412 protein-coding genes, 2 tRNA genes and 10 pseudogenes (2 of these 424 only partly in view) are annotated in these 461,373 nt (G+C 64.2%); 210 read left to right on the forward strand and 214 right to left on the reverse strand.

Features of this window, described 5'->3' with window-relative positions; all coding sequences use genetic code 11:
• From NATOC_RS14505 to NATOC_RS14515, 3 genes are all read right to left on the reverse strand, one after another.
• Positions 1-354, reverse strand: the 5' portion of a protein-coding gene (locus NATOC_RS14505; RefSeq protein WP_015322217.1) for a hypothetical protein. It extends 39 nt beyond the left edge of the window; the window shows 354 of its 393 coding nt (coding positions 1-354); the start codon lies at positions 352-354; the stop codon falls past the left edge of the window.
• Positions 355-975: 621 nt separating this feature from the next.
• Positions 976-1,323, reverse strand: a complete 348-nt coding sequence (locus NATOC_RS14510; RefSeq protein WP_083866598.1) for an HNH endonuclease — start codon at positions 1,321-1,323, stop codon at positions 976-978.
• Positions 1,324-1,520: 197 nt separating this feature from the next.
• Positions 1,521-2,000, reverse strand: coding sequence for a hypothetical protein (locus NATOC_RS14515; protein ID WP_157224635.1), 480 nt, complete (start codon positions 1,998-2,000; stop codon positions 1,521-1,523).
• A 903-nt stretch (positions 2,001-2,903) separates the two neighbouring features.
• Here NATOC_RS14515 and NATOC_RS14525 point away from each other — a divergent pair.
• On the forward strand, positions 2,904-3,146 hold the full coding sequence (locus tag NATOC_RS14525; RefSeq protein WP_015322219.1) for a hypothetical protein: 243 nt from the start codon (positions 2,904-2,906) through the stop codon (positions 3,144-3,146).
• A 121-nt stretch (positions 3,147-3,267) separates the two neighbouring features.
• Here NATOC_RS14525 and NATOC_RS14530 read toward each other — a convergent pair whose 3' ends face one another.
• The 3 genes from NATOC_RS14530 to NATOC_RS14540 form a co-directional block, all read right to left on the reverse strand.
• Entirely contained in the window at positions 3,268-3,924 is a 657-nt protein-coding gene (locus tag NATOC_RS14530; RefSeq protein WP_015322220.1) for a hypothetical protein, read from the reverse strand.
• Positions 3,925-4,315: 391 nt separating this feature from the next.
• A complete protein-coding gene (locus tag NATOC_RS14535) occupies positions 4,316-5,536 on the reverse strand; it encodes a Cdc6/Cdc18 family protein (RefSeq protein WP_015322221.1) in 1,221 nt (406 codons plus the stop codon).
• A 317-nt stretch (positions 5,537-5,853) separates the two neighbouring features.
• Positions 5,854-6,126, reverse strand: a complete 273-nt coding sequence (locus NATOC_RS14540; RefSeq protein ID WP_049888792.1) for a phosphatase PAP2 family protein — start codon at positions 6,124-6,126, stop codon at positions 5,854-5,856.
• Between the two features lie 323 nt (positions 6,127-6,449).
• Here NATOC_RS14540 and NATOC_RS14545 point away from each other — a divergent pair, with 323 nt between their 5' ends.
• The gene (locus NATOC_RS14545; protein ID WP_015322222.1) at positions 6,450-8,024 is read left to right on the forward strand and encodes a polysaccharide biosynthesis C-terminal domain-containing protein; all 1,575 of its coding nucleotides are present in this window, start codon (positions 6,450-6,452) and stop codon (positions 8,022-8,024) included.
• A gap of 107 nt (positions 8,025-8,131) precedes the next feature.
• Here NATOC_RS14545 and NATOC_RS23085 read toward each other — a convergent pair whose 3' ends face one another.
• The 3 genes from NATOC_RS23085 to NATOC_RS21970 form a co-directional block, all read right to left on the reverse strand.
• Positions 8,132-8,290, reverse strand: coding sequence for an HVO_A0556 family zinc finger protein (locus NATOC_RS23085; RefSeq protein ID WP_015322223.1), 159 nt, complete (start codon positions 8,288-8,290; stop codon positions 8,132-8,134).
• Positions 8,291-9,315: 1,025 nt separating this feature from the next.
• Positions 9,316-9,639 (reverse strand): hypothetical protein, encoded by a 324-nt coding sequence (locus NATOC_RS14550; protein ID WP_015322224.1) that lies wholly within the window; start codon positions 9,637-9,639, stop codon positions 9,316-9,318.
• A 370-nt stretch (positions 9,640-10,009) separates the two neighbouring features.
• Complete coding sequence (locus NATOC_RS21970; RefSeq protein WP_015322225.1) at positions 10,010-10,195, reverse strand: hypothetical protein; 186 nt, start codon at positions 10,193-10,195, stop codon at positions 10,010-10,012.
• Between the two features lie 163 nt (positions 10,196-10,358).
• On the opposite strand from NATOC_RS21970, the gene NATOC_RS14560 reads away from it, so the two are divergent.
• A complete protein-coding gene (locus NATOC_RS14560) occupies positions 10,359-10,811 on the forward strand; it encodes a hypothetical protein (RefSeq protein WP_015322226.1) in 453 nt (150 codons plus the stop codon).
• Positions 10,812-11,114: 303 nt separating this feature from the next.
• Positions 11,115-11,501 carry a DUF7344 domain-containing protein gene (locus NATOC_RS14565; protein WP_015322227.1) on the forward strand — a complete coding sequence of 129 codons (387 nt, stop codon included), beginning with the start codon at positions 11,115-11,117 and terminating at the stop codon, positions 11,499-11,501.
• Here the strand turns inward: NATOC_RS14565 and NATOC_RS14570 are convergent.
• Positions 11,494-11,760 (reverse strand): HalOD1 output domain-containing protein, encoded by a 267-nt coding sequence (locus tag NATOC_RS14570; protein ID WP_015322228.1) that lies wholly within the window; start codon positions 11,758-11,760, stop codon positions 11,494-11,496. The two genes, NATOC_RS14565 and NATOC_RS14570, sit on opposite strands and share 8 nt — an antisense overlap.
• Positions 11,761-12,578: 818 nt before the next feature.
• Positions 12,579-13,415 (reverse strand): hypothetical protein, encoded by an 837-nt coding sequence (locus NATOC_RS14575; protein WP_015322229.1) that lies wholly within the window; start codon positions 13,413-13,415, stop codon positions 12,579-12,581.
• Positions 13,416-13,904: 489 nt separating this feature from the next.
• On the opposite strand from NATOC_RS14575, the gene NATOC_RS14580 reads away from it, so the two are divergent.
• The 5 genes from NATOC_RS14580 to NATOC_RS14605 all read left to right on the forward strand — a co-directional run bounded on the left by NATOC_RS14580 (position 13,905) and on the right by NATOC_RS14605 (position 19,217).
• Positions 13,905-14,531, forward strand: a complete 627-nt coding sequence (locus NATOC_RS14580) for a hypothetical protein (RefSeq protein ID WP_015322230.1) — start codon at positions 13,905-13,907, stop codon at positions 14,529-14,531.
• Positions 14,524-15,006 (forward strand): metal-dependent hydrolase, encoded by a 483-nt coding sequence (locus NATOC_RS14585; protein ID WP_015322231.1) that lies wholly within the window; start codon positions 14,524-14,526, stop codon positions 15,004-15,006. The genes NATOC_RS14580 and NATOC_RS14585 overlap by 8 nt, the downstream gene beginning before the upstream one ends.
• A 73-nt stretch (positions 15,007-15,079) precedes the next feature.
• Positions 15,080-15,544: a universal stress protein gene (locus NATOC_RS14590; RefSeq protein WP_015322232.1), complete on the forward strand. Its 465-nt coding sequence runs from the start codon at positions 15,080-15,082 to the stop codon at positions 15,542-15,544.
• A 124-nt stretch (positions 15,545-15,668) separates the two neighbouring features.
• Positions 15,669-16,886 (forward strand): O-antigen ligase family protein, encoded by a 1,218-nt coding sequence (locus NATOC_RS14595; RefSeq protein ID WP_015322233.1) that lies wholly within the window; start codon positions 15,669-15,671, stop codon positions 16,884-16,886.
• Between the two features lie 1,398 nt (positions 16,887-18,284).
• A complete protein-coding gene (locus NATOC_RS14605; RefSeq protein ID WP_015322234.1) occupies positions 18,285-19,217 on the forward strand; it encodes an NAD-dependent epimerase/dehydratase family protein in 933 nt (310 codons plus the stop codon).
• 82 nt (positions 19,218-19,299) lie between these two features.
• Here NATOC_RS14605 and NATOC_RS14610 read toward each other — a convergent pair whose 3' ends face one another.
• Positions 19,300-19,554 carry a hypothetical protein gene (locus NATOC_RS14610; protein WP_049888795.1) on the reverse strand — a complete coding sequence of 85 codons (255 nt, stop codon included), beginning with the start codon at positions 19,552-19,554 and terminating at the stop codon, positions 19,300-19,302.
• 32 nt (positions 19,555-19,586) lie between these two features.
• Between NATOC_RS14610 and NATOC_RS22900 the strand changes: the two are divergent.
• Positions 19,587-19,803 (forward strand): annotated as a pseudogene (locus NATOC_RS22900) (hypothetical protein); the annotation flags it as partial.
• Between the two features lie 1,148 nt (positions 19,804-20,951).
• Here the strand turns inward: NATOC_RS22900 and NATOC_RS14615 are convergent.
• Positions 20,952-24,221, reverse strand: a complete 3,270-nt coding sequence (locus NATOC_RS14615; RefSeq protein ID WP_015322235.1) for a S8 family serine peptidase — start codon at positions 24,219-24,221, stop codon at positions 20,952-20,954.
• A gap of 614 nt (positions 24,222-24,835) precedes the next feature.
• Here NATOC_RS14615 and NATOC_RS14620 point away from each other — a divergent pair.
• Positions 24,836-25,141 (forward strand): hypothetical protein, encoded by a 306-nt coding sequence (locus NATOC_RS14620; RefSeq protein ID WP_015322236.1) that lies wholly within the window; start codon positions 24,836-24,838, stop codon positions 25,139-25,141.
• Positions 25,142-25,404: 263 nt separating this feature from the next.
• Here NATOC_RS14620 and NATOC_RS14625 read toward each other — a convergent pair whose 3' ends face one another.
• From NATOC_RS14625 to NATOC_RS22635, 5 genes are all read right to left on the reverse strand, one after another.
• Positions 25,405-26,076, reverse strand: coding sequence for a hypothetical protein (locus NATOC_RS14625; protein WP_015322237.1), 672 nt, complete (start codon positions 26,074-26,076; stop codon positions 25,405-25,407).
• The gene (locus tag NATOC_RS14630; protein WP_015322238.1) at positions 26,073-26,333 is read right to left on the reverse strand and encodes a hypothetical protein; all 261 of its coding nucleotides are present in this window, start codon (positions 26,331-26,333) and stop codon (positions 26,073-26,075) included. Before NATOC_RS14630 ends, NATOC_RS14625 begins: the two co-directional genes overlap by 4 nt.
• Positions 26,334-26,546: 213 nt before the next feature.
• Complete coding sequence (locus tag NATOC_RS14635; RefSeq protein WP_015322239.1) at positions 26,547-27,767, reverse strand: Cdc6/Cdc18 family protein; 1,221 nt, start codon at positions 27,765-27,767, stop codon at positions 26,547-26,549.
• A 147-nt stretch (positions 27,768-27,914) separates the two neighbouring features.
• Positions 27,915-28,229, reverse strand: a complete 315-nt coding sequence (locus NATOC_RS14640) for a DUF7344 domain-containing protein (protein WP_015322240.1) — start codon at positions 28,227-28,229, stop codon at positions 27,915-27,917.
• Positions 28,230-29,118: 889 nt separating this feature from the next.
• Positions 29,119-29,562, reverse strand: a complete 444-nt coding sequence (locus tag NATOC_RS22635) for a hypothetical protein (RefSeq protein ID WP_157224637.1) — start codon at positions 29,560-29,562, stop codon at positions 29,119-29,121.
• A gap of 945 nt (positions 29,563-30,507) precedes the next feature.
• Between NATOC_RS22635 and NATOC_RS14650 the strand changes: the two genes are divergently transcribed.
• The 4 genes from NATOC_RS14650 (at position 30,508) to NATOC_RS21230 (ending at position 36,204) form a co-directional block, all read left to right on the forward strand.
• Positions 30,508-31,077, forward strand: a complete 570-nt coding sequence (locus NATOC_RS14650) for a hypothetical protein (RefSeq protein ID WP_015322243.1) — start codon at positions 30,508-30,510, stop codon at positions 31,075-31,077.
• A 581-nt stretch (positions 31,078-31,658) separates the two neighbouring features.
• Entirely contained in the window at positions 31,659-32,843 is a 1,185-nt protein-coding gene (locus NATOC_RS14655) for an ABC transporter permease (RefSeq protein WP_015322244.1), read from the forward strand.
• Positions 32,844-33,590: 747 nt separating this feature from the next.
• Complete coding sequence (locus NATOC_RS21980; RefSeq protein WP_157224638.1) at positions 33,591-35,249, forward strand: hypothetical protein; 1,659 nt, start codon at positions 33,591-33,593, stop codon at positions 35,247-35,249.
• A 226-nt stretch (positions 35,250-35,475) separates the two neighbouring features.
• Positions 35,476-36,204, forward strand: coding sequence for a class I SAM-dependent methyltransferase (locus NATOC_RS21230; protein ID WP_015322247.1), 729 nt, complete (start codon positions 35,476-35,478; stop codon positions 36,202-36,204).
• 184 nt (positions 36,205-36,388) lie between these two features.
• Here NATOC_RS21230 and NATOC_RS21235 read toward each other — a convergent pair whose 3' ends face one another.
• Positions 36,389-36,706, reverse strand: a complete 318-nt coding sequence (locus NATOC_RS21235; protein ID WP_342664422.1) for a transposase — start codon at positions 36,704-36,706, stop codon at positions 36,389-36,391.
• Positions 36,707-37,175: 469 nt separating this feature from the next.
• Here NATOC_RS21235 and NATOC_RS14660 point away from each other — a divergent pair, with 469 nt between their 5' ends.
• The 3 genes from NATOC_RS14660 to NATOC_RS14670 all read left to right on the forward strand — a co-directional run bounded on the left by NATOC_RS14660 (position 37,176) and on the right by NATOC_RS14670 (position 41,018).
• Positions 37,176-38,120, forward strand: coding sequence for an O-antigen ligase family protein (locus tag NATOC_RS14660; RefSeq protein ID WP_245549648.1), 945 nt, complete (start codon positions 37,176-37,178; stop codon positions 38,118-38,120).
• Positions 38,121-38,452: 332 nt separating this feature from the next.
• The gene (locus NATOC_RS14665) at positions 38,453-39,709 is read left to right on the forward strand and encodes a sugar transferase (protein WP_245549649.1); all 1,257 of its coding nucleotides are present in this window, start codon (positions 38,453-38,455) and stop codon (positions 39,707-39,709) included.
• A 214-nt stretch (positions 39,710-39,923) separates the two neighbouring features.
• Entirely contained in the window at positions 39,924-41,018 is a 1,095-nt protein-coding gene (locus tag NATOC_RS14670; protein ID WP_086009777.1) for a glycosyltransferase family 4 protein, read from the forward strand.
• A gap of 96 nt (positions 41,019-41,114) precedes the next feature.
• Here the strand turns inward: NATOC_RS14670 and NATOC_RS14675 are convergent, their stop codons facing one another.
• Genes NATOC_RS14675 through NATOC_RS14685 form a run of 3 tightly spaced genes read right to left on the reverse strand, consistent with a single transcriptional unit; the run spans position 41,115 to position 44,000 of the window.
• On the reverse strand, positions 41,115-41,846 hold the full coding sequence (locus NATOC_RS14675) for an AAA family ATPase (RefSeq protein WP_015322251.1): 732 nt from the start codon (positions 41,844-41,846) through the stop codon (positions 41,115-41,117).
• Positions 41,847-41,880: 34 nt separating this feature from the next.
• Positions 41,881-42,984, reverse strand: coding sequence for a glycosyltransferase family 4 protein (locus tag NATOC_RS14680; RefSeq protein WP_015322252.1), 1,104 nt, complete (start codon positions 42,982-42,984; stop codon positions 41,881-41,883).
• A 50-nt stretch (positions 42,985-43,034) separates the two neighbouring features.
• Positions 43,035-44,000: a glycosyltransferase family 2 protein gene (locus tag NATOC_RS14685; RefSeq protein ID WP_015322253.1), complete on the reverse strand. Its 966-nt coding sequence runs from the start codon at positions 43,998-44,000 to the stop codon at positions 43,035-43,037.
• A 171-nt stretch (positions 44,001-44,171) separates the two neighbouring features.
• On the opposite strand from NATOC_RS14685, the gene NATOC_RS14690 reads away from it, so the two are divergent.
• Positions 44,172-44,843: a hypothetical protein gene (locus tag NATOC_RS14690; RefSeq protein WP_015322254.1), complete on the forward strand. Its 672-nt coding sequence runs from the start codon at positions 44,172-44,174 to the stop codon at positions 44,841-44,843.
• A 67-nt stretch (positions 44,844-44,910) separates the two neighbouring features.
• On the opposite strand, the gene NATOC_RS14695 is transcribed toward NATOC_RS14690, so the two are convergent.
• The 5 genes from NATOC_RS14695 to glmS (NATOC_RS14715) all read right to left on the reverse strand — a co-directional run bounded on the left by NATOC_RS14695 (position 44,911) and on the right by glmS (NATOC_RS14715) (position 52,354).
• On the reverse strand, positions 44,911-46,374 hold the full coding sequence (locus tag NATOC_RS14695) for a flippase (RefSeq protein ID WP_015322255.1): 1,464 nt from the start codon (positions 46,372-46,374) through the stop codon (positions 44,911-44,913).
• A 23-nt stretch (positions 46,375-46,397) separates the two neighbouring features.
• Positions 46,398-47,606, reverse strand: a complete 1,209-nt coding sequence (locus NATOC_RS14700) for a hypothetical protein (RefSeq protein WP_015322256.1) — start codon at positions 47,604-47,606, stop codon at positions 46,398-46,400.
• Between the two features lie 881 nt (positions 47,607-48,487).
• Positions 48,488-48,736 (reverse strand): hypothetical protein, encoded by a 249-nt coding sequence (locus NATOC_RS14705; RefSeq protein ID WP_015322257.1) that lies wholly within the window; start codon positions 48,734-48,736, stop codon positions 48,488-48,490.
• A 554-nt stretch (positions 48,737-49,290) separates the two neighbouring features.
• Positions 49,291-50,433: a mechanosensitive ion channel family protein gene (locus NATOC_RS14710; RefSeq protein ID WP_015322259.1), complete on the reverse strand. Its 1,143-nt coding sequence runs from the start codon at positions 50,431-50,433 to the stop codon at positions 49,291-49,293.
• A 133-nt stretch (positions 50,434-50,566) separates the two neighbouring features.
• Positions 50,567-52,354, reverse strand: a complete 1,788-nt coding sequence (glmS, locus tag NATOC_RS14715) for a glutamine--fructose-6-phosphate transaminase (isomerizing) (RefSeq protein WP_015322260.1) — start codon at positions 52,352-52,354, stop codon at positions 50,567-50,569.
• Between the two features lie 469 nt (positions 52,355-52,823).
• Here glmS (NATOC_RS14715) and NATOC_RS14720 point away from each other — a divergent pair, with 469 nt between their 5' ends.
• Positions 52,824-53,279 carry a hypothetical protein gene (locus tag NATOC_RS14720; RefSeq protein WP_015322261.1) on the forward strand — a complete coding sequence of 152 codons (456 nt, stop codon included), beginning with the start codon at positions 52,824-52,826 and terminating at the stop codon, positions 53,277-53,279.
• Positions 53,280-53,884: 605 nt separating this feature from the next.
• Here NATOC_RS14720 and NATOC_RS14725 read toward each other — a convergent pair.
• Complete coding sequence (locus tag NATOC_RS14725; protein ID WP_015322262.1) at positions 53,885-54,115, reverse strand: hypothetical protein; 231 nt, start codon at positions 54,113-54,115, stop codon at positions 53,885-53,887.
• Between the two features lie 321 nt (positions 54,116-54,436).
• Between NATOC_RS14725 and NATOC_RS14730 the strand changes: the two genes are divergently transcribed.
• The gene (locus tag NATOC_RS14730; protein WP_015322263.1) at positions 54,437-55,606 is read left to right on the forward strand and encodes a mechanosensitive ion channel family protein; all 1,170 of its coding nucleotides are present in this window, start codon (positions 54,437-54,439) and stop codon (positions 55,604-55,606) included.
• Between the two features lie 226 nt (positions 55,607-55,832).
• Here the strand turns inward: NATOC_RS14730 and NATOC_RS14735 are convergent, their stop codons facing one another.
• Both NATOC_RS14735 and NATOC_RS14740 read right to left on the reverse strand, forming a co-directional pair.
• Positions 55,833-56,900, reverse strand: a complete 1,068-nt coding sequence (locus NATOC_RS14735; RefSeq protein ID WP_015322264.1) for a polysaccharide deacetylase family protein — start codon at positions 56,898-56,900, stop codon at positions 55,833-55,835.
• Between the two features lie 143 nt (positions 56,901-57,043).
• The gene (locus NATOC_RS14740; protein ID WP_015322265.1) at positions 57,044-58,384 is read right to left on the reverse strand and encodes a polysaccharide deacetylase family protein; all 1,341 of its coding nucleotides are present in this window, start codon (positions 58,382-58,384) and stop codon (positions 57,044-57,046) included.
• Between the two features lie 601 nt (positions 58,385-58,985).
• Between NATOC_RS14740 and NATOC_RS14745 the strand changes: the two genes are divergently transcribed.
• Complete coding sequence (locus tag NATOC_RS14745) at positions 58,986-59,186, forward strand: DUF7835 family putative zinc beta-ribbon protein (RefSeq protein ID WP_015322266.1); 201 nt, start codon at positions 58,986-58,988, stop codon at positions 59,184-59,186.
• Positions 59,187-59,263: 77 nt separating this feature from the next.
• Here the strand turns inward: NATOC_RS14745 and NATOC_RS14750 are convergent, their stop codons facing one another.
• The 3 genes from NATOC_RS14750 to NATOC_RS14760 form a co-directional block, all read right to left on the reverse strand.
• The gene (locus NATOC_RS14750) at positions 59,264-60,613 is read right to left on the reverse strand and encodes an acyl-CoA thioester hydrolase/BAAT C-terminal domain-containing protein (RefSeq protein WP_015322267.1); all 1,350 of its coding nucleotides are present in this window, start codon (positions 60,611-60,613) and stop codon (positions 59,264-59,266) included.
• Between the two features lie 109 nt (positions 60,614-60,722).
• Positions 60,723-62,135, reverse strand: coding sequence for an O-antigen ligase family protein (locus NATOC_RS14755; RefSeq protein ID WP_015322268.1), 1,413 nt, complete (start codon positions 62,133-62,135; stop codon positions 60,723-60,725).
• A 172-nt stretch (positions 62,136-62,307) separates the two neighbouring features.
• Positions 62,308-63,543 (reverse strand): outer membrane protein assembly factor BamB family protein, encoded by a 1,236-nt coding sequence (locus tag NATOC_RS14760; protein ID WP_015322269.1) that lies wholly within the window; start codon positions 63,541-63,543, stop codon positions 62,308-62,310.
• A 1,395-nt stretch (positions 63,544-64,938) separates the two neighbouring features.
• Between NATOC_RS14760 and NATOC_RS14765 the strand changes: the two genes are divergently transcribed.
• Positions 64,939-65,922 carry a TackOD1 domain-containing metal-binding protein gene (locus NATOC_RS14765; protein ID WP_015322270.1) on the forward strand — a complete coding sequence of 328 codons (984 nt, stop codon included), beginning with the start codon at positions 64,939-64,941 and terminating at the stop codon, positions 65,920-65,922.
• 365 nt (positions 65,923-66,287) lie between these two features.
• Here NATOC_RS14765 and NATOC_RS14770 read toward each other — a convergent pair whose 3' ends face one another.
• Positions 66,288-66,590, reverse strand: a complete 303-nt coding sequence (locus NATOC_RS14770; protein ID WP_015322271.1) for a winged helix-turn-helix domain-containing protein — start codon at positions 66,588-66,590, stop codon at positions 66,288-66,290.
• A 223-nt stretch (positions 66,591-66,813) separates the two neighbouring features.
• Here NATOC_RS14770 and NATOC_RS14775 point away from each other — a divergent pair, with 223 nt between their 5' ends.
• Complete coding sequence (locus NATOC_RS14775; RefSeq protein ID WP_015322272.1) at positions 66,814-67,965, forward strand: coiled-coil domain-containing protein; 1,152 nt, start codon at positions 66,814-66,816, stop codon at positions 67,963-67,965.
• Positions 67,966-68,197: 232 nt separating this feature from the next.
• Here NATOC_RS14775 and NATOC_RS14780 read toward each other — a convergent pair whose 3' ends face one another.
• On the reverse strand, positions 68,198-68,380 hold the full coding sequence (locus tag NATOC_RS14780; protein WP_049888799.1) for a hypothetical protein: 183 nt from the start codon (positions 68,378-68,380) through the stop codon (positions 68,198-68,200).
• Positions 68,381-68,695: 315 nt separating this feature from the next.
• Here NATOC_RS14780 and NATOC_RS14785 point away from each other — a divergent pair, with 315 nt between their 5' ends.
• Both NATOC_RS14785 and NATOC_RS14790 read left to right on the forward strand, forming a co-directional pair.
• The gene (locus tag NATOC_RS14785; RefSeq protein ID WP_015322273.1) at positions 68,696-69,007 is read left to right on the forward strand and encodes a ribbon-helix-helix protein, CopG family; all 312 of its coding nucleotides are present in this window, start codon (positions 68,696-68,698) and stop codon (positions 69,005-69,007) included.
• A complete protein-coding gene (locus NATOC_RS14790) occupies positions 69,004-69,507 on the forward strand; it encodes a hypothetical protein (RefSeq protein WP_015322274.1) in 504 nt (167 codons plus the stop codon). Before NATOC_RS14785 ends, NATOC_RS14790 begins: the two co-directional genes overlap by 4 nt.
• A 218-nt stretch (positions 69,508-69,725) precedes the next feature.
• Here NATOC_RS14790 and NATOC_RS21985 read toward each other — a convergent pair whose 3' ends face one another.
• Together NATOC_RS21985 and NATOC_RS14795 are read right to left on the reverse strand one after the other, a co-directional pair.
• Complete coding sequence (locus NATOC_RS21985) at positions 69,726-69,887, reverse strand: hypothetical protein (protein WP_015322275.1); 162 nt, start codon at positions 69,885-69,887, stop codon at positions 69,726-69,728.
• Positions 69,888-70,024: 137 nt separating this feature from the next.
• Positions 70,025-70,825, reverse strand: a complete 801-nt coding sequence (locus NATOC_RS14795) for a TrmB family transcriptional regulator (RefSeq protein WP_015322276.1) — start codon at positions 70,823-70,825, stop codon at positions 70,025-70,027.
• Positions 70,826-71,031: 206 nt separating this feature from the next.
• Here NATOC_RS14795 and NATOC_RS14800 point away from each other — a divergent pair, with 206 nt between their 5' ends.
• On the forward strand, positions 71,032-71,640 hold the full coding sequence (locus tag NATOC_RS14800) for a small multi-drug export protein (protein ID WP_015322277.1): 609 nt from the start codon (positions 71,032-71,034) through the stop codon (positions 71,638-71,640).
• 77 nt (positions 71,641-71,717) lie between these two features.
• On the opposite strand, the gene NATOC_RS14805 is transcribed toward NATOC_RS14800, so the two are convergent.
• Positions 71,718-74,027, reverse strand: a complete 2,310-nt coding sequence (locus NATOC_RS14805) for a PAS domain-containing protein (protein WP_015322278.1) — start codon at positions 74,025-74,027, stop codon at positions 71,718-71,720.
• 702 nt (positions 74,028-74,729) lie between these two features.
• On the opposite strand from NATOC_RS14805, the gene NATOC_RS14810 reads away from it, so the two are divergent.
• Complete coding sequence (locus NATOC_RS14810; RefSeq protein WP_015322279.1) at positions 74,730-76,073, forward strand: M20 family metallopeptidase; 1,344 nt, start codon at positions 74,730-74,732, stop codon at positions 76,071-76,073.
• A 126-nt stretch (positions 76,074-76,199) separates the two neighbouring features.
• Here the strand turns inward: NATOC_RS14810 and NATOC_RS14815 are convergent, their stop codons facing one another.
• On the reverse strand, positions 76,200-76,964 hold the full coding sequence (locus NATOC_RS14815) for a class I SAM-dependent methyltransferase (protein ID WP_015322280.1): 765 nt from the start codon (positions 76,962-76,964) through the stop codon (positions 76,200-76,202).
• Positions 76,965-77,318: 354 nt separating this feature from the next.
• On the reverse strand, positions 77,319-77,849 hold the full coding sequence (locus NATOC_RS14820; RefSeq protein ID WP_015322281.1) for an HTH domain-containing protein: 531 nt from the start codon (positions 77,847-77,849) through the stop codon (positions 77,319-77,321).
• A 314-nt stretch (positions 77,850-78,163) separates the two neighbouring features.
• Between NATOC_RS14820 and NATOC_RS22440 the strand changes: the two genes are divergently transcribed.
• On the forward strand, positions 78,164-78,316 hold the full coding sequence (locus NATOC_RS22440; RefSeq protein WP_015322282.1) for a hypothetical protein: 153 nt from the start codon (positions 78,164-78,166) through the stop codon (positions 78,314-78,316).
• Between the two features lie 222 nt (positions 78,317-78,538).
• Here NATOC_RS22440 and NATOC_RS14830 read toward each other — a convergent pair whose 3' ends face one another.
• The 3 genes from NATOC_RS14830 to NATOC_RS14840 form a co-directional block, all read right to left on the reverse strand.
• The gene (locus NATOC_RS14830) at positions 78,539-79,795 is read right to left on the reverse strand and encodes a thiol-disulfide oxidoreductase DCC family protein (RefSeq protein WP_015322283.1); all 1,257 of its coding nucleotides are present in this window, start codon (positions 79,793-79,795) and stop codon (positions 78,539-78,541) included.
• Entirely contained in the window at positions 79,792-80,439 is a 648-nt protein-coding gene (locus NATOC_RS14835; RefSeq protein WP_245549650.1) for a hypothetical protein, read from the reverse strand. Before NATOC_RS14835 ends, NATOC_RS14830 begins: the two co-directional genes overlap by 4 nt.
• 654 nt (positions 80,440-81,093) lie before the next feature.
• Positions 81,094-81,510 carry a ribbon-helix-helix domain-containing protein gene (locus NATOC_RS14840; RefSeq protein ID WP_015322285.1) on the reverse strand — a complete coding sequence of 139 codons (417 nt, stop codon included), beginning with the start codon at positions 81,508-81,510 and terminating at the stop codon, positions 81,094-81,096.
• Between the two features lie 227 nt (positions 81,511-81,737).
• On the opposite strand from NATOC_RS14840, the gene NATOC_RS23210 reads away from it, so the two are divergent.
• Positions 81,738-81,869, forward strand: coding sequence for a hypothetical protein (locus NATOC_RS23210; protein WP_015322286.1), 132 nt, complete (start codon positions 81,738-81,740; stop codon positions 81,867-81,869).
• A gap of 182 nt (positions 81,870-82,051) precedes the next feature.
• Here the strand turns inward: NATOC_RS23210 and NATOC_RS14850 are convergent, their stop codons facing one another.
• Positions 82,052-82,372: a DUF7344 domain-containing protein gene (locus tag NATOC_RS14850; protein WP_049888801.1), complete on the reverse strand. Its 321-nt coding sequence runs from the start codon at positions 82,370-82,372 to the stop codon at positions 82,052-82,054.
• A gap of 1,710 nt (positions 82,373-84,082) precedes the next feature.
• Here NATOC_RS14850 and NATOC_RS14855 point away from each other — a divergent pair.
• From NATOC_RS14855 to ilvA (NATOC_RS14865), 3 genes are all read left to right on the forward strand, one after another.
• A complete protein-coding gene (locus tag NATOC_RS14855; RefSeq protein ID WP_015322289.1) occupies positions 84,083-84,889 on the forward strand; it encodes an IclR family transcriptional regulator in 807 nt (268 codons plus the stop codon).
• Positions 84,890-85,171: 282 nt separating this feature from the next.
• Complete coding sequence (locus NATOC_RS14860; RefSeq protein ID WP_015322290.1) at positions 85,172-87,742, forward strand: GcvT family protein; 2,571 nt, start codon at positions 85,172-85,174, stop codon at positions 87,740-87,742.
• A 69-nt stretch (positions 87,743-87,811) separates the two neighbouring features.
• The gene (gene ilvA / locus NATOC_RS14865) at positions 87,812-89,065 is read left to right on the forward strand and encodes a threonine ammonia-lyase (RefSeq protein ID WP_015322291.1); all 1,254 of its coding nucleotides are present in this window, start codon (positions 87,812-87,814) and stop codon (positions 89,063-89,065) included.
• A 54-nt stretch (positions 89,066-89,119) separates the two neighbouring features.
• Here ilvA (NATOC_RS14865) and NATOC_RS14870 read toward each other — a convergent pair whose 3' ends face one another.
• Positions 89,120-89,509, reverse strand: coding sequence for a Rid family detoxifying hydrolase (locus NATOC_RS14870; protein WP_015322292.1), 390 nt, complete (start codon positions 89,507-89,509; stop codon positions 89,120-89,122).
• 137 nt (positions 89,510-89,646) lie between these two features.
• On the opposite strand from NATOC_RS14870, the gene NATOC_RS14875 reads away from it, so the two are divergent.
• Positions 89,647-90,897, forward strand: a complete 1,251-nt coding sequence (locus tag NATOC_RS14875; RefSeq protein WP_015322293.1) for a serine hydroxymethyltransferase — start codon at positions 89,647-89,649, stop codon at positions 90,895-90,897.
• Between the two features lie 352 nt (positions 90,898-91,249).
• A complete protein-coding gene (locus tag NATOC_RS14880) occupies positions 91,250-91,882 on the forward strand; it encodes a helix-turn-helix domain-containing protein (RefSeq protein ID WP_157224641.1) in 633 nt (210 codons plus the stop codon).
• 2 nt (positions 91,883-91,884) lie between these two features.
• Here the strand turns inward: NATOC_RS14880 and NATOC_RS14885 are convergent, their stop codons facing one another.
• Positions 91,885-93,123 (reverse strand): dipeptidase, encoded by a 1,239-nt coding sequence (locus tag NATOC_RS14885; RefSeq protein ID WP_015322295.1) that lies wholly within the window; start codon positions 93,121-93,123, stop codon positions 91,885-91,887.
• A 664-nt stretch (positions 93,124-93,787) separates the two neighbouring features.
• On the opposite strand from NATOC_RS14885, the gene NATOC_RS14890 reads away from it, so the two are divergent.
• Positions 93,788-95,386 carry a BCCT family transporter gene (locus NATOC_RS14890; protein WP_015322296.1) on the forward strand — a complete coding sequence of 533 codons (1,599 nt, stop codon included), beginning with the start codon at positions 93,788-93,790 and terminating at the stop codon, positions 95,384-95,386.
• A 275-nt stretch (positions 95,387-95,661) separates the two neighbouring features.
• On the opposite strand, the gene NATOC_RS21245 is transcribed toward NATOC_RS14890, so the two are convergent.
• The 3 genes and pseudogenes from NATOC_RS21245 to NATOC_RS21255 form a co-directional block, all read right to left on the reverse strand.
• Positions 95,662-96,441: a creatininase gene (locus NATOC_RS21245; RefSeq protein ID WP_015322297.1), complete on the reverse strand. Its 780-nt coding sequence runs from the start codon at positions 96,439-96,441 to the stop codon at positions 95,662-95,664.
• A 165-nt stretch (positions 96,442-96,606) separates the two neighbouring features.
• Positions 96,607-97,044: a universal stress protein gene (locus NATOC_RS21250; protein WP_015322298.1), complete on the reverse strand. Its 438-nt coding sequence runs from the start codon at positions 97,042-97,044 to the stop codon at positions 96,607-96,609.
• A gap of 16 nt (positions 97,045-97,060) precedes the next feature.
• A pseudogene (locus NATOC_RS21255) lies at positions 97,061-97,698 on the reverse strand (IS6 family transposase).
• A gap of 438 nt (positions 97,699-98,136) precedes the next feature.
• Here NATOC_RS21255 and NATOC_RS14900 point away from each other — a divergent pair.
• On the forward strand, positions 98,137-99,372 hold the full coding sequence (locus tag NATOC_RS14900; protein WP_015322299.1) for a Zn-dependent hydrolase: 1,236 nt from the start codon (positions 98,137-98,139) through the stop codon (positions 99,370-99,372).
• Here NATOC_RS14900 and NATOC_RS14905 read toward each other — a convergent pair whose 3' ends face one another.
• Positions 99,373-100,656 (reverse strand): amidohydrolase, encoded by a 1,284-nt coding sequence (locus tag NATOC_RS14905; RefSeq protein WP_049888939.1) that lies wholly within the window; start codon positions 100,654-100,656, stop codon positions 99,373-99,375.
• Positions 100,657-100,806: 150 nt separating this feature from the next.
• On the opposite strand from NATOC_RS14905, the gene NATOC_RS14910 reads away from it, so the two are divergent.
• The 6 genes and pseudogenes from NATOC_RS14910 (at position 100,807) to NATOC_RS14935 (ending at position 106,333) form a co-directional block, all read left to right on the forward strand.
• The gene (locus NATOC_RS14910; protein ID WP_015322301.1) at positions 100,807-101,523 is read left to right on the forward strand and encodes a DUF5058 family protein; all 717 of its coding nucleotides are present in this window, start codon (positions 100,807-100,809) and stop codon (positions 101,521-101,523) included.
• Between the two features lies 1 nt (position 101,524).
• The gene (locus NATOC_RS14915) at positions 101,525-102,262 is read left to right on the forward strand and encodes a hypothetical protein (RefSeq protein ID WP_015322302.1); all 738 of its coding nucleotides are present in this window, start codon (positions 101,525-101,527) and stop codon (positions 102,260-102,262) included.
• A gap of 162 nt (positions 102,263-102,424) precedes the next feature.
• Positions 102,425-102,883: pseudogene (locus NATOC_RS14920) on the forward strand (helix-turn-helix domain-containing protein); the annotation flags it as partial.
• Positions 102,884-103,257: 374 nt separating this feature from the next.
• Complete coding sequence (locus NATOC_RS14925) at positions 103,258-104,310, forward strand: PAS domain S-box protein (RefSeq protein WP_015322304.1); 1,053 nt, start codon at positions 103,258-103,260, stop codon at positions 104,308-104,310.
• A gap of 297 nt (positions 104,311-104,607) precedes the next feature.
• On the forward strand, positions 104,608-105,510 hold the full coding sequence (locus tag NATOC_RS14930) for a GAF domain-containing protein (RefSeq protein WP_015322305.1): 903 nt from the start codon (positions 104,608-104,610) through the stop codon (positions 105,508-105,510).
• A 58-nt stretch (positions 105,511-105,568) separates the two neighbouring features.
• Positions 105,569-106,333 (forward strand): IclR family transcriptional regulator, encoded by a 765-nt coding sequence (locus NATOC_RS14935; protein ID WP_015322306.1) that lies wholly within the window; start codon positions 105,569-105,571, stop codon positions 106,331-106,333.
• An 8-nt stretch (positions 106,334-106,341) separates the two neighbouring features.
• On the opposite strand, the gene NATOC_RS14940 is transcribed toward NATOC_RS14935, so the two are convergent.
• From NATOC_RS14940 to NATOC_RS14995, 11 genes are all read right to left on the reverse strand, one after another.
• On the reverse strand, positions 106,342-107,550 hold the full coding sequence (locus NATOC_RS14940) for a Tm-1-like ATP-binding domain-containing protein (protein ID WP_015322307.1): 1,209 nt from the start codon (positions 107,548-107,550) through the stop codon (positions 106,342-106,344).
• A gap of 1 nt (position 107,551) precedes the next feature.
• On the reverse strand, positions 107,552-108,385 hold the full coding sequence (locus tag NATOC_RS14945) for a phosphoenolpyruvate hydrolase family protein (RefSeq protein ID WP_015322308.1): 834 nt from the start codon (positions 108,383-108,385) through the stop codon (positions 107,552-107,554).
• A gap of 63 nt (positions 108,386-108,448) precedes the next feature.
• Positions 108,449-109,732, reverse strand: a complete 1,284-nt coding sequence (locus tag NATOC_RS14950; protein ID WP_015322309.1) for an outer membrane protein assembly factor BamB family protein — start codon at positions 109,730-109,732, stop codon at positions 108,449-108,451.
• 116 nt (positions 109,733-109,848) lie between these two features.
• Complete coding sequence (locus NATOC_RS14955) at positions 109,849-110,592, reverse strand: ABC transporter ATP-binding protein (protein ID WP_015322310.1); 744 nt, start codon at positions 110,590-110,592, stop codon at positions 109,849-109,851.
• The gene (locus NATOC_RS14960; protein WP_015322311.1) at positions 110,589-111,347 is read right to left on the reverse strand and encodes an ABC transporter ATP-binding protein; all 759 of its coding nucleotides are present in this window, start codon (positions 111,345-111,347) and stop codon (positions 110,589-110,591) included. The genes NATOC_RS14955 and NATOC_RS14960 overlap by 4 nt, the downstream gene beginning before the upstream one ends.
• A gap of 340 nt (positions 111,348-111,687) precedes the next feature.
• Positions 111,688-112,836 carry a branched-chain amino acid ABC transporter permease gene (locus NATOC_RS14970; RefSeq protein WP_015322312.1) on the reverse strand — a complete coding sequence of 383 codons (1,149 nt, stop codon included), beginning with the start codon at positions 112,834-112,836 and terminating at the stop codon, positions 111,688-111,690.
• Positions 112,833-113,759 (reverse strand): branched-chain amino acid ABC transporter permease, encoded by a 927-nt coding sequence (locus NATOC_RS14975; protein ID WP_015322313.1) that lies wholly within the window; start codon positions 113,757-113,759, stop codon positions 112,833-112,835. Before NATOC_RS14975 ends, NATOC_RS14970 begins: the two co-directional genes overlap by 4 nt.
• Positions 113,760-113,818: 59 nt before the next feature.
• The gene (locus NATOC_RS14980; protein WP_157224642.1) at positions 113,819-115,141 is read right to left on the reverse strand and encodes a substrate-binding protein; all 1,323 of its coding nucleotides are present in this window, start codon (positions 115,139-115,141) and stop codon (positions 113,819-113,821) included.
• A gap of 1,023 nt (positions 115,142-116,164) precedes the next feature.
• Positions 116,165-116,833 (reverse strand): nucleotidyltransferase family protein, encoded by a 669-nt coding sequence (locus tag NATOC_RS14985; protein ID WP_015322315.1) that lies wholly within the window; start codon positions 116,831-116,833, stop codon positions 116,165-116,167.
• An 88-nt stretch (positions 116,834-116,921) separates the two neighbouring features.
• Entirely contained in the window at positions 116,922-117,452 is a 531-nt protein-coding gene (locus NATOC_RS14990; protein WP_015322316.1) for an Rrf2 family transcriptional regulator, read from the reverse strand.
• A 341-nt stretch (positions 117,453-117,793) separates the two neighbouring features.
• Positions 117,794-119,179, reverse strand: a complete 1,386-nt coding sequence (locus tag NATOC_RS14995; RefSeq protein ID WP_015322317.1) for a uracil-xanthine permease family protein — start codon at positions 119,177-119,179, stop codon at positions 117,794-117,796.
• 188 nt (positions 119,180-119,367) lie between these two features.
• Here NATOC_RS14995 and NATOC_RS15000 point away from each other — a divergent pair, with 188 nt between their 5' ends.
• Genes NATOC_RS15000 through NATOC_RS15010 form a run of 3 tightly spaced genes read left to right on the forward strand, consistent with a single transcriptional unit; the run spans position 119,368 to position 123,085 of the window.
• Positions 119,368-119,883 (forward strand): (2Fe-2S)-binding protein, encoded by a 516-nt coding sequence (locus tag NATOC_RS15000; RefSeq protein ID WP_015322318.1) that lies wholly within the window; start codon positions 119,368-119,370, stop codon positions 119,881-119,883.
• Position 119,884: 1 nt separating this feature from the next.
• Entirely contained in the window at positions 119,885-122,227 is a 2,343-nt protein-coding gene (locus NATOC_RS15005; RefSeq protein ID WP_015322319.1) for a xanthine dehydrogenase family protein molybdopterin-binding subunit, read from the forward strand.
• The gene (locus NATOC_RS15010; RefSeq protein WP_015322320.1) at positions 122,228-123,085 is read left to right on the forward strand and encodes an FAD binding domain-containing protein; all 858 of its coding nucleotides are present in this window, start codon (positions 122,228-122,230) and stop codon (positions 123,083-123,085) included.
• 160 nt (positions 123,086-123,245) lie between these two features.
• On the opposite strand, the gene NATOC_RS15015 is transcribed toward NATOC_RS15010, so the two are convergent.
• Positions 123,246-124,664, reverse strand: coding sequence for an amidohydrolase family protein (locus tag NATOC_RS15015; RefSeq protein ID WP_015322321.1), 1,419 nt, complete (start codon positions 124,662-124,664; stop codon positions 123,246-123,248).
• Positions 124,665-124,976: 312 nt separating this feature from the next.
• Between NATOC_RS15015 and NATOC_RS15020 the strand changes: the two genes are divergently transcribed.
• On the forward strand, positions 124,977-126,056 hold the full coding sequence (locus NATOC_RS15020) for an XdhC family protein (RefSeq protein ID WP_245549653.1): 1,080 nt from the start codon (positions 124,977-124,979) through the stop codon (positions 126,054-126,056).
• A gap of 73 nt (positions 126,057-126,129) precedes the next feature.
• Here NATOC_RS15020 and NATOC_RS15025 read toward each other — a convergent pair whose 3' ends face one another.
• Entirely contained in the window at positions 126,130-126,546 is a 417-nt protein-coding gene (locus NATOC_RS15025) for a DUF3830 family protein (protein WP_015322323.1), read from the reverse strand.
• Positions 126,547-126,597: 51 nt separating this feature from the next.
• A complete protein-coding gene (locus tag NATOC_RS15030) occupies positions 126,598-127,893 on the reverse strand; it encodes a M20 family metallo-hydrolase (RefSeq protein ID WP_015322324.1) in 1,296 nt (431 codons plus the stop codon).
• A gap of 295 nt (positions 127,894-128,188) precedes the next feature.
• Here NATOC_RS15030 and NATOC_RS15035 point away from each other — a divergent pair, with 295 nt between their 5' ends.
• The 5 genes from NATOC_RS15035 to NATOC_RS15055 all read left to right on the forward strand — a co-directional run bounded on the left by NATOC_RS15035 (position 128,189) and on the right by NATOC_RS15055 (position 133,108).
• A complete protein-coding gene (locus tag NATOC_RS15035) occupies positions 128,189-128,998 on the forward strand; it encodes an IclR family transcriptional regulator (RefSeq protein ID WP_015322325.1) in 810 nt (269 codons plus the stop codon).
• A 408-nt stretch (positions 128,999-129,406) separates the two neighbouring features.
• A complete protein-coding gene (gene uraD, locus NATOC_RS15040; RefSeq protein WP_015322326.1) occupies positions 129,407-129,913 on the forward strand; it encodes a 2-oxo-4-hydroxy-4-carboxy-5-ureidoimidazoline decarboxylase in 507 nt (168 codons plus the stop codon).
• A gap of 273 nt (positions 129,914-130,186) precedes the next feature.
• Positions 130,187-131,116: a factor-independent urate hydroxylase gene (gene pucL / locus NATOC_RS15045; protein WP_174299201.1), complete on the forward strand. Its 930-nt coding sequence runs from the start codon at positions 130,187-130,189 to the stop codon at positions 131,114-131,116.
• Positions 131,113-131,463 carry a hydroxyisourate hydrolase gene (gene uraH, locus NATOC_RS15050; protein WP_015322328.1) on the forward strand — a complete coding sequence of 117 codons (351 nt, stop codon included), beginning with the start codon at positions 131,113-131,115 and terminating at the stop codon, positions 131,461-131,463. Before pucL ends, uraH begins: the two co-directional genes overlap by 4 nt.
• A 265-nt stretch (positions 131,464-131,728) precedes the next feature.
• The gene (locus tag NATOC_RS15055) at positions 131,729-133,108 is read left to right on the forward strand and encodes a dihydroorotase (protein ID WP_015322329.1); all 1,380 of its coding nucleotides are present in this window, start codon (positions 131,729-131,731) and stop codon (positions 133,106-133,108) included.
• 1,651 nt (positions 133,109-134,759) lie between these two features.
• Here NATOC_RS15055 and NATOC_RS15060 read toward each other — a convergent pair.
• Together NATOC_RS15060 and NATOC_RS15065 are read right to left on the reverse strand one after the other, a co-directional pair.
• Positions 134,760-135,521, reverse strand: a complete 762-nt coding sequence (locus tag NATOC_RS15060) for an IclR family transcriptional regulator (RefSeq protein ID WP_015322330.1) — start codon at positions 135,519-135,521, stop codon at positions 134,760-134,762.
• Between the two features lie 169 nt (positions 135,522-135,690).
• Positions 135,691-136,554, reverse strand: a complete 864-nt coding sequence (locus tag NATOC_RS15065; protein ID WP_015322331.1) for a fumarylacetoacetate hydrolase family protein — start codon at positions 136,552-136,554, stop codon at positions 135,691-135,693.
• A 118-nt stretch (positions 136,555-136,672) separates the two neighbouring features.
• Here NATOC_RS15065 and xacF point away from each other — a divergent pair, with 118 nt between their 5' ends.
• From xacF to NATOC_RS15085, 4 genes are all read left to right on the forward strand, one after another.
• Entirely contained in the window at positions 136,673-138,121 is a 1,449-nt protein-coding gene (xacF, locus tag NATOC_RS15070) for a 2,5-dioxovalerate dehydrogenase (protein ID WP_015322332.1), read from the forward strand.
• 180 nt (positions 138,122-138,301) lie between these two features.
• Positions 138,302-139,540, forward strand: a complete 1,239-nt coding sequence (locus NATOC_RS15075; protein ID WP_015322333.1) for a mandelate racemase/muconate lactonizing enzyme family protein — start codon at positions 138,302-138,304, stop codon at positions 139,538-139,540.
• Positions 139,541-139,857: 317 nt separating this feature from the next.
• A complete protein-coding gene (locus NATOC_RS15080; RefSeq protein ID WP_015322334.1) occupies positions 139,858-141,507 on the forward strand; it encodes an endo-1,4-beta-xylanase in 1,650 nt (549 codons plus the stop codon).
• Positions 141,508-141,655: 148 nt separating this feature from the next.
• Positions 141,656-143,893, forward strand: coding sequence for a glycoside hydrolase family 3 N-terminal domain-containing protein (locus tag NATOC_RS15085; protein WP_049888944.1), 2,238 nt, complete (start codon positions 141,656-141,658; stop codon positions 143,891-143,893).
• A 3-nt stretch (positions 143,894-143,896) separates the two neighbouring features.
• Here the strand turns inward: NATOC_RS15085 and gfo6 are convergent, their stop codons facing one another.
• Positions 143,897-144,976, reverse strand: a complete 1,080-nt coding sequence (gfo6, locus tag NATOC_RS15090) for a D-xylose 1-dehydrogenase Gfo6 (RefSeq protein ID WP_015322336.1) — start codon at positions 144,974-144,976, stop codon at positions 143,897-143,899.
• A 585-nt stretch (positions 144,977-145,561) separates the two neighbouring features.
• Between gfo6 and NATOC_RS15095 the strand changes: the two genes are divergently transcribed.
• From NATOC_RS15095 to NATOC_RS15115, 5 genes are all read left to right on the forward strand, one after another.
• Positions 145,562-147,109, forward strand: a complete 1,548-nt coding sequence (locus NATOC_RS15095) for a sugar ABC transporter substrate-binding protein (protein ID WP_015322337.1) — start codon at positions 145,562-145,564, stop codon at positions 147,107-147,109.
• Positions 147,110-147,133: 24 nt separating this feature from the next.
• Positions 147,134-148,063, forward strand: coding sequence for a carbohydrate ABC transporter permease (locus tag NATOC_RS15100; RefSeq protein WP_015322338.1), 930 nt, complete (start codon positions 147,134-147,136; stop codon positions 148,061-148,063).
• Between the two features lie 104 nt (positions 148,064-148,167).
• Entirely contained in the window at positions 148,168-148,959 is a 792-nt protein-coding gene (locus tag NATOC_RS15105) for a carbohydrate ABC transporter permease (RefSeq protein ID WP_245549654.1), read from the forward strand.
• A 140-nt stretch (positions 148,960-149,099) separates the two neighbouring features.
• Positions 149,100-150,305 (forward strand): ABC transporter ATP-binding protein, encoded by a 1,206-nt coding sequence (locus NATOC_RS15110; protein ID WP_015322340.1) that lies wholly within the window; start codon positions 149,100-149,102, stop codon positions 150,303-150,305.
• A 63-nt stretch (positions 150,306-150,368) separates the two neighbouring features.
• Positions 150,369-151,052 (forward strand): hypothetical protein, encoded by a 684-nt coding sequence (locus NATOC_RS15115; protein WP_245549655.1) that lies wholly within the window; start codon positions 150,369-150,371, stop codon positions 151,050-151,052.
• Here NATOC_RS15115 and NATOC_RS15120 read toward each other — a convergent pair.
• Both NATOC_RS15120 and NATOC_RS15125 read right to left on the reverse strand, forming a co-directional pair.
• On the reverse strand, positions 151,033-152,535 hold the full coding sequence (locus NATOC_RS15120) for a TCP-1/cpn60 chaperonin family protein (protein WP_245549656.1): 1,503 nt from the start codon (positions 152,533-152,535) through the stop codon (positions 151,033-151,035). The two genes, NATOC_RS15115 and NATOC_RS15120, sit on opposite strands and share 20 nt — an antisense overlap.
• A gap of 219 nt (positions 152,536-152,754) precedes the next feature.
• A complete protein-coding gene (locus NATOC_RS15125) occupies positions 152,755-152,949 on the reverse strand; it encodes a hypothetical protein (RefSeq protein WP_015322343.1) in 195 nt (64 codons plus the stop codon).
• Between the two features lie 223 nt (positions 152,950-153,172).
• Here NATOC_RS15125 and NATOC_RS15130 point away from each other — a divergent pair, with 223 nt between their 5' ends.
• Positions 153,173-155,191, forward strand: coding sequence for a beta-galactosidase (locus tag NATOC_RS15130; protein WP_015322344.1), 2,019 nt, complete (start codon positions 153,173-153,175; stop codon positions 155,189-155,191).
• Between the two features lie 976 nt (positions 155,192-156,167).
• On the opposite strand, the gene NATOC_RS15135 is transcribed toward NATOC_RS15130, so the two are convergent.
• Positions 156,168-156,941: an IclR family transcriptional regulator gene (locus NATOC_RS15135; RefSeq protein ID WP_015322345.1), complete on the reverse strand. Its 774-nt coding sequence runs from the start codon at positions 156,939-156,941 to the stop codon at positions 156,168-156,170.
• 364 nt (positions 156,942-157,305) lie between these two features.
• Between NATOC_RS15135 and NATOC_RS15140 the strand changes: the two genes are divergently transcribed.
• The 3 genes from NATOC_RS15140 to NATOC_RS15150 all read left to right on the forward strand — a co-directional run bounded on the left by NATOC_RS15140 (position 157,306) and on the right by NATOC_RS15150 (position 162,173).
• Complete coding sequence (locus NATOC_RS15140) at positions 157,306-158,787, forward strand: CoA-acylating methylmalonate-semialdehyde dehydrogenase (protein ID WP_015322346.1); 1,482 nt, start codon at positions 157,306-157,308, stop codon at positions 158,785-158,787.
• A 226-nt stretch (positions 158,788-159,013) separates the two neighbouring features.
• Positions 159,014-160,735, forward strand: coding sequence for an L-lactate permease (locus NATOC_RS15145; protein WP_015322347.1), 1,722 nt, complete (start codon positions 159,014-159,016; stop codon positions 160,733-160,735).
• Between the two features lie 163 nt (positions 160,736-160,898).
• On the forward strand, positions 160,899-162,173 hold the full coding sequence (locus tag NATOC_RS15150; RefSeq protein WP_245549657.1) for an iron-containing alcohol dehydrogenase: 1,275 nt from the start codon (positions 160,899-160,901) through the stop codon (positions 162,171-162,173).
• 161 nt (positions 162,174-162,334) lie between these two features.
• Here NATOC_RS15150 and NATOC_RS22450 read toward each other — a convergent pair.
• Positions 162,335-162,888, reverse strand: a pseudogene (locus NATOC_RS22450) (hypothetical protein).
• A gap of 520 nt (positions 162,889-163,408) precedes the next feature.
• Between NATOC_RS22450 and NATOC_RS15155 the strand changes: the two are divergent.
• Complete coding sequence (locus NATOC_RS15155) at positions 163,409-163,885, forward strand: FKBP-type peptidyl-prolyl cis-trans isomerase (RefSeq protein WP_015322350.1); 477 nt, start codon at positions 163,409-163,411, stop codon at positions 163,883-163,885.
• A gap of 56 nt (positions 163,886-163,941) precedes the next feature.
• Here the strand turns inward: NATOC_RS15155 and NATOC_RS15160 are convergent, their stop codons facing one another.
• The 3 genes from NATOC_RS15160 to NATOC_RS15170 all read right to left on the reverse strand — a co-directional run bounded on the left by NATOC_RS15160 (position 163,942) and on the right by NATOC_RS15170 (position 166,028).
• Positions 163,942-164,217: a HalOD1 output domain-containing protein gene (locus tag NATOC_RS15160; protein ID WP_015322351.1), complete on the reverse strand. Its 276-nt coding sequence runs from the start codon at positions 164,215-164,217 to the stop codon at positions 163,942-163,944.
• Positions 164,218-164,247: 30 nt separating this feature from the next.
• Positions 164,248-164,544 (reverse strand): hypothetical protein, encoded by a 297-nt coding sequence (locus NATOC_RS15165; protein WP_015322352.1) that lies wholly within the window; start codon positions 164,542-164,544, stop codon positions 164,248-164,250.
• Positions 164,545-164,861: 317 nt separating this feature from the next.
• Complete coding sequence (locus NATOC_RS15170) at positions 164,862-166,028, reverse strand: glycosyltransferase family 2 protein (protein WP_015322353.1); 1,167 nt, start codon at positions 166,026-166,028, stop codon at positions 164,862-164,864.
• A 455-nt stretch (positions 166,029-166,483) separates the two neighbouring features.
• On the opposite strand from NATOC_RS15170, the gene NATOC_RS15175 reads away from it, so the two are divergent.
• Positions 166,484-166,834 carry a DUF7853 family protein gene (locus NATOC_RS15175; protein WP_015322354.1) on the forward strand — a complete coding sequence of 117 codons (351 nt, stop codon included), beginning with the start codon at positions 166,484-166,486 and terminating at the stop codon, positions 166,832-166,834.
• A gap of 40 nt (positions 166,835-166,874) precedes the next feature.
• On the opposite strand, the gene NATOC_RS15180 is transcribed toward NATOC_RS15175, so the two are convergent.
• The gene (locus NATOC_RS15180; RefSeq protein WP_015322355.1) at positions 166,875-167,105 is read right to left on the reverse strand and encodes a hypothetical protein; all 231 of its coding nucleotides are present in this window, start codon (positions 167,103-167,105) and stop codon (positions 166,875-166,877) included.
• A gap of 55 nt (positions 167,106-167,160) precedes the next feature.
• A complete protein-coding gene (locus NATOC_RS15185; RefSeq protein WP_245549658.1) occupies positions 167,161-168,075 on the reverse strand; it encodes a carboxypeptidase-like regulatory domain-containing protein in 915 nt (304 codons plus the stop codon).
• Positions 168,076-168,277: 202 nt separating this feature from the next.
• Between NATOC_RS15185 and NATOC_RS15190 the strand changes: the two genes are divergently transcribed.
• Positions 168,278-168,649, forward strand: a complete 372-nt coding sequence (locus tag NATOC_RS15190) for a hypothetical protein (protein WP_015322358.1) — start codon at positions 168,278-168,280, stop codon at positions 168,647-168,649.
• Between the two features lie 54 nt (positions 168,650-168,703).
• Positions 168,704-169,894, forward strand: coding sequence for a sensor histidine kinase (locus NATOC_RS15195; protein WP_015322359.1), 1,191 nt, complete (start codon positions 168,704-168,706; stop codon positions 169,892-169,894).
• A 9-nt stretch (positions 169,895-169,903) separates the two neighbouring features.
• On the opposite strand, the gene NATOC_RS15200 is transcribed toward NATOC_RS15195, so the two are convergent.
• Positions 169,904-170,413, reverse strand: a complete 510-nt coding sequence (locus tag NATOC_RS15200) for a DUF7342 family protein (RefSeq protein ID WP_015322360.1) — start codon at positions 170,411-170,413, stop codon at positions 169,904-169,906.
• A gap of 553 nt (positions 170,414-170,966) precedes the next feature.
• Positions 170,967-171,389 carry a universal stress protein gene (locus NATOC_RS15205; protein ID WP_015322361.1) on the reverse strand — a complete coding sequence of 141 codons (423 nt, stop codon included), beginning with the start codon at positions 171,387-171,389 and terminating at the stop codon, positions 170,967-170,969.
• A gap of 179 nt (positions 171,390-171,568) precedes the next feature.
• Here NATOC_RS15205 and NATOC_RS22455 point away from each other — a divergent pair, with 179 nt between their 5' ends.
• Positions 171,569-171,721, forward strand: a complete 153-nt coding sequence (locus NATOC_RS22455) for a hypothetical protein (protein ID WP_015322362.1) — start codon at positions 171,569-171,571, stop codon at positions 171,719-171,721.
• A 197-nt stretch (positions 171,722-171,918) separates the two neighbouring features.
• On the opposite strand, the gene NATOC_RS15210 is transcribed toward NATOC_RS22455, so the two are convergent.
• Both NATOC_RS15210 and NATOC_RS23090 read right to left on the reverse strand, forming a co-directional pair.
• Positions 171,919-172,347: a universal stress protein gene (locus tag NATOC_RS15210; RefSeq protein WP_015322363.1), complete on the reverse strand. Its 429-nt coding sequence runs from the start codon at positions 172,345-172,347 to the stop codon at positions 171,919-171,921.
• A 72-nt stretch (positions 172,348-172,419) separates the two neighbouring features.
• A complete protein-coding gene (locus tag NATOC_RS23090) occupies positions 172,420-172,542 on the reverse strand; it encodes a hypothetical protein (protein ID WP_281170470.1) in 123 nt (40 codons plus the stop codon).
• Positions 172,543-172,769: 227 nt separating this feature from the next.
• On the opposite strand from NATOC_RS23090, the gene NATOC_RS15215 reads away from it, so the two are divergent.
• On the forward strand, positions 172,770-173,966 hold the full coding sequence (locus NATOC_RS15215) for an MFS transporter (protein ID WP_015322365.1): 1,197 nt from the start codon (positions 172,770-172,772) through the stop codon (positions 173,964-173,966).
• A gap of 49 nt (positions 173,967-174,015) precedes the next feature.
• Here NATOC_RS15215 and NATOC_RS15220 read toward each other — a convergent pair whose 3' ends face one another.
• Together NATOC_RS15220 and NATOC_RS15225 are read right to left on the reverse strand one after the other, a co-directional pair.
• On the reverse strand, positions 174,016-175,446 hold the full coding sequence (locus tag NATOC_RS15220) for an NAD-dependent epimerase/dehydratase family protein (protein ID WP_015322366.1): 1,431 nt from the start codon (positions 175,444-175,446) through the stop codon (positions 174,016-174,018).
• 170 nt (positions 175,447-175,616) lie between these two features.
• Positions 175,617-176,813 (reverse strand): DegT/DnrJ/EryC1/StrS family aminotransferase, encoded by a 1,197-nt coding sequence (locus NATOC_RS15225; RefSeq protein WP_015322367.1) that lies wholly within the window; start codon positions 176,811-176,813, stop codon positions 175,617-175,619.
• Between the two features lie 237 nt (positions 176,814-177,050).
• Here NATOC_RS15225 and NATOC_RS15230 point away from each other — a divergent pair, with 237 nt between their 5' ends.
• Complete coding sequence (locus tag NATOC_RS15230) at positions 177,051-178,559, forward strand: MATE family efflux transporter (protein WP_015322368.1); 1,509 nt, start codon at positions 177,051-177,053, stop codon at positions 178,557-178,559.
• A gap of 84 nt (positions 178,560-178,643) precedes the next feature.
• On the opposite strand, the gene NATOC_RS15235 is transcribed toward NATOC_RS15230, so the two are convergent.
• On the reverse strand, positions 178,644-179,000 hold the full coding sequence (locus tag NATOC_RS15235) for a hypothetical protein (RefSeq protein ID WP_015322369.1): 357 nt from the start codon (positions 178,998-179,000) through the stop codon (positions 178,644-178,646).
• Between the two features lie 79 nt (positions 179,001-179,079).
• Between NATOC_RS15235 and NATOC_RS21995 the strand changes: the two genes are divergently transcribed.
• A complete protein-coding gene (locus tag NATOC_RS21995) occupies positions 179,080-179,256 on the forward strand; it encodes a hypothetical protein (protein ID WP_015322370.1) in 177 nt (58 codons plus the stop codon).
• 1,001 nt (positions 179,257-180,257) lie between these two features.
• Here the strand turns inward: NATOC_RS21995 and NATOC_RS15240 are convergent.
• Complete coding sequence (locus NATOC_RS15240; protein WP_015322372.1) at positions 180,258-180,638, reverse strand: CopG family ribbon-helix-helix protein; 381 nt, start codon at positions 180,636-180,638, stop codon at positions 180,258-180,260.
• 115 nt (positions 180,639-180,753) lie between these two features.
• On the opposite strand from NATOC_RS15240, the gene NATOC_RS15245 reads away from it, so the two are divergent.
• Both NATOC_RS15245 and NATOC_RS15250 read left to right on the forward strand, forming a co-directional pair.
• Positions 180,754-181,122 (forward strand): SHOCT domain-containing protein, encoded by a 369-nt coding sequence (locus NATOC_RS15245; RefSeq protein ID WP_015322373.1) that lies wholly within the window; start codon positions 180,754-180,756, stop codon positions 181,120-181,122.
• A gap of 144 nt (positions 181,123-181,266) precedes the next feature.
• Positions 181,267-182,445, forward strand: a complete 1,179-nt coding sequence (locus tag NATOC_RS15250) for a tyrosine-type recombinase/integrase (protein ID WP_015322374.1) — start codon at positions 181,267-181,269, stop codon at positions 182,443-182,445.
• Between the two features lie 194 nt (positions 182,446-182,639).
• On the opposite strand, the gene NATOC_RS15255 is transcribed toward NATOC_RS15250, so the two are convergent.
• The 9 genes from NATOC_RS15255 to NATOC_RS15295 all read right to left on the reverse strand — a co-directional run bounded on the left by NATOC_RS15255 (position 182,640) and on the right by NATOC_RS15295 (position 191,138).
• Positions 182,640-184,115, reverse strand: coding sequence for a monovalent cation/H+ antiporter subunit D family protein (locus tag NATOC_RS15255; protein WP_015322375.1), 1,476 nt, complete (start codon positions 184,113-184,115; stop codon positions 182,640-182,642).
• Positions 184,116-184,217: 102 nt separating this feature from the next.
• Positions 184,218-186,047: a Na(+)/H(+) antiporter subunit D gene (locus tag NATOC_RS15260; RefSeq protein ID WP_015322377.1), complete on the reverse strand. Its 1,830-nt coding sequence runs from the start codon at positions 186,045-186,047 to the stop codon at positions 184,218-184,220.
• Positions 186,047-187,735, reverse strand: coding sequence for a cation:proton antiporter (locus NATOC_RS15265; protein ID WP_015322378.1), 1,689 nt, complete (start codon positions 187,733-187,735; stop codon positions 186,047-186,049). The genes NATOC_RS15260 and NATOC_RS15265 overlap by 1 nt, the downstream gene beginning before the upstream one ends.
• Positions 187,728-188,120: a sodium:proton antiporter gene (locus tag NATOC_RS15270; RefSeq protein WP_015322379.1), complete on the reverse strand. Its 393-nt coding sequence runs from the start codon at positions 188,118-188,120 to the stop codon at positions 187,728-187,730. Before NATOC_RS15270 ends, NATOC_RS15265 begins: the two co-directional genes overlap by 8 nt.
• A complete protein-coding gene (locus NATOC_RS15275) occupies positions 188,117-188,833 on the reverse strand; it encodes an MnhB domain-containing protein (RefSeq protein ID WP_015322380.1) in 717 nt (238 codons plus the stop codon). The genes NATOC_RS15270 and NATOC_RS15275 overlap by 4 nt, the downstream gene beginning before the upstream one ends.
• Complete coding sequence (locus tag NATOC_RS15280) at positions 188,830-189,450, reverse strand: DUF4040 domain-containing protein (protein ID WP_015322381.1); 621 nt, start codon at positions 189,448-189,450, stop codon at positions 188,830-188,832. Before NATOC_RS15280 ends, NATOC_RS15275 begins: the two co-directional genes overlap by 4 nt.
• The gene (mnhG, locus tag NATOC_RS15285) at positions 189,447-189,788 is read right to left on the reverse strand and encodes a monovalent cation/H(+) antiporter subunit G (RefSeq protein ID WP_015322382.1); all 342 of its coding nucleotides are present in this window, start codon (positions 189,786-189,788) and stop codon (positions 189,447-189,449) included. Before mnhG ends, NATOC_RS15280 begins: the two co-directional genes overlap by 4 nt.
• Positions 189,785-190,069, reverse strand: a complete 285-nt coding sequence (locus NATOC_RS15290; protein ID WP_015322383.1) for a cation:proton antiporter — start codon at positions 190,067-190,069, stop codon at positions 189,785-189,787. The genes mnhG and NATOC_RS15290 overlap by 4 nt, the downstream gene beginning before the upstream one ends.
• A complete protein-coding gene (locus NATOC_RS15295; protein WP_015322384.1) occupies positions 190,062-191,138 on the reverse strand; it encodes a monovalent cation/H+ antiporter subunit E in 1,077 nt (358 codons plus the stop codon). The genes NATOC_RS15290 and NATOC_RS15295 overlap by 8 nt, the downstream gene beginning before the upstream one ends.
• Positions 191,139-191,668: 530 nt before the next feature.
• Between NATOC_RS15295 and NATOC_RS15300 the strand changes: the two genes are divergently transcribed.
• The 5 genes from NATOC_RS15300 (at position 191,669) to NATOC_RS15320 (ending at position 195,308) form a co-directional block, all read left to right on the forward strand.
• Complete coding sequence (locus NATOC_RS15300; protein WP_015322385.1) at positions 191,669-191,851, forward strand: CbtB domain-containing protein; 183 nt, start codon at positions 191,669-191,671, stop codon at positions 191,849-191,851.
• Positions 191,852-191,855: 4 nt separating this feature from the next.
• A complete protein-coding gene (locus NATOC_RS15305) occupies positions 191,856-192,590 on the forward strand; it encodes a CbtA family protein (protein WP_015322386.1) in 735 nt (244 codons plus the stop codon).
• Between the two features lie 2 nt (positions 192,591-192,592).
• Positions 192,593-192,973, forward strand: a complete 381-nt coding sequence (locus tag NATOC_RS15310; protein WP_015322387.1) for a (2Fe-2S) ferredoxin domain-containing protein — start codon at positions 192,593-192,595, stop codon at positions 192,971-192,973.
• A 26-nt stretch (positions 192,974-192,999) separates the two neighbouring features.
• Positions 193,000-194,172 carry a thiolase family protein gene (locus tag NATOC_RS15315; protein WP_015322388.1) on the forward strand — a complete coding sequence of 391 codons (1,173 nt, stop codon included), beginning with the start codon at positions 193,000-193,002 and terminating at the stop codon, positions 194,170-194,172.
• 65 nt (positions 194,173-194,237) lie between these two features.
• The gene (locus tag NATOC_RS15320) at positions 194,238-195,308 is read left to right on the forward strand and encodes a quinone-dependent dihydroorotate dehydrogenase (RefSeq protein ID WP_015322389.1); all 1,071 of its coding nucleotides are present in this window, start codon (positions 194,238-194,240) and stop codon (positions 195,306-195,308) included.
• Between the two features lie 21 nt (positions 195,309-195,329).
• Here the strand turns inward: NATOC_RS15320 and NATOC_RS15325 are convergent, their stop codons facing one another.
• A complete protein-coding gene (locus tag NATOC_RS15325; protein ID WP_015322390.1) occupies positions 195,330-196,703 on the reverse strand; it encodes a dihydroorotase in 1,374 nt (457 codons plus the stop codon).
• 280 nt (positions 196,704-196,983) lie between these two features.
• On the opposite strand from NATOC_RS15325, the gene NATOC_RS15330 reads away from it, so the two are divergent.
• Both NATOC_RS15330 and msrA read left to right on the forward strand, forming a co-directional pair.
• Entirely contained in the window at positions 196,984-197,649 is a 666-nt protein-coding gene (locus tag NATOC_RS15330; RefSeq protein WP_015322391.1) for a 2,5-diamino-6-(ribosylamino)-4(3H)-pyrimidinone 5'-phosphate reductase, read from the forward strand.
• A gap of 45 nt (positions 197,650-197,694) precedes the next feature.
• The gene (gene msrA, locus NATOC_RS15335) at positions 197,695-198,228 is read left to right on the forward strand and encodes a peptide-methionine (S)-S-oxide reductase MsrA (RefSeq protein WP_015322392.1); all 534 of its coding nucleotides are present in this window, start codon (positions 197,695-197,697) and stop codon (positions 198,226-198,228) included.
• Between the two features lie 348 nt (positions 198,229-198,576).
• Here the strand turns inward: msrA and NATOC_RS15340 are convergent, their stop codons facing one another.
• Positions 198,577-198,837, reverse strand: coding sequence for a hypothetical protein (locus NATOC_RS15340; RefSeq protein WP_049888809.1), 261 nt, complete (start codon positions 198,835-198,837; stop codon positions 198,577-198,579).
• 218 nt (positions 198,838-199,055) lie between these two features.
• Between NATOC_RS15340 and NATOC_RS23310 the strand changes: the two are divergent.
• Positions 199,056-199,187: pseudogene (locus tag NATOC_RS23310) on the forward strand (helix-turn-helix domain-containing protein); the annotation flags it as partial.
• Between the two features lie 13 nt (positions 199,188-199,200).
• Here NATOC_RS23310 and NATOC_RS15345 read toward each other — a convergent pair.
• Positions 199,201-199,440 (reverse strand): DUF7127 family protein, encoded by a 240-nt coding sequence (locus tag NATOC_RS15345; protein WP_049888810.1) that lies wholly within the window; start codon positions 199,438-199,440, stop codon positions 199,201-199,203.
• A 168-nt stretch (positions 199,441-199,608) separates the two neighbouring features.
• Between NATOC_RS15345 and NATOC_RS15350 the strand changes: the two genes are divergently transcribed.
• Together NATOC_RS15350 and NATOC_RS15355 are read left to right on the forward strand one after the other, a co-directional pair.
• Positions 199,609-200,034 (forward strand): CBS domain-containing protein, encoded by a 426-nt coding sequence (locus tag NATOC_RS15350; RefSeq protein ID WP_015322393.1) that lies wholly within the window; start codon positions 199,609-199,611, stop codon positions 200,032-200,034.
• Positions 200,035-200,325: 291 nt separating this feature from the next.
• Positions 200,326-201,087, forward strand: a complete 762-nt coding sequence (locus NATOC_RS15355; RefSeq protein ID WP_015322394.1) for an ABC transporter ATP-binding protein — start codon at positions 200,326-200,328, stop codon at positions 201,085-201,087.
• A gap of 13 nt (positions 201,088-201,100) precedes the next feature.
• Here NATOC_RS15355 and NATOC_RS15360 read toward each other — a convergent pair whose 3' ends face one another.
• The gene (locus NATOC_RS15360; RefSeq protein ID WP_015322395.1) at positions 201,101-201,457 is read right to left on the reverse strand and encodes a transcriptional regulator; all 357 of its coding nucleotides are present in this window, start codon (positions 201,455-201,457) and stop codon (positions 201,101-201,103) included.
• A 95-nt stretch (positions 201,458-201,552) separates the two neighbouring features.
• On the opposite strand from NATOC_RS15360, the gene NATOC_RS15365 reads away from it, so the two are divergent.
• Both NATOC_RS15365 and phaZ read left to right on the forward strand, forming a co-directional pair.
• The gene (locus NATOC_RS15365) at positions 201,553-202,245 is read left to right on the forward strand and encodes a cob(I)yrinic acid a,c-diamide adenosyltransferase (RefSeq protein ID WP_015322396.1); all 693 of its coding nucleotides are present in this window, start codon (positions 201,553-201,555) and stop codon (positions 202,243-202,245) included.
• 70 nt (positions 202,246-202,315) lie between these two features.
• Positions 202,316-203,206: an intracellular short-chain-length polyhydroxyalkanoate depolymerase gene (gene phaZ / locus NATOC_RS15370; RefSeq protein WP_015322397.1), complete on the forward strand. Its 891-nt coding sequence runs from the start codon at positions 202,316-202,318 to the stop codon at positions 203,204-203,206.
• Here phaZ and NATOC_RS15375 read toward each other — a convergent pair.
• Positions 203,203-203,595, reverse strand: a complete 393-nt coding sequence (locus NATOC_RS15375) for a type II toxin-antitoxin system VapC family toxin (protein WP_015322398.1) — start codon at positions 203,593-203,595, stop codon at positions 203,203-203,205. The genes phaZ and NATOC_RS15375 overlap by 4 nt on opposite strands.
• Positions 203,592-203,837 (reverse strand): antitoxin VapB family protein, encoded by a 246-nt coding sequence (locus NATOC_RS15380; RefSeq protein WP_015322399.1) that lies wholly within the window; start codon positions 203,835-203,837, stop codon positions 203,592-203,594. Before NATOC_RS15380 ends, NATOC_RS15375 begins: the two co-directional genes overlap by 4 nt.
• Positions 203,838-204,037: 200 nt before the next feature.
• Between NATOC_RS15380 and NATOC_RS15385 the strand changes: the two genes are divergently transcribed.
• Both NATOC_RS15385 and NATOC_RS15390 read left to right on the forward strand, forming a co-directional pair.
• Entirely contained in the window at positions 204,038-204,250 is a 213-nt protein-coding gene (locus NATOC_RS15385; protein ID WP_015322400.1) for a hypothetical protein, read from the forward strand.
• A gap of 48 nt (positions 204,251-204,298) precedes the next feature.
• Entirely contained in the window at positions 204,299-205,876 is a 1,578-nt protein-coding gene (locus tag NATOC_RS15390) for a cobyric acid synthase (RefSeq protein ID WP_015322401.1), read from the forward strand.
• Here the strand turns inward: NATOC_RS15390 and NATOC_RS15395 are convergent.
• Positions 205,873-206,247, reverse strand: a complete 375-nt coding sequence (locus NATOC_RS15395) for a CopG family transcriptional regulator (RefSeq protein WP_015322402.1) — start codon at positions 206,245-206,247, stop codon at positions 205,873-205,875. The genes NATOC_RS15390 and NATOC_RS15395 overlap by 4 nt on opposite strands.
• A gap of 125 nt (positions 206,248-206,372) precedes the next feature.
• Here NATOC_RS15395 and NATOC_RS15400 point away from each other — a divergent pair, with 125 nt between their 5' ends.
• On the forward strand, positions 206,373-206,624 hold the full coding sequence (locus tag NATOC_RS15400) for an MTH865 family protein (protein ID WP_015322403.1): 252 nt from the start codon (positions 206,373-206,375) through the stop codon (positions 206,622-206,624).
• A 236-nt stretch (positions 206,625-206,860) separates the two neighbouring features.
• Positions 206,861-208,840 (forward strand): bacterio-opsin activator domain-containing protein, encoded by a 1,980-nt coding sequence (locus NATOC_RS15405; protein WP_015322404.1) that lies wholly within the window; start codon positions 206,861-206,863, stop codon positions 208,838-208,840.
• Between the two features lie 152 nt (positions 208,841-208,992).
• Here the strand turns inward: NATOC_RS15405 and hutH are convergent, their stop codons facing one another.
• A complete protein-coding gene (gene hutH / locus NATOC_RS15410; RefSeq protein ID WP_015322405.1) occupies positions 208,993-210,609 on the reverse strand; it encodes a histidine ammonia-lyase in 1,617 nt (538 codons plus the stop codon).
• A gap of 98 nt (positions 210,610-210,707) precedes the next feature.
• Between hutH and NATOC_RS15415 the strand changes: the two genes are divergently transcribed.
• A complete protein-coding gene (locus NATOC_RS15415; protein ID WP_015322406.1) occupies positions 210,708-211,061 on the forward strand; it encodes a DsrE family protein in 354 nt (117 codons plus the stop codon).
• A 77-nt stretch (positions 211,062-211,138) separates the two neighbouring features.
• On the opposite strand, the gene hutI is transcribed toward NATOC_RS15415, so the two are convergent.
• The 3 genes from hutI to hutU are packed head-to-tail and all read right to left on the reverse strand — an operon-like array spanning position 211,139 to position 215,129.
• A complete protein-coding gene (hutI, locus tag NATOC_RS15420; protein ID WP_015322407.1) occupies positions 211,139-212,401 on the reverse strand; it encodes an imidazolonepropionase in 1,263 nt (420 codons plus the stop codon).
• On the reverse strand, positions 212,398-213,387 hold the full coding sequence (gene hutG, locus NATOC_RS15425) for a formimidoylglutamase (protein ID WP_015322408.1): 990 nt from the start codon (positions 213,385-213,387) through the stop codon (positions 212,398-212,400). The genes hutI and hutG overlap by 4 nt, the downstream gene beginning before the upstream one ends.
• A complete protein-coding gene (hutU, locus tag NATOC_RS15430) occupies positions 213,384-215,129 on the reverse strand; it encodes a urocanate hydratase (RefSeq protein ID WP_015322409.1) in 1,746 nt (581 codons plus the stop codon). The genes hutG and hutU overlap by 4 nt, the downstream gene beginning before the upstream one ends.
• An 87-nt stretch (positions 215,130-215,216) precedes the next feature.
• Here hutU and NATOC_RS15435 point away from each other — a divergent pair, with 87 nt between their 5' ends.
• From NATOC_RS15435 to NATOC_RS15445, 3 genes are all read left to right on the forward strand, one after another.
• A complete protein-coding gene (locus tag NATOC_RS15435) occupies positions 215,217-215,864 on the forward strand; it encodes a helix-turn-helix domain-containing protein (RefSeq protein ID WP_015322410.1) in 648 nt (215 codons plus the stop codon).
• Between the two features lie 121 nt (positions 215,865-215,985).
• On the forward strand, positions 215,986-216,342 hold the full coding sequence (locus tag NATOC_RS15440) for a hypothetical protein (protein WP_015322411.1): 357 nt from the start codon (positions 215,986-215,988) through the stop codon (positions 216,340-216,342).
• Between the two features lie 78 nt (positions 216,343-216,420).
• The gene (locus NATOC_RS15445; RefSeq protein ID WP_015322412.1) at positions 216,421-217,230 is read left to right on the forward strand and encodes a hypothetical protein; all 810 of its coding nucleotides are present in this window, start codon (positions 216,421-216,423) and stop codon (positions 217,228-217,230) included.
• 23 nt (positions 217,231-217,253) lie between these two features.
• Here the strand turns inward: NATOC_RS15445 and NATOC_RS15450 are convergent, their stop codons facing one another.
• From NATOC_RS15450 to NATOC_RS15460, 3 genes are all read right to left on the reverse strand, one after another.
• Entirely contained in the window at positions 217,254-217,628 is a 375-nt protein-coding gene (locus NATOC_RS15450) for a winged helix-turn-helix domain-containing protein (protein ID WP_015322413.1), read from the reverse strand.
• 148 nt (positions 217,629-217,776) lie between these two features.
• A complete protein-coding gene (otsB, locus tag NATOC_RS15455) occupies positions 217,777-218,607 on the reverse strand; it encodes a trehalose-phosphatase (RefSeq protein ID WP_015322414.1) in 831 nt (276 codons plus the stop codon).
• A 1-nt stretch (position 218,608) separates the two neighbouring features.
• Positions 218,609-220,201, reverse strand: a complete 1,593-nt coding sequence (locus NATOC_RS15460; RefSeq protein WP_015322415.1) for an alpha,alpha-trehalose-phosphate synthase (UDP-forming) — start codon at positions 220,199-220,201, stop codon at positions 218,609-218,611.
• Between the two features lie 163 nt (positions 220,202-220,364).
• Here NATOC_RS15460 and NATOC_RS15465 point away from each other — a divergent pair, with 163 nt between their 5' ends.
• Both NATOC_RS15465 and NATOC_RS15470 read left to right on the forward strand, forming a co-directional pair.
• Entirely contained in the window at positions 220,365-221,525 is a 1,161-nt protein-coding gene (locus NATOC_RS15465; protein WP_015322416.1) for a M24 family metallopeptidase, read from the forward strand.
• A gap of 81 nt (positions 221,526-221,606) precedes the next feature.
• Positions 221,607-222,686, forward strand: coding sequence for an alcohol dehydrogenase family protein (locus tag NATOC_RS15470; RefSeq protein ID WP_217255548.1), 1,080 nt, complete (start codon positions 221,607-221,609; stop codon positions 222,684-222,686).
• A 133-nt stretch (positions 222,687-222,819) separates the two neighbouring features.
• On the opposite strand, the gene NATOC_RS15475 is transcribed toward NATOC_RS15470, so the two are convergent.
• A complete protein-coding gene (locus tag NATOC_RS15475) occupies positions 222,820-223,659 on the reverse strand; it encodes an alpha/beta fold hydrolase (RefSeq protein WP_015322418.1) in 840 nt (279 codons plus the stop codon).
• A gap of 106 nt (positions 223,660-223,765) precedes the next feature.
• On the opposite strand from NATOC_RS15475, the gene NATOC_RS15480 reads away from it, so the two are divergent.
• The gene (locus NATOC_RS15480) at positions 223,766-223,993 is read left to right on the forward strand and encodes a DUF5795 family protein (RefSeq protein ID WP_015322419.1); all 228 of its coding nucleotides are present in this window, start codon (positions 223,766-223,768) and stop codon (positions 223,991-223,993) included.
• Positions 223,994-224,187: 194 nt separating this feature from the next.
• Here the strand turns inward: NATOC_RS15480 and NATOC_RS15485 are convergent, their stop codons facing one another.
• Entirely contained in the window at positions 224,188-225,837 is a 1,650-nt protein-coding gene (locus NATOC_RS15485; RefSeq protein ID WP_015322420.1) for a hypothetical protein, read from the reverse strand.
• 324 nt (positions 225,838-226,161) lie between these two features.
• Here NATOC_RS15485 and NATOC_RS15490 point away from each other — a divergent pair, with 324 nt between their 5' ends.
• The 3 genes from NATOC_RS15490 (at position 226,162) to NATOC_RS15500 (ending at position 229,566) form a co-directional block, all read left to right on the forward strand.
• Positions 226,162-227,331 carry a sugar phosphate nucleotidyltransferase gene (locus tag NATOC_RS15490; protein WP_015322421.1) on the forward strand — a complete coding sequence of 390 codons (1,170 nt, stop codon included), beginning with the start codon at positions 226,162-226,164 and terminating at the stop codon, positions 227,329-227,331.
• Entirely contained in the window at positions 227,331-229,130 is a 1,800-nt protein-coding gene (gene glmS, locus NATOC_RS15495) for a glutamine--fructose-6-phosphate transaminase (isomerizing) (protein WP_015322422.1), read from the forward strand. Before NATOC_RS15490 ends, glmS (NATOC_RS15495) begins: the two co-directional genes overlap by 1 nt.
• Before the next feature lie 250 nt (positions 229,131-229,380).
• Complete coding sequence (locus tag NATOC_RS15500; RefSeq protein WP_015322423.1) at positions 229,381-229,566, forward strand: hypothetical protein; 186 nt, start codon at positions 229,381-229,383, stop codon at positions 229,564-229,566.
• A 214-nt stretch (positions 229,567-229,780) separates the two neighbouring features.
• Here the strand turns inward: NATOC_RS15500 and NATOC_RS15505 are convergent, their stop codons facing one another.
• Genes NATOC_RS15505 through NATOC_RS15515 form a run of 3 tightly spaced genes read right to left on the reverse strand, consistent with a single transcriptional unit; the run spans position 229,781 to position 232,822 of the window.
• Complete coding sequence (locus NATOC_RS15505; protein WP_015322424.1) at positions 229,781-230,347, reverse strand: metal-dependent hydrolase; 567 nt, start codon at positions 230,345-230,347, stop codon at positions 229,781-229,783.
• A gap of 46 nt (positions 230,348-230,393) precedes the next feature.
• Positions 230,394-231,593, reverse strand: coding sequence for an ABC transporter permease (locus NATOC_RS15510; protein ID WP_015322425.1), 1,200 nt, complete (start codon positions 231,591-231,593; stop codon positions 230,394-230,396).
• Positions 231,590-232,822, reverse strand: a complete 1,233-nt coding sequence (locus NATOC_RS15515) for an ABC transporter permease (protein ID WP_015322426.1) — start codon at positions 232,820-232,822, stop codon at positions 231,590-231,592. Before NATOC_RS15515 ends, NATOC_RS15510 begins: the two co-directional genes overlap by 4 nt.
• Before the next feature lie 204 nt (positions 232,823-233,026).
• On the opposite strand from NATOC_RS15515, the gene NATOC_RS23095 reads away from it, so the two are divergent.
• Complete coding sequence (locus NATOC_RS23095) at positions 233,027-233,152, forward strand: hypothetical protein (protein ID WP_015322427.1); 126 nt, start codon at positions 233,027-233,029, stop codon at positions 233,150-233,152.
• Between the two features lie 98 nt (positions 233,153-233,250).
• On the opposite strand, the gene NATOC_RS15520 is transcribed toward NATOC_RS23095, so the two are convergent.
• Positions 233,251-233,961, reverse strand: a complete 711-nt coding sequence (locus NATOC_RS15520; protein WP_015322428.1) for a CatB-related O-acetyltransferase — start codon at positions 233,959-233,961, stop codon at positions 233,251-233,253.
• A gap of 376 nt (positions 233,962-234,337) precedes the next feature.
• Here NATOC_RS15520 and NATOC_RS15525 point away from each other — a divergent pair, with 376 nt between their 5' ends.
• Positions 234,338-235,642, forward strand: coding sequence for a polysaccharide deacetylase family protein (locus tag NATOC_RS15525; RefSeq protein WP_015322429.1), 1,305 nt, complete (start codon positions 234,338-234,340; stop codon positions 235,640-235,642).
• Positions 235,643-236,036: 394 nt separating this feature from the next.
• On the opposite strand, the gene NATOC_RS15530 is transcribed toward NATOC_RS15525, so the two are convergent.
• From NATOC_RS15530 to NATOC_RS15545, 3 genes are all read right to left on the reverse strand, one after another.
• Positions 236,037-237,230 (reverse strand): MFS transporter, encoded by a 1,194-nt coding sequence (locus NATOC_RS15530; RefSeq protein ID WP_015322430.1) that lies wholly within the window; start codon positions 237,228-237,230, stop codon positions 236,037-236,039.
• A gap of 564 nt (positions 237,231-237,794) precedes the next feature.
• A complete protein-coding gene (locus NATOC_RS15535; protein WP_015322431.1) occupies positions 237,795-239,138 on the reverse strand; it encodes an orc1/cdc6 family replication initiation protein in 1,344 nt (447 codons plus the stop codon).
• Positions 239,139-240,094: 956 nt separating this feature from the next.
• A complete protein-coding gene (locus NATOC_RS15545; RefSeq protein WP_015322433.1) occupies positions 240,095-240,352 on the reverse strand; it encodes a PRC-barrel domain-containing protein in 258 nt (85 codons plus the stop codon).
• Between the two features lie 647 nt (positions 240,353-240,999).
• On the opposite strand from NATOC_RS15545, the gene NATOC_RS15550 reads away from it, so the two are divergent.
• Positions 241,000-241,842, forward strand: a complete 843-nt coding sequence (locus NATOC_RS15550; protein ID WP_015322434.1) for a DUF4097 family beta strand repeat-containing protein — start codon at positions 241,000-241,002, stop codon at positions 241,840-241,842.
• Positions 241,843-242,143: 301 nt separating this feature from the next.
• On the opposite strand, the gene NATOC_RS15555 is transcribed toward NATOC_RS15550, so the two are convergent.
• The 4 genes from NATOC_RS15555 to NATOC_RS15570 form a co-directional block, all read right to left on the reverse strand.
• A complete protein-coding gene (locus NATOC_RS15555; protein ID WP_015322435.1) occupies positions 242,144-242,824 on the reverse strand; it encodes a sensor domain-containing protein in 681 nt (226 codons plus the stop codon).
• 80 nt (positions 242,825-242,904) lie between these two features.
• A complete protein-coding gene (locus NATOC_RS15560; RefSeq protein WP_015322436.1) occupies positions 242,905-243,189 on the reverse strand; it encodes a DUF7521 family protein in 285 nt (94 codons plus the stop codon).
• Complete coding sequence (locus NATOC_RS15565) at positions 243,176-243,568, reverse strand: hypothetical protein (protein WP_015322437.1); 393 nt, start codon at positions 243,566-243,568, stop codon at positions 243,176-243,178. The genes NATOC_RS15560 and NATOC_RS15565 overlap by 14 nt, the downstream gene beginning before the upstream one ends.
• Positions 243,565-243,906, reverse strand: a complete 342-nt coding sequence (locus NATOC_RS15570; protein ID WP_015322438.1) for a winged helix-turn-helix domain-containing protein — start codon at positions 243,904-243,906, stop codon at positions 243,565-243,567. The genes NATOC_RS15565 and NATOC_RS15570 overlap by 4 nt, the downstream gene beginning before the upstream one ends.
• Before the next feature lie 194 nt (positions 243,907-244,100).
• Between NATOC_RS15570 and NATOC_RS15575 the strand changes: the two genes are divergently transcribed.
• On the forward strand, positions 244,101-244,874 hold the full coding sequence (locus NATOC_RS15575) for a sensor domain-containing protein (RefSeq protein ID WP_015322439.1): 774 nt from the start codon (positions 244,101-244,103) through the stop codon (positions 244,872-244,874).
• Positions 244,875-245,105: 231 nt separating this feature from the next.
• Positions 245,106-245,546, forward strand: coding sequence for a hypothetical protein (locus tag NATOC_RS15580; RefSeq protein ID WP_015322440.1), 441 nt, complete (start codon positions 245,106-245,108; stop codon positions 245,544-245,546).
• An 87-nt stretch (positions 245,547-245,633) separates the two neighbouring features.
• On the opposite strand, the gene NATOC_RS15585 is transcribed toward NATOC_RS15580, so the two are convergent.
• Positions 245,634-246,773, reverse strand: coding sequence for a sugar-transfer associated ATP-grasp domain-containing protein (locus NATOC_RS15585; RefSeq protein ID WP_015322441.1), 1,140 nt, complete (start codon positions 246,771-246,773; stop codon positions 245,634-245,636).
• A 263-nt stretch (positions 246,774-247,036) separates the two neighbouring features.
• Here NATOC_RS15585 and NATOC_RS15590 point away from each other — a divergent pair, with 263 nt between their 5' ends.
• The 3 genes from NATOC_RS15590 to NATOC_RS15600 all read left to right on the forward strand — a co-directional run bounded on the left by NATOC_RS15590 (position 247,037) and on the right by NATOC_RS15600 (position 248,905).
• Positions 247,037-247,510, forward strand: coding sequence for a twin-arginine translocation signal domain-containing protein (locus NATOC_RS15590; protein WP_015322442.1), 474 nt, complete (start codon positions 247,037-247,039; stop codon positions 247,508-247,510).
• Positions 247,511-247,791: 281 nt separating this feature from the next.
• On the forward strand, positions 247,792-248,511 hold the full coding sequence (locus tag NATOC_RS15595) for a phosphoadenosine phosphosulfate reductase family protein (protein WP_015322443.1): 720 nt from the start codon (positions 247,792-247,794) through the stop codon (positions 248,509-248,511).
• Positions 248,512-248,536: 25 nt separating this feature from the next.
• Positions 248,537-248,905 (forward strand): hypothetical protein, encoded by a 369-nt coding sequence (locus NATOC_RS15600; protein ID WP_015322444.1) that lies wholly within the window; start codon positions 248,537-248,539, stop codon positions 248,903-248,905.
• 152 nt (positions 248,906-249,057) lie between these two features.
• Here the strand turns inward: NATOC_RS15600 and NATOC_RS15605 are convergent, their stop codons facing one another.
• Genes NATOC_RS15605 through NATOC_RS15615 form a run of 3 tightly spaced genes read right to left on the reverse strand, consistent with a single transcriptional unit; the run spans position 249,058 to position 252,116 of the window.
• Entirely contained in the window at positions 249,058-250,551 is a 1,494-nt protein-coding gene (locus tag NATOC_RS15605) for a tripartite tricarboxylate transporter permease (RefSeq protein ID WP_015322445.1), read from the reverse strand.
• 2 nt (positions 250,552-250,553) lie between these two features.
• Complete coding sequence (locus NATOC_RS15610; protein WP_015322446.1) at positions 250,554-251,087, reverse strand: tripartite tricarboxylate transporter TctB family protein; 534 nt, start codon at positions 251,085-251,087, stop codon at positions 250,554-250,556.
• A 3-nt stretch (positions 251,088-251,090) separates the two neighbouring features.
• Complete coding sequence (locus tag NATOC_RS15615; RefSeq protein ID WP_015322447.1) at positions 251,091-252,116, reverse strand: Bug family tripartite tricarboxylate transporter substrate binding protein; 1,026 nt, start codon at positions 252,114-252,116, stop codon at positions 251,091-251,093.
• A gap of 334 nt (positions 252,117-252,450) precedes the next feature.
• Between NATOC_RS15615 and NATOC_RS15620 the strand changes: the two genes are divergently transcribed.
• Positions 252,451-253,398, forward strand: a complete 948-nt coding sequence (locus tag NATOC_RS15620; protein ID WP_015322448.1) for a radical SAM protein — start codon at positions 252,451-252,453, stop codon at positions 253,396-253,398.
• On the opposite strand, the gene NATOC_RS15625 is transcribed toward NATOC_RS15620, so the two are convergent.
• The 3 genes from NATOC_RS15625 to trxA form a co-directional block, all read right to left on the reverse strand.
• Complete coding sequence (locus NATOC_RS15625; RefSeq protein ID WP_015322449.1) at positions 253,390-254,103, reverse strand: sugar phosphate nucleotidyltransferase; 714 nt, start codon at positions 254,101-254,103, stop codon at positions 253,390-253,392. The genes NATOC_RS15620 and NATOC_RS15625 overlap by 9 nt on opposite strands.
• A 195-nt stretch (positions 254,104-254,298) precedes the next feature.
• Complete coding sequence (locus NATOC_RS15630; RefSeq protein WP_015322450.1) at positions 254,299-255,351, reverse strand: NAD(P)/FAD-dependent oxidoreductase; 1,053 nt, start codon at positions 255,349-255,351, stop codon at positions 254,299-254,301.
• On the reverse strand, positions 255,348-255,707 hold the full coding sequence (trxA, locus tag NATOC_RS15635; RefSeq protein ID WP_015322451.1) for a thioredoxin: 360 nt from the start codon (positions 255,705-255,707) through the stop codon (positions 255,348-255,350). Before trxA ends, NATOC_RS15630 begins: the two co-directional genes overlap by 4 nt.
• A 222-nt stretch (positions 255,708-255,929) precedes the next feature.
• Here trxA and NATOC_RS15640 point away from each other — a divergent pair.
• A pseudogene (locus NATOC_RS15640) lies at positions 255,930-256,209 on the forward strand (hypothetical protein).
• A gap of 22 nt (positions 256,210-256,231) precedes the next feature.
• On the opposite strand, the gene NATOC_RS15645 reads toward NATOC_RS15640, so the two are convergent.
• From NATOC_RS15645 to NATOC_RS22460, 3 genes are all read right to left on the reverse strand, one after another.
• Positions 256,232-258,085, reverse strand: a complete 1,854-nt coding sequence (locus NATOC_RS15645; protein WP_015322452.1) for a cation:proton antiporter — start codon at positions 258,083-258,085, stop codon at positions 256,232-256,234.
• Between the two features lie 70 nt (positions 258,086-258,155).
• Positions 258,156-259,175, reverse strand: a complete 1,020-nt coding sequence (locus tag NATOC_RS15650; RefSeq protein ID WP_015322453.1) for a sulfite exporter TauE/SafE family protein — start codon at positions 259,173-259,175, stop codon at positions 258,156-258,158.
• Positions 259,176-259,178: 3 nt separating this feature from the next.
• Positions 259,179-259,331 carry a DUF7512 family protein gene (locus NATOC_RS22460; RefSeq protein WP_015322454.1) on the reverse strand — a complete coding sequence of 51 codons (153 nt, stop codon included), beginning with the start codon at positions 259,329-259,331 and terminating at the stop codon, positions 259,179-259,181.
• A gap of 326 nt (positions 259,332-259,657) precedes the next feature.
• Between NATOC_RS22460 and NATOC_RS15655 the strand changes: the two genes are divergently transcribed.
• The 5 genes from NATOC_RS15655 to NATOC_RS15675 all read left to right on the forward strand — a co-directional run bounded on the left by NATOC_RS15655 (position 259,658) and on the right by NATOC_RS15675 (position 265,176).
• Complete coding sequence (locus NATOC_RS15655) at positions 259,658-260,488, forward strand: universal stress protein (RefSeq protein WP_015322455.1); 831 nt, start codon at positions 259,658-259,660, stop codon at positions 260,486-260,488.
• A gap of 160 nt (positions 260,489-260,648) precedes the next feature.
• The gene (locus NATOC_RS15660; protein ID WP_015322456.1) at positions 260,649-261,827 is read left to right on the forward strand and encodes a glycosyltransferase family 2 protein; all 1,179 of its coding nucleotides are present in this window, start codon (positions 260,649-260,651) and stop codon (positions 261,825-261,827) included.
• Complete coding sequence (locus NATOC_RS15665; RefSeq protein WP_015322457.1) at positions 261,824-262,957, forward strand: glycosyltransferase; 1,134 nt, start codon at positions 261,824-261,826, stop codon at positions 262,955-262,957. Before NATOC_RS15660 ends, NATOC_RS15665 begins: the two co-directional genes overlap by 4 nt.
• 13 nt (positions 262,958-262,970) lie before the next feature.
• Positions 262,971-263,873, forward strand: coding sequence for a glycosyltransferase family 2 protein (locus tag NATOC_RS15670; RefSeq protein ID WP_015322458.1), 903 nt, complete (start codon positions 262,971-262,973; stop codon positions 263,871-263,873).
• A 64-nt stretch (positions 263,874-263,937) separates the two neighbouring features.
• A complete protein-coding gene (locus NATOC_RS15675) occupies positions 263,938-265,176 on the forward strand; it encodes an O-antigen ligase family protein (RefSeq protein WP_015322459.1) in 1,239 nt (412 codons plus the stop codon).
• 52 nt (positions 265,177-265,228) lie between these two features.
• Here NATOC_RS15675 and NATOC_RS15680 read toward each other — a convergent pair whose 3' ends face one another.
• Positions 265,229-266,677, reverse strand: coding sequence for an O-antigen ligase family protein (locus NATOC_RS15680; protein ID WP_015322460.1), 1,449 nt, complete (start codon positions 266,675-266,677; stop codon positions 265,229-265,231).
• A gap of 196 nt (positions 266,678-266,873) precedes the next feature.
• Between NATOC_RS15680 and aglF the strand changes: the two genes are divergently transcribed.
• From aglF to NATOC_RS15700, 4 genes are all read left to right on the forward strand, one after another.
• Positions 266,874-267,611: a UTP--glucose-1-phosphate uridylyltransferase AglF gene (gene aglF / locus NATOC_RS15685; RefSeq protein WP_015322461.1), complete on the forward strand. Its 738-nt coding sequence runs from the start codon at positions 266,874-266,876 to the stop codon at positions 267,609-267,611.
• A 73-nt stretch (positions 267,612-267,684) separates the two neighbouring features.
• Positions 267,685-269,490, forward strand: coding sequence for an ABC transporter ATP-binding protein (locus tag NATOC_RS15690; protein ID WP_015322462.1), 1,806 nt, complete (start codon positions 267,685-267,687; stop codon positions 269,488-269,490).
• A gap of 28 nt (positions 269,491-269,518) precedes the next feature.
• Positions 269,519-270,268 (forward strand): hypothetical protein, encoded by a 750-nt coding sequence (locus tag NATOC_RS15695; RefSeq protein WP_015322463.1) that lies wholly within the window; start codon positions 269,519-269,521, stop codon positions 270,266-270,268.
• A gap of 180 nt (positions 270,269-270,448) precedes the next feature.
• Complete coding sequence (locus NATOC_RS15700) at positions 270,449-271,168, forward strand: phosphatase PAP2 family protein (protein ID WP_015322464.1); 720 nt, start codon at positions 270,449-270,451, stop codon at positions 271,166-271,168.
• Between the two features lie 32 nt (positions 271,169-271,200).
• Here NATOC_RS15700 and NATOC_RS15705 read toward each other — a convergent pair whose 3' ends face one another.
• Complete coding sequence (locus NATOC_RS15705; RefSeq protein WP_015322465.1) at positions 271,201-272,628, reverse strand: O-antigen ligase family protein; 1,428 nt, start codon at positions 272,626-272,628, stop codon at positions 271,201-271,203.
• A gap of 217 nt (positions 272,629-272,845) precedes the next feature.
• Between NATOC_RS15705 and NATOC_RS15710 the strand changes: the two genes are divergently transcribed.
• The 3 genes from NATOC_RS15710 (at position 272,846) to NATOC_RS15720 (ending at position 276,629) form a co-directional block, all read left to right on the forward strand.
• Positions 272,846-273,832 carry an SDR family oxidoreductase gene (locus NATOC_RS15710; protein ID WP_015322466.1) on the forward strand — a complete coding sequence of 329 codons (987 nt, stop codon included), beginning with the start codon at positions 272,846-272,848 and terminating at the stop codon, positions 273,830-273,832.
• Between the two features lie 91 nt (positions 273,833-273,923).
• Positions 273,924-275,132 carry an O-antigen ligase family protein gene (locus tag NATOC_RS15715; protein WP_015322467.1) on the forward strand — a complete coding sequence of 403 codons (1,209 nt, stop codon included), beginning with the start codon at positions 273,924-273,926 and terminating at the stop codon, positions 275,130-275,132.
• Positions 275,133-275,165: 33 nt separating this feature from the next.
• On the forward strand, positions 275,166-276,629 hold the full coding sequence (locus NATOC_RS15720; RefSeq protein ID WP_015322468.1) for a flippase: 1,464 nt from the start codon (positions 275,166-275,168) through the stop codon (positions 276,627-276,629).
• 43 nt (positions 276,630-276,672) lie between these two features.
• Here NATOC_RS15720 and NATOC_RS15725 read toward each other — a convergent pair whose 3' ends face one another.
• On the reverse strand, positions 276,673-277,350 hold the full coding sequence (locus NATOC_RS15725; RefSeq protein ID WP_049888949.1) for a hypothetical protein: 678 nt from the start codon (positions 277,348-277,350) through the stop codon (positions 276,673-276,675).
• Positions 277,351-277,489: 139 nt separating this feature from the next.
• Between NATOC_RS15725 and NATOC_RS15730 the strand changes: the two genes are divergently transcribed.
• From NATOC_RS15730 to NATOC_RS15740, 3 genes are read left to right on the forward strand one after another with little or no spacing between them, the layout of a single operon-like run.
• Positions 277,490-278,446, forward strand: a complete 957-nt coding sequence (locus NATOC_RS15730; RefSeq protein WP_015322470.1) for a glycosyltransferase family 2 protein — start codon at positions 277,490-277,492, stop codon at positions 278,444-278,446.
• Between the two features lie 45 nt (positions 278,447-278,491).
• Positions 278,492-279,586, forward strand: a complete 1,095-nt coding sequence (locus NATOC_RS15735) for a glycosyltransferase (protein ID WP_015322471.1) — start codon at positions 278,492-278,494, stop codon at positions 279,584-279,586.
• A gap of 53 nt (positions 279,587-279,639) precedes the next feature.
• Positions 279,640-280,347 (forward strand): AAA family ATPase, encoded by a 708-nt coding sequence (locus NATOC_RS15740; protein ID WP_015322472.1) that lies wholly within the window; start codon positions 279,640-279,642, stop codon positions 280,345-280,347.
• Between the two features lie 18 nt (positions 280,348-280,365).
• On the opposite strand, the gene NATOC_RS15745 is transcribed toward NATOC_RS15740, so the two are convergent.
• The 3 genes from NATOC_RS15745 to NATOC_RS15755 are packed head-to-tail and all read right to left on the reverse strand — an operon-like array spanning position 280,366 to position 283,854.
• Positions 280,366-281,448, reverse strand: coding sequence for a glycosyltransferase family 4 protein (locus NATOC_RS15745; RefSeq protein ID WP_083866646.1), 1,083 nt, complete (start codon positions 281,446-281,448; stop codon positions 280,366-280,368).
• A 43-nt stretch (positions 281,449-281,491) separates the two neighbouring features.
• Positions 281,492-282,424 carry an NAD-dependent epimerase/dehydratase family protein gene (locus NATOC_RS15750; RefSeq protein ID WP_015322473.1) on the reverse strand — a complete coding sequence of 311 codons (933 nt, stop codon included), beginning with the start codon at positions 282,422-282,424 and terminating at the stop codon, positions 281,492-281,494.
• Entirely contained in the window at positions 282,424-283,854 is a 1,431-nt protein-coding gene (locus NATOC_RS15755; protein ID WP_245549659.1) for a sugar transferase, read from the reverse strand. Before NATOC_RS15755 ends, NATOC_RS15750 begins: the two co-directional genes overlap by 1 nt.
• 375 nt (positions 283,855-284,229) lie before the next feature.
• Between NATOC_RS15755 and NATOC_RS15760 the strand changes: the two genes are divergently transcribed.
• Positions 284,230-284,781 (forward strand): hypothetical protein, encoded by a 552-nt coding sequence (locus NATOC_RS15760; protein ID WP_049888812.1) that lies wholly within the window; start codon positions 284,230-284,232, stop codon positions 284,779-284,781.
• A 243-nt stretch (positions 284,782-285,024) separates the two neighbouring features.
• Here NATOC_RS15760 and NATOC_RS15765 read toward each other — a convergent pair whose 3' ends face one another.
• The 3 genes from NATOC_RS15765 to NATOC_RS15775 form a co-directional block, all read right to left on the reverse strand.
• The gene (locus NATOC_RS15765) at positions 285,025-286,908 is read right to left on the reverse strand and encodes a transposase (protein ID WP_015322475.1); all 1,884 of its coding nucleotides are present in this window, start codon (positions 286,906-286,908) and stop codon (positions 285,025-285,027) included.
• A 73-nt stretch (positions 286,909-286,981) separates the two neighbouring features.
• Positions 286,982-288,163 carry a tryptophan--tRNA ligase gene (locus tag NATOC_RS15770; protein ID WP_015322476.1) on the reverse strand — a complete coding sequence of 394 codons (1,182 nt, stop codon included), beginning with the start codon at positions 288,161-288,163 and terminating at the stop codon, positions 286,982-286,984.
• A gap of 297 nt (positions 288,164-288,460) precedes the next feature.
• Positions 288,461-288,664, reverse strand: a complete 204-nt coding sequence (locus tag NATOC_RS15775) for a hypothetical protein (protein WP_015322477.1) — start codon at positions 288,662-288,664, stop codon at positions 288,461-288,463.
• Positions 288,665-289,119: 455 nt separating this feature from the next.
• Here NATOC_RS15775 and NATOC_RS15780 point away from each other — a divergent pair, with 455 nt between their 5' ends.
• Both NATOC_RS15780 and NATOC_RS15785 read left to right on the forward strand, forming a co-directional pair.
• Positions 289,120-290,097 (forward strand): formyltetrahydrofolate deformylase, encoded by a 978-nt coding sequence (locus tag NATOC_RS15780; RefSeq protein WP_015322478.1) that lies wholly within the window; start codon positions 289,120-289,122, stop codon positions 290,095-290,097.
• Between the two features lie 253 nt (positions 290,098-290,350).
• On the forward strand, positions 290,351-291,601 hold the full coding sequence (locus NATOC_RS15785; RefSeq protein WP_015322479.1) for a serine hydroxymethyltransferase: 1,251 nt from the start codon (positions 290,351-290,353) through the stop codon (positions 291,599-291,601).
• Between the two features lie 173 nt (positions 291,602-291,774).
• On the opposite strand, the gene NATOC_RS15790 is transcribed toward NATOC_RS15785, so the two are convergent.
• The 4 genes from NATOC_RS15790 to NATOC_RS15810 all read right to left on the reverse strand — a co-directional run bounded on the left by NATOC_RS15790 (position 291,775) and on the right by NATOC_RS15810 (position 300,497).
• Positions 291,775-293,421 (reverse strand): BCCT family transporter, encoded by a 1,647-nt coding sequence (locus NATOC_RS15790; protein WP_015322480.1) that lies wholly within the window; start codon positions 293,419-293,421, stop codon positions 291,775-291,777.
• 182 nt (positions 293,422-293,603) lie between these two features.
• Positions 293,604-294,848, reverse strand: coding sequence for a threonine ammonia-lyase (gene ilvA / locus NATOC_RS15795; RefSeq protein WP_015322481.1), 1,245 nt, complete (start codon positions 294,846-294,848; stop codon positions 293,604-293,606).
• Positions 294,849-294,865: 17 nt separating this feature from the next.
• Entirely contained in the window at positions 294,866-297,415 is a 2,550-nt protein-coding gene (locus tag NATOC_RS15800) for a GcvT family protein (protein ID WP_015322482.1), read from the reverse strand.
• 514 nt (positions 297,416-297,929) lie between these two features.
• Complete coding sequence (locus NATOC_RS15810; protein ID WP_015322483.1) at positions 297,930-300,497, reverse strand: GcvT family protein; 2,568 nt, start codon at positions 300,495-300,497, stop codon at positions 297,930-297,932.
• Positions 300,498-300,762: 265 nt separating this feature from the next.
• Here NATOC_RS15810 and NATOC_RS15815 point away from each other — a divergent pair, with 265 nt between their 5' ends.
• The 4 genes from NATOC_RS15815 to NATOC_RS15830 all read left to right on the forward strand — a co-directional run bounded on the left by NATOC_RS15815 (position 300,763) and on the right by NATOC_RS15830 (position 304,655).
• Entirely contained in the window at positions 300,763-301,818 is a 1,056-nt protein-coding gene (locus tag NATOC_RS15815) for a hypothetical protein (RefSeq protein WP_015322484.1), read from the forward strand.
• A gap of 155 nt (positions 301,819-301,973) precedes the next feature.
• Positions 301,974-303,068: an aromatic ring-hydroxylating oxygenase subunit alpha gene (locus tag NATOC_RS15820; RefSeq protein WP_015322485.1), complete on the forward strand. Its 1,095-nt coding sequence runs from the start codon at positions 301,974-301,976 to the stop codon at positions 303,066-303,068.
• Positions 303,065-303,448, forward strand: coding sequence for a hypothetical protein (locus NATOC_RS15825; protein ID WP_015322486.1), 384 nt, complete (start codon positions 303,065-303,067; stop codon positions 303,446-303,448). Before NATOC_RS15820 ends, NATOC_RS15825 begins: the two co-directional genes overlap by 4 nt.
• A 196-nt stretch (positions 303,449-303,644) precedes the next feature.
• Positions 303,645-304,655 carry an aromatic ring-hydroxylating oxygenase subunit alpha gene (locus tag NATOC_RS15830; RefSeq protein ID WP_015322487.1) on the forward strand — a complete coding sequence of 337 codons (1,011 nt, stop codon included), beginning with the start codon at positions 303,645-303,647 and terminating at the stop codon, positions 304,653-304,655.
• A 21-nt stretch (positions 304,656-304,676) separates the two neighbouring features.
• Here the strand turns inward: NATOC_RS15830 and NATOC_RS15835 are convergent, their stop codons facing one another.
• Positions 304,677-305,984, reverse strand: coding sequence for an MFS transporter (locus NATOC_RS15835; RefSeq protein ID WP_015322488.1), 1,308 nt, complete (start codon positions 305,982-305,984; stop codon positions 304,677-304,679).
• A gap of 666 nt (positions 305,985-306,650) precedes the next feature.
• On the opposite strand from NATOC_RS15835, the gene NATOC_RS15840 reads away from it, so the two are divergent.
• On the forward strand, positions 306,651-306,836 hold the full coding sequence (locus tag NATOC_RS15840) for a hypothetical protein (RefSeq protein WP_015322489.1): 186 nt from the start codon (positions 306,651-306,653) through the stop codon (positions 306,834-306,836).
• A 327-nt stretch (positions 306,837-307,163) separates the two neighbouring features.
• On the opposite strand, the gene NATOC_RS15845 is transcribed toward NATOC_RS15840, so the two are convergent.
• Genes NATOC_RS15845 through NATOC_RS15855 form a run of 3 tightly spaced genes read right to left on the reverse strand, consistent with a single transcriptional unit; the run spans position 307,164 to position 311,897 of the window.
• Complete coding sequence (locus NATOC_RS15845) at positions 307,164-308,291, reverse strand: hypothetical protein (protein WP_015322490.1); 1,128 nt, start codon at positions 308,289-308,291, stop codon at positions 307,164-307,166.
• Between the two features lie 3 nt (positions 308,292-308,294).
• Positions 308,295-308,897: a 4Fe-4S dicluster domain-containing protein gene (locus NATOC_RS15850; protein WP_015322491.1), complete on the reverse strand. Its 603-nt coding sequence runs from the start codon at positions 308,895-308,897 to the stop codon at positions 308,295-308,297.
• Between the two features lie 9 nt (positions 308,898-308,906).
• Positions 308,907-311,897, reverse strand: coding sequence for a molybdopterin-dependent oxidoreductase (locus NATOC_RS15855; RefSeq protein WP_015322492.1), 2,991 nt, complete (start codon positions 311,895-311,897; stop codon positions 308,907-308,909).
• Positions 311,898-312,142: 245 nt separating this feature from the next.
• Here NATOC_RS15855 and NATOC_RS22005 point away from each other — a divergent pair, with 245 nt between their 5' ends.
• The 6 genes from NATOC_RS22005 (at position 312,143) to NATOC_RS15880 (ending at position 320,584) form a co-directional block, all read left to right on the forward strand.
• On the forward strand, positions 312,143-312,304 hold the full coding sequence (locus NATOC_RS22005; protein ID WP_015322493.1) for a hypothetical protein: 162 nt from the start codon (positions 312,143-312,145) through the stop codon (positions 312,302-312,304).
• A 40-nt stretch (positions 312,305-312,344) separates the two neighbouring features.
• Positions 312,345-314,294 carry a serine hydrolase domain-containing protein gene (locus NATOC_RS15860; RefSeq protein WP_015322494.1) on the forward strand — a complete coding sequence of 650 codons (1,950 nt, stop codon included), beginning with the start codon at positions 312,345-312,347 and terminating at the stop codon, positions 314,292-314,294.
• A gap of 734 nt (positions 314,295-315,028) precedes the next feature.
• On the forward strand, positions 315,029-315,829 hold the full coding sequence (locus NATOC_RS15865; protein WP_015322495.1) for an IclR family transcriptional regulator: 801 nt from the start codon (positions 315,029-315,031) through the stop codon (positions 315,827-315,829).
• 185 nt (positions 315,830-316,014) lie between these two features.
• Positions 316,015-317,214 carry an iron-containing alcohol dehydrogenase gene (locus NATOC_RS15870; protein WP_015322496.1) on the forward strand — a complete coding sequence of 400 codons (1,200 nt, stop codon included), beginning with the start codon at positions 316,015-316,017 and terminating at the stop codon, positions 317,212-317,214.
• 103 nt (positions 317,215-317,317) lie between these two features.
• On the forward strand, positions 317,318-318,829 hold the full coding sequence (locus NATOC_RS15875) for an aldehyde dehydrogenase family protein (protein WP_015322497.1): 1,512 nt from the start codon (positions 317,318-317,320) through the stop codon (positions 318,827-318,829).
• Between the two features lie 165 nt (positions 318,830-318,994).
• Positions 318,995-320,584: a BCCT family transporter gene (locus NATOC_RS15880; protein ID WP_015322498.1), complete on the forward strand. Its 1,590-nt coding sequence runs from the start codon at positions 318,995-318,997 to the stop codon at positions 320,582-320,584.
• 560 nt (positions 320,585-321,144) lie between these two features.
• Here the strand turns inward: NATOC_RS15880 and NATOC_RS15885 are convergent.
• Positions 321,145-321,588 (reverse strand): hypothetical protein, encoded by a 444-nt coding sequence (locus NATOC_RS15885; RefSeq protein WP_015322499.1) that lies wholly within the window; start codon positions 321,586-321,588, stop codon positions 321,145-321,147.
• Positions 321,589-321,923: 335 nt separating this feature from the next.
• On the opposite strand from NATOC_RS15885, the gene NATOC_RS15890 reads away from it, so the two are divergent.
• The 4 genes from NATOC_RS15890 (at position 321,924) to ggt (ending at position 327,003) form a co-directional block, all read left to right on the forward strand.
• Entirely contained in the window at positions 321,924-322,931 is a 1,008-nt protein-coding gene (locus NATOC_RS15890; RefSeq protein ID WP_157224643.1) for a Bug family tripartite tricarboxylate transporter substrate binding protein, read from the forward strand.
• Between the two features lie 33 nt (positions 322,932-322,964).
• Entirely contained in the window at positions 322,965-323,480 is a 516-nt protein-coding gene (locus tag NATOC_RS15895) for a tripartite tricarboxylate transporter TctB family protein (RefSeq protein WP_015322501.1), read from the forward strand.
• Positions 323,481-324,959 (forward strand): tripartite tricarboxylate transporter permease, encoded by a 1,479-nt coding sequence (locus tag NATOC_RS15900; protein ID WP_015322502.1) that lies wholly within the window; start codon positions 323,481-323,483, stop codon positions 324,957-324,959. It begins immediately after the preceding gene.
• Positions 324,960-325,203: 244 nt separating this feature from the next.
• Complete coding sequence (gene ggt / locus NATOC_RS15905; RefSeq protein WP_015322503.1) at positions 325,204-327,003, forward strand: gamma-glutamyltransferase; 1,800 nt, start codon at positions 325,204-325,206, stop codon at positions 327,001-327,003.
• Between the two features lie 60 nt (positions 327,004-327,063).
• Here ggt and NATOC_RS15910 read toward each other — a convergent pair whose 3' ends face one another.
• Positions 327,064-327,513 carry a CBS domain-containing protein gene (locus tag NATOC_RS15910; protein WP_015322504.1) on the reverse strand — a complete coding sequence of 150 codons (450 nt, stop codon included), beginning with the start codon at positions 327,511-327,513 and terminating at the stop codon, positions 327,064-327,066.
• 733 nt (positions 327,514-328,246) lie between these two features.
• Positions 328,247-328,606, reverse strand: a complete 360-nt coding sequence (locus NATOC_RS15915; protein ID WP_015322505.1) for a DUF7344 domain-containing protein — start codon at positions 328,604-328,606, stop codon at positions 328,247-328,249.
• Positions 328,607-328,871: 265 nt separating this feature from the next.
• Here NATOC_RS15915 and NATOC_RS15920 point away from each other — a divergent pair, with 265 nt between their 5' ends.
• Together NATOC_RS15920 and NATOC_RS15925 are read left to right on the forward strand one after the other, a co-directional pair.
• Positions 328,872-329,174, forward strand: coding sequence for a hypothetical protein (locus tag NATOC_RS15920; protein WP_015322506.1), 303 nt, complete (start codon positions 328,872-328,874; stop codon positions 329,172-329,174).
• A gap of 75 nt (positions 329,175-329,249) precedes the next feature.
• Positions 329,250-329,510: pseudogene (locus NATOC_RS15925) on the forward strand (PIN domain nuclease); the annotation flags it as partial.
• Positions 329,511-329,611: 101 nt separating this feature from the next.
• Here NATOC_RS15925 and tnpA read toward each other — a convergent pair.
• Positions 329,612-330,009: pseudogene (tnpA, locus tag NATOC_RS15930) on the reverse strand (IS200/IS605 family transposase).
• A 53-nt stretch (positions 330,010-330,062) separates the two neighbouring features.
• Between tnpA and NATOC_RS21270 the strand changes: the two are divergent.
• Both NATOC_RS21270 and NATOC_RS15935 read left to right on the forward strand, forming a co-directional pair.
• Positions 330,063-330,218, forward strand: a complete 156-nt coding sequence (locus NATOC_RS21270; RefSeq protein ID WP_007540613.1) for a DUF2080 family transposase-associated protein — start codon at positions 330,063-330,065, stop codon at positions 330,216-330,218.
• Positions 330,215-331,497, forward strand: a pseudogene (locus NATOC_RS15935) (RNA-guided endonuclease TnpB family protein). The gene NATOC_RS21270 and the pseudogene NATOC_RS15935 overlap by 4 nt, the downstream one beginning before the upstream one ends.
• A gap of 1,254 nt (positions 331,498-332,751) precedes the next feature.
• Here NATOC_RS15935 and NATOC_RS15940 read toward each other — a convergent pair.
• The 4 genes from NATOC_RS15940 to NATOC_RS15955 form a co-directional block, all read right to left on the reverse strand.
• Positions 332,752-333,036, reverse strand: coding sequence for a type II toxin-antitoxin system RelE family toxin (locus NATOC_RS15940; RefSeq protein ID WP_015322508.1), 285 nt, complete (start codon positions 333,034-333,036; stop codon positions 332,752-332,754).
• Positions 333,029-333,313 (reverse strand): ribbon-helix-helix domain-containing protein, encoded by a 285-nt coding sequence (locus tag NATOC_RS15945; protein ID WP_015322509.1) that lies wholly within the window; start codon positions 333,311-333,313, stop codon positions 333,029-333,031. The genes NATOC_RS15940 and NATOC_RS15945 overlap by 8 nt, the downstream gene beginning before the upstream one ends.
• Before the next feature lie 103 nt (positions 333,314-333,416).
• Positions 333,417-333,737, reverse strand: coding sequence for a chorismate mutase (locus tag NATOC_RS15950; RefSeq protein WP_015322510.1), 321 nt, complete (start codon positions 333,735-333,737; stop codon positions 333,417-333,419).
• Complete coding sequence (locus tag NATOC_RS15955) at positions 333,734-334,603, reverse strand: shikimate kinase (RefSeq protein ID WP_015322511.1); 870 nt, start codon at positions 334,601-334,603, stop codon at positions 333,734-333,736. The genes NATOC_RS15950 and NATOC_RS15955 overlap by 4 nt, the downstream gene beginning before the upstream one ends.
• Before the next feature lie 126 nt (positions 334,604-334,729).
• Here NATOC_RS15955 and NATOC_RS15960 point away from each other — a divergent pair, with 126 nt between their 5' ends.
• Positions 334,730-335,170 (forward strand): DUF5796 family protein, encoded by a 441-nt coding sequence (locus NATOC_RS15960; RefSeq protein ID WP_015322512.1) that lies wholly within the window; start codon positions 334,730-334,732, stop codon positions 335,168-335,170.
• Positions 335,170-335,415 (forward strand): DUF7508 domain-containing protein, encoded by a 246-nt coding sequence (locus NATOC_RS15965; RefSeq protein ID WP_015322513.1) that lies wholly within the window; start codon positions 335,170-335,172, stop codon positions 335,413-335,415. The genes NATOC_RS15960 and NATOC_RS15965 overlap by 1 nt, the downstream gene beginning before the upstream one ends.
• A gap of 11 nt (positions 335,416-335,426) precedes the next feature.
• Here NATOC_RS15965 and NATOC_RS23100 read toward each other — a convergent pair whose 3' ends face one another.
• Positions 335,427-335,561, reverse strand: a complete 135-nt coding sequence (locus NATOC_RS23100; protein ID WP_008425288.1) for a DUF7128 family protein — start codon at positions 335,559-335,561, stop codon at positions 335,427-335,429.
• 108 nt (positions 335,562-335,669) lie between these two features.
• On the opposite strand from NATOC_RS23100, the gene NATOC_RS15975 reads away from it, so the two are divergent.
• The 3 genes from NATOC_RS15975 to NATOC_RS15985 all read left to right on the forward strand — a co-directional run bounded on the left by NATOC_RS15975 (position 335,670) and on the right by NATOC_RS15985 (position 339,393).
• Complete coding sequence (locus NATOC_RS15975; protein ID WP_015322514.1) at positions 335,670-337,877, forward strand: CDC48 family AAA ATPase; 2,208 nt, start codon at positions 335,670-335,672, stop codon at positions 337,875-337,877.
• 92 nt (positions 337,878-337,969) lie between these two features.
• Complete coding sequence (locus NATOC_RS15980) at positions 337,970-339,094, forward strand: amidohydrolase family protein (RefSeq protein WP_015322515.1); 1,125 nt, start codon at positions 337,970-337,972, stop codon at positions 339,092-339,094.
• Positions 339,095-339,165: 71 nt separating this feature from the next.
• The gene (locus NATOC_RS15985; protein ID WP_015322516.1) at positions 339,166-339,393 is read left to right on the forward strand and encodes a hypothetical protein; all 228 of its coding nucleotides are present in this window, start codon (positions 339,166-339,168) and stop codon (positions 339,391-339,393) included.
• A gap of 3 nt (positions 339,394-339,396) precedes the next feature.
• Here the strand turns inward: NATOC_RS15985 and NATOC_RS15990 are convergent, their stop codons facing one another.
• From NATOC_RS15990 to NATOC_RS16005, 4 genes are all read right to left on the reverse strand, one after another.
• Positions 339,397-340,146, reverse strand: a complete 750-nt coding sequence (locus NATOC_RS15990; protein ID WP_015322517.1) for a protein sorting system archaetidylserine decarboxylase — start codon at positions 340,144-340,146, stop codon at positions 339,397-339,399.
• A 43-nt stretch (positions 340,147-340,189) separates the two neighbouring features.
• Complete coding sequence (locus tag NATOC_RS15995) at positions 340,190-342,214, reverse strand: PAS domain-containing sensor histidine kinase (protein WP_015322518.1); 2,025 nt, start codon at positions 342,212-342,214, stop codon at positions 340,190-340,192.
• 62 nt (positions 342,215-342,276) lie between these two features.
• Positions 342,277-345,102 (reverse strand): DEAD/DEAH box helicase, encoded by a 2,826-nt coding sequence (locus NATOC_RS16000; RefSeq protein WP_015322519.1) that lies wholly within the window; start codon positions 345,100-345,102, stop codon positions 342,277-342,279.
• Positions 345,103-345,174: 72 nt separating this feature from the next.
• Complete coding sequence (locus NATOC_RS16005) at positions 345,175-345,570, reverse strand: hypothetical protein (RefSeq protein WP_015322520.1); 396 nt, start codon at positions 345,568-345,570, stop codon at positions 345,175-345,177.
• Between the two features lie 218 nt (positions 345,571-345,788).
• Here NATOC_RS16005 and NATOC_RS16010 point away from each other — a divergent pair, with 218 nt between their 5' ends.
• The 5 genes from NATOC_RS16010 to NATOC_RS16035 all read left to right on the forward strand — a co-directional run bounded on the left by NATOC_RS16010 (position 345,789) and on the right by NATOC_RS16035 (position 349,681).
• Positions 345,789-346,811 (forward strand): flagellar basal body-associated FliL family protein, encoded by a 1,023-nt coding sequence (locus tag NATOC_RS16010; protein WP_015322521.1) that lies wholly within the window; start codon positions 345,789-345,791, stop codon positions 346,809-346,811.
• A 64-nt stretch (positions 346,812-346,875) separates the two neighbouring features.
• Positions 346,876-347,139: a hypothetical protein gene (locus tag NATOC_RS16015; RefSeq protein ID WP_015322522.1), complete on the forward strand. Its 264-nt coding sequence runs from the start codon at positions 346,876-346,878 to the stop codon at positions 347,137-347,139.
• A 349-nt stretch (positions 347,140-347,488) separates the two neighbouring features.
• Positions 347,489-347,797: a hypothetical protein gene (locus tag NATOC_RS16025; protein WP_015322523.1), complete on the forward strand. Its 309-nt coding sequence runs from the start codon at positions 347,489-347,491 to the stop codon at positions 347,795-347,797.
• Positions 347,798-347,976: 179 nt separating this feature from the next.
• Positions 347,977-349,332: a type I glutamate--ammonia ligase gene (gene glnA / locus NATOC_RS16030; RefSeq protein WP_015322524.1), complete on the forward strand. Its 1,356-nt coding sequence runs from the start codon at positions 347,977-347,979 to the stop codon at positions 349,330-349,332.
• A gap of 64 nt (positions 349,333-349,396) precedes the next feature.
• Entirely contained in the window at positions 349,397-349,681 is a 285-nt protein-coding gene (locus tag NATOC_RS16035; RefSeq protein WP_015322525.1) for a hypothetical protein, read from the forward strand.
• On the opposite strand, the gene NATOC_RS16040 is transcribed toward NATOC_RS16035, so the two are convergent.
• From NATOC_RS16040 to NATOC_RS16060, 5 genes are all read right to left on the reverse strand, one after another.
• Positions 349,682-349,966, reverse strand: coding sequence for a hypothetical protein (locus NATOC_RS16040; RefSeq protein ID WP_015322526.1), 285 nt, complete (start codon positions 349,964-349,966; stop codon positions 349,682-349,684).
• A 62-nt stretch (positions 349,967-350,028) separates the two neighbouring features.
• The gene (locus NATOC_RS16045) at positions 350,029-350,487 is read right to left on the reverse strand and encodes a molybdopterin-dependent oxidoreductase (protein WP_015322527.1); all 459 of its coding nucleotides are present in this window, start codon (positions 350,485-350,487) and stop codon (positions 350,029-350,031) included.
• A 68-nt stretch (positions 350,488-350,555) separates the two neighbouring features.
• The gene (locus NATOC_RS16050) at positions 350,556-351,347 is read right to left on the reverse strand and encodes a metallophosphoesterase (protein ID WP_015322528.1); all 792 of its coding nucleotides are present in this window, start codon (positions 351,345-351,347) and stop codon (positions 350,556-350,558) included.
• A 7-nt stretch (positions 351,348-351,354) separates the two neighbouring features.
• Positions 351,355-353,058 (reverse strand): hypothetical protein, encoded by a 1,704-nt coding sequence (locus NATOC_RS16055; RefSeq protein WP_015322529.1) that lies wholly within the window; start codon positions 353,056-353,058, stop codon positions 351,355-351,357.
• Positions 353,055-354,329, reverse strand: coding sequence for a Single-stranded DNA binding protein (locus NATOC_RS16060; protein ID WP_015322530.1), 1,275 nt, complete (start codon positions 354,327-354,329; stop codon positions 353,055-353,057). The genes NATOC_RS16055 and NATOC_RS16060 overlap by 4 nt, the downstream gene beginning before the upstream one ends.
• Before the next feature lie 125 nt (positions 354,330-354,454).
• On the opposite strand from NATOC_RS16060, the gene NATOC_RS16065 reads away from it, so the two are divergent.
• The 3 genes from NATOC_RS16065 to NATOC_RS16075 all read left to right on the forward strand — a co-directional run bounded on the left by NATOC_RS16065 (position 354,455) and on the right by NATOC_RS16075 (position 355,905).
• Entirely contained in the window at positions 354,455-354,664 is a 210-nt protein-coding gene (locus NATOC_RS16065) for a hypothetical protein (RefSeq protein ID WP_015322531.1), read from the forward strand.
• Positions 354,665-354,884: 220 nt separating this feature from the next.
• Positions 354,885-355,238, forward strand: a complete 354-nt coding sequence (locus NATOC_RS16070; RefSeq protein ID WP_015322532.1) for a hypothetical protein — start codon at positions 354,885-354,887, stop codon at positions 355,236-355,238.
• Positions 355,239-355,446: 208 nt separating this feature from the next.
• Positions 355,447-355,905 (forward strand): helix-turn-helix transcriptional regulator, encoded by a 459-nt coding sequence (locus NATOC_RS16075; protein ID WP_015322533.1) that lies wholly within the window; start codon positions 355,447-355,449, stop codon positions 355,903-355,905.
• A 19-nt stretch (positions 355,906-355,924) separates the two neighbouring features.
• On the opposite strand, the gene NATOC_RS16080 is transcribed toward NATOC_RS16075, so the two are convergent.
• A complete protein-coding gene (locus NATOC_RS16080; RefSeq protein ID WP_015322534.1) occupies positions 355,925-356,425 on the reverse strand; it encodes a DUF7344 domain-containing protein in 501 nt (166 codons plus the stop codon).
• Positions 356,426-356,604: 179 nt separating this feature from the next.
• A complete protein-coding gene (locus tag NATOC_RS22465) occupies positions 356,605-356,763 on the reverse strand; it encodes a DUF7563 family protein (RefSeq protein ID WP_008425347.1) in 159 nt (52 codons plus the stop codon).
• A gap of 510 nt (positions 356,764-357,273) precedes the next feature.
• Here NATOC_RS22465 and NATOC_RS16085 point away from each other — a divergent pair.
• The 3 genes from NATOC_RS16085 (at position 357,274) to NATOC_RS16095 (ending at position 359,202) form a co-directional block, all read left to right on the forward strand.
• Entirely contained in the window at positions 357,274-357,603 is a 330-nt protein-coding gene (locus tag NATOC_RS16085; RefSeq protein WP_015322535.1) for a helix-turn-helix domain-containing protein, read from the forward strand.
• Between the two features lie 163 nt (positions 357,604-357,766).
• Complete coding sequence (locus NATOC_RS16090; protein WP_015322536.1) at positions 357,767-358,042, forward strand: PadR family transcriptional regulator; 276 nt, start codon at positions 357,767-357,769, stop codon at positions 358,040-358,042.
• A 164-nt stretch (positions 358,043-358,206) separates the two neighbouring features.
• Positions 358,207-359,202 (forward strand): DUF1616 domain-containing protein, encoded by a 996-nt coding sequence (locus tag NATOC_RS16095; RefSeq protein ID WP_015322537.1) that lies wholly within the window; start codon positions 358,207-358,209, stop codon positions 359,200-359,202.
• Positions 359,203-359,337: 135 nt separating this feature from the next.
• Here the strand turns inward: NATOC_RS16095 and NATOC_RS16100 are convergent, their stop codons facing one another.
• Positions 359,338-359,874: a DUF7344 domain-containing protein gene (locus NATOC_RS16100; protein ID WP_015322538.1), complete on the reverse strand. Its 537-nt coding sequence runs from the start codon at positions 359,872-359,874 to the stop codon at positions 359,338-359,340.
• Positions 359,875-360,269: 395 nt separating this feature from the next.
• Between NATOC_RS16100 and NATOC_RS16105 the strand changes: the two genes are divergently transcribed.
• From NATOC_RS16105 to NATOC_RS16140, 8 genes are all read left to right on the forward strand, one after another.
• The gene (locus NATOC_RS16105; RefSeq protein ID WP_015322539.1) at positions 360,270-360,848 is read left to right on the forward strand and encodes an acyltransferase; all 579 of its coding nucleotides are present in this window, start codon (positions 360,270-360,272) and stop codon (positions 360,846-360,848) included.
• Positions 360,845-362,023 carry a DegT/DnrJ/EryC1/StrS family aminotransferase gene (locus tag NATOC_RS16110; protein WP_015322540.1) on the forward strand — a complete coding sequence of 393 codons (1,179 nt, stop codon included), beginning with the start codon at positions 360,845-360,847 and terminating at the stop codon, positions 362,021-362,023. The genes NATOC_RS16105 and NATOC_RS16110 overlap by 4 nt, the downstream gene beginning before the upstream one ends.
• Entirely contained in the window at positions 362,020-362,997 is a 978-nt protein-coding gene (locus NATOC_RS16115; protein ID WP_015322541.1) for a Gfo/Idh/MocA family protein, read from the forward strand. Before NATOC_RS16110 ends, NATOC_RS16115 begins: the two co-directional genes overlap by 4 nt.
• Positions 362,994-364,442 carry a nucleotide sugar dehydrogenase gene (locus NATOC_RS16120; protein ID WP_015322542.1) on the forward strand — a complete coding sequence of 483 codons (1,449 nt, stop codon included), beginning with the start codon at positions 362,994-362,996 and terminating at the stop codon, positions 364,440-364,442. The genes NATOC_RS16115 and NATOC_RS16120 overlap by 4 nt, the downstream gene beginning before the upstream one ends.
• Positions 364,435-365,511 carry a glycosyltransferase family 2 protein gene (locus NATOC_RS16125; RefSeq protein WP_015322543.1) on the forward strand — a complete coding sequence of 359 codons (1,077 nt, stop codon included), beginning with the start codon at positions 364,435-364,437 and terminating at the stop codon, positions 365,509-365,511. Before NATOC_RS16120 ends, NATOC_RS16125 begins: the two co-directional genes overlap by 8 nt.
• A gap of 180 nt (positions 365,512-365,691) precedes the next feature.
• Positions 365,692-366,258, forward strand: coding sequence for a DoxX family protein (locus NATOC_RS16130; RefSeq protein ID WP_015322544.1), 567 nt, complete (start codon positions 365,692-365,694; stop codon positions 366,256-366,258).
• A gap of 258 nt (positions 366,259-366,516) precedes the next feature.
• Positions 366,517-367,602, forward strand: a complete 1,086-nt coding sequence (locus tag NATOC_RS16135; protein ID WP_015322545.1) for a PAS domain-containing sensor histidine kinase — start codon at positions 366,517-366,519, stop codon at positions 367,600-367,602.
• Positions 367,603-367,831: 229 nt separating this feature from the next.
• Positions 367,832-368,197: a SpoIIAA family protein gene (locus tag NATOC_RS16140; RefSeq protein ID WP_015322546.1), complete on the forward strand. Its 366-nt coding sequence runs from the start codon at positions 367,832-367,834 to the stop codon at positions 368,195-368,197.
• A gap of 215 nt (positions 368,198-368,412) precedes the next feature.
• Here the strand turns inward: NATOC_RS16140 and NATOC_RS16145 are convergent, their stop codons facing one another.
• A complete protein-coding gene (locus tag NATOC_RS16145) occupies positions 368,413-369,513 on the reverse strand; it encodes a DUF354 domain-containing protein (protein WP_015322547.1) in 1,101 nt (366 codons plus the stop codon).
• Positions 369,514-369,715: 202 nt separating this feature from the next.
• Between NATOC_RS16145 and NATOC_RS16150 the strand changes: the two genes are divergently transcribed.
• Positions 369,716-370,681: a glycosyltransferase gene (locus tag NATOC_RS16150; RefSeq protein ID WP_015322548.1), complete on the forward strand. Its 966-nt coding sequence runs from the start codon at positions 369,716-369,718 to the stop codon at positions 370,679-370,681.
• A 67-nt stretch (positions 370,682-370,748) separates the two neighbouring features.
• Positions 370,749-371,051 carry a hypothetical protein gene (locus NATOC_RS16155; RefSeq protein ID WP_049888815.1) on the forward strand — a complete coding sequence of 101 codons (303 nt, stop codon included), beginning with the start codon at positions 370,749-370,751 and terminating at the stop codon, positions 371,049-371,051.
• 48 nt (positions 371,052-371,099) lie between these two features.
• Here NATOC_RS16155 and NATOC_RS16160 read toward each other — a convergent pair whose 3' ends face one another.
• From NATOC_RS16160 to NATOC_RS16175, 4 genes are all read right to left on the reverse strand, one after another.
• Positions 371,100-372,068 (reverse strand): NAD-dependent epimerase/dehydratase family protein, encoded by a 969-nt coding sequence (locus NATOC_RS16160; RefSeq protein WP_015322549.1) that lies wholly within the window; start codon positions 372,066-372,068, stop codon positions 371,100-371,102.
• Complete coding sequence (locus tag NATOC_RS16165; protein WP_015322550.1) at positions 372,065-372,985, reverse strand: DUF362 domain-containing protein; 921 nt, start codon at positions 372,983-372,985, stop codon at positions 372,065-372,067. Before NATOC_RS16165 ends, NATOC_RS16160 begins: the two co-directional genes overlap by 4 nt.
• Positions 372,982-374,085, reverse strand: coding sequence for a Gfo/Idh/MocA family protein (locus NATOC_RS16170; protein WP_015322551.1), 1,104 nt, complete (start codon positions 374,083-374,085; stop codon positions 372,982-372,984). The genes NATOC_RS16165 and NATOC_RS16170 overlap by 4 nt, the downstream gene beginning before the upstream one ends.
• A 93-nt stretch (positions 374,086-374,178) precedes the next feature.
• Positions 374,179-375,159, reverse strand: a complete 981-nt coding sequence (locus NATOC_RS16175; protein ID WP_049888816.1) for a polysaccharide deacetylase family protein — start codon at positions 375,157-375,159, stop codon at positions 374,179-374,181.
• 273 nt (positions 375,160-375,432) lie between these two features.
• Between NATOC_RS16175 and NATOC_RS16180 the strand changes: the two genes are divergently transcribed.
• Both NATOC_RS16180 and NATOC_RS16185 read left to right on the forward strand, forming a co-directional pair.
• Positions 375,433-377,019: an alkaline phosphatase family protein gene (locus NATOC_RS16180; protein WP_015322553.1), complete on the forward strand. Its 1,587-nt coding sequence runs from the start codon at positions 375,433-375,435 to the stop codon at positions 377,017-377,019.
• An 84-nt stretch (positions 377,020-377,103) separates the two neighbouring features.
• Complete coding sequence (locus NATOC_RS16185) at positions 377,104-377,496, forward strand: hypothetical protein (RefSeq protein WP_015322554.1); 393 nt, start codon at positions 377,104-377,106, stop codon at positions 377,494-377,496.
• Between the two features lie 219 nt (positions 377,497-377,715).
• On the opposite strand, the gene NATOC_RS16190 is transcribed toward NATOC_RS16185, so the two are convergent.
• Positions 377,716-378,381 (reverse strand): helix-turn-helix domain-containing protein, encoded by a 666-nt coding sequence (locus tag NATOC_RS16190; RefSeq protein ID WP_049888954.1) that lies wholly within the window; start codon positions 378,379-378,381, stop codon positions 377,716-377,718.
• A 398-nt stretch (positions 378,382-378,779) separates the two neighbouring features.
• On the opposite strand from NATOC_RS16190, the gene NATOC_RS16195 reads away from it, so the two are divergent.
• From NATOC_RS16195 to NATOC_RS16210, 4 genes are all read left to right on the forward strand, one after another.
• Positions 378,780-379,205: an EamA family transporter gene (locus NATOC_RS16195; protein WP_015322557.1), complete on the forward strand. Its 426-nt coding sequence runs from the start codon at positions 378,780-378,782 to the stop codon at positions 379,203-379,205.
• A gap of 110 nt (positions 379,206-379,315) precedes the next feature.
• Complete coding sequence (locus NATOC_RS16200; RefSeq protein WP_015322558.1) at positions 379,316-379,657, forward strand: ArsR/SmtB family transcription factor; 342 nt, start codon at positions 379,316-379,318, stop codon at positions 379,655-379,657.
• 2 nt (positions 379,658-379,659) lie between these two features.
• Complete coding sequence (locus tag NATOC_RS16205) at positions 379,660-379,968, forward strand: DUF7521 family protein (protein WP_015322559.1); 309 nt, start codon at positions 379,660-379,662, stop codon at positions 379,966-379,968.
• Between the two features lie 167 nt (positions 379,969-380,135).
• Positions 380,136-381,116, forward strand: a complete 981-nt coding sequence (locus NATOC_RS16210) for a CPBP family intramembrane glutamic endopeptidase (RefSeq protein ID WP_015322560.1) — start codon at positions 380,136-380,138, stop codon at positions 381,114-381,116.
• A 6-nt stretch (positions 381,117-381,122) separates the two neighbouring features.
• Here NATOC_RS16210 and NATOC_RS16215 read toward each other — a convergent pair whose 3' ends face one another.
• Positions 381,123-382,430, reverse strand: coding sequence for a hypothetical protein (locus NATOC_RS16215; RefSeq protein WP_015322561.1), 1,308 nt, complete (start codon positions 382,428-382,430; stop codon positions 381,123-381,125).
• Positions 382,431-382,765: 335 nt separating this feature from the next.
• On the opposite strand from NATOC_RS16215, the gene NATOC_RS16220 reads away from it, so the two are divergent.
• From NATOC_RS16220 to NATOC_RS16230, 3 genes are all read left to right on the forward strand, one after another.
• Positions 382,766-384,562 carry a hypothetical protein gene (locus NATOC_RS16220; RefSeq protein WP_015322562.1) on the forward strand — a complete coding sequence of 599 codons (1,797 nt, stop codon included), beginning with the start codon at positions 382,766-382,768 and terminating at the stop codon, positions 384,560-384,562.
• Positions 384,563-384,893: 331 nt separating this feature from the next.
• Positions 384,894-385,832, forward strand: coding sequence for a hypothetical protein (locus NATOC_RS16225; RefSeq protein ID WP_049888817.1), 939 nt, complete (start codon positions 384,894-384,896; stop codon positions 385,830-385,832).
• A gap of 405 nt (positions 385,833-386,237) precedes the next feature.
• Positions 386,238-387,983 (forward strand): hypothetical protein, encoded by a 1,746-nt coding sequence (locus NATOC_RS16230; protein ID WP_015322564.1) that lies wholly within the window; start codon positions 386,238-386,240, stop codon positions 387,981-387,983.
• Between the two features lie 265 nt (positions 387,984-388,248).
• On the opposite strand, the gene NATOC_RS16235 is transcribed toward NATOC_RS16230, so the two are convergent.
• Entirely contained in the window at positions 388,249-388,845 is a 597-nt protein-coding gene (locus tag NATOC_RS16235; protein ID WP_015322565.1) for a DUF7344 domain-containing protein, read from the reverse strand.
• 726 nt (positions 388,846-389,571) lie between these two features.
• Between NATOC_RS16235 and NATOC_RS16240 the strand changes: the two genes are divergently transcribed.
• Entirely contained in the window at positions 389,572-390,531 is a 960-nt protein-coding gene (locus tag NATOC_RS16240; protein WP_015322566.1) for a transcription initiation factor IIB, read from the forward strand.
• Here the strand turns inward: NATOC_RS16240 and NATOC_RS22470 are convergent.
• Positions 390,524-390,700: a hypothetical protein gene (locus NATOC_RS22470; protein WP_015322567.1), complete on the reverse strand. Its 177-nt coding sequence runs from the start codon at positions 390,698-390,700 to the stop codon at positions 390,524-390,526. The genes NATOC_RS16240 and NATOC_RS22470 overlap by 8 nt on opposite strands.
• A gap of 99 nt (positions 390,701-390,799) precedes the next feature.
• On the opposite strand from NATOC_RS22470, the gene NATOC_RS16245 reads away from it, so the two are divergent.
• A complete protein-coding gene (locus NATOC_RS16245) occupies positions 390,800-392,740 on the forward strand; it encodes a DEAD/DEAH box helicase (RefSeq protein WP_015322568.1) in 1,941 nt (646 codons plus the stop codon).
• A gap of 32 nt (positions 392,741-392,772) precedes the next feature.
• On the opposite strand, the gene NATOC_RS16250 is transcribed toward NATOC_RS16245, so the two are convergent.
• Entirely contained in the window at positions 392,773-393,129 is a 357-nt protein-coding gene (locus NATOC_RS16250; protein WP_015322569.1) for a winged helix-turn-helix transcriptional regulator, read from the reverse strand.
• 137 nt (positions 393,130-393,266) lie between these two features.
• Between NATOC_RS16250 and NATOC_RS16255 the strand changes: the two genes are divergently transcribed.
• From NATOC_RS16255 to NATOC_RS16270, 4 genes are all read left to right on the forward strand, one after another.
• On the forward strand, positions 393,267-394,775 hold the full coding sequence (locus tag NATOC_RS16255) for a chromate transporter (protein ID WP_015322570.1): 1,509 nt from the start codon (positions 393,267-393,269) through the stop codon (positions 394,773-394,775).
• Positions 394,776-394,921: 146 nt separating this feature from the next.
• Positions 394,922-396,505, forward strand: coding sequence for an ATP-binding protein (locus tag NATOC_RS16260; protein ID WP_015322571.1), 1,584 nt, complete (start codon positions 394,922-394,924; stop codon positions 396,503-396,505).
• A gap of 163 nt (positions 396,506-396,668) precedes the next feature.
• Positions 396,669-398,294, forward strand: coding sequence for an alkaline phosphatase family protein (locus tag NATOC_RS16265; protein WP_015322572.1), 1,626 nt, complete (start codon positions 396,669-396,671; stop codon positions 398,292-398,294).
• Positions 398,291-399,301, forward strand: coding sequence for a lipid II:glycine glycyltransferase FemX (locus NATOC_RS16270; protein WP_015322573.1), 1,011 nt, complete (start codon positions 398,291-398,293; stop codon positions 399,299-399,301). The genes NATOC_RS16265 and NATOC_RS16270 overlap by 4 nt, the downstream gene beginning before the upstream one ends.
• A 35-nt stretch (positions 399,302-399,336) precedes the next feature.
• On the opposite strand, the gene NATOC_RS16275 is transcribed toward NATOC_RS16270, so the two are convergent.
• Entirely contained in the window at positions 399,337-399,579 is a 243-nt protein-coding gene (locus tag NATOC_RS16275) for a sigma-70 family RNA polymerase sigma factor (protein ID WP_015322574.1), read from the reverse strand.
• Between the two features lie 275 nt (positions 399,580-399,854).
• Between NATOC_RS16275 and glmM the strand changes: the two genes are divergently transcribed.
• On the forward strand, positions 399,855-401,189 hold the full coding sequence (gene glmM, locus NATOC_RS16280) for a phosphoglucosamine mutase (protein WP_015322575.1): 1,335 nt from the start codon (positions 399,855-399,857) through the stop codon (positions 401,187-401,189).
• A 44-nt stretch (positions 401,190-401,233) separates the two neighbouring features.
• Here glmM and NATOC_RS16285 read toward each other — a convergent pair whose 3' ends face one another.
• The gene (locus tag NATOC_RS16285; RefSeq protein ID WP_008425417.1) at positions 401,234-401,443 is read right to left on the reverse strand and encodes a DUF7563 family protein; all 210 of its coding nucleotides are present in this window, start codon (positions 401,441-401,443) and stop codon (positions 401,234-401,236) included.
• Positions 401,444-401,811: 368 nt separating this feature from the next.
• On the opposite strand from NATOC_RS16285, the gene glmU reads away from it, so the two are divergent.
• Positions 401,812-402,993 (forward strand): bifunctional sugar-1-phosphate nucleotidylyltransferase/acetyltransferase, encoded by a 1,182-nt coding sequence (glmU, locus tag NATOC_RS16290; protein WP_015322576.1) that lies wholly within the window; start codon positions 401,812-401,814, stop codon positions 402,991-402,993.
• A gap of 18 nt (positions 402,994-403,011) precedes the next feature.
• Here glmU and glmS (NATOC_RS16295) read toward each other — a convergent pair whose 3' ends face one another.
• A complete protein-coding gene (gene glmS / locus NATOC_RS16295) occupies positions 403,012-404,826 on the reverse strand; it encodes a glutamine--fructose-6-phosphate transaminase (isomerizing) (protein WP_015322577.1) in 1,815 nt (604 codons plus the stop codon).
• 547 nt (positions 404,827-405,373) lie between these two features.
• On the opposite strand from glmS (NATOC_RS16295), the gene NATOC_RS16300 reads away from it, so the two are divergent.
• Together NATOC_RS16300 and NATOC_RS16305 are read left to right on the forward strand one after the other, a co-directional pair.
• On the forward strand, positions 405,374-407,440 hold the full coding sequence (locus NATOC_RS16300) for a cation:proton antiporter (protein WP_015322578.1): 2,067 nt from the start codon (positions 405,374-405,376) through the stop codon (positions 407,438-407,440).
• Between the two features lie 126 nt (positions 407,441-407,566).
• The gene (locus tag NATOC_RS16305; RefSeq protein WP_015322579.1) at positions 407,567-407,746 is read left to right on the forward strand and encodes a DUF5786 family protein; all 180 of its coding nucleotides are present in this window, start codon (positions 407,567-407,569) and stop codon (positions 407,744-407,746) included.
• A gap of 23 nt (positions 407,747-407,769) precedes the next feature.
• Here the strand turns inward: NATOC_RS16305 and NATOC_RS16310 are convergent, their stop codons facing one another.
• The 7 genes from NATOC_RS16310 to NATOC_RS16340 all read right to left on the reverse strand — a co-directional run bounded on the left by NATOC_RS16310 (position 407,770) and on the right by NATOC_RS16340 (position 415,497).
• The gene (locus tag NATOC_RS16310) at positions 407,770-408,462 is read right to left on the reverse strand and encodes a helix-turn-helix domain-containing protein (protein WP_015322580.1); all 693 of its coding nucleotides are present in this window, start codon (positions 408,460-408,462) and stop codon (positions 407,770-407,772) included.
• A gap of 239 nt (positions 408,463-408,701) precedes the next feature.
• Positions 408,702-411,833 (reverse strand): bacterio-opsin activator domain-containing protein, encoded by a 3,132-nt coding sequence (locus NATOC_RS16315; RefSeq protein ID WP_015322581.1) that lies wholly within the window; start codon positions 411,831-411,833, stop codon positions 408,702-408,704.
• A 183-nt stretch (positions 411,834-412,016) separates the two neighbouring features.
• Positions 412,017-412,439, reverse strand: a complete 423-nt coding sequence (locus NATOC_RS16320; RefSeq protein ID WP_015322582.1) for a universal stress protein — start codon at positions 412,437-412,439, stop codon at positions 412,017-412,019.
• 78 nt (positions 412,440-412,517) lie between these two features.
• Positions 412,518-413,189, reverse strand: a complete 672-nt coding sequence (locus NATOC_RS16325) for a cytochrome c biogenesis CcdA family protein (protein WP_015322583.1) — start codon at positions 413,187-413,189, stop codon at positions 412,518-412,520.
• The gene (locus tag NATOC_RS16330; RefSeq protein WP_015322584.1) at positions 413,186-413,722 is read right to left on the reverse strand and encodes a TlpA family protein disulfide reductase; all 537 of its coding nucleotides are present in this window, start codon (positions 413,720-413,722) and stop codon (positions 413,186-413,188) included. Before NATOC_RS16330 ends, NATOC_RS16325 begins: the two co-directional genes overlap by 4 nt.
• A 2-nt stretch (positions 413,723-413,724) precedes the next feature.
• Positions 413,725-414,582, reverse strand: a complete 858-nt coding sequence (locus tag NATOC_RS16335; RefSeq protein WP_015322585.1) for an SCO family protein — start codon at positions 414,580-414,582, stop codon at positions 413,725-413,727.
• A gap of 840 nt (positions 414,583-415,422) precedes the next feature.
• A tRNA-Glu gene (locus NATOC_RS16340) sits at positions 415,423-415,497 on the reverse strand.
• 205 nt (positions 415,498-415,702) lie between these two features.
• Between NATOC_RS16340 and NATOC_RS16345 the strand changes: the two genes are divergently transcribed.
• The 4 genes from NATOC_RS16345 to NATOC_RS16360 all read left to right on the forward strand — a co-directional run bounded on the left by NATOC_RS16345 (position 415,703) and on the right by NATOC_RS16360 (position 418,768).
• Positions 415,703-416,440: a fumarylacetoacetate hydrolase family protein gene (locus tag NATOC_RS16345; protein WP_015322587.1), complete on the forward strand. Its 738-nt coding sequence runs from the start codon at positions 415,703-415,705 to the stop codon at positions 416,438-416,440.
• A 126-nt stretch (positions 416,441-416,566) separates the two neighbouring features.
• Complete coding sequence (locus NATOC_RS16350; RefSeq protein ID WP_015322588.1) at positions 416,567-417,265, forward strand: MBL fold metallo-hydrolase; 699 nt, start codon at positions 416,567-416,569, stop codon at positions 417,263-417,265.
• A 146-nt stretch (positions 417,266-417,411) separates the two neighbouring features.
• Positions 417,412-417,813, forward strand: coding sequence for a carboxymuconolactone decarboxylase family protein (locus NATOC_RS16355; protein WP_015322589.1), 402 nt, complete (start codon positions 417,412-417,414; stop codon positions 417,811-417,813).
• Positions 417,814-417,907: 94 nt separating this feature from the next.
• Positions 417,908-418,768 (forward strand): zinc ribbon domain-containing protein, encoded by an 861-nt coding sequence (locus NATOC_RS16360; RefSeq protein ID WP_015322590.1) that lies wholly within the window; start codon positions 417,908-417,910, stop codon positions 418,766-418,768.
• Between the two features lie 40 nt (positions 418,769-418,808).
• On the opposite strand, the gene NATOC_RS16365 is transcribed toward NATOC_RS16360, so the two are convergent.
• Genes NATOC_RS16365 through NATOC_RS16375 form a run of 3 tightly spaced genes read right to left on the reverse strand, consistent with a single transcriptional unit; the run spans position 418,809 to position 425,161 of the window.
• Positions 418,809-419,900, reverse strand: a complete 1,092-nt coding sequence (locus tag NATOC_RS16365) for a DNA topoisomerase IV subunit A (protein WP_015322591.1) — start codon at positions 419,898-419,900, stop codon at positions 418,809-418,811.
• Positions 419,897-424,054, reverse strand: a complete 4,158-nt coding sequence (locus tag NATOC_RS16370; RefSeq protein ID WP_015322592.1) for a DNA topoisomerase VI subunit B — start codon at positions 424,052-424,054, stop codon at positions 419,897-419,899. The genes NATOC_RS16365 and NATOC_RS16370 overlap by 4 nt, the downstream gene beginning before the upstream one ends.
• A gap of 57 nt (positions 424,055-424,111) precedes the next feature.
• Positions 424,112-425,161, reverse strand: a complete 1,050-nt coding sequence (locus NATOC_RS16375; protein ID WP_015322593.1) for a potassium channel family protein — start codon at positions 425,159-425,161, stop codon at positions 424,112-424,114.
• Between the two features lie 124 nt (positions 425,162-425,285).
• On the opposite strand from NATOC_RS16375, the gene NATOC_RS16380 reads away from it, so the two are divergent.
• Positions 425,286-426,041 (forward strand): helix-turn-helix domain-containing protein, encoded by a 756-nt coding sequence (locus NATOC_RS16380; RefSeq protein WP_015322594.1) that lies wholly within the window; start codon positions 425,286-425,288, stop codon positions 426,039-426,041.
• A gap of 66 nt (positions 426,042-426,107) precedes the next feature.
• Complete coding sequence (locus NATOC_RS16385) at positions 426,108-427,580, forward strand: amidohydrolase family protein (protein ID WP_015322595.1); 1,473 nt, start codon at positions 426,108-426,110, stop codon at positions 427,578-427,580.
• Between the two features lie 45 nt (positions 427,581-427,625).
• Here the strand turns inward: NATOC_RS16385 and NATOC_RS16390 are convergent, their stop codons facing one another.
• The 4 genes from NATOC_RS16390 to NATOC_RS16405 all read right to left on the reverse strand — a co-directional run bounded on the left by NATOC_RS16390 (position 427,626) and on the right by NATOC_RS16405 (position 431,592).
• On the reverse strand, positions 427,626-428,873 hold the full coding sequence (locus NATOC_RS16390) for a hypothetical protein (RefSeq protein ID WP_015322596.1): 1,248 nt from the start codon (positions 428,871-428,873) through the stop codon (positions 427,626-427,628).
• Between the two features lie 58 nt (positions 428,874-428,931).
• Positions 428,932-429,360, reverse strand: coding sequence for a universal stress protein (locus tag NATOC_RS16395; RefSeq protein ID WP_015322597.1), 429 nt, complete (start codon positions 429,358-429,360; stop codon positions 428,932-428,934).
• 82 nt (positions 429,361-429,442) lie between these two features.
• Positions 429,443-430,222: a sulfite exporter TauE/SafE family protein gene (locus tag NATOC_RS16400; RefSeq protein WP_015322598.1), complete on the reverse strand. Its 780-nt coding sequence runs from the start codon at positions 430,220-430,222 to the stop codon at positions 429,443-429,445.
• A gap of 131 nt (positions 430,223-430,353) precedes the next feature.
• Positions 430,354-431,592: an NRAMP family divalent metal transporter gene (locus tag NATOC_RS16405; protein WP_015322599.1), complete on the reverse strand. Its 1,239-nt coding sequence runs from the start codon at positions 431,590-431,592 to the stop codon at positions 430,354-430,356.
• 291 nt (positions 431,593-431,883) lie between these two features.
• Here NATOC_RS16405 and gyrB point away from each other — a divergent pair, with 291 nt between their 5' ends.
• Positions 431,884-433,809, forward strand: a complete 1,926-nt coding sequence (gene gyrB / locus NATOC_RS16410; protein WP_015322600.1) for a DNA topoisomerase (ATP-hydrolyzing) subunit B — start codon at positions 431,884-431,886, stop codon at positions 433,807-433,809.
• A 49-nt stretch (positions 433,810-433,858) separates the two neighbouring features.
• Entirely contained in the window at positions 433,859-436,351 is a 2,493-nt protein-coding gene (gyrA, locus tag NATOC_RS16415; protein ID WP_015322601.1) for a DNA gyrase subunit A, read from the forward strand.
• A 59-nt stretch (positions 436,352-436,410) separates the two neighbouring features.
• Here gyrA and NATOC_RS21280 read toward each other — a convergent pair.
• From NATOC_RS21280 to NATOC_RS16430, 3 genes and pseudogenes are all read right to left on the reverse strand, one after another.
• Positions 436,411-436,945: pseudogene (locus NATOC_RS21280) on the reverse strand (Rrf2 family transcriptional regulator).
• A 112-nt stretch (positions 436,946-437,057) separates the two neighbouring features.
• On the reverse strand, positions 437,058-437,990 hold the full coding sequence (locus NATOC_RS16425; protein ID WP_015322602.1) for a ZIP family metal transporter: 933 nt from the start codon (positions 437,988-437,990) through the stop codon (positions 437,058-437,060).
• Positions 437,991-438,125: 135 nt separating this feature from the next.
• Positions 438,126-438,806 carry a metal-dependent transcriptional regulator gene (locus NATOC_RS16430; RefSeq protein ID WP_049888819.1) on the reverse strand — a complete coding sequence of 227 codons (681 nt, stop codon included), beginning with the start codon at positions 438,804-438,806 and terminating at the stop codon, positions 438,126-438,128.
• Positions 438,807-438,902: 96 nt separating this feature from the next.
• On the opposite strand from NATOC_RS16430, the gene rocF reads away from it, so the two are divergent.
• Entirely contained in the window at positions 438,903-439,823 is a 921-nt protein-coding gene (gene rocF, locus NATOC_RS16435; protein ID WP_015322604.1) for an arginase, read from the forward strand.
• Between the two features lie 93 nt (positions 439,824-439,916).
• Positions 439,917-441,086, forward strand: a complete 1,170-nt coding sequence (locus NATOC_RS16440; protein WP_015322605.1) for an NAD(P)/FAD-dependent oxidoreductase — start codon at positions 439,917-439,919, stop codon at positions 441,084-441,086.
• A 15-nt stretch (positions 441,087-441,101) separates the two neighbouring features.
• On the opposite strand, the gene NATOC_RS16445 is transcribed toward NATOC_RS16440, so the two are convergent.
• Together NATOC_RS16445 and NATOC_RS16450 are read right to left on the reverse strand one after the other, a co-directional pair.
• Positions 441,102-441,623, reverse strand: coding sequence for an acyltransferase (locus NATOC_RS16445; RefSeq protein ID WP_015322606.1), 522 nt, complete (start codon positions 441,621-441,623; stop codon positions 441,102-441,104).
• A gap of 63 nt (positions 441,624-441,686) precedes the next feature.
• Positions 441,687-442,499, reverse strand: a complete 813-nt coding sequence (locus tag NATOC_RS16450) for an Nmad3 family putative nucleotide modification protein (protein WP_015322607.1) — start codon at positions 442,497-442,499, stop codon at positions 441,687-441,689.
• 113 nt (positions 442,500-442,612) lie between these two features.
• On the opposite strand from NATOC_RS16450, the gene NATOC_RS22010 reads away from it, so the two are divergent.
• Positions 442,613-442,753, forward strand: a complete 141-nt coding sequence (locus NATOC_RS22010; RefSeq protein WP_157224644.1) for a hypothetical protein — start codon at positions 442,613-442,615, stop codon at positions 442,751-442,753.
• On the opposite strand, the gene NATOC_RS22475 is transcribed toward NATOC_RS22010, so the two are convergent.
• The 6 genes from NATOC_RS22475 to NATOC_RS16475 all read right to left on the reverse strand — a co-directional run bounded on the left by NATOC_RS22475 (position 442,754) and on the right by NATOC_RS16475 (position 446,760).
• On the reverse strand, positions 442,754-442,930 hold the full coding sequence (locus tag NATOC_RS22475) for a hypothetical protein (protein WP_015322608.1): 177 nt from the start codon (positions 442,928-442,930) through the stop codon (positions 442,754-442,756).
• 465 nt (positions 442,931-443,395) lie between these two features.
• Positions 443,396-443,466 (reverse strand) — tRNA-Pro (locus NATOC_RS16455).
• A gap of 67 nt (positions 443,467-443,533) precedes the next feature.
• On the reverse strand, positions 443,534-444,436 hold the full coding sequence (locus tag NATOC_RS16460) for an RNA-guided pseudouridylation complex pseudouridine synthase subunit Cbf5 (RefSeq protein ID WP_015322609.1): 903 nt from the start codon (positions 444,434-444,436) through the stop codon (positions 443,534-443,536).
• Positions 444,436-445,014 carry a (d)CMP kinase gene (gene cmk / locus NATOC_RS16465; protein ID WP_015322610.1) on the reverse strand — a complete coding sequence of 193 codons (579 nt, stop codon included), beginning with the start codon at positions 445,012-445,014 and terminating at the stop codon, positions 444,436-444,438. Before cmk ends, NATOC_RS16460 begins: the two co-directional genes overlap by 1 nt.
• 72 nt (positions 445,015-445,086) lie before the next feature.
• Positions 445,087-446,037 (reverse strand): DUF106 domain-containing protein, encoded by a 951-nt coding sequence (locus tag NATOC_RS16470; RefSeq protein WP_015322611.1) that lies wholly within the window; start codon positions 446,035-446,037, stop codon positions 445,087-445,089.
• An 87-nt stretch (positions 446,038-446,124) separates the two neighbouring features.
• Entirely contained in the window at positions 446,125-446,760 is a 636-nt protein-coding gene (locus tag NATOC_RS16475; RefSeq protein WP_015322612.1) for an adenylate kinase, read from the reverse strand.
• A 59-nt stretch (positions 446,761-446,819) separates the two neighbouring features.
• Between NATOC_RS16475 and NATOC_RS16480 the strand changes: the two genes are divergently transcribed.
• On the forward strand, positions 446,820-447,230 hold the full coding sequence (locus tag NATOC_RS16480; protein ID WP_015322613.1) for a hypothetical protein: 411 nt from the start codon (positions 446,820-446,822) through the stop codon (positions 447,228-447,230).
• Here the strand turns inward: NATOC_RS16480 and NATOC_RS16485 are convergent, their stop codons facing one another.
• Complete coding sequence (locus NATOC_RS16485; RefSeq protein WP_015322614.1) at positions 447,231-447,518, reverse strand: amphi-Trp domain-containing protein; 288 nt, start codon at positions 447,516-447,518, stop codon at positions 447,231-447,233.
• 321 nt (positions 447,519-447,839) lie between these two features.
• Here NATOC_RS16485 and trkA point away from each other — a divergent pair, with 321 nt between their 5' ends.
• From trkA to NATOC_RS16510, 5 genes are all read left to right on the forward strand, one after another.
• Positions 447,840-449,174 carry a Trk system potassium transporter TrkA gene (trkA, locus tag NATOC_RS16490; RefSeq protein WP_049888955.1) on the forward strand — a complete coding sequence of 445 codons (1,335 nt, stop codon included), beginning with the start codon at positions 447,840-447,842 and terminating at the stop codon, positions 449,172-449,174.
• Positions 449,175-449,489: 315 nt separating this feature from the next.
• A complete protein-coding gene (locus NATOC_RS16495; RefSeq protein WP_015322616.1) occupies positions 449,490-451,853 on the forward strand; it encodes an amino acid permease in 2,364 nt (787 codons plus the stop codon).
• A gap of 307 nt (positions 451,854-452,160) precedes the next feature.
• Positions 452,161-453,009, forward strand: coding sequence for a cytochrome c oxidase subunit II (gene coxB, locus NATOC_RS16500; protein WP_049888820.1), 849 nt, complete (start codon positions 452,161-452,163; stop codon positions 453,007-453,009).
• Positions 453,009-455,492 (forward strand): cbb3-type cytochrome c oxidase subunit I, encoded by a 2,484-nt coding sequence (locus tag NATOC_RS16505; RefSeq protein WP_015322618.1) that lies wholly within the window; start codon positions 453,009-453,011, stop codon positions 455,490-455,492. Before coxB ends, NATOC_RS16505 begins: the two co-directional genes overlap by 1 nt.
• A 536-nt stretch (positions 455,493-456,028) precedes the next feature.
• Positions 456,029-456,295: a cytochrome C oxidase subunit IV family protein gene (locus NATOC_RS16510; protein WP_015322619.1), complete on the forward strand. Its 267-nt coding sequence runs from the start codon at positions 456,029-456,031 to the stop codon at positions 456,293-456,295.
• A gap of 660 nt (positions 456,296-456,955) precedes the next feature.
• Here NATOC_RS16510 and secY read toward each other — a convergent pair.
• The 7 genes in view from secY to NATOC_RS16545 are tightly spaced (at most 3 nt apart) and all read right to left on the reverse strand, a layout consistent with a single transcriptional unit that may run on beyond the window.
• Positions 456,956-458,410 carry a preprotein translocase subunit SecY gene (secY, locus tag NATOC_RS16515; protein ID WP_015322620.1) on the reverse strand — a complete coding sequence of 485 codons (1,455 nt, stop codon included), beginning with the start codon at positions 458,408-458,410 and terminating at the stop codon, positions 456,956-456,958.
• Between the two features lie 3 nt (positions 458,411-458,413).
• Positions 458,414-458,920 carry an uL15m family ribosomal protein gene (locus NATOC_RS16520; RefSeq protein ID WP_015322621.1) on the reverse strand — a complete coding sequence of 169 codons (507 nt, stop codon included), beginning with the start codon at positions 458,918-458,920 and terminating at the stop codon, positions 458,414-458,416.
• Between the two features lie 3 nt (positions 458,921-458,923).
• Complete coding sequence (rpmD, locus tag NATOC_RS16525; RefSeq protein ID WP_015322622.1) at positions 458,924-459,391, reverse strand: 50S ribosomal protein L30; 468 nt, start codon at positions 459,389-459,391, stop codon at positions 458,924-458,926.
• Entirely contained in the window at positions 459,388-460,047 is a 660-nt protein-coding gene (locus NATOC_RS16530) for a 30S ribosomal protein S5 (protein WP_015322623.1), read from the reverse strand. The genes rpmD and NATOC_RS16530 overlap by 4 nt, the downstream gene beginning before the upstream one ends.
• Entirely contained in the window at positions 460,044-460,592 is a 549-nt protein-coding gene (locus tag NATOC_RS16535) for a 50S ribosomal protein L18 (RefSeq protein ID WP_015322624.1), read from the reverse strand. Before NATOC_RS16535 ends, NATOC_RS16530 begins: the two co-directional genes overlap by 4 nt.
• Positions 460,592-461,041, reverse strand: a complete 450-nt coding sequence (locus NATOC_RS16540) for a 50S ribosomal protein L19e (RefSeq protein ID WP_015322625.1) — start codon at positions 461,039-461,041, stop codon at positions 460,592-460,594. The genes NATOC_RS16535 and NATOC_RS16540 overlap by 1 nt, the downstream gene beginning before the upstream one ends.
• Positions 461,034-461,373: the 3' end of a 50S ribosomal protein L32e gene (locus NATOC_RS16545; RefSeq protein WP_015322626.1), read on the reverse strand. Its footprint extends 422 nt past the window's final position; the window shows 340 of its 762 coding nt (coding positions 423-762); its start codon lies beyond the right edge, outside the window; the stop codon is at positions 461,034-461,036. The genes NATOC_RS16540 and NATOC_RS16545 overlap by 8 nt, the downstream gene beginning before the upstream one ends.

The raw sequence follows: 461,373 nt of genomic DNA on the forward strand, positions 1-461,373 counted from the left end.
TAGCGCGAGTTCGGTGAGACACAGCCGTGGGCTGCGCGGCGTGGGCAGCGTGATCGTGCCGAGGCGACCGCCAACCAGCAGTTCTGTTGTGCCGAGCGTCGGCGACCGGATCCGGCTGGGCGCACAGCCGTGACAGAACAGTCGTGGGACGTCCCACTGCACAGCGTCGGCACAGCGATACGCGTACGCGAACACGATGTCGGTCTCGTGGAGCGGCGATCCACAACCGATACAGACGGCCGCGTCGGGTTTCGGACCGACCGGGTGGCCTGCCAGGATCTGCGCCGGCGTCGCGGTGACGGTCAGCTCCTCGCGATGTTCGGCGCGGTACCGACGGCAGTCGTCAGCGGCCATCTTCCTCCTCCGTGCTGCGGACGCTGAAACACGCGAAGCAGGGCAACTGGTCGCCGGTCGGACCGGCACACCAGTCGTGTTTGCACGATTCCTCAGCAGTACGCTTTTCAACGATCGGATTCGTAGTTGACATGCTTCTCGCACCTCGAGAAGCGCGGTTCGGTGTCTCCAGCACCGGGCCACAGCGGTTCTGCGGCGATCCGTGCTTCTCATCTGGGTCTACAACCTTCTGCTACTTAGACTTTTGCTAAGCAAAATGCTTGGATGCATACTTAGAGGACTGCTTAGCATATGGTGTAGTATTATGTTCTGTGATGGTAGAGAACCTAGTAATGGTTAATCGGAATTACGAACCGAACGAACGAGAAAAAGTAATCCTTGAACTTTTCAAAGAAGGGAGAGGAAGCAATGAACCGTGGGGGCGTGCAAATCCCCAGTTCTTTCGTGAACACACAGATCTCGAAAAAGGGCAAGTTGAGTACGCTCTCCGAAATCTCACTAATGCGGGGTGGATTCGTCGTTTGAATAAAGGCGGATTGTACGAATTTGTGGAAGATCCACGTACCGGAAATTAACCTGTTATCTAACGTCGACGAACACGAACTCGATGCCAAACGCCTACTATCGACTCTTACCCACACCCACTGAACGCAGCGAACAAGCGAACACCAGCGACCGAAGCTGCTCTTCCGGCAGATCGAGTTCGCGCTCGAGCGCGTACAACGTCTGCTCGCTCTCTTTCAATACCCGAAGAACGCGAAGTGCCTCGTTGCGATCGGTTTCGGCGAACTGTCGTTCGACGTGTGCTCCTTTGAGGTGATTGTGGCAGTTCCCACAGACCGTAACGAGATTCGGGTCGAGACGCGCGTCGGCCTTCGGGAGGTACTTCCCCGGAACGATGTAGTGGACCTCCATCGACAGGGGATAGAACTCGTAGTTCCCGTTGTGGTCCCCGCAGCGCTGACAGATGTTGTTGTCTCGCTTTCGAACCTCCTTCGCACGTTTCGTCCAGTCACCTCCACGATCTTCGGGTACGTCGAACTCCGGGACGTCGACGTTCGGCCCAACCGCCTCGGGAAGTCCAACCTAGTCCTGCTTGTGGCTCATCGATCTGCCCCCATCAATAGTGGCTTCGCTCCTCGGACTCTCGTGTGTTCTCTCATCGTTCAGTGTGGAATCCGCCAGTCGATCGGTTCCGACCGGACGATCTCTTCGACTTCGACTCCTGAACCGCACGTCGGGCAGAAGTTGGTATCCTCGCGTTTAGTTAACTGATTCGGGGTGCCACACGCTCGACAGAGAACCTTGAACCCGGAGAGGTTGCGATACGTCTCCTTCGACTTTGCTCGGTGACTCCCCGTATCGAGTAGTTCGTAGTTTTCCAGCCTGTTATCGAACGGACAGCCGTTGACATGGTGGACCTCCTTCTCGGCGAGTTCTCCGATATCGTCTACGAGCAGCGTCGCGTGAAGTCGGTGAACTTGGACGCGGTGACGAGTGCCGTTGTGCTTCGTATCGATCTCCCTGTGACCGTACGGGTCACACCGGGTAGCCGGCACTCGAGGGAAATGAACCTGCGACGCGTGGACCGACTTTGCTCTGTGCGAATCGAAAGCCCGATCGCAGTGGGGACAGTCGACGCTCATCTCACATCCCACCGCTCGTTGCATCGGCGAACCGGCTCGGACTCTCGACTTCGAAGCGAAGACTATCGCTCGGAAGACGATTCCGATCTCGCAATCGTCGGTCGGTCCTCCTAATCGGGAATTCGAATAAGAGCGTGTCGACGGCATTCATGGTGAACAGCCCTCCGTCGGCCCGCTGAACGCCCGAGGGGAGAGTTCTGCCAGACACAGCCGAGTGCGACGCGACGTCGGCAGCGCGATCGAGCCGAGACGACCACCGACGAGGACCTCGGTCGCTCCAAGGGTCGGCGAGCGAATCGTGTCGGGAGCACAGCCGTGACAGAACAGCCGCGGAACGGTCCACGCTCTCGAATCGGCACAGCGATATGCGTACGCAAACACGATATCGGTCTCGCGGAGCGTCGCGCCGCAACCGATACAGACGGCGGAATGGGGTTGTCGACCGACCGGATGGCCCGCCAGAGTCTGCGTCGGGGTCGCGACGATAGCCGATCCGTCTTCGAGCGACTCCGGCCTCTCGGTCAGACACCCCGAAGTCTCATCAGCGGGCATCTGACTTACCCTCCGTTCTGTGCGCTACCTGGAAACACGCAAAGCAGGGGAGCCCGTCTCCCCTGGGTCCCGGACACCAGTCGTGATCGCACGATTCAACCTCGTCACGTTTTTCAACGGTGGAATTCGTAGCTAACATGCTTCTCGCACCTCGAGAAGCGCAGGCGGTGTCCTAGCACCGCCTGATTCTACTCAGGAACCCTGCACTCCTCCAGTCTCTACTTCCGTGCCCAGCATTATATAGTTTGCTTCTCAAACTCAAGTTAGAAGCTTGCGAGCAGTACTCGAAGAGTTCCCTGCTGGGGATCAGATAGCACTAAGTATGTAATGCAAGTATGCGAACCAAACGGCATGACACTCTCTAATAGCGATCTCCGCGACGTTGATCGGGATCTACTGGAGTATCTACTCGAGGGACGTGTAACACCAGTCTACGCGCGTGAGCGGATGAACGACGAGGGACGCAGAGAGGTGACGAGCACGTATCTCGGCCAGCGGCTCCAGCGTCTCGAGGAGCACGACCACGTGCGAAACCTCTACGAGACCGGTTTGTACGAACTGATCGACGATCCACGCGAGCGCGAGGGCGACTAATCGACGGTAGCTCCGGTTCCGAGAGCACGCGCACCGAATAGTAGTCGTTTCGAGAACCACCCGCTTCAACGACGTGACGGTTACAACGCAGTTCCGATAGCACGCGCACCGAGACCGTCAGCTACAGATCGGGGACTGCGTCCTCCCACATCATCCGGAGGGCTTCGTACCGAATCGCCGCAACCTCCTCGAGCGTCACCCAGCTGTCGTTGCCGGGCTCGACCTCGCCCTCGTTGCAATCCTCGGTGGCAAGTTCCACCCAGTAATCGTCCTCGAAGACCTCCCGAACAGCCCCAAGCACCGACCCGCCGTCCGGATGGGTCTCAGACCACGTCTCGAGGGAAACGCCGAGGACCGCCTCGGCAAACTGCTCGTAGGCGTGGTACTGCACGTACAGGTCACCGAACAGCACGCGAAGCCGTTCGGCTCGCTCGGCTGCCCGCTCGAGGGTCTCGTCGGATGGCTTCTCGTTGCTGTGGAGATCGATGGCCCACCGCGCGTGTTGGGACTGGCGTTCCAACTCGAAGGACAGCAGGGTCGTATGGAGGTCAGACAGCGCATGGTGGCAAAACAGCAGCGCGATCCGCCCGCGCTCGGTGTACGCATGGTCGGCCATCTGATACCGGTGTCGGGGGCAGGTCGTGCGGAGGGTCTCGAGCCAGTCGTCTCGGTCGTCGGCGACGCCCTCCAGAAACAGCCCGAGGTGCTCGTCGGGCGAGAGCTCCTCGAGTATCAGGCGGTGGGCCTCGATCTCGCGTTCGATGTGGTGTGTATTCATCGGACTGGACCTCCCTGGCGATCTGGAGCAACTCGAGATCCGACTCCATCTCGTCGAGATCGGTGTCCGTCGTCAGCTGACGGTACGGCCCGGCGAGTGAGCCGAGCGTCTGCATCCATATGATCGCGAGCTCCTGATAAGCTCGTGAGTTTAGCCACTCCCTGGTCCGAACGGGCGGCCCGTTAGCGCCGCTGCGGACTCACCACCCTGTGGCGCCCATCACGGCGTACCGCAGCGCGTCGAGGCAGTGATCAGCGTCGGTCGACGCCCCGACGTGGTCGTCCGTGGAGCCCTCAAACGTCCGGTTACCGCCCTCCAGTGCGCTGCGATCGCCGGTCCATCGGTTTGATATCAGCCGACTCGTCGGGCGCGTCAACCGCCCAGATTCCGGTTAGTCCTCAGTATCCGCCCCCAGATACGTCGACTCCTCTACATAGCGCAGCCTATTATCGCGCACCCACTGCGGCTCGAACGTCGTCTCAATCTGTTTGACCCGGCCCTCCCGTCCTCGAGAGTCGATCCAGGTCTCGACTAATCCCATCGTCTCGAGGTCGGTCAGCACGCCCCGAACGGCACGTTCCCCGAGCTGGAGCGCCTCGGGAAACGTCTCGCCCTCGAGAATCGAGTGGACGTCGGCCGTCGTCACGGGCTGTTTGATCTCCCCACCCTGGTCCCACCCGGTGACGGCCGTCAGCACCAGGAAGTGATTCGTCGGGAGATCGAGCAGCTTCGAGACGGTCGCCTCTCGCTCGGTCGCCTCGAGATTCGTCTCGAGACACTCCCTCGTCAACTGGTCGAGCCCGCGCTCGGTGGCGGTCTCGCCGGCCTGGCGAAACAGCGTCAGGGCCTTCCGGGCGTCCCCCCAGCGACGTGCAGCCTCCGCCACGCCGTAGTCCCGAACCTCCTCCGGCACTGTCCCCTCCCGAAACGCCCGCTCGAGCCGGGGTTCGAGGACGGCCGCCAGTTCGTCCGGCCCGTACGGTGGGAAAAAGACCGCCTCGTCGCTCATCGCGCTCTCGACCCGGCTATCCAGCCGCAAGTCGACCTCGAGCAGCTCGTTGCTCACCAACCACACGGAGAGATCGACCCCCCGCTTGAGCTTGCCCTCGCCGCGCAACAGGCGGTAGAAGAAGTCGCTGGGGTCGTAGTTCGAGTCGTGCTGGACGTGGTCGATCTCGTCCAGAATCAGCACCGTCCACTCCGGATACTCGGCCAGCGCCTCCCAGATACCCTCGAACACGCCGTCCAACCCCTCGTAGGCGCCTTTCTTCTCGCCGGTGAGTTCGAACAGGATCTCGTTGGCGGCACTAAAGAGCGTCCGGCACTCCTTGAGGTTGACGTACTCGACGGCGACCGCGTCGGTTCGACTGGCGAACTCCCGGCAGACCCGCCGCGTCGACAGCGTCTTCCCGGTGCCGGGCGGGCCGTAGATCGTCACCGTCGGCGGCAGGTACCCCTCGTGGACCCCGGCGAGTAGCGACGCCAGCTCGCGCTCCTGGGCGTCGCGGGCGTGGATCTCGTCCGGTTCGGCGAGGGGATCGAGGACGCCCTTCTCACGAAAGAGGCTCTCGTCGGCTGTCACCTCGTCGAAGAGATCGTCATACTTGCTCATCAAATCTGACTTGGTCGTACTACTTGTGTAGCCACAATGAACGTATCGCCTCCCCGACGACCGGTGAACGCTCATCGCGGTGTCGGGAGCTGCGGGCCCGCGTTCACCCGACCGTCTCGGTGTCGTCGCCGCTCGCGTCCGCCGGCGAACAACCGAGACGAGGACGGACCCATCGGGCTGGAAGGACACGCTCCATGTGGGCACCCGTGAGGACCTACCGCTCATCCGCTACGAGGACGCACACGAGGACACGGACGGCCACAAACCCCAGACCGCCGCTGGCGATGTCGCCGGGATGGGGGAGGACTCGTCGCGTTCTAGACGGGCGCCGACGAGTACCGGCGGACCTCGGCGCGGTCGGAGGCCGAGACGAGGCCACCGTCGACGACGACGGCTGCGAACGCGTGGCCGCCCGGAAAGCCGTCCGCGTCGGCCGCGAGCGGTTTCAGGAAGCGCGCCGCCGGCGGTCGAGGCAGCTCGAGGACGGCCTTGATCATGAGCACCAGCGAGAAGCCGGCGAGGGCGGACGCGATCACGAGCGCGGTTCGACGCCGGCTCGAGAGCCAGCACAGTGTCGCGAGCACCACCATGCGGAAACGCTGTCCGCCGAGGACCCGATGCTCGGGAGCGCGAGCTCGGCGGACGCCGCCGGGACCGCCGCTCGGAGCACGGCGCTTGCGGTCTCAAATCGCGCAGTGCGAGACGGTCGTTGTGCAGCGACTGTGCTCCTCTCGTCTGGCGTCTCCCGGCACCGAACGGACCGGTTACCGAGCGCGTTTGGCCGGCGGACACGAGCGCTGGCGAACGGTGCCGTGACAGACGGCAGTCCATCTGTCGACTCGCCGCGGTCGATGTGCTTTCGCTACTTTTTATATGAGTCGGAGGGTCGCTACAGTCGTCCGGGGGAACAGAGTTGAATCGGAGTCTGACGAGCGCGATTCTCTCAGTCGCCAGCAGCAAGTTCGTCGCGTTGATCCTGGGGATCATCGCGTCCCCGCTGCTCTATCGCTGGCTCGGCGAGGTTGACTACGGCGCCTACGTGACGGTCCTCTCTGCCCACTCCCTGTTCATGATCGGTGTCAGTACCCCGATCGCCGACGGCGTCCGGAAGTACGTCGCCGAGGACCGCGACGACCCCGCCTGGGAACGGATCGTCGTCGGCTTCTACTTCCGGCTGGCGACGCTGCTGGCCGTCCTCGGCGCCGGCGTTCTCGGAGCCGTCACCTACCTCGGCTTCTTCGAGTGGCTCTGGCGCGAGGAGTTTACGCGCTACTTCTACGTCAGCATCGCGCTGGTACTCACGGCGCAGTACTGGCCCTTTGCCAGGAAGACACTGATGGGATTCGGCCTCGAGCGCTACTCGGAATCACTGAAGGTTCTGTTCAACGTCTCGTTCGTGGCCGTTGCGCTCCCGCTCGTGTATGCGGGCTACGGCGTCGTCGGGGCCCTGCTCGGTCACATCCTCGCGAGCGGTCTGGTCGCGCTCATCGGCCTGGTCGTCCTCCACTCCCGGCAGTCGCTCCGGGGCGCCCTCGAGACGAACGACGGGATGCTCCCCAAACGGGAGATGATGACCTTCAACTCGCTGTCGATCGTGCTCGTGTTCCTCTTGATGTCGCTGTACCACATCGACATCCTGATGCTCCAGGCGATGGCCCCGGCGGACGCCCCGGGTCATTACAAGGCGGCGCTCGTGTTCGCCGAGTTCCTCTGGTTCGTGCCGATCGTCCTGCAGACGGTGTTCGTTCACTCGACGTCCGAACTCTGGTCCCAGGGGAAGGTCGAGCAGATCTCCGAGGTTGCGGGTCGGACGCTCCGGTACACGTGCTTGATCACGGCGGTGATGGCACTCGGGATGGCTGCCCTCGCCGATGTCGCCGTCCCGATCTACTGGGGCCCCGGCTCCGAACCGGTGATCGCGCCGTTGCTCCTCTTGCTGCCCGGGGCGGTCGGCTTCGCGCTCGCCCGCCCGATGCTCGCGATCGCCCAGGGAAAGGGCCAACTCCGGTACCCGATCGTCGCGACCGGCGCCGCGGCGATGATCAACCTGGTCCTGAACGCCGCCCTCATTCCGACCCACGGGATGCACGGGGCAGCGATCGCGACGTCGATCGGGTACGGCTCGATGGCGATCTTCCACCTCTGGAGCGCCCGCAAGACCGGCTTCGATCCGATCACCAACGCCCGGTACGGACGGGTCGCCGCTACCACCGCCGTCGCGGCGATCCCGATCTTCCTCATGGCCGACGCGCTCTCGATGCCGATCGGGATCCCGATCGTCGGCACGGTCCCGATCTCGGTGTTCGTCGTCCCGCCTGCAGGGTTGCTCGTCTTCCTCGCCATCGCCGTCCTCTGCCGTGCCCTCGAGTTGACCGAGATCGTCCGCGTTCTCACGGAGTTCCCCGAACCGATCGGGTCGATGGCCCGTCCGCTCTGTCGGCGCCTTCGGAACGCCGACGACGAGAACCGCCTGTTACGGTACTTCTAGCGACCGAAGCCGTATTCGGAGGCAAGCGACTCGCGGATACCGACCCACGTCGACGCTGTTTCCTGCAGGTAGCTCGTTGATACTCACCGCCGGCTAGAGCCCCGCTGTTACCAGACCTGGACGCCGGGCACCCCACACGACGCACAGACGACCGCCCAATTCCCCTTGTGGGTCCCGCGCTCGAGCGTCTCCGTCTCGCAGTACGCGCAGGTATCGCCTGCGAGCGTACTCAAGAGCCGGTCGGTCTCCGTTCGTGAGTTCAACATATATCGAACGACAATCCACTGAGACTACTGCCGTCTCCCGACCGGCGGCCAGCTGTGCGGTATCACCGTATCGACGACGCCGACCGACTGCCGGCAATACGGGGATGCCCACCGATGCGAGTCGAACGCAGTCGGCGCAACGAGATACCGCCCGATAGCAACGGCACAACACACGGCGTCGCCCCGTGTCGAGCAGCCCAGCGCGTCTCGGCGACGTGGTGTCGAGAGCCAGGACCGCGCGCCCGACAGCACGCTGTTGGCTTCGGAGCTGCACATGCGAGCGTGTCGGTACTGCCCAGGCTCGAGAGTCCCACACCACACTCGACGCAGTTGCTGTGACCCGTATCTCGACCAGCCCCGAGGACGGACGGGTCCCCGTCGCCGGTCGGTGTGCGGGGCGCCAGCCGCCAGCGAGGACGGGGAGCCACTCGCAGGCAGCGCCGGAACGGCCGGCTGTCGCCGCCGAGACACACTCCGGAGGGGAACGAGCAGGCGCAACTGCCGGTCGGTGACCGGCGCACGGCACGGTCGGCTCGCCATGGCTCGAAGACAGAACACAGCGATCCACCCGGTCGCGTGAGTGACAACGGCGGGAGGTCGGGGGGAGTGGGTGCTGACACACGTGTCGGCCTGATCGAGGGCCGACGCCACCGGCAGTGGATCGCCATCTCAACCCACGGGGGCGGGTCGGAAAAGGCGCGCTTTCGTGACAACTACTGCGGCCACCCCGGGTGGGTCGGCTGGCTGGTGGCATGTAGTGGCCCGCCGTCCCATCGACGGCCGAGCCGGTGACGCCCGGTCCATCGCTCACGAGCCGAGCGCCCGGCTGGCTCCCCACCGTCCTCGGACCGCGGCCGCCACCGACCGTCGGCGCCGCGAACGCATTGGGTGCCAAGAATATTTATTAAACGTAAATAATTGTTTTCGTCTAGATATGTCGACTTGTTCCAGCTACAGATCAGGGATGGAATTCTCCCAGGTCTCGAGCTGCATTTCGTACCGAATCTCCACGATATCGGTGGACATCACCCACGACTCGCCTCCGGGATCGGTCTCGGCGTCATTGAGTACCCCGTCGTGAGATCCTGCCAGCGGGGGTCTTCGAGAGTCTCTTGGACAGCCAGAAGAACAGCTCTACCGTCCGGATGGGACCCCAGCCACGTTTCAATGTTGACACCGAGGACGTCCTCGGCAAACTGCTCACAGACGTGAGACTGCCTGTACAGCACGCAAAACGCCGCGGCCCACTCGCGTGTCGACTCGACTGTCACGTTAGATCGCGTGTCCTCGCGGTAGAGATCGATGACCGACCGCGCGTCTTGGCGCTGCCGAGCAGCGTTCTCAGCCATCGGACTGGTCCTCCGTGGCGGCTTATGGCAGGTCGAGAACAGGCCGCGAACCCCTCCCGCTTGCTCAACCACAGGGTCTCAGTGAGGGCCGGATCCCCGAGGCTGCCGTCGGCCTCGAGGGGTCGTCCCACGTCGATGGCCGTGGCTGCCGTCGCGACGGGAACCCCCCATGCTCGAGCGCGTCGCTGCGGGCGAGGTCGTGCTCGCAGTAGCTCACCCCGGAGGGCCGCTCCGTGAGCCCCTCGAGGACGGCCGCGATGGGGGCGCCGAGTGCGGCGACCGCGGCCACCACGACGAGCTGGTCGCAGGCGGTCGGGCCGAGCTCGAGGACGACGCGCGGATCTCTGCCGGCGTTGGAGCCGGAGACGCGTCAGTCGTCGACGACGCGTTCGGCGGCCTCGGCGTGGCGGATGACGTGGGTCTCGTGGCGGAACCCGTCGGACACCCACCCGACCGACGGCAGCCCCGCCGTGCAGCGCCTGCTGTTCGCGTGTGGTGTCGGCGTCCTTGCGCTTTTGCGGGTGGCGTAGAGCGATTCCCGTGGAGCTGTGTGCATCCCTAGTTCGGCGAACCAACCGCTACGGCGAGGTGCTCGTTTACCGCTACCGTCTCTCCCCCGATTTGAGGTATCCCTGTTCGTTCCTCCCGAAGTGTCGTCGCGGGAACGAGCCCTCGGAACCTGTCCAAATAAACAAATACTATCAAAATTAATCAACACTATGCCAATCAGTATAGAATCGGATGAGTGGAACGAAAGCCCAAGCATCGATATTCTGGAGGTAGAGGTCGAGAGATTTCTCCGGAAGAATCCGGAGAAGGCGTACACAGTATCGGAAATCACAGACCATCTCACAGATGAGAAACCGACGGTGTTTCCTGAAAAACTACTTACTGATGAGAGAGACGCCGACTCATCTCGACTCGCGTTAGTCACATCTCGATTGGAAAAACTAGTCTGGCACAACCGCGTTGAAGCCCGTTCTCTTGACGGCCAGTTGTACTATACCGACGATGAAGATGGGTGGTTTCCGATAGCCGAACTAGAACGGGATATTCCGAGTCGGTTCATCGGAGTCGAGCAGGAGATCGAGGAAATAAAAGAGAGGTTAGATGGCCTACAGATGGTCCTTGAAAACCACGACCAGTTTCCCGATGAGTTCGACTTGCAATAGAGACGAACCATCACCAACCAGAGTACTACATTGGTGCCTGTACTGAACGGTCACTACAGAGTCGAAAAGGCATGTGGCGGCCGTGGAGAGCGACACGAGCAGAGATCGTGTCGCCGGTCGCGTCTCGGCTCCGTGTGGACCCCCCGGGCGTCGTCGAACCCGGTGCCCGACAGCGACCAACCCGTCGAGCCGGCGACGACACACAGCCGCGAGCCCGGGCTCTCGCAGAGCCTCAATTTAACCTAAATTGGCTGCACAATTAATATGAAAACGTTTTATTTTATCGCAGTTAGACGCTACTTCATGACGGAGAACAACCGCTGCCAGGGGAAGGGAGAGCCATCAACCGGGACCCACACGAGGGAGACGTGGTTCGATGCGATCTTCGCTGCCCTCAGCGACGCCCGGCGGCGATACGTCCTGTACTACCTCCGGAACGAAGCACAGGCCTCGGTGACCGACATCACTCGCCAGATCATCGCCTGGGAACACGGGGTTCCTGCCGAGGACGTCCCGGACGAGGTCGGTGCCGAGATCGAAACGCTGCTGGTCCACAGTCATCTCCCACAGCTGCGGAACGCACGGCTCGTCGACTACGACCAGCGATCCGAGCAGCTCGTCCGTCGTGACCTGCCGGAACTCGTCGAGAGCTGCCTCGAACACTGCGCGGCGCACGAGCTGCCTACCTGACGGCCTCCGACCCGCGGATCACGATCCGGCGATCGTCGACGGTGATCTCCAGCTCGTCGTACGCGAACGTAATCGTAGCGTCGGTCCCGCTCCTAATGAGCGTCTCGAGCGCGTCAGTCGGAACTGCCGCCGCCAGCGGTGGCAGCTCCGCCGGATCAGTCCCCCGCACAGCCGCGATCGCGTCGGCCACTGCGACCACGAGCGGTCTGTCCGGCGAATAGTCGGTCCGATACTCAGTTCGCTTTGTGTTGTCGGTCATGGTACTAATGGGATCCGCGTTCTACCACTCACTACCTCCAAATGGACTGAGCTGGTAAAAGTCACAGGTGCGTTTTCAGGCGCTGTGTCGTGACAACACCGTGAGGGAGAGAGCCAGCCCAGCTCACAGCCGAACGCCGGCTGCGGTTCGACACCCCGTTTCTCGCCCCGGTGGGTGGCGACTGGCTGGGAGTGCACGTCGTGTCCGTCCCGCATCTGGCGCTCCTCTAGGACATCGTCGGCACTCCCGCTCGTGGTGGTCGCGACGGTCGGGGTCCTGTTGGCGTTGACCGACGGCCGGCGCCAGCAGTTCGCGATGAGGCTGCCGGCCGTGGCTGTCGCGCCTGCAGTGATCGGGTTTCGCATGCGCGTCCAGGAACGTGGACGAGGACGTCCGTCGACGACCGGGCGGGGGGTCGAGGGCGTGTCGACGGGCTCGATCTTCCACCGTACGAACACCCACGGGTTTGCCCTGATGGTCGGGAGCCGCGCGGCGCTGTCTCAGCCGCCGTGGGGCAGTCTAGGGCTGGGCGCTCACGAGCTGGCTGCTGGCCTGACAGCAGGTCGCACCTGCGATGGCGGTTCGCGTCCCGAACGGCGCCCCACACGAGCACGAGCGGGGCGAGCAGTGGGTGCCGCGTGCGATGTCTGGGGCCTTTGCCAGGTGCGTCGCGTGGTTCGACGACGCGGTACGACCGAGGCCAGCGCATCGGAACGCTGTTTCACCGGCCCAACAAAGCGAGCGAAGCGGGCCCAAAGGGGAGAACAGCCGGCTTCGGTGCCGGGTGTGGTTTGCGTTGCGCCGGCGGCAATCAGGCGCTATCCCTTCTTGGCCTTCTTGCCGTACTGCTTGCGCTTTCGCGTATACTTCTCGTGTTTCTTCTTGTACTTCTTGTACTTCTTCTCGGCCGTTTTATGATACCGCTTATACTTCTCGTGTTTCTTCTTGTACTTCTTGTACTTCGTCTCGTGCTTCCGCTTCTGTTTGCACTTCTTCTCGTACTTCTTTCGCTTTTTCTTGTATTTCTTTTTCTTTTTCTTGTACGTCGCCGTTTTCTCCTCGAACTCCGCCCGCTTTTTCCTGTACTTCTCCTCCTTCTTCGCGAACTTCCTCTTCTTGCTCGCGTCCTTCCCGTCGTTTCTGTCCGTCTTCTGCTTCCGACAGCGCTTCGTCGTCTCTCCCTTGCGGTCCTTCTCCAGCCTTTTCCGCTTCCTCTTGAATTTCTTGTATTTCTTCTCGTGTTTCCTGGCTTTCTTCCCGAACTTCTTGTATTTCCGCTTCTGTTTCCTACACTTCTTCGCGTTCTCCCTCTTTTTGTACTTCTTATATTTATTTTTGTATTTCTCCTTTTTATCCTTGTATTTGTTATATTTCTTTTTGTGCTTTTCCTCCTTCTTCTTATATCTCTCGTGCTTTTTGCCGAGTTTGTCTTTCCGCTCGTCCTTTTTGTCGGGCTCGTCCTCCCGCTCGTCCTTGCGAGTCTCCTTTTCGTCCCGCGTCTTCTCGTGGTCGTTCTCGTCGTCACGGCCTGCACCAGCGACCGTAAAGCCACCAGCCGTCAGCGCGCCTGTAGCAGCCATCCCTTTCACATACGAGCGACGGCCGAGCCGGGACTGTTCGCCCCGTTCGTTTGCGTCGTCTGGTTGGTCCGTCATTGCAGTCCGGCAGATATTTCTGCTGTCTGTATTGTAGTGTGCAGACTACTATCCGCAGGACCAGACTACTCCCTCCCGTTCGCTCTCGCATCTCAGGTAATAAACCGCCTACCCGTCGCTTGCCAGTCCAGCCGGTTCCCGCTCTCGCTGCTGTTCGTGAGTCGCCCCTTCGACGCGCTCCCTGTTCTCGTCAGCGCGCCCCCGCCAGCCACGTGAGTGGCACTCACACCACGACTCGGCCCGCTCGACCGGCAGGTTGGATGGCGGGTCCTCGCGGTGGGGACCGACCGCGCGTCTTGGCGCTGCCGAGCAACGCTCTCAGCCACCGAACTGATCTCCCGTGGCGGCTTGTGGCAGTTCGAGGCCGTGGACCCCAGTCGTCGTCACACCGGCCGGCAACGCGAGTGACGCACGACGGCCGGGCGGCAACACACCACGACGTCGGACGCTCCGGAATCGTTAACCGATCCGCCCGAAAGGAACGAGTGAATGCGTCTCGGCGACCACTGGAAGCGACTCCTCACCCTCGGCCTGCTCGTGGGCGTTCTGTGTGGACTGTTCGTCTGGTACGGAACGGTCACGTACAACCCGGCACTGAACGACTATCCGACCGAGGACGACATCGCGCCGACGCCGGAGAGCTATGTCGGCGACCGTGTCACCCTCGGCGGCGAGGTCGTCGCGACCGAGCCCGTCGTCGCCGCCCTCGACACGGCGGACGGGCCCTGGCGCGTCACCCTCGCGGACGCGGACGCCGCTATCGTCCGTGGTGACGAGCCCGCGGTCGGCGAGCGGATCTCGGCCCACGGAACGCTCACCGACGCGAACACGCTCGCCACCGACCGGGCCTACACCCGTGAGCCCTGGGAGTGGCCCTACATGTACGCGATCTCGCTCGTCGGCGCGGTGTGGGTACTCGGCCGGGCGGTCACGGGCTGGCGGTTCGACCCCGATCAGCGCATGGTCGTCCCCCGCGAGCACCGGCTGGCGCTGGGGACGGTGCTTGCTTCGCCGTCGGTCCTGGTCTCGCCCGCCGGAACCGACGCGACACCGGACGGCGACGAGCCGGCGGATCCGGACGAGGCCGCGACGATCGGGGGTGAGCGCGATGGCTGAGCTGTTCACCCACATCCTCACCGCATACGTTCTCGCGACGCTGCTGTCGTGGCGCTACGAGTGGCTCACCCCGCAGTTCGTCACGGTGGCGATGGTCGGCGCGATGATCCCCGATCTCAACCGGCTGGAGCTCCTCCTCCCGGCCGACCTGCTCACGGCCGTCCTCGGGGTCCCGTTCGACTGGGGCGCGTTTCACGTCCTCGGGGGCTCGCTGGTGGCCGTGGCGATCGGAACGCTGCTGGCCCCACCAGCGTACCGCCGGCGCGCCGGCGCGCTCCTCCTGCTGGGGATGGCCTCCCACCACGCGCTCGATCTGCTCTTGCTCACCCCCTCGGGCTACGCCGACGCGGTCCGCTGGCCGATAACGGGCTCTCATCCGCCGTCGCCGGGTCTCTATCTGAGTACCGATCGCTGGCCGGCCCTCTGTAGCGCCGTCCTCGCCGCTGGTGTCTGGTATGCACGCTCTCAGCGGTGAGCTCACCGGCGCCCGTACTTGGTGTCAACTCGCGTCGGCAACCGTTATTCACGCCGCCGTCGAAGTGTGTGGTATGGCAACACGCGTACTCGTTCCGATCGACGACAGCGAGCAGTCGAGGGCCGCCCTCGACTTTGCCCTCGAGGAGTTCTCCGACGCGGCGCTCATCGCGATCCACGTGACCGATCCCGGCACGGTCTACGGAGCGACCGGGGTCGAGGCCGGGACGAAGACCAGCCCCGAGACCGGGACAGGGGTGAGAGACGACTACGAACGGATCCGCACCCATCGCGAGACCGAGGTGGAACGCCTCCTCGCGGACGCGCGGCGTCGGGCCGAGGCTGCCGGCGTCGCCCTCGAGACCGAGGCCCTCGTTGGTGACATCCCGAAGCGAATCATCGCCTCCGCTGAGGCCCACGACGTCGATCGGCTCGTCATCGGAAGTCACGGGCGGACCGGGGCGAGTCGGCTCCTCCTCGGGAGCGTGGCCGAAACGGTCGCCCGGCGGTCGCCGGTCCCGGTGACGATCGTCCGGTAACCGGGCTCGCCGACGACCGCGCGGGTCGGCGTCCGCACGGCGAGCCCGGCGTGTCGGTCCCAGCAACATATCCATCGGAATTTATACCTCAATAAAACTGATTCGTAGTGACAGTGGCATATCGATGAACGTCCAACAGCTACTCTGGGGGGACACACGGGAAGAGGCGACGATTCCGCTCTACGAGCCGGTTCTCGCGTTGCTGCCGATTATCGCGAGCCTCACGATCACGAGCTGGGCGCTCTCCCAGCGGGTCGGCTACATCGTTACGGGAACGACGCTGGTTGCCGTCTCGGCGTACGGGTTGTTCCACCCCGAGATTCGGCTGCAGTTCGAGTCGGTCTTTCTCGTGTTGCTCGGTGGCTACTGGCTCGGCCTGCTCGCACACTACGCCGTTGCCCCCCACACCGACCTCCTGCAGTACATCGTCGCCACACCGCTGGCGGTGGGTGCGCTGGTGGTCGTGCTGCCGACGCTGATCACTGGCCGCGAGCAGACGTTTACGATGGGCCTGACGCTCGTCGGGGTCGTGCTCGCAGTGATCGGGATCGGCATGCTCCTCCATGAGTTGCAGACGAGTGCGGACCTCTATCAGTCCGTCGGTGGCTCGGTGCTGGGGATCGAGGGGCTTCGGACGGCCTCGCTCTTCGAGACCCCGAGCGACTACGGGTTCGTAATGATGGTCGGCAGCCTCGCGGCGTTGTACACGGTCCTGGCCCGCCGCGGGGTGGTGTGGCTCGGCGCACTCGGGCTCTGTCTGGTAGGCTTTCTCCTGAGCGAGGGCAACGCCGCGTTCGTCGGTTTTACCGCCGGCGCAGTCCTCCTGGTGTCGGGGTTCGACCGCCGGTTCGGCGTTCTCGGGATCGGGCTCGCCATCGTCGGGGTCGCCGCCGTGACCCGGCTCGGCCACGTCGGCGCGGTGATGGAAACGACGCTGCTGACCCGCGTCGACCAGTGGGTCGCCTCGCTCGAACGTCTCGCCCAGGACCCGCTGCTGGGGATCGGCTTTGCGGATACCGCCGCCGAGATCGGTGAGTCCCGCGGCCCGCAGAACTCCTACATCTATCCCTTGTTGAACACGGGTCTCATCGCGGGCAACCTCTATCTGGGCGCGCTCGTCTACGCGCTGGGCCAGGGGATCCGCACGCGGTGGACTCCCTGGACCGCGTTCGTCGTCGGGCTTACGGTGGCGATCTTCCTGTATATGGGCTTCGAGTCGCTGTTCTTCGGTGGGTTCAGCCCCGCCTCGATCACCCTGGGGCTGTGTCTGGGCCTGTTGCTGTACTCGCCCGACGCTGACGGCCCGGTCACCGAACTGCGCTCGAAGTTCCAGGTTCGCTGATCGCCGTGACCACGGAGAGCGATTCCAAAAACCCGACGACCGCCGAGGCGGGGCTCCCCCGACTCCCGTTACTGCTCGGTCACAGCCACCCCCTCACCGCGTCGCAGAGGCGTCAGCCAGTGGGCAGCGGCGGTCGGCACCCCGACGTGGTCGTCCGTGGCCCCCTCAAACGCCCGGATTCGTCCCTCTCTGAGACCACCAGCCCGGGTGCGGCAGCGACAGCCTCGAACGAGTTGGACGCCGCGGTGTCGGTCTAACCGCCGTCGCCGTTCGGCGCGCGAGGCACCAGCCGCCAGCGAGGACGCAGGTCACGCCGGACAGCGCCGAAACGGCCGGCTGTCGTTGCCGAGGCCCACGCCAGAAGCAGGCGCAACTGCCGGTCGGTGCTCGGCCCACGGCACGGTCGCCTCGTCGCGGCTCGGAGCCGAAAACAGCGATCCACCCGGTCGTATGAGTGACAGCGGCGGGAGATGAGGGGGAGTGGTCTCTGACACACGTCTCGGCCTGGTCGAGGGCCGACGCCACCGGTAGTGGACCGCTATCTCAACCCACGGGGGGCGGTCGGAAAAGGGAAGCTTTTGTGACAAGTACTGCGGTCACCCCCGGAGCCGTGTCGGCAGCGTCCGCCGGTGGCCACCGGGCCGGGGGTCGAGACCGTCGGCGCCAAGTCCCCCTCGTGGACACCGGCGAGCGCCTCCCGCAGCGTCGCGTCGGAGCACGGCGGTCGGAAGCGGCGAGCAGTAGCACGTTCCCACTCCCGCTGGCTCACGAGCGGCTGTGCCGTTCGTACTGGGGATCGTGACTCCAGTATTGCTCAGCACACACAATATACCTCCTAGAGATCGAGAGTGAGATACGGACAGTTGGTTCTACTCCCCGAGACCGGCCGTAGGCAGCGTGGGGTCCCGAAAGGCGCTGTCGTCACGGAAGCCTTCCCGACGGCACCAGGCGGACAGCCCATCTGCTCCCAACACCGAGTGAGGTCGGAGTGGGGGAACAGCAGCTCGCAACTGTCGCTGCTGACGAGATGAATCCCCTTCAGGGCCGGCTAGCCGATCGCCAGCCGCGGGCACGAACACGTAGCCGAGACAGTGAACATCACCGAACGCCACCGGGCGGAGAACTGGCCTCGAGACGCGGACGCCAGTCCGGAGAGCGGCCGTTTCGCGGCGTTGCCTGGCTCTCTCCGAGCGAAGGCTCCGGACCGAGCCGTCCCCGGAACAGACTGGAGTTGTTTTCTGAAACTCCAGCAGAACTACGTGTCTATCTTTACAGAACCTGAAATAGGGGGCGGCCAGCGCCCACGGGTTCTCACAGCCGGCTGTCTCCTTTACTGGCGAAATGTTACTTTCATAGAGAGACCAGTATACATATAGGAACCCACCAGCATGTTCGGGTATGACCACGACACGGCCGACCGACCGGACGGTGCTGATCACCGGCGGCGCCGGCTTCATCGGCAGCCACCTCGCGAACGCACTCGTCGACGACAACGAGGTGCGGATCCTCGACGATCTGAGCTCGGGCACGCGAGCCACCGTCCCCGAGGACGCAACCCTCATCGAGGGCGACCTTCGTGACGAGGCCACGCGCGAGCGCGCCACCACCGGCGTCGATCTGATCTTCCACGAGGCGGCCCTCGTCAGCGTCCAGGGCTCGGTCGAGGATCCGCTGGGGAGCCACGCGATCAACGCGACGGCGACCCTCGAGCTACTCGAGGCCGCCCGCCGCGAGGACGCCCGGGTCGTGCTGGCCTCAAGTGCAGCGATCTACGGCCACCCGGAGGGGGTCCCGATCGCCGAGACCGACCCGAAGACGCCGGCCTCCCCCTACGGGATCGACAAGCTCTCGGTCGACCACTACGCCCGCCGGTACCACGAGCTCTACGGTCTCGAAACCGTTTCGCTGCGGTACTTCAACGCCTACGGGCCGGGCCAGACCGCCGGCGATTACAGTGGGGTGATCAGCGTCTTCTGCGACCAGGCGCTCGCCGACGAGCCACTGACGGTCCACGGCGACGGCGGCCAGACGCGGGACTTCGTCTTCATCGACGACATCGTCCAGGCGAACCTGCAGGCGGCCACCACCGATCAAGTGGGCGGGGCCTACAACGTCGGCACCGGAACCAGCGTCACGATCCGGGAGCTGGCCGAGGCGATCGTCGACGTGACGGGATCAAGCGCCGACATCACACACACGGAGGGCCGCGAGGGCGACATCCGACACAGTCGGGCCGATATCGCCGCCATTCGATCCGAACTCGGCTACGAGCCGACCGTCTCGCTCCGCGAGGGACTCGAGCGAACGGTCGAGTGGTACCGCCAGCACTAAGCAGCCGTCGGTAGCTCCGTCTCGACCGCTCCAGCAGAGTTGGAACTGACAGGGACAGCGTACCTGGGATGTCGAACCTGGTTCAGTTCTCGGGTCCGCTCACGTCGAGTTCGCCCTCGAGATACGAACGACCCCTTTCCGTACGCTGGTAGAGACCACTCTCACCTGATGCGAGGAGTCCGGCTTCAGCGAGCTGTCGACAGCGTTTGCTCAGGTACTGGCGGTCGTACTCGATAGTGGCTGCGAGCACCCGCGGGGAAACCCGGATAGCGTGCTCATCGAAGCAGAGCCTGCTCTCGTGATCAACGGGTGACCTCCAGGAAACCCGCTCTACCATCTGTTCGCAATCGGTGGTCGGAGGACAGAAAAATCAGTGACAGCTACGCCAAAAAGCTCGTCTCGCGGACGATCGACGCCGTGCTTGACCTCTCGAAGAACCACCTCGCGGTCCATCGGAAGTCCCAGCGCAAAAACGGCCTCTCCTACACGGAACGGCGGATCGTCCCCCCCGCCCCCGACCGACGCCGATACCCCGGGTGGGTCGTCCCCGATACCGGAGACAGCCGACATCCACGGAGCAAGCTAGGTCGGCCTCGAGAGTCCACATTCGACACGGGGCGACTACGCTCGAACGAGCACGCATCCGCTGGAAACCGAATCCATTCACGCCGAACGCAGCCAGTCCGACGGGGCGAGTGGCCGAGGGACCGTCCTCGATCGGTCGTCGTCGGTCGGGGCTCGAGACGCCTCTCGAAGGGGTGACCGAGGACACCAGCTGTCACCGGACCCATCCCTCTGTGCACCGATCGGTTCCGACAGACACGCGATCGAAAAACAGATCCGCGGCGGACGCAGCCGCCATCTGACGCGAGAGAGCTCTCACGACTCGTCGACAGAGCCGACGGCCCCACGACTCACACTCTGACTCGGCCACGTTAGCGAACTGCTGTCCTCCCACGACTGCAGTCGTGGGGTGCCCGTCACAGACGGGGGCCCACGGGTGGGGCGGGTCGCGGGTCCGCTCGCTCCGCGTCCGAGAGCGACCCCCGTTTGGGGTCGCGCCAGGACGACCCCCGGGCGAGAGAGCGGGCTTCATCTACCCCGGTAGGGTGCGTCTCCGTCTCTCGACCTCGGTACGCGAACGTCCGGTTCGAGGGCGCGTCAAGCGTACGCGCTGTTCGGCGGTAATGGACAGTACTCCTGTACGCCCTCACCCGAGCCGGTAGCCACGGAAATCGCCTCGTGACTCGAGACACGATCGAGCGCCCACTCGAGTAGAACGTACACGAAACCGAGGCTCTGCCACGTCAGGAGGGTGATGGAAGCACACGAACTCCACTCTTCTCCCCGCCAGCGCTGGATGAAGCATACAAACGGTACTCCCCTCCTCCCTCTGTAACCGACATACGGTGAGCCGAAAAGCACACGACATGTACTCTCCCCCGGTGGCCCTCGTCGGCCCCGCTCACGTCCAGCGCGTTGACGATCGCCGCCCGGTAAACGATCGAGTGTGAGGGACGGAAGCTACGCTTTTGGGCAGCGCTCTGTCAGAGCACACGAAATCTACTCTCCCTCAGTACCAGAGACACCGATCGACTCGCCGGCGTCCCGTCGTCGGTGGACGGCAGCTCCCGCACCCTGGCGCCAACCGCACTAGGTACGATACACGACCGCGGCACCAGGACGTGGGCCGGCCGCCGGCGACACGCTGGTTGCCACGCCACTACGCGCCGCTCAGTCGTCGGCTGGCAGCATCGCCGACTGGGCGTCGCTGTCGGCGTCGAGTGCGCCGACGAGGTACTTGACCGCGTTGCCAAGGACCGTCTCTGCGTCCTCGGAGTAGTCGCTCCCGGTCACGTCACCGCTCGTGGCAAAGCTCGAGAGCAGGACGGTGCTTTTCCCGTCGTCGATGCCGACGCCACCGCCACCGCTGATCTGGTGGGCGTGGATCTCGCCGACGACGTCACCATCGTAGCCGTCGAACCAGCTGCGGTCGGGGTGGTGTGCGTCGTGGATCTGGAACGAGTCGCCGTCGTCCCCGACGCCGTCGAAGATCGGATGGTCCGCGACGATCTCGAGTTCCGGGTTGGATCCGGGGCCCCCACCGCGGCCGTCGTCGGTCGTCTCGGGGTTGCCAAGGACGTCGGCTTTCGCAGCGATCCCCTCGAGGCGACCCCACTGGTCGAGCCAGACGACGTTGGTCTCCGCATCAGCCGTATACTCGTCGAACGCCTCGACGAAGTCCGTCTCCATGCTGTTGACGACGTACGTGGTGTACTCTCCCGCTTCGGCGGCGTCGACGGCTTCCGCGCCCGTGAGCAGGTCGATCTCCTCGTCGAGCTCCAGCTGGTCGTCGAGCCGCGAGACGAGATCGGCGCCGGTACCCGACGGGATCCCGGGCTGCTCGTCGTTGACGACCGCCGGCGCCAGTTCCCAGTCGTCGTCTTCGGGCGCCGCGGCGTAGGCGACCGCGTTGGCGACGATCGCCAGCGCGTCGTCGGTCAGCTCGTCCGGGCCGACCCAGCCGATCCCGATCGCTGTCAGGAGCACGTCGCTGCGCTCCTCGTCGACGGCGAAGGCGTTGGCCTCGTCGGCCGCCTCGGCGTAGACGTCGGCGTCGGTGTCGCCGAAGGAGGCGCCGTCGCCCCAGGTGTCGGTGTGGATCTCGACCTCGTCGCCGGGCTCGGCGACGTCATCGAGGATCTCGTGGGGCTCGGTGATCTCCCAGGTCGCCAGGTTGGTCCCCGTCGTCACGCTGTCCGGATCGTCGATGAGCTCCGCCCGCGGGCTGAGTGTGTCCGGGCCGAGGTTCTGGGCCGTGTAGATCGTGCCGATCTCGGCCGTGGCCTCGTACCACTCGTCGGAGTCGAGCCCGTGGACGAAGTAGGCGTCGTACGCCTCGATGTCCTCGAGTGCCTCGCTGGAATCGACGTGCTCGACCTCGTAGACGTCGGCGAGCTCGTCCTCGAGGAGGGCCACCCAGTCGTCGCCGTAGCCTTCGGTGTCGTCGATGACGGCGACCTCGATCAGCTCCTCGACGACCTGTGTCGGCCCGGTCGTCAGGCTGGTCGTTTCGCCGGCGCCGTCGAACGTGTGCTCGAGTTCGACATCGCCGCTGGTGTCGGCGTCCGTCTCGACACTGACCGCGACCTCCCCGATTCCGCCGTCGAGGGCGACCGGCTCGCCGAGGGTGGCGTCCTCGCCGTCGACGGTAAGCGCGAGGTCGCCGCCGTAGCCGCCCGTGTTCGAGACCGTAACGGTCTCGGGATGTGCCGCATGGAGCGTCGTCGTGATCGTCTCGCCGCCCTCGATGATCGTCGGCTGGTCGGCGACCACCTCGGCGGCCAGCGCAGCGGGCAGTTCGAAGTCCTGTTCGGCGGTACCACCGTCTGGCACCGACACGTCGTGGCTGACCGCCTCGTACCCGAACGCCTCGGCCGTCACGGTCGTGTCGCCGGCTTCCGCGAGCACGTCGTAGCCGCCGTCGGCGTCGGTCTGTGTCGAGGTGCCGGGATCCGCGACCGTGACGTCGGCACCCTCGATCGGGCTGTCGTCGGTGTCGGTAACGGTGCCGGTGACACTCTGATCGAGGGCGACCTGCTGGGTCGCCTCCAGGGCGTCGATGACGCCGTGACCGTACTCCGCGTTCGGATCCTCGCTTGGTGCCTGCTCGGGCTGCCACGCGGTGTCGACCATCGTCTCCTCGAACCACTCCCGATCGAGATCACCGCTCGCCGAGACCATCAGCGCAAAGGCACCGGCCTTGTGTGGCTGGGACATCGACGTGCCAGAGATCTCTGCGTACTCATCGGGGTACAGGCTGAGCACGTCGACGCCGGCCGCAGAGGCGGTGGGAGTGACGTACTCGTCGGCCCAGTAGTCCGGGATCTCCTCGGGATCATCGAAGAACTCCTCGGGCTCGATCCACTCGCCGACGGCGAACTCCGCGAGGTCGTAGTTCTCGTCGATCGCCTGGCTGCCGAACGACGAGTAGAACGCCCCCGGCGTCGAGAGGCTGTTGTTGCCGTTGGATGCCGAGAGGATGACGCCGGCGTCGGCGATATGCTCCGTGGCCTCGAGGGTGACCGTATCCGACGGCGAGCCACCGAGGCTCATCCCGATGATGTCCGCGGTGGTCTCGTCGACGGCCCACTCCATGCCAGCGATGATCTGATCGAAGGTGCCGCCGCCGAGTGCGTCGAGCACCTTCCCGTGCCACAGCTCCGCGTCGGGAGCGACGCCGTAGGCGGGGACGTCGCCATCGGGCTCCAGCGGGCCGGCGGTCGTGCCGGCCACGTGGCTGCCGTGGCCGTTGTCGTCGAAGGGGTCGGAGTCGATCGGGTTGCCGTCGCCGTCGAACTCCTGCCAGTTGTCCGAGTCGAACGCCGCGAAGTCCGGGTGGTCGGCGTTGATCCCGGTGTCGAGGACTGCGACCTCGGCACCCGCCCCGGTGACGTCGAGTTCGTCCCACACCTCGGGGACGTTGAGTTGGTCGAGGCCGTAGGTGACGTCGTCCGCGCTCGTACTGGCGTCGGTCACCGACGCCGGCTCCGGAAGCTGGTAGTCGACGTTGCGGTGGACCCACCGAACGGATGGCCAGCTGGCGAGGTCGTCCGGCCTGATCTCGTCGGTGCGGACCTTCAGCACGATCGCGTTTGCGAGCCAGAACGTGTTCGCGACACGAACCTCGTCGAGTGCCTCGGCTCGCCGGTGAAGCTCTTCCTGAGTCGCCTCGGCGTGTGCTTGGAGTTGGGAGACGACCTCGTCTCGCCCGACGTCCTGAAGTTGGGCCCGATCGAGTCGCTCGAGCCGGAGGACGACCTTGACCATCTCGTTGTCCGCCCACAGGTCGGCAAGCGCCGAGTCGACCGCCGGGTTATCCGCGTCCTGTGGGGTCACGTCCCGCGCGGCGACACCCGCGGTCGCCCCACCGATAACGCCGGCCGCGCCGAGCCCCTTGAGTACTGTGCGTCTCTCGAATCCGCTCTTGTCGTGATCACTCATGGTAGACGCCGGTAGCTACGGCTTCCCACGGCGCACCCTCCGAGGCGCGTTCTCCGATTGGGAATGTAACATACCAGCGGTGAACATTATTCTATTCTTTGGTATAGTTCTTAGGGAATTAACAACAGGAGAATTTATATTTAGCAGTTATAAATACTTCTCTTGGCAATAAAGAGTATGGAATCAATAATCGACCGACGGCGGAGGGGGAGAAGGTTTCTATTCCAATAGGTTATTATGTTATTGTTTTTAGCGAATAATATTATATTCGGAGCAGGCGCAGTACCACGGCCTGCAGAGCGTGGAGCCGCGCCGTCACGTACTGTCACCTTCTACCGAGAGCGTCAGCGTCGGGTTCCACGTATTGGAGACTGCTGTGCTCGGCGAGCACTGCCGTCCGCCGGCGTTCACCGCGCCCATCGAAACCGACGCGTCCGCTCGCGCTGTCCCCACAGCATCTCGACGCGCTGCTCGAGGCGATCGTCTTCCGGTGGCAGCCGCCGATGGTTCGTTCGAACGGGTCCGATACGCCAGAGTCCGCCGGGTGTGACGCCCGGTAGGCGCTGTGCCGCGGCCCCGGACACTCTTATCCCCTCGGATCACAGGTAGCGATAATGACCACCGACGCGACAGCGCGGCGCCACCGGCTGACACCACCCGTCGATCTCCGGGCGGCGCTCGGCTCGCTGGGGATCGAGCATCTCGTCGTCAACCGGACACGGCTGTTCGTCATCTTCGGGACCGCCGTCCTCGACTGTCGGGTCCGGCAGGGCGATCTCGCGTCCGCAAGCGAGGTCGCGCTCGCGGTGCTCGACGGCCCGTCCCGGTCAACCGAGACCGGCGCCGCCCTCCGGGACCGGTTGCTGGCACAGCTGGCACCCACGGGGGGATCGGACCAGGGTGGCGACGCCGGCCACTGACCGCCACGTAGCGATCTCGTGGCGAGGCTCACCTGACCACTGCAGCGTTCCGGTCAGCGACGACGATACACGCCGCGGACGCTATCGTCGAACGCGGCCCACAGGCGTTTCGATCGCGGGTGATCGACCGTTGCAGTCGCCACCGAAAACCCGGCCCGGTCCGAACGGCCCCCTAGGGTCCGCCGTCTCACCGGCCAGACGGAGGCTCTCAGGCTCGGCGGTTACGACGCGCGTCGAGGCGGCGATCAGGGGGCGCCGACGCGCTAGTCTGGCCGGCAGTCGGACTCGTCGAGGACGGTAAACGTGTCCCGGAACGCCCTGTACCGGTCCTCGACCAGGCTGTCGAGCGTCACCCAGTCGTCGTCTCCGCGTTCGATACCGAAGCCGTCGTTGACGAACTGCTCGAGGTCGTCGGGCTGTGCTTGCTCGAGGACCTCGCTTGTCGCCGCACGCACGTTGTCGGCGTAAAAATGGGGTCCGAACCAGATCTCGAGGTCGACCCCGAGGTGGTGCTCGGCGAACCGGTCGTAGGCGTGGTACTGCGTGTAGAGATCGACCGTCAGCAGCGTGATTCGGTCGGGCCGCTCGCGGGCGCGCTCGAGCGCGGCCTCGGAGAGCCCGTCGTCGCGTTCGTGATCGATCACCAGGACGGCCCGGTGGTGCTCGCGGAGGCGGGCCCGCTGGAGCAACGTCGTGTGGAGATCGTACAACGCGACCTGCCTGGCGTTGGCCGCGATCCGGAGTGATTCGATGAACGTGCGGTCGAGTCCACGATACCCCCTGACCGGACAGCTCTCGTAGAGGCGCTCAACCCACCGATCGAGGCCGGCGGCCTCGGCCTCCAGCACGAGCTGGATGCGCTCCAGCGGCTCGAGGTCGGCGAGGACCTCCTCGGTGAACTCGTCGAACTCACGCTCGATGTCTCGTTTCGTCATGGGTCTCGGAGATCGAGAACGCGGTTGACAAGGTCGGCGTCCTCGTGGAGTTGGTCGATGTCCTCGTCTTTCAGGAGCCGACGATACTGGCCGGTGAGATAGCCGAACGTCCGGATCCACTTGATCTGCAGGTGCTGTTCCTCGAGCGAGTCGGCCTCGCCCGGCTCGATATGCTTATGAGTCGTCTTGATCGTCTCCTCGAGGAGCTCGAGGATCTCTTCTCGATCGGTCTGGTCGGTTTGTTCGATTTCGTTCATACGTTGTATCGGTCGCCGACAGCGCCGACGTGCTCGACTGAGCCGACAGTGGTCCGTCGCTCGCTGTCGGGTGATATAAGCTGTATGTGCCGCTGCCGACATTACTATATACTATATAAATCGAGAGTTTCAGCAATTATCCGAAAATGAACGGTATGAGGGCCGGTAGCGGCGGTATTCCGTATATGGAGTGGGTGTTTCTGAGGTAAAAATCTACCGGGAGATGACAATCTCGAGATAGGTCGAGTCGGTCGCGTACTCGGTGACCGCTTCGTGGACCCACTGCGGGTCGAACGTCGTCTCGATCCGTTTCTGTCTGCCGCCCCGGCCCTTCGATTCGATCCACGTCTCGACGAGCCCCATCGTCTCGAGGTCGGTGACGATGGTTTGAATAGTACGTGAGCCGAGCTGTAACTCCTCGGGGTGGCGGTCCCGGTGGAGATAGTCGTGGATCTCGCCCGTCGTAACGGGCTGTTTGATCCCGTCGGCGCCGTTCCAGGCAGTGCTCCCCGTCAGCACCAGAAAATGATTGACCGGGAGATCACACAGTTTCTCGATGGTCGCCGCCTTCTCGGTCGTCCCAAGGGTCGCGTCGATGCAGTCGATCGTCAGCCAATTGCGCCCGCACTCGCTTGCGTGCTCGCCGGCCTGGCGGAACAGCCGCAGCGCCTTCCGAGCGTCGCCCCACCGCCGGGCGGCCTCGCGGACGCCGTACTCAAAGACAGCGTCGGGCACCGCCCCGTCCCGGAACGCCCGCGCGAGACGTGGCTCAAGGACTACTCTCAGCTCGCGTTCGCCGTACGGCGGGAAGCAGACCGCCTCGTCGCTCATTGCGCTCTCGACGCGGCTGTCCAGGTGGAGATCGACCTCGAGTAGTTCGTTGCTCACCGGCCACACCGAGAGGTCGATCCCCCGTTTCAGCTTCCCCTCGCCGCGCAGCAGCCGGTAGAAGAAGTCGTTGGGGTCGTAGTTCGCGTCGTGGCGGATGTGGTCGATCTCGTCCAGGATCAACACGGTCCAGTCGGGGTAGTCCTCGAGCGCGGTCCAGATGCCCGCGAACACGCCGTCCAACCCCTCGTAGGCGCCTTTCTTCTCACCGGTGAGTTCGGCGAGGATCTCGTTGGCCGCGCTGAACAGCGTCCGGCACTCCTTGAGGTTGACGTACTCGACGGCGACCGCGTCGGTGCGGGCGGCGAACTCCCGGGCGACCCGTCTCGTCGTCAGCGTCTTGCCCGTCCCCGGTGGGCCGTAGATCGCGACCGTCGGCGGGAGGTAGCCGTCGTGGACGCCGTTGAGCAGCCGCGCCAGCTCGCGTTCCTGGTCCTTGCGGGCGTGGATCTCCGGAGGGTCGGCGAGCGGATCGAGGACGCCCTTGTCGATGAAGGGGCTGTCGTCGGGCGCCGTCGCGGCGAAGAGGTCGTCGTACTTGCTCATCACGTGGTCGGCGAGAGTAGCCGTGGACCACTTATGAATCCATCCTTGGGTGGGAGTCTCATCCCGGTGGGTCGCGTGATCGCCACTGGGTGGCCGTCGGCTGGACCCGACCGGCCCACCGCCGCACGCCCGCCCCGCGGGCGTCGACTACGGCTCGAGCGGGAGCGGCTGGCTGTGTGGCAGATCGGTCAGAAACGGTTCGAGGGCGGCGTCCTCAAGGACGACCTCCCCGCGTGCCCGGTCGTACTCGATCACGCCGTGGGCAGCCAGCCGCGGGAGGTGGTCGTGGACCAGCCGGAGCTCGGCGCGGTCCCGGGCGGGCGCGCCGGCCCGCGTTCGCCGGGCCGCGAGCTGGGCGGCCAGGGCGTCTACCGTGACGTGGTCGTCGGTATCGAACAGTGCTGCGAGGACGTGCTGGCGCTCGGTGTCGGCCAGGAGCGCGACCGTCTCATGACTGTCCATGGGCGCCGTCGGGAGAGCACACGAAAAAGGCCCGCTCCAAAGAACGTAGGCGCCGTTCCGTGAACGGTTCAGCTCGCGAACCCGTCGGTGCCGTCCTGGGCCACCCGACAGCCCCTTCCTGGCCAGCCGGTGGGTCCCTGATCCGCGAGCGGTCGGCGCCACCCCTGCTCGAGACCAGGCTCCGGCCGCGCGTCGGCCACCGATCGAGACCCGGCGCTCGGTGCCCAAGCTGTCGTCTCCCCTCGCGGACAGCGCCGGTCGCGGCCGTCGGAATCGTCACAGGAAATAGTGAAATTTAAACGAACGGGGTCGAAAGATACGGATGGCGTGTGACGGAGCGATCCAACGCGCGCTTCCTTCCACCATCCCATTTCACTGGCGCCCGGCGAGGGTACCGATGCAACCTGTTCCCGAGGAGCGCCCGCCGTCTCCGAACCGGCGGCGTGCCGACCGGGCGCCCGTATCGTGTTCGGCCTGTGACGTCCTCCCACGACTGAAGCCGTGGGCTTCCGCTATATTTGTGTCATTGCAGCAGCGTGGCCCCGGTCGTCACGGACGGCGGTGGGCACATCTGCCAGCCATCACAGCGCCCCACTGGCTTTTCGTCGGTGAGACATCCCGGGAGCAGCCGGTCGGCTCACACACCAGCCGCTATGGAGCCTCGCTCCGGTGACCGACTCGGAAGACAAGCCCTGAGGGGTCCTCTGTGATCGCGTGAGAACGAGTGGGAGACGGTCGTCCGGTAGCGGAGTCGAAGGCGGCCGACGCCCGCCCGACGACGGGTGTCTGGGCCAACATGGTCTCCGGACGCCGGGCGGTGGAGACCGACACCCGCGTGGCCGTCTTCGGTTTCGCTCACCCGCAGACTGGGGGAGTCGGGGACGAGCGGTTAGGCGTCGTCCTCGTCGCCCAGCGCGTCGTCCTCCGTCTCGAGATCGTCATCCTCCTCGTCGTCCTCCTCAAGGTCGTCATCGCCGTTTTCGTCGAGCTCGTCGTCTTCGTCGTCGAGGGCGTCGTCCTCATCGTCTTCCTCGAGGTCATCGTCCGCTTCGTCGTCCTCCTCGAGGTCGTCATCCTCCTCGTCGTCCTCGTCGAGCTCGTCGTCTTCGTCGTCGAGGGCGTCGTCCTCGCCCTCCTCGTCGAGATCGTCATCCTCCTCGAGGTCGTCGTCACCGTTTTCGTCGAGGTCATCGTCCTCGTCCTCGAGGTCGTCCTCGGCGGGATCGTCCTCTGGCTCCTCCTCTTCCTCATCGCCACATCCGGCCAGGGCGACCGCGGCACCGGTTCCAGCGAGCGCTACGAACCGTCGTCGGTTCAGCGAGTTCTCTGACATATTCCAGCCGGAGAGATTTCGGGATAACATATAGAGGTGTACGTCTGACGGGCCGATCAGTGTATTTATATATCCATTGCAAGATCCGATCCGTGAGCGTCCGTCACGGCTGTTATCGGTCGCACCTACCGGTCACTGGGGATCCTCGCCGGAATGCGCTTCCCGGCGGGGCCCCCTCCCCGTGACGCGGCGGTCGCTGAGCGTCCCTTCCATGTCGTCGGCGAGGGAGTCATCTCGGGGTAGCTAACCGGCCCCCAAGGTCGGCGTTCTCGGCGGGGCTGTGTCCGGCGCTCCATCCGGGATGCCAGCGCAACACGGGTGGGTCCGGGTTTTCGAGCACGGCTCCTCTGCGAAAGGCCTCTCGAGCGTTGACTCGCCCTGACCGGACGACCGGGGGGCAAAACATGGCAGCCAAGGAACCAACAAGCGTGATCAGACGCAACCGCGTGGCGTCAGTCGTATGTTAGTCAGTAGTCCTTTCCCTTCCGGTCACGGGACTTCTCGGCGAAGGTCTCCGGTCCCCGTGTGTACGTGTCGGCTTCCGCTTCATAAGCTGGGTAGTTCACAGTACCCCTGCCTCGAGAATGACATACAGCGACACGACCAACCCGGCGAGCCCTGCGATCAGTTCCTGTTTCTCGGTTGGTAACTCCATAGTGAGAGATAGAGTGTCTCTGTACAATAATCCGCCGATCGCTGGAGCAAGTACAGTTCGGGTCGGCCGCTACGGAGGGAACCGCCCTGTAGTGGTGTATGTCTCTCGTTCGATGCGGCCGACTCGAAAGGCCACCGGCCCGGCAGCGTTGCGTACACAGCATACGACGTGTCCCGAAACAGGGCGTCGTTACCGGTAGGTGTCGATTGAGATCCCGTTTGCAGGAACAGAACAACCGTGGAACTGGTAGGATCTGAGTACTAATCAGTGTATGTGGTAATGAACGCCGTATGGACAGACGACATGTCCTGCTCGGTAGTGGTACCGCGCTCGCGACCGTCCTCGCCGGCTGCTCTGGCAGTATGAGCGGCCGGGAAGAGGCGGCGAGCGACGAGAAACGTGAGACGGATGACTCGAAGACAAAGAGGGACGACGAGCAGTCCAAGACGAAAGAGGACGACGAGAAGCGCTCCGACGAGAAGCCCGACAAACAGAAGGAGGAGGCCAAAATCCCTGGCTTCGACCGCGCGAAGTGTTACGTCGAGAGCGATGTCGTTCGGATCAAGGAGATAGCCTACTCCGACCGGTGTCTGGATCTGCAGGTGATGCTGAAAACGTCCGACCGAGAGACGCTCCGCAAGGAGCTCCGCGCACTCGCGCCCGGGCTTGCACGTGGGATTCGTGACGCCGAAGCGTTCCTCGCGGAGGTCAAAGAGATCAAATTCACCCTCTACGACAAGCACAAGAACCGGCTCGTCGCGCTCTACCTCGACGTCGCCAGACTCCGCAAGTACCTCGACGGTGACCTCACGAACGACGAGCTCGTCGATCGACTTCTCGACGGCCTGGACCACCGCTAACCCTCGCTTGGCCCTCTCTGCCACGCTTTGGGTGGCTGTGATCCGGTCCTGAGCGGCCTCTTCTGTCACGAGGCCCACACCGATACGAACGGATCGGCGTCCCTACGGACTCGGTCGGCACGACGCCGGTCACGTTTCGATTCACCGCCCTCGATGAGTAACCCGAGTCCGGCTCGGTCTCTGTCGACCGGCCTCAGCGGCCCGGACCGAACGAGGATGCGTGTCATCCCTGGAACGCTGCCACCGGTTCGGCTCGGTCGAGCCGCGTCCGGGGTGTCGCCGACGCGGTAACGACATACTAACAATACTCCAGTCGGCTGTACGCCGTGCTATATCAGTTGTATGGATCGTCCTCGGTTGGTGGCTGAGCAACGAGCAGAGCCAGGCACAGCCGTACGCACGACTCGGGGGAGCGACGACCGTAGTCGGTCCGCCGACGGGTCGTCGTGGATCCGGATCGGAGCGATCGCCTGGCTGGTGGAGAAGCCACTCCAGAGGGGAGCCCGTCTGTCGGCTTCGAAAGGGAGTGGCAGCCGAGCGCGCAGCGCGAAAGCCAGCAGGAGGGTTAAGACGGGGTCAACATGCGCCTGAGCGATCGTCTCGTGGCGGGACGCACCATCATAGAGCTCGGCCTGACCCAGCTGCGACATACCCCCGGTCGAACCGTACTCGCGATCGGCGGCGTCGTCCTCGCGGTGCTGTCGGTAACACTGCTTGCAGGACTCGGGATCGGCGTCGTCGAGACGGGACAGGACACGTTCGACGACTCCGGACTCGAGATCTGGGTCACGGGCGGGCCCGGAGCGGAGGCGACGACCGATAACGAGGTCGTCGGGACACAGACGCTGACCGACGAGATCCGCGACCACGAGGGGGTCTCGGGGGTCGTCGGGATCGCGATGCACGAGATCTACGTCGGCCCGCAGCCCGATGAGACCGAACTGACCACTACTGTCGGCATCGAGGGCTCACACAGTCAGTTCGAGCGAGCGGATGAGATTGAAGACGGTGCAGGGATACTTTCGAGGGCCGTCGTCGTCGATCCTGCTATCGCAGAACGCCACGATCTCACGGTCGGCGATCCCGTCTATATCGGGGCAAGCCCACAGACTGTCGAGGCGTTCACCGTCGCCGAGATCGGCTCCTACGCCCAGTACACCGGGACCGAAACGGTCGCCCTCCAGCTCGGAACGCTCCAGAGAACGACTGGGACCGCCAGTGCGGACCGGGCCTCGTTCGTCGCCGTCACCGTCGCGGACGATGTTGATCAGGAGGCCGTCCAAGCCGATCTCCAGGCCGCTCACCCCGACTACGACGTCCGCAGTAGCGACGATCAGTTCGCCGCGATGGTCACCGACCAGGCGCTGGTCGTTGCAAGTGGCGTCGCCCTGGTCGGTCTCGCCGTCGTTGGCGGAATTGCTCTGACCGGCAACCTGTTCGTGTTGGTCGCCTACCAGCAACGTGAGACGCTCTCGGCGCTGCACGCGCTGGGGCTGTCGAGAGCGTTCCTTGCGGGGCTGATCGGTATCCAGGGTGCGCTCATCGGTCTCCTCGGCGGCGTCGTTGCGCTCCTGGCAACGCCCGTGCTCGCCGCCGCCCTCAATCGGCTCTCGACGGCTGTACTCGGATTCGAGCGGCTCGTCCGGACCGGGCTTGAGATCTACGTCCTCGGACTGGCGGTTGCGCTCGTCGTCGGGACGGCTGTTGCACTCGGCGCGGGCTGGTATGCCGGACGGGCGGTGACGGTTACATCGGTTAGAACGTGAGGACGCTGTTCCTGTGTCCACACGGTGCTGGTCATTCGTCTGGACAGTCGTCCACTCACCGGATCGATAGCGGTGGCGAGACTATTGGTCCAGAATCTTTAGGTTCATCGCAGCCAACTACATTGTAGAATGACTCAGTCGATCCCCACACAGTGTCCCGAATGTGGCTCTTTAGACGTGCGGGTGACGAAACTATCCCCGTCCGAGCACGACCAGGGTGACGAATGGGCCACCCGTGTCGCCTGTAGGGGATGTACGGAGTACGTCGAGTGGTTCAACTGAGCGGCTCGCTGACCAGCAGTACGATCAGCGTTGTCTCTGCTGGGGAACCGACGACGATATTCGTATAACTTTGTTAGGGACCGAACGGCAGTAAATTCGTGATCTGATCTTACCTGCTTTCTGTTCATTCCACGGGGTTGAAAACCGTATTCTGTCGTAGTCGGCCAATATAACGGAATTCCAGCCGATTCCTCATTAGCAGAACCAACTCGATTTATTCAATTATATATTATGTCCAGTTCACCTTTGAACAAGACTAATATATATCCGTGAACGGGCTAAGATTAGGTGACTGACAATCCATGCACAGAAACTCTTTCGTATATCCTCACTGTACTCTTAGGAAAACTATCTACCTTGTAATTCAGCTATAAGAAACAATGGAAAGAGAAAGACCACTCATCGATAAACAGCGTATTCGCACCATTTACTGCTATCAGTATCCTAACCAAAAGCTCAAATAATATGTCATCCAAACGCCATAAAATAACAATCAGTGCACTGGTTCTTCTAACTGCGGGTATGATTGTCAGCACAGAACTCATCACTGAGCGTCTATTTCCGGTCCTTCCAGCGTCAATAGCACTCTGTATGGGGATCATTTTAGTCGCCTACTACGGACGAGACCGGCTAGTTGGTCCCCTGCTCCTCGCTGGTATCGTCGTAAGTGTCCACCTTCTATGGATGGCAGCCTTCGGTTCGTCTATGATCGGAACGGATCCTGATAAGGTAGCTCTCTGGACACAAGCAATGATCGAGGAAGAGAGTTTGAGTGGCACACAAGAACATTCAACTTTCTATGCGGCTGCACCCGTGTTTTTGATTCTGGCTGCGTTTGCCTCGCTCATACTCGATACGACCATACGATACGGATTCTTGATCTATCCACTACTCGTCGGATTCCTTCTGCCGATGATGACTGCTGCGGTTGTTTCCCGTGTTTGGCGATCGAAGGACGCCGCGTTAGTCGCCGGAATCCTGTCAATGACAATGGCCCAGACGGTAATGTACTCCTTTACTCAGATCCCACAGAACGCAGCCGTATTCCTCTGGGCCGGATTTACACTCGCTGCGGTTCTATACCTTGCCGGTATAGTCGACAAGAATCGGTCGCTAGTACTATTGACGGTATTCCTCGGAGCAGCAATTCACACCCACAAAATTTCGGTTCTTGTCCTATTTGGCGGTGTTGCAACGTTGCTCGTTGCGACTTTCCTTCTCATGCGACTGCCAGTGGAACTCAAAGACCAAAACATCAAGCCTGCCTCGACGATGTTTGCCAGTGTCGCAATGGTCTCCGGACTCGGACTAGTTGTGCAGTGGGAGTGGATAACAGAGTATACCGATCGTGCAGTCGGACGCGTACTTGCAATGACGACAACACCTTCCGGATTAGAGGAATACGAGTATACTACAGCTCTTGCGCTTAATTCAGACGTTCTGTCTATTGCCTCCTACTCTGCACATTTGGTGGCTAGTCTCGGAGTAGCCGGAATCTGCTGGCTCATTATCGCTCGAACCGATTATTACAGAGAGCCTGTTATTGGACTCCTTTCGTTCTGTGCGTTCATCGCGGCATTAACGGTCTTTTCAGTCTTTGGACCGATCGCAAACGGACGTATCCTATTCTATGCTGAGCCACTGCTTGCGATCATCATTGGTGGAGGTATTGCAATTAAACTTGGTCCGCGAAAATCCCTCGTCGTTGTTGCAATCTTCGCGTTCATCACTCTACAGCTATTTGTCGCCCCTGCGACACCGGACTACCCAGACACTTCTCGCTCATATCTCACTGAGAACGAAGTGACCGCAAAAAGTTGGGGTGAGACGCACGGAACAGCGGGTATCTATACAGACCAGCGATACTCTCGGGAGAATCTGCCGAGCAATATCGCCCAACATGAAGACCCTGACACTTATCGATCACTTGATGATGAAATATTTGAAGGTGACCTTAATACATCAGAATACAATTGTGTAGCCTTCCGAGATCGGCCACAAGATATTCACAGCTCTGAGCACGGAACGTTCATTTGGACGTGGGATGTTGAGGGCTACGTCGCTAATAATTACGGCCAAGTACATACAACAGGTGACGTAAATCACTACTGTAGCGGTCCCTAGTCGTAGGCAGAAAACTCTGAATGGATTCGTTTATAGTAATTGAATAATAAGAATATTATTTGATCTGTTATTACTAATAGCATATGTTTTCACAGGTGCTTTGTGAAGAAATAAGGCACTCAATGGTTCTTCCCTTATTTAACCATAATTTCTCCACTCATACATCATATTTACATCTCTTGCTACTGTCCAAAAGATAAATGTGTGTTCAATATCATTACTGAGTATGGCTGATGATCCGGAGAATCTAATTGACGTTCCCGTAGCGAAGCGGGCAAAGGGAATATTCAACTGGTATCAGGGTTCACGAATGGAGGATTTCGATACGTTGATTGGAAATCACCACACCGGTGGAGGAAGGGCAGCATCAGTTGCCTGTGGTGATGGTCAATTCGAAGCACAGTATCTCGATAATCGATTCGAGGAGATTATCGGCGTTGAATTCGATAATGAGCGGGTACAGACGGCTAAAAGTCGGGGAGTTGATACGATTTGCCAAGCGGTGCCTCCCCTTCCGTTCGAGGATTGGTCTCTTGACGCGGTCGTCTCGTTAAGTTCAGTTGAACATTTTCCGGATGAACGCCAGTACGTAGAGGAGGTCGTTCGATGTCTTCGCCCTGGTGGAACCTTCTATCTCAACATGCCGATTGAGGTTGGAATTGGCGGATTGTTGCGCTTCTTTGGAAAAAACGTCGTCCATCCCACTTGTAGCAAGTATCCGGATTCGTGGCGCCGGTTCATTGATTACTCGATAGAAGAGTTCCGTAAGCAGACCCCGCGGGATAAACACGGAACGGGTCATAGGTATTATAATTATACCTATCTCGTCGATGACCTCAGAGAACTGTTTGACGAAGTAGAAATATATGGGTGGCCAAACCGATGGGCAGGCCCCTGTAACGTGGCCTATTTCGCTCGAGCGACGAGACCGCAAAAGAGGCTTATAAATGGGTAATTAAAATATTGGATTTAATGGATAGTGACTTTTATAAATAATTTTAATTCGGTCTAATCATAATTGAAATGACGCCCAATTAGATCGCTGTCAGATTTTATTTCATATCAGAATTCTATAAACTAAGACTTGGTTACAGAAAAGGAGCAAAGGGCCGTGTTGAATCGCCATAAGGAGGTGGAATTCACTGTTTCACGGCTCGCTTGATGTTATAGACGACACATATCAGGGCGGTTTCTCGGAATTCACGGAACCAGGACCGCGCTTGCACGGCAAAGTTGAGTGAGCGCTTGATAGCCGAATTCACTGTTTCAGTCATAGAGTACTGATTGTAGCGTTGTTCGTCAATTCTGGCGTTGTGCGCGTGATCGTAGAACGCGAAGATACGATGTTTGATTAGCGGTCTAATATCGAAATCACGTAGCACTTCACGGAATGATTGTTTGTCGTAGCCCTTATCGGCGGTGACCTTTCGGGGCGGCGGATTCGTCTCTATCGGCAGTAACGTTTGAGCAACCGGTACAACTTCCCCAATGAGGCGAGATTTGGGTCATGAACAACTGAAGTCTCCCGCTTCAAGACCTTCGATTTAGCGAACCATTCCGCCGCCGTCTAGTGATTCAACACAGCCGAGCAAAGAGATTTCATGGGTATTTATATTTCGATAAGAGGGAAATAGAGGTGACACAGCTATCATTACTACTATGGATCTACAACGACTAATTTGGGGGGAATCACCAGAACAGCCGACAGTTCCACTCTATTACCCGCTGCTTGCGTTGCTTCCGGTTGTGAGTAGTCTTACTGTCACAACATGGTTTCTCCCCCGTGAGTTGGGCTACTTCATCACAGCAACCTCATTGGCTGTGGTAGCTTTGTACGGTGTACTAGCATATACTATCCGAGATACCGACATTCCATTACAAGTTAGTACTCCGTTTTTTATTTTACTGGGAGGATATTGGACGGGTTTGGTCGTCCACTACTCTCATTCCCCTCATATTGAAATTCTTCAATATATTCTTGTCACACCTCTTGCAGTTTTCACAACGGTAGTTATACTGCCTGCACTAATCGACGGGCGTCGGCAGGTATTCACCATGGGGATTACACTCATAACGGTGGTGTCCTCACTAATTGGAATTGTTGTCCTCTGGCAGGAACCGAGCGAACTGTCTCGCTATATCGGAAGTCCGGTATTAGGCATTGGTAACCTCCGAACGACATCAATTTTTCATAATCCAAACACCTATGGCTTCTTCATGATGGCGGGCAGCCTTGCGGCCTTGTACACGTATTTGACCCGTCGCGGAGCAGTATGGCTTGGGGCACTTGGTCTGTGTCTTCTTGGTCTGTTCATGAGCGGAGGTGATGCTGCATTTGTTGGCTTTGTTGCTGGTGCCGTACTCGTTCTCTCCGGCCCAGATTATCGGTTCGGATTCTTCGGACTCCTCTTCGCGGTCGTGGGTGTCTATATTGCGATTCAATTGGGACACGTTACCGATGTCATGGAAGGAACACTGATGCAGCGAGTTGACCGATGGGTGGCCTCGCTTGAGCGCCTCGCGCAAAATCCCCTGCTTGGAATCGGTTTCGCTAATACAGCCTCGCAGATCGGTGAAGAGATTGGTCCGCATAATTCCTACATCTATCCGCTACTAAACACTGGTATTATCGCTGGTGGGTTCTACCTGGGTGCACTTATCTACGCACTCGGCCAGGGACTCCGCACGTGGTGGACACCATGGACTGGATTCGTCGTTGGACTAACTGTCGCGATCTTTCTCTATATGGGATTCGAGTCACTCTTTCTGGGTGGCCTTAGCGTCTCCTCGATACTGCTGGGACTCTCTCTCGGACTGCTTCTCTACTCCTCGGAGACACGACACTCGTGGCTGGGGACACAGAACCGGTAGCCACCCATTGTTTTGGTTTGAAACGGTAGGTCAGAGGACGCCAACCCGGGTGTGACTGCTGCCGTTCGGTCCACTTTCAATGTCTATTCCAACAAACTTTAACCAAATAATCTATAATACCATTATACTAAATGTCGCGTGATTGTGTGTATTGGCGGATTGCAGCTCTCGGAACGGTGATAATCGCGGTCATTGCAGGGGTTGTAGCGTCCGTTCTTACGACACCAGAGCCGATCACGGAACGGGTTGCCATCCCAGCTGCCCTCATCGGCGGCTGCGTTGGCGCCGCACTGACCCCGCTGTACGTCTCTCGGCCCCGGTCGACACCAGCAGTGCTCAGACAGACCGGCCGACAGGTCGGCCTCGCCTGTCTCGTGCTCATCGGCCTTGCAGTTGTGGGCGTCCCCGGTGTCCCGCCGGTGGCGACGATCCTCGTAGCTGGTGGCTTCCTCGTTTTTGTCCTGCCGGGCTGGTATCGTCTCTGTCGCCGTCGGACCCGGTCCCGTCGCGTCCTCGTCGTCGGTGACGAGCCACGGTTGCTCGAGTCGGTGCTCCGATCGGTACCCACGACACCGGTCGGGTTTCTCTCGCCGGTGCTGTCCGATCACTCCGGTGACACACCGCTTTCGGCGCAGTCGGAGCCACCGTCGCCGGCCGACGACGAATCGGTCGTCGCAACCGACGGGGGGAGGTCCGCTTTCGGTCGGCAAGCCCCGGATCGCCGTATCGAGCGCCTCGGTGGGCTCGCCCAACTAGAACGCGTTCTTCGGACCCGTGACGTCGATACTGTCGCGCTCGCGTTCTCGACGGCCGACCGCGAAACGTGTTTCAGCGCGCTCCGTACGTGCCGTGACCACGGTGTGGAGGTGCTCGCCCACGAGTCGCTGTCGACTCGGGTCCGCGGCGACGAGCGGGTCGGCGACTCGCTGATACGCGTCGATCTCGAGCCGTGGCCGTGGTACAGCCGGGCGATCAAACGGGCGTTCGACGTCGTGTTTGCAGCGGTCGGCCTCGTCGTGCTGGCACCGCTGCTCCTGGGTATCGCGGTGGCGATCAAACTCGATTCTCCGGGACCGGTCCTGTACAGGCAGACCCGAACGTCCGTGTTCGGCGAGCCGTTCACCCTCGTGAAGTTTCGAAGCATGGTTACGGACGCCGAAGCCGATGGGATCCAACTGAGCCGAGAGGACGCCGGCGAAGTCGACCCCCGGGTGACGGATATCGGCCACTGGCTCCGGAAGACCCACCTCGACGAGATTCCCCAACTGCTCTCGATCCTTTCCGGCGCGATGAGCGTCGTCGGTCCGCGGCCCGAGCGGCCCGCGATCGATCGCGAGCTCACGGCCGACGGCCTCGAGTGGCCGAAACGCTGGTTCGTCAAACCCGGGCTGACCGGACTCGCCCAGATCAACGACGTCACCGGGTTCGAACCCGAGACGAAACTCGCGTACGACCTCGAGTACGTCCGGCGGCGGTCGCTCTGGTTCGATATCAAACTCGTCTGCCGCCAGCTCTGGCTGGTCGTCGCGGATGTGACACCGCTTGCTCTACAGCGCCGGGGTACCGACGAGGACTCGGAGCACCGCTGATGATGGCGCCACGAGTCGACCACTCCCGACGAGCGAAAGTCGGGAGACACCTGCTTCGTGTCCGCTCGCCGGGAACGAATTACCAACAGAGAGCGATGATTTTTTCACACCACTGGATGAATTTAGACACAGTTCGATCCGACGTTCCCCGCAGACCGACAGAGCACGTGAGACGGAATTAATGACAGACGACTCACCCACGACAGACCGACAGTTGCGCATCCTCCGGGTCGCACAGACCGTCTATCCGGACGTCAAGGGCGGCGGCGCCTACCACGTCCACGCGCTGAGTCGCGATCAGGCGGCGCTGGGACACGACGTCACGGTGTTGACGATCCGTCGCGATCCCGAGCTGGCACACGTCGAAGAGCGCGATGGGTACACCGTCGTCCGGTACGACCCGTCGGTGACGCTGCTCGGCAACGAAATCTCAGCCGGTGTTGCACGGTACCTCAAACACGCTGCCGGGTTCGACGTCGTCCATGCCCACTCACATCTGTACTTCTCGACGAACCTGGCGGCACTGAAACGGCGGCTCGGAGACGTTCCACTCGCCATCACCAATCACGGGCTCTACTCCCAAACCGCCCCGGAACGGGTGTTCGAGTGGTATCTGAAGACGATCGGGCGGTGGACGTTCAATCGGGCGGACACCGTCTTCTGCTATACGGACGTCGATAGACGGCGGCTCCGCGAGTTCGGCGTCCGAACGGAGATCACGGTCGCCGCGAACGGCATCGATACCGAACGCTTTACCCCGGGGGGACCGACGAGCGACCTGATCGACGCGGACGGGCCAGTGGTGTTGTTCGTCGGCCGACTGGTCGAGGGGAAACGACCACAGGACGTCCTCGATGCCGTTGCGACCGCTCGTGAGGCCAACCCCGAGCTGACGGTGTACTTCTGTGGCGAGGGACCGTTGCGCGATGAACTCGAACGACGGGCAGGTGAGGCGGTCGGCGACAGCGTTGTCTTTCTCGGCCACGTGCCGTACGACGAGATGCCCCGGATCTATCGCGCGGCGGACGTCCTCGTCCTGCCGAGTCGCGCCGAGGGTGTCCCGCGGACGGTCCTCGAAGCGATGGCGTCCGGAACACGCGTCGTCTGCTCGGACCTCGAGCAGGTCGCCTCGGTCGTCGGGGATCATGGTGCCGTCGTCCCTGTCGGCGACGTCTCGGGATTCGCGGCCGAGATCCGGGCCCAGCTTGCACGCCCGACGCGCGGCGATGGCGGCGTCACACCGAACTACGACTGGCGGACGACCGTGAGTGCTGTCACGGAAACTCTTCAGCAGCTCACCCAGTCCTGACACCCCTCACGACAGCGGGCGTGGATGCCGCCCGTGTTCGTGGCCGTGCCGAACGCTCCCGCCGTCGCCGCCGAGCGCGGTCGTTGCTGTCGGGACTCAGGGCAGGGTGGCCGCCAGTGACTCGTAGAGTTCGGCCGTGCTCCGCTCGAGATCCGTGCTCGTTTCGTTTCGTACGCGAACGATGTCGACCGCTGGCTCGTCAGCGGCCGCCTCGACGATCGCCTCCTCGACCCTGGCTTTCCAGTCGAAGGCGTCGGCGATCGTCGCGCCGGTGTCGGCAGGCGAGATGCGACTTTCGTCGGTCGCCCGTGCCTCGAGCCGGTCACGCGCCGTCTCCGGGGCGATCTCAACGACGACGATACGGGCGGGCCCCGCCCGCGAAAGGGTGTTCACGGCCCGTTCGGATAGCGCCGTCAGATAGTCCCGGTCGGCACGAAGGGCGACCGACCAGACGGCCTGAGAGAGTCCTTGATCAAGCAAGCGGACGCCATCGCCCCGGTGGGCATCGACCACGCCACGCACGAACAGCCAGTTGAGCAGCAGCTTTCCTGCCGTCGCGGGTGTCGGTTGGTCCGTCGCCGCAAGCAGTCGCCCGCTCGAAAGCGCTCGGTCCGGTCGACGGCCGATCGCGAAAGCAGCGTACCCCATCTTTGCGAGATACCGTCGCATGCGCGTTCTGTCGTGGACCAGCGTGTAGGTCGGCTCGGTGACCGGATAGCCGTCGGCTGCGAGTCGTCGCCCGAGACGGTGGGCGATCGTTGACTTGCCAGCGCCCGGCACGCCGAAGAACTCCACAACCACCCCGTTCGTATCGGTTGGCGGTCTCATACGCACCCCGCTTGGTCCCGATCGCGTGCCGAGTTCATCGTGTAGAGTGTCCGTCGGCGAGTTCCCGGTACAGGCTGCGGTACTCCGCGGCGGTTTTCTCGAGGGGAAACCGGCTCCGTGCCCGCTCGTACGCCCGGTCGGCAAGCGCCGTCGCACGGTCCGTGTCCGCGAGCAGGTCACGCAGCTGTTTCGCAAACGCCTCGGGACGGCGCGGGTTCGCGACGGCGCCGGCGTCGCCGACGATCTCGTCGAAGACGTCGATATCGCTCACCACGACCGGAAGGCGACAGGCCATCGCCTCGACTACCGCCATACAGAACCCCTCCGAGAGCGACGGCTGCACGTAGAGATCGCTCGCCGCGAGCAGCTGGTAGACTGCATCCCGCTCGATAAACCCGGTGAACTCGACGGCATCACGAACCCCGAGCGAGCGGGCGAGCGCCTCGAGGTCGCTGCGCAGGGGGCCATCCCCGACCAGCGTCAGCCGGACGTCGGTGTCGGTGCTGGCGACCGATGCAAACGCTCGGAGGAGCAGCGACTGGTTTTTGGTCTCGCTGAACCGGCCAACACAGGTTATACGTGCTCCGGCGATCTCATACGGGTTCTCCGGGATAGCGATGGCCCGGTCGATTCGCGCGACGTCGATCCCGTTGTAGATCACACCGAGCCGACCCCGGGTGAGGAGGCGTTCGACCGCGTACAGCGACCGCAGCGTCTGGGCCGAGTTCGCGACGATCCGATCCGCCCGCGGGAGCGTTGGCAGGTTTACCAACACCTGCGGAAGCGAGTAATGCTCCTTGTGGTCGGCGTGCTCGGTGTCGACGATCGCTATGTGACGAGGGGCCAGCAACCGTGCCAGCGAGCCGACGAAGTTGTGATGGGTATGGAGGACGTCGTACTCGCCGGTCGTCAACACCCAGCGCAGGTGGCGGATCGCGGCCGGATCAGTGCGTGACTCCGCACCCAGCGGGATCAGCTCGACGTTCGTCTCGGGAGCGAGGGCGGCCTCCGCGGGAGAGGCGTCGTAGTACGAGACGACGGTGACGTCGAGATCATCAGCGAGCGCGATCCGTTCCGAAAGCTCGTAAGAGAAGGTCGTATCACGGATATGGCTCAGTACGACAAGAACGCGGGTCATCCTGCGTATTCACTTCTTCTTCATAATATAAAACCACTGCTATCGAGAATTTATACCGCACCGTCCTCGAGCTGGGTGGCGATCTCCGCCTCAGCGACCTGCTCGGAGCCAACCAGCAGTCGCAGCGAGCGTGTCACCGAGATCGCCGTCTCAACGATCGTGGGATGCGTGTAGCTGAGCGCCAGCAGGGCCGCTCTGCGTTTCGTCGGTTCCGCTTCGACGGCCCGTTTCAGGGACTGCCTGGCGGCCTGTAGCTCGCCGGTACCTAGGTACGCCCGTCCCGCTCGTTCGTCGATCGCCGCCTTGGCGGCGCCGAGATAGCCGCGCTCGTGGATCAGTTTCTCGTGCTTATTGAGGACGACGGCGTAATCGCGCTCGATCGCCGCCGGCGAACTGGACATACTCTCGTGTGCGGTTCGAAAGCAGAGGTGGTCGGCGACGGCCGCGACGTGCCACTCCTGACACAGCCTGAGATAGAGATCCCAGTCCTGTTTCGTGGGAAGCGTCTCGTCGAAGCCACCGACCTGGTCGAGTGCCTCTCGGCGAACCAGCACACGGGACGGTGAGCCGATGAGGTTCTTGCGGAGGATGGCATCGGAGAGATCCCCGCTTGGCGCACTCGATTCGACGTGAATCGGATCGCCGTCCGGCGACACCGAGACACAGAGACAGGTCGCGAGCCCGCTCTCGGGCGCGGCCTCGAGCGCCGCGACCTGGGCGGCGAGTTTCGTCGTCGCCCACCGATCGTCGTCGTCCAAAAACGCGATATACTCGCCATCGGCGGCCGCGATGCCGGTGTTTCTCGCTGCCGACAACCCCCTGTTCGTCTCGTGCTCGATGCAGGTGACGGCGGGTGGAAACTCGTCGACGGTCTCGCTGGCGTACGGCCTCGACGAGCCGTCGTCGACGACGATCACTTCGACCTCATCATGTGTCTGATCCAGTGCTGTCCGGATCGCGCCTCCGAGAAAAGACGGCCGGTTGTACGTCGGAATGACCACACTGACGGCTGTCATATCCAGTGAAGCTCCATTCACCGTCTTTAGCTTACCGTTTCGGCTACCGGACTCGATCACCCGTGAGCCGATACCGGCACGAACCGGCAGATGTTTTTATCGTTCGGTAGTTTCAGCGTATATGGAGTCGCGAGGGAATGTCTGGCGTCTGCGACCATCTCTTGATCAGGTATGATCGATCGGGATCTCCTCCGGTTGAACACACGGGACACGATCTGTGAGCTGTTCACACCGGGTTCGATCTTTCCGCCCGGAACGATCTGTGCCGTGGCACCGACCGCGATCGAGACGTATGTCGAGTACGACGTGTTCACCAAGTACGGTCACGCGGGCCACATCGAACCCGGCGAGTGGGATCTGCGGGCCGCCCCGCTCTCGTCGAGTCCCAAGTACCGGCTCATACGCGACTATCAGACCGGAGCGATCGACAGCAGTGACCTCACGTACCAGCGACTGCGGGCGGCCGGCTATCCCGAAAGCGAGGCGTCGTTCTACACCGAGTACGGCTACGGCACCTATCTCGACGCGCTGTTCGACTCAGTGAAGCGAAACGGAATCGAGAACGACCCGACGGAAGCCGGATCGCAGACCCAACCGGCCGACAGATACGATCAGATCGCGGTCAACATCGGTCGTGACGGGGCGGTGATCTTCAACTCGTGTGGGTTCCACCGGCTCGTGACGGCGACGGTCCTGGCGGTCGAGACGGTTCCCGTCCGGCTCAACGTGATCCACGAGGACTGGTGGGACCGGGAGCGCGGGCTCGAGACACAGCTCGAAGCACATCCGTCGCTGTCGTACGTGGATCGAGTACGGCCCGCCTGGACCGACGTCGTCCGTTGACCGCAGCCAGCCGGTGGCAACGGTCCGGGGCACCCGCCAGGGCGTCGACCGGTGGTGAGGACGGGACTCAGCCCGGAGCCAGCGACTGCAGCTGTTGTTTCTCGATCAGACCGACCGACACGGTCGCACCGAGCCAGACCAGGCCACCGAGGGCGACGACTGCGAACAGCGAGACGAAGCCGTCGATCGCAGACGCAAAGGGGAAGACGACAAGCGCCATGACGCCGGTCACGGCAGTGATCTTCACACAGCGCGTGCCGATCGCCCACCAGTCGAGGCGGAGTTCGAGATGCATGAGATACACGTTCAGTGCGACGTACACCGCATAGGTTCCGGCCGTCGAGACCGCGGCCCCGGCGATCCCGATCGTCGGGATCAACACCAGGTTTAGACCCAGATTGGCAACTGCCGTCACCCCCTTCGCGTATGCGCGGTGTTTTGCGCGACCGAGGTAGTCCAGTCCACCGCTGGTGATGTAAGAGATCGCCTGGACGACGAGATAGATCGTCAGTAGCTGCAGAACGATCGTCCCACCGGTGTACGCCGGCCCGAACAGAAGCCGCAGCGTCGGCTCCGCGACGATCACCAGTCCGACGGCGGCCGGCACGTAGAACAGAAGCGTGCTCGTAAGCGCCTCCCCGTACAGCCGGGAGGCGGTCTCGAGATTATCGCGGTGGAGTTGCTCGCTGTATCTGGGCGCGATCGCAAACCCGAGCGAGTTCGCAGGGACCTTCAGAAACGTCATGATCTGCTTTGCGACGACGTAGTAGCTCACCGCGAGTGGTGTCAGGAACGCCCCGATCAGCAGGATGTCGACGCGTTTCATGAGAGTGCTACTGTTCTCCGTGAGCGTGATCGGGAGCGCGTACTCGACGATGCGACGGCGAAGCCCGGGTTCGATAGGGCACCGCTCGGCGGTGGTGTAGAGGGAGTAGACGGCACCGACCGTCAGAGCAGCCGCCACGAACGAACTGACCACGTAGCCGACGAGGGCGCCGACCGCACCCAGCCCGGCTAGAACGAGCCCGATCGCGACGAGCGGGCGGACAACCGCCTCGACAAGGGCGATGGACGCGGCCCATTCGATCTTTTTGAACCCCTGACAGATGCTTCGCCCCGAGTTGAACACCCCGTGGGTGATGACGTAGAGCCCTCCGACCAGCAACAGGGGTTCGAGCCCCGACTCCCCGAGCAGGACCGCGACCTGTTCGCGGGCGAGGACGAGCCCGACGGTAACGAGGCCAAGCGTCCCCACGAGGACGAGCCCAACGGTCTCGATGATGTGGGGGATCTGGCCAGGCGCCGTCTCCTCGTGTTCGGTAATATACCGGGCCGCGGACTTGCCGAGCCCGAGTTTGCCAGCGACCGTGACGATGGCGAACAGCGAGATCGCGAGATACAACAGGCCGTAGGCGTCCGGGGAGAGCAACCGGGCCAAGACCACGACGAGGAGGCCGTTGGAGAGGTTCTTGAGGACCTGCGAGAGAAAGTCGGCTTTCAAACCAGTGGCGATCTTTTCACTGAGTGACATTCGGGTGAAGGCTGGGTGGTCGGCTACTGTGTTGGGCCGGTGCTGTTCGTTTCTTTCGTGCGAACCGGGTCGGGAAGCGGGACGTCATTGCCGGCGCCACGTAACAGCGAGACTCCGACGAACGTCGCTAGAAGCCATGACTCCGTCGACAGACCTCCCAGCGTGAAGGACTCTGTCAGCATCTGTGCCACCAACAGCACCAGCATCGAGAGGACGAACTCGTGCCACGACGACCCGGTCCATGCCTTGCGCCAGGCGACAGCCACCGAGCCGAGAATCGCCAGTATGTACACGCCGCCGACGAGATAGCCCAGGTTCAACACGATCGCGACGAACGAGTTGTGCGTCTGGAACTCGTGCTCGAAGCCGGCGCCGACGAGAGGGGTGTCGGCGGCATGTGCGAGTGCGGCCTGCCAGAACCCGAGGCGCTCGCTGCCGCCTCGCTCGATGATGAGCGTCAGATACGACAGGCCGGTCTCCGTCAGGAGGAAGCCGACGGCCGCGAGCAGACTCAGTACCGCAAATCCGACTCCCAGAGCGGGCGATCTGAGCGCGAAGAGGACAACCGTGGCCGCCAGAAACGCTGCCAGTGCCATCGTGGCATCCGTAAGCACGAGCCCGACGAGCACCACCACGAACGCCACCCCCCAGGCCGGACGCCGGGTCTCGAGAACGCCCCAGAGGGCACTCAGACTCGCCACGGCGGTGGCGAATCCGAGGGCGTTCGGGTTGGCGTAGACCGAGGCGATCCGATACCCGGGCAGCCCGAAGACGTTGTTTCCGGTCCAGGGGAAGGTCACACTGGTAGTATGTTCCAGCACGAGAAGCACGAACCCGAGTACGGTGAGGGCCCCCACGGCACCGACGAGCCCGCCCAGAAACGATCGCGGGGCGGTCCTGATGGCGGGAGCGACGAGGAAAAAGAGGACGACGACAAGAACGGGAGTGAGAACGATATACGGGAGGATCGAGACGCTGCCGGTGAGCGCAAACTGGAGTAGCAGGCCGATCCAGTAGAGCCCGAACAGCCCGAACACGATCGGATGCGGACGGGACCCACTCATCCGGTCACGGTTCGCTCTCGCTACGAGTCCCAGATAACAGATCGGGAACACCATTCCCGCCGAGATGAGATAGCCGACCGTTGGCTCGAGCAGCCACGTAGTCGGTGCAAGCCCCGCAAACACGAGCGCAACGCCGATGTACGTCACAGATCGCTCCGCCGTACTCATGGGTAGTGGCGCCGAACCGGTGTCGTGCTGTGGGCCCGTTGCTGGTGGGGGGTGTTGGCCGCCGGCCTGCTGGGCTCGTTCGAGCCGGTCGAGCGCTGCTCGCTGCACGGAGCCGCGGCGGTCATCATGCGGTGGATAGCCCGCGTTCGGTCGGCTGTCCTCCAGCCGCGGTCGATCGCGAACGAGCACGCCACCCGCCGCGGAACGGGTCGAGAACGCCGGTCTCGCCACACGGAAGGGTCCGTGGCTTGGACCGGCTCGGAGAGGGACGGGGTCGCGGTTTCGGCCTGGCGTGACACACTCCCGGGAGCGAGCGCCGCAGGAAGATACCGGCGGCAGGAAGAAGAGAGACGACTGGCACCATTTACTGATAGCTGGCTATTCAGTTGCAAAAGGATTTTCATATCGCATCCATGTGCCGCCGGCTAAGCCACACAGCGGGGACTCCGTCGACGGTCAGCCGTGATACCCATCGGTGTGCCGGTTCCGGCACTGGTGGTCGAAAGAACTGCGGTTGCCCACGCCTCCGCGCGGTCCGGCAGCCGTGGGCGACGCCATCGTCGTCCTCGGCTATCGTTCCTCCCGAAGAGGGGCCGAAGAGTTACTGTACAGCGGCCGTGTTCGTGTTCCCGAGTCGTGCTGGGGCGTGCTACGGGCCCGAGGCGACGGCGTCGGAGACTCGAGTCGTCTGCCGGAACTCGACAGGTCGCCGTTGTCGGCGCGTACGTACTCTGTGTCCCCTCGGTGACGCCGTTACGATTGTCGATGACATCCGGTCCCCGTTCTCGGCCACACGGTCGCCCGTGACCGGCGAATGTGACTCCTACCATGGCCAGCACGTGGTTCGCTCGGTCACAGCACGGCTGTACCGAATCGCTAGTCTAGGAAGTCTCGTTCGTCGGCTCCGCCTCCGCGGTCTGGGGGGTGTCGGAAGAGACCGTCGGCAGGTCGCGTCGTTTGTACAGATAGGCAGCGACGATCCCGAGCCCACCAAGCGGGACGAGCACACCGAGCTCGTACCATCCGGGATGTTTGAGCTTGCGTTTTTTGGCATCGAAGTAGACCACCGCTGATGTCGGAATTTGCAGAAAGAAGACGACAGCAAAAACGAGGTAGACGGTCGGGTCCATTTTCAGATAACTGGTTACTCAGGTGGAAAAGGATGTTCATCTCGATGGCTCAGTGAGAGAGCAGTCTTGTAGACACGTTTCGTCCGTCCGGCGACGCTCACGACCAGCCATGAGGGCAATCCAGTCGGCACCGACAGAGCGAACGGATCCATGCGCTGCAGGGATCTGATCTATGACGCGTGTTCGTCCCCATCGGTACCGGTATGGATCGCCATCTCCCAACGCGTCTTCGTTTCATAGATACTTCTCTCTTCTACTGTCCGCTATCGTAATTGCTTCAAAGTACTATAAGTATGTACTACCTCTTTGAGAAGAGGGAAATTTAGATATATTGGGTAGGTATTAATATCTCAGAGGTCAGAGAAAAAAGAGATGAGTGAGGCGATCCCGCCACAGTGTCCGGAATGTGGCTCCACGAACCTCGCACTCTTGCGTGTGTCACCGAGTGAGCACAGCCGAGGCGACGAATGGGTTACACATGCGGCATGCGAACACTGCGATGAGTACACCGAGTGGTTCGACTGACAGTCGCGGTCGAACGGCGCCAACCGCCGTTACTCGGGTGGTGTGTTCCGTGATGAGACCCTGTCCTCGGCTTGGGACGCCGATTGTCGGCTCGACTCCTCCTGGTGCTCTAGAAAGGAGAGTTCGCGCTGGGGGAACGGGATGGTGATCCCTTCCGCTGCGAACCGGTCATAGATACGCCGGTTGAGCTGATCGATCGCCCGTTTTTCGGTCAGCGGGTGGGCGATGTACACCTGCACCTCGAACAGAAGTGTGGAATCACCGAACTCGGAAAACAGGACGCGTGGCCGTGGTGAGTCCCGGACCATCGGCGCGTCCTCACAGACCGTGCTAGCGATCCGCTCGACGGTCTCGTAGTCGGTTCCGTACGCGACGGAGACGGGAACGTCGATCCGGATATGTCGCTGTGGTGCCGACTGGTTGACGACCTGGGTCGAGTTCAACACCGCGTTCGGGACGGTTACCATCGTGTTGTCCGGGGTCAACACCGTCGTCGACCGGATTCCGATGTCCGTTACGGTGCCCCGCGTGTCGTCTTCGAGTAAGACGACATCGCCGGGATGATACGTGTGGTCGAACGAGAGCGAGATTCCGCCGATCAGGTTTCTGATCGCGTCCTGGGCGGCAAAGCCGACGACCACGCCGAGAACACCGGCAGAGGCCAGAAACGGCGTTACTTGGAGGTTCCATACCTCGACGACGACCAGCACCCCGACGCCGACAACCGCGATCGTCCAGAAGTTCTGGAGGATCGGTGCGAACTCGTAGCGCTGTTCGCGCTCGTTCGCAACCTCGAGCCACTGCTCGCCGATCCGAATCGCAGCGCGTGCCCACACCACTGCCAGTGCCGTCAACACCACGTTACTGAGAAGTGATCGTGACGCAATGAGTCCGAACGCCTGGAGCACAAGGGAGCTACCGATGAACAGAATCGAGAGCGAGAGCGGCGTATAACTCTCCGTTGCGATCGCTCGCCGCAACGACGTAGACTCGTCGGTCGCCGATCGGTGAAGATACCAGCGACCACCCCAGTGGACGAGCCGTGACAACAGATACGTCGTCAGAAGAACCAACGAGAGCACAAACCACTCCCACTCGGGTAACGCCACTGCGAGGACGCCGGAGTCGAGGGAGGCAAGCCACGGCGGCCGTGCAAGGAGTGGGTCGTGCATTCGAACCGTCTCGATTAGTAGACTACTGTTTATACTATATTTATATGAACCAATCGGAAAGATTCATTACCTTAGTTAGTTGGGTTGAGATGAAATTGATCGGGCCACACAACGCTGGCTGTCGGCAGTGTCTCTATTCGACCGTGACGCTCTTCGCGAGGTTCCGCGGTTTGTCGATCGAGCGCTCCAGCCGGTTCGCGATCCAGTAGGACGCCAGCTGGAGCTGGACGTTCGCCAGGATCGGCGTCAGCGTCGGGTGGGAGGCGGGGACCTCCAGGACGTGATCGACCGAGTGGCGGACCCGCTCGGGAACGTCGGTGACCGCGATCACGGGCGCCCCTCGGGCCTGGACCTCCCTGACGTTGCCCAGGGTCTTCTCCAGGCGCGACCCCGCGGTCAGCAGCGCGAACACCGGCGTTTGCTCGGTCACCAACGCGAGCGGGCCGTGTTTGAGCTCGCCGGCGGCGAACCCCTCGGCGTGTTTGTACGTGATCTCTTTCATCTTCAGCGCGCCCTCGAGGGCGACCGGGGCGGTGTACTCCCGGCCGATGAAGAAGTAGGCGTCGGCGTCGACGTAGGCGTCGGCGATCGCCTGGGTCCGAGAGTCGTCCAGCACCCGCTGGATCTGGGCGGGCAGCTCGCGCAGCGCCTCGAGGAACGCGGGCTCGCGCTGGCCGACGAGCGCGCTGGTGACCATCGCCAGCGCGACCTGCTGGCTCGCGAACGTCTTCGTCGCCGCGACGCCGATCTCGGGGCCGGCCCGCACGTAACAGACGTGGTCGCACTCCCGGGCGGCCGAGCTCCCCACCGTGTTCGTCAGCGCCAACGTCACCGCGCCGGCGTCGTTCGCCTCCCGCAGGGCGCGCATCGTGTCCGCGGTTTCGCCGCTCTGGGTGACGCCGATCACCAGCGTCTCCGGGTCGACGGGAACGGTCGCGGCGCGGTACTCGCTGGCGAGAAACGCCTGGGCCGACACGCCACGTTCGCGCAGCAGCCGCGCCCCGTAGCGCGCGGCGTGATACGAGGTGCCACAGGCGACGAGCTGGACCCGCGTGGGCGCCTCGAGGGCGGCCAACGCCTCGAGGGAGAGCCGGCCCGCGTCGGCGTCGACCCGGCCCCGCAGACAGTTCCGGATCGCGCGGGGCTGTTCGTGGATCTCCTTTTTCATGTAGTGGTCGTAGCCGCCCTTGCCCGCGTCCTCGGGCTCCCAGTCGACCTCGTCGACCGTCGGCTCCACGACGGCCCCCGACGCGTCGGTGACGGTGACGCCGTCGGGCGTCAGCGTCGCGAACTCGCCGTCCTCGAGGTAGATGACGCGATCGGTGTACTCGATAAAGGCGGGCACGTCGCTCGCCAGGTAGGTGCCGGCGTCGCCGAGGCCGACGACCAGCGGTGACTCGTGGCGGGCGGCGTAAATGACGTCTGTGTCCTCGAACACCGCTGCAATGGCGTAACTGCCCTCGAGCCGGTCGACGACCTGGCGGAACGCTGTTTCACGGTCTTCACCAGCCGCGAGGCGTTCCTCGAGCAGGTGGGGGACGACCTCGGTGTCGGTCTCGCTGGTGAACGCGTGGCCGCGCGCGGCGAGCTCGTCGCGCAGCGTCTGGTAGTTCTCGATGATCCCGTTGTGGACGACCGCGACGCGGCCCTCACAGTCGGTGTGGGGGTGGGCGTTTTCGTCGGAGGGCCGCCCGTGGGTGCTCCAGCGGGTGTGACCCAGGCCGGCCGTCCCGTCGGGTTCCGCCGCGGGGAGGGCCGACTCGAGCGTCGCCACGTCGCCCTCGCGTTTGGTGACGGTTATCGGCTCCCCCGCGAGGGCGACGCCCGCCGAGTCGTACCCCCGGTACTCCAGCCCGTAGAGCCCGGTCAGCAGGATCTCACGCGTGTCCCCGTCCCCGGTGTAGCCGATGATCCCACACATCAGCTCTCCACCTGCCAATTAATTAGTTGTCCATTCGTGATAAGATGTAAGTTATAAATAGTCTGCACACTCGACATACTATTACTAACGGAGGTAATTCCGTTTATTTATTTCGGTTATTGCTAAGTGAAGAATCTCCGCCTGAGGACGGCCATGCGAGTGGTGCGAGGGGCTATCGCCCCCCGGCCACAGCGCACGACACTCGATCGGGTCCGGTCGTCCGAGTGCGCTGGCCTCGAGCATGGCTCCGACATCGGTATCAAGCGTCTGATAGCGTCCGGCGGCGCCACGAGTGGTCTCTTCAGACCTACATTCTGGTTTATAGATAAGACCATCCCGAGATTCGAGCGCGTAGCAGTTGATACGGGCTAGCCGGTGAGAGCTCGTCCGTTCGACCGACAACTAACCGATAGTAGTTGTATATTTGCTAGACAAGTTTCAATAGTGATCGGCCGAAGTATCACGATAGATGCGATGGGTCCTCGCTTGGCTCTCCTCGAGGTTGGACGGCTCGCAAACCGATGGAACGGCCGATCAAGAGCTACCACGGCAGACAGAGCTGGTCGAGGGGATCATCCGCGAACAGCTCGAGTTTACCCGGATCGATGAACAGCCCTACACTTATCCGACCGAGGCGGTCGCCGAGATAAAGCAACTCAAGCGCGAAAGACGCCACGACGAGGTCGAGGAGCTTCTCCTGTGGTGTATCGATTTCGTGGAAGCAGAAGCGGACGACAAGGGGTACGACGAGCCGCCACACGTGTACTATCGCCATCTGGCGATCGTCTATCGGAAGGAGTGCCGATACGAGGACGAGGTCGAACTGCTCGAGCGATATCTGCGGATCTGTGAGACCCTCGGCGGCGAGCCATCGACGGTCATGCGTGACCGACTCGAGCGCGCCCGCGAACTGGCCGACAACTAGACCAGTCCTCAAACGGGAGCGGTCGGTAGGCCGTAGTAGGTGTCAATCGGCCATCGGGACTGCGATGCTACCGACGGGACCCACCGACACTGCGACTGTACGCGGCAGAACCGAGTTCGTTCTTTCGATCCGAGAGAGAATAGATGGCGAGTTGAGAAGCCTGGATGGGACTCTTCGACGCAGCTACCGAACGGAGTCGAGCGAAACCACTGTGAGCCCGGCTTAGGGACCACGGTAGGTGTCGATACCGGAATCGCCGTGTGGATCCGTGGGAGGACACTCGAGTCTTACCTCGGTGACGACCTCCCGTGTAATGACCTGCCAGGTCCCGTTTCGGCGACTCTTCTCGGTGCGAAGCCATGTGCCTCCCTTTTGAGGCTCGAAAACATACCGCAGACGGCAGGCGTCCTCGGGAGCCCACTCGATTATAATTGTCTCTCTCATTCTACTTTCCTCTTCTATTGAATAGGGAGTTCTCACTACAGTTATTATTTTTGGTATTATCTTCTATAGAATTGGGATCCGCGTCGTTAATTCTGTTACACTATATATGAAACCATCGGGGCAAAAGGGTAAAAGAAGTAGTGAAAAACACGAGCCCGTGCTTAGGATCGGTTCTCGCCGCCGGTGCAGTCCGTTTCCTCGGCAGTGGGCCCGCCGTCGTCCTCGGCTGTCGACTGCTGCTCGACAGTGTCGGACGCCGCTGGGGGCGAGCTATCGACTCTGGCGTCCTCGGAGTCGGCACCGCTCCCGCGGAGGTACGGAAAGCCCATCCAGAGCACGCCCAGGACCATGATCGCGACACCCAGTGCTGCGAGTCGCGGTTGCTCGATCATGGCATCGGACCGGGCCAACGACGGGTGCAGTCGAGACCGCACAGAGGACGCGTCGGAACTGAGAGCACGCTGTAGCGCCACTATCACCGAAGCGACATATAGCAGTTACTATCCAAGAACGCCCGGACGGTTCCCCACTTCCATCCCTACCGGCCCACCGCCGGCTGAGGGCATGAGACGGGCGGGTGACGTCCTCTCAGGACTGAAGTCGTGGGCTTCCGCGATATTCGTGTCACGACTCCGTCCCCGCATTCGGGGCGCGGGCGGTCGCCGTCACATCGTTTCAGTAGATGTTTTGGGCTGTAAACACTACCGCGGCCAATGAGCGACAGCGGCCAGGCGATCGCCGAAGAGACGGTCTCCTCCCTGCCGGTCGTCACGACCGAGGAACAGCTCCTCGCGCTGACGGTCGCGGTTCTCCTCGGGACGGTGCTCCTGCTGGCGGTGTTCCCGCGTGGCATCCAGCGACTGCAGACGACACTCGAGGACGCAACCGAACGCGACTGGGGCGAGACGCTCGAGCGGTATCTCCCGGTTGGCCGCCTCGCCCACGCGATCGTGCGGCTCGGCCAGCTGGGCGTCGTGGTCGGTGGTATCGTCGGCGTCCTCCACCTCTGGGGGTACGAATCGCCCGTCTGGTATACGATCGAGATCCTCACCGCCATGTGGCCGTCGCTCTCGCGGATGGTGGCAAGCGGGGTCGTTCTGCTTGCGGCGTATCTCGGTGGGTTGGCGGTCGCGTCGTGGATGGACTCGCTGTCGGCGAACGCCCCCGGGATCGACCGCCACGACCGGGAGATCATCACGCGGGTGTTACAGCTCACGCTGCTGATCACGGCGGTGCTGTTCGTTCTGACCCTCTGGAACTTCGATATCTCGGGGCTGCTCGTCGGTGCGGGCGTCATCGGGGTGGTTCTCGGCTTCGCCGCACAGGAGACGCTCGGCTCGGTCATCGCGGGGTTTATCCTGATGTTCTCGCGTCCGTTCGAGATCGGCGACTGGATCGTCGTCGGCGACGACCGGGGGATCGTTACCGATATCACGATCGTCCACACCCGGATCCGCGGTCCGAACGGCGAACACGTCATCATCCCGAACGAGGTGATCGGGAGCCGGACGATCCGCAACCGCAGCAATGAAAGCCGGCTCCGGTTTGCCGTCGATGTGGGCGTCGACTACGAGACCGACCTCGAGACCGCCCGCGAGGTCGCCCAGGAGGCGGTCGAATCGCTCGAGATCGTCGAAGAGACCCCGTTCCCGTCGGTCCGCATCGAGGAGTTAGCCGACTCGTCGGTCGTGCTCCGGATCCGGTTCTGGATCGCCAAACCCAACACGGAGAAGATGTGGAAGGCAGAGGACGAGGTCCTCGGGGCGGCAAAAACGGCACTCGAGGACGCCGGCGTCAACATCCCATACCCCCATCTCCGCTCGGTCACGGAGGCGAAACCGACGCGGGAGCCACGGAGCATCTCACAGTCCAACCAGGACTGACCGCGGGACGACGCCGACACGAGACGGAGTCACCCACGACACCGGCCGGCCGGGCGGCCAGCCCCGACGAGCGGGCCGACACACCCGATCCATCGACCGCGTCGGACCCCCGTGTGGGCACGGAGACGGCTCGCTGGCGCCGGGGACACGGCCCCGGCCGGGGGTCACGCCGCTTCGCCACCGGCCTCGAGACCCCCACCCTGAGCCGCGTTCGGACGCCGGCCCGTCACTGGAGCCCGCGATCCAGCGCCTCGAGCGCCTCCGCGAGCGTCACGATCGCGAGGTCGTGCTCGAGGGCGGTCTCGATGGTGTAGCGAATCCGGTCGGCGGTGAGGGTCTCGAACTGCGAGTGGCCGCCGACGATCGCGAGGACGGCCTCGTCGGCGGCGGTTTCCATGAACGCGTCGAGCTCGGCCTCGGTCGCCTTATCGGTCTCGATATACCGCCGTTGCATCGTCGTCGGGTCGAGCTCCGCGAGCGCGTTGTGCCCGCCCCCGTACCGGTGGTTCGCGACCGCGTCGTACTGTTCCCGCACGACGTCTTCGACGACGCCGTGATACCGGGTATAGGGGTAGACGAAGCCGGTCACGTCGAGCCCCCACGCCTCGAGCTGTGCGTCCGTCCGTTCGAGCACCGTTTGCATGAACTCGGCCGGATGTCTGACGGTCCCCGCGTCGCTGATCGGGCCATCCAGCGGCTCGGCGAGTTCGATATACTGACCCGCCGCGTCGCTGTCGGCCCCGGCGACGGTCGTCGGTACCTCGCGGTCCTCGTCGGAGACGACCAGCGGATCGCCCTCGAAGTCGCCGTGGCGGTTCCAGTCGACGGCGAGCCGCTCGTCACCGTCGGCGGCGGCCGCCGTAAGGGGGATCTCGCCGAGCACGCGGTGGTCGGCCGTATGGGAGAGGACACCCCACCCCGCCGCGGCCAGTTCGGTCAGCTGTGCCGGGCTCAGGTGCGCGGCCGACGTCTCCATGAGCCCCGGACAGGCTGCGATACAGCCCGGGACGTCGTACTCCTGGTGGATCCGGTAGGTGAGCGTGTAGTCCTCGACCGGGCTGTCGTCGTACGTGAACACGAGCAACCCCGCGGCGTCGGCGACGCGTGACTCGAGTGACGGCTCGGTTTCGGTCGCCCCACCGGCATGGCTCTGTTCGGCGGACCGGTCCTGTCGTGACGCCGGCTCGGTGTCCCGGTCGGTGGTGGACTCGCGGCGGGTCACCCCAGCCACGCCGGCACCACCGACGCCGGCGGCAGCGACCCCCGTCACCGCAAGAAATTTCCGACGGTTCATTGTACCGAATGTAGTTAATCATATTAAAAATTGTTTCGGTCAATACCAAATACTAATATCTTATATATAGTTATGATGGTAAGGAAACACACTTCGTCGGACGATCGGCCGGCGGCGGGACGACCCGGCGCGGGTGGTCGGGATTAGTGGCCGGCCCGGCGCATCGCCCAGAGGTCGTCGAAGTCGATGGTCTCGACGCCGTCGGTCTCGGCGATGTACTGGATCAGCTCCTCGTAGTCGTCGGCGTCCATCGTGTTGTCCTGCTCGAAGGCATGGAAGTTCAGGATCGTACACTGGCGGTGGGCGGCGGCGGCGTCGACACACTGCCTGGCGATCTCGAGATCGTGGCCGATCGTCCGGGGCAGGACGAGCGGATCGTAGCCGTGGACGCCGGTGAGGTTGACGTTGCCGGCCTGGTTGAACCCGCCGGCGTAGTAGTAGTCCGACACCAACTCGAGGACCTCCCGGTCGAAGTCGTTGTGCGGGAACACGAGATAGTGGCCGCCCTGGAACTCGTTCTGGACCGCCCAGTTCTTGTCGACCTCGATCGAGTCCCGCAGGTCGTCCGGCTCGAGGTCGGTAAACTCGGTGTGAGTGCCGTGGGCGACGATCTGATCGCCGGCCTCCTGGCGCTCGTTGAGCTGGTCGGTCGTCATAATGCCGTCGCGCTGGTCGCGGGTCCACTGGCGGATGGCCGCCTGGACCGCGGTGACGTCGTACTCGTCGTGGATCGGTCCCGCCGGCTCGTAGAAGTCCTCGAACCCGTCGTCCCAACAGAGGACGACATACCCCTGGTCGGGCTTTTCGTGGGTGCGGATGTCGTCGACCCAGACCTCGGCCTCGTCGCCGGTGTTGTGGAGCACGACACGGAGTTCGTCGATCGCGTCTAGTTCGACGGGGGTCGTACTCTCCTCGAAGAAGCCGGGACAGGTCCGGAACCAGCCGGGCTCGTCGCTGCCGTAGGAGACCGACTGCAGCATGTAGGTCGCATACCCGCCGTAGATATCACGGAGCTGGAGCTCGAGGGCGATGTTCGCCGGCGTCGTCGTCCGGACCGCCATCGAGACGTCCCGGTCGCTCAGATCCGTCGCTTCGAACGCCGTCGCCACGACGGCGTTCCCCTCGTCCTCGGCGGTCAGTCGCAGACTCTGGCTCCCGTCGAAGACGACGTCCGTCTCGGCTTCCCCCGCCCCCTCTAACAGCTCCCACTCCTCGAGACTCTCGAAGTCGACGAACCCCTCGCCGGGCTGGCGGTACTCCTCGCGGCTGTTGTACGCCGTCTCGACGGTGAGTTCGGGCGAGTCGACGTCGTCCGCCGCCGCCTCGGTATCGTCACTCCCGCCGTCGGTCTCGTTCGTTGCCCCGTCGTCCTCGCCGTTCGGAGAGTCCGAACCGATCTGATCCGCACACCCAGCCAGAGCAATCCCCATCGCCGTACCGGACGCTGCCAGAAACTGTCGTCGGAACCGTGAACGTTCCACCATTAGATAGGTGTTTGCAGAACAATTATTTTACTATTTTGGATTAAGAATGAAGACAACGACCGGACCGAACCACCACCGGACTGGGACTGACGGTCCTCACACGGCCGGTCACACTCCACGGAACCGACATCCGGGTCGGGCCGGTCCACGGTGGACGCGTCGAGCGGGGGTGGCGTCCGAAAGCGAGGGGGGCTAACACCACCCCTCACGTTTGGAACGACCTGACAGGGTAGCCAGGGATGGGTGACCGCACGCGGGCACCCGGTCCCCGACGGTGAAGCAGTTTAGGTCTCTGATACTAATAATCTTCTATAGAGTTAATATTAATATTTGGACCGGCCGGCCGATTCCGACCCCCGTTCGGCGGTGTTCCCGTCGTGGCCCTCGGCGGTTCGATTGCCCCTCTCCGTGGTGAACCGAACACCACGTGTCCCGCCGGGACCACCCCGTCACCAGGAAGACACCCGCGGAGGCGCGTCGCCCGGGCGAGAACCCAACTCGGCCGGGAGTGTCGCAGATTCGGTGTGTTCTCGTTCCTTCATTTTGTACCCATGAGAGCTAAAGAAAGACTCATGTGTGTTGGAGGTAACTGATAGTACCGATGGCAACAACGGAGGACTCGATCGACGGACTCACAGAGGACTGTCCACAGTGTGGTCGAGAGACGCTTCACAGCGTCTCCATCCAGCTCCGGACCGAGAGCGAGACCGGGCAGAACACGGCGTGTTCCCGGGAGCCGTATCGCGTCAGCGAGTGCCAGGTGTGTCACACGCGGGAGAGCCAGCGGATGAACAACGCCTAACCGGCCCACTGTCCGCGCCCGCGGTTCGTGACGGGACGGAGGCCCGGTCCCCACCAGTTCATGGCCCCGGGAGCGGGCTACTGGAGCGTTGCGAGTGTTCCGAGCACGCGGGGCCAGTGGGCGTGTGCGGCCTCGGCGTTGCCAGCGAGCGTGCCGCCGGCCGTCTCCCCCGCCGTCCCCCGGAGGGGGAGATACGGCTGGGGGAGCCGGTGGCCGGCGTCGGCATACCGCAGGTGGTCGAACGAGGGATGCCCACGCGTCGCGAGGCGCTCCCGGGCGTGGGCGTGCAGGCGGGCGCTTGGCCAGACGGCGTCGTCCTCGCCCGAGACGAGCAACACCGGTCCATCGATCCGCTCGACGGGGATCGTTGCGGCCGTGAGTTCGCGCGCTCCCGCAGCCGCGATGGCTGCGGTGTAGCGCTCGTGGCGGTCCTGACCAGCCTCGGTCGCGACCGCAAGCGGCGCACGCGGGTCGTCGTCGAGCGCCCAGGCGACGGTCCCCGCCGGGGAGCCACGCACCGCCCCACCCTCCCAGAGGATCCCGCTCCCCCCGACCGAGACGACCGGCCCGACCTCGTCGGACAGACTCCCGACGAGCAGCCCGAGCTCACCACCCCGGCCGACCCCCCAGACCCCGATCCGATCGCCGGCGACCCGCTCGTGGTCGCCCAGCCAGTCGATCGCGGCCGTGACGTACGCCACCGGAACCTCGACGACCGACGCCGGCAGCCCCGGGCCGTCGACGTACTCGAGTGCGAACGCCGTAAACCCGTGGTGGGCCAACAGCGCGGCGACGTGGTCCTGGGGTGTGCCGTCCGCGCCGTGGAGGACGAGCACGCCCGGCCCGGCTCCGCCGCTCGGCGGTTCGAAAACCCGACCGACGAGATCGCCAGGCGGCTCGGTGACGCGGGTGAACGGATGCCACCGCGAGAGGGTCAGTGCACCGAGCGTCCGGTCGTCGGCCACGACGCGGTACGTGAGACTGGTCTCGGGGGGCCACCGCTCGGGGTCGGCAACCGCTCCGGTGTACGCCGCCCACGGGGCGTCGGCGAACTGGATCAGGGCCCCCGTCGTCGGAACGTCGAGCCCCGCTGGAACGTCGCCGCCGACGAGAGGGGCGTCGTTCAGCGACAGCGTCTCCGTCTCGGTTGCAACGGTGACGGCGGCGCCGAACGTCTCGCCGGTCGTGCACTCGCCCTCGAGGACGACCTCGAGCTCCGCTCCCGCGGGGACGCCACGGGCCGTCAGCTCGACCGGCTCGTCGACGCGGACCGTCGCCGAGTGGGTGACCGACGACGGCTCGTCGGCGGGCAGCGTCCCCCCGGCGAGCCCAACGCTGGCCGTCCCGCCCAGCAACGCCAGCAGCTGGCGCCGCGAGCGGACACGCCGCGATCCCCTGTCGGTCGTCGGGAGGCCGTCGGTGAACATCGAGTCACGGAGTCCTCGTCGCTTCGTTCGCCAACTCAGACGGCGGCGGTATAAGAGCTTGTTGAACGCCCGTCATACTCGAAAAGAGACAGTATCCGCCGGGGCCGGCTCAGTCGCCGAACAGCAGGTAGCCAACCGAGAGAGTAACCAGCACCGAGCCCAGCGACCAGTGAAACATCGTATAGGATTCGAACAGCTGGTGGATCGCCCAGCCGGTCACGAACGCGAGCATCGCGGCGTCGAGCTCGCCGGTGTCGGCCAGTCCGGCGACGAGGCTGCCGCCGAGGAGAGCCAGATAGGCGAACCCGCCGACGAGTCCGGTCTGGATCGCGACCGACAGATAGGCGTTGTGGGGCGACGGCGCCGTCTCGGCCGCGAGGTAGGGCTCGATCACGACGCTGGCCGGCCCGCCGCCGTGACCGACCAGCAACGGCCCGTCGCGGATCGCCTGCAGACTTGCCGACCAGAGCGTAAACCGGTTCGCCGAGGAGATCTCGACGAGGCCAACGGCCATCCCCGCAAGCACACCGACCACGCCGAGCACGCTCGAGGCGAGCACGAGCGCGCCGAGACGACGGCCACCGAGGACACACCCCGCATAGACGACGACGGCGACCGCCGCTGCAAGCATCGCGGCCCGGGCGTTCGAGAGCACGACCCCCAACCCACAGAGGCTGCCGACCACGACCGCCAGCCCCACCCCGAGGGGACGCCGGGCAACGAGGGACCGGTGCAACTCGACGACCGCCGCGACGAACCCGGCAAACGACAGCAGCCCGAAGCCGTTCGGGTTCGGGAACACCGACTGGAGCGTCGTGTCGACGCCGGGAACCGGCGGCGAACTCGACCACTGGCGAACCTCGAAGATCCAGACGGCGTACTCTCCGACACCGTAGGTGGCTACCCCGAGAAGGACGACGAGCGACCCCAGACAGGACAGCAGCCGGAAGAACACCCGCTCGGGGACGAGCCGTGGGACGACCAGCAGATTCGTCCCCATGATGACCATCGCCCAGATCGGCCAGCGAGACTGTGAGCTCGAGGGATCGAACGCGAGCGTGTGGCCGAGATAGAGCGCCGCAAGCGCCATGAAACAGCCGACAGCGCCCCACTGGACCGGCGTATACCGTCCGGGGGCGGTGACGACCACCAGGAACGACAGCCACAGCACGAAAACGACGGTGAGCGCAAGCGGCCGGCTCGGTCCGAGGCCGAGCCCGGGTGAGCTGCTCTGGTAGACGACGGCGATCACGGCCAGGGCGACGCCAAGCACCGACAGGAGGGCCGCCTGGCGGTGCTCGGAGCCCCGGTAGCGGTCGAGCGCCAGCCGAGCGCCAAGCACCGCCGCCAGCAGGACGGCGACCGTCGCGAGCTGCCACGCGAACACCAGATCGGTCGCGTACGCCACAATCACGAGCAACAGATACAGCCCGAACAACCCGTAGGTCGCGCCGGCCGCGAGTCGGCCCACGCTCCAGTGGCGTCCCTGCGACGTCCCTCGCTTTTGCGTGAGAGTTCCCATAAGTGTACTGATCAGAAGTCCTGGGTAAAGATTTCCCTTGTCGCTGCACGCACGATCGGGGTCACACCCCTCAGGGACAGGGCGGTAGTGTCGGCGGGACCCACCCTCACAGCGCTGGTTGCCGAAACGGCCACGGCCCGGCCCGGACTCGCGTCGGTAGCGGCGGGCGGTCCTACTGGGAGCGCTCGCCGCGCGGGCAAAGCGCCGTCAGCCCCTCCTCGCGGTCGACGTAAACCGTGTCCTCGGTGACGAGACACGCCTCGTTGAACCCGTCGCTCCACTGGGTCTCGTCGAAGGTAAAACACCACTCCTCATGGCCGTCATCGAGACGGTAACCGACGATCTCGTCGGGGTTCGCCGAGCCGGGAGCGCTGTGGGCGACGACGACCGTGTCGTCGATGATCGCCGGCGGGCCGTACGCGTGCGAGCCGTTCTTACACCACTCCGAGTCGGGGCCCGTCATCTTGAGCTCGTACCGGCCACGGGTGACGGTCCGGTCGCCGACGGCGGCGGTCGTCAGCGCATCGGAGATGAACCGCTCGCGCTCTTTCGTGTCGTCGGCGAGACTCGTCACGCCCTCCTCGCCGTCGTTCTCGACAAACACCGCCTCGTCGGTCGCCGCAATCCCGTTCCCGAAGTCGCCGGCCCGGAGCTGCGCCGAGCGCTGGGTCGTGCCCGACAGCGGGTCGAACGCCACGACGGCGTCGGCATCGATCGAGTCCTCGCTCCGACGGCCGTCGAGCAGCCCGATCACCGAGCCCTCGACCGCAGCGACCGCGGTAGGCTGGGTACTGAACACGTAGCTAACCGCACCCGAATCGTCGGTCTGGTCCGGCGTAACACGGACGGTCTCACACGTCCACCGGAGCGAGCCATCGTCCGCTGCGAAGGCATAGAGCGTGCCGTCGACAGTGAGATAGACGGAGTCGAACGCAGCAACCGGAGCGGATGTGTCGGCCGCCTCTCCGAACCGCTTGCTCCACTGGACGCTCCCACTGGCGGCGTCGATCGCGGTGAGCTGGGAGCCGGCGACGAACACGGTTTCGTCGGCGACCGCCGGCGTACCTGCCGCCTCGATCCGCTCACAGGTCCACAGACACTCCCCGGTCGCCGAATCGAGCCCGTGGACGCCCGCTCCCGTCCGCAGATAGACCATCTCGCCGGCCGCGACTGCGTCTCCGGTTTCGCCGTACTGCCAGTCGATGAGATCCGGTTTCTCGAACCCGTCGGGCGCCGAGACAGAGCGGGTGTTTCCGGTGTTCCCGGCGTAGGACGACCATCCATCGGGTTTCTCGAGCGGCGGCGTCGTCTCTGTCGAGCGATCCCCGCTCCCGAGCGACGCAAGAAGCCCACCAGCCGAAAGCGTTGCACCTGTTGCCAGTACCGATCGACGTTGCCAGTCTGCCATCTCCTTTTTGACACCTACTGCTCACCTGTTTATCTAACAGTTATATAATAGTTGTGTCTGGTAAGTAGTTAAAACTGATTTCGAAAAAGGATCGGTATTTAGAACGGTTTGGAGTGGATGGAACCGGCCTGGCCGTGGGTGTTTCGAGCCCGATCCGCCCGCAGGGACGGCGTCGCTCCCGCGAGAGCCGTCCAGACGCCGGCGGTGATCCGACCACCAACGAACGACCCAGCGGGGTCCGGCGGACCGACGACCGGTGCCCGACTGATCGGCCGCCGTCCGCCGGTCCGAACGCCATCGGTGGTCCGGAGCCACGATCCGCCGGGCTCGGCGCAGCTGTGTGACGTAGTCGCTGACGCGCAACCGAGGCCTCGAATCGGACGTGAGACTACCGGTGAAGAGAGCGGCCGGAGGCAACCAGCTCGCGGGGGGTGAACGGATGTGCCAAGGGGGATCGGCACAGAGAGCCTCCAGCCATCAACGGGGTTTCTCGTAGAGCTATTAATAATTATCTCTTATTAGTTGGAGTCGATCAGAATCGTTCGAGGGTGGTCACCACAGACGAGGTTGGCAGTGTGCAACCGCTGAGTGCAGTAGCCGAGACCCCGGTCAGCAACAGTTCACAGCCCCGCCACGACCGTGAAACCGAGGTCCCGCCAGGTGGGCCCAGGCCACTACAATACGGGGTGCGGAAGAACGCTGGTCGCTGCAGATGTCCGTTCTACGCCGAGCCACCGGATAGAGTCGTTTATTCACTCGTATCCTTTCATTAGTTTAGAATTGCTCAAAGGACACTATCATATTGAAAACACGTGCTGAAAGCTGTGAGTTGGTGGCTAAAACTAGCACCTTTATGATAAGGGTGTGTCCACCACTATGGGAAGAGCAACCAATGAGTCGGAATCAGACCGTGTTTCGGGAAACAAGAGCACTACTGAGTGCTACCCGGTATTCGCTCTTGTCCGGTGAGTTCGTCTCGCAGGGTGCACAGGACAGGCGTTTGCTCGGAACTGCATACGCGCTCACAGTGGCGATACTCCCGATTGTGATTGCCTTCGATCTCTCTCGCTTCTGTGCCCGCACCACCGTTCGCAGACGGCCATCCACGGACGCCACGACTCGAACTGAAGGACGGTCGCAATAGCCAGGTCCTGTCGAGGTGAGCACCCCATCAACTGGCGGTCGTCCAGCAAGTAAGTGAGGGAGGTTCCGAGCGGCTTCGTCGGCCGCGACCCACGACGGCGTCCGCAGACCGCTTCGTGTCACGACACAATCCAGCGGTGGACGCGACCGCGGGTGGCCGTTCTCACTGCTGAATCCAGCACATCTGTAATTTGACTCTAATACCTAAGAAGAAAAATATATATCGGTCCACCAGAGAGGTATGATCGATCGATGGCTTCCCCAGGAGAGTTGCGGTTGATCGAGCGGCTGACCAGCACCGAGGTGTTCGAGCCGGAGATCGACGACGACGGCGCCGTGAGCTACACCGAGGCGGGCCAGTGTCTCGACGCGACCGACGGCGAGCCGGTGACCGTCCTCGAGCGCTTTACCGCCCGTGGCGTGCTGGCAGACGAGTTCATCACGAAGGTGTACGTCTGTCCGGACTGTACGACCGAGGGGCTCCAGTATACGACCGCCTGTCCGGCCTGCAAGGATCCCCACGCAGTCCAGACGACACTGGTCGAACACAGCTGCGGGCACACGGGACAGGAGTCGGCGTTCGAGACCGACGACGGCTACCGCTGTCCCGAGTGTGAGCAGGACCTCAAATCGGTTGATATCGAAAAGAAACACCGATACATCTGTAAGGCGTGTTCGGAGCGGTTCCAGACGCCCGCCAACCGGCTGCGGTGTCGGGAGTGTGCCACCCATCTCCCCCCGCTGGAGGCGACCGAGCGCGTGCTGTACCGCTACAGCCTCACCGATGCGGGGCGACAGTGGCTCGACCGACAGAAACGGGCCCGACAGACCGCCAAGGAAACCCTTGAGGAACGGCGGTTTACGACGGAAGTCGACACGACGGTGACGGATGGGGGAACGTCCCAACCGGTCCACGTGCTGGCCTGTGACGAGTTGATGGGCGAGCAACGGGTTGTAGCGATTCACGAGACGCCGACGATCGACGACGTCGACAGGTTCTGTGCGTTCGCAAACGAGTCGATCGATGCCCACCCGGTCGTGATTACGACGTCGGGGGCCGTCGAAACGGACGTCGCGACGCGGGCGGCAGAGACGGAGTTGACGGTGCTCGCGTTCGATGGGAACGGAGAGGGAACGCTCGAACCGGAGTACGAGACCGTCGAGACCGCACAGGCCCACGAGGCCGGTCTCTTCCAGCGCCTGAGTGCGGTACTCGAGATCCCCGGCCGCCAGTAGCTCACACGCCGCCCGACGCCTTCACCGCTGCACCGAGGAGACACGACACCACACACGGTCGCCGGTCGGTGAGAGCCGTGCTCCAGCCGAGATACGAGTGTGTGTGTGTGTTGTAGTCTCCAACCCTGCGCCGGATAAGCAGAGACGACAGCCGTTTACACATCCACCGCGGGTGGGACTGAAAGGGGCTGGCGGTGTCGGCGAAGCACGACGAAGTCCTCGCGAACGAAGTGAGCGAGGGCAAGCGAGACGTAGTCTCGCGCAGTAAGCACCGCAGCGAAGCGAGGAGCACAGCGAGGCGCGCGAGCCTACACCGCCAGGGGCTTTCGGAGTGTTCGAATAGACGAGCACTCCCTAGAGGACGTCTACGATCGCTCGAGATCGTCCGAACTGAGCTCGCCCTCGAGATACGCAATCCCGAAGTCGGTCACACGATAGTAGCCGCGCTTCGAGTCGGTTTTCTCGAGCAGCCCCGCCTCCGCGAGAACATTCATCCGTCGCGAGATCGTGTTCTGACTCCGATCCAACACACCGAGCTCCTCGACCAGATTGTACCAGACTGCGGTCGGCGGGAGCGAGATCCGGTGGCCCGTACTCGTCTCGAGTTCCTGTAGATACTCCAGGATCGCGTCGTCGGCCTCGTTCATCCACGAGACACGGGCTCGCATACTCCGGAGAACTGACGTCCGAAGATTAACTGCACCGACTCGAACCACACTCGAGATATACACTCCATCCCTGAGCCATACAATCCAGAACACTAAGTGGGTCGAAGCTAGACCCCGCTACAAGGGTAGCTACACGCGGACCAGACTCTCACGAACACGGATAGCGGATCGGTGCTGGTGACACCGAGTCCGCGAGAAGCTCCCGTATCCACGCTACGGAAGCATGAGTACAGACGATTCACGGGCTAATCAAACTCCCGACCGACAGGACGCATCGCACGACCACCCACCCCTCGAGGACGTCCTCGCCGAACTCCGCGAGCTCCGAGCCGAAAACCAGCAGCTCACGACGCGGCTCACGGAGCTCGAAACCAGAGTCGACGACCTCGAAACGGAACGCGACCGCCTCGCCGCCGAACTCGCGGACCACGACTCGAAGATCGACCGCCAGACCGTCGACGATCTCGAAACCAGAGTCGACGACCTCGAAACCACGACCGACGAGCTGACGGCCCTCACCGACGCCACCAGAAACCGAACTGGCGCCAACAAGGACAGAATCGAGGAGCTCCAGGCGCGCGAACTCGAAAAGGGCGCCCACCTCCGGGACACGAACGTCGACGTCCACGAACTCCCACTCCAAGACGACCACCTCGAGCGGTTCACCGGCTCGGACGGCCACACCTACTACCGACTCCCCAACACGGACGACCCCCTCGACCGCACCGAACCCACGCTCGCCCACGGCGACCTGCTCCCGATCCAGCAACTCGCCCGCCTGGACGAGGACATGCGCCGCTCGACCACCAACTCACTCCCGGCCCGACTGGCCACGAAGCTCTGGAAGGCCCGCACGGATCCGACCGTCGGCGACGATCCCTGGGAGACGGGCTGTAAGAACGTTGCCGAGTACGTCAACGCCAGCGACCTGAAACACTGGATCCGACGCCAGGAGGACGGCATCAGCGACAGCTACGCCAAAAAGTTAGTCTCGAGGACGATCGACGCCGTCCTCGAGCTCTCGAAAAACCGCCTCGCGGTCCACAGAACCTCCCAGCGCAAGAACGGTCTCTCCTACACCGAACGACGGCTCGTGGTGCCGACCGACGCCGACATTCCTGGACACGATACCGCGAGGACGTCCACAACTGACACTCCTGGAACGTCCACCACCGACACTGACTCCGCGAGGACGTCCACTACCGACACTCCCGGGACGACCACCGACACCACGAGGACGTCGACCACCGAGTCCTCGGAGACGACGGCCACCGACACTCCCGAAACGACACCCGACGGCTCCGACATCACTCCGGAGACAGCCGACAGTTCCGACACCACTCCGGAGACAGCCGACGTCCACGGTCAGGAGTAGATCCCACCCCAGCACCCACGCTCGAGCGAGCACACACCTGCTCTCACCGACCCACCATCGCGACACGGCCGCCGCGTTCGCAGGGACGAGTAGCTGTGGGTGCGTCCTCGATCGGTCGTCGTCGGTCACCGCTCGAGACCCACTCTGTAGTTCCGGCCGAGGACACCAGTTGTCACTGGATACCCTGCAACAGTCGATTCCGACGAACCGCAGTTCCGAAAGAGATCGCCAGCTACAGATCCAGGACTGCCTCTTCCATTCGGTGTGCCTCGTGTCGAACCTCGACGCCGTCCTCGAGCCGCACCCAGCTATCGCCACCACGCTCACTGTCGTCGAGCTCCGCGGTGGCAAACTCCTGCCAGCGACCCGCATCATGGACCTCCCGAACAGCCCGAAGAACCTGTCCACCCTCCAAGCGAGCCTCGAGGACGAGTACTCTCGCTCGAGATCGGCTGAACGAACCTCGCCCTCGCACACCAAGCACCGCCTCAGCAAACCGCTCGCAGGCGTGGGACTGCGTGGACAGCACGCGACGCTGCCCGCTCGAGGGTCGCCTCGCGGTGGAGATCGATCGTCTATCGCGCGTGCTGAGACAGGGTTCCCAGCTCGACCGACAGCAGGGTCGTCCAGCACGTGGAACTAGACGGCTCGGTCCGTCGAGTTTCGAGCGACGTGACCCGGTCCACGAAGCACCGACAGACCTACGGACGTGTGTGCACAATGTGTGCGTATGAGTTCGAGCACCCGCGTGCATTTCCGTGCGCCCGAACGCCTGATCGAACAGGCCGATGCGCTCGCGATCGCGGAGGGAAAGAATCGGACCGACGTGCTCGTCGAGGCGCTTCGTGAGTATCTTGCAAACGCGAGCGACGAAGAACGGGTCCAGCAGGCGATCGCAAACGCATACTACGAAGGGCAACTCGAGTTCGACCAGGTGAAAGCGATCGTTGGCGTCGAAGCCGCCCAGAACTTCCGGGTGCTCAAACGCCAGCTGACGGATGACAGCATTAGCAACGACCTCGCAGCCGCGCGTGACGAATGAGGCTCGTCGCGGACACGTCTGCGCTCGTAAGCCTGGCGAGTACCGCCGAGTCACGGCGGGTTACACTGCCGCTGCTTCTGGACGGCTACGACGTGGCCGTCCCCGAACAGGTGGTCGATGAACTCGAGCAACTCGCGGAGTACGATGATGAAGATGGCACAGCCGCACGGACGCTGCTCGATGCGCGAGACCGGCTGACGGTTCGGGCTGTCGACCTCGATCCCGACGTTCCGCTCGACGACGGGGAGAACGCGGCGGTACAGCTGGCTGACCGGCTCGAGGCGCCGTTTTTCTACTGTGACGAGTACAACCAACTCGCGCTCATCCACGCGTCGCTCGCCGACGCTCAACTCGTCACGACGCCCCGCCTGCTGAAGGCGTTCGTCGTCCACGAGGACCTGTCGAAAGCGACCGCAAAGGCAGTTCTCGAGGCGATCGCAGATCGCCGAAGCTGGGACGGCAACGCGTACGTCTATCAGGCAACCCGACTGTTCGACTGACTGCGTCGGCGAGGGCGACGCGTGTCGTCACGAGACGCGACACGGACCGCTGGATGCGTCGGCCGCGACGAGTTCGGACTCGGTGTCGCTGAGCGCAGGGGCCACCGTACCCGCCGCGAATTCATCGGAGACGACCTGCGGAGTAACGCTGTGAGACCACGTTCTCGGATCGCCTTGCACGCCCTGTACAATGGCTGCCGACCCCTGGATAGTTCCGCTCAGCTTGCGTTTCTCCTCTCCTCCGGCGAGAAGAAGACAGCCTCGTCGCTCATTGTGCCCTCGACGCGGCTGCCCAGCCGGAGATCGACCTCGAGCAACTCCCTGCTCATCAGCCAGACCGAGCGGTTGATCCCGCGGGCCAGCTTTCCCTCGTCTCCCACTACTCGGGGTCGTCCTCGAGAGCGGGGAGTCGATGCGGGTCTTGAGTCTCCAATGGTATCAAAAACCGCGCCCAAGCGGTCTGACGATCTCGTCGGACTGGAAAAATGTCAATTGATCGAGTGCAACGACAGCTCGGTCACGGACGCTCCGGGAGCGGCTCGGCTTCCTGCCAGTACGCCGTAAACTCGTCCGTCAACTCGTCGACGAGGACGTCCTCGGTGACGTGGATCGTCCCGAGGGGTCGTGAGCGGGCGAACGGATCGGTCACGTACAGGTACAGGTCGCGCCCGTCGATCAGATCGAAGTTTGCCGTGACGGACGGATGGAGCCGCGTTTCGACCGACTGGCCGGTGGCGCGCAACGATTGCAGTAGCTGGTCTCCCCCGTTGGACACCTGCTCGGATAAAAGAATGCGAACGCGAATCGAGCCGTTCGCTACCGACTCCAGCCAGCGTTCGAGGGGTTCGAGAACGGCGAGAAACTGGTGGACGATGACCGAATCGCCGACGATCAACACCTCGTCGGTGGCGTCCGAAAAGCGCTCGATTTGCGCGGTGACGAACTCGATTTCGGAGTCGTGTGACCTGGTCTCCCAGAACCGTCCGTCCGTCGGTGGCTGACTGCCGAGCTGTGACCGAAGCTCCGCTGCGACGTTCTCGTAGCGAGTTCGTTCGGCCTCGAGGTCCCGTTTCCGGTCACGGAGCAGCCGATCGATCGCCATCTCGGCGTCGATCGGCGAGTAGACTCGCGGATGGCTTTCCGGATTGCAGTGGACGAGATCGCGCGATTCGAGCCCGTTGAGCACGTCGTAGATCCGTCCCATCGGGACGTCGCTTTCCGCGGACAGCTCTTCGGCAGTCGCTGTTCTCTCGGTGAGCAGCGCTCGATAGACCCGTTCCTCGTAGCTCGACAGCCCGAGATCCCGAAACGACACCATACTGAACGAACGGGAGCGAGCCAAATAAATGACGGCACCGTTTCACCCGCTGTCTCGTAGGAACACAACAGCGGAGACTCTAACCCGGCAGAGCAGATTCCTCCCGGCCAGATACCAAACACACCAAGCTATATTCGTATATAAACATACACAAAGTTGTAGTATATTTGATGGTTGTCATATGCGCCGCGAGCGTATCGGTCGATATGATCCGAGAACAGCTCACCGAACTCTGGCGTCGGTTCGGCACGACACACCCGTTACCGTGGGGGCTCGCGATCGGAATCGGCGTCCTCGTCGCGCTTGCTGTTACAAGCGCTGACCCGTTCGCTGCGCTCGACTCCGAGACCGTACGCGAGCTCGTTCGTCACGCCGACGGGAGCGTCCAGTACGTCCTGATCTTCCTCCTGGCAGCGGTGCCGATACTCGAAATCCTCGTCGTGGTTCCGGTTGGAATCGGACTCGGGCTGGATCCGCTCGCAGTAGCGGTATTCGCCTTTTTCGGGAACGTGTTGCCGATCTACGGGATTATCGTGCTCTACGAACGGCTGCAAACGTGGTGGGAAGGCCGGACTGACTCGAGCGGGACTCCCTCGAAGCGAAGGGCACTGGCGTTGTGGAATCGCTACGGACTGCCCGGGCTTGCGCTCGTCTCGCCGGTCGCGACCGGCGTCCATCTGGCTGCGGCTATCGCTCTCGCCGTCGGATCGCGGAAACGCTCCGTCGCAGTGTGGATGACTGCGTCCATCGCGCTGTGGACGATCCTGTTCACGGCGGGTACATACTACGGAATCGGGTATCTCACGGGACTCTGATTTTCACACGCCACCGCTCCCGAAAAGCGACGTGCCAGCCTGCAGCCGACAGTGCAACTGTCGCTTTGCCAACTACGTTACCTGTGATCGGGCCCTGGAGGGAGCGTAACCGAGAACGTCGATCCCTCGCCGGGTTCGGAGTCGACCCAGATCTCGCCGTCGTGGCGCTCGATGATTTGCCGACAGAGCGCTAATCCGATCCCCGTTCCCTCGGACTCGTCGCGGCTATGGAGGCGCTGGAACACCCCGAAGACGGAGTCGGCCTCGTCGGGATCGATGCCGATCCCCTCGTCGTGAACCGAAACGCGCCACATCGACCCGTCCCGCTCCGCCGAGACGGCAATCCGTGGTGGTTCGTCGCCGCTGTACTCGATCGCGTTCGTCACCAGGTTCTGGAACACCTGCCGGAGCTGTTCCCTGTCACCGCGAACCCGCGGGAGGGAGGCCGACTCGATCCGTGCGTCGGAGCTCTCGATCCGGATCTGGAGGTCGGTACACACCTCGTCGAACACTGCGTCTAACTCGACGGGTTCGAACGGATCGCCTTGCGTTTCGACGCGGGCGTACGCGAGCAGCCCGTCGATCATCTCGCGCATCCGCTCGGCGCCGTCGACCGCGTACGCGATGAACTCGCCGGCGTCCTCGTCGAGCTCGTCGCCGTAGCGCCGCTCGAGCAACTGGAGGTAGCTCGTGACCATCCGCAGGGGCTCCTGGAGGTCGTGGCTGGCGGCGTACGCGAACTGCTCCAGCCGTTCGTTCGACTCCTCGAGTTTCCGTTTGTACTCGTTTCGCTCGGTGATGTCGACTGCGACGAGCATCCCCGCGAACACGTCGCCGTCGTCGTCTCTGACGGGAACGATGTGTACGTTCCAGGTGCGATCGAGAAACGAGACGTCCGTCTCGGTCGACTCCCCCTCGAAGACGGCTCGGAACGCCGGTTCGAGGTCGGCAACGAGCTCGTCGGGGTAGAGGTCGTGGATCGTCGTCCCCTCGAGTTCGTCGACGGGCAGGTCGATCTCCTCGAGGACTCGCCCGTCGGCGAACGTATACCGAAGCTCGTCGGTGAACATCGTGATCGCCCCGTTCGGGAAGCTCTCGACCAGCGTCCGGTAGCGCTGCTCGCTCTTTTCGAGCCTGCGCTGGTACGTCTTTCGCTCGGTGACGTCCCGGAGCACGCCGATCCGCTGCCCACTACCGTTTTCGTCCAGAATGACGAATCGGTTCTCGACTGCCCGGGTTTCGCCCGGGCCGGCGTTGATCGTCTCCTCGAACGTCGGGGGGACGTCCTCGGACCGCCCGCTCCACTGTTCGGACTCGATCGACGCGAACTTCTCGCCGAACACCGTCGTGGCATGTTGGCCCCGCAGCTCCGCTCGGGAAAACGGGGTGAGATCGGCGAACGAATCGTTGACGAGTTCGAACCGTCGCTCCTCGTCGAGGACGTAGATACCATCGTGGGCCGTTTCGACGGCCGTCTCGTATCGTTCGAGCTCCCGTTCTCGCTCGAACCGGTCGGTGATGTTCTCGATGGAGAACACGACGCTGTCGATCTTCCCGCGGTCGTCGTGGGTCGGCGCTCCGTTGACGGAGATCCAGACGCGCTCCCCGTCGGGGCGTAACACGCCGCTGACCTGATCGAACAGCGGGTCTCCGGACGCTACGATACGCGGAAAGGGCAACTCCTCCCGAGAAAGCGGTTCGCCGTCGACGTTAACCTCGTCCCACTCGGGACTGTCGAAACTGAGCTCGTTGATCCGTTCTTCGCTCCGACCGAAGATGTCCTCGGCGCGGTCGTTGGCGAACTGCATCTCGCCGTCGCTGTCGACGATCGTGATGCCGACCGGGCTCGTTTCGACGATCGTTTCGTACCGGGCCAACTCTCGCTCGCGTCGCTTCCGTCCGGTGATGTCTCGAGACAGGATGGACAGCCCCGATTCTGAGGGATAGATGACGTTCTGGAACCACCTGTCCGACGGTGGATAGGAGTCTTCGAAGATCACGGAGGTTTGTGTTTCGAGAGCCTCATACAGTGCGTTCTCGAACGTCTCCGTGAGATTCTGATCGCGAATATCCGCACCGATCGCGGTTTCATCCAGTCCCAGCAGGTCCGTTGCGTGATCGTTCAGATAGCGAAAGCGGAGTTCGTCGTCGAGGGCGCAGAAGCTGTCCGAGATTCGGTCGAAGACCTCGCCGAGGTCGCTATCTCCAGTCTCCCTTCCCCGCCCCGTCGTGGACGCGTCGCCGTTCGTGGATGGCTGCCACCACACCCGTCCGTTACCCCCGACCTTCTTGGTTTCGAGCCGGTCGTGATCGACGAGCCGTTCGAGGCGCTCGTAGGTACTCCGGCGGCCGAGGTCGAGTTGGTCGGCTACCTCGGTTGTCGTCATGGGTGCCCCTCCCGCGCCGAAGAGAGCAAGGGTCTCCCGAAGTGTGTCCGTCAGCTGTGAACTGGTCACTACCGCAGTTACTGAGGATACTGACCGATAAACCCTCCGCTGTTGGAGGCCGACTTCGTGCAAGATCTCCACAGTGACGTCCTCCGCAGAGCGGCTCTCGGTCTGTATCACAGTCACACCGTGTCTCTGACGGGATTCTCTGCCCCGCTCTAGTAGCTACTGGAAGCGACAGCGGTGAGTGTGTCCACGAAGTGACTGCGCCGCTCGGTTCGGTTTCGGGTGCCGGTCCGGATTTCGAACTCGCGCGACGGTCGTGACCGACGTGTATATGATCGAAGATGACCGCTGACGACCCACCCGAGGACGCCATCGGGAGCGATAGCAGACCGCTCACCCCGACGTCCTCGATACCGGTTCGGAAGACACCCTCCGCTGGAACGTCGGCGAGGACGGAGGGCTGTCCGTCGAAACCGGCCACTGGCACCGGCGAGGACGTCGAACCCATCGACGTCGGTGAGACGGACCCGTTACGGCCGAGGGCGAACGCCCGGAACAGCACTCGAGTGGGACGCCGTCCTCCGTGAACGCCATAGCGGTCGCCCGGAAAGACACCCCGGAAACGCCTCCAGAGACGGTGCGCAACTGCGTTCCTCCCACAGCGTTATCAAAACGGATCCTGAACTAGAGTGAGCCATGGCAACAACGAACACAGAAGTTGGCCAGTGGATTGACGATCACGAAACGGAGATGATCGAGTTCCTCGAGGAGTACATTCGGTACCGGTCGCCGACGGAGGAGGAAGCAGCGGTACAGCGGGAGTTCATCGAGCCGTTCTTCAGAGACGAGATGGCGTGGGATTCCGTCGACGTCGTGGACGTTTCGGAGGACGGGGACCGGCCCAACATCAACGCTCGGCTCATCGGTGACGGCGAAGGAGAGACGCTCCTGTTCAACGGCCACTCCGATGTCGTTGACGTCTCCGAGGCGGCCGAGGAGGCGTGGACGACCGATCCCTGGGATCCCGTGATCGAGGACGGGCGACTCTACGGTCGGGGAGCGAACGATATGAAGGGGCCAAACACGGCGATGATCTGGGCAGCGAACGCCGTCATGGAAGCCGACGTCGAACTCGGCGGCGACCTGCTGATGAGTATCGTCGTCGGCGAGGAGTTGGCCCAGCAGGAGTACGGCTCGATCGCCGCCACCGAGGCGTTTCTCGAGGACGGAATCGAGATCCCGATCTGTCTCAACACGGAGCCGACGAACAACGAAATTCATACGAAAAGCGCCGCGACGTTCGATTTCGAGATCACGATCCGGGGGAAAGACGTTCACACTTCACAGCGCAACCTCACTCAGTATCCACAGCGCCACGACATTCCGATCGGAGACGAGGTCGGCGTCGACGCCGGGCTGATCATGGCCGAGCTCCTGCAGGAGTTTGCCGAACTCGAACACCAGTGGAACATGCGCTACCGTGACGAAATCTACGGCGGTGGCGGGACGCCGGCGCCCGACAGCCAGGGTGTCGGGCCGATCGGAATCAACTGTACCGTCCTCGAGGCCGGCGACTACATCGCGTCCATCCCGGGGCAGGCGACGATCGAGGGCCACGTCTTCTACCCACCGTTCGTCGACGACGAGGAGCTCTGGGGCGAGATGCAGGACGTCGTAGACTCGCTGGCGGTCACTCACGACTGGCTGGCCGAACACCCACCGGAGATGCGATGGAAAACCGTCTTCGACTGGCCCGCCTTCGAGGTCCCGATCGAGCATCCGGCCTGCCAGACGCTGGGGGCGGTCGTCGAATCAGTAACCGAGCGCCAACCCGTCTACTCGGGATTCAAGGCCGTCGCCGACAACTCCTACATTCAACGCGAGTGTGGTGTCGACACGATCAGCTTCGGCCCCGGCGACCTCCTGATGGGCGCTCACGGTCCCGACGAGTATCTGCCACTCGAGCAGTTCGTGGCCGCAACGAAGGTGTATGCCGAGATGATCTGTGCGTGGTGTGGCGGCGACCGACACAACGAGTAGCCGACGGTCGATGCCGCCCGACTGCTGGGGCGGGTGTCGGCGCCTGTAGTCGCGCTGTCGGATGCACCGCTGGTCCCGAGCGACTCCAGGCGATCCGACGCTGCATGCCGACCCACCGCTCCGTTCTCACTTCGTTGCGCGAAAGAACAGCGCCGCGCCGTAGCGTTCGAACTGGACCGTCCGAAACCCCGTCTCCAGCAGGAGCTCGCGAAGCTCCTCGTGGTCGAACACGTGGGCGCCGATCGTCTCCGCCAGCCCGTACTGCGCGGCCGGCAGGGCCAGCAGCGAATCCGCGCTGAGCGTCGTGCCGGCAAACCGCCCGTCGGGGGCCAGCACGCGGTGGATCTCCGCGACGGTCGTCGGAATATCCGCGAACAGGTGCAGCGCCCAGCCACAGGCGACGCCCTCGAACGCGCCGTCCTCGAAGCGGAGGTCCTCGGCGTCCATTTGCGCAAGGACCACGTTGTGACGCCCGTCCCGCCGGGCGCGTCGTACCATCCCCATCGAGACGTCGATGCCCCAGACGGCGGCCGCGTCGGCGGCGAGCACGCGCGTCAATCGCCCGGTGCCACAGGCTACGTCGAGGACGTCGCCCCCGGTCACGTCCAGCGCGTCGACGATCCGCGCCCGGTCATCGATGGGTGCGTGTGGACCGCCGATCACGCGGTACACGACGGGAAACCACAGCGGCGTCTCGTAGATCGACGCCAGCGCGTCGAACACCGGCGGGACGGCCGACTGCTCGACGGAGACCGGAAAGCGCGCGATCCCGTCGACGACCGGCACCGTCTCCTCACAGGCCGGACAGTGAAGCGCCTCGGCCCGGACGGTCAGTGCTGCTTCGCAGGCGGGACAGGTGGGTGTCACGCCGGCCTGGGTCGGATCAACCATACCCGCTGGTACGGGAAACTGGTACTAAACACTCGACCCAGCTCCCGTGGGCAGCCACGCTGGAACGACGAAGCGGTTGACACAACACTTTTTCTACTGTAGTGTTAACTACTGACACAGTAGCCGACGGCCGGAAACCTGTCCGGTACTGGCGACTGAGATTCATAACCACGTCCGACCGTCGGCTACTGAATCATCTTTCCGGCTCTCGGGGCCACCGATCCAGCGACAGCCGGTGTCAAAGTGCGCTCCCGTCCGCGACACGCAACTCGCCACAGCGGAGCGCCCCGCGGGACGAGTCGTCGCGCCACGAGCTGTCGATTCCGGCTCGCCCCTCGCTCGACGCGTTGCACACTACTGGGGCGGCTCGCTCGGCTCTGCGAGCGCGTCGCGCTCGTGATACTGAAGAGACAGCTCGCGGTCCGGCGCCGGTGTGAGAACGCCGTCCTCGAGCGCCGCGAGACAGTCTTCGACGTCGTAGCTCCGGTCGTCGTCCGCGCAGGGCGCCACCCAGCGCAGCTCTCCGTCCTCGTAGACGGCCAGCGACGCCACCGGCACCCGCAGCTCCGTGCTCGAGCCGGGGTGGAGCAGCGAGCGCGTCTCACGCCGGGCGAACGCCGGCGCCAGCGAGTACCCCGTGCGGTCGGCCCACGCCTGGAAGGTCGCAACCGTCGTCGACACTGACGAGGCGGAATCGCTGAGCGCTTCCAGTGCGGGCCGCACCGTCGTCCACGTTTTGACCTCCACCTCGGCGACCGTGTCCCGGTCCTCCAGCCGGCGTGCTCGCGCCACGAGGTCGCTGAGCCGCTCGACGGTGTCGGCCGCGGAGTCCGCACGAACGAAGAGATCGACTCGAACCGGCCCTAGCGGCGGGGGAGTGGTCATTAGTACTCTGTGGGGTGTTACCACACCTACGGCTATAAGTGTGATGAAAGACGTCCGACGAAGCTCCGTCGGGCGATCGTCTCACCGCCCCGTTTCGAGCAACTGTGGCGCTTGACTCGAGCAACCGGGAGGGAGCGACTCCGCGTTCGAGAACTGCTACGCGAGACGGGGTTCGTCCTCGAGGACACACCACAGAGCCGAAGCTGCACTATCGGACCGCCCGCCAGCGCTCGTCGCCGACTCCCCGCCCGGTCGTTTTCACCGTTCGAAAGCATGCCCCGCTGTTAATACGGTCAACGAGGAAAGAAAACCGGATGAACGAGGCGATCCCTGCCCAGTGTCCCGACTGTGGCGCGACGGAACTGAACCTCGCTCGCGTCTCGCCGACCGACCACGACCGTGGCCAGGAGTGGGTGGTCCACGCCACCTGCGAGCGCTGTGACGAGTACGCCGAGTGGTTCGAGTAGCTCCGGATCCGCCGCAGTCCCCGTGACGAATCCGGACGACGCTATCGGCGATCCGCGGACGATCAGAGTCCCCTCAGGTGTCGACACCCGTCTCTCGGCCGACTGTCTCACACTCGAGTTCGGACAACTCGAGGAGTGTTGCTTCGAACGCCACCTCGTTCTCGACATCGATCGGGCAAACCCGTTCTCCGTCGCTCGAACGGACGAGGCAGCGGCGGTCACTCAGGATCGGTTCGTCTCGGGACCGGAGACGGAGCGATGGCTTCGGTTGCGGGCGAGATACTCGTAGGCACGATGCCCGACGGCCCTGACCGGCGAGAGCCCCATCACCAGCGTGAGCGGTGCGAAGATCCGGAACTGCCTGAGGAGCTGCCGGAGCGCCTCGTAGCCGCCGTAGACCTCGCCGTCCCGGACGAGAGACAGCCCCGCGTCGAGATCGACGTCGTCCCGATCGGCCACCGCCGTCGGAACGTCAGACCGGGAGTAGAACCGAACCGAGTCGTTGATGTCGAGGTGCTTGAAGAGATAGAGGCTCCGGACACAGAAGCCACAGCGGTCGTCGTACACCAGTTCGGCGTCGTTCGAGTCGGCCGCGATCGCTCGGTAGCCGACGTCCCAGGCGACGAACAGCGAGAGGACGAGAAACATATCGATGAAATAGAGGCCGAGCATGGCGATCACGGACGCGTGAAAGCCCAGCAGTCCGAGCACGGACAGCGTGATCGGCAGCCCCAGCAGGACTGCGACGAGCAGCGACAGCTGCACCAGCGCGGTGCCGACGAAGCCGATCCAGCCCAGTAACTCGAACTCGAAGATCGGCGCCGCCAGCGGTCGGTCGACGCCGATCACTTCCTGTGCCTCGAGGACGTCCTGCCGGAGTTCGGCACCCGACAGCCAGATCTCGAGCGGGCCGTTCATGATCTTCCCCCACGCGGCGCCGAGATACAACAACCCGACGACGACCAGTCCCCACTTGAGCGCGCGCAGCCGGTAGACCCGATTCGGTCCCTCCGTGAGGAACGCGTTCAGCTGGTCGAGCGACCGGTCTCGGGTTCGCAGCAGCGCGTCGACCGACAGCACGTCGTCCTCGTGAAAGAACGCGAACAGCAGGATGAAATACGCACAGACGAACAGCGATTCGACGGTTCCGGCCAGGTAGATCGTCGATTTGACCGCCAGCATGTGCATCAACAGGAGACTGGCGAGCCCGCCGGTCCAGCGGATCTTGTAGCCGACGATGAACGAGACCAGCAACGCGGCGACGACCCACTGCTGGTAGGGCAACAGGGCGAAGAACACGTCCTGGTGGAGGTACGCGATCGGGTCGTTGACGTGATGGTCAGGCCACTCCCCGTAGAACCCCCAGTCGAGCGAGACGACCCGCCAGAGGACCCAGGCGCCAAGCAGGACCCGAACGACGGCGAGGTTGAACGGTGACGAACGGCTGTCGTCGGCGAAGTAGTTAACGAACGCGCTCATGTGTTGTCGTGTTCGGTGATGGTGTGATCGGCCACGTCGACCGTCAGCCGGAGTCGTTCAGTGTTCGATTCGACCGCCGTCGTGTCGTCGGTGAACGTTATCGTTCGCTCGTAGACGCGGACTGCCTCGAACGCCTCGTACTCGCCGAGTTCGTCGGCGGTCCACCGTTCGTCGTCGACGTACCGAGGCGGCTGGAGCCGCTCGGAGACGGGTGGCCCGCCCGACTCGATCTCTGCCCGATACTCGATGGCGTTCGAGACGAAGAACTCGCCCATCGCCATCCGCTCCGCGTCGTCGTATTCGGCGACCATGTCGCCGGCGATCGTCGACGTTCGCGAACCGACCGTCGGCGGAGTCGCGCGATCGTCGAACTCGAGTTCGTTGCCCGCCGTGTCGACGATACGAACCTCGTAGTAGGTCCGCTCCTCGTCGTTCGGTTCGGAGAACTTGTGCATGTCGACGACCGGCATCAGCGGCATCCCGACCAGCGTGACCGCCAGCAGGGTCGAAAAGAACCCCGCGAGCCAGACCTGCCGTGCGATGCGTCGGTGTGCCAGCCCGAGACAGAGCAGCGTCCCGAGGAAAAACAGCACGTACACCGTGGGAAAGATGATTTCCGTAAATGGGGCTACGTGATCTAACAATCGATCAACACCTACTGAGACAAATAAACGATACGTTAGATAAACGCTCGTGTCAGTTCCGGACGCTGACACTCAGACGGTAATGAAAATCAGCCTTTCCTCAAACATTTTCAGTTAATAAAACGATATACCACGAGCAAACTGGATTCCGACGTCCTCGAGAGCGGACGAACGTCGCTCTCGACGGAGTTCCGTCGCCGGACGTGAACTTCGACGGTCCCTGCTCGTCTCGTATTGCCGTAGCTGTTCGACCTGGAAACACTCCGAAACTGTCGACGAACAACAGGCAACCCAGAAGCGACGGCGAAACGGGCACAGTCGGCAAAGGTGATCTATGACACTTTTCCAAACGGCCGCTTCCGCCCGTCGAGACCAGGTCGCCTGCTTGGACGGTCTCAACGCTCATACTAAGACTTGTCTATTTCATCAACGGTTGTGAGTGTCTACACTTCGATACTGTTTGTGGCCGTCCCTCCTCGGCGTTCCTCTCCCCGGGTCAGTAGAACGGGTCTTCAGCCACTCCTGTGCTCGGATTCGTGCTTCCCGTCAATGGAAATCGTTCTAGAAGACGTCTCCTGATACCCGTCCTGTCCCCGTTTCCGACGACGGGCCCGTACTCCCAGCGCTGCACCTGGGATCGGCGCGGACGGACAGTCAGCGCGACGACGGGTCGCGTGTTTCGGGACGGTGTGGCGTCGCCCCTTCGACGATCAGATCCAGCAACATTGCGTTCGGACTCGAGGGCGGATACCGCGTATCGATCAGCTCCCGGGCCGTCTCGAGGTCGCCGCGAACCGCAGCCTGCCGGACCCGACCCGCGGTCCGCAGGAACTCCGAGGAGTCGGCGTCGGCAATGTACTCGGCCGCCTCGGTCGCCGTCGCGTCCAGCGCCTCGCGCCGGATCTCGTCGAACTCCTCGAGGTGGGGCTCGTAATCGTCCTCGAGTTCGGTCAGCAGGTACTCCACGGCGAACCGCTGGAACTCCGATTTGTTCGCGAACGCGCCGTCGTCGATGTGTTGCTGGACGATCCCGAGGACCTCTTCGGGGAACCGGACCGTCGATTTCACCATGGTATCACGAGTCGTGAACGAACGGGATATCGTTTGTGGTGGCAGTACGCACCGATCGCCGGGGACGGCTGCCCGTAACCAGAACCCCGCTCGGCACCCATCGGACCGTCTCGAGGACGGATGGCCGTCGATTCCACACGGTCGACTCACGCTTCCCGACCGCGAGCGAGTCGGCCGCCACCGTCGTGACCATCCTGCAGTTTCCGGCTCGTCACGACCCGTACGGTATGTGCGCAAACATCACGGAGAACGACGAGGGAAAATCCGTCATCGCCGCGGACGAGGTCGGGATCGTCAGCGACGTCGAACACGGAACCGCGTACGTCGATCCTAATCTCACGGACACAATCACATCGTAACTCGGCCGGGGCGACGCCGACGAGGAAACGTACGCCCTCCGGGCGGACAACGTGGCGACGATCACCGACGAGGAGAGCCGACTCAAGCGGCGCTGAGATCGCGTTCGGATCGGCGGCGACGTACCGAGCGTCGCCGGCTCGCCCTCTCGCGACCGTGCTACGAACCACGCGCCAGTCGCCGACTACGGATCGAGCGGGATCGTCCGCCTGCGCGTCGGGTCGGTCAGGTACGGCTCCAGGTCGGCAACGTCCTCGAGGACGACCACTCCGTTTTCGCGGTCGTACTCGATCACGTCGTGGGCGGCCAGCCGCGGAAGGTGGTCGTGGACCAGCCGCAGCTTGGCGTGCTCCCGTTCGAGCTCGGCGGCCCGGTTTTGCTGCCGGGCGGCGAGCTGATCGGCCAGGGCGCCCACCGTCGCACGGCCATCGTTCTCGAGCAGTTCCGTCAAGACGTGCTGGCGATCGGTGTCGGCCAGGATGGCGAACGCCTCGTGGGTCTCCATGAGAGTCCTTCGGGAGGGCAAGAGAAAAAGACTCGCTCCAAAACAGATGGGCCCCGTTCTGTGAACGGTTCAGATCACGAACCTGCTGATTTCGTCTCGGTTCGGCGCCGGCCAATAGCGGGTTACTGCCACCGCGGCGCCTCGACGGAGTAGCCAGCGAACGCGGTCGGACCGGAGGACAAGCGTTTCCCGTGTGAGTGGTGAACACGCAACTATGAAGAAACAACGCGCGATCACCGACGCGGAACGGGAGCGAGACGAGACCGGCGTCCTCGCACGAATCAGAGAGTTCGTCGCGAGGGAGTGACGGGGCGCCACGGCCCTGGTCCACGCGGTCCGAGCTGACCAAAAAAGATTGGAGCAATCGTTACTGCACTGCATGCCCTATGATACCGTGCGTCGGGATCTGTGAGAGACACTCTCCGACGCGGCTCGACGCGCCAGTCCCAGCGACGGAGCACTCGTGGAAGCGAGCGGGCGAGCGGACCACCAGCACGGTCGGCGGTGGTCCGGGCTCCGTCTCGGTGGCAGCTGTCCCAGCTGCGGCGGCACACGCCGATGACACACCCGGCGGGCTGACCGGGCGTTCCCGGTCAGTCGGCGGTTCTCTCGTTCACTGTTCGACGACACGTCGGTCGCCTCAACCACCGTGGCGGTTGCAGTACTCTTGACGCCGAGGAGTGAGCGTGGGTTTCGTGTGCTCCAAGCGAACGTGAGAGGTCGAGGTGAACACAGTCTCGCCAAGGGATCGCGCGGCGAAACGAGGCACGTGAGCCGCCAGTAGGGGCGTTCGGGCTGTACGTACTCGAGGACGAACACGTAGTCAGCGGGCTCGTTATTCGAAAGAACGGTCACCGATATGAGGATTGCACCCAGATCACAATAGTTCTCGGTCAATAGCTTACTTACTAATACGGTACTGTAGCCAGCGGACAAATCTACATCGCGAAACGGACGATCTACTTTCCTTTTACTCGTCGAAGAGTGGTATTCAGATAAGTGAAGGAGTAGGTCATAGCGCTTTCAAAGGCTCTCTGCTCGAAAACGCACGTCTCAGCTCAGGATTGATCAGTTTGACTCGGATCCGTTAGGAGGGAAACATTGAAACTGTTTATACTCTCCCATCCCAGCTCCATTCTTCTGAATCCTCATTTCCGAATACTGTTCTTATAACTATTAACAAGCTCGGTCAGCCGCTCGCAACTATGGTCATAGAGCGATCTACAGCCTAGTCGGAACCCGGATCACGCTGCGGTTGGCGAAACCGTGATCCGACACGCTAACGAGCAGTGGTGGCTATACGCTGTAGCAGATCCTGAACCGAGCGCTTATTCCATACATGACCCGAACCGGCCAGAAACGAAGTGATTGTAAACACTTCCTTCACCGAACTGTGTGAAAAATATGGCGTCGAAGCGCCGTATCTTTTGTCGGTATCCGCAAAGAACTAACCTACGACTGCTAACGGCACAGCCTCGGTTTCCGATACAACCGGTATGGAATGAGGAACAGCGATAGAATACAATTTTGGAGACAGGATAATAGAGCACTCTATTACTAGATAGTTATAGGCTGATACACAATAAAACAGCAAATGAGTTTCTAGTACTTTCAACAGGAACCGGTCCGACTGTTCACACATTGCCGTTGACTACCAAGGCTGTTTGGAATAGGCAAACAATTATGATCGTATAGATGGAAACGAATGGCATGACTAAGGCTGACTCACCGCGGACGATGAAGACAGTACAAGTTAGTTGGGATATTATCGAGGCTTTAGAAGAACTCTGTGGGGCAGGTGTTACCGAACTCGCAAACTATCTCGACATTCCTAAAGGAACGGTGTATACTCACTTGGCCACACTAGTCGATCGAAAGTACGTGGTGAAACATGACAACAAATATTATCTTAGTTTCCATCTATCGAGCTTAGGAGAAAGCATAAAGACAAAATCACTTCTCTATAATGCAGCACAAGACCCCATAAAAGAGCTTTCACGGGAAACTGGGGAGTATGTCCATTTAGTAACTGAGGAGCACGGCGAGTTGATATACTTGTATGAACAGAAAGGTGATAATGCGGTCGGAGAGGAGTACTTCGAGCAAAAGTTTGGGTCTCCGGACTACCTGCACACATCCGCTTACGGGAAATCGATACTAGCATATCTTCCAGAAGCACGTGTCGAAGGGATAATTGAGGAGAGAGGGTTGCCAAAACAGACGAAAAATACTATTACAACAGCGGAGAAGCTCTTCGAAGAGCTGGAAGCGATTCGTGAACAGGGGTATGCTCTCAACGATGAAGAGGACATCCGCGGTACTCGGGCGGTAGGTGCTCCGATTCTGGATAGCGGCGATGATACCGTGCTTGGAGCCGTTAGCCTTACTAAAACTACAAGCCGAATGCCAGAGAAGGAGTTCAGAGAACACATCCCCCAGGAGGTTGTGAACACAGTGAACGTCATCGAAGTGAATTTGCAGACTCTAAAAAACGAGTCTACAAACTACATCAAATGAGCCATCGTGTAGAGTCTTTAACTCGTCTGGAGGACGACGTTTCGAATCACCCCGTATCCGCAGATCGTTATTATCCAAACATCCGGGGATATACGGTGGTGTGTTGACGGAGTAGATTACATCTATACAATTGTAATGTATACGGAGATCATTCGAGTATTCCAAACGTGGATACACTGACTTTGATCCACTAATTTCCACACTCTCATGGACGAAACGTTGGTGCACACTCACTTCTCCGATAGATATATTTAGGTGGACAAGCAACCTGTACACGGCACCATGAGTAGAGGTAGCAATCTACCTGCAGAAGCGGATACGGTTATCGTAGGCGCCGGAATTGTCGGTTGCAACGTTGCATACCAGTTAACGGAGCTGGGAAGGGACGATGTAGTTGTAGTCGATCAGGGACCGATGCCCACTACCGGTGGCTCTTCGACGCACGCGCCGGGTATCATGTTCCAGACCGACGAACCGAAAATTCTGACGAAGTTCGCACAGTACAGCCGGAAGCTGTACTCGGATCTGGAAGGTCAGGACGGCGAGCAAGCCTATAACGAGGTTGGTGGTATCGAAGTCGCGCGAACTGACGAACGAATGGAGTACCTTCAGCGCCGCGTTGAATGGGCTAAATCTTGGGATCTCCCCGATCCACAACTTCTGTCTCCCGAGGAGGTCGAGGAAAAGCTTCCCCTGGTTGATAGCAACCGCATCAAAGGTGGCTACTATTCACCGACCGACGGTCAGGTTTCCGGAGTCGTTGCCTGTGACGCACTCGCCCGCGAGGCAATGAACAACGGTGCGACGTTCGTTCCACACACACGAACGGAGGATGTCAAAGTCGAGAACGATGCGGTCCGAGAGGTAGTCACCGAGAACGGGGTCATCGAGTGTGACGAAGTCGTGATCGCGACGAACATCTGGACGCGACAGTTGGGCGAAAAACTCGACGTACACCTTCCGGTAGCTCCTGTTGAACACCAGTACACGATAACGGAATCGTTAGACGAACTCTCCGACGCCACGGCTGACATCACCGATCATCCGCTGTTCGAAAACTACCGAAACGTCTCCGGAGAAAAGGCAAAGCGTCTGCTTTCCGGACCGGACCGTCCGATTCTTCGGGACCAGGACAATGCGTTGTACTTCCGAACCCACGGCGACGCGTACGGGATCGGCTCCTACAACCACGAACCGATCGTTCCCGATCCGCAAGAGCTCGGTGGCAACGACTCCGGTGGAGAGCAGGCGTCAGTTCATGAGTTCACCGAGTACCACATGGACAACGCGACTCACCCGGATCGCCCGGACAAGGCGCCTCGACAGGCCAGCGACGAACTGCTACCTGCAACAGACGGGGCCGAGCTCGAATACAAGTACAACGGAATGTTTGCCGAGTCACCAAACGGGCTCCCGATAATGGGCCCCGTTCAGCAGTACGATGGGCTCTGGACCGCTGCAGGTATTTGGGTTACTCACGCTGGTGGCGCTGGAAAAGCGCTCGCCGAGTGGATGGAAAACGGAGTTCCGCAACTGGACGGCGAACGTATCGATCTCGCTCACGCCAACGTCAATCGGTTCGACGACCACGAGGGAAGCTGGGATTTCGCCCGTGATATCGGCGGTGAACAGTACCGCATCGTTTACAGTATCGTTCACCCGAAGTGGATCTGGACGGACAAGCAGCGAGATATTCGGCGTACACCGATGTACCACAGTCACAAGGAACTCGACGCCGAACTGTGGGCCGAAGCCGGGTGGGAGGAACCGCAGTGGTTCGAATCCAACGCTGACCTGGTAGCGGAGTACAGTGACGACATTCCTGACCGTGACGGATGGGAGGGGAAGTACTGGTCGCCCATCGAAGGCGCTGAGACGCTGAACGTCCGTAATAACGTCGGTCTCCACGACATGACCTCGTTCAATAAGATCGAGGTTGTCGGCAGTGACGCGGGCGAGTTCCTCCAGTATCTCTGTACGAACGATATGGAACTCGACGTCGGCGATGTTCGGTACACACTAATGTGTAACGAGGGCGGTGGCGTTCGTGCGGACTTCACCGTTACACGGACAGATGCGGAGCGCTACCTCATTTTGACGACGGGTCGTGAGGTCGGGAATAACCACGTCGCGTGGATCCGCGATCAGGCTCCCGAGGACGTGACCGTCAACGACATCACCTCGAGTCTTGCTGCGATGGTGTGTACCGGACCGAACGCCCGAAAGGTGCTCTCGAAGGTTACCGACGTTGATCTGTCGGACGACGCGTTCCCCTTCTTTACCAGCAAGCAGTTCTTCGTCAAGAACGTGCCCGTGACAGCACTCCGTGTTTCCTTCGCCGGCGAACTCGGATGGGAGTTTTACACGCCATCCGAGTACGGAGAACGGCTCTGGGAACACATCATGGAGGCAGGTGAAGAGTACGATATTCGCCCGTACGGCAACGGGGCACTTGACGCACTCCGGATCGAGAAAGGATTCCGGCTCTGGGGACAGGACCTACACACTGAGCACAACCCCTACGAAGCGGGCCTCGGTTGGGCCGTCGACTTGGAGACCGACTTCATCGGCAAGGAGGCGGTCGCCGCTGCTGCCAACGGGGATAACATCGAACACGAGATTGCGTGTCTGACCCTTAATGACGAAACTGCTACAGTCCTCTCGCATCGCCCCGTTCTCGACGGCGATGAAACCATTGGGTACCTTCACAGTGCGGAGTACGGATACACCGTCGGTGCCTGCGTAGCGTACACGTACCTGCCACCGGAGTACGCCGAACCCGGTACCGAGGTTGAAGTGCTGTACGAAGGTGAACGGTATACGGCGACCGTGCGAGAAGAGCCGCTAGTCTGAGCGGCGTTCCGTTCAAGCACCATCTTTCGATTATTGTCTGACGATTTCTGTGGAGAAACAGATAAGACGATGAAAAAACAAAAAGACGTTCACGTACGATACGAGGAAATCCAGCACGCGGACGACCGATTGAGCGACGAGACTGTTGTCAAACACACTCCCGTCGAAAGAAGCACGTCGCTTAGCGAGATGTCCGGTGGCGAGGTGTTTCTGAAAATGGAACATCTGCAGTGGACAGGCTCGTTCAAAACCCGGGGAGCATACAACAAAATCTCCCAGGCTGTCGCTGCTGGTACTGATAACTTCGTTGCTGCAAGTGCTGGGAACCACGCTCAAGGTGTCGCACTCGCTGCCACGAAATGTGGAGCGGACTCGACTATCGTGATGCCGGAGACGGCACCACAGGCGAAGATAGACGCCACTCGCAGCTACGGGAGCACCGTCGAACTTGTCGGTCAGGATTTTCAGGACGCGATGTCTTACGCACAGACACAGGCGGAAGGTGACAGTACAGAATTCGTGCACGCTTACGACGATCCACATATCGTTGCGGGACAGGGTACGCTCGGGATCGAGATCTACGAGGACTGTCCAAACCTCGACACCGTCGTCGTTCCTATCGGCGGTGGCGGACTCATAAGTGGTGTTGCGACCGCCCTGAATCGACTCTCACCGGAAACACGAGTCGTGGGTGTACAGGCGGAAGGCGCTGCAACGGTTCATGAAAGTCTAGATAAGGGGATGCCGGTTACCCTTGACGAAGTGAGCACGATCGCAGACGGGATCGCGACTGGCGGTATCTCGGAACTGACACTGGAAACTGTCGAAACCCATGTCGACGAAATCGTGACCGTTTCTGACACGCAGATTGCGCGCGCTGTTCTACTCCTGTTAGAGCGTGCTAAACAGGTGGTCGAGGGTGCCGGTGCTGCGCCCGTTGCAGCGATTTTGAGTGATGAGTTAGACGTGGATGGAGAGACTGTTGTTCCGGTTCTCAGTGGAGGGAATCTCGATATGACCATGATTCGGACCGTTCTATCGCATGCGCTCACCGATAGAAGACAAATTCTTCGGCTACAGGTCAAGATCAACGACGCACCCGGGAAGATGGAAGAGATATCCGGCATCGTTGCAGACCATGGGGCTAACATCCATGACGTACAGCACGATCGAGTCGTACCCGGTCTGAACGTCGGAGAAGCGTATCTCGAGTTTCAAATCGAAACGAGCGGTGCGGAACACGCGGACGCGATCATCCGAGCAATCAAATCCAGTGGCTACACGGTCGAAGAGGTCGACAGAACCTCCGACGAAGGGATCTAAGAACTAACTCCCGAAGTTGGAACTCTTGATTCAGGACCCTCGTCAGTTGAATTACTAGGCTTGCTCACTGGCCACAGCTATCGCTTCGATTTCGATCGCAGCCCCCTTGGGAACGCGTCCGACCTCGATCGCACTTCTTGCAGGGGGTTCGTCAGCAAAGAATTCACTATACGTCTCGTTGAACTCGTCGAAGTCATCGATGTCAGAAAGGAACACAGTCGTTTTGACGACGTTCTCCATTGCTTTTCCTTCCTCCTCCAAGATCGCTTGAACGTTTTTGAGACATTGATCGGTTTGTTCTGTTACGGATGCGTCGTCGAGCAGTTCACCATCGGCCGTTATTGGAAGCTGCCCCGATGTGAAAATCAGTTCCTCAGTCTTTACTGCCTGACTGTATGCTCCGATGGCTGCAGGTGCCTTGTCAGTACTGATAACGCGTTTCACAGCTATGGGTATGCGATAGCATACATTATATTTTTCTCATTCATCAAATACTGACTCCGCAACTGGATACCGAAGCAGTAGCAGGGGAATGGTATGGGACCACAAATTATATGTTCTCATTTATCTATGGTTGTAGCATGGTGTTCGAGCAGTCCCTAGAGCAGATAGATCCGGATACCTCCCAAGCGATCGACTCCGAGCGTAACCGCCAGGAGTCAACCCTCGGAATGATCGCGTCAGAAAATCACGTTTCTAACGCTGTCCTCGAAGCACAGGGGAGTCTCTTAACGAACAAATACGCTGAAGGGTATCCCGGAAACCGATACTACGGTGGATGTGAGCACGTGGATACTGTCGAGCGTCTCGCTATCGAGCGAGCAAAGAAACTATTCGGTGCGGACCACATCAACGTACAGCCACACAGTGGTACGCAGGCGAATATGGGAGTATACTTTTCCGTTCTCGAACCGGGTGACAGAATCCTCTCGTTGTCGCTCTCTCACGGTGGCCACCTCTCTCATGGTCACACCGTCAACTTCTCCGGCCAGCTTTATAACGTCGAACAGTATGAAGTCGATCCGGAGACGGGGTACATCGACTACACCGAGCTCGAAAACCAGGCGCGCGAATTCGATCCCGATCTCATCGTTAGCGGATCCTCTGCCTATCCTCGAACGTTCCAATACGACCGACTTGCGGAGATCGCCAACACGGTAAACGCGTACCATCTTGCGGATATCGCTCATATAACGGGTCTTATCGCAGCGGACGTGCATCCCTCACCGGTCGGAGATGCAGACTTTGTCACTGGTAGTACACACAAGACGATCCGAGCAGGTCGCGGTGGAATCATTATGTGCCAACAGGAACACGCGGACGATGTCGATTCCGCAGTGTTTCCGGGCTCACAAGGTGGACCGCTTATGCACAATATTGCCGGCAAGGCTGCTGGATTTGCAGAAGCACTAACGGACGACTTTGAAGCGTACGCCAACCAAACGGTAGCGAACGCAAAAGCGTTAGCTGAGGTGTTTACCGAGCGCGGGCTCTCGTTAGTCAGCGATGGAACCGACAAACATCTTCTGCTCGTCGATCTTCGCGAATCCCATCCGGAAATCACTGGAAAGGAAGCTGAGTCACTACTTTCTGAAGTGGGCATTGTAGTCAACAAAAACACTGTGCCGGGGGAGACGAGATCCCCGATGGTGACGAGCGGAATTCGCATTGGAACCCCCGCTCTTACGACCCGTGGATTCAAAGAGCCAGAAATGCAGACTATTGCTGGACTTATTGTAGACGTGCTTGACAGCGAAGGAAGCCGGAACGTTCAAACGGAAGTCGCCGAAACGGTCGAGCAGCTTTGCGAAGAGTTCCCGATATACGATTAGCCTGTTGTCGCTAATCGAATCCAACTGTGCCACATAAACCACAGTAACCAGGAAGTCAGTCTATACCTGATCGTACGACAGCGGCGCGGTCCGAACAAACCGTGTGAGCGAGGACTGGAGAAGAGCGAACGGGGAACAGAGTGGACCGCAAACTGTGCGATCGGTGGACAAACAGTTGGAGTACGATACCGAAACTGACTGTGGTACGAGAAACGCAGTATCGGAGACAGAGGTATCTGTATACTATAGAAGTGCTTAAGTCATATGGTGAGAGATACCATGGCGAAAGCGATGGTCGGTACCAAGACACAATAGCTACACTGCACCCATGACAGTTACAAGTGAGATTCATATGAAACATCAGACGCTCGCACTGGCACCGACAATCGAGAAGGTCGAGGGATTAGACGTCGAGATATTGCCGGAGGTGACGACCGATCCCCAATCGGACGCTTTTCCGTACGTGTTTCGTACGGCAGATGGAGACGAATTGGAGAGCATACTACAGTCGGACTACACGATAAAACGGTACAAGCAGATCGATGAGTACGAGGACGCCAGCCTCTACTATATCAGACACTCGTCCGATGTCCATCTCATCAGTCCCGTAGTAACCGACGTCGATGGGTTGATTCTTCAAGCGAAAACGAAGGACAACGGATGGATCGTTCGGGTACAACTGCCGGGTCGAAGTGAGCTCCACTCGATATGGAAGTATGCCCGCAAGAACGATATTGAAATCAATTTTTTGAATATACAGCGCGAGGACGGATTCGAGGCCAACGAGACACATACTCTAACCGAAGAGCAAAAAGAGGCGCTCGTTGTAGCGTACAACCAGGGGTACTTCAGTCAACCCAGGGAGTCCTCGCTCGAGGAGATCGCCGATGAAGTCGGAATCACGTCACCAGCGATGGGAGGTCGGCTGAAAAGGGGAATTCGGAATCTGATTGCGGATTCGCTACCAGGGGAGGTAGAGCGCTAACCTTACCAGACTTTTTCTAATGCGGTCAGGATATTCTCTCCCAGCACCATCTCGATTTCCTCGTCACTGTACCCGTTCTTGACTAGCCACCGAACGATGTTTTCCCACGCCTCAGTGGGGTTCTCCATGCCTTTCGGAGCGCCCATATCGCTTACCGTACTGAAGCCGTGTCCCTCTTTCGGCGAGTTGTAGATGGTCTCTACCTTCCTATCACCCTCCTTGTCGGGGAAGTAGGCCGGATACACGCTGTCGTCGTCACCGTACAGCAGATCCGGACCGAACGCGACGTGCTCGATTCCGACCAGATCGACAATGTATTCGAAGTGATCCATAATCGCGTCGATCGTATGGTCGTCACGCTTGCTCGAGGTTATGTTCGGAGGAGCCGCCGTGATTCCGATTACCCCACCAGTGTCTGCAACTGCTTTCATACACTCGTCGGACTTCATCCGGTTGGTGGACCACAATTCTCGTGCACCGGCGTGGTTGAAGAAAACCGGCTTGTCGCTAACCGCACAGACGTCGAGTGCAGTCTGATCGGTGGAGTGACAAAGGTCGATAGCCATACCGACCTTGTTCATGCGCTTGATCGCTTCTTCCCCGAAGGCAGTGAGTCCGCCATCCTTCTCCGAGTCGTTCTCGAGAATCCCTGACGCGACATAGTTGGAGTAGTCGAACGCCAACCCCATCATCCGGATTCCGAGCCCGTAGAGGATATCGATACGGTCTAGCTCGTTCTCGATCATTCCAGCGCCTTCGACAGCTGGAACCAGCGATACTAAGTCCTCTTCGTGTGCGTACCGGATGTCGTCGACAGATTCACAGCGGATGACGCAGTCCTGATGAGCGAGATCACAGAGTCGATGCCCCAGGTCGTAGATCGTATCGTCCCACTGCCAGCCGTTCGGCGATCGAACCGTTCCGTAATCGTTTATGAGGTGATCGAAAACGGCGTCGAGGTTCGATTCGGCCAGCCCCTCATAGCTGGTGTGGACCCGACCTTCGTTGAAGTACTCAGCAATTTCGTCCGTCTCTAGCGGGAAGTAGAACGGATGTTCGTGGAACGAGACGATAGTACACTCCTCACCGAGCTGTTGTGCGCGTACTTCTTCGTCCTCGTCCAGCGGCACCTGGTATGGTTCGCCGTTGTGAAGTTCGTCCGGCAGCGAGAACGTTTTGTAATCGTCGTCCTCGTCCAAGTACTGGTACGCCTCGTATCCATTATACCTGTTGTGAGGCATGAGTGAACCAATGACATCCCTCGGATTAGAACTACGTATTATATTTGTAATATACTTAAATGGAGGCAGATATTTTCCTCTGGTGCTCCTTCACACACTTTCGCTTTCGGTATTGAGTTCTCGTCCAGGCTCTGCGTAGCGTCTGGATATTCCAAACAACTGGAGAAGATATTATATAGAAGCAGCCGAAGCAAAAGCCTATAAATATCAAAAAGTTGTCTAGTTACAAAAGTACTACTGTAATTATCGAGGGGGTGGCGTTTGGATATTGAGGACATCGTGTCCTTCGTGTGATTCTAGTTGTCTACGGTAAGAGTAAACAGTAGAGCACGGCGACTAGCGCTCGACATTGTCCTGATTACCGTATGAACTCTCCACCGCCCTTTCTGTATATCGACAGCCCTGATCAGCTGAGTAGGCTGGCATACGTGTTCGAAAAAGTTACTCCTTCAGGAGAGTGTGTCACGTCATGGGTTCTTTCCTCCGAAGAAGCTTGTTCGGACCAGTCTCCTCGGCGAAAGACTTAACATGTGACACACAGACATAACCTGTAGGAGTTAAACACCCACCTCATAACGGTATCCAGATTAAAGAAGTCACCAGAGAGAGCAGAAAACATAGCCGATGGGTTAGCCAATGAATGCCATAGTCATAACACAAGAGCATGAGTGAAAAAGACAACCAAGGTCCGGTAAAGAGATTCACAAGTGAGTTAGATTACATCATATTTGGCGTCGGATTTGCTATTACTGCGCTTGCTGTCGTCGGGTTTGCTCTGCGGGAAGAACAAGCTTCTGCAGTAATGGAAAGCATCAATTCGTTCCTGTGGACAGAGCTCAGCTGGTTATATCTACTTATTATGTTTATCGTAGTCGTCTTCGTAGCGTTTTTGACTATCGGACCTTGGGGGAAAATTAAGCTCGGGAGAGAGGACGAAGATCCTGAATTTAGCTACCTCGCATACTTCGTTATGTTATACTCGGCAGGAACCGCAGCAGGGGTTGTCTTTTGGGGACCCGCTGAAGCGATTTTTCATTATGAGACGCCTTCACCACTGGTTGGTGCAGAACCAATGAGTAGGGAAGCTGCAGTGGGAGCAATACAGTACTCGTATTTTCACTGGGGACTCTCAGCATGGTCGGCATACGTCGTCACAGCGATTCCGATCGCTTACTTCGCATATCGGTATGACGCACCAATGCGGATCTCAACGATAATCACACCGTGGGTAGGTATCGATCGTCTCAACAGCTTCTGGGCGAAGATCATAGATATCATTGCCGTGTTCGCGACTATTGGTGGTGTAGCCACCACACTTGGACTAGTTGGGAGCCAGTTCCTGGTTGGACTTGATTATGTAGCCGGTGTTGAGTTAGGTGACGAAGGTACCGTAATCCTCATTACTGGTTTAACGGTCGCGTTTACATTATCTGTTGCCACGGGTATCAAAAAAGGAATTAGGCGGATATCATACTTTAATATGGGACTGTTTGCGGTGTTGACGGGTGTTGCCTTCATTGCAGGTCCAACGATGTATATTCTAGCGACAGGTACTGAAGCACTAGGAAACTACCTTAATCAGTTCGTTACCATGAGTCTCTACACGAATGCTGGTGGTGATCCGGGCTGGGTCGGGAACTGGACGATATTCTTTTGGGCGTGGTGGTTTTCCTGGGCACCGTTTGTCGGGCTATTTATTGCCCGTATTTCTCGTGGCCGTACAGTCCGACAAGTTACAATAACTGGTGTGATCGCCTCTACGGGAGTCACAATACCCTGGTATGCTACAATGGGAGGATCAGCCATCTTTCTGCAAGATACTGATCGCGCCGATATTCTTGGCGTAATTAATCAATATGGTGGAGAAGAGGCTGCAGCCGGCTATCCTCTCTTCGAAGCACTTCCACTCGGTGGCCTCTTAACAGCAATGTTTCTCGTACTAGTTACAACGTTCTTTATCACATCAGCAGACTCTTCGACGCTGGCGCTCGGTATGTTAACAACAGGTGGTAACGAAACGCCATCGACGATCAATCGTGTTATCTGGGGAGGTCTTATTGGACTACTTGCATCGGTTCTTATGGTTGTCGGTGGTGTTGAAGCCCTGCAAGCGGCAGCAATCATCACTGGTGGACCGTTCAGCATCGTCCTGCTAATCGCAATCGGATCGATGGCCTTGATGTTCAACAAACATCACGCCATCCTCACAAACAAAGAGGAAGATGTCCCATCAATTGATGAGATACCCAGTAACGACGATTAATACTACTTGATATTCTAGAATTTAGTAACGAACCTCCATCACAAAATGGGTGTTGTCGTCTCTTTTGAGCAAGTATGGGAAACGCTCGAAGATAGAATCGGCCGTCTCGTAGACGCCTAGGAGGTTTCTGGACAAAGCCGATTCGTGTATGACACGTGATTAAACGAGAGGGAGATGCGGCTTTCAAGCGGATTACGCCGTTAGAACGAGGCTCATCCTCACGCAGTTAGTAGCTAATCAGATAGTCAATCTCAGCGATATATCAGTGTGGGCCGTTAATTATCTAAACTCCATTCGTCGTGAATTCCCTGAGCTAGTGTCTCAAGAACATCATCGACGATCTTCTCTCCGATTTCTGCGGTGCCATACGACGCCTTACAGAACACACCGGAGTCAGTGATCGTATCCGCTGGTGCGGGTTTAATAATGTATGGTGGATCTCGGGTAGCCGAGTCATCGGGTACGCGATCCTCATCGACTAGATCTGGACGGAAATACAGCATCAACGACGTTTCAACGACACCAGCATGTTCCTTGGCCCATCCGGGAAACCCACCAGGAATATCTTGGAAAATATCATCGCGGAGCGATGGGGATAGCAAGTCCCACCAGCTGGCGATGATAAACTCTGATTCGGTCCCATTTTCGATCCGTTTATCAATTGCTTCTCTGATCGGATATTCGTTCTCGTAGTGCCCGTTGAATATGACGATTTTCTGCGCACCATCCCGCTCAAAATCAGCGGTAATATCCCGAATTTGCTGGCTCAAGGTACTTCCATGGACACTGGTAGTACCAACGAATTCTGAACCCCCTCCACTACCGGGCTGAGATTTTGCTCCGTAGTTTACGGTGGGAGCAACGATACCATTGACCCGATCAGCAGCCAGTTCAGAGAACTCGGTTGGAATCACTGAATCGACGTTCATCGGAAGTCCAGGACCATGTTGCTCCGTACTACCGACTGGAATAAATATGGGTACATCAGTTACATTTTGCTCGTACTCTTTCCACGTCATCTCTCCCATGCGAACGGATGACAGGCTATGTGCCATAGCAAAATGAACACTGGGAAGTAATATAGTTTTTATCTAAATTTACAATTCCCAATGAATGAAAATATATCCAATTAACTATATGAAAATCGAATAATCGAATATATTTGAACTAAATCGCTTGGTGGATATAGTGGTAAGTATCGAAGGGAATAGTATAGGTTTCTAATAGCGTGGTTTGATAGAACTCACAACAGGACATGTTGAGTTGAGTAAAATAGACTGAGCGGTACTCCCGAATAGAACTTTACCAGTTCGGGACTGCTTCCGTGGACTAACTACGATATATCGTGCATCTTTTTTATCGGCATATTCGACTATTTTTTGGGCTGGTTCTCCAACTAGCCCGATGACTTCGTGCTGAACTGAGATGCTATTGGCAACCTCTTCAGCAGGTTTTTTTGCTTCTTCACGCAATCTTGAATCCGGCCGATCTGAGGGATCTACATCAGAGTCATCAGAAAAGGCAGAATCGATGACCGTTGATCGTTTTGCTGCGTGGACAACATGGATAGTATCACTGAATTTTTCAGCAAGCTTTTCTGATTCCTCAGCGACGACTGCTGCTCGGTCAGATTTGTCAACTGCTGCCACGATGACCATACATCTGTATTTTCCTTTATTGTATATTATTTTTTGGTACGGCAGCAACATCGTGTTCAGATAGCTGATTCCATCCGAAGGCGATCGATCTGAGCCACTGATCAGCAGTTTCTACGGAAGCACTGCTAAACCAGTCTTCGAGCGATGAGGTCTAACGTTTTATCTCACGAAAGATACATTCGACACCGTTCCGATTTTCATGTCGGTTGTATCTGAAATCGAGACCCCGCCGGTGGCAGGCATAGCTTAACGTCTTATTGCCATCGACGAGAAACACGGCATCATCGACGTCGTGTCTCTCGCGTAATTTTGTGAGGAACGAACTTTCAGTGATTCTGTTCTAGTCGTCTCAAGCTTTGTATGGAACAATTCGTCCGATTCCGGATCGACAGCAGCATACTGCTACCACTGTTCATCGTCGAGCCGGATCACCGTCTTATCAGCCGCGACGTAATCCGGATTTCGAAAGGAATCAGGCTGTAGATCCACCGACCCAGTTGTGAGCAGGCGACCGGGCCCGTTTAACACCGCCTATTTCGACTATCTGAACAGTATTCGAAAAGAGGATCAAGCAAGACGAATCTGGATACTGAGCTTCATCAACTGTGTTGGTGTTGCTTCGTGCTCCAGTGATATGGAGTTCTTTGAAAATATTACTACTCATTTCTTCAGCCTGATCTGACACTACCCAAAAAGCACGAGAAATTTACTCTCCTTGATTACCGGGCTGCTATCCGAGAGCATACCGAGGCGCTCCCCATCTTTGAACCATCGCGGCGAGAGGGAACGATGGCGGTGGCCCTTGACGACACCGAGAGCATACCGAGGCGAGACGTAGTCATATTGCCTTAACAAGACACCACTGCCAGGGGTCGCGTTCGAGGACGCAGTATCGTCCTCGCCAGACCGATCGCCGTCCCCCCGTCACAGAGTTCCCTCCAGATTGTAACTCAACCACAATAAACCCCCCCACCAATAGCACACTCACTAGTACGTCCTTGCAGACTTCGGACAACACTCGCCGCGAACCCGACGACTCGCCGTCCTCGAGAGTCCCGCACAGTTTACTCCTCGGAGTCGGCTACGGCAGGTATGGAATTCAGCCTCAACGAGGAGCGGTTCGTCGAGACGATGCAGGCACAGGCCGAAATCGGCGGGACGGCAAACGGCGGGCTCCACCGACTGGCGCTCTCCGACGAGGACGCGGCGGTGCGTAACTGGTTCTACGAGCGGATGGATCGGGCGGGACTGGAGATCCGGATCGACGAGTTCGGCAATATGTTCGGCCGACGGGAGGGGAAACGCGACGCCGAACCGGTACTGATCGGCTCCCATCTGGACTCCCAGCCGTACGGCGGGATCTACGACGGGGCCCTGGGAACGATCGCGGCCCTGGAGTTCGTCCGGGAGCTCGACGACCGGGGGATCGAGACCGAGCGCCCCGTCGAGATCGTCAACTGGACCAACGAGGAGGGGTCGCGGTTCCAGCCGACCCTGCAGGGAAGCGGCGTCTGGGCCGGCGCGCTCGACATCGAAGAACAGTACGCCGCGACCGACGAGGACGGGACGCCCGTCGAGGCGGAGCTCGAACGGATCGGCTACAAGGGCGACCACCCCGCGGAGCCGGCCGCCGACTACGACTCCTACCTCGAGTTGCACATCGAGCAGGGGCCGTTCCTGGAGGCCAACGGGAAAGACGTCGGCGTCGTGACGGGGATCGTCGGCCTGACGTGGGGCGAGTTCACGTTCTACGGCGAGGCCAACCACTCGGGGGCGACCCCGATGCACCACCGCGAGGACGCGATGGTCGCGGCGGCGGATCTGGTCACGCAGGTCAGGCGCATTCCCGGGCAGCTCGGCGAGCGGACGGTCGGCACCGTCGGCTCCGTCGACGTCGAGCCGGACTCGATCAACGTGATCCCGGAGGAGGTCTCGGTCACGTACGGCTTTCGCGATCCGGACGCCGAGACGCTCCGGGAGGCCGAACGGCGCGTGCGTCGGGAGGCGGCAGCCGCTGCCGAGCGCGAGGACGTCGCCGTCGAGCACGAGAACCGCGCCGACGCGACCCCGGTTGCCTTCGACGATCGGTGCGTGACTGCCGTCCAGCGGGCAGCCGACGACCGCGGGTACGACTCCATGGAGGTGTTCAGCGGGGGCGTCCACGACGCGACCCACGCCGCCGAAGTCTGCGATACGGGGATGGTGTTTGCCGTCAGCGAGGGCGGCAAGAGCCACACCGAAGCGGAGTACACCGACTGGGACGACTGCTACAGCGCCGGGGACACGCTCGCGGGGGCGGCGCTTGCGCTGGCCGACGACGGCCTGTAGCTACTCCAGTAGCTCCAGCACCGCCCGCGAGAGGACGTCGACTCCGATGGAGAGGCTCTCCTCGTCGACGTCGAACGTCGAGGTGTGGTGGCCGGTCGGATGGTCCGTGCCGATCCCGACGAACGCTCCGGTGCCCCCGCCGGCCTTGACCGCCTGCAGGAGGTGGGTGAAGTCCTCGCTCGCCCCCAGACTCCCCCGGCGAACGGTCGAGGAGACCGCCTCGCTGCCGTCGGCGATCGCCGCGACGAGGTCGACGACGTCCTCGTCGCCGTCCTCCCGGGGCGCCTGGCCCACGAGCGACGTCTCGACGGTACAGTCGTGCATCTCCGCGGCGGAGTTGAGGACGCGGACGGCCGACTCGCGCATGTACTCCATCTGGGCCGTCGTCTCGCCGCGAACTTCGGCGTCGGCCGACGCCCGGTCCGCGACCACGTTCGAGGCGTTGTCGGAGCGGAGGTTCCCGAGGTTCACGCGCGTGTTCCCCTCGCCATGTCGCGGGATGGCGTACATGTTGCCCGCCGCCGCGACCAGCGCCTGGACCGCGTTGCGTCCCTGGTTTGGCGCCAGGCCCGCGTGGGCGGACTCGCCCTCGAACTCGACGTGAAGCTTGCTAAAGGCAAGGGCCTCGTCGACCCCCGCCACGACTTCGCCCGTCGGATGTCCCAGCCCGATGTGGACCCCGAGCAGGGCGTCGACGTCCTCAACGTGGGGTCCAGCCGCCATCGGCTTCCCGCCGCCCAGCACCTCCTCGGCCGGCTGGAAAAAGACCTTGAACGTCCCCGAAAAGTCGCTCTCGAGGACGGTCTCGAGCGTGCCGAGGCCGAAGGTGATGTGGGCGTCGTGGCCGCAGGCGTGCATCGTGCCGTCGATCTCCGACCGGAACCCCTCCCGCGCGGGCGGGTGGCTCCCGTCGGTCGACTCCTCGATCGGCAGCGCGTCGATGTCGACCCGCAGCCCGACGGTCGGCCCCTCGCCGCGGTTGACGACCGCGACCGCGCCCGTGTTACCGCCCTCGAGGGCCTCGAGGACGTCCGACCGATCCGTCCGTGACTGCGCCCGATCGAACCACTGTGAGCGTTCGTCCTCGTCGGGAACGCCCAGCCGCGCCGTCGGCTCGATCGCGTCGGGACCGACGTGGATCTCGTCGACGCCGATCCGTTCGAGCTCTTCGACGATCCGCGCGGTGGTCCGGAACTCGCGCCAGGCGGGCTCCGGGTAGCGGTGGAACTCGCGGCGAAGCTCGATGAGATGGCGCTCGTCCGGGGCCGAACTGTCTGATACCATAACCCACGGTTGTCGGCTCCCGTATTTGAAGACGACGATCAGGTACTGCAGCGAGCCCACTCGCTGCCGGGCGCGATCCAAAGAGCCAAGACGTTCGCTGGGCGGGTTTCGGCTGCTATGAGACAACACGGAGAACCGCTCGGAGCACCCATGTACATGGATATCGCGAACAGCGTGTACATGTGGGCCGCTGCGGGCGTCGTCGTCCTGCTGGTGATCGCTCAAGCGGCGCTTTTCATGCGTCGTGCCTACCGATCCGGGAAGGAGATGGGAATGGACGAAGACCAGCTCAAGACGGGGCTGCGGGCCGGGATGATCTCGGCCGTCGGTCCCGCGATCGCGATCCTCATCGGGATGATGGCGCTGGTCGCGACCGTCGGCGGGGCGATCGCGTGGATGCGCCTCTCCGCGATCGGCTCCGTAATGTTCGAGCTCTCGGCGGCCGAGTTCGGGACCCAGCAGCTGGGGTACTCGCTGGGCGACGACGACCTGACCGAGGTCGCGTACGCCAACGCCGTGTGGGTGATGACGTTCGGTGCGGTCGGCTGGCTCGTGGTTTCGGGCCTGTTCACCCCGCAGATGGAGAACGTCAGACAGCGGATCGGCAGCGGCCGGGAGGCGCTGTTGCCCGTCGTCAGCGCCGCAGCGATGCTCGGGGCGTTCGGCTATCTCGCTACCAGTGAGGTGATGTCGGGCAGCCCCTTCACCGCCTCGGTCACCGTCGGCGGGCTCATGATGCTCGGTCTCCTCCACGTCGCGGACAGGTGGGAGCTCCAGTGGGTTCGTGAGTGGGCACTCGGCACGGCGATGATCGTCGGCCTGCTCGCGGGCGTCCTCACGGAGGTCACCCTCGGAGGGGTGTGGTAAGATGGCACAGCAGGAACAGCGACCCGCCGACGATCGCTCGAAAGAGGAGGTCTACGAGGAGGATTTCGTCCCGTACATCCACAAGTGGGGACGGCGAACGAACCTGCTCGCCGTCGCGCTCTCTTTCGGCCCGGCGATGGTCCTGCTCAGCGTGTACGGGATCCTCCCGCCCGCGGGCGCGATCCTGGGCGGGTTCGTCTCCGTCCTCGGCGCCTGGGGGGCGTTCTGGCTGGTCGAGCCGATCTCGTACTACCCGGTGCTGGGCGTCTCGGGGACGTACATGGCGTTTCTGTCGGGTAACATCTCCAACCTTCGGCTCCCGAGCTCCGCGGCAGCGCAGGAGGCCGCCGACGTCGAGATCGGCACCCCGGAGGGAGACGTTATCTCCACGCTGGGGATCGCCGGCTCGATATTCGTGAACGTGACGATCCTTACCGTCGGCGTCATCGGGCTCGTCTCCGTGTTCCAGGCGTTACCGGAGCTGTGGCAAAGCGCCCTCGAGCTCTACCTCGTCCCGGCGATCTTCGGGGCCATCTTCGCGCAGTTCGGGCGGGACTTCCCCAAAGTCGCCGCCGTCGCCCTCGGGCTGGCGTTCGTCGCGAACCTACTGCTCGAACTCGGCTACTTTGCAGTGTTCCCCGGGGATCCGATCTACGTCGTCATCGTCGTCGCGGTCTTCGGGACGATGCTCGTCTCGAAGTGGATGCTGGACCACGGGCTGATCAGCCACGACCAGTAGCTCGCGGGCCCGAGCGACCGTCACGGCCGATCGCGTCTGTCCGGACACGCTGCCTCCGGGCGCTGTCGAACTACCGAACACGACGCCGACGAGGACGTCCTCGCGAACGCCAGCTGTCGGTATCCGTTAGAACTTTCTGCCCGTATGTCGTTGCCGAACACAGTGGATCACCTCGACGACCTCTCCCTCGAGGAACTGCAGGCTGCCCTCGAGGACGTGGAGGGAAGCAAGCCGACACAGCGGCTTCTGGCGGCGATCGCGTACAAAAACGGCGTCACACAGACCGAGCTGGCCGACTGGTACGGCGTACAGCGACGCACCATCTACAGCTGGCTCACGCGACTCGATACCGACGACCCGCTCGCGGACGCCGTCACCGACGCGCCTCGGCCCGGACGGAAGCGAAAGCTCTCGGAAGCGGAGCTCGAGGCGTTCCGGGAGACGGTTCGCGACCCGCCCACAGACGCCGGGATCGACGAGCCGGCGTGGACGCCGGCGCTCGCCCGGCAGTATCTCGCCGACACCTACGACGTCGAGTACTCGATCCCGAGCTGTCGTCGGCTGCTCAAGGAGGCAGGATTGCAGTATCGGCCGTCCTCGGGTCCCGACGCCGACGAGCGAATCTCGTCCGCCGATGCCCGTCCTCGACGCGATGGCCGATGGACGCCGGAGTAGTTCGCGTCGCTCGATCCGGAGCCGATCGCGCTACGACGGGCGACTCGCTGTCGACGCCGTCGAACGCTACCGACCGCTGCGGGGCATCCAGCGACCGGTCGTCGCAAGTCACCCCGATCGCTCTCGGGCGATACGCTCGAGAACGAGAGGTTAGTTCTGCCGCGGCCGAGCGCTCGCGGACGTCACACCGTTCGGAGACGGCCGCCAGGAGCGGAACGGTCCCGGATCCCATGACCGTTCTGGCCGTTTCCGCTTCGCCGCTCCGGAAAATATATGCTGCAACGACCATTCAACTGAGAGGAACCGTACGGTATGGAACCATGAGCCATCCACAGTCATCGGCCGACAAGTCGCTACCGGACCCACACGTCGACGCGACCGACGAGTTCTACCGGCTGCTGGTTGCGAACACGTCCGAGGGACTGCTTACGCTCGACGAGACCAGCACGATCGTGTTCGCGAACCCGGCTATCGAGGAGATACTGGGATACGCGCCCGAAACGCTCGTCGGACGCTCGAAACTCGACATCGTTCCGGATCGCCTCGAGGAGGCACACGAGCGCGGGTTCCAGACCTATCTCGAGACCGGGGAGAGAACCATCGACTGGGACGGGATCGAGCTCCCGGCGCTGCACAAGGACGGCCACGAGATCCCCGTTACGATCAGCGTCTGCGAACACGAGTACGACGGGCAGCGACTGTTCACCGGCCTGTTCCGGGACGTCTCAGATCTGAAAGCACGGGAGCGACGGCTGGAGGAACAGAACGAACAGCTCGAGAGGTTCGCAAGGACGCTCACTCACGACCTCCGGAATCCGTTGAACGTCGTTCAGGGGTACGCCTCGCTCCCGGTCGACGAGGTCGGCCAGGACGAACTCGACGAGATCGCGTTCGCCGCCGCTCGGATGGAGACCCTTATCGAGAACGTGCTGGCGCTCACTCGGGAAGGTGAGACGATCGGGGCGACCGAGCCGGTCGAGCTCGAGGAGATCGCGACCGACTCCTGGCAGTGGGTGAACACCGACGACGCCGAACTGGTCGTCGAGAGCTCCGGGACCGTGCTGGCCGACCGGAGCCGGCTGGGATCGCTGTTCGAGAACTGCTACCGGAACGCCGTCGATCACGGCGGGTCGGCGGTGACGGTTACGGTCGGCGAACTCGGCGGGAAGCCGGGATTCTACGTCGAGGACGACGGCGACGGTCTCCCGGACGACGATCGGGATCCCTTCGAGCGGGGGGTCACGACGGCCGAGGACGGCACCGGGCTGGGACTCGCGATCGTCGAGCGGATCGCAACCGCACACGACTGGACCGTCGACGTCGGAGCCGGTACGGACGGTGGTGCACGTTTCGAGTTCGTGACGTCGCTATGAATCCAAACAGCTGCGTGCAGCAGTTTGTGATAACTATGAAGTACAAATTCCGCCCCCACCAAATACACCTTCTGTAGCTATAAATACAACCGAAATAGCGTCGGAGAGGGCACAAATATATGTCTTTCACACCAAAATATCCTATATGACAAGCGTTCTTGAATCAGCCACCGACCCCGCCCATCATAAGATTGTAATTTTTGCACACTACTACGACGCAGTTCGATAGTTACGGACCGCTCCTCTTGGTATCTTCTCCCAAGGCTATATATAGATAGCCGCTGTGAGTTACGACATATGGAAACGCCGGGGGTGAACAATCGACCGCGACCTGCGTTCCAGAGGGGGAGCCGTGCCTGGGAGTTGCTGGAGAGTCTCCAACGGCTCACGGCGACCGGCGTCTGGTCGTACGACAGTGCTACCGATAACGTGTGGTGGAGCGAACAGGCAAAGCGGATCCTTCGTCTCGAGCCGGACGCCGAACCCGACATCGAGACGATCGTCGCCTGTTTCGTTGACGCGGATCGATCGCAGACCCGCGATCGACTGATAGACGCGCTCGAGGACGGCGAGTCGTTCGAAACTGACGTCGGGCTTGCGGTCGAAGGAACGACCGAGCGTTACGTTCGGCTCCGTGCACAGCCCCAGCAGCGAAACGGCGGACTGGTCACGCTGTACGGGACGGTCGAGGACGTCACCGACGCGAAACGCCAGGAAAAGCGGATCCAGGTGCTCCGACGAACGAGCCAGGAGCTTCGGGAGGCGAACTCCCAGCAGGCGGTGGCCGAAATCATCGCCGAAACCTCGAAGAACATCCTCGGGTACGTCAACGCGACCGTCAGGCTGGCGGAGACATCGAGCGGAACGCTTCGGACCGTCGCCGCGACCGAGGAGTGTATCGAGCGGGCCGGCAAACGGCCCGATTACCCGATCAGCGAGAAAACACCCGCGGCCCGGACGTACCGAACCGGGGAGCCGGAGCTACACACCGACCACCGCGCTACCGAGGACGATCGCGACCGCGGCGAGTTGCGGTCCGGCCTCTACGTTCCGATCGGCGATCACGGCGTTCTCAGCGCCGGTGACGTCGTCGTCGACGCGTTCGACGAACGGGATATCGAGGCTGCCAGTCTACTCGGCCAGCTCGGGGCAAAAGCCATCACGCGGATCGGCTGGACGAAGCGGTCGCGGGCGATATGAGCACACCGAACCGACACTCCGAGACGTTTCGAAACCAGAAGCGGCGATTGGAACACACATGTTCGACAACGACGGGCGGAAGCTGAAGACGACCCGAACCTCGCTCCGGATCCTGGAGCTTGCACTGGAGTACGAGCGCGTGACGCTCGCCGAACTCGATCGGATGATCGACAAGCCAAAGAGCTCGCTACACAGCCACCTCAACACGCTCGTTGACTGTCGGTATCTCGTCAAGGACGGCGACGTGTACACGACGAGTTTCAGGTTCGCGCTGCTCGGCGAGCGGGCACGTCAACAGAACCGCCTGGCACCGGAGGCGATCCGAACCGTCGATCGGTTGGCGGCCACGGCCGGTGAGGAGGTAAACGTCACCGTCCTCGAGTACGGTCGCCTACTGATGGTGTACGGCTCTTCAGACTCCGAAACGAGCGAGGACGGATCGTTCCGGAGGGAGTACGATCTCCACAACACGGCCGCTGGAAAGGCCGTGCTCGCCGAGCTCGATCGGGACCGGGTCGAACGGATTCTCGACGAGTGGGGGATGCCCCGGGAGACCGAGGCCACGATTACGGATCGGGAACGGCTCTATGACTGCCTCGACGAGATCGCCGACCAGGGGTACGCTATCGTCGACGAGGAGTTCGCACCCGGACTCGTCGCCGTCGGTGCGACAGTTCACGGACCCGACGGGGAGCCCATCGGCGGGCTCAGCGTCGGCGGACCGAAGTATCGGATCGACATGGATCGACTCCACGGCGACCTCGCCGAACAGCTCCTCGCTACCGTCGAATCGCTGGAATCCGAGACGACCCTTCTCCGGTGAGCTGCCGATCACGCTCCGTCGCGTATGTATTCGTCCAGTCGCTCGGCCATCGCCAGTGCGAACGCCTCGTCGTTGATCGTGGCCTCCCGCTCGACCAGTTCGACGCCGTCGGCGCTGGCGCGAAGCGCGTCGAAAAGGGCGGCGTCTGCCTCGGGATCGCGGAACGGCTCGCCGTCGGTATCGAGCGCCGATACGCCCTCGAGCGGGAGAAAGAGCGCCGTCGGCCCGGAAGCACGCGAGAGTTTCTCGCCGATAATGCGGCCGAGTTCCGCGTTCTCTTCGGGCGTCGTTCGCATGAGCGTGACCTCCGGGTTGTGGACGTGAAACGTCCGTTCGTCGAACTCATCCGGGACGGTGTCTCGTGGTCCAAAGTTCACCATATCGAGCGCACCGGTCGAGACGACCTGGGGAGTTCCGGTCTCGGCTGCGGCATCGAGCCGTCCGGGGCCAGCGTTCAGGACGCCACCGACGAGTTCGTCGGCCCACTCGGTGGTCGTCACGTCTAACACCCCGTCGACGAGCCCCTGACGAATGAGGTCCTCCATCGCTTGACCACCGGCACCGGTTGCGTGAAAGACGATCGTTTCGTACCCCTGCTCCTGGAGGTACTCGCGGGCGGTTTTGACGCAGGGAGTCGTGACTCCGAACATCGTGATCGCGACGGTCGGTCTGTCTTCGGTTTCGACGCCGGGATCGGTGGTGGCCATGCCGACCATCGCGAGCGCCGCGTTGCTGATCACCCGCTGGGTGAGCTGGTTGATCCCTTCGATGTCCGCGACGGAGTACATCATCGTCACGTCCGTGGCCCCGACGTACGGCTCGACGTCGCCCGAGGCGACCGTCGAAACCATGAGCTTGGGAACGCCGACCGGAAGCGCGCGCATGGCCGTCGTCGCGACGGACGTGTTCCCCGAGCCGCCGAGCCCGAGGACGCCGTCGAGACGATCCGCCTCGTGCAAGCGTCGGACGATCGTCGCCGCACCCTCGCCCATCGCTTCCATCGCCGCACCGCGGTCACCCGCCTCTCGAAGCTGATCTAGCGTCGTGTCGGCCGCGTCGGCGACCTCGTCCGCGGACGTGTCGGGCTCGAACGCGGGCTCACCCACAACCCCGGTGTCGACGACGTGAACGTCGGCGCCCTGCGATTCGATGACGTCCCGTGCGAAACCGATCTCCTCCCCTTTCGTATCGAGCGTCCCGACGATGATGACTGCCATCTCAGATCGTGATCTCCTTGAACTCCTGGGCTTGCCGCTCGATCGCTTCCTCGGTCGGCAGCCGTTCGACGCTGGACGCACCGAAGAAGCCGACGACGCCGTCGGTGTTCTCGAGAACGAACTCGGCGTCGTCCGGCCAGGCGATCGGACCGCCGTGACAGATCACGAGGACGTCCTCGTCGACGGCTTTGGCGGCGTCGTGGTGAGCCTGCACCCGCTCGGCGGCGTCCTCGAGCGAGAGTGCGGTCTCGGCACCGATGTCGCCGGAGGTCGTCAGCCCCATATGCGAGACGATCACGTCGGCGCCGGCTTCGGTCATCTCCCGGGCTTGCTCCCGGGTGAAGACGTACGGACAGGTCAACATCCCCTGCTCGGCGGCCTCCTGGATCATCGCTATTTCCTTGCCGTAGCCCATGCTCGTCTCTTCGATATTTCGCCGGAAGCGACTCTCTTCGTCGAACAGCCCGACGGTAGGGAAGTTCTGAACGCCCGAGAACCCGCGACGTTTGAGATCCGTGATGAAGACGTCCATCTCCCGAAACGGATCGGTCCCGTTGACGCCGGCCAGAACGGGCGTGTCCTCGACGACGGGCAGGACCTCCTGTCCCATCTCGAGGACGATTTCGTTGGCGTCGCCGTACGGAAGCAGACCGGCAAGCGATCCGCGCCCGTTCATCCGATACCGACCCGAGTTGTAGATAATCAGGAGATCGACGCCGCCTCGTTCGGCGAACTTCGCCGAGATCCCGGTTCCCGCACCGGCACCGACGATCGGTTCGCCGCGCTCTACCACCGCTCGTAATCGTGAGAGGGACTCTTCCCTGGTGAAATGCATAATCCGCGGTCTATAGATGGTGGTATTGGGTAATGAAGCTTTGGGAGAGAATCAGTACCAACCTTATTCGACCGCGTAGACGCGACCGTCGGTACCACCGAAATACAGCGTTCCCTCGAGCAGCGCTGGACTGGAGCCGACGCCACGTCCGCCGGTTTCCAGAAACCACGCCTCGTCGCCGTCGGTCGACAGCGCGTGAACGCCCGCGTCCCCTCCCTCGGTCGGTCGATGGGTGCCGATATACAGCCGATCGTCCGTAACGACCGGACTGCTGCCGATCTCGGTAGTGGTAGTTTCGAACCGCCACTCCAGCTCGCCGTCGGTCCGATCGAACCGGTAGACGTTCGCGTAGTTCGGCTCGCCGGCGTCCATCGCGTTGAACGGCGTCTCGCCGACGTACACCGCCGTTTCGTCGACGGCTACCGACCCGGAGATGTAGTATCCGCCCGTGTCGGTCGTCCACTCGACTTCGCTCGAAGCCGCGTCGACGGCGTGGATCACTCCGTCCCAGTCGCCGACATACACCGTTCCGAACGCGACCGCGGGGCTCGACCAGATCATCCCCCCGGTCTCGTAGGTCCACTCGACGTCCCCGGTTGCAGCCTCGAGCGCGTAGAGAACGCCGTCCGAGGCGCCGATGTAGATCGTTCCGCCGGCGATCGCCGGCGTGCTGACGACCTCGTTCCCGACCTCGTGGCGCCAGTTCGGCTCTCCGGACGCCGCGTCGAGCGAGTACACCCACCCGGTCTCCGGAACGTCGGCGTCGTCGGCGTGCCACTCGCAGGCGAGGTTGTGACAGCCCACGCCGATGATAACCGCGTCCTCGTGGACGATCGGACCGCCGCGAACGAGTCCACCGACCTCGCTCGCCCAGCGTTGCTCGCCCGTCTCCGCATCGATCGCGTAGACGTGCTCGTCGTAGGAGCCGACGTACACCGACCCCCGATCGGAGCCGTTCACCGACGTCCCAGCGGCGTACGCCGCTGTTCCCTCGACGCGATCTTCCGTCTCGAACGCCCACTCCCGTTCCCCCGTCGCCGCGTCGATCGCGTACACCGAGTGATCCGCGCTCCCGACGTACACCGACCCGTCGGCGACGATCGGGCTCGACCAGACGGGGCCGTCAGTATCGAAAACCCATTCGACCGACGGCTCCTCCCCAGTCGACGCGACACCTTTCGCGTACCCGGTGTTGTGACGGTCACCGCGAAACGACGGCCACGCGGTGACCGACTCCGTGATCGGGTGCTCCCCCTCGTCGTCCGTCGAGCCGACACACCCACCAACGAGTGCGAGAGCGGACAGAGACGCAGTCGTCAGAAACCGTCGCCGATTCGTGTTCCCCATACGCCACCCTGTACACAATTCGATAAATAAGCTTTGCCGGGACGCGGGGTCGAGAACGCTGATAGACGGCAGCTCCTGGAACCAGTTACTTCGCAGCGACTGCGACAGCCCCGCGATCAGACGACGAGATACTCGTCCAAGTCCTCGTCCTTGAGCTGCGAGACCGTCCCCTCGTAGACGATCTCACCCTGATCCAACACGTACCCCCGATCGGCGAGCTTCAGCGATTCGTGGACGTTTTGCTCGATCAGCAGAATCGTCAGTCCGCGGTCGACGATCTCCTCGATCGCCTCCGATACCGATCGGACGATCTGGGGTGCCAGTCCCTCGGTCGGCTCGTCGAGCATCAACAGCTTCAGATCCGGAAGCCGCAACGTTCGTGCGATCGATAACATCTGTTGTTCCCCGCCGGACAGCGTCCCCGCCTTCTGCTCGCGGCGTTCTTCCAGCCGCGGAAACAGCTCGTACAGCTCCTCGAGCCCCATCGTACTCTCCTCGCCGCCGCGTACGCTACGACGAACGGTGTTCCACCACCCGCGGGTGATCCGCGACAGCTGGAGGTTTTCCTCGACAGACAGTTCGGCGAACAGGCGCCGTTCCTCCGGCACGATCCCGATCCCGTTCATCGTGATGTCGTCGGCCGGCCAGTCGGTAACGTCGGCTCCGTCGAACCGAACGGTTCCCGACCGGACCTCGGGTGGGTCGGCGCCGGCGATCGAACGGACCGTCGTGGTCTTTCCCGCTCCGTTTCGTCCCAACAGCGTGACGATCTCCCCTTCGCCGATTTCCAGCGACACGCCTCTGAGGATATGGCTGGCGCCGTAGTACGAATGGACGTCCTCGAGTTCGAGAAGGCTCACTCCGCTCCACCTCCGAGATACGCCTCGCGGACCCGCGGGTCGTTTCTGATCTCCGCCGGCGTCCCCTCGGCGATGAGCTGTCCCTGGTGAAGCGTCAGAATCCGGTCGGAGATGTCGAAGACCACGTCCATATCGTGTTCGACGAGGAGGATCGTCATCTCCCAGTCCTCGAGCAGTTCGCGGATCAACTGCACCGTCATCTCCGTTTCGTGCGGTGACATCCCCGCGGTGGGCTCGTCCATAAACATCAGGTCGGGATCGGTCGCCAGACCGATCGCGATCTCGAGCCGGCGTTTCTCTCCGTACGGCAGCGACTTCGCCTCGGTATCGGCTTCGTCCTCGAGCGTGAGTGCCTCCAGAATTTCGCTCGTCCGCGTTTCGACCCCGCCGTACTCGTCTCGACGTCGGAAGAAGTTAACCCGAAACGAGCCGTGCTCGGTCGCAAACGACGCGATCGCGATGTTGTCCCGAACCGAGAGCTCCGGAAAGATCGAGGCCGTCTGCAGCGATCGTCCGATACCGAGCTGGGTAATCTCGAAGGGCTCCATCCCGGAAATCTCCGTCCCGGCGTAGTGAACCGATCCCTCCGTCGGAGACAGCTGTCCCGTAATCGTGTTGATCAGGGTCGATTTCCCCGCGCCGTTTGGCCCAATGAGCGAGACGAGCTCGCCCCGCTCGATCGCTAACCCCACCCCGTTGAGAGCGGTTATTCCACCGAACCTCTTCGTCAAATTCTGGGTTTTCAGTAGTGTCATCACCGGTTCCCTCCCTCGGTCTCGCTGTGTCCGTGGCTCGGTCGCTGCCGACGAAACGTCCAGGGCTCGCTCGGCAAAGCGGCGATCGATCCGAGGACGGACTCGCAGAGTGTCTCGGAATCACTGAACGGGACGGTTACAGCGACGCGACCGTGGTCCGGACCCGTGACGCGTCTGTCCGTTCCGTGCGCTATCGTCTGTCGCATGACTCGTACGCATAGTATGCGATCCGTTCCCAATTCAATCTTACGCCCGTCGGCCCGAAGTCCTCGCCGAGAACACCCGCTGTTGAGCTACCCCTTCGGACTGCAGAGAACGGTTCGCTCGATCGAGGCCCGACCTATCGGTCCCTCGTTGCGGCTTCGAGCTTCGAGCGAACCGTTCCAGCGAGCTGCTTGAGCAGTCCCACGATCCCCTGTGGGCTCCACGCGACGACGACGGTGAAAAGAGCCGTAAGGATCAACAGCCAGTACTGTCCGACCGGTCCAGTAATGTCACCGATGAGCGGGGGTGCCCACGCGATCCCGTCGAAGACGCGATCGAAATACAGGAAGACTCCCGCTCCGATAACGGGTCCGAACACCGAGCCGGCACCGCCGAGTATCGCCATAACGACGACCTCGCCGCTTGTGAGCCAGTACAGCGAGGACAGCAGCGACGATTGTGACTCGATCGTCAGGAGCGCACCGGCGAGCCCGGTGATGGCGCCCGACATGAGGTATGCGGCAAACTTGTAGCGCCACACGTCGACGCCCACTAGCGCCGCGCGCCGTTCGTTCTCTCTGATCGCTTTGAAGATGAGCCCGTACGGCGATCGGCGCACTCGATTGACGAACGCCACGACCGCGACGAACACGACGGCGATGAGCAGGTACTGGTAGTCTTGCCAGAGCGTATGGAAGACACCGGGGAGGGGGGTTTGAAGGTAGAAGTTACCGACGCCGAAGAACAACGGTTCGACCGGGACCCCGGTGAGCCCGTCGTCGCCACCGGTGAGCCCGTCCAGCGGGGACAGCGAGAGGTAGTACAGGATCTGTGCCATCGCGAGCGTGACGATCGAGAAGTAGACCGTGTGGAGACGAAGCGCGATGAGCCCGGTTATCGCCGCGAGCAGGACGGCGACACCCGTCCCGACGGACAACATCAGGAGCGGATCCCCGTAGACGTGTATCGCAAGCAGTGCGGCGGCGTAACTCCCGACACCCCAGAACATCGCGTGTCCGAACGAGAGATACCCCGTCTGGTGTAACAACAGATTGAATCCGATAGCGAAGATCGACCAGACGAGAATCGTCGTCGCGAGCGAGTGGTACCCGCGAAGAACGTCGCTAATAATCGGTGATCGGGCGAAAAACCACGACCAGAGCGATACGAACCCGATCGCAACCACGATCGGGAACCGTTCGGTCGTTTTGATTCGATCCCATCGCTCCCAGAGACCGATCGAGGCCTTTTCGTCGGTCACTTGTGTAACGGACTCTTCACTCATGTCGTGATCTCCTCCGGTCCGAAGAGACCAGTCGGCTTGATCGTCAGAACGACGACGGCGAGAGTGAATATACCGATTCTCGCCCACGTTCCAGTCAGGAGCGCGTCGACGCTAACGAAGACGAATCCGAACAGCAACCCGGCGACGACAGTTCCGGTGATACTCCCGACCCCGCCGACGATGACGACGAGTAATGCGGGAATGAGTACCTCCGTAATACCGATTTCTGGATTTACGGTGAATATGGGTCCAGCCAGAATACCGCCTAACCCTGCGTACGCGGCACCGATAGCAAAGATCAGCATGAACGCCCGGCCGACCCTGATGCCGAGTAGTTCGACCATTTCGTCGTCTTCTGTGCCGGCACGAACCGCCAGTCCAATATCGGTGAACTTGTAAAACGCGTACAAAAGCAACAGCGTGAGGACGGTGAGAACGATAACGTACACTCGCCATCGGTTCAGACTGGTCACACCCGACACCGAAATCGCTCCGGACGCCCAGCCGGGACGGTCGTACGTGTACCCGCGCCGTCCGAAGAGGATCGCGATCAACTCCTGGACGACAATCAGGATCCCGAACGTAACGAGCAGCTGGTCCAGCATGCTGCGATCGTACATCGGCTTCGCGATCAGTCGTTCCATGACGATCCCGATGGCAAACAGCGCCACCGGGACGAGGAGCAACGCGGCAGCGAATCCCCATCCGAGCCCGATCGGCGACCAGGCTTCGGCGATCCCTCCGACCTCCATCTCGAACGCGACGAACAGCCCGAGATACGCACCGATGAGATACAGCGCGCCGTGAGCCAGGTTGACGAACCTGAGCGAGCCGAACGCGATCGAAAAGCCGATCGCGACCAGGATAAAGACGGACGCGTAACTCAGGACCAGGTAGGTGAAACTGATCGCCCAATCTATCATCGGTACTCTCCCCGTTTGAGCGGTTTTGGTCGGCGGTCGTGAACGGAGCTCACGGTATCTCAGTCCTCTCTGGCTGGCATCTCGCAGTTGGAAGCGGGCTCCTCGTCACAGCTGTACTCCGTTTCGGAACCCGGGATCTCCTCGACGAGATCGAGCCAGATGCCGGTGTCCTCGTACGTTTCCTCGTCGACACCCTCGACCACGTACGCGGGACGGGTTGCCTGGTGGTCACATTCCCTGTACCCCATCTCTCCCATCGCGTACTCCCACTCGAACGTTTCGAGCGTTTCAGCGACCTCCTCCGGGTGGAACGATCCGTTCTCTTCGACGGCCGCGGAGTAATGCAGACACGCATCGTACACTTCCATCGCCGCCTGTCCCGGCGTGTACCCGTACTCGTCCTCGAACGCCTCGGTGAAGTCGTCGCTCCAGTCGGTTCCACCCGAGGGATGCCAGTTGGCCGTTCCGACGACACCTTCCGCGGCCTCTCCAGCGGGCTCCATCGAGAAGGCGCTGAGAAGCGGCACGACGACGTCCAAGTCCTCGAACCCCCTGTCAGCCAGCTGGGAGAGGCCGCTGGCCATCGCGTCACCCATCGACGTAAACACGAGCACGTCCGGCTCCTCGCTCGCCAGATCGTTGATCTGCGTCTCGTGATCGGTCTCACCGTAGGCGATCGCGCTGGTACCGACCTGCGTCCACCCTTCGTCTTCCATCAGTGCCTGCATGTGATCCCGATTCGATTGTCCGTAGGCGTAATCCAGGTAGATCTGGAAGAACTCCTGGTCCTCGCCGAAGAGCTCCGGAAGCACTTCGGCGAGCGCCTCTGCGCTCGTTCGGGCGCTCATCGCCGATCGGAAGGTGTACGGTCCACAGTCCGTTCCCGTTATCTCGCCGGTGTGAGAGAAGACGGCACCGTGAACGACGTGGTTATCGGCCGCGATCGGAATCGACGCGACTTCGACCGAACTCGAGATACCGCCCGTAAAGAACATGATCTCGTCCCGGTCGATCATCCGCTCGAGCGTGTCGGTTGCGACGTTCTCGTCGCCTTCGGTGTCTCCCGTGTACCCTTCGACCTCGTAATCGAGGACGCCGTCCCCGGACAGGTCGTCGATGTGATCGACCAATCCACCACCGTTGTTCAGGTGATCGATAGCGAGCTCGAAGCCGTCTCGTTGTTGCTCTCCGTCCGCCGCAAGAATGCCGGACAGTGGTCCGTTGAACCCGTATCCGACGGTATCCCCGTCGATGGGATAGTTGCCGAGTGGCTGTTCCTGATCACCAGCACAGCCGGCCATTGCAGCGAGCCCTGCCGTTCCAACAGCACCGCCTGCTCTCAGGATGTTCCGTCGACTGGTACGATCTAGTTGGCGTGCCATACTTTGGATGTTGGAATCATACCACATAACTGTAACGGCAAATTGTGGAGATCGTCGTATAAGATTACGAAAGCAACGGCCTGCGTTCATACCCAAGAGACCGGTCTTTCGCTGCCTCAGCGAGTGTCGACCGAAGATGGATTCCCATTATGTGAATGAACGGGCTGGAGGCGTAAGGAGAGACGCTCTTCTATCGGGACAGAACGATCGAAAGGCGTCTCAGAGGGATTGCCAGTCGGGCCTTCCGTTCGGAAAATGAGAATAGGTTCTCACCGGGGGCCTCCAAACCACGGTCCGGTATTTCCGAAAAATGAACCGCTTATATGTATACACCCGTACTATTGTAATACTATAAGCGTGGCTACTGGAGGAGCCGTCCGCATTACGGCAGTGATCTCGGCAGGTTGTTAAATCGCGATCGGAGCGCCAATACGGCTGCTCGTCTTGTTCACATTATGTGAATGAGAGACTACCTGAAAGCCAAAAAAGGACGCGAGTGATGGCCTCTGGTTGGTCCGTGGCAAAACGGGAGCACGTTTTTAGCGCAGATCAGCGGTGAAACAGGATCCCATTACCCGTTTTTCGAAAGAACTGCCAGCGAAGATACTCAGAAAGACGGCAGGAATCGGTCTCTGAACCGTTTCGATGCACCCATTACGCGATTCACGGCAGCGAGTCGGAGGCCTCTGGAAGCCGAGAGCTGCCGAGGAGAGTAGCTCTCTCGCAGGACCGTCCCGAGCACGATTTTGCCGTCGTACTATATTCGCGCCCCATGTATTACAAAAGTACTTTTGTAACTATAGACCAACTCAGCACCCATATATCCATATAAGGCACTACGAGACGGCTATATATTTGACGTCAGAACGAGAAAGAATACTCTGTTCGGGCGGGATTGCTTTTTGCGTGCTTCGTTCGCTGATCGAGGCGTGAAAACGTAACGGCGAGTTCCGACCCTCGCGGAGAAACAGTCGGTGTCGACCGGCTGAGTTCGGTCTCTCGGGATCAACCGTTGGATGCTAGCTACTCGAACCGATCAGTCTCCCACTGATCGAGCGTCTCGAGATCGGCAGCCGTATTTAGATCCTGGACGGTACCCGGATCTTCCGTCTCGATAAGAGCGGAAGCGTCGTCCTCGAGTAGAACACGTCTCCCGCCGGTGTCACCTGAAACGGTGAGTAGCGCCGGGAAGTGGCGACTATCGAACAAGACCGGGTTGCCACGATCACCGTCGTACGCCGCTGCGAGTGCGTCGCCGACGCCGGCGTGGTAGGCGTCGGTGAGGAGATCGATCGTGTCAGGTGTAACTGCCGGCAAATCGCCTAGCATGAATACGACGGCGTCAACGGATTGCTGAACGGCACGAAGACCGGTCCGCATCGACGTCGCCTGTCCTCGGTCGTACGCCGGGTTCTCGACGATACTGACGTCACGTCCTCGGAGTGCCTCCCGGACTCGATCAGCCTCGAAGCCGACGACGACCGTCGTTGAATCGAGCGTTGACGCGAGCAGCGTCTTTGCTGCCTGTCTGATCACCGGTTCGCCATCTAACCGAGCGAGAAGTTTGTTCGCGGAGCCAAAGCGCGAACTCGTTCCCGCAGCTAACAGGATCCCTGCGATGGTGGTATCGCTGGATGCGGTGTCGAAATCGTCGGGTGCTATCAGCGGAAGAGTCGTATCGGTGTGAGTCATTGAGCGAGGAATCGCGGCGGTGTTCGGAGCGTACGGTTTGAACGCATCGCACGGTCCCGGGCTGTGTGAGTGGAACTCCCCCTGCCGATCACGCCGATTCGTTCTGTACCGGTGCTTCGAGTTGGACGGTATCGACGATCGCTACGTTGGAAAGCGTATCGAGAGCCACGATCTCGCCACCGACAACCAACCCCGAGTGTGGGGTCGGACCGACCAGAATCGCATCCCCCTCTTCGAGATGCTGAATTGAGTGCTGGAAGTGGATCTGGGCCCGACACAGTTCCGGATGATGGACGTTCGTGAAATCGATATCGTCCACAGTCGCACTGACACGCTCGTAATCGCTAGCGAGAGTGATCGTTTCAGTGCCGTCGACGTGCTGCCGATCGAGTAACGTTAAAGCGGCTTCGGTCGGTTTGTACCCTCCCTTCGGGCCGGCTACGCTTTCCACGAGTCCGGTCGTTGCAAGCATTCGCATCTGATTGCGAATCGTCCCTGGTGCGCGATCGATCTCGTTAGCAATGACTCGAGCGCTTACCGGAGAGCCGTTCGATTGATGCTTGTTGATTAGCGTAGTCAGGATCAGTTTCTGGCTGCTATTCAAGCTGATCTGGTCCATAGTAGACGAGTAGGAGCTGAAGTATACAATTTATAGCCATCGTTTAGATATTGCCGATAAAATACAATTTATATAGGATCAGTAATCCCAGGCCAGTACGATCGCGCGTCTTGCTGGACCCCGTTCCGACAAATGGGTATGGACGGCAGTAAACAATATGAATACTCGTAACATCCCGATATGTTGTACAGTCGGTTACAGGTGGGAAAAGATGCGAGCCTGGAGAACGGTTGGTCCGAAAGACGAAGCGCGTCAGATACCGATCGATCCTCGAGACGCCGAGACGCTACTGGCGATGGATGACGTCTTCCCAGAGACGAGATATCGTTTCACTGATTGGGTTAGTCGTCTTCTGTCACCGACCCGTTGATCGGTTCTTCGATCGCTACGTCCGTGTCCGGATCGTCGAACAGTGGGCTCTGTTCACCGGGCACAAACGTATTCAGAAGCAGTGCAGTGAGACCGACCATGATGACGGGTTCGCCGAAGAACATCTCGGCCGCACCGGGGAGTCCCTGTAGCGCTTCCGGGACGACTTCAACCCCGAGACCGAGACCGAGCGCGGTCGCGATAATAACCATGTTCCGGCGGTCCATCTCGATGTTCAGGAACAGCAGCCGCATTCCGCTGGCTGCGACCATACCGACCATCACGAGCACCGCACCGCCGAACACTGCGTCGGGCGTCGCCGCGACCGTCGCACCGACCTTCGGAATGAGTCCGAGCCCGACAAGCAGGACACCACCGATTCCGACGACGTGACGGCTCATCACGCCGGTGAAGTTGACAATCCCGACGTTCTGTGAGAAGGAAGTCGTCGGAAACGCGCTAAACAGGGCACCGATCGAACTCATGAAGCCGTCCGCGAAGATCCCACCGCGCAGTTCACGGTTCGTCGGGTTCCGCCCTTCGGCCGCCGTAATACCGGTCATATCCCCGACCGTTTCCATCGCAGAGACCAGAAACAGGAATCCGAAGGTGAGGATCGCTACCGGTTCGAATTCGTATCCGAACTCACCGGGCGTCGGGATCTCGATCCAGTTAGCCTCCACGACTGGGCTGAAGTCCACCATGCCCATCGCAACTGCGAGGACGTAGCCGACGCTGATACCGAGAATGATGCTCAGAACCCGTGCGGTGCCGCGAAGAAACAGGTTACAGAGGACTGCGATTCCCATAACGGATGCCGCGAGGCCGAGGTTCTGAAGCGACCCGAAGTCCGGCGAGCCGACGCCGCCGGCCGAGTACTCCATTCCGACCGGAATGAGGTAGAGCCCGATGATGACTACGATGAGGCCGGTGACAAGCGGCGGGAAGTAGGGTTTAATGCGTTTGAACTGCCAGCCGATGACACCCTCGACGAGGAAGCCGGAAAGAGCGAGTGCACCGAAGACGGCCGCTAGTCCGTACTCTGCACCGATTGCACCCGCCGCTCCGACGAACGCGAAGCTGGTCCCCATTACGATCGGGAGTTTCGCTCCGACGGGGCCGACAGTATACGCCTGAACGATCGTCGCTAACCCCGAAAAGAGCAACACCATCTGCACCAGATAGCCAGTCTCACCAGCACCGAGTCCGACGTCGCCGGCGACGATGAACGCGACCGCCGTCGTCGGAACGATCATCACCGCAACGTGTTGTATTGCGAGTGCAATGGCTGTGGGTAATGGGGGTTTGTCCTCGAGACCGTACGATAAACTAATCTCTCCGCCGGTATCGCTTGACATTCTATGACGCATCCTACTACATCTGTGTTTATATTTAAAATTTCCTCTTACCCCAATATTCGTTCGACCGCAGGGAGCAATCACCCGTCAACCAACACGCCGGACCGACAGGTCGTGTCGAACCGGGCTGGCGGAATTAGTGTACGATCCCAAAGCTTAATTCGCCGTGAGCCTCCATATCAGGAAGTATGCCACGAGAAGATACAGTAACTAGTATTCAAGTCTGCATAAACGGAGAGGACGAACGGCTCGAAATCGGTCGTGATGAGACGCTCATGGAAAGCCTTCGAAATGCGGGCTACTACGGCGTCAAAAATGGCTGCGACGAAGGAGTGTGCGGAGCCTGTAACGTCATCCTCGGAGACGGTCGCATCACTCGGTCCTGTCTCGTACCGGCGGCAAACTGCGACGGCGAGGACGTGATGACAGTCAAGGGATTGCTCGACGACGACGGGGAGCTCCACCCGCTTCAGCAGGAGTTCCTCGACCGGGGTGCCGCCCAGTGTGGATTCTGCATTCCCGGCGTGTTGCTAGCGGCGTACCACCTCCTCGAACGAAACGACGATCCGACCGAAGCGGAGGTCGCCGATGCACTGAGCGGGAATATTTGCCGATGCACGGGGTACGTCCAACAGATCGAGGCGGTACAGGCCGCGGCCGACCGGCTGTCCGGTTCGGAGGTCTCGGCAGGAGGGGAGAAATAGGATGACGCGACCGGAGCCGGAATCACCCCCGCGAACCGCCGCAGCCGAAACGAAGCCACCCGTCGGAGAATCCGTCGACAAAGTCGACGGCTGGGGGCTCGTTACCGGTAACGCCCGATACACCGACGACGTCCCGACTCCCGACACCCTCGCTGTCCGAATCCTCCGGAGTCCGCACGCCCACGCTCGCATCCGAGCGATCGACACGGAGGCGGCAGCGTCGCTCGACGGCGTGCGCGCGGTTCTCACTCACGAGGACGTTCCCGACGAGCGCTTTACCCGGACCGGGTTCCCCTATCCCGCTCCCGCTCCGTTCGACGAGCGCGTCCTGAACGAGACGGTCCGGTTCGTCGGCGAGCCCGTCGCGGCCGTCGCCGCACGAACTGCGGACGCCGCGGAGCGCGCGGTCGACGCCATCGAGGTTGATTACGACGTCCACGAACACGTCCTCGACGCTCGATCCGCGATGGAACCCGGGGCGCCGACACTTCACCCTGAAGCGTACGAGAATCCACAGGAGAACGCGGACCCGAAGCGCAATATCGTCTGTGAAACCAGCCACGAAGAAGGCGATGTCGAGGCGGGCTTCGAGAACGCGGACGCGGTCGTCGAAGGCGAGTACGAAACCCAGGTCGTCCAACACCTTCCGATGGAAGTGAACACGACGATCGCGTGGATCGACGACCGTGAGCGGTTGGTTCTGCGGACCACGACGCAGGTCTCTCATATCTGTCGAGACAAGATCGCCCGCGCGTTCGATCTGAACCGAACCGACGTGCGAGTGATCAAACCTCGCGTCGGTGGCGGGTTCGGCGTCAGACAGGATACGGTACCGGGTCAGTTCATCGCGGCGGCGCTGGCCCTCGAGACCGGCGAGAAAGTTCGGCTGCGTAACGAGCGAAAGGAAGACCTCCACGTTTCCCAGACCCGTCACGCCCAAACACTGCGTATCAAAACGGGAGTCCGCGAGGACGGAACGATCACGGGCATGCACGTCGATATCACCTCGAACACGGGCGCCTACGGCTGCCACGCGTTCGCAGTGCTCGCAAACGCCGCCCACGAACCGATGTCGGTGTACCCCTGCGAGAACCGTCTGTTCACCGGACGGGCAGTGTACACGAACCGTCCGCCCGGCGGCGCGATGCGGGGATACGGCGCAGTACAGGGAACGTTCGGTCTCGAGAGTCACGTCGACGAAGTCGCCGCGGCGATCGGGATGGATCCCGTCGAATTCCGCCGTCGGAACACGATCGAGGCGGGAGAGGGAAGCTTCGAACCGGCGTACAGCGAGAGCGAAAAAACGCTCTCGACCGTCGGGGTCACCGACTGTCTCGAGCGCGCTGCCGAGACCATCGGGTGGACGGAGGGGCCGGCCGAACCCGAGGACGACCGGTACCGACGCGGATACGGCGTCGCGCTCACGATGGCCAAGTCCGGCGTCCCGAGCAGCGAGTTCTCCCGCTGTGACATGACGCTCGAAGACGACGGGACACTTACCATCCGGGTCGGGGTCGGCGACACCGGACAGGGTTCAGAGACGGTGATGGGGCAGATCGCGGCGGGCGTCCTCGGCCTCGATACCGAGTCGGTGTACGTGAAGGCAGACGACACCGACGCGACGCCGTGGGACAACGGCGCGTACGCGAGCAGTACGACCTACATCAGCGGGAACGCGACCGAAAAAGCCGCTCGCGACCTCGCGGCGAGCGTCCGGGAGCTCGCCGGCGAGTGGTTCGAGGTCGCCCCGGAGTCGGTCGAGATCGCCGACGGGGAGGTACGGATCCCCGGCGAGGACGCGATGACCCTCGAGCAGTTCGCTGCGACGGCGTTCGAGGGCACGCGCGGTCCGAAGCGTCGCCTGACGGGACACGGCAAGCATTTCACGGCGCTCTCGCCGAAACCCTTCGCCGCGCAGCTCGCGGCGGTCGAGGTCGACACCGAAACCGGCGAGTTCGAGGTGCTTCGTCTCGTCAACGCCGTCGACTGCGGACGGGCGGTCAATCCGGCCAACGTGCGCGGACAAATCATCGGCGGGGCGGTGATGGGGCTCGGACAGACCCTCTCCGAAGAGCTCTCGTTCGACGACAGCGGTGCGCCGGAGCTCCGCGGTCTGCGGGACTACGACGTGATGCACGCACCGGATCTCCCAGAAATCGACACGGAGCTGGTCGAAACGTACGAGCCGACGGGCCCATTCGGCGCGAAAAGTGTCGGCGAAGTGACGGCCCTTGGGCCGCCAGCGGCGGTCGCAAACGCGATCCGAGACGCTGTTGACGTCCGGGTCGCCGAACTACCGATCACCTCATCGAGAGTCTGGGACGGACTCCAGGAGGGTCGCTGAATGTCGATCCGCCACCAGACCGAGTGCGTTTGCGTCGAGAGCGTCGACGAGGCACTCGCGCTCCTCAGCGAGGACACCGACACACGCGTGCTCGGCGGCGGCTACAGCCTGGTCCCGCTGTTGAAAGACGGGATCGAAACGCCGGACCGTCTCGTCGACATCACCGCCGTTCCCTCCCTTCGCGGCATCACGCGCGAGAAAGCGACGCTTCGTATCGGCGCGGTAACGACACACGACCGGATTGCTGCGTCGACCGCCGTTCGAGAGCGCGCCCGCGCGCTTGCGGACGCAACCGACTCCGTAGGCGACTTTCAGGCGAAACACCGAGGGACGATCGCGGGAAATCTCGTGTTCGCCGACCCGAAATACGATGCTCCGGCTGCCTTCCTCGCTCTCGACGGTCGGCTCGTCGTCCGCGGTCCGGACGGCGAACGGACGATCGACGCCGACGACTGGTTCCGCGGACCGGGCGAGACCGCGTGTCACTCCGACGAGCTCGTCACCGAAATCGTCGTCCCGAACGCCCAGCGAAGCGGCTACGTGCGAACCTCTGAGTACTCCGGCTACGCCATCGTCGGCGCTGCCGCCGTCCTCGAGACGGACGGCGACGCCGTGACGAGAGCGCGTGTCGCCGTAAACGGCGCGAAGCCGTACCCGATTCGATTGCCGAGCGTCGAGCGAACGCTCGTGGGCGGTCCCATCGACGACGAGTCGCTGACAGCAGCCGCGGACGCTGCTTCTGAAGACATCGATCCAGCGGCGCTGATCGCTACCGACACGGCCGCCGGTCAGCACCGGCTGCGTCTCGTTCAATCCTACTGCCGACGGGCGATCGCTCGGGCGATTGCGGATCACTGATTGTTAGTGATCCGTTCGAAAGGCAGTATCGAACCGAGGACTACGGTTCGGACAGCACTCCGACGGCGAAAACGGAATCGTCGCAGTCGAGCGCGCTACCCCTCGCTGTCGACTGACAGCTGCGGAGCCGACTCCGTTCGTGAGTGACCCCAGCCGAGCGCTACTCGATCCCGACACGCTTGACGACGGCTTCGGCGGCCGTTGCTGCATCACTCGTGATCTCGTCGAGCGGCTCGTCGAACGATAGAACGTCGCGGCCGTCCATCACGAGAGTACCGGCACAGATCACGGTGTCGATTTCGAACCCCTGCGCCGCGTACACCAGTGTGGAGACGGGATCTGAACACGGTGTAAGGTGTGGGTGATCGAGATCCACGATCGCGATATCCGCCTGCTTGCCGGGCTCGATAGAGCCGAGCTCGTCCTCGCGTCCGATAGCACGCGCTCCGTCGATCGTCACCATATCGAAGGCGGTCTGTGCCGGAACGACGCTTGGATCGCGGTGATAGCCCTTGTGCGCGCTCGCGACCGCCCGAACGTCCGAAAGTGGGTTCACCGTATCGTTCAGGTTCGCGTTGTCCGTCCCCAGCCCGACGGTGACGCCACAGTCCAGCATCGCCACAATCGGGGCAAACCCAGTCGCGAGTCGCATGTTCGCCATAAAGTTGTGTGCGACCGCGGTCCCCGTTCGCGCCAGCAGCCGTACGTCGGCCGGATCGAGCTGCACGCAGTGACCGAGCAGTGCGCGATCACCGAGATATCCGATATTCCGCAGATAACCGACGCTCGAGAGGGCGATCCCCTGCTCTTCGACCTCGGCTTCGGCGACGTGGGCCGTCGTCATGACGTCGTACTCCTCGGCCAGGCGATAGGCCTCCTGAAATCCCCGCGTCGTCGTGGACTCGAGGACGATCGGTGTCGGCCAGACCGACTGGCGCCCCTCCGCACTCCCGTGGTAGGTCTCGATGAGCGCCGTCGTCTCCGCGATCGCCTGGTCGGTATCGACCGCGAAGCGATCGGAGGGAGGACGACTCACGTCCGGATTCCGAGCCTGGATGTCCGCGAGCAGGGCGGCCATCGTCTCGTCCGGCGGACAGTCCGCGAACCCGGCGCCGTAAACGTTTCGAATACCCGATGCTTCGTACACGCCGAGTTTGGCGTCGATCGTCTCGGTCCGGTCCCAGATGATCTCGGTATCGTTCTCCACGAACGTCGTCACGCCGGCCTGGATGGCCTCCAGACAGTAGAGTCTCGCAGCGATCGCGTGTTCTTCGGGGGTCATCGCGACCGAGCCGGGCCGTTTGACGTTGTACAGCCAATCGTACAGTCCGCGGTCCGCGGCGAACGCACCGCGAAAAAGGATATCCGAAACGTGCGTGTGGGCGTTGATCAACCCGGGAACGATCGCTCCGCCCTCGGCGTCGATACGGCGATCTGCGTCGTATTCGGCCTCGATAGTAGCAGTCTCGCCAACGGCCGTGATACGATCATCGGTGATTGCAACTGCTCCGTCCTTGATGATCTCGCGGTCGGCGTTCTGGGTAACGATCTGCCCGTTCGTAACGAGCAGAGCAGTCATTGCTCCCCTCGACGATTACCCGCTGGAAACCTTGTTGTGGTGGAAACGCTCTCGTAGAGTCCAGTACGGACGCCGTATTCTCTCATCGACATTCACACGCATGGTTTGTGTACGATCGGATAAACGTTTCTTTCAGTCTACAGTTCTGAACCGATCACGGGTACTCCGGAGCTATATTTCGATTGGACCAGCAGTTGACGAGATACTTGCCAAGAGCAGATAGGTTAACACCTGGTGCTGTGATCTTATACCACAATGACCTATTCACCTGCGCAGCCCTGGAATGCGACTAGCAGGGACGTCCGGCGGTCGATGCGAAGGCATCTGCGCGAGGAGTCAACGGCGATCGTTGCGACCGTTGTGAGCGTCGACGGATCGGGCTACCGACGGCCGGGTGCAAGAACAGTCGTCGAGCCGACCGGCGAAAGCACGGGAGCCGTCACCGCTGGGTGTCTGAAAGAGTCGGTGATCGATGCTGCTCGGAAAATCGTTGCGGACGGGGAGCCACAGTTACGAACGTTCGACCTTCAAGACGACGACGATGCATGGGGGCTTGGACTGGGTTGTAACGGCGTGATCGATATCCTTTTCGAACCCCTCGACGCGAGTTTCCGTCCCGCTCTCGACGAGTTACGAGAGAATCTCCCTGTGACGGTTCTGACTGCCGTCGAATCGACAGCTTCGACCGTCAGCGCTGGGGACCGAACCGTCCTCACGTCGGACGGGTGGTCTTCGACGGAGCGCAATTCGCTGCCGGAGCCGGTCGTAACCTCGATCGAGAACCGACTCGATGCGACGGCTTCGAAAGCGACTGGCAGTCTCTCTGTGACGACGAACGCCGGAACGATACGTGTGTTCGTGAACCGCCTTACACCGACGCCGACCCTCCTGCTGTTTGGTGGCCAGGAGGACGTCAATCCAGTCACGTCGTTAGCTTCTCGGGCCGGCTTCCGCGTTCACGTCGTCACGGCACGAAGCGGTCACGCCGACGCCGACCGGTTCCCCGACGCCACTGATGTGTCCTCGATACGCCCGCCACAACTCGGTGATCTCGTCGAGGCTCCAAGCAGTACCTTCGCTGTCTTGATGTCACACAATTTCATCGACGATCAGCTCGCACTGGACAGCCTTCTCGAAACCGCAGTTCCGTACATCGGGGTCATGGGACCGCGGAAGCGGTTTCGGGAGTTACGAGAGTCGATGGATCGCACGCTCGATACGGCCGATTTGGACCGGATCGCAGCGCCCTGTGGCCTTGCTCTCGGCAGCGATAGCCCGACGGAGATCGGCTTCAGTATCGTGAGCGAGGTCCTGGCGGTCCACAATGATCGGAGTGGGGGTCGACTAACCGAACTCGAAGGTCCGATCCACAACCGTTCCGAAATCGGCTAACTATACGAAGGTACTTCTATCGCCAAAACGGGCCGTAGCGGTGTTACTCCCCGGTGGTCTGTATTTTGGCACGTCACCTCATCGATAGCGTGACGTCGAACGCACCCTCGTGAAGCGTTCGCTCCTCCAGTTCTTTGAGCGTCTCTGCGGATGCGTCGATCGTCGCAACGTGGTTTCCGGCGAGTTCTCCGGCGGGACTGCTGAAACGGGTCGGACCGCACGCGACGAGGATCTCCTGTTCGTTCCGATACCCCGGGTAGAGCAACACGTCTCCACGGGACGGGTACGCCGTGTGGTTCTCTCGAGGGAGGTTCGGAAGCTCAATCTCGTCGATGTTGATCCACGTCGCGATACCGCTGTAGCGAACGTGCATCAGCGTGGATTCGAGGGGTAAAAACTCCCGCATCGCCTCGACCGACTCGGGTGCTTTCTCCTCGAACACGTCCGCTTCGAACGCGTAATCGGCAACGTCAATAGTCAACTGTGTCATGGAAGCTCCGTCCGAATATTTCGAGTCCGTTCTCTTAACTGTACGGGTCCGCTACCGCTCGTCTTGTACTGCCAACCGTACGATCGCCCCTGCAAGGACTTCGACGCCGGTGTGACAGATCGACCAGTCGGTCCACTCCCGGGGAGTGTGCGAAACACCGTCTTCAGACGGGACGAACAGTAGACCCGCGTCGGTTTTGCGAGCGATCTGCATCGTATCATGACCGGCTCCGGAATGTAACTCACCGGCTTCGACTCCGATCCGATCTGCCGACGTCCGTAACGCCTTCTGACATCGACCGCTCATCGGTGTCGGTTCGATATCGTAATTGGATTGGTACGTGGTTTCGACGCCGCGTTCTCTCTCTAGTCGAGCGAGATTCGATTCGATCCGATCCACGATATCGATCATTTTCGCGTAGTTCGTACTCCGGATATCGATCGGGAACGTAACTTTCCCGGGGATAACATTAGTGGCACCCGGCTCGACGTTCACGTCGCCGACCGTCGCCACGGTAGTTCCGTCGGCGTCGGAGTGCTCTCGAGCGACCTCCGCTATCTCCCCGATCAGTTCGGTAGCGGGCACTAACGCGTCGACGCGGTCCGCCATCGACGTCGTTCCCGAGTGGTTCGACTCGCCGTGCACCGTAATGTGGCATCGTATCGTCCCGACGATATCGGTGACGACGCCCACCGGCAGGTCGGCCTTTTCGAGCGTCCGCCCTTGCTCGATGTGTAACTCGAGCCAAGAGTCCCAGTCCGCTGCGCTGATCGTATCGGTACCGGAGAACCCGATGTCCTCGAACGCGGTTCGTAACGTTGTTCCGTCGCTATCCGTCAGTTCGAGCGCTTCTTCGGGTGAAAGTGATCCTGCAGCGACGGACGAACCAAGCACACCATCAGTGAAACGGCCCCCTTCTTCCGCCGTGAACGATACCACGTCGATCGGATGGGCCAACTCGACGTCCGCTTCATCGATCGCACGGACGGCTTCAAGTGCACCGTAGACACCGAGTGGACCGTCGAAGATACCACCTTCGGGTACGGAGTCCAGATGGCTCCCGGCGGCAACCGGCGGCGTAGACCTCGGTACGTCCGCTGGGCGATATCGACCGAGGACGTTTCCTACTGGATCGACGTGGACCGTTAGACCGACGTCGGAAAACCGGTCTAAGAGGTATTCCCGGGCGCGTTTGTTCTCCTCGGTTCCGGGTAAGAGGGTCCGTCCGCTTCCGACAGCCGTTTCCACTCGGCCGAATTCGGCGTTCGTTTCAATATCTGCTTTCAGGCGATCGATATTAACGTTCGAGATAGCGGGGTCGATCGGGTCGTGTATGTTATCTGTCATATTCGTAGGGCCGGACACGAAGTCCAGACAGCAGTCGAACGCTGAGCTCGGGTCATCGGTCCGGTTGTTGGGGGGACTCCAACTGACGTATTAGTCTTCCGCTACATAAATGTACATGGCTCCCAGAGTGGCGGTTTGCCCCGGGAAGATGACCACTGCTCTCGGAGTAGGTACCTGATCGCGGTTGGGTGGTCCCGTTGTCGCGTCGTCCGAGCCGCTAGATCCTGCGAACGGTAGCTCTCGATATGTTTGCATAATACAAAACGGTTATACGCGCTTGCGGAGAACGTTCGCTATGAGCGAGTCGGATTCACCACGAACGCTAAAAACGCTCAGTAGAGCAGTCAAGATACTCAATACCTTGATGCGGCTAGACGGGGCGCAAATAACTGAGCTCGCGGAAATTATGGACATGAATCGGGGAACGATCTATACGTATCTCAGAACGCTCGAACAGGAAGAAATGGTTGTACAGAACGGAAATCAGTACGAGCTGGCGTACACGATGCTGGTGTACGGAGAGTACGTCCGGAATCAGAGCACGCTCTATCGGGCAGGGAAAGAGTACATCGACGAACTGGCAGCGAAGACGGGGCAGTACTCACATATTGTCGTGGAAGAAAAAGGTCGGGGAGTCAATCTCTACAAATCGCGAGGAGAGGAAGCGGTCGGCAGCGAGTATCAATCTGCCAAATTTCAGCAACGCGACTTTTTGCATATCACTGCGTCAGGGAAGGCGATACTGGCGTCCCTCGCCACCGAACGTGTCGATGAGATAATCGACGAGCACGGGCTCCCGAAGCGGACGGAACACACGATAACGAACCGACAGGAGCTTTTCGACGAACTCGCCGACATCCGGGAGAGAGGGTATTCGATCAACGACGAAGAGGAGATCGAAGGGTTTCGAGCAGTCGGTGCACCGATTACCGATCGATCCGGTGACGTTATCGGTTCGTTGAGCGTTTCCGGCCCCACGAGTATTTTCGACGGTGATCGGGTTCACAATGAGATCCCCGAATTAGTAATACGCACCGCTAACCTCGTCGAGCTAAACATGAATATGGCCGACCGAAGCGAGGAGATCACCGAACAGATACCGTAGTAGTCGAATATATACAAACATCGGTATACAAACATCGGAGTTATCGGCGCGTCGAAAGCAGTGATCCAGGCGCCCGGACAACTGATCGAGCACTCCTCGAGTAGCATTCCAGGATTGTTCGCCTCTTTGTGAATATTGTGGCTGAATGTGGTAGAAATCCCAGCTATGGAGTATAAACAAAACATCTGTATTCATTTACGAGAGTATGGATGTAACGGAATAGCGGAGCTCAGAAAGAAGGGCCGCAGTAGCGGTCAGAAATGTGAGCTCCGAGCGTTCCTTGTCAAGAGGCGGAGAGAGCTTTGTTGTGATATACAAACATAGAGTCGGGATTGTGACCACTTACTACGGGGCAGTTTTCGGACTAAGAAGGAATTTTAAGTTGTAGCGGACAAGCTTTTTACCGTAATGAGCAAGGTAACTATTTCGGAAGTAAACCGAATGGATCGGGAAACATTCGTCGAAGCCTTTGGAGACATATACGAAACGTCGCCCTGGGTGGCCGAAGAGACATATTCTGAACGGCCATTTTCATCGCTGGAAGAGCTACAGAGCTCGCTGGAACTGTGCGTTCGAGAAGCCCCACGTGAGAAAACAATGGAACTGCTGCGGGCACACCCCGATCTGGGGGAGAAAACCGAGATGACCGAGGCCTCACAGAAAGAACAAGCGTCTGCTGGACTCGACCAGTTGAGTCGAAGTCAGTACGAAGCGTTTCAGGAATTGAACGAGCGATACCGGGAAAAGTTCGGATTTCCGTTTATCATGGCCGTGAAGGGGGAATCGCCCGACGCAATCAGAGCAAGGATGGAAGAGCGTGTCGAACACTCGAAACCGACAGAGTTCGAGACCGCTCTAACCGAAGTCCACAAAATCGCGCGACTCCGTCTCGAGGAACGGTTCGCGTCCCGATAGAACGTCCATGTCGGCCACCAGACGCGTAAATCGGTGTTTCCCACAGAGCCAGCTCTTGCAGTACCATATACTGTAATAGACACAATATTTTTATAGAATCCGTGGATTAGAACTACTGAACAGAGATGGCCTAACACGGACCTACCACCGACATCAGAATACGGATTACGACAACACCTGAACGAGTGTAGTGAAACAACCGATACCAGCGAATGATCGCTAACTACGAAAATGACAAACGATACCAACTCGGAGTGCGGCAGTGACCGAACGATGAACTACGGGAAAGAGAAGGTAGCAGTGTACCGAACGTACGCGACTCCACTGGAGGATGTACGTCCCATTCCGGAATCCTCCTTCGAAGGGCGTGACAACACGATTCTCGGGCTAGACGTCCGGGTACAGGTCGATGGCGAGGCGTTTTTGCCCTCGTTCAGTGAGGGTGATAACAGTATGGTGGTCGCGACCGACTCAATGAAGAATTTCGTTCTCCATCAGGCCGGGGAGTACGAAGGTGCCACCGTCGAGGGTTTTCTCCATTTTGTGGGAAGCGAGTTTCTCGACACTTATTCGCAGATGGAGACTGTCCGGATCTCGGCTGAGGAACTTCCGTTCGATGCGCGGCCTGTTCCCGGAGACGACGGATTCGAATCAAGCGATCTCGTCTTTCGCGTCTCCGACAATGAGTCGGCGTTCGGAGAGTTTCGTCTCGGTCGCACCGAGGACGGACCGCTCGTCGAGGAGCAGACGAGCGGTGTAACCGGACTCGAACTCGTCAAAGTAAAAGGGAGCTCGTTCACCGGCTACGTCCAAGACGAGTACACGACGTTGCCGGAGCGAGAGGACCGAACGCTCTACATCTCGCTCGATATCTTTTGGACGTACGACGATCCGGAAGACGCGCTCGGCGATGAGCCCCAGCGATACGTACCGGCCGAGCAAGTACGCGATATCGCACACGTCGTCTTTCACGAGGCCGATTCGAACTCGATCCAGGATCTGATTTACCAGATCGGTCTGCGAGTCCTCGAGCGGTTCCCACAGCTCGAATCGGTTAGCTTCGAGGCCAACAACCGGACCTGGATACGGGAGCGCGACGACCTCGAGGGCGACGCAAAGGTGCTGCGAGAACCGCCCCGACCGACCGGATTCCAGCAGTTTTCGATGGACCGCAGCGATCTCGAAGGTGAGGCGTCACGATGAGTTCCGGACTGACGACCCACGTCCTCGATACGGGTCGGGAGGGGCCTGCCACCGGGGTAGACGTCGAACTGCAGCGATTGGATTCGACGGGTGAATCGGAGACGATCGCTCGCGGAACGACCAACGACGACGGCCGGCTCGACGAGCCGCTTCTGACCCCGGATCAGATGGAGTCAGGCACGTATCAGCTGGTTTTCGACGTCGAGAGCTACTACCGAAAGGGGCCATCGGAGTCGACGTTTCTGGAGATCGTTCCCGTCCGATTCGTGATCGACGATCCGGAAGAACACTACCACGTCCCGCTGCTGTTATCGCCCGGTGGCTACACGACTTATCGGGGTAGCTGACTGCGTGACCGGCCAGTAGGCTGTTCCCGTACGTTTCGAAGCTCTGACGTCCAGGATACATACTGAGTGAAAGCTCGATAACCCCTTCACACATTCACCCAATTATACTCTAGCTGAGTAAAAGTTAAGACCCGCTGTTGAGTAGGAAATCAGTATGTTACACCTCAAGAGAGGGCCGACGAACTCTCATACCGACGCGGTGACGGGCGTTGACCGTCGTGAAACGCACGAGGATCCCCACGCCGCGGGTCGGAAGTAGTAACCGATGTCGCGTCTCGATACGCTCATAACCGGCGGAACGGTTGTCACGGCTGACTCGACGTTCGATGCTGCTATCGGCATCGACGACGGAACGATTATCGGTGTCGGCGATGAACGAGCGTTTCCAGCAGCCGAGCAACGGATCGACGTCAACGGGAACCTTGTGCTCCCAGGAGTCGTCGATCCACACGTTCATCTTGCCGGATACAACTCGATCGATTCGTACGAAACGGGTACGGCAGCGGCTGCTGCCGGTGGGGTAACCAGTCTTGTGACGTTCGCCTGGCAGGGCTGGGACGATGGAGAGTGGGATGAAAACGGATCGATAGCCGATGCTGTCGAACGACACCGATCGCAAGCATCGCCGTTGATCGATTACGGACTCCACCCCGTTATTACACGCGAATCACCCACCGTTTTCGAGGAGCTCCCCGGCCTCGTCGAAGACGGGATTACGTCGTTCAAAATGTTCACCACCGATGACATTCGCTTATCGAACGGGTTCATCGGCGACGTGTTCCGACGGCTTGCAGATCTCGGTGCCGTCGGGATGGTTCACACCGAGGACTACTCAGTGTGCCAGTCCCGAACGGACGAACTGAAATCGAGTCCGACCACAGCGTCCGCAACGATGTATCCACAGTCACGGCCGGATTACGCCGAGGCGATGGCAGTGGATTCGATCGCGAGGCTCGCCGTTGCGGCCGATGCAAAGTACTACGCCGTACACGTTACGTCGAAAGCCGCCGCCGAGACAGTCGACACCGTTCAGACGGACGGTTCGAACGTTCGGGCAGAGACGTGCACGCATTACACCGTACTCGATGAGACCGCTTACGAACAGTTCGGAAACCTCGCAATTATGTCTCCGCCGCTTCGAAAAGCGGAAGACGTCGATGCGTTGTTCGATTGGCTCCGCGATCGGACGCTCTCGGTCGTCTCGACGGACCACGTTCCGCTACCCAGGAAACGAAAGAGCGAAGGGCCGTGGTGGGAAAGCGCGTTCGGTGTTAACAGTCTCCAGACGAGTCTTCCGGTTTTCCACGATGAGGCCGTAAACAAACGGGGGCTTTCCTACCAGTCTCTCGTCCAGCTTCTATCTCGCAATCCGGCTCGGACGTTCGGGTTATCATCGAAAGGGCGGATCGAAACCGGTGCCGACGCTGACCTCGTTGTCTTCGATCCCGACGAGACGTATACGATAACTGCCGCCCGGAACCACTCGAACGCAGACTATTCGGTCTACGAGGACCGTACGGTTACCGGGAGAGTAAAGAAGACGCTTGTTCGGGGAGAGCTCGTCGCCGAGGACGGAACGATCGTCGCCGAGCCGGGATACGGCCAGTTCGTGGCCCGCGACGTGCCGACATGGAGCCAGTCATAAGTCATGCAAGAACAGAAGTGGTGATTCTAGAGTCAATAGTAGTGGCCACATAGGGAACACTCATTAAAAGATGGATCAGACTCGACTAATTCGAAAGATCGTTCTCTGTATACAGACGGTGGGGTATATTAATGAGCAGGAGGAGGATACACCTCCGTTGGCGTCTGGCCGCCGAATGACTGACGAAGTCATCGTGTGCTATAGTAGTGCATAATTTATCCAATATCTATTACGACCGTTCGACTGCCATCTTATCTGTTAGAGAAGCGGTTGACTCGTATTTTGAGCTATGAACCACTTTTTGCGATGGCTTCGGTCAATATAGTCGTAGTGGCCGCTCAACACCAATTGAGAGAGAAAGCCGAACATTCAAATATAGAGGTGAAAAATCAGAATTGAAAACATCATACTTTTCTAATAACCAGTACAGAAATATAGCAACTGAATCGGTGTCCCCCACCCAAGGAGCCGGATCTCAAAACGAATTTGTATTGTATAAATCACCCAAGTCCGATAGCTAGTAACCCTGATGGCAGGTTCATCAACCGCGACCCGCGACGGTGAATCCGTCGGCGAGTCTGAAACACTGTCAGCCAACCGAGTACCTAGTTTTAGGTTGTTTAGTGAGTACATTCAACACCGAGTGAGCGAAGGTTGGATGTCTCCCTCGAAACGAGCAACCGGTTGCGCGAAGCTGGACGGCGAATGTTCTGACGAGCGTCGCCGTCCGTTCGTGCGCCCGACATTCTTCAAATTCCACTGTGCAACTCTCGCTGAGCAGATCTGCGGGCATTAGTCCAAACAAACTCGACGATCTGCTCACGGCCTAACTAGACACTACCAGTATAGTCGAACACCGATCTCCCATCGGTTGCTGCTGTATGCCCCATTTCAAATTCCTAGCCTGTCTCCTCTCACACTTACCAAATCAGCGATTTCATAACTGGGCGATAACAGAGTGTCGATCCCAAAATAGGAAGGCGGGATTTGTGCTTACCGAAGCAACGCCGGTTGATGCGCAGCAGTAGTACCCCTGTTCTGAAAGGGGCCGCTACCGTCACTGGAGGATGCGTTAGAACGAGGGAAAATCAATTCGTTTCGGCGTTATTTACAATAGTACTTTTGTAAAGACATCGGTTTCTTATACATGAATTGCTGACAGGTACAGCGGTCGCTCTGGAACTAGACGGAATCTGGAAGCGATGCGGACCATCCTTGCCTATTTCATAACTGGGCGATAACAGATCTCGAGACAATACGTTCTCACGGATGACAACTGCCTCCTAGAGCGACAGAACCTGTATTCAACTGTAGCACAAGCATGTTTTGTTCAAGAGAACAGCCGTCAGTTTTGGAGTCACTCCTTGGACGATTCTGCTTAAGTAGTCCGTCTCTTTCGCCGAATCGAGACAAACGTCGGCGGAGATGGAACATCTATTTCGAATACCGTTCAGAGTGAGAGAACAGGCGACCAGCAATACTTCCGAACTTCGTTCGACAGCTGCTCCCCGAGGACGGGCCGATCACCGACCGCGGTTCGGCGCGCCTCGTGCTATCCGTCTTGAAAGCTATCGCAACCGCTGAAAGTCGAGTCGAACCCGATCGGACGACCGTGTGGTCGATACGGAGCTCGTTCCAGGAGAGACGATCACTACGAGTAGTTGTACTCGAGTTCGATGACGTTCGCCGTTCCGAGAACGGAATCGGGCAACCGCTCCTGGAACCGTTCCTCGCCGACCCTGTGGAGCGGACAGGCGACGCTAATAGCGCCGATACTAGTGTCTTGGTCGTCGGTGATCGGTGCGGCGACACAACAGAGTCCCGTGAGCCGTTCCTCACGATCGGTTGCGTATTTCTGTTCGCGGATCCGGTCGAGCTCCTCGAAGAACTCCTCTCGGTCGGTGATGGTGTGGCTGGTTATCTGGGGCATCCCGTGTCTGTCGAGGATTTCCTCTACCCGCTCGCGCGGTCGGAACGCGAGGATCGCTTTCCCCAGTCCGGTACAGTGGAGTCCGACACGCTTCCCTTCGTAGGTGTCGAGCTCGACCGCGTTCTCACCCTTCGCCTGGTAGAGATAGATACCAGTTCCGTTGCGCTCGATCAGGAGGTTTGCGAGTTCACCGGTTTCGTCTGCGAGATTGTCGACCTCGTTTCGGGCGGTATTGTAGATTTCCGTTCGGTTTCTGGCGTACGCACCGAGTCCGAGAAAGGAGAGCCCGATGTGATACTCGTCGCCCCGTTTGGTCAGGTACTCCTTGTTGACCAGCGTGTTCAGGTGGTTGTGGACCGCGCTCTTGCCGATATCAACTCGTTCGGACACCTCCGATACGCCGGCTCCGTCTAGCTCCTGGACGATCTCGATAATCTCGAACGCCCTGTCGACCGTTCGCACCGGGTGTTTCGGTTCATCCATAGCCGTGTATTGTAATGAAAGTACATATAATTTTCTCATGCAGAACGATGCCTGCGTTCGGCAGAATACGGGACAACTACTTCTCACCGAAAGACTGGCGCTCCTCGGAGGGCGTATCCACAGAAGTCGGTTGCGTATCCAGAAGGACGGTTCGGATAACTAGAGCCAGCTATACCGTCGTAACCGAGTTCGTTAGCGTACCGATATCGTCGATCTCGATGTCGACGACATCGCCCTCTCGAAGGGAGAAGCCGTCGTCAGGAACGAGGGACGTTCCCGTGAGCAACACTGAGAGCTCCGGAACGGCGTTGTGTTTCGTATAACAGTCCACGAGCTCCGGAACGGTGCGGACCATCTCTGCAGTACTGGTTTCTCCCTCGTAGAGAATTCGTTCGTCTCGCGAGATCTCCATGTTCATCTTCAGGTCGTGGGGATCCTCGAGCGAGTCCGCCGACCGAACGTACGGTCCGATCGAACAACACCGGTCGTAGACTTTAGCCTGCGGCAAGTACAGCGGGTTCTCTCCCTCGATAGAGCGGCTGCTCATATCGTTACCGATCGTGTATCCGACGATCTCTCCCTGATAGAGCACGACCGCCAGCTCGGGTTCGGGGACGTCCCAGTCGGAGTCGGACCGAATGCCGACGTCCTCGGTTGGACCAACGACTCGGCTGGGCGTCGCTTTGAAGAACACCTCCGGTCGGTTGCTGTCGTAGACGTTCAGGTACATGTCCGGCATCGAGCTTTCCTGTTCCCTCGCCTGCTCGCTGATCTGGTACGTGACGCCGGCGGCCCAAACCTCGTCGGCCACGAGCGGGAGACCCTCGATCTCCCCGTCCTCGTCGAGAGGATCGAGATTCTCGATCAATCGTTCCGTAACCTCGTCGATAGTGAGGTCTGCGATCGACGACGCACGGAGGAGATCACGGAACTCACGTATGTTCTGGTTCGCCGATGTGAGATCGTATGCGTTACCGCCAGTTTTGACACAGAGCCGGCTGTCATCACCCGCTGAGGGCTGATAATACCGCATATCATTCTATGATAGCACCTTTTTATATAGTTCTTTGGACTCGACTGCAGCTCAAAATCTCCGGATCGTTTTCGTCGGAACCAAAACAATGGTGTAGGAGGACGTGTACGGTATAGTTGTGAGCGACAGTAAGCAAAACTACATCGACGGAGAGTGGAGAGATGCGTCAACCGGTGAAACCATCGAAACGACCAACCCTGCAGCCCCCTCGGAATCCGTTGCTCGCTATCAGCAGTCGAACGCCGAGGACGCGGAGGAGGCGGTCGCTGCAGCAGCGAGCGCTCGCGATGACTGGGCGGCGACCCCCGGACCGAAGCGCGGCGCGATCCTGCGCGAGGCGGCGTCGATTCTCAAGGACCGCAAGGAGGAGTTGACCGAACTCCTCACGCGCGAGGAAGGCAAGACCCACGCCGAAGCCGGCGGCGAAGTACAGCGGGCCGTCGATATCTTCTACTACTTCGCTGAAAAGACGCGAGATCTCGGCGGGACCGTCAAGGCCGCCAGCGGGTCGCAGACGAACCTCTACACGGTGAACCAGCCTGTCGGCGTCGCCGCGCTGATCACGCCGTGGAACTATCCGATCGCGATCCCCGCCTGGAAGATCGCCCCCGCACTCGCCGCGGGGAACACGCTCGTGCTCAAACCGGCGACGGTCGCGGCCGGCACCGCAGTCGCGATCTTCGAGGCACTCGACGAGGCGGGGCTCCCCGACGGCGTCGCGAATATCGTTACGGGTCCGGGGAGCACGGTCGGCGAAACGCTCGTCTCCCACGATGATGTCGACGCCGTCTCTTTCACCGGTAGTAGCGAAGTCGGCGAGATGGTGTACTCGAAGGCCACCGACGACGGGAAACGCGTTCAGACGGAGCTCGGCGGGAAGAACCCGACCGTCGTTTCCGATAGCGTTGACGTCGACGAGGCCGCCGAAATCGTCGCTAACGGCGCTTTCGGCGTTACCGGTCAGGCCTGTACCGCCTGTTCGCGCGCGATCGTCCATGCGGACGTTCGCGACGAGTTCGTCGATCGGGTCGTCGAACACGCCGACGCGATCGAGATCGGTCCCGGTGACGAGTACGATATGGGACCGCAGGTCACCGAAAGCGAGCTCGAGGGGACCCTCGAGTACATCGATATCGCAGCCGACGAGGGCGCCACTCTCGAAACGGGCGGCGGCCGTCCCGAAGGGGAGCGCTTCGAGGAGGGGTACTACGTCGAGCCGACCGTCTTTACCGACGTCGAACCCGATTACCGTATCGCCCAGGAGGAGGTCTTCGGTCCCGTCCTCGCCGTAATCGAGGTCGAGGACTTCGAGACAGGGCTTCGAGTTGCTAACGACGTCGATTACGGCCTTGCAGCTAGTATCATCACGGAGAACCACACGGAGGCTGAACGGTTCGTCGACGAAATCGAAGCGGGCGTCGCGAAGGTAAACGACGGAACAACCGGTCTCGAGCTCCACGTTCCCTTCGGCGGGTTCAAGCGCTCCTCGAGCGAAACGTGGCGCGAGCAGGGCGATGCGGGGCTCGATTTCTACACGATCGAGAAGACCGTCTACGATAGCTTCTGAATCGTTCGAACGGATCGGAATCGACGCTCGGTACGACCGGTGGCGTATTCGGTTCGAACTGTGCCGTCCTCCCGTTTTCGTCCCGTTGAGCTGGCGAGCACGGACTCTGACACGTCGAGCGGTTCCGAAGCGTCCCCCGATAACAAACATGAAATACCTTGCTGTAGATACTTCGATCGCATGCTGAACTATCGGGAACTCCACGATCCCAACGCAGAGTACACGATGCGCGACCTCTCCGCCGAAACGATGGGGTTAACCGCTGACCGCGGCCCCCGTGACGTCGAGATCACGGACGTGCAGACGACGATGGTCGACGGAAACTACCCCTGGATTCTCGTTCGCGTGTATACCGACGCGGGAGTCACCGGCAACGGCGAGTGCTACTGGGGAGGCGGTGATGCCGAGATCATCGAACGGATGGCACCCTTCATCGTCGGCGAGAACCCGATGGATATCGATCGCCTGTACGAGCACCTGATCCAGAAGATGTCCGGCGAGGGGTCGATTTCCGGAAAGACCATTTCGGCCATCTCGGGAATCGAAATCGCCCTCCACGACATCGTGGGCAAGCTCCTCGACGTTCCCGCCTACCAGCTCGTCGGCGGAAAGTACCGCGACGAGGTTCGGATTTACTGCGACTGCCACGCCGGCGACGAATCGGAACCCGAATCGAACGCCGACGAAGCCGAGCGCGTCGTCGAAGAGCTGGGGTACGATGCCATCAAGTTCGACCTCGACGTCTCGTCGGGACACGAAAAGGACCGTGCGAACCGTCACCTTCGCGGTCCGGAGATCGACCACAAGGTCGACATCGTTCAGGCGGTGCTCGAGCGCGTCGGCGATACCGCCGACGTCGCGTTCGACTGCCACTGGTCGTTCTCTTCGGGGTCGGCGAAGCGACTCGTCACGGCGCTCGAGCCGTACGACGTCTGGTGGCTCGAGGACCCGGTTCCCCCGGAAAACCACGACGTACAGCGCGAAATAACGCAGTTCACCTCGACGCCTGTCACCGTCGGAGAGAACGAATACCGGGCCCACGGCCAGCGCCGATTGCTCGAGGAGCAGGCCGTCGACATCCTCGCGCCGGACCTCCCACGGGTCGGCGGCATGCGCGAGACGATGAAAATAGCAAATCTCGCCGATCTGTACTACATTCCGATCGCGATGCACAACGTCTCCTCGCCGATCGGGACGATGGCGAGCGCACAGGTCGCTGCCGCGATCCCCAACTCGCTGGCGGTAGAGTACCACTCCTATCAGTTAGGGTGGTGGGAGGACCTCATCGAAGAGGACGACCTCATCGAAAACGGTCGGATGGAAGTGCCCGAGAAACCGGGACTCGGCCTGACACTCGACTTCGACGCCGTCGAGGAACGCATGGTCGACGGCGAGGAACTGTTCGACGAAGAGTGGTGAGCTCTAGGTAACCGGGTTCTCGAGTTTGCCAGTTCCCGATCCGTCCTGTCGGCCGGTCGGAAGTCGGGAGTTCGGTTACGGTTCCATAGCCCGCTCGATCCCGTTCGCGAGAAAGTGCCATTCCGGCTCTCGAGAGGCGAGATCCACACTGCCCGGGTTCGGCAGTGACCGACTAATTCTCAATATTCATTATAAAATGTTTTATATAGCGATAAAAGGTATTGTTTCTCGGAGTCATGACAGGCGATAACACAAGCAGACGAACGGATAGTAACACGACTCGATCCGCACTGGACCGACGACTGTTTCTGGGATCCATGAGCACTCTCGCTCTCGGTGCCGGCTTCAGCCAGCTCGGAGGCGCTACCGAGAACACCGGCGACGACGCCGTTGCTACCGAATGGGAAGAGGCGGCCGACGACCGGATTCACAAGTATCGCACGTCGGACCTCGACGTCGCGGTTTCCGATGCCGACGGAGCGGCCGTCGAGAGCAGCGTCGCCGTCGAGATGGTCGAACACGCGTTTACCTTCGGAACGGCGATCGATGCGCCGCGTCTGCTCTCGGACAGCGAGGACGCGGCACGGTATCGAGAGCACATTCCGGAGCTCTTCAACACGGCCGTCCTCGAGAACCAACACAAATGGCGCTTCTGGGAGGCGAACCAGGCCGGCGCCGACAGGGAGTGGGCTCTCGATCACAGCGGGGCCGAGAGCCTCGGGAGTGTCGAGAACCACTCCGATACGGCCACCGAGTGGATCCTCGACCACGGTCTCGATATCCGAGGACACGCGGCTCTCTGGGCGAATCGTGGCGTCGACGCAATTCCCGAGGACGTCCTGGAAGCGCTGGACGAACGGGACGGCGAGCACGTTCGTGAGCGAAGCCACGACCACATCGAAACGATCATCGACTACTACGGGACGGACATGCTCCACTGGGACGTGGTCAACGAGGCTATCCACGAGCCCGAGATGATCGAGGTGATCGACGGCGAGGACGTCGATCCAGTCGAAGCGCCGGTTCTGGCCGACTGGTATCGAACGGCGACCGACGCCGCTCCGGATGGCGTTTCGCTCGACGTGAACGACTACAACACGCTCGCGGGACCCTACGAGGAAACCCGCGACGAGTACGAGCGCCAAATCGAGTTTCTGGACGACGCGGACGGGGTCGATCTCGGCGGCGTCGGCATGCAGTGTCACTTCAGCGAGGACGAAACCCTGACACCGAACCAGATCGTGGACGGACTCGACCGATACGCCGGCTACGGGGCGGCGCTTCGGATCACCGAATTCGATATGGCCGATCCGGACTGGGACGAGGAGGAGAAAGCCGAATTCCTTCGACGATTCCTCAAGACCGTCTTCAGCCACCCCGGGACGTCCGATTTCCTCATGTGGGGGTTCTGGGACGGCGAACACTGGCAGGGCGATGCACCGCTGTTCTACGAGGACTGGGAGAAAAAGCCGAGTTACCACGTCTACACGGAGCTCGTGTTCGAGGAGTGGTGGACCGACGAGTCGGGAACGACCGACGAGGGACGCTTCTCGACGCGGGCGTTCCTCGGCGAACACGAACTCACCGTCTCGCTCAAGGACGGGGAGTTCCGAACGGGGCTCTCGATCACCGAACCGAACGAGCGAAGCGTCGACGTGATCGTCGCCGACATCGACGTCCTCGGGGCAGCGAACGGTCGCCAGAAGGGAACGATCCCGGTCCGCCTGGCTGCCGGCAGTGCGTTCGATCCGACCACGCTCGATCCCGATACCGTACGCTTCGGGACCCCCGAGGCGGTCAACGCGGACGACGGGGCTTCCCTCCGCTCTAACGAGCTCTCCGGTGGGCCTCGAGACGGCTGTACGCTCCACTTCGATGCCGAAGAGAGCGCTCTCGAGGACGGAGTTGCGATGCTGTCCGGTCGTACCGACGACGGGCAGTACGTCGTCGGCGTCGATCGCTACTGAACTCGGCCGATGATCGGGACCGTGACGGACCGTCAGAAACACTAAGGTGAACGACCCCGAGTATCGGGGTGTGAGACGAACGACTCAACGGGAGACCGACGATCGGTCGATATCGACGGCGAATCGCGTCGAGGAACTCCTCGAGGAGATGACGCTCGAGGAGAAGGTCGCGCAGCTCGGCTCGGTCAACGCCGACCGAGTCATCGACGACGGCGAGGTCGACCGCGAGGCGGCGACCGAACTGCTCGAATACGGTATCGGTCACCTGACACGGATCGGCGGCGAGGGAGGGCTGTCGCCGGCCGACGCTGCACGCGCGATCAACGAGCTGCAAGAGATCCTCGGCGAAACCCGCCTCGGAATCCCCGCGATACCTCACGAAGAGTGCCTGAGCGGCTATATGGGTCCGGAAGCCACGACGTTTCCCCAGATGATCGGGATGGCAAGCACCTGGGATCCGGAACTGCTCGAGGAGGTGACCGAGACGATCCGCGGCGAACTGGAGGCGCTCGGAACGACCCACGCGCTCTCCCCGGTGCTCGATGTCGCCCGGGACCTGCGGTGGGGGCGCGTCGAAGAGACGTTCGGCGAGGATCCGCTGCTCGTCGCGGCGATGGCCTGTGGATACGTTTCCGGCCTCCAGGGTGACGGCCGAGCGGACGGAGTTTCGGCGACGCTGAAACACTTCGTCGGGCACGGCGCTACTGACGGCGGGAAGAACCGCTCGTCGCTCAACGTCGGTCCCCGCGAGCTCCGCGAGGTCCACCTGTTCCCGTACGAGGCGGCGATCCGGACCGCTGACGCGGAATCGGTGATGAACGCGTACCACGATATCGACGGGATCCCGTGTGCGAGCTCCGAGTGGTTGCTCACCGATCTTCTCCGGGGCGAGTTCGGGTTCGACGGGACCGTCGTTTCGGACTACTACAGCGTCAGACATCTGGTAACCGAACACGGGACGGCAAACACGAAGCCCGAAGCCGCGACCGCGGCGCTCGAGGCGGGTCTCGACGTCGAGCTCCCGTACACCGATTACTACGGCGAACACCTCATCACAGCCGTCGAGAACGGCGAGCTCTCCGAGAAAACGCTCGACGAGTCCGTCCGACGCGTACTTCGGGAGAAAGCCCGCAAGGGCCTCCTTGATGATCCAAGCGTCGACGCCGAGGCGGCCGCCGACGCGTTCCGGACCGACGAGGCAGCGGCGCTCAACCGGCGTGCCGCGCGTCGATCGATGACGCTGCTAAAAAACGAGAACGAACTCCTCCCGTTGACGGCCGACTCCGTAGCGGTCATCGGTCCGAAGGCCGACGCGAAGAAGGAACTGCTCGGCGACTACGCGTACGCCGCTCACTATCCCGAAGAAGAGTACGCCTCCGATGCTACGACGCCGCTGGCGGCCCTCGAGTCCCGCGACGGTCTCGAGGTGAGTTACGAGCAGGGGTGTACGGTCTCCGGTCCCTCGACTGACGGGTTCGAACCGGCCGCCCAGGTAGCAGAGGACGCCGACGTCGCGCTCGCGTTCGTCGGTGCCCGATCAGCGGTCGACTTCTCGGACGGCGACGCTTCGAAGGAAGAGAAGCCGAGCGTTCCGACGAGCGGCGAGGGATGTGACGTCACCGATCTCGGGCTGCCGGGCGTCCAAGAGGAGTTGATCGATCGGCTCCAGGAAACCGGGACGCCGTTAGCTGTCGTGATCGTTAGCGGGAGGCCACACTCGATCGAACGAATCACAGCGGACGTCCCCGCGGTACTGTACGCGTGGCTTCCCGGAGACGAGGGCGGGTCCGCGATCGTAGATGTACTCTTCGGCGAGCACAACCCCAGCGGTCGGCTTCCCGTTTCTCTGCCGAAATCGGTCGGCCAGCTTCCGGTCTACTACAATCGGAAAGCCAATACCGCAAACAAGAGTTACGTGTACACCGACGGCGAGCCGGTCTACCCGTTCGGTCACGGGCTGAGCTACACCGAGTTCGAGTACGGGACGCTTTCGCTCTCCGAGAAACGCGTCTCTCCGCTGGAGACGGTCGTAGCCAGCGTCCCGGTCACGAACGAGGGCGACCGATCCGGCGCCGAGGTCGTCCAGCTGTACGCCCACGCAGCGAACCCGAGCCAAGCGCGGCCCGTTCAGGAACTGATCGGCTTCGAGCGCGTTCCGCTCGAGGCCGGCGAAACCAAACGCGTCTCCTTCGAACTCTCGCCCACGCAACTCGCCTTCCACGACGAGTCGATGACGCTCACCGTCGAAGAGGGGCCCTACGAGATCCGAGTCGGTCGTTCCGCGAGCGACATCGTCGCGACCGACGACCTCGAGGTGAACGCGTCCAAGTCGGTACCGAAGTCCGCCCGGACCTACTTCGCCGAAACGACCGTCGGGACCGAGTAACTGCTACACCTCGACTCGCTCGCCACTGTCGGCGCTCTCGTAGATCGCCGCGAGCGTCCGCATGTCGACCAGTCCGTGTGCGGGCGTCCCTTCGGGCTCGCGTCCCGAGAGAACACAGTCCGCGAAGTAATCGAACTCCTCTTCCATCTGGTCGACTTCCGGACCGTCTCCGGCGACCGACGCGTCGTCGACCGCGAGTTCGAGGCGACTCTCCCCGTGGAACGCGGGCTCGATCAGGATCGTCCCCTCGCTTCCGGTGATTCGCAAGTGGCTGTCTTGAGCCGCGTTCTGGCTCGCGGTACAGGTCGCGTAGACACCGTCCTCGAAAGCGACGGTAAACGCCGCGACCTCGTCGGGAACCTCCGAAAAGAACTCGTGGTCGCTGTGCATCATCGACTGTACCGTGGTCGGATCGCGGTCCAAGACGAATCGAGCGGTGTTGATCGAGTATATCCCGAGATCCATTACGCTCGTTCCGTACCCCGCGAGTTCGGGATCGAGACGCCACTGGTCGGCACCCCAGTCGACGATCGATTGAGACATGTCGCCGTGAACGTGGACCGGTTCGCCGATCACGCCTGCCCGAACGAGCTCCCGCGCCCGTCTGACTGCCGGTTCGGTGTGCATTCGGTACGCGATCATCGCGGTTGCGGCACCGTCCTCGCAGGCGTCGACGATCTCTTCCGCCCGCTCGACGGTCGCCTCCATCGGTTTCTCGCAAAGGACCGCCTTCTCGTGGTTGGCGGCCGCTTCGACGTGCTCGAGGTGTTTCGCGTTCGGAGTGCAGATGTAGACCGCATCGTAGGCGTCGCGCCTCTCTCCCGCCCGGAACTCGTCGTAGGTCAACCCGGCCTCGACTATTTCGTGCTCCGCGGCGACTTCTTCGGCCTTCTCGGCGGAGCCGCTGACGACGACGGTCGTCTCACAGAACGTCGAGCGGTCCACTGCGGGCATCGCCTCGTCCCGAGTCCACCAACCCAGTCCGACCATCGCGAACCGAACCGGGCCCGCGTCCTCGTCCGATTCCTGCCAGTCGCGGTACGAAAACGAATCGAGATACGAGCGGATACTTCCGGGCTCCATACGCTCCCGTTACGGAAGCGTGCTAATAAATCACGGTGATAGTCGGTGTCCCGGGGGTCTAACCGACCGGCTCCGATATCGATCGACCGTCGTCGGTTCGGGTGGGTAGTGTCAGCGTTCGCGCCGAGACCCGTGGTGGTAAATCGCACCACAGTCTGATGCTTCAGAACGCGATTCAGTATAGCAGACTGGTTTCGGAGTGTTGATAAGGAACCATACTGGTGCACAGAAAGAGGTTCTCTCTGATAGTTTTACACCAGTACTGCTGTATTTCAGATATACCGCTTTCTCAGATCGCGGCTACGACGATTCTCTGTGTGTTTTGCGAACAACTGTCGCTCTCCTCTTTCCTGATCGTCCGAGCAGCATTCTGTAATAAAGAACCGAATCGATATGGTAGAAAACGCTATTGGTATTCGTAGAACCAGTGCCGTTAGATCAGGGATCTAGTGTTTTAGGACGATAGTCGTTCCTAAAAGGTAGAGTTTCTATCCAGGAGAGGCCATCAAGGGGAAGCGTTGTTTCACAAGGTTATTTATGTGAGAACGATTATCGTCTAAGTGAAGTCCAATGTCAGGGACGAACATGGCACAAGCCGACACATCCGGAGAGACCGATACCGACAGCTACGGACGGGAGTCACCGGCGAGCGACACGGACGGTGAGTACTCGCGACGCGGGTTTATGGAAAAAGCGGGTACAATGAGCGCTGCAGGAGCGACCGCCGGACTGGCAGGCTGTATCGGAGGCGATGGTACGCAGGGAACGGGCGAGGGTGATTTCCTCTGGTGGACGATGCGAGGATACATTCCCGAGGAAACCGAGGCGATTCAAAACGCCGCGGAAGGGTTCGAAGATTGGGCCGACGAAGAGGTCAACGTCACCACAAACGTCGTGACGTGGGATCAAGTGTTCGAGGAGTGGACGGCCGCTATTCAGGGCCAGAACACTCCGAACGTTAGCGAAATGGCCAACGAGCATGCGGTCGATTATGGAGTGTCCGGCGTTGTACAGCCGAATACGGAACTGTTCGAACAGTACGACGACTGGTACGAGGTCCCCTCCTACTGGGGTGATTACGACGGTGAGGTGTGGGGTTTCCCGTGGTTCATCGAGGTCCGGAGCTTCTACTCGAATATGGGACTCCTCGAGGACGCCGGCCACGACAGTCCGCCCGAAACCTGGGAGGAGTTGATCGAGATGGCGATGGACGTCGAAGACGAAACTGGAGAGACCGGTTTCGTCTCCGGTGGGGCACAAGACACCGGGACCGGACAGGTGGTCTACGGCATAACCGCCCAGTCCGGTGGTGACTTCTTCGATCGCGATGGAGATGAGTGGTCGGTCGAGTTGGACTCACCAACGTCGCTGTTCGCTCATCTCTGGATGGCGAGCTTCCAGGAGGAGTGGGACATCGCCCCGGGTGGGTGGGCAGGTATGGATAGTACCGACGCCGAACAGCTGTATCGGGAGGGCAACGCCGCCTTCATGATCAACTCCGGTGACGCGGCAAACGAGATGATCAACGAAGACGAGGACGTCGCCGACCGAACCGAACTGTCGCTGATTCCGGAGGGTCCCATGGGAACGAACACCTCCTTCATGGGTGGAAGCTGTCTTTCGGCGTTCGAACCCGAGTACGCTCAGCACGACGTCGATGACGAGATCTCCATGTCGTTTATCGAGTACATGACGCTTCCCGAAACGATGGAGGAGTATCTCACGGAAGCGACGCCGAATTTCCTGCCGGTCCGGGATGCCCAGGAGGAAATACCACCCTTCACCGATAATCCAACGAATATCCCCGACGAATGGATCGATTCCCGGCTCGAACAGGCCGAGGACGTCGCCCGCTACGGGATCACCGGCCCCGAACAGAACGCACCGTTCCTCGGCGACGTCGAGGGCGCAACGGACGCGTATTCGACCGCCATCTCGGGTATTCTCGGAGGAGGGGAGGATCCACGCGAAGCGGTCGTTGCCCAGGCAAACCAGGTCCGAGAGGGCGTCGACGGCGAGGCGGGCCAGGAAATCGAACAAAACACTGATCTCCCGGATCTCGACGACGCACCTGACGAACTCCAGCCCTGGATCCAAGGCGACGGGGATACGCCCCAGATCTGGAACCCGTAACGATCTCTCACAAAAACTGATAAGATGTCGACGAAAATCCAAGATATTCGTAACTTCGAGATACCGCGCGAGTACTATCACTGGCTCTCGAAAGAGGGCGTCTGGGGATGGCTGTTCCTCCTCCCGTCGCTGTTAGCGCTGGGAACCGTCAGCGTCTATCCGCTTCTCCGTGGAGTGTACCTGAGCTTCTTCGAGTACGACGGGATCGGCGACCCCGAATGGGTTGGTCTCGATCATTACGCCTACATTTTTGGCTGGACGGAGTTCTGGATCGTTATGCGGAACACGCTAGTGTGGGCGTTTGCGTCGGTCGTGGTCATGGCCTTGGTCGGGCTCGGGTTCGCGATTCTGCTCAATCGAGATTTCCGCGGCCGATCAGTGGCGACGACGCTGTTGTTGCTTCCGTGGGCGATCCCGTTTATCTCCATCGCCCTGAACTGGCGGCTGATGTATAGTTTCGAGCTGGGCCCACTGAACGGCTTCCTCCGGCTCGCCGGAATTAGCGAGGGGCTGCCGTGGATCTCGAGTTCGCGGTACGCACTGTTCTCGATTATGATCGCGTGGGTCTGGCGGAACTTCCCCTTCTTCATGCTCACGTTCCTCGCAGGGATGAAGGGGATCCCGAGCGATCTCTACGAGGCGGCCCACGTCGACGGATCCTCACGGCTCGATTCGTTCCGGCACATCACCCTCCCGTTCCTTCAGCCGATCGCGATCGTGATGACGCTGCTGATGAGCCTCTGGTCGCTCAATCACTTCACACTGATCTACGTGATGACCGGTGGCGGACCCGGGAACTCCTCGATGGTCTTACCGGTCTATATCTACGAACGGGCGTTCCACCTCGGTGAGATGGGTCTAGCAAGCGCGATTGCAGTCGTCATGTTGCTGGTTATGCTGAGCTACGGCCTGATCTACCTGCGGCTCTATCGTGACGACGTCGGAGGGAAATGACCATGGCAACTGACACACAGACGACTCCGAACGAAGAATCGAACACGAGCGTTCTGAGTGACCGGCAACGCGAACGCGCAAAACGGGTCGGATTTCACGGGCTGTTGTGGTCGCTGATCGCGATCGTCCTGTCTCCGGTTCTCTGGATGTTTGTCGTGTCGGTCAATCAGATCGGGTTTGAGGCGTTTATCGGTGATCCTGTTGGCTGGGCGGCAAACGCGGACCTGTCCGGATACTACGAGGTCTGGACCGAATCGGACTTCCCGTACTGGTTCCGCAACAGCCTGATCGTCAGCGTCGGTGCGACAGTCCTGAGCATCATCGTTTGTACGTTCGGTGCGTACAGCATCGGTCGTCTTCGATTCCGGGGACGAAAGGCGATGGCGACGTTCCTGTTGGTCACGCAAATGTTCCCGCTGATCCTCATCGCGATTCCGCTGTTTATCGTCTTTCGCGATCTCGGGCTAGTTAACACCTTGACCGGTCTCATGATCGCGTACGTTGCGTTCACGCTTCCGTTCGCGATCTGGATGCTACGGGGGTTCTACGAAAACTTACCCGAGTCCCTCGAAGAGGCGGCGATGATCGACGGCAGTACTCGATTCGGGGCGGTGCTTCGGGTTATTCTCCCGCTATCGGCGCCGGCAATCGCGACGACGGCGATCTTTACGTGGGTGTTGGCGTGGAACGAGTTCGTGTTCGCGCTGGTTTTGATCAACGATTCGGAACGCCAGACGCTTCCGCCGGGCATGAGCGAGTGGGTCGGTCAGTTCGCGCTCAATTGGGATATGCTGATGGCGGGTGCAATCAGCGCGACGATTCCACTCCTGGTCGTGTTCTTCCTGCTCCAGAGCTACATCGTCAAAGGATTGGCTGAAGGAGCGGTCAAGTCGTAATTCGTCTCGTTCCGTCTCTTTCGGTTCCCAGCCGTCTCTTGGTGTTTCGACTTTCGGTGTAGTGTGTCGGATGCGCTTTCGACCCGTCTGTGGTATAGCATCCCAAAAGATATTAACCACCGTTACGTATCTTTCTAGCGATGAGTTCGATCGAGTTCGAGGGAGTGACGAAGGTGTACGATGAGAATATCGTCGCGGTAGACGACTTCAACCTGGATATCGAGGCGGGTGAATTCCTCACACTGGTTGGCCCGAGCGGATCAGGAAAGTCGACGTTGCTTCGAATGGTAGCCGGACTGGAAGAGATCACCGAGGGGACGATCTCGATCGGCGAAGAGACGGTCAACAAACTTCCTCCACGGCATCGGGATATCGCGATGGTGTTCCAGAGTTACGCCTTGTACCCTCATCTCAGCGTCCGTGAGAACATGGCGTTCGGGCTCAAACGCTCGACCGATTTAGCCGACGAGGAAATCTACGAGCGCGTCGAGGAGGCCGCCACGCTGATGGGTATCGAGGAACTTCTAGACGATCGGCCGAAACAGCTCTCGGGCGGGCAGCAACAACGCGTCGCGACCGGACGTGCGATCGTTCGTGAACCCGCCGTCTTCCTGTTCGACGAACCGCTATCCAACCTCGACGCGAAGCTCCGAAAACACATGCGAACCGAGCTGCAACGTATTCAACAGGAGCTCGAAACGACGGCGATGTACGTCACCCACGATCAGGAGGAAGCGATGACGATGAGCGACCGGATCGCCATCCTCAATCACGGAAATCTCCAACAAGTCGGGACTCCCCGCGAGGTCTACAACCGTCCTCGAAACCTCTTCGTCGCACAGTTTATCGGAAGCCCCTCCATGAATGTCTTCGACGTCTCCTACGAACCCACCAACACTGGCGGACGGCTCACCGGCGACGTCGAGATCGAGATCGGGCAGGACCGGGCCGAACGGATCGAATCACTGGACACGAACGAACTGAAGCTAGGGGTTCGTCCGGAACACATCAGCGTCGGGCAAACGGAAACTGAAGGGACTATTGACGCGTATATCGACATCATCGAACCGCTGGGCGCACGGGATCTACTGTACTTCGATCTCGAGAGCGAGGACGAAGGTCCCGTTACCAAGGATATTCCAACGTCGGACGAGGCCGACGAAACCGCTCCCGACAGCGATATCGACGAACACAAAGCGTTCATCGATCCCGAAGCGATCACGGAAGACGTCCACAACGTCTTTCTCACCCTCGACACCGACCAGATGCATATTTTTGACGCGTCCACCGGCCTCAGTCTCGCGTATCTTGACGAGCAAGAATCGGCGGCTGCTCCACCCGCCTGAGCTCGTTCGACGGCCGGACGCAACCTTTTTTACTAATTGGCAACAGCATTGACTATGAGTTCAATGGTAAACCCTGACCATCAAGCGTCCGGGTGGACGGTCCTCCGACCGTGGCGCGAGCTTCTGCAGGCGAACGACGTCGAGAGGATGATCGGCGTGGTCCGCCAGTACGGGTGGCTTCCGGCACTGTTCGGTCTCGCACTTCACTCGCTGTCCCGTGGCGCGTTCGAGTACATGAGCGAACCGTTCATCGTCACGGAGGGGTATATTTTTTCAGGCTGGCCAGCAGCCCTCATTATTAACGTCCTGTTCGGAACGTTCGTGGTTCTGTTTTCCTGGTTCATCTACTTCGGTCTCATCGGCGTAATCGCCGGCTATCTCTCCGAGGACCACGTTATGGAAAGCGACGTGTTCAAATTCGGCGGCTATCTGACCGTGGTATTCGTTCCGGTGTTTGTCCTCGGCTCCGTTCTTATCTCCACCGTTACGGTCCCGGACGGTGCGAGCGCCGAGGCTGTGGCTCAAAACGGCGGTGGAACCGTCGAGTTCGCCATGTCGGCGTATTCGTTCGTATACGAAACGCCACAGATGCACGCCGTTCGCGCGTTCAAGGCCGCGGCCTGGATCCTCGTCGGCTTCCTGATGTTGCCGATCGTTCAACGACTGTACGAGATCGATCAGAAGCGAAGCGTCGCGAGCGTTCTTCCTCTCACCCTCGGAGGGGTACTTACCGCGTTCCTGTTCTGATCTCTTCGGGATTGATCGGGGGAGTCGTATCCAACACGACGTTGTCGACGGTAAGCAGCGAGTTTGCAAACTCGACGCTTCGGACCAAACTGCTGGATCGGACGAGTTGCGCATCGAGAGCATCGCTAGCGGAGACGACGTCGTCGACGATCCGCCCGGAAGCATCGATCCCCGCCCGTTGATTGTTTCCAGCGTGACGAGTACGGAGCTCGGGTATCGAATCGAGCGGTCGGTGACCGGCATTGCGTGCCAGCGTTCGCGGGAGCGATTCGAGCACGTCGGCGAACTCTTCGACGGCCAGCTGCTCGCGACCGTCAAATCGGGGTGCCAGTTTCCGAACAGCAAGCGCTGCCTCGACGTCGGCCGCACCACCCCCTGGAAGCGCCGTCGGCTGCTTGACGGCGGCGCGGACCGCGTTGAGACCGTCTTTGATTCGTCTTCTCGCTTCGTCCGCCGCGCTTTCGGTACCGCCGCGGACGACGAACCCGACGCTTCGTGGTTCGGTCCCTTTCGGAGCTGTGACCTCTAGCCACGTTTTCTCGTCCTGCGCAGCGCGCACGTTGACCGTCCCGTACCCGAGGTCGTTGCTCGAAGCGGGTTCGCCGGGTGTCACGGGCCCCCGTATCGCAGCGCCGGTGACGCGTGACAGAACGTCTACGTCGGACCGTTTTACGTTTCTGAAACAGACGGCGTTCCGCCTGGCCAGCTGCTCACCGATCTCGCTACTGACGTCGCCGGTGACGAATACCGCCCCGACGTTCGCCTCGGCGATTGCCTCGGCTATCTTCCTGCTATCTCTTCGGTTGTTGCCACCGCCGGTCACGTACTCACCGCTAACCGAGAGAGAGTTGGTAGAGACATCGCGTGGTTGGAGAGAGCCCTCGACAAGGAGAATGCCTGCGTCGATCGGAAGCAGGCGTTCGGCACACATCGGTTCGTACGGCAACAACGTCCCGTTGATCAGTTCGCTTGAGGTGACGTTTCGACCGGGGAAAACCTCTATCGCGACGTACCCGAGATGGACGGTTCCCCGCCGTGGTTCCCACACCCGGAGGACGGCGTCGACGATATCCTCGCTGAGCTGCTCGAGCGGCCACGCGCCGGTACGGTTGTTCGTCGTTCCGCCGTGTGCGATCTGCTCAAGTTGGCCACGATCGAATTCGGTTGGCGAAGTAGGGCGATCGGTACTTGCAACGGGGATTCCGATCTCGTCCCAGACTTCGAGCGTACGTTGGGCCCCGATAGAGAACCCCTCGATAACGTCGGTCGGTGGAACACCCCGTTCGATCAATCTGGTGCCGGCAGTCAGTAGTTCGCTCGCCAGCAGGGTCGTCGTAGTCGTCCCGTCGCCGAGTTCGTTTTCGTGGCTCTCCACCAGCCGAATCAGTTGGTTCGCGATCGGATGATCCGTCTCTCCCTCGAACTCCTCTAAAATCGCCACGCCGTCGTTGCTAATAAACGTGCGTACGGTATCGTCCTGCATTCGACGGACGATCATCTTGTCGGCCCCCAACGGTCCAAACGTAGTCCGGACCAAACTTCCCATCTCCTTTGCTGCCTGCCGTATTCCTCGTCTCGTTTCTTCCGGCGACAGTTGATTCCAGCTCACGCTCATCGTTCTACCGGCATTGGCCGTTCCCGCGGCGGTAGTCCGCTCGATTCGAGGACTGAAGCGTCAGTTCGTCGTCGAGATCGAACCCTTTCATCGGATGAACAGTCGGTCGCTGACGATTGCAAACACGATCAGGAGCACCAACAAGTACGTTACTTCGAATATCAGCCCCCAGCCTTGAGCGAGGATATACTGGACCCCGAAATACGCGAGGGCAACAAACGAAACCACGACTATCCCGGCGATACTCCCCGTTCGTGACAGACTCTTTGCTACTGCCATCATCGTTTATCATACTGACCTGAAGGGTAATAAACGGTTGCCATAGGACAGGGGACGAGCGGTCCCTCTCTCGGCCGCACGTCCCGACTCGGCGTAGCTGCCCGCAAATCGTTCGCACCGCCGTGGCGAATCGCCACGGTGACCGCCTACTGTACGGTGACGACGCCGTAGCGATCTCGAGAGTTCCCACGGCAACGTTTAGGGGTCCGGTCCGTGACGTGGTCGTATGACCATTGGCGTCTGTTACTTCCCCGAGCACTGGCCGCGAGAACGGTGGGAAACCGATATTGAAGCGATGGCCGACGCCGGATTCGAGTACGTCCGCATGGCGGAGTTCTCGTGGGCCGTCCTCGAACCCGAACGCGGGCAGTTCGACTTCGAATGGCTCGACGAGGCTGTCGAGCTGATCGGCGAGCACGGGATGCAGGCCGTGCTTTGTACGCCGACGGCGACGCCACCAAAGTGGCTCGTCGACGAGCGACCCGGGATTCTCCAGGAAGACTCCGACGGTACCGTACGAGAACACGGGAGCCGGCGTCACTACTGTTTCAACTCAACCGCCTACCGCGAGGAAACCGAGCGCATCGTCTCCCGAGTGGCCGATCGGTACGCCGACGATCCCCATGTCGCGGGGTGGCAGACCGATAACGAGTTCGGCTGTCACGGTACCGTCCGTTGCTACTGTGCGGACTGTGCGGACGCTTTTCGCGAGTACCTCGCAGAGAAGTACGACTCGATCGAAGCGCTCAACGACGCCTGGGGTACGACGTTCTGGAGCCAGCGCTATCCGAGTTTCGAAGCGATCGACCCGCCCGGCCCGACGCCGAGTGACCACCACCCGTCGCGGCTCCTCGAGTACGCACGCTTCTCGAGTAACGCCGTCGTCGAGTACAACCGGTTGCACGTCGATCTCCTTCGGGAAGCGAATTCCGAGTGGTTCGTTACGCACAATTTCATGGGTCGATTTTCGAACCTGGACGCGTACGCCGTCAGCGAGGATCTCGATCTCGTTTCGTGGGACTCGTACCCCACCGGATTCGTCCAGGATCGGCTCGCCGGCGAGCCGACGCCCGCCCAGCTCCGCGCCGGGGATCCCGATCAGATCGGAATGGACCACGATCTCTACCGGAGTGCCCTCGATCGACCGTTCTGGGTGATGGAACAGCAACCCGGCGACATCAACTGGCCGCCGTACGCGCCCCAGCCCGGCGACGGAGCGATGCGACTCTGGGCCCACCACGCGACGGCCCACGGCGCCGATGCGGTGTTGTACTTCCGCTGGCGTCGCTGTCTCGAAGGCCAGGAACAGTACCACGCCGGACTGCGCAAACAGGATGGATCACCCGACCGCGGGTATCACGGCGCGAAGCAAGCTGCCGCGGAGTTGGCCGAAGTCGGCGAGGACGACCACGTCGAGGCACCCGTCGCGGTGCTGTTCGACTTCGAGAACCTGTGGGCGCTTACCGAACAGCCACATTCGCCCGACTTCGACTACTGGGAACTCCTCGAACGCTTCTACGGCGCGGCTCGTGCCCGCGGAACCCAGGTCGACGTCGTTCATCCGACGACACCCCTCGAGGAGTACGACGCTGTCGTTGCACCGGCGCTCCACCTCGTCGACGACGTCCTCGCAACCCGGCTGACAGCCTACGTCGAGAACGGCGGAGAACTCCTGCTGGGCCCACGGACGGGTGTCAAAGACGCGTACAACAAGCTTCGTCCGGTCCCGCAGCCGGGACCGCTCGCCGACCTCGTCGGCGCGACCGTCGACCGACACGAGTCACTCCCCTCACAACTCGACACCCGAGTCCGGAACGTAAACGGGGAGAACACGTATCAGTTCCAGGTGTGGGCCGAATGGCTCGAGACCGCTACCGCGACGCCGCTGTTCGTATACGACGCTGACGGCGTCGAAAACGACCGAGCCGCGATTACGCGACGGGATGTCGGCGACGGGACCGTCGTTTACTGCGGCGTGTGGCCGAGCGAATCGTTGGCAGACGAACTCATCGAGCCGTTGCTCGCTCGCGCGGACGTCCCCTCCAGCGATCGGCTTCCAGACGGGGTCCGGGTCAACGTGCGAGGAGGGAGAACGTGGATAACGAACTTCTCGAGCGACCGGATTCGAATCAAGCCTGCAACGGACGTCACGTGGCTGATCGGCACGGCAACGATTGACGCCTACGATGTCGCGGTCGCGGAGCAACGCGTCCTCGACGGGTTATCGATCGAGCCGCTCGGCTAAGACCCCACACTGGAATCGCTGACTTACCGATCTCGTCGCCGAAACTCCGAACGTTCGTCGCGAGAGGGAGTAAGAACGAGGACGTAACGACGACCGCGACGAGTACGACTCCGGTCGTACAGCCACTACGTCACGATCATGAGTTTCGATCGGGTGTGTAGTGGTATTCAGCAGGGGACAGCTCGTCGGATTGATTCGGACTCGGTTTGGTGAGCGGATGCGTGAAACATTAGAAGAGACTGCTCACACTTCGTGTGGAAATCTGGTCGATAGCGATGCCGAGCGTCCAACCGTGCGTCGTCGGCGGTACGTCCTCGTTGGACCGAGAAAACCGATCACCGTCCTCGGTGGTCCACCTGGTGGACACGATCAGTCGCGTTGTTCGGGCGATTCGACAGACGGCCCGTCCCGGACGGAAACCCACGCACACAACGTGGACGAACTCTCTGGTTCGTTCGATACGGCCGTTGGAGAGCCAATTTTCCGCCGGCTTTTTATCCCCGAAGAGTGGCTCTGCTCGGTACCGCTCCTTCGAGCAACCGCTGGTAGTTCGGAGTTGTGATTCAATGTTGTCAGTCCCATCAAAATTCGACTGACCGAGCGCCGACGAATCAAGCCGTCCTCTTCGGACGAGTCGGGGCGGGTGCCTTCGAACTCTTTCATTCAGTTCTGGGCTTCCTTTCTCCCTCTCAATGAGGACCTTCGCAGCACTCTATCGACCTCCAGTCACTGAGACCGGCTTCAAATAGTTCGTCGCTGAGCGTCGTACTACCCGGCGTATCGCTTCTGTTTCTCTTTCTCAATCGGGTTGTACAGTTTTTCGACAGGATAGTCGAGGTGATTCGCGACAGCTAACAGCAGGTCTGAGCAAAGATATCTAACGGGCAGCACAGCGGGAGATGCGAGCAGAGAAGCTGCTACTGCTAGTCTCCTGTCTTCATTATCGTCTGGAAAGGTATAATTTCTGTAGTGTAATTTACCCCGAATTCGACGAAAGCTCGAGCTCCAGCGCGTTAGCGGCGCCCGATACGATCTCGGGAATCGTTTCCGAGAACTGCTCTCCGCGCAGTCGGTTTTTCGGTCCGGAGACAACGATCGCTCCGACCTGGCCATCCGGTGCCGAAACCGGACTGGCAACCGCGCGGAACCCCTCGATCGATTCCTCGTCGTTGAACGCCACGTTTCGCTCGCGGACCGTCTCGATCTCTTCCAGCAGTTCGTCGAGATCCGTAATCGTGTTCGGAGTTCGGTCCTGTAATCCGTTCTTCTCGGCTATCTCTCTTATTTGTGGCTCGGTAAACTGGGAGAGAATCGACTTCCCGGCTGCAGTGTCGTGTAGCGTGATCCGCTTGCCGATCTGTTTGTACGGCTGGACGGCTAGTTCCCCTTTCTCCTTTCGCAGACAGACTCCCTCGCCGTACTCCTCTACCACAAGCCAGACGATCTCCTCCGTCTGCCGTGCCACCTGCCGAAGAAACTCGCCGGATTTCTGATAGAGAGCGTTCCGCTTTTGGACTTTCGTCCCGTGACAAAGAAACGTCATTCCCAGCCGATACTCGTTTTCCTCCTTGACGAGTAGTTCTTGTTCGACGAGCGTCGACAGGTGTACGTGAAGCGTGCTCCGAGGCATGTCCAGCGCGGCGGCGAGTTCGGTAAGCGACGCTCGCTCGAGTTCACTCAGCGTTTCGATAATGTCGACGACGGTCTCGGCGGTTTTCACGGTCCGTTGCCCCGTATTATCCCCGGTCATGGTACACACTCTCGCTCCGTTATCGCATATAACTTCCGCTCGCAGCCCGAACACCGAAAAGCGGCCGAGCCGAATTCGTTACCGCCGGGAGATACGTCTCCCATGAACTGATTCAGCATGTGCAAAAGAGAGGCAGACCGGGAGTATAGAGCTTCGTGTCGGAGGTCTGCTGTGAGAATACCTGGGCGGAGGGTTCGAAGAGATAATTATATCGCCCTCTAATTACACAAGTACCTCTGTAAACACCATCGGAACAGAGAGGAGACTGGCCTTATCCAAATCCGGAGTCTTTTGGCAATCCTGAAAGGCGGACACCACCCTGCCGACCGAAACAGTTATTTCGAGCCGGCTTATGGTACGATTCATGGTTCAGTTAGAGACGCTTCCGGACAGCGGCGAAGTACAGAACTATGTTGGTGGGAGTTGGCACACGCCAGAGAGCGACGAGGGACGCGACGTCATCAACCCCGCAACGACGGAACGGCTCGCCCACGTCTCGTTCAGCTCCGAGCACGATATCGACCGTGCCGTCGAAACGGCCACTGAAGCGTTCGAGGACTGGTCCGCCCGGCCCGTCGAAGACCGGATTCAACCCCTCTTCGAGCTGAAGCAGCTCCTCGAGGAACACCAGAACGAGCTCGCGGAAATAGTCGCTCAGGAGCACGGAAAGACGGTCGACGAAGCCGCTGGCGAGATCCGCCGAGGTATCGAGAACGTGGAGGTCGCGTGCGGAATACCGACGATGATGCAGGGGGGGACGCTTCTCAACGCTGCTCCCGAAATCGACGAGAGCGCCGTTCGAAAACCGCTGGGAGTGTTCACCGCGATCACCCCGTTCAATTTCCCGGCGATGATTCCCCTGTGGTTCCTTCCGTACGCCGTTGCGACCGGAAACAGCTTTATTCTGAAGCCAAGCGAACAGGATCCGCTGGTAGCTCAGCGAATGTTCGAGCTCATCGACCAGGCCGGATTCCCTGACGGGGTCGTCCAGCTCGTTAACGGCGGTGTCGATACCGTCAACTCGCTGTTAGACCACGACGAAATCGTCGGCGCGTCTTTCGTCGGGAGTACGCCTGTCGCGAAGACAATCTACGAACGGGCCGCTCAGAACGGCAAACGCGTCCAGGCCCAGGGTGGTGCGAAAAACCATATTATCGTCACGGAGACGGCCGACCTGGATTTCGCAGCCGAAAAAACGGTGGGTTCGGCGTTCGCCTGTGCTGGTGAGCGGTGTCTGGCAAACGACGTCGTCGTCGTCGAGGACTCGGTGTACGACGAGTTCGTCGAGAAGGTCGTCGACACGGCCAAAGCACAGACAGTCGGATACGGTCTCGAGGACGAAACGGACATCGGCGCGCTCATTTCGGCCGAACACGAACAGCGCGTTCGCGAGATTATCGAGACGGGCCTCGAGGAGGGAGCGGACCTCCTCTTGGACGGACGGGACGTTACCGTCGACGGATACGAGGACGGAAACTTCCTCGGACCGACCCTGTTCGGCGACGTGGAGCCGGAAATGACGATCAGCCAAGAGGAGATCTTCGGACCGGTGCTTGGGTTGATGGCGGTCGAAAGTGTCGACGACGCGATCAACGTTCTCAATCGGAGCGACTTCGGAAACGCGGCGAGCCTGTTTACGGGGAAGGGGGCAGACGCCCGAAAGTTCCGACACCAGACCGATATCGGAAACCTGGGCGTAAACGCCGGGACGGCAGCACCGATGGCGTTTTTCCATTTCGGTGGACGCAAAGAGTCCTTCTTCGGCGATCTCCACGCACAGGGGGAGGACATGATCCACTTCTACACCGATAAGACGATATATATCGAGCGCTGGCCGGACGCGTAACCGCGTTGCGCTCCGGTGGCCCCACCGACGAAATTTTTCGTAACGTCAAAGCGATCTCAGAGTTAGCTCGGAGTTGGATTTCTACTACTCGATATCTGGTATAGATATTTCCGATAGGTTTATGTATAGTGTCTGTACTATTCCCGTGTGCCCATGGGTACCATAGAGCGATACCTATCAGGGAGTTACGTACCAGTACTGATCCGCCGAGTATCGGGTGATTTTGATGGCTAGCCCCGTTGAGATCTTGCTCGCCGGATTGCCGCTGCTACTCGTCGGGATACTGCTCGTCGGATTCCTGTGGCCGGCAACGCGAGCGACGCCGATTTCGTGGTTGGTTGCGGTCGGCGTCGGCTACGTGGTCTGGAACAATCCGCCGGAGTATCTTGCGGGAGCTTCGATAGTCGGGGTAATGACTGCCCTCGAGATTCTGTGGATCATTTTCGGTGCGCTCGTGTTACTGTATATGCTGATGGAGGCCGGTGCGTTCGATCGTATCAACGAAGGGTTTGCATCTGTATCGGAGGACCGACGAGTGCAGATCGTGCTGATCGCGTTCTTTCTGACGACGTTTATCGAGGGAGCCGCGGGGTTCGGATCGGCGGCCGCGGTCGCTGCACCGTTGATGTTGGCGCTTGGCTTCCCGGCGCTTGCAGCCGTCGTTGCAGCGCTTATCGGGCACACGATCGCCGTTACCTACGGCGCCGTCGGAACACCGATCCACGTCGGTGTCGAGTCGCCGCTCCAGATCCACCAGGAACAGATCGTTCAGGAAGGAGAAATGAGCCTCAGTACGTTCGCAACTGAAGTAGCAGCGTGGGCGGCAACACTCCATACGCTTGTAGGATTTGTTATGCCGCTTTTTGCAGTTGGAATGGTCGTATACTTTTTCGATTCCAAGGACGAGCGCTCACTGAAACCGCTTCTACAGGTGTGGCCGTTGTGTCTCTTTGCGGGAGTCGCGTTCGCCGTCCCGTACTGGTTGTCGGCGTGGTTCCTCACTGCCGAGTTCCCGTCGATAATCGGTGCGATGGTCGGCGGCGCGCTGACGATCGCCGCACTTCGTGCTGGATATCTCCAGCCCGACGACGAATGGGAGTTTCCGGCGCGCGAAGAGTGGCCGTCCCACTGGGTCGGTACGATCGAACCCGGCAGCAATGGCGACAGTAGCGGCGGCACGCCCGATAGCGGCCCTTCGATGTCGCTACTAAAGGCCTGGGCACCGTATATTCTCCTCGTCGGTCTACTGATCGTCACGCGTGTCATCGAACCCGTTCCGCAGCTACTCGTTGAAACACCCGGCTTCGTGATCGAGTGGACGACGATTTTCGGGTATGAGAATCTGTCCGCAGAGATCGAGTGGATCAATGCTCCCGGGTTCTGGTTGCTGGTCAGCGCTTCCGTGGCGATTCCGCTGTACGGGATGAACGGTGAGCAGGTCAAAAGCGCTTGGACGAAGGCGGGCAAGAAAATCGTCTCACCGGTTATCGCTCTCGTGTTTGTCATTGCGATGGTTGAAGTAATGATCAACTCCGGAGACGCCCCCGGAGCCCACGACGCCGGAAGCATGATGGACGTCCTGGCGATCACTACTGCTAATATCGCTGGTGCCGCCTATCCGTCGATCGTCGCACTTATCGGCGCGCTCGGTGCAGCGATGGCGGGTTCCAACACCGTCTCCAACATCGCGTTCGGGAGCTTTCACTTTACGGCGGCACAGGAGCTCGGACTCCCGACACAGATTATCGTTGCAGCCCAGACCGTCGGCGGCGCTGTCGGAAATATCGTCGCCATTCACAACGTCGTCGCCGCGCTGGCGACGGTCGGACTCGTCGGCCAGGAGGGCCGGACGATCCGACTCAACTTGATTCCGGTGATCTACTACACCGTGTTCGTTGGTCTCTGGACGATGGTGTTCACGTACGTCTTCTTCCCCAACATCTTCTGAGAGCGGACCGCGTTCCTCTTTCTGCGCGGAGTCTATCGACGGGTCGGGCAAACCTATTCTCCCACGTTGACATAAGAATTAATGTGGTCGGAGCTAACGCATCATACGGAACGCTGGTACGGGCGAGACCGACTACGGACCCGTACCACCAACCGGAACGGCTGTGATCCGAAACACCGACACCATGCAACCCGAGTATCCAACACCAGCTCACGGAACGCGCGTCGTTGTATCGCCGTCTAACGTCGTCCTTGGACGAGAAGCCGTTACAGAGGTCGGTGAGTATGCCGACCTCTACGGGAGCAAAGCGCTCGTCATCGCGACACCGCAAATATTCGACATCCACGGCGACCGAGTTACCGAGAATCTACAGCGCAAGGGGATCAAAACGGTCACGTACACGGACGTTCAACCCGATCCAACGGTCAAAAACATCGAAGACGCACACCGTCTCTGGGACGAACACGACTGCGACGTTATCGTAACGCTCGGCGGTGGATCCTCGATCGACACGGGGAAGGCCGTTGGTGTGCTGGCGAACAATGCCGGATCGATACGGGAGTTCGGCGTCGATAGAGCCGGTTACGAAGGAGTACCGAATCCGATTCCACCACTAATCGCCGTCAACACGACTGCTGGGACAGGAAGCGAAGCAACGCGATCGATCGTCGTCACAGATAGCGAGACGTCGACGAAGTTCCTGATCGTGTCCAAGAACGTGGTTCCGGAAGTCGCGATCGAGGACCCGGTTCTCACCGTCTCGCTACCGCAGAGCCACACTGCGTTTACTGGCATTGACAGTCTTACCCACGCGATCGAGGCGTTCGTGTCGGTGAAATCGTACGGTGTCCCGGACGACTACGCTCGAGCAGCTATTCGCCGGATCTCTACCTGGTTCCCGAAAGCGTGGGCGAACGGCGACGACATCGAGGCTCGGACGGAGATGATGATCGGGCAGCTACAGGCGGGGCAGGCGTTTACCAATTCGTCCGTAGCGCTCGTACACGGGATGGCTCGACCGCTCGGTGCACAGTTACACATTCCTCACGGACTCGCAAATGCGCTTCTCCTGCCATACGTGATGGATTTCTCTGCAATGGCTGCGCCGGAAAAGTACGCGGAGATCGCCCGTATGTTCGATGTAGCCGACGATACCGACCCCGATCGAACGGCTGCAAAGAAGGCCAGCGAGGGTGTGTTTGAGCTCTGTGCCGACGTAAATCTCTCCTCGTATCTCGACGAATTCGGGGATGTGCCGGATCGGGAATCGTACCTGGAAGTCGTACCGAAAATGGCACAGGACGCGATCGATTCCGGATCACCCGACAACAATCCCAGAAAACCAACGAAAGAAGAGATCGAAGAGCTGTTCGTGCACCTCTACGACGACGCATTGGCACCTGAGAGCCCGCGGCGATCCTCGAGCGAGAGGTACTGACACAAACATAGCGGAAGTCCACGACTTCAGTCGTGGGAGGACGTCACGGAGCACAGTAGACACTCTCGGCGAGATCTGTCGAGGAGTTGGGAGATAGTTTCACAACAACAAAGCCGACGAATCGTGTGAACGGTCGTTCTTGTATTTGCCGTTAGAACTTTCTACCCATATTCGCTAGTGTGAGACTGGCTAGTTCTGAGCCGCCTTGGACGGCACTTTTCTACCGACGTTTGGTACGGTCTCTGGCAGTTATCGTAATCTGCAAGCTGTTCACTCCGTTTGCGTACGCTCGCCCGACTTCCGACCCACGAGTTGGGACGTCGGTCGATCCGAACTTTGAAGATCTGTAGCTACGTTCCGATGGTTTCGGTCAGTGTAGTCGACCTGATCGGACACTCCTACTCGTGGGAGGGCAGTCCGATCGTCGAACTGACCAACGAGAAGCTCGGCATCCAAGAGATTGTGTTTCTCACGGAGCGTTCTGAGAGGCCACACGAAGCCTCGCTCCCGTGGACGTCGGCGGGACGTGGTCGCTGTCAGACAGCCCGACGACCTAGTTCCGGATCGCTCCGTAAGAGCGTCCAACACCTGATTCAGCGAGAATCCGTGATAGCTCTCGAAGCAAACAGCCGATCTGACAAAGACCGACCGTGAATACCCTGATGGACGTCACCGTCAGTTCGCTCTCCACAACTCTTCTACGTTCGCGTTGCAACTCTCACGGAGCAGGCCTGCCAGCAGCCGATCAAACCAACTCAGTACTCTGTCTCCATCTCAGATAGGATCAGTCAGACAGCGAAAGGTGGGAAATTATTTCTGATTTCCAATGTGGTGGTTACTGGAAAGCATTCCTGATAGATTTCTCGAAACACTCACTGAACGAACAACAGCGGTTGACGTCGCTTTCGACCGGCTCGTGGTCCCAAAGTGAGTTCAAGCAAGGTGCATATCCCGTGCCGCCGTACGCATGGCAGCTAATCCGAGTGATCCGTACGGATACGAGATCGATCGGTCGAGCGACGGACTGTGCAGACGACCCCCACAAGCCATATACGTCTCGATGGCCTGCAGCTGACAATGACGACCGATCGGTACAACTGCACAACGTGTGGCTCCGAACTCCACTACAAGACGACGAAACACAACGGCTGCCCGAACTGCGGTGCCGTCCCGCTTCACAGCGCCGACTGACCGGAGACCTGTCCTTTATTCCGTCGCAACGCCGACGGTTCGCCATGGCGATCGAAACCGGTGACTCGGTCACGATCGAGTACACGGCCCGGTTCGAGGACGGCCTGGTGTTCGATACGACCCGTGAACGCGTCGCCGAGGAGACGGGCCTGGCCGAGCAACTCCCCGACCGCGAGTTCGAGCCGCTGACCTTCGAGGTTGGCGACGCCGAGATCATCGATGGGGTTACCGAGGCGCTCGTCGGCATGGAGGAGGGAGCAGAAACCACGATCACGGTCCCGCCGGAGGACGCCTACGGCGAGCGATCCGAGGACCGGGTCATCGAACACAACACCGTCGAGTTCGAGCAGATGCTGGAATCGGAAGGGCGGGACCTCGAGATGGGTGCCGAGATCGAGACGAAAGACGGCAGCGTCGGCGAGATCACCCACATCGATCCCGAGATCGTTCGGATCGATTTCAACCACCAGCTAGCGGGCGAAACTCTCGAGTTCGATCTCGAAGTCCTCGAGGTGAACTAACCCCTCGCGTTCGAGGACGGTCCGGGTAGAACGAGCGGTTCGTACCCGGGCCGACGTTACGCGTCGCGGTCGACGGTGACACACTCGGGCGTGATCGTCACGTCATAGGTCACAGCGGCCTCGATGGTCACCGAGACGCTGGCGCGCGTGAACTCGCTCGTAAACATCGCGTCGAGCGCCGCCGGATCGAGGTGATCGTGGAGGACGAGACCGAACTCGTCGCCGAGTGTGGTGGCGTCGACGTCCTCGAGGGCGGCGATCGTCTCGAGGACGGCGACGGTCGGCGCGGTGTCCGGACCGTACTCGCGTTCGATGCGGGTCGCTCCTGGCATAGTGGATTCCGTATCGCTGGCAGCCATGGATTACTCGGAGCCGTACTCGACGTGGATCGTCGGCGACTGCGACGCGGAGCGGTCGAGGACGTGGGCGTTGGCCATGTCGCCGGAGAACCGGAACCGGGTGCTGCCGGCTTCGATCGCTCCTTCAGCGGCGTGTTCCGAAACGACGGCGGTCCCGTCGTCGTCTGCGGCCTCGATCGCGCCGTCGACGGTGATTTCGAAGCTCGCGGGAATGCCGTGTCCGACGACGGTTACGCGGTTGGGGAGGGCGGCGTGGCTGTTCGGGGCGTCTTCGTTCAGGTTCGCGGCGTCGCGTGCCATACACCTGACGAGCGAGCAAGAGAACTTAGTACTTTCTGTCGAAGTAACGGTGTATTGGGACGAATTACATAGATATACGAACGTACTAAGTATATTTTGATCCAATCGTTCAGAAATTCAAGTCACTCACGCGAACGACGATCACGAAATCGGGGTCAGAGACGAGATGGTAATCGCATGCTACCCCGATCGGGGAGCGATAACGAGAGCCTACTGGCGTCGGTACGGTCGTGCTCTTGGCGGTCCGCAGACGCTGCCGGCGGTCCCCGACGAGGTGAGTGTAGCGACGAGGACGCCGGCCCGGGTCTCGTGTGTGGTCAGTTCTCCGTCGTTCCCGACGCGAACGGCCCCCACTCGAGCAGCCAGCGGGCACCTATGACGACACCCAGCAGCGCCGCCCCGACCGTGCCGTAAAACAGCGCCGGACGGCGCTCGGAGATCGACCTGGCGAGAAACAGTGCGACGCCGACGCCGTGTGTGACCGGGTTGAGCGTCTGGCCGTCCACGCCCTCGTATCGGACGTCGATCGGCCGTTCGGTGATCGTCAGTCGCGCGTCCTGCGCGTCCATGATCAGCTCGCTCTCGACGCCCATCCCGCTGGTTTCGATCGAGAGCGTCTCGATGGCGTCCCGCGAGAACGCGCGGAAGCCACTCTGGGTGTCCGAGAGCTTCGTCCCGCTCGAGCCGAACGTTAAATAGTCGAGCACCTGCTGGCCGACGCGACGATGGAACGGCGTTTCGTCGGGCCCGCCCTCGAGGTAGCGACTGCCGACGACCATGTCGGCGTCCGCGGTCTCGACGGGGGCGGCGACGGTCGGGATGTCGTCCGGATAGTGTTGGCCGTCCCCGTCGAGGATCACCACCGACTCGTGGTCGGTCGTCCGGGCGTACTCGAACAGCGTTCGCAGCGCCTCCCCCTTCCCGCGGTTGCTGTCGTGCTCGAGCACCGTCGCGTCGGTCTCGGCGACGATCTCGACGGTCTCGTCGCTGCTCCCGTCGTCGACGACGACGACCTCGGCTGCAAACGTCGACGCGTCACGGACGATGTCCTCGATACTGCCTGCCTCGTCGTACGCCGGGATCCCGACCAGTCGGCCGGCCGTCGACCGGGATTCGGCGACGACTGCGTCGGCGTGATACGCCGGCGAGGCGAGACTCCGCTGTCGGCTCGCCTCGAAATCGATCGGAGCGTCGCCCGCTGCGACGACGAGGCTGTCACAGCCGTCGGCCCGGGCGGCCGAAACGAGTGTTTCCCGGCGGTCGTCCTCGTCGGGACCGGGCGATTCCAGAACGGTGACGTCCGGATCCGCCGAAAGCGAGTCGAGGTCGTCCGCGAGACCCGTATCGAGGACGAAGACCGAGTGATTCCTGTCGCGCGCTCGGGATACCGTCTGAAGCGAAACCGATCCGGTTTCGTCCGGGATCAGTCCGAGCCCGAGCCGTGTCTCTGCGTCCGGTGTCGATGGGTGGTGTTGGGATTGCATCAGTGGGTGAGCGAGTCGACTGTCGGTGTTTGAGTGGTGACGTCGACGAGAGGTCGACGAGAGGATGGGACGAGCGTCGCCGTCGGGATCGAGAACCGCACGAACAACGGGACGAGCGACGACACGAGTCGAGTACGTAGTGATCGGTTCGTCGTTCCGTCGAACACGTTCTGTCGAAAAGCTCTTTCTGCAGAAGTGATAAATAGTTACTGCTTTAATTGTTCAGGATCGGAATACAGTCGTGTAATAGTCACAATATCATTACAGTGTAGCAGATAATTATAGTGTAAATTGAATTTCTCTTTAAGATACTTATCTGGTGGGTCGAGGACGTTCCGACAGACGATGATTCGGACGCGTTGATCGTCACGAGCGCGTGACTTGCAGGTCCAACCTCCACCAAAGCAGTTTGGAAGCAGCGTTTCGGAACCGTCCGTCGACGGTTCGAATGACCGATGACCGACCGCCAGGAAACCACCCTCAACCTATCGAGAGCCCAGCAGTGGGTGCTTCACCACGTCCTGCTCGATCGTCTCGAGCTAGAAGCGAACGCGCCCGCGGCGACCGACCCGCCCTCCCCCGCAGTGTACCGCGCGTTCGACAAACTCGATCACGGCTGCGTTCGCTTCACGCGACGCGAGCGCCACCGACTGTGCGAGGCGGTACGCCAGTACGCGGACGCGGCCGAAACCCCCGAGCGGGACCGCCCGATCGCCGAGCGCGTCCTCGCGGAGCTCCGGGACTCCCTGGCGGTGCCGACGACCGCCGCGAGCGCCGATCGAATGCGCGCCACCGAAGCGAACTGACGCGGGCGCCGACCGCCGGAGGACGACGGACCGGTTGCCCTCATCCCTCGCTGTGTCGACCGCCTTCTTCAGTCGGATCCGGCCCCTCTCTCCGACGTGTGTAGAGGTAGACGACCGTCACGACAAGTCCACACAGCGGCACCAACACCCCGAACTCGTAGGTCGCCGGGTATCGGAGCTTGCGCCGCTTCGCGTCGAAATGAACGAGGACGGAGATCGGAATCTGCAGAAGAACGACGGCCGCGAGCGCGGGGAAGACGAACGGTTCCATCCTCTGATGGCTGGCCGTTCTCGTGTAAAAGCGTTTGCATCACGGGCGCGCTCGGTCAGTCGTCGGCTCGGAGCGTCGCCGTATACTCCGTGTTGCCGGTGAGTTCGACGCCCTCCTCGAGCGTGGGATACTCCTCGGCGGCGACGACCAGGACGTACTCGCCGGACTGGAACTCGAACTCGGCCACGCCGTGGTCGTCGACTGTCTCGGTCTCCCCCCAGCCGCCCAGCCCCCGTTCTTCGAGAGTGACGGTCGCGTGATCGATCGGCTCGCCGAACTCGTCCTGGACGACGACCCGGAACAGGTGTCGCTCTACGGGCTCGCCCCCCTCGTCGTCGGCCTCGACGTCGTCGAGTTCGAGTTCGTACGCGGCGGCGTCCGCGCAGTTGTTCAGTTCGAAGGAGTAGACGGCGTCGTCGGCGCCGGGCTCCGGTCCGTCGGCCCCGGCCTCGGTCGTCGAGGACAGCTCGTTCCCCTCCGCGTCGTAGAGCCGGGCGGTTACGGTGGCCGTAACCTCGGCGCCGCTGGCGTTTGCGAGCATCAGGTGGACCTCACAGAACTCGTGGGGCGGCTCGTCGCCCCAGGTGAAGGTGTGGCGCTCGACCGCGAGGTGTCGCTCGGCGGCCGCAGACAGCGAGACCTCGCCGTTGATCGACTCGTCCTCGTGGATCTCGTCGTCGCGGTCGACGTCCTCGTCGGACTCGTTTGCCTCGCCCGACTCCGTACTCTCGGGTTCGTCCTCGTCGTCACTCTCGGCGTCCGGTCCGTCCTCAGTGTCACTCTCGGCGTCCGGTCCGTTCTCGTCGGACGAATCGTCGGCGTCGCTTGCGGACCCGTCCTCGTCGACCGCATCGTCGCCCGTCGACTCGGGCCCATCGGTCTCGTCGCTCCCGTCGTCCTCGGTATCGGTACAGCCCGCGAGCAACGCCGACAACGAGACACCCGCAGCGGCAAACTCGCGGCGATTCATTCGCATCGCTCCCCCTCTCGCGGCCGTCGGCCGCCGATCTCTCCCCAGTACATTCACGCTCTAGAAAACGTCTTCGAGCACATAACGCTTTACAGGCGGTCGAATGAGTCCGCGGGGTCGTCCCCCGGCGTTGGCCGATATCCGACGCGGTAGTGAGCGATTGAATAGAAGATGTTCATATATTGATTTTATCACGAATCGTATGAAACGGCGATGGATCCTCGCGCCGACGGGGACTGTAACCGCAGCCGCGATCGCAGGTTGTCTCGGCAACGAGGACGGGGTGCCATCCCGAACGGATGAGGACGCGAACGCGGCGGACGCCGACGAGGACGCGACCGTCGACCGGGAACACCCTACACTCGCGGTCGTCGACGCTCACCTGACGGCGGCAGCCGAGGACGGCGAGACCGTCGAGGCGTTCGAGCGGTTCACGCTCCTGACCGACGACGGCAACGAGGTCGTCGCCGTCCTGGTCGATGGCGAGGAGCTGGTGATCCACCGCGAGAGCGATGGGTCGTCGCGTCACCGACCGTTCGAATCTCCGTCCTCGTCGCCCGAATCGACACCATAACTACACGTCGAAAGGCGACAACGCTCATCTGTGAGCGGAACCTACTCGGTGGGGATGGTTCGTCGGTCGCGGTACGTACACGCGCTGGGACTGCTCATTATCACGATCGCAGCCGGCCAGTCTCTCCTGAAGGTCGGAGGCGGCGGATCGATCCTCGATGCGGCTATCGATTTCCTGCTGCTGGGGCTGACCGGCGCGCTGTTTCTGTACGTCGGCAGCTGGCTCTCCGACTCCGACATCGAGCCCGATCTCTACCCGCGGATCGCGCTGTGGAGTCTCGGCGGCGTCGGTGTCATGGTCGTCTTTCTCGTCCTCCGGGCGGTCCATCCCGGGATCCCGACCGAATTCACGTTCGGGACCCGCGCGGTCGCGCTGGCGATCGGCTCCGTCGCCGGCCTCGGGATCGGGATCCACGAGTCGCGGGCTATCTCCCGGGAGCGGGAGATCGAGCGACACAACGACGCGCTCCGCCGGGTGCAAAACCGCCTGGAGGAGCGCAACGACGAACTCAAACGAACGCAGTGGGAACTCGAGGAGACGGTTCACCGACTGGAGGACTCGAACGAGCGCCTCGAGCAGTTCGCCTCCGCCGCCAGCCACGACCTCCAGGAGCCCCTGCGGATGGTCTCGAGCTACCTCGAGTTGCTCGAGAGCAGATACGCGGGCGCGCTCGACGAGGACGCAGCAGAGTTCATCGCGTACGCCGTCGACGGCGCCGATCGGATGCAGGTGATGGTCGACGACCTCCTGCAGTACTCCCGAATCGAAACCCGTGGGGACCCCCTCGAACCCGTCGATCTCGGGGACGTCCTCGAGGACGTGCTGACCGATCTCCAGATGCGGATCGAGGAGACCGACGCCGAGATCACTGTCGGCGAGCTACCGTGGGTTGCGGGCGATCGGAGCCAGCTTCGGCAGCTGTTCCAGAACCTGCTCGACAACGCCATCGAGTACAGCGGCGACGGCCCGCCGCGGGTCGGCGTCGACGCCGAGCGCCACGGGGACGAGTGGGCGGTCGCGGTTCGGGACAACGGGATCGGCGTCGATCCCGAACACCAGGAGCGGATCTTCGAGATCTTCGACCGGCTCCACACGCAGGACGAACACGAGGGGTCGGGAATCGGGCTGGCGCTCTGTCAGCGGGTCGCCAGACGCCACGGCGGTCGGATCCGACTCGAGTCCGAACCCGGCGAGGGGTCGACTTTCATCGTTACGCTCCCGTCCACGGAGTCGGCCTCGACGTGAGCGTCGCCGTCAGGATCGCTCCGTGGGGTTCGACACCACGTCGTGGAGGCGGATCCGACGCGCACGCTCGTGACAGCGAAGCTCCGCGCGGGCGGCCTCCCAGTCGGCGAGGTCCGCTTCGGTCACGTTCGCGCTCGTTACGTCGACCTCGAGCGGCGTCTCGGCGTCGTACCGCCGCTGGTAGCGCCACACCCGATCGACCAGCTCGTCCATACGGGACTCGAGGTCCTCGAGCGACCGCTCCCGTGCGAGCGTCGCCGCGGCGTCTCCCGGGAACTGCGCGTCGTTGCGCACGTAGGTCGGCGGCGACTCCGCTCGTTCGGTGACGATTCCGAGTTCGACGAACGACTCGAGAGTCTCCGCGACCGTCCCGCGATCCCGGGCCAGACGCCTGGCGAACTCCGCTTCGGTCAGCGGCGTCTCGGTTCGGGCGAGCAGGTCGTACAGCTGTTCCGCGACGGATCCGGCGACGAACGGGTTCTCGACTACCCGCGAGTCACCCTTCGAGCGACGTGCCATCGTGTGATCGTCTCTCGCATCCGATATGGGTAATTGCCGAGTGCAACCGTTTTTCTGCGGCTAAACCGGGCTGTAGTGGTCGGCTACCGACGTCGCTGGCGACTCCCAGCGAACAGACCGCCCGGACGGAACTCGAGCGCCGCCGGTGGAAGCCGGAAACGACGCTCGTGGAACGGGTTGGGCCGTACCGTTCCGAGGACGGCAGCGAAAAGGCCGAACATGGCAGTCGGCGCCTGGACGGCGCTCCAGCACTGATCTCAGGAGCTACGTATCGGTGCGACAGTCACGGAGCATCGTGGGGATCGTCGTATGCTATTCGTTGGCATCACCACCGTAGTAGCTATTACGGGTTTTCAACTTATAGTTCCTTCTATCGGGGTAAGTAATCCATCCCTGCAGAAATAGTCGTACGTTCGTGGACTATGTCCGAATAAGACGAAACTTCCACAGATATCGAGCCCAGATCTGACGAACCCCGTTCGACTGACAATCGTGGCGGGATCCACGGACCGTGCGGTGACCGCGAGGACGCAGCCACGGAGCCGCTCCCACGCTACTTGACGACCGTGACGGGAACGGTCGATTTGTCGACGACCGTCTTCGCGACGCTGCCGACGACCTGCTCCTGGCGTTCCGAGAGCCCGCGGTGACCCACGTAGATCCGATCTGCCGACGTCTCGGTGGCGTAGTCGGCGATCGCGGCGGCCGGCCGTCCGGCGAGCAGTTCGGTGGTGATTTCGATCTCCGTGGCCGCGGTCTCGGCTGCCAGCTCCCGGGCCTGTCGTAGCGTTCGCTCGCCGTACTCGACGGCCTGTTCCTCGCCCGGAAGGACGAGGCTCCCGTCTACGAGTTCGGTTTCGGGCGTCAACACGTGGACGATCTCCAGGGCGGCGTCCCGGTCGCTCGCCTCCTGGGCCGCGCATTCGACTGCGGTGTCGCTGACCTCCGAGCCGTCGGTTGCAATCAGGATTCGCATACGTATCCCTCCCGCTCGAACAACGATAATGCCGACCAGTCGTTCCTACACTGCGGGAAAAAACGGTTCCGTGACCGTCGTCCGGCGCGAATTCGGGGCAATCCGACCTTCGCCCAATAGTCCCAGATTCGTCTCGGTGGCAACAAAACTTATTGCGGCACGTAGCAGATCGATAACAAATGAGCGAGTCGATCCCGCCGCAGTGTCCCGAATGTGACTCCACGCAGCTGAAGCTCTCCCGGGTTGCTCCCGCCGAACACGACCGGGGTGAGGAGTGGGTTACCCACGTCTCGTGTAAGTCCTGCGACGAGTACACCGAGTGGTACGGATGAGACACTTTGCGAGCGCCCGCCGTCGGTCTCGCAACGCTCAGCTCCACTGACGCGTTCTCACCAACGCTGCACGGTCGCGGAGATGTCGTCCTCGAGTCGAAGCGAGAGCGTCGGCGCGACCGATGACAGCGATTCGGGGAGAAAGCTCACGACTTCAGTCGTGGGAGAAGTCATCAGAGTGTCTTCCGGCCCGGCGGTCAGTACACCGGGACGACCGATAGCTCCCGTTCTCGGAACGGCTCGAGCGGTTCCGAAGCGCGTCGCCAGGCACCGGCGCCCGCCGTCAGGTCGCCGTCGGCGACGACGGTGTCGGCCCCGACCTGTGTGGCGTACTCGACGATCTCGTCGATCGGGTGACCGATCCGGCCCGCCGTCTCGTACGTCTCGAGTGCGGGCGCGGCGACTCGATCAGCCTTCCGTTCACAGACCTCTCGAATCGTCTCCGTCCCGGTCGGGATCCGCAGGCGTTCGGCCAGCCAGAGCTCCGCGCTCGCGTACCACTCCAACCCGAGGACGTAGAGGACGTAGACGGCGCCGCCGGAGTCGTCGGCGCGCCGGGCCGCCTCGAAGAGCACGCGCTCGGGGGAGGTGGTGCCGCTGACGACGGCGACGATTCCATCGCTCATCGGGACAGCGAACGTGCCGAGGACGAATAAACTCGCCGCGAGGACGGACCTCCCGTCGCGCTGACCCGCCGATCACTCCGCGTACTCGAGTTCGACCCCGCTGTCGACCAGCACGTCCCACCAGTACCACCACGCGAGCAGGTACGCGCCCGACAGCGTGCCGGCGACGGCGAGCATCGGCTCGACGGGAGTCACTCGCCACCCACCCCCGCTCGCTCGGCTGGCAGCGATCGCCGCGACGACCGGCTCGAAAACCGTACTGTGCGGTCGGACATGGCTGCTGGATGACGAGACGTCCGCCCTCACGTCGTTCCATGACATGTGGACACATAGCTTCGGGGGCCGTCGTTCGAATCGAGACGGTTCCGGCAACCCGTTCGCGGATCAGAATCCTTTCGAGCGATCGCAAACGAGAGACTGGCGTGGACTCCGAGCACGCCGAGCGTCCGGACGGACGCCGCAGCTGGCTGGTCGCGATCGTCGGCGCCGTCGCGATGGTCTTTACGTTCGGCACGCCGCTGTCGTACGGCATCTTCCGCGCGCCGTTCAGCGACGCGTTCGGCGTCTCGCCGCTGGCGCTGTCGGGCGTGTTCGCCGTCATGCTGTGTACCTTCTTCATCGGCTCCGGACTCGTCGGGGTCTTCGGCACCCGACTGGACTCTCGGGCCGTGCTGCTGGCCTGTTCGCTCGTGACGGGGCTGCTGGCGCCCGCGTTGTACCTCGTGGAGTCGCTCGCCGGGCTGGCGGTCGTCTTCGCCCTCCTCGGGCTGGCGCTTGGTACGGCGTTCGTCCTGCTGGCGTCGGTCGTCCCGCGCTGGTTCGAGCGCCGACGGGGTGCCGCGACGGGGCTGATCTTCGTCGGTAACGGGCTCGGCCTGACCGTGCTCCCGCCGGTCTGGCAGTACGTCCTCGCCGAAATCGGCGTCCGGCCCGGCTTTCTGCTCGTGATGTCGCTGACGACGGTCGCCTTCCTGCTCGCAGGCCTGGTCTGTCGGCGGCCGCGGTGGGCCGAGCAGTCGACCGCGACCGCGGGGGAGCTCCTCGAGTGGCTCGCCCGTCTCGGCGGCACCCGCACGTTCCAGCTGCTGTTCGTCGGCATCGCGCTCTCGTTCGCCTGGTACCAGCTACTGGCGGCCTACGCCGTCGATCTGTTCGCCTACCGCGGACTGACCGAAGCCGGCGCGTCGGCTGCGTTCGGCCTGATCGGCGGCGTCAGCATCATCTCCCGGATCGGCAGCGGCTACCTCGCCGATATCGTGGGTTCGCGTCGTGCTTTTCTCACGTCGCTCGTCTCTGCGGCCGCCGGTATCGCCCTGCTGTTCGTCTCCTCGATCCCGACGCTCCCGGTCGCGATCTTCCTGATCGGACTCGGGCTCGGCGGCTCCGCGACGCTGTACATCCCGCTGTTGATGACGATCTACTCGCCCGAGAAGGACACCGCCGTCGTCGGGATCTTCAATATCGCGATCGGCGTGACTGCGCTGGCGATGCCCCCGATCGGCACCGCAAGCGTCGCCTACACCGGGAGCTTCACGATCGCGATCCTCCTGACGTTCGGCGCGGCTCTCGCCGGACTCTGGTCGACCGCCGCCGGGACGACCGGGCCGGTGCGAACGTGACTCGAACCGCTGGCCGACCACGGGAGTCGAAATTCGAGCTCCGGGGGACTCAGCGGGTTCCGCCGGACGGTCGGTCCCCGACCTCCGCCTCGATCGGGGTCGACTCGTCTCGCTCCTCGAGGACGGACGCCTCGTCGGCCTCGATCACCGCGTCGGTCTCCTCGTGGGACGGCGCCGCCTCGAGGGTCGCCCGGTTGCTGTACCGCGTCGCCGTCGACGAGGCGAACGCGTCGGCCTCGAAGGCCTCCCGGAGCTCGAGACAGTGATCCCGAATCGTTCGGGTCGGTTCGAAGTCGAGCCGCGATTGCAGCTTCGCGAACTCGACGCGGTAGCTGCGCTCGTCGGTCCGATCGTCGTGGTACTCGATCTCGGCTTCGGGGAACGTGTCGGCGACGACCGTCGCGAGCTCGTCGATCCGGTAGTTCTGCTCGTTCGAGCCGACGTTGAACGTCTCTCCAGCGACGTCTTCGAACGGCGCGTTCAGACAGTCCCGGTAGGCCCGCGCGACGTCCTCGACGTGGACGTTCGGGCGGTACTGATCGCCGCCGAAGACGGGAACGACGCCCTTCTCGTGGGCCTTCGCGGGGAGGACGTTCCCGACGAGATCGAAGCGCATCCGCGGCGAGTAGCCATACACCGTCGCCATCCTGAGGATCGTCGGCTCGAACCGATCGTCGGCGAGCTCCCGGAGGACCCGCTCGGACTGGATCTTCGCCCGCGCGTACAGCGAGACCGGGTTCAGGGGGTCGTCCTCGGTACACCGACCGGTCCCGTCGGTTCGCCCGTAGACGCTACAGGTCGAGGCGAACAGGAACCGGTTGAGCCCGTGGTACTTGCAGATCGACGCCAGCAGCTGCGTCGAGTGGAGGTTGTACTCGAGGGTCTTGCGCGGATCGAGCTCGGTCGCGGGGTCGCCGACGATCCCGCCCAGATGGACGACCGCGTCGACGTCCTCGATCGCACCGAGGACGTCGCCGACCGCGCGGGCGTCGCCGCGGTACAGCTCGAACCGCTCGCGGTCGGCGAGCGCGGCGACGCCGCGGGCCCCGTACATGAGCGGATCGAGGACGCGGACGGCGAAGCCGTCCTCGAGCAGGCACCGACACAGAACCGAGCCGACGTAGCCGGCGCCCCCGACCACGAGGATCGTTTCGATGTCCGCCTCGTTCGGCCCGGCGGTGCGTTCGGTCCAGCTGGCAACGGTTTCTACCGTGTCGTCGATTCGTTCGTCCTCGGCGTCGGGACCGGGAACTGACGGCGCGTCGTCTCTAGCGGTCGTTGGCTCGTCGAGAACCGAGGAAACCGGCGCGTCCGGCGTCGTTCCCTCGAGCAATGCCCCCCTGAGTCGGTCGCTCGTTGCGGCGCCGACGAGTCGGTTCCGGTCATCGAAGACGACGACGCCGCGACCGTCGGTCCGATCGACGCGGGCGATCGCCTCGCTGATCGACGTGTCGTCACCTGTGAGTGGTACCCATCTCATAGTTGTGCGTTCGGTGCGCCGACCGTCCCACGCCGGCGGCGAGGACGGGTTCGGCGCCTACAGTCGCGAAAACAGGATGAGAGGCTTTGTTATGCGGCGGCTGGGGGATGGTCGGCACCGCATTACTGTAAAAACAGGAGAAAGCCCACGACTGTAGTCGCGGGAGGACGTCAGTCTCCAGATTCGGCACCGTCGTCGGCGGCCCGCGGCTCGGCCCGATCGGCGGGGGTTGCGACTCGCGTCGACTCGACGGCGGTCTCGAGGGCAGCGACGACGCGGTCGACGGCGTCGGTTTCGAGGACAGGAGAGATCGGCAGGGAGAGAACGCACCCGCTAACGCGCTCCGTGACGGGCAGCGATCCCGGCTCGTGTCGATCCCGGTAGGCACGGGTCAGGTGGACGGGCGGATCCCAGTAGATCTTCGAAGCGATCCCCCGGGCCGCGAGGGTCTCGATTACGGTCTCGCGGTCGATACTCGGTGCCAGCGTCACGGTGTAGAGCTGGCGAACGTGGCGCCCGTCGGCCGGTTCGGGATGGGGCTCGACGCCGTCGATCCCGGCCAGTCCCGCGGCGTACCGGTCGGCGACCCGTCGGCGCTGTGCGATCAACTCGTCGACCTTCGCGAGCTGTGCACAGCCCACGGCCGCGACGAGATCCGACATCCGGATGTTCGTACCGAGCCCGACGTAGTCGCCGCTGGCGGCCGAATCGAAGTACTCCGCGGAGGCCCGCCCGTGGGAGCGAAACCGCTCGAGCCGGCGAGCGAGCTCGTCGTCGTCGGTAACGACCGCGCCGCCCTCCCCCGTCGGCAGGATCTTGTTCTGACAGAAGCTCAGCGCCGCGGTCTCGCCGAACGTGCCGAGCGTCCGTCCCTGGTGCGTGCTCCCGAACGCCTCGGCTGCGTCCTCGATCACGGGGACGTCCGCCTCGGCTGCTATCGCGGCGATCTCGGCGATCCGGCAGGGCGCGCCGTAGGGGTGGACGGGGACGATCGCGGCCGTTCGTTCGGTGATCGCGTCGGCGACGGCCGCCGGATCGAGCCCGTACGTCTCCGGCTCGATATCGGCGAACGTCGGCTCGGCGCCGGCCAGGCGAACGGCGTTTGCCGTCGCGATGAAGGTAAACGCCGGGACGACGACCTCGTCGCCCTCGCCGATCCCGTGGGCCTCGAGCGCCGCGACCAGTGCCGTCGTCCCCGAGTTGACCGTCACCGCGTGCTCGACGCCGAGGTAGCGCTCGAGGCCGTTTTCGAACTCCTCGACGTAGGGGCCGTTGGCCCAGTACGAGCCTCGCGTGATCGAGTCGATCGCGTTCTGCACGTCCCGTTCGTCCCAGGCGATCTCGAACAGGGGAATGTCGTCGCTCATCGGCGCCCGGTTCGGGATCCCGTGTGGTAAGTAGCCGTTCGCTACCCGACAGCTGCGGTCGTTTCGTTCGACGAACGATACCGGGCTTGCAACCGATCCCCGGGACGGGTCCCGACCTCGGTCGGCGAGTCTCCGCGCCGTCCCCCGTGAGCGCTACTCCCTCGCATTCGAAAGCGGTGGCCTCTGCCGCGGCGAGAAAGCACTTTTACCGCAGTCGGCTACGAACTGTAGATTCTCGTGGTCCGGTTTCCGAATCCGATCCGACTCGTAATCCTCTGGATCGGGCTGGCGCTCGCCCGGTTCGGATTGATCAGCTCCGAGCGAGCGCGTCGCACGACGAACCTCGCCTGGCCCCGCGTCCTCACCGGGCTGGCGCGGATGTCGAAAAACGCGGTCGACGTTGCGATGGTCGGCGTCGCGGTCGGCTCGACGGCGATCGCCGGCGTCGGCTTCGCCGCCCCCTTCTGGGGACTGGCCTTCGCCATCGGCGGTGGGGTCGCCGGGGGAACCATCGCGCTGGTCTCCCAGCGCTACGGCGCCGAGGCGTTCGACTCGCTGGGTCAGGCCGTCCGCTCGAGCGTCGTACTGGTCTTACTGCTGACGCTCCCGGTGACGGCCCTGTTCTGGACGTACCCGACCGAGCTGATCTCGATCATCGGCAACGATCCCGAGACGATCTCCAAGGGCGCGACCTACCTCCAGATCGTCGGTCTCGGAGTGCCGTTCGCGGGACTGAACCTCATCGGAAGCCGGACGTTCGTCGGGATGGACGACGCCTGGACACCGATGGTCGTCCGAGCTGGCGGTGCGGTCGCCAACATCGGGCTCAACGCCGTGTTGATCTTCGGCCTCGGGCTCGGCGTCGCCGGCGCCGCCCTCGGAACCGTCCTGGCGAACGTCGTCGTCACCGTGACGTTCGCGATCGGGCTCGTCGCGGGCTGGCTCCCCGGGATCGGTTCCTTCCAGTTCAGCGTCGATCCGTTCGGCGGCTACTTCGACGCGGAGACGATTCGGGATCTGACCTCGATCGGACTGCCGGTTATGGGAACCAAATCCGTCTGGACTGTCGCCGAGTTCCCCATGCTCGCAATCGTCGCGCTGTTCGGCCCGCAGGTCGTCGCCGCCTACGTCATCGCCCGGCGAATCTGGGGACTGATGAACACGCCCGGCTGGGGCTTCGGCCTTGCGGCCTCGAGCCTCGTCGGCCAGGAGCTGGGCAACGGCCGCGAGGGAACCGCCGAGCGCTACGGCCGCGAGATCGTCCTCTTTGCCGTCGCCGTCTACGTCGTCGCCGCGGCGATCGTTTTCGCGTTCGCGGAGCCGATCGTCCTCGCCTTTACCGACGATCCGGCCGAACTCTCGGTCCCGACTGCCGTCGCGCTGATCTACGCGGCCTGCCTGGCGATCGTCCTCAAGGGGGTCTCGACGGGCGCCGAGGGCGCGCTCAAGGCCAGCGGCGACACCCGGTGGCCGTTCTACAGCCAGCTCGTCGGTATGTTCGGGCTCGCGATCCCGCTTGCCTATCTGGGCGCCGCGGGGCTGACGATCCCCGCCGTGACGCTCCCGGTGCTTGGTGTGTCGACGCCCGGAATTTCGATCCCCGCACTCGGGCTGACGGGGCTGTACCTCGCGTTCATCGCCGAAACCGCCGCGCCCGCCGTGATCAACTACTACCGGTTCTCGACCGGACGCTGGAAGGCCATCAGCCGCGGCTACCGACCCGGGGCCGCACCCAGCGACGACTGAGACGGATTGCTGTACCGCGTTCCCGGTACAACCGCCGCCCGGGTCGCGGTTGCGCCGGAACTGACGGACAGCAAACCGTATGACTCACTCGAGGTCGGGAACGGGAACAACGACGACCGGCCAGCGCTCCGCCTCGAGCAGCGCCCGCCGCTCGGGCTCGAGGACGTCGCTCGACCCTACGATCACCTCGTCGGGCTCGATCGTCGCGGCAACCTCGCACAGCACCGAGCCGGAGCCGTCCTCGCGGAGCTCGGTCTCGACGTCGGCGCCGACGAGCCGAACCGACGCGACGTTCAGTGCCTCTTGCCCGTCGCGTCTTGCGGTTTCGTCGCCCGGCTCGACCGGCGCGACGATCGTCACGTCGTCGACGAGTTCGTCCTCGAGATAGTCACAGATCGCCGCAGTCGCGTGTACGGAGTCGGTCCCGACCAGCCGATGCATACCGAGGCTTGGGCGAGCCGTGCCAAAAGGTTCGTCCTCGAAACTCGTTTCACTCGCGACGGACGTAGCCTCCATACTCATGGAGGCGAGCCACACGCATCGTCGGATCCCCCGGGTCGGCGGGATCGCGGTCGCCAGCGCCGCCGGCCGTACGAGTTTCGAGTTCGGCGAGGACGCGACGCCGACGGCCGACCTATCCACGCTGAGCGCGACCTGGCGCGGGCGGGATCCGACCGGTGCGGTGACGCTGCAGTGACTCGACGCCGAGGACGTCGGGAAGTGAGTCACCTTCCTCGGAGAATGCGGGTCGGCGACCGGCTGGTGCCGCTGGTCGCCAGCATCAGCGACCACGAGCTCCGCAGGATGGAGTACTGCGGAACCCCGAGGACGCCCCGTTTTTCTACAGGCGGAGCAAGCCGAGTGCCTCGGGGTCGTACGGAAATTAAAGATTTCCGTGATCAAGCGAACCCGGAGGGTTCGCGGACCTCGCGGGATCTTCGATCCCGCTCAGTGACGAGACACCGAAGGCGTCTCGAACCACTTGACCCCGAGCGGTTCACTCGCTGTTCGACAACGTACAGACCACCGGGCTGACTGGGCTTTGACGTCGGCGACAAGGAGCGCCCGTGAGCGACACCTCCACGTGATCGACGTCGAACTCGAAGCGGACGGCGCCCGACGATTCGAGGTCCGGACGGGGAAACGATCGATCGGACCATCGCGAGCCCGGCTCACACCGGGTTCGGCTCGCTGAGAGCGCGACGACGCCCGTTCGACGCTCGCTGGAGCGCGGTCGCCACGGAGCCAGTTTCGTATCGTCGTAAGTGGTTTATCCCAGGGGGCGACGACAGTTCGTTTGCGATTCGTCGCGCGAGCCGGCAATCGGTCGGCCACCGAATCGGCTTGCCGGAATCCGACTGCACCGAAACCGGTCCGTTCGGTCAGAACGGACGCTTCAACCGGAGACGAGGACGGCGTCGCGGCGCCGTCGACGGAGACCCGGCCCCTGGGGTCGAAACCGAACGACCCCCGCCGACGCTCAACCGTCGGCTTGTCGTCCTCGGGTCGCCGAGATTTCAGAGCCGACTCCTCGACTCCGCGGGTGCCGCCCGGTGCTTGGCACCCCACTTACGGACCCGATCCGCTGGAAGAAGTCGGATTTCCGTTCGGTTCCGTTCCCGGGCGTCGCAACGCCGATACTGCACGGACGCTTTCGGAGCCCGATAGATGGATCGGCGGTACCGAACCGTTCGCGAGCTACAGGAACATGAACCGAACCCGTCGTACGCCGTCAAAATCCTTCAGCCGGTAGATGAGCTGTCTGACCCGTTCGGCCTCGCCGTCGACGAACACCGTCTCGAGACACCACTCGCCCCGGTGGGCGTGGCTGGTCGAGATGATCGCCTCCTGGTAGTCGTGCTGGACGTCGTGGAGTCGCTCGATCACTCGCTCGTGCTCGTAGTCGAAGACGATGACGCCCGTTACGGAGCCGGTCGTCGTCTCGAGAGTCCGGTGGCGCTCGACGTACTCGGCCATCGCCTCGCGAACGGCTCGCGACCGCGAGTCGAGCCCCTCGGCCTGCCAGGTCGCGTCGAACTCCGCGAGGATCTCGTCCGGAACGGCGAGACTTGTGCGCATAGTCGCTCCACGGTCGCCGGGTCCATTACCGCTTCTCTTCGAGGCGACCGCCTCGACCGTCTCGTGCTCGGCCGACTCCCCCCATAGTTATTTCCGTCACCGACCTAGTTCGAGTATGGGCAGCGACGGCGGCTACAGCCTCACCGAGATCTTCGCCATCAAGTTCGTGCTGGCCGATATCGTTATCATCGCCGCCCTGCTTTTCGCCGGGCCGATCTACGCGGTCGCGATCACCGTTCTGCTGGTCATCAGCGTCTTTCTCGTCTGGTATCTCACCGAGCGAGTGGGAAGCGACGAGGACGCCGACGCCCAGCCCGCCCCCGAGCCGGCCGACCCCGTCACCGAGCTGCAGAACCGCTACGCCGCCGGCGAGCTCTCGGAGGCCGAGTTCGAGGCGAAACTCGAGCGCCTGCTCGACTCGAACGAGCGGGCCGAGCGGGCGGGCGTCGAGACCCGCGAGCTCTCCCTCGAGCGCGAGCAGTAGGGAGCCAGATTTAGGGTGGTCCGACGGTACTGTTCCAAACGAGATGTACGCCGGCGAGGACCCGAATCGAATCGAGCGACGGTGCCCTCGAGTCCGACGGTCACACCCTCGTTCGCCGGAGCACGACGTGGGGGTAGGGATCGCGTGACCGATATCGCGATCGCCGACGCCGTCGACGGCTACCTCGAGCGGAAGGCGCTCGGCGACCCCGACGGCTCCGGCGCGGGAACCTACGCCGCGAACGCCGAATCCGTCCTCCGGCGATGGGTCGACTGGCTCGACGCCGAACACGATCTTCGGTCGCTCTCGGCGCTCGAAACCGACCAGATGCGGGCTTACGCCGAGACGCTCCGGGCTCGGACCGACGAGGGGACCTACGCGGCCTCGACGGCTCGCACCTACTACGCGGTCGTCCGGGCCTTCCTCTCGTGGTGCGTTCGGAGCGGGCTCCGCGACACGAACCCCGCCGCAGTCGAGGACGTCGCGGCCGCGCTGCCGCCGACCGTCGACGGCGACGCCGACGCCGAACCGGGCTGGACCGCCGACCGACGGCACGTCCTCGAGCGCCACGTCCGCGAGCGCGCGATCGCCGCGACGAGCGAGGACCGCGACCGCGAAACCCGTCGCGACCGCCTGCGGGAGTACGCCCTGGTCGCGCTCTTTCTCTACTCGGACGTGCGGGGTAGCGAGCTGTTCCGGGTCCCTAGGGACGACCGACGAACGGGTGCGGTCTGGGACGACGTCGACTTCTACACCGGAACGATCCGCGTCCTCGGTCGCTCCCAGCGACTCGAGGAGGTGCTGCTGTCGGCTGCGGTTCGGACCCCGCTGCGGCGGTACCGGGTCGCGCTCGATCCGCCGTCGAACGACTGGCCGCTGTTCCCGACGCGTCACGCCCCCTCGATCGCCCGTCGAGTCCGGGAGGTGCTCCGGGCACGGGGCCACGATGCGGAGGCGATCGACACCCTGCTCGCGGACGCGACGGCGACGGAACTGGCTCGCGAGCGATCGATCGCCCCGCCGGCGATCACCACCGAGGGGGCCCGATCGGTGCTCAAACGGCTGTGTCGAGAAGCGGGGCTCGAGGTCGATGGCGACTCCCCGACGCCGCGGGGCGTCAGGGACGACAGCCGGGGCGACGGCCGATACCGCCGCGAGGCGACGTCCGCGAGTCCGGCGCTGCGGGCCTCGGTCATGGAGCGGTCGATCGTGGTGTCGGCGTCTCGGGAAGGGCCCGGATCGATCGTCGACGTCCCAGCTCGGGTCGTCCGCAGCGAGGAACGTGACGCGGGCGGCGAACCCGAAGCCGACCCGGAGCCGTAACGCGTCGCTGTTCTCGAGTCGACGCCCGTCGCCGCCACACCGCTTTCCTCGAACGGCGAGCGCTCGAGCCCACACTCTTCACAGCCGGGCGGTGGTCGGTGAGCGCGCTACGCCCCGTTCTCAAGGACGATGAGTAGGGCAGGCTCGTTCACCGGAGAAAAAACGGCCGAGAACGGAGCCGCAGTCCGCCGTGGCTAGGCGACCAGTCGATCGACGGACGTGCTGATCGCGTCCTGGATCTCCGCGGAGGCGAACCCGAGGGTCAGGCCGAGCGCGGCTCCGATGACGATGGCGATCAGCATCCCTTTCGTGATCGCGGCCGGATCCACGTCTTTCCCATCGAAGGGATGGAAGTAGATCCGGTTGATGAAGGGCAGGATGTACCCCGCCGATAGCAGCGTGCTGCCGAGGACGAGCAGGGAGACGACCCACATCCCCTCCTCGAAGGCCCCCAGCGCGATGTACCACTTGCCGACGAACCCGACCGTCGGTGGCAGGCCGATCATCGCGATCCCGAGCACGGCGAAGGCGCCGGCCATGACCGGTGCGCGCTTCGCGACGCCGGCGTACTCCTCGAGCGTGCGGATGCCGCCGAAGCGAAGCGCGAACATCCCGGCCAGCACGAACAGCGAGGCCTTGACGATTCCGTGGCCGAAGATCTGTAGGATGGAGCCGAAGACCGCGGTCTCGTTTGCGATCGCGATGCCGACGAAGATGAGCCCGAACTGCGAGACCGTCGAGTAGGCCAGTACGAGCTTGATGTGGTCCTGCAGGAGCGCGAAGAAACTCCCGGCAAAGAGGCTAAAGAGCGCAGCGACCAGCAGCATGTTCCCGATCGCAGGGTTGGCCGCCAGGAAGTCGAGCGTGTAGACGGTAAAGAGCACGCGGACGAAGGCGTACATCGCGACGGCGGGCACGAGCGCCGAGATGACGGCACTGATCCCGTCCGGAGCGGAGGCGTGGGCGTCTGCTAGCCAGGTGTGGACCGGGAACAGCGCGATCTTGATCGCGAGCCCGACTGCTATCAGGATGAACGCGGCGGTCACCACGGGGTCGGTGTAGCCGACGTCGGCCAGCAGCTCCGGCAGCATTCGCATTGTCAGCGTCCCGGTCGAAGCAAGTATCAGCGCGACGCCGAGCAGGTAGAAACCGGCGCCGACGGTACCGACCAGCAGGTACTTGAACGCCGCGTAGGTCGACCACCGGTACTTCGAGGACGCGACCAGGGCGTAGGAGGAGATCGCCATGATCTCGAGGAAGACGTACATGTTGAACAGGTCGCCGGTGAGCAAGATGCCGAGCATTCCACCGACCAGCAGGAGGAAACCGCCGTAGAAGGCGTTCCCTCGCGGACCGTCCACACGCGTATAGACGAGCACGCCGAGACAGACGAGCAACACGAGCAGGATGACGACGACCGAGAACTCGTCGGCAAACAGCTCGATCCCGACCGGAACCTCGACACCACCCAGCTCGTGGCTCAGCTGTCGATCGTCGGTTTGCGTGATCATCCACGCGAGCGCGGCCGACATCGCGAGCGTCGCGGTGACGATTACGCTGGCGAACGCCCAGCCGACGTTTTTCCACCGGATGGTCGCGGCGATCGGCACCGAGGCCGAGATCAGCGGCAGGAGGACGATGATGGCCAGCAGCCAGCTGTACTCCTCCATACTAGCTCACCTCCATCGAGCCGCCGTTGTGGTCGGAGCCGTGTTCGCGTTCGCTACCCCGTCGAGCCGTCTCCGTCGTCTCCGTTAGGTTCCCCGTCATTGTTAGATGAAGAGTGCGACAGCGAGTGCAAGTGTGAGCACGCCTGCGGCCACGTAAACCGTCAGGCCGACACCGAGCTTGCCGCCGGTCTTCCCGGGCGTGTCCTCGTACCGGCGGTCGTAGGCGTCCCGCCAGCGGTCGGGAATCGTTCCTCGAATAGCCGTGTTCGGGTCGTGGATGGCACCGATGAGCCGCCAGCCGGTGCCGACGACCAGGTCGTTGACCCGGTTGTAGACGGCGCCGATACCTCCCGAGAGCCCGCGTGTGCCGTAGAACGTCGCCGGATCGTAGATCTGGTCGACGTCGAACCCGCCGTGAAGCCGATCCATGATCGGCTTACCGAGGACGAAGATCGCGATCCCCCCGGCGGCGAGATAGCTGGCCTTGAACAGATGGGCGGACGAGTAGGGGTTGAGATCGAGCTCGCCGGACATCGGCAGGTACGGAACCAGTGCCTGGTAGTAGACGCCGAAGACGATACAGGCGGCAGCGACGGCACCGGAGACGACCGCGTGACCGAGGTTTGCGTCGGTCGTCTCGATCGGGTCGCCGTCCAGGAAGGCGTAGTAGCCGAACTTGATGAACGACGCGAACGTGCCCATGCTGCCGATCACGATCATCCAGAACAGGACGTCGATTGAGAAGTCGCCGAAGATGACGAGATCGGAAGCGAAGTCGTAGTCGGCGGCGTCCATCACCATCCCCTTGCTGATGAAGCCGTTGAAGCCGGGGACGCCGCTAATCGACATGGCGCCGATGAGGAAGACGACCAGCGCGATCGGGGCGGAGGTCCCGACCGCCCCGAAGTTGTCGAGCCGATTCTCCTTCAGCTGGAGGATCAGGATGCCGGCGGCCATGAACAACAGCCCCTTGTAGAGGATGTGGTTGAACAGGTGGGCGAACGCGCCGGCAATTCCGAGGGCGGAGCCGACGCCGATGCCGGCGAGCATGATTCCGACCTGGGACTGGATGTGATAGGACAGCAGCCGTCGCATGTCCTTCTGTGCCAGTGCGAAGCTCGCCCCGTAGATCGCCATCCCGGCGCCGACGAACGCGAGCACGACGTTCCCGTCGGGGAACGCACGGTAGGCGGCGTAGACGGCCGACTTCGTGGTGTAACAGGCGAGGAAGACCGACGTGGCGACGTGGGGCTGCGGGTAGGTGTCGGGCAGCCAGCTGTGGAGCCCGATCATCGCCGTGTTGACACCGATCCCGACGCCGGCGAGGACGGCGGCCAGCGAAACCGTGCTCCCGGCGACCTCGATTGGAACGCCGCCGATCCCCGTCCCGTCGAAGTGGAGGGCGGTCGGGCTCGGATCGACTGCGAACAGGTAGAGCACGACCCCGGCCAGCAGAAGGCTCCCGCCGATACCGTGTGCGATCGCGTAGCGATAGCCCGCCCGCACCGCGGTCCCGCCGGAGAGCCAGACGAAGATGGTGCTCGTGATGGCCATCACTTCCCAGCCGACGACCAGTCCGAGCCAGTCGCCGACCGTGACCGTCCAGATCGACGGTGCGACGTAGGCCAACCCCCACAGAAGGTGGCGGTTGTCGGTGTCGGCGAAGTACGCCCACGCGACCGCGGCGGCGCCGAACCCGCCGAAGATGATCGCCATCAGCCTCGAGAAGTCGTCGACTGCCACGACGATGATCTCGAGGCCCATGAACGTGTACGTCGGACCCACGCCGTCGGGGACGAGCAGCGCCCAGGCAACGACGGCCAGCAGCGAGGCGACGCTGACGCCGTGGGCGATTCGCCGGGAGGCGAACGGTACGATCAGGGCCGCAACGGCGACGATCAGCGCCGGCGGGATCGAGAGTAGTTCGTTCATTATTCAGACACCTCCATTGCTCCGTCGACGATTCCTTCGATGAGGTCGAAGAAGACGACGTAGTCCGGAGCCATACCGAACAGGAGCATCAACGTCGCGGTAGTCATCAGCGGAACGAGCAGCAACGGCGTCGTCTCCCCGCCGCGCCAGTCCGAGCGGTCCCATCCGCCCGCCGGCGGGAGGTCGGGGTGACCGTGGTGGTCGTGGTCCTCGTGCTGTGCTTCGTCGTCCGGAGACGTGCCTCCGTCCGGACGGTACGCGCGTTCGCCGGGCGAGCCGCCGAAGGGGTTGTCGAGCACCGGCTTCTCGCCGGCGGCGTCCTCGGACTCGAAGAACGCCGTGTAGACGACCGGCCAGAAGTAGCCGACGTTCAGCGCGCCCGAAAGGACGAGCAGCGGGGCGACCAGCAGGTAGCCCGCTTCGGCCCCGCCCCAGATGAGGTGCCACTTGCTGACGAAACCGGCAAGCAGCGGAATGCCGGCCATGCTGAAGCTGGCGAGGCCGAACGCGCTCATCGTGATCGGCATCCGCTTGCCGACCCCGGCCATCTCACTGATGTACTTGACGTCGAGCTGGACGTACAGCGCGCCGGCACACAGGAACAGCGTCAGCTTCGAGAACGCGTGTGCCGGGATGTGGAGTAACCCGCCCATCAGCCCCATCTGGGACAGCAAGGAGAGTCCGAGCACGATGTACGACAGTTGCGCGATCGTCGAGTACGCCAGTCGTGCCTTGAGGTTGTCCTGCCGGAGCGCGAACAGACTCGCGATGAGGATCGTCGCGCCGGCGGCGATCGTCAGTGGCAGCCCCATGCCGATATCGGCGACCGTCCCGGGTCCGAAGACGTCGATTACGGTCCGGGCGATACCGAACGCGCCGGCTTTGACGACCGCGACCGCGTGCAGTAGCCCCGAAACCGGCGTCGGCGCGACCATCGCGCTGGGCAGCCAGGAGTGAAGCGGCATCACGCCCGCCTTCACCGCAAAGCCACCGGCAAGCAGCGCGAAGGCCCCGCGTGCGGCCCACGGATCGGCTGCCGCAACGTCGGCGAGTCCCTCGATGCCGCCTCGAGTGAACGCGATACTGCCGGTCAGCCAGTAGATCGCGAGCATTCCGCCGAATATCGCCAGTCCGCCGGAGAGCGCGTACGCGAGGTATTTGTATCCCGAAACGCGGGCCTCCTCGGATTCGTCGTGGGCGACCAGCGGATAGGTCGCGAGCGTCAGCACCTCGTAGAAGACCAGCAGCATGAACAGGTTCGACGCGAACGCGACGCCCAGCGCCGCGCCGACGCTGGCACACAGCATCGCGAAGAAGCGTGTCTGGAACGGCTCGTGATGGCCGCGCATGTAGCCGATGCTGTAGACGGCGGTGATGACGTAGAGGCCGCTAGCGACGAGGGCAAAGAGCATACCGAGCTCGTCGGCCCGTAACATGAGCTCGATACCCTCGACGAAGAATCCGAGGTCGGTTTCGTGGACTCGTCCCTCAAGGACGTCCGGGACCATGCTGGCGACGATCCCGAACATCGTCACGGCGGCGAGGATCGACCACGCCTCCCGGACGTTGGGTCGGTTCTTCGAGAGGAAGATGAGTCCGACAGTGAGAAGCGGGACGAGCAGTACGGCGAGCGGTCGCAGCGAGTCGACGGTCTCGGTTCCGGCGCTCGCAACGATCGCCTCAGTCATCGCTTTCACCTCCGGTCTCCGTGCTGTTGTTGCCCTCGCTGGCGGCGATCTTCGCTTCGATCTCGCGAGTGTCTAAGGTTCCGAACTCCGAGTAGAGCCGGATCACGAGCGCGAGCGCGAGCGCCGTCAGCGAAACACCGACGACAATCGCCGTCAGAACGAGCACGTGAACGATCGGGTTGGAGTAGGGTTCGCCGAGCCCGATGATCGGCGGGTTCGAGTCCTCGACGTAGCCGATCGTCACGAGCATCAGATAGACCGAAATCTGGGCGAAGTTGAGCCCGATGACCTTCTTGATGAGGTTCGGGTTGTCGATCATCATGTACGTCCCGATCAGGAACAGCGTGAACGCTGTCAGATAGTAGTGATAGGTTCCCTCGATCACGCGTCGTCACCTCCGGTTTCGGTGTCGCTTTTGCTTGTTGTTTTCTCGGCCTTCTCGTAGCCGGCAGCGAGCCAGATCACGAGTCCGGTGATCACGCCGCTGACGAGGGCGGCGATCGCGACCTCGGCGAGCTTGACCATGTCTTCGACCGTTAGCGGAAAGACGAACAGCTCGAGGATCGCGCCCCCGAGCGGGACCGCGGCGACGGCGATCCCCCCGAACAGGAACGCGCCGAGCACGAACAGCCCGGCCAGCCCCCGTGGATCGATCCATTGCCGAGTCGGGTCGAAGCCGAACGCCAGCCCGATCAGCACGATCGCCGACGCCATCACGACGCCGCCCTGGAACGCGCCACCGGGAAGGCTAGTTCCGAACAGGGTCAAGTAGACGCCGAACGCCACGACGAACGGCGTCAGGATCCGGGCGACCGTCTTGACGACTGGCGTCTGGATGACCGGCGACGTGGTTTCTTCGACCTGTTCGTCGACGACCGCCCCGGAGCGGGCGTCCTCGGCAGTATCCTGTGTGTCCGTCCGCGGCTGCTCTTCGGTAACCGCCTCCTTCGGATCGGGGTCGTCCTCGGGAACGTAGCCGTGAACGTCCTCGTCGGCGGCATCGGCGTCGGTGCCGCCGTCGGGGCGCAGCTCCGTGGCACGGTCCGTTCCGTCGCCACTATCCGTGATATCCCGGGGCGTCTCATCGGTGCCAGTCATAGGATGTCCTCCCGTTCGAGTACGATGAGAATGCTCACTGCTGCGGCGAACGCGACGATAAGTTCGCCGAGCGTGTCCAGGCCGCGGTAGACGACCAGCACCGCGACGACCGCGTTGGGGAATCCGGCCTCTTCGAGCGTGTTCTCGATGTAGTGGCCGTACGGTGTGAGTTCGCCGTCGGCGTACGTCTCGACGACCGCGGGCGCGTTCTCGGCACCGACGGGTTCGAGCGAGAAGATAACATAACCCAGCGGAATCGCGAGGGAGCCGACTAACACCAGCGCCGGCACGTTGATCGGACGGAACGCCCCGCCCTCATCAACGGTGCTCCCGCCGTCGGTTTCGGCGGTTCGAGCGCCGGTTTCTTCGCTCTCGCCGGACATGCCCGTCGTTTTCATCACGGTGATCAGGAAGAGGACCGACGTGACGCCGGCGCCAACCGCCGCTTCGATCAGCGCGACGTCCGGCGCGGCCAGTAGTACCCAGATCACCGCGATTCCGAGGGTGAACGCGGCGAACGTAACGATCGCGCCGACGATGTCACGCGCGAACGCGACGAACACCGCGGCTGCGACGACGAACAGTATTAGTGCAAACTCGACTCCGAGCCACATCATGGCGAGTCACCTCCGCTTTCCGCGGCGGAATCGTTCTCGTCGGTCGTCCAGACCTCGACGTCCTGACTGTACGCGGCGCGGGTGATCGAGTGGGCCGCCGTCGGGTTCGTGATGTAGATGAACACGAGCAGCAGGCCCGCTCGAAGCACCTCGCCTGCGGTACCGAAGTAGATCCCGACGGCGACGATCGTGAACCCGGCGCCGAGGGTGTCGGCCTTGGTCGCCGCGTGCGAGCGCGTGTAGACGTCCGGAAGACGGAGTACGCCGACGGCGGCGACCAGCGTGAAGAACACGCCAAACGCCACGAAGAGTACGATGACGGCCGTTGTCAGCGTCATCGCCACTTCACCTCCTCGGTCCGGTAGGAGAACCGACCGACCGCCAGACTCAGGACGAAGTTGAGGATGGCGTAGACGATGGCGATATCCAGGTACTCCGGTCGATCGAGTCCGGCGGCGATCAGTGCCAGGATGATGACGGTGCTGGTCCCGATCACGTTGATCGCAACTACCCGATCGTGCGTCGTTGGGCCGACTACGACGCGGTACAACACCGCGATCGCAAGCACCACGACGACCGCCGCGCCGAGTACCATGGCCGCGTTGGCGAGATCAGTCATCGGTCTCACCTCCGGATTCCGTTCCTGCACCCGGTCCGGCTCCGGCTACGGCGTCGGTCGACTGTACGACCGGCTCGATGTCGTCTCGAGCGATCGGACCGGGGAGATCGGTCCCGTCACGGCCGTAAAAGAGGAACCGGACCGCCCGCTCGTGAACGCCCTTCGCGAGGTCCTCGCGCGCCGAGGGAGCCAGCGAGTGGACGAGCAGTTCGCTTCCGACGGTATCGACCGTCAGCGTCCCCGGCGTCAGCGTGATGCTGTTGGCGAAGGCGGTAACGGAGAGGCCGTCGCCGACCGCGGCGTCGACCCGATCGAGACAGGGGTCGATCGGCAGCGACGGATGCAAAACGACGTAGGCGAACTGGACGTTGGCCTTGATGATCTCCCACAGCAGGTAGGGGACGAACAGCACGCCGCGGCCAAGCGTCGCCAGCGCGGGGCCGACGTGGGGCGTCCGCTCGAACGCGACGTTTCGCAGGAGTACGGCGGTTATCAGCGCGGTCACAGCTCCGGTCCAAAGCGCGAACGGATAGGTCGGACCACCCAGCGCGACGTAGAACGCGAACGCGACAACTGCGATAAAACCGCCGCGAATCAGCTCCGGACCGGTCGGTCGCCAGCTGCTCGAGACCGGCGAGACCTCGTACCGGATGTTCGATTCGGCCAGCACCGTCTCCATGTTCTGCAGCACGTGCGCGGTCGAGTCGACGGAGTAGTCGGGATCGATAATCACCCGATCGAGATCGTGCTCCGCGACGTAGTCGACCAGCAGTTCGAAGTGGCTCACCGGGTCGGCGAAGTACTCGTTGGTTCCAAGCAGGTTCGCCCGGACCGCGACGCCGTTTCCGGCTACTTCGGTCGCGTACCTCTCGGCCGTCGAAAGGAGTTTCTCGTCACGCTGGAGACCCTCGCGGCCGACGTGGTGACCGGGGGCCGTGAGGACAAGGTGAACGGCACCGTCGCCGTCTCCCTTCCTGACCATGTCGACGGCGTACTCGACCGTTTCCTCGAGCGTCGGCGATGGGCTCACCGGAACGAGGACGCCGTTCGTGGCGCTCACGCTGTCCACCTCCGTCGGTACTTCCGATCCGAACCGATCGAGCGACGCAGGGGGGTACTCGATGCGGGCGTTCGATCGTCGGTCCTACAGGAGACCGCTTGTCGGACGGCCACCGTGTCCGACAGCGGTACGTGCAGTCGTTTAGCTGCCACCGCAGATCCCTCCTGGTGACCGTCGTTTGCTACTCATAGCTCTCTTCTCGTTAGTCGGACCAAGCGCCAGACGTAGGAAAACTATTTCGTTATCCGCCGGCACGACGGGAATCGATAAACAAACGGAAGCAAAGCGATATTGTCTTCACTTGATAGCCGATACCGAATTTCGGTTTTCGAATGTTATATTCTGGAGAGTCAGGTCGCGTGGACCGGACGCACACTCCCGGTCCGGGCGCGGACTCCCCGACGCTCCGGCCGCGTGTCTTCTGGCCCATTTTTCCGCTGGAACGGAGGGCGATACACCCCCCCCTCCGCAAGGTCGGACGGTTCGACATCGAACCCCAACCTTTACAACTGCAGTTTCAGTAGACAAACCTGATTTGCATGACTCGAGAGACCGTTGCCGACCGAATCGACGCCGCACGTGCGATGCTAACGCCAATACAGGCCGCAACCGGCCTGACGTTCGCCACGGGGATCGCGTTCGTTCTCGTGTTCCTGCAGGACCCGCTCGCACACGACGCGATGCACAACTTCCGCCACGCGGCGGGAATCACCTGCCACTGAACCGATGCTCTACGACTACCTCCGCCGGGGTGTGCAGGCGGGTGCGATCGCCGGCCTCGCGTACGGACTGTTCATGGCGTTCGTCGCGAATCCGCTCAGCGAGTACCTCCACCACGCACAACACGACCACGGTCACGATCACCACGACCACGCCCACACCGTCTCCGAGACGACGACGGCGATCGTCAGCGTCGGGAGCGGCGTCCTCTGGGCGATCTTCCTCGGCGGCGTCTTCGCGATCGCGGTGTACTTCCTCGAGCCGGCGCTTCCCGGCCGCGGTGCGGGCAGCACGTTCGTCCTCGCCGGCGCCGGATTCCTGACCGTGTCGGCGACACCGTGGCTCGTCCTCCCGCCAGCGGCCCCCGGCGCGGAACAGCTGTATACCGTCGAGTTGCGACTGGCAATCTACGCCGGACTCGTCGCGCTCGGCGCGCTCGTCTCGGCCACAGCGATCGGTTCGTACAGACGGGGCGCGTCCCGACACCGGGCGCTCGGAGTCGTCGCCGCCGCGGCCCCGATCGTCGCGACCACGGTCGTCCTTTCGACTGTCGCGCCGACGGTCGTAAGCCACCCCGACCTGGCCGGCGAGCTCGTCTCGGCGTACCAGGCGATGGCCGCGCTGAGTCAGGCCGCAATCTGGGCGATCCTCGCCGCGTCGGTGAGCTGGCTTGAACGTCGTGACGCGACCTCGACAGCCGGTGTCGCCGGCCCGAACGACCGCCGCTCGACGAGCCCCTGACCATGCAACGACGAACGACCCGACAGCGGGAACGTCTCGGCGCGTGCGTGTTCATCTGTACGAACGACCGCGACTCCGACTACGCCTGCTGTAGTGACGCCGGTGCCGAGGAGACGCTCGCGGCAGTCAACTCCTGGCTCCGCGAGCGTGGTGCGTTCTGGTCGCCGGTCGGCGTCACGACGACCGGCTGCCTCGGCCTCTGTAGCGCGGACGGTACGGCGATCGCGATCCAGCCCCGCGACGAGTGGTACGCCGACGTCACTCCCGAGGACGTGCCCGCGCTGCTCGAACGCGAGTTCGGCCCGGACGCCGACTCGATCGACGAGCGGGCGGCCGACGCGGACGGGAGCGATTCGCTCGGTGTGACCCACCCCGACGATTGATCCTGCTGGATGTCGTGGCTCGTCGTATGCCAGGCGAGATCGTCGTCGTCGACGGCGCACGGACGCCCCACGGAACGCTTCTCGGCTCCCTCGCCGGGGTTGGCCCCGTCGAGCTCGGCCGAACGGCCCTTGACGGCCTGCTCGAGCGAACTGCCGTGTCCGGGGAAGAGATCGACTGGGTGGCACTCGGTAATGCGATCCAGGCCGGAATCGGACAGGTCCCGGGCCGACAGGCCGTCGTCGAGTCCGAGCTGCCAAACGAGACGCAGGTGACGACGGTCAACGAGGCCTCGGGGTCGGGGCTGCGGGCGATCGCGCTGGCGGTCGACCGAATCGAGGTCGGACGGGCCGAGTTCGCGGTCGCCGGCGGCTTCGAATCGATGACCAACGCCCCCTGGATTCTGCCGGACTACCGGAAGGGACGGCGCCACGGCGACGCGACGTTGAAGGATTCAATGATCATGGACTCGCTGTGGGACGTCAACCTCGACGTCCACATGGGCGAGATCACCGAGCGACTCGTCGATCGCGAGGACGTCTCCCGGGAAGCCCAGGACGAGTACGCCCTCGGGAGCCACCGCCGTGCGGCCGACGCGATCGAGACGGGCGCGTTCGACGACGAGATCGTCCCCGTCGAGACGGGAGGGGAGACGGTCGACACGGACGAGGGACCGCGTCCCGACTCGACGCTGTCGGATCTGGCCGAACTTCCCGCCTCCTTTCGCGAGGACGGGACGGTCACCCCGGGCAACGCCTCGAAGCTCAGCGACGGCGCCGGGATGGTGTTGCTCGCCGACGCGGACGCCGCGGCCGATCGCGGACTCGAGCCGATGGCTCGGCTCGTCGACTACGAGCTGGTCTATCGCGACCCCGACGAGTTCAACGAGGCGGTCGGCGACGTCGTCGCGAGCCTGCTCGCGGATAACGAGCTCGCGGTTTCGGACGTCGACGCGTTCTGGATCAACGAGGCGTTCGCGGCCCAGTCGGTGTACGTCATGGAGCGGCTCGGGATCCCGCGCGAGAAGATGAATCCCTCGGGCGGAGCGATCGCCTTCGGTCACCCGATCGGCGCCTCCGGTGGAATGCTGACGACCAGCCTGGCATACCAACTCCGGGACGATCCGGACGTCGAGCGCGGCCTCGTCGGAATGAGCGTCGGCGGGGGCGGGGCGATCATGGCATTGCTCGAGCGCGTCTGAACCGCCATCGTGCCGAGACAGGGGTTTCGAGGGGTTTACCTATCCGCTGTTCCCAGTGGTTATCAATGACGCTGTACTCGCGAGTTCGCCCGCTCGCGTTCAAACTCCCTGCCGAGACGGCCCACACGCTCGGGAAACGGGCGTTGCGTGCCGCCCAGTCGACGTGGCTGACGCGGGCGGCACTCGCCTCGAACTACCGGTACGCGCATCCGGCACTCGAGACCGAGCTGTTCGGCAGTCGGTTTCCGAACCCGGTCGGGGTAGCCGCGGGGTTCGACAAGAACGCCGAGGTGACTCACGCCCTCGAGGCGCTCGGGTTCGGGTTCGTCGAGGTCGGGACGGTGACGCCGTACCCCCAGGCCGGAAACGATCGCCCGCGGCTGTTCCGGCTCCGGACGGACGAGGCGATGATCAATCGAATGGGGTTCAACGGGCAGGGGATGGAGCGGGTTCGGGCCCGGCTCGAACGACGCGGACCGCCCCAGGTTCCCCTCGGAGTCAACATCGGGAAGATGAACTCCTCGGACGAGGACGAGGCGATCGAGGACTACCGGCGCGTGTTCGATCGGCTCGCACCCTTCGCCGACTACGTCGTCGTCAACGTCTCCTGTCCGAACACGCCCGACGAGTTCGACGAGGCCTCGCCCGACCACCTCCACTCGATCTTCGAGACGCTCGCGGCCGAGAACGACGACGACGTTCCGATCCTCGTCAAGATCGGCCCCGACTCGCCGGAGGACTCGATGCTCGAGCTGCTCGGGATCGTCGAGGACCACGACCTCGACGGGATCGTCGCGACGAACACGACCACCGGCCGCGAGGGCGTCAACTCGCCGAAGGCCGCGGAGCGGGGCGGGCTCAGCGGGGCGCCGCTGGCGGAGCGCTCGACCGAGGTGATCCGGACGCTGGCGAGAAACGCGGACGACGATCTGCCAATCGTCGGCGTCGGGGGCGTCGACTCGGCCGAGGGCGCCTACGAGAAGATCCGCGCGGGCGCCTCGCTCGTCCAGCTCTACACCGGGTTCGTCTACGGCGGGCCCGGGACAGCCAGACGGATCAACCAGGGACTCGTCGACCTGCTCGAGCAGGACGGCTTTTCCTCGGTCGAGGACGCGGTCGGAGCCGACCTCGAGTAGCGGTTGGCCGGTCGTCTGCCCTCAGGAGCCGTCGACGTCGACCCGTGTCCCGTACCCCGACTCGCCGACGACGCTCCCGTCCTCGTAGACGACCTCGCCGCGGACGACCGTCGCGATCGGTTTCCCGGTGAACGACTCGCCGATAAAGGGCGTCACGCAGTTTTTCGAGTGTAACTCGTCAGCGCTCTCGAGGGTCCACTCCTGATCGGGGTCGACGATCGTGAAGTCGGCGTCGGTGCCGATCTGGAGCGACCCCTTCTGGGGGTACATCCCCCACACCTGCGCCGGCCGAGTCGAGTGGCGACGCACCCACTCCTCGAGGGAGAGCCGTCCTTCGTCGACGAAGCTGAGCGCGACGGACACCTCGGTCTCGAGGCCGACGAACCCCGAGCTTGCCTCCCAGGTGTTCCCGAACGGGTCGTCGACTTTCTTCTCCTCGGGGGTGTGGGGCGCGTGGTCGGTCGCGATACAGTCGATCGCGCCGCCGTCCATACCGACCGTCCAGAGGCGCTCTCGCTCGTCGGCGTCGCGGATCGGCGGCTGGATCCGGGCGACGTTGCCCTTCTCGTGCATGACGTCCTCGGTGAACCAGAGGTAGTGGGGCGTCGTCTCCGCGGTGACGTCGACGCCTCGATCCTTCCCGCGGGCGACGGCCTCGGCCGCCGACCCCGAGGAGACGTGGAACATGTGAATCGACGCGTCGGTCTCCGCGGCGAAGGTGAGCATCCGCTCGACGGCCTCCCGTTCGGCGATCACGGGCCTCGAGTGAGAGTGGTCGATCGGCTCGTTGCGTCCCTCGCGTTTGAACCGCTCGGTGTAGTGGTCGATGATCTCGCCGTTCTCCTCGTGAAAGCCCAGCCGCTTGCCGGTCTCGGCGATCCGCTCCATCGCCTCAAGGATCTCGCCGTCGGTCGGCGGCGGGACGTCCCCGACCGTCGAGCCCAGGAAGATCTTGTACCCTAACACGCCGGTTGCGTCGAGCTCGGGGATCAGCTCTATGTTCTCGCTCGTGACGACCGCGTAGCTCTGGAAGTCGACGTGGGCGCCGTCCTCGCCCCGTTCGTACTTCAGCTCGAGGTGTTCGGGGCGATCGATGACGGGATCGGTGTTTGGCATCCCGACGACGGTCGTCACGCCGCCGGCAGCCGCGGCCCGCGTGGCCGACTCCCAGTCTTCCTTGTACTCGAGGCCCGGCTCGCGGTTGTGAATGTGACAGTCGACGACGCCGGGCGCGAGGACGCCCCCCTCGCCGTCGAGGACCCGGTCGGCGTCGGGGAGGCGATCGCTCCGCGCGAGGGCGGTGATCGTTCCGTCCTCGACGGCGACGCCGGCGTCGGGGGTCCGTCCGGCGGGGGTGACGACGGTGCAGTTTCGCACGACGAGATCCGCGCTCATGGGGAGTACCTATCCGCGAGGTCCGGATATAGCTTCTGTTGGCGCGAGCGAGCGGTCACGAGGACGCGGTGGCGTCACGTTCCGGTGGTGAGGAGAGTACTGAGACGCCACTCGTGCAATCCTGGAGTTGGACCCAACTAACCTATTGTAGCTGGTGTAGCTTAGCCAGATAAGGTAGTTGGAATAGGTGCCTATTGTATCTCACCACCGTCCGGTTCGACGAGTTCGTCCGAACGCCTTCACCCGCGGGTTCTTTAGGATCGCTCCCCCAGCGAACGGTATGCACGTCGTCGTCAACGCCGCCGTCAGCGCGGACGGAAAACTCTCCTCGAGACGCCGCGAACAGATCGCGATCAGCGGCGACGCCGACTTCGCGCGGATGGACCGCCTCCGAGCGGAAAGCGACGCCGTCGTCGTCGGCGTCGGCACCGTCCTCGCGGACGACCCCCACCTCACCGTCAAAGACGAGACGCTGATCGACGAGCGACGCCAGCGGGGCGACCCGGCCCATCCCGCGCGCGTGGTCGTGGACTCGACGGGCCGAACGCCGCTGGACGCGGCCGTCCTCGACGACGCGGCGACGACCTACGTCTGTACGAGCGAGCGGGCGACCATCGACGAGCGAATGGATCTAGCCGACCGCGCGGAGCTGATCACGGCCGGGGACGGTCGGGTCGATCTCCTGCGGGCGTTCGCGACGCTGCAGGAACAGGGGCTCGAACGGATCATGGTCGAGGGTGGCGGCGAGCTCATCTTCTCGCTGTTCGAGGACGGCCTCGTCGACGAGCTGCGAGTCTTCGTCGGCCCGAAACTCATCGGCGGACGCGACGCCCCGACGCTTGCCGACGGTGAGGGCTTTATCGCCGACTTTCCGATCCTCGAACTCGAGAGCCTCGAGCGGGTCGGCGAGGGGGCGCTGTTGACCTGGCGGACGGCCGACGGCTGAGGCCGTCCCGTCAGGTCTTTGCGCGCTCGTCTCCTACGGCCGAGCATGGAACGAGCGACCTTCGGCGGCGGCTGTTTCTGGTGTGTCGAGGCGGCCTTCGAGCAGCTCGAGGGCGTCGACTCGGTGACCTCAGGGTACGCGGGCGGCCACACCGAGGACCCGACCTACGAGGCGGTCTGTTCGGGCTCGACCGGCCACGCGGAAGTCGTCCAGGTGGAGTACAACCCCGACGAGATCGCCTACGAGGACTTACTGGAGGTCTTCTTTACGGTCCACGACCCGACCACGAAGGACCGGGAAGGTCCCGACGTCGGCAGCCAGTACCGCTCGGCGATCTACGCCCACGACGAGGCCCAGCTCGAGACGGCCGAGGCGTTCGCCGACGAGCTCGAAGCGGAGGGCCTCTACGAGGGGATCGTCACGGAGATCGAGCCTCTCGATACGTTCTACGAGGCCGAGCAGTACCACCAGAACTATTTCGAGAAGAACCCGAACGACGCCTACTGTTCGATGCACGCGGCGCCGAAAGTCGAGACGGTCCGCGAGAAGTTCGGTGAGAACGTGGCTCCCGAACACTGATATCCTTCCACGACCGAAGTCGGAGGCTTTCCCCTCGAGTCTCTGCCGTGAGTCCGCTACACCCAACAGCTGGGAACCGACCCGGCATCGCTGTCGTACTCCTCGTCGAGCTGTTCGCCGTGCGCTCCCCGTTACAGAAGGCGAGGACTCACGACGTCAGCCGACAGAGAGTACCCGCTCGCCTCGGGACGGGTGCCGTTGCGCTCGAAATTCAGATACTGGGACACCGGAACGATGACCCCGCGGATCGGGATGTCGAGAGACCACGCCCCGAGGATCGAGCCGGGGGACGCGATCTCGTCCGTACAAATTCGGCCTCTTGAGCGGTATGGAGGGGGGTCGAAGCCCTCAGTCGGCTCCGTTAGCTCCGTCAGCGGGCTCCTCGATCTTGCCCTGACTTTCGAGGCCGTCCTCGAGAACGCTCCGCATAGTCGTGGCGGCAGCCGTACCGACGATCCGCTGGAGTTGCTGGACGGTCACGGTCTGGTTCTGGACCCCGTTCGCGATACCGAGAACGGCACCGCGGGCGGCGAACGCTTTCGCGAACCGGAGAGCGAGCCCTCTCCGAGGTTCGGTGGCGCCCGGAGCGCGACGGCCTCGTTCGCGCACTCGTCGATTCGCAGGCGAAGACCCTCGAAGCGAGCGGCGACACCGAGTGCTGGAGCCTGCGGCTGCGATTCGCGACCCACGAAGACCTCGCCGCGTTCAACGTGGCGATTATCGACGATGGCACATCTACAACCCTGCCCGCTCGACCAGGGACGCCTCGCTCACGGACGAGCAACGCGAAGCGCTCTTAGTGGCATACTACAACGTTCCGCGTTCCGCGGCGAACGACGCTCTCCGGACTCGCCGGCGGCGTCGGAATCAGCGACACCGCACTCTCTCAACGGATCCGACGGGGGATGGCGACGCCGATCGAACGAACGCTGTTGGCGGACGACCGACCCAACGGATAGCACCTCCGGATCGTCACTCGGAGATCGTCAATACGCCGTTGTTGGCCGTGACCTCGGTTGCACCCGCAGGCAGTTCGAACTCGAACTGCCGGTCGTCCATCACGACCAGCACCCGGTCGTCGACGACGTCGACTGACATGTCGGCGGCGTCGGAGCCGAAGTCGACGGTGATCACGCACCCGTCATCGCCCTCCATCTCGCGGACGACCGCATCGTCGGTGTGACCGTCTCGAAGCTGTTTTGGGACTCGCATGGTTCGGCTAGGTGCCCACCCACCGTAAGCACTGCCCCCGCAGCATCCGGCCGACCGACTTCAAGAAATTCCCACTGCAACCGATCAGTGAGCGCGTTCGGCGACCGCCTTGCTGCGCTCATTCGAAGGCCGTGCCGTCACAAAGGAACACGGCGTCGGTCGATCCGTATGCCAGTCGGTGAACTCGGTCCGGAAGATGTCGTAACTGCACAGCCAGACGACGATCTCGAGACGGTCGCCGAGCAGTTCGCCGAGGAGAACGTCGGCGCCGTCGTCGTCACCGAGGACGAGGAACCGGTCGGGATCCTCACCGACCGCGACGTCGCCCTCGCGGTTCCTAACAGCGACGACGTTGGCTCGGTCGCAGTTGAGGACGCGATGACCGCTGACCCGGCGATCCTCCAGGAGGACGACGAGGCCATCGCGATCTCGCGGGCGATCGAGCAGCACAACGCCCGTCGGTTCCCCGTCGTCGACGACGACGGCGCGCTGACGGGGATCGTGACGCTCGACGACCTCGTGGCGACGATCGGCGAACAGCTCGACGACGTCGCCGAGACGGTCGAGGTCCAGTCGCCGGGCTACAGCCCCTGACTTCCTCCCACGACTGAAGTCGTGGGCTTTCTCCTCGAACCTCTGTAACGCCGGTTCCGGTCGCAGTCGACTCCACTCCACGATCCGCTTTCGTTGCCGATCGTCCCGGGTAGCGACCGCTTTCGACCTGCGTCTCGGCTGGTTCGTCCGCGACAGTCGTGTCGTGGCGTCGTGCACCAGTCAAATCCGTTCGAGCCGTCCTCGAATCGCGTCGACCGAGGTAGTAAACCAATAGTTACGATATGGAAACCGGTCCGAAACAATGACCGCCGGAGCCGTCGTCCTCTCGTAATGAGCACCGATCGACCGGTTCGAGAAACGACACAGCCGACGGCCTCCCGGTCGCCAGAACGCGACGCGACGGCGGTCCGACTCGCGGCAGTCACCCACGAGTACGGCTCCGACGGCGGGTTCCGCTCGCGATCGGAGCGAACGGTGACCGCCCTCGAGGACGTCTCCGTTGCGCTCGGCAGCGGCGAGATCGTCGGCCTCGAGGGGCCAAGCGGGAGCGGGAAGTCGACGATCCTCCACGCCGTCGCCGGCCTGCTGGTGCCGACGGCGGGGAGGGTGACGGTCGAGGGCACCGACCTGACGGCGCTGTCGGCTCGCGAGCGAACTCGCCTCCGTCGCGAGCGGATCGGGATCGTCTTCCAGCGGTTCCACCTCCTGCCCTCGCTGTCCGCGCGGGCGAACGTCGCGCTCCCGCTGGTGCAGGACGGCGTCCCGAAACGAAAGCGCCGAGAACGGGCGACGGCGCTGCTCGAGCGGGTCGAACTTGGCGACCGGATCGAACACCTTCCCGGGGAGTTAAGCGGCGGCGAGTGCCAGCGGGTCGCGATCGCCCGGGCGCTGGCGACCGACCCCGACGTGATCGTCGCCGACGAGCCGACCGGCGAGCTCGATACCGCGACCGGACAGCGCGTCCTCGAGCTGCTGACCGAGATCGGCCGAGAGCGAGCGATGCTCGTCGCCTCCCACGACGCCGAGACCCTCGCTGCCGCCGATCGCGTCCTTGAGCTACGGGACGGCAGGATCGTCTCGGATGGACGGTAAACGGGGAGAGAAATCAGGAGTCCTGAGTCCAGAGACCGACCAGCGGGTCGCTCGAGCCGTCGACCTCGACCCGAATCGAACGATCGTCGTCGAGCGCGATCGCGACCCGCTCGAAGTCAGCGACGTAGCGGGACTTGCGGTGGCAGCTCCGACCGACTCCGGACGTTTCCCTGACCAGTCCGGCCTCGGTCAGTCGGTCGAGTTTCCGGTAGGTCGTCGAGAGCGGGCGCTCGATCTCCTCGGCCGTCTCCTCGACGGTCAGGGGCTCCTCGAGGGCCGCGATGATCTCCCGACACGCGTCGTCGGTCAACGCACTGAACACGTGTTCGCACGAGGGGGCGTCGTCCGACGAGGAGAACTCGAGTGGCATACGAGTACACGCGGGTTGGGAACGAAGCCTAAAGACACGTTTGGTCGGCCACGCGAGGGGGTAGCTACATGTAGGCTCCGGGCCAGGCCATCCGTATGAGCGACGACCGATCCGCGAACGGCGACGTCCTCGAGAACACGCCGGGCGAGGGACGAACGCCCGAAGCCGAACGCATCGAACCCGCGGCGCCCGAGTCGTTCGGGCTCGTCCAGGTCTGGTGGGGCGACGGAAAGGGAAAGACGACCGCCACGCTCGGAATGGGGATGCGCGCGGCCGGCCACGGCTACCGGGTTCATCTGCTCCAGTTCATGAAAGGCGGCGCCTCGAGCGTCGACGCCGTCCGCGGCGAGTACAACGCGATCGCCGCCCTACCGGGGATGAGCTACGAGAACCTCGGCCACTACGGCTGGCACGGGATGGCCGACGGCAGCGAGGACGCCGACCACCAGGCGGAGGCCGAAGCGGGGCTCGAGCGCGCCCGCGAGCTGCTCGCGGCGGCCGACGAGGCCGATCTCGCGGCGCCGATCGACCTCGCGGCCGAGCCCGAGGCGGGCGTCCACATGCTACTCCTCGACGAGGTGCTGTACGCGGTCGACCAGGAGCTGCTCGCCGAGGACGACGTCCTCGAGTTGCTCGACGACAAGCCCGACGACCTGGAGCTGGTGCTGTCGGGGAGCCACGCCGAGCCGTCGTACCTCGAGGAACGCGCGGACCTGATCACGAACGTTCGGAAGGTGAAACACCCGATCGAGGCGGGCCAGCGGGCGCGACAGGGGACGGAGTACTGACCGTTCTCCTGACGATCCCATCGTGAGGACCGCCCGTGGACTTATGTTGCCGATCGTACAGTAACGTGGTATGACAGTTACGCTCGACACCGTCGACCTGCCGAACGGCGAAACGATCGGCTACCGCGAACGCGAGGGGGGCGACGTCCCGGTCGTCCTGTTGCACGGGAACATGACCTCCTCGAAACACTGGGACGTCGTCCTGGAGGCGATGGACGACCGGTACAAGCTGTACGCGATGGACATGCGCGGGTTCGGCGAGTCGAGCTACGAGGAGCCGATCGACTCGATCGCGAAGTTCGCCGAGGACGTGGCGCTGTTCGTCGACGAACTCGACCTCGAGCGGTTTCACCTCTGGGGGTGGTCGACCGGCGGCGGGGTCGCGATGGAGTACGCCGCCGCCCACCCCGACCGGGTGCGGAAGCTCGTTTTGCTCGCGCCCAGCAGTACGCGGGGCTACCCGATCTATCGGAAGGACGAGGACGGTACCCCGACCGACGAGGTGCTGACGACTCGCGAGGAGATCGCGCGGGATCCCGTCCAGGTCGCGCCCGTCCTCGAGGCCTACGAGCAGGAGGACGCGGCGACGATGAAGGGGATCTGGAACCAGCTCATCTACGTCAACGACGAACCCGACCCCGAGCGCTACGACGAGTACGTCGCGGACATGTTCACCCAGCGGAACCTCGTCGACGTCGACTACGCGCTCACCCGGTTCAACATGAGCGACGAGCACAACGGCATCACGGAGGGCTCCGGACGCGCGTCCGATATCGTGGCCGACACGCTCGTCCTGCGGGGCGAGGACGATCTGGTCATCACCGAGGCGATGATCGAGGAGACGCTCGCGGATCTGGGCGAAACCGCGACGTTCGTCGAGCTGGAGGGCTGTGGTCACTCGCCGCTGATCGACGACCGCGAGCAGCTACTGCGGGAGGTCGAGTCATTCCTCGAGGGCTAAAACGTCTCGACGTCAAGCCCGTCGATCCGCTCGAAGTGTGTAACATTTTTCGTAAGAACTGATTCCTCATGGACGAGTGCCGTTGCCGCGACGATCGTATCACCCATTCCGATCGCATCGCCGTCAGACGTCAGCCGCCCGTCGATACGACCGGCTTTCTTCATCACCGCGCTGTCAGCCGGATACACGGGCTTTGTGTCGAGTACCGCCTCGATCGTTCGACGACGGGCAGCCGAATCGTGTACTCGTTCGATACTGTGATAGAGTTCGAACTGGGAAATCGACGAGATGTGAAGGGGAACGTGCTGGTTCTCGAGTGCGGAAATCTTCTGCGTAGCGTTCTCGTTGCCCTGCATCAGGTGGATGAGGACATCCGTGTCGACGATCACGAGTCGAGTTGATCGGTGAGCCGATCGAGTCGCTCCCGTGACTGGGTTTCCCGCTCGTCGATCGCGTCTCGCATCTCTTCGGCTTCCTCATCCGAGAGGATTCCTGCCAAGTCGAGCAGCGATCGTTCGCCGGCGATTCGCTCGACGGTATCCGAGAACGATTCTCCCTCTTGTTTGCGACTCTTGAGCCGCTGGTACGCTTCCTCGGTGAGTCGGACGTTCCGATACTCGGTTTCTCCCATGCACACACGTGTGTGCAGATCGGTCTTAATTGTTCTGTCGCATATCAAGGAGTAACTACCTGTCTTACCGATATCGATCAAGCGGTGAACGATCGGCCTCGAGCGCAGGAGCCGTCGCCTCGAGAACCTGTCGGAAGCGCTGAAAACACCTTTCGCCTGCAAGGGCAGGGAAAACCCGAAACCCGTGCGACGTGAGACGTATGAAGGTCGTCTACAAACCGGGCAACGCCTACGAGGAGATCAACTGCTTCGACTTCCGGGAGTACGAACACGGCGTCGTCCTCCACAACGAGGAGGGGTACAACATCGGCTACGTCCCCCACGAGATCCTGAGCCACATCGAACCACATCCGGAGGAGGAGGTTACCTTCGACGGCAGCGGGCGCCGCGGGGAGGAAACCGACGAGGAGTAATCGCTCGAACCGACAGGACGATACCCCGTCCCGTTCGAGTTCGGGGCGATGACGCGGACGCTTCTCGTCGCCGGCACCGCGAGCCACGTCGGCAAGTCGACCGTGGTCGCGGGGCTCTGTCGCCACCTCGCCGACCGGGGCGTCTCGGTCGCGCCGTACAAGGCACAGAACATGAGCAACAACGCCCGGGTCGTGGTCCGTCCGGAAGCAAGCGACGGGGACGGCAAGGCGGACGGAGACCGCTGGGGCGAGATCGGCGTCTCCCAGTTCGTCCAGGCCCGCGCGGCCCGAGCGGCGCCGACGACCGACTGCAACCCCGTCCTGTTGAAACCCCGCGGCGACGGCGAGAGCCAGCTCGTCGTCCAGGGTCGGGCCCGCGAGCACGTTCCCGCTGGCAGCTACTACGACGCACACTGGCACGAGGCCCGCGAGGCTGCCGTCGACTCCTACCGCCGGCTCGCGGCCGACCACGAGGTCGTCGTCGCCGAGGGCGCCGGCAGCATCGCCGAGATCAACCTCCACGACCGGGACCTCGCGAACCTCGAGACGGCCCGCTTCGCCGACGCCGACGTCCTCCTGCTTGTCGACATCGAGCGCGGCGGCGCGTTCGCGAGCCTCTACGGGACGATCGAGCTGTTGCCCGACGACGTCCGCGAACGGGTCGTCGGCGCCGTGATCACCAAGTTCCGGGGCGACCCCGCATTACTCGAGCCCGGCATCGCGGAGATCGAATCCCGGACCGGAGTGTCGATCCTTGGCGTGCTCCCCTACGACGATCCGGGACTGCCCGAGGAGGACAGCGTCGGGCTGCCGGACCCGGGCGAGCGGGACGTCCTCGGCGCCGACGACGGCGTCCCCGCGGAACGACGGCTGACGATCGCCGTCCCCCGGCTCCCGCGGCTCTCGAACGCGACCGACCTCGAGGCACTGGCGGCCGAGCCGGGTGTCGCCGTCGAGTTCGTTCCCCTCGAGGAGGACGGAAACGACGCGAGCCGTACCCCCCTGGCCGACGCGGACGCGGTCGTCCTTCCGGGGACGAAAAACGCCGTCGACGACCTGCGCGCGCTCCGGGCGTCGGCGGTCGGCCCGGCCATCCAGCGGTTCACGGGCCCGATCGTCGGGCTCTGTGGCGGCTACCAGCTGCTGGGCGAGCGGCTCACCAACGCCGCGCTCGAGGGCGTCGGCAACGAGGACGTCCTCGAGGGACTCGGCCTGTTGCCGGTCGAGACCCGCTTCGAGCCCGAAAAACACCTCGAGCGGACCGCGGTGACCGTCGACGGCGCGGCCTCGCCGCTGCTCGCGGACGCCGACGGCGCCACGGCGCGGGGGTACGAGATCCACGCGGGCCGCACCCGGGCGATCGAAATGGTCGACCGACCACTCGGCGAAACTGGCGCGGCTCGCGGCGAGGTGCTTGGCACCTACCTCCACGGGCTGTTCGACGCCCCACCGGTCCGGGAGGCGTTTCTCGCGGCCGTGGCGGAATCGGCGGGGGTCGATCGACCCGACGATTCGAGCGGGAGCGATGACGCGGGCCTCGAGGGGCGACGGCCGGCTGATCGGGCCGCGTCGCTGGTCGCGGACAACGTCGCACTCGAGGCGCTGGGAGAGCCGTTCGACGCCTAGTCGCGGTAGGTGCCGAGCAGTTCCTCAAGGATGAGACACTCCCGGTCGGTCGGCTCGTAGTGGTCGTCGATGAACCCCTCGGCGGCCTCGTAATCCCCCCGGAGCCCGTGTTTGCGGACGGTGATGATCGCCTCGAGGAGGAAGGAGTCGGCGTCGGCGTCGGCGCCGTCGCTCTCCTCGGGGATGTCGAGTTCGGCCTTGATTTCCTCGAAGTTGAAGGTCTCGACGTCGTGATCCGGATCGACGAGCGTGAGGACGTACTCGGCGGAAAAACGGTAGAACTCGGATTTGCTCTCGAACATACCGTCGTCGACGAGGGCGTCGATCTGGTCGACGACCGCGTCGGGATATCTGACGGTATCTTTCGCCATACCGAAACCGTTCATAGCGCTGACTCATTACTGTTTCGGGCGTCAGGAGCGCAAAACGAACTGAGCATCGTCCGCTTGGAGTTCACAACAGGTTTATTATTTATCATACGCAATTAGCGGACGCGATGGCAGATGAATCCGAACTCCGCGACCAGATGATCGACGCGTTCGAAGGCGCAGACTACCCCATCTCGAGTCCGATGGACCTCGTTCCGGCCCTACCGAACGGCCCCGGAACGACGTTCGAGTCGGGAGAGTTCTCGATGACCGCGATGGAGCTCAACACCAAGACCTCGGGCGGGGACTTCCCCTACGAGAACCCCGAGACGTTCGTCGACGACATCATCGAGGACCTCAAAGAGCAGGGCGAGCTCTGAGAGGGATCAGCGTCGGCAGTTGGGGATACACGCGGTTCTTTCGTGTGGCCCAGCACGAACAGTCGCTCGGACGAGAGAAACCGGTTCCGTCGGTCCCGTTCTCGCTGGCTGATAGTTCGTCCCTTTTCTCATAGCTATGAGTACTGCGAATGGCAAGCACTTACGTCGGTGGCCGATGATGGTCTCGAAGTACTCGAATCGGCGCCAGCGGGTGCCGGAAACTGAACCGAGACGCTATGCAAGACGTAACCAACGACGCCACGGTCGCCCTGATCACGGAGTCCGCCGAGAGCGAACTGTCGTCCGCGATCGAAACGACGTCTTCCGTTCGTGTTCGCACGATTCCGCCCGATCAGGCCCTCGAATCGCTCCGAGCGGACGCTGCCGCCGACGAGAGACCGTCCGTCGTCGTCCTCGAATCCGACCGGCCGGCGACGATCCGGTCGGTCCTCGATCGAGTGCAGTCGGTGTTACAGACCGTCCCGGTCGTCGTCGCACCGCCGGAGGGAAGCGAACGCGCCGCGACGGCCGCGTTGCGGGCAGGAGCGAGCGAGTATCTCGCGGCCGACGATCCCGGGTCGAAGGCGGACCGGATCGTCGACACGATCGCCAGTCCGTCGATCGACAAGTCGGCGGCGTACCACCGGATCCTGGCGAACGAACTCCCCGACGAGGCGTTCGTCATCGGCGAGGACGGGACCTACTTCGAGTCGAAGGTCCGGCCCGACTCGGCGGCGCTGTACTCGACGCCCCAGGACGAACTCGTCGGGCAAACGTTCGCGTCGGTGTTTCCCGAGGACGTCGCCGCACGGCTGCAGTCGGCACTCGAGCGCGCGATCGAGACCGACTCGATTCAGTCGATCGAGTACGGCGCCGACACGACCGAGGGACGACGCCGATTCGAGGCCCGCATCGTCCCGGTCGAGGGACGAATCCAGGGGCAACGCGCCGTCGTCTGGCTGGCCAGGGACATCACCGAGCGGGCCGAGCGCGAACGGCGGCTCCAGTCACGCCGGGACCAGCTCGAGACCGTCAACCGGATCAACCAGGTCGTCCGACAGGTGATCGAGACCCTCGTCGAGGCACCGACCCAGGAGGCGATCGAGCGGAAAGTCTGTGAACAGCTCGTCGAGTCGGAGCTGTACTGCGGTGCCTGGATCGCCGAACGCACCGGCGAAGGGGAGCTCTCCTACCGGACCGGTGACGGCGCCGCACAGCGCTACCTCGAGGCAGTCGAGAGCTGCGATCCCGAGGACCAGCGACCCGCCCAGCGGGCGGTCACGACCGGCGAGATCCAGCGGATCGACGACGTTTCCGGCGACGAGTCGATCCCCGAGGCGATCCGCGAGGCCGCTCGCGCCGACGGGATCGACGCCGCCGTCGTCGTCCCGATCAGCCACGGCGGAACCATCTACGGCGTCCTCGCGGTGGTCGCCGACCGGAACGACACCTTCAGCGAGAGCGAGGTGAGTGGCTTCCAGCTGCTCGGGGAGACGACCGGGTTCACCATCAGCGCCGTCAAGAACCGACAGCTGCTGTTTTCCGACACCGTCCTCGAACTCGAGTTTCGGGTCGACGACGGCGATACCTTCACGTTCTACCTCTCGACGGAGTACGACTGTACGGTCTCGCTGGAGTGGGCCGGCTCGACCGCCGACGGCCGGATCTTCCAGTACGTGACCGTCGACGGAGTCGACGGCGAGACCGTCCTTGAGGAGGCCGAGAACCACGACACCATCGAGGAATGTCGGCTCATCTACGACGGGACCGACAGCTGCACGCTCGAGATCCGAATGGCGGAGTCGGGCGTCCGGACTCTCGCCCACCACGGCGCGACGATCCGGGACGTGGTCGTCGAGGACGGCTCCGCGTCCGTCCTGGTCGAGGTGCCACGGGACGCCGACGTCCGCGAGGTCGCCGAGGCGCTGAAGTTCGTCTACGAGAACACCGAGCTCGAGGCCCGCCGCGAGGTCGACCACCCCGTCAGGACGGCCGCCGAACGCCGCGACGACGTCCTCGATCAGCTCACGGACCGCCAGCTGTCGACCCTGCGGCTGGCCTACTACAGCGGCTTTTTCGACTGGCCACGCGAGAGCACGGGTGAGGAGATCGCCGAAGCGATGGACGTCTCGCCGCCGACGATGCACCAGCACCTCCGGAAGGGGCTCAAGACGGTGCTGGGCGAGTTCTTCGAGGAGAGCGGCGGAACGCTGTGAAAAATCCGGCGTCGGCGGTGGAAACGGTAGGTGGTGGCGTTTCGAACGGTTCCCGTCGCGCCGGTGCCTTCGACCGACGAAGGCGGATTCGGGTAGGTACTCGAGCGCTATAAGGGTGAAGAATTCGATGACGGCGTCGGGACGGTCGGTTGTCAGTTCCCGCTCGATCCGGTGGCACGAGCGATCGATTCATCGACCAGTCCTCGCGAGAGCAGCGCCGCGGCGCGGTCGACGTCGTCGTGGACAGGTCGATCCGCCTTGAGGGAGGGAACGACCTCCCGAACCAGCTCGTAGACGGCGCCCGTTCCCACACCCAGCGACAGCGAGTCGTCGGTCTCGAACGCGTCGTCGACGTACTCTGCGGCCTGAGCCCCACAGACGAGTTCGGCGCCGACGACCTGCGTGGCGTTCTCGACGGCCCGACGGACGTGCAGCGCTGACTGGGCGCTCATGCTGACGTGGTCCTCCTGGCCACCGCTGACGGGCGTGTTGTCCGCCGAGGCGGCTCCGAGCGACCGCAGCTCGTTGACCAGCGCCGCCGCGGTGTACTGGGCGATCATGTAGCCCGACTCGACGCCGCTATCGGCCGCGAGAAACGGCGGCAGGTGTGGCTCCTGCAGGTTGGGGTTCAGCAGGCGGTCGATCCGACGCTCGCTGATCGCCGCGAGGTCGGTCAGCGCGAGGCGAGCGTACTCCAGGCGCAGCGCCAGCGGCGCGCCGTGGAAGTTCCCGCCCGAGAGGACGGCCGCACGGTCGGTGCCCGAGGCCCGGGCGTCGACGCGGTCGCCCGCGAACACCAGCGGGTTGTCCGTCGCGCTGTTGAGTTCGACCTCGACGGCCTCCCGGAGATGCTCGAGGGCGTCCCGAACCGCGCCGTGGACCTGCGGGAGACACCGCAGCGAGTAGGCGTCCTGAACCCGATCGCAGTTGCGGTGGGCCTCGACGATCTCGCTGCCCGCGGTGAGCTCGCGAACCGTCCGGGCGCTCTCGAGCTGACCCGTGTGGGGACGGGCCTCGTGGATCGCCCGATCGGCCGTCGCCGTCGTCCCGAGCGACGTTTCGATCGTCAGCGCGCCCGCGGCGTCCGCGCCGCGAACGAGCCGTTCGCCGTCGACGACCGCAAGGGCAGCCAGGCCGGCGGTCAGCTGGGTGCCGTTGATGAGCGCGAGCCCTTCCTTGGGCTGTAAGGAGAGCGGTTCGAGACCGATCTCGGCGAGTGCCGCCTCGCCGTCGAGTCGCTTCGTGTCGGGCGCCCCGTCCTCGGCGTCGTGGCGATCGACGTCGGCCTCGCCCTCGCCGATCACCACCAGCGACGCGTGAGCGAGCGGCGCGAGGTCGCCGCTGGCACCGAGACTCCCCCGCGACCTGACGACCGGGTGGACCCCCTCGTTGCACATCGCGACGAGGTGGTCGACGACCGTCTCGCGGATCCCCGAGTAGCCCGTCACGAGGGCGTTGATCCGGGCGACCAGCATCGCGCGAACCTCCTCGCGCTCGAGCTCGCGTCCCGCCCCGGCGGCGTGGCTTCGCAGCAGGTTGGTCTGGAGCTGCTCGATCTCCGCGGGCGGGATGCGCTCGTCGACCAGCTCCCCGAACCCGGTGTTCAGCCCGTAGACGGCCTCGCCGCTCTCGATCACGTCCTCGACGCGGGCCCGGGAGGCTCTGAGACGCTCGCGGGCCGGCTCGGCGACCTCGATCCGTTCTTCGTCTCGTGCGACTGCTGCGACGTCCTCGGGAGTCAGCGACTCGCCGTCGAGGACGACCGTCACCGTCGATCACCTCGGCGTTCCCTCGCGACGATCGCTCGTGGGAAGCCCGCACACGAGCGCCCAACGGGGATCCGTGCGGGTACCGAAGCTGCGGCTACATGCCAAACGCAGCAATCGTCGTCCTCGCGGGAACCGAATCGCCCTCCGACCTCGGCCGCGTCGTCAACGCGCTCCAGACCGCCCAGGAGTTCGACGAGGCAGGTGACGACGTCGAAATCGTCTTCGACGGGGCGGGTACCCAGTGGATCCCCGAACTCGAGGACGACGGTCACGACTACCACGAGCTCTACGCAGGGCTGACCGACCTCATGTCGGCGTGTCACTACTGCGCGAACGCCTACGAGGTCGCCGACGAGGTCGAAGCGAGTCCGGCCGAGCTGCTCGACGAGCACGAGGGGCATCCGAGCATCCGCTCGCTGGTCGAGGACGGCTACGAGATTATCACCTACTGAAGTCGTCCGTTTCGGAGCCGTATTCGGTTTTAGCTCGAGCGTGCCCGAGCGAGACGTCGCATCGGCGATCGTAGCCGTCATTCTGCCACCACCTCCCCAGCCTTGAGCACTGCATCGACTGCCGACGTGTCGAACCGATAGGCGATGTGGGCGTACGACGGCGCCTCGAGGACGACGGCGTCTGCGGGTGCGCCCTCGCGGAGCGTCCCGGTTCCGTCCTCGAGACCAAGCGCCAGCGCCGCGTTCCGGGTCGTGGCCAGCAGCGCCTCCGCGGGCGTCAGCCCCATCTCGACGGCGGCCAGCGTCTGGACGAACTCCATGCTCCGGGAGTGGCAGTTGGGGTTGAAGTCGGTCGCCAGCGCGACGGGGGCCCCAGCCTCGAGGAACGCTCGCGCGTCGGCGTAGGCCTCGCCGAGACCGAAGGCGGTCCCCGGTAACAGGACGGGGACCACTCCCGCCTCGCACAGCGCGCCGATGTCGTCGTCGGTCGCGTACAGCAGGTGGTCGGCGCTCACCGCCCCGAGGTCGGCCGCGAGCTGGGCTCCGCCGAGGCGGGTGAACTCCTCGGCGTGAACTTTCGGTGACAGGTCGTGTTCGCGGCCGGCCTCGAGGACGCGGCGGGACTGGTCGACGTCGAAGACGCCGTCCTCGCAGAAGACGTCGCAGAACTCGGCGACCCCCTGCTCGGCGACCGCGGGGAGCTGCTCGGCGACGACCTCGTCGACGTACGCCTCGGCGTCTTTCCCGTCGGGAACCGCGTGGGCACCCATGAACGTCGGGACGAGAGCCGCGGGCTGGGCGTCGGCCGCGCGGTCGATCGCCGCGAGCAGTTCGAGTTCGGTCTCGGTGTCGAGTCCGTACCCCGACTTCACCTCGATCGTCGTGGTGCCGTGTTCGAGCATCGTCTCGAGGTGGCTCGTGAGGGTCGCGACCAGCTGATCCTCGCTCGCCTCGCGGACCGCCCGAACGGTCCGGAGAATGCCACCGCCTTCCGCGAGGATCTCCTGGTACTCCTTGCCCTGCAGCTTGGCCTCGAACTCGTCGGAGCGATCGCCCGCGAAGACGGCGTGGGTATGGGGGTCGACGAACCCCGGCACGACCGCCCGTCCGTCGGCGTCGATCGCCGTGTCCGCGTTCTCCGGTGGGTACTCGCGGGTCACCTCGTCGCTCGCGCCGACGGCGACGACCTCGCCGTCGACCGCTGCGAGGGCGGCGTCCTCGCGGATCTCGAGTTGCGTGTCGGCGTCCTCGCTCGGCCCGACGACGAGTTCACCGATGTCGTGGACGACGCAGGTGCCCTCGTCCGCCGTGTCGCCGCGGGCGCGCTCGATCCCGCTCATCGTCGTCCCTCCGTGTAGCCCGCCAGGAAGTGCGCGATCGCCCGCGCGGCGGCGTCCGCCGTCAGTCCCTCGGGGTCCAGCGGCGGGGCACACTCGACGACCTCGAAGCCGGCGATCCGCTCGTCGCTCGCGAGGACGCGAAGCAGACGGAACAGTTCCCGGGTCGTGAGCCCACCGGGAGTCGGCGCGCTGACCCCCGGTGCGGCGCTTGCGTCCAGGACGTCGCAGTCGACGCTGACGTAGACGGCGTCGGCGTCGCCGACCGCCTCGAGCGCACGGTCGGCGGCCTCGACGACGCCGTCGGCGACCTCCTCGCTCGTGACGACCTCGCCCCCCTGCTCGCGACAGTAGTCGTGGTACTCGGTAGACGTCTCGAAGTGGCGGGCGCCGACGCAGGCGTAGCCCGCGAGCCCGTCCGCGAGCAGCTGGCGGTACGGCGTCCCGCTCGTGGGACCGTCCGCGAGCGCGCGGACGTCGAGGTGGGCGTCGAGGTTGATCGCACCGACGGAGCCGTCCGCGAGCAGCGGCGCGACGTTGGGGTAGGTCAGGGAGTTGTCGCCGCCGACGAAGATCGGGAGGGCGTCGCTTGTGTGGACGCGTCGAGTCGTCTCGCGGAGCTCGGCCTGTACCGCGGCGACGTCGGGTGCTGCGTCGGCGCCCTCGGACTCGAGGACGTCGACCAGCGCGGCGACGTCGCCGAGATCCGCGACCCCCGCGACGGGGCCGCCGTCGAAGTGGTGGGTCTTGGTTCGGGCGAGCGCTCGCCTGATCGCGGGCGGCCCCTCACGGGCGCCCTGTCGGCCGAGGACGGCGTCGTCGTACGGCTCGCCGACGAGGACGGCCTCGTGCGCGGCGGCGTCCTCGAGGGCGACCCGCTCGACGATATCGCCGAACAGCTCGTCGTTCGGGTCGCCGTCGGCGAAGGCGTCCCAGCCGCCGGTAGCAGCCCAGTCGGGGTTGGTCGCAAATCGGGCGACGTCGCTCACGCGCGATCCCCTCCCTCCATCGGAACGTGAACCCCCGACTCGCGGGCCTCCTCGAGGGCCGCTTCGTAGCCGGCGTCGGCGTGGCGGACGACGCCCGTTCCGGGATCCGTCGTAAAGACGGCCCTCGCCTTCTCCGCGGCGAGCTCCGAGCCGTCCAGCACGACGTGGTTGTTCGCGTGCAGCGAGTTGCCGATGCCGACACCGCCGCCGTCGTGGACGCTGACGATGTCGGCGCCGGCGGCGCAGTTCAACAGGGCGTTGAGGATCGGCCAGTCGGCGACGGCGTCAGTGCCGTCTCGCATCGCCTCGGTCTCGCGGTTCGGGCTCGCGACCGAGCCGGCGTCGAGATGGTCTCGCGTGACGACGATCGGGGCCGTGATCTCCCCCTCGGCGACGAGGTCGTTGATCCGCAGGGCGAAGCGCGCCCGTTCGGTGAGTGCGTCCTCGCCCTCACCGTCCGTGCTGTACCCGAGCCAGCAGACCCGACTGGGCAGGCCCTGGAACTGCACCTGTTCCCGTGCGAGCTCGATCCAGCGACGGAGGTGATCCTTCTCAGGGAACAGCTCGAGGACGGCCTCGTCGGTTCGGTGGATGTCCGCGGGATCACCCGAGAGCGCGGCCCACCGGAACGGCCCCTTGCCCCGACAGAACTGCGGGCGGATGTAGGCGGGGACGAAGCCGGGGAACGCGAACGCGTCCTCGTGCCCGCGGTGGTCCTGGACCTGCCCGCGGATGTTGTTGCCGTACTCGAACGCGATCGCGCCCCGATCTTGCATCGCGAGGATGGCGTCGACGTGGCGCTCCATCGTGTCCAGACTCGCCTCGAGGTAGGCGTCGGGGTCGTCCTCGCGCAGTTCGTCGGCCTCGGCGACCGTGTAGCCGTCGGGGTAGTACCCCTCGAGTGCGTCGTGCGCGCTGGTCTGGTCCGTCACCACGTCCGGAACGTACCCCTGCTCGAGCATGGTTTCGAGCAGCGACGCCGCGTTGACGTGAACGCCGACGCTGTAGGCTTCGCCCGCCTCACGCGCCGCTTCCGCGCGCTCGATCGCTTCCCCGACGTCGTCGACCTTCTCCATGCAGTAGCCGGTTTCGAGACGACGGTCGATCCGCTTCTCGTCGACTTCGGCGGCGATACAGACGCCCCCGTTCATCGTCACCGCGAGCGGCTGTGCGCCGCCCATTCCGCCGAGGCCGGCGGTCACGACCGTCCGTCCGCACAGATCGCCGTCGTACTGCTGGCGGGCGAGTTCGGCCAGGGTCTCGAACGTTCCCTGGATGATCCCCTGGGTGCCGATGTAGGCCCACGAGCCCGCGGTCATCTGGCCGTACATGATCTTCCCCTCGGCCTCGAGTTCGTGGAAGTGGTCCCAGTCGTCCCAGTTCCCGACGAGGTTCGAGTTCGCGATCAGCACCCGCGGTGCGCGCTCGTGGGTCTCGAACCGACCCACCGGCTTGCCCGACTGCACCAGCAACGTCTCGTCGTCCGCGAGCGAGCGCAGTTCCGCGAGGATCGCGTCGTAGGCGTCCCACGACCGCGCTGCTCGCCCGGTCCCGCCGTAGACGACCAGATCCTCGGGTCGCTCGGCGACCTCGGGGTCGAGGTTGTTGTTGAGCATCCGGAGGGCAGCCTCCTGGCGCCACCCCTCACACTCGAGGTCGGTGCCGGTCGGCGCGCCCCGGTACTCCTGCCACTGCTCGCTTGGATCCCCGTCGCCGAGGGTCGATCGGTTCTCGCTGTCCATGCCCGGACCCACGGTGCGAAGCCCCAACACGTTCGCTGTTCCGTACGGAACTGTATTTATAAATAAACGGGGCGCATCCTCCTCAGCGTGTACGAGGCGACCCTCGCGATCACCGACTCGAGCGCCTACACCGAGCCGACGGCGGACACCGACTGTCGGATCGAGCTCTGGTGTAACGACCACGCCGACCTCCTCTCCGTGAGGGGGTCGTCGATCGGCTCGGTGCTCTCCCGGCTCGAAGCCGACGTCGGGATCGACGACTGCGTCCGCGAGGACGGGGAGGCGGTCGTCATCACGACGTCCTGTCTGAAACGCCACGAGACGTCGTCCGTCGATCGCTACCTCGAGGCCCACAGCTGCCTGTTGCTCCCCCCGTTGCGCTACGAGGACGGCCGGAAGCGCTGTCGCGTCCTCGCGCTCCGGGCCGACCACCTCGCCGACCTCTACGCCGCGCTCCGCGAGGACGGGTTCGCGGTCGAGGTGCTGTCGAAACGCGAGGTCGACGTTCCCGCGCGGTCGACCCCGCTGCTGTCAGCCGCGGAGCTGCTCCCGGAGCTGACGGCCCGCCAGCGGGAGGTCCTCTCGCTGGCGATCGGGACGGGCTACTACGAGATCCCCCGCGAGACGACGACGGCCGAGCTCGCCGACGAGATCGGAATCGGTCGACGGGCCGTCGACGACCACCTCAGGCGAGCCGAGCGAAAGCTCGTCACCACGCTCTCGACGCACCTGTAGCGTCGGCTCGCCCGACCGTCCGTCGGCGACGGCAGTCCGGTCGCAAAGAGAGTCACCCCGACAAAACTGTTGTAATTGATAACCCGACGGGCAATGGGGGTCGGCCGACTCGGTTCGAGCAATGTGCGATCGGAACGGGCCACGAGGGTGCGCGGGCGAGGACGGGGAGCCGACGACGCCGCAGCTCCGAGCCGACGACGTCCTCGCGGGGTCGAACGGGAGCTACTACACCGGCTGGGAGGTCCGCCGCCGCCTCCGTGCGGGCGAGTGGCAGCGTCGGCTTCGGCAGGCCGACCCCGATCGGTTGCTGGTCGAGACCGACGCCGGAGCGGCGCTGTTGCTCGCTGCGATCGATCCCGAGGCGCTGCCAGCGCGGACGGAGGTGCGGATCGAGGGGGAGGCAGTTCGCGTCGTTCGACGTCGGTACCGGTGGAGCCGTCACCAGAACCGACAGTACGGACGTCCTGATCCTCAGTAGGCCGAATGGAACCGTTTTAGGACGGGCCGTCGTAGTTCGTAGGGATCGCCAACCGCGAGCCGTGACCGGAACACAGACATGAGCGACGACACGGACGAGCGACCTGCGGGGTTCACGCGGCGCCAGCTGCTGGTCGGGTTCGCCGGCTCGGCCGCCTCGGTCGCCACCGTCGGAACGGTCGGCTACGTACGGCGGGAGCCGACCGACCGGCTCGAGATGCGGGTCTGGCTCTCGGAACGGGCCACAGAGTACGACGGCGTCACCGGACGGCTCCGGGAGTACCTCGAGGCGCTGCTTACCTACGAGTACTGGGACCTCGAGCTCTCGATCGGCGGGACGGTCTCGGTTTCGCGCGAGGACGGCGCTCGGGTCACGAGCGAGGGCGAGTGGCCCGCGACGCTCGCGTCGGGTGCGGTCGGGATCGGGGACGTCGACCCAGTCTCCGACGTCAACCTGCTCGTGACCGACGGTCAGATGACGACCGCGCCGACAGGGTTTGCCCTCCCCCAGGTCGCCTCGGTCGGCGGCGCCCGCTATCTCGCGACGCTGCCGCCGTTCGCCGAACTGGAGTCGGTCCACGACGGCGGCGCAGTTCACCGGATCGTTCCGAACGAGCGCCCGATCCGAACGATCCAGATCCTGTTACACGAGGTCGGACACGCGCTCGGCCTCGAGCACGACCACGGTATCGCGTTCCACAGCGGGGACCGTGTCGTCGCGACGCCGATGCTCAGCAGCTACGCCTGGGATCCCGACTACGACGGTGATCGGACGCGGTGTGGAACCGCGTACCCGCCGATCGGAGATCGGGAGCGAGCGCTGAGTCTTACCTTTTCGACGTGTTCACGTCGCGAACTGGAAGCCTACAGCGGCGGCTTCAGGCTGTGACTGACGGCGAACCCGTCCGGATCCTACTCCTCGCCGGCGTCGGTCTCGCCGCGGGCGAAGCTTCGCTGTTCGCCGGTGTCGTCGGCCGCCGGAGACGGCCCCTCGTCGGCCGTCTCGAGGTCCGCTTCGTTTCTGAGCAGCGTCTCGAAGTCGTCGACGTCGTCGTATCTGTCGCGGTAAACCAGCGCCGCTTTCCCGAGCGACGTGATCTCGTAGAGCCCGGACCGTTCGGCCGGACCGATCTTCTCGACGAGTCCGTAGTCCTCGAGCACCGGAAGTCTGGTGTTGATGTTCTTTCGGCTCTTGCCAGTGTGGGCTGCCAGGTTGGTCGCGACGTTTCGGCCCTTGTCCTCGAGCTCCTCGAGGATCAGGAAGTCAGTTGGCTGTCGTAGTTTCACTCTCTGTCACGCTCGTACCGCCCACTATATTTCCAGTGGTGACTAATACTTTCGACTCCGGCCGGTGTTTACTACAGCCGCTCGAACCGACTCGAGAGCGGCTTTCGGACCGAAACAGCCGCTCTGGGGTCGGTTTGGGGGTCGTCGACTACGGCTGCCCGGTCGGGCCGTCCCGAACCCGTTCGAGCCCGTCGGTCGCGAACCACTCGATCAGGTCGGCGACCGCCTCGGGCGAGCGGACGCGCCCGGAGGCTGCGGTGGGCGCGTCGTCGCCGACGCGGACGCCGATTCCGTCGGGTTCGACGGCACCGAACGCCGACTCGTCGGTGACGTCGTCGCCGATATAGACCGGTAGCGTACCGTCCGCGCCGTCGGCGATGAGCATCTCGACGGCGTTGCCCTTCCCCCAGTCGATCGCGGGACCGATCTCGAGGATTGCCTTCCCGTCCGAGAGCTCGAGCCCGTCGCCGCCGAACCGCGAGACGGCCTCGCGGGTGAGCCGACGGACCTGCGGTCTCGCCGGCTCCGGAACCGACCGGAAATGAACCGTCGCGGTCAGACGCTTGTTCTCGATGTGGGCGTTCGGCACCGGATCGAGCGCGACCTCCAGGACCTCGCAGACGGCGTCGATGCGCGCGCCACGTTTGCGTGCGACCGGGTGGACAGCTACCGAGTCGCCCCGCTCGAGCTCGAGGCCGTGGTTGCCGGCGTAGATCCGCGGGCCGTCGACCCGCTCGCGAACGTCCGCGAGCGCGCGGCCGCTGACGACGGCGGTCGTCACCTCGGGCTCGGTCGTGATCGCGTCGAGGACGTCCTCGACGCGATCCGTCGGCTCCGCCTCGTCCGGATCCTCGACGATCGGCGCCAGCGTCCCGTCGAAGTCCAGACAGAGCAACAGCTCCGAGGCATCGGCCAGCTCTGACCGGACGCGGGGTCGAAGCTCGTCGACCGGTTTCGGTTTCGTTCGCTGGCGTTGCATGTTAGACGGGCGGTGTCTGGGCACCCTGCTCGTCGGTCGACTCGCGCGACCCGTGCAGGCGGGCGATCGCCGCGAACTGGCTGTCCATCCACGCCTCGAGGTCGGCCTCGAAGACGTCCTCGCGCAGGGTTCGCATCCGGCGTCGGCGCTCGTCTGCGGGCATCTCGAGGGCGGTCTCGAGCGCGGCCGCGACGCCGTCGGTGTCGGTCGGATCGATCGTCACCGCGTCGTCGCCGAGCCGTTCGTGGGCCCCCGTCTGCTCGCTGAGCAGCAAGACGCCGTCCTCGTCGACGCTCGAGGCGACGAACTCCTGAGCGACGAGATTCATCCCGTCCAGCAGCGGGCTGATGAGCATCGCGTCGGCCCGCCGGTAGAGCGCACAGAGGTTCTCCTGGGAGACGTACTCCTCGGTGTAGACGATCGGCTGCCAGTCGTCGGTTCCAAAGCGGCTGTTGATCCGGGTCACCTCGCTGCGGACCAGCTCGCCGAGCCGCTGGTAGGCCGGAATGCCGGTTCGCGAGGGCGTCGCCTTCTGGAGAAACGTGAACTCGCCGCGCCGATCGGGGTTGCGCTCGAAGAACCGCTCGAGGGCCGCGAGCCGTTCGGGGATCCCCTTCGAGTAGTCGAGCCGATCGACCCCCAGCCCGAGTGTCACGTCGGGGGAGACGCCCAGTTCTGCGAGCACCGCGTCGACGTCCGTGTCCTGACGGGCCGCCCTGTCGTAGGTGTCCGCGTCGACACCCATCGCGTCGGTCGTCAGGTGGGTCGTCCCGTCCTCGTAGTCGACGATCCACCGGTCACGATCGACGACCGCGCCGTCGAGGTACTGCTCGACACACTCCATGAACAGTCGTGCGTACCGATCGACGTGGAATCCGAGCAGGTCGTTGCCGAGCAGCCCCGCAAGGACGTCCTCGCCGGCGGGACACTCGGCGAACGTCTCCGGCGTCGGCCACGGGATATGCCAGAAGTGTGCGATCGTCGCCGTCTCGGGGATCTGCCGGCGGATCAGCCGCGGTGCGAGCCCGAAGTGGTAGTCCTGGATCCAGACGACCGACTCGGCGGTCGCGTGTGTGGCGACGGCGTCGGCGAACCGCTCGTTGACGGTGTGGTACCACTCGAAATCGTTCGACCACGTGTCGCCGTTCTCGATCAGGTCGGGAAACTCGTGGCACAGCGGCCAGAGGACCTGGTTGCTGAAGCCGTAGTAGTAGGAGTCGACGGCCTCCTCGGAGAGGTCGATCCGCTGGAGGGTGTAGGCGTCCTCACCCGGCGGGACGGCGACGCAGTCGTTCTCGTCCGTGACCGCGAAGTCGGCCTCGCCGTCACCCCAGGCGATCCAGGTGCCGCTCGCCTCCCGGACGACCGGGTCCAGACCGGCGGTCAGCCCGCCGGCGGGCTCGTCGACGGCGATCGACCGCTCGTCGCCGTCGCCGTCCTCGTACTCGTGGCGGTACGGCTGGCGGTTCGAGACGACGATCAGCGACTCCGGACAGTCCGGATCGTCGGCATCCGTTTCGTCGGGGCGGCTCCCCCCGTCCGCTCGTCGCCCGTCGGCACTCCCGTCGGGCAGCCGATGCTCCGTATTTCGCATTCGCTGAAGGAAAACAGGCCCCTAGCGGGTCGGTTCGCGGCCTGCGTCCGCATGGGACTTTAATACCCCCAGGTGTCGGCTGTCCGGCCGAGCGGTCGCGACCTCCCCCCGTCGATTCGCGAGACCCGAACGCTCTTTTCGCGACGCGGGAAACCCTCGCCGTATGCACTCGCCGTTCGACGCCCGGATCGACGCCTGCCGCCGCCGGCTCGAGACGGTCGGCGCGGAGCTGCTCGTCTGCTTCCCGAGTCCGAACCTGACGTACCTGACGGGGTTCGTCGAGTCCCCCTCGGAGCGACACTTCCTCCTGTTCGTTCCACGAGACGGCGCGCCGACGCTCGTGGCACCGACGATGTACGACTCCCAGCTCGAAGCCCTCGAGCTCCCCGACGTCCGCCTCTGGGACGACGAGACGGATCCGCTCGAGCTCGTTGCGGACGTCCTCGGAACGGCGCTGCCCGCCGGCGGCGACGGCTCGACCGTCCTGCTCGACGACCGCATGTGGACGACGTTCAACCACGACCTGCGCGGGCTGGCGCCCGACGCCGAGTTCGGGCTGGCCGGCGACGTCCTCGAGGACCTGCGGCTCCGCAAGGACGAGCCCGAACTCGCGGCGCTTCGGCGAGCGGGGGCGATCGCGGATCGGGTCTCGCTCGCGATCCGTGCCCGGGGCGAGGACGTCCTCGGTACGACCGAAGCGGAGCTCGCGAGCGAGATCGACTCGCTGCTGGCGAGCGAGGGCGGCGCGGAGCCGGCCTTCGAGACAATCGTCGCCGCGGGACCGAACGGCGTCCGTCCTCACCACCACCCCGGAGATCGCGAGATCGAGCGGGGCGACCCGATCGTGCTGGATTTCGGCGCGTTCGTCGAGGCTGATCTCGAGGCAGGAACCGCGCGGTACCCCGGCGACCAGACCCGGACGATCGTCGTCGGCGAGCCGCCCGCGGAGTACGAGCGGGTCCACGAGGTCGTCTGCGAGGCCCAGCGGGCCGCCGTCGACGCCGTCGAACCCGGGGTCGAGGCCGGCGAGATCGACCGCGTCGCTCGCTCGGTGATCGAAGAGGCGGGCTACGGCGACGCGTTCGTCCACCGCACCGGTCACGGGGTCGGTCTCGAGGTCCACGAACCGCCGTACATCACCGCGGGCAACGACCGCGAGCTCAAGCCCGGGATGGTCTTTTCCGTCGAGCCGGGTATCTATCTCGAGGACCGGTTCGGCGTCCGGATCGAGGACCTCGTGGTCGTCACCGACGAGGGCTGCGAGCGCCTGAACGACTCCCCGCGGGGCTGGGAGAGCGGCGAGGACGTCGACCGATCGCAGTAAGCGGCCATCTCCCCGGCGCAACCGTCAGGGTATCCCGCGGCATCGCACCGCTGCGTTGAGGTCTGTGCTGGGTTGTCCGCGGTGTTCAAGTCGGCTCAGCTAAACCGTGCTAACATGGTTCCGGAGACTATGAGAGCGGTACTACTCACCGGACACGGCGGGCTGGAGAAGTTAGAATATCGAGAGGACGTCCCGGTTCCGCAGCCCGGAGCCGACGACGTACTCGTGAAGGTCGACGCGTGTGGGCTGAACAACACCGACATCTGGACTCGGGAGGCGGCGTACGGCGAGGACGACGCCGGCTGGAAAGACCAACTCGACTTTCCGATCATCCAGGGAGCGGACATCGCAGGGACGATCGTCGACGTCGGTTCGAACGTTTCGGAAGACCGGATCGGTGATCGAGTCCTCGTAGATAACGCGCTCTACGCCGATGCCCAGAACGAGTTCCAATCGCTCGTAAACGCCGACCTCATCGGAAGCGAACGGGACGGCGGGTACGCGGAGTACGCGGCCGTTCCGGCCGAAAACGCACACCGCGTAGACAGCTCCCTCTCCGCTGCTGAACTCGCGACGTTCCCGACAGCGTACGTGACGGCTGAACGGATGCTGAATCGGGCCAACGTCAGCGCTGGCGACGACGTATTCGTCACTGGTGCCTCCGGCGGTGTCGGGACGGGGCTCGTTCAACTCGCGCGGCGACGTGATGCACGCGTGCTCGGACTGACAAGTAGCGGGAAATCGGATTCGATTCGCGAGGTAGGAGCCGAGGAGGTCGTCGCACGCGATGACGACGATATCCCGGCGGCAGTAAGAAACTGGACCGAAGACGAGCAAGTCGACGTCGTGGCCGACGTCGTCGGTGGTGAGCTATTCCAAGAGTTCCTCGAGGTGCTTCGGCCGGGTGGCAGCCTGGTGACCGCAGGTGCTGTCGCCGGCCCTGTCACCGAAATCGACCTTCGGACAGTGTACTTAAAACAAATCGACATCGTCGGGTCGACGATGGGGACACGAAGCGAGTTCCAAGACCTGGTTCGCTACATCGAGAACGGCGACATCGAACCACTACTTGCCGAAACGTACCCACTCTCCGAGATCCACAAGGCACAACGTCAGTTCACTCGGAACGATTACGTCGGGAATATTGTCGTAGAGCCGTAAGTGTATATTTCCCCCTCCCCCCTCGAGAGAGGGTCCTCGTCTATCGACATTGCCGATCGAGAAGCGTTCCGACGTAACAATTCGGCCCGTTCGAGTTCTCGGTCCGGGCCGAATACGGAACCCCGCTTCCCAACTACTGTTCGGCCCCGAGGAACGACCGCAGCTCCTCGCGGTAGGCCTCGGGGCGGTCCTCGGGGACCCAGTGGGTCGCGTCCTCGAGGCCGACGAGCGCGGCGTCGTCGATATCTCCCTCGAGCCGTTCCGCGTACTCGATCGGCTGGAACTCGTCCTCGGCGCCCCACAGCAGGAGCGTGCGGGCGGTCACCGCGGACGGGTCGATCTCGGTCGTGTGGCTCGTGTTCGTCCCGATCGCGTTCCGGGACAGCGAGACCAACCCCTCCTCGGAGGCCCACTGCTCGATCATCCCCTCGACGAAGGCGTCGTCGGCGTCGCCGTACAGCGTCCCGCGAAACACCGACTCGAGCGTGTCGGTCAGCTCGTCGACGTCCATCCCCTCGATCGTCGCGGGCAACCCGAGGTCGACGATCGTCTCGATCGGCCAGGAGTCGTAGCAGACGGCGTTCGAGAGCACGAGTTCGTCGACGGCCTCGGGTTCGTGGACGGCGTACCGCAGGCCGACCCCGCCCCCGAGGTCGTGGCCGACGAAGGAAACCGAGTCGAGGCTGAGCTGGTCGAACAGGTCGGCGACCGCCTGCTCCTGGGCCCGGATCGAGCGATCGAACCGGTCGTCCATCGTCGACTCCCCATAGCCGACCATATCGGGGACGATCACGCGGTAGTCGTCGGTGAACGCCGGCGCAACCCGCCGCCAGAGGTACGAGGACGTCGGGATCCCGTGGAGAAAGACGAGGGGCTGTCCGTCGCCCTCGTCGGCGTACGCCATCTCGAGGTCGTGGTCGTCGACGGTCACCGTCGTCGAGTCGAGGCGGTCGGTCCACTCGTCGCGTTCCATGGGCCCCGCTCCACCCGACACCCCGATAGGAGTTGGCCCTGCGCTCGAAGCGAGAACGCGAGCCGACCGAGAAACGCTTAGGAGCGTCGGGGCCACACACTCGAGCGTGAGCGAAAATCGCGTCGTTCAGGGACGAATGGTTACGGCCGAGAAACTCGCAGAACTGATCGAGGACGACTCCGTCATGGAGGCCGAATCGATCGCGGACGCCGACACGGACTGTCCCGACTGTGGCGGGGACGTCCTCGAGGTCGGCTACATGCCCTCCGTTACCGAGTACGTCGTCGGCCGGAAGTGTCAGGACTGCGACTGGAGCGAGACCGATCGGGACTGAAGCGGAACGCGGGACCGGCCGTTCAGCGAGACGGCGGCTCCGGACCCGACTTCTCCGCCGACTGCAGTCGTGGGTTTTCGCGTCGCTACGACTGGAGTCGAGCCGAATGAAAGGAGAAATCCAATGACGGTCGTGACGAGGGCCGTGCGACGGTCGATCAGCGGGGTCGAACGGAGCGACCGACGGTTCGGGCGTTAGTTCTTCTTCTTTTCTTTCTTCTTACCGTCCTTTCCCTTCCGATCCTTCTTGTCCTTCTTGTCTTTCTTGCCCTTCTTGTCCTTCTTGTCTTTCTTGTCCTTCTTGTCTTTCTTGCCCTTCTTGTCTTTCTTGCCCTTCTTGCCGTCCTCGTCGCCGTCGCCCTCGTTGACCGCGGTGGCTTCGGCCAGCTGGACGTTCTCGTTGGCCTGGTAGTTCATCTGTTCGGCCGTCGCCTCGCCGCAGTCGGTGGCGAAGGCGATCGCGGTGAACTGCTCGTTGACGTTCAGCTGGCTGACGAACTGGAGCTGGTCGATCTCGGCAGCAGCCGTCTGCTCGTCGGTATCGCCGTTCTCGTAGGCCAGTGCCCAGGAGTCGTCGCCGTTCGCGTCGGTTCCGTGGAGCACCGCGGACCCGCTACAGTGGCCGTCCGAGACGTTCAGCGCCTCGGCGGAGGCGACCTGCGCGTTGAAGTTGCCCTGGTAGCTCACCTGGCGGGCCGTCGCGTCGCTCTTTTTCGTCGCGAGAGCGATCGCCGCGTGCTGCAGGCTGATGTTCTCCTGCCCGACGCGCTGGACCTGCGTGATGTCGGCCGACGCGTCCTGGCCGTTGGCCTGCTTGCTCCCGTCGTCGGTGCGCTTCACCGCGTCCTTCGGGAGTTCGCCGATCATCCCGGCGCGGTCGATGACGTCACGGGTGTACATCCTGTCGAAGTTGATCGCCGTCGCCTCGGCGACCTGCTCGTTCAGGTTGAGCTGCGAGCTCAGCTGGTAGGCCTCCGCCTTGCTGCACTTGCCGACGGCGATCGCGATCGCGACGCCCTGTTCGCTGACGTTGAGCTGGTTGACCTCCTGGGCCTGCTCGACCGACGCCTCGGCGTCCTGGTCGTCGGCTTCTCCGATGTTCGCCGCGACGGCCTCGGCATGCTGGTAGTTCTCGTTTGCCTGCCAGCTCTGCTGGTAGGACTGGGCGCAGCTTCCGTCCTCCGCGACCGCGAGCGAGGCGCTCTGACTGCTGTAGTTGAACTGGTCGACGGTCTGTTCCTGCTCGATCGTCGCGGTGGCGGACTGGTCGCTCTCGTAGCTATCCTCCCTGGCGACCCAGCCGGAGAACTTCCGGCAGCCGGTCTCCTCGGCGAACACAATGTACGCCCGTTCGGGCTCGTAGAACGTCTCGTCCCGGGTCTCCTCCGTGACGTTGAGCGAGTCGGCAGTTCCCTCCTGGGCGTTGACGTTGTCCTGTTCGGCCTCCTGGATCGCCGTTGCCTTGCCACCGTCGATGGCGATACTGATAGCGTTGCCCTGCTGGAGAACGTTGAGCTGGGAAACATCCTGGTACTGCACGACGTTCGCGAACGACTCCTGTGCCTCGCCGTTGATCCGGTCTCGGTGGTCGTCGACCCACTTGCCGAGCCCCTTCTCGTCGGTGTCGGCACCGAAGACGAGGTACAGCTCGTCGCCGTTCAGGTCGTGGGTTTCGGGCTCCTCGTCTTTCTCGTCCTTCTTTTCGTCGCTCTTGTCCTTCTCCGAGCCCGCCTGCGTGGACGTCGACGCAACCGACAGCAACCCGGCGCCGGCGCCGCTGGCCGCGAGTCCTCGGAGGTATCCACGTCGCTTCATCGTTCCGCGGTTCGTGTCTTTCTCTGCCATAGCGCACTCTGACCAACGAGAAATTCCTACTCTGTAATTGACCGACTTATCGAAAGAATCGAACGTCTACCCGGCGTTTGCAGCGTCGCAACCGACCTCGCGAGTCGACAGGCTGCGGATACTTATATGCGGTCTGAAGGAACAACGCGGCTTCCGTCTCGTGTCGCCGCGGTAGCGACCACCCGTGATCGCCCACGGGTCGATCCGACCGATCGACGCCGCACGATACCCCGAGGACGTCCTCGGTCGCACGGGCGGCGAACCGGTTCGTCACTTGATCTTCCAGTCGAAAGGAATAATAGCGGTTGCTAGCTGTCAAAGGATATGGGATACTCCGCAGTGGTGCTCGCGGCAGGGGAGGGGAAACGCCTTCGGCCGCTGACCACCCACCGGCCGAAGCCGATGCTTCCGGCGGCGACGAAGCCGATCCTCGAACACGTGTTCGACGCGCTGATCGACGCCGGCGTCACCGACATCACGGTGGTCGTCGGCTACCGCCGTACCCGGGTGCAGTCCGAGTTCGGTCCGAGCTACCGCGACGTCCCCCTGACGTACGTCACGCAGGGGAAACAGCTCGGTAGCGGTCACGCACTGTTGGCCGCCGAGCAGGCCGTCGAGGGGTCGACCCTCGTGGTCAACGGCGACCAGCTGATCGACAGCCGGATCATCCGCGACGTCGTCGAGGCCCACGACGGCGAGTCGACGGCAGCGACGCTCGGACTCGTCCGGCGGGCCGACGTGACACGGTACGGCGGTGTCCTCCTCGAGGACGGAGAGGTCACCGAGATTGTCGAGAACCCCCGGGACGACCGGAGCTATCGGCTGAACGCCGGCGTCTACGCCTTCGAGCCGGCGATATTCGAGGCGATCCGCGAGAGCGAGCCCCGGGCGGGCGAGCAGTCGCTGGTCGACGGAATCGACACTTTGCTCGAGGACGGCACCCGGGTGCAGGGGGTCGTCTCGGAGGGGACCTGGATCGACGCCACCTACCCGTGGGACCTGCTGCGGATCGCCGACGACCTGCTCGAGGCCGGCGAGGGACGACGGATCGCCGACAGCGCGTCGGTCCACGAGAGCGCGACCGTCATCGAACCGGTCGTGATCGACGACGACTGTGTCGTCGGACCCGGCGCGGTCGTCGGCCCGAACGTCTGTCTGGGCGAGAACGCGACGGTCGGCTCGAACGTGACCCTGGAGCGCTCGGTCGTCGATACCGACACACGGGTCGACAACGGCGCCACGGTGCGGGACTGCGTGACCGGGCGCGGCGTCGAGATCGGCCCCAACTCGACGGTCGTCGGCGGTCCGGGCGACGTCGAGATCGGGGATCGGATCCACCGCGAGACCAGCCTCGGCGCGGTGCTCGCGGATCACGTCCGCGACGAGGGCGGCGTGACCTACGAGCCCGGATCGGTCGTCGGGAACGGCGCTGTCTGTCACGTCGGGGCGACAGTCGGGGGTACTCTCTCCGCAGAGACGGAGGTGTGGGGCTGATGTGCGGGATCATCGGCTACGTCGGCACCGACCGCTCGGACGCGGCCGACGTCCTGTTGCACGGGCTCTCCCAGCTCGAGTATCGCGGCTACGACTCGGCGGGGATCGCGCTCGCCGACGGCAGGCTCGACGTCCATAAACGGGAGGGCGAGCTCTCGGCGCTCGAGGACGCGCTTGCGGGCGCTGACATCGGGGGCCAGACGACGGGGATCGGCCACACCCGCTGGAGCACCCACGGGCCGCCGTCGGACCGCAACGCCCATCCCCACACCGACGCGGACGGTCGCGTCGCGGTCGTCCACAACGGGATCATCGAGAACTACCAGACGCTGCGCGACGAGCTCGCGGCCGAGGGCGTCGACTTCCGCAGCGACACCGACACCGAGGTCGTCCCCCACCTGATCGCCGGTTTCCTCGAGGAGGGGCTCGACGACGAGGCCGCCTTCCGGGCCGCGATCGAGCGCCTCGAGGGCAGTTACGCCGTCGCGGCCGTCTTCGAGGGCTCGGAGACGGTGTACGCCGCGCGCAACGAGTCGCCGCTGGTGCTTGGCGTCGCCGACGACGGCACCTACCTCGCCAGCGACGTGCCGGCCTTTATCGAGTACACCGACCGCGTGATCTACCTCGAGGACGGCGAGTTTGCCCGGCTGGAGGGCGACGAGATCGCCGTCACCGACGCGGAGGGACGGACCGTCGAGACCTCGATCGAGACCATCGAGTGGGACCCGGAGGACGCGGGCAAGAGCGGCTACGACCACTACATGCGCAAGGAAATCAACGAACAGCCCGCGGCGCTGCGGGACTGCCTGCGCGGTCGGCTCGACGAGCTCAGCGGTCGCGTAACCCTGGAGGGGTTCGAGGACCTCGAGCTGCGCCGACCCGTGACGCTGGTGGCCTGTGGCACGTCATACCATGCGGCGCTGTTCGGCGTCCAGCTGCTCCGGGAGTGGGGCGTGCCGGCCCAGGCGTTTCTGGCCAGCGAGTTCGAGGCCGACGCGGTGCCGATCGACACCGACTCGGTCGTCGTGGGCGTCACCCAGAGCGGCGAGACCGCAGACACCCTGCGCGCGCTCCGGGAGGCCAGCGCCGCCGGAGCGACGACGGTCGCGGTGACCAACGTCGTCGGCAGCTCGGCGGCCCGCGAGACCGACCGCGTGCTGTACATCCGGGCCGGACCGGAAATCAGCGTCGCGGCGACCAAAACGTTCGCCTCCCAGCAGGCCGCGCTGACGATGCTTGCGGCCTCGCTGAGCGACCACCGCTCGCGGGAGCTGGTCCGCGAGCTGCGGTCGGTTCCCGATCGGATCCAGTCGGTCCTCGACGAGGACGCCGCCCGCGAGGTCGCCGCGACCTACGCCGACGCCAGCGCCTACTTCTTCATCGGGCGCGGGTACAACTACCCCGTCGCCCTCGAGGGGGCGCTGAAGATGAAGGAAATCACGTACAAACACGCCGAGGGCTTTGCCGCGGGCGAGCTGAAACACGGCCCGCTGGCGCTCGTGACCGAGCAGACGCCGGTGTTCGCGATCGTCACCGGCGACGGGCGCCGCGCCGAGAAGACCATCGGGAACGTCAAAGAGGTCGAGGCCCGGGGAACCCCGGTCGTCGCCGTCACCGACGGCCAGTCCGAGGTCGGCCGCTACGCCGACCACGTCCTCGAGGTGCCCCCAGCCGGCGAGATTACGTCCTCGATGGTCGCGAACGTCCAGCTCCAGCGGGTCGCCTACTGGACGGCCCATGAGCTTGGTCGATCGATCGACAAACCCCGGAACCTGGCGAAAAGCGTCACGGTCGAGTAAACGCGGGCTCGGGTCCAGGATAGAGAGTCGCGTTTCGGCGACAGTGGCAGGTCTGGCAGCCGCCGTCTACCGACTCTACATCGGCCACAAAGTACTTATCACTGACATATAGATCGGCTGTAATGAGAGTGCAGAGGAGCGTCCGACCGCAGCGTGGCGCTTCCGTTCGGATCCGTGAACGGACAGTCGAGAAACGGAATCGGGACGGGTGTCGCTCGCTCGTTGTTGCCGTCCGCGCGGGTGTGGGTCCATGACTGTCGTCGTCGATCTCGTCGACGGCACCCGCGAGGAGTTCGAGGCCGTCGAGGAACTCGAGTCGGGCTGGCTGCGGTGTACGCGCCCGCGCGATACGCCCCGCTCGGATCTCCCGGGTGGAACGTCGACGAAGTACTATCCGCCGGAGCGGGTCGCGACGGTCAGCCGCGACACGAACTGAAAAGGCCCGTTGACGGGAACCGAGCGGTCGGTTCGGGTCCGTACCGATCACACTGTATCCCTCCACCCGCCGTCCAATACCGGAACATCCGTGCCCTAACGGTCAGTCTCCGGCAATCGCAGTCCCCCGCAGTAATGCCGTCGCCCTGCAACGGAATAGTTCTGTCGGCCAGTTGAATTGATTGAGAACACAACATTCTGGTCCGCGAGGACGCTCAGTTCGGTCCGTGCGCGGAGCGATCGGAGCGGACGCGGTCGACGAGCGCCCGGAGCGTCGCGAGCCCGGGGGAGCCGTCCCGGCGCCAGATTGCGAGCGCGAGGGCGGCGAGGACGAACTCCGAGAGGAAGTACGGATCGCCCAGCGACTCGAGGAAGAGGGCGGTCACCGACGGCGCGCCCGACTCGTAGCCCTCGACCGGGAGCGCGGGCCAGAGCAGGAAGCTAGGGTCGGTACCGCCCCACAGCGCCGGGAGGGCGTCGACCAGCGTGTGAGAGAGCGCGCCGAGGCCGAACGCGAACCCGTACTCGGCGCGGCCGTACCGCCGTGCGAGGACGTAGACGGCGATCGAGACGGGAACCAGAAACAGCAGGGAGTGGGCGAGGGTACGCCCGGTCGGGATCACGCCCAGATACCACGCCAGGGGTTTGTCGATCAGGTCCGGGAACTGGGTGCCAAACAGCAAGACGAGGACGGCGATCTGCCCCGGCGGACGATCGAACCGCGTTCGCGTCGCGAGCGTGTAACAGAGATAGCCGATTGCTGCGTGTCCGAGCGGCCACATACAGTTCGGGCGACGGGGACGACGCCTATAACGGGCCTGGTTCGACTCAGGAGTCGAGGCTCTCGAGGGTCGCCGAGCGACTCGCCTGCCAGCCGGTGATGATCGCGACGAGGGTCCCGACGACGACGGCGACGGCAAACCCGAGGGCCGAGACCTCGAGAGGCGTCCGTACGAGCCGTTCGAACCCGACGAGCCGAGTCGAGAGGGCGTTCAACCCCGCGGCGAGTGCGGGCGTCGCGGCGACGCCGATCGCCCCGCCGAGGAGGCCGACAACCGCTCCCTGGACGCCGACGGTACCGGCCAGCACTCCCCGTGAGAGCCCGATCGCCCGCAGCGCCGCCAGCGCGTCGCGTTGCTGGTAGGCGACCAGTACGAACAGGTTCGCCGTCAGCGCCGCACCGCCGACGATCGAGAGCCCGACGAGTGCGACCCCGCCCGCGACGAGCAGCAGTCGGTCTGTCAGCATCGCCGCGAACTGGTCGTCGGCCGTGCGGACGTCGTAGGCGGGGTAGTCGGCGCGGACGTCGTCGGCGACGGCCTCGCGGTCGACGCCGTCCGCGAGGTTGACCGTGACGAAGGAGGCCCGGTCCGCGCCCGCAGTCCCGGTCATCGACTGCAGCTCGGGTAGCGGGATCGTCGCGGTCTCGGTCCCCAGGAACTGCGAGTAGTACGAGCCAATCCCGACGACCGTGTAGGCGTCGACGGCGCCGGGGCCGGCGCCGACGTAGACGGTGTCGCCGACGCCGACGTCGAACCGATCCGCGGTTTCGGGGTCAAGGACGACGACGTCGGTCGGCGCCGCGGCGTCCTCGCCGTCGGCGGTCAGGGCGCCGTCGAACCCCGCGCCGTCCTCGAACTCGAAGTGGGCGTGGGTCCCCTCGACGCCGACGGCGGTGAGCGGTTCGACCGCGTCGGGGTCGGTCCCGAGGTAGACGTCGTGTAACGCGACCGTCGAGACGTCGCCGACGTCCTCGCGCTCGCGCAGGTCGCTCGCGATCGCCGGGGCGTCGACGACCTCGTTCTCGCCGCCTGCGGCGGGCCCCCCGGTGATCCAGATATCGCGGCCGGCGTCGTCGAACTGCTCCTGGCCCGTCTCGACGACGCCGATCCCGAGGCCGGCCAGCAGCGTCACCGACAGCACCGCGAGGACGACGCCACCGATCGCGAGGACGGTCCGACCGGGGGAACGGCGCAGCTGGGCGAGCCCGAGACCGACGATGGCCCGGAGCCGGGCGAGGCGGCTCACCGCCCCACCTCTGCGAGGACGTCGGTGCGGGCCGCGAGCGCGAGCGGGTAGGGTAAGGCGACCAGCGTCGAGGCGACCGCGACCGCGAGGGCGTAGGGGACCAACAGCGGGTGGAGGGCCGCGATCGCGCTGGGGGCGATCGTTGCGGTCGCGAGGGCGTTCGCGACGCCGATGGCGGCGACCCCGAGGACGACCCCGAGCAGGGCGCCGACGACAGCGGTCGCCAGCGTCGTCGTCGCGACCACGAGCAGCCGGCTTCCGGTGGAGAAGCCGACCGCGCCCAGCGTCGCCAGCGTTCGGCGATCGGCCTCGACGCGCATCCCGGCGGTCGTCGCCACCAGCAGCGAGCAGAGTCCGAGCGAGACCGCGAGCGCGAGCGCGCTCGTCGCGAGCGCGAGCCCGTCGCCAAACAGCGCGTCGACGTCGGGGACGCCCTGGCCCTCAAGGACGGCGCCGGGGAACGCCGCGTCAGCCCCCGCCTCGATCGCCGCGCCGTCGCCCCAGACCAGCACTGCGTCGGCCAGTCCGTCCGCGTCGGCGCCGGAGACCGACTGGAGGACGCCGAGTTCGACGAGCGCGACGGGTTCGTCGTCCTCGGGGCCGTCCTCGACGGCGACGACCGTCGCCGATTGGCTCTCGACGCCCCCGAGAGCGAGCTGATCGCCCGGCTCGACGTCGAGTTCGTCTGCAGCGGGCTGTGAGAGGACGACGGGCGCGTCGGCAGGGGTGTCCGCGAGGGTCTCGAGTGGAAGGTCGGCGACCGTCGCGGACTCGGGACCGGAGCCGTGGTCGGTATCGACGCCGACCGCCGCGAGGTAGGTGATATCGCCGTCGCGCTCGGTGCGAATCGGCTCCTCGAGGACGGGCGAAGCGTGATCGACCCCGTCGCGGTCGGCGAGTCGTGCGGCCCGCTCGCGGCTCTCGCCGAGGCGCGGTTCGCCGGCACCCGCGACCGAGCCGTGGACCCCGCCATCGTCGGCGACGATCCGGGCGTCGGCGTCGACCCCGGGCCCGTCGTCGTCGGCCAGCGCGAGCGCGACGCCGGTGACGAGCAGGAGGTTCGCGACCGTCAGCGCGACGACGAGGACGGTCGCGAGGGTCCGTCCTCGGGCCGTCGTCGTCTGGGTCCGGACCACGCCCAGCGCGAGCGTGAACAGTCCCCACCACCGGCTCGCGCGGGTCGCTATCGGGCTCGGCTCGGCGTTCGACTCCTGGTCTGGCTCCGACATCGGTGACTGTGCGTGTCGCGTTTCGGCGACCGCTACACGGCGGAGCAAACGGCGTCCCCGCCATTGTTTGTGAGTCGTTACCGTCACAGCGTCAGGACCGTTCGACTCGCGAAACAGTCCGCGCGAACCGACTGTATGCCCGTTCGGTTTCGGCACTCCGATCGCCCGATAGCTTTATCTCATTGACAGTTGTTACCACACACGATGGTCGGAAGACTCCTCGCCGTGCTGACCCTCGCCCTCCTGTTGTTGTTTCTGGCCGGCGGTCCGGCAGTCGCCGAGTTCACAGCCTCGCAGCTGTGTGGTCCCCTCGAGTCGATCCAGTGTTGAACCGCGCCGTCCAGTCGCAGTCGTCGGTCTATCGTCCCGATCCCCGGCGCGATCGCAGGATAGCTCGCAGTCTCCGGCACTGACGGCAAGTGTCTGTCTCAGTCGGTGGGGATCGGCGACCGCGCGAGCGGAACGTCCGCGGCGTCCTCGAGCGTGCGCTCGAAGAAGGCCCGGTGTTCGCGGATCCGTTGCTCGCTCCATTCCCACCACTCCAGATCGAGCAGGCGGGATCGGACCTCCGGGGGGAACCGCCAGCCGATCCGCTCGGCAGGTACCCCGCCGACGATCGCATAGGGATCGACGTCCCTGGTGACGACTGCCCCCGCGCCGACGACGGCCCCGTCACCGATCGTCACCCCCGAGAGGATCGTCGCACCCGTCCCGATCCAGACGTCGCTGCCGACGGTGATCGGCCCCTCGGCCGTCGGCGGGAGCTCCCCGTCCAGAACCTCCTCGTAGAACCGAATCTGTAACGACGGGCGATCGATCCGGTGATTTGTCTGCTGAAACGTACTCTCGCGGGCGATCGCACAGTAGTTGCCGAGCTCGACTTCGCCGACGAGATCGCAGTCGGGCTCGAGATTGGTTCGTCGCCCGATCGTGACGTCGCCGTCGAGAATACATCCCCGGCTCAACCGCGCGTGAGGGCCGATCTCGACCTGACGGCGGAGCAGACAGCCGATCGAGATCCGGGCCGAAGGAGCGACGTTGAGGTCGACCGACTCGACGTACCGGTTGAGCAGCTCGCGCGTTACCGGCGGGTAGCCGACGAGAGAGGCCGACCGTTCCACGAGGGAATCTAGACTCATGCGTATAGCTACCAGCCAACGTACCCTCGTTTATACTTTATCCGGCCACGCGGTAGAGTCATCGGTCGAGACCGTTCGCAGCCCGCGGTTACCGCGGGTAGGCGTTCCCTGTCCCCGTTTCGGTTTCGGAACCGAGCCGAGCCGATCGGGAGTTCGAGCGAGACGCCGGTGTCGTCCTCGGACTGGCGATCGTTGTGGTCGTCCGCTCCGACCGACCGACGAATCGACGGTTTCGGCGCCGCGGACGTACCGACGTGGGAATCCGCTCTCGGTGAACGGTCCGGTTACCGTTACTATCGTCGCAGTAACACTGGTTGGAGATCCGGGAGGTCGGTCCATAACAAACCGTGGGTCGGGGTTGGTGTCGGGTGGACCAATGGATCGACGAACCTATCTCGTGACCGCGACGGGAGCAGTCGTGGCGCTCGCTGGCTGCTCGGAAATGGGCGGCCCGGGGGAGACTGACGACGAGAACGGCGACGACGGCGCGGCCAACGGCGACGACGATCACGAGGAGACCGAGACGGAAGAAGAGGACGAAGAGGAAGAGGACGCCGATCACGGCGATCTGGTCGGCACCTACGACGACTTCGAGGACCTCGACCCCTGGGACGCGTTCCAGGACATTGGCTCGATCGAGGCCGACACGGAGCAGTACTACGAGGGCTCGCAGTCGGCTCACCTCCTCCCCGATTCCGAGGACGGGCAGGTCAGAGTTCGCCGCGAGACGGACGAGCCGATCGACATCCGGGACGTGGCACCGGGAGTGGCCATGACCGCCTCCGACAGCGGGATGGTGCTGATCCAGCTACAGGACGAGAACGGCGACTACGTGGAGTACAGCCAGCAGGTGATGGACAACATGCCGCTGGCACGGCACAACTTCGGACTCACCCGCGTGCGCGGTGATCCGAATCTCGAAGAGATCATCGTTCTCCAGATCATCCGCTGGTTCGGCGAGCCCGACGACGAGGACGAGGACGGCGATGGCGAGGAAATGTGGGTCGACGACTTCCACTTCGTGCCAAAGCCCGACACGCCGAAGGTGATGCTCCAGTTCCACGGCGGCTACGAAACCCACTACGAGGAGGCGATGCCTCGGGTCGCACAGTACGATCTGCCGGCGACGACGTTCGTGCCGCCGGATCGCCTTCGGGCCGACGCCGCCGTGGAAGGGGATCGGCTCACCGAAAGCCAGGTCGAGGAGCTCGCAGCGGAAGGGTGGACGATCGGCTGCCAGACCGCGAACGGGTCGCAGGTAGATTCGATCGACGAGGTCGGGGCCGAGGACGTCATCGTCGAGCCTGCGGAGTGGCTTGAGGACGAAGGGTACGCCGACGACGGCCGGTTCTTCGCGTTCCCCGGCTCGCAGTACACCGAGGAGAGCTACGAGCTCGTCCAGGAGAACTACGACCTGGCGTTCGCCGGCCAGACCCAGTCACAGGGGTACGCCGGCAACCCCCACCTCTGCTCGGTAGTTTCGAACCCGAGTGGCGACGAGGGCGGCGATCTCGTCGAGTGGACCGCCGAGATGGGCGGGATCACCTCGATCGGGTTCTACCAGCTCGAGGAGAGCGAGGCGATCGAGGGGCTCGAGTCGACGCTCGAGGCGCTCGAGGAGTACTCGGGCGAGATCGACGTGATTACGCCCGGCGAGATGGCCGACGACTACGTCTACTAAGCCGCGACGAGTCGGCTGGTCGGCACTCGCAGCTCGTTCGGACGCGCGACTTTGTATCATCAGGTCACTCCGCGGACGCGGTACGTCGGGAGCGATCGCCAGCACGGCGCCGACCGCAAGCGCGTAGCCGCCGCGTTCGATGCTCCAGTGGACGCCCCACATCACCGACACACGCACAGCCCAGCGACGAGAAGTACCGCGAGCCCCACCGCCAGGTAGCCGAGGCCGTCGCGGACCGGGCGGGTCTGTTCCACCGTCGCCCCAGTAGTACGCGACCGCGACGGCGAGCAGCGTCGCCGGATCGAACAGCCAGGGTTCGAGCACGCGCCGCGACTACGGGGACGGTCCGAAAACCGTTCGGCCGCGAGGCGCGCTCGGGGTCCGCCACCAGAGATTACTCTCGAGGCATCCGTAACGTCAGCAGCGTTCCGGCGCCGACGATCAGCGCCAGCAGGAGATAACCGGCGTCGAAGTACCCCCGCTCGGCGATCACGCCGAAGACGACCGGGCCCGACGCCCCCAGCACCGAGGCGCTCGAGCGGATCACGCCCAGACCCGTCCCCTGGATCTCCGCAGGGATGATCTCGGCGAGGTACGACTGGGTGATCGCGCCCGAGCCGAGCATCGTGCTCGCGAGGACGGTGACCCCGACGAGCCCGACGAAGCCGTCGACGAACGGCAACAGCGCGAGACCGACGACCGATCCCAGCAGGATCAGCGGAAGCGAGCCCCGGAGCCCGACTCGGTCGTAGGCCATCCCGGCGATCGGTTTGACGACGACGCCGACCGCAAAGAACAGTCCGAACAGGACGCCGGCGACCGTCGAGGACAGCCCCTTCTGTTCGACGAGGTAGGTCGGGTAGAACGCCGAGAACGTCTGCCAGACGAAAATAAAGAGAAAGAGGATGACGCCCATGATCGCGAGGACGGGGCTGCGGAGCTCCCGGATCACGTACCGCAGGTTCTCGCTCGAGGCGTCGCCGTCCTCGGGGTCGGGGGCTGGCAGCGTCAGCCAGATGACGACCGCGGTAACACAGAGCAACGGAAGGACGAAACCCAGGCCGAGCCGCCAGGCGACCGCGACCGCCAGGACGCTCGCGATCGGCGGCAGCACCGTCTGGCCGACGTCGCCAGAGGCCATCGTCACACCCAGGACCCGTCCGATCCGATCGGGGTAGAGTTCCGACAGCGCGGTGATCCGGGCGATAGGATACTGCGAGTGCCCCAGACCGACCAGCGCCGTCGCCCCGAACAGGACCGCGGCGTTGGGCGCAAACAGGACGACGGTGACGCCGACGACGACCATCGAGACGCTCGCGACCAGTACGGAGCGCTCGCCGTGGCGGTCCGCCAGTATCCCCCCGGGAACCTGCCCGATCGCGTAGCCGAGCCAGATCAGCGTGACGAGCAGACCGGCCGTCGAGAGCGTGAGGTCGAACTCGGCGCTGAAGTAGGGTAGCAAGACGGGGTAGATCATCCGGGTACCGTTCAGCAATCCCCAGCCGAGCGCGATAGCCAGCAACGTCTTTCCGGTCCCGCCGGCCCACAGGCCGGCCAGCTCGCGACGGATCGAATCCAGGCGACTCATTCGGCGTGTACGTGGGAAGGCCGGTCCCGTTGAAACCGTTTTAGTTCGAGGCGGTGGTTGCTGATTTCGAGTCGAGGGAGCGGTGCGTCGAAGACGGCGTCCTCGGGTCCAGCTTCCCGTCTCCGGGAGGCTCGTCCCGTTACTCCGTTCGCCCGGGGAGGTTCGACTTCCCGCGTTTGGGATCGAGTCCTCGCGGACGAGACGCACGGCGCCCCGGGTGTGGGCGGATACCCGCAGTCGACGGATCGACTGCGTTCGAAAGGGCGACTCCCCGTGTGCGAAGTGAAACGATAACACGCACGTACGGGAGGCGGGGAACGGACCCTCCCCGTGTGCGAAATGAATTGTCGGCACTGAAGCGGCGACTGGTCGGTTGCGGACCAACTCGAGCCGCGAATCGACTGGGGACCCCCCGTGTGCGAAATGAATTTCGAGCGGCGATCGCTCCGAAGACGGGGCGTCGGCGCGTCGATCGGCAGCGAACCGACACTGCGACCCCGACTCCCCGTGTGCGAGATGAATTCGGCGCCGCGGGAATCGGCTTCCGAGCGAGACGGATCGGGCTCAGTCCCCGTCAAAGAACTCGGCGATCTGGGCGTTGACGACCGATCTGAGCAGTTCGTCCTCGCCGTTGATCTCCTCGAGGCGGAAGTCCGTCCGCAGGGTCTCCGCGACGACGGCCGGATCGTCGACGAACGTGTACTCCTTGTGGACGCCGCTGCCGTACCCCCGGCCGCGTTTCTCCGAGGTGATGAAGTTGTACGTCTCGGCCTCGGTCATATAGCGGAGGTAGGAGTCACGGGATTTCTTGTCGGTCTCCAGTCGCTCGGTCAGATACTGGTAGACCCGATAGGCGACAGTGCTCGGAATCGCGTTCAGGTTCCGCTCGGCGTAGACGGGAACGATCGCAGTTGCGTACAGGGAGAGTTTCTTCTGGGTGGAGAGCCCCTGCATCTGAGTGAGGGTGCGGTCGCGCTCGGCCTCCTGCTGGGCGTCGCGAACGTGGTCCTCGCGGACCCGCTCTTCGCCGCGTCGGTTGGCGATCTCGCCGGCCTTCCGGAAGAGGTCGATCGCCTTCCGCGCGTCGCCGTGGTCCTGGGCGGCGAAGGCCGCGCTCAGCGGGATGATTCCGGCCTCGAGGACGCCGTCCTGGTAGGCGTCCCGTCTGCGGTCGAGGATCGCCTGGAGCTGGTTGGCGTCGTAATCGGAGAAGACGACGTCCTGAGGGTTAAAGGAGCTCTCCGCGCGGCCGTCGAGGTCCTCCATAAACCGTGGGTCGTTCGTGAGCGCGGCGACCGAGACGTGGCCGTCGATCCGACCGAGCTGTGAGGCCCGCGAGAGCTGGTACAGCAGCTTCGAGTAGGCGGGTTCGTCGTTGGGGTCGCGCTGGCGACCGACCAGGAGGTCGACCTCGTCCAGAATGATGATGACGGAGTCGAACTCCTCGCTCAACAGTGCGTACAGCCGGTTTAGCTTGCGGTCCGTCGAGACGCCGCTTTCGGGAACGCCGACCTCGACGCCGGCCGTCGTCGCGGTGTTCTCGACGAGGCGGTACACCGCCCGATCGTGGGACTTGATCGTCTGGCAGTTGATCTGGATGACGCCGAACCGATCCCCCTGGGCCTCCGCGAGCTCGACGACCTGCTCGCAGACGGCGTTGATGATCAGGGATTTCCCGGTCCCCGACGGACCGTACAACAGCATGTTCGGCGGACGGTTCCCCTGGAGCGCGGGCCGCAGGTAGGTGATGATGTCCTCGAGTTGCTGATCTCGGCCGACGATCCGGTCCTCGTCGATGACGGCGTCGGGGTCGAGCAGCCCACGATCCCTGAACACCGACTGCTGGACGCCATCCTGCAGCCGCCCCTTGATCGATTCCGAAAGGGAGCGATCGTCGCCGTCGGTCATACCCTGTCACTCGCACTGACTTCATAAATACGTGACGAGTACCGCGTGCGAGAGCAACACCTTCGATATTGCCGTGGAGAGCTATCGTACGGTGAGTTGGGAACGCGAAGCCGAAAACCGTGGGCGAAGTCAAAACCGGTCACCGCGACCGACAGGACGGTCGAACCCATCCCGTTCCGGCGCCGCGAGAGGGACCGTCCCGGTCACCGCGATCAGACCGCCGTGATCGGCGAAATCGGAGTCCCCGTGTGCGAAGTGATTCTCGCTCCCGTCCACGAGCGGGAGGACCCCCGCAGTGTAACCCCCTCCCCCCGTGTGCGAAATGAAATCCGCAACCGAACGGGGGTGGGGGAGGGGTGGGGTGACGCTTGGAAACCCGTTCTCGGACGAGGACGCGACGAAACTGAACGCATGGGGCGTCCTCATACAACTGAAGTCCGGAGGCGACCACGGACTCCTCTAGAAGCGATGGTTTTATCAAGTGTTTCTAGAAACAGTAACCGTACTGGGTTCGGGACGAGTCGAAAGAACGAGGACGTTCGGAGACCGTCCCGGAAAGCCGCCAGATCCCAAATATTTCACACCGTCTCTATCCGGGCTCCCGTCCGCGCCAGCGAGTTGAACCATCGGGTGCCGTCCTGCTGGGCGAGTCAGCTCTCCGCTCGAAAACGGACGGGCGTCGGTTCCGGCACGCAGCTCCCACTGGTCTCTCGACAGACAGTGATCCGGACACCGATCCGACCCCCCACCCCCTCTCGTCCGGATTTCATTTCGCACACGGGGGGAGGGGGCTCCCAGTAACGGAACCGACGTTCGTCGTTCCGCGGTCGCTTCGCAAACGTGGGCGAACTTCGCAAACGAGGACGAACGCGAGAGCTCCTCGAATCGACGGCCAAACTCGATCGGAGCGTTCGGACGCCTCCTGTCGAGCTACTCGTGGGTTCGTCGCGTCTTCGCTATTGGTCCGACACCGCGTCGCCCGAGGCGATAACGATCCTGTCGTCGATGTTCTCGATCCGATCGAGCGGGAGCCGAAACCGACCGTCAGCGTCGGTTTCGGTACGCTTGGGCAGTCGATCCTCCGGCTGAACGACCAGTTCGTTGATTCGTCCGGAGTCGAGGGTCATCGTGATGTTCTCGACCGTTCCGTAGTCGGTGCCGTCGACACCGACGATCGACTTCCCCTGTAGCTGTCGTGCCAAACAGGTTGCCATACCCGTCGTTTCGCGGACGCCTACTAAACACCGTGGGATCCGTCACAGTTTTCGAGAGCGACCACTCGCGCCATCGACTTCGGCTGTGGCCTCTCGATTCGAGGACTCGCGGCGCCGATTCGACGGCGACGCGACTACCGGGGAGATCGAAAGGAAGGAAGGCCCCCGACTAATCGTCGGGGGGCACCACTGAACCACGATTGCGAACCAGCAACGGAATGTCGCCCGAACGGGAGACACCTGGGATGCGCTGCTGGTCATGAGATACTTGCTCCGCGTACAAAAGTACCTCTCGATTCGCGTCGTGGTCTCGCCGCTCCCGGATCGAGCGACGACACCCTCGAGGCACGCCAATCAGGCCGTTTTGCACCCTGCATTATCGATTCCCAGAGTAATCGAGGTGGATGCCACGGGGCTTGACCCCGAGGCAGTTGACGCGTCAGCGGAGGGGAAGCCCACGACTTCAGTCCTGGGAGGACGTCACGCTGCGGAACCGATTCGCCCACTGGCTCGTTCGCACCACCGTACCGACCGAACCGGTTCGCCTGAACGGGGATCCAGTTCATCCGGTATAACTGTGGGGGATCGTGTGGCCACTCGCCAGTCCTGCCTTCCCTTACAGGGGGGTCGCGCCCGTAATTCCGAGTATGGCACCGACCACCACGAGACGGCGACTGCTCGCCGGACTGGCGACCGCTGGAACGGCGGCGCTTGCGGGCTGTACCGGCTCGACGCCGTTCGTCGGCCGACGTCTCGCCGACAGCGAGACGATCGATCCCGAGGACGCCGCGGCGGTCACGATCGCCGGCTCGGTCGGCGATCTGACGGTCACCGGCGACGACCGCGAGGCGATCGGACTGGAGATCGAGAAACAGTCGAGTTCGGTTCGGACCGACCTCGAGGCGCTCGAACTCGAGTCGGATCGTGACGGTGACGTCCTCGAGTTACGGGCGACTTACGACGGTGAGACGGGCTGGTTCGAGAGCGAGCCCGCGATGGACCTCGACGTCGTGCTCCCGGACGGGCTGTCGGTCGAGCGACTCGTTACGGGAACCGGACAGGTGACCATCACCGACGTCACCGGAGATCTCGAAGCTCGCTCGAGTACGGGCAGCGTCGAGATCAGCGACGTCGACGGGACGGTCACGGCCGAGACGAGCACGGGCGGGATCGAGATCGAGGACGTCGCGGCCGTCGGCGACGTGACTGCGAGCACGGGCAGTATCGAGGCCGCAGTGCCCGCAATCGACGGCGACACGGTGCTCTCGGCGAGCACCGGGAGCGTCGAGGCGGCCCTCTCGCCGACGATCGACGCCGACCTCGAGGCCCGAACCAGTACCGGAAGCCTCGAGATCGACGCCGACGGGCTGGAACTCACGGAGTACCGCCGCGAGGACGATCGCGTCAGCGCCGTCCTCGGGGAGGGCGGGCCGCGCCTCCGGATCGAGACGAGCACCGGCGGGGTCGAAATTTCGGCGCTCGAGGAGTGACGGGACCCGGGACACGTGGGCCCAAGGAGCGACGGAACTCGGGACGCGTGGCCCGAAGAACAACGGAACGCCCGCTCGGTCCGTGATCGTGTCCCGCAGTCGAGTCCTCGATCGGACGGACACGCCTCCCAGGATACCCTACAGCGTTCTCGACCACTCTTGGTCCAATCGCGCGCGAAGAAATCACGATATCGGCTCTCTCCGCCTCGGTCTCTCCCGTTCACTCGACGCTGTTCTCTCCGTTCGCCCTCGATCACTCGCCGCCTTTTGTTCGTCGGCGAAAGCCGTTCGTGGACGCTTACTACCCCTCTCGGGGGTCGAGCAGGCTGACGGCGACGACTGCGGAGAGGCGTCCGAGGAGGTTCGCGAGGTACAGCGTCACGGCCAGCGCGAGCAACCCCACAGTCGCGGCGCCAAGCGCCCGCGGAAGCGTCCCGATCACGATCGGGTCGACGAGGACGGCGTAGACGACCAGATCCGCGCCGTAGACGGCGGGCGCGACGAGCAGGCTCGTCGCGAGCGAGACTCCGACGACGAGGACGACGAACCCACAGATCCCAAGCAGGATCTTCCAGCCGAGATACGCCGCACCGAGCCAGGTCTCGCGGCCGAGCACGAGTCGTTTCAGGAACGCGGCGACCCCCTCGTCGGTCGGCGGTATCGAAGCGGTGACGTCGACGGCGAGCAGTTCGCGGGTGAGCGCACCGTCGAGTCGGGCTAGCGCGACGATCGACAGCAGTGTCGCGACCAGTGCGATCGGGCCGAGCAGCGTGAGGCTCAGTCCGAGAGTCATCGACGCGCCGACGGTGATCGCGACGAGATACGCGATCCCGAGCGGGAACGCCAGCAGGACGTACGCGAGCGATCGGTACGTCCAGGGGTCGATCGGCGCGGCGTAGAACGGCCGATCGCTCCCGGTTCGTGGCGGGTCGGTCGGCAACGGACCGCCGTCGCCGGCGGCGTTGGGTCGGTTCGGTGGCATACGACCGGATCGACGGTCCCGAACCCGGTAAAACGGGACCGCGAGCTGTCGAACCGACCACCGCACGAAAACGTTAAGTACTAGGTCCCTTCGAGCGAGTAGAGGATCGCTACCAGCCCGGCGATAGTCACCCAGAGGACGCCGAGCAGGCTGGCGGCGTCCGACAGCGAGAGCAGCGGTGCGAGTCCGTAGCTGACGACGACGGGTCCGGCGGCGATCAGCCCGATTCCGATCGCGAGGTAAAACATCGCGAGGCTGTCGTTGCGACGGTATCCACGGTAGGCGTAGCCGGCGACGACCAGGCCGACGACGGCGGTCGCGAGCGCCGTCGCGAACAGCACCGCGGCCGGATCAACGGCGACCATGGATCACCCCCAGGATGACCACGAGCCCGACCAGCTGGCAGGCGGTGACGATCGTCTCCTGCCAGACCGTCTCGACGCCGCCGACGTTCGACAGCGCGAGCCGCAGGAGCATCGGCACGGTGGTGAGCAACACGAGTCCGACGCCGAGCAGGAGCATCCCCCGCCCGCCTCCGGCGCGGTAGCCCCGGTAGAGCCGCACCGCCAGGTACACCGACAGCACCGTCGCGAGGACGAGCGAGAGAAAGACCAGCGCGATCACCGTCGGGGAGCCCCCGACGGTCGCAACTCGACCGCCGTCCGCGAGGACGACGCCGGCGTCCGTCCTCGGGAGCGACTCCGTCGGCAGCGTGGCGGTGTTGGGAACCGTTTTCGGACTCATTTGAACCCCTCATAGAGGCGGGTGAAGCGGTCTGCAGCCGATTCCTCCCGTTCGATCTCGACGTCGTACCCCTCTTCTGCGAGGCGGATCCGCACCTCGCGAAGGCGGGCCGCGTACACCTTGTGGTGGTGGCCGTCCGGATCGAGTTGCTGGTGAGCCTCGAGCAGGTCGGCCTCGGTGAGTCGCTCGACGCGCCGGTAGATCGTCGATGGATCCGCGTCGCAGGCGTCGCTCAGCGCCCGGACCGACTGGGGTTCGTCGTGGGTGCGGACGAGGATCGTCTTGACGTAGTCGTCGCCGAGTATCTCGACGACGTCGACCTCGCCGTCGTCGGCCATCGGGTATCGGTACTCGGGCCGGCCAAATGGGTGTTTCCCGGAGCGGTTTCGACGCGGCTCCGAACGGGCCGAACGACGATCGGTCAATCCGTCAGCTCGAGGACGTCGACGATGGCCCGGGCCGACTCCGGATGCGGGCGGTGTCGTCGAACGGGGGCCAACGTTTATTCTCCCGCACAGGGAGTGTTCGTGCAATGGGATCGACGACGACCGGAACCGCCAGGACGACCGCCGACCGGTTCGTCCGGGGACTCCGGTGGTTCCTCTCGGTGCCGGTTCGTCGGGAGACCTACCGTCGCCTGGCGTACCTGCTGGTTGCCTTTCCGCTCGGATTGCTCTACTTCGTCGGCCTCGTCGTCGGGCTCTCGATCGGGATCGGGCTCTCGGTGATTCTCGTCGGGATTCCGATCCTGGCGTTCGTCGTCGGGGTGGCGCTGCTTGTCGCCCAGTTCGAACGTTGGCTGGTAAGCCTCCTGCTTCCGGTCGATATCGACGCCAGACGCGAACTCGAGGGGGAGCGACGCCGCGACCGGGCGCTCGATCTGGCGACCGACCTCCGGACCTGGACGCCGCTGGTCTACCTTCCGTCAGTCTTCTTGCTGGGGACCGCCTCGTTTACCCTCCTGACGACGGGACTGTCGACTGCGCTGGCAATGCTACTGGTGCCGCTGTACTACGACCAGCCCGGGCTATACGTCGGGATCGTCACCGATCGGGCACCGGAGTTTCACCAGACCGTCTACCTGGCCTGGAACCAGCTGCTGGTCGGCTTCGAAGCGGTCGTGACGGTCGGCTACTGGGAGATCACGACGCTCCCGCAAGCGCTCGCCGTCGCCGTCGGCGGGATCGTCCTCGGACTGCTCACCTTGCACGCGCTGAACGCGCTCGCTGGACTGTTCGCTCGCTACGCCCGACTCCTACTCGCGGACGGGTACGATCCGACCGCGCTGATCGGTTCGGCACGATAGCTCGGATCTGCGAACCCCGGGACGTCCTCGTCGAATCTCGGCGCCCTCTCGGCCGATCCCAGATAACCGAGACCGGTAGGTACACTATCTACGATAGGTGGCTAAGGTGAGGTACGTTAACTACGATAGGTACCTATTACAAGGCAGCTACTGGAATGGCAGTCCGTGTGCGCCTTCCGATGGTGAACATGCAGGCCACACGCTCATCGGTCGGATCGTTGAGTGTTCGGTATGGCATCGCTCGAGACGACACAGGAACGGACCCGCTCGGAAATCGCCGCGTACCTCCGTGAGTTCGCCGACGAGCTCGATCCGGAGACCCGAACCGAGGACGCGACCCGCGACGGCTCCACCGGGACGGTCGGTACCGACACGACCGACTCGGCGGGGATCGGTGATACCCGGACCGACGACCGCGACGACGATCTACTCGGCACCGACGACCGCGACGACGAGCCAGTCGACACCGACGGTGCGCACGTCGGCGACAAGGTCACCGTGATCGCGGGCAACGAGAGCGCGACGATCAATCCGCCACGGACCTGCGCGTTCGACGTCGCGATCGACACCGACTCGGACCTGCTGGATACGGGCGCGGAACGGAGCACCTCGTTTACGATCCGCTGGGACGCCGATCACGTCGAGGCCGACGACGAACTGACCGTCGAATAGCACGTTCCGCTCGATCCGATCCGCGGCCGTCCACGATCCAGCCGTCGGTAGCCGTGCGATCCGAACGCAGTCGACGCAGATCGCGTTTCACCGAACGCCGTGGCGCTCGTAGAACCGCCGAACGCGGTCGTCGGCCAGCAACGGTCCGTGGACCTGCATCGCCTTGAGGCCGGGGTAGCTGTTGGCTTCGATGATCTTGAACGAGCCCCCGTCGTCGGTGACCACCAGATCCCAGCCCGCGTAGGGGATCATCGGGTGATCCGACGCCAGCGCGAGGAGCTTCTCGCGGATCCGCTCCCACCCGGGGATGGCGGTCCCCTCGATTCGCGCCCCGGTCTCGGGGTGGCTGACGTGCCACTCGAGGCGGTCGCTCCCTCGAGGGAGCTGCGCGCCAGGTCCAAGCTCGCCCGTCTCGAGGTCGATCTCGGCGCTGAGCCCGCCCTGCGAGAAGTTGTCCATCGAGCCCGAGGCGTCGGTTCCGATCCGCTGGACCGCGGCCGCGACGAACGCCTCCTCGCGGTCCTCGTCATACATAGTAATCGCCCGGATCGTGTTCGGCGTCTCGGGGTAGAGTTCGGCTGCGTACGGACCCTGTTCGACGTGTTCACAGACGAGGTAGTTCTCGAGCCCGTCGACCCGTTCGATCAGCGCCTCACGATCGTGGTCCTCGCCATTGATCTCGTACCCTTCGTCGGTCCGCGAGCAGAGCAAGACGTTGTTCCCCCCACCACCTCTGACCCACTTGAGGACGAGCTTTCCGTCCTCGTCGAGCCGATCGGCGACCCACTCGCCCGCGTCGGCGACGGCGCCAGTTCCGGAGCCGACGGCCGACTCGAGGGCCGCCCCCCCATCGGCGACCGCCGATGGCAACGACCCGCCCGCGTCCTCGTTGATCTCGTGGATGGTCCCGTTCCGGACGACCCCGTAGACGGTCATCCGGTGATCGGGGTACGAACGCATCAGCCAGTCGAAAAATAGCTTGTTCGAGAGTGCGATCGACCACGTCCCGTTGAGGTTTTTCGTTCCGACGTACCGCTCGTAGTCGCTGAGAAACGCCGCTGGATCGTAGCGTTCGAAGTCGTAGATGACACCGGCCCTGCTCAGAAAGCCGCGCCGCCAGAGCGCGAGCCGGCGCGGAAGCGACTGCGAGTACGACGGGAGCTCCCGCTCGGTAGCGAGGAGATCTCGAACCCCCTGTATTGTGAAGTAGGCGTCGCGGACGTTCATACCGAGTGCTGTCGAGCACGGGCCGTCAACGTTGTGCTTCCCGTTTCGTGGGGGCGGTGTTCGCTTCTCCGACGGAGTCACACGAGCCCGGGGCCGCGACCGCGGTCGAACGACGTCGCGCTCGACGCACTGGGGAGGAAATTTCCATCGACGCTCACGATAGATAACACGCCGAGTTCTACTCCAGGTAATCGAATTTCCCATCCTCCGGGAATGGACTTCACTTTTGAACATCCGTCGGCTGTTACACCGAACTGGAAACGATGACCGATCACACACGCCGAACAGTACTAAAGGCCGCAGGAGCATCTACGATCGCCGTCGCGATCGCCGGCTGTGCCGGCGACGACAACGACAACGGGAACGACGAGAACGGCGACGAGAACGGCGAGGACGCCGACGGGTTCGAGATCGACCCTGGAACCGAGATCGTCCTCGACGGCTACGCCTCCCACTGGGAGGGCATCGAGCCCGACGAGATCGACGGCGAGGATAATCCGACGCTCGTCCTTGAGGAGGGTGAAGAGTACACGATCGAGTGGATCAACGCCGACGGCGTCGCTCACGACCTCCAGATCTGGGACGAGGACGACGAGCTCGTCGACGACCTCGCGACAGACAGCATCGACGACGAGGGCGAGGGCGACTCGCTGGAGTTTACGGCCGAGCCGGAGATGGTCACGTACGTCTGTGAGTATCACGAGACGAATCAGGTCGGCGACCTCGTCGTCGAGTAAGATCGCTCCCTCGAGGGATCCCGAGCCGATCGGGGTTCGCCGTCACTCTCCTGTGAAGGATCCGAAACCGGCCACAGTTCCGTTTGCCGCCGACGGGTACGGTTCCTGGCATCGATCCGAGCTACTGCTTTCAGACTACTATTCGAGCCCCCCGGATTTGCAGGCACAACCCCCTTCCGTAATCCAGTGATGTCCTACGGTACCACGAGAGTGAGTTCGTAGCATGACTCGAAATCCGCAGCGTCGGCACACACAGTACAGCCGCAGTTTCTTAGCCACCTATGTCAATTGAGATCGACATCGAATCCGCCAGTCTCGACGAAAAGCTCGATAAATCCCTCGACGTCCTCGAGGAAACGTGGTCGAAGTTCGACGATCCGACGTTCACCTGCAGCTTCGGAAAGGACTCGAACGCCGTGTTGGACCTTCTGGCACGGTCGGACGCCGACCTCGAGAGCGACGTTACGCTCTCTTTTCTCGACCACGGCAACCACTTCGAGGCGACGTGGGGGATGAAAGAGGCTCTCGAGGATCGCTACGGCGTCACCTTCGAGACCTACGAGCCGGACTCGAGCTACGAGGAACTCGTCGCCGAACACGGGCCTCGCGTGAACCAGCGCAAGCCGGACCTCTGTTGCCAGACGCTCAAGTCAGCGCCGATGGAGCGGATGGTCGACGGCTACGACGGCTGGATCACCGGCTACCGGATGGACGAAGGGCTCGACGACGGCGAGGGCGAGGGGAGCTACGAGTGGCGGAAACACCTCGACTACTTCGAGGAGAAGGAAGCGGTCACCCGGATCAACCCGATCGTCCACTGGACGACCGAGGACGTCTGGGAGTACCACGAGCGCCGCGACATTCCGTACAACGACCTCTACGACGAGGGGTTCGAGTGTCTCGGCTGCAAGCAGTGTACCCTCGACGGCGACCCGCTCTTTGCCTACGACAGCATCCGTCGAGTCGGCGACGGAACGGAGCCGGAGGAAGCGAGCGACTGATGACGACCGCCCCTACCAGCCTACGATGACCGTCGAGAAACAGTCACCGGACGAGATCGTGGATCGGCTGCTCAGAAAGACCGACGACGACGAGCTCGTGGTGTACCTCGAGGACGAGACCGAGCTCCCGGTCTCGATCAGGCGTCCCCTCCACCTGCCGAGCTCGGTCCAGGAGGGCGTCGAGGGCGGAAGCGTCCGCTACTCGGTGCTGGCCGACGAGGACGCCGTCGACCAGCTCGATCTGCCCGCCCGGGAGGGCGTCATCGCCGCCGAGGAGCTCGAGGCCGGCTCCTGGACCCGCTCTCGCCTCGAGTTCCACGAGCAGTTCGACGAGGACGAGTTCGGCGAGCTCGAACGCTCCGCGGACGTCCTCGCGGTCGCCGACGCCTCCTGACCCCGAACGGTTTTCCATTCGGTGTCCGGTCGCAGACTGTTTTCAGTTCGGTTTCACGCGGGACCGACGAGAGCCGGCGCGGAGCTGCCTGCTGGGAGGCGTTCATCCAGGTGAGTGTCGCGCGCGAAGAAAAGACAAGCCCGAGAGCGCCGTCAGTTTTTGATCGCGGTGACGATCAGTGAGAGCGCGATGAGCGCGAGCAGTCCGACCGCGATGGAGCTGTTGAACAGGAAGGCGGTAGCGCTCTCGCCGGTCAGCAGCCAGCCGGTGACGAACCCGGACTCGGCGATGTCGCCAAGGATCACCCCCAGGACGAGGCTCACGAGCGGGTAGTCGTAGGCGACGAGCAACACGCCGATCAGTCCGAACAACAAGACGATGTAGAGGTCGACGGGCGCGTTCCGGACGGCGAACCCGCCGACGACGGCGAGCACCGCAACCGAGGGAATGATATAGCGAATAGGGATATATGCGAGCTTCCCGAAGTACTGCGAGCCGGCGAGGCCGTAGATCAGGATCAAAACGTTGCCGACGAACAGCGAGAGGATCATCGCGTAGACGATATCGCCCGAGGAGTCGAACAGCGCGGGGCCGGGATTCAGCCCGTGGAGGGCGATCGCACCCAGCAGCGCGGCCGTCGCGCCGCTGCCGGGGATCCCGAGGGTGAGCGTCGGGATCAGCGCGCTGCCCTGGGTCGCGTTGTTACTCGAGTCCGCCGCGATGACACCCTCGATGATCCCGCTACCGAACCGATCGGCGAGCTCGTCGCTCGCCCACCGTTTGGCCTCGTTGTACGAGACGAAGTTCGCGACGTCCGCGCCGGCGCCGGGCAGCGAGCCGATGAACGTGCCGATGAGCGCACCCCGAACGAACCCGACGGGACGGGAGACGACCGCCCGAGCCGCGTCGTACACTTCCGAGGCACCGCGCTGGATGGTGTTGTCGCCGGTGACGACGGTCCCCTGGTAGGCCAGCCAGAACACCTCCGCCAGCACGAACAGCCCGATGAGGACGACGACGAAGTCGACGCCCTCGAGCAGCGCCGTCTGGCCGAACGTGGCGCGGGGCTGTGCGAGCTGGGGATCGTTCCCGATCGTCCCGATCAGCAGGCCGAAGGCGCCGGCGAGCAGGGCCTTCGAGAGCGACGATCCCTTCGCCGCGGGAATGATCGTCAGGGCAAACACCGCGAGCAGGAACATCTCCGGATCACCGAAGTTGAGGGCAAAGTCGGAGATCGGCGGCGCGAAGATCAGCAGGAACGTCGCCGCGATCAGCCCCGCGAGCCCGGAGACGATCGCGGAGACGGCGAGCGCGTAGATCGCCCGCCCCTGCTTGGTGAGCTCGTAGCCGTCCCAGCAGGTAACGATCGAGCCCGGCGCGCCGGGGGTGTTGATGAGGATCGCGGGGATCGAGCCACCGTAGATGGCGCCGCCGTAGGCCGAGACCAGAAATATCAGCGCGACGGTCGGCTCGAACGGGATCGTCACCGGCGTAAAGAGGATGATCGTCATCGTCGCGGAGAAGCCGGGAATCGCCCCGAAGACGATCCCGACGGCCGTCCCCAGCAGGATCGCGAACAGAATGTACGGGCTCGAGAGGATGCCGAGCGCGCCGTCGATGGCCGCGGGTGCAAGAACGCCGAGCATGGTTAGAGGGGAATCATCAGCCACTGGACGAACACGAGCCAGACGACGATCGCGAAGCCAAGCGAGTACCCCGCGAGTGCGAGCGGGTTCCGCTCACCGAACAGATAGAGGGTGGCCGCCAGAAAGGCGACCGTCGAGGCGAGAAAGCCGACCGGTTCGAGCGCGACGATGTAGCCGGCGGTCAGCGCGACCAGCAGCGCCGCGCTTCGGACGGTGAAGACCGCCTCCTCCTCGGCGTCGGCGTCGGTCTCCGGGTCGAACGCGGCGGCCGCGCTCCCGACGCCGTCGTCGTCCGAGCCGTCCTCGCCGTCGAGCGAGACGGACTGGACAGCGATCGTCAGCACCGCGAGCGTGATCGTCGCGTACAGCAACGGTCCCGCGTACAGCATCGACAGCTCCGGTAGCGCTCGCGTGTCCCAGTAGTAGAACAGGCAGAACGCGAGCACCAGCCCCGGAAACAGCAGTTCTCCCGTATCGATCTCGACCGTTCGCGATCCGGTTCCGACGGTGACGGTCGGCGGCGTAATTCCCGTCATACGTTATCGATCGTAAATGAAGCTCTCGACGACGTCGGCGTACGTTTCCATGAACTGTGAGGTTTCCTCGACCTCGGTCTCGGTCTCGTCGGGGCCGCGGTAGTCAAGAATGTCGTCGAGTCCGCCCTGGTTTTCGGCCTCGGAGAGGAACTGCTCGTCCTCGAACACCGCGGCGTAGGTCTCGGCGAGCCGCTCGAACCGGTCGGGCTGGTTTTCCTGGAGCCCGCCGGGGACGACCATGAGCTTCCACTGGCCGAGCCCCTCGTCGACGAGCGGGACGTCCTCGAGACCGATATCGGCGAACGACGGTGTGTCGGGCCACAGCTCCTGGGGCTCTGCGGTGTGTGAGCCCAGCGCGAGGACGTCGCCGACGTGGTCGGGGTTAAAGGCCCACGGCTGGTTGACGCCCGCGTCGACGTCGCCCGCGAGGACGGCCTGCCGAACCCCGGCGCCGCCCTCCATGTTGACGACCGTCAGATCCAGATCGTAGGTCTCCTCGACCAGCAGCGCCGACAGCGCCGTGTTCCCGATCGCGGAGGTGATCCCGACGGTGGCACCGTCCTCGCGAGCGTACTCGACGAACTCCGAGAGATCGTCGTACGGCCGATCGAGCGGAGCGAACCACATCGTCGGATCCCAGTGGTGGGTCCCCAGGTAGTCGAACGACGCCATCCGGTAGGGAGCGTTCTGGAAGAGCCAGGTGGCCTGCATCTGGGGCATGTTCCACATCGCGACCGTGGTGCCGTCCGGATCGGCGTTGTACAGCTCCTCGCCGCCGACCTGGGTCGAGCCGCCGGGGTAGTTCTCGACGACGAACTCGACGCCGAGCCGATCCGCCCACACGGGGGTCGTGATCCGCATTGATCGGTCGGTTCCGCCGCCTTGTGCCCAGGGGACGACCGCCGTGATCCGTCCGTCGTCGAACTGTTCGGTAACGCCGAACGCTTCGGCGCCGTACGCTGCCGTAACCGAGAGTCCCGTCACGCCGGCCGCGAGAAACTCCCGTCTACCGATATCTGTGACTGGCATTATCTCTGTAGACCGTCCCCGCGAGCATCATCGTTTCACCCGGCCGGGGACGAGCACCGGGTCGGTCTGTTACGTTCCCTTACCGAACTGCACACTGTGAGGGTCGGAATCGGCGGCCATCGACGGTTCGTGACCGACGGTCCGACCGGCTGCGACTCGAATTGTTACTTCTGGTATATTTGTTACTAACAACTCAGTTAGGGTTGGGGGTTCTGCCTGCATGTGCAAATAACGTTCATGAATAATCACCGCGAAGTGTCACCTGTGACCCGAGCGTCTTGTTACATGATAGCTTTCAACAGACCCTTGTCGGCTCGCCATCGTACTGATTCGTATGAAGTCCGGCTCACCGGCGACGACGGCGAACGCCCGCTCGCTCCGGCCCGAAACGTTCGACGCGCGGATCGACGATCTGTGGGAGCGCTACGAGGAGTGCGATCTCTGTGCGTACGACTGCGGGGTCGACCGCACCGCCGGCGACGTCGGCACCTGCCAGGTCGACGACACCGCGTACGTCTCAACGTACTTCCCCCACTTCGGCGAGGAAGACTGCCTGAAGGGCCACAACGGGAGCGGAACGATCTTTCTCGCGAACTGCAACATGAAATGCGTCTTCTGTCAGAACTTCGAGACGAGCCACGAGGCGAAAGGCGATCCCGCGACACCCGCGGAGATCGCCGAGATGGCCCTCGAACTCGAAGCGAAGGGCTGTCACAACATCAACTTCGTCTCCCCGACCCACCACTCGCCCCACCTTGTCGAGGCGGTTCGGATCGCCATCGAGGCCGGCCTCGACCTCCCGATCGTCTGGAACTGCGGTGGCTACGAACGCCCGGAGATCCTCGAGCGACTCGAGGGGATCGTCGACATCTACATGCCCGACGTGAAGTGGGGCAACGACGCCGCCGCGGCGCGGTACTCGAAGGCGCCCAACTACTGGTCGAACGTCACCGACTCGCTCCGGGAGATGCACCGACAGGTCGGCGACCTCCGGCTCGACGACACCGGGCTCGCGACGGGCGGGCTCCTCGTTCGCCACCTCGTCATGCCCAACCACGTCGAGAGCGCGAAGCGAGTGCTGTCGTTCCTTGCCGAGGAGGTCTCCGAGAAGACGTTCGTCGACGTCATGGCGCAGTACCGGCCCCACTACAAGGCGAAATCGGAGCCGTTCTACGAGGAGATCAGCCGTCCGATCACCGCCGCGGAGTACGAGGCGGTCGTCGACCACGCTCGCGAGGCGGGTCTCGAGCGACTCTACCTCGATCGCTCGATGCTACTCTGACCGCTCGAGCAGCCGCTCGGCCCGCTCGCGGTCGGCCGGCGTATTGACGTTGACTCGCGAGCCCGGCAGCCGAACGGCGTCGACGCGTCGCCCCGCTCGCGCCAGGAGGCCGACCGCCTCGCTGAGTTCGAACTCGCCGCTGTCGGCGGGGCGGGCGAGCGCGAGTGCGTGAAAGATCCGCGGCGGCAGGACGTAACACCCAGTCGTCACCAGCTTCGAGGGCGGGTCGTCGGCCTTCTCGACGATTCCCGTGACGTGACCGTCCTCGAGGACGACCGCGCCCGTCTCGCTGGCGGTCTCCCGATCGACCTCCTCGACGAGCACCGCGGCCTCGGCCCCGGTCGAGCGAACGCGTTCGATGGCGGGGTCGATCCTGCCGTCGAACACGTTGTCGCCGTTCAGGACGACGAACGGCTCCTCGAGATAGGGCTCGGCGAGCGAGACCGCGTGACCGAGCCCCGTCCGCTCGCGCTGGTGGACGTAAGTGATCGGAACGTCCCGGTAGGTGTCGCCGAAGCGGTCGACGATCTGTGACTTGCGGTAGCCGACGACAACGACGAGCTCGTCGACGCCAGCTGCCAGCAACGTCTCGAAGACGTGGCTCAGGATCGGTCGCTCGTCCACCTCGACGAGTCCCTTCGGTACGTCCTCGGTCAGCGGGCGCAGTCGCGTACCCTCGCCTGCGGCGGGGACGACTCCCTTCATATCTCCCCATAGCCGCCCGCCCGGGAAAAGTCACGAGGACGGTGTAGGCTGATCGACCTCGCGGACCCGCGGTCGGCGGGCCGAACCACAAAACAGATACCCCCGCCCCCGAGCCGTCTACCCGGTCGGGGCGTTCGCACGGCGCCAGGTGACGCGTGTTCCGACCCTCCTGTTTCCGATCGGCCAGCGGCGGCGCTAGACGCTCGGCGCGGGGTCGGCGGACTGTGGCTCCGACCGTGTGGATTCGGCATCAAGCCACGCCTCGGCGTCGAGGGCGGCCATGCTCCCGGTGCCCGCCGAGGTCACCGCCTGGCGGTAGTCGGGATCCATCACGTCCCCCGCACCGAAGACGCCCTCGACTGCGGTCTCGGTCGTCATCCCCTCGCGGGTCTCCAGGTGGCCGGAGTCGGCCAGTTCGACCGCGGTGTCCTCGAGGAAGTCGGTGTTCGGAACGTGGCCGACGCCGTAGAAGATCCCGCCGACGTCGACGGTCTCTCGGTCGACCTCGGTCGCGGCCTCCGGCGCCGCGCTCCCCGCGAGTTTCTCCGTCGGGTGGCCGTCGGGGTGGGAACCGAGCGTCGCGCCGGTGACGCCGTCCTCGCGGGAGCCGTGGATCGCGAGCAGCTCCGCGTTCCAGCGGACGGCGATCTTCTCGTGGTCGCGGGCCCGCTCGGCCATGATGTCCGAGGCACGTAGCTCGTCGCGGCGGTGGACGACCGTCACCGAGTCGGCGAACTTCGCGAGGAACAGCGCCTCCTCCATCGCCGAGTCGCCCCCGCCGATCACGAGGACGTCGTCGCCGCGGTGGAAGGCGCCGTCGCAGGTCGCACACGTCGAGACGCCGTAGCCCATCAGTTCGTCCTCGCCGTCGGCGCCGACCCAGCGGGCGCTGGCACCGGTCGCGACGATCAGCGCCCGCGTCCGGACGCTGTCGCCGTTCGCGAGCTCGAGTTCGAACGGCCGGTCCTCGAGTGTGGCGTCCTCGACGGCGGCGTGGCGAAAGTCGGCGCCGAACCGTTCGGCCTGTGCTTTCCCGCGCTGGATCAGTTCCATCCCGCCGACGCCCTCGGGGAACCCGAGGTAGTTCTCGACGTCGGTGGTCAGGGTGAGCTGGCCGCCCGGCTCGGGCCCCTCGAGGACGAGGGGGTCGAGGTCGGCCCGCGCGGCGTAGACGGCGGCCGAGAGACCGGCGACGCCGGAGCCGACGATCACGACGTCGCGAACGGTCGCGGTCGAGTCCTCGCTCATTCGGTGTAGCGCTCGATCAGGCTGCGGAGTCGGTCCTCCGGCAGGGCGCCGGTGTGCTGTTCGACCTGCTCGCCGTCGGCGAACACGAGCAGCGTGGGGACGCCGCGGACGCCGTAGGTAGCGGCGAGTTGCTGGTTGGCGTCGACGTCGACCTTCGCGACGGTCGCGTCGGTCTCGGCCGCGATCGTCTCGACGAGGGGCTCGAGCATCTGACAGGGGCCACACCAGTCGGCGTGGAAGTCCACGAGCACGACGTCACGGTCGCTCACGATCGCGTCGAGGTCGTCCTCGCCGTCGACGTGGAGCGGTTCGTTCGTCGGTCGGTCCGCCGAGCCGCTGGTTGCATCGGTTGTCATCACGTCCTCGTTCGGGCCAGAGGCGTTTAAGGCTTTTGTAGGTGGTGTGCAATACAGTACACCACGACCCGATCGAACTGTCCTTACCTGACCAAGCAGCCTCGATAGAGATGATTGACGACGGCATTTCCGTTTTCTCTGCTCCCTACTCCGGTCGATGGCTCTACCGTAATTGTGTATACTGTGCAAAGTATTACGGATTCCAAACCCGTATCACGACCCATGAGTGACCGATCCGAGACGGTTCGCGTCTGGCTGGTCGAGCGAACCTACTCTGACGACGAGCAGAATCTCATCATCCTGGTGTATGCAACCCCCGACGGTGAGCGGTATCCGGAAAGAACGGGCGATCACGAGTTCGACGGACGACCGACCGACGACGGCCACGGTGACCGTCGCCCCGTCGAACCTCGGCGCCGTCGATGATCCGGAGCTCCGGGAGCAGTACGCGACGGAGGCGAGCCGGATGGCCGAGACCCACGAGCCGGACGACGCGATCTAGCGACTCACCCCGCTGTTCCCGTTCAGTCGTGTGGATGAAACCGCTTGACCGCGCGGTCGACCGCCTCCGTCCGCCCGATGAAGGTGACCCGATCGCCGTCGCGCAGCACGTGGTCCCCGGTCGGAACCTCCGTCGTCCCGTCGCCGTGGGTCACCAGCCCGACGAGACAGCCGTCGGGAATCTCGGCGTTGAGCTGGGCGATCGTCTTCCCGACGAGATCCGTCGCCGTCACCTCGATCTCCTGGACGTCGCCCGTTCGACCGAGTTCGTTCATCCACGCCGATAGTGACGGCCGCTCGAGGACGTTCTCGAGCGACCACGCGGTCGCCATCGAGAGGTCGATCGCGCGGACGCCGAGCGATTCGAACGCCTCGACGTTGTCTGGCTGGTTGACCCGCGAGGCGACCGTCTCGACGTCGAAGCTGGTCCGTGCGAGCTGGCAGGCCAGCAGGTTCGCGTCGTCGTCGGGCGTCGCCGCGATGACGTTTTTCGCCTCGTCGATCCCCGCCCGCTTGAGGACGCCGGCGTCGGTGCCGTCGCCCTCGAGGGCGCGCAGTCCCCGTTCGCGGCTCCGTTCGACCGCGTCCGGGTCCTCGTCGACGACGAGGACGTTCTCTCCGTCCCGTTCGAGCCGTTCCGCGAGGGAGAGACCGACTCGTCCCCCGCCGATGATGATCGTGCGCATTGGTGAGACTCCGAGGTGGGTCGCGATCCGTCCTGCGAGGCCGGCCTGGAGGACGACCGTCGCGAAGATGATCAGGAAGACGGTACCGGCCAGCAGCTGGGCCTCCTGTGGCTGGCCGAGCGCCTGGAGCTCGACGGCAAACAGCGTCGCGACGCTCGCGGGGATGATCCCGCGGGGACCGACGGCGCTGAGAAAGAGCCGCTCGTCCCGTGTGAACCGTTCGCCGGTCGTCGCGAGGTAGATCACCGCCGGCCGGAGCACGAGCGTGATCGCGACGACGACGGCGATCCCGGCGACCCCGAGAGTCGCGATGTCGCCGAAGTCGATCAGCGCCGCCAGCGCGACGAAAATAAACGAAAGGACGACGACCGAGAGATCGTCCAGGAAGTCGACGACGTCCTCGTGGTGTGGCAGATCGACGTTGCCGAGCGCAAAGCCGGCCATCGCGGCGGCGGCGATCCCGGTCTCGCTGGCGAGCAGCTCCGCGCCGCCGTAGGCGACGACGATTCCCGCGAGGACGACCAGTCTGGCGTGCAGCGGCGCGGTCCCGGGCGAGAGGTTGCCCCGGCTGAGAAACAGCCAGACGGCGCCGGCGACGGCGGCGCCGACGCCGAGGCCGATCGCCAGCCGGCCCCCGAACTCGCCGAGGAGCCGCATCGGACCGCCGTCGCCGGCGATCAACACCTCGAAGACGACGACCACCAGGATCGCGGCGGTGACGTCGTTGAGCACGCCCTCGCCCTCGAGGACGGCCGCAACGTGATCCCGGACGGTGACGACCTGGAGGATGGGGCCGATCACCGTCGGCCCGGTCGCGATCAGCAGGGCGCCGACCAGCAGGCCGACCTCGAGGCTTGTGTCGAGAAAGGCGACGACGGCGGCCGCGGTTCCCAGCCAGGTGATCGCCGCGCCGACCGTTGTGAGCCGCAGCAGGGCCGTCGGACTCTCCCGGAGCTTCTCGAGGCGGAGGTGGTAGCCGCCCTCGAAGAGGATGATCGCGACGCTGACGCCGACCATCACGGGGAGCCCCTCGCCGAACGTCGCCCGCGAGACGAGACCGACCCCCTCCGGACCGATCGCGACGCCCGCGAGGATCAGAAACAGGACGCTTGGGATCCGGAGCCGGTCCGCGAGGACCCGGGAGGCGACCCCGAGCGCCAGTACGACGGCCACGACGCCGATCAGCGTCACGGCTGGGGATCCGTCCGTCGGTCGATCCGGACGGCGCGACGATCGGTCGGTCGCTCACTGTCCATCGGTATCACTTCCCATCGGTCGCCGACGGGGTATCCGTTTCGCCGTCTCCGGCCGAGGTGAGAACCTGCGAGAGGATGATCGCGGCGACGGCGAACGACGACCCGACCAGCAGGACGACGCTGAGTACGTCGAGCGCACTCGTCCCCAGCCAGTCGGCGAGTTCGCTGAGCCCGATTCCGGCGCTTGCCAGCACCATCATGAGTCCGAAGTAGACGATCACGTCGTCCTCTTCGACGATCGTGGTCGCCGCCGAGCCGATCCGTGCGCCGAGCGCGCTGCCGACCAGCAGCAGGGAGACGACCGCGAGATCGACGCCCCCGGACAGCCCGTAGGTGAAGGTGCCGAACGCGCCCGAGAACAGTCCGGCGAAGAGGCTCGTCCCGACGGCCGCGGTCAGGGGCGTCCCGATCAGATAGTAGATCGCAGGCATCCGGATGAACCCGCCACCGACGCCGATCAGTCCCGAGACGAGACCGACGCCGCCGCCGGAGCCGAGGATCGTCCACAGCGAGGCCCGCCCGCCGGAGGTCAGCGAAAGCATCGGCGGCACCTCGTAGGACTGGATCCTCCGGGCGACTGGGGGGATCTCCTCGTCGCTGACCGTCTCGTCGTCCTCGACGTCCTCGAGCCGGTAGGCGCGCCGGAGAAAGAGGAGGCCGATCCCCGCGAGCAAGACGACGTACGCGACGCCGGTGACGAGTTCGGCGATCCCGAGGGCCTCGAGACCGAAGACGAGTCGGCTGCCGAGTTCGATCCCGATCGAGAGGACGACGAACAGGACGGCGCCGAGCCGGTAGTCGACCTCGCCGACGTCGTAGTGTTTCAGGACGGCGATGACGGACGTGCCGAAGTAAAACGCCAGGCCACTACCGATTGCGACGGGCGCGGGATACCCCAGTATCAGCAGCGTCGGGGTGATCAGGAACGACCCGCCCATCCCGAAGAAGCCAAACAGTACGCCGACCGCGAAGCCGAAGCTCACGAACAGCGCCAGCAGTGCCGGGGAGAGACCGAGTAGCTCCATCGATTACGTGCTCGCGTTCGTGACTCGCTCGATCGCCGGCGATGCGACCCGTTCGAGGAGCCCGTAGCCGACGTAGAGAGCAACCGCCTGCAGGAAGACGACGCCGACGAGCGCAGTCGCCCGTGCGAGCGGCGGGAGTCCGGCGGACTCGATCATGCGTTCCGACCTCCGTTCGAAAGCGGTTGTGTGCGCATCATGGATTTTCACTCACTACTCTCTACCCGGAGCGCCTGTATAACGCTTTTGGGACTAAAGAACAATATTACTGCAGGAAATCACACGACTATCCAACGAGAATATCCGAATACGTTACGAAAATATAGCACCCTCGAAGCGGCGCGGCGCGTTGCTCGGGCGCGACGCTCGAACGAGCTCCCGTAGCGTCGCCGATCGACGTGAATCGCTCGTCGGTCAGCGCTCGAAAAACGATTTTGGTATTGGCTAGACAAAACAATATTATACCGCCGGACCGTACTCGGCGTATGAAAGCGGTACTCGCGACGGATCTCTCGGCGGCCAGCGAGGCGACGATCCGCAACGAAACCTGTCTCGACTGTCTCGGACGGATCGGAATCGAGGAGTTTCACCTCGTGACGGTCGTCCCCTCGAACGTCCACGGGGGGATGCCCGGTATCGACTTCGAGAAGCGCCGGACGAACGCGATCCGACGGTACAGTCGGGTGATCGAGGACGCCGGATTCGACGTCGAAACCCACGTCGTTCGTGGCACGCCCCACCGACGGATTATCGGTATCGCCGGGACGATCGGGGCGAATCTCACGATCGTTGGCTCCCGCGGAAAGAGTCCGCTCGAGAACCGCGTCGTCGGGTCGACGGCGCGCAACCTCGCACGCACGACCGAGACGCCACTGCTGGTCAACCGGATCGAGCGCGGCGTCGACGATCCCGATGTCGTCAGACAGCACCTCTTCCAGCGGATGCTGTACGCGACCGACTTCTCCGAGAACGCCGAGCGGGCCTTCGAGTCGTTTGCCTACCTGCGACACGCCACCCGAGAGGCGACGCTCGTCCACGTCGCCACGCCGAAAGACCCCGATCAGGAGAGCGATCCCGAACGGCGACTGGGCAAACTGGCGACCCGGCTCGAGGACTGGGGGATCGACGCCGAGACCGTCGTCAGGCGGGGCGACCCCGCCGAGGAGATCCTCGCCACGGAAGCCGAAGTAAACCCGACGACGGTACTGGTCGGCTCGCGCGGTCACAGCCGGCTCCGACGGCTCCTGCTGGGCAGCGTCTCCGAGGACCTCGTCGGTCGTGCGACCGGAAACGTCATGCTGGTCCCGCCGGCGTGAGCAGTCTTTCGGCGATCGGCTCGGAACCACCTGCTTGCAGCTGAAAGGCCCGTGAGACGCTGTGCTTGCGGATCCATGTCGGAAGGTTGAACTTGCCGTTGGAGCAAAACGGACGTAGGATACCCGTCTCGATCCGCCGTTTCCGATCCGTTTCGCACTCATGCTCGAACTCACGCTCCTGATCGTCCTCGTCGTCTCGGTTCTGGCGCTTGTCCACTCGTATTTCCTCTACCCGCCGGCGCTCGCGTTGCTGGCGCGGTTGACCCCGACGCCGAGGACGTCCACCCCCGACACCCTGCCCTCGGTCGCACTCGTCGTCGCGGCGTACAACGAGGAGGAGATCATCGCCGAAAAGATCGAGAACAGCCTCGAACTCGACTACCCCGCGGATCGACTGTCGATCATCGTCTTCTCGGACGCGTCCTCGGACCGGACCGACGAGATCGTCCGTTCGTACGCCGACGAGGGGGTCGAACTCGTCCGGATCGAGGGGCGAGTCGGCAAGACCGAGTGCCAGAACCGGGTCGCCGACGCCGTCGACGAGGAGATCATCGTCTTCTCGGACGCAAACAGCATGTACGAGCCGGACGCGATCCGCGAGCTGGTGTCGTCGTTCGGCCCGGACGTGGGCTGTGTCGTCGGCGAACTCACGTACCGCGACTCGAGCGACGTCGACGGCGAGTCGATCTACTGGCGCTACGAGTCGCTGCTCAAGCGCCTCGAGTCGGCCGTCGGCTCGTCGGTGACGGGCAACGGCGCGATCTACGCGGTCCGGAGCTCGTCGTACGTTCCGCTTCGCCGGGACGCGATCAGCGACTTCGCGGAGCCGCTGGCGATCGTCAAGAACGGCGAGCGGGTGACCTACACCGCTGACGCGGTCGCCTGGGAGAACACCGAAGAGAGCGTCGACGACGAACTCGACCGCCGCAGCCGAATCGTCACCCGGTCGTGGCACACCGTCGCGAACAACGCCGAACTGTTGAACCCCGCCCGGTATCCGCTGTTCTCGTTTCAACTGCTCTCACACAAGGTGCTCCGGTGGCTCTCGCCGGTGTTTCTCGCAACCGCCTTGCTCTCGACGATCGGGCTCGTCGTCCTCTCCGCGAACCCCCTCTCGCTGGCGGCACTGGCCGCCCAGCTCGCGTTCTACGGGCTCGCACTCGTCGGCGCCGTCCTCGATCGAACCGCGGTCTCGCCGCCGACGATCGTCCACGTCCCCCACTTCTTCCTCGTCGCGAACTACGGTATGCTCGTCGGCCTCCGGAACTTCCTCCGGCGGGAGAACATCGTCACCTGGAACACGACCTCGCGAGAATCCGATCACGAGCCAGAGTCATGACCCACGTCGTCCACATCTCTTCGGTCCACTACCCGTTCGATCCGCGCATCTTCCACAAGCAACTGCAGGCGCTGTCCGACGCCGGCTACCGGACGACGCTGCTGGTCCACCACGAGGACTCGACCGAGCGCGACGGCGTCACCGTACGCTCGGTCGGCGACGTCGAGAGTCGCCTCGAGCGCTGGCGGAACCTCCCGACGCTGTTCCGGGAAGCTCGGGCCGAGGACGCCGACGTCTACCACGTCCACGATCCGGAGCTGTTGCCGATCGGGGTCTTGCTGTCGCTGACGACCGACGCGAGTGTCGTCTACGACGTCCACGAGGACTACGCGGACGCGATCCGGGTCCGCGAGTGGATCCCCGAACCCGTCAAGCCCGTTCTGCAGCGGGTGTTTCCAACCGTTCAGGCGGCGCTAACCCGACCGCTGGAGCTGGTCGTGACCGCCGACGACTCGACCCGGGCACAGCTCGAGGGACACACGAGCACGCCCGTCGAAACGGTGCGGAACCTGCCGACGGTCGCGGGGATCGAGACCGACCGCGTCGACGTCGAGCGCTCCCACGAGCACGTACTGGCCTACGTCGGCGGCCTCGACCGGGAACGGGGCCTGTTGACCATGCTCCAGGTAACCGCCCGGCTCCGGGAGCGAGGACTCGACGTCGGGCTCTGGCTGCTCGGCCCGTTCCAGGACGGGGCGATCGAGCGCACGGCCCGCGAGTTCATGGACCGGGAGGGGATCGCCGAACACGTCCGGCTGTTCGGCTACGTCGACTACGACGAGATCTTCTCCTATCTCTCGGCGGCCGACGTCGGCCTGCTGTTGGTCGACGAGGAGCGGTTCGCACGCAACGTGCCGACGAAGTTCTTCGAGTACCTCTACTGTGAGCTTCCCGTCGTGATGACCGAGGTGCCGTCGCTCGAGCCCTACGCGGACGACGACTACTGTGTTGCGGTGCCCGAGGACGATCTCGATCGGACCGTCGAGGAGCTTGCAGGGCTGCTCGAGGCGCCCGAGACCAGAGTCCGGATGGGCGAGGCCGGCCGCGAGGCGGTCGCCTCGGAGTACAGCTGGGAGATCGAACGGGACCGACTGCTGGCCGCGTACGCACAGCTCACCGACCGCCGATGACGACCCCCTTCGCATGACCACCGTTTCAGTTATCACACCCACGTACAACCGGGCGGAGACGCTTCCGCGAGCGATCGAGAGCGTCCTCGGACAGCGCCACGAGGAGTTCGAACACGTGATCGTCGACGACGGCTCGACCGACGACACTCCGTCGGTCGTCGAGGGCTACGACGACGACCGCATCGAGTACGTCCGCCTCGAGGGCAACAACGGGGCGAACGTCGCCCGAAACGAGGGGATCCGGACGTCCTCGGGAGAGTACGTCGCGTTTCTCGACTCCGACGACGAGTACTACCCGGGCAAGCTCGAAGCCTGCGTCGACGCTCTCGAGTCGCTGCCCGAGCGTTACGGCGGGGTCTTCCACGGCTACGACATCTATCGGGGCGAGACCTACCTCGGCCCGGAGGCGACCGACGACGGCCGCGTGACCCTCTCGGATCTCGGCGAGGCCAACGTCCCGGGCAGCTTCATCACGACGGCGTTCAGACGCGAGGTCTTCGAGGACGTCGGTCTCCTCGACGAGGCGATGGCCTCCTCCCAGGACTACGAGTTCTACCTGCGGGTCGCCCGGGAGTACGATCTCTACGGACTCGGCACGGTGCTTGCGAAACACTACCGACAGGACGACTCGATCTCGCTGGATCTGGACGCGCGACGCACGGGGAAGGCCCAGCTCGTCGAGCGCCACGGCGACGTGTTGACCGCTCGGCGCCACGCCCACCACCACTACCTCCTCGGGCTGACCCACGCGAAACGCGACGAACTGGGGCCAGCACGCCGGGAGCTCGCCAGGGCGATCCGACTCGATCCGACGAACCCGTTTCCGTACGTCCACCTGGCGACCTGCGTGACGCCGACGACGTTCGCGCTCGGCATGTCGGCAAAACGACGGGTAAAACGCCTCCTCGGCCAGTGAGCCTCTCGAAACGGCGCGTTCTCGATAGCAAGACACTTCAGCGGAAATCGGAAACGTGACCTCGATGGTCGACCAGCCGAAACGGCTCGATGCCGCCGTTGCGATCTGTTACGTCGCGTTCGTCTTCTCTGGCGTCTATAAGAGCGCCTGGTACCTCCAGTGGAGTCCGATCGATCTGACGGTGCTGTTTGGCGCGGCGACGGTCGGCGTCTCGGGCCTGCTGGTCGCACGCGATCGGATCGCGCTCACCCGCCCGTCGCTGCTCGTTCCCGCCCTGTTCGGCCTCTTTGCCGGCTACGCCGTCCTTTCGGGGCTCTGGTCGCCGAGTACGGAGTACTTCCTCTCGAAGTCGCTTCGGCTGGTCGGCGTTACCGGGCTGGCGCTCGGGCTCGGCGCGATCGTGATCGCGACGTCGGTCCGACGGCTGCGGTACGCTGGCTTCGCAACCGCGGGGGTCGCACTGCTCACCGCCCTCGAGATGCTCTCCCAGTACTACCAGGCCGGCGGAGGCGAACCCTCCCCGTTCGGCACGAACTACCTCATCACGGGCCGGGCGATCGGCCTGGGGCTGTTGCTGGCGGTCGGCTACCTCGTGCTCTCCCGCGAGGACCGAACCCTCACCGCCACAGCGGCCGTCGGGGCGGTCGTGATGGGGTACGCCCTGTTGATCAGCGGCGCTCGCGGACCCACGGTCGCCGTCGTGGGCTCGATCGCGTTGCTCGTCGCGGCCGGGATCGTTCTCGGAACGTTGCCAAACGGCAGGCTCGCACTGGCTGGATACAGCGTCGCCGGCGTCGCGTCGCTGATCGCCCTCGTTACCGTCGCCAGACAACTGCGTGCCATACAGCGGCTTCTCGCCCTCGTCGACGGCCCGGGACGGTCGCTCGGCCTTCGCTTTGGCTACTGGACGAATACGCTCGACGCTCTCCACCCGGGGATGCTCGTCCTCGGAGAGGGGTTCGGCGCCTGGCCGGTGTTGATCGACCCCGGATCCGACACCCGCTACTATCCCCACAATATGCTCTTCGAGATCCTGTTCGAACTCGGTATCGTCGGACTCGTTCTCGTCGGAGCCCTGTTCGGGTACGTCGTCCTCCACGCCGCTCATGACTGGCTCGCACACCCGGAGCCGACCCACGTCGTCCTCGGGATCCTGCTCGTTTACATGCTGGTCAACGCGATGGTCACCGGCGACCTGAACGACGACCGCTACCTGTTCGCGATCGTCGGCGTGATGGCCTACGGGGTCGGCAGTCGACGGCTCGGTACCGTCCGGGACGTCCTCGAGAACCGAACCACCTAAAGCTGCCGCGGAGGCGACGGCGAAACCCGGACGTCGCGTCCACCGGCGGCGGCTATCGGGGCGGCTCCGTCCGTTCTCCGAACAGCAGGTAGCCGATCGCGACGGTCGCGAGCACCGCGCCGACCGACCAGTCGAACAGCGTGTAGGACTCGAAGAACTGGTGGATCGCCCAGCCGACGGCGAGCGCGAGCATTCCGATGTCGATCCGTGAGTAGTCCAGCGTCGCGGCCGCGACGCTTCCGGAGACGAGCCCGATGTAGGCGAGCGCACCCACGAGACCGGTCTGGACGAGCACCGTGAGATAGGAATTGTGCGGCGTCGGCGCCCCCTCACCGGGAAGATAGGGTTCGATGACGGTACTGGCCGGACCGCTGCCGTGGCCGAACAACAGCGGGCCGTCCTGGACGGCGTGGAGGCTCGCAGCCCACAGCTCGAAGCGCCCGGACGCGGAGATGCCGACGGCGCCGGCGGCCATCGCCCCGAGGACGCCGACAACCGCGAGGACGGACGCGCCGACCGCGATCGGAACGGCGTCGCGCCCGCCGACCGCGAAGGCGCCATAGATGGCGGTGGCGACCGCGGCGGCCAGCATCGCCGCGCGGGCGTTCGAGAGGAAGAGACCGAGCCCGCAGACGACCGCGAGGACGCTGGCCGCGCTCGCGCCGAGCGGTCGTCGGGCGACGGCCAGTCGGTGTGTCTCGACGACCGCGGCGACGAACCCGGCAAACGACAGCAGCCCGAGCCCGTTCGGGTTCGGGAAGATCGACTGGAGCGTCAGGATGTCCGGATCGAACCCCGGAACGCTCGGCGAGGACGCGGTGTACCGGCCGACGTCGAAGAGCCACAGCGTGTAGTCGCCGACGAGATAGGTCGGGAGGCCAAGCACCACGACGACCGCGGCGAGTCCGGACAGGAACCAAAGAAACACGCGCTCGGGAAGGAGCCGGGGGATCACGACGAGGCTGGTCCCCATCACCACAGCGGCCCAGACGGGCCAGCGCGACTGCGTACTCGAGGGGACGAACGCGAGGGTGTGGGCGAGATACAGCGCCGTCAGCACCGCAAAACAGCCGACCGCGACCCACTGGACGGCGGTAAACTGCCTGACGTCGCTGACGACCAGAACGTACGCGAGGACGAGTGCGACCGCGAGAACGATCGCGAGGACGCGGCTCGAACCCGGTCCGAACCCCGGCGAGCTGGTCTGATAGAGCAGCCCGACGATGGCAACGGCAACGACGACGCCGAGGGCCGAACGGATCGCGGCCTGTCGGGGACGACGCTCCCGGACGGCGTTGACGGCGAGGCGGATCCCGAGGATCGCTCCGAGGACGACCGCGGCGACGGAGAGCTGCCACGCCAGGACGGCCCCAGTCGTGTGGGCGACGACGACGAGGAGCAGATAGAGGGCGACCAGTCCGTAGATCACGCCGTGTCCGATACGTTCGCCGCCGATCCGTTCGGCGAGTGCCGTCGTCGGATCCCGTTCAGCGGTACTCACTGGGCTAAGGATTCGAAGTGAGCAATAAATATCTGTCCTGTTCGCCCACGAGCCACCGTACGCGGCTCTGTGGCGGAAATCTGGGGAATCGGGCCGCGGCGCGGATCGACGCACGAACCGGTCCGGAGACCGTTCCGGATCGATACCGTTACGGACCAGAACGTTATTGTAACGAGAGAGTTACCATTTAGTGTCAATGCAAGCCGTCGTACTCGCGGCCGGAGAGGGGACGCGACTCCGTCCGCTAACCGAGGACAAGCCGAAGGGACTCGTCGAGGTCGACGAGAAACCGATCATCACCCACTGTCTCGATCGTCTCGTCGAGCTTGGCGCAAGCGAGTTCGTCATCGTGGTCGGCTACCTCAAGGAGAAGATCATCGACCACTACGGCGACGAGTACCGCGGGGTGCCGATCACCTACGCCCACCAGCGCGAGCAGAAGGGGCTCGCCCACGCCTTGCTGTGTGTAGAGGAACATATCAACGACGACTTCATGCTGATTCTGGGCGACAACATCTTCGAGGCGAACCTCGAGGACGTCGTTCGCCGTCAGCAAGAGGAGCGCGCGGACGCGGCCTTCCTCGTCGAGGAAGTCCCCTGGGACGAGGCCTCCAGATACGGCGTCTGCGATACGAACGCCTACGGCGAGATTACCGACGTCGTCGAGAAGCCCGACGACCCGCCCTCGAACCTCGTGATGACCGGGTTCTACACGTTCACGCCCGCGATCTTCCACGCCTGTCATCTCGTCCAGCCCTCCGATCGGGGCGAGTACGAGATCAGCGACGCGGTCGACTTGCTTATCCAGTCGGGGCGGACGATCGACGCGATCGGCCTCGACGGGTGGCGGATCGACGTCGGCTACCCCGAGGACCGCGACCGGGCCGAGGAGCGTCTTCAGGAGAAGGTTCCGGCCGAAGCGGGCTCGAACTGAGGCCGCCGAAACGCCGTCGTACGGATCCGATGGGACTATACGACTCCACAGGCGATACGCTACTACTTCCGATATGTCTGCTGACGATGCCGAGCATATCTCTCGGCGTGACAAACTCGACGCACTGTTAGACGTCGCTCGGTTCAGTCCGAAGTTTACGACCCTGATCGTCGGTCTCGGGTTGCTCGCCGCGGTTCTCGAGGGGATCGGGCTGAGCTTCATTCTCCCGATCATCGAGATCGTCCAGACCGACGATCCGGCCGCGGAGGCCGACGGGCTGATGGAGGCGTTCGTCCTCGTCTACGAGACGCTCGGCATCCCGTTCACCCTCGGGTTCGTGGTGACCGGCGTCGCGGCCGTGATGACCGTTCGCTACACCGCGAGCTTCCTGGTCGGCTGGTTCCGCGAGGCACTGCGGACCTACTACATCCGGGATCTGCAGGTGCGGGCGTTCGACAACGCCCTCGACGCGGAGGTCAAGTACTTCGACGAGGAGGGTTCCGACGACATTCTCAACGCGATCGTCACCCAGACCTACTACGCGGGACGGGTGATCCGGCGTGTGATCAAGGTCCTCGAGCAGCTGTTTCTCTCGCTTGCCTACCTCGTTATCGCGCTGGTGATGGCGCCGACGCTGACACTGATCGCAATCGCCATCCTCGGCGGGCTGACGGTGCTGTTACGCGGCGTCCTCGAGGGCGGCTACGACCTCGGCGACGAGGTCGCGGACGCCAACGAGCGCCGCCAGGAGGCCGCCCAAGCCGGCACCCAGGGGATCCGTGACGTGCGGATCTTCGGGCTCGCCAACGAGCTGCGCGGGAACTTCCTCTCGGCCGTCGACCAGTACACGACCGCCCGAATCAAGCTCCGGCGCAACGAGGCGGCGATCAACAACTTCTACAATCTCGGCGTCGCCGTCTCGGTGTTCGTCCTCATCTATCTCGCGCTCACCTTCGCCGATCTGTCGATCGGCGCGCTCGGCGTGTTCCTCTTTGCAATGATGCAACTCGGCCCCAAGGTCAGCGCGCTCAACGAGTACTACTACAAGGTCGAGAACGATCTCCCCCACCTCGTTCGAACCCAGCAGTTCATCGACGACCTCGAGGGCCGCGAGGAAGTCAACGAGCCGACGCGGGCGGTCCCCGACGCGGTCGATCACGTCGAGTTCGACGACGTCGAGTTCTCCTACGACGGCGACGAGCGCGTCCTCGACGGGATCAGCTTCGAGGTCGAGAACGGCGAGTTCGTCGCCTTTGTCGGTCAGTCCGGCGCCGGAAAGTCGACGATCGTCTCGCTGCTGGCCCGCCTCTACGAGATCGATCGCGGCGAGATTCGTGCCAACGGCGTCCCGATCGCCGAGATGGACGTCGACGAGTGGCGCGACCGGATCTCGATCGTCCGGCAGGATCCGTTCATCTTCAACGACACACTGCGGTACAACCTCACGATCGGCAACCGGGACGTTTCCCGGGCCGAGATCGACCGCGCGTGTTCGATCGCGAAGGTCGACGAGTTCATCGACGAGCTTCCGAACGGGTACGACACCGTCCTCGGAGACGACGGGACCCGGCTGTCGGGCGGCCAGAAACAGCGCGTCTCGCTCGCCCGGGCGTTACTCGAGGACACCGAGCTGTTGATCCTGGACGAGGCGACCAGCGATCTGGACTCGAGTCTCGAACAGGAGGTCCAGGCGGCGATCGAGGGGATGGACCGAGATTACGCGATGATCGCGATCGCCCACCGGCTCTCGACCGTCGAGAACGCCGATCGGATCTACACGCTCTCGGACGGTGAGGTCGTCGAGGCGGGCCGACACGGTGAGTTGATTGACCGGGACGGACAGTACGCGGAGCTGTACTCGATCCAGTCCCAGCGGTAACCGTTCGCGAGGACGACGCCGAACACCTATGCCCGAGCACACACACGTCGAGTTTCTCGGTCCACCGGGAGCGGGGAAGTCGACCGTCCACAGGGAGCTGACGGCGGCGCCCCGGTACTACGGCGGGATCTACGCCGACGCCATCGAGCGGCTGGCTCGCGAGCAACTCTGCGGGTGGCGACGGCTCGCCTACCGGCTGCTTCCCTCGGGTCTTCGCTCCGTCCTCGAGACGGTGTCCCTGCAGCATCCGCTCCGGGCCCGGCTGCTCGACGAGTTCGTCGTCGAGAACCCGTCGTTTCCGGCCGCGATGTGGAACGCTCACCGCGTGGCGACCACGGAACCCGACGCGGGCCCGACCGTGCTCAAAAACGCCGCGGAGCGGTACCAGCTGGGCGTCGAGACGGTCGGACCCGACGAGCGGTTCTGTATGGACGAGGGGTTCATGATGGGCGCCGTCGCGGTGCTGTGGCGGGGCGGCGAGGCGTTCTCGCTTCCGGCGTACTTCGAGTGCGTGCCGACCCCCGAGACGCTCGTCCACGTCACTGCACCACGGGAGGTCTGTCTCCGTCGCCAGCGTGACCGGGAGAAGACCCTCGCGGACCGACACGCGGTCGCGGCGATGGACGACGCCCAGCAGCGCCACGAGGACGCCTGCGCGCGGGTCGTCGAGGCTGCCGAGGCGACCGACGGGATAACCGTCGTCACGGTCTCGAATGAGGGGCGTCTCGAGGAGGCGGTCGAAAGCGTCGAGCGAGCGCTGGCCGCCCCATCGCAGTAGTGACGGTGTGCCACGACGGCCGGTACGGTGCCGACGTCGCGACGTCGGCTCCCGCCCAGCGACACGAGGACGATACCCTTTTGGGCCAGAGCTGGCAGGTTCTCCGTACGGACGCTGCATGTGGGGACTCCGAACGGGCCCGTGTCGCCCGAACGCACGCGGTAAGTGGGGCGCGGATCGATGAGCCGCAGCCTCGGCGTGATGGAGACGATTCGGACGGCCGTTCCCGAGTGGTCGCTGGACGCCTTCGCCGCGACCACGCTGCTGGGCGACCTCGTGGTCGTCGTCCCCGCGCTGGCGCTGTGGTATCTCCTCGACGTCGGCGCGACGCTTCGCCGGGCGAATCCCGACGCCGACTCGCTGTGTTCGGACCGAACTGCCGTCCTCGTCGCGACCGTCTTCGGCGGACTCGCGCTCGTCGTCGCGCTGGAGTCGGTGTTCGCGCTTCCGCGCCCGCCCGCCGAGTACCACGCGATCTCGGCCAGCGAGTTCGGCTTCCCGAGCGGACACACGATGGCAGCCACGGTCTTCTGGGGAGCGGTCGCGGCGTGGCTCTCCGTCGGCCGACGGTCGGTCCGGTACGGTCTCGCCGGCGCGATCGTCGCCGTCGTCGCCCTCTCCCGACTCGCGCTCGGGGTCCACTATCTCGTCGACGTCGTCGCCTCGGTGGCCTTCGGCGTCACGTACCTCGTCGCCGTTAGCCGGCTGACGCGTGGCGATCCGAAACGGGTGTTTCTCGCCGCGCTGGTGATCGCACTCGCGGCGCTCGTTCTCGCGGGCGCGAACGATCGGGCCGTCCTCGCGGCCGCCGGAACCGCCGGCGCGTCGGCGGGGTGGTGGGTCCTCGAGCGCCAGCCGGTTCGTCGGCGCGTCCTCGAGACGTACGCTCGGCTCGTGTGACGGTCACGGCGGTGAAAACGGCCGTTATCAGATCACTCTCCGGTTCCGAACAGAAGGTAACCGATCGTCAGGCTCGCCAGGACCGCACCGATCGACCACTCGAAGAGGGTGTAGGACTCGAAGAACTTGTGGACCGCCCAGCCGACGGTAAACGCGAGCATCGCGCCGTCGGCTCGCTCGAAGTCGAGCATTCCGGCGACGATGCTCCCGCCGACGACTCCGAGGTAGGCGATCCCGCCGACGAGTCCGGTCTGGAGGAGTACCGTGAGGTAGGCGTTGTGGGGTAACGGCGCCGTCTCTCCCTCGAGGTAGGGCTCGATGACGAGGTTCGCCGGGCCGCTACCGTGGCCGAACAGCAACGGTCCGTCCCGAACGGCGCTGAGGCTCGCTGACCAGAGCTCGAACCGGCCGGAGGTCGTGATCCCGATAATGTCGAGATACATCGCGACGAGCAGTCCGGCGACGCCAAACAGCGCCGCGACCGACGCGACGGGCGCGGCGAGGCGGCCGCCGAGGGCGTAGGCGACGTAGATCGTGAGTACGACCACGGAGGCCAGCATCGCCGCGCGAGCGTTCGAGAGAAAGACGCCGACGGCACAGATCGCCGCGAGCAAGACCGCCAGAGCGATCTCCAGCGGACGGCGCGCCAGCGCCGAGCGATGGAGTTCGACGATGGCGCCGACGAATCCGGCAAACGCCACCAGACCGAAGGAGTTGGGGTTCGGGAAGATCGACTGGATCGTCGTGATATCGGTGTCGACGAGCGGCACCGACGGTGTCCCCGACCACTGGCGGACCTCGAAGATCCACAGCGAGTACTCGCCAACGACGTACGTTCCGAGGCCAAGCATAACGACGACCGTCGCGAGCCGCGGAAGGATCCAGAGGAAGATCCGCGACGGAACGAACCGCGGGATAACGAAGAGGTTCGTTCCCAGCACGACCGCAGCCCAGATCGGCCAGCGCGACTGCGTGCTCGAGGGATCGTACTCGAGGGTGTGGACGAAATACAGCGCTGTCAGCACCGCGAAGCAGCCGACGGCGGCCCACTGGCCGACCGTGTACCCCCTCGCGTCGCTGACGACAAGCAGGAAGGTAAGCAGGGAGCCGAACACGACCGCGAGCGCGAGCAGTCGGTTCGGTCCGAGACCGAGCCCCGGAGAGCTGCTCTGATACAGGATTCCAAGGACGACAAAGGAGATTCCGAGCACCGAGAGGACGGCTGCCTGGCGGTGTTCGAACTCCTGGTAGGCGTCCGCGGCGAGCCGACAGCCAAGCACCGCACTCAGCAGGACGGCGAAGGCGGCGACCTGCCAGGCGACGACCAGATCGGTCGCGTACGCGAGCAAGACGACGAGCAGGTGAAGCCCGAACAAGGCGTAGACGACGCCGTCGACGAGCCGGTCGAGATCCCAGCCCTGATCGAAAAGCGTCGCCGGCTCGCGTTCGACAGCGCTCACTATCCGACTAATTAGTGGCGACCATTACATATCTATTCCGGTACCTATTCCGGATCCGGGAGTTCGCGAGTTCGGCGAGCGGCCGAGCGTGATCGCTCCGGCCCCGAAGACGGACCCGTGGGCGGGGATCAGTCGGCGCGAGGCCTCCGAACGAGAGGCCCGAGAACGCGTTTCGGATCGGATACACTTTTGACCCTCGGCCCGCAGTTCTCGAACGATGCGCGTCCTCGTAACCGGCGGCGCCGGGTTCATCGGGGGAAACCTCGCCGAGTCCCTCGTACGGGCGGGCCACGACGTGACGGCGGTCGACAACCTGGACCCCTACTACGACACCGGGATCAAGCAACGAGCCGTCGACGCCGCGGCCGCGGCCGCCGAGGACGGCGCCGGCAGCTACGAGTTCGTCGAGGGCGACGTCCGGAACGCGGCGCTGATCGACGAGCTGGTCGGCGACGCGGCGGTCGTCTACCACCAGGCCGCACAGGCCGGCGTTCGGACGAGCGTCGACGATCCCCGGAAACCGAACGCGATCAACGTCGACGGGACGCTGAACGTGCTGGACGCGGCCCGGGAGACCGAGATCGAACGGGTCGTCCTCGCCAGCTCCTCGTCGGTGTACGGCAAACCGGAGTACCTCCCGTACGACGAAAACCACCCGACGACGCCGGTCAGTCCCTACGGGGTCTCGAAGCTGGCTGCCGACCAGTACGCCCGGGTCTACCACGAGGTGTACGGCCTTCCCACGGTGTCGCTGCGGTACTTCACCGTCTACGGCCCCCGCATGCGTCCGAACATGGCGATCAGCAACTTCGTCTCCCGCTGTCTCAACGGCGAGCCCCCGGTCGTCTACGGCGACGGCACTCAGACCCGCGATTTCACGTACGTCGACGACGTCGTCGGCGTGAACCGCCAGCTGCTGCGAGACGACGCGGCCGACGGCGAGATCCTCAACGTCGGCAGCACCGATACCATCGACATCCGCTCGCTCGCCGAGCTGATCCGGGACGAACTCGCACCCGATCTCGAAATCGAGTACGCCGCGGCCCGCGAGGCCGACGCCGAACACACCCACGCCGACGTCGGGAAGGCCCGGGCGCTGCTGGGGTACGATCCCTCGACGACCATCCGCGAGGGCGTCCGGGAGTTCATCCGCTGGTACCGGGCCAATCGCGACTGGTACGAGCCGCTGGTTCTGCGGTCGTGAGTCGATCCCGGCGACGCCGCGACGACGATCGGCAGACCGTTCGGATCGCGTGAACGAAAACCTAACAGCGTGACGTCCCTGATCAGAACCGATGGTGAATCGGGCTGGGGCGGCCGTCGGCGCCGCGATCGTGCTCGCGGGCGCGGCGCCGACCACGTGGCTCCTCGAATCGACCGTCGGCTACGTCCTCGCCGGGGCGATACTGGCGGCGCTGCTCGCGGCGGGGATCGCGCGGAACGCCGAGGACGGCCGACTCGAGACGGTCGTCCTCGAGCGCCTCGTCGTCGCCGTCCTGGCGCTGTACTGGCTGGGACTGGTCGGCCAGTTCGCGCTCACGGGGTCGCTTTCCGTTCTCGCGTACGTCGTCCTCACGCCGATCGTCGTCCTGACGCTGTGGTACGGCTGTCTGCCGATCGTCCTCGCGGATCCGCGGTCGTTTCTCGGCGGGTTCGTCGGCACCGTCTCGGCGCTGACCCTGCTCGGGGTCGGCCTGTTAGTCCTCGAGTGGGGGACCGCGCTCGCGTTCCCCTGGACCGGGAACAACGTCTTCGGGATCCCCGGACTCCGGGTCGCGTCGATCTACGGCAATCCCAACGCCTTCGGGTTCGCGGCCGCCGTCGCGAGCCTCGGCGCGCTGTGGGCGACCCTCGAGACCCGCCGTCGCCGGTGGGCGGCGACGCTCCCGGTACCGCTCGCGGGACTCGTGTTGAGCGACGCGACGATGGCCCTGATGGCGTTCGGCGCGGCGACGGCGGTGTTGCTCGTCCTCCGGTCACCGACGCTCGGACTGGCGGTCGCGGGCTCCGGCGCCGTCCTCGCCGTCGGCTTCTTCCAGACCGACCTCGGCGCGTCGTACCTGACGCTGCTGGTCGAGCGGGGCGGGAGCGAGCGCGTCGCGTTCTGGACCGCGGCGCTCTCGCGGGCCGCCGAGAACCCGCTCGTCGGCGCGGGGTTCGACCACGGGCTCCCGACGCACAACTCCATCGTGGCCATCGTTCTGAACGCGGGCGTGCTCGTCGGCGGCCTGTACGTCCTCGTCATCGCGGGCGCGGTCCGGAGCGCCCTCGCGAAGGCCCGGACGGGAACGCCGTGGGACGGGTTCGTCCTCGCGGCGATGACGCTGCTCGTCGTCCAGATGCTGACCGAGTCGTTTACCCTCGGCGGGCTCTCGACCACGTCGCTGGTGCTGGCGACGTTCGTCGGGCTCGCGCTGGTCGAGGCCTCAGAACGACGGACGATCCCGCTCCCGAACGCAGTCGAGAGCGAGCGCGACGACCGCCCCGCGAATCCGAACCAGTAGCCTTATTCTCGACTGCCCGGATTGCGTTCCTGAATGTCTCTGGCCGCGAAGATTCGGTCCGGACTGACGGCCGACGTCGCCTCCCGGCTGGTGACGAACCTCTCCGGCGGACTTCTGGTGGTCGTCCTCGCCCGGCTTCTCCAGCCCGACGAGTACGGGCTGCTCTACCTGGCGATCTCGATTTTCTCGATCGCCGCAGTGGTCGGTCGGCTCGGACTGGGCAAGTCCGCCGCCCGGTATATCACGGAGTACGAGGAGGGCGATACCGGACAGATCCCCCACGTCGTCGAGACCACCACGGTCGCGCTGGCGGCCACCCTCGGCGTCGTGACCCTCACGCTGGTCGTCGCCCGTGAGCCGATCGCGGCGCTGCTTGGCGAACCCGGGCTCGAGCCGCTGTTGCTCGTCGGCGCGCTGTACGTCGCGGGCCACGGTCTCGTCAACTCCGGGCGGAACCTCTGTCAGGGGTTCAAGGAGATCGAGCTGGCCGCCGCCGTCGCGCTCGTCGAGGCGCTCGTCCGCCCCGTTGTCGCCGTCGCCCTCGTCCTGGCGGGCTTCGGCGCAGTCGGCGCGCTGGTCGGCTACGTCGTTGCCTCGGTCCTTGGGGCGGCGCTGTTCGCGGTCGTCCTCTACCGTCGGTACGCGAGTATCGCCCGCTCCGAGATCGAGGACGGGCTCCGCCGTCGGGTCGCCGAGTACGCGGTGCCGATCACGCTGACCGAGAACGGGAGCACGATCATCAAACGCGTCGACATCGTCCTCATCGGGGCCTTTCTGACGCCGCTTGCGGTCAGTTACTACGTCGTCGCCAAACAGCTCACGACGTTTCTCAAGTCGCCCGCGAACTCGCTGGGGTTCGCGATCTCCCCGCGGTACAGCGAGCAGCTCCAGCGGGGGAACCTCGAGACCGCGTCCCGACTCTACGTCGAGGCCCTGACGGGCGTCCTCGCCTTCTACGTGCCAGCGGCGGTCGGGCTGGCGATCGTCGCCGAGCCGACGCTCACGCTGCTGTTCGGCGCCGAGTACGCCGGCGGGGCGATCGTCCTGCAGATCCTGACGATCTACCTGGTCGTCCAGGCGGTGTCCTACGTAACGAGCGGCGGACTCGACTACCTCGGGCTGGCGAAGCACCGCGCGTACGCGAAGGGGGCGACGGCGGTCGCGAACCTCCTGTTGAACCTCGCGCTCATCCCGACGATCGGGATCGCGGGCGCCGCGCTCTCGACGGCTGGAACGTACGCCGCCTACGTCGCGGTGAACGTCTACCTGATCGACCGCGAGCTGGCGCTGGACTGGCGGAGGATCAGCCGTCGCTGTGGCAAGGTCGCCGCCGTCACGGTCGTCATGGCCCTCGCCGTGGTGCCGTTCGCCGCCGCGATCGAGGGGGTGCTCTCGCTGGTCGCGGTCGTCGCGCTCGGGACGACGGTCTGGCTCGGCGCGACGGTCTCGGTCGGACTGGTCGAGAAAGGACAGCTGCGGTCGGCGATTCCCCTCTGAACCGTCGACGTCCCGGACTCGACTACGACCGCCGCCCCGGCGATCAGTCCCGCGCGACCCCGAGGACGTCCCGCCAGCGGATCGGGAGCCGTCCGACGGCGGTCAGCTCCGGGTGGTCGTCGACGGGGGTCGGCGACTCGCTGCGGGCTCGCCACCACCGCTCGTGAACCGCGTTGATCCGCACCGGGATCGCCTCGAGCCCGACCAGCTGGGCGATCACGAGCCGGTGGAAGCCACAGGAGTTGAACACGAGCGCCCCGTCGCGGTCGACGTTGATCGCCACCTGGTCGTACCTGTCGTGGGTGCGTTCGGTTCCGCCGTCACCGACGGCTGGCTCGACGCCCCGTTCTCGTATCGATTCGAACAGCTCGTCGAGGTAGGCGCCGTAGCCGTAGTCGGCGTAGAACTCGGCCTCGCGCTCGGGGTAGCCGTGCTCACGCAGGCGCTCGTAGGTTAGCTCGGCCGCGTCGATCTCCCCCTCGTGGTACCCCCGGAGCAGCCGGTACTTGGGGCTCTCGGCGAGCGGTTTTGCCCGCAGATCCCACGATCCGTCCTTCACCCGCCCAGCGCACCTGTACTTTTTCAACACCGCGTACTCGACGTAGCGCTCGATCGCGTCGGGGTCGACCCGACAGATCGGAAACGGCGGCAGGGTCGGTCCCGTAACTGACCGCGGGAGTGCGTCCCTGACCTTCAGCCGGAGGAGGTTCCTGTCGATCACGGGAAATCGGAGGGCGATTACGGTTCGAGTAGCGACCCCGAGCACATAGCTTTCGGTGATCGGCGTCGGTCTCAGCCCGGCGGAGTCTACGACCCTCGCGGAAGCAATACGTAAGTACCGAGAGGAAAATCGTCCCTGTATGCGCGTCAGCGTCGTGATCCCGACCTACGAGCGCCCGGGCTTCCTCGAGGACGCCGTGCGGACCGCGCTGGCCCAGACGTGTGAGGACCTCGAGGTCGTCGTCGTCGACGACGGCTCCGAGCGGGACTACGCCCGGGAGACCGTCGCGACGTTCCCGAATCGGGTCGTCTGCGTCGAACACGACGAGAACCGGGGGCTCTCCGCGGCGCGCAACACCGGGATCGAACGCGCGAGCGGGGAGTACGTCGCCTTCCTCGACGACGACGACCGCTGGCACGAGACCAAGATCGAGCGCCAGCTCGAACGCATCGAGGACGCCGACCGACCCGGGCTGGTCACCTGCCTCTCGGTGTCGGTGACTCCCGATGGGGAGGTGATCCACGTCGAGCGCGACGCACCGAGCGGCGACCTCTCGGATCCGATCCTGCGGAAGAACCTGATCGGCTCGCCGTCGCGGGTCCTCGTCCGAACGGACGTCCTCGAGGAGCTGGGCGGGTTCGACGAGGAGCTCCCGACGAAACAGGACTGGGATCTCTACATCAGGCTCTGCCAGCGCTGGCGGGTCGGCGCCGTTCGCGACCACCTCTGCTTTCGGACCGCCCATGAGAGCATGTCCAGTTCGCCGACGGCCGTGACGCGGGACTACCGAGCCGTCCTCGAGAAACACGAGGCGCTGATCCGCGAGCAAGGGTACTGGGAGCCTGCGACGGCCGCCATCGCCGAGCGCGCGGGGCGGGCGTACCTCGAGTACGGCGAACTTGGCGAGGCCCGCAACGCGCTCCGGGCGGCGCTCTCGACGGAGCCAACGAAACGCCGGGCGGCGCTGCTGGCGCTGTCGTACACGCACCCGTCGGTGGTGCGGTCGGCGATCACCGCAACGCGGTACCTGCGGTCGAAACGGGGCCCCGACGCGTTCGACTACCGGGAGCGGATCGACGGCGTCGCCGGCGCGTGACCGACCGAAGCCTTTAGGTCGCCGATCGGAAACGTCTCGAGTCGTATGCCTCGCGTCCTCGCGGTCCTCACCCACGTCAGCGCGACGACCTTCTCCTTCGAGCTCGCCGAGGCGCTGGCGGCGATCGACGACCTCGAGGTGACGATCGTCTCCTACTACGACGCCTCGGTCGCGGAGACCGCGATGGCGCCCGACTCCGCGGTCGAACTCGTCCCGCTGGGTGCGTCCTCGCGGTTCGATCCGAGCGCGATCCGGCACCTCCGGTGGGTCCTCCAGCGGCGATCGTACGACGTCCTCCACACCCACCACAACTTCGTCGGCTCGCTGGCCCGGCTGCTCGCGCCCCGCGGGACGCCGATCGTCGACACCGAGCACGCCGACCACGAGCACCACTACTCGCTCCCGCAGGTACTGGTCAACGCGGCGACGCTCCCGCGCGCGGACCGCGTCGTGGCCAACTCCGAGCGAACCCTCGCGTCGCTGTACCGGATCGAGCGAGTCGGGCTGGCCGACGACCAGTGTTCCGTCATCTACAACGGGATCGACACCGACCGCATCGACCGCGTCCTCGCGGAGGCGACGACCCCCTACGCGATCGACGGGCGACGGATCGCGACGGTCGGCCGGCTGAGCGAGACGAAAAACCAGGCGACGCTCGTCCGGGCGTTCGCGGCGGTCGCCGGCGAGGCGCCCGACGCGCGACTGACGATCGTCGGGGACGGCCCCCTCCGCGAGGAGCTCGAGGCACTGGCGTCCTCGCTGGGCGTCCGGGACCGCGTCGAGTTCACGGGGTTCGTGGACCGCGAGGACGTCTACCGGATCCTGGCGGCCAGCGACGTCTACGTGCAGCCGTCGCTGTCGGAGGGGTTTTGCGTCGCCCTCGTCGAGGCGATGGCCTGCGAGCTGCCGGTCGTCGTCAGCGACCTGCCCGTGCTCCACGAGGTCGTCGGCGACGCCGGCGCCTTCGTTCCGCCGACCGACGTCGACGCGTTCGCGGCACAGCTGGAGCGGCTGCTCGTTGACGATCGCCGTCGCCTCAAGGCGGGACGGCGCGCGGCCGAGCGCGCCCGGAGCGAGTTCCCGATCGAGAGAACCGCCCAGGCCTACCGCGAGCTGTACGCGGCGCTGCTCGAGGCGTAGCCGACGCGGCGTAGACCGGAACCGCTTTCGGCCGGAGCGGAAACTAGTCGGCCGTGACGGGGGCTGACGACGGTGCGACCGTAGAGTTCTTCGGCGTCCCGGGCGCCGGCAAGTCGACGATTGCCCGTCGGGCGAGCGAGCGCCTGACGGCGACGCGGACGGTGACCGAGCCGACCTACGAGCTGGCCCACGAGGTCTCGACGGCGGCGCGGTACCGGAAGAAGGGACGCTATGCCGCCGACGCCGTCGCCCGCCGTCCGCGACGGGCCCTCGAGGCCGCGCGACTGATCGCGGCCACCGAGCAGCCGTCGCGTCGCGGACTGGGGAAGCTGGCGTTCAACTGGCTGTACGTCGACGGCGTGGTCGGCTCGCGACCGCCTGGGGAGCTGCGAGTGCTCGACCAGGGGCTGCTCCAGGCGACCTGGTCGGTCGGGCTCGCCGCCACGCGGGACCGGATCGGAGCACTCGTCGAACTGGCCGTCGAGGCGCTCTCACGGTCGGGGCCTGCGCTAGTCGTCCTCGTCGACGTCGAGCCGGAGACGGCCCGCGAACGGATCGCCACCCGATCGGACGGCGACACGCGGGTCGATCCCGACGAGATCGCCGCGGCGGTCGCACTCGAGCGACGAGTCGAACGGACGCTCCTCGAAACCGTCGCCGACCGCCCGGCCGTCGAGACGCTCCGCGTGGCGAACGACTCCCGATCGGATCTCGCGGAGAGCGTCGCGGCCGTTCGCGAGCGCGTCCGATCGCTGCAGTAACCGGGTTGGACCGTGCCTTCACTCCCGTAGCGACCGCAGCGCCCGCGTCGTCGATTCGACGGTCGTCCGCCAGTCGTAGGCCGGCTCGAGGGTCCCGCCGTCGTGGCGCATCGGTTGGGAGAGCTGATCGCGAATCGCCGCCGCGAACCCGTCGACGTCGCCGACCGGGACGGTCGTGCCGGCGTCGTCGACGACGTCGGCGACCTGCTCGAGGGCCGAGCAGACGACGCGAACGCCTGCGGCCCTGGCCTCGAGTACCGTCCGCGGGACGCCCTCGGTGCGACTCGGCAGGACGAGGACGTCGGCCGACCGGTAGATCCGGGGCATCTCCCGGTAGGGACGGTGGCCGAGAAACACGACCCCCTCGTCGGCCCGGTCCTCCAGGGCGTCCCGCAACGGTCCCTCGCCGCAGACGTACAGCGTCGCGTCCGGGTGCGTCTCGCGGACCCGTTCGACGGCCGCGACGGCGTCCTGCGGTCGTTTCCCCTCGACCAGTCGCCCGACGAACAACAGCGTCGGCCCATCGGCGTCGACGTCCTCGCTTTCGGGGCCCTGTGATCCGAACCGTTCGGTGTCGATCCCGTTGGGGACGACCTTGATCGGTGCTCGGACGCCGAACTCGCGAAGTCGGCGTTTGTCGACGTCGGTGTAACAGAACGCGAGGTCGGCCCGGTTGAACGTCCATCGACCGAGGGTCCGTAGATACCACTCGAACAGCCATTCGGGCGCAGTCTGGGAGTAGAGCCCGTGGTTCGTAATCGCGAGCGGCGCTCCGCCGAGTCGCCGTTTGAGCGCCGCCAGGTTCGTCGAGAAGTACAGATGTGAGTGGGCGTGAACGACGTCGAACCCGTCCGCCTCGAGCAGGTACCGGGCGAGTCCCGTCGAGAGCTCGTTTCCGAGCGGGCTGACCGTCGGCTCGTAGCGAACGACGGTGTACCCGCTGCGGCGTTCGACGTGGGGTGTGTCCGGATCGCGCCGAACCGTCGCTACCGTCACGTCGTGGCCCATCGCTGCCTGATCCCGGCTCATCGCGTGGACGTGGTAGGCACCGCCACCGTTGACGTCCGGGTACGCCTTCTGTGCGATCCGCAGGATTCGCATCGGCCGATCGGTCTCCGGTAGTTCGGGCACCATCTGAGCAGCCTCAGCCGTTGTGCGCGAGCGTTTCGAGCCCCGCTTCGAGAGGGACGGTCGGTTCGTAGCCGAGTTCCGTTCGGGCCTTCTCGATCGCGGCCCGGCTGCGATCGATATCGCCGGGTCGTGGGTCGCCGTGGACGATCTCGGCGTCCGAGCCGACGACCGTCCGGATCGTCTCGGCGAGCTCCCGGATCGTTACCGACGAGCCGGTTCCGACGTTGAACGACTCGCCGACGGCGTCGGTTGTCGCCGCCAGCAGGTTCGCCTGCACGACGTCCGAGACGTGGACGAAGTCGCGGGTCTGGGTCCCGTCGCCGTCGACCGTAATCGGGTCCCCGGACCGGGCCTGCTCGAGGAAGACACTGATGACGGCGCTGTAGTCGCCGCCGACCTGTCGGGGGCCGTAGACGTTGAAGTACCGCAGAACGACCGTTTCGAGCCCGTACAGCTCGTGGTAGAGCCGGGCGTACTCGTCGATAGTTACCTTCTCGAGGCCGTACGGCGAGGACGGCGCCGTCGGATGCGTTTCGTCGATGGGGACGTACTCGGGATGGCCGTAGATCGCCGCGCTCGAGGCCAGCACGACGCGGGCGTCCTCGGCACGGGCCCGCTCGAGCAGCGCCAGCGTCCCGTCGACGTTGACCGAGTGGCTCTCGACCGGCGCGGCGACCGACTCCTCGACGCTGACGAGCGCGGCCTCGTGAAAGATCAGATCGACGTCGGCCGTCGCGCGCCCGACGGTGTCGCCGTCGCGGAGATCCCCCTCGAAGAGGGTCACGCCATCCGGGAGCCGCTCGCGGCGACCGCTCGAGAGGTTGTCGAGGACCCGAACGTCGTTCTCGTCGGTGAGGACGTCTACGAGGTGGCTCCCGATGAACCCCGCTCCACCCGTCACCAGAATCGTCTCTCCTCTCGGCGGCTCCGGTATCTGCCCTGACATTAGCTCCTACTCGAGTCCTCGTCGCCCTCGTTATTTAATCGTTCAGAGAAGAGGTCGGCGACGTCGACCGCGACCGACCAGATCTGGACGACGACGAGTTTCACGTCGAGCCACAGCGACTGCCGACGGACGTACTCGAGGTCGTGTTCGAGTTTCTTTTCGGGCTCGAACCCGGTGACGTCGTTGATCTGGGCGATCCCGGTCAGCCCGGGTTTGACGAACCAGCGCTTCGTCCAGTCGATGCCGTCGGCTTCGATCTCGCGGTCGATCTGGGGTCGTTCGGGCCGTGGACCGACGACGCTCATCTCCCCGCTGAGGATCGAAAACAGCTGGGGGATCTCGTCGAGGTGAGTCTTCCGGAGCACCCGTCCGACGCTCGTGACCCGGGGGTCGACGCCGCCGGCGTCCTCGTCGCTGAGCTGGGCGCCGTCGTCCTCGGCGTCAGTACTCATGCTCCGGAACTTCGAAACCGTAAAACTCCCGCCGAGGGTTCCCGTTCGGGTCTGATTGTACAGGACCGGTCCCGGAGAGTCGAGTTTGATCGCGACCGCGACCAGTACGACCACCGGCGAGAGCACGACCAGCCCGACCGTCGCGAAGACCAGATCGAACGCCCGTTTTGCGAGCCGCCCGTACCAGGGCCACGGCTGGAGCTCGACCCGCAGCAACGAGTCGCCGACGTCCTCGGACGCGAGGACGCGATCGGAAAGCGAGTCGTGAGCGAGCGCGTCGACGCCGTGTTCCCGGCAGGTCCGGAGAACGCCGAAACACTCCTCGCGATCGCCGTGAGCGAACGCGACAACGACGGTATCGACGTCACGCTCCTGGAGGGTTCGTTCGAGCCGCGAGAGACCGCCGAGGCGTTCGGCGCCGGCGATCATATCGAGACGAGTGACGCGACCTTCGGTCGCGGTTCCGCCGTCGGTCGAAACGACCCGTTCGCCGTCGTGGGTGGTCGAATCGCCGGGATACGACATTTCGATAGATCGTTCGGTCAGCACCGGTGAGAGAAACCCAAGCGGCGTGGCGGGAAGCGAGAGGATCGAGGACGCGATCAGCGTCGGATCGTCCCCGACGACGAGGACCCGTTTCGGGTCGCGCTGGCGCCGACAGAGGCCGTACCAGGCCGGAAGCGCGATCGAAAGCAGGAGTCCTGTGAGCAGCGTCGTCGGGATCGCCGGAGCGGTGGCGAGACCGACGACGGCGAGCCCGATCAGAACGAGCGCGGCGAGACAGAGCTGTTGCCAGGTGGCGGCGAGGAGCGTCGGTACCGAGCGCGGCCGGGAGACGTACAGCGGCGTCAACGCGACGCTGACGACGCCGGCGATAAGCACCGCAGCGAGCAGTTGCTCGCCGAACGTTGGCGATGCCTCGGTCGGGACGCTCGCGGCGAGCCCCGCCGCGAGTGCGAGCAGCAGCGTCCCTGCCACTGCAGCGCGTCGGTACTCCCAACCTAGTAACATTCAACATGTTCACTCCCTCAGACATCATATTAAAGCTTGTGAGACGATGTAGGATAGTATTACAGCACATTCAGGATTTTCTATAGATGGTAAATTTCCCTTATCTGTCAGTCTAATTATGTCGTTTCTAACGGTCGGAGATGGGGTCGGCGCCCGTGACCGGTCGAGGCGACCGCGGCGTTAGCGAGGTGTGCCGACGTTGTGCTCGGCTCCGATCGGCTGCTCGCTATCGAGCCAGAACGATCCGGTATCGGTCGGGTAGACGCTGTTTCGGCGAACACAACGTACCGTTTCTCGCTTATGTGACTATTACTAACCACGCTACCGACCAAAGGCACCAGCATGGACCGACGGACGCTCCTTGCCGGCACCGGGACCGTCCTCGCGACGACCGTCGCGGGATGCGGAAGTCTCGAGACCGACAGCGAGGACGACGCGGACGACGGGACGGCGGACGCCGTCGAGAACGGGATGGACGACGAGGCGGTTGACGACGAGTTGCCCGAAGTCGACGACGAGGACGACGAGCCTGACTCGGAGGAGCGAATTCCGGGCTTCGACGCCGAGGCGTTCGACATCGACAACGAGGAGCTGACCGTCGAGGAGATCGACCACGACGACGAGACGGTCACCGTCCGGATGGCGGCGAACACCCTCGATCAGGAGGCTCTGGAGGACGAACTCGCAGAAGCTGGCGGGGAGTTCGTCAATGCGATCGACGACACCGAGGAGTTCGCCGAAACGGTGTCGACCGTCGAGTGGGACGTCCAACACGGGGGTAGCGAACTCGCAACGTTTTACATCGAGTCGGAGTGGATCGTCGCCTACGACGAGGGTGAACTCTCAGAGTCGGAACTCCTCGATCGAATCGCCGCAACCGTCTCGGTACTCTGAGAACGCGCTGGAACCGCTTCGATGAATCGTATTCGACGATACAAATACGCGGTCTAGAAGGCAGGCATGTGACCAAATAATCGGTTGAACCGAGTTTCCTTGCGTCATATCTATTCTGTAATAAAATATCGTGAGAAGGCGCTAAGGGCGATGGTTCGGAAACAGACACCAATCAGCCGAAAATAAGGAACGCAGGACAGCGCCGCCGCTCAGTGGTCAGCGGACACCTGACCGCCGACGACGTTAGTCCGGCGGGTCGAGACCGTAGTATTTCTTCGCCACCGTCAAGAACTGGTTCGCATCTACACGCGGTGCGTACGTCGCATTCTCGCCTTCGATAGCGAGTTTCACCAGCAAATCCACGAGCCGCCAGACGTTGTACAGTACGCACGCGAACACGAAGTTGAAGAACCGATACGTGTGGCGCTTGCTCGTCGTGCGGACACGGAACGTCTTGATTTGCTTGTAGCCGTTCTCGATGCCCCAACGGTGGCGGTAGCGACGAACCATCCGTTCGACCATGTGGATGCGCTCTACCTCGCTATCATCCTCATTCAGCGTCACGCTGGGATGGTTGGTCTCGAACAGCGCGTACGCCTGTGAATCCTCCTTGCACCCCACGGTCGGCTCGTTCGCCTCCTCCTCTCGAAGTTCCTCCGTAAGGGCGCTGAATCCGTGCGAGGCATCCTCCTCATCCAGTTCGATACCGAGGTCAGCGAGGTCTTCAAGCATCTCCTCACGGATGTCTGACCTCTCCTCATTCTCGTCTTTTTCCTCGTCCTCGGCCTCAAAGCCGTCTTCAGCACTGGACGGGAGGTACATCCGTTTGCGAGTCGGGCCGCTTGAGACAGATTCTTCCTCGATGTGAATCGTCTTCCCAGAACGATGGAGCCGTGTACACGTTGCCTTCTCTGACTCGTACTTCCGTGCGCCGTTCAGGTAGCAGACCTCGTGCCTGTCACAGGCGTCTTTCACGCCTTCGCTATCGAACTCTCTGTCCATCATCACGAGTTCGATGTCATCCACGAGGTCAAGTGCGTTCTCCAGCAGACGGTCCACAATGTCGGCTCGCTTCATCCCACGCTTGACCGGAACCGCGTCCAGCACGAGCGGAATGTCGTAGCCAACAATCTGGATGGTGGCCCACTGATAGTACACTTCGCCGTCTTTGTAGCCGAGAATCCAGTCCTCCGTAATGTTGTTGTCCCCGTCGCGCTCGATTTTGCCCGTCCACGGGTTGCCTTTCGTGATGTCGATGGCGGCCCAGAGTTTGCCGACAAGTTCGGCGTTGTGCCGAGCGCGGGCGATGAGCATCCGGGTGGTCTCGTGGAGCATCGAGCGCGTCTCCTCAACGGTGAGTTTCCCAATCTGGTAGCGGTGGTTCGACGCACTCGGGGTGCGGTCGCGCTGGGTGTCGATATAAAAGGAGTGCTGGCCGCTCTGAGCGTACATGTTCTCGCGCATCCCCATGTAGGCGTGCTGTTCCCAGAACGCGTTCTCGTGGATTACGCTGTTGTCAGCCCGCTTCAGGTAGAATGTGTCCGTAACGAACGGTTTGGCCTGTTGCCAGACCTCCTTGGTCTTCTCTGCGACGAGTCGCTGTTCGCTCCGCTTCGAGGAGATGTCGCGTTCCTCGGGCCGAAACACAGGGTCGGGGGCGGGAATGCCTTGTTCGCGGGCAAAGTCAAGGGCTTCCTCGGTGGCCGTCCGCACAAATTCGCGCTGTACGTCGGTGAACTCCTTGTTCCACATCTCCCAGAGCCGCGACTGACTCGGCGCTCCGCTCGTGTCGCGGTTGTGCGCGACGGGAAAGCCAAGGTCACGGCAAATGTTGGGGAATGAGTGGAGGAAGTAGCGGAGGAACCCTTCGCGGCAGTCCCACGCGAGCCGGAGCATATGAGCCTTCACCCACGCGTAAAACGACGTAGTATTCCGATGCCAGTCCGCACGGGCATCACCGTAAGTTTCGTCGCGGAAGAAGGCATTTCGTAGGACTTCGACGAAATCGGGCTTCTCGTCGTACTGGGTGAGGAAGTGGATACTCCCATCGTAGGTCTCGCCGCTGACGGTGAACGTGAAGTACCTGTCATGGTCGAACGGTGATTCAGTAGGTTGAGTAACCGACACTACTGGGTAGCACGAGAAATGGATTATATATAATCTTGGATATTTTCGAGGTGGAAGGCTCCTGTGGGTGCGTCTATTGCTGAACCAGAGAATTGTCGGGGTATCCTGTCCGTCGCCGCGCATCCTGCCGCTCGCTCTCTGTCAGGCGGTACTGTTCCAACTCTTCTTCGAGCGGGCCGAGTGCCCTACGACGTTCTTGATGTGCTTCGAGGAAGTTCGCAATATTCTCTGCCGCCATCTCTTTGAGTTCACCACTCAGGAGCGACCCTTGTTGATACTCGCGTGCAAGCCGTTCCACCTGCTCATCACTTTCTTCAAAGAAGTAGTACAAGAACTGATACGAGACATCCACCTCGGGATTCCCTCCCTGTTCTCGATGTTCTTTGAGACTAGTCTGTCCACCAGAGTAAGCGTGAGTACGGATTTTGCCGAAGACCGTCTCCCGGTCATCTGAAAGGAGGATGCTCGGTGCGTCGTCGGACGAACTCATCTTCCCCGGCCCTTCGAGGCTCGGGAGGAACTTTGAGAGCAAGGCACCGGGCTTGGCCACGTCATACCGTTGCTTGGCCGCGATGTCACGGCAGACTCGAACGTGGGGGTCTTGGTCAACCGCAATCGGGACGAGCGTCGGATGGCGACCCTCCACAAGTTGTGGTAAGAGGAGGTGTGTGGCTTGGACAGCAGGGTAGAACGAGAGACCGATATTCTCGGGCTCTCCATATGTTGCATCCACGGTCGATTGCGTCACTTCCTTGGCAAACGCAGTTGCTAAAGGATACACCACGTCAGCGTCAGCCGTGTCTACGATGATTCGGGTTCGCTCGGGGTCGAACCCAACCGCGAGAAGGTCAAGGAGGTTCTCGCGGGTGTAGTCGCTAATCTCGCCCAGCGATTTGTCTTTTAGGAAGTACTTCTCGTCGTCGGAGAAGGGGATGTAGACGAGAGTTCCCGTCTGGTCTTGCAGATACTTAGCGAAGTAGAACGGGAAGATGTGACCGATGTGCATCGGCCCTGAGGGGCCTCGTCCCGTCACGATGGAGTGTGGTTTACCTTCGTTGGCGGCATCAAGGAATGGGTCTACATCTCGCTCTGCATAGAACACGTCACGGCGCACGAGCGGATGGCTGGGGTCGGGAAACTTCGCCTTCTGTTCGGCAGTGAGGGCATCAGCCCCGAACTTGTCGAGGAGTCGGTCGTAGTCGATGTCGCCTTCGACGGCGTATGGCGTTACGGTGAAGTCGTCTTCTGCTGGCATATGTGTTTGATGGTTGTAGTCACTTGGAGACGATGCGATTGAGAAAGCGAGTGAGCATCGCGGTCGAATCTGCCGGGTTAAGCCCGTCCGACCCTAAACCGCGATACTGTCCACTTCCCGAAACGCGTGCCAACGCCAGCAATTGGCGTGGGAAGTGGACACCATATTGACATCGACGAGATTGCTCCCCTTATAGGTTCTGTTCCTCTACTTGTCTCGCAATCAGCAAACCAGTCCAACCGATTATTCTTGACGTGCCTGTCTTCTGGCGGTCGACGTCAGCGACGGCGTCGGCGACTACTGGCGCTCCCACGCACTCGGAGCGACGTCCAGCAGCTGAACTGCCGGGCGATACAGAAAAACGACGACGAAGATGATCGCGAGTTCGACCCAGAACCCGAGGTCGCCGGCGACGGCTCGCAGGATTCCGAGGACGAGAAACACAAGTACCAGCATCGCGACGTAGTGGGGGACGAGTTCGATCAGCAGGTCCGTATCCATACCGTGTGGCTCGACGACAAGCACCAAAGTGATACTGGCTGCGAACTTCGAGTTCCGCTCGCGACGTCCGGGGACCCCCGGACCCAGCTCGTCGCTTCGGCTCCGGATCGGGTCGATGATAAACTAGACTACGATTGTTTCTATTGTTCCTCGAGTAGTACTCGCTTTGAACCCGCACTGTGCCGAACATACTCAAGTAAGAAAAATAGAAAAGAAGTTTAAACTATCCAGGGCTGCGGTTCACCTCGAGGACCGATCCGAAACCACTCGCGTATCTGATAGGTCGAGCGCGCCGAACCACGTCCTCTCGGCGCGACGGGAGGTGGATCAACGTTCATTACTACCCGGCGGGTACTGTGGCACCGGATGGCACGAAACGAGCACGCCGAACGGTTCGAGAAGCGACTACGACGGGCGACGGTAGCGGTGACCGGCCGTGAGCGAGGGTCGAACAGATGAGCCGCGACGCCACCGAGATCACCCTCATCGGCGAGGACGACTCGGGCGTCATCGCGGAACTGACTACCTTCCTGGTCGAGCGCGATGTCGAACTGCTCGACCTCGATCAGGCCGACCGGGAGGGAACCTTCCGGCTGACCGCCAGAGTCGACACCGCGTCGATGGCGCTCTCACGGTCAACGCTCCGGGCGGAACTGCGGGCGCTTGGCGACGAGTTCGACGCCGACGTACAGGTACGGTACCCTTCGGGCTGCGAGAATCAGTCGATCGCCGTCCTGGTCACCAAAGAGAGCCACTGTCTGGAGGCGTTGCTCGAAGCGTGGGACGACGGCGAACTCGGTGCGGATCTCGAGGTCGTCATCGGGAACCACGACGATCTCCGTCCGCTCGCCGCCGAGTACGGCGTCCCGTTCCACGACGTCGGCGACGAGAGCGGAACCCCGGACGAGGACGAGTTACTCGAGCTGCTCGCCGAGTACGGGATCGACTTAATCACGCTGGCCCGGTACATCCAGATCCTCTCGCCGGAGGTCGTCTTCCGGTACGAGGATCGGATCATCAACGTCCACCCATCGCTGCTGCCGGCGTTCCCCGGTGCCGCGGCCTACCGCCAGGCCCTCCAGAAGGGAGCTCGAATCACCGGGGTCACCGCACACTACGTGACCACCGACCTCGATCAGGGGCCGATCATCACCCAGCGCGCGTTCAACGTTCCCGCCGACGCGACCGAGGCCGAGCTCAAGGCACGCGGCCAGCCCCTCGAAGCCGACGCCTTGCTCGAGGCCATCGAGTTGCACCTCGAGGACGAACTCGTCGTCGCGGACGGCCGAACGGAACTCGAGCGACCGAACCGATCGACCGCACAGCTCGGCGCCCCCGAGGAACTGGACCGCGCGAACCCCGACGCGCCGGTCGACGAACGCGAGACGCTGGCCGGCGACGAGCGGGATAACACGGCCGTTGCGGACGACTGACGCCGACTCCGCGGACTGTTTCCTCGAAACCGACTCGATCCTGCTTCCGACCGGAGCGTCTCTGACCGGCCGGATCGACTCCGTCGTCGTCCGTCTACGCCGAGGCTGTCGACGAGGACGACCCGCAGTTTTTGGTCACGAACGCGTCCGATTTCGTCGCCCGTACGGTCCACTACTGGACACGCGTCTTACATATCGTGGTTGGAAACTCACGCACGCAAGATACTTACTCCGGGTTCTCGCTACTCGTGGTATGGCGTTCGACCAGCCACTCGACCGCACAGTCCCGAGCGTCGCCGACGCCATCGATCGCGAACGCGATCGTCAGGAGTCGACGCTCGGAATGATCGCATCGGAGAACCACGTCTCGGCGGCCGTCCTCGAGGCCCAGGGCAGTACGCTGACGAACAAGTACGCGGAGGGGTACCCCGGCGGGCGATACTACGGCGGCTGCGAACACGTCGACACCGTCGAGGCGGAGGCGATCGAGCGAGCCCGAGACCTGTTCGGCGCCGACCACGCCAATGTCCAGCCCCACAGCGGAACCCAGGCGAACATGAGTGTCTACTTCGCCGTCCTCGAACCCGGCGACAGGATCCTCTCGCTCGATCTCGACCACGGCGGCCACCTGAGCCACGGCCACAGCGTCAACTTCTCCGGACAGCTCTACGACGTCGAGCAGTACGGAGTCGACCCGGACACCGGCTACATCGACTACGATGAACTCGAGCGGCAGGCCCGCGAAACCGAGCCCGCGATGATTGTCAGCGGCTCCTCGGCGTATCCCCGCGAGTTCGACTACGAGCGCATCGGGGCAATCGCGGACGCGGTCGACGCCTTCCACCTCGCGGATATCGCCCACGTGACCGGGCTCGTGGCCGCCGGCGTCCACGCCTCACCCGTCGAGCACGCCGAGTTCGTCACCGGAAGCACGCACAAGACCATCCGCGCGGGTCGCGGTGGGATCGTCGTGTGCGACGCGGAGTACGCCGACGATATCGACTCGGCGGTCTTCCCTGGTGCCCAGGGTGGGCCGCTGATGCACAACGTCGCGGGCAAGGCCGTCGGCTTCGCGGAGGCCCAGACGGACGCGTTCGAGCGCTACGCCGAGCAGGTCGTCGCGAACGCACAGCGACTCGCCGACGTCTTCCGGGAGCGAGGACTCTCGCTTGTCAGCGGCGGCACCGACAAACACCTCCTGCTGGTCGACCTTCGAGACTCTCACCCCGAACTCACCGGGACGGAGGCCGAATCGTTGCTGAGCGACGTCGGCGTCGTCGTCAACAAAAACAGCGTCCCCGGCGAGACCAGATCGCCGATGGTCACAAGCGGGATCCGCGTCGGCACGCCGGCGCTGACCACGCGCGGGTTCGACGAGGCGGAAATGGAGACCGTCGCCGACTGTATCGTCGACGTCCTCGACGCGCCCGAGGACGAAGCCGTCGCCGACCGCGTCGCCTCGCGGGTCGACGACCTCTGTGAAACGCATCCGATCTACGACTAGTTTTGGATCGAGGAGGGCCCGCGGGCGTTCCGTCCGCGTCCTCGTCGCCGCAGTTTTGAGACGGCGACGTCCGTCCTCGGACTACGGGATGCCAGTACCGTTGGGCTCGGTTTCGGTCCGACGGCACGGACGACGGTGAAGCGGCGCCAGGAGAGTACCGAAGTCCCGGACGGTCAGTCGTCGGACGGATCGACCGTTTCGGGGTCTGGGTCCGCACTGGACGTTTCGAGATCCGAGGACCCGATCGAGAGCTCGTCTTCCTCCCGGAGGAACAGGGGTCGCCGGGCGCCGAACGCGGCGATCATCGAGATCACCGCGAGCAGGGCGATGATCGAGAACGGGCCACCGGTGATGATCGCGGCCTGCTGAAGCGCGTCGACGCCGCCGGTGACCATTAGCAAGGAAGCAAGCGCCCCGATGAGAAAGCCCCAGATGACGCGGTTGATCGTCGAGGGTTCCTCGACGCCGCCGGTGGTTAGCATGCCGAGCGCGAGCGTCGAGGAGTCGGCCGACGTGATCAGGAACGTCGTCACGAGCACCAGGAACAGCACGGTCAGGATGCCACCGAGTGGCAGCGCCTCGAACAGCGGGTAGCCCGACCCCGCCTCGCCGAGCTCGCCGACGACCGCGAGGATGTCAGCACGGCCGCTGTCCTGGAGGAAGATCGCCGTCCCGCCCATGGTCGCGAACCAGGGGACCGTGATGCCGGTCGAGGCGATCACGCCCGTGACGGCAACCTGTCGGACCGTTCGGCCCCGCGAGATCCGCGCGATGAAGAGGCCGACGAACGGCGTCCAGGAGAACCACCAGGCCCAGTAGAAGATCGTCCAGTCGCCGACCCACTCGGCGACGCCCGAACCGCCCGCGGCGCCGGAGCCGGTGTAGAAACTCATCGTGATGAAGTCGTTGATATAGGCACCGAGCGCCTGGGTTCCCATCGACATGATTTGTGTCGTGGGCCCGAGCAGGAACGTCGCGACGGTCACGAGCACGAACAGCCCCATGTTGAAATACGAGAGCCGTCGGATCCCCTTGCGGACCCCGAGCGCGACCGAGACGGTGAACGCGACCGTGAGGCCGGTGATCACCGCCACTGTGCCGGCGTCGCCGACGCTGGCACCGGTGGTCCACTCGATGCCGACGAGGAACTGGCTCCCGACCAGCCCGAGCGTGGTCGCGACACCCCCGATCGTGGCGAACACTGCGAGGACGTCGATCGACTTCGCCAGCGGGCCGTCGAGGTTCTCGAGGCCGACCCACGGCGCGATCACCGTCGAGATACGAAGCGGGGCGTCGTAGCGGTAGGCGAAGTACGCGATCGGCAGTGCCATCACCACGTAGGCGGTCCAGGCGGAGACGCCCCAGTGGAAGAACGTGTACTGGATCGCGCTGACCGCGGCCCCCGAGGACTGGGACTCGGCGTCGACGAACGGCGAGACGGCGTCGTAGTGGAAGACGGCCTCGGCGGGGCCCCAGAACACGATCCCTGCAGCGATCCCTGCAGAGTACAGCATCGCGAAGTACGCCGGGAAGGCAAACTCCGGGCGCTCGTCGTCGTCACCGAGTTTGATGTTCCCCCACGGCCCAAAGATCAGGAAGCCGACGAACGCGACGAGGATGAACATCGCGGCCAGGTACCACCAGCCGGCGGCAGTCCACAGAACGTCGTTCGCGCCGGCCATCAGCGTCGACGCCGCTTCGGGGCGAAGCACGAACGCGAGGACCGCCGCGGTCGCGATGGTGAACCCAACCGCGAACACGGCGACGTCGAGCTCCTCGGCGAACCGCCGCAGCGGCCCGGTCGATTCAGAGCCAGCCACGCGTTCTCACCTCCGGTACCCGGATCGCTCGGTCGGTTCGTCGCTCGGTGCGCCGTTTCGTCCGCTCGGTGCGCTGTCGTAACATGCTAGATATTCTCTTCCAGCTAGTTCGTGCGACGGGCGTCCGTCTCCGTCGTGTATCGGAGTCGTGAATCGCGTTCGGTTCGGGAACGAGGACGCCCCTACTCGCGGTTGACGTCCTCGACGTCGTACCCCTCGGCCTCGATGCTATCGATGATCGCGGCGGCGTGTTCGATCCCGCTGGTCTCGATCTGGAAGACGAGGTAGGCCTCGCCGACGTTGAGCTCCTCGACGGCGCGGTCGTGACGGACCGTCTGGATGTTCGCGCCGTGGTCGGCGATGATCCCCGAGAGCTCGGTCATCTTGCCGGGCATATCGTTGATCTTCACGCGCAGGCGCAGGATCTGGCCCCGCCCGGTGAGCGCGTGGATCAGGACGGTCTGGAGCATCGTCATATCGAGGTTCCCCCCACACAGCAGGGGCATCACGGTTTCGCCGCCGACGTCCAGGTCGTCGGACAGCAGCGCCGCGACCGACGCCGCGGCCGCCCCCTCGACGACCTGCTTTGCGCGCTCGAGCAAGAGCAGGATCGCGCTGGCGATCTGGGAGTCGGTGACGGTGACGACCTCGTCGACGTGAGCCTCGATGAGATCGAGGGTCAGCTCGGAGATCCCTCCGGTGGCGATCCCGTCGGCGATCGTGTCCACCGTATCGAGCGTGACGGGAACGCCCTTATCGAGGCTCTCGTGGACGGTCTGGGCGCCCGTCGCCTGGACGCCGACGACTCGCGTCTCGGGGGAGAGATGATCGAGCGCCGTCGAGATCCCGCTTATCAGCCCGCCGCCGCCGATCGGGACGATGACGGTGTCGACTTCGGGGAGGTCCTCGTGCATCTCGATTCCCAGCGTGCCCTGGCCGGCGACGATCGCGGGATCGTCGTAGGCGTGGACGAACTCGACGTCGTGATCGGCCGCGTAGGACTGGGCGTACTCCATCGCCTCCTGGAAGTCCCGGCCGACGAGCTCGACCGTCGCTCCGTAGCTCCGGGTCGCGTCGATCTTCGCCTGGGGGGCGTGTTTCGGCATGACGATCGTCGAGTCGGCGCCACACTCCGTCGCCGCCAGCGCGACGCCTTGCGCGTGGTTGCCCGCGCTGGCCGCGACGAACTCGTCGGCGCCGTCCGCGACCGCCTGGCTGATCTTGTTGTACGCGCCGCGGGTCTTGAACGAGCCCGTCCACTGGAGGTGTTCCATCTTGAGGTAGACGTCGGCGTCGACCACCTCCCCCAGCGACGTGCTGCGCTCGATCGGCGTTCGCTTCACGACCGACTCGTCGTCGAGTCGCTCGCGTGCCCGTTCGACGTCCTCGTACTGTACCGCCAGTTCGGATTCCTGTGATTCGTTCATACGCATAGCTCTCCCGGCTACCGGATAATTTTGTCGCGGCCGGGATCGAACAGCGGCTCGTCCCGAACCGTCGCGTCGTAGCTCCGACCCTCGCACTCGATTCGGACCGACGTCCCGGCGGCGGCGTACTCCTCGGGCAGGTAGGTGTACGCGATCGACTCGCCGACGCTGTACCCGTAGTCGCCGGCCTGGACGTAGCCAACCGCCTCGCCGTCCGCGTAGACGGGCCGGCCGCCGAGCATCGCGTCCGTCGAGTCGTCGAGGGTGAGGCAGGCGACCCGCTGGTCGATCCCGTCGTCTCTGGCCTCGACGAGCGCTTCCTTCCCGACGAAGTCGGTGTCGAGATCGACCGCGAACGGGAGTCCGGCCTCGTAGGGGTTGACGTCCGTATCGACGTCGGCCCCCCACAGCCGGAACCCTTTCTCGAGGCGCATCGACTCGACCGCACCGGCACCCATGGGACGGACGCCGAGATCCTGTCCGGCCTCCCAGAGGGTATCCCAGAGTTTCTGTCCGTACTCGGTGGGCGCCCACAGCTCCCAGCCGAGTTCGCCGACGTAGGAAAGCCGCAGGGCGATCACGGGCACGTCCCCGACGTAGATCCGCTTCCCGCTGAAGTAGGGGAACGCATCGTTCGAGAGGTCGGCCTCGGTCGTCCGCTGGAGGAGCAGTCGTGCGTTTGGCCCCCAGAGTCCGATCGTGCTCTTCGCGGACTCCTCGACCGTGACCGAGACCGTCTCGGGGGCGTGTTCCTCGAGCCAGGAGCCGTGGATCCCCGGCGAGTTCCCGCCGCCGGTCGTCACCATGTACTCATCGTCGTCGAGGCGGGCGACGGTGAGGTCCGCGAGGACGGTCCCCCCTTCGTTCAACATCGTGGTGTAGCGGACCTGGCCGATCGAGAGGTCCATGTCGTTGCTACAGACCCGCTGGAGGAAGTCGCCGGCGTCGCTCCCCTCGACCATGATCGAGCTGAACGTCGTCATATCGTACATCGACACCTTCTCGCGGGTGTGGAGGTGCTCGGCGCCCTCGATCGGGGAGCGGTTGCTCCCCTGCCAGCCGTCCTGGTCGGGGATTCGGTCCTCGTACTCCGAGACGAGGTCGGCGTTTGACTCGTACCACTGCGGAACTTCCCAGCCGCCGCTCTGATAGAACTCCGCGCCCAGTTCCTGCTGGCGGTGGTAGAACGGACTCGTCCGGAGCCCGCGGCGATCTGCGGGCTGCCAGCGGGGTTCGACGATGCTGTAGACCTGCTGGTAGCGCATCCCGCCCCGGTCCATGAAGTACTGCTTGTTCCCCGCGTGGGGTTCGAACCGGTTGACGTCGATCCCGCTCGTATCGACGGGTCCCGACGGCAGCCGCGGGACGCCTGTCTCCATCCACTCGGCGAGGATCTTCCCGTAGCCGCCCGAGTGGGTCCACCAGATCGCGAGCCCGGTCCAGAGCCCGTCGACCTGTGCGGTTTCGCCGAGCACGGGCATCCCATCGGGCGTGTAGACGAAGATCCCGTTCTCGGTGGCGTCGAACTCCGCGTCGGCTGTCGCGGGCAGCAGCTCGTCGAACGCCTGTTTCGGCGACTTCTCGCGGTTCGGGTGGGTCGCCTTCCGCCAGTGCTTTTCGGTGAAGCTGTGGACCGACGCCTGGCTCTCCGCCGAGTTCGACCCCATCTCGTCGGGGTCGACCACGAGCGGCTCGTGGTTGTACGAGCCCAGCCCGTACCCCTCGCCGTGGGTCCGGAAGTACAGCGAGTTGTCCTGGTCCCGGCCGACCGGACGGTCCGGGGGCTGGGCCATCGACTCGGTGATCTCTCGATCGCCCGGAATCTCGAGCCCGGTGACGGCGTCGTCGGCCCGTTCGTTGCCCCGCAGCTCCTCGAGCGGTTCGGTGACGACGTACTGGTGTTCGACCGGGGCGATCGGCAGCTCGACATCCGCCAGCTGCCCGGTCTGATAGGCCCAGTTGTTCGTCGCCAGCACGCAGCGGTCACACTCGATGCGACCGCGGTCGGTTTCGACCGCCCGCACGGCGTCGTCCTCGAGTTCGAGGTCGGTTACCTCGGTGTGGCCGTGGAACGACGCGGGCGTCGTCTCGATGTACCACTGGAGCGCGTCGGTGCCGGCGACCTGGCCGTCGGTCGGCGAGTAGTACCCCCCGAGGATCTCCTCGGCGTCGACCAGCGGCAGCCGTTCCGTGACCTCCTCGGGTTCCAGCAACTCCGGCTCGGGGAGCCCGTAGGCGGTGGCCCACTCGACGCGCCGACGGAGAAAGTCCATCCGTTCCTCCGAGCGGGCGAGCTCGATCCCGCCGGTCTCGTTGTAAACGCCCGCGTCCTTCAGCAGGCGAGTCGTGTAGTGGGCCGTCTTCGTCTGGATCTTCGAGGGGGAGGTCTGGAACATGATCCCCGGGGCGTGGGTCGAGGACCCGCCGGTCACCGGCAGCGGCCCCTTGTCGAGGACGACGACGTCCTCGGCGCCCAGCTCCGTGAGGTGGTACGCGACGCTGCATCCGACCGCTCCGGCGCCGATGATCACCGTCTCGGCGCTCGATGGTAAGGCGTCTGTGCTCATATGCCACACTGTGTGCGGGTCGATCCTATAAGTGCATCGGTCAGCCGCTCGAAACACGACGAACAGTTCGATTCGACGGTTCGAACGGCGGTTTCGATCCGCGACTCCACAATATCACGATCTTCTGATAGGAGTTGTGAGAGTCGAGATCGATCACGACGCCTCCCCCTGCGGTGTCGACGTTTGCGGCCGCGTGGAATCGAACCTCGATTTCCGACACGGACCGACGACCGCAGCGCTGGCCGTTGCTCTCTCGGCAGACCGATCGATCCCGGGACCGACGTCCGCCGGTTCGAGACGTGAGTAGTCGGGGCCGCCTGTCGGCGCGGGGATAAACACCACAACTATTCCCCCTGAACCTACTTCGTGGACAGCTGTCAACGATCGGCTGGCACCTGACGATAGGTGTCTCTGCCATGCAGCGGGGGCGACACAACGGTGGCGCCCCTCTCCCATAGCACCAGTAGGTCCCTGTCTTTTCGCGTCGAGCCCGCTCAAAAAGTTCGTCGTCGAGCTACAACAGCGGTTCCTCCCGGACCGTCGCGGCGTAGCGCTCGCCCTCGTGGAGGATCTCGACGTCGGTGCCGGGCTCGGCATACTCCGGCGGGAGGTAGGCGTAGGCGACGCAGGCGCCGACGGTGTAGCCGTACTCCGCGCTGTGGACGTACCCCAGCGACTCGTCGCCGTCGAGGACGGGCCGGTCCTTGAAGACGACCGCGTCCTCGTCGTCCAGCGTCAGGCAGGCCACCTCGTGGTCGATCCGTTCGCCCTCCGCGGCCTCGACGACCGCCTCCTTCCCGATGAAGTCGGTCTCGAGGTCGACCGCGAAGCTCAACCCGGCCTCGTAGGGGTTGTGCTCGGTGTGCAGATCCTGGCCCCACAGCCGGAACCCTTTCTCGATGCGAAGCGAGTCGAGCGTGCCGTTGCCGTACGGCCGGAGGTCGTGATCCTGCCCGGCCTCCCAGAGGTGCTCCCAGAGCTGCTCGCCGTACTCGCTTGGCGTGTACAGCTCCCAGCCGAGCTCGCCCGCATAGGAGAGACGCAGTGCCCGCACCGGGACGTTCTTCACGAACAGCTCCTGGGTGGTGTAGAACGGGAACGCCTCGTCGGAGAGATCCGCTCGCGTCACCTCGCTCAACACGTCGCGGGCGTTCGGCCCCGTGAGGACGAACGAGGAGAGCTCCGAGGTGACCTCCCGGACCGTGACGTCCTCGGGGGCGTGTTTCTCGACCCAGGCGACGTGGTTCTGGCCGACCTCCCGACCCGTCGTGAGCACGAGGTAGCGGTCCTCGTCGGTCCGGGTGACGGTGACGTCGGCGCGCACGCCGCCCTCCTCGTTGCACAGGAGGGTGTACCGAATCTGACCAACGTCGATATCCATGTCGTTGGTACACAGATACTGGAGGAACTCGTCGGCGCCCTGTCCGCTGACCGCCAGCTTGTTGAACGAGGTCATATCGTGGATGCCGACCTCGTTACGGACGTGCAGGGACTCGGCACCCTCGATCGGCGACCAGTACTTCGCCTCCCAGCCGTCCCGCTCGGGGACATCCTCGCCGTAGCGCGCCAGCAGGTCGGCGTTCGAATCGAACCACTGGGCCTCCTCCCAGCCGGCCTCGGCCCACAGCTCGGCGTCGAGCTCCTGCAGTTTGTGGTAGACCGAGCTGCGGCGGATATCCCGCTGGTGGTCCGTCCAGGTCCACTTGGGGTGGACGATGTTGTAGACGATCCGGTACTCCTCGCCTCCGATGTCGCGGGCGAAGTCCCAGCTGCCCTCGTGGGGCTGGAACCGGTTGACGTTACAGTGCGAGAGGTCGATCGGTCCGTCGGGCAGCTTCGGGGCACCGGTCTCCATCCACTCGGCCAGCGCTCGCCCCGCGCCGCCGGCGTGGGTGACCCAGATGGCCGCGGCGGTCCAGAGCCCGTCGTACTCCTGGACGGGCCCCATCACGGGGAGGCCGTTCGGCGACTCCGCGAACATCCCGTTGTACTTGTGCTCGAGCTCCTTGCCCTCGGTGGCGGGCAACAGCTCGTCGCTGGCCTGGCGGGGCGCCTTGTCCGGGCGATCGGGGTGGGTCGGGTTGTTCAGGTGGTAGTCGGAGAACTCGTGGACCGAGCCCTGCTCGCCGTCCTCCTCGTTGCCGCCCAGCTCCTGGGGGTCCGGCACCAGCGGCTCGTGGTTGTACGAACCGATCCCGTAGGCGTCGCCGTGGGTCCGGAAGTACAGCGCGTGGTCCTGGTCCCGGAGGATCGGCCGATCCGGGTTCGCGAGCAGGCGATCGGCCCTCTCGCCGGAGACCTCGCGGTAGTTTTCGTAGACCGGATCGTCGGTGACGTCCCGGTCGTCGGAAAGCTCCTCGAGGGGCTCGGTGATCGTGTACTGGTGTTCGACCGGCGTCACCGGGAGGTGGACCCCGAGCTGTTCGCCCAGCTGACGCGCCCAGATGTTCGTCGCGATCACGACCTCGTCACAGTCGATGTTGCCGTGCTCGGTGACGACCGCCTGCACCTCGCCGTCCTCGACCGCGACGTCCTCGGTCCGGGTGTGCGGAACGAACTTCGCGCCCCGGTCCATCGACGCCTTCGCCAGCGCGGCGCAGGCCTTGACGCCTGACACCTGGCCGTCGGTCGGCGAGTAGTAGCCGCCCTGGATAACGTCGCTGTCGACCAGCGGTAGCTTCTCCTCGACCTTTTCCGGCGAGAGGAGCTGCGGATCCGGAACGCCCCAGGCGGTGCCGTGCTCGACCCGGCGCTGGAGGAACTCCATCCGCTCGTCGGTCCGGGCAACCTCGATCCCGCCCGTCTCGCTGTAGAGCTGGTTCCCGTCGTCGTCCTCGAGTTGCGAGTACAGCTTGCGGCTGTAGTTCGCGAACTTGGTCAACACCTTCTCCTCGGCGGTCTGGAACATGATCCCCGGCGCGTGGCTCGAGGACCCGCCCGTGGTCGGGAGCGGCCCCTGATCGACGACGACGACGTCCTCGCGTCCGAACTCGGTCAGGTGGTACGCCGTGCTACAGCCGACGATACCGGCGCCGACGATGACCGTATCGGCCTCGGCCGGCAGACTATCGTGCGTGTCCATAACTCGCATCGATATCCCGCTGGGGGACAAATATAGTTATCGCCCCGGGGTACTGTTCCAACGATCGATACGTTCGATGACAGGTAGAGTTTCGCTCGGCCGCCCGGGAAGCCATGCGGCGCGATCGGTTTCCGGATCGGAGCGGTTCCGCGACGCCGACGGGCGGCGACCCGGTCCGTGCGTCCTCGTCGAAGGGGTACATATGAAGGGACGGAGTATTCCCCACCCAGTCTTACTTCGAACCGGATCGAAGCGTAGTCAAATCATGAGTATCGGTGACTCGGTAGATACACTCTCCCAAATAATCGACCGGTACGAGACGGACGGCGGATCGGTCCAGCAGGTCGACGCAGCGATCTCCGGGCACGATGACGGGCCAAGCGCCTCGGTCGACGTCCTCGTCTCCCCGTGTGATTCCGACTCGGCTCCCGAAACCGCACGGCTCGAGGACGGAACACTACAGCTCGAGTTCGACGCGTCGGTCCTGCCCGCACTCGAGGAGTACGCGCCCGACGGAGTTCGTATCACGAGCGACGGCGCCTGCGTGACCGGTGACGGCGACGTCGTCGTGACGTTCGCCGTCGAGTTCGAGGACGTGGAGTCGACGGAACGTGAGGGCTCGACGCCACCGACCCTCGAACCGGCCATCGACTCCGAGCTCGCGGCGAGCGAGGACGCCGAAGACGACCCTCCCGTCGACCCCCACCCGGAGCTCGACGCCGAGACTGTACGAGCGCTCGCGGACGCCCGCGACGAGGACGTCCCGCCCTACGAGGACGTCCCGTACCTCGAGGCGCTCTACGAGTCGCTGGATACCTTCGAGGCGATGGCGGACGTCCTCGAGATGGACGTCGCCGCCGAAACTGTTCGTCGGTACATGATCGACGCCGGAGTGCACGATCCGGTCTCGTACGACGTCGACGAAGACGTCGAGCCGGACGGGCAGGCGTCCGCGAGCGAGCCGGAGCCCGACAGTCCGGACGAGGTCGCCGACCCGATCGAGCGCCTCCCAACCGAGCGGCTCGCCGCCGACGGGCTCGGGCTCCCTGAGGGGGTCGACCTCGAGGAACTGATCGACGCCGTCGAGTCTTCGATGACGCTGCGGGAGGTCTGTCGGCGCCTCGAGCTCGAGCGCGAGCGAGCCCGCGAGCTACTGGCACAGCTCGACCTGCTCGATCTCGTCGTCAGACGCGTCTACGCGTCCAGCGAGCCCGAGGCGGGACCGTCCCGGGAAGTGATCGCCGAGCGCATCCGCGGGAGCACCGACCGCTCCCGGACGCCGTCGGAGGGGTACGACGACTTCCGACCCGCGCTCTCGTAGGGTTGGTGTCGATAGCTACCGGGAAACCACCGATCTGAGCACTCTACAGCCCGATCGTCCGGACGATCGCAGCTCTCCTTTCGAACGGGGGTACTTATTGATGTTCAGTAGCACGGGTGAACGGTTTTCAGTACCCGTTGTGTTGATGATACCGTATGTCACAGCGGGATGACTCGCGAGCCTCGGCAGCGAGTGACGACGGTACGGAGCAACCGAACGCACTCTCGGCGCGGCGATTCACCGGGCCCGAAGCCTTCGAGCGGGAGAAGGAAACGGTGTTCGGGCGCGACTGGGTGTACGTCGGCCACGCCGACAGCATCGCCGAACCGGGTCAGTACTTCACCCGGAACATCGGCGACCGGCAGCTGATCGTCGTCCGCGGCCACGATGGCGAGGTGAAGGCCTTCGACAACGTCTGTGCCCACCGGGGATCGAAGATGGTCGAGGACACGCCGATGACCGACCCCGGCGGCGGCGGTCGGATCCAGTGTCCGTACCATCTCTGGACCTACGACCTCGACGGCGACCTCCGGAGCACGCCGAAGAGTTTCGAGGACGCGAGACTGAACCCCGACCTCGAGGACGACGAGGTCCAGGAGTTCGACTGCGAAACGAACGGGCTGAACGACGTTCGCGTCGATACGGTCGGTCCGCTCGTCTTCGTGACCCTCGCCGACGACGCTCCGACGGCGCCGTCGGAGGGTGCCGACGGCGTCGCGGAGCGACTCGGATCGCTCCCCCTCGAGGAGTACGAACACGCCCGTCGGATCGTCTCGGAGGTCGCGTGCAACTGGAAGCTGTTCGCGGCCGTCCACTTCGACGGCAGCGAAGAGCGGGACGGCGATGGGACGCTGGCGATCGCCGAGGACGGCTGGACGGTCGAGTCCGCGTCCGACGACGACGGAAGCGAGGACCGTCGCCCCGACGGGATCGAGGCCCAGTTCCACTACCGCTGGCCGAACGTCGCCGTCGACGTCTACGACGCCGTCGACGGCTACGGCACCGTCGTCCTCGATCCGGTCGGCCCCGACCGGGTCCAGCTGATCGCGGACTACTACTTCCGGGACGGCGACCGCTCCGAGCAAGAGCGCGAACTCGTCCGACGGACCCGCGAACGCCGCGCCGAGGACGCCGACCGCGCCGAGCAGCAGTGGGCCGCCCTCGAGAGCGGCGCGTCGGCGCAGGTCGGCGTGACCGATCGCATCGCCGCCAAGCTCCGCCAGCTCGTTCGGGAGGGATCGGACGCATGACGGTGAGCGACCGCCGGGATCCCGCCTACGCCGCGCGCTGCCCGGACTGCGAGGTCGACCTCGAGACCGACGCGCCCAACGAGATCGTCGACTTCTACCGGCGCCACTACCGTGTGACGGGCCACGACGTGACCTTCGAGCGGATCGAGCCGTCGCTCGGCGAAGCGGTCACCGAGGACGTCCTCGACGAGGTCTACACGCTCGCGGACGTCGTCGCCCAGCTCGAAGACGAGTACGACGACGGCGTTCCGATCGGGGCCGTCGCGGCGGCGATGAGCGATCGGGGACGCTCCATCGGTGAGACGCTCGAGGCGGCCCACGAGATCCGCATGAACGGCGCGCTGTACGAACCGCGAGACGACCATCTGCGCGCGTTCTGACACAAATATCGCGGAAGCCCACGACTTCAGTCACTCCCGTCGGGTTCCGACTTCTGGCTCCGATTGTCTTCGTCTACAACGTCGAGCCGAACGGCCGTCTACAGCCCGGTGCTCCGCTCGAATCGCATCCGTCATATAAGGGTACGATATATACCTGGTGAACTTCTATGATGAACACTCTCGATCGTGAGAGTATATGACGCAGTGGGAGCAGACCCAGACGGAGACGGTTAGCCCGGACATCACGGACAGGTCGAACGCCCTGCCGGCGCGGTACTTCACCGATCCCGAGATCTTCGAACTCGAGAAGGAGAAGATCTTCGGGCGGTACTGGGTGTATGCCGGCCACGCCAACAGCATCGCCGACCCGGGACAGTTCTTCACCCGAACCATCGGCGGCCGCGAGCTCGTCGTCTGTCGGGCCGACGACGGCGACGTCCGCGCGTTCGAGAACTTCTCGGCCCGGACGGGCGAGCCCGTCGTCGACGACGCCGCAATGACCGACCCCGGACGCGTCGACACGGCAGCACTCGAGGACGCCGAGGCGGTCCACGTCGACAGCATCGGCCCGCTGATCTTCGTGAACCTCGACGACGATCCGATGCCGCTGGCCGAACAGGCCGGCGTGATGAAGGACCGACTCGATGCGCTTCCCCTCGGGGAGTACGAACACGGCTGCCGGATCACCTCGGCGGTCGAGTGCAACTGGAAGGTGTTCGCGGGCAACTACTCCGAGTGTGACCACTGCCAGGCCAATCACCAGGACTGGATCAAAGGGATCGAGCTCAACGACTCCGAGCTCGAGGTCAACGACTACCACTGGGTTCTCCACTACACCCACGACGAGGACGTCGATGACGAGCTCCGGATTCACGACGCCCGCGAGGCACAGTTCCACTACCTCTGGCCGAACTTCACGGTCAACATGTACGGCACCGCCGACGGCTACGGCACCTACATCATCGACCCGATCGACACCGGCCGCTTCCGGCTGATCGCGGACTACTACTTCAGGGACGGCGACCTCTCCGAGGAGGAACGCGAGTTCGTCCGCACGAGCCGCCAGCTCCAGGAGGAGGACTTCGAGCTCGTCGAGCGCCAGTGGGCGGGGCTGAAGACGGGCGCGCTCTCACAGGCCCAGCTGGGTCCGAACGAGCACACCGTCCACAAACTCCACCGGCTCGCACAGGAGGCCTACGACGCCTGACGTCGGATCCGCACCGCGCGGTCAGCTTTCCCTGCGCTTCTCCGAGTGTGTCTCCAGCGTTTCGGCTGTGGCCCGTCGGTGGATCCAGACCGCACAGGCGATCGTGACGAGGCCGGCGACGGCGGCGATCCCGAACGCGACCCGGTACCCCGTCACGGTGTAGACCCGAACCCCGCCGACGAACTCCCCGGTCCAGTAGGCGTCGAGGACCCACCCCATCAGCGTCGGAAAGGCGGCGGCACCGAAGAACGAGGCGCCGTTGATCGCACCCATCGAGATCCCGCTCGCCCGGCTCGGGTGGCGTTCCTTCACCAGCGGGTAGGTGAGGACGAACGTTCCCAGTAGCGCGCCGGTGACGAAGAAAACGGCGCCGACGACGACCAGCGGCGGGTCGCCGACGACGGCGAGCAAGGCGAGCGCACCGGTGTAGCAGAGCCCGCCGCCGACGATGAACTCGGTCCGTCGCTCGAGACGGTCCGAGAGCCAGCCGAACGCCGGCGGACCGAGCGTGCTTCCGACGCCGCCCAGCAGCGTACACAGCGACGCGACGGCGACGGAGGTGTCGTACACCTGTACGACGTAGGGAATGCCCCACAGCCCGAACAGCGTGAGGTTCACGCCGCCCGTACAGAACAGCAGGACGCTGACGATCCAGGTCCACCGATCGCGCAGGACCGCCCGCCCGTGACGACGGATCTCCGCGAGCGTGAGCCGGGACTGTTCGGGGACGCCGTCGATGGGACCCAGCCCGGCCCGTTCGGGCGAATCCCGGACCACGAGCGCCGTCGCGACGGCGACGACCAGGCCGACGGTCGAAAGCAGCGACAGCGACGTTCGCCACCCCGTCGCGTCGACCAGTACGGCAAGCGGCGTCGTCGCGAGGACGCCGCCGACGCCGCCGACGGCGAAGCTCAGGCCGTTCATCGTGCCGAACTCGTCGACACGGTACCAGCTGGCACAGAACCGCAGCAAACAGACGAAGATCACGCTCCCGCCGAGACCGATCACCAGGCGGGCGCCCAGCGCCGACCCGTAGCCGTCCGCCAGCGCGAACCAGAGCGCGCCGGCGTTCATCGTTGCCGCGCCGACGGCGGCAGTTCGGCGGGGACCGATCCGATCGACGAGGACGCCCGTCGGGAACTGCATCACGGCGTAGACGAGGAAAAAGGCGGCGTGGAGCGTACCGAGCTGGCCGCCCGTCGTCCGGAACGCGGCCATCAGATCGTCGGCGAGGACGGCCGTCGAAAGTCGGTAGACGTTGACGAGCAGGAAGGAGACGGCCAGCACACCCCACAGCAGCCAGCGACGGTTCGTCGGTGACGACCACATACGACGGCGTCTCGGCCGCGACCCCAAAGCGTTTGAGATTCCGGAACGGGTAGCGGATTGCAACCGGTGTGGACGTCGACTGACGCGTCCGCTGGTGACAGCTGTATGACAGAACGTGTTTCACCATACTCTTACGTCCGTATGTGTGTAAAACACTGGTTCGGCTGTCTCGAGTCCTCGTCCCCTCGCAGGGGCGAGCGTCCGCGAGGACCCGCGACGACCGAGATCGAAACCGGCGGTCGCGTTCCGATCACCGTGGATCTCCCGACGACACCTCTAAGCAAGGCGGAAGAACGATTTTACCTCTGATTTCTTCTATTTATCGATACTCCGAACGCCGCTCCTGCTCGGCGACCATTCGGACCAGTTTCCCGACCGGCTAGCTCTGACGGCCTCAGCTTGAGCCGTCAGAGAAGCTGTAAATCGCCTCCCTCAATTCTAACAGGTATGATAGTCTCCTATTTTACCTATTCTGATTTCCGTTTTTTCTCGCTCGAACGTTACTCTCCCGATCAACGATATCGGCAAATACCCAGATTACAAAGTATTCTAGCAGACAAATATATGATCGACCTCGCAGCGATCGATCACGAACGCGAGAACGACTCCCGTCGTCCACGCCCGGCGGCGAAAACACTCATTGTTCCTCGAGTATACGTTCTAGGTATGACACGAACGTTACGGATCGTCGGCCTCGGGGTCGCCGCCATCGTCGCGCTCTGGATCGTCCTCGAGGTGCTCGCGTTGCTGTTCGGGCTCGTGGCGTGGGTCGTCAGTGCCGTCGTCTCGCTGGCCGTCCTCGCGCTCGTGGTGTACATCGGCTACCTCGTCGTGACATCGCTCCTGAGTTGAGATGTTCAGATCAGGGGCCTATCTTTCAATAGCCCCCTATTTTACCCCTCCGTTCGCCGAAACTGCCACGAACCGGAGTCGCCGGTAGTCGACGACCTACGACCCCTCGCGAAACAGTCCCCGACGGAGTCGACTCTCGAAGGACGTCGAGCAGTTCGGTGCCGCACTCGTAGTCGAACGAGTGGTCGTCCGCGTCGGCGGTCGCGTCCCGGAGGTGTCATCGGCTATCGGTACGCTGGCTGGGAGCCGATGCGTTCGGGATCGAGTGAGGGCGGTTCCGTCCGACCTGTTCCGGAACCGACGGTCGCTCGGTTCGAGACGGCGTGGTCAGACGGGAAGCGGGATCGGCGCGAACTCGGCGGCGAGCAGGTAGGCGATCGCCAGTGCAACCTTGCCGACGATCACCAGCAGTCCGGCGACGGCATACGACGCCGTGGCTGCCGTCGGGGAGAGTCCAGCGCGTCGCTGGCCGACGACCGCGCCGACCGACAGCAGGATCGGCACGACCAGTCCGCCGATCACGGCGACGCCGACGAACAGCGTCGCGTGAGTGGTCAGCAGGTTCCCGACGGCTGGCTCGGCCGCAGGGACCTGCTCGGGCAACAAGAGAACCGTCGCGAGCACCGCCACCAGCGTCGCCGTGAGCAGTCCGGCGGCGCCGAGCGCGTAGTTCTGGACCGTTCTGCTGACCGACCGATCGGCGATCGCCGTCAGTCCGACCGTCACGGCCAGTCCCGCGCCCAGCCCGCTGAAGATCTGGACCGGGAGCAGGAACGTCTTGTCCCACAGCGCGACCCGTTCGGTCATCCCGGAGCCGTAGGCCATCGCGGAGTAGACCAACACGCCCGCGGCGAAGATCGCGAAGACGCCGCCGAGGACGAGCCGGATCGGCTCCGAGGGGCGGGTGTAGTCGGCGAGCGCGTCCAGCCGATCGAGCAGCCCGACGCGACGGACGACGTTGCGGACGCCGCCGGCCGTACCACCCGTCGCGGCCTCGGCGGTTCCGGGGTCGCCCCCGTCGGACGCGACGTCTCGGCCGCCGTCGGCCGCGACCGACTCGCCGCTTTCGGCGGTCGGACGGTGCGGGCGCTTCTCGCCGAACGTGACCCAGAGGAACATCAGGACGGCACCCAGGCCGAAGACGACGAGCAGGTACGGGCCGATCGCCATCCACGAGTCCAGGTTCGTCATGATCACCGGGAGCATCAGCGCGCGAAGCGGCGTCGCGAGGTGTGACAGCAGGACCGGCGGTCCGATCGCCAGCCCGATCAACCCGGCGAGATAGCCGTACTGGGCGATCTTGCCGTGTTCGCGCACGCCGCGTCGCCACGAGAGGACGTCCGCGAAGTACCCCATCAGGAACGCCCCGCTGGCGATCCCGATTAGCGCGATGTACGTGCCGATCCGCCAGTCCCACTGCGTGTACGGCAGTTCGAAGACGACTTCAGTCGCCATCGGTCAGTCACCCCCCACGACGTCGTCCGCGTCGTCGCCGAACACGATCTCGGCGGCCTCGTCGGAAAACGGCGTCGAGACGTGCTCCTCGTCGAGCTTCTCCGAGAGCTGCTCGGGCGTACCGAACAGCAAGGCGTCGGTCGGACACTCCGAGGAGCAGGCGGGCTCGAGATCCGCCTCCTGACGCGGCTCGCAGGTTGTACACTTGTCCATCAGGCCGTTCCCGCGGGCGCCGAGCGGCGAGGCTTCCTCGGCCTCCGGCACTTCCGCGTCGGGGTACTGGGGCGCGCCGAACGGACAGGCAACGCCGCAGTAGTGACAGCCGATACACCGATCGCCGCTCACTCGGACGGTTCCGTTATCGCGGAAAAAAAGCGCCTCTGTCGGGCAGACCTCGACGCAAGGTGCTTCGGCGCAGTTGTAACACTGCATGGGCTTGTTGGTCTCGTCGTCGGTACCGTGTCCGATAGCGACGACCTGGATGCGGTTGGTTTCGGCCGGGAGATCCCACGTTCGCTGGCAGGCGACCTCGCAGGCCCCGCAGTCGATACAGGACTCCCAGTTCGGAACGACTCGCGCCGGTCCGTCGCTCTCTTGTGTGCTCATTGGATTTACCTATCGCTTGTGACGGTTGATGCGCTGTTCCTGCCACCGGAGCTGCCGATCCGACAGCTCGGGGATCTCGTCGTCCTCGGCCACCCGGACGTTACACAGCGTCGCCTTCGTCTCCTGCATCTGGGTCTCGCGGTCGTAGGCCGGCGCCGTTCCGGCGTTGATCGTCTCGCCGATCACCAGCGGGCCCAGCCCCTCGGGGACGGTCTCCAGCATGTTCTCCCCCTCGAGGATCCCGCTCCAGTGGTACGGGGCGAACGCGTGGTCCGGTGCGACCCGCTCGGTGACGTTAGCCTGAACGACCATCTCGGCGTGGGGCGTTCCGACGACGATCCAGTCGCCGTCCTCCACCCCGAGGTCGTCGCCGACGTCGGGATGGATCTCGAGGTACATCATCGGCGACCGCGAGGCGGTCCCCTGCGTGCTGCGCGTCTGTGCGGCCGCGCCCTGGTGTTCGACCTGGCGGCCCGAGGTGAGGACCATCGGCTCGACGTCGCCGGCGTCGGCGAGCTCCTCGACCGCGTCGATGTTGTCCTGCTGGACGCCCGCGTTGTCGAGTTCGACGCGCCAGTGGTCCTCGGTCCGTTCGTTACAGGGGTACTCCTCGACGAGATCGGGCCGGGGCGTCACCGCAGGCTCGCGGTGGACGGGGATCTCGTCCTCGAGGTTCCAGGCCTTCATCCGGGCCCGGCCGCGGCCCCACGGGGCGTCGGGCTGTGGGTTGTCGAACTCCTCGTAGCGCTCGAGGTCGACGTCGTACCCCTCGTCGGCCAGCGCCTCGGCGACGTCGGCGACCGACGTCTCCTCGTCGAACGCGCCCTCGATCGGGAGCGTCGTCGCGGCGGGGTTTTCGGGGTCCGGAAGCACCGTCGAGAACATGGGGTACTGGGGAACGCCCTCGAGTTCGCCGTCCCACCAGTCGGGTTCGAACGGGTCCCGGAGCTGGTCGTCGGGCTCGACCTCGGGGTCGTCCGCCTCGACCGCCCCGTCCCACCAGTTCGCCCGAAAGTCCATCCCGCCCTCCTCGGGCGGCAGCGAGGCGTCGTAGAGGATCGGCGTCCCGGGGTGGTCTTCGTGCCAGGACGGCCACGGCAGCCCGTAGTAGTCGCCGTCGAGCTCGTCGTACAGCTCGTGGTCCTCGTCGAGATCCGCCTGCAGGTCCTCGACGCTGAACAGGTCGGCGTGCTCCTGGTGGCGTTTCAGCCGTTCGGGCGTCTGGCCGGTGTACCCGATCGAGCGCGTCCCCAGGTTGATCTCCCGGAGGACGTCCTCGACCTCGTCGTAGTCGAAGTGCTCGCCGAAGCCAAGGTGCTCGGCGAAATCACAGAGGAGCCGCCAGTCCCGCCGAGAGTTGTGTCGCGGCGAGATCGCCTGGTTTCGCCACTGGAGCTGCCGACCGGTGTTCGTGGCGGTTCCGGCCTCCTCCATGTTGGTCGCCGCCGGCAGCATGTAGACGTCGGTGTCGCTGTCGGCGAGCTCGGCGACCTGGTTCGGATAGACGTCGACGTTGACGATGAACTCCAGCTCGTTGACCGCCTCCCGAACCCGCTTGTACTCGCTGAGCGAGCCGAGTCCGTGGCCCCAGAAGATCGCCGCCCGGAGCGGATCGGGCTGGTAGATCTCCCACTCGTCGTCGAGGACGCCCTCGAACCAGCGGGCGACGGTGAACCCGTTTTTCTCCATCAGCTCCGTCGAGTGGAACCGGTCGTGGAGCTCGTCGTAGCTGATCTCCCCGGAGGTGCTTTCGGTCTCGGTCCAGACGTTCGTCCAGTGCTCCCAGGCGTCCTGTTCGAGCCCGTAGTAGCCGGGGGTGTTGCCCGAGTCGACGCCGAGGTCGGTCGCGCCCTGGACGTTGTCGTGGCCCCGGTAGATGGGCGTGCCGCCGCCGGGCTGGGCGGCGTGACCGAGGGCCAGGTTCAACATCGCGTACGCCCGGACGTTGCCCGTCGCGTTGTTGTGCTGGGTGCCGCCCATCGCCCACTCGACGCAGCTCACCTCGGCCGCGGCCAGCCGCTCGGCCAGCTCCGCGAGGTCGTCCTCGGGCGTTCCGGTGATATCGGAGACCGTCTCGAGGTCGTACTCGGGGAGGACGTCGTCGCGGAACTCCTCCCAGGTCGGTACCATCACGCGGCTCTCGATGAACTCCTCGTCGTGGAGATCGTTCTCCACGATGTGGTAGATCAGCCCGTAGATGAACGCGACGTCTGTTCCCGAGCGGAACTGGTAGTAGTCGTCGGCCGCGGCTGCAGTCTTGGTGTACCGCGGTTCGGCGACGATGTGTTCACCCCCGCGGTGCTGTGCCTCCTGGAAGTGCTGCCAGGCGACGGGGTGGCTCTCGAGGGGGTTGTGGCCGATGATGAGGTTGACGCCGACGTTGCGCATGTCGTTGTTGTTGTTCGTCATGGCGCCGACGCCCCACGTGTTGGCGATCCCGGTAACCGTCGTCGAGTGACAGATCCGCGCCTGGTGGTCGATGTTGTTCGTCCCGTAGAACGCGGCCAGCTTCCGGATTAGGTAGGCGGACTCGTTGGTGTGTTTCGCCGATCCGACCCACATCGTCGCGTGAGGACCGGTCTCCTCGCGGATATCGTTGAGCCGGCCCGTGATCTCCCCCAGGATCTCGTCCCACTCCATCTGGGTCCACTCGCCGTCCTCGAGTTTCAGCGGCTCCTTGAGCCGCTTGTCGGAGTTGACCGACTGGGCGAGCGAGGCTCCCTTCGAGCAGAGCCCACCCTGGTTGATCGGGTTGTCGTCCCACGTCTCCTGGCCGACGAGCGCGTCGCCGTCGACGGCCATCTGTACTCCACAGCCGACCGAGCAGTGCGTACAGACCGTCTTGACCAGCTCGTCGGCCGCGTCGGGATCGACGGTGTCGTCGTCCTGTGCTTCCCCCCGTTCGAGGAGCGTTCGCCCCCCGACCGCCGTCGCGAGGGCCCCCGCAGCACCGGCCTTGAGGAACCCCCGACGATCGAGATCGAGCGTCGATCGTGGCATACGATAACAAATAGGTTGAGGGGTAATAAATATAGCCGGTACCCATACTTTCTTTGGTGTATAATTTTTGAATCGAGATCGCCTGCAGTAGAAACTCGCAGCGATTCGCGGACCGTCGGTCGCTCGCTCGTGCGATTTCCACGACGGATCGAATACTGAAACGCCAGCTCACTGCGGATAGAAGACCTGAAGCTTTAATTCAATGTAGGCGTACAACTATGGTACTGAATAGCATACTCCCACATATGCGAGTCAAATGTACCCTCTGCAGGCGAACGATCCCGGACCGTTCGACACAACGGGTCTGTGAGTGTGGCTGGTGTATGGATCCCAACTGCAGCAAAAACCACGAGGAGTTCTGCCCGGTTGACGGCACCGATCGGTGGATCGGCGCCTTCGAACGGTAACTCACCCAACAGCTTTTTCGCCGGCCGTCGTGCGTGCGGTATGGTTCGGAGGGTGGTACTGACTGGCATTGTCTGTCTGGTACTGATAACGGGGCTCGTCGGTCCGGCCGTCACGGCGTCCGGCGTCGCCGAGGACGGACCCGAAGCGTCGCCGACCGTCGAAGCGACCGGGGGCGACGCGGTTGCCGGCGACGAACTGGATCGGCTGCTCGAGGACGCGATGGACGACCACGACGTCGCGGGTGCCTCCGTCGCGGTCGTCGAAGAGGACGAACTCGTCCACGTCGAGGGGTACGGCGAGGCCGACGCCGCGGCCGGAACCGCGGTCGAGCCGAACGAGACGTCGTTCATGGTCGGCTCCGTCGCGAAGCTCACTGTCTGGACGGCGGTGATGCAGGGCGTCGAGGACGGCGCCCTCGAGCTCGACGAACCGATCGGCACCTACCTCGAGAACTACTCCGTCGAGGGGGAAGACGAGATCACGCTCGAACAGCTCGGGACCCACACGCCGGGGTACGAGGATCGGCTACAGGGGCTGTTCGTCGACGATCCGGCGGAGGCCGACGACTGGGAGCCGAAACTCGAGCGGGAGCTGCCCGCACAGGTCCGGCCGCCGGGCGAGACGGTCGCCTACTCCAACCACGGCACCGGGCTCGCGGCGCTGGTCGTCCAGGAGGCGGTCGGCGAGCCGTTCGAGGCGTACGTCGAGCGCGAGGTGTTCGAGCCGCTGGCGATGGACGAGGCGACGTTCGAACAACCCGTCCCCGACGAGCTGGCGCCGGTCTCGCAGGGCCACGTCCCGACCGACGACGGGTTCGAGACTGACGACCCCACGATTCTCGGTGTTCCACCCGCGGGCTCGATGAGCGCGACCGCGACCGACATGGGGAACTTCGCGGCCGCCGTGCTCGGTGACGGCGCGTTCGAGGACGACCGCGTCCTCGAGGCCGAATCGGTCGAGGCGATGCTCGACCAGCGGGCGACGAATCACCCCGCCGTCGACGGGGTCGGCTACGGCTACATGCTCGGCGAGCGCGGCGGCGAGCGACTGGCCTGGCACACCGGCGGCACCGAGTACTTCTACACGCTGTTCGCGCTGTTTCCCGACCGTGACGTCGCGCTGTACGTCAGCTTCAACACGGCCGGCAGCGGCGCCGCGCTGGCCGACGTCCTCGACGAGTTCATCGACCAGCGCTTCGGCGGCGAGGAGTCGACCCTCGAGCCCGACCCCGCCACTGCCGACCGCGCCGACGCCTACGAGGGGGAGTACCGGACCACCGCGTTCCAGACGACTCCCGAGAAGCTCGTCGGCCTCGGGGAGTCGATGTCGGTCTCCGTGACCGACGAGGGGTACCTCGAGCTCGGCTCGCCGCTCGGCGGCGACGCGACGCGCTGGGTCGAGGTCGAGCCGGGCGTCTTCGAGCCGGCCCCCGACGAGGACGCGGGGCTGATCTCGACGGTGGCCATCGAGGACGACACCCTCTACGTCGACGCCCCGACGCCGCCCTACGAGCGCGTCTCGTGGTATGAGACCGCGGCGGTCCAGATCGGGGTCGCCGTCCTCGCGCTCGCAGCGGTGCTGTCGACGCTCGTCGTCTGGCCGATCAGCGCCTACCGGAGCCGGGGGTGGGGACGGATGCGCGCCCACCTCACCCGCCCGCGGCTGGCGGTGGTCGGCGGCGCGGCGGCGGTGCTCGCGGCCGTCCTCGGCCTGTTCGCGAACGTGCTCGTGGATCCGAACCAGCTCGTCTACGGCTACTCGCCGTGGCTGCGGCTCGCGCTCGCGTTCCTGCTCGTCGTCCCGCTCGCGGCACTCGCTGTACTGGCGCTCGTCGGCCTCGAGTGGCGCCGCGTCCTCGGAGCCCGGGACCTCGGTGCGGGCTCGACGACGCCACTGGGCCTGGCGTACCTGACCGTCCTGGCGCTCGCGCTGGCCGTCCTCGGCTGGCAGCTGTGGTACTGGAACCTGCTGACGGCGGTCGGGTTTTGACGCCGCCGCTCGCCGTTCCCTGGTCGACGCGTGTGCATAGAGTGGGGCCGTCGTTCCTCCGGAAGCTTCGCTCGCGGCCGGTGGTGCTACGACCGTTCGCTAGAACTACATCGACTAATAATGTATATTAGAGATCTGTTATTATAGCGATTCTCCCACAGCAGCGAGGACGTCGGCCCGAACGAGAGTACCGACCGCGTATCGATCGCTTGAGGGGGTGATTCCGCTCGATTCGACCCGAGCGCTCCCGTGGGACCGAGTCGATCGGCCCGAGCGAACTTCAGCAGGAAACGGCGTTTTTGGCGCCACTTCGACTCGAAAGTTGGATAAGCGCGGCTCTACTATCGACCGTCCGTGCTTCCGGACCAGTCAGGGCGAAATAATCATCAATAACCAAATTAGAACTGCAAACCATATACTATCTAACTATTACGGTCCACTACCGGTACCGATTCCTCGAAAAGTCGAGCTACTGATAGCTCGTGTTCTCCGTCGGTTCGCGTCGCCGAACTCGGTACAACTGCTATTACATCCGTATGTCTGTAACCAAATTCCCGAACGCTCCAGTTCGGCTCGATCCTTTTCCGTTTCGTTTCGTATGCCGAAAGCGGCGGTGGGAGCGGAGCGCGTCTCGGGTTCGATCCACCTGCTTCGGCGGACCAGATGCGAAACGGACGCGGTGTGGCTTTCGCAGCCGTGAAATAGTTAAGTATCCCGACGTTCTCTACTGGCCCATGTTACGAGACACCCCGGAGCACACCCTCGAAACGACCGAGCGTTCGATCGAACTCCTCGAGGCGATCGAACGACTGGCGGGCGCGACGGTATCCGAGCTTGCACAGGAGTGCTCGCTCGCCCCGAGTACGGTGTACAAACACCTCGTCACGTTGCAGTCCAAGGGGTATCTCAACGAGCGGGGAAACACGTACTACGTCGGCTTTCGCTTTCTCAACCTCGGGGAACACGCCCGAAGCCGAATCAGCGGACTCAGGCTTATCGAGGACGCGGTCCAGGAGCTGACCGCCGAAACCGACGAAGAGGTCGATTTCACCGTCGAGGACCACGGGCGCGTGATGACGATTTTGGAGTCGTACCACAAGTGGGTCAAGTACGGTGACGACGGCGGCGCCGAACGGTATCGCGCACGGATCGGATCGTACTACCCCATGCACGCGACGGCGACCGGGAAGGCGATTCTGGCTTCCTATCCCCGCGAGCGCGTCGACGCGATCGTCGACGCATGGGGGTTACCCGCTCGAACGGAGCGGACCATCACCGATCGAACCGAGCTGTTCGCCGAACTCGACCGCGTCGCCGAGCGCGGGTACGCGATCGACGACCAGGAGTACGCCGACGGACTCCGGAGCGTCGGCACGGCTATCACCGGCCCCGACGGCGGCGTTGTCGGCGCGATTAGCGTTTCCGGTCCCAGCTACCGCCTTCACGGCGACGTCCTCCGGACGACGATCCCCGAGGCGGTACGGGGCGTGCGAGCCGACCTCCAGCGCGAACTGGTCGAGGCGAACACGGGGTAGCTCCGTCCTCGCACCGACCGGCTTTCGCGTATCGAAAGTGGTTCTCTCGCCGCTGCTCGCGCCCGAACCGGCCGTTCGACTAGTTTTATATGCTCGTTCGAACTACACTCGTAGCGCATGGTATTGACAATCACGATTGTAGAGATAGCACCGGTACCATCGATCACAGGGCGAGGAGGAACCCGATGACGCTCCAGGAGTACACGCTCGCGTTCCCGATCTGGGTCGAGTTCGGGACCGGCTCGACCGGGAATCTTGGCGAGCTCGTCGCCGCACAGGGCTGGGAGAACCCGCTGATCGTTACCGACCAGGGGATCATCGACGCCGGCCTGCTCGAGGACGTGACGGCGTCGCTGACGGCCGCCGGAATCGACTACGCGACCTACGACGGTGTCGAACCGAACCCGACCACTGCCATGGTCAACGAGGCGACGGCGGCGATCGAGTCCGAGGGCTGTGACGCGATCGTCGCAGTCGGTGGCGGCAGTTCGATCGACGTCGGAAAGGGCGCTTCCCTGCTGGCGACGAACCCCGGTACGGTCGCTGATTACGAGGTGACCTGTGCGGCGGACGTAAGCGCGGCACCAATCGAGAACCACCCGCTTCCGCTCGCGACGGTGCCGACGACCGCCGGAACCGGAAGCGAGGTCGATTACTGGGCCGTCATCACCGACGAGGACCGCGAGTTCAAGATGGCGCTCGGTCAGTCGCCCCAGCACCCCGGCGGTCCCTATCTCGGCGCCGAACTCTCGGTCGTCGACCCCGCCCTGACGGAATCTCTGCCGCCGAGACAGACGGCTGCGACCGGGTTCGACGCGTTCTCCCACGCCCTCGAGAACCACGTGTCAGCGGCGTGTCCGCCGATCGTCAAACCGATGACCGAACACGTCCTCGGGCTCGTGCCGGAGGCGCTCCCCCGGGCCTACGAGGACGGAGCGATGGACGCCCGCGAGCGGATGCTGTTTGGCTCACACGTCGCGGGCTTTTGCGAGAACTTCGCCGGCTTCGGCGCGATCCATTCGCTGGCCGAGACGACCGGCGGGATGTACCCCTCGATCCCCCACGGCGAGGCGATCGCTGCCTACACCCCCGCCGTGATGCGGTACAATATCGAGGCGGTCCCCGAGCGGTACGCCGAGGTCGCCGCGGCGATGGGCGTCGACACCGCGGGGCGGTCGACGCGAGAGGCCGCGCTGGCGTCGGTCGACGCCGTCGAACGGCTCATCGATCGCGTCGACTTACCGTCCAGTCTCCGAGAACTGGGCGTGGCGGAGTCGGACCTCCCGGAGATCGCGACGAACTCGCTCGACACGATCGAGATTCACGACAACCCCCGCCCCGCGGACGCGGACGATCTCTTCGAGATCGCGACCGACGCCTACTGACGGATTGCGCCCACCGCCCCGCTCCCGGGCCGATAGCGGCGCCTTTAGCGTGTCACACCCCCCCAAAGAGATAAGAACTGTGACGTCGAACCAACTGACGCTAATGTCTGGTACGTTTAGCGGACAGCTACGGGAGGCCCATGCGGCTGCCCGGGAAGAGGTACGTGAACTCAGCGACTGGAACGCGTGGATCGACGGCACCGCCGTCGCGGGCGACGGATCGCTCGAGACGATCGATCCCGTGGTGAACGAACCGATCACGACGGTCACACGGTGTGGGGCTGCCGACGTCGAAACCGCCGTCGAAACCGCCCGGCGAACGTTCGACACGCGGTGGTCGGAATCGACGCCCCGCGAGCGGTCCCGACTGTTGTTCGAGTGGACCGATCGACTCCACGATCACGTCGAGGAGCTCACGCTGATCGAATGTCTCGACACGGGCAAGCCCCGCTCGCAGGCTCGCGGCGAGGTCGAGGGTGCGATCGATACCCTCGAGTACTACGCCTCGCTGTGTCGGGTCCAGGACGGCCGACAGATCGCGACTGACGACGATCTGCACCTGTATACGCGAACGGAGCCGTACGGCGTCGTCGGGCAGATCATCCCGTGGAACTTCCCGATCTGGGCGGCCGCCTGGAAGCTCGGTCCCGCGCTCGCGACCGGAAACGCCGTCGTTCTCAAACCCGCGACGGACTGTCCGCTCTCGACGATTCGGATCGCCGAACTCTCCGCGGGAATCTTTCCCGACGGCGTGCTCAACGTCGTCCCCGGCACCGGGTCGGAAGTCGGGTCGACGATCACCGATCACGAGGACGTCCGGAAGCTCTCCTTTACCGGGAGCGTCGGCGTCGGCACCAAGGTCATGAAAGCCGCTGCCGACACCCTGACGCCGGTGACCCTGGAACTTGGCGGCAAGTCACCGGTCCTGGTCTTTCCGGACGCCGATCTCGATACGGCGGTCGAGGCGGTCGCGAACGGGATCTTCTACAGCACGGGTGAGATCTGTGACGCGTTCTCCCGCGCGCTGGTCCACGAGGACGTCCACGAAGAGTTCGTCGACCGGTTCGTCGCGGCGGCCGAATCGCACGTCCTCGGCGACCCGCTCGACGAGGCGACGACGATGGGGCCGCTGACCTCGCAGGCGCAGTACGAGACGGTCACCGACTACGTCGAGCGCGGCGTCGAGGAGGGGGCGACGCTGCTGACCGGTGGCAGCCCGCCGGACGACGAGGCGCTTCGGGACGGCTGGTTCTTCGAACCGACCGTCTTCGGCGACGTCGACAACGACATGACGGTCGCCCAGGAGGAGATCTTCGGTCCGGTCCAGACGATCAACACGTTCTCGACCTACGAGGAAGCGATCGAACTCGCAAACGACACTCAGTTCGGACTGGCGGCCGGGATCGCCACCGAGCGAACCGACCTCGCCCACGGCGCCGCGGCCGATCTCGAGGCCGGAGTCGTCTATGTCAACGAGTACGGCCCGATCCTGCCGGAGGCGCCGTACGGCGGGTTCAAGGCCTCCGGGATCGGGAAGGATCTCGGGACGGACGTCCTCGAGCACTACCAGCGCACGAAATCGGTCTACGTCAATCTCGACGAGCCGAGCTGCTGAGGCCGGTGATACCGTCCGGTTCGGAGTAGTTTTGGATCGAACCGGACCATCGTCGAAAAATATAAGTCATCGGTAACGCTCTGTTTGAGCCATAGTGTACGCTACCATGGAACACGAAGAGATCCGTTCGCCGACGGCAACGCCGATGTTCGCTCGCCCGCAGCCATGAACCCCTGGTATCTCTTCGGGCTAGAGGACGCCCGACGCGGAGAGCGCGGGCTTTTCATCATCACTGCGGCGTCGCTTGCAGCGCTGGGGGCTGTCGGACTTTGGAACCCGCACGGCCTCAACGAAACGATGAACGCAGCCTTCGAGTGGGTGCTGAACTACTTCGGCTGGTGGTTCATGCTGCTCGGAGTCGTGTTGCTCGGCTTTTCGGCGTTTATCGTGTTCTCGAAGTACGGCCACGTTCGGATCGGGGGCCAGGACGCCGAGCCCGAGTTCGGACTGTTTTCCTGGCTCGCGATGGTCTTCACCGTCGGATACAGCGGTTCGATCATCATCTGGGGCGTCGGCGAACCCGTCTCCATCGTCGCGGATCCGCCACCGGATCCGGCGCCGGTCGCGGGAGCGCCGATCGAATCGCTCGCCCTCGCGTTCATGTACATCCACGAGGTCTTCCCGGGGCTGGCTATGTGGTACCCACCGTTCGCGCTTGCGTTCGGGCTGATCATCTACACCCGGGGAACCGACGAGTACAAGTTCAGCGCGATGCTGAAGGTGATCCTCGACGAGGACGGCCACCGCGGACTCTACTGGATCGTCGACCTGGCCGCGCTGATCGCGATCGTCGGCGGCGTCGCCGCGGCGATCGGGTTCTCCGCGCAGGTGTTCTCGGCGCTTCTCGGTTCGGCGTTCGGCCTCCCCGCGACGGCGTTTACCTACGTCCTGTTCGCGATCCTCGGGCTCGTCTTTCTGGCCGACGTCTGGCTGGGGCTCCACAAGGGGATCCAGAACGCCGCGCGGGCGACGATCGTCCTGATGCTCGTCTCGTTCGCGTTCCTGTTCGTCGTCGGACCGACGCTGTTTATTCTCAACATCGGGCTCGATGCGGCCGGCGTCTGGCTCGATAACATGTTCCGGCTCTCGCTGTACACCGCGCCGACCGCCGACGGCAACTGGCCCCAGAGCTGGACCAGCTTCTGGTGGGCGTGGTGGGCCGCCTGGGGACTGTTCGTCGGGAGCTTCGTGGCCCGCGTCTCGAAGGGCCGGACGATCCGGGAGACGTTCGTTAGTCTGGTGTTTATCCCGGCCGGGCTCCTCTGGGTCCAGCACTCGATCATCGGTGGCTGGGTCCTCGCACCCGGCTACATCGAGCCCGTGACGGATGCGCTGAACAACGGTGGGATTCCAGCCGCGATCGCAACCGCCGTGACGATCACGCCGTACGGTGCGGTGGTGGGCGTACTGTTCATCCTCGTCATCGCGGGGTACGTGCTTACCTCGCTGGACTCCGCGGTGTATATCCTCTCGTCGATCACCCTTGGCGACGAGACGCCCAACGCCCGCAATCGCGCGTGGTGGGGCGTGTTGCTCTCGTTTCTCGGCGTGATGACGCTCGAGCTACCCGTCTTCGACGCGATGCAGGCGTTCCCGACGGTGCTTGCACTTCCGTTCACGCTGTTCTTGCTAGCGATCGCGTACGCGAGCTACGTTGCCGCGCGGGAGTACTACCACGGCGAGCTGGATCACGAGCGCGGCGACGCGTTCATCACGAGCTACGACCCAGAGTCCTCGGACGGCGAGGACGATTGAACAGCCGGGACGAGCTGGCTTCGGAACCCGGTGATGATCTGCCGTTCGTTTCTCGGAAGTCCGGTTCGCGTCCTAACAATATTTATTTAATCTAGATGTCGTTGATATAATAGGTTTGTGTAATGTATCTGGCTGGTGCCATCGCCCCGGGTATAGATTTGTGTGTTTATGGCAATAGTTAAAACGAAAGCTAATTTATATACTCCATATCTTGGTGTAACTTTGTCACTGAATAGGAAGAATATATAGTCTGATTCAGCCGTATTCGTCCGACACTACCGTTCTATCTCAATAAACGCCATAGTCTGTCTGTACTAATAAATTGAATGACACTTTCAATGGGTATTTGATTATTAGACAATATTATAGTCCGTAATACGGTGAACGTCCGCCTCAGTACCGCGAGTTCATATTGTATTATTGTCACCGAGTAGCGACTCCCCTGAACGTCGGATAGTCAGAACCACGAACGATTCCGAGGACGGTTGCGCTTCAGCGGGTGCAGTTACCACGAGTACACTCGTGGGCTTCGCCCTGTTGCCGTATGAAACGTCGCTCGATCAGAACGGGCCACCGGCCGCGGCGACGACGAACAGCAATGCGGGGATCGACGCGGTCACGAGTGCCAGGAGGTGTGGCGCCGGCGTCTCGTCGACCGCGGTTCGAGCGTTCGCGACGCTGGCGACGGTAAACGCCGCGCTGGCGCCGAGAAACAGCACGATCGACCAGAAGATACTCGCGTTGTACCGGGCGCGGACGGCGGGCCGATCGAGCGTGTAGTGGAAGGCGAAGAGGTCGGCCCACTGGGAGTTGTGGAACGCGTACAGCTGGGATTCGTACGCCGGGGTGATGTGGTGGATATCGGGGAACAGCCCCCAGAGTCCCCCGATCACGACGAGCCACAGCGCCACCCACGTTGGGAGGCGGTACCGCAGCGCGATCGGTGTCACCACTAGCAAGACGAGCGCCGCACCGACCAAGAAGTGAACGATTGCGGGGGCCATGCGGGGAGGGGATCGATCGAACGTCCGGTCCCACGTCCTCGTGCTTCAGTAATCGGCAGGTACAGCGACCGGTTCGATCCGCTTGCGGAATGTATAGGGTGATTTCCGCCGCTTCGGCGAGTACTGGTAAGCAATCCTATCGCCACGAGGGCCGTCCCTGCCGTCAGTGGCTTCCGAGTACAGTATCTCGGTCTTGCCGACGGCGACGGCAGAACACGCAATTGTCAAGGAATTATATTCGGCTTACACGACTGCAAATCCTTTCAATAGGGATGGTGTTGGAACAGATACAAAATTATAATGTGGGGATAAAATACACCACTTGATGAAAGATGATGGGAGATAGTGGACGACGAACGTTTCTCGCAACGGCCGCCGCTGGAACGACGTTCGGAGTAGCCGGGTGTACTGACGCGTTAACCCCCGACGAAAACGGAGCCGATGGAGAGGCAGCCGAGTTCCCCGACGACGATATCGAGATCATCTGCCCGTTCGACGAAGGAGGAGGGACCGACCTCACGGCGCGACAACTGTCCGAGCAGCTAGAAGCGGAGCTAGATACGTCCTCGTTCGTAACGAACTCGACGGGTGGATCAGGAAGCGTCGGCTTCAGTGAAATCGCGTCCGCGTCCGCCGATGGACATACACTCGGGATCCTGACAGTCGAGATCTGTACCGTTTCTCACCTGGATATCGGGGACGTCACTCACGAGGATATGACGCCGATTCTCCAGTACAACTTCGATCCGGCCGCGCTTACCGTCCACGAGGACGCCCCCTACGACACGCTCGAGGAGTTCGTCGACTACGCCGAGGACAACCCTGGCGAGGTGAGCGTCTCGAACTCGGGGACGGGCGCGATCTGGCACCTCGCGGCGGCGGAGTTCGAGCAGGCCGCCGACATCGAACTCGACCACATCGGGTACGAGGGAGCCGCGCCCGCGACGGAGGCGGTTCTCAGCGGCGAGGTCGAGGCGACGACCTCGAGTGCAGCAGAGGTTTCCTCGCAGGTTCAGGACGGCGAACTCGAGATGCTCGCGTTCTTCGGGGACGAGCGCCACCCCGCGTTCGAGGACGTGCCGACGTTGACCGAGGAGGGGTACGATGTTACCGTCGGTGCGTGGCGAGGTATCGGCGGCCCCGCGGATATGGACGACGAGATCGTCGCTACGCTCGAGGACGCCTTCGACGAGATCCACGACTCTGCGGAGTTCGAGGAGTTCATGGAGAACAATAACTTCCAGCTGGAGCACCGGGACGCCGACGATTTCGGCCAGTTCATGGACGAGGAGTACGATCGATTCGGCGATCTCATCGACGAGCTCGGGATCGAAGGCGAGTAGCAACGAGGCAGTATACGCTTACCGGAGACGAGAATGGCAGTTACTCTACCACATACCGATAAGATTGGATCGATTCTCTGGCTACTGTTAGCAGTAGGCGTCTTCGTCGCCTCAGCGGATCTACCTACTGGCACCGGAGAAACCGGTGCCGCGTTCTATCCGCGAGTCATCGCGGTTCTCATCGCCGGATTCGCTACGTTACAGCTCGCTCGGAGCGTCTACGAGGAAGAGCTTCAAACTCGCACGCTCTCCCGGGAGCAGGCACGGCCAGTTCTCGCAGTCGTCGCGCTCGTCACGGTTTACGTGCTCTCTCTGCCGTGGTTCGGGTTCGTTGCCGGGACGATTCTCTTCCTCGTCGTTGGAATGCTCTACTCCGGGGCGCGGTCTCCGATCCCGATCGGTGTCGCCGCCGTCGGACTGGCGCTGTTGCTCTACTACGTGTTCGCGGTGTTTCTCCGCATTCCGCTTCCGGAAAGCCCCTTCGTTCCCGTCGAGGACATGCTTCCCGGTTTGATCAGACTCGGACTAACCACCGGGGTGTTCGGATAGATGCTCGCCGGACTGCTCGAGGGGCTGACGCTCGTCTTCCAGCCGCTCGCACTCGCGCTGATCGTCTTCGGGGTCGTCGTTGGGATCGTCATGGGGTCGATCCCGGGGATGACCGCGACGATGACGGTCGCCGTACTCGTCTCGTTTACGTTCGGGATGAACCCGACCGAGGGGATGATGCTATTGCTCGGGATCTATGGCGGTGCGCTGTACGCGGGCTCGATTCCTGCGATTCTCATCCGGACGCCGGGAACGCCGAGCGCCGCCGCGACGATCTTCGACGGGTTTCCGCTCTCCGAACGGGGACAGGCTGGCAAGGCGATCGGGATCGCCACCATCGCATCGTTCGTCGGCGGTGCTATTAGCGTTGTCATCGTAACTTTCCTCTCTCCACAGATCGCGGACATCGCACTCAACATCGGTTCCCCCGAGTACTTCGCGATCGCGTTCTTCGGGCTGACGATCATCGCGAGTATCAGCGGCGACTCGATCACGAAAGGGATGCTCTCAGGTCTGCTCGGAATGCTGATCGCGACGGTCGGGCTCGATCCGACACTGGGACAACCACGGTTCACGTTCGGGTTCCCCGAGTTGAGTGCCGGGATCGAGTTTATCGCGGTGATGATCGGGCTCTTCGGGCTGGCGGAAGGACTCAACCGGTATCGCGAGGGGATCGGAACGATCGACATCCAACAGAACCTCAGCGGCATCACGCCGTCGGTTGGCGATCTGAAAAACATCCGAAACGTCACGCTCGGCTCGAGCGTCGTCGGATCGTTGATCGGGTCAATCCCCGGCGCGGGCGGCGACATCGCGTCGTTCGTCACCTACAACGAAGCCAAGCGCTGGGTGAAAAACGCGACGCCGGAGTTCGGCGACGGAAACATCAAGGGCGTCGCCGCAGCCGAGTCCGGAAACAACTCGAGCACGGCGGGCGCTCTCGTGCCGACGCTTACGCTCGGGATTCCCGGGGATTCGGTAACCGCCATTCTGATCGGCGCGCTACTCGTCCACGGGATCCAACCAGGGCCGGGACTGTTCGACGACGAGCCGGGACTCGTCTTCTCGATCTTCGTCGGCTTCTTTCTCGTCTACGTCGTAATTCTCGTCCTCGGTCTGCTAGGTGCTCACGCCTGGGTCCGCGTTATCAACTTCCCCGCCAAGTACCTGTGGCCGAGTATCTTCGTGCTCTGTGTCGTCGGCGCGTTCGCACTTCGAGGAAATCTCCTTGATATGTGGGTCATGGTCGCCGCCGGCGTCCTCGGAATTATTCTGCGGATGGACGGCTACCCGCTCGCTCCGATCGTGTTGGGAATGATTCTGGGACCGATCGCCGAGGAAAACCTCCGGCGATCGCTCGAACTCTCAAACGGTAGCTGGGACATCATCTACACGAACCCCATCGCGATGCTGATCCTCGTCTTCGCGGTCGTCTCGCTCGTCGCCCCGATCGCACTCCAGTATCGAGACCGTGGATAGTCTCGAGCTGTCAACCGAGGGGTGACACACTCGGACACGGTTCCGTCGCCGTCGCTTCGCTCTCGCGTAGCGACCGTCGATCGATGGTCGGCGATCGTTGTATCTATCCCGAAGATTCTGACGATTATCTCCTTATACACCTCAATTATGATGGTGTTTCTAACATAATCGCACTAATTCCTTCCCAACTACTGATTCATAAACAGAAGATATTATTTAAGAAACGTTCCTGGCCCGGAACGTGATGGACGAACGCGACGACGACGGAAGGCTCGAACCGAATCGCCGAACGTTTCTCGCGGGGACGGCCGCGGCCGGAGCCGGTGCGGTCTCGACGGGACTGACTGCGGGCGCCGAAGACGGCGAGCCAAATGGGGCCGCGAACGACGGGATCCCGGACCCGGCACCGGCGCCGGAACGTCGCGGTCCGCACACGGGGCGTCCGCCCGCCCGTGGCGACCGCGGGATGGTCGCGACGCCGCACTGGCTCGCAACCGCGGCGGGCAACGACGCGCTTCGAAACGGTGGCAGCGCCGTCGACGCTGCAATCGCCGCGAACGCCGTGCTGTCGGTCGCCTACCCTCACATGTCCGGACTGGGCGGGGACGCCTTCTGGCTGATCCACGACGGTAACGACGTCCGCGCGCTGAACGCGAGCGGTCCCGCCGCGGCGAACGCGACCCGCGAGCGGTTCGCCGAGTACGACGAACTACCCGATCGTGGACCGGAATCGGCGCTGACCGTCCCCGGTGCGGTCGACGGCTGGCGACGTGCCCACGAGGCATACGGCGGGCTCGCCTGGGAAGAACTGTTCGGGGACGCGATCCGCCATGCTCGCGAGGGCGTTCCGGTCGGGCATTCGCTAGCTGACTGGCTCGAGATCGACGAGCCGATACTCAGGGAGTTTCCCGACACGGCCGAGATTTTCCTGCCCGACGGGGACGTCCCCGAAGAAGGCGACCGACTCGTCCAAACCGCACTCGCCGACTCGCTCGAAACCCTCGCTACCGAGGGGGCGCGCGAGGGATTCTACGACGGTCCAATCGCCGAGGAACTCGCTTCGCCCGAAGGATCCCCGTTGACGTCCGCCGACTTCGCCGACTTTGAGGCCGACTGGGTCGAACCCATCTCCACGACCTACCGCGGCTACACCGCGTACAACTTCCCGCCGAACACGCAGGGCTTCGCCGCCCTGCAGGTGCTCAATCTGCTCGAGGGGTTCGACATCGAATCCTGGGGCGACGGCACGGCCGACTACTACCATCACATGGCCGAGGCAGTCAAGGTTGCCTTCGCCGACCGCGACGAGTGGCTCACGGATCCCGACCACGTCGACATCCCGCTCGAGACGCTGCTCTCAAAGGAGTACGCCGACGAACGCCGCGGCCGTATCGACGCTGAGAGCGCGATGGAAATGGATGACGTCGAGCCTGGTATCGAATTCGGCGGTTCCGACCGCGACATACCGGGCGGCGACACGGTCTACCTGACGGCCGTCGACGACGACGGGTTGGCGGTCTCGCTCATTCAGTCGGTCTACTACGATTTCGGTAGCGCCGTCGTCGGCGGCGACAGCGGAATCATCCTCCAGAACAGGGGCTCTTTCTTCTCGCTCGACGAAGACCATCCGAACCGTCTCGAACCGGGGAAGCGTACGTTTCATACCCTGATTCCGGCGATACTCTGCAAGGACGGCGAGCCGTACCTCTGCTACGGGACGATGGGCGGCGAGGGCCAGCCACAGACTCAGGCCGCGATGGTGACCCGCCTCGTCGACTTCGACTACGACGTCCAGCAGGCCATCGAGACGCCGCGCTGGCTGATGGGTCCGACGTGGGGCACCGACGACAGGGATCTCTCGCTCGAGGGGCGGGTCGACGACGCAGTCATCGACGAACTCGCCGCCCGCGGTCAGCCGACGACGGTCCTCGACGACTGGGACGACAACATGGGGCACGCACAGGCGATCCGCATCGACCCGGAGACGGGGTACCTCGAGGGAGGTGCAGATCCGCGAGGAGACGGCTCGGCGCAGGGGTTCTAAGGGCCTTCGGAACTCGAGTACGAACGGTCCCGTCGATTCCCGCTTCGCTTTCGGCGATAGCTACCCTCTCATTGTGAACTCCTGACCATCAGTTGTGTCGACCCGTAGCGGCTCACCGTGCCACTCGATCTCGAGTTTTCCCCGCGAAAGGTACGGGGAGAGGGCGTCTGCCGACAGCAGCCCGTGATAGCTGCCGTCGCGGACGACGGGGAGATGTTTGACGCCCGCGCCTCGCATCGTTTCGATTACCGTGTCCAGGGTCGCCGTCGGTTCGATCGTCGTCACCGGGGTCGACATAATCTCGCCCACGGTCGGCTGTTCGGTCGTTTCCGCAACTGTCGCGACGACATCCGACTCGGTAACGATCCCGACGACCTGCCCATCGAGCTGGACCACGAGCGCGGGAACCGCGGGACGACGAAGGTGCTGTGCCGCTTCGCTGACGGGCAAGTCCGGCGACACTGTCGGCGGCGCCCGCACCCCGAGGCTATTGACTGTTATCTCGATCATGCACGTCCTGTGCTAACACGAGCCACTATATGACGGTGTTGGACATACGGGTATTCAGTACTAGTATTCCTAGCCATATTTAGTCATGATTCCACGTAGAGTGGGGTAAGTAACAACCAGTCTGCCCTGTGAGCGGTGAAACGGGGTAGTACGGACCGGAGATCCCAGTTCGGATATCGTCCACTTTCATTCTATCGATATCGCGGCGGTTCCGAACCGGATCAAGTTTCTTGATTTTTGTCGACCCGTAGAACGATTTATATGGTAATAATCCGTTGTGAGTATGACTGTCACGAGAAGCTCGACGAAATAGCCGAGTGCTCACTAGACGCCGCGTTCTGCGAACCACCGCCGTGACTAGCGTCGTCACGACCGGGGCGGCCGCTTCGAACGCGGCCGCGACGGGCGGCGAGCCGACCTTCGACGAGGGACGCGCCCAACCGGTCTTCGCAGAACATGACGTAATCAGGGAGAATTACATCTCTCGGATCGTCCGTATCACCTCGAGTTCGACCTGCAGGCGACTGACCGCGTCTTCGAAGCGAGGACGCGGTTCGGCGTACTGTTGGCCTCGACCGACCCCGGAAGGAGGTGTTGCAGCCGTCGGAGACCCACGTCGAGATCGAACTCGATCTCAACCGGAGCTCAGTCCGAGTGCCGGTCGTGGGTAGCAAGGTAGCGCTCGAGTTGGCACTCACAAACTGAGGGCGTCGATCGTCGACGCGAGGCGGGACTACCAGCTTCGGGACGGATGCTCCAGGGCGTCGTCGGGCGGAAAACACTCGAGCTCCTCGGAGAGACCGAACACCCGGGCCGCGTTCTTCCCGTCGGCGAGTGCCACCGCGTCCTCGTCCCAATCCAGGTGGATGACGTCTCGTTCCGCGAGCTTGGGGAGGTGGGTTCGAGTCAACCGGAAGCGGGCGCGTTCGATCGCTTGCTCGTCGAGGTCCTCGGGTGCGAGCTGGTGGCGACGGGCGGCCACGCTCTGTGAGAGTTGCTCCACCGAGGACGTTCCGTTCCGCCTGACGAGTTCGTGGAGAACGAGCTGGCGGTCGGCGCTGGCGAGTACCTCGAACGTCTCCGTTCGGTCCATGCCTACCCAAACCGACTCTCGTGAGTCGCAAAACCCCTCGGTCAAATCACGTTGGGTCGGGTTGCGATCGCAACGCGGGGTGCACCGTCGATCGAGTCGAGTCGAACCGGGCCACGCGGAAGACGAGACGCCGGTCTAGGACTGGGGTTTCGCGTTCGGTACGGAGCCGTTCGGAGTGATGTTTCTTCTGTCGCCGATTAATCAACTCTCTCGAATTATGAAATCGTCCAATAGAACAAAACCAGTGACGTTCCAAGAGTAAGATATGGTGGGGGAATTCACCGTCGACCTACGTGATGGGCAATCCGTGTCGTTCGACGAAATCGTAGTGCTGGAACGGAACAACGGAAAGTGGATTCGATGTGTTCGGGACGGGCCCAGTCCGCGAGAGAACCTCCCGGAAACAACGAAATACTACCACCTCGACATAGATGTCGAACGGATCGTCATCGAGCCCGGCGAGACGCTGCAGGACTCGCCGACCGCGACCGCTGTTGACGAGGTCGAGGCCACGGTAATTGATGCCAGATCCCTCGAGGACTCGAGCGAGCGACGCCTGCTCGAGTAGCCGTTCGGGCGTCGTCGAGGCGGGGGCCACGACGGACGGGCCGTCAACCAGCTCGCTTTTCGTCGCCGACGATCCGAACTCCGTCTCGCCCGAGAACGGTCCGAGTTCGAGTACGTTTCACTCGTGCCAGATCTGCTCGAACTCGTCCCTGTCCGAGACGAGGAAGAACGACAAATCGTTCTGAAGGCCGTCAACTACTACGACGAGGGAGCGACGGCGTTCGATGCGTTCCACGCCACGACTGCAGAAACGCGGACGCTGAACGTGCTTTCATCGGAGAAAGACTACGAAGACATCGAAGTGGAACGAGTTCCGCTAGAATCAGCTGATGAATGACGCAGATTCTGTTGCATGCTACCGATTCTTATGCTGCTCTACAGAAAAGACAGGCCGAGTGCCTCGGGGCTTGACCCCGCGGGTGAAGGCCGTAAGCTCCGCTAAACGTGTTCCGTTCGCTCAATATACTGTTCAATCGTCTCGCTCGACACTGTGCCTGCCGTCCCGACATAGTACGACTCTTCCCAGAATCCACCACCCCACAAATACTGTTCCAGAAACGGTTCGTGTTGCTCCCACATCTCTCGTGCTGTGATGCTCTTAATCGTCCGTACAATCTCACTCGGCGCGTGTTTCGGATGCGCGGACAGAACACATGTACGTGGTCAGGAGATATATACAACGATTGTAGGTCATAGCCGTACTCATCGCATACCTTCTGGAACCACTCATCCAACGAATCCTCGATTGGCTCCAGTATCGCGTGGCGGTACTTCGGACACCACACGAAGTGGTAGTTGACGTTGTACACCGTGTGATTTGACCGTTTCTCCCCCATATTGGGCACACCACACCGATACACTTAAGTATATCCAAAGGATATACAACGGTATGGCGAATCGCTTTGAAATCGACGGCGAGGAAGTTCTCGACGGAGAGGTTAAGCCGTTCGGGAACAGTGCCCACGTCACCGTCCCCAAACGCTGGCGTGGCGCGGACGTGAAAGTTGTTCGTACCTCAGAACCCACCGAACAAGACGAAGAATGACAACCGAAGAGCCGACTCTCGTGAAGACTCTGGATTTCCAACTCGACATCCAGAGTGACAACGAGAGTCTGCTCGAAGACGCCACACCCACGAAGCCCGCTGGGTGTACAACGAAACCATCCGCCTTGCCAAAAACGGCGTGGACTGGGACGACATTTCCCCTCGTCTCGAAGACGAGGCCGACCTCATCAAGAACACGACCCAGCGCATCGTCGCCAAAGCCTTGGAAGCGATGGAGAATTACTACGACTACGACGACTACAACATTCCCAGCCACACTAAAGATGGCGCGTACCCACTTCGAGCCAACTACGAAGAAGGCTACAACCTGTCGCTCACCGATGATGGCGAAGTGGCGTTTCGAATCAGCGCGAAACCCTACAACCACGTCAAAGGCATCCTCAAGGGTAGTGACGCCCACCTTGATTTGCTCAAGAACGCACTGACGAGCGATGAGTGGAAGGTCACAACGTCCGAGACACTGTGGCGCGAGGGAGAACCGGAACTCCACGTCAATATTTGCAACACCGAACGTACTGTGCGAAACAAGCAGGACTCTCGAACGGTTATCGGTGTCGATGTGAACGAGGACAACGTGGCTCTCACTGCACTCTCCGAGGATGGCGTCGAGGATACGTTGGTTATCGACTTCCCCGAAATCAAGTTCGAGCGCCACCGCTACTTCACGATGCGGAAGCGCGTGCAGAACGCGGGGAAGGACAGCATCCACGACACGCTGGAAGGGCGTGAGGAACGGTTTGTCCGCGACCGACTCCACAAAGTGAGCCGTCACATCGCGGAGTGGAGTCAGCAGTTCGAGAAGCCGTGCATTGTCTTTGAAGACCTCAAAGAGATGCGCGACAGTATCGACTACGGCACACGGATGAACCGACGCTTGCACCACCTTCCATTTCGCTCTCTCCAGTTCTATACGTCGTACAAGGCTGCGTTCGAGGGAATCCCCTCAGATTCGATTGAGCCGTACAAGACGAGCCAACGGTGCCCGTTGTGTGGGCACGCTGAACGGGCGAATCGGCGGAAGAAGCGGTTCAAATGTGAGGACTGTGGTCATCAAGACCACAGCGACCGTGGTGCAAGCGTCAACATCGCCGTGAAAGGCATCGAGAAGTATATGGGTTGGAATGTGCCTGCTCTCAACAGCCTTCCCGTTGTTCGGAAGGTGCGACGGCAGGCATCGGGGCTTGTGGACAGCCCGACCGTGACCCACCCGACCGTTCGAGGCTATCAGACCGATGGTCAGGTGGGTGTATCTGATTAAACCACGGGAAGAAGCCTTGGGGCTTGACCCCGAGGCGGTTCACTATCCCTTTGCTCAACCTTGTTCAGGTAGATGAAATCCATGGTGCGCACCGTGGAAAATAACGTCCGCTCATGTGTAGCGCATTGTCTCTGGAGTTTCCTCTTGCGATGCTACTGTATCTCTGTCGACACGAGAATCGACTTATGACCCTCTCTGCGCGTTGATTGCTGTTCACTATCTGAGCGATGCAACTGTATCAACCATCTCCTACAGAAGAGCATACCCAGCAAAGATAGATACAGAGACTCGATGTTCGGGGCCAGCCCAGAGGAAGTACATAGAGATGTAGCAATCACACGGAAAAAAGCCCCCTCGTGAACTCACAATCACCGTTGTCACTGAAGGAATCTAGAATACCGTACAATCGTCCCTAAGAGAAGTAATCTTCGCTGGTCGGACTGAAGGTGTGGTGAGTTGAAGTGCACTGTGAACGAATATCCCCACAATCGAAAATCATCAGTGACCTCTCCGAGATGGCTTCCGTCGGTGCTAACTAACGTCCACCGGGCAGGTATGTTTAGTTGTCTTGTGAGTATTCCCCGAAGTGTGCCTTCTTGTATATCTGCGACGTGAACATCCGCTGAATCGCGTATCTCCCATCGCTCTCGCAGACGAGGGGCGTGTTTTTCGACAAACCCGATGCGCTTCCCAGTTGATTCATCATCTATAGAGTACGTACCCCACATACCATGCTGTCGATCAGCATGAGCACGATATATACGATTACCAGTAGGTGTCTCAAAATAAACGTCTAAGGTCCCATCTAACCGCGTGAGTCTTACTATGATGATTGGTGACGAATCCCCTGTCACGATGCCTTTTGATTTCCGAAATGATTCAACCTCCCAAGATACGTGGTATTCATCCAGCGTAAAAAGTTCCGAAGTCATATCACATTATGATATGCTCAGAAGGCTATAGGCTTATTGATAGACACCCATGCTGAGGTATGCAGCCTACGACAAACCTGATCAAATTGAAGATACAGTTATAAACTCTCTGATGTTTTAAAAAATCGTAGTACTCAAATTAAAGCCAGTGTACTCGTCACAACCAACTGGTCAACAATCGGAAGATTTCTAATCGGTTATCAGCCAGTATACGTACTCAGAAACCTGCTTAGTGCTATCTAGTATTCCTTTGCTCGACCTTGTTCAGGTCTCAAACTGATGTTACAGATCTCGTCTACTTTGCCGGTTCTGGTACATCTACTCAGTCGTCGTCAGCGGTATACGCGCCTCCACGACGTTTGATTCGAGCAACCACCATTCGGTACTCGTCTCGATGGAAAGTGACCGCGAGACGGAACTCACCGACACGTATTTTACGGCGTGGACTGTTTTGGAGGGGTTCACCATAGTCTGGTGGGTCGCGCCACGGGGAATCGACGATTTCGTCGAGTTTGTCGATAATGCGTTGCTGCTCGTTCGGATTGAGTGCATCGAGGTCGTCCTGTGCTTTCGATGCGAGTTCCCACGCCCACCCGTCGTCACTCATTCGTGTCGTCAGTGCCGAATCGGTCGCGCGCTTCTTCGGCGCTCATCGTCCGCTTTTCACGGAAATCTTCCTCCGCTTGAAGGAGTGCGACGAGTTCGTCGCGGTCGAACGTGGGATGTTCGACGGCATCGCGTAAGGTATACCGAATAAATTCGCTACGGCTGTTGAATCCTCGTCCTTGCCACGTGTCTTCGATCTCGTTGAGAAACGACCGTGTGACTTTGAAGTTTACCGTGACAATCTCGTCGTCGCCGTTGTTCGTGGCCGCTTCGGACATACGCCTGTATTACCCGCGTGTTACTGTAGGTGTTTCGGCGTTCGAACGCTGAAGCTATTGGCGAGAAGAAACAGTAGTCGATACGTGAAACCTATGCCGATTGCTACCGGTTCTCACGCTGCTCTACTTTGTTCAATTCGATCAGCAGTCGGAAGATCGCCTTCACGAGGTTCGCGTCGACGTCGAACTGCTCGGCGTTGTGACCCGCCCGCTCCATCACCTGTTCCTCCTGTTTCTCGTCGGTCGTCGGCAATCCCTTCTCGTCTTTGACCGCCGCGATCGTGTCCGCAACGTAGGTTCGCTGGGCGATCAGTTCGACGATCTCGCGGTCGATCGACTCGATCTCCTCACGAAGCTCGTCGAGATCCATCTCGTCTGGCGTTCGATTCTCGGGGTCGTCGGTGTCGGTGTCGTTCGGTGTCATATCGTTCGTGCTCCGTCGGTTCGGGTCGCTACCAGTCGCGTCGTGCCGTCGCGGTCGGCCCACCGCTCGCGGACCGTCTCGAGAGTCGCTCGGTCGCCGACGGCGACGTAGCTCGGCCCGGTGCCCGACAGCGAGACGCCGTCGACGTCGGGCATCGCCTCGACCATCGGGTCCGTCGGGAACTCGAGGACGCTACAGAAGGCGAGACCGTTGACCGTCATCGCCTCGCCGTACCGGCCCCCGAGGGCTAGCTCCTCGACGAGGGTGGCCATCGGCGCGATTCGCTCGCAGGCCGAGACGTCGGCGTCGGCGCTGTAGGCCTGCTCGGGGGGCGTGTAGACCAGCGCCTCCCAGTCGACGTCCTCGCGGGCGAGCAGCTCGTCGGTCGCGTTGTCGGTGACCGTCACCCCGCCGAGCATGCTCGCGCTGGCGTCGTCGAACGCGCCCGTCGCGGTGACGCCGGCGTCGCGGGCCGCCCGGACGCCGAGCCGACAGGCGTCGATCCGGTCGACGGCGTCGGTGATCTCGAGGGCGTCGAGGGTCGCGAGCACCGTGGCGTTGGCCGCGGCGCTGGAACTCTTGAGTCCGGCGGCCATCGGAATCTCGCTGTCGGTCCGGGCCCGGGCGCCGACCGCGCCGGTGAGCCCCGCGTCCTCGGCATACGCCTCGAGGACGCGCTCGACGCAGCGTTCGATGAGTTCGGTGTCGGCGTCGGGTCGCTCCGCGACGGTGCCGACGATCTCGTCGTCGGTCGTCAGTTCGACCGTCGCGGTCGTCTCGAGATCGATTGCGAACGCCGATCCGCGACCGGTCGCGAGCGCGTTCAGCACGGTCCCGGCCGCCGGCGCGACTGCCCGGCCATCCATACCGGTCCCTCTCGCCCGGGCCGTATTTAGGCTGGCGGTCACGGCGAGTAGTGGGGACGAGGCCGATCACCGAACAGTCGCGCCGCGAGCGCACCGCTTTTCTCCGGGCCGGCCGAACCGGGCCGTATGAGCCAACGCAGCAACGTCGCACCCAGTACGATCGGGGTCGACTTCGTCGAGGGAGGGGTCGTCGTCGAGTACCTCGACGGACGAGACGTCTTCTACCACGGGCCGCCGAAACCCGTCGAGGAAGCGATAACGTCGCCGCCGGGGAAGGAGGTCCACGTGCTGGTCACCGATCCCGACGGCGTCGAGGGCGTGATGACCTACGTCAACGACCGTAACACCCACGCGGAGATCCTCGAGTCGACCGGGGTCGGCCGTGTGATCCTCGAGGGGAACGACGAGGAGGTGCTGTTTCCGGGCGTGACGGTGTCGACGGAGGGGTATTCGATCCGGGTCGAGGCGGACCCCGAGGTCGTCGACGGGCGCGTCTTCGTCTTCGCGGAGGACGAGATGAGCGAGCACGCCTACGAACTCGTCGCGAATGAGGAGGACGCGGAGTGATGCCACTGCAAAAGTCCTGGCGCGAACTCGACCGCGAGACCGTCGCTCGGGCCCCGGATCGACCCGGCGTCTACGAGCTCGGAGACGGATCGGGGACGGTGCTGTCGGTCGACCACGGCGTGTTGCGCGACGAGCTCAAGACGGCGCTGGCCTACGGCGACGGGGAACGCGTTCGCTGGACGGAGGCCCACACGCTGGATCGGGCCCGCGAGCTCGCGACCGAGCACCGCGACCGACTCGAGTAGCGCGGCCGCGGCTACTGGATGTACGACGGATCGCTCCCGTCGCAGTGTTTCTCGTGTTCGGTGGCGTCGGACTGCTCGTCGAACAGCAGCCCGCAGGTCTCACACTCGTACCAGGTGGCGTCGTCCCGTTCGGTCTGGACCACCATAGGAAACCGTGCGGTACGGACACCCAAAGGCGTTTCTCCGGCACGACCCCCGACGGCCGCGCCGGCCCGAGGACAATTCTCAAGAGCACGGACCCGAAACGACACGCTATGAGTGGGTCGGACGAGGACGGCGTTCGGCTGTCCGTTCGGGCGGCCGAGAAGCGCGACGCCGGGCGCGGGGTCGCCCGTATTCCCGAGCGCGCGCGCCGGGAGCTCGGCGTTCTGAGCGGCGATACGGTCGTGATCGAGGGCGAGAAGACGACGGTCGCGAAGATGTGGCCCGCGGATCCGTCGGTGCCCGAAACCGTCGTCCAGATCGACGGCGACACCCGCGCGAACGCCGGGGTTCACGTCGGCGATACGGTCACGATCCGACCGAAAGACAACTCGACGATCGGGGAGGCCGAGCGCGTGACGCTGTCGCCGCCGTCCTCGATGGGCGAGGACGACCGACAGCTCGCCTCTCGCGACGTGGCCCAGAAGCTCCGGAACAGGCCGGTTCGGGCCGGCGAGCAGATCCGGATCGAGGGCGTCAGTCAGAACCCCTTCACCGTCGTCGACACGACGCCGGGCGGCGACGTGCGGATCTCGAGTGCGACCGCGGTTCGGATCGCACCCGCCGAGGACCGGGCGAACACGGACCGAGGACGTGCCCGGAGCGACGGGACCGAGTCCTCGGGTGGCGGAGACGGATCCGACGCGGAATCGCTCCCGGAGGCCGGGCCGACCTACGAGGATATCGGCGGGTTAGACGAGGAGTTAGAGCAGGTCCGGGAGATGATCGAGCTCCCGCTGTCGGAACCCGAACTGTTCCGGCGGCTCGGCGTCGAGCCTCCCTCCGGCGTTCTGCTGTACGGACCGCCCGGGACGGGGAAGACGCTGATCGCCCGCGCGGTCGCGAACGAGGTCGACGCCTCCTTCGAGACGATCTCCGGGCCGGAGATCATGTCGAAGTACAAGGGTGAAAGCGAGGAACAGCTCCGGGAGGTGTTCGAGCGCGCCCGCGAGAACGCGCCGACGATCGTTTTCTTCGACGAGATCGACTCGATCGCCGGCGCCCGCGGCGAGGACGAAGGCGCCGAGAACCGCATCGTCGGCCAGCTGTTGACGCTGATGGACGGGCTCGACGCCCGCGGCGAGGTGATCGTCATCGGCGCGACGAACCGCGTCGACGCGATCGATCCCGCCCTGCGCCGGGGTGGGCGATTCGATCGGGAGATCCAGATCGGCGTTCCCGACGAGTCCGGTCGGCGGGAGATCCTCGAGGTCCACACCCGCGGGATGCCCCTGGACGAAGACGTCAGCATCGAGACGATCGCTCGGCGAACCCACGGCTTCGTCGGCGCGGACCTGGACGCGGTCGCCAGCGAGGCCGCGATGGCCGCGATCCGGGAGCGTCCGACCGACGCCGAGGACCGCGAGGAGTGGAACCGCGAGCCGAAGGTGACCCGGGCCCACTTCGATACGGCGCTGGCGTCGGTCGAACCCTCGGCAATGCGGGAGTACGTCGCCGAGTCTCCGGAGACCGACTTCACCGACGTCGGCGGGCTCGAGGACGCCAAGAACACGCTCCGTGAATCGGTCGAGTGGCCCCTGACCTACGATCGCCTCTTCGAGGAGACGAACACCGAGCCGCCCTCCGGAGTGTTGCTGTACGGCCCGCCCGGGACGGGGAAGACGCTACTGGCCCGCGCGCTCGCGGGCGAGACCGACGTCAACTTCGTGCGGGTCGACGGCCCCGAGATCGTCGACCGCTACGTCGGCGAGTCCGAAAAGGCGATCCGGAAGGTGTTCGAGCGGGCCCGCCAGGCCGCGCCGTCGATCGTCTTCTTCGACGAGATCGACGCCATCACCGCGGCCCGCGGTCAGGGACAGAACGAGGTCACCGAGCGGGTGGTCTCCCAGCTGCTGACCGAGCTCGACGGAATGCGGGAGAACCCGAACCTCGTCGTGCTTGCCGCGACCAACCGCAAGGACCAGATCGATCCCGCCCTCCTCCGACCGGGACGGCTCGACACGCACGTCCTGGTCGACGAGCCCGACCTCGAGGCCCGCGAGAAGATCCTCTCGGTCCACGCCGGCGATAAACCGCTGGCAGGGGACGTCGACCTCGCCGAGCTGGCGGCCGAGCTCGAGGGGTACACAGGCGCGGATCTGGAGGCGCTGGTCCGCTCGGCGTCGATGAAGGCGATCCGCGAGGTCGCGACCGCCTACGACCCCGAGGAGGCAAACGAACGGGCCGACGAGGTCGTGATCGAACGACGCCACCTCGAGGACGCCCGCGAGGAAACCGACGCCTCGAGCCGATCGAGGTAGGCGGTGCGAAACCGATCGTTTCGGCTCCGGGAGCGGGAAGGGTCCGATTACCCGTGCGAGCGACTTTGTACCGGGATCTGATACCGCGAGCTATGCCTTCCCCGTTCGAGAGACGCCCTCGCAATCGCGAGTCCACAGCTCAGAGCGACGACGCGAGTAGCGCGGACAGTCAAGCGGCGGCGCCGCGAGACAACGCCGACGAGCTGACCGTCAGCCGACGCCGACACCTCGCAGCGACCGCGGGCGCCGGGCTGCTCGCTCCCCTCGCGGGCTGTGGCTCCGGCGGCCCGGGCGAGTCCGATGGCACCGACCGCTCGCCCGCACAGGTCAGACCGCCCGAGGACGACGACTCGGCGTCCGAGGACGATCCGAACCCCGCCGACGAGCTCCCACTGTTCGACGCCCACACGCACGTTATCCCGATGGCCGCCCGTGGTAACGACGCGCTCTCTGCCGCCGATCTCGTCGACTGGATGGACGCCAACGGGATCGATCGCGCGGTCGTCCTCGCGTTCGACTCCCCCGAGGGGTACCCGGTGCAGGCGCCCAGCTGGTGGGTCCTCGAGGAGGTCGCGGCCTACCCCGACCGCCTTGTTCCGTTCTGTACGATCGATCCCCGAACCCTGACCTACGGCGAGGACGCCGTCGACGTCCTCGAGCGGTACGTCGAGCGGGGCGCCCGCGGGTTCGGTGAGCTGAAGGTCGGAATGGCGATCGACGACGAACGCCTCGATCGCGTCTACGAGCTGTGTGCCGACTACGAGCTGCCGATCCTGCTACACACCGACCGCCAGTCGCTGACCGACGACGTCGGCCTTCCGGGGTTCGAGGACGTGCTGGCCTCCTACCCGGAGGTCGATTTCGTCGCTCACGCCACCGGGTGGTGGGCCCACGTCGCCGCGGACGTCGAGTCCGCGGATCTGGGCGGCCGTCCGGACGGTGCGGTCGACTCCCGCGGGCGCGTCTGGGAGCTGTTCGAGTCGTACGACAACGTCTACGGTGACCTCTCGACGCGAGCGGGATGGAACGCGCTCACTCGCGACAGCGAGCACGGGCGGGCGTTGCTCGAGACCCACCACGATCGGCTCGTGTTCGGCAGCGACTACCTCTACCCCGGTCAGGAGGTGCCGCTGCTCGAGCTGTTCGAGCGGTTCGACCTCGAGCGTGACGCCTGGGCCGACGTTCGCCACCGCACGATCGAGGGACTACTTCGATAGGGTCCGTATATACGACCCTTGGCTCTCCGGAGCGACCATTATCCCGGTGGGCGCTGAAAGGAAGAACCGTGATGGAAAATCCAGCGAGCGGCGAGGACGACGTCGACCGCGCGGCCGCGATCTGTGAGAGCTGCGGGGATGCGGTCGCCGTTCGCGTCGAGGGCGACGGGGAACTGCGACCGATCGGGAGCGAGAAAGGGGAGTGTTGTGCGTGTACAGAGCCCGAGCTTCGCCCGATGAGCGACGCGTCGGAGATCCTCGACGAGACCGAGTCGATCGACCGCCCGAACGGAGCCTGACGCCTACGCTGAGCCGACCGCGACGTCGTCGTCGGACTCGCGCTCGGCGTCCTCGAACCCGGCCTCCAGCAGCGTCTCCTCCTCGGGTTCGAGGACGACCGTCTCGCCGGCCGTCGTCGAGTCGCCGGGTTCGACGGCGACGTCCTCGATTCCGACGCCGGGCGGGAACAGCAGGTCGACGCGGCTGCCGAAGGCGATGTGGCCGAGCCGCTGTCCCCGCTCGAGCTCGCCGTCGGGTTCGACGTAGGGGACGATCCGGCGGGCGAACGCCCCCGCGATGAGGGTAACGGTCGCCGCGGTCGAGTGCTGCGATCGATCGGGGTCAGAAGCAGGCTCGTCGTCCACGGCGAGTTCGGGATCGGGGAGCTGTGGCGAGTCGGTCTCGACGGCGACATGAACCCGTTCGTTGCGGTCTGACTCCTTCGAGAAGGCGAGTCGGTTCGCGCCCGAGACGTGTTCGACGTCGGTCACCCGGCCCGCGAACGGAGCGCGGACGACGTGGACGTGCCAGACGTTCATGAAAATTCCCAGCCGGACGCGGCCCTCCTCCTCCCGGAGGACCGAAACGGTGCCGTCGGCGGGCGCGACCACGCCCGCCGGCGGCGGGTTCCGGTCCGGGTCCCGGAAGAACGCGAGCGTTCCAACCCCCGCGAGGAGGGCGACGAGACTGGCCCCGACGCTGAACAGCAACGCAAACGGCGCGGCCAGCAGCGGCGGCAGGGCGTACTTCCAGCCCCCCGGAGCGACGTTCATACTCCGGGCCACGCGGGCGAGTCGTATGGTCGTTACGGACGGCTTACGGCTCGGTCGCGGGAAGGGTGAACGTGAACGTCGCTCCGTCGCCGGGTTCGGAGTCGACACGGATCTCGCCGCCGTGGCGCTCGACGATTCGCCGACAGATCGCGAGCCCGATCCCCGTCCCGTCGTACTCGTCCGTGCCGTGGAGCCGCTGGAACACCTGAAAGATTCGGTCGGCCGCCTCGGGGTCGAGGCCGATCCCCTCGTCGCGCACCGAGAGCCGCCACCGGTCGCCGTCGCGTTCGGCACTGACGTGGATCCGCGGGGGCTCGTCCCCGCTGTACTCGATCGCGTTCGACAGCAGGTTCTGGAAGAGCTGGCGGAGCTGGCTGGAATCACCCTGGATCGTCGGCAGCGGCTCCGTCGTGATCTCGGCGTCGTGGCGCTCGATCATCACCTGTAGATCCGTCAGCACGTCGTCGAGGACGTCCTCGAGCGCCACCGGTTCGAAGGGATCGCCCTGGGAGTCGATCCGGGAGTACGCCAGCAGGCCGTCGATCATCTCGCGCATCCGCTCGGCGCCGTCGACGGCGTACGCGAGGAACTCCTCGGCGTCCTCGTCCAGCCGATCGCCGTACCGGTCCTCGAGCAGCTCGAGGTAGCTCGAGACCATCCGCAACGGTTCCTGGAGGTCGTGGGAGGCCGCGTACGCGAACTGCTCGAGGCGCTCGTTCGAGGCCTCCAGGTCCCGAACCGCCTCGTTGAGCCGGCGCTCGTAGCGTCTGCGCTCGAGGGCGGTCGCCAGGATCGTCGCGACGCTGTCGAGGAAGTCGACGTCGTGGTCGCCGAACTCGCGGGCGCGGTCGTCGTAAACCGCGAGGACGCCCCAGGCGTCCGCGGCCGGACCGACGGCGACGGCGAGCCCGCTGTGGTACTCGCCGTCCGGAAGCAGCGAGGAGGCGTCGAAGCGGTCGTCGGCCGCGACGTCCTCGACGACTACCGGCTCGCCGTCGGCGCACGCGGCTGCGGCCAGCGACTCCGCGGTCGATACCGGCTCGCTCTCGAGGAACGCGTCCTCGCAGCCGACCGCGGCCCGGGTCCGAAAGGCCGTCCGTTCGTCGCCCGAGTCGGTCGTCTCGGTCTCGAGAACGGCACAGTACTCGGCGTCGAACGCCGCAGTGACCAGCTCGCTGGCCTTCCGGAACAGCTCGTCGTCGTCCGCGTTCTCGAGGGCGTACCGACTGAGGTAGGCAACCGACTCCAGCTGGGCGACCTTCGTCGTCAGCATCTCCTCGGCCTCCTTTCGCGGCGAGATATCCCGGAAGAGGCCGACGAAGTACCGGTCCCCGTCGTGAACGAAGTCGTTGAGAGAGATCCCGAGGGGGATTTCGTAGCCGTCGCTGTGTTGTCCCGGGAGCTCGACGTAGGTCCAGTTCAGGTTCCGCTCCCCGGTCTCGAGGTACCGCTGGAGGGCATCGAGGTGAGTCTGACGGAGCCGCGGCGGAATGATCTCGACCTTGCTCCCGCCGACGAGCTCCGCGGGATCGTGGCCGAGGATCCGTTCGACGGCGGGGTTGGCGTACCGGATCTCGCTGTCCGAGTCGAGGACGATGATCCCGTCTGGCACCGCGTCAGCGAGTGCCTCGAACGTCCGTCCATACGTGAGCTCGGGTTGGGTCGCGCTGCTCCGTGCGAGCGACGGCTTCGGATCGACGATCGCGGTCACTCGTCGCTCCGGGTCGTTGTCGTCGGGCGGATCGAGGTGAAGGTCGGCGTCGACGACGGTCTCCGCCCCGGTTCGCAGCGAGCAGGTCGTCGACAGCGGCGTCCGGCGATTGCCCGCTTCCAGCACATCGAGCGCCGGAACCTCTCCAGCCAGCAGCTCCGCGAACCGCCGGCCGAGCAGCTTCGACCGCTCGTAGCCTGTCAGCGACGCGAACGCAGCGGTGGCGTCGCCGATTCTCCCCGCCGACGTCAGCTGAACGCTCGGCACGCTCGCGGTCTCGAGCAGCGAGAGGCGGGATCCGGCCGACCGCGTCGGCGCCGCGTCGTCGGCAGGTTCGTCAGGCGATCCGGCATCCATAGGGTGGACTCGGTCAGTTTAGTACATAAGACCTCTGCCGGAAACCGAGACTGTAGACGCGGTCAGTCCCAGAACGACTGGGTCCGGGCGTACTCGCGTTCCTTCGAGAGGATATCTCGGTAGAAGTCGGCCTCGTCTTCGCGGAGCTTGCTGATGATCCGGGCCGCGTTGTGCGGGCCGACTCCGCGGGCAGCCATCGCGATGACTGCCTGCTTCCCGTGGCTCTGGACCAGGCTCGCGCTGTGGAAGGCGCGCTCGGTCATCTCCTCCTGGTCCTCGTCTTTCTCGTCGGCCCGGATCGCCTGCACGACCTCGTCGGCCCACGGGTTCAGCGACGCGATCCGGGTCGAGCCACACTCCGGACACTCGGGCTGGTCGGCGACCCGTCGAACCTTCGTTTTCGCCTTCCAGCCGTGGCAGTGGGTACAGAACAGGATAACCCGGTCGTCCCGAATGCGTTCCTTGACCGTCTCGATAACGCTTGCGTCGGCGTTTTCGGGCGCCAGCAGCTCCTTCCCCGAGGATCGTCCGCCGAGACCGACGGGCGTCCGACCGCGGTGGGTGATCAGCTCGAGCTCGCCGGACTGGACGTCCTCGAGGACGCGAGCGGCGCGGTCGACGTCTAAGTCCTCGTGGAACACCTCCCGGATCGACTCGTCGTACATCGGGGTGTTCTCGAGCGCCGAGAGGAGCCGTTCGTTGGACATCCGGCCCGACCCCTGCCAGCGCTTGAGCGCGCCGAACTTCGCGGAGACCTGCGCGAGCCGGAAGGCCAGCGCGTCCGACCCCTTCAGCCCGAGTTCGACGATCGTCCCGACGTGGTCCGGGTCGGTGTCCTCGAGCACCGCTAGCACGTCGCTGGTCGCGATCGAGGTCGGTACCTCGAGCTCGATCCGGTAGGGGTCGGTCTCGAGGCCGACGGAGCCGCCCGCCCGCTGGCCCAGAAGCGCCGACAGTACCCGTCCGAGCGTCTCGTTGACCTTGTGACCGAACGGTGCGTTGAGTACGATCGTCCGTCCCTGCCGCTCGAGGACGAGTCGATCGGCCGTCGGCATCGGCGCCTCGCTTTCGACCTGATCTTCGAGCTGCGAGCAGGCCGCCGCGAGCGTCTCCGGAGCGGCGGGATACCGAGCTGCGAGCTCGCGGCCGACCGCGGCGGCGTCGGCACCCTGCTTCAGTTGCGGTTCGGCCACGGCACGGATCTCGCCGACCTCGCCGGCGACGGGCTCGGGAACGGGAATCTCCTGGCCGATCCAGGACGGCACTTCGCCCGCGGGGTCCTCGATCGGGCTCACTTTCACCCGGCCCTCCTCGTCGTCGATCTCGGCGATGCGCCACATCTCGCCCCGCTGGATGAACACCTCGCCGGGCTGGGCGAAGTTGACGACGAACTGCTCGTCCAAGGTCCCGATCTGGCTCCCCGAGGCGATGTCGTGGACCTCGTAGGTCTCCTCGTCGGGGATCATCGAGAGATTCGCATAGACGTACTGCCAGGTTCCCCCGGTCGTCTCGATGCGGTCCTCGCTCTCGTCGAACCAGACGATCCGGTTGCGGTGGAGCTCGCCGAGGATCTCCCGGATCGTCGCCTCTGTGACCTCCCGGAACGGGTACGCGCGGGTGATCGTCTCGACGGCGTCCTCGAGGCGGGTGTCGCCGCGACTCTGGACGAGCGCCGGCAGCTGGTTGGCGACGACGTCGAGGCTCCCCTCGTGGATCGCGGCGGGTTCGACCTCGCCGTCGCGGGCCCGTCGGGCGATCGACAGCGCCTCGAACGTGTCGTCGGGACGTGTCGTCACGATCGTCCCGCTCGAGACCTCGTCCTGGCGGTGGCCCGCGCGCCCGATCCGCTGGAGCAGGCGGGCAACCTGGCGCGGGCTCTGGTACTGGATCACGTGATCGACTCGGCCGACGTCGATCCCCAGCTCCATCGAGGACGTACACAGCAGGCCGTCGAGCTCGCCGTCCTTGAACCGGTCCTCGACGTCGATCCGGGCCTCCTTCGAGAGCGAGCCGTGGTGGACGCCGATCGGCAGCTCGAGCTCGGTGAACCGGGAGCCCAGCGCCTCGGCGGTCTGACGGGTGTTGACGAAGATCAGCGTCGACTCGTGGTCGGCGACGAGATCCCGGATCAGTCGGACGTGGCTGGCCGTCGAGGCGTCGGTGACCAGCTTCCCGGAGAGCTCCTCGTCCTCGGGCGTGATCTCGGGGTTACGAACTGTCACGTCGACGTTGCTCCCGACGTCGATCTCGCGGATCTCACAGGCTCGACCGCCGGTGAGGAACTGTCCCACCGAGTCGGGATCGCCGACCGTCGCCGAGAGTCCGATCCGTTGCATCCGCCCCGCGAGGTCGTGCAGTCGCTCGAGGGCGATCGAGAGCTGGGCTCCGCGCTTCGAGGCCGCGAGCTCGTGGACCTCGTCGATCACGACGTGGGAGAGATCCGCAAGCGCCTCCCGGAGCCGCTCGCCCGTGAGCATTGCCTGGACCGTCTCGGGGGTCGTGATCAGCACGTCGGGCGGGTCTTCGGCCTGCTTGCTGCGCTGGTAGTCGGTCGTGTCGCCGTGGCGGACGTCGACCTCCAGATCAAGGTACTCACCCCACCACTCGAGGCGTTCGCGCATGTCGCGGTTGAGCGCCCGCAGCGGCGTCACGTACAGTGCACCCAGCCCCTCCGGTCGCCGCTCGACCAGGTGGTCGAAGACGGGCAACATCGCCGTCTCGGTCTTGCCGCTCCCGGTCGGGGCGATAACCAGCGTGTTCTCGCCGGCCGACAGCGGCGGAATCGCCAGCCGCTGGGGCGCCGTCGGCGTCGAGAACCCCCGCTCGGAAAGCGCCCCGCGGACCGTCGACCCGAGGTGCGTGAACGCGGCGACGTCTCCCTCAGTCATCGACGCTCCTACGGACGTAGGGCGGATAAGCGCCACGTTCTCCGTTCGACTCGCGGTCAGAAATTTCGACGGTTACCCCCCGCGAAGCTTCTCGGCGACGTCCTCGTCGACGGTCATTTCACCCGGCGTCGCCGGCTCCGTCTGGACCTCGTCGGTCGCGCGTTCGTCGACCACTTCGGTCGACCGTGGCTCCGCTGTCATGTCGGCGTTCAACCGCTCGTCGTCGATCGGCTCGTCGCCGTCGGCGGTCCGGTCCGGCCCTCGCGGCGTCGATTTTCCTCGACGCCGCCGCACGCTGTCTGCGACCGCGGACGGGCCGCTCGATTCGAGACGACGGCCGACCGCGTCGGCGACCAGGACGGCGCCGACGCCGACGATCGCCAGGCCGACGGCGCGAGCGCCGATCGATCGTTCCGTCGCGAGCGGTCGACGGTTCGACTGCTCCCCGTACAGGGTTCGAAGACGCATCGTCCGTTCTATCCGCGGTACCGGTAAGTCGGTTCGGCCCGCGAGAGCAAGCCCACTAGTATCCAGCTAATCCGCTGTATCTGATCCCTAATGGCGCTTTAATAACCGAATAGTCTACAGTGACGTTCGTCTATATCATTTTAGATGAAATTCAGTAATATAGAACAATCTCGGTACTGGACTTGTTCTCGATCGATCGATCGAGGACGGAGGGAACCATGAGCCGCGACAGCCGGCTTCTCGCCGTCGGTGCTCTCGTGGTGCTGGCGGGCGTCCTCGCGACGGCGTTTCTCGTCGGCGGGACCGCTGCCGTCGGCACCGACGACGCCTCGACTGGAGACGAGTTCGAGACGAACGCCGCGTCCTCGACGACCGTCTCCGAGCCCGCGGCCGAGGTTCCGGTCCCCGAACCGGGCGACGAGTACTACGAGGCGGCCGCACCCGACGGGAGCTGGATCAGCTACATCAATCCTCGAGACGAGTACCGGAGCCCCTACCTCGGCGACGGCTCCGGGAAGATCTGCGTGACACTCGTCAACGAGGCGGGCGACCCGGTCGTCGGCGAGAGCGTCCCGAACACGACCGCGACGATTTCGACCGGGGAGGAGCTCGAGTGGCACCCCGACGCGGATCCGATGACCGTCGAGTATCCCGTGACCGACAACTACGACCGTCCGCTCGACGCCGACCAGTTCGGAACGAGTGCGGAGCTCCCGCAGGGTGACGGCTATATGGACTCCCACTGCATCGAGATGCACGGCCAGCCCGAGGACGGAACGATCGAGTACGGCGAGGTCGAGCTCACCGGCGAGCACGCCGACGACATCGAGGTCGTCGGCTACATCCAGCAGGCACACGAGGCCTGGGACAGCGACGTCGACCCGATCGAGGACGCCGAGTCCTACGAGGACGCGGGCGGCGGCTGGACCTACAAGACTGACGGGTCCCACGGCCAGGCCGTCGCCGTCCTCCAGCTGACCGGCGAAGCCGGCGAGTCCAAGGACGGGAACGAATCGACCGACGGGGACGACGAGACGAGCGAGAGTGACGGAGCCGACGAGATCGACGCGAACGGCTCGAACGGCGATGACAGCGGCAGTGATGACGGAGCGACGAACGACAGTGAGAACGACACCGGCTCGAACGACGATGGCGACGACGCCGACGGACTCCCAGGGTTCGGCACCGCGGTCGCGGTGATCGCGCTGGCTGCGGTCGCCGTCGGACTCTCCCGGCGCTGACCACCGTCCGTACCGGCGACGACTCCGAGCCATTTACCGCTCCGGCGATCGTACTCGGGAACCGATGACCGACGACGACGCCGAATGGATGGCTCCGATCGACGAGGAGCTCCTCGAGTTGCTTCGGGACGAGGAGCTTTTCATGCCCGACCAGCTCGCCGAGGAAGTCGAGCCCCGCGCTCCTCACGTCGCCTACCGGTGTCGCGAACTCGCGAAGTACGGACTCGCGACGAAACACGCGATGGGGATGTACGATCTCAGCGAGCTGGGCGAGCGATACCTCGCGGGCGATATCGACCCGAGCGAACTCGAGCCCGAGGACGCCTGACGGACTCTCCGTCCGCGACGGCCTGGAGAACGTGATCCTCGAGAAAGTCGATGACGGCGTCGGTCTGTGTGAACCCCTCGGCGAACCGACCGACCTCTTCGCCGTCCTCGAAGAGCACGAGCGTCGGGACCGGGCGAATGTCGACCGTCGGACTCGGTGTGTCGTCCGCACCCCGGCTACGGACCCAGAACAGAAACCGGTAGCGGCGGCTGCGGCGGGTCGCTCGTGGCCGCTCCGAGTCCGTGCCAGCCGAGACGACTGTGCGAAAAAATAACGAATTCGCCCGTCTCAGTCCGAGAAACGATCATTGAGAAAAGGGGCTTTACGGGTCGATCCCCTACGACCGCCGATGACTCGTTCCGTCAGTCACGACCACGACGCACGCGAGGGGCTGAAGGCGACGCTGTACTGCTGGGGGTGTGACCACGCGAGCCCCGTCGACGGCGACTGGATCCGCAGGCCCCGCGGGAGCGAGGTGGCGTACGTCTGTCCCGACTGCGGGACGGTGATCGCACGGCGACGCCGCGAGGACGACGATCCCAGTCCCGGCGAGGCCTGGGGCCGGGTAGTCCGGACCTCAGTCTCGGTCTGGCAGGCAAGCGTCGGTTTCGGGTCGACGGCGCCCGTACGGGCGTCCCACCGCCGTGACAACCCGTGATGAACGCTGCCGAGTCAACGTTCGGAGCTTTTCGAGCCGATTCGTCGCCGACTTTCGACCCAATCCCCGTCTGGCAGGAGATCGTATTTACGATCATCCAGTTCTGGACATGATCGAGTATATTCGCCCACAACAGTAGAGCTTTAATAGTGGGATCCATTGGATAAGTCGAGTAGAAGATGTCAGATGGGAACCTGACCACGACAGAACAGGAGGTACTGGACGAGATCGAAACCGAGGGCGTCGACTTCCTTCGCCTGCAGTTTACCGACATCCTCGGAACCGTCAAGAACGTCTCGGTCCCGGCCCGGCAGGCCGAGAAGGCGTTCACCGAAGGGATCTACTTCGACGGCTCCTCGATCGAGGGCTTCGTCCGCATCCAGGAGTCGGACATGCGCCTGAAGCCCGACCCCGAGACGTTCGCCGTACTCCCCTGGCGGGACAAGGACGACAGTGCCGCCGCGCGGATGATCTGTGACGTGATCGACACCTCGACGGGAGAACCGTTCGAGGGCGATCCACGATACATCCTCAAACAGGCACTGGATCGTGCCAAGGAGATGGGGTACACCGTCAACGCCGCTCCCGAGCCGGAGTTCTTCCTGTTCGAGGAGGACGAGGACGGCCACGCGACGACCGAAACCAATGACCACGGCGGCTACTTCGATCTCGCGCCGAAGGACCTCGCGAGCGACGTGCGCCGCGACATCATCTACGGGCTCGAGGACATGGGCTTCGAGGTCGAGGCCAGCCACCACGAGGTCGCCCAGGGACAACACGAGATCAACTTCGAGTACGACGACGCGCTGACGACCGCCGACAACGTCGCGACCTTCCGGACGGTCGTTCGTGCGATCGCGGCCCAGCACGACTACCACGCGACGTTCATGCCGAAACCGATCCCGAAAGTCAACGGGTCGGGGATGCACACTCACATCTCGCTGTTCACCGAGGACGGCGAGAACGCCTTCCACGACGACGACGACGAGTTCGACCTCTCGGACGAGGCCCGCGCCTTTACCGCCGGGGTCCTCGAGCACGCCCCCGCGATCACCGCCGTCGCGAACCCGACGGTCAACAGCTACAAACGCCTGGTACCCGGTTACGAGGCCCCGGTCTACGTCGCCTGGTCGGACCGTAACCGCTCGGCACTGATCCGCAAGCCTGCGGCCCGCGTCCCCGCAGCCTCGCGGATCGAGCTGCGCTCGCCCGACCCCTCCTGTAACCCCTACCTCGCGATCGCCGTCATGATCCACGCGGGGCTGGACGGGATCGAGAACGATCTCGACTGTCCCGATCCGGTTCGGGAGAACATCTACGAGTTCGACGAGCAGAAACGCGAGGAGTACGGGATCGACACCCTCCCCTCGAACCTCGGCGAGGCCGTCGACGCCCTCGAGGACGACGAGGTCGTCTACGACGCGCTCGGCGATCACGTCGCCGAGAAGTTCGTCGAGGCAAAGAACCAGGAGTTCGAGGAGTACCTGATCGACGTCTCCCAGTGGGAGCTCGATCGCTACCTCGAGAAGTTCTGAATCGGCCACCCGCTCGCAGTCGATCTGCCGACCTTTTTTGTTTCGCGGCCGTACCGTCGTGACGATGCCACCAGCCGACCGGCCGACCCCGCCCGACGAACTCGATCCGGAGCTGCGCGCCGTCCTCGAGGCGCTCGCCGACTGTGACCCCGGGACGATCCGGACGGTCGCCGACCACGCCGACGCGTTGGCGACGTGGGCCGAATCCCGGTCGACTGAGAACGACGGTCGTCCGGACGGCGTCCCGGAGGAGGCGACGGTCTCGACGCTCGAGGTCGACGGCGAGACGTATCGCCACTACCAGTGGCGAGAGGGTGACGCGATCAGATCGAAAACGGTGCGTCCGTGACTACTCCTCGTCGTCGACCCGAATCGTCGCAAGCGTCTCCCGATCGCCCAGCAGCTCGAAGGTGAACGCGGTTCCGTCGCGCTGGACCTGGATGTCGACGTCGGTCACGTCGGCGGTGACCGCTTCGTTTTTCGAAACTTCCGCGGCGCCTTCGGTCGCCGCGGCGTCGAAGTCCTCGTAGCTGACGTGGGTCGACTCCTCGATCATCTCCTCGTCGTCGTAGACGTCGGCGTCGAGCCCGGTCTCGGAGCCTTGGACCTCGAGTCGGTAAGTTTCCAGTGCCATACGCCGTCGTTCCCGCGGCCGGAGCATTGGAATTGGGCCTCCATACGCCGGCCGCCTCGCACTCACGCCGAGGGGCCGCGTCGCTCGCGGTCCTCGGGATCGACGCCGGGTGCAAGCGTGGTCGTCTCGATCCGTGCGACGCCTTTGACCGTCCGCACGCCGTCGATCCCGGGCGCCACGAACCGCGTTGCACAGTCGTCGCTCTCGGAGAGCGGGCGTCCGTCCTTCGTGACCGCGAGCAGGCCCTCGAGGGCGTCCTCGACGGAAACGCAGGCTCGCAGTCCGTCCCGGGAGTCGACGAGCAGGTGGGTCGTCTCCGGAGGCGCCGCCACGATTTCGAGCAGCGATGGGATCGGAACGCCGCTCCAGCGCGCGGTGAACCGATCGCCGGTCGCACAGACGATCTCGATTTCGCGGCTCGCCCGCTCGAGGGCGGCGAAATCGGTTGCCTCGAGGCGTCGATCTCGGCTGCCGACGAGACGGATCGGTCGCTCGAGTACGGATGCGGGCGGAACGCTCATACGCGTCGCTTGGATCGGAGCACTCCTTTCCGTTCCGCCCGTTCCCAGCCACTGGGATCCCGCCGGCGCTACAGCTCTCGGTACGGACCGAGCCGCGTCCCGTCGAGCAGGTACGCCTCGCCCGACGTCAACCCCTCCGGAAGGAACGGCGAGAGAAACGACTGCCCAGGGACGTTTATCCACGTCCCCCCAACGAGGTCGTTGAACGCCGGCAGGACGATCAGCCGGGGCGGATCACCGTCCGCAAGCCAGTCGACGTCGGCGTACTCGGGGCGGTCGCGAAACGGTTCGGGATCGATCCGTCCTCTGAGCCACGCCGGTTCGACGCGGCTGCCGCCGACCTCGTCCTCGAGGCGAACGCAAGGATGTTCGTGACCGAGACAGAGGACGTCACTCTCGAGGACGTCGGGTGCGGGCCAGGTATGGCCGTGGCAGACGCCGATCGAGCCAAGCGTCGTCCCGTCGCCGGGGACGATCGTTGCGTCCGCGAGCCAGTCGGCGATCCCGCCGTCGTGGTTGCCCTTTACGACGGTCGTCTCGAGGGCAGAGGGCAGGGAATCGAACAGTACCTCGAGTTCGCCGCGTTCGGCGCCGCCGGGGTCGCCGATCGAGTGCATCAGATCCCCGAGGACGACCAGCCGGTCGACTCCGGTCCGTTCGAGCACCGCAAGCAGGCGGTCGCGGCGCTCCGGGGCTCGGCTCGGGACGTCGACGCCCCGCTCGTGGCGCAGCCCGGCCTCGTAACCGGCGTGGTAGTCGGCGACCAGCAGTGCACGTTCGTCGCCGACGGTCGCGACGGCTGCCGGTTCGTCAGGGACTGGCTCGACGGCCGGCGTCGGCCGGTTCGGGTCGGCGACCATCGCTCGCTCAGATCGCCTTCAGCGTTCCATCGGCGGGCTCGTAACACTGCCCGCCCATCAGCGCGTCCTCGATCGCGTCCTCGACGGCGTCCTCGTCGGCGCCGGTTTCGGCGGCGACCCGTTCGACGACCGTAGCCCGGTCGGCGCCGTCGCCGTCGTCGAGCTCCGCCATCGTCTCGACGACCGCCGACTCGAGGTCGACCGACGCGGGCTCGTCGTCCGCGTCGCTTTCCTCGGCGTCAGACCCGTCGGCGGCCGAGGGGGCATCGGCCTCCGGCTCGGTGTCCGGTTCGGCCGCCGAGCCGAGGGTCGAGTCCGCATCGAGTTCCTCGTCGACTCCGGCGTCGGCGTCGGTTTCGGGCTCCGGAACGTCGATGTCGTTCTCGCCGGGCTCGTCGACCTCGGTCCCCGTCGCGAACTCCGCACCGAACTCCTCCTCGATCTGCTCGCGCTCGTCGTCGTCCATCTCGTACATCCCGCCGCCGTCGAAGTCGCCGAGCTCCTCGTCGGCGCTCTCGTCGGTTTCGGGCGTCGCCTCGAGCGCGTCGTCGGCCTCGTCGTCGACGTCGAGTGCCGGTTCCTCGGTCTCGGGTGTCGCTTCGGGCTCCACAGCCGGCTCGTCATTACCGGTCTCGACGGTCGTCTCCGGGTCGCTCGGGACCTCCTCGCTCGCCGAGAACTCGTCGGCTGTCGCCGATGTCACCGACTCCGGCTCGTCCTCGCCCGCAGTTACCGCGGCGGGGTCGGGAGTCTCGTCCTCGGAAGCGGTCGCCGTGTCGGATTCGTCGGCGTCGAACGCCGGGTCCTCGCCGGCGGCGTCCGTCGGGACGTCCTCGCTCGCCGAGAACTCGTCGGCCGTCGCCGACGTCACCGGTTCCGGCTCGTCCTCGCCCGCAGTTACCTCGGCGGGGTCGGGAGTCTCGTCTTCTGACGGGGTCGCGGCGTCGGATTCGTCGACCTCGGTCTCGCCCAGCCCGGCCAGCGAGTCGAACGTCGCCCCGTACTCCGGGCTCGACTCGTCGGGCGCGAGCCCGAGTCCGCTCACCTGGTCGCGCTCGCCCGCGACGACCTCGCAGGCCTCGAGCGCGCAGTCCCGCAGGGCGGCGAGGTAGTCCGGCGTCGTCCCGTAGTGGTCCCGCGCGAGCGCGATTCCGTCCGCGAGGCCGGTTTCGACGCCGTTTTCGACGAGCGCACTCGCGAGGACGTCGCCGTCCGCGTCGAGAGCGTCGGCGGCCGCGTAGGTTCCGATCCGCTCGATCGTCCGCTCGGCGGCGCTGACGACCCAGCGGTCGCGCGTGTCGGCGTCGATCGTCGCGATCGACTCGGGACGGATCGAGGTGTAGACCCGATCGCCGTCCTCGGGCTCGAAGGTGCGGGCCTTCCCGGTGACGGCGACGAACTCCGGAACGTCGACGTTCTCGAGGTAAGCCAGTTCGTCGGGCTGGTACTGGCCCGCGTAGACGACGAAGGCGCCGGTCGGATCGACGACCCGGGCCCGGACCATCTCGTCGTTGACCGACGTGACCTCGGTGAGCGTGCCGGCGACGAACACGCGGTTGAGCCGCGCGCCCGTCGGCGTGACCACGTAGTTGGGCGCCCGCTCCTCGTCGCTTTCGGCGTACGAGAGCGAGGCGTCGTCGTACTCGGCCGCGAACAGTCGGTAGGCGATCTCCCGTCCGGGGATCTCCTCGCCGTTCTCGTCGGCGCTCATGCGTCCACCTCCTCGAGGAAGGCCGTCGCACGCGCGGCCGGATCGTCGTCGTTCTCCTCGAAGGCCTCTGCGTCGAGGTTCGCGCCGTACTCGTCGACCGAGAGGTGCCCCCGCACGCGGTACTCCCGGCCCACGATGTTCTCACGGATCTCGTCGGCGACGACCTCCTGGTCCATCGCCTCGCGGGCGGCCTCGAGGGCGTCCTCGAGGTTGCCGCCGTAGACGTCCTCGGTCAGCTCGTCGTCGAGGATCGCCGTGACGGTCCCGGTGCCGTCGTCGATGATCGCCTTCACCCGCAGGTCGTCGATCCCGTCGACGTCGCCGTGGGTCCGGCACTGACCCTTCTGGATCACGCGGTAACACTCCGGACAGCGCTGGATCAGCCCCGAACCGTCCCGGACCGCGATCGCGTTGCCGACGAGTTCGACGTCGTAGATCCCGCCGGTGCGGACGGCCTCCCCGACGTCCATCGTCGTCGCGTCGCTGCCGACGTCGATCTCTCGGTCGATCGGGGTGACCCGCGAGAACTCCGAGACGTTCACCTCGGGAACGCCGCGGAACTCCTGGACGTAGGCGTTCTCGATACGAACCGGGCCGCCGTCCTCGATCTCGGGGGCCGGCTCCCAGTTCGTAAAGGGCAGGCGGCCGCTCTCGTCGCCGAGGACGCCGCTCAAAATCTCCGTCTCGCCGTCGCGGCCGTCGATCGTCCGGCGTTCGCACTCGAGGACGGCGACCTCGATCGTGCGCGCGCGGTCGCCCGTCTCGAGGTCGGCGAGCTGGGCCTCGCCGCCGATCTCGTCGGGCACCGCCAGGGAGTCGTCCTCGAAGGACAGCGCGGTGCTCTCGCCGAGGTTCAGTTCGGGCTCGCCGTCCCACTCGCGGACGCCGGCGTTGCCTGCGGTGATCGTGTCGCCGGGCTCGAGGCCGAACTCCTCCCAGGCGGTGTAGTCGATCCGCCCGGTCTCGTCGGCCAGCTGGCCCTCCACGATGACGTGGTCCGAGCCCTGGTAGCGGATCGACCGCTTCCCGGCCGTGAGGACGGTGGCGGTGACGGTGACCGAGCCGTCCTCGGGAGTGACGTCGGCGACGTTCTTCGCCGAGGGGGTTCCGCCCCCGCCGCTCGAGCCGTCGCCGTACTTCCGGCGCAGGCTCTGTTTGGCTTCGTCGACCGGGACGCTGTACTCCACTAAGTTCTGCAGGTCGGATTTGACCTCCTCTTTGTCGACACCGAGGTCGGAGGCGAGCTCCTCGGCATGATCGTCGAGTTCCATCACCGGCCCTTCGCGCGCGGGCCTGAAAAGCGTTCGCGGAATACGGTGAAAGTGAAACCGAGCGGGGCGGGCCCGAGGACGCGGGCGAACGGTACGTTCATCCCGCCGGTGGATCATGGTCGCGTATGGAACGGATCAAGGCTGCGCTCGGCGGCCTGGCGTTCGTCGCCCTGATCTTCGGCGGCCTCGTCGCCGTGCGGATCGTGACGCGGGCGCTGTACGCCGTCATCTGGTTCGCCGAGACCGTCGCGACGTTCGCATTCGCCCTGCTGATCGGCTATATCGTCTACCGAATCCTGCTCGGGTCGAGCGACGATCCGCGAAGAGGCGTGTGACCGACCGGTCACCAAAGGCGGTTGCCCCGTCGCCTCGGTCCCAGCTGTCGGCGTCGCCCCAGCGGCCGTCCTGTCGCTAACCGTGGATTTCCCCCGGTATCGGCGGATTGGGGCGCTTACGCCCCGAGGTCCCGGAATCGGTCGCCACGGACCGGTCGTTTTCCGATCAGGTTCGCGTAAGTGAAAGATAACTAACGGGCTCGGCCGGCTGCGTTCCATCATGATCGACAGCCTCGTCGTCTTCCTGGTCAGCCTCCTGATCGGCGCGTTCGGTATCTTCGTCGGCGCGAAGGTAGTCGTCGACACCGAGGACTACACCTACGCCCTGATCACCGCCCTCATCGGAGCGATCGTCTGGGCCGTCGTCGGGTTCTTTCTGGGATGGATCCCGCTGCTCGGTCCGATTCTGGTGTTTCTCGCCTACCTCGCAGTGATCAACGCCCGCTACCCGGGCGGCTGGATCGACGCGCTCATCATCGCGATCATCGCCTGGCTGGCCGTGCTCGTCGTCCTTTATGTCCTCGCGTTCGTCGGTCTCACCGGGTTCGAGGCAGCCGGAGTTCCGGGGGCGTAACGCCGAACTATCCACAGACATATCACATTTCACTATAGAAATCGGGACAAGCCAACTGTCGTTAGATAGCCTGATACTGGACTCTAAGTGATATACAGTGGGAGGGGTAACAATACATGATTTATAAAAAATACTTTGTGGAGTGGTGTCGACCGTTCAGCGTAAGACGGTCGTCCGTCGCTCGTCCGGACCGATCTCTCCAGCCACCATGATGCCCACGTACCCCTCTTCCGTCGTGTTCGTCCCGTCGATCACCGAGGACGTCGTCCACGGCGAGGAAACGGTTCCCGGACTCGTCTGGGACCCACACCTCGCAGCCGTCGCCGGACTTGTCGCGCTGGTGATACTCGGCGGCGTCCTCGTCGTCCGGAACCAGCTGGTCGAAACGACGACGATCGGACGCGAGTCGGACCCGCGCCGGGAGGAGGAGTTCATGACCGACCGGGAGCGGGTGTGTGAGCTCATCAAGGAGAACGGCGGTCGGATGAAACAGTCGAAGATCGTCGACTCCGTCGACTGGTCGAAAGCGAAGGTGAGCCGGCTGCTGGCAGAACTCGAGGAGGACGAGCAGGTCACGAAGCTCCGGCTCGGGCGGGAAAATCTGGTCTGTCTGCCGGGTCACGAACCGACGGCCTCGAGGTCACCGGAGCGACCGCAAAACGAGTGATCGGCGGGTGTCGAGTCGGCTACCCCAGTAGCTGGTAGAGGCTGCTCGCGGCGACGACCAGTAACACGAGGACGCTCGTGAGAACGGGATCGAGAACCGGGGCGACTCCGTCGAAGCCGGCAGCGGCGATGAGCAACAGCCCGGCCAGACAGACACCGAGATGGAGCCGAAGCGTCGACGAACGGTCGTTCATCTCCCCGTCGACGTAGCCCAGGACGTCCTCGAAGTTCGGTCCCGGACGGATCGTCTTCGACTCGGAGTCGTACTCGATGACGGCGTCCTCCTGGAGCTGCGGGAGGTGGGTCTGCTGGAGGGAGACGTAGACGCTCTTGTAGAGGTTGTTCGGGACCGACGACGAGTCCGATTCGGTCGACGCGATCTCGGTTGCAACGTCCGAGACGTCGATCTGCCCGGACTCTGCGGCGAGCAGCTGGACGATCGACCGTCTGCGATCGTTCCCCAGGATGTGAAAGACCTCGCTTTCCTCGAGGGTGTCTGTTCGGTTCGTCTGAACGGACATTCTCAAGAATCGTCTGACGCCGTGCGGTTCTCGACCGGTCTACCACCCACTGCCATACGCGTTGCTTTCATCGACCACCGACTTCAACCTGCGGTATTAATTCCCGATCTTCCGTTCCGGAAGGATTGTCTTCCATCCACTGGGACGGGAAACTAACACGGCGAAAACGGATCGGACGGCTAGCGGGGAAGGTGGCCACCGGACTGCATCTCCCGATACGTCGTACAGGCGGGACAGCCGTGGACGACGTCGCCGTTGTCCCCGAAGACGCGGGCGAACTGCTGGGTGACGTGTGTCCCACAGTTTCGACAGCGAGCGCCTGCCGACGACGATTCCATCGGTTTCCAGCCGTGTTGTGTGGATTTCATGGGTAGGGGAAGGGGGGTTGTGGACGGCGCGGAACCGCGCTGTCCAACCTCACTCCATGCAGGGAAGCAGATGTGAATAAAAGACACAGACCGTTCACTCCGTGACCGGGTCGACGGACACGGAAACCCGTCATTTCTGGGCGCATGAGGGCCTCAAACTCCGGTTAGGGGGCGTTCCCGTTCAGCGGTTCGGAACCGATCTCAAGGTGAATTCAGCCGCGTTCTTTCGCGTTCGCCAGCCGCTGCCGCGATGTCTCGATGTCGAAACTGTGCGTTTCTCGACCGAAAGCGGTAGTTTCTGTTGACGGCTATTTTGCAACTGCGTGTAAGGTCCACCGTTATCAAATACCACTATCGCTTACCGATCTACGTGTTGGAACGTGGCACCGCGGTCGTCGACCGTGGTCCGCCGCGGCTCTACGACCGGAGTTCGAACCGGTTACCGGCAGGCGACTCCGGTACAGCTGGGTGATCACAACTATGTCAACGCAAGCGACCGAGACACGAGCGGAATCGGACTCGAACCCGTCAGTGCAGCTCAACGTCCTCGGGGACGACTGTGCACGAACGATCCTCGTTGCGACCAGCGACGGGCCGAAGACGGCCAAGGAGCTGACCGCCCGAACCGACAGCTCCTCGGCGACCGTCTATCGGCGCATCAACAACCTTCTGGAAAGCGAGCTCCTCGAGGAGTGTGTGCGCTTCGAGGAGAACGGGTCGCATACGACGGCCTACAGGGCGACCGTCGAGGGACTGCGTGTCCGAATCGATTCGAGCGGCATCGACGTCTCGCTGTCGAAAGCCGAATAGCGGCGGAGTCGAACAACGGCGTTCGGGGGACGTGCTGGAACGAACGACCGTTCCGTGAGGGATCACTTTACTTCGAAGCTCCGGACCGGAACGAACTACTACTGCGGCTGTATGATACGGATAACAAATATCTACTCAGTGGAACGGTCAGTGTGATTGAGCAATGCACGATCTGACCGGCTTCCAGCGTGACCTCCTGTACGTGATTGCGGGTGCCGATCGCCCGTCCGGACAGACGGTCAAAGACGAGGTCGAACAGTACTACAGCTCCGAGATCAACCACGGACGGCTGTACCCCAACCTCGACACGCTCGTCAACAAGGAACTCGTCGAGAAAGGACAGCTCGACAGGCGAACCAACTACTACGCGATTACCGACGCGGGACGCGAACAGATCAGCGAGCGCCGCGAGTGGGAACAACAGTACGTCGATCTGTAGCCGAACGCTGACGATCCCGTCGGAGTCGGATCCGTGCATTTTCGCTCGCGAGCCAGTAACCCGGCTATAACAAAGCCCGCGAGCGAGGACGGCTGCAACGACTACATGGTCGTCACTCCCGTCTTCGTGCCGTCGACCGATCGCCCAGCCGTGGTGACCGCCGCATGAGCCATCCGACGAGTGAGGGGGTGCGGTTCGGCTTCCTCCGGTGGTATCCGCTCGATCTGGCGGTGGTCTCGGTTGCGGCGGCGCTCTCGTATTACGCCGTCACCGGTTTCGAACCCGGGTCGGTCCCACGGCTGGCTGCGACGCTCCCGCTCGCGCTGTTCCTGCCCGGCTACGCCCTCGTTTCGGTGCTTTTCCCGGCCGGAGAACGAGCCGCCCGGCAGACGGCGCCGACGGCGACCGACCGCCGTCCTCGCGGGATCGACACCGTCGAACGGCTCGCGCTCGCGTTCGCGCTCTCGCTCGCCGTCGGGCCGATCGTCGTGATCGCGCTTCCCCTCCTCGGCCTCGAGCTCGGGGCGGCGTCGGCCGCCGGCGGGCTGGCGGTCGTCGCGGTCGGGCTAGCCCAGCTCGGGGTCGTCCGTCGTCTGCGGACCCCTACAACTGCCCGGTTTACCGTCTCGATCCGGACGATCCGCGAGCGACTGGGCGGAGGCTTGCAGCTGTCGGCGATCGTCCTCGGCGTCGCGATCGCGCTGGCGGTCGGAGCCCTCGCCGTTGGCTTCCTGTTTCCTGCCTCCGCGGGCGGCTACGATCAGCTCTCGCTGTACTCCGAGACCGAGGACGGCGACCTCGTCGCGGGGGAGTTCCCGGACACCGTCGCGCCCGGCGAGTCGGTGCCGGTGACGATCGAGGTCGAGAACGGCGGCGAGGAGACGCGTGAGTACGAGCTGGTCGTCCAGGAGCAACTCGTCGAGGACGGCGAGGTCGTCGACCGCGCGGAGCACGATCGGTTCGGAGCGACGGTCGGAGCGGGGTCGGCCGAGGACGGCAGCTACGAGGTGACGCCCGCGGCCGAGTCCGGCGAGACGGTCCGAATCAGCGTCCTGCTGTTTGAGGCGGGCGAGACGCCGGCCGTGCCGACGAACGAGGACGCCCTCGAGGAGACGTACTTCTGGGTGACCGTCACCGAGGAGCCGGAAGCCGGAGAGTAGACTGAGATACTGATAGCGCGGGCCCACGACTGAAGTCGTGGGAGGAGGTCAGCCCTGGCTGATCGTCACCGAGGTGATCGGGACACACCCTCGCGTCGCCACGGGAACGGGGGTTTCTCTCGGGACGGGATCGAACTACCGTCCGATCGGTCCGAACGGCAGCGTCAGCTCCGGACGCCGGGAGACGTGTTGGACGATCGCTACCGCCAGCACCGCGAGACAGAGCGCGACTGCGACCGCCGGGGCCAGCGCCGTCGTGACGGGGCCGACCGACAGCCAGGCCAGGACGAGGCCCACGACGCCGAGCGCCGTCACCGCGGCGTAGATCCGGTGCCAGGGTCGCTGGGAGCCCGGTCGCCTGTCGAGGTACGGCTCGAAGACGTCGGCGTTGGGGAGGAGCTCGATCGTGTGCGTGTCGGGATTCCAGTCGACGATGCCGTGATCTTCGAGCATCGGCAGGTGGGTCTGATACAGCGAGATGTAGACCCGGCGTCGCTGGGTTCGGGTCACGTCGTCGGTCCCGATCCCGTTCTCCCAGGCGGCGACCTGTTCGACCAGCGGTGCGAGATCGCAGGTGCCGCCCCGCCGTTTCAGATATCTGACGGCGTGGCGCCTGCGGGCGTTGCTGAAGACGTCGAACAGTTCGGCCTGGCCGAACTCGCGATCGGTCATGGTTTCCCTCGCGATTCCGTCTCCCGGTCCCGTCCGCGGGGGCTGATCGGATGACTCACACCACCGAGTGGCACGGAGTGGCCCTTTACTATCACTCGGCTACCCGATCGAAACCGCTATATACCGGTTAGAACCCGTGATTGACGTCAGAAGCGACGTTTCGGGAGCTCTCGAATACGGTCCGACGACGATCGGTCGCGCTGTCGGATCTCGGCCCGTTTCGTCCCCCGGGCGAGGACGTAGTACGGGACTACGGGGCCGTCAAGCCGGGGATAACAAAGCCTCGCTGTCGGGTGTGTCCTGACGAGTACCCGAGTAGCTATGAGAGAACACAGACACGACCGACGACTGCAGGGACGGGCTCGCATCGCCCCCTCGACCGGAGGCTGGTACCCGTGACGCGGTTCGTCTCGGGCGAGGACTGTACGATCGCCGACGACGCGACGATCGACCACGGCGAGTTCGCGGAGCCGACGCGGATCGGCGCCGACGCGACGATCAGGGCCGGCTCGATCGTCTACGGCGACGTCACGATCGGCGACGGGTTCACCACCGGCCACGACGTGTTGATCCGCGAGGGAACCACGATCGGCGACGACGTCCTCGTCGGTACGAAGACCGTCATCGACGGCGAGACGACGATCGGCTCCCACGTCAGTCTCCAGACGAACGTCTACGTGCCGACCGAGACGACGATCGGTGACAACGTCTTCGTCGGCCCCGGGGCCGTCATGACCAACGACGAGTACCCCATCCGGACCGAGACCGATCTCGAGGGGCCGACCCTCGAGGACGGCGCCTCGGTCGGGGCGAACGCGACGATCCTGCCGGGCGTGACCGTCGGCAAGAACGCGTTCGTCGCGGCCGGCGCCGTCGTCGTCGAGGACGTCCCCGCCGACAGCCTCGCGGTGGGCGCACCGGCTGGAACACAACCGCTTCCCGACCCCCTCGAGGGGCCGAACCAGCTCGAATGACCGATACCGAAACTGACGCCGACGCCGACAGCGGTATCGAACGCGTCTCCGAGGACTCGGAGATCGACGAGTCCGTTCCGATCGCCGACCCGTCGCTCGGCGAGGACGTGATCGACCGGGTCCGGGACGTCCTCGAGCGCGGCGCGCTCGCCGACGGGCCCGAGGTCCGTGCCTTTGAGGAGGAGTTCGCCGCCTTCTGTGGCGCCGATCGGGCGGTCGCGACCTCGAACGGGACGACGGCGCTGGCAACCGCCCTCGAGGCGCTGGGTCTCGAGGACGGCGACGCGGTCGTCACCTCGCCGTTTTCCTTCGTCGCGAGCGCGAACGCGATCCGGCTCGCCGGCGGAATCCCGGTGTTCGCGGACATCGATCCCGAGACATACGCACTCGATCCCGACGCAGTCGAGCGGGCGGTCCGCGACCGCGAGGACGTCGTCGGTCTGCTCCCGGTCCACCTCTATGGGCTCCCGGCCCCGATGCCCGCGCTGTGCGAGATCGCCGACGAACACGATCTCTTCGTCCTCGAGGACGCCTGCCAGGCCCACGGCGCGAAGTGTGAGGGGACGCGGGTCGGAACCTTCGGCGACGCCGCCTGCTTCTCGTTTTACCCGACCAAGAACATGACGACGGGTGAGGGCGGCATCGTCACGACCGACCGCGAGGACGTCGCCGAGCGGGCGGCCAGGTACGTCAACCACGGCCGCGGCGAGACCGGTACCGGAGGGTACGACCACCTCGAGCTGGGCCACAACCACCGGATGACCGGGATCGCGGCCGCGATCGGTCGCGTCCAGCTCGAGCGACTGCCGGCGCACAACCGGGCCCGACGGGAGCACGCGGCCGCCTACGACGAGGCGTTCGCCGAGCTTCCCTTCGAGACGCCGACCGAGCCCACCCGGTACCGCCACGTCTACCACCAGTACACGGTGCGGGCGAGCGACCGGGACGCGCTCGCGGCGTCGCTCGCCGATCGAAACGTCGACACCGGGATCTACTACGAGCGACCGATCCACCGCCAGCCGGCCTACGACTCAGTGAGCACGGCCGCGGCGACGTTCCCCGAGGCCGAGCGAGCCGCCAAAGAAGTCCTTTCCCTGCCCGTCCACCCGACGCTCTCGGCGGGCCAGCGACAAACCGTCGTCGAGGCGGTGCGGAACCACTACGATACGCAATGACAGACCAACCACCCCTCAGAATCGGCGTCATCGGCGCCGGCTCGATGGGCGAGAATCATGCGCGGGTGTACAGCGAACTGCGAACCGTCGATCTCGTCGGCGTCGCCGACCGCAACCGCGAGGTCGCCCGGCGGGTCGCCGCCGAGTACGGCACCGACGCCGTCGAGTTCGAGACGCTGCTGGATCGGTGCGACGCCGTCACCGTCGCGGTGCCGACCCACGCCCACGCCGACGTCGTCTCGCGGTGTCTCGAGGCCGACCTCGACGTCCTCGTTGAGAAACCGATCGCGGGCACGGTCGAGGAGGGCCGCGCCCTCGCCGAGCTGGCACGAGAGCGGGACCGCGTCCTCCAGGTCGGCCACATCGAGCGGTTCAACCCCGCGGTGGGGATGCTCGAGGAGCTGGTCGACGACCTCGAGATCATCGGCGTCGAGGCCGAGCGGCTCGGTCCCCCGATCAACCGCGACGCGCCCGGTAACGTCGTCTTCGACCTGATGATCCACGACGTCGATGTCGTCGGCGCCGTCCTCGACCGGGAGCCGACGTCGATATCGGCGATCGGGGCGGCCGACGGCCGGTACGCGACGGCGACGATGGAGTACGACGACGTGGTCGCGACCCTGACCGCGAGCCGAGTCACCCAGAAGAAAGTCAGGAAACTCACCGTCACCGCCAGGGAGTGTCTCGTCGAGGTCGACTACCTCGAGCAGTCCGTGCTGATCTATCGGGACTCCTACCCCGAGTATCTCACCGACGACGGCCAGAACCGCTACCGCCACGAGAGCGTGGTCGAACGTCCTCGGATCGGGACCGGGGAGCCGCTGCGTCACGAACTCGAGTCGTTCGTCGAGGCCGTCCGTACCGGATCCGAGCCCGAGGTGACCGCCGAGGACGGCGTCAGGGCCCTCGAGACGGTGCAGGCGATCGACTCGCGACTCGACCGACGACGACAGCGGGAGGTGAACGCCCGATGAGCGATCGTCCGCCTGCACCGTACGACGACGACCTGACGGACGAGGCGTTCCGCGACCGGCTCGTCGGCGGCGAGATCCCCGTCGCCGTCTACGGGCTCGGCAAGATGGGGCTCCCCCTTGCGGGCGTCTACGCCGAGATGACCGGCAACGTCACCGGCGTCGACGTCGATCCGGCGGTCGTCGAGAGCGTCGAAGACGGGCGGAGCCACGTCGTCGGTGAGCCCGGGCTCGACGTCCTCGTCGCCGACCAGGTCGAGCGCGGACGGCTCGGTGCGACGACCGACGGCGCCGGGGCCGCCGGCGACGCTCGGATCCACGTGATCATCGTGCCGACGCTCGTCACCGAGGACGACGATCCCGACCTCGGGACGGTCGAATCGGTTGTCGAAGACATCGCCGCGGGGCTCGCGCCGGGCGATCTGGTGATCGCCGAGTCGACGCTGCCGCCGGGCTCCTGTCGGGACGTCCTGTTGCCACACCTGTGCCAGGAAAGCGGGCTCGAACGGGGGACGTTCGGGCTCGCGTTCTGTCCGGAGCGCACGAAGTCGGGCAGGGCCTTGCAGGACATCCGCGGGGCGTACCCGAAGGTCGTCGGCGGCGTCGACGCGGCCAGCACCCGCGCGGCCGAGCTGATCTACGGGGAGCTCACGAGCAACGAGGTCCACCCGGTCTCGGACGCGACGACCGCGGAGGCCGTGAAGGTGTTCGAGGGCGTCTACCGCGACGTCAACATCGCGCTGGCCAACGAACTGGGCCGGCTCGCCGACGAGCTGGGGATCTCCGTCCGCGAGGCGATCGACACGGCCAACGGGATCCCGGTCTGTCAGCTCCACGAGCCCGGCCCCGGGGTCGGGGGCCACTGTATCCCCTACTATCCCCACTTCCTGCTCTCGCGGCTCGAGGAGCCGATGCCGGTGATGCGGACGGCCCGGGAGCTCAACGACGCGATGCCGTCGGTCGTCGTCGACAGGCTCGCCGACGAGCTGGCGGCGACGGGAGTCGACCTCGCCGAGGCCTCGGTCGCGGTGCTGGGAATCACGTACCGACCCGGCGTCGAGGAAACCCGCGCGTCGCCAGCGATCGGCGTCATCGAGGCGCTTCGGGAGGCCGGGGCCGACGTCGTCGGCGTCGACCCGCTCGTCGATCCCGCCGAGTACGGGGCTCGCCCGGTCACCATCGAGGACGTCCCCGAGAAGTCGTTCGACGGCGTCGTCGTCGTCACCCCCCACGAGGAGTTCGAGGCGATCCCCTGGGGCGACCTCGAGCCGATGGTCGTCCTCGACGGACGGGACGCCATCGACCTCTCCGGGACGGGCCACCGCCAGTACACCCTCGCGGGAACGCACGCGGGGTCGTCGCCCGTCGTGAACGCGGGCGAACTCGAGGACGCGAGCGACGCGCCCGACCCGGAGCCGACGCGAACGGACGGTGGGGGCGATGTATAAGGGTCAGTCAGTCGCGGTCGTCGTCACCGCCTACGAGGAGGCGGCGTTCGTCGGTCGCGTCCTCGAGACGGTGCCCGACTACGTCGATCGGATCTACGCCGTCGACGACGCCTCGCCCGACGACTCCTGGGCCGTCATTCGGCGCGTCGCCGAGCGGATCAACGAGTCCACCGAGCCGACGCGGACGGTCGCCGATGGCGGCGACGGCCGACGGGTCGTCCCGATCCGCCACGAGGAAAACAGGGGGTACGGCGCCGCCGTCAAGACCGGCTACGAGCGGGCCGTCGACGACGGGATCGACGTCGTCGCCGTGATGAACGGCGACGGGCAGATGGATCCCGCGATCCTCGACCGGATCCTCGACCCCGTCGTCGACGGCGAGGCCGACTACGCGAAGGGGAACCGGCTGCTCACGCCCGAGGACCGCGACTCGATGTCGACGTTCCGGTTCGTCGGCAACGCCATGCTCACGGGGCTCTCGAAGTTCGCCACCGGCTACTGGACGCTGTCGGATCCCCAGAACGGGTACACCGCCATCTCCCGGGAGACGATCGAGCGCCTCGACCTCGAGGCGATCACGGATCAGTACGGCTTTCTCAACCACCTCCTGACCCACCTCAACGTCGCGGAGTGTCGGGTCGCGGACGTCCCCATGACGGCCGTCTACGGCGAGGAGGAGTCGAGCATCCGCTACCCGGCGTTCGTCCAGTTCGTCTCGCTACTCCTGCTCCGGAGTTTCTGCTGGCGGCTCAAGATCCGCTACGTCGTCCGGGGCTTTCACCCGGCCGTCGTCTTCTACGGCGCCGGCGCGACCGGGCTGGCCGGCGGGGTCGCGGGGCTGGTCGGCTCGCTCGCCCGCCACCTCCGGGGTGCCGAGAGCGTTACCGACGCGATCGCGTCCTTCGTCGCCGTGCTGGTCGGCACGACCGCGCTCGGGATCGGTATCTGGCTCGACCGCGAGGAGAACGCCGCGCTCGAGGTGGCCCCGTCCGACCGACTCGACGAGGACGTCACCGACGAAACGTCCTCGGAGCGACTCGGGGAGACGGCACCCCAGTCGGTCGACTAGGGAAGCGAGTGTCCCGTCCTCGGCGCCGGGTCGGGAGATCCGTTCCGCAAGACGAGCGAACGGGCTATCGAGCGCACGAACCACGCGTCCTCGATACACTATATAAAGTACCCCTCAAATAACGGACGTCCACTCACCCGTGTTCGGCTCCTCCGTACAAATACAAGAGGTCAACTGATCATGTCTACTACTACTCGAAACAGACTCGAAAGCCGGTATGCGGGAATCACGCTCGAAGGACAACCCCACGCGCTGTCGGCGTGGTTCATCGTCGCCCTGCGGTTCGTGATGGGCGCAATGATGCTGTTCGCCGGACTTGGCAAGTTCGCGTTCGTCAGCGGCGAGGCGTTCGATGCCAGCGGCTTCCTCGTCCACGGTATCGATCCAGCCAGCCCCGTCAGCGGTTTGTACGCCGCGATGGCGGGCAACGCGATGTTGCTCGAGGTTATCAACGTCGTCGTCCCGGTCACACAGGTGCTGATCGGCGTGGCACTGATCGCCGGCGCGTTCGTCCGGCTGGCCGCCCTCGGCGGCGCCATCCAGATGAGCATGTTCTACCTCGGCGGCTGGGAGGGCCAGTGGCTCGCACTGTTCGACTCGACGCTGATCTACGCCGTCGTCTTCCTGGCCATCGCGGCCTTCGGCGCCGGCCGGATCCTCGGGCTGGACCGCTACATCGCGCAGCTCCAGGTTGGCGGACAGGCGCTCGTCGAGCGCTTCCCGAAGCTTCGATACCTGCTGAGCTAACTCCGGATCTTTTTTGGCTGAAAACTGGGAGAAAACCCACAGCTTCGGTCGTGCCGATTGACCCCGTCGAAACCCTCAGTCGGTGATCGATTTGGGGAGTCGTGCTGAACACACAGCCGAGCGTCACACGAACGATTCTCTACCACTGATCGAGCGCAACCGTTGCCGAAGCAAACACCGAGATCTCCAGCAGCGGTCAAAACCAGGCTGCTGGACGCGGGGAACAACGTTTTCCCTGTCAGCCAACTACGGGCGAATATGGACGTCCGAGAGCCGGAGGCTCTCGTTCCAGCGGCTGTTGATACACTCCCGATCAACTTTGCAATCCTCGATAGTGAGGGGACGATCCTGTATACGAATCACGCATGGCGAGCGTTCGGCAGGGCCAACGATATCGACCTTCGGCCGGATACGATCGGTACCAACTATCTCGAGATCACCGAACAGGCGGAGACGGAAACGGCTCAAACTGCTGCCACCGGGTTGTCCGAAATTTTGACGGGTGAACGGGAACTCTTCGAGTTCGAGTACCCGTGCCACTCTCCCGACCAGCAACGGTGGTTCCTCATGCGGGCAGCACAGTTTACCGACGGTAATCGGAGATACGTTGCTGTCGCCCACTTCGATATCACCGACCGGTACGAGTACCAGCGTCGGCTGGAAGAATCCAACGAGCGCCTCCGACAGTTCGCCCACGCTGCCTCCCACGACCTCCAAGAGCCGTTACGGATGATCACGAACTACCTGCAACTGCTCGAGCGCCGGTATAGCGACGAACTCGACGAAGATGCCGAAGAGTTCATCGAGTTCGCAGTCGACGGTGCCGAGCGGATGGAGGCGATGATCGAGGGGCTTCTCACGTACTCCAGGGTCGAAACGCAGGAAAACTCCTTTGATTCGGTCGATCTCGAGGCAGTACTTGAGGATGTTTTGACCGACCTCGGCATCCGGATCGAGGAAACCGATGCTGAAATCACCGCCGAACCGCTGCCGACTGTCAGCGGTGACGCCAGCCAACTCCGCCAGCTCTTCCAGAACCTGTTGGAGAACGCTCTCCAGTACAGCGGCGAGCAGAAGCCTCGAGTGTCGATCGCTGCGACGCGTGACGAGGACGAGTGGGTGATTTCGGTCAGCGACGAGGGGATCGGTATCGATCACGAAGAGGCAGACCGAGTTTTCGAGGTGTTCCAGCGGCTCCACAGCCACGAGGAGTACGACGGGACGGGGATCGGCCTCGCACTCTGTGAGCGAATCGTGGAACGACACGGTGGCGAGATCTGGGTTGCCGCCGACTCCGACGGCGGATCGACGTTCTCGTTTACGCTTCCGCGAGCTGACACCTGAGCCCGTTTTCGAGGGCTGCGGTCACCCGGTGTATTCGGCACGCAGTTTTGACAACGGTTGGATGAAAACGACGAACGCTCCGTTACCCTGCCTGGAACGCCATCACCGAGAAATTCGGCTACTGAAGAACTAGCTCCACCTCCGTTCGAGACGCTCACTCGATTCACCCGCCGATGACGCTGGGCGTGCAGGCAGCACCACTATTCGCGGGAGGAAACACGGGAAAGCTGTGATCGAGAAACTGCCACGGAGCGAGGGTAACAGCATCGGCTACGAAGCCACCGACGAACTGAGCGAGGACGAGTACGCGGAGATCCTGGCCGACGTCGAAGCGGCGATCGACGAGTACGGTTCGGCGAAACTCCTGCTGGATCTCTCCGGCGTTTCCGACTCGTACGCCGAGTTCGACGCGTACGAGGAGGATTTCGGCTTCTACCTTCGACACGGGGAGGACATGGACTGTTACGCGGTCGTCGGCGACGACAGCGTCCTCGAGTGGGGAACGGAGCTCAGCGATCGAGTGACCGAGACGGATATCGAGTTCTTCGACGCGGAGGATCTCGACGACGCGTGGGAGTACGTCGAAGAACAGTGACTCCTCCCACGACTGACGTCGTGGGCGTTCTGTAGCAGGAGCACGCCGTTGAGAGACCCGTTGTCAGAAACGGAACAGTCAGTCGACACCGTCGGCTCGGCTACGGGTCAGCCGCGTCCGAACCGCTCTTCGGACCGGACAGGGGGAAGTCGACTTCGATCGTGTCGTATTAGACTGGGGACCGTGAATCGCCAGTAACGACGGTTTTGTGCCGACTACAGCGATTGCGAGCGGGGGCGAATCGCCTGCTTGGCCGGCGGACTGAGCCGATCGAGCGAGCCCCGCGCGGTCGCGATGTCGACGAGCAGGTCGGTCAGGTTCACCAGCTCGCCGACGTAGGCCTGCCGGCGCCGCTGCCAGCGAGCCGGGACGCCCTCGTCGCCGAGGACGTCGATCGCCCGATCCCGGAGGTTCTCGTAGGCGTCGAACTGTTCGGCGAGCCCGGCCCGCTCGAGGGCCTGGAACTCGCCGTACTCGTGGTCGTCGGTGCCCCGGTAGCGGAACGCGGGGGTGCCAAGCAGGGCGGCCTCGGTGGCCATCGTTCCCGTGTCGGCGACGAGCAGCGAGGCCTCGGCCATCGCGTCGTGGATCAGTGCGGGGTGGAGGTCGTACGGCCGAGCCGGGGAGTCCCGGAGCTCCATCTCGCCGCGCTCGTCGGAGACGAAAACGGTTGCGTCCTCGCTCAGGCGCTCGATCAGGTCCCGGCGCTGCTCTGGCCGAAAGCCCTCGAGATCGGTATCGTGGAGGGCGTCGAGGGCGTTGAACCGCAGGAGGACGTACGGCTCCTCGGGATCGACCCCGAGGTACTCGCGGATCCGTCCGTCGGGCTCGAAAACGTCGGGGTGGAGGTAGGCACACTCCTTGAACCCCTCGAAGGTGTAGTGGTCCGGCCCCAGGTCTCGCCGGGTCACCGCCGGTGAGAGGATGCAGTCGGCGAACGGACGGGAGACGGTGTGGTTGAAATCGCCCGGCTCGTCGTCCAGCACGAGCACCGTCGGCGCCCGCGTCACCGTCCCCGCGAGGGCGGCGTAGGGCCCCCGTCCGAAGACGACGTCGGGGCGAAACCGGACCGACTCCCGGACGATCGTCCCGAGCTGGCCGCCCAGCTCGCGGGCGAACCGCAGCCGGGAGTAGGCGTCGGTACCGTGATCGCCGTACACCCGATACGGCATGCCGAAAAACTCGAGCAGGTCGGTCGTACAGGCGTACTCGCGGGTCAACACGAGGACGTCGTGGCCGGCGCGTTCAAGCCTGTTGACGGTGTGGCGGTACAGGTGGACGTGGGCGGGGGTGTTAGCGAAGACGAGAATCCGCATCGCCTCCCCGTAGCCGTCGATGACCCTTTGTAATAGTACAGCTACCCGTGGACGAAGCCACGGCAGGCGCCGCGAGCCGAACCGTTGTGGGCCGACGCGTCGCGGTCCGGCCGCGTTTCGCTCGCGTAGGCTCTCCGTACCGACCGCGATCGAGCGGTTTCCGGACCCATAACAAACCGTTGCGGACCGGTTGCCTCCGTCGATGAACGTCCTCGTCGTGACGGCCAACGCCGACGCGCCGTTTCTGACCCAGCAGGTGGACGCACTCGAGGCGCGGGGCGTTGCCGTCCGGATCCTGCCGATCGCGGGCGAGGTCGGCGCCGACGTCGACCGGAGCCCGCTGGATTACGTCCGGACGGTCCCGCGGGTGCTCCGCGAGGCGGGTCCCGAGTACGATCTGGTCCACGCCCACTACGGGCTGACTGCGCCCGCCGCGCTGGCTCAGCTGCGACTGCCCGTCGTCCTCTCGCTGTGGGGCTCCGACGTCTACGGCCCGGCCGCACCCGTGAGCAAGCTCTGTGCCCCGCTATGTGCGGAGACGGTCGTCATGTCGGACGCGATGCGGACCGAACTCGGTCGGGGGACGGTGATCCCCGACGGCGTCGATCTCGAGCGGTTCCGCCCCGAATCACGGGCCCGCGCCCGCGAGGACGTCGGGTGGTCGGCCGACGAGTACCACGTCCTCTTTCCCTATTCGCCCGCACGCACGGTGAAAAACTATCCGCGGGCCGAACGCGTCGTCGCTGCCGCCTCGCGACGCCTGGACAGACCCGTTCGACTGCAGACGGTCTCCGGGGTCGACCACGACGCGGTCTCGACCTATCTCAATGCCGCCGACGCCCTGCTTCTGACCTCCGATAGCGAGGGGTCGCCCAACTCAGTCAAGGAGGCCCTGGCCTGCAACGTGCCCGTCGTCTCGGTCCCGGTCGGGGACGTGCCCGAACGGCTCGGCGGGGTCGACCCCTCGGTCGTCGCGAGGACGGACCGGGCGCTGGTCGCGGGCCTGGTCGACGTCCTCGAGCGCGGCGAGCGCTCGAACGGGCGGGAGGCGGCTCGCGAGGTGAGCATCGAACGAACCGCCGACAGGATGCTCGCGGTCTACGAGCGAGCGACCGGAACGCGGGTCGCCGACCGCGAGCGCGAGCGGGAGGCCGTCGCCTCGCGGTAGCTGGGCGATCGCGGGACTACTCACCGAAGACGGCAGCGACGTCCTCGAGCAACGCTCCGGCCGACTCGTGGCCCTCGTACCGGACGGTTCCAGTTCGCCGATCGAGCTCCAGCCAGCCCCGGGATTGCAGCTTCGGCAGCTGGTGGTGGACGATCGCCGACGACAGCTCCTCGCGGTCGCGCTCGGGAATCCGCCTGTCGAGGTGGACGACCAGTTCCTCGACCGTCGCGGTGGGGCCGCCGGCGTCGTTCTCGAAGTAGTGGACGATCTCTCAGCGAAGACTGTCACGCAGCGTGTCGAGGACCCTGTCCACCGCCGGTGCTTTCTCCGGATAGCAGGAACGAGCGACCATAGGAATGGTACCATCTGACACAGTATAGCAATACCGGGGCGAGCGCTCGTGCCGTGCGAGGACGTCCTATCCGAACTCCGTCCGGTACCAGGCGGCCGTCTCCGGAAGGTGGGCCTCGAGCGGGCGGTAGGTGTAGCCCAGTTCCTCGTGGGCCTTCCGGGAGGTGTAGAACAGCCGCTGGGTCGCGAGCCGAGCCATCCGGCGGTCGAAGGGGAACACGCGCCGACCGGTGGTGGCGTCGACGAGTTCGGCGACGGGACCCGCCGCGTGAATCGCAGTCGGCGGGACGGGCACCCGCGCGGGAGCGCCGTCGAGGGCGTCGCCGATCCGCGAGACGGCCCGGTCGTAGGTGAGGTTCTCGCCGCCGAGGATGTAGTGTTCGCCGCGCTCGCCGCGTTCGGCCGCGGCGACCAGCCCTGCGACGACGTCGTCGACGCCGACGATACTGAGTCCTCCGGGGAGGTAGGCCGGCATCGTCCGTTCGATCCCCATCGCGAGCAGCTGGGCGGTGAAGTTCCGATCACCGGGGCCGAAGATCGATGTCGGGTGCGTCGTCACCGCGTCGCCGGTTCGCTCGGCGTAGCGGTCGACGAGGCTCTCGGCTCGGGCTTTCGAGGCCTGATAGGCGCCGATCGGTTCGGCGACGTTGGTCTCGTCGGCGACGGGGTCGCTCCCGTTCGGACGGCGCGTCCCCGAGGTGCTCGTAAACACCACGCGCCCGGCGTCGGTCGCCGCACAGGCCTCGAGCAGGGTCGCGGTCCCGTCCCGGTTGACCCGGTGGACGGTCTCCGGGTCGGCGTTCCAGAGGCTCGCGCCCGCGAGGTGGAAGACGACGTCGGTGTCGTCGACCAGCGACTCGAGGACGCCCCGATCGAAGAGGTCGCCGACGTACCACTCGACGTCCTCGGGGTCGTCCCGACCGGGGCCCGAGCGGCTGAGCCCGCGGACCTCCCACCCCTCGGACCGGAGATGGTCACAGAGGTGGGTTCCCAGAAACCCCGTTGCGCCGGTGACTGCGGCGGTGTCCCCGGTCATCGCTCGAGCTGGGGCGGGACGGCGTCGCCGCTGGTCGCCGCGTAGAGGCGGTAGGCAGTCGAGACGGCCGGATGGGTGTCCTCGGACGGCGGTAGTCGTCCGCCGGAGAGTCGCTCGCGGACCGCGTCGAGGTCGAGCTCGTCGAGGTTCTCGACGGCGACTGGACGGGTCGACTCGGGAACCAGTTCCGAGAGCGCCTCGTCGTCCCCGATCGCGCGACCGAGCAGGGAGGTGGCGACGGCGTCGACGGCCGGGGCCGACCCCGACAGCACCGCGTCGACCGCGGCGGGATCGTCCCCGTAGGCGACGACCCCGTCGAGGACGGCGAGGACGGGTTCGACCGCGCGGGTCACTGCGATCGCGATCCGTTCGGGTTCGGCGGTCGAGCGGACGAGTCGGGCGAGCGTTCGCGTCGCTCCGGCGACCATACCCTCGGCGGTCGGCCGCAGCGTCGGCACGACGATCGTCGGCGACTCGAGCAGCGGCTCCGGCACCGAGAGCGCGACCGATCGCCCTCCGGCGGATCGGTACTCGTTTCGTTTCGGGACGTCGGCCAGATCGACCAGCGCGGCCCCGACGCGCTCGGCCAGGCGGTCGTACCCCAGATACGACGCCGTCCGCTCGAACGCGATGCGGTCGTCGCTGCGCCCGAGGACGGCGACGTCGGCCCCGAGCTCGCGATCGAGCCACGCGGCGACCGCGCCGACGACCGCGGGATCGGTCACGACGCCCGTCGAGGGGTGGAACGGGTAGTGTGCGTCGGGCGCGATCGCGACCCGATCGGCGTCCTCGAGACGGTCTCGATGGGGAGCGAGGACGGTTCCGACGGCGTCCTCGAGGCGGGCCCGCCGGGTGTCGACGTCGGGCCGCCAGCCGCGGCCGTCGCGATCGACCGCGGCCAGGCGAACGGCGTTCACGGGCGCACCTCCGGCAGCTCGATCTCGGTAGCTGTGGTCTCGGCTGCCAGATCGTACGCTCGCTCGGCGAGCGCGAGCGACCGCCGCCCATCGCGGCCGCTGACGGGCGGCTCCTCACCGTTCCGGATCGCCCCGACGAAGTCCGCCAGCGCGTCGTAGTGGGCCTGCAGGTAGAACGTCGGCCCGAACACGGTTCGGTCGGCGGCGCCGACGCGGCTGGCGACGTTCTCGAGGGCGGCCCGGGCCGCGCTCGCATAGAAGTGCTCCGGGAGGTGCTCCTGGTTGGTGATCGTGCCCGTGATCCCCTCCAGGCGCAGCCGGGTGTTGACCTCGGGGAGCTCTTCCCACTGGTAGGAGCCACAGTGCAGCGTGACCGTCGTTCCCGTCTCGGGCGCGCGCAGCAGGACCGTCGCGGCGTCCTCGACGTCGATGTCGAGGGTGTGGCCCGTCGTCGCCGCGCGCACTTCTAGTTCGCCGAACAGCCACTCGAGGACGTCGAAACAGTGCACGCCGAGCTCGAGCAGGGAGCCGCCCCCGACGGCGTCGGAATCGAGCGGCCAGGAGGGGGGTGCGGCGTCGGCTGGGGGGCGCCCGAGCGGGCCGTCGTTGAGCCGGGTGATCGAGGCGTAGGGAACGTGACCGACGCTGCCGTCCTCGTAGGCCGACTTGACGCCGACCATGTCGGGCTGGTAGCGAAGCGTGTGGTCGACGCCGACGGCGATCCCGGCCTGTGTCGCGGTCTCGAGCATCCGATCGGCTTCCTCCGTCGAACGGGCCAGGGGTTTCTCGACGAAAACGTCGACCCCGTGCTCGGCAGCTCGTTCGACGGCCTCCGCGTGGAGAAAGGGCGGGAGTGCGACGACGGCGACGTCGAGATCCTCGGCCGCGAGCAGCGCCGCGTAGTCGTCGTAGGTGCGCTCGACGCCGGCCCGTTCGGCCCGCTCGCGGTTCTCCGGAACCGCGTCCGCGGCCGCGACGACCGCGACGTCGGGCATCGCGAGCGCGGATTTCAGGTGCACCGTGCCGATGTTACCGACCCCGAGGACGCCGACCGAGAGCGCCCCGGAGTCGCTCGCTCGGCTGCGAAACTGTGAGAGCATTCGCTCGAGAAGGTGGTGTCAGCGGGCTTTGTTATCGTCGCCGTACTCCGATATCTCGGAGAGTAGATCACCCATTCCGGTCGAACACGTGTCTTACTTTCCGTCGCCGAGTTCGGCGACGCGACGGTGACAGGGCGCGATCGTTCGACCGTCGACGCTGTTTGTGTTCCCGCCGATACCCTGAACGGCGACCCGGCGGGCGACGTCGGCCATCGTCTCGACGGTGAGGTCGGTCTCGGCGCGTCGTTTGTCGAGATACGCGAGGACGGCACGCATCCGTTCGTCGTCGCGCTCGTGGGTGAGGTTGTTCGGATGGAGCCACATGTGAAAGGTTCCGTCGCTCGCCGCGGCCTCGTCGATTCCGCGACGGGCCATCGTGACCATTGGATCGCTCCAGACGGATTCGGCGACCGTTCGCGCGGGCCCCTCGAACCCGAACAGGAACAGCGACGCCGGGACGTTCACCAGCCCGTACTCGTCGACTGCGGGCTCGACGAGCAGCGACCGGGACCGGACGGTCGAATCGAAGAGTCCGCGGATCCCGTCGGGAGTCGGCGACCGCCCCCGGTAGGCGGCGACGCCGTACTCCGCGAGGACGTCGCGGTGGCCGATGTCGTTTCGGGGGTAGATAAACGAGTCGACGGTCTGATTCCATTCCCGGGCCAGTTCGACGCTTCGCTCGAGTTCGGCCGCGGCGAACTCGTGGTCGGTCTCGGGACGGCCGAACAGCGCGTGGGAAAACGAGTGGCTGGCGAACTCGTGGTCGACGTCGGACTCGAGGATCGCGCGGACGAGCTCCGGACAGTACCGGAGGTCCTCGCGGTCGCGCCAGGCGCCCCGCTCGCGGTCGAACCAGCCGTCGGGGGCGGGGTGGTCGGCGTGGCGCCCGTCACAAGAGTCGAGCATGAGGTGGCCGACGACCGCCCAGGTCGCCGGCACGTCGTACTCCGCACACAGCTCGAGCATCGTCTCCCAGCCGCGTCGTCCGGCCTCGACCCGGTCGGTCGGTGCGGGATCGAGGTCGTGGAATCCCCATCCCAGCTCGGCGTCGAGCGAGATCACCACGCTTCCCACAGCGTCCACCACCGTTGGGGCATACTCATGTTCGAGCCGATAGCGGCTGTATCGTTTTGTTATGGGCGCCGTTCCGCGCCCGTCGCCGTCCTGACGAGTCAGTAAGCGATCGATACCGGTTGCCGGTAGCAGGGAGACGACGAACCCGACCGTCGGTAGGGACCGACAACGCCTCGCGGGTCGGCGTCGAGCCCGCTGAAGCGGATCTATAACAAAGCGGTCGTCGGCGCACCTCCACCACAGTAGACGTTTCGAACGTCCCGATACCCACCCATGAGCCCATCTTCCACCCCATCGAAGCGAGCGTTCGTCCTCGGACTCGACGGCGTACCGTGGCGGCTGATCGAGCGATGGAGCGACGCCGGCGAGCTCCCGAACTTCGCCCGCATGCGCGAGGAGGGAGCCTCCGGCGTCCTCGAGAGCACCCGTCCGCCGACGACGCCGCTCGCCTGGCCCTCGATCGCCACCGGCGTCTGGCCGGACAAACACGGGCTCTACGGCTTCCAGCGACTCTCGAGCGAGTACTCCCAGCGGATGTATACGAGCCACGACCGGCGCCAGCCGGCCCTCTGGGACCAGCTCTCGCCGGCCCACGTCGGCAACGTTCCGATGACCTACCCGGCGAGCGAGCTCGACGGGACGATGGTGACGGGGATGATGACTCCCTCGACCGAGCGGGAGTTTACCTATCCGCCCGAGCTCCGCGCGAAACTCGAAGAGCGGATCCCGGAGTATCGGATCAGCCTCGACTACCCAGACTACGCCGACCGCCTCGAGGCGTTCCCCGCCGCTGTCGACGACATGCTCTCGAAACGCCGCGAGCTGATGCGCCTCCAGATGGAGGAAGCCAGCGACGACTGGCAGCTGTTTTTCTTCGTCTACACGGCGCCCGACCGGTTCCAGCACCTCGTCTGGGAGATGGACCAGCTGCTCGAACACTACAGGCGGCTCGACGAGATCCTCGGGGAGGTCATCGAGTACGCCGACGATCACGTCGCCGACCTCTATGTTGTCTCCGACCACGGGTTCGGGCCGATCGAGACGCTCGTCTACGTCAACCGGATCCTCGAGCGCGAGGGGTATCTCTTCCGGCAGGAAAACGAGGGCACCCGCGGCGCGCTCGCGAGCCTGGGGATCTCCCGGGACACCATCACGAACACGCTCGAGCGGGTCGGCATCTCCGAGGACGTCCTCGTCTCGACGCTCCCCCGCCGGCTCGTCGACTCGGTCGCCGAGCAGATCCCCGGCGACCACGCCCTCTACGACGTCGACTACGAGCGTACCGTCGCGTTCGTCCACGGGGCGGGCAACTGTTACATCAACGACGCCGAGCGCTTCGAACACGGCGTCGTCGACCCCGGCGACGTCGAGCGGATCAAGGCCGAACTCGTCGACGTCTTCGAGTCCGTCACCGACGACGGCGACCGCGTCCTCGAGGTCTTCGACGGCGACGAGCTGTTTCCGACCGACGAGCGGTCGCCGGACCTGGTCGTCAACGGCACGGACGGCTATGACTCGCGAAACACCATCTCCGACGAGACGTTCGGCGAGACCGGGACCTACGCCGCCAGCCATCGCAGCAAGGGGATCGTGCTCTGTCGGGGCCCCTCGATCGACGCCGGGGCGACGCTGCGGGGTGCCCGCGTCGTCGATATCGCACCGACGCTGCTGCACGGGATCGGCGAGCCGATCCCCGAGAACACCGACGGCCGCGTCCTCTTCGACGCCTTCGACGAGCGGGCGACACCCTCGCGGACGAAAGTCGAGCGAACCGCGGTGTCGGGCGGCGACGGCGGCGAGGTCGAGGAGGACTTCTCCGACGTCGAGGACCGGCTGAAGGGGCTGGGTTACATGGAGTGAGCCGCGCCGTCGAACCCGTCGGGAGCGTCGAGCCTACGGTTTGCAAGCACAGCGACTACCCTCCGTCGGTCCGCATTCTCACGTATGGTCGACGAGGACCTCGAGCTCGAACGCGACATCGGCGAAGCGACGATCGTCTACGACGAACCAGACGAGGGCGTCGCCAGGAAGACGGTGCCCAACGAACACGTCGCGTACTTCCAGGACCACTGGATCATCAAAACCGACGAGGACGAGGAGGGCCACGACATCGTGCGACGGATCCCTGCCAAACGAGTCCACTACGTCGAGCGCTCCGTCGAGGAGTTCGAGGAGGAGGTGAGCACGCTCGTGGATCAGGTTCAGTCGTTCGCCTCCGACCTCCGGACGAAGATCCCGGTCGGCGGCGGCCCCTCGGGCGGTCGCGGCGAGGGCGAGGACGTCGAACCGATCAACGTCGACATCGACGAACCCGACGACGAGACGCCCGGTCGGTAGCTGGAGGCGATCTCGCTACCGCGTCTCGGACGCCGAACCGTCGTGCGCGCTTCGGGGCCGGGACAGGCCATCCGTCACGTGGTGGGGCGTACTGACCGCCAACGATTCTGCCAGCTTCGCCAGCTGGTCTTCGCAGGGCGCGTTTGGATCACGACGGTCATCCGAGGACACATCGCGTCACAGGGTGATCTCGTCGCCACTGCACCGAGTGGCCGTTGATCAGTCTGGCTTTTCGCCGTCATCCATGAGGGAAGAAACGATGAGTCGTTTGGTCCCACGCCGAAGGAGACCACTGGCTGCAGGTTGAGAGATATCCAGAGTAGCGGCGACTTCGCTGAGAGTTGCGTTCCGCGGGTCTTCGAAATAGCCTGCGTCGAGTGCGACGAGGAGTGCCTCTCGTTGGCTATCGGTCAACCCTGCGTCCGTCTTCCCCAAACTAGCGTACTCGTTTACGCGCAGTAACTCGATCTCGATGCCGTTCCGTTCTGCATAGTCCCAGAGAGGAGCCAGATTCGTCCGGTCGGGCAGCCACACTGTTAGCACCCAACCGTTTCCGTCGTTTTTCATATCGAGTATGACACCGTTCGCGGTCGAAATGATCGGTGAGATGACCTTCGCTTCGTCCGTGTACTCGAAGCTATAAATCGCCTTCTCGTCTCTGGTTTCGATGACTCGTTCGAACTCGCCGATGGTGTGATCGTTCCGCAATCCGTCTTCGAACCGGCGGAAATCAGATGACCGTATGCGATAGAAGAACTTCCCCGATGTCGGGTCAGTTCCTGCCTCTAGCACCGACCTGACGGTCGCACTCTGGTCGTGAGTGACTGTCTTTGTGAGCACGATGTCAGGGTGCTCGACTCGGACGACTGCTTTGATATCAGTCACTGTTCTACGGGGTAGGTGTCTGTAATATATGAGCATGTATATCTGGCAAGGTCCTGCGCAACTAGCAGAACCGGTTCGGTGCATACTGAGGATAGTAACGCATTGACGGCACGTGCCGAACCGGCGTCGGCGAAACGCGACAGCCAGCGTCTGCGTTCAGCAGCCGGGAACGCACGAATCATCTAGACCCATATAAATGGATTATTCGATTAAGGGAGAGACCAATTCGGACACGGTCGGTATACAGTATGTATGGCACGGAGAGACCATCCCGGTGACCGAGGCAGCGCCAGTGAACCGAAATTCTACCTCCCCGGCGGGGACACCCCACCGTTCTATGCCGGTCGCTTCGAACGTCTCTGGGCGTCGCTGTTCAACTACGACGTTGAATCACGATAATGGGTTTTCCTGAGATCGATTCGGCTGTGTTCTTTGGTTCGATCACGATGATAACGTGGGGTATCTGGGTAGTCTTGGGGAACGCTGCCTCGGAGTCTATCGACCCGAGGACGGCCGCCGCGATCTCCTATCTCGTTGCGGGACCGCTTGCACTCGGATACATCCTCGTTTCGGACGCATCGCTTGCCATTACTGCGAGGGGCGGCCTGCTCGCCGGCGTGGCCGGATTGTTCACCGGAATCGGCCTGATTTCGATGTACATCGGACTTTCCGGAGGGTCGACGACGGTCGTCTCTACTCTCGGTGCGATGTACTTCGTCGTTGCGGCGCTCATCGGAATGGTTATCCTCGGAGACGAAGTGACGATAACGAGGTTTGCTGGGATCGCGTTCGCAATTCTCGGGGTCGTCCTGGTTTCACAGTAAATCACCCTCCGAGGGTACGTAACGCGAATCCGGAACGGATCTGCCGACCCCGGTTTCAGTTCCTGCAGGTGCGGGTATCAGCTTACGTCGCGTGACCACGAGGGACGGCCATGGGCGAGGACGTCGACGTCGACACTGTCGGGAGCGTCCTCGAGGACGCGGTCGCTCGCTCGATCCTCGTCCAGACCACCAGGGAACCCATGTCTGCCAGCACACTCGCCGAACGATGCGGCGTCTCGGAGGCGACGATCTACCGGCGTCTCGAGACGCTTCGGGCGTCCGATCTGGTCGCGGAGACGACCGTCCCCGATCGCGACGGCCACCACTACAAGGTGTATCGATCGAACCTGCACCGGCTGACGGTCGATCTCACCGAGGACGGGTTCGACCTGACGATCGAGCGCAAGGAGACCGCAGCCGATCGGCTCACCAGGCTGATCGAGGAGCTGTGACGATGGCCGACCGCTCACTCCCCGCAGGGGTTTCGATCGAGGCGGTCGTCCAGGGGGGCCTGTTCGTCATCCTCACCGTCCTCGGGCTCGCGATCATCGCGATCGCCATCCAGGGGTATCGACGGAACCGGAGCCGACCGATGCTGTTTCTGGCGCTTGGCTTTGCCGGAATCATCTTCCCGGAGCTCATCGTGGCGGGGGTCACCCAGTTCGTCACCGAGCTCTCCCAGTTCTGGATGGTGACGTTCTTCCAGGTGACCAACGTGTTCGCCTTCCTCTGTATCCTCTACGCGATCACGATGGAGCCGTGACATCCTCGCCCGCCGTAAACGGCGGGAATCTCTCGCTGCTCAAAGATAGCTCGGAGACGACGCCCGACACTCGCCGCGTGTGGCCTCTTCTCGAACTAGCCGGGCACAGCTTCGGATCCTGAAGCTGTGGCTCCGCGCCTTAGTGTACTGGTGTGGTTTCTCTTTGCATGGCACGCTCGACGATCGACGGCGACTCCCGATCGGGGGTCGCCGACCGACTCCTGTACGGACGAACCGACGCCCGTCTCCGCGCGGTCTGGCGGGTCCTCGCGCCGCTTGCAGTCGGCCTCGGGATCTACGTCCTCGCACACGCGGCGGTGGAACTGTACGGCGGCGACGTCCTCGCTCCGCTTGCCGATGAGTCGGCAGTCCTCGGTGCCGCGGTGATCTTCGCCGCGCTGGCGGTCGCAGTCGCCGCGGCCGGCCTCGCAGCACTTGTCGTCGCCGCGAAACTCGATCGGCGTTCGATCGCCGACTACGGGTTCGACCGCTCCCGACGGTGGCGCCGGGACTTCCTCGCGGGCGCAGCGATCGGTGCCGCCGCGGGGCTCGGCACCGTCGGCTACCTGGCAGCGCGGGGATACGCGACCCTCACCGTCGAGCTCACGGGCGTCGGCGCCGACTCCGCGCTGGTCGGCACCGTTGTTCTCGTGGCGATGCTCGCTTTCCTCCTCGCGAACACCGCCTTCGAGGAGATCGTCTTCCGGGCGATCCTCGTCACGAACGCGGCCGAGGGCTTTCGCTCCCGATCCGTCGGCGCCGCGACAGCCGTCGTCGGCGCAGTCGCGGTCAGCGTCCCGGTGTTCGGCGCGTTGCATCTCCTCGGCGGCGGGATCGGGGCCGTCGTTACGAGCGCGATCGGGGGGATCCTGTTCGCGGCCGCGTACGTTCTCACGGGGCGACTGGCGCTGCCGATCGGCGTCCACTTCGGCGGAATCGTCTTCGTCAGCGCCACCCAGTCGCCGCTGTCGGCCGAGCCGGAGCTCACCCTGCCGTCGCTCGTCGCGATCACGGACGTCCTCGAGCCGTCGCTGCTCGCCGGCGTCGAGCTGTGGCTCGTCAGGCTGGCGATCGGCCTCGCGCTCGTCTGCGTCTGGGTTCGGTTCGCCTACGGGAAGCTCTCGATCACCGAGCGAGTGATCTCCTGAGTCTCGTCACCGATCGGAACGAACCAGCCTGAGCCCCGCCCTGGCCGCCGTCCAGGCGGGATACAGCCTGTTGTAGACGCTGCTGGGCGCGTTCCGGGCACCTGCACGGAGGAGGCGGTGGGACAGCGGCGGTCCCGACTCCGAGACGAGATCGTCGAGGTCGACGTCCTCGAGCCACTCGAAGAACGCCCGTTCGGTCGCCGACTCGGGTTCGACCTCGCGGGCGCGCTCACGGATGTCTTCCCACATGTACCGCTCGTCCTGGCCCAGTACCCACTCGCCGTCCTCGAGAGCGACCCGGAGGCGCTCGTACTCGTGGTCGGCAAAGGAGTAGCCGTGGTCGGTCGGCTCGAGCCCCGCAAGCCGGAGGCCGACTGCGGTCCGGTAACACTTCTCACAGCGTCCGCAGTTACCGTCCATCCGAACGTTGCAGGTCTGGAGCTCGAGATCGGGGGCGTCGCTGCGGACGTAGTCGGCGAGGACGTCGAGTCGCTCCTGTCGGGTGAGCTCGTAGCCGTCGTGGTGACACCGGGTGCCGGCCCAGCGGACGCTGTCGTCGATATCGGGACGGGAGCCCCACTCGAGCTCGATCCCCTCCCAGTGGGTAGCGGCGACGTAGAGGTCTTCCATCCCGCGGGCGGCGGCCAGCGGGGCACAGAGCCCGAGCAGACCGAGCCCGTGGCCGACGGAGCTGTACCAGGCGCCGTCGACGTAGCGCTTGTAGTGGGCAAGCAGCATGGGGTGATCGAGGAACGAAAGCATGTTCGACTCGAGGAAGGCCGTTTCGAGTCCCCGTTCTGCCGCGAACGCCTCGACGCGATCCGTGAGCTGGCGCCACTTCTCGTCGTCGTCGGGGTCGGGCGTGATCGTCCACCCGCGGATGCTGATCAACGTGGGCTCTTCCTCGCGGTGGCGGACGTACGAGCACGTCGAGTCGACGCCCCCCGTGAACAGCAGCCCGCTCTCGCCGTTCGCCGGCGGGTTGGGATCGATCGTTCGGCGGGCGTAGAGGGTCCCACCTTCCAGAAAGTCGTACATCCCGCAGAGAGTCTCCCGAACGTCTTCGAGCGCGCGGGCGAAGGTCGCGTCGACCTCCTCGACGTAGACGTCCGCGCCGCTGGCCCACGCGACGGGACAGACCTGCGCGAGGACGGGGATCGCCAGCACACCTTCGGGGACGTCCTCGATCGGGACGTCGTACTCGGTTCGGAACGGCTCGCCGGTCAGGAACCGCTCGAGGTCAGCGGTGGCACGCGCCTCGCACTCGAGGACGGTGCCGTCGGCGGTCGGCCGGTCGATGATGATGGCGCTCATACACGTGGTCGTCCCGCGATCGACACCGCGAACGTACAAAAACAGTGACCGTCGTTGATCCGCTGCGGTTTCGGAAACCGGTCCGTAGCTCCCCTACCGTCGTCGACAGGGACGGCATACTCGGATCGGAACCGAACGAGTCCCCCGTTCGGGTTCGCGCTGGAGTTCCGTCGAACCGGCGTTTCAACCTGTTTCGCCGGTCAGGACGGAACCGAACCCGAGACGCGGTCGACCCCGAATCGATAGGTTCCCTATAACAAACCCCGCCGTCGACGACGCTCGCGCCAGGATATGTGTACCGAGACACCACCGGGAGGCCGTCGGAGCGCGAACCGATGAGCCGGCGCGTCCTCGACTGGCTGTTCGCCGTCGGCTTTCTCGCGCTCGCGGCCGGAATCGCACTCGCGCGTGCGTCCCCCGCAAGGACGTACGAGGCCTCGGTCTATGCCGGAACGCCGACGCCGGTCTGGATCGGGGTCGCGCTCGCGCTGGCGATCGCGGTCGCGACGGCGCTTACCTGTCGCGGTCGCGAGCAGGCGGTCGGGATCGGTCTCGGAGCGACCGCGGTGACCACGATCGTGAGTCTGCCGGTAGTTCGGGGGTATCACTTCTACGGGATGGGCGACGCGCTCTCGCATCTGGGCTGGACCAGGGACATCGTCGAGGGCGAGATGGCGGCCTACGAGCTGTTTTACCCCGCCGTTCACTCGCTGGGCTCGCTCTTTTACGTTCTCGGGGGGATCCCGATCGAGCGCGGGTTGCTCTTCGCGCTCGTGGTCACGTTCGTCCCGTTCTTGCTTTTCGTCCCGCTCGTCGTGCGTGATCTGAGCGGGAACGGTCTCGCGGTCGGCGTCGCGGCGATCGTCTCCTGGATGGTGTTACCGATCAACAACATCGCGACCCACATGGGCGTCCACACGAACTCGAACGCGCTGTTTCTCGTCCCCGTCGTCGTCTTCGCCGTCGTCGCCTACCTGCGCCGTCGCGCGACGATCGAGCGGCTCCCCTTCGGCCTGTCGCCGTTTAGCGTCCTCGTCTATCTCTCGGCGATCACGCTCCTGCTCGTCCACCCCCAGCAGATGGTCAACGTCGTCGTCCTCGTCGCGGCGATCAGCGCCCTCCAGTGGATCGTGAGTCGACGGAGCGTCGATCACCCGATGCTCGAACAGCCGACGCTGCACACCCAGACGGTCGTCCTCGGGACGATCTTCGGCGCCTGGGCGGTGACCAACCAGCGGTTTCGCGACGCCGCCGAGGGGTTCGTCACCGGGATCTTCGCGGCAGACGTCGGCGCGGGCGAGGAGATCGACCAGCAGGGGGGATCGCTCACCGAGATCGGCGGGAGCCTCGCGGAGCTGTTCGTGACGATGTTTCTCGACGCCGCGGTCGTCGGCCTGCTCGTCGGCTGTTTCCTGCTGTTGGTCCTGCTCGGACGAACGCGACTGGACACGGAGGGGCGCGCGCTCGTCACCTACTTCGTCGCCGCGCTCGTCCCGCTGGGCGGCATGTTCTTGCTGTACTTCCTCGGAACCCCGAACATGGCGTTCCGGCAGATGGGCTTTATTTACGTCGTGTTGACGATCCTCGCCGGCGTCGCGATCGCACACGGGCTCGGCGGGCTCTCGCGGTTCGTTTCACGCCCGGGCGCGACCGGCGTCGCGGCGGTAGTGCTCGGTGCCTGTCTCGTCCTCGGGCTGTTGACCGTCTTTGCCTCGCCGATCATCTACAGCCCCGGACAGCACGTCTCCGAGTCGACGTTCAACGGGTACGAGACCGGGATGGACCACGGCGTCGGGGACAGACCGTACGCGGGTATCGGGTACGATCCGTACCGGTTCGATCACGGAATCAACGGGCTCGAGGGTGAGGAGTCGCTGACGGCGGGAACCGCAGCGAGTGGCGAACTCGACGCCGAGGCGTTCAACGAGGGTGAGTACGGCGGTGCATACAACGACGCCGACCACTACCTCGTCGTTACCGCCTTCGACGAGACCCGCGAGTTCGACGTCTACCAGGGGCTGCGTTACGAGGAAGCCGCCTACCGTGGCCTCGCCTACGACCCGACCGCAGACCGGGTGATCTCGAGCGACGACTTCCGGATGTACGACGTCACGGGTGACGGGGAGGAGTAGCGCGCAGGACGTCCTCGTCGAACGCCGACCGCGCCGATAATCCTCCCTTGCTGGCCGAGTAACGACCGTCGGTGTGACGATCCGTTCCGAACGCCACGATTACTCGATCGAATTAGGTCGGCGCCGTCCCCGGAAACGGCTCCCTTATCGCGACAACTCAATGCTAACCGTCGTCCTCGCGATACAGAGTCCACCAGAATACTTTCGTAAGTTCGTGAACGGTACTCCATACATTCTGACCATATCTGTGCTGTCACCAATATTCTCTGTAGATTTAACCCAAGATAACAAGAAAAGGTTTATGGGTCGTAAGGACAGGTTACGAAACTGTATGGCGCAGAATCCCCGTACGGCCGATGCGAGTAACACGACGAATACCGGCAGTAAGAAGTCGTTAACGCGTCGTAACTACGTGCAGTCGCTCGCAGCGGTCGCCACGGCAGCGGTCTCGGTTGGTGCAACGGGCACCGCCGCTGCCGACGAGGAGTACGAGGTTATCGAAGCCGACGGCCAGACCGTCACGATCAGCGACGGCGAGACCTGGGAGAACAAGCTGATCGACATGACCACCGGCGGTGATATCATCATCAACGCCGAGGGGACCGACTGGACGATCCGCAACGTCGGGTTCCACGGCGAGAACACCTCCGGTGCCGGCTCCGCGACGTTCGGCGTTGCCGACACGGGCGGGGGAACGAGCACCGTCGAGAACGTCTACCTCGGTGACGGCTCGGACGGTCGAAACGGCTCCGGAACCGGGCACGGCCAGACCGCCTTCTGGGTCAACCCCGACCACTCCGGTCACATCGACTTCCAGAACCTCAACATCCAGGGGTTCGCCGACAACGCGATCTATGCCTCCGCGCCCGGAAACGGCGGGGGCGGCACCGTCCACATCGACAGCTGCTTCGCCGCGAACTGTTACGTCTCCCACTTCCGGATCGCCACCGAAGGGAGCCGCGTCACGAACTCGAGCGTGCTGGTCGACCAGGACGGCTTCGAGGGTCGCGGCATCTGGGCGTGGGCGCCCGGGACCGTCGAGGTCGAGGGCTGCCAGATCGAGATGAACGGCGCGAACACGGCGATCGACGCCGGCGCGAACGGGAACGGAACGGACGTCGTCGTGAGCAACACCGACTACGACGAGGGGGCGGGGGTTGCCGAACACGACGGCTCGACGGTCCAGCTCGAGGACGACGTCGGCACCGATCCCGAGGCGTTCGTGCCCGAGGGCGTCCCGAGGAGTGCCGAAGAGGCGGCCGGCGAGTAACGACGGCAATCGATTCGGCTCGACAGCGCGAGTCCACCGCTGACGCAGCCTTCCACCCGCTGACGCAGCCTTCCACCCGCTGACGCAGCCTTCCACCGGCGTACCGACTCGCCGACGTTACCCTCTTTCTTCCGACGGGTCGTCCTCGTTCGACGACTTCGCCGTCGACGACCGCAACGCCGCCGATAACGAGTTCTTATTTCGACTGGTTCCGTGACGACCGAAACGTCTTGCCCCGAGAATCGACGGCTCTCGGAGAGCCGTCGGAATTTCGTGTATATAATATTCCATGGGATAAAATAGAAAATCTACGTAACTAACCAACACCTCCGATTGAGTGTCTGTTAATTTTAGACAAGCTAGAAGAGAAACTTTATACCGGTAGTGTGGAATTACTCGGTTGCAATGGCACGCGAACCTTCGGTACTTGATACGGAGCGGTTCGGCGGTGACGGCGACGAGCCGTCGGAAACGGGCAGTAATACCGGATTACTGGATCGACGGAGCTACATGAAACTGGCCGGAGCGACCGCCGCTGCGGCTGCCTTCACTGGCACTGCGAGCGGTGACGAGGAGTACGAGGTCATCGAGGCCAGCGGCCAGACGATCCAGATCGGCGAGGGCGAGACCTTCGAGAACACGCTGATCGACGTCTCGACCGGGAACGGAATCCTGCTGAACGTCACCGGCTCCGGCGCCACGATCCGAAACGTCGGCTTCTCGGGGCTCTATCAGGGTGGAGACTTCGCGATCACGATCAACGTCCCGTCCGGCGACGTCCTCGTCGAGAACGTCTACCTCGGCGACGGTGCGAACAAAAGCGGCGCGAGCTTCGTTCACGGACCCGGCGCGATCTTCCTGCACCGGGACAGTAACGCCGACGTGACCTTCCGGAACTGCAACGTTCAGGGATGGCCCAACAACGGCTTCTACTGTTCGAACACGGCCAACGGCGGCAGCGTTCGCTTCGAGTCCTGTTACGGCAAGAACAACGGCGTCTCGACGTTCCGAGCAGCGAGCGCCGAGGACGTCATCGTCGACTGTGTCGCGTACAACGACGACACCGACTACTCCACCGAGAACGGGAGCTGGGGCGGGTACACCGAACAGCACGGCCGTCCCGTCTGGGCCTGGTCGCCCGGTCCGGTGACGATCGAGAACTCGGAGTTCGCGGCCGGCCCGTACGCCGCGGCACTGCTCACCCACGAGGGCGGAACGATCGACTTCCGGTCGGGCGCCTACAGCGGCGACACCCAGGGCCAGGTCCAGCTCGGCGACGTCACCAACGGTCCCGCCCTCTCGGTTCCCGAGGGCGTTCCGACCTCCGCGGAAGAGGCCGCGTCCGGAGGGAGATCAAGACGTTCACCGGACCCCGCGACCGACGAGGAGACCGAGCTGCCGACCGAGATCCGCTTCGAGGGCGAGGACTCGACCGCGACCCGCTACGAGTTCGCCGTCGACGGCGAGGTCGCCCCCGCGGGCGAGGACCCGATCGACGACGGGACGGTCCACGGAATCGTCGGCAACTGGACGGACGTGTTCCGGTTCGACGGCGACCTCGAGCTCGTCACCGCCGACGGGCCGGCCGCAGTGGTCCTCGACGGGGAGGCGGTTGATCCCGACGAGTACGGGCCGGCGCTCCCCCACGTCCTCGAGGTCGAGGGGACCGGCGAGCCCGCGAGCTACGAGATTACGGTCGACGGCACGATCGAGGCCGCCGACGAGGCCGACGCGCCCTCCACGTCGGGCTCGACCGTGCAGGATTCGGTGACCGACGACAGCCAGCGGTTCCGGTACTCGGGGGTGCTCACCGACGTCACGTTCACCGAGGGCGAAGCGCGCGTCCTCGTCGACGGCGGGGAGGTCGACCCCGACGAGTACGGCGACCAGGAGCTGCTCTCCCACGCACTGGTGATCGACGGTACGGAGGCCGACGGGCCGAGCACGTACTCGTTTACGATCGACGGCGAGGTCGTCAAATCGGAGTACCGCGACGCCTCGATCGACGACGGAGACGTCATCGAGGGCGCGACGGTTCGGGGCAGCGTCGCCGACTGGATCGACGCCTACTGGTTCGAGGGCGAGATCACGGCGTTCCAGCTCGACGGCGACGCCGACGTCGACGTCCAGTACAACGCCCGCAATCAGTGAGTGCGGCCGGCCCGTCCTCGCCGGTGCAATGAGCCTGTGACGGACACAGCGGCGCCGTCGCTCACGACTCGGTCGGCTGACGAATGGCCCCCACGCCAGGAACAGCAGCTGGCACGCGAACTGTTCCGGTACTGGATCGACGTCGGGAGCCAAATATGAGTACGAGATCCGTGAACAAAAGTCCTTCTCGAGCGTCGATCGCGGCTCGCAGTCTTCCGACTCCGCTCGCGACGTTCGACGAGTCGAGAGAGGGATCGCGATCGGCTCACTCGATTCGTGAGAGCTTCCCGTTGACGGACTGTTCCTCCTGACGGTTCGTGACGACGTGGGCGACCGTCAGCAGGGAGAACGCGCCGACGACGGCGCCGGCGAGTGCCAGTGTCGGCACGGCCGCGAGCGGCGGCACGCCGACCGTCGCCGCGGCGACGACAGCGATCCCGGCGACGCTCAACGCGGCGTACCACCGGTCCCACCGATCCTGCTGGTGGGTGTCGGTGTCGAGATACATCATGAGCAGATCGGCGTTGTCGGCCAACGTGATGAGCCCACGGTCCTGATCGTATTCGACGATCCCGGCGTCGTCCATCTTCGGCAGGTGAGTCTGGTAGAGTGCGACGTACACCCGCTTTCGCTGGTCGGAGCTCAGGGCGTTGACGTCGGTGTCGTTTTCCCAGGCGGCGATCTGCTCGGCGAGCTCGCCGAGTGTGACGGTCTCGTCGGCCTCGAGGAGGTAGGTTAGTACCTCCCGTCGTCGACGGTTTTTCAGCAGCTCGAAGATGATGTCTTTCGAGAGTCGGCCATCCTCGTCGGTCTCTGCGACCGACGCGATTTCGTCAGGCAGTGAGCTGTCGATCGAGGACATTACGGGACGCCTCCACCACCTTTCCGTTCGGCTCCTGTCGGTTTCGCGCGAAACCGGTAGTCGTCCGGTCGGTCGGCCTGTCGCGCCGACAGCGACCGCTGTCGATTCGGGGGGGACGTTGCGATCACGATTGACACACCAGGTTGTACGCCAACACTGATTCTCTTAAGCACAACTACGTTTCGCACCGTCTGCAAAGTCCGGACGGAGCGGCGACCGATCGGTCGCCGCGGCGCTTTCGAGAACCGACAGCAGGCGGCCCGATCCGCTTGCCCGAGCACGCGTGGTATCGATCGATTGGCGACCTGTAGTGACCACGTACACCGAGCGAAGGGATGTCGACGGTGAAGACGAGTAGGTCGGTAACGCGACACTGGATCCAACCCTTCGACTGCAAGTCTATAAAGTCGACCGACGGTTCGAACGCGCAAACGGGGGTTACAGAATGAACGTGGGATTTACCATCTGTCCCCGGCGAAACGATAGAATCGGCACGGTTTCGGCGAACGCGCCCTCCGGCCCGCCACCGTTGCGACAACCAGTATCGTCAGTTGACGTCCCTCGAGGGCCGCCGTTGTCGTCGTCGCGAATCCACAGTCGGGCGAGTCGGTCGGCGAGCCGCCGGTGGATTCGCGGGGGGTGGGACCGAGCCGAATCAGTAAGTCGCGGTTTCTCGCGAAACCATGTGAACCCCTTACAGTGTCGGGACGGCTTCTCTCGGTACTGATGACGCGGTCCATCATCGATCACGCCAGAGCTGAATCGGAGTCGCGCGGTCGAGAGGCAGGCCTGTGTCCCGACTGCGAAACCGAGACGATCGTCCACGATCCGGACCGCGGCGAGCGGGTCTGTGAGGAGTGTGGACTCGTGTTGACCGAGGACCCGATCGACTACGGGCCGGAGTGGCGGGCGTTCAACGCACAGGAACACGACGAGCTCTCGCGGGTCGGCGCGCCGCTGACCCAGTCGATGCACGACCGCGGACTGACGACGACGATCGACTGGCGCAACCGCGACGCCAACGGCCACTCGATGTCGGCCGACAAGCACGGTCAGCTCCACCGGCTCCGGGTCTGGCAGGAGCGCATCCGGACGAAAAACGCCGGCGAACGAAACCTCAAGTACGCACTCTCGGAGATCGATCGGATGGTCAGCGCCCTCGGGGTTCCGAAACCCGTCAAGGAGACCGCCAGCGTCATCTACCGCCAGGCGCTCGACCAGGACCTCATTCGGGGGCGCTCGATCGAGGGCGTCGCGACCAGTGCTCTCTACACCGCCTGTCGAAAGGAGGGCATTCCGCGCAGCCTCGAGGAGGTGACGGCCGTCTCCCGGGTCGACCAGCGCGAGATCGGGCGCACCTACCGCTACGTCGCCGACGAACTCGACATCAACCTCGAGCCGACCAACCCCCGCCAGTTCGTTCCGCGGTTCTGCTCGGAGCTCGACGTCGACAAGGACGTCGAGTCGAAGGCGATCGAGATCATCGATGAGACGACGAATCAGGGGCTTCACTCCGGCAAGTCGCCCACGGGGTTCGCGGCCGCGGCCATCTACGCCGCAGGGTTGCTCTGCGAGGAGACGATCCCCCAGCGGGCGGTCGCCGACACGGCACAGACGACCGTCGTCACCGTCAGAAACCGGTACCGCGAGCAGCTCGAGGCTATCGACCAGCAGCCGGCTACATGATCGACCGCTCGTTCTCGCTGTAGACGTCGTCGTCCAGCAACGCGTGGAGGTTCTCGTAGGGGACGAACGCGACAAACTCGTCGTCGGCGTTGTACAGCTCGAGGCCGTCGTCGGTTCGGTCGTACCGTTCGCAGACGACCTGTCCCTCGGGCAGAATCGCGCGGAACATGCGGCGTGTATTACGGTGTCAATCCGCATATAGTGTGGGGACCGGTTCGGGGCCGCGTCGAACGCAACCGGTTTATCCGCACTCCTGCTAGGCCCGCCAGTGACCGACGACTCCTCGAGCGACGCCGACGATCGCACCGAGCGCGAGGTGACCGACGAAACGGACGACGCCCCGAGCAGCGCAGCCGACGAAGCGTCGACCGATTCGGAGCCGACGCCTCTCGAGGACGACGAGCCGACGATCGCGGAGTTCCACGACGCCTCCCAGCGGGAGGGGACCCCGGTACTCACCGCGGCCGCGGTCGCCCGTGCCCTCGAAATTCCCCACGAAGACGCGAGCGAACGGCTGGAACTCCTCGCCGACCGGGGCGAACTCGAGCGCCTCTCGGTGTCGACGGATCCCGTCGTCTGGTACCCGAGCGAGTTCGAGGACCTCACGGACCGCGAGCGGGTCGTCGTCTTCCCGAAGCGCCGCGAGATCGTCGTCGATCGGCCCGATCAGTTCACGCGGGCGCAGCTCTCGCAGTTCGCCCACCTCGCCGACGCCAACGGCGAGCAGGGATACCGCTACGTCGTCCGACCCGAGGACGTCTGGGGAACGCCCCACGACTCCTTCGAGGAGCTGGCCCGAACGATGCGCCAGGCGCTCGGCCAGCGCAACGAGGATCTCGAGGACTGGGTCGAGAGCCAGTGGGATCGGGCCCACCAGTTCCGGCTGACGACTCACGAGGACGGCTACACCGTCCTCGAGGCCCAGACCCCGGAGATCATGGGCAACGTCGCCCGCCAGAAGTTAGACGAGGAACACGTCCACGCGCCGATCTCCGAGACCGAGGACTGGGTCCGCGAGGGATCCGAGGCCGCGATCAAACGCATTCTGTACGAGGCGGGCTACCCGGTCCAGGACCACCGCGAGCTCGAGTCCGGCGAGGAACTCGAGATCGACCTCGAGGTCTCGCTGCGGGAGTACCAACACGAGTGGGTCGATCGGTTCGCCGAGGCCGGCGAGGGCGTGTTCGTCGGCCCGCCGGGCAGCGGGAAGACCGTCGCCGCGATGGGGGCGATGGCCCACGTCGGCGGCGAGACCCTCGTCCTCGTCCCGAGTCGCGATCTGGCCCGCCAGTGGGCCGAGACGATCGCCGAGTACACCTCGCTTTCCCCCCACCAGATCGGCCAGTACCACGGCGGCCAGAAGAACGTGCGGCCGGTGACGATCGCGACCTACCAGATCGCGGGGATGGATCGCCACCGCTCGCTGTTCGACGACCGCGAGTGGGGACTCGTCGTGTTCGACGAGTGCCAGCACGTTCCCTCGGACGTCTATCGTCGCAGCACGCACCTCCAGTCTCGACACCGCCTGGGCCTGTCAGCGAGCCCGATCCGCGAGGACGACCGCCAGACAGAGATCTTCACGCTGGTCGGCCCGCCGATCGGCACCGACTGGGAGGCGCTGTTCGACGCCGGCTTCGTCGCCGAGCCCGAACTCGAGATCCGCTACGTCCCGTGGGGCGACGAGGAGCAGCAGAACGCCTACGGCTCCGCCGAGGGCCGCGAAAAGTACCGCATCGCGGCTCAGAATCGCGGAAAGATCGACGAGATCCGATACCTGCTGTCGGCCCATCCGGGCGCGAAGTCGCTGGTCTTCGTCGACTACTTGGAGCAGGGTCGAGAGCTCGCCGCGGCGCTCGACGTCCCCTTCCTCAGCGGGGAGACGCCCCACCACGAGCGGCGCCGGCTGCTCGAGGAGTTCCGCCGGGACGAACGCGACCTGCTGGTGATCTCCCGGGTCGGCGACGAGGGGATCGACCTCCCGACCGCGGACATGGCGATCGTCGCCTCCGGGCTCGGGGGCTCGCGCCGACAGGGAACCCAGCGGGCCGGCCGCACGATGCGACCCGCGGGCGGGGCGCTCGTCTACGTGCTCGCTACCCGCGGCACCCGAGAGGAGGAGTTCGCTCGCCGACAGCTCCAGCACCTGGGTCGGAAGGGGATCACGGTCCGCGAGCAGAACGTCGACGCGGCGGGAACCGACGAGGAGTAGCTCGAGACGTCGGTGCCGATACCGGCGAGCCGTCAGTCGGCGGGAATCTCCTGGGCCGACGACCACTCGAGTATCGGCTCGAGCGCCGCCCGGAGTTCGTGGCCGCGCTCGGTCAGTTCGTACTCGACGCGCGGGGGGATCTCGTCGTACTGTGTCCGCGTCGCCAGCCCGTCGTCGACGAGTTCGTGCAGCCTGCTCGAGAGCGTCGAGCTGCTCGCGTCCGGGAGGTGCGTCTCGAGCGTTGCGAACCGCATCGGCCCGTGCGCGTCGATGACGCTGATCGTCTCGAGGGCGTACTTGTTCGCGAGGATCCCGAGCGTGTCGACGAGCGGGTCGTAGTAGGCGACTTCGGGCTCGTCACAGCCACATCCACATTCGGTGGCGGTCATGCACTGACCAACAGCGGCCGGGAGCATACCTGTTTTCCATCCCTCGCTTCGGGAGATCGAAGCGGCTGTCGGCTCCCGAACCGACTATGGAACGGCGGACTTGAGCTTATACTTCGGTCCGTGATCGATAGTGACTGATGACGGACGATCCGGTTCGCTCGAACGAACCAACCGACACGGTTTCTCCGACCGAGGACGCCGCCTCGGGCCCCGACCACGACGTTTCGTTTCGCGAGGCGTTCTGGGTCTGGGTACAGGTCGCCGCTTACAGTTTCGGCGGCCCCGCCGGGCAGATCGGCGTGATGCACAAACTACTCGTCTCGCAGAAGCGCTGGATCAGCGAGCGGCGGTTCCTCCACGCGATGAACTACACGATGTTGCTCCCGGGACCGGAAGCACAACAGCTCGCGACGTACATCGGCTGGTTGTTGCACAAGACGAAAGGCGGGATCGTCGCCGGGACGCTGTTTATCCTCCCCGGGTTCGTCTCGATCCTCCTCCTCAGTATCCTCTACGCGGAGTTCAGGGAGGTGACGATCGTCGAAGCGATTTTCTTCGGCCTGCAGGCCGCCGTCCTCGCGATCGTCGTCGAGGCCCTGCTCAGGATCGGCTCTCGAGCGCTGGCGAACGCGGCGATGGTCGCTATCGCCGCGGGCGCGTTCGTCGGGATCTTCGTCTTCGACGTCCTGTTTCCGATAATCATCCTCGCCGCAGGGCTCGTCGGCTTCCTTGGCCACCGGTACGCCCCAGAGGTGTTTACCGTTATCACGGGACATGGTGGCGACGAGAGCGACGAGGACGTGGCGGCCGAAACGCCCGACGAGGATGAAGCGAGTCCGGACGACCGGGGCGAAGCGATCGCGAGCGACGAAAGCGAGACCGAGGCCGTCATCTCGGACGAACTCGTCGCGGATCACGAACGACCGTCCGGGTGGCGGGCTGCCCGCGTCGCCGCCCTCTGGGGGACACTCTGGTTCGGCCCGCTACTGGGGCTCTACCTCGTTCTCGGCGCCGGCCACATCTTTACCCAGGAAGGGATCTTCTTCAGCCAGGTGGCGGTCGTCACCTTCGGCGGCGCGTACGCCGTGCTCGCCTACATCGCTCAGGAGGCCGTCGCAACCTACGGCTGGCTCAAGCCGGGCGAGATGATCGACGGCCTGGGGATGGCCGAGACGACGCCCGGCCCGCTCGTGCAGGTCGTCCAGTTCGTCGGATTCATGGGGGCCTACAGAAATCCAGGAACCCTCGAGCCGCTCGTTGCCGGCATTCTGGGTTCGGTCGTCGTCACCTGGGTGACGTTCGTTCCCTGCTTCCTCTTTATTTTCCTCGGCGCGCCGTACATCGAGTACCTCCGCGGCAAAGAATCGCTGACGGCGGCCCTGTCGGGGATCACCGCCGCCGTCGTCGGCATCATTCTCAACCTCGCCGTCTGGTTCGGCCTGCACGTCCTCTTCGAGGATCACTGGACGTACGACGCGTACGGGATGGACCTCCTCGTCCCCGTCTTCGGGACGCTCGACGTCGCCGCGCTGGTGATCGTCGTCGGCTCGTTCGTGATGATCTTCCGGTTCGAGCAGGGAATGCTCCGAACGCTCGCCGCGGCGATGGCCGCCGGGCTGTTCTACCACCTCGTGGTGCTCGCGTGATCCGACGCATCCCTCGGGCTCGTGGGGCTGTCCGTTTGGGTCACGGCGACGAGTCGAGTAGCCGACCCCGTCGTGAAGAAAGTATTCAAGGTCTCGCCGTCGAACACAGTGATCATGAGCGAGTCGCGTCCGCGGGTGGTCGGTCGGTGAGCGACCAGCGGGAGGTCCTCGTCGGCGAGACCGCCGACGGTACGGAGCTGACGCTGCCGGTGATCGAGCTGCTGACGGGTCGCGGGTTCGCGACCGGAAAGTCGGGCTCAGGGAAGTCGAACACCGCCTCGGTGATCGCCGAGGAGCTCCTCGAGGCGGGCTTTCCCCTGCTGATCGTCGACACCGACGGCGAGTACTACGGGCTGAAAGAGGAGTACGAGATGCTCCACGCCGGCGCCGACGAGGAGTGTGACGTCCAGATCGGTCCCGAGCACGCCGAGCAGATGGCGACGCTGGCCTTAGAGGAGAACGTCCCGATCATCCTGGACGTCTCGGGCTACCTCGAGGACGACGCCGCCGACGAGCTGTTGCGAGAGGTCGCCCGCCAGCTGTTCGTCAAGGAGAAAAAGCTAAAAAAGCCGTTCCTGCTGGTCGTTGAGGAGGTCCACGAGTACATCCCCGAGGGCGGCGGCGTCGGCGAGACGGGGAATATGCTGATCAAGATCGGCAAGCGCGGGCGGAAACACGGCCTCGGAATTCTCGGCATCAGCCAACGGCCCGCGGACGTCAAGAAGGACTTCATCACGCAGGCCAACTGGCTGGTCTGGCACCGCCTGACCTGGGACAACGACACGAAGGTCGTCGGCCGCATCATCGACACCGAGTACAAAGAACGCGTCTCGGAGCTCGACGACGGCCAGGCGTTCGTCCAGACCGACTGGACCGAGACCGACGTCCGGAAGGTCCAGTTTCGCCGCAAGCGCACCTTCGACGCCGGCGCGACCCCCGGGCTCGAGGAGTTCGAACGGCCCGATCTCAAGTCGGTCTCCGATACGCTGGTCGGCGATCTCCAGGCGATCTCCGAACGGGAGCAACGGGAGGAAAACCGGGTCGCCGAGCTCGAGGACGAACTCGAGAAACGCGAGCAACGCATCGCGACCCTCGAGGACGAGCTCGAATCCGCGCGGGACATCTCGACGGCCGCCCAGCAGCTGGCCGACGCCGTCGCCGGGGTCGAAACGACCCAGACCCAGCTGCCGGGCAACGACGAGGAGCGCCGCCGACTCCACGAGGAGGTCGTCGAGCTCGAGTCGAAACTCGAGGACCGCGAGGAGCGCATCGAGGAGCTGACCGAACGGGTCGCCGACCGGACCGACGAGCGGGATCGGCTGCGCGAGGAGGTCCAGCGGCTCCGCGAGCGCGTCGCCGAGCTCGAGGACGAGAGCCGGGAGCTCAGCTACGCCGAGTTCGACGACGAATCCGACCCGGCCCCTGCGGACCGGGACGGCGACGCCGACGGCGTCCTCGCGAACGACTCGGTTGCCGATTCGCTCGAGCGGGCCTGCGACGGCTCGCTGTGCTCGCTCGAGACTGGGGAGCGCGTCCTCGAGACGCTGGCTCGCGAGGGGCCACTCGCGACCGAGGCGCTGGCGACGCGGGTCGATCGCTCGACGATCGCTGTCCAGAGTCTCGTCTCGGAGCTTCGGACCAGGTCGGTTCTCGAACGAACTGCCGACGGCGCCTACACACTCGAGGACGGCGGCCGAGCGACTGCGGTCGACGCGTCGGCAGACGACTGAACGCCCGCCGTCGAACCGTGCCGGTACGGCACCGTTTCCGGCTGCAGGCGGTTCTTACCGCCGAGAGATCGCGTTCGGCCCGGGCCGGCGAAGGGGCGAAGCGACAACCTACAGTCGACCCAGCGGTTGCATAACAAAGCCCGGACGGACACAGCAGTCGCCTATGGATGGTTCGAACGACGGAGACGGGCTTCGACTACTCGTCATCGGACTCGACGCCGGCTGTCGGCCGATCCTCGAGCCGCTGTTCGAGGCGGGGAAGACACCGACGTTACGGCGGCTGTTCGAGACGGGGACGAGCGGGACCCTCGAGTCCCAGATTCCGCCCTGGACGGCCAGCGCCTGGCCGTCGCTGTACACCGGGAAAAATCCCGGCAAGCACGGCGTGTTCGATTTTCTCTCCTTCGACGGCTACGACTGGACCGTCGTCAACTCGACCCACGTTCGCGAGCGTCCCGTCTGGGAGCTGCTGAGCGACCACGGGTTCACGAGCGTCGTTGTCAACCTCCCCGTGACTCACCCGGCCCGAGCGTTCGACGGCGCGTTGATCCCGGGGATGACCGCGCCCGAGGATCCGGCCTGTCACCCCGAAGGGATCCTCGAGGACGTCGAGAAGGCCTGCGGGGAGTATCGGATCTACCCGCAGAACGGGGCCGAGTCTGCGGCGTCGATCGAGGGGTACGAACGGGTGACCGAACTGCGAGGGAAGGCGTTTCGCTACCTCTGCCGGCGCTTCGAGCCCGACTTCGGTTTCCTGCAGTTCCAGCAAACCGACTCGGTCTTTCACGAGCGCGGGGGCGAAAAGCGGGCGGTCGAGTCCGTCTACCGCGAGGTCGATCGACAGATCGAGGCGACGATCGAGCGACACGATCCCGAGAACGTGTTGGTCGTCAGCGACCACGGGATGGGGCGGGTCTCGGGCCACGAGTTTCGGCTCAACGAGTACCTCCGCGAGGAGGGACTGGTCGCCGCTCGCCAGGGTGGCGAGGGGATGCCCGACTGGTCGCGGGCCTGGGAGAACGACCTGCTCGCCGGCGAGGACGCCGCCGACCACGAGGCCGGGCCGCTCGAACGGGCGTTGAACGCCGCCGCGACGGTCGGATTGACGACCCAGCGGATCGCCGCCGCACTCGATCGGATCGGGCTCGCGGAGCCGATCGGCAGCCGCGTTCCAAACGACCTGCTCCGGGCGGCGAGCACCCAGGTCGATTTCCCCGTGTCGGAGGCCTACGTCCGCTCGAAGAGCGAGCTCGGGGTCCGGATCAACCTCGAGGGGCGCGAGCCGAACGGCCAGGTTTCCCCCGCGGAGTACGAGACGGTTCGGGCCGAGCTCATCGCGGCGCTGTCGGCGGTTCGTACCCCCGACGGGGAGCCGATGTTCGAGGCCGTCGAACCCCGGGAGCGGTACTTCGACGGGCCGTATCTCGATAACGGCCCCGACATCGTCACCGTCCCCGCGGGGTTCGACAACGCGATCGGCGCCGATCTCGATCGGTCCCAGTTTGGCGAGCCGATGGAGCCCTGGAACCACAAGCGAACCGGGGTCGTTGCCGCTACGGGCTCGGCGTTCGACGAGTCGGTGCCCCTCGAGGGGGCGACGATCTTCGACATCGCGCCGACGATCTGTTCGCTGTTCGACGTGCCGATCGACGCCGACATGGACGGCACCGCACTGCCGATCGTCGAGGAGAGCGGCGTCGCCGACTACCCGACCTACGAACCGGCGGCGATCGCCACCACCGACGACGGCGTCGTCGAGGACCGCCTCTCGGATCTCGGGTACCTATGAGTATCGACGTCACCACCCTCGATCCGGTCGAAGACGCCGACGAGTGGAACCGGTACGTCGAGCGCTCGGACGGGACGAACCCGTTCAGTCGAGTCGAAGCGATCCGGCTGCAGGCCGAGGACACCGACACGACGCCACATCTGCTTGCCGGATTCAAGGGCCAGGAGGCCGTGGGCATCTTTCCGGTGTTCGAGTACACGAAGGGGCCGATCACGGGGGCGTTCTCGCCGGCGCCACGGGCGTGGTCGTGTTATCTCGGGCCGTCGACGCTGAACGTCGACAAGCTCAAACAGCGAAAGGCCGACAGACGGATCCAGCGGTTTCTCGAGGGCTGTTTCGAGTGGATCGACCGCGAACTCTCCCCGCAGTACTCCAAGTTCGTCGTCGCGGAGTTCGAGGACGTCCGCCCGTTCGTCTGGAACGAGTACGACGTCGAGCCGGGGTACACCTACGTCGTCGACCTCGATGGCAGCGAGGACGATTTACTGGATCGGTTCAGCAGCGACGCCCGGAACAACGTTCGCAACGCCGATCCCGACGCCTACGTTATCGAGGAAGGCGACACCGACGACGTCGAGCGGATCGTCGACCAGGTCGCCGCCCGCTACGAGAGCCAGGGCCGATCGTTTCAGCTGAACCCCGCGTTCGCCCGGGCGGTTCACCGCGAGCTCCCCGACGGCGCGATCCGCCCCTACGTCTGTCGGGTCGACGGCGAGTTCGTCGGGGGCATTCTGGTCGTCGAATCACAGACGACCCGGTACCGCTGGCAGGGCGGGGTGAAACCGAACACCGACGTCGAGCTTCCGATCAACGACCTGCTCGACTGGCACGTAATGCGCGACGGGCTGCGGGCGGGGCTGGATCGTTACGACCTCGTCGGGGCCGGCGTCCCGAGTATCAACCGCTACAAGGCGAAGTTCAACCCCCGACTCGAAACCAACTACACGATCACTGCGGGCTCGTTCGGCCTCGATCTGCTGGTCGATCGGTATCGAAAGCTCAGGTAAGGGGTCCCAAACGAACTGTTTCTGAACCGAAACGGCTAGTCCGGGATCCAGTACTTCGACTGTCTGGCGTCGGCGAGGCAGGCCCGACTGTCGATCACGTCGTGATCGGCGAGCGTCCCCAGCGCGTACCTGACGGTTCGAGGACAGAGCCGCGACTCGGCGGCGATCTCCTCCTGGGTCATCGCGCCCTCGTACTCGAGGACCTTGTAGACGAGCTTCGAGCTGGGCGGCAGCTCCGAGACGACGGTCTCAGTACCGTCAGACTCCGTCGCGCTCATCGGGGGTCGCGACGACCGGGCTCGGTGGCCCGGTCGCACTCGTCGGCGATCGTCTCGGAGCGAACGATACGGATCGGTTCCTGATCGGTCGAACGTGAACCCATCTCGTCCGGAGCGCCACCGAGCGGACCTATATACGATGGTGACGGTTCACGCGGATAGGGTGTGACTACCGAACCGAACCCGGGCTCGAGCGCCGACAATCGATCCCGAGGACGTCGTCCGGTCTTCGGAAGTCGACACATATTAACTCCGGGCCCGCCGTCACGAACTGTATGTTCGGGACCAGTGGTATCCGTGGAACCGTCGGAACGGACGTGACGGCCGCGCTCGCGCTGTCGGTCGGCCGTGCGGTCGCCTCCGACGGCTACGAGCGCGTCGTCGTCGGGCGGGACGTCCGCGACAGCGGCCGCACTCTCGTCGACGCGATCGCCGCGGGACTCCAGGAGTGTGGCGCTGACGTCCTCGAGGTCGGCGTCGAGGCGACCCCCACGGTCGCCCGATCGATCGACCACCTCGACGCCGACGCGGGGATCGTCGTCACGGCCTCGCACAACCCCAAGACCGACAACGGGATCAAACTCTGGACGCCCTCCGGCAAGGCCTTCGGTCCCGAGAAGCGGGAATCGATCGCTCGCCGTGTCGACAAGGGCGACTACGAGCTGGCCGATTGGGATGGCCAGGGGAACCGAGAGCGCCGCGATCGTGTCCGCGAATACCACGCGAGCGCGCTTGGCGACGCGGTCGAACTCGATGACGTCCTCGAGGTCGTCGTCGACATCGGCAACGGCGCCGGCGCCGTGACCGCCGAAGTCCTCGCCGATCTCGGCTGTACAGTCCGGACGCTGAACGGCCAGCCCGACGGCTCGTTCCCGGGCCGACCCAGCGAGCCCAACCGGGAGACCCTCGGCACGCTCATGACCGTCCTCGCGGAGACCGACGCCGATCTGGGGATCGCCCACGACGGCGACGCCGACCGGATGATGGCCGTCGACGAGACCGGTGAGTTCGTGCCGAAGGACGCACTGCTCGCGCTGTTCGCGCGGAACGCGGCCGGCGAGGGCGATCGGGTCGCCGCTCCCGTGGATACGAGCCTTGCGGTCGACGACGCGCTGGCCGCGGTCGGGGCCACCCTGACCCGGACGCAGGTCGGCGACGTCTACGTGGCCGAACGGACTACCGGGGACGACGTCGTCTTCGGCGGCGAGCCCAGCGGGGCATGGATCTGGCCGACCGAGACCCGCTGTCCGGACGGCCCGCTCGCGGCCTGCAAGCTCGCTGAACTGGTCTCTCGGGAGGGGCCGCTCTCGAAGCTGGCCGGCGAGATCGATCAGTACCCGATCCGGCGGACCTCGATCGAGGTCGAGGACAAAGAGACCGTTATGGCGAGCGTCGAGACGACCGTCGAGGAGGAGTACGCCGACGTCGACACCCTCGACGGCGTTCGAGTGGAGACCGAGGACGGCTGGTTCCTGATCCGTGCGAGCGGGACCGAGCCGGTGGTCAGAGTGACTGCAGAAGCACGCGCGGAAACCGACGCGGACTCGGTGTTCGCGACCGCGACGGGGATCGTCGAGCGAGCGACCGAAGCGACGAACGCGCTGGAATAAGGGTCAAGGCCGAAGCGGTACGGAGACGGCGACAGAACGGACGGTTATCGTCGCTCCTCGGGGATGAAGTCGGAGGTCTTCATCTCTCGGTAGGTCGCACACTCGGGACAGGCGTGCACGACGTCCCGGTTGTCACCGAAGACGCGAGCGAACTGCCGTGTCACCTGGTTGTCGCAGTTGATACACCGCGGCGAGGTCGTTTGCTTCCCGGACGACATCGGCGTCCACTTCACGTCGGTTGGTTCCGTCGACATCACCAGCGGCTAATCATAGAACGGTATTTAATATAGGCAGCATAACGATCGAACTGAAATTTAGTCCGGTATTTCGCGGTCGATCGCTCCGCTACGGGGGTCGACAGGGGGTATCCCGATATCGGCAGCGTCGTGCGCTGCAGCTGCGGAAATTACGAATTTCTGAACAGTAATTGCCCGGTTAACCGAACGTGAACAACGGTTTCGGCCGATCGGAGTCGTCCGTTTCGGCCAGTTCATGGAGTGTGCCGCCCAAGCTACACACCACGCCGATCGATTCAACCGTTCGAGGGGTTCTGTCGGCCGATCGAACCGGCCAACGATTATCGGCCGTATATTAATCGGGGGGATCGAACAATGCGATCGTAATGAAAGCTGTCGTGCTTGCAGCCGGAGAAGGAACGCGGATCCGACCGCTTTCCTCGTCAGTGCCGAAACCGATGTTGCCCGTCGCCGACCGACCGCTCGCTGCCCACACCGTCGACGCCGCGGTCGACGCCGGCGCGAACGAGGTCGTTCTGGTCATCGGCTACGAGGCCGAAACGGTCCGGGAGTACTTCGGCGAGGAGTACCGCGGCGTCCCGATCTCGTACGCCGTCCAGGAGGAGCAGGCCGGGACGGCCCACGCCGTCAACGCTGCCAGCGACCATCTCGAGGGGCCCTTCGCAGTTCTCAACGGCGACAACCTCTACGACCAGGACGCGATCGATCAGCTCTTCAGCGAGTGTCCGGCCGTCTGTGCGATCGAGGTCGAGGACCCGCGCAACTACGGCGTCCTCAGCACGACCGACGGCGCCGTCACCGACATCGTCGAGAAACCCGAAGAGCCGCCGACGAACCTCGCGAACGCGGGTGCCTACGCGTTCCCCGAGGAAGCCATCGAGTGGCTCGACGTCCCCGCCAGCGAACGCGGCGAACACGAGATCACCGACGTCCTCGCACAGGTGATCGATCGGTTCACCGTCACGCCCGTCACGCTCGAGCGCTGGATGGACGTCGGTCGCCCCTGGGAGCTGCTCGAAGCCAACGAGTGGAAGCTCGGCGAGCTCGAGGGCCACGTTGCGGGCGACGTCAGCGAGGACGCCCACCTCGAGGGAACGGTCGTCGTCGAGGAGGGCGCGACGGTCAAACCCGGCGTCGTGATCGAGGGGCCCGCGCTGATCCGCTCGGGCGCGACGGTTGGACCGAACGCTTACGTTCGCGGTGCGACGCTGATCGACGAGGACGCGAAGGTCGGCAACGCCGTCGAGGTGAAAAACAGTGTCCTCTCGCGGGGGGCGACCGTCGGCCACCTTTCCTACGTCGGCGACAGCGTCCTCGGCCGCGACGTCAACTTCGGCGCGGGGACGACCGTCGCGAACCTCCGCCACGACGGCGGGGACGTCCGATTTACCGTGAAAGGTGACCGTGTGTCGACGAACCGACGGAAGTTCGGCGTGGTCGTCGGCGACGACGCCAAGACCGGGATCAACACGAGCCTGACCCCGGGGCTGAAGCTGGATACGGGAGCGACGACGACGCCCGGCGAGGTCGTCGAGCGGGATCGGTAGCGACGAGTTCGTCGACGCCTACTCGACGGTGACGCTTTTCGCGAGGTTTCGGGGCTTGTCGATCGGCCGATCGAGCAGCTCGGCAGCGTGGTACGACACCAGCTGCAGCTGGACGTTCGCGAGCAGTCCCGCGAGCGTCGGATCGGTCTCGGGGATCTCGAGGTGGGCGTCGGCGATCTCGCAGGCCGGGTGACCGTCCGGACAGACCGCGACGAGCGGCGCACCGCGGGTCTGGGCCTCCTCGGCGTTGTGCAGCGTCTTCTCGTCTTCCTGTCCGGTAAAGACCGCAAACACGGGCGTCTCCGGAGTCACGAGCGCCAGCGGACCGTGTTTGAGTTCGCCCGCGGCGAACCCCTCGGCGTGCTCGTACGTGATCTCCTTGAACTTCAGGGCGCCCTCGAGTGCGACCGGGTACGCCAGCCCGCGGCCGATAAAGAAGTACGACCGGCTGCTGCGGTAGCGACTCGCGATGGCTGCGGCGTCCGAGGACTCGAGGACGGCCTCGATCTCGTCGGGCATCGCGGCCAGATCCGGCAGCAGCGAGTCGAGGTCGGCCGGCGGCTCGCCCCGACGGTCGGCCGCGATCCGCTGGGCGAGCAGTGTGAGCATCACGGCCTGCGAGGAGAAGGTCTTGGTCGCGGCGACGCCGATCTCGGGCCCTGCACGGATGAACAGCGTCTCGTCGGCTTCGCGAGCTGCGGTCGAGCCGACGACGTTCGTGACCGTCACTGTCTCGGCACCGTTGGTCTTCGCCCGTCGCAGCGCCCGCAGCGTGTCGGCAGTCTCCCCGCTCTGGGTGACCGCGATCACGAGCGTGCCGTCGTCGATCGGCGGCGCGGCGACGCCGTACTCGTTGGCGAGCAGCGCGGTCGCCCGGACGCCGGCCTGATTGAGCGTGAGCGCGCCGTACAGCGCTGCGTGGTAGGAAGTGCCACAGGCGACGAGCTGGACGTTCGAGACGCCCGCGAACGTCCCCGGACCGAAGTCCTCCAGCGCGATCCGCCCGTTCTCGGGGTCGATCCGCCCCTCGATCGCCTGGGCTAGCGACGTCGGCTGCTCGTGGATCTCCTTGAGCATGAAGTGGTCGTACTCGCCCTTGCCCGCCTCCTCGGGATCCCACTCGACGGTTTCGGGCTCGCGATCGACGCGGTTTCCCGCGAGGTCGGTGAACTCGACGCCGTCGGGATCGACGACGGCGACGTCGCCGTCCCGGAGGTAGACGACGCTGTCGGTGTACTCGAGGAATGCGGGGACGTCACTCGCGAGGAAGTATTCGCCGTCCTCGACGCCGACGACCAGCGGGGACCCCTGGCGGGCCGCGTAGAGAACGTGCTCGCCCGAGAACATCGCCGTGATCGCGTAGCTCCCCTCGAGGTCGGCGATCGCTTCCCGAAAGGCGGTCTCGTTGTCGGCGCCACCGTCGAGATACGACTGGATGAGGTGGGGGACGACTTCGGTGTCGGTATCGCTCGTAAACTCGTAGCCGGCCGCCTGTAGCTGCGAGCGGAGCCCGGCGTAGTTCTCGATGATCCCGTTGTGGACGACCGCGACGTCTTCGGTGCCGTCGGTGTGGGGATGGGCGTTCTCATCGGTCGGCGGCCCGTGGGTGCTCCAGCGGGTGTGGCCGATCCCGACCCGCCCCTCGATGGCGTCGGGCTCGATCGAGTCGATCAGCGCCTCGACCTTCCCGGAGCGTTTCTGGACGTCGATCCCGGCCCCGTTCTGGACCGCGACGCCCGCCGAGTCGTAGCCGCGGTACTCGAGGTTCTCGAGCCCCGTCAGCAGCGTTTCGATCGCGTTGCCGTCGCCGACGCGGCCGATGATCCCACACATCGGCGAATCACCGTCCCCCGTCGCGCGCGCTCGAGCTGGCACGGCGACCGATACGGCGTCCTCGCGGCGGCTGTTCGTTCGCGGGAACTGTTCGAGAGAACGAACGGTACGTGAACATGAGACACGCTAAGAGCTCCGGCACCCATTACTATAGACGGACTATCGGATCCCGTAGTAGACGGATACTCGAGCCGACTCCCGTAACGGCTCGGTCCGGACGAACCGACGGAGCGATCGGTCGCAGATGGAAGCGTAGTCGCGGGATACCGCCACGGTCCGTTCGGGCCGGACCGGAGCGGACCTGCGAGAAGGGAGCCCCTTCAGTGCTGTTGGTCTTCGATAACCGACCGATCGATCATATACGAGGAGAGAACTCAACCGTTTGTTGACTGCTCTCCGACCGCCCGGTAGCCGGAATCAGGCGTTTTATTACCCAGCCATACCATCACCAGCCCACGATTGTCTCCGTTCGAACAACGCCCGTTCGCTCCTCGTTTCGTTCACTAATGTGCTTTCGATAGCCGATGTCGACCGAAACTTATCGCTCATGAACTGGATTCCACTCTTCGTCGTCGACGGGGTCGGATTACCGCTCGACCAGCCGGTGCTGATTTTCGCGCTCGCGATGATCGTCTTCCTGGTCGGACCACTACTGGTCAAACGGCTCGGCCAGCCCGGGATCGTCGGGATCGTTATCTTCGGCGCAATCATCGGCCCCGGCGCGCTCGGCGTCGTCGAACACTCCGACGCGATCGAGCTGCTCGGCGAGGTCGGCCTGATCTACCTGCTGTTTACCGTCGGCCTCGAGGTCGACCTGCGCGGGTTCAAGGAGGCGCCGGAGAACGCGGCGCTGTTCGGACTGATGAGTTTCTTCCTCCCGTTTATCGTCGGGACTCTCGCGACCTCGACACTGCTCGGTCTCGACATCTGGGCGGCGCTGTTGCTCTCGGCCGTCTTTGCTTCTCACACCCTGCTTGCCTACCCGATCGTCAATCGGTTCGGCGTCACAAAAAACCGCGCCGTGACCGCGGTGTTCGGCGGGATCCTCTTTACCGACACGCTCGCGCTGGTCGTCCTCGCGATCGTCACCGGGGCGGTCGACGAGGGCCTTTCGGCGCTGTTGTTCGGTGACGTTGCGCTCTCGCTTGCGATCCTCTTTGCCGGCGTCTGGTTCCTGGTTCCGCCCGCGTCGCGGTTGTTCTTCCAGAACTTCAGCGAGGAGAGCTACTTCGAGTTCCTGTTCGTGATGGTCGGTATCTTCGCCGCGGCCAGCCTCGCCGAAGTCCTCGACCTCGACCCCATCCTCGGGGCGTTCGTCGCCGGGCTGGCGCTGAATCAGCTCATCCCGCAGGGCGGAACCCTGATGAACCGCATCGAGTTCGTCGGCAACGCCTTCTTCATCCCCTTCTTCCTGTTGCACGTCGGCATGCTCGTCGATCTGGGGGTGATCTTCGCCGGCGTCGAGACGCTCCAGATCGCCGCGCTCATCACCACGATCATGATCGTGACGAAGGGCGCTGCGGCCTGGTCGGTCGCCGAGATCCAGGACTACACGAAACACGAACGCGACGTCATCTTCGGGCTCTCGACGGGGCAAGCCGCGGCCGCGCTCGCGATTACGCTCGTCGGGTTCGACGCTGGCCTGTTCAGCGAGGCGATCCTCAACGCCGTCGTCCTCCTGTTGCTGATCACTGCGCTCGTGAGCCCGTGGATGACCGAACGGGCCGCCAACCGGCTCGCGCTCGAGCGCGACGTCGAGGACGACGACGACGACGGGCGGGATCCGAACATCCTGTTGCCGCTGTCGCACAACGCCGAGCTCCAGCGGCGGCTGCTGGAGCTTTCCTTCGTCATCAAAGGTGACAGCAGCAGTAATCCGGTTCACGTGATGACCGTCGTCCAGCCCGATACGAGTAAGTCGACCGAAGAGCAGATCGCGGGCGTTCAGGGCGAGCTCAACGAGCTTGCGGCCGAGGGTAGCGCCGCGGAGGTCCCCATCGAGACCGAGGCGCGGGTCAACCACAACGTCGCCTCCGGGATCGTGCAGGGTGCAGTCGAGGTCCAGGCGAACCAGATCATCATGGGGTGGGACGCCACCCAGAGCTTCAGCCACCGCATCTTCGGCAGCATCATCGACCAGGTGCTCGAACGGACGAAGCTCCCGGTGCTCATCTCGCGACTGGGCCACCCGATCAACACGACGCGACGGATCTTTGTCGTCGTCCCGATCGGCGCCGACCACCACGAGGGGTTCTACGAGGCGGTACACCTGATCAAGCGGATCGCGGCGAACCTCGGTGCCGAGCTGAACGTCATCGTCGTCGAGGGAGCCTCCCACCAGTTCGAACAGCTGTTCGGCCTCGTCGAAGAGGACGTCGGCGCGGAGTTCGAGTCGATCGACGACTGGGGCGAACTGCTGCCGACCCTGGAAGCCCGGACCGAGGACGACGACCTCATCATCGCGGTGTCGCCGCGACGCGGCGACGTCGGCTGGCACAGCGAACTCGAGGACCTGCCGGCGCGGCTCGCGGATATGCCCCCGGAGTCGTTCATCACGATCCACCCGCGCCAGGGTGAACCGGAGTACGATCGGCAGTACCTCCGGCTGAAGTGACTCCTCCGACGACCGAAGTCGTGGGCTTTCTCCTCGACTTTCTGTAGCGCGTCCTCGGCGTGCGACCACGGTGCAGAGACGGGCCGAACCGCCACACCTTTCCCGCGGCCGTCCCTCGATTCTCTCATGGGTTTTGGTAGCTACGACGAGTCCGAGCAGCAGCAACCGCAGGACGACGCCGACGAGGACGTCGAGGCGGTCAACGTTCACGAGCACGACCACGACGGCCAACTCGAGTTCGAGTCCGACGCCACGACCGACCAGCTGGTCTCCCAGCTGGGCGCGATGAAAGACGACGAGGAGTAGCGGCGCCGAACGGGGTGGGATTTTCAGTCGAACGTCGAGCCACAGAGCTGTGCGATCGCTCGCCGGAGCCGCTGTGAGACCGCCGACTTCGAGACGCCGAGCCGATCCGCGAGCTCGTCTTGGGAGATCCGACGCGGCACGTCGAAGTACCCCTCCTCGTAGGCGACGGTCAGCAGCTCCCGCTGTTTTTCGGTCAGCGCGACGGGTGCGTTGGCGTCGGCGTCTGCGGGCCGGAGGTGTTCGACGCTCACCGAGACGTCCCGGTCGCGACACCGGTCGTTGAACGCGACGAGGGCGTCACGGTCGGGAAATCGGATCCGGAACCGCCAGCCGGTCCGGCAGCTTGCACATGTTCGGAGCCGGCCGCCGACGGCCGCAGTCGCGTCGACGAGAGTGATCGCCCGATCGGTAAGCGCGAGGCGGTAGCTCCGTCGACCGGGGGCGCGATCCACGAGGACGGGGTCGGCGACGGTCGGGTCGACGCCGAGGGCGGTCTCGAACGCGCCGAACTCGTCGCCGGACGCGGTGATGAACAGGACGGTGCGGTCGTCGTCCGCGTCGGTCCAGTACTCGGGTTCAACGGTGATCTCCGGTGCGCGTCCCAGCGTCGGCCCCAACACGAGATCCGGGTGAGAGAGGGTGAGCTGAGCGAGGACGCCGCCGTCGACCTGGGTCCTGACGCCGACGCCGGACTCCGTGGCAAGATCGAGGCTCATCGACGGATCAGCCGTCCGAGGGGACGGCAGGAATAAGCGCTCGTTACCGGGATCGTGAGCATCGAATGACCGATTCGAGCGCGAACGGATGACCGTGGGGGCTAGACACCAACACCGACCCCCTCGGGGCCGCTATACGTATTCATCGATCGTTCGACGCGAGTGTCACCGACTCGTGATCGTAGTAGTGGACTACCCGCAGTAACGACCATCTACCGAGCCTCGATCCGCGCCGCGACTCACTCGAGCCCGCCGAACTCCTCGAACAGCACCGCAAGCACCGTCCCCTGTGCGAGACGGACGTGACGGCTGAACGTCGGCTGGGAGACGCCCAGCGAGTCGGCGATCTCCTCGCCGGTCCGCTCCCGGGGCCACTCGAAGAAGCCGGCGTAGTAGGCCGCTTCGAGGGTCTGACGCTGTCGTTCGGACAGCCGTTCGCGAAGAGTCGCGTCGAGCGCCAGTGCGTCCTCGGGCGAGCGCTCGCGCTGGCGGCGCGCGAGCAGCTCCAGGTCCCACTCCCGCTCGAGCGCGTCGACGAACGCCCGGACGTCGCCCGGGCCGGCCAGCTCGAGGACGAGGCGCGTCCTGTCGTCGGTCGGGGTCAGGGACCGGGGGACGCCGCCGTGTGCGGCGACCGTCGTCGCGATCGACGGCCCGGCGAGCGCGAACTCCAGCAGGCGCTCCTCGCCGACCGTGCCGACCGCCCGGACGTCTGCCAGGCCGTCGACGTCCTCGCCGAGCCCGCGGGTCGGATCGGGCCCGTTCTCGAGGACGTCCTCTCCAGGGATCGTCGCGAAGACGGTTCCGCCGTCCTCGGTCGGCACGACCGACCGAAGCGCCAGCGGGCGATCGACGCGGTGGGCGACCGTCGCGAGCGGGTCGGCCTCCCGGAGGACGAACTCGAGTTCGGTGACGGCGTCGTCCCCCAAGGCGCGTCGCGTCTCGATCGCGTCGATGGCGGCTCCGGCGACCCGTCCCAGACGCTCGATCCCGCTGCGGGTCGACTCGTCGAACGCCCCCGGCGTCCGCGAGCACAGCACCAGCGCGCCGTACCGGAACCCCTCATGGCGGAGCGGCACGCGGAGGACGGAGCGGATCCCCGCCTCGAACGCGTGCTCGCGCCAGGAGTCGTCGGCGTCCTCGGCCGGGTCGTCGACGGACGCCGCTTCGGCCTCGGAGAACGTTTCCGCCGTCGCGGACACGTATCGGTCGGCCAGCGACTCGAGGCGGTCGTCACCAGCCTCCGTTCCGGCGATTGCCCGCCGCTCGACGTCCTCGCCGCTCGTATCCGTGCCGACCCAGGCGAGCGCGATCGGTTCGTCCTCGAACGAAAGGGACGCCGTTCCCCGACAGAGCCGTCGGTAGACCGTCTCCCGATCGCTCGCCTCGAGCAGGTCACGCTCGATCCCGTCGAGGCGGCCGCGCCGCTCCAGGGTCGCCTCAAGCGAGGATCGGTCCGTCCGACACCCGCGAAGCTCCGCGACCGCCGCCCGCTCTTCGAGCGCGACGGCGCCGATCCCGGCGAGGACGTCGATCGGACCGGGATCGACCGAGTCGAACGCCATCGGCTCCCGCGTCGCCGCGACCAGCGTCGCCGTCCCGACGGGAACGGTAAGGACCTGGTCGGCCCGGATCCCGGTCTCGTCGAGGAACGGTTCGAGCGCGTCCGCGTCGTGGACGGTGGCGTCGGCGTCCTCGCCAGCGCCGTCGGGCAGAACGGCGTCCGGAACCGCCGCACGCTCGACGGCCGAAAGCGACGCGGTCCCGGAGCCGCGGGTCGCGACCGCGATCGGCTCGAGCGCCCGCTCCTCGCTTCGGTACAGCCCGACCACGTCACCGCCGCTGAGCTCGAGGGCCGCCTCGGCGACCGTCTCGCGGACCGCCGATTCGGAGTCGACCTCGCGGATCGCCCCGACGGCGTCCGCGAGCGTCGCGAGCGCGCCCGCGGGCGACCGCCGCCGATCCCGGATCACACAGAGGGTTCGATCGTCCTCGGGCAGCGGTACGACGAAGACGTCGACGGGGCGGTCGTCGGCGACCGCGAGGCGCCCCGAGGCGGGCTCCAGCCACCGGTACGGCGCCGACCGCGAGCGCTCGCGAACCGTCGCCGCCAGCTCCGGGTCGAACAGCTCCGCGGGCACCCGTCCGACGAGGGGGTCGTCGTCAGCCAGCTCGACCGCCGCGGCGTTTGCCAGCTCGACGGCGCCGTCCTCGAGGACGACGACCCCGTCGGGAAGTGCGTCGACGACCGACGCGGCGGTGCGTTCGGCCGCAGTCGGCCCCGACGAGGACGGACTCGTCCGATCGAGAGCCCGCAACTGGACGATCGCTCCCGACTCCGACGGGACGACCCGGACACCGAGCGGTCGCTCGCGGGCTGGGGACCGGACCACGAACGTCGTCGGCTCCTCGAGGGCGTCCTCGTTCGCTCGATGGTCGCGAAGCTCCTCGATCACCGGCTCGCGGATCGGCTCGGGGAGGAGCGATCCGACGGTAATGCCGGGCTCGGGGTCGCGGTCGAACAGCTCGGTCGCCGACTCGTTCGCGTAGCGCAGCTCCAGTCGGTCGCCGAGCTCGAAGACGGGCTCGTCGAGCCGATCGAGAACGCGTTCGGCGTCGGGCTCGGGTTCCCGAGCGATCGCCGGAAAGAGTGTGACGACGATCCCGCCGAGGTTCGGATCCGCGAGCCGGTTACTGATCCGGAGTTCGACGACCCGCCAGGCACCGTCGCCGCGGCCGATCCGGACCTGAACGCGGTCGGTCGCCCCGAACGGTCGATCCGCGACGGCCGAAACCGTCTCGTCGACCGCCTCGCGGTCGTCGGGGTGGACGAACTGCTCGATCGGTCGGTCCTCGATCGCGTCGGGCGGGACACCGAACTCACCGTCGGTCGCCGGGCTCGCGTACGCGACCTCGCCGTCCACCCCGAGGAGCCACACGACCGCGGCCGACCCCTCGAGGAGCGACCCGGAGATCGCGGTCGACGATTGCTCCGGCACGTCCGTGGCGAGTCGTTCGAGTCGGGCGATCACGAGCGGGTCGGAGTCAGCGGGATCGACGACGTCCGTCGCACCCGCCTCGAGCGCTCCGACGGCGTCGTCCGCGACCGCGAGGATCGGGATCGACTCGCACTCGCGCCGGAGCCGTTCGATCGCCGTTCCGCCCTCGCCGCGGTCGAACGCACAGACGACGCAGTGGGGAGTGACGGTTTCGAGGCGGGCGAGCGCACCCGGAAGCCGCCGCTCCCGAATCAGCGACACCGAGTCGAGTCCTTGCGTTACCGCTCCGGCCACCGACGCGACCGCATCGTCGTCGCCGACGACGAGGACGCGTACCAGCGTGTCGGCCGCCGCGCTCGTCTCGTGGCTCACGCGACTGCCTCCGGATTATCGCCGCTCCCAGTGGTCGGATACCGCCACCGAACGATCGACCGAGGGGGACGTGTCTGTCCGCCGGACACGGAACGCCCCCTCGCGCTCGGCGAAGTTAATTATCGGTCTCGTAGCTCCGAGTAGCGCTCCATTACGCTCGGCTGTGGGCGGCTCCGGTCCGGCTCAGGACTCGTCCCGAACCGTGACGACCGGTACCGGCGCGTTCCGGACGACCTCTTCGGCGACGCTGCCGACGATCAGCTGGTCGAGCCCCGACCGACCGACCGTCCCGACGACGATCAGGTCCGCGCCGTGGTCCTCGGCGACGTCGACGATCTCCTCCTGGGGAACGCCGTGGCGGATCGTCTCCCTGACCTCGATCCCGTGACCGGTCGCCTTCTCCTCGGCGCGCTCGAGCGCCTCGGCGGCCTCGTCCTCGAGGTCGGTCCGCATCTGGTCGCTCTTCGTCTCGGCGTGGGGGCCGTCCTCCGAGACCGAAACGATGTGGAGGGTCGCGTCGAGCTGTCGGGCCAGCTCGATCGCGTGGTCGGTGGCCCGTCGCGCACCCTCGCTACCGTCGGTCGCGAGCAGCAGTTCCTGGTACATTTTCGTGTCGACATTCGGTACGCCGTCCGATACGTTCCATACCTGCAGTTGCCAGGGAATCCAGTGGCTCGACGCCACTCAGACCGCGTCGAGGAAGAACGCGACGTACAGCTGGCCGACGCCCGCGAGGATCATCACTGCGCCGGCGATCCGTCGAAGCGTGTCGCCGTAGGCTGCCAGCCGACCCGCGCCCGCGGCCAGCCCCATCCCCGTCACTACGGTCAGCGAGATCATGAGCAACACGACGACGCCGACGTACGTGCCGATGACGAGCGTGGCCGGACCGGTCGGCAGCGCGGCCGCACTGGCGACGACGCCCAGAAAGACGGGCGCGACGCAGCCGGCCGCGGCCAGCGCGTAGCCCGCGCCGAAGACGCCAAAGCCCAGCGTCCCCGACCGCCGCTTCGGCAGGGCAACGGACAGCGACGGCGCCCGATCGAGGACGACGAGGACGCCGAACGCGATCAGGAGGAGTCCGACCAGCGCCTCGAACGCGGTAGTGTTTGCAAGCACCGAGTGGCCGATCCAGAACGCGAGGCCGAGCAGTACCCCGAAGGTGACGAGGACGCCAGCGCCGGCGACCAGCCCCCGCCCGATCGCGCTCGGGAGCGACGCCTCCTCGGCGTCGGTCTGGCTGACGTAGAAGCCGACGTAGCCGGGCAACAGGGGGTACGCACACGGGGAGAAGAAGGTAAAGATTCCAGCCGTCAGCGCGAACGCGAGTGTCGACAGCAGCGTCGCGTCGATCATCCGCCTTCGCCGAGGACGTCCTCGATTCGGGAGACGATCTCGTCGCTTTCCTTGCGACCCGACTCCTCCCACCTGACGACGCCGTCCTCGTCGAACAGGACGCCGATCGGCGTCCCCGATCCGTAGTGGACGATGAGATCGGAGGTCCCGTCCCGGCCGACCGGCCAGTGGCCGTCATACTCGTCCCACCAGTCGGCGATCTCCGTGTCGGGGACCTGTTCCTCGTTCTCGTTGGTAACCGAGACGAACGTGACGTCGTCGCCGACCCGGTCGTAGGCCTCGCCCAGCGCGGGCATCTGTTCCTTGCAGGTTCCGCAGGTCGTCGCGAACAGGTCGACGAACGTCACCGATCCCTCGTCGGGGATCTGTACGGTCCCCTCGCTGCTGCCGGTCGCGTCGACGGTGTCGATCGTGACGGGGTCGTGTCGGGGTTCCTCGTCCTCCGTGCCCGGCAGCCCGTAGACCGCGAGCGCGCCGGCACCGGCGAGCGTTCCCGCGCTCGCGACCCCGGCGAGGACGTCCCGACGCCGCATCGTTACTCGACCACCGTTCGGACGTCGTCGATGATCGCCTGGGGTCGGTTCTCCTCGCGGCTATCGGTTACGTTCGGGTACGAGCGCTCGACAATTCCCTGCTCGTTGACCAGAAAGATGATGTAGTAGTGGATCTCCTGGGGGTGGTCGTCGTGGTCGTGGCCGTCGTCGTGTTGCTCACCGTCGTCGTGGCCTTCGCCGTCATCGTTCCCCGCCTCTTCGTCGTGATCATCGTGGCCGTCGTCGTGCGCTTCGTCCTCGTCGGCGTGGCTGTCGTGATCGTCGTCTTCCTCGCCGTCGTGGTCGTCGTGAGCCTCCTGGTCGTCCTCGTCACCGTCACCGATCTGTGCTGGAACGCCGATCTCCTCGTTGAGCAGCTCCATCGCCTCGTCCTCGGTCTCGGGGCGGAGGAAGTGCCAGTTCTCGGCCTCGTAGTCGACGCCGTACTGCTCGCCGTACTCCCGCAGGGCCTCCGGGCTGTCGGTTTCGGGATCGAACGTCATCGCCAGCAGGGCGACGTCGTCCTCGTACCCTTCCTCGGCGGCGTCCTCCTGGACGAGCCCGAGCATGTTCGTCAGCGTACCACACTCGTCGGTACAGGACGTGTAAATAAACGTCAGCAGGTACGCGCGCTCGCTCTCGAACTCCTCGAGCGAGACCTCCCGTCCCGCGTGCGGGTCCGGAAGCGTAAACGCCGGGAACTCGTCTCCGTGGATCGGATGGGACGGATTTCCCCGCGACTGCTCGGGCTCGCCCAGCGCCGTCTCGCTGTTGCCGACGACCGGGAGGTCGCCCACACACCCTGCCAGCCCGCCCATTCCGGCTGCCCCCAGCGTTCCCAGGTACGCGCGTCGCTTCATATCCGAGTCGTAGGAGCGGGGCGTCAAATGTTCGTTGGTTCGCTCATGAAAACCCGAACATCGATGGGTTCACCACCTCTTGTGGTTTTTCTCGTCCCGAACATCTCCGATCGTCGTCGTCACAGCCCCCGCCGCATTCATTGATTGTCAGCATCTAACATCCACCTAATTCGTTCATCGAACTCCGTCTCTGGTTAACGACCCGTCTCACGGCCGTCTCCGGGACGTTCGGAGGTCGAACCGGGACGGGCCGACCGATCGTACGCCTGACCATGAAACGTCGCGAAACGTCACCGTGTCAGCCGCGAGCGGAGGCTTACGACTCGGATAACTATTTTGGAGTGCTGAGTACGTCGATGTATGTCACAATCTAACAACCCGGACGTGCGTGTCGGTTGCCCACAGTGTAACGGAACCGTAAACGCGTCCCTTCCGCCCGGGTCCGGACTCGGAAGCCCGAGCCCCAACCGACTCCGCGGCACGGAAACCGAGTGTCGCAACTGCGGTCACGAACTCGAGTTCTACTACTACTGAACTCGCCGTTCCGTTCGCACGTTTTTGCCCGCCGGCAGACAGACTGCAACTGGTCAGTAGCGACGAATTCGTTCCACAGGAGAGTGCTCGTCCGGGATTTGAACCACGTCCAGACGTGCTCGCGACGCTTCGCGCGACTGGTTTGATTCAAATCCAGTATACAGCGTCTGCTGCTCACGAGTTGTTCGCAGCAAAATGCTCCGTCTGGGATTTGAACCCGATGCAAATCCTCGCTCTGCTCGGATTTCCGTGCTTCAAATCCCAGCCGTGCGCGCTTCGCTCGCTCACAAAAGTTCGTCGCTGTAGTGCTCCGTCTGGGATTTGAACCCAGGTCATCGGCTCGAAAGGCCGAAATGATTGGCCGGACTACACCAACGGAGCGTTCACTTCGTTCACGCTCCGAGCCCTACGTCACTGCGTTCCGTAGGACAACGGAACTGAACGCATCCATTGCTTGCCGAGGCCTAGTAAAAAACGTTCCGTTCCGCGACCGTCGTGACAGGCCTCGACACACGAGCCTCCGTTCTCGAGTGCGATACCCGCCGCCACCTCAACCCTTTTGAGGTCGCGATACGACCGACCCGGCATGAAATACGTCCGATTCCGGGACCCCGCCGGCGCCGTTCGACGGGGCGAGCTCGACAGTGGTCACGTCCACTTCGCAAACGAGAGCTACGCGCTCGAGGACGACGCGATCGACGTCCTCCCACCCTGTGAGCCCTCGAAGATCGTCTGTATCGGTCGCAACTACGCGGCCCACGCCGACGAGATGGGTAGCGACGTCCCGGACCGCCCGCTGCTGTTCCTGAAGCCACCAAACGCCGTCGCGGGCCACGACGACACGGTGACCGCGCCCGCGGGGAAAGACCGGATCGACCACGAGGCCGAACTCGGCGTCGTCATCGGTCAGCAGTGTCGCCACGTCCCCGAGAGCGAGGCGATGGATGTCGTCGAGGGCTACACCTGCGTGAACGACGTCTCGAACCGTGACGACCAGCGCGAGGAGAAAAACTGGATCCGTGGAAAGGCCTTCGACGGCGCGGCCCCGATGGGACCGGTGCTGGCGACGCCCGACGAGGTCCCCGAGGACGCGGCCGTCCGCTCGCGGGTCAACGGCGAGACGAGACAGGACGGCTCGCTCGACCAGCTCATTTTCTCGGTCCCCGAACTGATCGCCGAGATCACGACCTACATGACCCTCGAGCCCGGCGACGTCATTGCGACGGGAACCCCGGAGGGGGTCGGACCGCTCGAGGACGGCGACGAGGTCGAGATCGAGGTCCAGGGCGTGGGCACGCTCGAACACACGATCCGTCGACCCTGATACGGACCGCTGTCGATTCGTTCCGGCACGACGCAGGGCGAGCCGCGGTCGCGCCACGAACCGCTACACGGTCCGTCTGAACCCACACCGCCAACGCTTTTCGCCCCGCCTCGCCAATCACCGTCCATGACTGTTCGATACGGTGCGGTCGATATCGACTGGCTCGGCTACGCGACGGTACGCCTCGAGGGCGAGACGGGAACGGTCGTCTACGTCGATCCGGGTCGGTACGGCGTCCTCGACGACTACGACGCCCGGGACGGCGATCTGGTTCTGGTGAGTCACGACGACCACTACGATCCCGAAGGCATTCGACGGGTCGCTCACGACGACGCCATCGTCGTGGCCCACGAGGCGATCGACGCCGACGAGATCGACCGGGTCGACGAGCCCCTCGAGGAGCTCCCCTACGAGGTCGAACGGGTGCGGGGCGACGAGTCGTTCGTGCTCGGCCCGCTCGATCTGTACACGACCCAGGCGTACAACGAGCCCGGCGGCCCCTACACCGACGACGAGGGCGAGCCCTACCACCGCGAGGGCGAGGGCTGTGGCTTCGGGGTGACGATCGACGGCGTCACCGCCTTCTGGCCCGGCGACACCGACGTCCTCCCGGTCCACGAGGAGCTGGCCGTCGACGTCTTCCTGCCGCCGATCGGGGGCTCCTTTACGATGGACCGCCGCGACGCGGCCGAACTCGCGGGGACGATGCGGCCGGGGCTCGTCCTCCCGATTCACTACAACACGTTCGAGGCCCTCGAGACCGATCCGGAGGCGTTCGTCGTCGACGTCGCCAGGCGACGGGTTCCGGTCGTCCTCGACGAGTAACTCCCTCTCGGCGTCGGTGCACCCGGTGATCGGCGTGCAGCGGATGAGCGTTCTCGCGTCGCTGCACCGCGTTCGATCAACGCCATCCTACCATGGGATAGCTACCTATTCTACCTTCTCGTAGCGTCGATCGGAGGAGATTTGTCATGGTATCAAGTGACACCGAAACGGAGATCGAAGACGAGCTCGGACGGGTACCGAGCTGGATCGACGCCATCGCGGAGCCCGCGAGCGATCACAGCTGGAGGCTCGTCCGCGACCTCCTGTTCGGTGAGACCGAGCTCACACCCCGTGAGAAGGGACTCGTTGGCGTCGGCGCGGCCGCTGCTATCAACTGTCCCTACTGTACGCACTTCCACAAGGAGGAGGCCCGGATGGCCGAGGCAACCGAGGACGAGCTGACCGAGGCGGTCACCCTCGCGAGCAACACGCGGTACTTCTCGACGGTATTGCACGGCTCGGAGACCGACCTCGAGGCGTTCGTCGAGGAAACCGACGAGATCGTCGCCTATTTCGAGGAACAGGAGGCCGCGGCAGCGGACGACTGAGTCGATTGTGGCCTCCGTTCGCGTCGTTCGACGGGCGGAGGTTCGGCGACCGACAGCTCCAAAGAGTTACTGTCGTCCTCGCCTAGGTTCGAATATGCGAAGCGATCGTCGGAGTGACGGTCACGTCGCGGCCGACGGACTGTACTGCCCGCACTGCGGCGAGGCCCTCGAGCCGTCGATGAACTTCTGTCCGGACTGCGGTCACCCCAGCGGCGAGCGCGGGGCGTCCGAATCGCGGCCCGCCCTCGAGCGACGCGTCGCAGCCGCGATGGCCGACGGCTGGGAGCTCGAGCACGATTTCGGCGACCACGTCGTCATGGTCAGACGGACGTTCGGCGGCAGGGACGAGCACCTCGTCGTCGCGGCGCTGTCGGTCTGGTGGACGATGGGGCTCGGGAACGCGCTGTACGGCCTCTACCGCTACGTCGGTGACGCCGAACGGATGGTGTTGCGTGCCGGCCCGTCGGCCGACGAGCCCGAGACAGAGTCGCGGTTCGAGACCGTCGGGCGGATCGCGGGCGCCGGCTGTCTGGCGATGGCGCTGGCGCTGGCGGGAGCCGCCGCCGTCCTCGCGGGCTCGACGACGGCACCGCTGCTCGCCGCGGTCGCGATCGGGCTTGCGACCGTCGGGCTGGGCCTGTTTCCCGAGGTTCGACACCGCCTCGGAAACCGCCGGTCTCCCTCCACGAACGGCGCCGCCAGATCGGTCGAGGAGTCGGCGATCGTCGACTACGATCGGTCGTGTGCAGTCTGTGCCGACCCCGTCGGCCGTGGGATCGAGCGCACCTACCGGAAGGGGTTTTACGTCCTCGGCGTTCCGCTGACGCTGTCGGAGGGACACAACGCCTACTGCAGGCGCTGTGCGAACGCGGAGGCCGACGGAACGAGGACTCGAGAGCGGACGATCCCGATCGAAGACGGCAGCGAGAGCGAGCGGGAACTCGAGCGGCGCTGATCGTCGCGCTCGGCTCGTCGGCGCTCGAAACGGCAACCAGTTAGACGATTCCCATCGCGTCGAGTCGCTCGGGGAGATAGGTGTCGGTCACGAAGTCGAGCCCGCGGGAGGCAAGCGACTGCTGTTCGGACTTCTTCTCGATCTCGAGCTGGAGCTCGATCTGTTCCTCCCAGTAGTCAGTCTGGAAGCGCGGATCGTCGAGCTCGCTCTCCAAGGCGTTGATGTCCGAATCGCTGAGCGGATCGGTCGGGAGATCGTACTCGACGATGTCTGCGGGCTGGATGCCGATGTACTGGGCCTCGGGCGTCGCGAGATACTCCGAGAGGTGAGCGGACTTGATCGAGCCGTAGGCGACGGAGGCGTAGATCCGGTAGGACCAGGGGTCACCGTCGGCGAAGACCGTCACCGGCAGGTCGAGCTCGTCGTGGAGTCGCTTCGTGATCCGACGGGTCGCGCGGGCTGGCTGGCCCTTCAGGTGGACGATCAGGGCGTTGTACTCCTCGTCGAACCCGTTCTCGACGAGCCGATCCCGCATCCCACCGGTCTCGACCGCGAGGATGAAGTCGGCGTCGGTGTCGAGGAACTCGATCGTATCGGGGTTGTTCGGAATCTGGTAGCCGCCCTCGCCGACGTCCTCCTGGCAGTGGATCTCGCGTTCCCCGCGGCGGGTCTGCTCGCGGAGATACAGCGGCCCCATGATCGTCGCGCCCGACTCCTCGGGGCGCATGTGGAAGTCCTCGCGGGTGACTCCAGAGACGATCTCCAGGTCCTCGATTAGCCCGTTGGACTCGTCCTGGCTGGTGAACTGCGCTTCTTCGTTGTCCCAGCTCTCGGAGAGGTAGTAGAGTTCACGCAGCGTCGAGGATCGGTCCTGCTCGAGCTGGTTCGCGAGGAACTCGATCGTGTAGACGGCTTTCAGGAGCTTCCGGGCGCCCCGAACGGAGTTCGCCGAGCGGGTCGACTCCCGGTCGCCGTACACCCAGACCTCCTTCTCTTCGTCGTACTCGATGTTGCTCTTTGTCCGCGTCGGGACGGACATGTGAGGGATCTCGCCCAGCTCGAACTGGTCGTAGAACTGTGCGGCGAGATCGAGCAGCTGTTCTTTCGCCTGCTGGTCGTTGTCTGCACTCATTGGTTAACGGTGAGTTTCGCGCCTTCGACGCCTTTCACGTCGAGATCGAACGCGGCGTCGTCGTCGATCTCGTACTCGAGGACGGCCTCGTCCTCGCTCGATACCTCGGGTTCCCACTTGACGAACCACTCGCCGTCCATCTCGACGGCGGTCGCGTCCGCAGAGAGGTTGCGGGGTTCGGCCGAGACGATGTCGGTGACCTCGAGGGTCTCGTTCGTGCTCGAGTGGTTCTCGACGACCACCGAGACGGCCTGGCCGTCCCCATTAGCCTCGATATGGCGCTCGACGAGGACGTTGTTCATGATTCGGGCGATCGCGTCGTCGATCTCGGGCTCCTCGCGATCGGTGACCTCGGCGACCTTCTCGGCCATCTCGGGGAGGATCTTTCCGAGGACGTTCTGTTTCTTCCGGCGTTTCTCCATCGAGCGGCGCTTGTTCAGGAAGCTCTTTAGCTCGCGGGCGGCCTCCCGGATCGCCAGCTCGATCTCATCCTCGATCGCCGGCACGTTGGCGACGGCGTCTTTCGACTCGCTGGTGAAGGGGACGTTCGTCGAGGCGACGTGGACCATGATGACGGCGGGGCCGTTGGGCAGCCCCGAGCCGCCGGGCTGGTCGAGCCCGTAGTTGCGCCAGCCGATCGATTTGACGACGTCGGTGGTCGCACACGCCCCGCGCTGGTAGACCAGTGGGACGCGGTTGGCAAACCGCATGACGTCGGCGCTTCCCTCGGCGGGGATGTCGCCGCCGTAGGCGATCCCGGCCTCGACGATGAACGGGTCGCCGGAGTGGACCTCGGCGTCCCGGGTTGCTGCGGCGTAGAAGTCGGCGTCGAACTCCTTCTCGAGACCGGCCCGGATGAGGTCGTCGGTGATCGGCGAGAGACACCGCGTCGGCGGCGCCATGATGTCGGTCGCCCGCATCGCGTCGACGAGATCACTCGTCGCGTCGCGGTCACCCGCAAGCTCGCGGACCAGCGGCGGATCGTCGGGGACGGTCGCCATCACGTCCCAGACGGCGTCGGTGACGTTCTCCCGGGCGGTGTCGCCGAAGGAGACGTCGTCGTACTCCTCGGTGAGGTCGGCCGCGCGGTCGACGTGTGCACGGAGCTGACGGCGGGTGAGGCGGTGGCGGTCGTCGTCCTCGTCCTCGAATCTGGCCGCGAGCCGGCTCGCGAAGCCGTGGATCACCTCGTCGTCCTTGCGGGTGGTCGTCGCCTCGTCGGCGATCTCGTAGCAGTCGGTGACCAGCCGCGACTCCGCGACGGCGTCCTCGTCGGGGTCGGCGGTTTCCTCGGGGGCGTCGATCAGCGCGTTCCAGCCCGCGTTGGCGGCGTTTTCCTGAACCGTCTCGCCGAAAGCGGTGCCGTGCTCGTTCTCGACGTCGTCGGCCGCCTCGGCGACGAGGTCGAGCAGTTCGTGGTGGGCGATCCGCTCGCGGTCAGCGACGGCGTCGGCGATGGCGTCGGCGAAGGCGGCCGTCGCCTCGGCGCCCTTGTTCGCGGTCGCGTCCGAGACGGCGGCCCGAAGGTCGATATCTTCGCTCGCATCGGGGATGTGCCAGCGCATCTCGCGACCGTAGTGGCGGTCGCGGAACGCGTCGATCACCGAGTCGGCGGTCTTCTTCCCGACGCGGGTAAACTCCTCCTGGAGGAAGCCCGAAATCGTCTGGGAGTCCGTCGCAGAGAGCATCTTGATCACGGTGCCGAGCTCGACCCCGTGTGGGTGGGGTCGGATCTCCTCGGTCTCCTCGGGGAGCTGGTCGGTCCCGCGCTCGAACTTGAAGTGGGCGTTCGGTTCCTTGAGCTCGAGTCTGGCGTGGGGGTTGACGACCGCCGTGTGTTTGATGTAGTCGTGGAGCTGCTGGCGGGCGCGCATGTTCCCTTCCATCTCGAGTTCGATGCGGGTGCCGTGGGGACGGTCCCAGCTTGTGGTCTCCTCGACGCTGATCTCGGGTTCGTTCTCGTCGGTGTCGACGATGAGTTCGAAGTACTCGGCCTCGCTCGAGCCCTGGGTTCGGCTGGTGATCTTCGCGGGTTTCCCGCTTGTCAGCTGGGAGTAGAGTACGGCTGCGGAGATACCGATCCCCTGCTGGCCGCGGCTGTTTTTGACGCTCAATGCACCCTGATTTGCGACGACGAAGTTCTCGTCAGCTCCGGTCGCACCGGGAACAGAAACGTCGTAAACGTACTCGGGTGGGTCGGTCGCTTCGACGTCCGTTACCGGGAGCAGACACATATCGGTGTCCGTGAGCCCGTGTATGTTGTGGACAGTCTCCCAGAGCGCTTCGAGCCGATCGGTTGGCTGATGATCAGCATCGAGTAACCCCTTCTCTTTGAGAGTGTGAACGTACCGCGGTTTCTCGACGTCCTCGCCGTCGAGCGACGCCTCGATAAGCGATCGATACACGTCGGCGTGTTCGATGCTCGATCCGACACCGGCACCCATCAGTAGGCCAGGAACCGTGTCCGGCACCGTTTCGCTTTCGACGTCCCCCACCCGAACGTCCTCGAGGAGCGAGGTCGGAACGCGCTTGTACCCTTGTTCTCCAGTGTTCCGAGCTGTCGAGAACACGTCAGAAAGGGACGCGTCCTCCCCGTAGACTTTCGTTCGGTATGCTGTCTTTGGATCGTCGGCGTAGCCGGGCCGATCGGAGAGGGTCTCCGTACTCGCCAACACCCCGTGCATGTTCCAGAGGACGGAGAGCTGGCGTGCAAGCGTCTCGCTCGTCGTCGTATGCGAGAGTTCGTTCGACGGGTGCGAATCGGAGCCGTCCCCCTGGTACAGTGCAGCGATGAAGTCTCGTTGGTGTTCGGCCGGTGCCTGAAAGACGAACTCGGGAATCCGTTTTTCGTCGGCGGAACAACCACAGACCGATTCGAGAAACATCGCCAACGGCGAGCCGAAGGCCTTGACACGGGTCGAGTTCCGTTCGCGCTCGACCGTCGTCGTCGATCCGGTAATACCCTGAACGGCCTGTTCGGTCGATTCGATCAGTTCGGACTCGTGAGCGCCGAACGTAAACCCAACCTGTCGTTGGCCGACGTGTCCCTCCGAAATGTAGTGGGCCACCAGTTCGACGAACGAATCGTCGATCGGGAGCGTCACGGGCATCGTGGTTTCGTCTCCGCCGGCCTGATAGGTCTTGAAGCTGCAGTCGGCTGCTTTCTCTTCCCAGCCGAGTTCGAGTACCAGTTCGGCTGGGAGGTATCCCTTTTCGAGATAGTTCTGCTCGAGACTGTCACGGAGGATATCAACGCCGTCGTATCGGTAGTAGTATCGCTCTCGGCTGCTATCCTCCGACGGCCTCTTTCGGATCGTCTCTCCCGTCCGGAGTTCCTCGAGCGTCTCGGTGTCGAATCCGTACACGTAGACACGCCGATCTTCGAACTGCTCCGCGGAGAGGTGTTCGAGGACGTTTACTTTCTCGACAGTCTCGTCGGGCGACGGAAGCCGACGTGGTGTCAGGAGCACGTCACCCGGCTCGAGTTCGCCGGCTTTGATTTCCTTCGTCGCTCCGTCTTTCGTCACGCTGAAAACGCTGTGGTTGCCGGTGACTTCGACGGTTCGCCCCTTCTGGGTCGTTATTTCGTACGTTTGCTCGTCGGTTTCGTGGCGGATCGCGTGAGTTACCGGTTCCCACGTCATCTCGTGGGTTTCGCGGTTGAACGACGGAGCCTCGATTTGGCCGGCTATCGGGGCCGTTCCCTCGCCTTCTTCGGGAAGGTAGGCGTCACAGAGAACGCCGATCGGAACGAACTCGATCGTTCCGTTCCGGCGAACGAGAAGCCGCTGGTCCGGCGTTAGTGATTGCTCGCGGGCGTGAAAGCGAGAGCCGTAGAGCAGCTTCCCGAAGACCTTCGGGAGCGACTCCTTGGTGAGTCCCGGGCCGTTGTCCTCGACGATCAGCGTGTAGTAGTCGCCCGACTCCTGGATCTCGACGTAGATATCCGGAAGAATACCGGCCTCCTCGGCGGCGTCCAGGGCGTTGTCGACGGCCTCCTTGACGGCCGTGACGAGGCCTCGAGCACCGCTGTCGAAGCCGAGCATGTGCTTGTTCTTCTCGAAGAACTCGGCGATGGAGATCGCTTGCTGGCTTTCGGCCAGCTCCTCGGCGATCCCCGGTTCCTCGCCGAGCGTCGACTGGAACGACGTCATCGTCTCCCCATACTAACGGCGGGGGTAAAAGCCGCACGCTACCGGAGTGAAAGTGAACTACCGGGAGGCGGTCTCCTCGCCGGCACGGTTCGGTCGCGGCTCGGACTCCTCCTCGTCGATCGGCGGCCAGTGCCACGCGTCGGCCTGTACGACACCCAGCAGCTTCCGTCGGCGTTCGGCCAACTCCGCGACCGCGTCCTCGAACTCCGCCTCGTCGGCCGTCGGGATGTCGTCCTCTTGGAGCCGATCCAGATCCGGCTGCGGGGGTATCTCGTCGGCCGGCTCGATGAACGCCGTCTCGAGCGTGTCGAGGTAGCTATCGGTACTCGAACGGGCGTTCTCGACCAGGGCCGGATCGAGCTGGGCGCCGTCGTCGACGCCGTAGCGAAACAGCGTCATGGCCTCGTCGAAGATCGGAACCGCCATCGCCGAGGCGCGTTCGCCCTTCTCGCTGTGGTAGTAGTGCAGGATCGGGTAGGCCTTGTGCTTGTCCGCGAGCTCCGAGAGATCCGAGGCCAGCGACTCGACGGGTAGATCAAGCCCGTCGAACTGCTCGTCGGTCCAGCCCGCCCGGACGAACTCCTCGCTGCGCTCGCCGAGCCCGGTGACGCTGTTGGCGAACGCTCGCTTTTCCGAGACCGTCCCGAGGACGGTCAGAATATAGGAGACCCCGAGCGTGACGAAGGCCATCCCCGTCGCGGTCGTAAAGGAACTCGCGATCTCCCAGGTACCTGACGTCGGCGAGTAATCCCCGTTCCCGTTCGTAAACATGGTGTAGGCGACGTAGTAGAAGTGCCCCGTCCAGTCGGCGGGTTCGCCGGTCTGGGGACTGACGAGTGCGGTGTCGCCGCCGGCAAAGAGGAACGTCCAGCCGAACCACAACAGCGCGATCCACATCGCGAGCGTCAGCGTAAGAATCAGCGGGCCGGCGATGCTCAGCGCCCGGGAGTGGTCTCCGGTCAGGATCCGAAGCCCGCGCCAGACGCCCGTCGTCAGTCGTCCCGAGAGCGGCCCGGAGCCGCCGTCGACCCACAGCGTCGTCCAGATGATGTCGACGACGACCGCGATCAGCACGACGATTCCGACCGCAAGATACAGCGGTTGCATTTCCGGACGCTACCGTCTCGAGGACCGTCAACGGTAGCCCGGTTACTGCAGCCGTGGGCCGAACGGCGGGGAGTCCGTCGGTTTCCAGCGGCACGTTCATCCGCCCTCGCGCCGAGGAGCAGACATGCGCGAGTTCGCGTTCACGGTCGCTTACGAGCGGGGGGCCGACCACCTGATGGATGTCTTCATCGACCACCCAGAGCTGTACGCCCGAACGACTGCCTGTCACGCGACGACGGAGACGATGTGGCGCGTCGACGAGGTGACCGGGCCCCAGGAGGCGCTGGCAGAGTACGACGAGCAGCTCTCGGGGATCGACCGCTGTTCGAGCGTCCGGGGAATGGGCGGCTGTCGGATCGACTGGACGTACGACGTCCTCGCGAGCGGGCCGACGAGCCGACTGATCTACTCGCGACAGTCCGAGGACGACGGCTGTCGGTCGGTCCCCTACCTCGCGGCGAAACACCTCGGCGACGGCGTGTTGTGCCGGGCCGAACAGCGCGGTCATGAGTACCGCTGGCGGCTGCTCGCCGAGGACGGAACGGCGATGCGGGCGATCTACGACGAGCTCGAAGGGAACCTTCGGGCGGGGCTCGAGCTCGAGTTCGAGCGCATCAGCGGGCCGATCGAGTGGGGCAACGAGTACGACGTCGGCCCTGATATCCCCCACGAGCAGCGCGCGGCCCTGGAGCTTGCAACCGAGTACGGCTACTACGAGACGCCCCGCGGAGCGTCGATCCAGGAGATCGCCGACGCCGAGGACGTCCCGACCTCGACGCTCCAGTACCGGCTGCGCCGGGCCGAGGCGTGGCTGGCCAAGACCTTCCTCGCCGACGGACGGGGGATCCCGCGTCGCCGACCCGTCTCCGCCGACGACTAGTGCCGGAGTCGTTGGCATATTCCAACCGAACCCACACCAGGGATCGTCGAGTACGTCGAACCGACGATGCAACCCAACACGACCGACGACACTGGCGTCTCGAGGCGAAGCTACCTGGGAGCCGGCAGCACCGCGCTGGCCGCGCTCACGTTTGCGTCCACGAGCGGGGCGGCCGAGGACCCCTCGTCCAACGAGAACGACGGTCGAACGCTGATCCGAAATGGAACGGTCGTCACCGTCGATCCCGATCTCGGGGTCTGCGAGGACACCGACGTCCTCGTCGAGGACGGGCGGATCGAACGGATCGACCGTGACATCGACGCCGCCGGAGCGAAGACGATCGACGCGAGCGACTCGATCGTCATGCCCGGGTTCGTCAACGCCCACCACCACACCTGGCAGGCCGGGGTTCGGGGCGTCGCCGGGGACTGGTCGTTCATGGAGTACCTCGAGACGATGCTCGGGGAGATCAGCAGCCACTACCGGCCCGAGGACGCCTACCTGGGGAACCTCTTCGGGGCGCTCGAGCAGCTAAACGCCGGGACGACGACGGTACTGGACTGGTTCCACATCGCGAACTCGCCCGGCCACACGAACCGTGCGATCGACGGGCTCGAGGACGCCGGGATCCGTGCGGTGTTTGCCCACGGCCAGCCGGGCGACGACAACGACCTGTGGTGGGAGGAAAGCACCGAGCCCCATCCCGACGACATCCGACGGCTCAACGACGAGCGGTTCCCCGCGAACGACGGCCTGCTCACGCTCGCGATGGGGATCCGTGGCCCCGACTACTCGACCGAGGAGGTCGTTGCCCACGACATCGAGCTGGCCCGCGAGCTCGACGTCCTCGCGTCGATGCACATCGGCTCGCTCGGTCCGGGCGGCGTCGAGACTCTCGAAGAGCTCGGCCTGCTCGGGAACGACCTCAACTACGTCCACGGCAACCGCCTCACCGACGAGGAGTTCGAACTGATCGGCGAGAGCGGGGGCTCGGTGACGACGACCCCCGAAGTCGAGATGCAGATGGGCATGGGGATGCCACCGATCCGACAGACGCTCGACGCCGAGGGAGCGATCCCTTCGCTCGGCGTCGACATCGTCTCGAACGTCAGCGGCGACATGTTCACCCAGACCCGGGTCGGACTCCAGACCCAGCGCGCGCTCGACAACCAGCCGACCGTCGAGGCCGGCGAACAGGTCGGCGAGCTCTCGATCTCCGCGCGCCGGGCCCTCGAGTTCGCGACGATTGAGGGCGCCCGCGCGCTCGGGCTCGACGACGAAATCGGCTCGCTAACCCCGGGGAAGCGCGCCGACATCACGATGATTCGAACGGACGATCTGAACACGACGCCGGTTCACGACCCGATCGAGACCGTCGTCTTCCAATCCGGCGTCGCCAACGTCGACACGGTGCTGGTCGACGGCGAGGTCGTCAAACGCGACGGGAAGCTGTACAACGAGCCCGGCCGCAACCAGCAGGACCGACTCGTTCGCTCGGGACGGCGGATCCTCGAGGAGAGCGGTCTCGGAGCGAACTAGCTCGATCGCAGTCGAACGATACGCGGACCGAAAACGACGACCCCGCTACCGGTCGTCCTCGACGACCTCGGCGAGGATCTGTGCGATTTTCTTGTTCGTCTGGGGGCTGTAGTGGCCCCCCTCCCCGCGCTCGACGTACAGCGACTCGACGTCGCCGCCGCCCGAGAGGTGGGTCGCCATATCGATCGTCTCGAGGTCGTCGTACTTCCCGTCGAGGCGCTCGAGCAGGTCGCCGTAGATCGGGCCGTGCTCGGCTTCGTACTTCGCGTACCGGAGCTGCTGGACCATCACGAACACGGGCGTGAACTCCTGCTCGTCGGCGTAGTCGACGAACTCCTCGATCAGCGCGTCGAACAGCCGCTCGTGGGTGTCGAACAGCCGCTCGTGATACCGAACCCGAGGACGTTCCATCCGGAGCTCGGTGCGGGTCTTGGCGTCGTCGAAGTCGATCCCCGGGATCGCCCGGCCGGTTCGTTTCTCGAACTCGATTCCCGCCTCGCAGAGCGCGTGGCGGACGTTTTCCGTATCGTCGAGCAGATCCGCGGTGTAGGGTCTCGAGGCGTGGTGGGGTTTGAACCAGTGGTCGTAGTGGAAGTCGTGTTCCCGCAGGAACTCGGCCTTCGACTCCAGATCGAGTAGGTCCTCTTTCTCCTCGATCGGGCTCTCGATGCGTTTCAGGGTGCCGTCCTCGAGAGTGTACCGGGGTTTGACCGCCAGGATGTTGCCGAACTCCTGGTAGTGTTTCCACACCGAGAGAATGCGGGCGATCGAGGACGCGGTGACGACCACGAAGACGTAGTCGGTCTCCTCCTCGGGGTACTGGCGTTTCAGTCGCAGCAGCGCCTGGTCGAACCCGTAGTTCCCCCCGCCGTAGTTGGCGACGTGGGTGTCCAGTTCCTGGGCCAGGTAGTGCTGGAACGTCTCGTCGTCGTCGACCTCGCGGCAGAAACAGTAGGAGTCGCCGTAGGTCGAGACCGTCACCTCGGCGTCCTCGTCCCGATCCGTCGCGCGACAGACCCGGCTGCCGTACTCGTCGGTCGAGTAGGTGACGACGCTGCGGACCTCCTCGCCGGGGAGGTGGTCGCCGGTGTCTTTCTGTTTCTCCCGGTTGGGTTGGGGAACCCAGCCGAGTTCGGGGTCGAAACTGCTGAACTTGCCGAGCAGTTCGCGACCGATCCCGGGAAACTCCTCGGTCGCGACGGAGGGGTTTCGCTCGAGCGCCCGGTAGGAGAGACGCTCGAGGACGACCGCTACCACGAGTACCGCGACGCCGAACACGACGTACGGAAGCATTCGCCCGGTGATTTCCGAGCGACTCCGAAGTCGGTTGGGCCGGCAATCGCCACCGCGATCAGCGAACGACGGTAACCGGCACCGGGGAGTGTCTGACCACGACCTCCGCGACGCTGCCAAGCAGGAGCCGCGTCACGCCCGACCGTCCGCGACTCCCTATCACGACGTGGTCGAGGTCGCTCTCCTCGGCACAGTCGATGATCTCCCGTGCCGGCGGCCCGATCCGGCTCCGCTTCTCGAGGCTGACGCCGTGCTCGGTCGCGATCCGTTCGGCGCCGCTCAGCTGGTCGTCGGCCTCCTCGAGCAGCTCCCGGAGCCTCTCGTCGCTGTCGGCGTCCTCGGTCGTGTTCGGAATCAGCGGAACGCCGTCGGTTTCGACGACGGTCAGCGCAAGGAACTCGCCGTCGGGAAACAGCTCGATCGCGTACTCGAGGGCTTCTCGTGCGGGCTCGGAGCCGTCGAAGGGGACGAGGATTCGAAGCGGCATGCTATCGAGAGTCTAGGGAAGAGTCCTTTTGAGTCTGTTACCTGATCGACCGTCCGCTCACGTCGTACCCTGGCTCGAACGCTCACAGCGCGAGGTACGGCCCGACTCCGAGCAGGACGACGCCCAGCGCGACTTTCAGCCGCGCGGGGTCGACGACGTGGGCGACCTTCCAGCCGACGACGACTCCGAGCAACAGCGGCGTTCCGACGACGACCGCCAGCGGGAGGAGGACGTCGCCCTGGGCGGCGTAGCCGGCGGTCGCGAACGCCGCGATGAAGATCGACTGGACCTGCGCGACGGCGACGGCGAGCAACATCGGAACGCCGACCAGCACGAGCGCGGGCACCGCGAGGACGGGGCCACCGATCCCGAGCAGGCCGCTGGCGACTCCCAAAACGAGCCCGAGCCCGCCGAGGATGGTCTGTCCGTGTCGCGTCAGCGGATCGACGTCGACGATCGGCCTGAACCCCCGGCGCTCGCGGTAAAGGATGACGCCGCCGACGGTCATCGCGACGCCACCCAGCAGGATGCCAAACAGCGATCGCGAGACGTAGGGGTTGATCTGGGAGCCGAGCAGAGCGCCGAGAACGCTCGAGAGGCTGAGCACGATCGCGAGCGCCCGGCTCTGCCCGGTTTTCATCTCTCCGGAGTGGAGGTAGGCGAGACTGCCGACCAGTCCGGTGACGATGAACGTGGCGTGGGCGGTGCCGGCGACCTGGCTCGAGGGAAGCGGCGTCAGCGAGTACAGCGCAATCGTGACGAAGATCCCGCCCGGACCGATCGTCGTGATCCCGATGCCCGAAAAGAAGGCGATACAGACGAGCAACAACACCAGTGCGAGATCGAACGAGAGGCCGAGCATGGACGGTATCGAGTCGATCGGTTCGGGCGTTGTGATTCTTCCGATCCCGTCTGCCTCCTCCTCCCGGATCGAGAACGCTCGCTCGCGGGCAGTCGGAAAACCGAGCAACGAGACGCTGCGATCGGGGCTCGCTACAGCAGCTCGACGACGGACCGGACGAGGTCCTCGCCGGTCACGAGCGAGGTCAGAAACAGCACGACGACGGCCGTCAGGAAGATCGCCTGTTCGACTCGCGACGGGTCGAAGTACCGACGGACGGCTGCAAACAGTGCCAGCGCGGTCAGGGGCAGTCCGACGACGCCGTTGACTGCGGGCATCAGTAGCGCCAGATCAACCGGCGTGAAGTCGGTGAAGGCAAGAATCGGGATCGCTAACACGACCGAGAGCCCGATCAGGAAGTGGACGGTACGCCGGAACTGCAGGTCGCCAAACTGGGTCGAGAGCCCCGAAGACTGGGGTACCATGAACCCGGCGGCGAACAGGGTTCCGGTGGCGCTGCTGAAGGACGCGGCACCGACCGCGAGGATGAAGACGCCGAGAACCCAGTCGCCGATCAGCTCGACCAGGGGCTCGGCGGGCGTGGTAAACGCCAGGTCGGCGTCTGGCATCGAGATCGCAGCCGCAACGATCACGGTCGCACTCAGTGCGATGACTGCGGCAAGCCCGACGGTATGGTCACGGCGGTACCGGGAGACGTCGTCCCAGTTTTTCTCGTGTTGCATGCTCGTCTGGATGAAGAAGTTCGGGTAGTAGACGGTCGTCCCGAGCAGGGCGATAATCATCGTCATGTACTCGACGTCCTCGACGACGCCGGGGACGAATCCGGACGCGATTCCTGCCGCCGGCGGCTGGAGGTTCGCGACGATGACGAGATATGAGGCGAAGATCGCGAACACGAGTGCTGCGATCACGCCCTCGATCCGGCTGTAGACCCGAAGCTCGACCAGCGCGATCCCGAGCGCTGCCGAGACGATCACCGCGACATAGAGGTTCGACAGCGGCGTGAGGTAGACGATCGCAGCCCCCGCGAGCGCGTAGTTGGCGACGCTCCAGAACTGCATGATAAACGAGATCCCGAACGCGAACGGTTTCGCCGCCCGCTCGCCGATGACGTCCCTGATGTATGTCATCAGGGGGCGGTCCGCGGCGGCCAGGCGCGCTGACATCTCGTGCATCGCGAGCCCGACGCCGAGCCCGAGCGGCAACACCCAGAGGAGTCCGTACCCGAACAGGAGCCCCGCCTCGGTCAGGATGTAGACGGAGCCGGCGCCGAAGATATTCGCTGCGAACAGGAGACCGAGCCCGTACTGGTGAACCGTTTCCTTCGCTCGCTCAAACGGCACATCGACGACAGAACTGGTTTGTCCCATGGATCAACTCTCACCTGATCGTGCCGGAGAGCCGACCTCGCAGGGTCGGCTCTCCGATAACCGCTCGCCGTTGATCGGGTTCCGAATCACCGTGCCCGGAACGACGGCCGGGAGTTGTTTGAGAAAAGAGCCTGAGATGGCGTATGTCTGAAAAAATAGTAACGTGGGATGAGCCCTCTCTTTTCTGAACGCGGGAGCGGGAGTGGTCGTCGTCGGTTGTCGTCGCGACGCGCTCGCGCGCGTACGCGAAGTTTTATACCCAGCCAGGCGCTACCCGGAAACAGGTTTCTCATGTCCCAGGAAAGCGAGTACGGTGCCGGACAGATCCAGGTCCTCGAGGGCCTGGAAGCTGTACGAAAACGGCCAGCGATGTATATCGGTTCTACCGACGCGCGTGGGCTTCACCACCTCGTTTACGAGGTAGTCGACAACTCGATCGACGAGGCCCTCGCCGGACACTGCGACGAGATTACCGTCTCTATCGAAGCGGACGGCTCGGTAGTCGTCGCCGACGACGGCCGCGGCATCCCCGTCGACACCCACGACGAGTACGACCGCCCTGCCCTCGAGGTCATCCTGACCGTCCTCCACGCTGGCGGGAAGTTCGACAACAAATCCTACCAGGTCTCCGGCGGTCTCCACGGCGTCGGCGTCAGCGTCGTCAACGCACTCTCAGAGCGCCTCGAGGCCGAGGTCAAACGCGACGGCGGTGTCTTCCGCCACGCGTTCGAGGCAGGCGAACCCGTCGGCGACATGGAGCGGGTTCGCGACATGGAGCCCGACGAGGACACTGGAACCGAGATCCGGTTCTGGCCCGACAGCGACATCTTCGAGGGCGACGAGTTCTCCTTCTCGACGCTGTCAAGCCGGCTGCGGGAGCTCGCCTTCCTCAACTCCGGCGTTCGCATCACCCTCCGTGACGAGCGCCAGGAGACCGAGGACGCAGTCGCCGAGACCTACGAGTACGAGGGCGGCATCCGCGAGTTCGTCGAGTACTTGAACGAGACGCGCGCGGTGATGCACGACGACGTCATCTACTTCGAAGACGAGGAACAAGACATCCAGGTCGAGGTCGCGATGCAGGCAACCGAGGACCTCCAGGGGTCGATCCACGCCTTCGCGAACAACATCAACACCCGCGAGGGCGGGACCCACCTCACCGGGTTCAAGACCGCGCTGACGCGGGTCGTCAACGATTACGGCAACGACCAGGGGCTGTTAGGCGACATCGACGGCAACCTCAAGGGCGAGGACATCCGCGAGGGGCTGACCGCGGTGATCTCGGTGAAACACCCCGACCCGCAGTTCGAGGGCCAGACGAAGACGAAACTCGGCAACTCGGAGGTGCGAGGAATCGTCGAGAGCGCGATGCACGAGCGGCTGGGGACGTACTTCGAAGAGCATCCCGACACCGCCGAGGCGATCGTCGTCAAGGCTGTCGAGGCCGCGAAGGCCCGCAAGGCCGCTCAGAAGGCCGAGGAGCTCACGCGCCGGAAGTCGGCACTCGAGTCGACCTCACTGCCCGGTAAGCTCGCGGACTGTCAGACCAAAGATCCCGAGGAGGCCGAGCTGTTTATCGCCGAAGGAGACTCTGCGGGCGGCAGCGCAAAGCAGGCTCGCAACCCCGAGTTCCAGGCCGTGCTCCCGATCAAGGGGAAGATCCTGAACGTCGAGAAACACCGCCTGGATCGGATCCTCGAGAACGACGAGATCCGCAACATGATCACCGCGATCGGCGCGGGGATCGGCGACGAGTTCAACATCGACGACGTCCGGTACAAGAAGATCATCATGGCGACCGACGCAGACGTCGACGGCGCACACATCCGTACGCTGCTGTTGACGTTCTTCTACCGGCACATGCGGCCGCTGCTGGAGGGCGGGTACGTCTACGCGACCCAGCCGCCGCTGTACCGCGTCCGGTATCGCGGCGAGACCTACGACGCGATGACCGACGCCGAGCGCAACGAGATCGTCGAAGAGGTCTGTGACGGCAATCCCACCCAGGTTCAGCGATTCAAGGGGCTCGGCGAGATGAACCCCGAGCAGCTCTGGGAGACGACGATGAACCCCGACAACCGCATCCTCAAGCGGATCACCGTCGAGGACGCGGCCGCGGCGGACAAGATGTTCTCCGTGCTGATGGGCGACGCCGTCGAGCCCCGCAAGCAGTTCATCAAGGACAACGCTCCGGAAGCGGAGTGGATCGACATTTAGGTGATCGAATGCAGACAATCAGGCAGCTACCAGCGGTGAGTATTCAGGCATGAGTTCGGAAGTACCCGATCCGACGGACATCGAGGCGGCATCGATCGAGTCCGTGCGGATCGAAGACGAGATGGAGCAAAGCTATATCGACTACGCGATGAGCGTCATCGCGGGCCGAGCCCTGCCCGACGTCAGGGACGGTCTCAAGCCGGTTCACCGGCGCATCCTGTATGCGATGCACGAACTGGGCGTCTCGTCGGGATCGAGCCACCGGAAGTCGTCCTCGATCGTCGGGGAGACGATGGGAGACTACCACCCCCACGGCGACAGCGCGATCTACGATACCCTGGTCCGGATGGCCCAGGATTTCTCGATGCGGTACCCCCTCGTCGACGGCCAGGGGAACTTCGGCTCGATGGACGGCGACCCGGCCGCAGCACCCCGATACACGGAGGCCCGGATGGCCCCCGTCGCCGAGGAACTGCTCGAGGACATCGACAAGGACACCGTCGACTTCTCGGCGAACTACGACGACCGTCTGCAAGAGCCCGACGTCCTGCCTGCGGCGTTCCCGAACCTGCTGGTCAACGGCTCTTCGGGGATCGCCGTCGGGATGTCGACGAACATCCCGCCGCACAACCTGAGCGAGGTGATCGACGCGACGATCGAGCTGATCGACGACCCCGACGCCACCGTCGAGGACCTGATGGACCACATCAAGGGGCCGGACTTCCCGACGGGGGCGAACATCGTCGGCCGAGACGCCGTCTACTCGGCGTACAAGACCGGCCGCGGACGGGTCCGCGTTCGGGCCGAGTTCGAGGTCGAAGAGTGGAAGAACGGGCGCGAACGGATCGTCGTCACGGAGCTGCCCTTCCAGGAGAACAAGGCTCGCCTCGTCGAGCGCATCGCCGAGGACGTAACCGAGGGCGAGCTCGAGGGGATCACCGACCTGCGTGATGAGTCCGACCGCGACGGCGTCCGGATCGTCATCGAGTGTAAACGCGGCGCGAACGTCGAAGTGGTGAAAAACAAGCTCCTCGAGAGCCACCTCGAGAAGACCTTCGGCATCATCAACCTCGCGCTGGTCGACGGCCAGCCCCAGGTGCTTTCGCTCAAGGAGACCCTGGAGGAGTACGTCGACCACCGTCGTGAAGTGGTGCGACGGCGCAGCGAGTACGACCTCGCGGAGGCGGAGGATCGGGCCCATATCCTCGAAGGCCGGCTGAAGGCCGTCGAGAACGCGGAGGATGTCGTCGAGCTGATCCGCGACAGCGAGGACCGTTCGGCGGCCAAGACGAACCTGCAGGAGGCCTACGAGTTCTCCGAGGAGCAGGCCCAGCATATCGTTCGGATGCAGCTGGGGAGTCTTACCTCGATGGAGGCCGCCGAGATCGAGTCGGAGTACGAGGAGGTCCAGGCCGAGATCGAACGCCTGACCGAGATCTTGGAGAGCGAGTCCGAACTGCTCTCGGTCATCAAAGACGAACTCCGCGAGATCAAAGACGAGTACGGCGACGAGCGCCGAACCTCGATCATCGAAGACGAGGGGACGGTTACTCACGAGGACCTCATTCCGGAGGAGGAGGTCGTCGTCGTGATGACCGAAGACGACTACGTCAAGCGGATGCCGATCGACGACTTCGACCCCCAGGGTCGGGGCGGGAAAGGCATCATCGGCGCGGACGTCAAAGACGACGACCGCGTCTCGACGGTGTTTCGGGCAAACACCCACGACTACCTGCTTTGCTTTACGAACCAGGGACAGGTCTACCAGCTCAAAACCTACGAGATCCCCGAGATGGGCCGGACGGCCCGCGGAAAGTCCGCGGTCAACATCCTCGATCTCGACCCCGGCGAGGATATCACGGCGATCGTCGACACCGACGCCTTCGGCGACGACGAGTACGTGACGATGGTCACCCGAAACGGCTACGTCAAACGGACCGCCGGCGAGGAGTTCGACAACATTCGCTCGACGGGAATCATCGCCGCCGACCTGGAGGAGGGTGACGAACTCGTCGACGTCGAGGTCACCGACGGATCGACGGATCTGGTTATCGCCACGGAGGGCGGGATGACGATCCGCTTCGACGAGGACGAGGTCCGCGCGATGGGACGGAACGCCCGTGGCGTCAACGGGATCAAGCTCACCGACGGCGACGCCGTCGCCGGACTGGTCGCGACCGACGAGGCCGACGGGCGCGCGTTACTGACCGTCACCCGGAACGGGTACGGGAAGCGGACCCCGCTCTCGGAGTACCGCACCCAGTCCCGGTACGGAAAGGGACTGATCGACATCAAAACCGACGACCGGAACGGTCCCGTCGCGACCGTCAAGGCCGTCGCCGCCGACGATCACCTCGTGATGATGAGCGAGCGCGGCCAGATCGTCCGAACCCGTGTCGACGAGATCTCGACCGTCGGCCGGAACACGATGGGCGTGATCGTCATGGACGTCGAGGACGGCGACGCCGTCGCGAGCGTCGACGTGTTGCCGGCAGGCTCCGTGGCCGAAGCGAACGAACGCGCGGACGCGGACGCGAACTGACGTTGCCGCGGCTTCGTTTTCGAAAGCGAAAAAGAGACGAGAGCGTCGATCCCGGCTGATTAGTGGTTCGGTTCCTCGGCCGGCGCGACCATATCGTCGATCCGCAGGATGAGGATGTTGTTCGTATCGTCCCGACCGTCGACGAGTCCCCTCGATGACGAGCTTCGAGAGCGGCGTCGGGCCGACGGTAACCGAGTCACCCTCCTCGATCTCGTCGGAGGTCCCCTGCATGTGGATCTCGGCCCGGCAGAGCTCGGGATGGTGGACACTCGAGAGGTCGATCTCCTCGACGATGACGTCCTCGATCGGTTCGCCCTCGTGCTCGAGGGGAACCGAGGCGGGGTCATCCATCTGCTGGATCTCCAGGGCCTCGAAGGCGGCGGCGGTCGGCTTGTAGCCGCCCTTTGGACCCGGAACGCCCTCGACCAGCTGAAGGGCCTTCAGGCTCTGCATCTGGTTGCGGATCGTGCCGGGGTTTCGGTCTACCTGTTCGGCGATGTCCTCGCCCTTGATCGCGTCCTCCGATTCTTTGTGAAGGTTCGTCAGCGCGCGAAGAATCTTCTTCTGACTGGGGGTGAGCTCGATTGATGACATACTGAATTGTTCGTAATTGATTTCCTTAAACCCGATGGGTAGCGGGTGGTTTACCGCGTGGTTCGACGGAGGGGACGGGGACAGTAAGGGGTTTCTCTTTGCGAACGATCCGTCAGAGTCCAAGGACGCTGCCCTCGAGCAAGACGTCGGTGAGCACGTCCTCGAGCAGGAACATCAGGATGAAGCCGACGGCGAAGGTCGCGGCGTTGATCCGCGTGAGCACCGCTTCGGCGTCGAACCGGATCAGATCGGCGACCTCGATGAGCACCTGAAGGATCGCCCCGACCGCGATCGCAAAGAAGAGGACGGCGAGCAGCGGGGAGTCGCCGAAGCTGCCGATCCACCCGCCGAGGATCACGGGACCGCCGGCGATGACGCCCATCGCGGCGAAGTGTCGTAGCGGCGGCGTCGCCCGATCGCGCGCGACCGCGGCGACGACGGTCGGTCCCTCCATCACGTTGTGCAGGATGAAAGCGAGCACCAGCAGCATCACCTGGGTCGAATCGCCCTGGATGAACGAGACGCCGATCCCGAGCCCCTCGCCGATGCTGTGAAGACCCAGCGCGAGCGCGACGAGGTAGGCGATCTCCAGGCCGCTTTTCTCGGCGGTCGCCATCGTCCGCTGGCGCCACTTGCTGGCGAGATACATCACTGCGAAGGTGCCGCCGACGCCTGCGATGGCCAGTCCGACCGCGAGCAGCGTCTGTTCTGCCTCGGCGCCGTGCTCGACGATGTCCTCGGTCATCTCGACAGCGATAAACGCGAGGACGCCGCCCGCGAGTGCCAGAAACCCGTGGAGATATCGTCGGTCGAGGTCCCGGATAATCGGGAACCACAGCATCCCGATCGCGACCGGAACGACGCCGGCGAGCGCGCCGATGACGGCGAGCATCCAGAGAATCTCGAACGTGCTCGCGTCGTCGACCGCGCCGAGGTTGCCAAACGGTGACGTGAGATAAAGCGTCAGAAAGAGTGCGCCCAGGATGACGACCGGACCGATCGCGACGAGCCAGCGGGGCAGTCGGTCGATCGGCTGCCGGCTCATCCGCCGGTCACCCGTCCTGTAAACGTCCGTCGTTGATTCATCACTCGCAGTTTAGATGGGTCTAAATATATGTCTTGCTACCGTGCCCGCAGCTAGATTCGATCTAGGAAACTGAGCGACGTGGGAGTAGGGCAACTACGACTCGACTTCTGTGGGTCGTGCGACGCGAACGTGGTGGGCGACGGATTCGGGCAGTGATATGGCGTCCTCGCGTCCGTTCGGGCGAGCGGTCACCATCCCGAACGGCGCGACCTCGACGATCTCGAGCTCGATGCCGGGCTCGATGCCGTGATCGGCGAGATACGAGAGGATCTCGGGGTCGCGGTCGGCTACCTCCTCGACGACGACGACGTCGCCTTCCTCGAACTCGGTGACCGACTTCCCGTCCGGACGTTCGGGGGGTTCGAGGTCCGCGCTCGGGATCGGCGACCCGTGAGGATCGACCGTCGGCTCCTCGAGGGCAGCCGCGACGCGAGCCTCGAAGTCCTCGCTGATGTGGTGCTCGAGCCGATCGGCCTCCTCGTGGACCTCCGACCAGTCGTAATCGAGGTGTTCGGTGAGATACGACTCCAGCAGCCGATGGTGGCGAACGACCTCCAGCGCGACGGTCTCGCCCTCGTCGGTGAGGGTCACACCCCGGTACTTCTTGCGGTCGATCAACCCTCGCTCCTCCAGTTTCTCGAGCATGCTCGTGACCGTCGGCGACGTAACGTCTAACTCCTCGGCGATCGCCGACGTCTTGATCCGGTCGTCGGTTCCCTGCTGGAGCTGGTAGATTGCCTTGAGGTAGTCTTCCATCACGTCGCTCAGCATCATCTCGATCGGTTTTCGAGCCGTCTAACCCTAAACCTATCGCCCTCGAGATCCCGGGTAAACCGGCACGAACAAAACCGTCCCGGCCAATGTCGTCGTATGAGCAGCACTGTTCGAATCATCGGTGCACCGATGGACTACGGGGCGAACCGCCGCGGCGTGGACATGGGTCCATCGGCGATCAGGTACGCCGGACTGGCCGACGAACTCGAGGGGACCGGCGTCGAGCCGGTCGACGCCGGCGACCTCCTTATTCCTCGCGCCGAGGAACGCGATCCCGACGCCACGCAGCCACGCGAGGGCAACGCCAAGTTCCTCCGCGAGGTCGGTGACGTCTGCTCGCGACTCTCCGAGGAGGTCGCGGAGACGCTTGCCGACGGGGCCTTTCCACTGGTCCTCGGTGGCGATCACTCGGTCGCGATCGGGTCGATGGCGGGTGCCTCGCGGACGGCAACGCTCGGAGCGATCTGGTTCGACGCCCACGCGGATCTCAACACGCCCGAGTCCTCGCCGAGCGGGAACGTCCACGGGATGCCCCTCGCCGCGGCGCTGGGTCGGGGCGCGTTCGCCGAGATGGAGTGGGCCAACGCACCGAATCTCCGCGAGGACGCGATCGCCTACGTCGGACTACGAAGCATCGACGACCGCGAACGCGAGTGGGTGCGCGACAGCGAGATGACCGCGTTCACGATGGCCGATATCGACGAACGGGGCATCACCGCCGTCGTCGAGGACGCCCTCGACGTCGCGACGACCGGCACCGACGGGATCCACGTCAGCCTGGATCTGGACTGGCTCGACCCGAACGCCGCACCCGGCGTCGGAACGCCGGTTCGGGGCGGGGTCACCTATCGGGAGGCCCACTCGGCGCTCGAGCGGGTCTCGGTCCGCAACGCCGACGAGGGCGTCCTTCGATCGATGGACGTCGTCGAGGTGAACCCGATTCTCGACGAGCGAAACGAGACGGCAACGCTTGCGGCCGATCTTACGGCCAGCGCGTTCGGCAAGCGGATACTCTGACCTGGCTCGCCCCACCGAACGTTGCATGGTACTCTCTCTCGTGCCGGTTTCAGTTTCAACACCTTTGTATCGGAGTGTTTCGGAGTGACAGGTATGACAGAGAACGTCATCGTGCTCGGCGCCGGCTACGCCGGGGCCGGTGCGGTCAACACGCTCCAATCGGAACTCGATGATGACGCGCGCCTGACCTGGATCGCTGACGTCGACTACCACCTCGTGCTCCACGAGTCCCACCGCGTGATCCGGGATCCAGACGTCCAGTCCGACATCACGATCCCGGTCGAGGAGATCGCAGCGCCCTCGACCCGGTTCGTCGAGGACGAGGTCACAGGACTCGACACCGACGAGCAGGTCATCGAACTCGCCGACGGCGAGGACGTCGACTACGACTACGTCCTCGTGGCGCTTGGCAGCCAGACCGCCTACTACGGGATTCCCGGGCTCGAAGAACACTCCCTGACCCTGAAGAGCCTCGACGACGCCCTCGAGATCCACGAGGCCGTCGCACAGGCCAGTCGCGATGCCACGCGGGGCGACCCCGCCCAGATCGTGATCGGCGGCGCGGGCCTCTCGGGTATCCAGACCGCCGGCGAGATCGCGGAGTTCCGCGACCAGCACCGCGCTCCCCTCGAGATCCACCTCGTCGAGGCCTTAGAGGAGATCTTCCCCGGGAACGATCCGGAGATCCAGCAGGCCCTGCGGGATCTGCTCCAGGACGCCGGCGTCCAGATCCACACCGACGACCCGATCACCGAAGCCGACGACGACGTGATCCACTTCGACGAGGGCGAGCCGCTTTCCCACGACGTCCTCGTCTGGACGGGCGGGATCACCGGTCGGGACGCCCTCGACGACGCCGATCTCGAGAAGGAACACAACCGCGTCAACACCGGCGCGAACTTTCAGACCTCCGACGAACGGGTCTTCGCGATCGGCGACTCGGCGATCATCGACCAGGGTGACCGCCCCGCACCGCCGACCGCACAGGCCGCCTGGCAGGCCGCGGACGTCGCCGCCGAGAACATCACTCGCGCCATCCAGAACCGCCCGCTGAAGACCTGGGAGCACGAGGACAAGGGGACCGTCGTCTCCGTCGGCGACAAGGCGGTCGCCCACGGCGTTAAACCCGCGTTCGGCATCTCGCTTCCCGTCGATACGTTCGGCGGCGCCCCCGCGAAGAATCTGAAGAAAGGCATCGCCGCCCGCTGGATCGCCGACGTCTCCTCGATGAACCGCGCCCGGAAGGCCTGGCCGTCGCTGTAGTCGCCCGCCGCCCGATCAGTCCTCGGCGAGCGAGTCGTCATCCATCGGTCGGGCCGGGACGCCCGCGACGGTTTCGCCCGGCGCAACGTCCCGGGTAACGAGCGAGTTCGCCGCGACGCTCGCTCCAGCACCGATCTCGACGCCCGGCAGGACGATCGCGCCCGCCCCGATCATCGCCCGCTCGCCGACGACGACCTCGCCGGTGCGGTACTCGTCCTGTAGAAACTCGTGACACAGCAGCGTCGCGTCGTAGCCGACGATCGCGTGATCTTCGAGCGTGATCAGCTCCGGCCAGAACACGTCCGGCGTCGCCTCGAGCCCCCAGGAGACGCCGTCGCCGACCGTAACGCCGATCCGACGCAACAGCCACCGCCTGAGCCGCAGGCTCGGCGAGATCCTGGCGAGCCAGACGACAACGTAGTTGATCGCGACCCGTAGCGGGCTTCGCGCGTCGGTCCAGCGGGCGAGCGAGTTGTGCGTACTAGGGGTCGCGTGGCGGCGAACCCGATCGTGACGGGAGGGCGTGTCGTCGGTCACTGCGCGAGTCGTTGGAGCCGTTCCCACATGAAACCGATCGATCCGGTTCCCGTCACGGGCGCGTCAATCATCGGCGATCGCCCTGGGGGCGTCCCGCTCGCCGGGAACGCCGACCAGTTCGCGGAAGTCCTCGCCCGAGAGCGCACAGCGGTAGGCCGGTTTGAACATCATGTTCGCACCGCCGGCCTCGACGTTCCAGGCGGACTCGATCTCCTCGCGCAGGTAGTACTGGGCCTGGACGTTCCCCTCGCGGACGTAGTAGTCGCTGATCCGAATCGGGTGGCGATCGAACAGTCCGCCGGGCTCTCGACCGTCGACGATCACGACCGGCTTCTCGAGGTAGAGGTCGCCGTCCCGGGCCCGTTTGGCGTGGGCGTTCTCGGGATGGGACTCGAGGACGGCCCGTCGCCGCTCGGAGGACATCTCGGGGGTGACGACCGCGACCGAGTCGACCGTGAAGTAGCCGATCAGGTATCGGTGGGCGCGGTCGCCGCCGGGGCGACGGAGTCCGGCGTAGAAGCCGACGACGTCCCCGGGTTCGAGGGCGCGCAGCCGGGAGACGTACCCGCTCGTGCGGTGTTCCCCGTACGTTAGCGCCTCGAAGTTCGGGTCGCGGTGCAGCGGCCAGGACGCGAGCTCGTCGCCGGTAACCGCCTCGCGACCGCCCCGGACCGGCTGGGGTTCGATCCGGGTTGTCAGGTCGGCCGCGACGCCGTCCTCGCCGCGAAGAGGCCACGAGCCAAGCGTCTCCCGTTCGTCGGTCTCCCGGGTCTTCTCGGGGATCGGGACGTACTCGGAGCGTCCGTCGTCGTACAGCGGCCCGAGAGCCCCGAGATTCGTGCTGTCGGCACCGATACCCGCGAGAACGACCGTCATAGCCGACCCTACCGACGCGGTGCCGATAAAACCGCCGATGCGCCGCTCGGCCCCGCGGATACCAACACAATTGGGTGCAGAGTACTCTGCTATCGAACCGTAACTCTCCCACAGTGTGCAAGTTCGTCGAATGCGACGACTGTGAGTTCGTCCTTCTGGCCCAGCAGTCTTCCGACCCGATTCCGAAACGACAGGACGCCTGTCCGCGGTGTGGCGCGACGGAGTTTCGGTTTCTCGAGGACGGCACGAAATGACTACGACTCTTCGGGCGATCCCAGCGCGTCGACGACGCTGAACCGCGTCTCGGCACAGTCACAACCCGTCGTCGAGCTGATCGGAACGATCTCCCCGTCGGGACGGAGCCACACGGCACAGACCGCGTGACAGCGCTTGCATACCGCGGCTCGCTTCTCTCGGTTCGTTGCGGTCATGGTCTGAAAACGGCAGATGGTCGGTGGTGTGTCACCGGGTCGTCGCCCCCGGCGTGAATCGCTACGCCGCGGTGAGATATTGAAGGAGGTGATCGTCCACTCGAGTTACCGATCGTTTACCGGAATTATCCCGACTTTCGTCACATCTCTCCGAACAGGATCGGCCATCACACCGGCGGTGATCGACGGGCACGTCCTCGATGCGAGTTCCGAGAACGGGACGAAGCCGCGACAGTCGCGTCGCTCGACAGGCTCGGCCCGATAGAACCACGGTCACAGCAAAGCCGACTCCCGTTTCTGTGCTGCAAAAAGCGGGACCACGATCGCGGCAAAGCCGCTCCCTGCTCCCATTTCACTCTACGTACGTCACAACGGTCGCTCCGCTCCCTCGTTCGTTGTATCGTGAAAGTGGGACCTTGGTCACAGCGAAGCTGCTCCCCGCTCCCATTTTTGCGTTGCGAAAAGTGGGACCGCCGAGAATTGAACTCGGGTCCTACGGACCCCATCCGCAGAGGATACCACTACCCCACGGTCCCGTGCGTTTAGACCGATGGCCGTCGACCGTTTAAGCGTGTCGTTTCGATCCGGGTGTGTCCCCGAGACTCAGACCAGTACGCGCTCGAGGTCGACGACGGTTCCGGCGTCGTCCTCGGGGTCGCCGACCAGTTCACCCAGACAGACCGCTGCCCCGTCCGGCGTCGTACAGGCAACCAGCGAGCCCCGCTCGGCGTCGTCGGCCTCGAGGACGCCCGGGGCGTAGACGGGCGCGCCCGTCGCGACCTGCTCGGCCGCGCTCTCGGCGATCACCACCTGTGGGATCCCCTCGAGGATCCGCTCGGCGGGATCGACGATCTCGAACAGCGGCTCGGGGTCGTCGTCCTCGAGCCAGAACGCGAGCGCGTCGTAGAACTCCTGGGCGGTATGCAGGCTCGTATCGTCGAACGGCGTCGTCGCCGTCCGTCGGAGATGGCCCATGTGAGCGCCCGTACCGAGCGCGAGCCCCAGGTCGTGACAGAGCTTGCGGACGTAGGTCCCGCTCTCACAGCGGATCCGCAGGAGGAGCCGTCGGTCCTCGGCCTCGAGGACGTCGAGGGCGTAGATCTCGCGGGTGCGAAGCCGGCGCGAGACGGCGCTCTTGCGGGGCGGTTTCTGGTAGATCGGACCCTCGAACTCGGCGACGATCGAGTCGGCGTCTTCCGGCACCGAGCCGTGACACTCGAGGACGGCGACGTACTCCTTGTCGCCCTCGAGGAACGTCTGGGCGAGCCGCGTCGCGTCCCCGAGCATCACCGGGAGACAGCCCGTCACCTTCGGATCGAGCGTGCCGGCGTGGGCAGCCTGGTCGATCGGCTCCGCGCCTCGCTCGGCGAGGGCGTCTGCAACTTCGTCTCGAAGCCAGCCGCTGACCTGGTGGGAGGAGGGGCCGGGCGGTTTGTCGAGGTTGACGACGCCGAACCGCAACAGTTCGGCGGGTGATCGCTCTTCGGGTGGACCACGCAGCGCCATCAGAACTCGTAGTCGACGCCAGTGACCGGCGTTTTCCCCTCGTCGCCGTCGGCGTCGTACTCCCCGACAGCCGTCACGAGCATGTCGAGGACGGCGTCGGGCTCCCAGCGGGCCGTGTTCACCGAGAGATCGTAGATCGTCAGATCCCGAATGTCGATCCCGTAGTACTCTCGGTAGCGCTGGGCCTCGCTCGCCTCCCTCGCTTTGGTCTCCTCGGTCGCTCGCTCGGGGTCTTTCGATTCGCGCTCGGCGATCCGTTCACCCCGGACCGCGGCGGGTGCGTCGAGCCAGAACCGGAAGTCGGCGTGGTCGCCGGCGAGCCACCCCGCCAGCCGCGACTCGAGGACGAGGTCGTCGTCCTCGGTGGCGATCTCTCGGAGTCGACGATCGAGGTCGCGATCGATCTGGTCGTTCTCCTCGGCCAGCTTGTTGAACTCGAGGGGGGTGTAGCCGCGCTCGTCGGCCAGTTCGCGAAAGATGTCGCCGCCGCTGACGTGGTCGAGATCGAAGGCGTCGGCGAGTAGCTCCGCAGTCGTGCTCTTCCCGCTTCCCGGCGGGCCGGAGACGGTGAGTAACATATCCGAACTGCGACGGGACGAGTAAAATGGGTTTTGAATCGATCGACGGAGAGATCGTCAGCCGGAACGGCGTCAGGTGCTCGAGGGAGTCATGTCGATGTTCAGCGCCTTCCGTAGCAGCTGGGTAAAGCCCATCGAACACAGGAAGTACCAGACGATCCAGGCCCACATCGGCCCGAGTAGCCCCTCGTCCAGCGCCACCTCACCGGCGATCGGCATGATCATCAGTCGATCGGCCTCGGTGACGTGCCCGCCGAGGATCTTCCAGTACATCCAGAGGAACAGTGGGATGGTAAACAGCATGATCCAGACCATCGGTCGGAACTGCTCTTTGAACATCCCAAGGTTGTCGGCCATCGCCTCCATCTGTTCCTCGCGGACCTCCTCCATCTCGTTTTCGAGCCGTTCGATCTCGGCCTCGCTGGCGTCGCGCTCCTCGGCTTCCTTCTTGCGCTCGCGGACGTCTTTCTGTTTTTCCTGCATCGCCTTCATCCGCTCCTGGTACTTCCCGATCCGTTCGGGGTTCATCAGGTTCGCCTGCAGGAGCGTCGAGTACAGTCCCGTCAGCAACGCGACCGAGAGGATCACCGCGTAGAACGGCAGCGCCGCGTCCAGTGGCCCGAACACGACGTCGATCGTACTCCCGACCGTGTTTCGGACCGAGTCGAGCCAGTAGCCGATCATCAACAGGACAGAGCCGACGGCGGCCAGCTTGTCCCACTGCGACCAGCTCGCGGCTTCCTCGTCGATGTCGACGTCGGGAACCCCGCCGACGTCTTCGTCGCTGTCGAGGGCCTCGTCGTAGGCCTCCCGGTCGGCGATCTCGAACCCCTCGTCGCCGTCGACGAGCACCCCTTTCTCGATCAGTCGACCCCACTGTCCGCTCGTCAGATCGTCGTTGACATCACCCCACTGGACCTCGCCGCCGTTCCTGTCGGCTTCCTCGCGGATTGCCTCCAGGGCCTCCGTCATCGAGGAATCCTCGCGGACGAGGGCGTTGATCTTCTCGGCTGTACGCGTCATCTGCCAGAGGCTAGGGTACGTCCGATATACAAGTGTTTTTCTTCGGCTGGCAGAGCGGTGCTGGTTCTCAGGGATCGAGTTGGATCTTCAGACCGAGTCTTCGATCGTTTCCTTGACGTCCTCCCAGACTTCCTCGGGTGCCTGATCGCCGTCGATCCGCTCGAGGACGCCCTCGTCGTCGTAGTGTTCGACGACGGGCTCGGTGTTCTCCCGGTAGACCCGGAGCCGTTCCGTGACGGTCTCTTCGGTGTCGTCCTCGCGTTGCTCGAGTCGGCCCTCGACCTCGGGATCCTCCGGCGGGTTGTACTCGACGTGGTAGATGTCGCCGGTCTCGGGATCCAGCCGGCGACCGGTCAGCCGGTGGACGAGCTCCTCCTCGCTGACGTCCAGGTAGAGGACGACGTCGAGGTCGGTCATCTCGGCGAGCTCCTCGGCCTGTTCCAAGTTCCGCGGATAGCCGTCGAGCACGTAACCGTTGGCCTGCGAGAGGGCCTCGTCGACGATGGCGTTGACGACCTCGTCGGGGACGAGTTCGCCCTGGTCCATATACTCCGCGGGCGTGTCGTACTCCGTGTCCATATCGGAGATATCCATCTCCTTGTTCGCACGGAGGGCGTCCCCGGTGGTGACGTGTTCGACGCCGAACTCCTCGGCGATGTTTGCGCTCTGTGTCCCCTTCCCCGCTCCGGGCGCTCCCAGGATCAGGATGTGTGGCTGTGCCATATCAGTCCGTTCAGCACCGTCGCATAAAGGCTTAAAGAATCGGGCACGTCGGTACGGGTATGACGCGATTCGACGCCGACGAGCCGTCCGAGCGACGAAAACTGTACGCTGCGGGGATCCAGGCTCACCGCGAGCGCGGGACCGGATTCGTTACGTTCGAGGTCGACGAGGACTCCCTCTCGGCCGCCGAGGACGTCGACCCCGAACTGGGGACGCCGTGGGTACAGTTCGCCGACGGGACGATCAACCTCGACTGTACCGATACGGAACTCGAGTCGCTGAAAGACCTGCTCTCGGAGTTCCCGGTGTTCAAGATCGACGAGATCAACCGCTCGAAGGAGATCGAGGGTGTCAACGTACGGATCAGCGCCAAGGCAGACCCGAACCGGATCGGCCAGTTCGTCGACGCCGTCTTCGCTCGCGTCTACGGCCTCCCCGAGGACGTTCGGGTCTGGCTGGTCGACCTCTGACTACTCGATCCGGAGCTCGCCGGAGCCGTCGCCGTCCTCAGCGCCCTCGTCCCACTCGAGTTCGAACTCGACGCTGAGCTCGGCGGGGCCACCCGAACTCGAGGTCTCGCGTTCGGCTTTGACCTCGAAGGTCGGCCGCGCTGGCGGCGACATCGTGACCGACTCGCCGCCAGCCTCGAGGGTAAACTCGTCGCCGCCGTCGACCGAGTCGGCGACCGAGCGGAGGTAGTCGGCGATCTCGCTTCGTTCCATCGACCGTTCGAACTTGAAGAGGACTTCCTCTGGCATACCCGAACAGAGGGGGTGTCAGGTATAGAGTCTGTCGCCGGATCCGGCACGGCGAGAACGAGCGACGAACGGCGACTGCCCGGTCGTTGGATTTATCGCCCCGTCAAAGAAACGATAGGATACGTCCGGCCCGGCTTGAACAGCAACCCCGGCCGTCGGACCTCGTCGAATTCGGTCGATCCCGGTCTCGAGCGACTCGACTCCGGGATCGACGCCATCTCGGCTTCCACAACGTATGACGACTCCCAGATCCGTGCTCGCTTGGCCTCCGTCTCGATCCGAAACCGATCCGCTCGCGCCTTCGAGCTCCGGGTGGTCCCCGTGCGCGTGATCATTGTCGGTGCCGGCGAGGTCGGCCAGTCGATCGCCGAAAACCTCCAGGAGTCCCACGACGTCGTCGTCATCGATCGGGACGAGGACGTCGTCGAGGAGCTCACGTACTCGATGGACGTCCTCGCGATCCGTGGCAACGGCACCGAGATCGCGACGCTGCGGGAGGCCGGTATCGAGGACGCCGACCTCGTGATCGCCTCCACCGACAACGACGAGTCCAACGTCGTGATCTGTGGCGCCGTCAAGACCGAAAGCGACGCGTTCACGATCGCCCGCGTGCGACGGCGAACGCTCCTCGAGACCTGGCAGGGAACCCAGGGCGCGTTCGGGGTCGATTTTATGGTCTGTACGGACCTGCTGGCAGCCCAGACGATCTTCCGAATCTCCGGGCTGCCGGCGGCCCAGGACGTCAACATGTTCGCGGGCGGGCTCGTCCGCATGGCGGAGTTCGAGATCGGCCCGGACAGCCCCGTTGCCGATCTCTCCATCCAAGAAGCGGACTGTTACGACTCGATGACCTTCGCCGCGATCTTCCGTGACGGCGAGATGATCGTCGCGAGCGGGGAGTCGATCATCCGTCCCGGCGATCGGGTCGTCGTCATCGGGAGCCCCGATTCGGTGAAGGGCTTTGCCTCGGACATCACCACGCCCGATCACGGCGAGAACCGAGAGATCGTCATCATCGGCGCCAGCGAGATCGGCTTCCAGACCGCCCGCGAGTTCGAGGACCACGGCTACGAGCCACGCCTGATCGAACAGGACCACGATCGCGCCCGGGAGGTCGCGGAGGCGCTGCCGAACACGATGGTGATGGAAAGTGACGCCACCGACACTGACTTTCTCGTCAGGGAACACGTCGACGAAGCCGATCTCGTCGTGGCAGCACTGGACGGCGACGAGAAGAACCTCCTGGTCTCGCTGCTGGCCAAACGCCTCGGCGTCGATCGAACGATCGCGGTGATCGAGAACCTCCAGTACGCCGACCTGTTCGAACAGGTCGGTGTCGACGTCGCGATCAATCCTCGCGAGGAGACCGCCGAGGAGATCATTCGATTCACGCACGCGGACCACACCGAGAAGATCGCGATGGTCGAACACGACCGTGCGGAGGTCATCGAGATCGAGGTCGGCGAGGACAGCGTCCTCACGAACCGACCGATCACCGAGGCGACGGCCGACCTTCCCGAATCTGTCGTGATCGGTGCGATCTCTCGTGCCGGCGAGCTGATCACGCCGCGAGGAACGACCGTCGTCGAACCGGGCGACCACGTCGTCCTGTTCGTCGACGCGACGGTTCTCGATCGCGTCCTCGGGCTGCTGTAGTCGAGCCACGGATGAACCCATAGACGTCACCGCCGAAGCCTCTTTGAAAGAGGGTTGTAGATGCCGCTCCATCCTTCGAGCGGCACGTCAACATCATTAGAGAAGAGAGCTGATTTCGGCCCATTTATCCCGACTAGGTAGCTTCATTCCAGTATGAACCATCGTTCGGTGCGCTCAGTTATTCGTCTCTGTTCGCGGGAAGTGACGAACGGATTCGATTACTGGGAAGGGTGGTCGGTGTGAGCCTCCACATCCGGACTCACGAGCAGTATCGAGCGGTCGACGCCTTCGTCTGTAACCTGACGAGGCACCACTATGAGTGACGAAGAACTCGCGAAGGACCTCGGGCTGATCTCGGCGCTGACGATCGGGATCGGGACGATGATCGGTGCGGGAATCTTCGTCCTGCCGGGGATCGCCGCCCAGGAGGCCGGCCCCGCGGTCGTTCTCTCGTTTATTATCGGCGGAATGATCGCGATCATCAACGCCCTCTCGGTGAGCGAACTCGGGACCGCGATGCCGAAAGCCGGCGGTGCGTACTACTATATCAATCGCGCTCTCGGCCCGCTGTTCGGCTCGATCTCTGGGATGGGCGACTGGATCGGGCTCGCGTTCGCCAGCGCCTTCTACTCGATCGGATTCGGTGGCTACCTCGCGGATCTGCTCGATGGCGTCGTCGTCTCGATCCCCGGGCTCGGGTCGGTCGCCTTGCTGCCGACGGTCGCGCTCGGCCCGTTCACGTTAAACGAGATCCAGATCGGCGCGGTGATCGCCGGCGCGATCTTCGTCGGCGTCAACTACGTCGGCGCCAAGGAGACCGGGAGCATCCAGACGGTGATCGTCACCCTGCTACTCGGTATCCTGACGATTTTTGCGATCGTCGGCTTTTTCTCGTTCGACTGGGCAACGGTGACGGCCGAGGGCGGCCTGGCACCGGAGGGAACAGGTTCGATCCTTCCCGGCGCCGCGCTCGTGTTCGTCTCCTATCTCGGCTATGCGAAGATCGCGACCGTCGGGGAAGAGCTCAAGAACCCCGGCCGGAATCTCCCTATCGCAATCGTCGGCAGCGTCGCAATCGTGATGGTCATCTACACGATCCTCGTCGGACTCCTGATGGGCGTAATCCCTCACAGCGAATTCTTCCTCGACCAGGTCGAAGAGGCCCCGATGTCGTACGCCGCCGAGACCGTCTTCGCCTACGAGTTCGCGGTCGCCGGGGTCGAGATTCCGATCCTCGGTGTCGGCGTCACTTCGATCACGATTGCTGCGCTGCTGGCGACGGCCTCGAGCGCGAACGCCTCGATCCTCGCATCGGCCCGGATCAACTTCGCGATGGGTCGGGACAAGATCGTCACCGACTGGCTCAACGAGATCCACCCTAACTACGCGACGCCGTACCGCTCGATCGCCCTGACCGGACTGATGATCATCGTCTTCATCATCGCGCTCGGCGAAACGGTCGAGATTCTTTCGAGCGCAGCGAGCGTCCTCCATCTCGTCGTCTACGCGCTGATTAACGTCTCGCTGATCGTCTTCCGCGAGGCCGACGTCCCGGAGTACGATCCCGACTTCGAGGTGCCGTTCTACCCGTTCACACCGATCGCCGGCTTCGTGCTCTCGCTCGCGCTGATCTACTTCATGGACAACATGGCGACCCTGATCGGCGGCGTCTTCGTCGCGTTCGCGATCGTCTGGTACTTCTTTTATGCCCGCGACAAAACGGATCGCCAGGGGATCCTCAGCAGCTACATCCTCGACCGCTCCGATGAGATGCCCGATCCAGCAGTCTCCGCCGTCAGCGCAGTCAAACCGCGTGGCGAAGCTGAGGACGACGCCGGTCCGCGGGTCATGGTTGCGATCGCGAACCCACGAACCGAACACGCATTGATCACGCTCGGCAGCGCCCTAGCTCGGGCCAAGGGCGGCTCCGTCCTCGCGACCCATATCGTCCAGGTGCCCGATCAGACCCCGCTCCAGAAGGGTGCCGAGCAAATCGACCAGATTAGCGCCGAATCCGAACGACTGCTTGCCGACGCCCGGGACTCCGCGGAGACGTTCGGGGCCGACGTCGAGACGAAAACGATCGTCTCGCATCGTTCTTTCGAGGAGGTGTTCGACGCCGCCGACACCTATGATGTCGACACGGTCGTCATGGGCTGGGGCGGCTCGACCGTCGGCGAGGGCCGAGTTGAGCGCCCCCTCGACGAACTCACGCACGAACTGCCGTGTGACTTCATCGTCCTCGATGGCGAGGACGTGGCTGCCGAGCGGATTCTCGTTCCGACCGCTGGCGGGGAGGGCTCGGAGGTCAGTGCCGCCGTTGCACGCGCGCTTCGAGCCGAGTACGGCGGCGAGATCAGTCTGTTACACGTCGTCGACGACCCCGACGAGCGCGAGGACGGTGAGGCCTTCCTCGAGGAGTGGGCCGCCGAGCAGGATCTCGGAGACGCGACGCGGATCGTCGACGACTCCGGCGATGTCGGCGCGGCGATCGAGCGGGCCGCGGCCGACCACTCGATGGTGATCCTCGGTGCAACCCGGCGTGGACTCCTCTCGCGGCTCGTCCGGGGGTCCCTGGTCTTCGATGTCGCGACGGATCTCGACGTTCCGGTCTTGCTCGCCGAGAAACAGAGCGACCGGTCGGTCCGCGCTCGCGTCCTCGGCGAGCAGGAGGACTGAGTTCGGTCGCCGACCCGAACGGGTTCGTTTTTACGGATCGTTGGCCGAAAACTCTCACGGAGACCGTCATGTGAGTGGAACACAAGCGACAGAAAAAAGGCCCCACACTCCAACTGGCGCCTGATGGAGCGAAACGCGGGAGCTCGAAACCGTCGGTCGAGATCGAAGATATTCGCCCGACAGCGTGCAGCGACGGGAATCCAGCAGGGGCGTTTCCAAATAGATAAGTGCCCGCGGAAACCATCGACCGACATATAAGCGGTCTTCAAACGAGGTGAACACAATCTTCAGCGAAGCTATGATCCCCATGGAGGTGCAAACGCGCGTTGACGTCTTCGAGCAGATTTTCCTGGTCTTTCTTGGACTCGGAACGCTCGTCGGCGTCGTCGTCGTCGCGTACACCTTGTACAACGCGTACAAGTACCGTGATGGCGCCGCGAAGACAGCCGACAAGGATACACCGACACTCGGGGAGTTACCGACAGGAGGAGCGGGTGGAAAGAAACTGTTCCTATCGTTCGGCCTGAGCGCGATCATCGTGATCTCGCTTGTGGTCTGGACGTACGGAATGCTGTTGTACGTCGAAGATCCGGGCGACGACATACCCCAGGAGGACGCCATCGAGGTCGACGTCGTAGGTGACGGGTTCGCCTGGTTCTTCGAGTACGAGAACGGAGCCGAATCGACGAACACGATGACCGTTCCGGAGGACACGCCGGTGTGGATCAACGTTACCGGTGGCGACGTCTGGCACACGTTCGGCATCTCAGACTTACGCGTGAAAGCCGACGCGATCCCCGGCGAGAACGACGAGACGTGGTTCATGGCCGAAGAGGCCGGTGAAACCCACGAGATCGAGTGCTTCGAACTCTGCGGTGACGGCCACTCCCAGATGACCGGGACGGTCGAAGTCGTCGAGGAAGAGGAGTTCGAGGAGTTCCTCGAAGAGGAAGCGCCGGACGAAGATGAGAACGGTGACGACGAAGAGAACGGCGCCGATGAAGAAGAGAACGGCGCTGACGACGAGGAGAACGGCGACGACGCCGATGACGAGAACGGTGATGACGAAGAGAACGGTGACGACGCCGACGACGATGAAGAGAACGGCGACGACGAAGACACTGACGAGGACGCCGACGACGGAGGTGACGTCTGATGAGTGACCTCCCGCCGATGACGTCGGTCAAGCGGTGGCTGGTGACGACCAACCACAAGGACGTCGGGATCCTCTACATCGTGACCGCCCTGTTCTTCCTGGTCGTGGGCGGCGTGATGGCGCTACTGTTCCGGGCGCATCTCTGGGAGAGCGGCGGAACCGGCCTGCTCACCGACAACCAGTTCAACCAGGCGGTCTCGACCCACGGTTTGCTGATGGTGTTCTGGTTCCTCTCGCCGATCGCCTCCGGGTTCGCGAACTACCTCGTCCCCTTACAGATCGGGGCGAAGGACCTCGCCTTCCCGCGACTGAACGCCCTGAGCTACTGGTTCTACCTGTTCTCGGGGATTCTCCTGGGGATTTCGTTCTTCCAGGGTGGCTCGTGGTCTGCCGGCTGGACGATGTACGCGCCGCTGAACGTGCCGACGTACACGCCGGCACTCGAGGCGACGACCGGTGGTAACGCGACGATCCTCGCGTTGATGCTGTTTGTCTTCTCGATTACGATCGGGACGGTCAACTTCCTCGTAACGATCCATCGCTCGCGCGCGGAGGGACTCGGCCTGTGGAACATGCCGCTTTTCACCTGGTCGTGGCTGCTGACCGTCTGGATGATGCTGTTCGCGTTCGCAGCACTGCTTGCCGCGTTGCTGTTGCTCTCTGTCGATCGGCTGTTCCTGACACAGTACTTCGCGACCGACCAGGGGTCGGGCTTGCTGTGGGCCCACCTGTTCTGGTTCTTCGGGCATCCGGAGGTGTACATCGTCTTCTTCCCCGCGCTGGGGATCATGTTCGAGACGTTCCAGACCTTCACCGGACGCCGGCTCGTCGGCCGGAAGTGGGTCATCATCGCGATGGTCCTCGTTGCGGTGCAGTCGTTCCTGGTCTGGATGCACCACATGTTCCTGACGACCATCAACTTAGAGATCAAGACCCTGATGATGGCAACGACCATCGGGATCTCGTTACCCTTCGACCTGATGGTCTTCGCGCTGATCTACACGATGGTCAAGGGACGGGTTCGGTTCACGACGCCGTTCCTCTTTAGCCTCGGCGCGCTCGTGTTGTTCATCCTGGGCGGTATCACTGGGGTGTTCCTCGGCGCCGTCGTGCTTGACTACGAGTTCCGGGGCACCTACTGGGTCGTCGCTCACTTCCACTACGTGATGGTCTCGGGGGTCACCGCTCTGATCGGCGGCCTCTACTACTGGTGGCCGAAGATCACCGGGAAGATGTACTCCGAGACGCTGGGCAAGCTCAGCTTCGCGGTCTACTTCATCGGGTTCAACATGCTGTACTTCCCGATGTTCCTCGCCTGGGAGACGCCCCGCCGTGTCTTCCACTTCGCCGAGGGGACCGAGATCTACCACCAGGTCGCAACCGTCGGCGCCTTCGTTCTGGGTGCCGGCGTGTTGCTCGTCTTCGGGACGCTCGCGTACAGCTTCGTCGCTGGACCGCGAGCGCCCGAGAACCCCTGGGAGTTCTCACGGACCGCTGAGTGGGCGATCCCCTCGCCCCCGCCGCTCGAAAACTGGGACGGCCGTCCCAGCTACGCCAGCGGCTCTCTCGAGTTCGTCGACGACTCGAAGGCTGCGACCGATGGTGGCGTCGCACAGGGAGAGGATACGGTCCCGAAGACGGCCGGCTCTCACGAGGAAGAACACGCCGACCACGCCAGCATCTGGCCGCTGGGGATCGGTATCGGTCTGTTCACGTTCTTCCTCGGCCTCTCGGGTCTGACGCCGTACGCCGTCGAGTTCGCCGAGGGAACCGGCGTCCCGCCGGAGGGTCTCACCGGAACGGCAGCCGACCCGAACATCATCTATCCGGTGATCACCGCCCTCGGGCTAGCGATCATGGCCTACACGTTGTTCAAGTTCGGCGTCGAGCAGTTCAACGTCCCCGAGATGGCTATCGCCGAGCGCTGGCCGTTCGGCGGCGTCGGTAACACGAAGTTCGGCGTCTGGGTGTTCCTCGCTTCGGACGTCGTCGTCTTCGGTGCCGCGATCGGGGCGTTCGTCTTCATGCGCCTTCACACCGGCTGGGGTGACTGGGAGACGATTCCGTTCGCCTCCTGGCCCGGCCTGCTGAACACGTACGTCCTGCTGACCTCGAGCTTCACGGTCATCCTCGCGCTCGTGATGGCCGAACGCAAGAACAAGCGAGGACTGCTCGCGACGCTGGGGGCGACCCTTGCGCTCGGGCTCACGTTCATGAGCGTGAAGGCTTACGAGTACGCCTACAAGTTCAACATCGACGAGTACTGGTGGACCAGCATCGAGCACTCCATCTACTTCGTTACGACCGGGCTACACGCCCTGCACGTGATCCTCGGGCTGTTGATCGCCATCTTCATGATCTATCGGGTCTGGTCGATCGACGCCTACCTCGAGGACCACCGACCGGTGGAGTTCTTCGGTCTCTACTGGCACTTCGTCGACATCGTCTGGGTCATCCTCTTCCCGCTGTTCTACCTGATGTAGCGGCTCTCCGCTACACGCTTCGAATCGACTTCCAATCGCTTCGTCGACGACTCTTTTGCTGTCCTCGCGTTCTTGAGCCACGCGGCCGTCAGTCGCTCGACGCCGCGACGTGGCGTCCTGTGGCCCGCTGTCGCTCCTGACGACGCATCCACGACCGACCGATAGCCGTCTGGGCCGGACAGACGGTGATATCAGGCTTCGGTCGGACTACGATCAGCCGCGTGACGTCGCCGAGACGCGTCGACGCCGCTTCGGTAGGCCGGATAGACGACCGCGTCGTCACACACTACACAGACGGCCAGAGCCACGCGTAAGTGTCGGGCAGCTCGTCGCTTCCAAGACGTCGGAGGCTCCCCGCGTCCTCGACACGCCACACGAACCGGTGCCGAGCCCCAGTCGAGGACGCGACGCGGATCGGAGTTCGTGACACGTCGGGGCCGAGCCGACCGAACGTGATCGCACCGCGGCGCTCGATCTCGAACTGGCATCGGACGCATGAGGAAGGTATAAGTGTCCCACACACGCATTCCTCATCAATGGCCGACGTCCGTACGTACACCCTCATCTACGTCGTACTGCTGGTGTTGGGTACCGGGAAGTTCGTGTTCTTCCAATTCCCCGAGATATTTCCGGAGGCAGCCGCGATCGGTGGGACCATAATTCTCGCCGTCATCAAGGTACTGCTGATCGCCGCCTACTACCAGCACCTCATCGAGGAACCGCGCTCGATCACGTACATGATGGGAATCGCCGTGTTCATGGTGTTCCTGCTGACCATCGCAGCGGGATACTCGATCCAGTAAGCGATTCTTCGACCTTCTCTTCGGCGCCCGTTCCCGATGAGCGTCGGCTCCGTCGACCGAGACGGATATGGCGCGACTGCGTTTCGGCCCCAAATTGACCGCTATGGCTCTCGATAGGACGATGGCGCCCGTGGAGGCTGTTCGGCCGATGTCGGCCTAGAACGCTCGTGGACCGTCTGTGAGCGACTCCATCGCCGTCACTCTGCGGTCTTCGTGATACCGACGCGTTCAGAAGACTCGGGTCCGACAGGGCCGAGTTCGGCGCGACGAGACGTGGACTTCGGGGGGATCGAGTCGGTGTGTTCGAACGCGAGAGACCTATTCTCGGGACTACGGGACCGAATCGTTCCCCGGCATCGAAACGACGGCCGAAGCGAGAACGATCCGGATCGCTTTCGGCAGAGCATCGGAAGAGCCACAGCGGTCGACCGAGAACGCCGGTCGCTGACCGATACGGCGCCACGACCCGGAACAGCGGGACCGGTCGTCTTACGGTCCTCTCGTCGCCGACGCTCCGATGTGGCCACTGACGCTGGAACGGTCGACGATCCGCCGCGACGAGAGCGTTGCTCGTCGTCCGAGGAGTCGGCACTACGGTAGTCCACTGTGTGCGGACACGGCCCGTCGCACAGCTCGAAGAAAGAAACGGCGAGGACTCGGTTAGTCTTCGCGGCCGAACATCTGGCGCATCATCGGGTGCATCTCCATCATCTGCTCCTCGGCGATCTCCTCGTACAGCTTGTACGTGATCGAGACCGCGAGCAGCAGCCCCGTCCCGGTGACGGCGCCGATGGTACCCAGCATGTTCGCCCAGACGGCGAGCAGTCCGACTAGGGCGCCGCCGATGACGGTCACCTGCGGAATGTACCGCTCCATGACCTTCTCGATGACGCCGACGTTCTGGCGGAATCCGGGGATCTGCATCCCGGAGTTCTGGATCTGTCGGGCCGTCGCCTCCGGCCCCATGTTCGTCGTCTCGACCCAGAAGATGGCAAAGATCGCGCCACCGATGACCATGAACGTCAGGTCGACGGAGATTCGGATCAACACCATCCAGGTCGCCTGGGCAACTTCACCGGTCCACCACATCCAGTCCTCGGGCGAGTAGATCGGCGCGGTGTAGTAGAAGAACCCGCTGACGGGCTCTCCCTGCGCGTTGTACTGGCCGAGGACGGCGGGCATCCCGTCCCACGTTCGGTCGAGGATCTGACCGATAAACTGGATGTTCGCCTGCAGCGCCCGAACGAGGATCATCGGCAGGACGCTCGCGTAGATGAGCTTCACGGGGAAGCGACCGCGGGCGCCTTTCACGCGGGCGTGGCTGAGCGGGATCTCGACCCGGACCGACTCGGCGTAGACGACGATCGCAAATATCAGGATCGTCGTCACCAAAGCGATGAGCTGACCCTCCCCGAGCAACAGCGTGTTCAGCGTGTCCCCGGTGAGATCAACGTCACCGAAGATGATCTGGAACCAGTCGTAGAAGAACCCGCCCTCGGCGGGCTGGATGAATCCAGTTACCAGTCGCTGGCTCACACCGGCGATGATGAACAGGCCGATCCCGCTACCGACACCCCACTTGCTGACGACCTCGTCCATATACAGGATGAGGACGCCGCCCAGGAAGATCTGGAAGAACATCAACACCTGGAGCTGGGTGCTGTCGAACGTGAGACCGCCGAGCGATAGCGACTGCTGGACTGGGAGGAAGCCGCCGGCGAACACCATCGGCAGCGCAGTCAGCGCCGTCATCACGATGACCAGGAGCTTCTGGAGTCCCTGGTACAACACCTGATCTCGCGGATCGTCAGTGTCGAGGCCCAGGAGATTCGCCCCGCCCAGTAGCTGCATTACGATACTCGCCGTAACGATCGGACCGATACCGACCTGGAGCAACGACCCGTGTTCGCCGGCAAGGATCGCACGGAACTCCCCGAAGAGGTCGGTCGCACCATCGGCCTGCATCCCAAGCAGGGCGATGTTCGTCAGGAAAAAGTACAACACGAGGATCCCGGCGGTCCAGGCCAGCTTCCGCTTGAAGGGGACGTGCCCCTCCGGCCGGCGGACCGTCGGCATCCGTGTCAGAACCGGTTCAGCGGCTTCCTTCCATCCCATGCGTTAGTCCTCGTCCTGTTCTGACTCGTCGTCGGCTTCCGCCTCGTCCTCGGCCTCGGCCAGCTGCTGGCCTCGCTCCGAGAGCACCGCGTCACCGCCGGCGTCCTCGAGCTTCTCCTCGGCAGCCGCCGAGAAGGCGTCCGCCGTAACCTCGAGGCTGTTCCGGACCTGACCGGAGCCAAGCACTTTCACGACGTCGACCTCGTGGCCGTCCTCGACGATGTCGCGGGCGTCGAGCCGGTATCCCTCGTCGGTCTCCTCGGCGTCACCCTCGGCGGCGTAGAGGACGGCGTCCTCGTCGAGCTTCTGGACGTCGATCTCGGCGACGTCGGCCTGAAGCTCGTCCGGTCGGTTGAAGCCGTGTTTGCCCTTCGGTTCGTAGTTGTGGAACTCGTGTTTGCTGCGGCCGGCGCGTCCGCGTCCGCCGCGATGGCCGGCTCCTCGGCGGTTCTTGTGAGAGCCGCCGCTGTGCGTCCGCGATCCGCGCTGGCGTCGTTTTTTACTCGTCATGGTTTATCGCATCGATTCTAACAGTTGATTAATCTCCTCGGTTGTATGTTTTCCGAGTTGGCCGCCCTCCGCGGTCGGCTTCTTGATCCCCTCGTGACCGCCACGCGGGGGGTGGAGACGAAGCGTTGGGGAGAGTCCCTGCTCGCGTAGGGTCGTCTCCTCGGCGAGCAGCGCCTCGGCGAGCGCACCGAAGTCGTCGTAGTCGGTGTTCTCGGCGAGCCACTCCTCGTCGACGTCCGCCTGTCGCCCCTCGAGCGGTTCGGCGCGCTTTGCGAGGACGGTCTTGAGGACGTCCTGTTCGGGTTCACCGATCGCGACGTAGTCGTTGACCTTCGCGACCATCCCGTTGTAGGCGTCGGTCTCGGGAACGAGCGCGCAGTGGTTGACGCCGTGGATGTTGAGCATCTCCAGGGTATCCTGGATGTCGGTGTTGCGGTTGACCTCGCCGCGGACCTGGACGACGGCTCTCATTGGTCGGCCACCTCCGCTTCGTCACGGCCGCCCCGAGAGCTCGGGTGACGCGACTGCGAGGCGTTCTCGAGGGCGTTGAACGTTGCCTTCGCGAGATTCACCGTCGTTCGCGTGTTCCCGTGGCTCTTGGTCCAGGCGTTCTCGATGCCGGCCAGTTCGAGGACGGCACGGACCGTGTCGCTGGCGGCAAGTCCCAGCCCCTCGGGGGCGGGAACGAGCTCGACCTCGACGGAGCCGGCCTTGCCGGTGGTCTGTCGGGTCAGCGAGTGGGGACGGTCCGAACGGTCCTCCCACGACCCCGAACCGCGGGGTACCTTGATGATGTTTAGCTTCGCGATACCGATCGCCTTCTGGATGGCGGCGCCGACCTGGTCGTCTCGGCCTTCGGCGTAGCCGACGTACCCGTTGCGGTCGCCGACCACGACGACACAGCGGAACTTCACACGCCGACCGGAGTCGGTCATCCGCTGGACCATGTTGATGTCCAGTACCTCGTCGTCCAGTCCGGGGAGGAGCTGGTCGACGATCTCGGGTTCCTTCAGCGGGAGCCCCGAGTTGAGGGCGTCCTCCATCGTGTCGATTTCGCCCTCCTGGACCATTCGGCCGAGACGGGTGACGGGTTCCCATCCACCGTCGTTGTAGTTGTTTCCACTCATTCGAGAATCGCCTCTCGTACCTCGTCGAAGTGTGCTGGTAGTTCGGTCGCGTCGAACTCGCCGCTGTACAGCGGCTCGTCGAGCTGCTCGGCGTACTCGGCGATATGCTCGCCGCGGGTCCGCGACCAGTCCGCGAGCACGCTGTCGTTGTGCGGGATCTCGAGACCGGCATCGATCGCGCCCTCCTGGACGGCGAACACCTTGTTGCCGGGCGTCGCCTTGTTGAGACCGATGTCGAGGACCGCTTCCTCGAGTCCGGCGTCGACGGCTCGCTTGCCGGCCAGCAGACCGGTCAGATAGGCCGCGGAAATGTTACTCGTGGGTGCTTCCCAACCGTACTCCTCGAGATCGCTCGAATGTGCGCTCGCGAGCGTCTCGTCGCCCTGTGGGCCCGGAACGATCAGCTGCGCCGTAGTGTGCTTGTTGCTCTTCCGAGCAACGAGGCGTGGCTTATCCGATTTCAGCAGGCGCAACCTCTGATGGTAGTCCGTTCGGACCTCACGGCGACGGCGCATCGGAACGTTGTATCGTGGTCCTGTCGCCATTACTGGTCACCGTAGTTTTCGTCGATGTAGTTCAACAGGTACCGGACGCTACGGAACTCGCCACCGCCAGCCTTCTTGTAGAGCTCGCGGTACTGCGTGGGCGTGATCTCGCCCTTGTCGCGGAGTTCGCGCAGCTTCCGTCGCTGTGCACGAATCTTGTCCTGCCATTCGTCTTTCTGGCTCTGGCGGCCGCCCTTCTTGCCCTTGCGCTTGCCCTGGCCCTTCCGATGGCCGTACGCGCGTTTCGCGTTGCGCTCGCGGGCACGACCGCGGGAGTTACCGCGGGCGTCTTTGGCCTGAATACGGCCCTCGTCGACGAGATCGCGGATCTCGTCGCGGGTGATCGCCTCTGCGATCTCGCCCTGGGCGTCCGGATCGATCCAGACACGGTTCTTGCCAACGTCGAGGACGTCGGCAGCCAGTCGTTTCTGTGCGGTGAGATCAGTCATTGGATTCCACCTCGACTTCCTCGTAGGTCGGGTTCAGGACGCGAACGCCCTGGTCCTCGGCCTGTTCCTCGATGCGCTCGCGCTTGCGCGCGCCGACCGAGGACGCGATCCGAACCGCCTCGCGATCGCCGTCGACACCCTCGAGGTCGTCCGTGTTCTCGACGTAGACTTCCTCGAAGCCGCTGGGGTGTTTTCCGCGAACGGCCTCCGGCGTTCGGTAGCCGGCCTGGACCTTCGGGCCCTTGCCCTTGATCCCCTTGCGCTGTTTCGAGAGCTGGCCACGGGGACGACGCCAGGCTTCGGGCGTGCGCTTTTTCTTGTGGTAGTCCTGT

The sequence above is a fragment of the Natronococcus occultus SP4 genome (assembly GCF_000328685.1).
Classification (GTDB): domain Archaea; phylum Halobacteriota; class Halobacteria; order Halobacteriales; family Natrialbaceae; genus Natronococcus; species Natronococcus occultus.

Coding starts and splice junctions, on each gene's coding strand:
- NATOC_RS15625 (WP_015322449.1), bottom strand. CDS start 254,103: ATGAAGGGAGTCGTCCCCGCCGCAGGCGAGGGTACGCGACTGCGCCCG.
- NATOC_RS16275 (WP_015322574.1), bottom strand. CDS start 399,579: ATGAGCGCGACGGAGTCTGACGGTACTGAGACCGTCGTCTCGGAGCTG.
- NATOC_RS15325 (WP_015322390.1), bottom strand. CDS start 196,703: ATGAGCGCGGATCTCGTCGTGCGAAACTGCACCGTCGTCACCCCCGCC.
- NATOC_RS21230 (WP_015322247.1), top strand. CDS start 35,476: ATGGCTGATGATCCGGAGAATCTAATTGACGTTCCCGTAGCGAAGCGG.
- NATOC_RS15825 (WP_015322486.1), top strand. CDS start 303,065: ATGACGGTGAGCGACCGCCGGGATCCCGCCTACGCCGCGCGCTGCCCG.
- NATOC_RS15655 (WP_015322455.1), top strand. CDS start 259,658: ATGAAAGCGGTACTCGCGACGGATCTCTCGGCGGCCAGCGAGGCGACG.
- NATOC_RS16120 (WP_015322542.1), top strand. CDS start 362,994: ATGAGCGATCGTCCGCCTGCACCGTACGACGACGACCTGACGGACGAG.
- NATOC_RS14805 (WP_015322278.1), bottom strand. CDS start 74,027: ATGACGACAACCGAGGTAGCCGACCAACTCGACCTCGGCCGCCGGAGT.
- NATOC_RS15900 (WP_015322502.1), top strand. CDS start 323,481: ATGCTCGCCGGACTGCTCGAGGGGCTGACGCTCGTCTTCCAGCCGCTC.
- NATOC_RS16310 (WP_015322580.1), bottom strand. CDS start 408,462: ATGAGCCTCGATCTTGCCACGGAGTCCGGCGTCGGCGTCAGGACCCAG.
- NATOC_RS15010 (WP_015322320.1), top strand. CDS start 122,228: ATGTCGATCCGCCACCAGACCGAGTGCGTTTGCGTCGAGAGCGTCGAC.
- NATOC_RS14610 (WP_049888795.1), bottom strand. CDS start 19,554: ATGGTAGAGCGGGTTTCCTGGAGGTCACCCGTTGATCACGAGAGCAGG.
- NATOC_RS15630 (WP_015322450.1), bottom strand. CDS start 255,351: ATGAGCGAGGACTCGACCGCGACCGTTCGCGACGTCGTGATCGTCGGC.
- NATOC_RS15365 (WP_015322396.1), top strand. CDS start 201,553: ATGAGCGACGACCGATCCGCGAACGGCGACGTCCTCGAGAACACGCCG.
- NATOC_RS16535 (WP_015322624.1), bottom strand. CDS start 460,592: ATGGCGACAGGACCACGATACAACGTTCCGATGCGCCGTCGCCGTGAG.
- NATOC_RS15695 (WP_015322463.1), top strand. CDS start 269,519: ATGCCCGAGCACACACACGTCGAGTTTCTCGGTCCACCGGGAGCGGGG.
- NATOC_RS15280 (WP_015322381.1), bottom strand. CDS start 189,450: ATGATGTGGCTCGGAGTCGAGTTTGCACTAATACTGTTCGTCGTCGCA.
- NATOC_RS14745 (WP_015322266.1), top strand. CDS start 58,986: ATGGCAACAACGGAGGACTCGATCGACGGACTCACAGAGGACTGTCCA.
- NATOC_RS15255 (WP_015322375.1), bottom strand. CDS start 184,115: ATGGAGGAGTACAGCTGGCTGCTGGCCATCATCGTCCTCCTGCCGCTG.
- NATOC_RS15610 (WP_015322446.1), bottom strand. CDS start 251,087: ATGACGGGAATTACGCCGCCGACCGTCACCGTCGGAACCGGATCGCGA.
- NATOC_RS14685 (WP_015322253.1), bottom strand. CDS start 44,000: ATGACAGCCGTCAGTGTGGTCATTCCGACGTACAACCGGCCGTCTTTT.
- NATOC_RS16265 (WP_015322572.1), top strand. CDS start 396,669: ATGGATGGTTCGAACGACGGAGACGGGCTTCGACTACTCGTCATCGGA.
- NATOC_RS15240 (WP_015322372.1), bottom strand. CDS start 180,638: ATGCGCACAAGTCTCGCCGTTCCGGACGAGATCCTCGCGGAGTTCGAC.
- NATOC_RS15345 (WP_049888810.1), bottom strand. CDS start 199,440: ATGCGAGTCCCAAAACAGCTTCGAGACGGTCACACCGACGATGCGGTC.
- NATOC_RS14830 (WP_015322283.1), bottom strand. CDS start 79,795: ATGAGCGCGTTCGTTAACTACTTCGCCGACGACAGCCGTTCGTCACCG.
- NATOC_RS15100 (WP_015322338.1), top strand. CDS start 147,134: ATGTCGACGAAAATCCAAGATATTCGTAACTTCGAGATACCGCGCGAG.
- NATOC_RS15405 (WP_015322404.1), top strand. CDS start 206,861: ATGCAAGACGTAACCAACGACGCCACGGTCGCCCTGATCACGGAGTCC.
- aglF (WP_015322461.1), top strand. CDS start 266,874: ATGCAAGCCGTCGTACTCGCGGCCGGAGAGGGGACGCGACTCCGTCCG.
- NATOC_RS16015 (WP_015322522.1), top strand. CDS start 346,876: ATGACCGACGACGACGCCGAATGGATGGCTCCGATCGACGAGGAGCTC.
- NATOC_RS15080 (WP_015322334.1), top strand. CDS start 139,858: ATGAGCACTCTCGCTCTCGGTGCCGGCTTCAGCCAGCTCGGAGGCGCT.
- NATOC_RS15650 (WP_015322453.1), bottom strand. CDS start 259,175: ATGGAGCTACTCGGTCTCTCCCCGGCACTGCTGGCGCTGTTCGTGAGC.
- NATOC_RS15975 (WP_015322514.1), top strand. CDS start 335,670: ATGAGTGGGTCGGACGAGGACGGCGTTCGGCTGTCCGTTCGGGCGGCC.
- NATOC_RS15730 (WP_015322470.1), top strand. CDS start 277,490: ATGCGCGTCAGCGTCGTGATCCCGACCTACGAGCGCCCGGGCTTCCTC.
- gyrA (WP_015322601.1), top strand. CDS start 433,859: ATGAGTTCGGAAGTACCCGATCCGACGGACATCGAGGCGGCATCGATC.
- NATOC_RS16145 (WP_015322547.1), bottom strand. CDS start 369,513: ATGCGGATTCTCGTCTTCGCTAACACCCCCGCCCACGTCCACCTGTAC.
- NATOC_RS15735 (WP_015322471.1), top strand. CDS start 278,492: ATGCCTCGCGTCCTCGCGGTCCTCACCCACGTCAGCGCGACGACCTTC.
- NATOC_RS14740 (WP_015322265.1), bottom strand. CDS start 58,384: ATGGTGGAACGTTCACGGTTCCGACGACAGTTTCTGGCAGCGTCCGGT.
- NATOC_RS14930 (WP_015322305.1), top strand. CDS start 104,608: ATGGAAACGCCGGGGGTGAACAATCGACCGCGACCTGCGTTCCAGAGG.
- NATOC_RS15910 (WP_015322504.1), bottom strand. CDS start 327,513: ATGATCGAGATAACAGTCAATAGCCTCGGGGTGCGGGCGCCGCCGACA.
- NATOC_RS23095 (WP_015322427.1), top strand. CDS start 233,027: ATGGTCGGAAGACTCCTCGCCGTGCTGACCCTCGCCCTCCTGTTGTTG.
- NATOC_RS14915 (WP_015322302.1), top strand. CDS start 101,525: ATGGCACAGCAGGAACAGCGACCCGCCGACGATCGCTCGAAAGAGGAG.
- NATOC_RS15580 (WP_015322440.1), top strand. CDS start 245,106: ATGGCATCGCTCGAGACGACACAGGAACGGACCCGCTCGGAAATCGCC.
- NATOC_RS14655 (WP_015322244.1), top strand. CDS start 31,659: ATGCGCCTGAGCGATCGTCTCGTGGCGGGACGCACCATCATAGAGCTC.
- NATOC_RS15115 (WP_245549655.1), top strand. CDS start 150,369: ATGGTAAACCCTGACCATCAAGCGTCCGGGTGGACGGTCCTCCGACCG.
- NATOC_RS15700 (WP_015322464.1), top strand. CDS start 270,449: ATGAGCCGCAGCCTCGGCGTGATGGAGACGATTCGGACGGCCGTTCCC.
- NATOC_RS15710 (WP_015322466.1), top strand. CDS start 272,846: ATGCGCGTCCTCGTAACCGGCGGCGCCGGGTTCATCGGGGGAAACCTC.
- NATOC_RS22470 (WP_015322567.1), bottom strand. CDS start 390,700: ATGTTCCGCGCGATTCTGCCCGAGGGACAGGTCGTCTGCGAACGGTAC.
- NATOC_RS15760 (WP_049888812.1), top strand. CDS start 284,230: ATGGACCGACGGACGCTCCTTGCCGGCACCGGGACCGTCCTCGCGACG.
- NATOC_RS14940 (WP_015322307.1), bottom strand. CDS start 107,550: ATGGCAGTCATCATCGTCGGGACGCTCGATACGAAAGGGGAGGAGATC.
- NATOC_RS14530 (WP_015322220.1), bottom strand. CDS start 3,924: ATGAATACACACCACATCGAACGCGAGATCGAGGCCCACCGCCTGATA.
- NATOC_RS15515 (WP_015322426.1), bottom strand. CDS start 232,822: ATGTCGGAGCCAGACCAGGAGTCGAACGCCGAGCCGAGCCCGATAGCG.
- NATOC_RS16335 (WP_015322585.1), bottom strand. CDS start 414,582: ATGAAGCGACGCGCGTACCTGGGAACGCTGGGGGCAGCCGGAATGGGC.
- NATOC_RS14935 (WP_015322306.1), top strand. CDS start 105,569: ATGTTCGACAACGACGGGCGGAAGCTGAAGACGACCCGAACCTCGCTC.
- NATOC_RS15535 (WP_015322431.1), bottom strand. CDS start 239,138: ATGACCGACGGCGACGATCGCTCCCTTTCGGAATCGATCAAGGGGCGG.
- NATOC_RS15390 (WP_015322401.1), top strand. CDS start 204,299: ATGACGCGGACGCTTCTCGTCGCCGGCACCGCGAGCCACGTCGGCAAG.
- NATOC_RS15550 (WP_015322434.1), top strand. CDS start 241,000: ATGGCACCGACCACCACGAGACGGCGACTGCTCGCCGGACTGGCGACC.
- NATOC_RS15980 (WP_015322515.1), top strand. CDS start 337,970: ATGCCTTCCCCGTTCGAGAGACGCCCTCGCAATCGCGAGTCCACAGCT.
- NATOC_RS14725 (WP_015322262.1), bottom strand. CDS start 54,115: ATGATCGAGCAACCGCGACTCGCAGCACTGGGTGTCGCGATCATGGTC.
- NATOC_RS14775 (WP_015322272.1), top strand. CDS start 66,814: ATGAGTACAGACGATTCACGGGCTAATCAAACTCCCGACCGACAGGAC.
- NATOC_RS16125 (WP_015322543.1), top strand. CDS start 364,435: ATGTATAAGGGTCAGTCAGTCGCGGTCGTCGTCACCGCCTACGAGGAG.
- glnA (WP_015322524.1), top strand. CDS start 347,977: ATGTCAGATGGGAACCTGACCACGACAGAACAGGAGGTACTGGACGAG.
- NATOC_RS15615 (WP_015322447.1), bottom strand. CDS start 252,116: ATGCCAGTCACAGATATCGGTAGACGGGAGTTTCTCGCGGCCGGCGTG.
- NATOC_RS15595 (WP_015322443.1), top strand. CDS start 247,792: ATGTCAATTGAGATCGACATCGAATCCGCCAGTCTCGACGAAAAGCTC.
- NATOC_RS15770 (WP_015322476.1), bottom strand. CDS start 288,163: ATGCCAGCAGAAGACGACTTCACCGTAACGCCATACGCCGTCGAAGGC.
- NATOC_RS14640 (WP_015322240.1), bottom strand. CDS start 28,229: ATGGACAGTCATGAGACGGTCGCGCTCCTGGCCGACACCGAGCGCCAG.
- NATOC_RS16460 (WP_015322609.1), bottom strand. CDS start 444,436: ATGGCGCTGCGTGGTCCACCCGAAGAGCGATCACCCGCCGAACTGTTG.
- NATOC_RS16025 (WP_015322523.1), top strand. CDS start 347,489: ATGACTCGTTCCGTCAGTCACGACCACGACGCACGCGAGGGGCTGAAG.
- NATOC_RS16085 (WP_015322535.1), top strand. CDS start 357,274: ATGTCAACGCAAGCGACCGAGACACGAGCGGAATCGGACTCGAACCCG.
- NATOC_RS16400 (WP_015322598.1), bottom strand. CDS start 430,222: ATGCTCGGCCTCTCGTTCGATCTCGCACTGGTGTTGTTGCTCGTCTGT.
- gyrB (WP_015322600.1), top strand. CDS start 431,884: ATGTCCCAGGAAAGCGAGTACGGTGCCGGACAGATCCAGGTCCTCGAG.
- NATOC_RS16520 (WP_015322621.1), bottom strand. CDS start 458,920: ATGACGAGTAAAAAACGACGCCAGCGCGGATCGCGGACGCACAGCGGC.
- NATOC_RS14615 (WP_015322235.1), bottom strand. CDS start 24,221: ATGAGTGATCACGACAAGAGCGGATTCGAGAGACGCACAGTACTCAAG.
- NATOC_RS15275 (WP_015322380.1), bottom strand. CDS start 188,833: ATGACTGGCACCGATGAGACGCCCCGGGATATCACGGATAGTGGCGAC.
- NATOC_RS15350 (WP_015322393.1), top strand. CDS start 199,609: ATGCCAGTCGGTGAACTCGGTCCGGAAGATGTCGTAACTGCACAGCCA.
- NATOC_RS15260 (WP_015322377.1), bottom strand. CDS start 186,047: ATGAACGAACTACTCTCGATCCCGCCGGCGCTGATCGTCGCCGTTGCG.
- NATOC_RS15200 (WP_015322360.1), bottom strand. CDS start 170,413: ATGGCACGTCGCTCGAAGGGTGACTCGCGGGTAGTCGAGAACCCGTTC.
- NATOC_RS15460 (WP_015322415.1), bottom strand. CDS start 220,201: ATGCGAAATACGGAGCATCGGCTGCCCGACGGGAGTGCCGACGGGCGA.
- NATOC_RS14795 (WP_015322276.1), bottom strand. CDS start 70,825: ATGGTGTCGTTTCGGGATCTCGGGCTGTCGAGCTACGAGGAACGGGTC.
- NATOC_RS15290 (WP_015322383.1), bottom strand. CDS start 190,069: ATGACTGATCTCGCCAACGCGGCCATGGTACTCGGCGCGGCGGTCGTC.
- NATOC_RS22460 (WP_015322454.1), bottom strand. CDS start 259,331: ATGATCGAGTCCGCCGGACTCCCGCCGCTCGCACGGGCGACTGCGCTC.
- NATOC_RS15690 (WP_015322462.1), top strand. CDS start 267,685: ATGTCTGCTGACGATGCCGAGCATATCTCTCGGCGTGACAAACTCGAC.
- hutI (WP_015322407.1), bottom strand. CDS start 212,401: ATGAGCGGGATCGAGCGCGCCCGCGGCGACACGGCGGACGAGGGCACC.
- NATOC_RS14880 (WP_157224641.1), top strand. CDS start 91,250: ATGAAACATCAGACGCTCGCACTGGCACCGACAATCGAGAAGGTCGAG.
- NATOC_RS15525 (WP_015322429.1), top strand. CDS start 234,338: ATGGATCGACGAACCTATCTCGTGACCGCGACGGGAGCAGTCGTGGCG.
- NATOC_RS14760 (WP_015322269.1), bottom strand. CDS start 63,543: ATGGCAGACTGGCAACGTCGATCGGTACTGGCAACAGGTGCAACGCTT.
- NATOC_RS15265 (WP_015322378.1), bottom strand. CDS start 187,735: ATGACTGAGGCGATCGTTGCGAGCGCCGGAACCGAGACCGTCGACTCG.
- NATOC_RS14590 (WP_015322232.1), top strand. CDS start 15,080: ATGGCAACACGCGTACTCGTTCCGATCGACGACAGCGAGCAGTCGAGG.
- NATOC_RS14945 (WP_015322308.1), bottom strand. CDS start 108,385: ATGCATTTCACCAGGGAAGAGTCCCTCTCACGATTACGAGCGGTGGTA.
- NATOC_RS14975 (WP_015322313.1), bottom strand. CDS start 113,759: ATGATAGATTGGGCGATCAGTTTCACCTACCTGGTCCTGAGTTACGCG.
- NATOC_RS14700 (WP_015322256.1), bottom strand. CDS start 47,606: ATGAGTACGGCGGAGCGATCTGTGACGTACATCGGCGTTGCGCTCGTG.
- NATOC_RS14525 (WP_015322219.1), top strand. CDS start 2,904: ATGACACTCTCTAATAGCGATCTCCGCGACGTTGATCGGGATCTACTG.
- NATOC_RS15065 (WP_015322331.1), bottom strand. CDS start 136,554: ATGCGGTATTATCAGCCCTCAGCGGGTGATGACAGCCGGCTCTGTGTC.
- NATOC_RS16220 (WP_015322562.1), top strand. CDS start 382,766: ATGAGCCGGCGCGTCCTCGACTGGCTGTTCGCCGTCGGCTTTCTCGCG.
- secY (WP_015322620.1), bottom strand. CDS start 458,410: ATGGGATGGAAGGAAGCCGCTGAACCGGTTCTGACACGGATGCCGACG.
- NATOC_RS22635 (WP_157224637.1), bottom strand. CDS start 29,562: ATGTCAGAGAACTCGCTGAACCGACGACGGTTCGTAGCGCTCGCTGGA.
- NATOC_RS15440 (WP_015322411.1), top strand. CDS start 215,986: ATGTGCGATCGGAACGGGCCACGAGGGTGCGCGGGCGAGGACGGGGAG.
- NATOC_RS15015 (WP_015322321.1), bottom strand. CDS start 124,664: ATGACTGCTCTGCTCGTTACGAACGGGCAGATCGTTACCCAGAACGCC.
- NATOC_RS16130 (WP_015322544.1), top strand. CDS start 365,692: ATGTCTACTACTACTCGAAACAGACTCGAAAGCCGGTATGCGGGAATC.
- NATOC_RS15195 (WP_015322359.1), top strand. CDS start 168,704: ATGGTTCGTCGGTCGCGGTACGTACACGCGCTGGGACTGCTCATTATC.
- NATOC_RS15840 (WP_015322489.1), top strand. CDS start 306,651: ATGACACGAACGTTACGGATCGTCGGCCTCGGGGTCGCCGCCATCGTC.
- NATOC_RS21980 (WP_157224638.1), top strand. CDS start 33,591: ATGTCATCCAAACGCCATAAAATAACAATCAGTGCACTGGTTCTTCTA.
- NATOC_RS14810 (WP_015322279.1), top strand. CDS start 74,730: ATGGCAACAACGAACACAGAAGTTGGCCAGTGGATTGACGATCACGAA.
- NATOC_RS14990 (WP_015322316.1), bottom strand. CDS start 117,452: ATGGACCAGATCAGCTTGAATAGCAGCCAGAAACTGATCCTGACTACG.
- NATOC_RS15880 (WP_015322498.1), top strand. CDS start 318,995: ATGAACCCCTGGTATCTCTTCGGGCTAGAGGACGCCCGACGCGGAGAG.
- NATOC_RS15675 (WP_015322459.1), top strand. CDS start 263,938: ATGGTCGACCAGCCGAAACGGCTCGATGCCGCCGTTGCGATCTGTTAC.
- coxB (WP_049888820.1), top strand. CDS start 452,161: ATGGAGGTGCAAACGCGCGTTGACGTCTTCGAGCAGATTTTCCTGGTC.
- NATOC_RS14995 (WP_015322317.1), bottom strand. CDS start 119,179: ATGTCAAGCGATACCGGCGGAGAGATTAGTTTATCGTACGGTCTCGAG.
- NATOC_RS14595 (WP_015322233.1), top strand. CDS start 15,669: ATGAACGTCCAACAGCTACTCTGGGGGGACACACGGGAAGAGGCGACG.
- NATOC_RS16055 (WP_015322529.1), bottom strand. CDS start 353,058: ATGAGCGCCGACGAGAACGGCGAGGAGATCCCCGGACGGGAGATCGCC.
- NATOC_RS16450 (WP_015322607.1), bottom strand. CDS start 442,499: ATGACGGTCGTTCTCGCGGGTATCGGTGCCGACAGCACGAATCTCGGG.
- NATOC_RS15220 (WP_015322366.1), bottom strand. CDS start 175,446: ATGAGATGGGTACCACTCACAGGTGACGACACGTCGATCAGCGAGGCG.
- NATOC_RS14925 (WP_015322304.1), top strand. CDS start 103,258: ATGAGCCATCCACAGTCATCGGCCGACAAGTCGCTACCGGACCCACAC.
- NATOC_RS16150 (WP_015322548.1), top strand. CDS start 369,716: ATGAACGTCCTCGTCGTGACGGCCAACGCCGACGCGCCGTTTCTGACC.
- NATOC_RS16040 (WP_015322526.1), bottom strand. CDS start 349,966: ATGGCACTGGAAACTTACCGACTCGAGGTCCAAGGCTCCGAGACCGGG.
- NATOC_RS16475 (WP_015322612.1), bottom strand. CDS start 446,760: ATGGCACAGCCACACATCCTGATCCTGGGAGCGCCCGGAGCGGGGAAG.
- NATOC_RS22005 (WP_015322493.1), top strand. CDS start 312,143: ATGCGAGTCAAATGTACCCTCTGCAGGCGAACGATCCCGGACCGTTCG.
- NATOC_RS14730 (WP_015322263.1), top strand. CDS start 54,437: ATGAGCGACAGCGGCCAGGCGATCGCCGAAGAGACGGTCTCCTCCCTG.
- NATOC_RS15130 (WP_015322344.1), top strand. CDS start 153,173: ATGACCATTGGCGTCTGTTACTTCCCCGAGCACTGGCCGCGAGAACGG.
- NATOC_RS15360 (WP_015322395.1), bottom strand. CDS start 201,457: ATGCCACTCGAGTTCTCCTCGTCGGACGACGCCCCCTCGTGCGAACAC.
- NATOC_RS23085 (WP_015322223.1), bottom strand. CDS start 8,290: ATGTTGAACTCACGAACGGAGACCGACCGGCTCTTGAGTACGCTCGCA.
- NATOC_RS15355 (WP_015322394.1), top strand. CDS start 200,326: ATGAGCACCGATCGACCGGTTCGAGAAACGACACAGCCGACGGCCTCC.
- NATOC_RS15990 (WP_015322517.1), bottom strand. CDS start 340,146: ATGAACGTCGCTCCGGGGGGCTGGAAGTACGCCCTGCCGCCGCTGCTG.
- ilvA (WP_015322481.1), bottom strand. CDS start 294,848: ATGAACGAATCACAGGAATCCGAACTGGCGGTACAGTACGAGGACGTC.
- NATOC_RS14765 (WP_015322270.1), top strand. CDS start 64,939: ATGGCTTCCCCAGGAGAGTTGCGGTTGATCGAGCGGCTGACCAGCACC.
- glmS (WP_015322422.1), top strand. CDS start 227,331: ATGTGCGGGATCATCGGCTACGTCGGCACCGACCGCTCGGACGCGGCC.
- NATOC_RS14750 (WP_015322267.1), bottom strand. CDS start 60,613: ATGTTCACCGACGGCCTCCCGACGACCGACAGGGGATCGCGGCGTGTC.
- NATOC_RS14690 (WP_015322254.1), top strand. CDS start 44,172: ATGATCGATCGGGATCTCCTCCGGTTGAACACACGGGACACGATCTGT.
- NATOC_RS16185 (WP_015322554.1), top strand. CDS start 377,104: ATGGTCGACGAGGACCTCGAGCTCGAACGCGACATCGGCGAAGCGACG.
- NATOC_RS16395 (WP_015322597.1), bottom strand. CDS start 429,360: ATGCCGCTTCGAATCCTCGTCCCCTTCGACGGCTCCGAGCCCGCACGA.
- NATOC_RS15865 (WP_015322495.1), top strand. CDS start 315,029: ATGTTACGAGACACCCCGGAGCACACCCTCGAAACGACCGAGCGTTCG.
- NATOC_RS16360 (WP_015322590.1), top strand. CDS start 417,908: ATGCGAAGCGATCGTCGGAGTGACGGTCACGTCGCGGCCGACGGACTG.
- NATOC_RS14885 (WP_015322295.1), bottom strand. CDS start 93,123: ATGCCTCACAACAGGTATAATGGATACGAGGCGTACCAGTACTTGGAC.
- NATOC_RS15665 (WP_015322457.1), top strand. CDS start 261,824: ATGACCCACGTCGTCCACATCTCTTCGGTCCACTACCCGTTCGATCCG.
- NATOC_RS16380 (WP_015322594.1), top strand. CDS start 425,286: ATGCGCGAGTTCGCGTTCACGGTCGCTTACGAGCGGGGGGCCGACCAC.
- NATOC_RS14980 (WP_157224642.1), bottom strand. CDS start 115,141: ATGGCACGCCAACTAGATCGTACCAGTCGACGGAACATCCTGAGAGCA.
- NATOC_RS16000 (WP_015322519.1), bottom strand. CDS start 345,102: ATGACTGAGGGAGACGTCGCCGCGTTCACGCACCTCGGGTCGACGGTC.
- NATOC_RS15560 (WP_015322436.1), bottom strand. CDS start 243,189: ATGGTCGCCGTTGATCCGGCCGCGGTGCTGTTCGCGACGGCGCTCGCG.
- NATOC_RS14625 (WP_015322237.1), bottom strand. CDS start 26,076: ATGACGAAACGAGACATCGAGCGTGAGTTCGACGAGTTCACCGAGGAG.
- NATOC_RS15950 (WP_015322510.1), bottom strand. CDS start 333,737: ATGACACCGAACGACACCGACACCGACGACCCCGAGAATCGAACGCCA.
- uraH (WP_015322328.1), top strand. CDS start 131,113: ATGAGTTCCGGACTGACGACCCACGTCCTCGATACGGGTCGGGAGGGG.
- NATOC_RS15985 (WP_015322516.1), top strand. CDS start 339,166: ATGGAAAATCCAGCGAGCGGCGAGGACGACGTCGACCGCGCGGCCGCG.
- NATOC_RS16075 (WP_015322533.1), top strand. CDS start 355,447: ATGATGCCCACGTACCCCTCTTCCGTCGTGTTCGTCCCGTCGATCACC.
- NATOC_RS16095 (WP_015322537.1), top strand. CDS start 358,207: ATGAGCCATCCGACGAGTGAGGGGGTGCGGTTCGGCTTCCTCCGGTGG.
- NATOC_RS15850 (WP_015322491.1), bottom strand. CDS start 308,897: ATGAGCACACAAGAGAGCGACGGACCGGCGCGAGTCGTTCCGAACTGG.
- NATOC_RS14815 (WP_015322280.1), bottom strand. CDS start 76,964: ATGGTTGATCCGACCCAGGCCGGCGTGACACCCACCTGTCCCGCCTGC.
- NATOC_RS23210 (WP_015322286.1), top strand. CDS start 81,738: ATGTGCGCAAACATCACGGAGAACGACGAGGGAAAATCCGTCATCGCC.
- NATOC_RS15320 (WP_015322389.1), top strand. CDS start 194,238: ATGACGCTGTACTCGCGAGTTCGCCCGCTCGCGTTCAAACTCCCTGCC.
- NATOC_RS14680 (WP_015322252.1), bottom strand. CDS start 42,984: ATGACCCGCGTTCTTGTCGTACTGAGCCATATCCGTGATACGACCTTC.
- NATOC_RS15915 (WP_015322505.1), bottom strand. CDS start 328,606: ATGGACCGAACGGAGACGTTCGAGGTACTCGCCAGCGCCGACCGCCAG.
- NATOC_RS14900 (WP_015322299.1), top strand. CDS start 98,137: ATGGAATTCAGCCTCAACGAGGAGCGGTTCGTCGAGACGATGCAGGCA.
- NATOC_RS16530 (WP_015322623.1), bottom strand. CDS start 460,047: ATGAGTGGAAACAACTACAACGACGGTGGATGGGAACCCGTCACCCGT.
- NATOC_RS15145 (WP_015322347.1), top strand. CDS start 159,014: ATGGCTAGCCCCGTTGAGATCTTGCTCGCCGGATTGCCGCTGCTACTC.
- NATOC_RS14575 (WP_015322229.1), bottom strand. CDS start 13,415: ATGACGGACCAACCAGACGACGCAAACGAACGGGGCGAACAGTCCCGG.
- NATOC_RS14560 (WP_015322226.1), top strand. CDS start 10,359: ATGCCAATCAGTATAGAATCGGATGAGTGGAACGAAAGCCCAAGCATC.
- NATOC_RS16195 (WP_015322557.1), top strand. CDS start 378,780: ATGGGTTTTCCTGAGATCGATTCGGCTGTGTTCTTTGGTTCGATCACG.
- NATOC_RS15780 (WP_015322478.1), top strand. CDS start 289,120: ATGAGCCGCGACGCCACCGAGATCACCCTCATCGGCGAGGACGACTCG.
- NATOC_RS16065 (WP_015322531.1), top strand. CDS start 354,455: ATGGAACGGATCAAGGCTGCGCTCGGCGGCCTGGCGTTCGTCGCCCTG.
- NATOC_RS15920 (WP_015322506.1), top strand. CDS start 328,872: ATGGTGGGGGAATTCACCGTCGACCTACGTGATGGGCAATCCGTGTCG.
- msrA (WP_015322392.1), top strand. CDS start 197,695: ATGGAACGAGCGACCTTCGGCGGCGGCTGTTTCTGGTGTGTCGAGGCG.
- NATOC_RS15720 (WP_015322468.1), top strand. CDS start 275,166: ATGTCTCTGGCCGCGAAGATTCGGTCCGGACTGACGGCCGACGTCGCC.
- NATOC_RS22455 (WP_015322362.1), top strand. CDS start 171,569: ATGAGCGAGTCGATCCCGCCGCAGTGTCCCGAATGTGACTCCACGCAG.
- NATOC_RS16035 (WP_015322525.1), top strand. CDS start 349,397: ATGCCACCAGCCGACCGGCCGACCCCGCCCGACGAACTCGATCCGGAG.
- NATOC_RS16050 (WP_015322528.1), bottom strand. CDS start 351,347: ATGGTCGCCGACCCGAACCGGCCGACGCCGGCCGTCGAGCCAGTCCCT.
- NATOC_RS16430 (WP_049888819.1), bottom strand. CDS start 438,806: ATGATGCTGAGCGACGTGATGGAAGACTACCTCAAGGCAATCTACCAG.
- NATOC_RS14710 (WP_015322259.1), bottom strand. CDS start 50,433: ATGCACGACCCACTCCTTGCACGGCCGCCGTGGCTTGCCTCCCTCGAC.
- NATOC_RS15380 (WP_015322399.1), bottom strand. CDS start 203,837: ATGGGAGAAACCGAGTATCGGAACGTCCGACTCACCGAGGAAGCGTAC.
- NATOC_RS15310 (WP_015322387.1), top strand. CDS start 192,593: ATGCAACGACGAACGACCCGACAGCGGGAACGTCTCGGCGCGTGCGTG.
- NATOC_RS14770 (WP_015322271.1), bottom strand. CDS start 66,590: ATGCGAGCCCGTGTCTCGTGGATGAACGAGGCCGACGACGCGATCCTG.
- NATOC_RS15035 (WP_015322325.1), top strand. CDS start 128,189: ATGAGCGAGTCGGATTCACCACGAACGCTAAAAACGCTCAGTAGAGCA.
- NATOC_RS15940 (WP_015322508.1), bottom strand. CDS start 333,036: ATGAGTGACGACGGGTGGGCGTGGGAACTCGCATCGAAAGCACAGGAC.
- NATOC_RS14985 (WP_015322315.1), bottom strand. CDS start 116,833: ATGACTCACACCGATACGACTCTTCCGCTGATAGCACCCGACGATTTC.
- NATOC_RS15160 (WP_015322351.1), bottom strand. CDS start 164,217: ATGCCAGGAGCGACCCGCATCGAACGCGAGTACGGTCCGGACACCGCG.
- NATOC_RS14540 (WP_049888792.1), bottom strand. CDS start 6,126: ATGGTGGTGCTCGCGACACTGTGCTGGCTCTCGAGCCGGCGTCGAACC.
- NATOC_RS16250 (WP_015322569.1), bottom strand. CDS start 393,129: ATGACCGCCACCGAATGTGGATGTGGCTGTGACGAGCCCGAAGTCGCC.
- NATOC_RS14605 (WP_015322234.1), top strand. CDS start 18,285: ATGACCACGACACGGCCGACCGACCGGACGGTGCTGATCACCGGCGGC.
- uraD (WP_015322326.1), top strand. CDS start 129,407: ATGAGCAAGGTAACTATTTCGGAAGTAAACCGAATGGATCGGGAAACA.
- NATOC_RS16320 (WP_015322582.1), bottom strand. CDS start 412,439: ATGTACCAGGAACTGCTGCTCGCGACCGACGGTAGCGAGGGTGCGCGA.
- NATOC_RS15165 (WP_015322352.1), bottom strand. CDS start 164,544: ATGGCACGCGACGCCGCGAACCTGAACGAAGACGCCCCGAACAGCCAC.
- NATOC_RS15395 (WP_015322402.1), bottom strand. CDS start 206,247: ATGGCGAAAGATACCGTCAGATATCCCGACGCGGTCGTCGACCAGATC.
- NATOC_RS15170 (WP_015322353.1), bottom strand. CDS start 166,028: ATGCAATCCCAACACCACCCATCGACACCGGACGCAGAGACACGGCTC.
- NATOC_RS15545 (WP_015322433.1), bottom strand. CDS start 240,352: ATGGCAACCTGTTTGGCACGACAGCTACAGGGGAAGTCGATCGTCGGT.
- NATOC_RS15855 (WP_015322492.1), bottom strand. CDS start 311,897: ATGCCACGATCGACGCTCGATCTCGATCGTCGGGGGTTCCTCAAGGCC.
- NATOC_RS14800 (WP_015322277.1), top strand. CDS start 71,032: ATGATCCGAGAACAGCTCACCGAACTCTGGCGTCGGTTCGGCACGACA.
- NATOC_RS16270 (WP_015322573.1), top strand. CDS start 398,291: ATGAGTATCGACGTCACCACCCTCGATCCGGTCGAAGACGCCGACGAG.
- NATOC_RS16080 (WP_015322534.1), bottom strand. CDS start 356,425: ATGTCCGTTCAGACGAACCGAACAGACACCCTCGAGGAAAGCGAGGTC.
- NATOC_RS15670 (WP_015322458.1), top strand. CDS start 262,971: ATGACCACCGTTTCAGTTATCACACCCACGTACAACCGGGCGGAGACG.
- NATOC_RS15415 (WP_015322406.1), top strand. CDS start 210,708: ATGCCAAACGCAGCAATCGTCGTCCTCGCGGGAACCGAATCGCCCTCC.
- NATOC_RS15445 (WP_015322412.1), top strand. CDS start 216,421: ATGAGCGACGACACGGACGAGCGACCTGCGGGGTTCACGCGGCGCCAG.
- NATOC_RS15620 (WP_015322448.1), top strand. CDS start 252,451: ATGAAGTCCGGCTCACCGGCGACGACGGCGAACGCCCGCTCGCTCCGG.
- NATOC_RS15810 (WP_015322483.1), bottom strand. CDS start 300,497: ATGGACACGCACGATAGTCTGCCGGCCGAGGCCGATACGGTCATCGTC.
- NATOC_RS14515 (WP_157224635.1), bottom strand. CDS start 2,000: ATGAGCGTCGACTGTCCCCACTGCGATCGGGCTTTCGATTCGCACAGA.
- NATOC_RS14635 (WP_015322239.1), bottom strand. CDS start 27,767: ATGAGCAAGTACGACGACCTCTTCGCCGCGACGGCGCCCGACGACAGC.
- NATOC_RS16510 (WP_015322619.1), top strand. CDS start 456,029: ATGGCCGACGTCCGTACGTACACCCTCATCTACGTCGTACTGCTGGTG.
- NATOC_RS15875 (WP_015322497.1), top strand. CDS start 317,318: ATGTCTGGTACGTTTAGCGGACAGCTACGGGAGGCCCATGCGGCTGCC.
- NATOC_RS16090 (WP_015322536.1), top strand. CDS start 357,767: ATGCACGATCTGACCGGCTTCCAGCGTGACCTCCTGTACGTGATTGCG.
- NATOC_RS14550 (WP_015322224.1), bottom strand. CDS start 9,639: ATGGCTGAGAACGCTGCTCGGCAGCGCCAAGACGCGCGGTCGGTCATC.
- NATOC_RS16170 (WP_015322551.1), bottom strand. CDS start 374,085: ATGCTCTCACAGTTTCGCAGCCGAGCGAGCGACTCCGGGGCGCTCTCG.
- NATOC_RS16300 (WP_015322578.1), top strand. CDS start 405,374: ATGAACTGGATTCCACTCTTCGTCGTCGACGGGGTCGGATTACCGCTC.
- NATOC_RS16540 (WP_015322625.1), bottom strand. CDS start 461,041: ATGACTGATCTCACCGCACAGAAACGACTGGCTGCCGACGTCCTCGAC.
- NATOC_RS14910 (WP_015322301.1), top strand. CDS start 100,807: ATGTACATGGATATCGCGAACAGCGTGTACATGTGGGCCGCTGCGGGC.
- cmk (WP_015322610.1), bottom strand. CDS start 445,014: ATGTTACTCACCGTCTCCGGCCCGCCGGGAAGCGGGAAGAGCACGACT.
- NATOC_RS15300 (WP_015322385.1), top strand. CDS start 191,669: ATGACTCGAGAGACCGTTGCCGACCGAATCGACGCCGCACGTGCGATG.
- NATOC_RS15025 (WP_015322323.1), bottom strand. CDS start 126,546: ATGACACAGTTGACTATTGACGTTGCCGATTACGCGTTCGAAGCGGAC.
- NATOC_RS15895 (WP_015322501.1), top strand. CDS start 322,965: ATGGCAGTTACTCTACCACATACCGATAAGATTGGATCGATTCTCTGG.
- NATOC_RS16485 (WP_015322614.1), bottom strand. CDS start 447,518: ATGCCAGAGGAAGTCCTCTTCAAGTTCGAACGGTCGATGGAACGAAGC.
- NATOC_RS23100 (WP_008425288.1), bottom strand. CDS start 335,561: ATGGTGGTCCAGACCGAACGGGACGACGCCACCTGGTACGAGTGTGAG.
- NATOC_RS14820 (WP_015322281.1), bottom strand. CDS start 77,849: ATGACCACTCCCCCGCCGCTAGGGCCGGTTCGAGTCGATCTCTTCGTT.
- NATOC_RS15835 (WP_015322488.1), bottom strand. CDS start 305,984: ATGTGGTCGTCACCGACGAACCGTCGCTGGCTGCTGTGGGGTGTGCTG.
- NATOC_RS15475 (WP_015322418.1), bottom strand. CDS start 223,659: ATGGAACGCGACGAGTGGACCGACCGCCTCGACTCGACGACGGTGACC.
- NATOC_RS14905 (WP_049888939.1), bottom strand. CDS start 100,656: ATGGTATCAGACAGTTCGGCCCCGGACGAGCGCCATCTCATCGAGCTT.
- NATOC_RS15575 (WP_015322439.1), top strand. CDS start 244,101: ATGGGATCGACGACGACCGGAACCGCCAGGACGACCGCCGACCGGTTC.
- trxA (WP_015322451.1), bottom strand. CDS start 255,707: ATGACAACCGATGCAACCAGCGGCTCGGCGGACCGACCGACGAACGAA.
- ilvA (WP_015322291.1), top strand. CDS start 87,812: ATGAAAAAACAAAAAGACGTTCACGTACGATACGAGGAAATCCAGCAC.
- NATOC_RS15745 (WP_083866646.1), bottom strand. CDS start 281,448: ATGCGAATCCTGCGGATCGCACAGAAGGCGTACCCGGACGTCAACGGT.
- rpmD (WP_015322622.1), bottom strand. CDS start 459,391: ATGAGAGCCGTCGTCCAGGTCCGCGGCGAGGTCAACCGCAACACCGAC.
- NATOC_RS15120 (WP_245549656.1), bottom strand. CDS start 152,535: ATGCAGGACGATACCGTACGCACGTTTATTAGCAACGACGGCGTGGCG.
- NATOC_RS16005 (WP_015322520.1), bottom strand. CDS start 345,570: ATGCGTCTTCGAACCCTGTACGGGGAGCAGTCGAACCGTCGACCGCTC.
- NATOC_RS15485 (WP_015322420.1), bottom strand. CDS start 225,837: ATGGCAGAGAAAGACACGAACCGCGGAACGATGAAGCGACGTGGATAC.
- NATOC_RS16355 (WP_015322589.1), top strand. CDS start 417,412: ATGGTATCAAGTGACACCGAAACGGAGATCGAAGACGAGCTCGGACGG.
- NATOC_RS16255 (WP_015322570.1), top strand. CDS start 393,267: ATGACGGACGATCCGGTTCGCTCGAACGAACCAACCGACACGGTTTCT.
- NATOC_RS15660 (WP_015322456.1), top strand. CDS start 260,649: ATGCTCGAACTCACGCTCCTGATCGTCCTCGTCGTCTCGGTTCTGGCG.
- NATOC_RS21970 (WP_015322225.1), bottom strand. CDS start 10,195: ATGCACACAGCTCCACGGGAATCGCTCTACGCCACCCGCAAAAGCGCA.
- NATOC_RS15175 (WP_015322354.1), top strand. CDS start 166,484: ATGACCGACCGCCAGGAAACCACCCTCAACCTATCGAGAGCCCAGCAG.
- NATOC_RS16215 (WP_015322561.1), bottom strand. CDS start 382,430: ATGAGCGCCATCATCATCGACCGGCCGACCGCCGACGGCACCGTCCTC.
- NATOC_RS14970 (WP_015322312.1), bottom strand. CDS start 112,836: ATGAGTGAAGAGTCCGTTACACAAGTGACCGACGAAAAGGCCTCGATC.
- NATOC_RS15945 (WP_015322509.1), bottom strand. CDS start 333,313: ATGTCCGAAGCGGCCACGAACAACGGCGACGACGAGATTGTCACGGTA.
- NATOC_RS16365 (WP_015322591.1), bottom strand. CDS start 419,900: ATGAGTGCAGACAACGACCAGCAGGCGAAAGAACAGCTGCTCGATCTC.
- NATOC_RS16235 (WP_015322565.1), bottom strand. CDS start 388,845: ATGTCCTCGATCGACAGCTCACTGCCTGACGAAATCGCGTCGGTCGCA.
- NATOC_RS15585 (WP_015322441.1), bottom strand. CDS start 246,773: ATGAACGTCCGCGACGCCTACTTCACAATACAGGGGGTTCGAGATCTC.
- NATOC_RS15995 (WP_015322518.1), bottom strand. CDS start 342,214: ATGGATGCCGGATCGCCTGACGAACCTGCCGACGACGCGGCGCCGACG.
- NATOC_RS16470 (WP_015322611.1), bottom strand. CDS start 446,037: ATGACGCGTACAGCCGAGAAGATCAACGCCCTCGTCCGCGAGGATTCC.
- NATOC_RS15965 (WP_015322513.1), top strand. CDS start 335,170: ATGCCACTGCAAAAGTCCTGGCGCGAACTCGACCGCGAGACCGTCGCT.
- NATOC_RS15555 (WP_015322435.1), bottom strand. CDS start 242,824: ATGCCACCGAACCGACCCAACGCCGCCGGCGACGGCGGTCCGTTGCCG.
- NATOC_RS15885 (WP_015322499.1), bottom strand. CDS start 321,588: ATGGCCCCCGCAATCGTTCACTTCTTGGTCGGTGCGGCGCTCGTCTTG.
- NATOC_RS14720 (WP_015322261.1), top strand. CDS start 52,824: ATGCGATGGGTCCTCGCTTGGCTCTCCTCGAGGTTGGACGGCTCGCAA.
- NATOC_RS15860 (WP_015322494.1), top strand. CDS start 312,345: ATGGTTCGGAGGGTGGTACTGACTGGCATTGTCTGTCTGGTACTGATA.
- NATOC_RS14650 (WP_015322243.1), top strand. CDS start 30,508: ATGGACAGACGACATGTCCTGCTCGGTAGTGGTACCGCGCTCGCGACC.
- otsB (WP_015322414.1), bottom strand. CDS start 218,607: ATGCAACGCCAGCGAACGAAACCGAAACCGGTCGACGAGCTTCGACCC.
- NATOC_RS21250 (WP_015322298.1), bottom strand. CDS start 97,044: ATGGTCATCGTGGCAGCAGTTGACAAATCTGACCGAGCAGCAGTCGTC.
- NATOC_RS14695 (WP_015322255.1), bottom strand. CDS start 46,374: ATGTCACTCAGTGAAAAGATCGCCACTGGTTTGAAAGCCGACTTTCTC.
- NATOC_RS15845 (WP_015322490.1), bottom strand. CDS start 308,291: ATGGCGACTGAAGTCGTCTTCGAACTGCCGTACACGCAGTGGGACTGG.
- NATOC_RS15005 (WP_015322319.1), top strand. CDS start 119,885: ATGACGCGACCGGAGCCGGAATCACCCCCGCGAACCGCCGCAGCCGAA.
- NATOC_RS14890 (WP_015322296.1), top strand. CDS start 93,788: ATGAGTGAAAAAGACAACCAAGGTCCGGTAAAGAGATTCACAAGTGAG.
- NATOC_RS16330 (WP_015322584.1), bottom strand. CDS start 413,722: ATGCGGCGTCGGGACGTCCTCGCCGGGGTCGCGAGCGCGGGAACGCTC.
- glmU (WP_015322576.1), top strand. CDS start 401,812: ATGAAAGCTGTCGTGCTTGCAGCCGGAGAAGGAACGCGGATCCGACCG.
- NATOC_RS14735 (WP_015322264.1), bottom strand. CDS start 56,900: ATGAACCGTCGGAAATTTCTTGCGGTGACGGGGGTCGCTGCCGCCGGC.
- NATOC_RS15205 (WP_015322361.1), bottom strand. CDS start 171,389: ATGCGAATCCTGATTGCAACCGACGGCTCGGAGGTCAGCGACACCGCA.
- hutU (WP_015322409.1), bottom strand. CDS start 215,129: ATGGACAGCGAGAACCGATCGACCCTCGGCGACGGGGATCCAAGCGAG.
- NATOC_RS15185 (WP_245549658.1), bottom strand. CDS start 168,075: ATGAATCGCCGCGAGTTTGCCGCTGCGGGTGTCTCGTTGTCGGCGTTG.
- NATOC_RS15095 (WP_015322337.1), top strand. CDS start 145,562: ATGGCACAAGCCGACACATCCGGAGAGACCGATACCGACAGCTACGGA.
- NATOC_RS15305 (WP_015322386.1), top strand. CDS start 191,856: ATGCTCTACGACTACCTCCGCCGGGGTGTGCAGGCGGGTGCGATCGCC.
- NATOC_RS15490 (WP_015322421.1), top strand. CDS start 226,162: ATGGGATACTCCGCAGTGGTGCTCGCGGCAGGGGAGGGGAAACGCCTT.
- NATOC_RS15785 (WP_015322479.1), top strand. CDS start 290,351: ATGGCGTTCGACCAGCCACTCGACCGCACAGTCCCGAGCGTCGCCGAC.
- NATOC_RS16230 (WP_015322564.1), top strand. CDS start 386,238: ATGGCACGCGAACCTTCGGTACTTGATACGGAGCGGTTCGGCGGTGAC.
- NATOC_RS15055 (WP_015322329.1), top strand. CDS start 131,729: ATGTCGCGTCTCGATACGCTCATAACCGGCGGAACGGTTGTCACGGCT.
- NATOC_RS15060 (WP_015322330.1), bottom strand. CDS start 135,521: ATGGATGAACCGAAACACCCGGTGCGAACGGTCGACAGGGCGTTCGAG.
- NATOC_RS16305 (WP_015322579.1), top strand. CDS start 407,567: ATGGGTTTTGGTAGCTACGACGAGTCCGAGCAGCAGCAACCGCAGGAC.
- NATOC_RS15715 (WP_015322467.1), top strand. CDS start 273,924: ATGGTGAATCGGGCTGGGGCGGCCGTCGGCGCCGCGATCGTGCTCGCG.
- NATOC_RS14790 (WP_015322274.1), top strand. CDS start 69,004: ATGAGGCTCGTCGCGGACACGTCTGCGCTCGTAAGCCTGGCGAGTACC.
- NATOC_RS21270 (WP_007540613.1), top strand. CDS start 330,063: ATGGCGAATCGCTTTGAAATCGACGGCGAGGAAGTTCTCGACGGAGAG.
- NATOC_RS16135 (WP_015322545.1), top strand. CDS start 366,517: ATGGACGTCCGAGAGCCGGAGGCTCTCGTTCCAGCGGCTGTTGATACA.
- NATOC_RS14875 (WP_015322293.1), top strand. CDS start 89,647: ATGGTGTTCGAGCAGTCCCTAGAGCAGATAGATCCGGATACCTCCCAA.
- NATOC_RS16205 (WP_015322559.1), top strand. CDS start 379,660: ATGGCCGACCGCTCACTCCCCGCAGGGGTTTCGATCGAGGCGGTCGTC.
- NATOC_RS14535 (WP_015322221.1), bottom strand. CDS start 5,536: ATGAGCAAGTATGACGATCTCTTCGACGAGGTGACAGCCGACGAGAGC.
- NATOC_RS14840 (WP_015322285.1), bottom strand. CDS start 81,510: ATGGTGAAATCGACGGTCCGGTTCCCCGAAGAGGTCCTCGGGATCGTC.
- NATOC_RS15400 (WP_015322403.1), top strand. CDS start 206,373: ATGGCAGATGAATCCGAACTCCGCGACCAGATGATCGACGCGTTCGAA.
- NATOC_RS14960 (WP_015322311.1), bottom strand. CDS start 111,347: ATGACACTACTGAAAACCCAGAATTTGACGAAGAGGTTCGGTGGAATA.
- NATOC_RS15125 (WP_015322343.1), bottom strand. CDS start 152,949: ATGATGGCAGTAGCAAAGAGTCTGTCACGAACGGGGAGTATCGCCGGG.
- NATOC_RS15135 (WP_015322345.1), bottom strand. CDS start 156,941: ATGACCGGGGATAATACGGGGCAACGGACCGTGAAAACCGCCGAGACC.
- NATOC_RS15140 (WP_015322346.1), top strand. CDS start 157,306: ATGGTTCAGTTAGAGACGCTTCCGGACAGCGGCGAAGTACAGAACTAT.
- NATOC_RS15155 (WP_015322350.1), top strand. CDS start 163,409: ATGGCGATCGAAACCGGTGACTCGGTCACGATCGAGTACACGGCCCGG.
- NATOC_RS16240 (WP_015322566.1), top strand. CDS start 389,572: ATGACGCGGTCCATCATCGATCACGCCAGAGCTGAATCGGAGTCGCGC.
- NATOC_RS15750 (WP_015322473.1), bottom strand. CDS start 282,424: ATGTCAGGGCAGATACCGGAGCCGCCGAGAGGAGAGACGATTCTGGTG.
- NATOC_RS15530 (WP_015322430.1), bottom strand. CDS start 237,230: ATGAGTCGCCTGGATTCGATCCGTCGCGAGCTGGCCGGCCTGTGGGCC.
- NATOC_RS15210 (WP_015322363.1), bottom strand. CDS start 172,347: ATGAGCGATGGAATCGTCGCCGTCGTCAGCGGCACCACCTCCCCCGAG.
- NATOC_RS16390 (WP_015322596.1), bottom strand. CDS start 428,873: ATGCTTCCGTACGTCGTGTTCGGCGTCGCGGTACTCGTGGTAGCGGTC.
- NATOC_RS16070 (WP_015322532.1), top strand. CDS start 354,885: ATGATCGACAGCCTCGTCGTCTTCCTGGTCAGCCTCCTGATCGGCGCG.
- NATOC_RS15180 (WP_015322355.1), bottom strand. CDS start 167,105: ATGGAACCGTTCGTCTTCCCCGCGCTCGCGGCCGTCGTTCTTCTGCAG.
- NATOC_RS15605 (WP_015322445.1), bottom strand. CDS start 250,551: ATGCTCGGCGTTCTTGCACCCGCGGCCATCGACGGCGCGCTCGGCATC.
- NATOC_RS14855 (WP_015322289.1), top strand. CDS start 84,083: ATGACTAAGGCTGACTCACCGCGGACGATGAAGACAGTACAAGTTAGT.
- mnhG (WP_015322382.1), bottom strand. CDS start 189,788: ATGACGCTGACAACGGCCGTCATCGTACTCTTCGTGGCGTTTGGCGTG.
- NATOC_RS16210 (WP_015322560.1), top strand. CDS start 380,136: ATGGCACGCTCGACGATCGACGGCGACTCCCGATCGGGGGTCGCCGAC.
- NATOC_RS15190 (WP_015322358.1), top strand. CDS start 168,278: ATGAAACGGCGATGGATCCTCGCGCCGACGGGGACTGTAACCGCAGCC.
- glmM (WP_015322575.1), top strand. CDS start 399,855: ATGTTCGGGACCAGTGGTATCCGTGGAACCGTCGGAACGGACGTGACG.
- NATOC_RS15820 (WP_015322485.1), top strand. CDS start 301,974: ATGTCACAGCGGGATGACTCGCGAGCCTCGGCAGCGAGTGACGACGGT.
- NATOC_RS16325 (WP_015322583.1), bottom strand. CDS start 413,189: ATGATCGACGCGACGCTGCTGTCGACACTCGCGTTCGCGCTGACGGCT.
- NATOC_RS15960 (WP_015322512.1), top strand. CDS start 334,730: ATGAGCCAACGCAGCAACGTCGCACCCAGTACGATCGGGGTCGACTTC.
- phaZ (WP_015322397.1), top strand. CDS start 202,316: ATGACAGTTACGCTCGACACCGTCGACCTGCCGAACGGCGAAACGATC.
- NATOC_RS16345 (WP_015322587.1), top strand. CDS start 415,703: ATGAAATACGTCCGATTCCGGGACCCCGCCGGCGCCGTTCGACGGGGC.
- NATOC_RS15520 (WP_015322428.1), bottom strand. CDS start 233,961: ATGAGTCTAGATTCCCTCGTGGAACGGTCGGCCTCTCTCGTCGGCTAC.
- NATOC_RS15505 (WP_015322424.1), bottom strand. CDS start 230,347: ATGTGGCCGCTCGGACACGCAGCAATCGGCTATCTCTGTTACACGCTC.
- glmS (WP_015322260.1), bottom strand. CDS start 52,354: ATGTGTGGGATCATCGGCTACACCGGGGACGGGGACACGCGTGAGATC.
- NATOC_RS16495 (WP_015322616.1), top strand. CDS start 449,490: ATGAGTGACGAAGAACTCGCGAAGGACCTCGGGCTGATCTCGGCGCTG.
- NATOC_RS16405 (WP_015322599.1), bottom strand. CDS start 431,592: ATGGGACAAACCAGTTCTGTCGTCGATGTGCCGTTTGAGCGAGCGAAG.
- NATOC_RS15315 (WP_015322388.1), top strand. CDS start 193,000: ATGCCAGGCGAGATCGTCGTCGTCGACGGCGCACGGACGCCCCACGGA.
- NATOC_RS16225 (WP_049888817.1), top strand. CDS start 384,894: ATGGCGCAGAATCCCCGTACGGCCGATGCGAGTAACACGACGAATACC.
- NATOC_RS15600 (WP_015322444.1), top strand. CDS start 248,537: ATGACCGTCGAGAAACAGTCACCGGACGAGATCGTGGATCGGCTGCTC.
- pucL (WP_174299201.1), top strand. CDS start 130,187: ATGAACTACGGGAAAGAGAAGGTAGCAGTGTACCGAACGTACGCGACT.
- NATOC_RS16350 (WP_015322588.1), top strand. CDS start 416,567: ATGACTGTTCGATACGGTGCGGTCGATATCGACTGGCTCGGCTACGCG.
- NATOC_RS16045 (WP_015322527.1), bottom strand. CDS start 350,487: ATGAGCGTTCCGCCCGCATCCGTACTCGAGCGACCGATCCGTCTCGTC.
- NATOC_RS14620 (WP_015322236.1), top strand. CDS start 24,836: ATGACCACCGACGCGACAGCGCGGCGCCACCGGCTGACACCACCCGTC.
- NATOC_RS14585 (WP_015322231.1), top strand. CDS start 14,524: ATGGCTGAGCTGTTCACCCACATCCTCACCGCATACGTTCTCGCGACG.
- NATOC_RS15225 (WP_015322367.1), bottom strand. CDS start 176,813: ATGAGCGACGACATTCCCCTGTTCGAGATCGCCTGGGACGAACGGGAC.
- NATOC_RS15020 (WP_245549653.1), top strand. CDS start 124,977: ATGCGAAGGCATCTGCGCGAGGAGTCAACGGCGATCGTTGCGACCGTT.
- NATOC_RS15590 (WP_015322442.1), top strand. CDS start 247,037: ATGACCGATCACACACGCCGAACAGTACTAAAGGCCGCAGGAGCATCT.
- NATOC_RS22440 (WP_015322282.1), top strand. CDS start 78,164: ATGAACGAGGCGATCCCTGCCCAGTGTCCCGACTGTGGCGCGACGGAA.
- NATOC_RS15030 (WP_015322324.1), bottom strand. CDS start 127,893: ATGACAGATAACATACACGACCCGATCGACCCCGCTATCTCGAACGTT.
- NATOC_RS22465 (WP_008425347.1), bottom strand. CDS start 356,763: ATGGAATCGTCGTCGGCAGGCGCTCGCTGTCGAAACTGTGGGACACAC.
- NATOC_RS15800 (WP_015322482.1), bottom strand. CDS start 297,415: ATGAGCACAGACGCCTTACCATCGAGCGCCGAGACGGTGATCATCGGC.
- NATOC_RS16385 (WP_015322595.1), top strand. CDS start 426,108: ATGCAACCCAACACGACCGACGACACTGGCGTCTCGAGGCGAAGCTAC.
- NATOC_RS16425 (WP_015322602.1), bottom strand. CDS start 437,990: ATGAGCCGGCAGCCGATCGACCGACTGCCCCGCTGGCTCGTCGCGATC.
- NATOC_RS16180 (WP_015322553.1), top strand. CDS start 375,433: ATGAGCCCATCTTCCACCCCATCGAAGCGAGCGTTCGTCCTCGGACTC.
- NATOC_RS15110 (WP_015322340.1), top strand. CDS start 149,100: ATGAGTTCGATCGAGTTCGAGGGAGTGACGAAGGTGTACGATGAGAAT.
- NATOC_RS16440 (WP_015322605.1), top strand. CDS start 439,917: ATGACAGAGAACGTCATCGTGCTCGGCGCCGGCTACGCCGGGGCCGGT.
- NATOC_RS15955 (WP_015322511.1), bottom strand. CDS start 334,603: ATGGATGGCCGGGCAGTCGCGCCGGCGGCCGGGACCGTGCTGAACGCG.
- NATOC_RS14755 (WP_015322268.1), bottom strand. CDS start 62,135: ATGGGAACTCTCACGCAAAAGCGAGGGACGTCGCAGGGACGCCACTGG.
- NATOC_RS16115 (WP_015322541.1), top strand. CDS start 362,020: ATGACAGACCAACCACCCCTCAGAATCGGCGTCATCGGCGCCGGCTCG.
- NATOC_RS15565 (WP_015322437.1), bottom strand. CDS start 243,568: ATGAGTCCGAAAACGGTTCCCAACACCGCCACGCTGCCGACGGAGTCG.
- NATOC_RS15815 (WP_015322484.1), top strand. CDS start 300,763: ATGAGTATCGGTGACTCGGTAGATACACTCTCCCAAATAATCGACCGG.
- NATOC_RS22475 (WP_015322608.1), bottom strand. CDS start 442,930: ATGACCGCAACGAACCGAGAGAAGCGAGCCGCGGTATGCAAGCGCTGT.
- NATOC_RS15830 (WP_015322487.1), top strand. CDS start 303,645: ATGACGCAGTGGGAGCAGACCCAGACGGAGACGGTTAGCCCGGACATC.
- NATOC_RS14850 (WP_049888801.1), bottom strand. CDS start 82,372: ATGGAGACCCACGAGGCGTTCGCCATCCTGGCCGACACCGATCGCCAG.
- gfo6 (WP_015322336.1), bottom strand. CDS start 144,976: ATGGAGCCCGGAAGTATCCGCTCGTATCTCGATTCGTTTTCGTACCGC.
- NATOC_RS15075 (WP_015322333.1), top strand. CDS start 138,302: ATGCTGAACTATCGGGAACTCCACGATCCCAACGCAGAGTACACGATG.
- glmS (WP_015322577.1), bottom strand. CDS start 404,826: ATGTGTGGGATCATCGGCCGCGTCGGCGACGGCAACGCGATCGAAACG.
- NATOC_RS16160 (WP_015322549.1), bottom strand. CDS start 372,068: ATGACCGGGGACACCGCCGCAGTCACCGGCGCAACGGGGTTTCTGGGA.
- NATOC_RS16285 (WP_008425417.1), bottom strand. CDS start 401,443: ATGTCGACGGAACCAACCGACGTGAAGTGGACGCCGATGTCGTCCGGG.
- NATOC_RS16480 (WP_015322613.1), top strand. CDS start 446,820: ATGACGCGATTCGACGCCGACGAGCCGTCCGAGCGACGAAAACTGTAC.
- NATOC_RS15235 (WP_015322369.1), bottom strand. CDS start 179,000: ATGCATCGGCTGGTCGGGACCGACTCCGTACACGCGACTGCGGCGATC.
- NATOC_RS14675 (WP_015322251.1), bottom strand. CDS start 41,846: ATGAGACCGCCAACCGATACGAACGGGGTGGTTGTGGAGTTCTTCGGC.
- NATOC_RS15330 (WP_015322391.1), top strand. CDS start 196,984: ATGCACGTCGTCGTCAACGCCGCCGTCAGCGCGGACGGAAAACTCTCC.
- NATOC_RS21245 (WP_015322297.1), bottom strand. CDS start 96,441: ATGGCACATAGCCTGTCATCCGTTCGCATGGGAGAGATGACGTGGAAA.
- NATOC_RS15245 (WP_015322373.1), top strand. CDS start 180,754: ATGGGCAGCGACGGCGGCTACAGCCTCACCGAGATCTTCGCCATCAAG.
- rocF (WP_015322604.1), top strand. CDS start 438,903: ATGAGCAGCACTGTTCGAATCATCGGTGCACCGATGGACTACGGGGCG.
- NATOC_RS15465 (WP_015322416.1), top strand. CDS start 220,365: ATGCACTCGCCGTTCGACGCCCGGATCGACGCCTGCCGCCGCCGGCTC.
- NATOC_RS14785 (WP_015322273.1), top strand. CDS start 68,696: ATGAGTTCGAGCACCCGCGTGCATTTCCGTGCGCCCGAACGCCTGATC.
- NATOC_RS21995 (WP_015322370.1), top strand. CDS start 179,080: ATGGAGGCGAGCCACACGCATCGTCGGATCCCCCGGGTCGGCGGGATC.
- NATOC_RS14570 (WP_015322228.1), bottom strand. CDS start 11,760: ATGACCGACAACACAAAGCGAACTGAGTATCGGACCGACTATTCGCCG.
- NATOC_RS16505 (WP_015322618.1), top strand. CDS start 453,009: ATGAGTGACCTCCCGCCGATGACGTCGGTCAAGCGGTGGCTGGTGACG.
- NATOC_RS16100 (WP_015322538.1), bottom strand. CDS start 359,874: ATGACCGATCGCGAGTTCGGCCAGGCCGAACTGTTCGACGTCTTCAGC.
- NATOC_RS16060 (WP_015322530.1), bottom strand. CDS start 354,329: ATGGAACTCGACGATCATGCCGAGGAGCTCGCCTCCGACCTCGGTGTC.
- NATOC_RS14950 (WP_015322309.1), bottom strand. CDS start 109,732: ATGGGGAACACGAATCGGCGACGGTTTCTGACGACTGCGTCTCTGTCC.
- ggt (WP_015322503.1), top strand. CDS start 325,204: ATGGACGAACGCGACGACGACGGAAGGCTCGAACCGAATCGCCGAACG.
- NATOC_RS14630 (WP_015322238.1), bottom strand. CDS start 26,333: ATGAACGAAATCGAACAAACCGACCAGACCGATCGAGAAGAGATCCTC.
- NATOC_RS14860 (WP_015322290.1), top strand. CDS start 85,172: ATGAGTAGAGGTAGCAATCTACCTGCAGAAGCGGATACGGTTATCGTA.
- NATOC_RS15385 (WP_015322400.1), top strand. CDS start 204,038: ATGAAGGTCGTCTACAAACCGGGCAACGCCTACGAGGAGATCAACTGC.
- NATOC_RS14565 (WP_015322227.1), top strand. CDS start 11,115: ATGACGGAGAACAACCGCTGCCAGGGGAAGGGAGAGCCATCAACCGGG.
- NATOC_RS14580 (WP_015322230.1), top strand. CDS start 13,905: ATGCGTCTCGGCGACCACTGGAAGCGACTCCTCACCCTCGGCCTGCTC.
- NATOC_RS16110 (WP_015322540.1), top strand. CDS start 360,845: ATGACCGATACCGAAACTGACGCCGACGCCGACAGCGGTATCGAACGC.
- NATOC_RS15890 (WP_157224643.1), top strand. CDS start 321,924: ATGGGAGATAGTGGACGACGAACGTTTCTCGCAACGGCCGCCGCTGGA.
- NATOC_RS16370 (WP_015322592.1), bottom strand. CDS start 424,054: ATGACGTCGTTCCAGTCGACGCTCGGCGAGGAACCGGGGATCGCCGAG.
- NATOC_RS15870 (WP_015322496.1), top strand. CDS start 316,015: ATGACGCTCCAGGAGTACACGCTCGCGTTCCCGATCTGGGTCGAGTTC.
- NATOC_RS15775 (WP_015322477.1), bottom strand. CDS start 288,664: ATGGATACGGACCTGCTGATCGAACTCGTCCCCCACTACGTCGCGATG.
- NATOC_RS15085 (WP_049888944.1), top strand. CDS start 141,656: ATGACGCTCGAGGAGAAGGTCGCGCAGCTCGGCTCGGTCAACGCCGAC.
- NATOC_RS14705 (WP_015322257.1), bottom strand. CDS start 48,736: ATGGACCCGACCGTCTACCTCGTTTTTGCTGTCGTCTTCTTTCTGCAA.
- NATOC_RS15500 (WP_015322423.1), top strand. CDS start 229,381: ATGACTGTCGTCGTCGATCTCGTCGACGGCACCCGCGAGGAGTTCGAG.
- NATOC_RS15000 (WP_015322318.1), top strand. CDS start 119,368: ATGCCACGAGAAGATACAGTAACTAGTATTCAAGTCTGCATAAACGGA.
- NATOC_RS16010 (WP_015322521.1), top strand. CDS start 345,789: ATGAGCCGCGACAGCCGGCTTCTCGCCGTCGGTGCTCTCGTGGTGCTG.
- NATOC_RS16200 (WP_015322558.1), top strand. CDS start 379,316: ATGGGCGAGGACGTCGACGTCGACACTGTCGGGAGCGTCCTCGAGGAC.
- NATOC_RS15570 (WP_015322438.1), bottom strand. CDS start 243,906: ATGGCCGACGACGGCGAGGTCGACGTCGTCGAGATACTCGGCGACGAC.
- NATOC_RS16375 (WP_015322593.1), bottom strand. CDS start 425,161: ATGCAACCGCTGTATCTTGCGGTCGGAATCGTCGTGCTGATCGCGGTC.